435 protein-coding genes, 20 tRNA genes, 6 rRNA genes, 4 pseudogenes, 2 riboswitches and 1 other annotated feature (2 of these 468 only partly in view) are annotated in these 461,373 nt (G+C 36.9%); of the genes and pseudogenes, 314 read left to right on the plus strand and 151 right to left on the minus strand.

All coding sequences use genetic code 11. The features are described 5' to 3' along the window. Both malQ and K8P03_RS03360 read right to left on the minus strand, forming a co-directional pair. A protein-coding gene (gene malQ / locus K8P03_RS03355; RefSeq protein WP_223418288.1) for a 4-alpha-glucanotransferase crosses the window boundary here: on the minus strand, positions 1 to 24 show its 5' end (the start). It extends 1,491 nt beyond the left edge of the window; 24 of the gene's 1,515 nt are visible here — the first part of the coding sequence; its start codon is at positions 22 to 24; its stop codon lies beyond the left edge, outside the window. 2 nt (positions 25 to 26) lie between these two features. Continuing rightward, positions 27 to 1,061 (minus strand): LacI family DNA-binding transcriptional regulator, encoded by a 1,035-nt coding sequence (locus tag K8P03_RS03360; RefSeq protein ID WP_223418290.1) that lies wholly within the window; start codon positions 1,059 to 1,061, stop codon positions 27 to 29. Positions 1,062 to 1,613: 552 nt separating this feature from the next. Here K8P03_RS03360 and K8P03_RS03365 point away from each other — a divergent pair. Beyond that, the gene (locus tag K8P03_RS03365) at positions 1,614 to 2,486 is read left to right on the plus strand and encodes a hypothetical protein (protein ID WP_223418292.1); all 873 of its coding nucleotides are present in this window, start codon (positions 1,614 to 1,616) and stop codon (positions 2,484 to 2,486) included. A 124-nt stretch (positions 2,487 to 2,610) separates the two neighbouring features. Here K8P03_RS03365 and K8P03_RS03370 read toward each other — a convergent pair whose 3' ends face one another. The 3 genes from K8P03_RS03370 to K8P03_RS03380 form a co-directional block, all read right to left on the minus strand. Next, positions 2,611 to 3,963, minus strand: a complete 1,353-nt coding sequence (locus K8P03_RS03370) for a hemolysin family protein (protein ID WP_223418293.1) — start codon at positions 3,961 to 3,963, stop codon at positions 2,611 to 2,613. A gap of 69 nt (positions 3,964 to 4,032) precedes the next feature. Beyond that, the gene (locus K8P03_RS03375; RefSeq protein ID WP_223418294.1) at positions 4,033 to 4,983 is read right to left on the minus strand and encodes a magnesium transporter CorA family protein; all 951 of its coding nucleotides are present in this window, start codon (positions 4,981 to 4,983) and stop codon (positions 4,033 to 4,035) included. Positions 4,984 to 5,055: 72 nt separating this feature from the next. Then, the gene (locus K8P03_RS03380) at positions 5,056 to 6,654 is read right to left on the minus strand and encodes a Na+/H+ antiporter NhaC family protein (protein WP_223418295.1); all 1,599 of its coding nucleotides are present in this window, start codon (positions 6,652 to 6,654) and stop codon (positions 5,056 to 5,058) included. A gap of 188 nt (positions 6,655 to 6,842) precedes the next feature. Between K8P03_RS03380 and K8P03_RS03385 the strand changes: the two genes are divergently transcribed. Continuing rightward, positions 6,843 to 7,022: a hypothetical protein gene (locus tag K8P03_RS03385; RefSeq protein ID WP_223418296.1), complete on the plus strand. Its 180-nt coding sequence runs from the start codon at positions 6,843 to 6,845 to the stop codon at positions 7,020 to 7,022. A 71-nt stretch (positions 7,023 to 7,093) separates the two neighbouring features. On the opposite strand, the gene K8P03_RS03390 is transcribed toward K8P03_RS03385, so the two are convergent. Genes K8P03_RS03390 through K8P03_RS03430 form a run of 9 tightly spaced genes read right to left on the minus strand, consistent with a single transcriptional unit; the run spans position 7,094 to position 15,490 of the window. Further along, positions 7,094 to 7,732, minus strand: coding sequence for a V-type ATP synthase subunit D (locus K8P03_RS03390; protein WP_223418297.1), 639 nt, complete (start codon positions 7,730 to 7,732; stop codon positions 7,094 to 7,096). Between the two features lie 3 nt (positions 7,733 to 7,735). After that, positions 7,736 to 9,103 carry a V-type ATP synthase subunit B gene (locus K8P03_RS03395; RefSeq protein ID WP_223418298.1) on the minus strand — a complete coding sequence of 456 codons (1,368 nt, stop codon included), beginning with the start codon at positions 9,101 to 9,103 and terminating at the stop codon, positions 7,736 to 7,738. A 4-nt stretch (positions 9,104 to 9,107) separates the two neighbouring features. Continuing rightward, a complete protein-coding gene (locus K8P03_RS03400; RefSeq protein ID WP_223418299.1) occupies positions 9,108 to 10,865 on the minus strand; it encodes a V-type ATP synthase subunit A in 1,758 nt (585 codons plus the stop codon). Between the two features lie 11 nt (positions 10,866 to 10,876). Next, positions 10,877 to 11,188 (minus strand): V-type ATP synthase subunit F, encoded by a 312-nt coding sequence (locus tag K8P03_RS03405; RefSeq protein WP_223418300.1) that lies wholly within the window; start codon positions 11,186 to 11,188, stop codon positions 10,877 to 10,879. Then, positions 11,181 to 12,215, minus strand: a complete 1,035-nt coding sequence (locus tag K8P03_RS03410) for a V-type ATP synthase subunit C (protein WP_223418301.1) — start codon at positions 12,213 to 12,215, stop codon at positions 11,181 to 11,183. The genes K8P03_RS03405 and K8P03_RS03410 overlap by 8 nt, the downstream gene beginning before the upstream one ends. Then, complete coding sequence (locus K8P03_RS03415; protein ID WP_223418302.1) at positions 12,212 to 12,775, minus strand: V-type ATP synthase subunit E; 564 nt, start codon at positions 12,773 to 12,775, stop codon at positions 12,212 to 12,214. Before K8P03_RS03415 ends, K8P03_RS03410 begins: the two co-directional genes overlap by 4 nt. 15 nt (positions 12,776 to 12,790) lie before the next feature. Then, a complete protein-coding gene (locus K8P03_RS03420) occupies positions 12,791 to 13,258 on the minus strand; it encodes a V-type ATP synthase subunit K (protein ID WP_209772733.1) in 468 nt (155 codons plus the stop codon). Further along, positions 13,258 to 15,180, minus strand: coding sequence for a V-type ATP synthase subunit I (locus K8P03_RS03425; protein WP_223418303.1), 1,923 nt, complete (start codon positions 15,178 to 15,180; stop codon positions 13,258 to 13,260). The genes K8P03_RS03420 and K8P03_RS03425 overlap by 1 nt, the downstream gene beginning before the upstream one ends. Then, complete coding sequence (locus K8P03_RS03430; RefSeq protein WP_223418305.1) at positions 15,167 to 15,490, minus strand: hypothetical protein; 324 nt, start codon at positions 15,488 to 15,490, stop codon at positions 15,167 to 15,169. Before K8P03_RS03430 ends, K8P03_RS03425 begins: the two co-directional genes overlap by 14 nt. 102 nt (positions 15,491 to 15,592) lie before the next feature. Here K8P03_RS03430 and K8P03_RS03435 point away from each other — a divergent pair, with 102 nt between their 5' ends. After that, complete coding sequence (locus K8P03_RS03435) at positions 15,593 to 16,675, plus strand: hypothetical protein (RefSeq protein ID WP_223418306.1); 1,083 nt, start codon at positions 15,593 to 15,595, stop codon at positions 16,673 to 16,675. 116 nt (positions 16,676 to 16,791) lie between these two features. Here K8P03_RS03435 and K8P03_RS03440 read toward each other — a convergent pair whose 3' ends face one another. The 5 genes from K8P03_RS03440 to sppA form a co-directional block, all read right to left on the minus strand. Continuing rightward, on the minus strand, positions 16,792 to 17,850 hold the full coding sequence (locus K8P03_RS03440; protein WP_223418307.1) for a ribonucleotide-diphosphate reductase subunit beta: 1,059 nt from the start codon (positions 17,848 to 17,850) through the stop codon (positions 16,792 to 16,794). 9 nt (positions 17,851 to 17,859) lie between these two features. Next, positions 17,860 to 18,192 (minus strand): phage holin family protein, encoded by a 333-nt coding sequence (locus K8P03_RS03445; protein WP_223418308.1) that lies wholly within the window; start codon positions 18,190 to 18,192, stop codon positions 17,860 to 17,862. 1,092 nt (positions 18,193 to 19,284) lie between these two features. Next, on the minus strand, positions 19,285 to 21,813 hold the full coding sequence (locus K8P03_RS03450) for a ribonucleoside-diphosphate reductase subunit alpha (RefSeq protein ID WP_223418309.1): 2,529 nt from the start codon (positions 21,811 to 21,813) through the stop codon (positions 19,285 to 19,287). A 185-nt stretch (positions 21,814 to 21,998) separates the two neighbouring features. Then, entirely contained in the window at positions 21,999 to 22,493 is a 495-nt protein-coding gene (locus K8P03_RS03455) for an RDD family protein (protein ID WP_223418310.1), read from the minus strand. Next, positions 22,483 to 23,466: a signal peptide peptidase SppA gene (gene sppA / locus K8P03_RS03460; RefSeq protein ID WP_223418312.1), complete on the minus strand. Its 984-nt coding sequence runs from the start codon at positions 23,464 to 23,466 to the stop codon at positions 22,483 to 22,485. The genes K8P03_RS03455 and sppA overlap by 11 nt, the downstream gene beginning before the upstream one ends. Positions 23,467 to 23,709: 243 nt before the next feature. Between sppA and larE the strand changes: the two genes are divergently transcribed. From larE to K8P03_RS03495, 8 genes are all read left to right on the plus strand, one after another. After that, positions 23,710 to 24,543, plus strand: a complete 834-nt coding sequence (larE, locus tag K8P03_RS03465; protein WP_223418314.1) for an ATP-dependent sacrificial sulfur transferase LarE — start codon at positions 23,710 to 23,712, stop codon at positions 24,541 to 24,543. Next, a complete protein-coding gene (gene larB / locus K8P03_RS03470; RefSeq protein ID WP_223418317.1) occupies positions 24,543 to 25,301 on the plus strand; it encodes a nickel pincer cofactor biosynthesis protein LarB in 759 nt (252 codons plus the stop codon). Before larE ends, larB begins: the two co-directional genes overlap by 1 nt. Then, a complete protein-coding gene (locus K8P03_RS03475; protein ID WP_263285018.1) occupies positions 25,301 to 26,251 on the plus strand; it encodes a LarC family nickel insertion protein in 951 nt (316 codons plus the stop codon). The genes larB and K8P03_RS03475 overlap by 1 nt, the downstream gene beginning before the upstream one ends. A 53-nt stretch (positions 26,252 to 26,304) precedes the next feature. Then, positions 26,305 to 26,682: a LarC family nickel insertion protein gene (locus K8P03_RS11205; RefSeq protein WP_263285041.1), complete on the plus strand. Its 378-nt coding sequence runs from the start codon at positions 26,305 to 26,307 to the stop codon at positions 26,680 to 26,682. After that, positions 26,669 to 27,871: an ABC transporter substrate-binding protein gene (locus K8P03_RS03480; RefSeq protein ID WP_223418318.1), complete on the plus strand. Its 1,203-nt coding sequence runs from the start codon at positions 26,669 to 26,671 to the stop codon at positions 27,869 to 27,871. Before K8P03_RS11205 ends, K8P03_RS03480 begins: the two co-directional genes overlap by 14 nt. Further along, complete coding sequence (locus K8P03_RS03485) at positions 27,864 to 28,823, plus strand: FecCD family ABC transporter permease (RefSeq protein ID WP_223418319.1); 960 nt, start codon at positions 27,864 to 27,866, stop codon at positions 28,821 to 28,823. The genes K8P03_RS03480 and K8P03_RS03485 overlap by 8 nt, the downstream gene beginning before the upstream one ends. Continuing rightward, positions 28,816 to 29,526, plus strand: coding sequence for an ABC transporter ATP-binding protein (locus K8P03_RS03490; RefSeq protein WP_223418320.1), 711 nt, complete (start codon positions 28,816 to 28,818; stop codon positions 29,524 to 29,526). Before K8P03_RS03485 ends, K8P03_RS03490 begins: the two co-directional genes overlap by 8 nt. A gap of 122 nt (positions 29,527 to 29,648) precedes the next feature. Next, complete coding sequence (locus K8P03_RS03495; RefSeq protein WP_223418321.1) at positions 29,649 to 29,852, plus strand: DUF4177 domain-containing protein; 204 nt, start codon at positions 29,649 to 29,651, stop codon at positions 29,850 to 29,852. A 142-nt stretch (positions 29,853 to 29,994) separates the two neighbouring features. Here the strand turns inward: K8P03_RS03495 and ftsH are convergent, their stop codons facing one another. From ftsH to mnmE, 17 genes and pseudogenes are all read right to left on the minus strand, one after another. Then, on the minus strand, positions 29,995 to 32,073 hold the full coding sequence (gene ftsH, locus K8P03_RS03500) for an ATP-dependent zinc metalloprotease FtsH (RefSeq protein ID WP_223418322.1): 2,079 nt from the start codon (positions 32,071 to 32,073) through the stop codon (positions 29,995 to 29,997). After that, the gene (locus K8P03_RS03505; RefSeq protein WP_223418323.1) at positions 32,070 to 32,540 is read right to left on the minus strand and encodes a MarR family winged helix-turn-helix transcriptional regulator; all 471 of its coding nucleotides are present in this window, start codon (positions 32,538 to 32,540) and stop codon (positions 32,070 to 32,072) included. Before K8P03_RS03505 ends, ftsH begins: the two co-directional genes overlap by 4 nt. 86 nt (positions 32,541 to 32,626) lie before the next feature. Further along, positions 32,627 to 33,487, minus strand: coding sequence for an NAD(P)/FAD-dependent oxidoreductase (locus K8P03_RS03510; RefSeq protein WP_223418324.1), 861 nt, complete (start codon positions 33,485 to 33,487; stop codon positions 32,627 to 32,629). Beyond that, entirely contained in the window at positions 33,487 to 33,795 is a 309-nt protein-coding gene (gene trxA, locus K8P03_RS03515) for a thioredoxin (protein WP_223418325.1), read from the minus strand. The genes K8P03_RS03510 and trxA overlap by 1 nt, the downstream gene beginning before the upstream one ends. 17 nt (positions 33,796 to 33,812) lie before the next feature. After that, positions 33,813 to 34,409: a P-II family nitrogen regulator gene (locus K8P03_RS03520; protein WP_223418326.1), complete on the minus strand. Its 597-nt coding sequence runs from the start codon at positions 34,407 to 34,409 to the stop codon at positions 33,813 to 33,815. After that, the gene (locus K8P03_RS11265) at positions 34,409 to 35,137 is read right to left on the minus strand and encodes a DUF1538 domain-containing protein (protein WP_317847413.1); all 729 of its coding nucleotides are present in this window, start codon (positions 35,135 to 35,137) and stop codon (positions 34,409 to 34,411) included. The genes K8P03_RS03520 and K8P03_RS11265 overlap by 1 nt, the downstream gene beginning before the upstream one ends. A gap of 51 nt (positions 35,138 to 35,188) precedes the next feature. Further along, positions 35,189 to 35,677 (minus strand): annotated as a pseudogene (locus K8P03_RS03530) (DUF1538 family protein); the annotation flags it as partial. Positions 35,678 to 35,861: 184 nt separating this feature from the next. Beyond that, positions 35,862 to 36,884: a phosphate acetyltransferase gene (gene pta, locus K8P03_RS03535; RefSeq protein ID WP_223418327.1), complete on the minus strand. Its 1,023-nt coding sequence runs from the start codon at positions 36,882 to 36,884 to the stop codon at positions 35,862 to 35,864. A gap of 81 nt (positions 36,885 to 36,965) precedes the next feature. Next, positions 36,966 to 37,439, minus strand: coding sequence for a DUF4446 family protein (locus tag K8P03_RS03540; RefSeq protein ID WP_223418328.1), 474 nt, complete (start codon positions 37,437 to 37,439; stop codon positions 36,966 to 36,968). Next, positions 37,436 to 37,999 (minus strand): cyclodeaminase/cyclohydrolase family protein, encoded by a 564-nt coding sequence (locus tag K8P03_RS03545; RefSeq protein ID WP_223418329.1) that lies wholly within the window; start codon positions 37,997 to 37,999, stop codon positions 37,436 to 37,438. The genes K8P03_RS03540 and K8P03_RS03545 overlap by 4 nt, the downstream gene beginning before the upstream one ends. Continuing rightward, the gene (locus K8P03_RS03550; protein WP_223418330.1) at positions 37,989 to 38,969 is read right to left on the minus strand and encodes a ParB/RepB/Spo0J family partition protein; all 981 of its coding nucleotides are present in this window, start codon (positions 38,967 to 38,969) and stop codon (positions 37,989 to 37,991) included. Before K8P03_RS03550 ends, K8P03_RS03545 begins: the two co-directional genes overlap by 11 nt. Before the next feature lie 8 nt (positions 38,970 to 38,977). Continuing rightward, the gene (locus K8P03_RS03555) at positions 38,978 to 39,925 is read right to left on the minus strand and encodes a ParA family protein (protein ID WP_223418332.1); all 948 of its coding nucleotides are present in this window, start codon (positions 39,923 to 39,925) and stop codon (positions 38,978 to 38,980) included. Continuing rightward, positions 39,903 to 41,117, minus strand: coding sequence for a CinA family nicotinamide mononucleotide deamidase-related protein (locus K8P03_RS03560; protein ID WP_223418335.1), 1,215 nt, complete (start codon positions 41,115 to 41,117; stop codon positions 39,903 to 39,905). Before K8P03_RS03560 ends, K8P03_RS03555 begins: the two co-directional genes overlap by 23 nt. Before the next feature lie 90 nt (positions 41,118 to 41,207). Further along, positions 41,208 to 42,011, minus strand: a complete 804-nt coding sequence (locus tag K8P03_RS03565; protein ID WP_223418338.1) for a CPBP family intramembrane glutamic endopeptidase — start codon at positions 42,009 to 42,011, stop codon at positions 41,208 to 41,210. 27 nt (positions 42,012 to 42,038) lie between these two features. Then, on the minus strand, positions 42,039 to 42,671 hold the full coding sequence (gene rsmG / locus K8P03_RS03570) for a 16S rRNA (guanine(527)-N(7))-methyltransferase RsmG (RefSeq protein WP_223418340.1): 633 nt from the start codon (positions 42,669 to 42,671) through the stop codon (positions 42,039 to 42,041). After that, positions 42,664 to 44,556 (minus strand): tRNA uridine-5-carboxymethylaminomethyl(34) synthesis enzyme MnmG, encoded by a 1,893-nt coding sequence (gene mnmG / locus K8P03_RS03575; RefSeq protein ID WP_223418341.1) that lies wholly within the window; start codon positions 44,554 to 44,556, stop codon positions 42,664 to 42,666. The genes rsmG and mnmG overlap by 8 nt, the downstream gene beginning before the upstream one ends. Further along, complete coding sequence (mnmE, locus tag K8P03_RS03580) at positions 44,546 to 45,910, minus strand: tRNA uridine-5-carboxymethylaminomethyl(34) synthesis GTPase MnmE (RefSeq protein ID WP_223418342.1); 1,365 nt, start codon at positions 45,908 to 45,910, stop codon at positions 44,546 to 44,548. Before mnmE ends, mnmG begins: the two co-directional genes overlap by 11 nt. Positions 45,911 to 46,148: 238 nt before the next feature. On the opposite strand from mnmE, the gene K8P03_RS03585 reads away from it, so the two are divergent. Further along, a complete protein-coding gene (locus K8P03_RS03585) occupies positions 46,149 to 47,840 on the plus strand; it encodes a Na/Pi cotransporter family protein (RefSeq protein WP_223418343.1) in 1,692 nt (563 codons plus the stop codon). Positions 47,841 to 47,991: 151 nt separating this feature from the next. Here the strand turns inward: K8P03_RS03585 and K8P03_RS03590 are convergent, their stop codons facing one another. From K8P03_RS03590 to K8P03_RS03605, 4 genes are all read right to left on the minus strand, one after another. Next, positions 47,992 to 48,771, minus strand: a complete 780-nt coding sequence (locus tag K8P03_RS03590) for an HAD-IIA family hydrolase (RefSeq protein ID WP_223418344.1) — start codon at positions 48,769 to 48,771, stop codon at positions 47,992 to 47,994. Next, positions 48,772 to 50,064 carry a TRAP transporter large permease gene (locus K8P03_RS03595; protein WP_223418346.1) on the minus strand — a complete coding sequence of 431 codons (1,293 nt, stop codon included), beginning with the start codon at positions 50,062 to 50,064 and terminating at the stop codon, positions 48,772 to 48,774. Then, complete coding sequence (locus K8P03_RS03600) at positions 50,061 to 50,537, minus strand: TRAP transporter small permease (RefSeq protein ID WP_223418348.1); 477 nt, start codon at positions 50,535 to 50,537, stop codon at positions 50,061 to 50,063. The genes K8P03_RS03595 and K8P03_RS03600 overlap by 4 nt, the downstream gene beginning before the upstream one ends. A 120-nt stretch (positions 50,538 to 50,657) precedes the next feature. Continuing rightward, positions 50,658 to 51,722 carry a C4-dicarboxylate TRAP transporter substrate-binding protein gene (locus K8P03_RS03605; RefSeq protein ID WP_223418351.1) on the minus strand — a complete coding sequence of 355 codons (1,065 nt, stop codon included), beginning with the start codon at positions 51,720 to 51,722 and terminating at the stop codon, positions 50,658 to 50,660. A gap of 322 nt (positions 51,723 to 52,044) precedes the next feature. Here K8P03_RS03605 and K8P03_RS03610 point away from each other — a divergent pair, with 322 nt between their 5' ends. After that, positions 52,045 to 52,698 (plus strand): MgtC/SapB family protein, encoded by a 654-nt coding sequence (locus K8P03_RS03610; protein ID WP_223418353.1) that lies wholly within the window; start codon positions 52,045 to 52,047, stop codon positions 52,696 to 52,698. 70 nt (positions 52,699 to 52,768) lie between these two features. On the opposite strand, the gene K8P03_RS03615 is transcribed toward K8P03_RS03610, so the two are convergent. The 8 genes from K8P03_RS03615 to rpmH all read right to left on the minus strand — a co-directional run bounded on the left by K8P03_RS03615 (position 52,769) and on the right by rpmH (position 58,282). Continuing rightward, positions 52,769 to 53,515: a TRM11 family SAM-dependent methyltransferase gene (locus tag K8P03_RS03615; RefSeq protein WP_223418354.1), complete on the minus strand. Its 747-nt coding sequence runs from the start codon at positions 53,513 to 53,515 to the stop codon at positions 52,769 to 52,771. A gap of 17 nt (positions 53,516 to 53,532) precedes the next feature. Beyond that, complete coding sequence (locus tag K8P03_RS03620) at positions 53,533 to 54,870, minus strand: type II restriction enzyme (protein WP_223418355.1); 1,338 nt, start codon at positions 54,868 to 54,870, stop codon at positions 53,533 to 53,535. After that, complete coding sequence (locus K8P03_RS03625; RefSeq protein WP_223418356.1) at positions 54,854 to 55,768, minus strand: DNA adenine methylase; 915 nt, start codon at positions 55,766 to 55,768, stop codon at positions 54,854 to 54,856. Before K8P03_RS03625 ends, K8P03_RS03620 begins: the two co-directional genes overlap by 17 nt. 117 nt (positions 55,769 to 55,885) lie before the next feature. Next, complete coding sequence (gene jag, locus K8P03_RS03630; RefSeq protein WP_223418358.1) at positions 55,886 to 56,824, minus strand: RNA-binding cell elongation regulator Jag/EloR; 939 nt, start codon at positions 56,822 to 56,824, stop codon at positions 55,886 to 55,888. Beyond that, positions 56,824 to 57,531: a YidC/Oxa1 family membrane protein insertase gene (locus K8P03_RS03635; protein WP_223418361.1), complete on the minus strand. Its 708-nt coding sequence runs from the start codon at positions 57,529 to 57,531 to the stop codon at positions 56,824 to 56,826. The genes jag and K8P03_RS03635 overlap by 1 nt, the downstream gene beginning before the upstream one ends. Before the next feature lie 42 nt (positions 57,532 to 57,573). Further along, positions 57,574 to 57,789 (minus strand): membrane protein insertion efficiency factor YidD, encoded by a 216-nt coding sequence (gene yidD, locus K8P03_RS03640; RefSeq protein ID WP_209772806.1) that lies wholly within the window; start codon positions 57,787 to 57,789, stop codon positions 57,574 to 57,576. After that, positions 57,779 to 58,129 carry a ribonuclease P protein component gene (rnpA, locus tag K8P03_RS03645; protein ID WP_223418363.1) on the minus strand — a complete coding sequence of 117 codons (351 nt, stop codon included), beginning with the start codon at positions 58,127 to 58,129 and terminating at the stop codon, positions 57,779 to 57,781. Before rnpA ends, yidD begins: the two co-directional genes overlap by 11 nt. 18 nt (positions 58,130 to 58,147) lie before the next feature. Further along, entirely contained in the window at positions 58,148 to 58,282 is a 135-nt protein-coding gene (gene rpmH, locus K8P03_RS03650; protein WP_209772810.1) for a 50S ribosomal protein L34, read from the minus strand. A 715-nt stretch (positions 58,283 to 58,997) separates the two neighbouring features. Here rpmH and dnaA point away from each other — a divergent pair. The 20 genes from dnaA (at position 58,998) to K8P03_RS03750 (ending at position 77,706) form a co-directional block, all read left to right on the plus strand. Beyond that, positions 58,998 to 60,377, plus strand: coding sequence for a chromosomal replication initiator protein DnaA (dnaA, locus tag K8P03_RS03655; protein WP_223418364.1), 1,380 nt, complete (start codon positions 58,998 to 59,000; stop codon positions 60,375 to 60,377). Between the two features lie 223 nt (positions 60,378 to 60,600). Next, positions 60,601 to 61,713 (plus strand): DNA polymerase III subunit beta, encoded by a 1,113-nt coding sequence (gene dnaN / locus K8P03_RS03660; RefSeq protein ID WP_223418365.1) that lies wholly within the window; start codon positions 60,601 to 60,603, stop codon positions 61,711 to 61,713. Positions 61,714 to 61,717: 4 nt separating this feature from the next. Then, positions 61,718 to 61,924 (plus strand): RNA-binding S4 domain-containing protein, encoded by a 207-nt coding sequence (locus K8P03_RS03665; protein ID WP_223418366.1) that lies wholly within the window; start codon positions 61,718 to 61,720, stop codon positions 61,922 to 61,924. Further along, the gene (gene recF, locus K8P03_RS03670) at positions 61,924 to 63,024 is read left to right on the plus strand and encodes a DNA replication/repair protein RecF (protein ID WP_223418367.1); all 1,101 of its coding nucleotides are present in this window, start codon (positions 61,924 to 61,926) and stop codon (positions 63,022 to 63,024) included. Before K8P03_RS03665 ends, recF begins: the two co-directional genes overlap by 1 nt. Continuing rightward, positions 63,005 to 64,906 carry a DNA topoisomerase (ATP-hydrolyzing) subunit B gene (gene gyrB, locus K8P03_RS03675; RefSeq protein WP_263285019.1) on the plus strand — a complete coding sequence of 634 codons (1,902 nt, stop codon included), beginning with the start codon at positions 63,005 to 63,007 and terminating at the stop codon, positions 64,904 to 64,906. The genes recF and gyrB overlap by 20 nt, the downstream gene beginning before the upstream one ends. 9 nt (positions 64,907 to 64,915) lie before the next feature. After that, on the plus strand, positions 64,916 to 67,363 hold the full coding sequence (gyrA, locus tag K8P03_RS03680) for a DNA gyrase subunit A (RefSeq protein ID WP_223418369.1): 2,448 nt from the start codon (positions 64,916 to 64,918) through the stop codon (positions 67,361 to 67,363). Continuing rightward, positions 67,356 to 67,661, plus strand: coding sequence for an STAS domain-containing protein (locus tag K8P03_RS03685; RefSeq protein WP_223418372.1), 306 nt, complete (start codon positions 67,356 to 67,358; stop codon positions 67,659 to 67,661). Before gyrA ends, K8P03_RS03685 begins: the two co-directional genes overlap by 8 nt. A gap of 2 nt (positions 67,662 to 67,663) precedes the next feature. Beyond that, a complete protein-coding gene (locus K8P03_RS03690; protein ID WP_223418374.1) occupies positions 67,664 to 68,005 on the plus strand; it encodes an ATP-binding protein in 342 nt (113 codons plus the stop codon). Then, a complete protein-coding gene (locus K8P03_RS03695; protein ID WP_209772820.1) occupies positions 67,998 to 68,771 on the plus strand; it encodes a SigB/SigF/SigG family RNA polymerase sigma factor in 774 nt (257 codons plus the stop codon). Before K8P03_RS03690 ends, K8P03_RS03695 begins: the two co-directional genes overlap by 8 nt. Then, on the plus strand, positions 68,771 to 68,950 hold the full coding sequence (locus K8P03_RS03700; RefSeq protein WP_223418375.1) for a hypothetical protein: 180 nt from the start codon (positions 68,771 to 68,773) through the stop codon (positions 68,948 to 68,950). Before K8P03_RS03695 ends, K8P03_RS03700 begins: the two co-directional genes overlap by 1 nt. 87 nt (positions 68,951 to 69,037) lie before the next feature. After that, positions 69,038 to 70,213: an iron-containing alcohol dehydrogenase gene (locus K8P03_RS03705; protein WP_223418376.1), complete on the plus strand. Its 1,176-nt coding sequence runs from the start codon at positions 69,038 to 69,040 to the stop codon at positions 70,211 to 70,213. Between the two features lie 6 nt (positions 70,214 to 70,219). After that, positions 70,220 to 70,519, plus strand: a complete 300-nt coding sequence (locus K8P03_RS03710; RefSeq protein ID WP_223418377.1) for a cupin domain-containing protein — start codon at positions 70,220 to 70,222, stop codon at positions 70,517 to 70,519. 412 nt (positions 70,520 to 70,931) lie between these two features. Further along, on the plus strand, positions 70,932 to 71,615 hold the full coding sequence (gene deoC, locus K8P03_RS03715) for a deoxyribose-phosphate aldolase (protein ID WP_223418379.1): 684 nt from the start codon (positions 70,932 to 70,934) through the stop codon (positions 71,613 to 71,615). Positions 71,616 to 71,659: 44 nt separating this feature from the next. Then, a complete protein-coding gene (locus K8P03_RS03720) occupies positions 71,660 to 72,388 on the plus strand; it encodes a GntR family transcriptional regulator (protein WP_223418381.1) in 729 nt (242 codons plus the stop codon). Between the two features lie 12 nt (positions 72,389 to 72,400). Beyond that, the gene (locus K8P03_RS03725) at positions 72,401 to 72,820 is read left to right on the plus strand and encodes a PTS sugar transporter subunit IIA (RefSeq protein WP_223418383.1); all 420 of its coding nucleotides are present in this window, start codon (positions 72,401 to 72,403) and stop codon (positions 72,818 to 72,820) included. 13 nt (positions 72,821 to 72,833) lie between these two features. After that, entirely contained in the window at positions 72,834 to 73,328 is a 495-nt protein-coding gene (locus K8P03_RS03730; RefSeq protein WP_223418385.1) for a PTS system mannose/fructose/N-acetylgalactosamine-transporter subunit IIB, read from the plus strand. Positions 73,329 to 73,340: 12 nt separating this feature from the next. Continuing rightward, complete coding sequence (locus K8P03_RS03735) at positions 73,341 to 74,165, plus strand: PTS mannose/fructose/sorbose/N-acetylgalactosamine transporter subunit IIC (protein WP_223418386.1); 825 nt, start codon at positions 73,341 to 73,343, stop codon at positions 74,163 to 74,165. Between the two features lie 10 nt (positions 74,166 to 74,175). After that, positions 74,176 to 74,997, plus strand: a complete 822-nt coding sequence (locus tag K8P03_RS03740) for a PTS system mannose/fructose/sorbose family transporter subunit IID (RefSeq protein WP_223418387.1) — start codon at positions 74,176 to 74,178, stop codon at positions 74,995 to 74,997. A 221-nt stretch (positions 74,998 to 75,218) separates the two neighbouring features. Next, positions 75,219 to 76,538 carry a DUF438 domain-containing protein gene (locus K8P03_RS03745; protein WP_223418388.1) on the plus strand — a complete coding sequence of 440 codons (1,320 nt, stop codon included), beginning with the start codon at positions 75,219 to 75,221 and terminating at the stop codon, positions 76,536 to 76,538. 109 nt (positions 76,539 to 76,647) lie between these two features. Next, positions 76,648 to 77,706, plus strand: coding sequence for an SH3 domain-containing protein (locus K8P03_RS03750; protein WP_223418389.1), 1,059 nt, complete (start codon positions 76,648 to 76,650; stop codon positions 77,704 to 77,706). A 131-nt stretch (positions 77,707 to 77,837) separates the two neighbouring features. Here K8P03_RS03750 and K8P03_RS03755 read toward each other — a convergent pair whose 3' ends face one another. Next, complete coding sequence (locus tag K8P03_RS03755) at positions 77,838 to 78,578, minus strand: GntR family transcriptional regulator (RefSeq protein ID WP_223418390.1); 741 nt, start codon at positions 78,576 to 78,578, stop codon at positions 77,838 to 77,840. 105 nt (positions 78,579 to 78,683) lie between these two features. Here K8P03_RS03755 and K8P03_RS03760 point away from each other — a divergent pair, with 105 nt between their 5' ends. The 7 genes from K8P03_RS03760 to K8P03_RS03790 all read left to right on the plus strand — a co-directional run bounded on the left by K8P03_RS03760 (position 78,684) and on the right by K8P03_RS03790 (position 85,193). Beyond that, entirely contained in the window at positions 78,684 to 79,682 is a 999-nt protein-coding gene (locus tag K8P03_RS03760; RefSeq protein ID WP_223418391.1) for an SIS domain-containing protein, read from the plus strand. 10 nt (positions 79,683 to 79,692) lie between these two features. After that, positions 79,693 to 80,172 (plus strand): PTS sugar transporter subunit IIB, encoded by a 480-nt coding sequence (locus tag K8P03_RS03765; RefSeq protein WP_223418392.1) that lies wholly within the window; start codon positions 79,693 to 79,695, stop codon positions 80,170 to 80,172. Positions 80,173 to 80,184: 12 nt separating this feature from the next. Then, positions 80,185 to 80,979, plus strand: coding sequence for a PTS mannose/fructose/sorbose/N-acetylgalactosamine transporter subunit IIC (locus K8P03_RS03770; RefSeq protein WP_223418393.1), 795 nt, complete (start codon positions 80,185 to 80,187; stop codon positions 80,977 to 80,979). Continuing rightward, positions 80,972 to 81,775, plus strand: coding sequence for a PTS system mannose/fructose/sorbose family transporter subunit IID (locus K8P03_RS03775; RefSeq protein ID WP_223418394.1), 804 nt, complete (start codon positions 80,972 to 80,974; stop codon positions 81,773 to 81,775). Before K8P03_RS03770 ends, K8P03_RS03775 begins: the two co-directional genes overlap by 8 nt. After that, positions 81,775 to 82,149, plus strand: coding sequence for a PTS sugar transporter subunit IIA (locus K8P03_RS03780; protein ID WP_223418396.1), 375 nt, complete (start codon positions 81,775 to 81,777; stop codon positions 82,147 to 82,149). Before K8P03_RS03775 ends, K8P03_RS03780 begins: the two co-directional genes overlap by 1 nt. Before the next feature lie 522 nt (positions 82,150 to 82,671). Continuing rightward, positions 82,672 to 84,195: an ATP-binding cassette domain-containing protein gene (locus tag K8P03_RS03785; RefSeq protein WP_223418399.1), complete on the plus strand. Its 1,524-nt coding sequence runs from the start codon at positions 82,672 to 82,674 to the stop codon at positions 84,193 to 84,195. 176 nt (positions 84,196 to 84,371) lie between these two features. Beyond that, on the plus strand, positions 84,372 to 85,193 hold the full coding sequence (locus K8P03_RS03790; protein ID WP_223418401.1) for a glycosyltransferase family 8 protein: 822 nt from the start codon (positions 84,372 to 84,374) through the stop codon (positions 85,191 to 85,193). A gap of 114 nt (positions 85,194 to 85,307) precedes the next feature. Here the strand turns inward: K8P03_RS03790 and K8P03_RS03795 are convergent, their stop codons facing one another. After that, entirely contained in the window at positions 85,308 to 86,237 is a 930-nt protein-coding gene (locus K8P03_RS03795) for a hypothetical protein (RefSeq protein WP_223418403.1), read from the minus strand. Between the two features lie 239 nt (positions 86,238 to 86,476). On the opposite strand from K8P03_RS03795, the gene K8P03_RS03800 reads away from it, so the two are divergent. The 13 genes from K8P03_RS03800 to K8P03_RS03860 all read left to right on the plus strand — a co-directional run bounded on the left by K8P03_RS03800 (position 86,477) and on the right by K8P03_RS03860 (position 108,095). Further along, positions 86,477 to 88,348 carry a peptidoglycan amidohydrolase family protein gene (locus tag K8P03_RS03800; RefSeq protein WP_223418405.1) on the plus strand — a complete coding sequence of 624 codons (1,872 nt, stop codon included), beginning with the start codon at positions 86,477 to 86,479 and terminating at the stop codon, positions 88,346 to 88,348. Positions 88,349 to 88,527: 179 nt separating this feature from the next. Further along, entirely contained in the window at positions 88,528 to 89,511 is a 984-nt protein-coding gene (locus K8P03_RS03805; RefSeq protein ID WP_223418407.1) for a DMT family transporter, read from the plus strand. A gap of 393 nt (positions 89,512 to 89,904) precedes the next feature. After that, the gene (locus tag K8P03_RS03810) at positions 89,905 to 92,121 is read left to right on the plus strand and encodes an ABC transporter substrate-binding protein (RefSeq protein WP_223418409.1); all 2,217 of its coding nucleotides are present in this window, start codon (positions 89,905 to 89,907) and stop codon (positions 92,119 to 92,121) included. Between the two features lie 585 nt (positions 92,122 to 92,706). Then, a complete protein-coding gene (locus K8P03_RS03815; protein ID WP_223418412.1) occupies positions 92,707 to 94,905 on the plus strand; it encodes an ABC transporter substrate-binding protein in 2,199 nt (732 codons plus the stop codon). Between the two features lie 325 nt (positions 94,906 to 95,230). Further along, positions 95,231 to 97,414, plus strand: a complete 2,184-nt coding sequence (locus K8P03_RS03820; RefSeq protein ID WP_223418415.1) for an ABC transporter substrate-binding protein — start codon at positions 95,231 to 95,233, stop codon at positions 97,412 to 97,414. Between the two features lie 319 nt (positions 97,415 to 97,733). Beyond that, positions 97,734 to 98,696: an ABC transporter permease gene (locus K8P03_RS03825; protein WP_223418418.1), complete on the plus strand. Its 963-nt coding sequence runs from the start codon at positions 97,734 to 97,736 to the stop codon at positions 98,694 to 98,696. A 1-nt stretch (position 98,697) separates the two neighbouring features. After that, positions 98,698 to 100,650, plus strand: coding sequence for an ABC transporter permease subunit (locus K8P03_RS03830; RefSeq protein ID WP_223418420.1), 1,953 nt, complete (start codon positions 98,698 to 98,700; stop codon positions 100,648 to 100,650). An 8-nt stretch (positions 100,651 to 100,658) separates the two neighbouring features. Then, positions 100,659 to 101,657: an ABC transporter ATP-binding protein gene (locus tag K8P03_RS03835; RefSeq protein ID WP_223418423.1), complete on the plus strand. Its 999-nt coding sequence runs from the start codon at positions 100,659 to 100,661 to the stop codon at positions 101,655 to 101,657. Further along, positions 101,647 to 103,263, plus strand: coding sequence for an ABC transporter ATP-binding protein (locus K8P03_RS03840; protein ID WP_223418426.1), 1,617 nt, complete (start codon positions 101,647 to 101,649; stop codon positions 103,261 to 103,263). The genes K8P03_RS03835 and K8P03_RS03840 overlap by 11 nt, the downstream gene beginning before the upstream one ends. Further along, entirely contained in the window at positions 103,260 to 103,448 is a 189-nt protein-coding gene (locus K8P03_RS03845; RefSeq protein ID WP_223418428.1) for a hypothetical protein, read from the plus strand. Before K8P03_RS03840 ends, K8P03_RS03845 begins: the two co-directional genes overlap by 4 nt. A 196-nt stretch (positions 103,449 to 103,644) precedes the next feature. Continuing rightward, positions 103,645 to 104,115, plus strand: coding sequence for an IS200/IS605 family transposase (gene tnpA / locus K8P03_RS03850; RefSeq protein WP_223418082.1), 471 nt, complete (start codon positions 103,645 to 103,647; stop codon positions 104,113 to 104,115). A gap of 1,334 nt (positions 104,116 to 105,449) precedes the next feature. Continuing rightward, positions 105,450 to 107,273 (plus strand): glutamine--fructose-6-phosphate transaminase (isomerizing), encoded by a 1,824-nt coding sequence (glmS, locus tag K8P03_RS03855; RefSeq protein WP_223418430.1) that lies wholly within the window; start codon positions 105,450 to 105,452, stop codon positions 107,271 to 107,273. Between the two features lie 60 nt (positions 107,274 to 107,333). After that, positions 107,334 to 108,095, plus strand: a complete 762-nt coding sequence (locus K8P03_RS03860) for an SDR family NAD(P)-dependent oxidoreductase (RefSeq protein WP_223418432.1) — start codon at positions 107,334 to 107,336, stop codon at positions 108,093 to 108,095. 53 nt (positions 108,096 to 108,148) lie between these two features. Here K8P03_RS03860 and K8P03_RS03865 read toward each other — a convergent pair whose 3' ends face one another. Continuing rightward, positions 108,149 to 108,397, minus strand: a complete 249-nt coding sequence (locus tag K8P03_RS03865) for a YkvA family protein (RefSeq protein WP_223418434.1) — start codon at positions 108,395 to 108,397, stop codon at positions 108,149 to 108,151. Between the two features lie 177 nt (positions 108,398 to 108,574). On the opposite strand from K8P03_RS03865, the gene K8P03_RS03870 reads away from it, so the two are divergent. Further along, positions 108,575 to 109,564, plus strand: a complete 990-nt coding sequence (locus K8P03_RS03870) for a DUF4236 domain-containing protein (protein WP_223418437.1) — start codon at positions 108,575 to 108,577, stop codon at positions 109,562 to 109,564. Positions 109,565 to 109,568: 4 nt separating this feature from the next. Next, positions 109,569 to 110,603 carry an ornithine carbamoyltransferase gene (gene argF, locus K8P03_RS03875; protein WP_223418439.1) on the plus strand — a complete coding sequence of 345 codons (1,035 nt, stop codon included), beginning with the start codon at positions 109,569 to 109,571 and terminating at the stop codon, positions 110,601 to 110,603. Positions 110,604 to 110,681: 78 nt separating this feature from the next. On the opposite strand, the gene K8P03_RS03880 is transcribed toward argF, so the two are convergent. After that, positions 110,682 to 111,170: a methyltransferase family protein gene (locus K8P03_RS03880; protein WP_223418441.1), complete on the minus strand. Its 489-nt coding sequence runs from the start codon at positions 111,168 to 111,170 to the stop codon at positions 110,682 to 110,684. A gap of 310 nt (positions 111,171 to 111,480) precedes the next feature. Here K8P03_RS03880 and K8P03_RS03885 point away from each other — a divergent pair, with 310 nt between their 5' ends. Both K8P03_RS03885 and K8P03_RS03890 read left to right on the plus strand, forming a co-directional pair. Continuing rightward, positions 111,481 to 111,825, plus strand: coding sequence for a DUF6110 family protein (locus K8P03_RS03885; protein WP_209774962.1), 345 nt, complete (start codon positions 111,481 to 111,483; stop codon positions 111,823 to 111,825). Then, entirely contained in the window at positions 111,825 to 113,900 is a 2,076-nt protein-coding gene (locus K8P03_RS03890) for a heavy metal translocating P-type ATPase (RefSeq protein ID WP_223418443.1), read from the plus strand. The genes K8P03_RS03885 and K8P03_RS03890 overlap by 1 nt, the downstream gene beginning before the upstream one ends. Positions 113,901 to 114,001: 101 nt before the next feature. Here the strand turns inward: K8P03_RS03890 and K8P03_RS03895 are convergent, their stop codons facing one another. Beyond that, entirely contained in the window at positions 114,002 to 115,291 is a 1,290-nt protein-coding gene (locus K8P03_RS03895; protein ID WP_223418445.1) for a sensor histidine kinase, read from the minus strand. A 1-nt stretch (position 115,292) separates the two neighbouring features. Then, positions 115,293 to 115,988 carry a response regulator transcription factor gene (locus K8P03_RS03900; RefSeq protein ID WP_223418448.1) on the minus strand — a complete coding sequence of 232 codons (696 nt, stop codon included), beginning with the start codon at positions 115,986 to 115,988 and terminating at the stop codon, positions 115,293 to 115,295. Positions 115,989 to 116,116: 128 nt separating this feature from the next. On the opposite strand from K8P03_RS03900, the gene K8P03_RS03905 reads away from it, so the two are divergent. The 6 genes from K8P03_RS03905 (at position 116,117) to K8P03_RS03930 (ending at position 121,456) form a co-directional block, all read left to right on the plus strand. Continuing rightward, positions 116,117 to 117,010, plus strand: coding sequence for an ABC transporter ATP-binding protein (locus K8P03_RS03905; protein WP_223418450.1), 894 nt, complete (start codon positions 116,117 to 116,119; stop codon positions 117,008 to 117,010). A gap of 1 nt (position 117,011) precedes the next feature. Then, on the plus strand, positions 117,012 to 117,764 hold the full coding sequence (locus K8P03_RS03910; RefSeq protein WP_223418452.1) for a hypothetical protein: 753 nt from the start codon (positions 117,012 to 117,014) through the stop codon (positions 117,762 to 117,764). Between the two features lie 8 nt (positions 117,765 to 117,772). Next, complete coding sequence (locus K8P03_RS03915) at positions 117,773 to 118,477, plus strand: ABC transporter permease (protein ID WP_223418454.1); 705 nt, start codon at positions 117,773 to 117,775, stop codon at positions 118,475 to 118,477. Positions 118,478 to 118,562: 85 nt separating this feature from the next. After that, positions 118,563 to 118,793, plus strand: a binding site (T-box leader). A gap of 45 nt (positions 118,794 to 118,838) precedes the next feature. Then, positions 118,839 to 119,828 (plus strand): ABC transporter substrate-binding protein, encoded by a 990-nt coding sequence (locus K8P03_RS03920; protein ID WP_223418457.1) that lies wholly within the window; start codon positions 118,839 to 118,841, stop codon positions 119,826 to 119,828. Between the two features lies 1 nt (position 119,829). After that, entirely contained in the window at positions 119,830 to 120,705 is an 876-nt protein-coding gene (locus K8P03_RS03925; protein ID WP_223418459.1) for an ABC transporter permease, read from the plus strand. Beyond that, positions 120,692 to 121,456 (plus strand): ABC transporter ATP-binding protein, encoded by a 765-nt coding sequence (locus K8P03_RS03930; RefSeq protein WP_223418461.1) that lies wholly within the window; start codon positions 120,692 to 120,694, stop codon positions 121,454 to 121,456. The genes K8P03_RS03925 and K8P03_RS03930 overlap by 14 nt, the downstream gene beginning before the upstream one ends. Positions 121,457 to 121,580: 124 nt before the next feature. On the opposite strand, the gene K8P03_RS03935 is transcribed toward K8P03_RS03930, so the two are convergent. The 7 genes from K8P03_RS03935 to ahpC all read right to left on the minus strand — a co-directional run bounded on the left by K8P03_RS03935 (position 121,581) and on the right by ahpC (position 129,273). Then, positions 121,581 to 122,375, minus strand: coding sequence for a metal ABC transporter permease (locus K8P03_RS03935; RefSeq protein ID WP_223418464.1), 795 nt, complete (start codon positions 122,373 to 122,375; stop codon positions 121,581 to 121,583). Next, the gene (locus K8P03_RS03940) at positions 122,369 to 123,040 is read right to left on the minus strand and encodes a metal ABC transporter ATP-binding protein (RefSeq protein ID WP_223418466.1); all 672 of its coding nucleotides are present in this window, start codon (positions 123,038 to 123,040) and stop codon (positions 122,369 to 122,371) included. The genes K8P03_RS03935 and K8P03_RS03940 overlap by 7 nt, the downstream gene beginning before the upstream one ends. After that, a complete protein-coding gene (locus tag K8P03_RS03945; RefSeq protein ID WP_209774951.1) occupies positions 123,037 to 124,416 on the minus strand; it encodes a metal ABC transporter substrate-binding protein in 1,380 nt (459 codons plus the stop codon). The genes K8P03_RS03940 and K8P03_RS03945 overlap by 4 nt, the downstream gene beginning before the upstream one ends. Continuing rightward, a complete protein-coding gene (locus K8P03_RS03950; RefSeq protein ID WP_209774950.1) occupies positions 124,400 to 125,080 on the minus strand; it encodes a ZinT/AdcA family metal-binding protein in 681 nt (226 codons plus the stop codon). The genes K8P03_RS03945 and K8P03_RS03950 overlap by 17 nt, the downstream gene beginning before the upstream one ends. A gap of 417 nt (positions 125,081 to 125,497) precedes the next feature. Then, positions 125,498 to 126,949 carry an IMP dehydrogenase gene (guaB, locus tag K8P03_RS03955; protein ID WP_223418468.1) on the minus strand — a complete coding sequence of 484 codons (1,452 nt, stop codon included), beginning with the start codon at positions 126,947 to 126,949 and terminating at the stop codon, positions 125,498 to 125,500. A gap of 220 nt (positions 126,950 to 127,169) precedes the next feature. Then, positions 127,170 to 128,702 carry an alkyl hydroperoxide reductase subunit F gene (gene ahpF, locus K8P03_RS03960; protein ID WP_223418470.1) on the minus strand — a complete coding sequence of 511 codons (1,533 nt, stop codon included), beginning with the start codon at positions 128,700 to 128,702 and terminating at the stop codon, positions 127,170 to 127,172. A gap of 1 nt (position 128,703) precedes the next feature. Continuing rightward, positions 128,704 to 129,273 carry an alkyl hydroperoxide reductase subunit C gene (gene ahpC / locus K8P03_RS03965; RefSeq protein ID WP_223418472.1) on the minus strand — a complete coding sequence of 190 codons (570 nt, stop codon included), beginning with the start codon at positions 129,271 to 129,273 and terminating at the stop codon, positions 128,704 to 128,706. Between the two features lie 292 nt (positions 129,274 to 129,565). Here ahpC and K8P03_RS03970 point away from each other — a divergent pair, with 292 nt between their 5' ends. Then, the gene (locus K8P03_RS03970; protein ID WP_223418474.1) at positions 129,566 to 131,437 is read left to right on the plus strand and encodes a flavocytochrome c; all 1,872 of its coding nucleotides are present in this window, start codon (positions 129,566 to 129,568) and stop codon (positions 131,435 to 131,437) included. Between the two features lie 113 nt (positions 131,438 to 131,550). Here K8P03_RS03970 and K8P03_RS03975 read toward each other — a convergent pair whose 3' ends face one another. After that, a complete protein-coding gene (locus tag K8P03_RS03975) occupies positions 131,551 to 132,456 on the minus strand; it encodes a DMT family transporter (RefSeq protein WP_223418476.1) in 906 nt (301 codons plus the stop codon). 411 nt (positions 132,457 to 132,867) lie between these two features. On the opposite strand from K8P03_RS03975, the gene K8P03_RS03980 reads away from it, so the two are divergent. The 12 genes from K8P03_RS03980 to K8P03_RS04035 all read left to right on the plus strand — a co-directional run bounded on the left by K8P03_RS03980 (position 132,868) and on the right by K8P03_RS04035 (position 146,373). After that, positions 132,868 to 134,112 (plus strand): L-cysteine desulfidase family protein, encoded by a 1,245-nt coding sequence (locus tag K8P03_RS03980; protein WP_223418478.1) that lies wholly within the window; start codon positions 132,868 to 132,870, stop codon positions 134,110 to 134,112. 595 nt (positions 134,113 to 134,707) lie between these two features. Then, the gene (locus K8P03_RS03985; RefSeq protein WP_223418481.1) at positions 134,708 to 135,805 is read left to right on the plus strand and encodes a glycerate kinase family protein; all 1,098 of its coding nucleotides are present in this window, start codon (positions 134,708 to 134,710) and stop codon (positions 135,803 to 135,805) included. A 14-nt stretch (positions 135,806 to 135,819) separates the two neighbouring features. Then, positions 135,820 to 136,503 (plus strand): rhomboid family intramembrane serine protease, encoded by a 684-nt coding sequence (locus K8P03_RS03990; protein ID WP_223418483.1) that lies wholly within the window; start codon positions 135,820 to 135,822, stop codon positions 136,501 to 136,503. Next, on the plus strand, positions 136,504 to 137,328 hold the full coding sequence (locus tag K8P03_RS03995; protein ID WP_223418486.1) for a hypothetical protein: 825 nt from the start codon (positions 136,504 to 136,506) through the stop codon (positions 137,326 to 137,328). It begins immediately after the preceding gene. Between the two features lie 12 nt (positions 137,329 to 137,340). Then, a complete protein-coding gene (pepF, locus tag K8P03_RS04000; protein ID WP_223418488.1) occupies positions 137,341 to 139,119 on the plus strand; it encodes an oligoendopeptidase F in 1,779 nt (592 codons plus the stop codon). 393 nt (positions 139,120 to 139,512) lie between these two features. After that, positions 139,513 to 140,538, plus strand: coding sequence for a LacI family DNA-binding transcriptional regulator (locus tag K8P03_RS04005; RefSeq protein WP_223418491.1), 1,026 nt, complete (start codon positions 139,513 to 139,515; stop codon positions 140,536 to 140,538). 89 nt (positions 140,539 to 140,627) lie between these two features. Continuing rightward, positions 140,628 to 141,554 (plus strand): ribokinase, encoded by a 927-nt coding sequence (rbsK, locus tag K8P03_RS04010; protein ID WP_223418493.1) that lies wholly within the window; start codon positions 140,628 to 140,630, stop codon positions 141,552 to 141,554. A gap of 9 nt (positions 141,555 to 141,563) precedes the next feature. Further along, positions 141,564 to 142,010, plus strand: a complete 447-nt coding sequence (locus K8P03_RS04015) for an RbsD/FucU family protein (RefSeq protein WP_223418495.1) — start codon at positions 141,564 to 141,566, stop codon at positions 142,008 to 142,010. 5 nt (positions 142,011 to 142,015) lie between these two features. Further along, on the plus strand, positions 142,016 to 142,672 hold the full coding sequence (gene deoC / locus K8P03_RS04020; RefSeq protein WP_223418497.1) for a deoxyribose-phosphate aldolase: 657 nt from the start codon (positions 142,016 to 142,018) through the stop codon (positions 142,670 to 142,672). Between the two features lie 3 nt (positions 142,673 to 142,675). After that, positions 142,676 to 143,737: a substrate-binding domain-containing protein gene (locus K8P03_RS04025; protein WP_223418499.1), complete on the plus strand. Its 1,062-nt coding sequence runs from the start codon at positions 142,676 to 142,678 to the stop codon at positions 143,735 to 143,737. A gap of 135 nt (positions 143,738 to 143,872) precedes the next feature. Continuing rightward, positions 143,873 to 145,381: a sugar ABC transporter ATP-binding protein gene (locus K8P03_RS04030; RefSeq protein WP_223418501.1), complete on the plus strand. Its 1,509-nt coding sequence runs from the start codon at positions 143,873 to 143,875 to the stop codon at positions 145,379 to 145,381. A 14-nt stretch (positions 145,382 to 145,395) separates the two neighbouring features. Then, a complete protein-coding gene (locus K8P03_RS04035) occupies positions 145,396 to 146,373 on the plus strand; it encodes an ABC transporter permease (RefSeq protein ID WP_223418503.1) in 978 nt (325 codons plus the stop codon). 90 nt (positions 146,374 to 146,463) lie between these two features. Here K8P03_RS04035 and K8P03_RS04040 read toward each other — a convergent pair whose 3' ends face one another. Both K8P03_RS04040 and K8P03_RS04045 read right to left on the minus strand, forming a co-directional pair. Next, positions 146,464 to 147,036: a zf-HC2 domain-containing protein gene (locus K8P03_RS04040; protein WP_223418505.1), complete on the minus strand. Its 573-nt coding sequence runs from the start codon at positions 147,034 to 147,036 to the stop codon at positions 146,464 to 146,466. After that, complete coding sequence (locus K8P03_RS04045; RefSeq protein WP_223418507.1) at positions 147,026 to 147,517, minus strand: RNA polymerase sigma factor; 492 nt, start codon at positions 147,515 to 147,517, stop codon at positions 147,026 to 147,028. The genes K8P03_RS04040 and K8P03_RS04045 overlap by 11 nt, the downstream gene beginning before the upstream one ends. 245 nt (positions 147,518 to 147,762) lie before the next feature. On the opposite strand from K8P03_RS04045, the gene K8P03_RS04050 reads away from it, so the two are divergent. The 8 genes from K8P03_RS04050 (at position 147,763) to rrf (K8P03_RS04085) (ending at position 158,581) form a co-directional block, all read left to right on the plus strand. Next, positions 147,763 to 148,485 carry a glycerophosphodiester phosphodiesterase gene (locus tag K8P03_RS04050; RefSeq protein ID WP_223418509.1) on the plus strand — a complete coding sequence of 241 codons (723 nt, stop codon included), beginning with the start codon at positions 147,763 to 147,765 and terminating at the stop codon, positions 148,483 to 148,485. A 105-nt stretch (positions 148,486 to 148,590) separates the two neighbouring features. Next, complete coding sequence (locus K8P03_RS04055; RefSeq protein WP_223418512.1) at positions 148,591 to 149,976, plus strand: ABC transporter substrate-binding protein; 1,386 nt, start codon at positions 148,591 to 148,593, stop codon at positions 149,974 to 149,976. 116 nt (positions 149,977 to 150,092) lie between these two features. Beyond that, complete coding sequence (locus K8P03_RS04060) at positions 150,093 to 150,833, plus strand: carbohydrate ABC transporter permease (protein WP_223418514.1); 741 nt, start codon at positions 150,093 to 150,095, stop codon at positions 150,831 to 150,833. Next, positions 150,817 to 151,698, plus strand: a complete 882-nt coding sequence (locus K8P03_RS04065) for a carbohydrate ABC transporter permease (RefSeq protein WP_223418517.1) — start codon at positions 150,817 to 150,819, stop codon at positions 151,696 to 151,698. The genes K8P03_RS04060 and K8P03_RS04065 overlap by 17 nt, the downstream gene beginning before the upstream one ends. A 1-nt stretch (position 151,699) precedes the next feature. Next, positions 151,700 to 152,893: an ABC transporter ATP-binding protein gene (locus tag K8P03_RS04070; protein WP_223418519.1), complete on the plus strand. Its 1,194-nt coding sequence runs from the start codon at positions 151,700 to 151,702 to the stop codon at positions 152,891 to 152,893. A 653-nt stretch (positions 152,894 to 153,546) separates the two neighbouring features. Next, positions 153,547 to 155,074: ribosomal RNA gene (locus K8P03_RS04075) — 16S ribosomal RNA — on the plus strand. 131 nt (positions 155,075 to 155,205) lie between these two features. Beyond that, positions 155,206 to 158,392: ribosomal RNA gene (locus K8P03_RS04080) — 23S ribosomal RNA — on the plus strand. A gap of 72 nt (positions 158,393 to 158,464) precedes the next feature. Beyond that, positions 158,465 to 158,581, plus strand: a 5S ribosomal RNA gene (gene rrf / locus K8P03_RS04085). The 16S, 23S and 5S rRNA genes sit together here, the layout of an rRNA operon. A 693-nt stretch (positions 158,582 to 159,274) precedes the next feature. Here the strand turns inward: rrf (K8P03_RS04085) and K8P03_RS04090 are convergent. Continuing rightward, a complete protein-coding gene (locus K8P03_RS04090) occupies positions 159,275 to 159,466 on the minus strand; it encodes a DUF4357 domain-containing protein (RefSeq protein ID WP_223418522.1) in 192 nt (63 codons plus the stop codon). A 61-nt stretch (positions 159,467 to 159,527) separates the two neighbouring features. Between K8P03_RS04090 and K8P03_RS04095 the strand changes: the two genes are divergently transcribed. Further along, on the plus strand, positions 159,528 to 159,656 hold the full coding sequence (locus tag K8P03_RS04095) for a LuxR C-terminal-related transcriptional regulator (RefSeq protein WP_223418524.1): 129 nt from the start codon (positions 159,528 to 159,530) through the stop codon (positions 159,654 to 159,656). Between the two features lie 414 nt (positions 159,657 to 160,070). Here K8P03_RS04095 and K8P03_RS04100 read toward each other — a convergent pair whose 3' ends face one another. Together K8P03_RS04100 and K8P03_RS04105 are read right to left on the minus strand one after the other, a co-directional pair. Continuing rightward, positions 160,071 to 161,255: a hypothetical protein gene (locus tag K8P03_RS04100; protein WP_223418527.1), complete on the minus strand. Its 1,185-nt coding sequence runs from the start codon at positions 161,253 to 161,255 to the stop codon at positions 160,071 to 160,073. A gap of 804 nt (positions 161,256 to 162,059) precedes the next feature. Beyond that, on the minus strand, positions 162,060 to 162,950 hold the full coding sequence (locus tag K8P03_RS04105; RefSeq protein ID WP_223418529.1) for a GIY-YIG nuclease family protein: 891 nt from the start codon (positions 162,948 to 162,950) through the stop codon (positions 162,060 to 162,062). A 977-nt stretch (positions 162,951 to 163,927) separates the two neighbouring features. Between K8P03_RS04105 and K8P03_RS04110 the strand changes: the two genes are divergently transcribed. The 6 genes from K8P03_RS04110 (at position 163,928) to K8P03_RS04135 (ending at position 169,643) form a co-directional block, all read left to right on the plus strand. After that, positions 163,928 to 164,869, plus strand: a complete 942-nt coding sequence (locus tag K8P03_RS04110; protein WP_223418531.1) for a metal ABC transporter substrate-binding protein — start codon at positions 163,928 to 163,930, stop codon at positions 164,867 to 164,869. A 7-nt stretch (positions 164,870 to 164,876) separates the two neighbouring features. Beyond that, positions 164,877 to 165,524, plus strand: a complete 648-nt coding sequence (locus tag K8P03_RS04115) for a metal ABC transporter ATP-binding protein (RefSeq protein WP_223418534.1) — start codon at positions 164,877 to 164,879, stop codon at positions 165,522 to 165,524. A gap of 6 nt (positions 165,525 to 165,530) precedes the next feature. Further along, positions 165,531 to 166,325, plus strand: coding sequence for a metal ABC transporter permease (locus K8P03_RS04120; protein WP_223418537.1), 795 nt, complete (start codon positions 165,531 to 165,533; stop codon positions 166,323 to 166,325). Positions 166,326 to 166,335: 10 nt separating this feature from the next. Continuing rightward, a complete protein-coding gene (locus K8P03_RS04125) occupies positions 166,336 to 168,663 on the plus strand; it encodes a DUF5633 domain-containing protein (RefSeq protein ID WP_223418539.1) in 2,328 nt (775 codons plus the stop codon). A gap of 110 nt (positions 168,664 to 168,773) precedes the next feature. Continuing rightward, entirely contained in the window at positions 168,774 to 169,490 is a 717-nt protein-coding gene (locus tag K8P03_RS04130; RefSeq protein ID WP_223418541.1) for a hypothetical protein, read from the plus strand. A 77-nt stretch (positions 169,491 to 169,567) separates the two neighbouring features. Beyond that, a tRNA-Gln gene (locus K8P03_RS04135) sits at positions 169,568 to 169,643 on the plus strand. 313 nt (positions 169,644 to 169,956) lie between these two features. Here the strand turns inward: K8P03_RS04135 and K8P03_RS04140 are convergent. Further along, entirely contained in the window at positions 169,957 to 171,111 is a 1,155-nt protein-coding gene (locus tag K8P03_RS04140; protein WP_223418544.1) for an iron-containing alcohol dehydrogenase, read from the minus strand. A gap of 235 nt (positions 171,112 to 171,346) precedes the next feature. On the opposite strand from K8P03_RS04140, the gene K8P03_RS04145 reads away from it, so the two are divergent. Genes K8P03_RS04145 through K8P03_RS04155 form a run of 3 tightly spaced genes read left to right on the plus strand, consistent with a single transcriptional unit; the run spans position 171,347 to position 175,630 of the window. Further along, a complete protein-coding gene (locus K8P03_RS04145) occupies positions 171,347 to 173,284 on the plus strand; it encodes an aconitate hydratase (RefSeq protein ID WP_223418547.1) in 1,938 nt (645 codons plus the stop codon). Continuing rightward, positions 173,281 to 174,279 carry an isocitrate/isopropylmalate dehydrogenase family protein gene (locus tag K8P03_RS04150; RefSeq protein WP_223418550.1) on the plus strand — a complete coding sequence of 333 codons (999 nt, stop codon included), beginning with the start codon at positions 173,281 to 173,283 and terminating at the stop codon, positions 174,277 to 174,279. Before K8P03_RS04145 ends, K8P03_RS04150 begins: the two co-directional genes overlap by 4 nt. 1 nt (position 174,280) lies before the next feature. Further along, positions 174,281 to 175,630, plus strand: a complete 1,350-nt coding sequence (locus K8P03_RS04155; protein ID WP_223418552.1) for a citrate/2-methylcitrate synthase — start codon at positions 174,281 to 174,283, stop codon at positions 175,628 to 175,630. Between the two features lie 295 nt (positions 175,631 to 175,925). Here the strand turns inward: K8P03_RS04155 and mglC are convergent, their stop codons facing one another. The 3 genes from mglC to K8P03_RS04170 all read right to left on the minus strand — a co-directional run bounded on the left by mglC (position 175,926) and on the right by K8P03_RS04170 (position 179,607). Further along, positions 175,926 to 176,960, minus strand: a complete 1,035-nt coding sequence (gene mglC / locus K8P03_RS04160) for a galactose/methyl galactoside ABC transporter permease MglC (protein WP_223418555.1) — start codon at positions 176,958 to 176,960, stop codon at positions 175,926 to 175,928. A gap of 8 nt (positions 176,961 to 176,968) precedes the next feature. Beyond that, positions 176,969 to 178,465 carry a sugar ABC transporter ATP-binding protein gene (locus K8P03_RS04165; RefSeq protein ID WP_223418557.1) on the minus strand — a complete coding sequence of 499 codons (1,497 nt, stop codon included), beginning with the start codon at positions 178,463 to 178,465 and terminating at the stop codon, positions 176,969 to 176,971. A gap of 62 nt (positions 178,466 to 178,527) precedes the next feature. Further along, positions 178,528 to 179,607: a galactose ABC transporter substrate-binding protein gene (locus K8P03_RS04170; RefSeq protein ID WP_223418560.1), complete on the minus strand. Its 1,080-nt coding sequence runs from the start codon at positions 179,605 to 179,607 to the stop codon at positions 178,528 to 178,530. A 463-nt stretch (positions 179,608 to 180,070) separates the two neighbouring features. Between K8P03_RS04170 and K8P03_RS04175 the strand changes: the two genes are divergently transcribed. The 28 genes from K8P03_RS04175 (at position 180,071) to K8P03_RS04305 (ending at position 205,248) form a co-directional block, all read left to right on the plus strand. Further along, the gene (locus K8P03_RS04175; protein WP_223418562.1) at positions 180,071 to 180,982 is read left to right on the plus strand and encodes an N-acetylglucosamine kinase; all 912 of its coding nucleotides are present in this window, start codon (positions 180,071 to 180,073) and stop codon (positions 180,980 to 180,982) included. 189 nt (positions 180,983 to 181,171) lie between these two features. Further along, a complete protein-coding gene (locus tag K8P03_RS04180) occupies positions 181,172 to 181,624 on the plus strand; it encodes an RpiB/LacA/LacB family sugar-phosphate isomerase (protein ID WP_223418565.1) in 453 nt (150 codons plus the stop codon). A gap of 11 nt (positions 181,625 to 181,635) precedes the next feature. Next, positions 181,636 to 182,166, plus strand: a complete 531-nt coding sequence (gene lacB, locus K8P03_RS04185) for a galactose-6-phosphate isomerase subunit LacB (RefSeq protein WP_223418567.1) — start codon at positions 181,636 to 181,638, stop codon at positions 182,164 to 182,166. Positions 182,167 to 182,179: 13 nt separating this feature from the next. After that, entirely contained in the window at positions 182,180 to 182,506 is a 327-nt protein-coding gene (locus tag K8P03_RS04190; RefSeq protein ID WP_223418570.1) for a PTS lactose/cellobiose transporter subunit IIA, read from the plus strand. A 12-nt stretch (positions 182,507 to 182,518) separates the two neighbouring features. Then, positions 182,519 to 184,246: a lactose-specific PTS transporter subunit EIIC gene (locus K8P03_RS04195; RefSeq protein ID WP_223418573.1), complete on the plus strand. Its 1,728-nt coding sequence runs from the start codon at positions 182,519 to 182,521 to the stop codon at positions 184,244 to 184,246. Then, on the plus strand, positions 184,246 to 185,649 hold the full coding sequence (gene lacG, locus K8P03_RS04200; protein ID WP_223418575.1) for a 6-phospho-beta-galactosidase: 1,404 nt from the start codon (positions 184,246 to 184,248) through the stop codon (positions 185,647 to 185,649). Before K8P03_RS04195 ends, lacG begins: the two co-directional genes overlap by 1 nt. A gap of 34 nt (positions 185,650 to 185,683) precedes the next feature. Continuing rightward, entirely contained in the window at positions 185,684 to 186,433 is a 750-nt protein-coding gene (locus tag K8P03_RS04205) for a DeoR/GlpR family DNA-binding transcription regulator (protein ID WP_223418577.1), read from the plus strand. Positions 186,434 to 186,490: 57 nt separating this feature from the next. Then, positions 186,491 to 187,417, plus strand: coding sequence for a 1-phosphofructokinase family hexose kinase (locus tag K8P03_RS04210; protein ID WP_223418580.1), 927 nt, complete (start codon positions 186,491 to 186,493; stop codon positions 187,415 to 187,417). Positions 187,418 to 187,419: 2 nt separating this feature from the next. Continuing rightward, entirely contained in the window at positions 187,420 to 188,403 is a 984-nt protein-coding gene (locus tag K8P03_RS04215; RefSeq protein WP_223418582.1) for a tagatose 1,6-diphosphate aldolase, read from the plus strand. Between the two features lie 132 nt (positions 188,404 to 188,535). Continuing rightward, a complete protein-coding gene (locus tag K8P03_RS04220) occupies positions 188,536 to 188,676 on the plus strand; it encodes a hypothetical protein (protein ID WP_223418584.1) in 141 nt (46 codons plus the stop codon). Beyond that, positions 188,669 to 188,791, plus strand: coding sequence for a hypothetical protein (locus K8P03_RS11215; protein ID WP_263285020.1), 123 nt, complete (start codon positions 188,669 to 188,671; stop codon positions 188,789 to 188,791). Before K8P03_RS04220 ends, K8P03_RS11215 begins: the two co-directional genes overlap by 8 nt. A gap of 132 nt (positions 188,792 to 188,923) precedes the next feature. Continuing rightward, on the plus strand, positions 188,924 to 189,496 hold the full coding sequence (locus K8P03_RS04225) for a uracil-DNA glycosylase family protein (RefSeq protein ID WP_223418586.1): 573 nt from the start codon (positions 188,924 to 188,926) through the stop codon (positions 189,494 to 189,496). Between the two features lie 38 nt (positions 189,497 to 189,534). Continuing rightward, positions 189,535 to 189,822, plus strand: coding sequence for an AraC family ligand binding domain-containing protein (locus tag K8P03_RS04230; protein WP_223418589.1), 288 nt, complete (start codon positions 189,535 to 189,537; stop codon positions 189,820 to 189,822). Between the two features lie 225 nt (positions 189,823 to 190,047). Next, positions 190,048 to 190,245 carry a hypothetical protein gene (locus tag K8P03_RS04235; RefSeq protein ID WP_223418591.1) on the plus strand — a complete coding sequence of 66 codons (198 nt, stop codon included), beginning with the start codon at positions 190,048 to 190,050 and terminating at the stop codon, positions 190,243 to 190,245. Positions 190,246 to 190,275: 30 nt separating this feature from the next. Then, positions 190,276 to 191,406, plus strand: coding sequence for an N-acetylglucosamine-6-phosphate deacetylase (nagA, locus tag K8P03_RS04240; protein WP_223418594.1), 1,131 nt, complete (start codon positions 190,276 to 190,278; stop codon positions 191,404 to 191,406). 176 nt (positions 191,407 to 191,582) lie between these two features. Continuing rightward, positions 191,583 to 192,713, plus strand: a complete 1,131-nt coding sequence (locus tag K8P03_RS04245; protein WP_223418596.1) for a sortase — start codon at positions 191,583 to 191,585, stop codon at positions 192,711 to 192,713. A gap of 140 nt (positions 192,714 to 192,853) precedes the next feature. Continuing rightward, positions 192,854 to 194,272 (plus strand): aspartate ammonia-lyase, encoded by a 1,419-nt coding sequence (locus K8P03_RS04250; RefSeq protein ID WP_223418599.1) that lies wholly within the window; start codon positions 192,854 to 192,856, stop codon positions 194,270 to 194,272. Further along, positions 194,272 to 195,636, plus strand: a complete 1,365-nt coding sequence (locus tag K8P03_RS04255) for a class II fumarate hydratase (protein ID WP_223418602.1) — start codon at positions 194,272 to 194,274, stop codon at positions 195,634 to 195,636. The genes K8P03_RS04250 and K8P03_RS04255 overlap by 1 nt, the downstream gene beginning before the upstream one ends. Further along, positions 195,637 to 196,767, plus strand: a complete 1,131-nt coding sequence (locus K8P03_RS04260; RefSeq protein WP_223418604.1) for a haloacid dehalogenase-like hydrolase — start codon at positions 195,637 to 195,639, stop codon at positions 196,765 to 196,767. Further along, entirely contained in the window at positions 196,767 to 197,207 is a 441-nt protein-coding gene (locus tag K8P03_RS04265) for a MaoC family dehydratase (RefSeq protein WP_223418606.1), read from the plus strand. The genes K8P03_RS04260 and K8P03_RS04265 overlap by 1 nt, the downstream gene beginning before the upstream one ends. 433 nt (positions 197,208 to 197,640) lie before the next feature. Further along, positions 197,641 to 198,852, plus strand: coding sequence for a dicarboxylate/amino acid:cation symporter (locus tag K8P03_RS04270; RefSeq protein WP_223418609.1), 1,212 nt, complete (start codon positions 197,641 to 197,643; stop codon positions 198,850 to 198,852). 94 nt (positions 198,853 to 198,946) lie between these two features. Then, the gene (sdaAB, locus tag K8P03_RS04275) at positions 198,947 to 199,606 is read left to right on the plus strand and encodes an L-serine ammonia-lyase, iron-sulfur-dependent subunit beta (protein WP_223418612.1); all 660 of its coding nucleotides are present in this window, start codon (positions 198,947 to 198,949) and stop codon (positions 199,604 to 199,606) included. 8 nt (positions 199,607 to 199,614) lie between these two features. Further along, positions 199,615 to 200,505: an L-serine ammonia-lyase, iron-sulfur-dependent, subunit alpha gene (gene sdaAA, locus K8P03_RS04280; RefSeq protein ID WP_223418614.1), complete on the plus strand. Its 891-nt coding sequence runs from the start codon at positions 199,615 to 199,617 to the stop codon at positions 200,503 to 200,505. A gap of 291 nt (positions 200,506 to 200,796) precedes the next feature. Continuing rightward, positions 200,797 to 200,964 (plus strand): hypothetical protein, encoded by a 168-nt coding sequence (locus K8P03_RS04285; RefSeq protein WP_223418616.1) that lies wholly within the window; start codon positions 200,797 to 200,799, stop codon positions 200,962 to 200,964. A 63-nt stretch (positions 200,965 to 201,027) separates the two neighbouring features. Beyond that, entirely contained in the window at positions 201,028 to 201,489 is a 462-nt protein-coding gene (locus K8P03_RS04290; protein ID WP_223418618.1) for a helix-turn-helix domain-containing protein, read from the plus strand. A 113-nt stretch (positions 201,490 to 201,602) separates the two neighbouring features. Beyond that, positions 201,603 to 202,997: an alpha/beta hydrolase domain-containing protein gene (locus K8P03_RS04295; RefSeq protein WP_223418621.1), complete on the plus strand. Its 1,395-nt coding sequence runs from the start codon at positions 201,603 to 201,605 to the stop codon at positions 202,995 to 202,997. A gap of 14 nt (positions 202,998 to 203,011) precedes the next feature. Beyond that, positions 203,012 to 204,397, plus strand: a complete 1,386-nt coding sequence (locus tag K8P03_RS04300) for an MFS transporter (RefSeq protein WP_223418624.1) — start codon at positions 203,012 to 203,014, stop codon at positions 204,395 to 204,397. Further along, positions 204,394 to 205,248, plus strand: a complete 855-nt coding sequence (locus K8P03_RS04305) for an amidohydrolase family protein (protein WP_223418627.1) — start codon at positions 204,394 to 204,396, stop codon at positions 205,246 to 205,248. Before K8P03_RS04300 ends, K8P03_RS04305 begins: the two co-directional genes overlap by 4 nt. Positions 205,249 to 205,350: 102 nt before the next feature. Here K8P03_RS04305 and K8P03_RS04310 read toward each other — a convergent pair whose 3' ends face one another. The 29 genes and pseudogenes from K8P03_RS04310 to K8P03_RS04445 form a co-directional block, all read right to left on the minus strand. Then, a complete protein-coding gene (locus K8P03_RS04310) occupies positions 205,351 to 206,823 on the minus strand; it encodes a hypothetical protein (protein ID WP_223418629.1) in 1,473 nt (490 codons plus the stop codon). A 78-nt stretch (positions 206,824 to 206,901) separates the two neighbouring features. Next, on the minus strand, positions 206,902 to 207,807 hold the full coding sequence (locus K8P03_RS04315; protein ID WP_223418633.1) for an alpha/beta hydrolase: 906 nt from the start codon (positions 207,805 to 207,807) through the stop codon (positions 206,902 to 206,904). A gap of 102 nt (positions 207,808 to 207,909) precedes the next feature. Continuing rightward, on the minus strand, positions 207,910 to 209,703 hold the full coding sequence (locus K8P03_RS04320) for a BglG family transcription antiterminator (RefSeq protein WP_223418635.1): 1,794 nt from the start codon (positions 209,701 to 209,703) through the stop codon (positions 207,910 to 207,912). A 9-nt stretch (positions 209,704 to 209,712) separates the two neighbouring features. Continuing rightward, positions 209,713 to 212,280, minus strand: coding sequence for a glycoside hydrolase family 38 N-terminal domain-containing protein (locus K8P03_RS04325; protein ID WP_223418637.1), 2,568 nt, complete (start codon positions 212,278 to 212,280; stop codon positions 209,713 to 209,715). Next, positions 212,273 to 213,508, minus strand: a complete 1,236-nt coding sequence (locus tag K8P03_RS04330) for a PTS fructose transporter subunit IIC (protein ID WP_223418639.1) — start codon at positions 213,506 to 213,508, stop codon at positions 212,273 to 212,275. Before K8P03_RS04330 ends, K8P03_RS04325 begins: the two co-directional genes overlap by 8 nt. Before the next feature lie 10 nt (positions 213,509 to 213,518). Then, positions 213,519 to 213,833, minus strand: a complete 315-nt coding sequence (locus tag K8P03_RS04335) for a PTS fructose transporter subunit IIB (RefSeq protein WP_223418641.1) — start codon at positions 213,831 to 213,833, stop codon at positions 213,519 to 213,521. 1 nt (position 213,834) lies between these two features. Next, the gene (locus tag K8P03_RS04340) at positions 213,835 to 214,254 is read right to left on the minus strand and encodes a PTS sugar transporter subunit IIA (RefSeq protein ID WP_223418644.1); all 420 of its coding nucleotides are present in this window, start codon (positions 214,252 to 214,254) and stop codon (positions 213,835 to 213,837) included. Between the two features lie 267 nt (positions 214,255 to 214,521). Then, positions 214,522 to 214,647, minus strand: a pseudogene (locus K8P03_RS11295) (transposase); the annotation flags it as partial. Positions 214,648 to 214,665: 18 nt separating this feature from the next. Beyond that, positions 214,666 to 215,211, minus strand: coding sequence for a transposase (locus K8P03_RS11300; protein ID WP_396020903.1), 546 nt, complete (start codon positions 215,209 to 215,211; stop codon positions 214,666 to 214,668). A gap of 222 nt (positions 215,212 to 215,433) precedes the next feature. Continuing rightward, positions 215,434 to 215,877, minus strand: a pseudogene (locus tag K8P03_RS04355) (transposase). 79 nt (positions 215,878 to 215,956) lie between these two features. Continuing rightward, complete coding sequence (locus K8P03_RS04360) at positions 215,957 to 217,105, minus strand: 6-phospho-beta-glucosidase (protein ID WP_311486849.1); 1,149 nt, start codon at positions 217,103 to 217,105, stop codon at positions 215,957 to 215,959. Next, a complete protein-coding gene (locus K8P03_RS11270) occupies positions 217,102 to 217,380 on the minus strand; it encodes a family 1 glycosylhydrolase (protein ID WP_311486848.1) in 279 nt (92 codons plus the stop codon). The genes K8P03_RS04360 and K8P03_RS11270 overlap by 4 nt, the downstream gene beginning before the upstream one ends. A 68-nt stretch (positions 217,381 to 217,448) precedes the next feature. After that, on the minus strand, positions 217,449 to 218,759 hold the full coding sequence (locus tag K8P03_RS04365; RefSeq protein WP_223418646.1) for a PTS sugar transporter subunit IIC: 1,311 nt from the start codon (positions 218,757 to 218,759) through the stop codon (positions 217,449 to 217,451). Continuing rightward, positions 218,756 to 220,111, minus strand: a complete 1,356-nt coding sequence (locus tag K8P03_RS04370; protein ID WP_223418649.1) for a glycoside hydrolase family 1 protein — start codon at positions 220,109 to 220,111, stop codon at positions 218,756 to 218,758. The genes K8P03_RS04365 and K8P03_RS04370 overlap by 4 nt, the downstream gene beginning before the upstream one ends. An 8-nt stretch (positions 220,112 to 220,119) precedes the next feature. After that, on the minus strand, positions 220,120 to 220,437 hold the full coding sequence (locus tag K8P03_RS04375; protein ID WP_223418652.1) for a PTS cellobiose transporter subunit IIB: 318 nt from the start codon (positions 220,435 to 220,437) through the stop codon (positions 220,120 to 220,122). Next, on the minus strand, positions 220,437 to 220,766 hold the full coding sequence (locus K8P03_RS04380) for a PTS lactose/cellobiose transporter subunit IIA (RefSeq protein ID WP_223418654.1): 330 nt from the start codon (positions 220,764 to 220,766) through the stop codon (positions 220,437 to 220,439). Before K8P03_RS04380 ends, K8P03_RS04375 begins: the two co-directional genes overlap by 1 nt. Positions 220,767 to 220,770: 4 nt before the next feature. Next, complete coding sequence (locus K8P03_RS04385; protein ID WP_223418656.1) at positions 220,771 to 222,648, minus strand: BglG family transcription antiterminator; 1,878 nt, start codon at positions 222,646 to 222,648, stop codon at positions 220,771 to 220,773. A 230-nt stretch (positions 222,649 to 222,878) separates the two neighbouring features. After that, the gene (locus tag K8P03_RS04390; RefSeq protein WP_223418658.1) at positions 222,879 to 223,772 is read right to left on the minus strand and encodes a DUF7916 family protein; all 894 of its coding nucleotides are present in this window, start codon (positions 223,770 to 223,772) and stop codon (positions 222,879 to 222,881) included. 1 nt (position 223,773) lies between these two features. After that, on the minus strand, positions 223,774 to 224,880 hold the full coding sequence (locus K8P03_RS04395; protein WP_223418660.1) for a Sapep family Mn(2+)-dependent dipeptidase: 1,107 nt from the start codon (positions 224,878 to 224,880) through the stop codon (positions 223,774 to 223,776). After that, positions 224,877 to 225,938: a M42 family metallopeptidase gene (locus K8P03_RS04400; protein WP_223418663.1), complete on the minus strand. Its 1,062-nt coding sequence runs from the start codon at positions 225,936 to 225,938 to the stop codon at positions 224,877 to 224,879. The genes K8P03_RS04395 and K8P03_RS04400 overlap by 4 nt, the downstream gene beginning before the upstream one ends. Position 225,939: 1 nt before the next feature. Then, positions 225,940 to 226,935 (minus strand): hypothetical protein, encoded by a 996-nt coding sequence (locus K8P03_RS04405; protein WP_223418665.1) that lies wholly within the window; start codon positions 226,933 to 226,935, stop codon positions 225,940 to 225,942. Between the two features lie 8 nt (positions 226,936 to 226,943). Then, positions 226,944 to 227,456 (minus strand): GrdB-related putative oxidoreductase, encoded by a 513-nt coding sequence (locus tag K8P03_RS04410; protein WP_223418667.1) that lies wholly within the window; start codon positions 227,454 to 227,456, stop codon positions 226,944 to 226,946. Positions 227,457 to 227,476: 20 nt separating this feature from the next. Next, positions 227,477 to 228,829 carry a PTS sugar transporter subunit IIC gene (locus tag K8P03_RS04415; protein WP_223418669.1) on the minus strand — a complete coding sequence of 451 codons (1,353 nt, stop codon included), beginning with the start codon at positions 228,827 to 228,829 and terminating at the stop codon, positions 227,477 to 227,479. A gap of 2 nt (positions 228,830 to 228,831) precedes the next feature. Then, positions 228,832 to 229,158: a PTS sugar transporter subunit IIB gene (locus tag K8P03_RS04420; RefSeq protein ID WP_223418671.1), complete on the minus strand. Its 327-nt coding sequence runs from the start codon at positions 229,156 to 229,158 to the stop codon at positions 228,832 to 228,834. 2 nt (positions 229,159 to 229,160) lie between these two features. Further along, positions 229,161 to 229,745, minus strand: coding sequence for an RDD family protein (locus K8P03_RS04425; protein ID WP_223418674.1), 585 nt, complete (start codon positions 229,743 to 229,745; stop codon positions 229,161 to 229,163). Continuing rightward, positions 229,738 to 230,058 (minus strand): PTS lactose/cellobiose transporter subunit IIA, encoded by a 321-nt coding sequence (locus K8P03_RS04430; RefSeq protein ID WP_223418676.1) that lies wholly within the window; start codon positions 230,056 to 230,058, stop codon positions 229,738 to 229,740. Before K8P03_RS04430 ends, K8P03_RS04425 begins: the two co-directional genes overlap by 8 nt. 8 nt (positions 230,059 to 230,066) lie before the next feature. Next, entirely contained in the window at positions 230,067 to 231,044 is a 978-nt protein-coding gene (locus K8P03_RS04435; RefSeq protein WP_223418678.1) for a N(4)-(beta-N-acetylglucosaminyl)-L-asparaginase, read from the minus strand. Positions 231,045 to 231,071: 27 nt separating this feature from the next. After that, positions 231,072 to 232,949 (minus strand): BglG family transcription antiterminator, encoded by a 1,878-nt coding sequence (locus K8P03_RS04440; protein ID WP_223418680.1) that lies wholly within the window; start codon positions 232,947 to 232,949, stop codon positions 231,072 to 231,074. A 178-nt stretch (positions 232,950 to 233,127) separates the two neighbouring features. Beyond that, positions 233,128 to 233,730 carry a sugar O-acetyltransferase gene (locus K8P03_RS04445; RefSeq protein WP_223418683.1) on the minus strand — a complete coding sequence of 201 codons (603 nt, stop codon included), beginning with the start codon at positions 233,728 to 233,730 and terminating at the stop codon, positions 233,128 to 233,130. Between the two features lie 85 nt (positions 233,731 to 233,815). Between K8P03_RS04445 and K8P03_RS04450 the strand changes: the two genes are divergently transcribed. Next, on the plus strand, positions 233,816 to 235,159 hold the full coding sequence (locus K8P03_RS04450) for an MATE family efflux transporter (protein WP_223418685.1): 1,344 nt from the start codon (positions 233,816 to 233,818) through the stop codon (positions 235,157 to 235,159). Between the two features lie 101 nt (positions 235,160 to 235,260). Continuing rightward, on the plus strand, positions 235,261 to 236,538 hold the full coding sequence (gene larA / locus K8P03_RS04455) for a nickel-dependent lactate racemase (protein ID WP_223418688.1): 1,278 nt from the start codon (positions 235,261 to 235,263) through the stop codon (positions 236,536 to 236,538). A gap of 189 nt (positions 236,539 to 236,727) precedes the next feature. On the opposite strand, the gene K8P03_RS04460 is transcribed toward larA, so the two are convergent. Both K8P03_RS04460 and K8P03_RS04465 read right to left on the minus strand, forming a co-directional pair. Then, positions 236,728 to 237,387 (minus strand): HAD family hydrolase, encoded by a 660-nt coding sequence (locus K8P03_RS04460; RefSeq protein WP_223418691.1) that lies wholly within the window; start codon positions 237,385 to 237,387, stop codon positions 236,728 to 236,730. A 111-nt stretch (positions 237,388 to 237,498) separates the two neighbouring features. Further along, positions 237,499 to 238,341, minus strand: a complete 843-nt coding sequence (locus tag K8P03_RS04465) for a hypothetical protein (protein ID WP_223418693.1) — start codon at positions 238,339 to 238,341, stop codon at positions 237,499 to 237,501. A gap of 262 nt (positions 238,342 to 238,603) precedes the next feature. Between K8P03_RS04465 and K8P03_RS04470 the strand changes: the two genes are divergently transcribed. Next, positions 238,604 to 239,140, plus strand: coding sequence for a chromate transporter (locus K8P03_RS04470; protein ID WP_223418695.1), 537 nt, complete (start codon positions 238,604 to 238,606; stop codon positions 239,138 to 239,140). Beyond that, the gene (locus K8P03_RS04475; RefSeq protein ID WP_223418697.1) at positions 239,133 to 239,693 is read left to right on the plus strand and encodes a chromate transporter; all 561 of its coding nucleotides are present in this window, start codon (positions 239,133 to 239,135) and stop codon (positions 239,691 to 239,693) included. Before K8P03_RS04470 ends, K8P03_RS04475 begins: the two co-directional genes overlap by 8 nt. 56 nt (positions 239,694 to 239,749) lie before the next feature. Here the strand turns inward: K8P03_RS04475 and K8P03_RS04480 are convergent, their stop codons facing one another. From K8P03_RS04480 to K8P03_RS04500, 5 genes are read right to left on the minus strand one after another with little or no spacing between them, the layout of a single operon-like run. Then, positions 239,750 to 240,076 carry a PTS sugar transporter subunit IIB gene (locus K8P03_RS04480; protein WP_223418699.1) on the minus strand — a complete coding sequence of 109 codons (327 nt, stop codon included), beginning with the start codon at positions 240,074 to 240,076 and terminating at the stop codon, positions 239,750 to 239,752. A 10-nt stretch (positions 240,077 to 240,086) separates the two neighbouring features. Continuing rightward, a complete protein-coding gene (locus K8P03_RS04485; protein ID WP_223418702.1) occupies positions 240,087 to 241,172 on the minus strand; it encodes a DUF871 domain-containing protein in 1,086 nt (361 codons plus the stop codon). Further along, the gene (locus K8P03_RS04490; protein ID WP_223418704.1) at positions 241,172 to 242,506 is read right to left on the minus strand and encodes a PTS sugar transporter subunit IIC; all 1,335 of its coding nucleotides are present in this window, start codon (positions 242,504 to 242,506) and stop codon (positions 241,172 to 241,174) included. The genes K8P03_RS04485 and K8P03_RS04490 overlap by 1 nt, the downstream gene beginning before the upstream one ends. A 4-nt stretch (positions 242,507 to 242,510) precedes the next feature. Beyond that, positions 242,511 to 242,843, minus strand: a complete 333-nt coding sequence (locus K8P03_RS04495) for a PTS lactose/cellobiose transporter subunit IIA (RefSeq protein ID WP_223418707.1) — start codon at positions 242,841 to 242,843, stop codon at positions 242,511 to 242,513. Positions 242,844 to 242,860: 17 nt separating this feature from the next. After that, positions 242,861 to 244,837, minus strand: coding sequence for a BglG family transcription antiterminator (locus tag K8P03_RS04500; protein WP_223418709.1), 1,977 nt, complete (start codon positions 244,835 to 244,837; stop codon positions 242,861 to 242,863). A gap of 203 nt (positions 244,838 to 245,040) precedes the next feature. Here K8P03_RS04500 and K8P03_RS04505 point away from each other — a divergent pair, with 203 nt between their 5' ends. Continuing rightward, entirely contained in the window at positions 245,041 to 245,364 is a 324-nt protein-coding gene (locus K8P03_RS04505) for a PTS lactose/cellobiose transporter subunit IIA (protein WP_223418711.1), read from the plus strand. A 120-nt stretch (positions 245,365 to 245,484) separates the two neighbouring features. On the opposite strand, the gene K8P03_RS04510 is transcribed toward K8P03_RS04505, so the two are convergent. After that, on the minus strand, positions 245,485 to 248,160 hold the full coding sequence (locus K8P03_RS04510; protein WP_223418713.1) for a cation-translocating P-type ATPase: 2,676 nt from the start codon (positions 248,158 to 248,160) through the stop codon (positions 245,485 to 245,487). 193 nt (positions 248,161 to 248,353) lie between these two features. Next, positions 248,354 to 248,707, minus strand: coding sequence for a hypothetical protein (locus K8P03_RS04515; protein WP_223418716.1), 354 nt, complete (start codon positions 248,705 to 248,707; stop codon positions 248,354 to 248,356). A 992-nt stretch (positions 248,708 to 249,699) separates the two neighbouring features. Between K8P03_RS04515 and K8P03_RS04520 the strand changes: the two genes are divergently transcribed. The 13 genes from K8P03_RS04520 to K8P03_RS04580 all read left to right on the plus strand — a co-directional run bounded on the left by K8P03_RS04520 (position 249,700) and on the right by K8P03_RS04580 (position 263,228). Further along, the gene (locus K8P03_RS04520) at positions 249,700 to 250,863 is read left to right on the plus strand and encodes a glycosyltransferase (protein WP_223418719.1); all 1,164 of its coding nucleotides are present in this window, start codon (positions 249,700 to 249,702) and stop codon (positions 250,861 to 250,863) included. Beyond that, on the plus strand, positions 250,832 to 251,845 hold the full coding sequence (locus K8P03_RS04525) for a glycosyltransferase (protein WP_223418721.1): 1,014 nt from the start codon (positions 250,832 to 250,834) through the stop codon (positions 251,843 to 251,845). Before K8P03_RS04520 ends, K8P03_RS04525 begins: the two co-directional genes overlap by 32 nt. Next, positions 251,829 to 252,521: a hypothetical protein gene (locus K8P03_RS04530; RefSeq protein WP_223418723.1), complete on the plus strand. Its 693-nt coding sequence runs from the start codon at positions 251,829 to 251,831 to the stop codon at positions 252,519 to 252,521. The genes K8P03_RS04525 and K8P03_RS04530 overlap by 17 nt, the downstream gene beginning before the upstream one ends. A 145-nt stretch (positions 252,522 to 252,666) precedes the next feature. Then, positions 252,667 to 253,023 (plus strand): DUF2089 domain-containing protein, encoded by a 357-nt coding sequence (locus K8P03_RS04535; RefSeq protein WP_223418725.1) that lies wholly within the window; start codon positions 252,667 to 252,669, stop codon positions 253,021 to 253,023. Next, positions 253,016 to 254,068 carry a DUF4097 family beta strand repeat-containing protein gene (locus K8P03_RS04540; protein WP_223418727.1) on the plus strand — a complete coding sequence of 351 codons (1,053 nt, stop codon included), beginning with the start codon at positions 253,016 to 253,018 and terminating at the stop codon, positions 254,066 to 254,068. The genes K8P03_RS04535 and K8P03_RS04540 overlap by 8 nt, the downstream gene beginning before the upstream one ends. 79 nt (positions 254,069 to 254,147) lie before the next feature. Beyond that, positions 254,148 to 254,375, plus strand: a complete 228-nt coding sequence (locus tag K8P03_RS04545) for a hypothetical protein (protein ID WP_223418729.1) — start codon at positions 254,148 to 254,150, stop codon at positions 254,373 to 254,375. A 1,020-nt stretch (positions 254,376 to 255,395) separates the two neighbouring features. After that, positions 255,396 to 256,514, plus strand: a complete 1,119-nt coding sequence (locus tag K8P03_RS04550; protein ID WP_223418731.1) for an EpsG family protein — start codon at positions 255,396 to 255,398, stop codon at positions 256,512 to 256,514. A 12-nt stretch (positions 256,515 to 256,526) separates the two neighbouring features. Beyond that, positions 256,527 to 257,672: a hypothetical protein gene (locus tag K8P03_RS04555; protein WP_223418733.1), complete on the plus strand. Its 1,146-nt coding sequence runs from the start codon at positions 256,527 to 256,529 to the stop codon at positions 257,670 to 257,672. Further along, on the plus strand, positions 257,650 to 257,979 hold the full coding sequence (locus tag K8P03_RS04560) for a hypothetical protein (RefSeq protein WP_223418735.1): 330 nt from the start codon (positions 257,650 to 257,652) through the stop codon (positions 257,977 to 257,979). The genes K8P03_RS04555 and K8P03_RS04560 overlap by 23 nt, the downstream gene beginning before the upstream one ends. Before the next feature lie 241 nt (positions 257,980 to 258,220). After that, complete coding sequence (locus K8P03_RS04565; protein ID WP_223418737.1) at positions 258,221 to 260,089, plus strand: hypothetical protein; 1,869 nt, start codon at positions 258,221 to 258,223, stop codon at positions 260,087 to 260,089. Further along, a complete protein-coding gene (locus tag K8P03_RS04570; RefSeq protein ID WP_223418739.1) occupies positions 260,086 to 261,306 on the plus strand; it encodes an HNH/ENDO VII family nuclease in 1,221 nt (406 codons plus the stop codon). The genes K8P03_RS04565 and K8P03_RS04570 overlap by 4 nt, the downstream gene beginning before the upstream one ends. Before the next feature lie 2 nt (positions 261,307 to 261,308). Then, entirely contained in the window at positions 261,309 to 261,701 is a 393-nt protein-coding gene (locus K8P03_RS04575; RefSeq protein ID WP_223418741.1) for an SMI1/KNR4 family protein, read from the plus strand. Between the two features lie 303 nt (positions 261,702 to 262,004). After that, positions 262,005 to 263,228 carry an IS110 family RNA-guided transposase gene (locus K8P03_RS04580; RefSeq protein WP_223418743.1) on the plus strand — a complete coding sequence of 408 codons (1,224 nt, stop codon included), beginning with the start codon at positions 262,005 to 262,007 and terminating at the stop codon, positions 263,226 to 263,228. Between the two features lie 138 nt (positions 263,229 to 263,366). Here the strand turns inward: K8P03_RS04580 and K8P03_RS04585 are convergent, their stop codons facing one another. The 4 genes from K8P03_RS04585 to K8P03_RS04600 are packed head-to-tail and all read right to left on the minus strand — an operon-like array spanning position 263,367 to position 265,834. Then, entirely contained in the window at positions 263,367 to 263,990 is a 624-nt protein-coding gene (locus tag K8P03_RS04585; RefSeq protein WP_223418746.1) for an arginase family protein, read from the minus strand. A 10-nt stretch (positions 263,991 to 264,000) separates the two neighbouring features. Then, positions 264,001 to 264,795 carry a hypothetical protein gene (locus K8P03_RS04590; protein ID WP_223418748.1) on the minus strand — a complete coding sequence of 265 codons (795 nt, stop codon included), beginning with the start codon at positions 264,793 to 264,795 and terminating at the stop codon, positions 264,001 to 264,003. Beyond that, entirely contained in the window at positions 264,795 to 265,478 is a 684-nt protein-coding gene (locus K8P03_RS04595) for an ABC transporter ATP-binding protein (RefSeq protein WP_223418750.1), read from the minus strand. Before K8P03_RS04595 ends, K8P03_RS04590 begins: the two co-directional genes overlap by 1 nt. Then, entirely contained in the window at positions 265,475 to 265,834 is a 360-nt protein-coding gene (locus tag K8P03_RS04600) for a GntR family transcriptional regulator (RefSeq protein WP_223418752.1), read from the minus strand. Before K8P03_RS04600 ends, K8P03_RS04595 begins: the two co-directional genes overlap by 4 nt. Before the next feature lie 500 nt (positions 265,835 to 266,334). Here K8P03_RS04600 and K8P03_RS04605 point away from each other — a divergent pair, with 500 nt between their 5' ends. The 4 genes from K8P03_RS04605 to K8P03_RS04620 all read left to right on the plus strand — a co-directional run bounded on the left by K8P03_RS04605 (position 266,335) and on the right by K8P03_RS04620 (position 271,587). Beyond that, positions 266,335 to 267,060, plus strand: a complete 726-nt coding sequence (locus tag K8P03_RS04605) for an ABC transporter ATP-binding protein (protein WP_223418755.1) — start codon at positions 266,335 to 266,337, stop codon at positions 267,058 to 267,060. Continuing rightward, a complete protein-coding gene (locus K8P03_RS04610) occupies positions 267,053 to 268,693 on the plus strand; it encodes a hypothetical protein (RefSeq protein WP_223418757.1) in 1,641 nt (546 codons plus the stop codon). The genes K8P03_RS04605 and K8P03_RS04610 overlap by 8 nt, the downstream gene beginning before the upstream one ends. 444 nt (positions 268,694 to 269,137) lie before the next feature. Then, complete coding sequence (locus tag K8P03_RS04615; protein ID WP_223418759.1) at positions 269,138 to 270,298, plus strand: MFS transporter; 1,161 nt, start codon at positions 269,138 to 269,140, stop codon at positions 270,296 to 270,298. A gap of 29 nt (positions 270,299 to 270,327) precedes the next feature. Next, a complete protein-coding gene (locus tag K8P03_RS04620) occupies positions 270,328 to 271,587 on the plus strand; it encodes an amidohydrolase family protein (protein WP_223418761.1) in 1,260 nt (419 codons plus the stop codon). Between the two features lie 50 nt (positions 271,588 to 271,637). On the opposite strand, the gene thiT is transcribed toward K8P03_RS04620, so the two are convergent. Continuing rightward, on the minus strand, positions 271,638 to 272,186 hold the full coding sequence (thiT, locus tag K8P03_RS04625; RefSeq protein ID WP_223418763.1) for an energy-coupled thiamine transporter ThiT: 549 nt from the start codon (positions 272,184 to 272,186) through the stop codon (positions 271,638 to 271,640). A gap of 27 nt (positions 272,187 to 272,213) precedes the next feature. Further along, positions 272,214 to 272,308: riboswitch (TPP riboswitch) on the minus strand. A gap of 144 nt (positions 272,309 to 272,452) precedes the next feature. Between thiT and uvrB the strand changes: the two genes are divergently transcribed. The 25 genes from uvrB to K8P03_RS04750 all read left to right on the plus strand — a co-directional run bounded on the left by uvrB (position 272,453) and on the right by K8P03_RS04750 (position 297,830). Next, positions 272,453 to 274,408, plus strand: a complete 1,956-nt coding sequence (gene uvrB, locus K8P03_RS04630) for an excinuclease ABC subunit UvrB (RefSeq protein WP_223418767.1) — start codon at positions 272,453 to 272,455, stop codon at positions 274,406 to 274,408. 967 nt (positions 274,409 to 275,375) lie between these two features. After that, complete coding sequence (uvrA, locus tag K8P03_RS04635) at positions 275,376 to 278,195, plus strand: excinuclease ABC subunit UvrA (protein ID WP_223418771.1); 2,820 nt, start codon at positions 275,376 to 275,378, stop codon at positions 278,193 to 278,195. 102 nt (positions 278,196 to 278,297) lie between these two features. Further along, positions 278,298 to 278,582: a hypothetical protein gene (locus K8P03_RS04640; RefSeq protein WP_223418773.1), complete on the plus strand. Its 285-nt coding sequence runs from the start codon at positions 278,298 to 278,300 to the stop codon at positions 278,580 to 278,582. Beyond that, on the plus strand, positions 278,582 to 278,878 hold the full coding sequence (locus K8P03_RS04645) for a nitrous oxide-stimulated promoter family protein (protein WP_223418775.1): 297 nt from the start codon (positions 278,582 to 278,584) through the stop codon (positions 278,876 to 278,878). Before K8P03_RS04640 ends, K8P03_RS04645 begins: the two co-directional genes overlap by 1 nt. Next, positions 278,878 to 279,417 (plus strand): DUF4256 domain-containing protein, encoded by a 540-nt coding sequence (locus K8P03_RS04650; protein WP_223418777.1) that lies wholly within the window; start codon positions 278,878 to 278,880, stop codon positions 279,415 to 279,417. The genes K8P03_RS04645 and K8P03_RS04650 overlap by 1 nt, the downstream gene beginning before the upstream one ends. Continuing rightward, positions 279,414 to 280,052, plus strand: a complete 639-nt coding sequence (locus K8P03_RS04655) for a hypothetical protein (protein ID WP_223418779.1) — start codon at positions 279,414 to 279,416, stop codon at positions 280,050 to 280,052. Before K8P03_RS04650 ends, K8P03_RS04655 begins: the two co-directional genes overlap by 4 nt. 85 nt (positions 280,053 to 280,137) lie before the next feature. Continuing rightward, complete coding sequence (locus K8P03_RS04660) at positions 280,138 to 281,034, plus strand: diacylglycerol/lipid kinase family protein (RefSeq protein ID WP_223418781.1); 897 nt, start codon at positions 280,138 to 280,140, stop codon at positions 281,032 to 281,034. A gap of 92 nt (positions 281,035 to 281,126) precedes the next feature. Beyond that, complete coding sequence (locus tag K8P03_RS04665; RefSeq protein WP_223418783.1) at positions 281,127 to 281,606, plus strand: CarD family transcriptional regulator; 480 nt, start codon at positions 281,127 to 281,129, stop codon at positions 281,604 to 281,606. Between the two features lie 22 nt (positions 281,607 to 281,628). Continuing rightward, positions 281,629 to 282,726 (plus strand): PIN/TRAM domain-containing protein, encoded by a 1,098-nt coding sequence (locus tag K8P03_RS04670; protein ID WP_223418785.1) that lies wholly within the window; start codon positions 281,629 to 281,631, stop codon positions 282,724 to 282,726. Beyond that, positions 282,719 to 283,420, plus strand: coding sequence for a 2-C-methyl-D-erythritol 4-phosphate cytidylyltransferase (gene ispD / locus K8P03_RS04675; protein ID WP_223418787.1), 702 nt, complete (start codon positions 282,719 to 282,721; stop codon positions 283,418 to 283,420). Before K8P03_RS04670 ends, ispD begins: the two co-directional genes overlap by 8 nt. Continuing rightward, the gene (gene ispF / locus K8P03_RS04680) at positions 283,417 to 283,896 is read left to right on the plus strand and encodes a 2-C-methyl-D-erythritol 2,4-cyclodiphosphate synthase (RefSeq protein WP_223418789.1); all 480 of its coding nucleotides are present in this window, start codon (positions 283,417 to 283,419) and stop codon (positions 283,894 to 283,896) included. Before ispD ends, ispF begins: the two co-directional genes overlap by 4 nt. Next, positions 283,889 to 285,061 (plus strand): methionine adenosyltransferase, encoded by a 1,173-nt coding sequence (gene metK, locus K8P03_RS04685; RefSeq protein ID WP_223418791.1) that lies wholly within the window; start codon positions 283,889 to 283,891, stop codon positions 285,059 to 285,061. The genes ispF and metK overlap by 8 nt, the downstream gene beginning before the upstream one ends. A gap of 1,140 nt (positions 285,062 to 286,201) precedes the next feature. Beyond that, a complete protein-coding gene (gene mreB, locus K8P03_RS04690) occupies positions 286,202 to 287,251 on the plus strand; it encodes a rod shape-determining protein (RefSeq protein WP_223418793.1) in 1,050 nt (349 codons plus the stop codon). After that, positions 287,251 to 287,940 carry a 2,3-diphosphoglycerate-dependent phosphoglycerate mutase gene (gene gpmA, locus K8P03_RS04695; RefSeq protein ID WP_223418795.1) on the plus strand — a complete coding sequence of 230 codons (690 nt, stop codon included), beginning with the start codon at positions 287,251 to 287,253 and terminating at the stop codon, positions 287,938 to 287,940. Before mreB ends, gpmA begins: the two co-directional genes overlap by 1 nt. 365 nt (positions 287,941 to 288,305) lie before the next feature. Beyond that, positions 288,306 to 288,965, plus strand: coding sequence for a winged helix-turn-helix domain-containing protein (locus tag K8P03_RS04700; RefSeq protein WP_223418797.1), 660 nt, complete (start codon positions 288,306 to 288,308; stop codon positions 288,963 to 288,965). Between the two features lie 73 nt (positions 288,966 to 289,038). Further along, positions 289,039 to 289,154: riboswitch (FMN riboswitch) on the plus strand. Positions 289,155 to 289,210: 56 nt separating this feature from the next. Then, a complete protein-coding gene (locus tag K8P03_RS04705) occupies positions 289,211 to 289,804 on the plus strand; it encodes an ECF transporter S component (protein ID WP_223418800.1) in 594 nt (197 codons plus the stop codon). A gap of 141 nt (positions 289,805 to 289,945) precedes the next feature. Then, positions 289,946 to 290,392 (plus strand): tRNA (adenosine(37)-N6)-threonylcarbamoyltransferase complex ATPase subunit type 1 TsaE, encoded by a 447-nt coding sequence (gene tsaE / locus K8P03_RS04710; RefSeq protein ID WP_223418802.1) that lies wholly within the window; start codon positions 289,946 to 289,948, stop codon positions 290,390 to 290,392. Further along, positions 290,373 to 291,032 (plus strand): tRNA (adenosine(37)-N6)-threonylcarbamoyltransferase complex dimerization subunit type 1 TsaB, encoded by a 660-nt coding sequence (tsaB, locus tag K8P03_RS04715; protein ID WP_223418805.1) that lies wholly within the window; start codon positions 290,373 to 290,375, stop codon positions 291,030 to 291,032. Before tsaE ends, tsaB begins: the two co-directional genes overlap by 20 nt. Then, complete coding sequence (rimI, locus tag K8P03_RS04720) at positions 291,029 to 291,466, plus strand: ribosomal protein S18-alanine N-acetyltransferase (protein WP_223418807.1); 438 nt, start codon at positions 291,029 to 291,031, stop codon at positions 291,464 to 291,466. The genes tsaB and rimI overlap by 4 nt, the downstream gene beginning before the upstream one ends. Next, entirely contained in the window at positions 291,463 to 292,473 is a 1,011-nt protein-coding gene (gene tsaD, locus K8P03_RS04725; RefSeq protein ID WP_223418809.1) for a tRNA (adenosine(37)-N6)-threonylcarbamoyltransferase complex transferase subunit TsaD, read from the plus strand. The genes rimI and tsaD overlap by 4 nt, the downstream gene beginning before the upstream one ends. Before the next feature lies 1 nt (position 292,474). Beyond that, on the plus strand, positions 292,475 to 292,822 hold the full coding sequence (locus K8P03_RS04730; protein WP_223418811.1) for a hypothetical protein: 348 nt from the start codon (positions 292,475 to 292,477) through the stop codon (positions 292,820 to 292,822). Further along, the gene (locus tag K8P03_RS04735) at positions 292,809 to 294,209 is read left to right on the plus strand and encodes a S41 family peptidase (protein WP_223418813.1); all 1,401 of its coding nucleotides are present in this window, start codon (positions 292,809 to 292,811) and stop codon (positions 294,207 to 294,209) included. The genes K8P03_RS04730 and K8P03_RS04735 overlap by 14 nt, the downstream gene beginning before the upstream one ends. Positions 294,210 to 294,815: 606 nt before the next feature. Then, positions 294,816 to 295,466: a hypothetical protein gene (locus K8P03_RS04740; RefSeq protein ID WP_223418815.1), complete on the plus strand. Its 651-nt coding sequence runs from the start codon at positions 294,816 to 294,818 to the stop codon at positions 295,464 to 295,466. A 68-nt stretch (positions 295,467 to 295,534) separates the two neighbouring features. Further along, positions 295,535 to 296,266 carry a hypothetical protein gene (locus K8P03_RS04745; protein ID WP_223418817.1) on the plus strand — a complete coding sequence of 244 codons (732 nt, stop codon included), beginning with the start codon at positions 295,535 to 295,537 and terminating at the stop codon, positions 296,264 to 296,266. 49 nt (positions 296,267 to 296,315) lie between these two features. After that, entirely contained in the window at positions 296,316 to 297,830 is a 1,515-nt protein-coding gene (locus tag K8P03_RS04750) for a HEPN domain-containing protein (protein WP_223418819.1), read from the plus strand. A 158-nt stretch (positions 297,831 to 297,988) separates the two neighbouring features. Here K8P03_RS04750 and K8P03_RS04755 read toward each other — a convergent pair whose 3' ends face one another. Then, on the minus strand, positions 297,989 to 298,531 hold the full coding sequence (locus K8P03_RS04755) for a hypothetical protein (RefSeq protein WP_223418821.1): 543 nt from the start codon (positions 298,529 to 298,531) through the stop codon (positions 297,989 to 297,991). 637 nt (positions 298,532 to 299,168) lie between these two features. Here K8P03_RS04755 and K8P03_RS04760 point away from each other — a divergent pair. From K8P03_RS04760 to K8P03_RS04785, 6 genes and pseudogenes are all read left to right on the plus strand, one after another. Beyond that, positions 299,169 to 301,052: a site-specific DNA-methyltransferase gene (locus K8P03_RS04760; RefSeq protein ID WP_223418824.1), complete on the plus strand. Its 1,884-nt coding sequence runs from the start codon at positions 299,169 to 299,171 to the stop codon at positions 301,050 to 301,052. A 1-nt stretch (position 301,053) separates the two neighbouring features. Further along, a complete protein-coding gene (locus K8P03_RS04765) occupies positions 301,054 to 304,089 on the plus strand; it encodes a type III restriction-modification system endonuclease (RefSeq protein WP_223418826.1) in 3,036 nt (1,011 codons plus the stop codon). Between the two features lie 167 nt (positions 304,090 to 304,256). Continuing rightward, entirely contained in the window at positions 304,257 to 307,142 is a 2,886-nt protein-coding gene (locus K8P03_RS04770; protein ID WP_223418828.1) for a hypothetical protein, read from the plus strand. Positions 307,143 to 307,390: 248 nt separating this feature from the next. Next, positions 307,391 to 308,386: a hypothetical protein gene (locus K8P03_RS04775; RefSeq protein ID WP_223418830.1), complete on the plus strand. Its 996-nt coding sequence runs from the start codon at positions 307,391 to 307,393 to the stop codon at positions 308,384 to 308,386. Between the two features lie 446 nt (positions 308,387 to 308,832). After that, the gene (locus K8P03_RS04780) at positions 308,833 to 309,426 is read left to right on the plus strand and encodes a helix-turn-helix domain-containing protein (RefSeq protein WP_223418833.1); all 594 of its coding nucleotides are present in this window, start codon (positions 308,833 to 308,835) and stop codon (positions 309,424 to 309,426) included. A 92-nt stretch (positions 309,427 to 309,518) separates the two neighbouring features. Next, positions 309,519 to 310,283 (plus strand): annotated as a pseudogene (locus K8P03_RS04785) (IS3 family transposase); the annotation flags it as partial. 122 nt (positions 310,284 to 310,405) lie between these two features. Here K8P03_RS04785 and K8P03_RS04790 read toward each other — a convergent pair. Further along, positions 310,406 to 311,212 (minus strand): hypothetical protein, encoded by an 807-nt coding sequence (locus K8P03_RS04790; protein WP_223418835.1) that lies wholly within the window; start codon positions 311,210 to 311,212, stop codon positions 310,406 to 310,408. 110 nt (positions 311,213 to 311,322) lie between these two features. Then, positions 311,323 to 312,609 carry a hypothetical protein gene (locus tag K8P03_RS04795; protein WP_223418837.1) on the minus strand — a complete coding sequence of 429 codons (1,287 nt, stop codon included), beginning with the start codon at positions 312,607 to 312,609 and terminating at the stop codon, positions 311,323 to 311,325. Between the two features lie 243 nt (positions 312,610 to 312,852). Between K8P03_RS04795 and K8P03_RS04800 the strand changes: the two genes are divergently transcribed. From K8P03_RS04800 to citX, 8 genes are all read left to right on the plus strand, one after another. Beyond that, the gene (locus K8P03_RS04800) at positions 312,853 to 313,713 is read left to right on the plus strand and encodes a DUF4300 family protein (protein ID WP_223418840.1); all 861 of its coding nucleotides are present in this window, start codon (positions 312,853 to 312,855) and stop codon (positions 313,711 to 313,713) included. Positions 313,714 to 313,725: 12 nt separating this feature from the next. Further along, the gene (locus K8P03_RS04805; protein WP_223418842.1) at positions 313,726 to 314,124 is read left to right on the plus strand and encodes a GNAT family N-acetyltransferase; all 399 of its coding nucleotides are present in this window, start codon (positions 313,726 to 313,728) and stop codon (positions 314,122 to 314,124) included. Between the two features lie 221 nt (positions 314,125 to 314,345). Beyond that, positions 314,346 to 314,603, plus strand: a complete 258-nt coding sequence (gene citD, locus K8P03_RS04810) for a citrate lyase acyl carrier protein (RefSeq protein ID WP_223418844.1) — start codon at positions 314,346 to 314,348, stop codon at positions 314,601 to 314,603. Continuing rightward, entirely contained in the window at positions 314,600 to 315,466 is an 867-nt protein-coding gene (locus tag K8P03_RS04815) for an HpcH/HpaI aldolase/citrate lyase family protein (RefSeq protein ID WP_223418846.1), read from the plus strand. The genes citD and K8P03_RS04815 overlap by 4 nt, the downstream gene beginning before the upstream one ends. Next, positions 315,463 to 316,953, plus strand: a complete 1,491-nt coding sequence (citF, locus tag K8P03_RS04820) for a citrate lyase subunit alpha (protein ID WP_223418848.1) — start codon at positions 315,463 to 315,465, stop codon at positions 316,951 to 316,953. Before K8P03_RS04815 ends, citF begins: the two co-directional genes overlap by 4 nt. A 30-nt stretch (positions 316,954 to 316,983) precedes the next feature. Continuing rightward, a complete protein-coding gene (locus K8P03_RS04825; RefSeq protein ID WP_223418850.1) occupies positions 316,984 to 318,282 on the plus strand; it encodes a 2-hydroxycarboxylate transporter family protein in 1,299 nt (432 codons plus the stop codon). Positions 318,283 to 318,312: 30 nt separating this feature from the next. Further along, positions 318,313 to 319,470 carry an NAD(P)-dependent malic enzyme gene (locus tag K8P03_RS04830; protein WP_223418852.1) on the plus strand — a complete coding sequence of 386 codons (1,158 nt, stop codon included), beginning with the start codon at positions 318,313 to 318,315 and terminating at the stop codon, positions 319,468 to 319,470. Positions 319,471 to 319,547: 77 nt separating this feature from the next. Then, positions 319,548 to 320,081, plus strand: a complete 534-nt coding sequence (citX, locus tag K8P03_RS04835) for a citrate lyase holo-[acyl-carrier protein] synthase (RefSeq protein ID WP_223418855.1) — start codon at positions 319,548 to 319,550, stop codon at positions 320,079 to 320,081. A gap of 7 nt (positions 320,082 to 320,088) precedes the next feature. Here citX and citC read toward each other — a convergent pair whose 3' ends face one another. The 6 genes from citC to K8P03_RS04865 all read right to left on the minus strand — a co-directional run bounded on the left by citC (position 320,089) and on the right by K8P03_RS04865 (position 327,601). Next, positions 320,089 to 321,117 (minus strand): [citrate (pro-3S)-lyase] ligase, encoded by a 1,029-nt coding sequence (citC, locus tag K8P03_RS04840; RefSeq protein ID WP_223418858.1) that lies wholly within the window; start codon positions 321,115 to 321,117, stop codon positions 320,089 to 320,091. After that, positions 321,110 to 321,871: a triphosphoribosyl-dephospho-CoA synthase gene (locus K8P03_RS04845; RefSeq protein ID WP_223418860.1), complete on the minus strand. Its 762-nt coding sequence runs from the start codon at positions 321,869 to 321,871 to the stop codon at positions 321,110 to 321,112. Before K8P03_RS04845 ends, citC begins: the two co-directional genes overlap by 8 nt. 200 nt (positions 321,872 to 322,071) lie before the next feature. Then, entirely contained in the window at positions 322,072 to 322,353 is a 282-nt protein-coding gene (locus K8P03_RS04850; protein ID WP_223418862.1) for a kinase to dihydroxyacetone kinase, read from the minus strand. Positions 322,354 to 322,431: 78 nt separating this feature from the next. Beyond that, entirely contained in the window at positions 322,432 to 323,547 is a 1,116-nt protein-coding gene (locus tag K8P03_RS04855) for a toxic anion resistance protein (RefSeq protein ID WP_223418864.1), read from the minus strand. Next, entirely contained in the window at positions 323,540 to 324,631 is a 1,092-nt protein-coding gene (locus tag K8P03_RS04860) for a 5-bromo-4-chloroindolyl phosphate hydrolysis family protein (protein WP_223418866.1), read from the minus strand. The genes K8P03_RS04855 and K8P03_RS04860 overlap by 8 nt, the downstream gene beginning before the upstream one ends. A 114-nt stretch (positions 324,632 to 324,745) precedes the next feature. Beyond that, positions 324,746 to 327,601: an insulinase family protein gene (locus K8P03_RS04865; protein ID WP_223418868.1), complete on the minus strand. Its 2,856-nt coding sequence runs from the start codon at positions 327,599 to 327,601 to the stop codon at positions 324,746 to 324,748. A gap of 163 nt (positions 327,602 to 327,764) precedes the next feature. Between K8P03_RS04865 and K8P03_RS04870 the strand changes: the two genes are divergently transcribed. Next, positions 327,765 to 330,188 carry a glycyl radical protein gene (locus tag K8P03_RS04870; RefSeq protein WP_223418871.1) on the plus strand — a complete coding sequence of 808 codons (2,424 nt, stop codon included), beginning with the start codon at positions 327,765 to 327,767 and terminating at the stop codon, positions 330,186 to 330,188. 171 nt (positions 330,189 to 330,359) lie between these two features. After that, entirely contained in the window at positions 330,360 to 331,040 is a 681-nt protein-coding gene (locus tag K8P03_RS04875) for a transaldolase family protein (RefSeq protein WP_223418873.1), read from the plus strand. A 31-nt stretch (positions 331,041 to 331,071) separates the two neighbouring features. Here the strand turns inward: K8P03_RS04875 and K8P03_RS04880 are convergent, their stop codons facing one another. Beyond that, complete coding sequence (locus tag K8P03_RS04880) at positions 331,072 to 331,815, minus strand: DeoR/GlpR family DNA-binding transcription regulator (RefSeq protein ID WP_223418876.1); 744 nt, start codon at positions 331,813 to 331,815, stop codon at positions 331,072 to 331,074. A 560-nt stretch (positions 331,816 to 332,375) separates the two neighbouring features. Here K8P03_RS04880 and K8P03_RS04885 point away from each other — a divergent pair. From K8P03_RS04885 to tnpA (K8P03_RS04905), 5 genes are all read left to right on the plus strand, one after another. Next, entirely contained in the window at positions 332,376 to 333,368 is a 993-nt protein-coding gene (locus tag K8P03_RS04885; RefSeq protein ID WP_223418878.1) for a PTS sugar transporter subunit IIB, read from the plus strand. Positions 333,369 to 333,377: 9 nt separating this feature from the next. Continuing rightward, the gene (locus K8P03_RS04890; protein ID WP_223418880.1) at positions 333,378 to 334,205 is read left to right on the plus strand and encodes a PTS mannose/fructose/sorbose transporter subunit IIC; all 828 of its coding nucleotides are present in this window, start codon (positions 333,378 to 333,380) and stop codon (positions 334,203 to 334,205) included. Then, positions 334,202 to 335,140 (plus strand): PTS system mannose/fructose/sorbose family transporter subunit IID, encoded by a 939-nt coding sequence (locus K8P03_RS04895; RefSeq protein ID WP_223418882.1) that lies wholly within the window; start codon positions 334,202 to 334,204, stop codon positions 335,138 to 335,140. Before K8P03_RS04890 ends, K8P03_RS04895 begins: the two co-directional genes overlap by 4 nt. Further along, positions 335,141 to 335,497, plus strand: a complete 357-nt coding sequence (locus tag K8P03_RS04900; protein ID WP_223418884.1) for a DUF956 family protein — start codon at positions 335,141 to 335,143, stop codon at positions 335,495 to 335,497. It begins immediately after the preceding gene. 232 nt (positions 335,498 to 335,729) lie between these two features. Beyond that, positions 335,730 to 336,152 carry an IS200/IS605 family transposase gene (gene tnpA, locus K8P03_RS04905; RefSeq protein ID WP_223420688.1) on the plus strand — a complete coding sequence of 141 codons (423 nt, stop codon included), beginning with the start codon at positions 335,730 to 335,732 and terminating at the stop codon, positions 336,150 to 336,152. A 134-nt stretch (positions 336,153 to 336,286) separates the two neighbouring features. Here the strand turns inward: tnpA (K8P03_RS04905) and K8P03_RS04910 are convergent, their stop codons facing one another. Beyond that, complete coding sequence (locus K8P03_RS04910; RefSeq protein WP_223418887.1) at positions 336,287 to 337,177, minus strand: glycyl-radical enzyme activating protein; 891 nt, start codon at positions 337,175 to 337,177, stop codon at positions 336,287 to 336,289. 121 nt (positions 337,178 to 337,298) lie between these two features. Here K8P03_RS04910 and K8P03_RS04915 point away from each other — a divergent pair, with 121 nt between their 5' ends. The 5 genes from K8P03_RS04915 to K8P03_RS04935 all read left to right on the plus strand — a co-directional run bounded on the left by K8P03_RS04915 (position 337,299) and on the right by K8P03_RS04935 (position 342,395). Further along, positions 337,299 to 338,291, plus strand: coding sequence for a Gfo/Idh/MocA family protein (locus K8P03_RS04915; protein ID WP_223418889.1), 993 nt, complete (start codon positions 337,299 to 337,301; stop codon positions 338,289 to 338,291). 974 nt (positions 338,292 to 339,265) lie between these two features. Further along, positions 339,266 to 340,270 carry a PTS sugar transporter subunit IIB gene (locus tag K8P03_RS04920; RefSeq protein WP_223418891.1) on the plus strand — a complete coding sequence of 335 codons (1,005 nt, stop codon included), beginning with the start codon at positions 339,266 to 339,268 and terminating at the stop codon, positions 340,268 to 340,270. A 9-nt stretch (positions 340,271 to 340,279) separates the two neighbouring features. Beyond that, positions 340,280 to 341,095, plus strand: a complete 816-nt coding sequence (locus K8P03_RS04925) for a PTS mannose/fructose/sorbose transporter subunit IIC (protein WP_223418893.1) — start codon at positions 340,280 to 340,282, stop codon at positions 341,093 to 341,095. Positions 341,096 to 341,104: 9 nt separating this feature from the next. Continuing rightward, positions 341,105 to 342,037, plus strand: coding sequence for a PTS system mannose/fructose/sorbose family transporter subunit IID (locus K8P03_RS04930; RefSeq protein WP_223418895.1), 933 nt, complete (start codon positions 341,105 to 341,107; stop codon positions 342,035 to 342,037). Position 342,038: 1 nt separating this feature from the next. Beyond that, positions 342,039 to 342,395 (plus strand): DUF956 family protein, encoded by a 357-nt coding sequence (locus K8P03_RS04935; protein ID WP_223418898.1) that lies wholly within the window; start codon positions 342,039 to 342,041, stop codon positions 342,393 to 342,395. A gap of 160 nt (positions 342,396 to 342,555) precedes the next feature. Here K8P03_RS04935 and K8P03_RS04940 read toward each other — a convergent pair whose 3' ends face one another. The 3 genes from K8P03_RS04940 to lexA form a co-directional block, all read right to left on the minus strand. Further along, on the minus strand, positions 342,556 to 343,581 hold the full coding sequence (locus K8P03_RS04940; protein WP_223418900.1) for a tyrosine-type recombinase/integrase: 1,026 nt from the start codon (positions 343,579 to 343,581) through the stop codon (positions 342,556 to 342,558). Between the two features lie 105 nt (positions 343,582 to 343,686). Continuing rightward, a complete protein-coding gene (locus K8P03_RS04945; protein WP_223418903.1) occupies positions 343,687 to 344,259 on the minus strand; it encodes a hypothetical protein in 573 nt (190 codons plus the stop codon). Continuing rightward, entirely contained in the window at positions 344,259 to 344,894 is a 636-nt protein-coding gene (gene lexA / locus K8P03_RS04950; RefSeq protein WP_223418905.1) for a transcriptional repressor LexA, read from the minus strand. The genes K8P03_RS04945 and lexA overlap by 1 nt, the downstream gene beginning before the upstream one ends. Positions 344,895 to 345,047: 153 nt before the next feature. On the opposite strand from lexA, the gene K8P03_RS04955 reads away from it, so the two are divergent. From K8P03_RS04955 to K8P03_RS05260, 62 genes are all read left to right on the plus strand, one after another. Further along, complete coding sequence (locus tag K8P03_RS04955) at positions 345,048 to 345,284, plus strand: helix-turn-helix domain-containing protein (RefSeq protein ID WP_223418907.1); 237 nt, start codon at positions 345,048 to 345,050, stop codon at positions 345,282 to 345,284. 41 nt (positions 345,285 to 345,325) lie between these two features. Further along, the gene (locus tag K8P03_RS04960) at positions 345,326 to 345,706 is read left to right on the plus strand and encodes a helix-turn-helix transcriptional regulator (RefSeq protein ID WP_223418909.1); all 381 of its coding nucleotides are present in this window, start codon (positions 345,326 to 345,328) and stop codon (positions 345,704 to 345,706) included. Positions 345,707 to 345,713: 7 nt separating this feature from the next. Then, the gene (locus tag K8P03_RS04965; protein WP_223418911.1) at positions 345,714 to 345,995 is read left to right on the plus strand and encodes a hypothetical protein; all 282 of its coding nucleotides are present in this window, start codon (positions 345,714 to 345,716) and stop codon (positions 345,993 to 345,995) included. 4 nt (positions 345,996 to 345,999) lie between these two features. Next, positions 346,000 to 346,254 carry a hypothetical protein gene (locus K8P03_RS04970; protein ID WP_223418913.1) on the plus strand — a complete coding sequence of 85 codons (255 nt, stop codon included), beginning with the start codon at positions 346,000 to 346,002 and terminating at the stop codon, positions 346,252 to 346,254. Continuing rightward, positions 346,251 to 346,439 carry a hypothetical protein gene (locus K8P03_RS04975; protein WP_223418916.1) on the plus strand — a complete coding sequence of 63 codons (189 nt, stop codon included), beginning with the start codon at positions 346,251 to 346,253 and terminating at the stop codon, positions 346,437 to 346,439. Before K8P03_RS04970 ends, K8P03_RS04975 begins: the two co-directional genes overlap by 4 nt. 9 nt (positions 346,440 to 346,448) lie before the next feature. Continuing rightward, the gene (locus tag K8P03_RS04980) at positions 346,449 to 346,697 is read left to right on the plus strand and encodes a hypothetical protein (RefSeq protein ID WP_223418918.1); all 249 of its coding nucleotides are present in this window, start codon (positions 346,449 to 346,451) and stop codon (positions 346,695 to 346,697) included. Next, a complete protein-coding gene (locus K8P03_RS04985; protein WP_223418920.1) occupies positions 346,660 to 347,301 on the plus strand; it encodes an MBL fold metallo-hydrolase in 642 nt (213 codons plus the stop codon). The genes K8P03_RS04980 and K8P03_RS04985 overlap by 38 nt, the downstream gene beginning before the upstream one ends. A 121-nt stretch (positions 347,302 to 347,422) precedes the next feature. Beyond that, the gene (locus K8P03_RS04990) at positions 347,423 to 348,187 is read left to right on the plus strand and encodes a DUF1351 domain-containing protein (protein ID WP_223418923.1); all 765 of its coding nucleotides are present in this window, start codon (positions 347,423 to 347,425) and stop codon (positions 348,185 to 348,187) included. Positions 348,188 to 348,270: 83 nt separating this feature from the next. Continuing rightward, entirely contained in the window at positions 348,271 to 348,909 is a 639-nt protein-coding gene (locus tag K8P03_RS04995; protein ID WP_223418925.1) for a hypothetical protein, read from the plus strand. A gap of 9 nt (positions 348,910 to 348,918) precedes the next feature. Next, entirely contained in the window at positions 348,919 to 350,703 is a 1,785-nt protein-coding gene (locus K8P03_RS05000) for a hypothetical protein (protein ID WP_223418928.1), read from the plus strand. 16 nt (positions 350,704 to 350,719) lie between these two features. Beyond that, a complete protein-coding gene (locus tag K8P03_RS05005) occupies positions 350,720 to 350,914 on the plus strand; it encodes a helix-turn-helix domain-containing protein (protein ID WP_223418930.1) in 195 nt (64 codons plus the stop codon). Positions 350,915 to 350,932: 18 nt separating this feature from the next. Next, positions 350,933 to 352,747: a DUF5906 domain-containing protein gene (locus tag K8P03_RS05010; protein WP_223418932.1), complete on the plus strand. Its 1,815-nt coding sequence runs from the start codon at positions 350,933 to 350,935 to the stop codon at positions 352,745 to 352,747. Positions 352,748 to 353,068: 321 nt separating this feature from the next. Next, entirely contained in the window at positions 353,069 to 353,272 is a 204-nt protein-coding gene (locus K8P03_RS05015) for a hypothetical protein (RefSeq protein WP_223418934.1), read from the plus strand. Positions 353,273 to 353,282: 10 nt separating this feature from the next. Continuing rightward, positions 353,283 to 353,729: a hypothetical protein gene (locus tag K8P03_RS05020; protein WP_223418936.1), complete on the plus strand. Its 447-nt coding sequence runs from the start codon at positions 353,283 to 353,285 to the stop codon at positions 353,727 to 353,729. Then, complete coding sequence (locus tag K8P03_RS05025) at positions 353,726 to 353,902, plus strand: hypothetical protein (RefSeq protein WP_223418939.1); 177 nt, start codon at positions 353,726 to 353,728, stop codon at positions 353,900 to 353,902. Before K8P03_RS05020 ends, K8P03_RS05025 begins: the two co-directional genes overlap by 4 nt. Next, complete coding sequence (locus K8P03_RS05030) at positions 353,892 to 354,059, plus strand: hypothetical protein (protein WP_223418942.1); 168 nt, start codon at positions 353,892 to 353,894, stop codon at positions 354,057 to 354,059. Before K8P03_RS05025 ends, K8P03_RS05030 begins: the two co-directional genes overlap by 11 nt. A 244-nt stretch (positions 354,060 to 354,303) precedes the next feature. After that, complete coding sequence (locus K8P03_RS05035) at positions 354,304 to 354,738, plus strand: DUF7448 domain-containing protein (protein ID WP_223418945.1); 435 nt, start codon at positions 354,304 to 354,306, stop codon at positions 354,736 to 354,738. Beyond that, positions 354,722 to 354,961 carry a hypothetical protein gene (locus K8P03_RS05040; protein WP_223418947.1) on the plus strand — a complete coding sequence of 80 codons (240 nt, stop codon included), beginning with the start codon at positions 354,722 to 354,724 and terminating at the stop codon, positions 354,959 to 354,961. Before K8P03_RS05035 ends, K8P03_RS05040 begins: the two co-directional genes overlap by 17 nt. Beyond that, a complete protein-coding gene (locus tag K8P03_RS05045; protein ID WP_223418950.1) occupies positions 354,962 to 355,312 on the plus strand; it encodes a zinc ribbon domain-containing protein in 351 nt (116 codons plus the stop codon). After that, entirely contained in the window at positions 355,309 to 355,941 is a 633-nt protein-coding gene (locus K8P03_RS05050) for a nucleotide modification associated domain-containing protein (protein WP_223418952.1), read from the plus strand. The genes K8P03_RS05045 and K8P03_RS05050 overlap by 4 nt, the downstream gene beginning before the upstream one ends. Then, complete coding sequence (locus K8P03_RS05055) at positions 355,938 to 356,393, plus strand: hypothetical protein (RefSeq protein WP_223418955.1); 456 nt, start codon at positions 355,938 to 355,940, stop codon at positions 356,391 to 356,393. The genes K8P03_RS05050 and K8P03_RS05055 overlap by 4 nt, the downstream gene beginning before the upstream one ends. Beyond that, positions 356,386 to 356,589, plus strand: coding sequence for a hypothetical protein (locus K8P03_RS05060; protein ID WP_223418958.1), 204 nt, complete (start codon positions 356,386 to 356,388; stop codon positions 356,587 to 356,589). Before K8P03_RS05055 ends, K8P03_RS05060 begins: the two co-directional genes overlap by 8 nt. Beyond that, positions 356,586 to 356,744 carry a hypothetical protein gene (locus tag K8P03_RS05065; protein ID WP_223418960.1) on the plus strand — a complete coding sequence of 53 codons (159 nt, stop codon included), beginning with the start codon at positions 356,586 to 356,588 and terminating at the stop codon, positions 356,742 to 356,744. Before K8P03_RS05060 ends, K8P03_RS05065 begins: the two co-directional genes overlap by 4 nt. A 3-nt stretch (positions 356,745 to 356,747) precedes the next feature. Continuing rightward, positions 356,748 to 357,101 (plus strand): hypothetical protein, encoded by a 354-nt coding sequence (locus tag K8P03_RS05070; protein WP_223418963.1) that lies wholly within the window; start codon positions 356,748 to 356,750, stop codon positions 357,099 to 357,101. Positions 357,102 to 357,104: 3 nt separating this feature from the next. Beyond that, positions 357,105 to 357,293: a hypothetical protein gene (locus K8P03_RS05075; protein WP_223418965.1), complete on the plus strand. Its 189-nt coding sequence runs from the start codon at positions 357,105 to 357,107 to the stop codon at positions 357,291 to 357,293. Next, positions 357,293 to 357,457 carry a hypothetical protein gene (locus K8P03_RS05080; RefSeq protein WP_223418967.1) on the plus strand — a complete coding sequence of 55 codons (165 nt, stop codon included), beginning with the start codon at positions 357,293 to 357,295 and terminating at the stop codon, positions 357,455 to 357,457. Before K8P03_RS05075 ends, K8P03_RS05080 begins: the two co-directional genes overlap by 1 nt. Positions 357,458 to 357,459: 2 nt before the next feature. Further along, entirely contained in the window at positions 357,460 to 357,675 is a 216-nt protein-coding gene (locus K8P03_RS05085; RefSeq protein WP_223418969.1) for a hypothetical protein, read from the plus strand. A 3-nt stretch (positions 357,676 to 357,678) separates the two neighbouring features. Beyond that, a complete protein-coding gene (locus K8P03_RS05090; RefSeq protein ID WP_223418972.1) occupies positions 357,679 to 357,873 on the plus strand; it encodes a hypothetical protein in 195 nt (64 codons plus the stop codon). After that, positions 357,870 to 358,205 (plus strand): MazG-like family protein, encoded by a 336-nt coding sequence (locus tag K8P03_RS05095; RefSeq protein ID WP_223418974.1) that lies wholly within the window; start codon positions 357,870 to 357,872, stop codon positions 358,203 to 358,205. Before K8P03_RS05090 ends, K8P03_RS05095 begins: the two co-directional genes overlap by 4 nt. Then, positions 358,206 to 358,811 (plus strand): NAD(P)-dependent oxidoreductase, encoded by a 606-nt coding sequence (locus K8P03_RS05100; RefSeq protein ID WP_223418976.1) that lies wholly within the window; start codon positions 358,206 to 358,208, stop codon positions 358,809 to 358,811. It abuts the gene before it with no gap. A gap of 12 nt (positions 358,812 to 358,823) precedes the next feature. After that, positions 358,824 to 359,207: a hypothetical protein gene (locus K8P03_RS05105; RefSeq protein WP_223418978.1), complete on the plus strand. Its 384-nt coding sequence runs from the start codon at positions 358,824 to 358,826 to the stop codon at positions 359,205 to 359,207. A gap of 9 nt (positions 359,208 to 359,216) precedes the next feature. Next, positions 359,217 to 359,849 (plus strand): FAD-dependent thymidylate synthase, encoded by a 633-nt coding sequence (gene thyX / locus K8P03_RS05110; protein ID WP_223418980.1) that lies wholly within the window; start codon positions 359,217 to 359,219, stop codon positions 359,847 to 359,849. After that, complete coding sequence (locus K8P03_RS05115) at positions 359,842 to 360,126, plus strand: hypothetical protein (protein ID WP_223418982.1); 285 nt, start codon at positions 359,842 to 359,844, stop codon at positions 360,124 to 360,126. The genes thyX and K8P03_RS05115 overlap by 8 nt, the downstream gene beginning before the upstream one ends. Next, complete coding sequence (locus K8P03_RS05120; RefSeq protein WP_223418985.1) at positions 360,123 to 360,566, plus strand: hypothetical protein; 444 nt, start codon at positions 360,123 to 360,125, stop codon at positions 360,564 to 360,566. Before K8P03_RS05115 ends, K8P03_RS05120 begins: the two co-directional genes overlap by 4 nt. A gap of 366 nt (positions 360,567 to 360,932) precedes the next feature. Beyond that, positions 360,933 to 361,262 (plus strand): HNH endonuclease, encoded by a 330-nt coding sequence (locus tag K8P03_RS05125; protein WP_223418987.1) that lies wholly within the window; start codon positions 360,933 to 360,935, stop codon positions 361,260 to 361,262. Continuing rightward, entirely contained in the window at positions 361,237 to 361,683 is a 447-nt protein-coding gene (locus K8P03_RS05130) for a P27 family phage terminase small subunit (protein ID WP_223418989.1), read from the plus strand. Before K8P03_RS05125 ends, K8P03_RS05130 begins: the two co-directional genes overlap by 26 nt. A gap of 4 nt (positions 361,684 to 361,687) precedes the next feature. Next, positions 361,688 to 363,424 (plus strand): terminase large subunit, encoded by a 1,737-nt coding sequence (locus K8P03_RS05135; RefSeq protein ID WP_223418991.1) that lies wholly within the window; start codon positions 361,688 to 361,690, stop codon positions 363,422 to 363,424. A gap of 250 nt (positions 363,425 to 363,674) precedes the next feature. Further along, positions 363,675 to 364,973 (plus strand): phage portal protein, encoded by a 1,299-nt coding sequence (locus K8P03_RS05140; RefSeq protein ID WP_223418993.1) that lies wholly within the window; start codon positions 363,675 to 363,677, stop codon positions 364,971 to 364,973. Continuing rightward, positions 364,963 to 365,577, plus strand: a complete 615-nt coding sequence (locus K8P03_RS05145; protein ID WP_223418995.1) for an HK97 family phage prohead protease — start codon at positions 364,963 to 364,965, stop codon at positions 365,575 to 365,577. Before K8P03_RS05140 ends, K8P03_RS05145 begins: the two co-directional genes overlap by 11 nt. Next, positions 365,552 to 366,901, plus strand: a complete 1,350-nt coding sequence (locus K8P03_RS05150; protein WP_223418997.1) for a phage major capsid protein — start codon at positions 365,552 to 365,554, stop codon at positions 366,899 to 366,901. Before K8P03_RS05145 ends, K8P03_RS05150 begins: the two co-directional genes overlap by 26 nt. A gap of 11 nt (positions 366,902 to 366,912) precedes the next feature. After that, positions 366,913 to 367,326 (plus strand): hypothetical protein, encoded by a 414-nt coding sequence (locus K8P03_RS05155; RefSeq protein WP_223418999.1) that lies wholly within the window; start codon positions 366,913 to 366,915, stop codon positions 367,324 to 367,326. Next, a complete protein-coding gene (locus tag K8P03_RS05160) occupies positions 367,323 to 367,832 on the plus strand; it encodes a hypothetical protein (RefSeq protein WP_223419001.1) in 510 nt (169 codons plus the stop codon). Before K8P03_RS05155 ends, K8P03_RS05160 begins: the two co-directional genes overlap by 4 nt. Continuing rightward, entirely contained in the window at positions 367,825 to 368,247 is a 423-nt protein-coding gene (locus K8P03_RS05165; protein WP_223419004.1) for an HK97 gp10 family phage protein, read from the plus strand. The genes K8P03_RS05160 and K8P03_RS05165 overlap by 8 nt, the downstream gene beginning before the upstream one ends. Beyond that, positions 368,244 to 368,543: a hypothetical protein gene (locus K8P03_RS05170; protein ID WP_223419006.1), complete on the plus strand. Its 300-nt coding sequence runs from the start codon at positions 368,244 to 368,246 to the stop codon at positions 368,541 to 368,543. Before K8P03_RS05165 ends, K8P03_RS05170 begins: the two co-directional genes overlap by 4 nt. Before the next feature lie 100 nt (positions 368,544 to 368,643). After that, on the plus strand, positions 368,644 to 369,234 hold the full coding sequence (locus tag K8P03_RS05175; protein WP_223419008.1) for a major tail protein: 591 nt from the start codon (positions 368,644 to 368,646) through the stop codon (positions 369,232 to 369,234). 7 nt (positions 369,235 to 369,241) lie between these two features. Next, entirely contained in the window at positions 369,242 to 369,709 is a 468-nt protein-coding gene (locus K8P03_RS05180) for a hypothetical protein (RefSeq protein ID WP_223419010.1), read from the plus strand. Between the two features lie 11 nt (positions 369,710 to 369,720). Continuing rightward, the gene (locus tag K8P03_RS05185; RefSeq protein WP_223419012.1) at positions 369,721 to 369,894 is read left to right on the plus strand and encodes a hypothetical protein; all 174 of its coding nucleotides are present in this window, start codon (positions 369,721 to 369,723) and stop codon (positions 369,892 to 369,894) included. A 14-nt stretch (positions 369,895 to 369,908) separates the two neighbouring features. Then, positions 369,909 to 373,724, plus strand: coding sequence for a phage tail tape measure protein (locus tag K8P03_RS05190; RefSeq protein ID WP_223419014.1), 3,816 nt, complete (start codon positions 369,909 to 369,911; stop codon positions 373,722 to 373,724). Beyond that, positions 373,724 to 374,476 carry a phage distal tail protein gene (locus tag K8P03_RS05195; RefSeq protein WP_223419016.1) on the plus strand — a complete coding sequence of 251 codons (753 nt, stop codon included), beginning with the start codon at positions 373,724 to 373,726 and terminating at the stop codon, positions 374,474 to 374,476. The genes K8P03_RS05190 and K8P03_RS05195 overlap by 1 nt, the downstream gene beginning before the upstream one ends. A gap of 8 nt (positions 374,477 to 374,484) precedes the next feature. Beyond that, positions 374,485 to 376,827 (plus strand): phage tail protein, encoded by a 2,343-nt coding sequence (locus K8P03_RS05200; protein WP_223419018.1) that lies wholly within the window; start codon positions 374,485 to 374,487, stop codon positions 376,825 to 376,827. Between the two features lie 30 nt (positions 376,828 to 376,857). Then, positions 376,858 to 377,082 carry a hypothetical protein gene (locus K8P03_RS05205; RefSeq protein WP_223419020.1) on the plus strand — a complete coding sequence of 75 codons (225 nt, stop codon included), beginning with the start codon at positions 376,858 to 376,860 and terminating at the stop codon, positions 377,080 to 377,082. Further along, a complete protein-coding gene (locus tag K8P03_RS05210) occupies positions 377,083 to 377,256 on the plus strand; it encodes a hypothetical protein (RefSeq protein ID WP_223419022.1) in 174 nt (57 codons plus the stop codon). Positions 377,257 to 377,313: 57 nt separating this feature from the next. Further along, positions 377,314 to 379,353: a collagen-like protein gene (locus tag K8P03_RS11220; RefSeq protein ID WP_263285021.1), complete on the plus strand. Its 2,040-nt coding sequence runs from the start codon at positions 377,314 to 377,316 to the stop codon at positions 379,351 to 379,353. Between the two features lie 14 nt (positions 379,354 to 379,367). Beyond that, the gene (locus tag K8P03_RS05220; RefSeq protein WP_223419024.1) at positions 379,368 to 381,290 is read left to right on the plus strand and encodes a hypothetical protein; all 1,923 of its coding nucleotides are present in this window, start codon (positions 379,368 to 379,370) and stop codon (positions 381,288 to 381,290) included. A 62-nt stretch (positions 381,291 to 381,352) separates the two neighbouring features. Beyond that, entirely contained in the window at positions 381,353 to 381,721 is a 369-nt protein-coding gene (locus tag K8P03_RS05225; RefSeq protein ID WP_223419026.1) for a hypothetical protein, read from the plus strand. A gap of 65 nt (positions 381,722 to 381,786) precedes the next feature. Then, positions 381,787 to 382,545: a peptidoglycan amidohydrolase family protein gene (locus K8P03_RS05230; RefSeq protein ID WP_223419029.1), complete on the plus strand. Its 759-nt coding sequence runs from the start codon at positions 381,787 to 381,789 to the stop codon at positions 382,543 to 382,545. Positions 382,546 to 382,626: 81 nt separating this feature from the next. Then, a complete protein-coding gene (locus tag K8P03_RS05235) occupies positions 382,627 to 383,019 on the plus strand; it encodes a hypothetical protein (RefSeq protein ID WP_223419031.1) in 393 nt (130 codons plus the stop codon). 647 nt (positions 383,020 to 383,666) lie between these two features. Next, entirely contained in the window at positions 383,667 to 383,978 is a 312-nt protein-coding gene (locus K8P03_RS05240; protein ID WP_223419033.1) for a hypothetical protein, read from the plus strand. A 1-nt stretch (position 383,979) separates the two neighbouring features. After that, positions 383,980 to 384,315, plus strand: coding sequence for a hypothetical protein (locus K8P03_RS05245; protein WP_223419035.1), 336 nt, complete (start codon positions 383,980 to 383,982; stop codon positions 384,313 to 384,315). A gap of 47 nt (positions 384,316 to 384,362) precedes the next feature. Next, positions 384,363 to 384,566 carry a hypothetical protein gene (locus K8P03_RS05250; protein ID WP_223419037.1) on the plus strand — a complete coding sequence of 68 codons (204 nt, stop codon included), beginning with the start codon at positions 384,363 to 384,365 and terminating at the stop codon, positions 384,564 to 384,566. Between the two features lie 23 nt (positions 384,567 to 384,589). Continuing rightward, entirely contained in the window at positions 384,590 to 384,841 is a 252-nt protein-coding gene (locus tag K8P03_RS05255; protein WP_223419039.1) for a hypothetical protein, read from the plus strand. Between the two features lie 234 nt (positions 384,842 to 385,075). Continuing rightward, the gene (locus K8P03_RS05260; protein ID WP_223419041.1) at positions 385,076 to 385,270 is read left to right on the plus strand and encodes a hypothetical protein; all 195 of its coding nucleotides are present in this window, start codon (positions 385,076 to 385,078) and stop codon (positions 385,268 to 385,270) included. Between the two features lie 1,292 nt (positions 385,271 to 386,562). Here the strand turns inward: K8P03_RS05260 and K8P03_RS05265 are convergent. From K8P03_RS05265 to K8P03_RS05295, 7 genes are all read right to left on the minus strand, one after another. Then, on the minus strand, positions 386,563 to 386,874 hold the full coding sequence (locus tag K8P03_RS05265) for a hypothetical protein (RefSeq protein WP_223419043.1): 312 nt from the start codon (positions 386,872 to 386,874) through the stop codon (positions 386,563 to 386,565). A 15-nt stretch (positions 386,875 to 386,889) separates the two neighbouring features. Then, positions 386,890 to 387,294: a hypothetical protein gene (locus K8P03_RS05270; protein ID WP_223419045.1), complete on the minus strand. Its 405-nt coding sequence runs from the start codon at positions 387,292 to 387,294 to the stop codon at positions 386,890 to 386,892. A 12-nt stretch (positions 387,295 to 387,306) separates the two neighbouring features. Beyond that, complete coding sequence (locus K8P03_RS05275) at positions 387,307 to 387,777, minus strand: hypothetical protein (RefSeq protein ID WP_223419047.1); 471 nt, start codon at positions 387,775 to 387,777, stop codon at positions 387,307 to 387,309. Between the two features lie 68 nt (positions 387,778 to 387,845). After that, positions 387,846 to 388,322 (minus strand): hypothetical protein, encoded by a 477-nt coding sequence (locus K8P03_RS05280; protein WP_223419049.1) that lies wholly within the window; start codon positions 388,320 to 388,322, stop codon positions 387,846 to 387,848. Positions 388,323 to 388,601: 279 nt separating this feature from the next. Next, positions 388,602 to 388,994: a hypothetical protein gene (locus K8P03_RS05285; RefSeq protein ID WP_223419052.1), complete on the minus strand. Its 393-nt coding sequence runs from the start codon at positions 388,992 to 388,994 to the stop codon at positions 388,602 to 388,604. Positions 388,995 to 388,996: 2 nt separating this feature from the next. After that, complete coding sequence (locus K8P03_RS05290) at positions 388,997 to 389,188, minus strand: hypothetical protein (protein WP_223419054.1); 192 nt, start codon at positions 389,186 to 389,188, stop codon at positions 388,997 to 388,999. 491 nt (positions 389,189 to 389,679) lie between these two features. Continuing rightward, on the minus strand, positions 389,680 to 389,862 hold the full coding sequence (locus K8P03_RS05295) for a hypothetical protein (RefSeq protein WP_223419056.1): 183 nt from the start codon (positions 389,860 to 389,862) through the stop codon (positions 389,680 to 389,682). A gap of 534 nt (positions 389,863 to 390,396) precedes the next feature. On the opposite strand from K8P03_RS05295, the gene fusA reads away from it, so the two are divergent. The 5 genes from fusA to K8P03_RS05320 are packed head-to-tail and all read left to right on the plus strand — an operon-like array spanning position 390,397 to position 396,052. Further along, a complete protein-coding gene (gene fusA / locus K8P03_RS05300; protein WP_223419058.1) occupies positions 390,397 to 392,457 on the plus strand; it encodes an elongation factor G in 2,061 nt (686 codons plus the stop codon). A 16-nt stretch (positions 392,458 to 392,473) separates the two neighbouring features. After that, positions 392,474 to 394,465, plus strand: coding sequence for an alpha-amylase family glycosyl hydrolase (locus K8P03_RS05305; protein WP_223419060.1), 1,992 nt, complete (start codon positions 392,474 to 392,476; stop codon positions 394,463 to 394,465). After that, positions 394,465 to 394,971, plus strand: a complete 507-nt coding sequence (locus K8P03_RS05310) for a GDSL-type esterase/lipase family protein (RefSeq protein WP_223419062.1) — start codon at positions 394,465 to 394,467, stop codon at positions 394,969 to 394,971. Before K8P03_RS05305 ends, K8P03_RS05310 begins: the two co-directional genes overlap by 1 nt. Further along, positions 394,972 to 395,847, plus strand: a complete 876-nt coding sequence (locus tag K8P03_RS05315) for a mechanosensitive ion channel family protein (RefSeq protein WP_223419064.1) — start codon at positions 394,972 to 394,974, stop codon at positions 395,845 to 395,847. Continuing rightward, positions 395,825 to 396,052 carry a DUF951 domain-containing protein gene (locus tag K8P03_RS05320; RefSeq protein WP_209774708.1) on the plus strand — a complete coding sequence of 76 codons (228 nt, stop codon included), beginning with the start codon at positions 395,825 to 395,827 and terminating at the stop codon, positions 396,050 to 396,052. The genes K8P03_RS05315 and K8P03_RS05320 overlap by 23 nt, the downstream gene beginning before the upstream one ends. A gap of 158 nt (positions 396,053 to 396,210) precedes the next feature. On the opposite strand, the gene K8P03_RS05325 is transcribed toward K8P03_RS05320, so the two are convergent. Next, positions 396,211 to 397,095: a fructose bisphosphate aldolase gene (locus K8P03_RS05325; RefSeq protein ID WP_223419066.1), complete on the minus strand. Its 885-nt coding sequence runs from the start codon at positions 397,093 to 397,095 to the stop codon at positions 396,211 to 396,213. A 515-nt stretch (positions 397,096 to 397,610) separates the two neighbouring features. On the opposite strand from K8P03_RS05325, the gene K8P03_RS05330 reads away from it, so the two are divergent. The 22 genes from K8P03_RS05330 (at position 397,611) to K8P03_RS05435 (ending at position 405,027) form a co-directional block, all read left to right on the plus strand. Next, a 16S ribosomal RNA gene (locus K8P03_RS05330) occupies positions 397,611 to 399,138 on the plus strand. A 123-nt stretch (positions 399,139 to 399,261) separates the two neighbouring features. Further along, a tRNA-Ala gene (locus tag K8P03_RS05335) sits at positions 399,262 to 399,337 on the plus strand. Between the two features lie 67 nt (positions 399,338 to 399,404). After that, positions 399,405 to 402,592 (plus strand): 23S ribosomal RNA (locus K8P03_RS05340). Positions 402,593 to 402,633: 41 nt separating this feature from the next. Next, positions 402,634 to 402,750, plus strand: a 5S ribosomal RNA gene (rrf, locus tag K8P03_RS05345). Positions 402,751 to 402,851: 101 nt separating this feature from the next. Next, a tRNA-Asn gene (locus K8P03_RS05350) sits at positions 402,852 to 402,926 on the plus strand. 42 nt (positions 402,927 to 402,968) lie between these two features. Then, a tRNA-Leu gene (locus tag K8P03_RS05355) sits at positions 402,969 to 403,057 on the plus strand. Positions 403,058 to 403,107: 50 nt separating this feature from the next. Further along, positions 403,108 to 403,184: transfer RNA gene (locus tag K8P03_RS05360), tRNA-Met, on the plus strand. 157 nt (positions 403,185 to 403,341) lie between these two features. Continuing rightward, positions 403,342 to 403,416 (plus strand) — tRNA-Glu (locus K8P03_RS05365). A gap of 38 nt (positions 403,417 to 403,454) precedes the next feature. Continuing rightward, positions 403,455 to 403,530 (plus strand) — tRNA-Val (locus tag K8P03_RS05370). Positions 403,531 to 403,563: 33 nt separating this feature from the next. Then, positions 403,564 to 403,640, plus strand: a tRNA-Asp gene (locus K8P03_RS05375). Positions 403,641 to 403,666: 26 nt separating this feature from the next. After that, positions 403,667 to 403,742 (plus strand) — tRNA-Thr (locus tag K8P03_RS05380). Between the two features lie 12 nt (positions 403,743 to 403,754). Continuing rightward, positions 403,755 to 403,840 (plus strand) — tRNA-Tyr (locus K8P03_RS05385). Between the two features lie 3 nt (positions 403,841 to 403,843). After that, positions 403,844 to 403,917: transfer RNA gene (locus tag K8P03_RS05390), tRNA-Gly, on the plus strand. A 34-nt stretch (positions 403,918 to 403,951) separates the two neighbouring features. Further along, positions 403,952 to 404,028: transfer RNA gene (locus K8P03_RS05395), tRNA-Arg, on the plus strand. 75 nt (positions 404,029 to 404,103) lie between these two features. Beyond that, positions 404,104 to 404,179, plus strand: a tRNA-Gln gene (locus tag K8P03_RS05400). 4 nt (positions 404,180 to 404,183) lie between these two features. After that, a tRNA-Lys gene (locus K8P03_RS05405) sits at positions 404,184 to 404,259 on the plus strand. 133 nt (positions 404,260 to 404,392) lie between these two features. Further along, positions 404,393 to 404,482: transfer RNA gene (locus K8P03_RS05410), tRNA-Ser, on the plus strand. 15 nt (positions 404,483 to 404,497) lie between these two features. Next, positions 404,498 to 404,591, plus strand: a tRNA-Ser gene (locus tag K8P03_RS05415). A gap of 5 nt (positions 404,592 to 404,596) precedes the next feature. Beyond that, positions 404,597 to 404,672: transfer RNA gene (locus K8P03_RS05420), tRNA-Phe, on the plus strand. A gap of 35 nt (positions 404,673 to 404,707) precedes the next feature. Next, positions 404,708 to 404,783: transfer RNA gene (locus K8P03_RS05425), tRNA-Trp, on the plus strand. A gap of 26 nt (positions 404,784 to 404,809) precedes the next feature. Beyond that, positions 404,810 to 404,886, plus strand: a tRNA-Ile gene (locus tag K8P03_RS05430). A gap of 64 nt (positions 404,887 to 404,950) precedes the next feature. Beyond that, positions 404,951 to 405,027, plus strand: a tRNA-Ile gene (locus tag K8P03_RS05435). Positions 405,028 to 405,404: 377 nt separating this feature from the next. Here the strand turns inward: K8P03_RS05435 and ald are convergent. Continuing rightward, complete coding sequence (gene ald / locus K8P03_RS05440; RefSeq protein WP_223419068.1) at positions 405,405 to 406,514, minus strand: alanine dehydrogenase; 1,110 nt, start codon at positions 406,512 to 406,514, stop codon at positions 405,405 to 405,407. A 1,272-nt stretch (positions 406,515 to 407,786) separates the two neighbouring features. Between ald and K8P03_RS05445 the strand changes: the two genes are divergently transcribed. Further along, positions 407,787 to 408,614: a Cof-type HAD-IIB family hydrolase gene (locus K8P03_RS05445; RefSeq protein ID WP_223419071.1), complete on the plus strand. Its 828-nt coding sequence runs from the start codon at positions 407,787 to 407,789 to the stop codon at positions 408,612 to 408,614. A gap of 60 nt (positions 408,615 to 408,674) precedes the next feature. Here the strand turns inward: K8P03_RS05445 and K8P03_RS05450 are convergent, their stop codons facing one another. Both K8P03_RS05450 and K8P03_RS05455 read right to left on the minus strand, forming a co-directional pair. Continuing rightward, positions 408,675 to 410,048 (minus strand): alanine/glycine:cation symporter family protein, encoded by a 1,374-nt coding sequence (locus K8P03_RS05450; protein ID WP_223419073.1) that lies wholly within the window; start codon positions 410,046 to 410,048, stop codon positions 408,675 to 408,677. A gap of 1,055 nt (positions 410,049 to 411,103) precedes the next feature. Further along, positions 411,104 to 411,670, minus strand: coding sequence for a DUF3783 domain-containing protein (locus tag K8P03_RS05455; RefSeq protein ID WP_223419075.1), 567 nt, complete (start codon positions 411,668 to 411,670; stop codon positions 411,104 to 411,106). 110 nt (positions 411,671 to 411,780) lie between these two features. Between K8P03_RS05455 and K8P03_RS05460 the strand changes: the two genes are divergently transcribed. Together K8P03_RS05460 and K8P03_RS05465 are read left to right on the plus strand one after the other, a co-directional pair. Then, positions 411,781 to 412,242: a hypothetical protein gene (locus K8P03_RS05460; protein WP_223419078.1), complete on the plus strand. Its 462-nt coding sequence runs from the start codon at positions 411,781 to 411,783 to the stop codon at positions 412,240 to 412,242. A 91-nt stretch (positions 412,243 to 412,333) separates the two neighbouring features. Next, positions 412,334 to 412,846 carry a nitroreductase family protein gene (locus K8P03_RS05465; RefSeq protein ID WP_223419080.1) on the plus strand — a complete coding sequence of 171 codons (513 nt, stop codon included), beginning with the start codon at positions 412,334 to 412,336 and terminating at the stop codon, positions 412,844 to 412,846. Positions 412,847 to 413,166: 320 nt separating this feature from the next. Here K8P03_RS05465 and K8P03_RS05470 read toward each other — a convergent pair whose 3' ends face one another. Together K8P03_RS05470 and K8P03_RS05475 are read right to left on the minus strand one after the other, a co-directional pair. Continuing rightward, entirely contained in the window at positions 413,167 to 413,403 is a 237-nt protein-coding gene (locus K8P03_RS05470) for a DUF2922 domain-containing protein (RefSeq protein ID WP_223419082.1), read from the minus strand. Positions 413,404 to 413,416: 13 nt separating this feature from the next. Next, positions 413,417 to 413,635: a DUF1659 domain-containing protein gene (locus K8P03_RS05475; protein WP_223419084.1), complete on the minus strand. Its 219-nt coding sequence runs from the start codon at positions 413,633 to 413,635 to the stop codon at positions 413,417 to 413,419. Between the two features lie 155 nt (positions 413,636 to 413,790). Between K8P03_RS05475 and K8P03_RS05480 the strand changes: the two genes are divergently transcribed. From K8P03_RS05480 to K8P03_RS05545, 14 genes are all read left to right on the plus strand, one after another. Then, complete coding sequence (locus K8P03_RS05480; protein WP_223419086.1) at positions 413,791 to 414,093, plus strand: ArsR/SmtB family transcription factor; 303 nt, start codon at positions 413,791 to 413,793, stop codon at positions 414,091 to 414,093. Between the two features lie 16 nt (positions 414,094 to 414,109). Beyond that, a complete protein-coding gene (locus K8P03_RS05485; RefSeq protein ID WP_223419089.1) occupies positions 414,110 to 414,334 on the plus strand; it encodes a heavy-metal-associated domain-containing protein in 225 nt (74 codons plus the stop codon). Continuing rightward, complete coding sequence (locus K8P03_RS05490; RefSeq protein ID WP_223419092.1) at positions 414,335 to 416,185, plus strand: heavy metal translocating P-type ATPase; 1,851 nt, start codon at positions 414,335 to 414,337, stop codon at positions 416,183 to 416,185. Between the two features lie 1,102 nt (positions 416,186 to 417,287). Then, positions 417,288 to 417,770: a hypothetical protein gene (locus tag K8P03_RS05495; RefSeq protein WP_223419094.1), complete on the plus strand. Its 483-nt coding sequence runs from the start codon at positions 417,288 to 417,290 to the stop codon at positions 417,768 to 417,770. A gap of 1,857 nt (positions 417,771 to 419,627) precedes the next feature. Next, positions 419,628 to 420,875 carry a hypothetical protein gene (locus tag K8P03_RS05500; RefSeq protein ID WP_223419096.1) on the plus strand — a complete coding sequence of 416 codons (1,248 nt, stop codon included), beginning with the start codon at positions 419,628 to 419,630 and terminating at the stop codon, positions 420,873 to 420,875. A 1,715-nt stretch (positions 420,876 to 422,590) separates the two neighbouring features. Beyond that, on the plus strand, positions 422,591 to 423,262 hold the full coding sequence (locus K8P03_RS05505; RefSeq protein ID WP_223419098.1) for a YwaF family protein: 672 nt from the start codon (positions 422,591 to 422,593) through the stop codon (positions 423,260 to 423,262). A gap of 245 nt (positions 423,263 to 423,507) precedes the next feature. Further along, positions 423,508 to 423,621: a YvrJ family protein gene (locus tag K8P03_RS05510; RefSeq protein ID WP_223419101.1), complete on the plus strand. Its 114-nt coding sequence runs from the start codon at positions 423,508 to 423,510 to the stop codon at positions 423,619 to 423,621. Positions 423,622 to 423,628: 7 nt separating this feature from the next. Continuing rightward, positions 423,629 to 424,288 carry a peptidoglycan amidohydrolase family protein gene (locus K8P03_RS05515; protein WP_223419103.1) on the plus strand — a complete coding sequence of 220 codons (660 nt, stop codon included), beginning with the start codon at positions 423,629 to 423,631 and terminating at the stop codon, positions 424,286 to 424,288. A gap of 1,479 nt (positions 424,289 to 425,767) precedes the next feature. Then, positions 425,768 to 426,553 (plus strand): hypothetical protein, encoded by a 786-nt coding sequence (locus K8P03_RS05520; protein WP_223419105.1) that lies wholly within the window; start codon positions 425,768 to 425,770, stop codon positions 426,551 to 426,553. A gap of 94 nt (positions 426,554 to 426,647) precedes the next feature. Continuing rightward, positions 426,648 to 429,572 carry an FIVAR domain-containing protein gene (locus tag K8P03_RS05525; RefSeq protein ID WP_223419108.1) on the plus strand — a complete coding sequence of 975 codons (2,925 nt, stop codon included), beginning with the start codon at positions 426,648 to 426,650 and terminating at the stop codon, positions 429,570 to 429,572. Next, positions 429,559 to 430,008, plus strand: a complete 450-nt coding sequence (locus K8P03_RS05530; protein ID WP_223419110.1) for a hypothetical protein — start codon at positions 429,559 to 429,561, stop codon at positions 430,006 to 430,008. The genes K8P03_RS05525 and K8P03_RS05530 overlap by 14 nt, the downstream gene beginning before the upstream one ends. Positions 430,009 to 430,209: 201 nt before the next feature. Beyond that, the gene (locus K8P03_RS05535) at positions 430,210 to 431,232 is read left to right on the plus strand and encodes a hypothetical protein (protein WP_223419112.1); all 1,023 of its coding nucleotides are present in this window, start codon (positions 430,210 to 430,212) and stop codon (positions 431,230 to 431,232) included. Between the two features lie 2 nt (positions 431,233 to 431,234). Beyond that, entirely contained in the window at positions 431,235 to 431,762 is a 528-nt protein-coding gene (locus K8P03_RS05540; RefSeq protein WP_223419114.1) for a hypothetical protein, read from the plus strand. Between the two features lie 75 nt (positions 431,763 to 431,837). Continuing rightward, positions 431,838 to 432,926 carry a transglutaminase domain-containing protein gene (locus tag K8P03_RS05545; protein WP_223419116.1) on the plus strand — a complete coding sequence of 363 codons (1,089 nt, stop codon included), beginning with the start codon at positions 431,838 to 431,840 and terminating at the stop codon, positions 432,924 to 432,926. A 1,198-nt stretch (positions 432,927 to 434,124) separates the two neighbouring features. Here the strand turns inward: K8P03_RS05545 and K8P03_RS05550 are convergent. From K8P03_RS05550 to K8P03_RS05560, 3 genes are read right to left on the minus strand one after another with little or no spacing between them, the layout of a single operon-like run. Then, positions 434,125 to 434,667 carry a tRNA (mnm(5)s(2)U34)-methyltransferase gene (locus K8P03_RS05550; protein ID WP_223419119.1) on the minus strand — a complete coding sequence of 181 codons (543 nt, stop codon included), beginning with the start codon at positions 434,665 to 434,667 and terminating at the stop codon, positions 434,125 to 434,127. Next, the gene (locus K8P03_RS05555) at positions 434,667 to 435,218 is read right to left on the minus strand and encodes an ImmA/IrrE family metallo-endopeptidase (protein WP_223419121.1); all 552 of its coding nucleotides are present in this window, start codon (positions 435,216 to 435,218) and stop codon (positions 434,667 to 434,669) included. Before K8P03_RS05555 ends, K8P03_RS05550 begins: the two co-directional genes overlap by 1 nt. Further along, entirely contained in the window at positions 435,218 to 435,613 is a 396-nt protein-coding gene (locus K8P03_RS05560; protein WP_223419123.1) for a helix-turn-helix domain-containing protein, read from the minus strand. Before K8P03_RS05560 ends, K8P03_RS05555 begins: the two co-directional genes overlap by 1 nt. Before the next feature lie 166 nt (positions 435,614 to 435,779). On the opposite strand from K8P03_RS05560, the gene K8P03_RS05565 reads away from it, so the two are divergent. The 3 genes from K8P03_RS05565 to rlmH all read left to right on the plus strand — a co-directional run bounded on the left by K8P03_RS05565 (position 435,780) and on the right by rlmH (position 437,972). Continuing rightward, positions 435,780 to 437,021 (plus strand): DNA polymerase Y family protein, encoded by a 1,242-nt coding sequence (locus K8P03_RS05565; protein WP_223419125.1) that lies wholly within the window; start codon positions 435,780 to 435,782, stop codon positions 437,019 to 437,021. 64 nt (positions 437,022 to 437,085) lie between these two features. Beyond that, positions 437,086 to 437,490: an ATP cone domain-containing protein gene (locus tag K8P03_RS05570; RefSeq protein WP_223419127.1), complete on the plus strand. Its 405-nt coding sequence runs from the start codon at positions 437,086 to 437,088 to the stop codon at positions 437,488 to 437,490. Continuing rightward, complete coding sequence (gene rlmH, locus K8P03_RS05575; protein ID WP_223419129.1) at positions 437,490 to 437,972, plus strand: 23S rRNA (pseudouridine(1915)-N(3))-methyltransferase RlmH; 483 nt, start codon at positions 437,490 to 437,492, stop codon at positions 437,970 to 437,972. The genes K8P03_RS05570 and rlmH overlap by 1 nt, the downstream gene beginning before the upstream one ends. Before the next feature lie 897 nt (positions 437,973 to 438,869). Here rlmH and K8P03_RS05580 read toward each other — a convergent pair. From K8P03_RS05580 to K8P03_RS05590, 3 genes are read right to left on the minus strand one after another with little or no spacing between them, the layout of a single operon-like run. Further along, positions 438,870 to 440,096, minus strand: a complete 1,227-nt coding sequence (locus K8P03_RS05580; RefSeq protein WP_223419131.1) for a diphosphate--fructose-6-phosphate 1-phosphotransferase — start codon at positions 440,094 to 440,096, stop codon at positions 438,870 to 438,872. Between the two features lie 2 nt (positions 440,097 to 440,098). Further along, complete coding sequence (locus tag K8P03_RS05585) at positions 440,099 to 440,911, minus strand: Cof-type HAD-IIB family hydrolase (protein ID WP_223419133.1); 813 nt, start codon at positions 440,909 to 440,911, stop codon at positions 440,099 to 440,101. 49 nt (positions 440,912 to 440,960) lie between these two features. Continuing rightward, positions 440,961 to 441,431, minus strand: coding sequence for a PTS sugar transporter subunit IIA (locus K8P03_RS05590; RefSeq protein WP_223419135.1), 471 nt, complete (start codon positions 441,429 to 441,431; stop codon positions 440,961 to 440,963). A gap of 300 nt (positions 441,432 to 441,731) precedes the next feature. On the opposite strand from K8P03_RS05590, the gene K8P03_RS05595 reads away from it, so the two are divergent. Genes K8P03_RS05595 through thrB form a run of 3 tightly spaced genes read left to right on the plus strand, consistent with a single transcriptional unit; the run spans position 441,732 to position 446,544 of the window. Continuing rightward, entirely contained in the window at positions 441,732 to 443,045 is a 1,314-nt protein-coding gene (locus tag K8P03_RS05595; protein WP_223419138.1) for an aspartate kinase, read from the plus strand. 26 nt (positions 443,046 to 443,071) lie between these two features. Continuing rightward, positions 443,072 to 444,253 (plus strand): homoserine dehydrogenase, encoded by a 1,182-nt coding sequence (locus K8P03_RS05600; protein ID WP_223419140.1) that lies wholly within the window; start codon positions 443,072 to 443,074, stop codon positions 444,251 to 444,253. Continuing rightward, on the plus strand, positions 444,250 to 446,544 hold the full coding sequence (gene thrB, locus K8P03_RS05605; RefSeq protein WP_223419143.1) for a homoserine kinase: 2,295 nt from the start codon (positions 444,250 to 444,252) through the stop codon (positions 446,542 to 446,544). Before K8P03_RS05600 ends, thrB begins: the two co-directional genes overlap by 4 nt. A 131-nt stretch (positions 446,545 to 446,675) precedes the next feature. Here thrB and K8P03_RS05610 read toward each other — a convergent pair whose 3' ends face one another. Beyond that, positions 446,676 to 447,161, minus strand: coding sequence for a hypothetical protein (locus tag K8P03_RS05610; RefSeq protein ID WP_223419145.1), 486 nt, complete (start codon positions 447,159 to 447,161; stop codon positions 446,676 to 446,678). Positions 447,162 to 447,378: 217 nt separating this feature from the next. On the opposite strand from K8P03_RS05610, the gene K8P03_RS05615 reads away from it, so the two are divergent. The 4 genes from K8P03_RS05615 to K8P03_RS05630 all read left to right on the plus strand — a co-directional run bounded on the left by K8P03_RS05615 (position 447,379) and on the right by K8P03_RS05630 (position 451,214). Then, positions 447,379 to 447,948, plus strand: a complete 570-nt coding sequence (locus K8P03_RS05615) for an RNA polymerase sigma factor (RefSeq protein WP_223419147.1) — start codon at positions 447,379 to 447,381, stop codon at positions 447,946 to 447,948. After that, complete coding sequence (locus K8P03_RS05620) at positions 447,945 to 449,582, plus strand: hypothetical protein (protein WP_223419149.1); 1,638 nt, start codon at positions 447,945 to 447,947, stop codon at positions 449,580 to 449,582. The genes K8P03_RS05615 and K8P03_RS05620 overlap by 4 nt, the downstream gene beginning before the upstream one ends. Positions 449,583 to 450,816: 1,234 nt before the next feature. Beyond that, positions 450,817 to 450,990 (plus strand): hypothetical protein, encoded by a 174-nt coding sequence (locus K8P03_RS05625; RefSeq protein WP_223419151.1) that lies wholly within the window; start codon positions 450,817 to 450,819, stop codon positions 450,988 to 450,990. Next, positions 450,966 to 451,214 (plus strand): hypothetical protein, encoded by a 249-nt coding sequence (locus K8P03_RS05630; protein ID WP_223419154.1) that lies wholly within the window; start codon positions 450,966 to 450,968, stop codon positions 451,212 to 451,214. The genes K8P03_RS05625 and K8P03_RS05630 overlap by 25 nt, the downstream gene beginning before the upstream one ends. Positions 451,215 to 451,382: 168 nt before the next feature. Here the strand turns inward: K8P03_RS05630 and K8P03_RS05635 are convergent, their stop codons facing one another. After that, positions 451,383 to 452,699, minus strand: coding sequence for a sodium-dependent transporter (locus tag K8P03_RS05635; RefSeq protein ID WP_223419156.1), 1,317 nt, complete (start codon positions 452,697 to 452,699; stop codon positions 451,383 to 451,385). 173 nt (positions 452,700 to 452,872) lie between these two features. Between K8P03_RS05635 and K8P03_RS05640 the strand changes: the two genes are divergently transcribed. From K8P03_RS05640 to K8P03_RS05650, 3 genes are all read left to right on the plus strand, one after another. Continuing rightward, positions 452,873 to 454,168: an LCP family protein gene (locus K8P03_RS05640; protein WP_223419158.1), complete on the plus strand. Its 1,296-nt coding sequence runs from the start codon at positions 452,873 to 452,875 to the stop codon at positions 454,166 to 454,168. Between the two features lie 12 nt (positions 454,169 to 454,180). Next, a complete protein-coding gene (gene fni, locus K8P03_RS05645) occupies positions 454,181 to 455,194 on the plus strand; it encodes a type 2 isopentenyl-diphosphate Delta-isomerase (protein ID WP_223419160.1) in 1,014 nt (337 codons plus the stop codon). Between the two features lie 129 nt (positions 455,195 to 455,323). Then, complete coding sequence (locus K8P03_RS05650; RefSeq protein WP_223419162.1) at positions 455,324 to 458,125, plus strand: InlB B-repeat-containing protein; 2,802 nt, start codon at positions 455,324 to 455,326, stop codon at positions 458,123 to 458,125. Between the two features lie 155 nt (positions 458,126 to 458,280). Here the strand turns inward: K8P03_RS05650 and mgtA are convergent, their stop codons facing one another. Further along, positions 458,281 to 460,812: a magnesium-translocating P-type ATPase gene (gene mgtA, locus K8P03_RS05655; protein WP_223419164.1), complete on the minus strand. Its 2,532-nt coding sequence runs from the start codon at positions 460,810 to 460,812 to the stop codon at positions 458,281 to 458,283. A 135-nt stretch (positions 460,813 to 460,947) separates the two neighbouring features. After that, positions 460,948 to 461,373, minus strand: the 3' portion of a protein-coding gene (gene msrB, locus K8P03_RS05660) for a peptide-methionine (R)-S-oxide reductase MsrB (protein ID WP_223419166.1). Its footprint extends 12 nt past the window's final position; 426 of the gene's 438 nt are visible here — the last part of the coding sequence; the start codon falls outside the window, past its right edge — the gene reads right to left on this strand; its stop codon occupies positions 460,948 to 460,950.

A 461,373-nucleotide genomic window follows, 5' to 3' on the forward strand; every position in this document is an offset into this window, starting at 1 on the left:
CCATAAAATTCCTGCTTTTTTCATATTCACTCCTCCTTTATTTTGGCTGTTGTCTGGCCGATAAAAAGTTCGCCAGCGTAGTTTATTACTTTCTTATATTCTTTTCTATTAATTATGTTAAATAATTCTTTTACTGATGTGTAGGCAATTTTGCTTGTTGGCTGAACTATAGTTGTGATTGGTTTTATTAAAAATTCATTTATCTCAAGACCATCAAAACCTGCCACAGAATAATCCTCTGGAACTGACTTTCCCATGTCATTTAGGGCCTTGATAGCTCCTATTGCCACAAAATCAGAGATAGCGTAAATTGCAGTACAATCAAGCCCTTGGCCTACAATTTTTTTACCAGACTCATAGCCATGGTAAAGGGAATAAGGGTTTAATCCCTTTGGCGGATATATTACAAGATTTTCATCAAATTCTATATCATGATCAGCCAAGGCTTTTTTATACCCTTCAAACCTCAAACTTCCTATACTTAAGTCGTTGGCTCTTGCGGCTATAAAGGCGATTTTCCTATGGCCTAGACTTATTAAATAGTCCACCATCTTGTAAGATTCCTTGAAATCGTCGACCCCTACACAAGTTGAGTTTTTGTTTACTATTTCTTTATTTATTATGGTAGTCATTGAATAAGGGATACCCAAAGTTTTTAATTTTTCTTGGTCATCTCTAAGATCACCACCGAGGAAAATTATCCCTTCTGGCTTTAATATCTTGGCCATCTTCAAAGCTATATCCACTTCTGATGAATGTTCTTCTACCTTATTTAAAACAAAGGAATAGCCAGTCTTACTTATCTCTTCTTCAATAACCTTAATCATTGGCGTAAAGAATGGGTTGGTAATACCCTTGATTAGGACTGCTATAGTTTTATTTTTGCTTATTTTTAGATTTCTGGCATTTGTATCTGGCTCATAACCAGTTTCCTTAATTGTCTTTAGGATCCTAGCCCTGGTTTTTGCGCTAATACCTTCAGCATCATTAATTGCCCTAGATACTGTACTTACACTCACACCACATATATCAGCTATATCTTTGATTGTTGGCTTAATCATAATAGACCTACCATCCTGAAATTCCATTTGTAGCTAGGCCTATATTTTTTTCCTAGGCTAAAATAAACTAAATCAAATACTTTAGATTTCAAAAAACTAAGCAAAGCAAAGATTTTGATATGATTCTTTATAATCTTTTGCATATAAACTCCTTTATAAAGGCTATGGCCCCTTTCATCTAAAATAAATGAAAAGTCATTATCAATAACAATATTTCAATCTTTTCCGAATATTCTTTCCTAAGGGCAAGTAGGGATAATTTGTGATAATCAAGACCGCTGATAATCGCATAACTGGGGTATTTCGGTACCGTTTCCGCAATTTAAATATATCATATATAAGTAAATAAAGCAAGACCTTAAAGCTTTTTTTCTACTTATTTTTTTATTTATTGGTGAAACCGATTTTTTATTTCCTATACCACTATATTTAGCCTTATAAATATAATGTTTTTTTCGTACTAATAAGTACAATTGGATAAATTTCCCAATGAATTTTAAATCAAAATTTCTTCTATACTTTCTTTATGTTATAATAAAATAAGGAGGATATATGAAGAATAGAAAATCCCTGGTTTTTCTTCTGGGCCTAGCCCTTATCTTTTCTGCTTGCAAAAATGATAAGCCAGCCAAAGTCCAAAACGAAAAATCACCTGTAATAAAAACTGAAGATCAAATCCAAGATGAAAACCTAACCGATGATTTTTATGACTTGGTAGATAAAGCCAACAAGGACCTAAGCGATGAGGAAAAAACTTTTTTGGCAAAGACAATAAAGGCCATTGATACTAAGGATGTAGACAGTCTTTCCAAAAATTTAGGTGAACCTCTTAAAAACCAAATCGGCGGTGATTTGAGAGTTCTTTCTGATAAAATCCTTCCAGTAGACTACGCAGGTCCAATTTTAGAAATCAAAGAAGTTACAAAAAAGAAGGACTCCTTCCTTATAATTTGCAAGTGCGAAGAGGATTCCTTGGTGATTTTATTAAATAAAAATGGCGATAACCTAACAGGTCTTAATATCAAACTTCTTTCAACAGTTTCCAAAAATAAAAAGCTTAAGGAAGACAACCAAGTCTTTGTAGACAGGGCCTACGATATTATCGACTGCCTTAAAAACGGCGATAAGGACTCCTTTGCTAAATACGCCAAGGGTCTAGGCCAGACTGGCGATGACTTTGACAAGATGTACGAGGGCCTAAAAAACGACCTTGCCATGGCGGGCAAGACCCTAACAGATAAATCCAAGGTCAAGGTTTCCTATGCCAAGGACCTAATAAAAACAGCCCCAATCGACCAAAACCTAGTTGATGTCACCCTGGTTTTCACCTTTGAAAACATAGAAAAAATCGTCTACGACTTTACCTTCACAGAAGATATGGACCTTGTTTCCATTGAGGTAAGTCCTGACGAAAAAGACGATTAAAAAAATTTTGATTTTCAAATTCTGATATATAAAATAAAAAATAAAAAATAAAAAACGCCCAGCCTTAGGCCTGAACTTTCAATCCTTTTAGGATTTCTAGTTCCTAGCCTTTGCTGGACTTTTTTTAATTTTCTTCTTTTTCTTCACTTTGTGGTTGAGGATTTTCCTCTGCTGGTCTTTCCTTTAATTTTCTAATCCTACAAGCCTTTATCCTGTTATCTTCCATGTAGAGGATTTTTATTTCGTAGCCGTTGTAGATTATGGTTTCATTGTCGCCCGCTTCTGGTATATAGCCGAGCTTATCTATAATAAAGCCACCGAGCGAGTCGTAATTTTCGTTTTCTTCGTCAATATCAATAGGAATTTTCTCGTTTAAGTCCTTGATTCCAATCGAAGCTTTTACAACAAATACATTTTTACTGTTGATTTTTATCTCTGGAATGTCGTAGTCAAAGCTATCTTCCATATCGCCTACGATTTCTTCAATCAAGTCTTCCATGGTAATTACACCTGAAAAACCTCCGTATTCGTCAATCAAAATCGACATATGGATATGGCCCTTTTGCATGTCAGAAAAAAGCTTGTCGGCTTCGATCTTATCTGGCGCAAAGTGGGCAGGTCTGATTAATTTTTCTATGTCTACATTATAAAGGCCAACCTTGGTCGCTTCGAGTAAATAGTCTTTGGTATACAAAACACCCAAAATATTATCAACATCATCTTCAAAGATCGGAATCCTGTTGTGGCGAATTTTTATAAATTCATCCATATATTCCCTGTCCTTGTCGTTGATGTCAATCATAAAAACATCGGTCCTAGCAGTCATGATTTCTTCTACGATTATGTCGTCAAAATTCATGATGGAATGGATCATTTTTGATTCCATAGGCCTAATGATACCTTGGTCTTCACCGATTTGGACAATTGACTTTATCTGCTCGTTGGTGACTTCCTTTTGGATAACACCAGCCTCTATGCCAAAAATTTTCATGATGAAATTTGTCACCTTGTCTGTGACAAGAACAAAGGGCTTAGTTAGACCAAGGACAAGCCTTAGGGTCCCTGTAGTATTTAGGGCGAAGCCCAAAGGATTTCTAACTCCAATTCTTTGGGGAATCTTGTCTACAAAAATTATCTTCACTACTATGTAAAACAATATAGTAATCAAAAGGGCAGTTTTCATGGAAATATTATCCATAATTATTTCTGAGTCCCTGATCATATCAGCAATAAAAGCTACTGTGATTAGGGATAAGACTGAATTTATCATGGAAAATGACTGGTTGAGCCTGTCTTGGTTGGATGTTATCCTTAATAAAACTTCAGCATCCTTGCTGCCTTTTTCTTCTAAATCGCGGAGCTTATCCTGAGAAAGACTAATCACTCCAGTATGAAGGGCTGTAAAAAACCCATTTACTAAAATTAATCCAATTACTATTAAAACTAAAAGTAAACTGTGGTAGGGAACAGAGTCCATATTTTCTCCTTAAAAAATGTAATATACCTTGACTATATCTACAATACCGGCCCTTGTCAAAGCTAGACCCTATTTGTCAATCTTTTTAAACAAGAGATAGCATATGATAACGCTTAGGATAGAAAGGCCTATGATATACATATAACCAAATTCCCAGCTTAGTTCGGGCATATTTTCAAAATTCATCCCATACCAGCCAGTTAAAACTGTAATTGGGGTGAAAATCGTAGTGACAACTGTGAGGATTTTCATGGTTGAGTTCATGGAAAGATCCATTTTTGAATCGTAGGAGTCCTTGACATTGGTGATGTAGTCGGACAAATAAGAAATATTTGACGAATATCTCTCAACCCTGTAGGCCAGGGATTTTAAGTGTTTGATGTCATCTTCATCAAAGATTTCATTTTCATTTTCTACAAAAACTTCGATTGTGTCCAATAGTCTCTCGTAGGATGTGTAAAGATTTAGGGCCTTGTGCCTGTTATCTGAAATTACTCCTATCTTATCCTTGCTTGACTTGTTATTTGTTATAGAATCCTCAATTTTGGCTGTTGAATCTTTTATCTGATCAAAAATTCCTGTGTGTTTGTCAATTAGGGCTGTGATGAAGTGTTTTAAGGCACGGCCTGGCGACCTTGAAGAAAATTTCTTGGCTACCATCTTGTTAAAGGCGCGGGTTGTAGAATCGTCCTTATCGTACATATCGACCACAACTAGCCTGTTATTTTCTATATAAAAACCAATGAGGTCTGATGTGTCGAGATTGCCCCTAATGTCTAAAAGCTCCAAAATCGCAAAGGTGTAGGTATCCTCAACTGCCACATAGGATTTTTTGCTATTATCTGTGACAAGTAAGTCAACCAAGGCATTATCGAGCTTATATTTTTTTGAAAAGTCAATAAAATCAACCTTTCCCAAATACATTAGGTAAAAGTCGTCGTCTTCTATGGCATCGTAAAACTTTGGCATGGTTGTTTCTTCAAAGCCATTGTCCGTATCAAATTTATAAATATATTCCATATAAACTCCTGTTTTTCAAATGTCTTAATCATTCTATGGGTAGGGGGCTTCCTTGTCAAAAATCCCCAGCACTTAGGCTAGGGATTTGACGCGGTTTTTGTATTTTAAAACTACCATAAATACCATAATTGCAAAGACGCCAAAAGCAAGGGAAATGATTGCCGAATGGGTAAAACCTGCTATGATATAGGAAAGGCTTGCAATTCCTGCTACAGTTAGGCCGTAAGCCAACTGGGTTTTGACGTGGTCAACGTGGACGCAACCTGCACCTGCCGATGACATGATGGTTGTATCTGAAATTGGCGAAATGTGGTCACCGCAAACCGCCCCAGATAGGCAAGCAGATATGCCTATGAAAAATAAAGGCTGACCCATTTCAAACATGGCAGTTATGATTGGGATCAAAATCCCAAAAGTTCCCCAAGATGTTCCTGTGGCAAAGGCAAGGAAAATCGCAACCACAAAGATAACTGCTGGCAAAAATGAATTTAGGCTGCCAACAGCCCCTTTCATGAGATTTCCAACAAATTCTTGAGAACCCAAAAGGTCATTTGAAATGTTTTTAAGACTTGTGGCCATGGTTAAAATCAAAATCGCCCCAACCATTGAAGAAAATCCTTCAGAAAGACTTTCCATTGACTTTTCAAAGCTAATCACACCCCTAATTACAAAATAAATTATTGAAATGATGAGGGCAGAAAGGGAACCCATAGCTAGGGCCACAGATGAGTCTGTATTGGCAAAGGCATTTACAAAGTCTCTGTAAAATTCACTTGCAGGATCAAAAAATCCGCCAACGTAGACTAAAGATAAAACAGAAACTACAATCAAAACCAAAATCGGGAAGATAAGGTCAATCACTTTTCCATTTGGATTGCCATCCTCAGCTGTAATCTTTGTTGTCTTAACTGCGCCAAGGTCACCTGTTTCTATGGCTTTTTTCTCAACACCCTTCATAGGTCCAAAGTCGTTGTCAAAAAGAATGATTGACACTACAAAAACTAGGGTCAAAAGCGAATAGAAATTGAAGGGAATAGACCTTACAAACATTTCAATCCCTGAAATCCCCTCAGCATAGCCAGAAACCGCCGCCGCCCAAGATGAAATAGGGGCAATCATACAGATAGGAGCTGCAGTTGAGTCTATGATATAGGCAAGTTTGGCCCTTGAAATCTTGTAGGAATCAGTTACAGGCTTCATAACAGAGCCTGATGTTAGGCAGTTAAAATAATCGTCAATAAAAAGCATTGAACAAAGGAAAAAGGTCGAAAGCTGGGCGGCCTTTCTCGATTTAATCTTTGAGTGGGCAAATTCTCCAAAAGCTCTTGACCCACCCGAATGATTTATCAAAACAACCATGATTCCCAAAACCACAAGAAAAATAAAGATCCCTGCAGTCTGAGAAACAGAAGCTATAAGACCCTTTTCAACAACATTGTCAAGCGACTGAGACAAGGACCCACCTGATCCCAAAATCCCTCCGACCAAAATCCCCAAAAACAAGGACGAATAAACTTCCTTGGTCAAAAGCGCCATAAAAATCGCAAGCACAGGCGGAAAAAGCGCCCAGGCAGTGGCAAAAGTATCCTTCCCACTAAGGGAAATATATATTGATAAAATTATAGAAACAAGCCCCACAAAAAGGGCAAGTTTCATATTTTTCTTCTTCATAAAACCTTCCTTAATCTAAAATAATCTGTAATAAAAATAAAAGCTTATAGATAAGCACGGTTAACATTATACTTAATTTTGAAATATAAGAAAGGAAGATAAGCTTTTATCTTGTTTTTTGCAAAAATCTTTGTATTTTTAAGATTACACGTCTAAAAAACGGGTAAAAAATATCAGGAGGGATAATAATGAATATATACAAAGAATTAATTATTGGAAGCCTTGCTTTAATAGTTCTAATTGTATCTATCTACATGTCTTATAAAACTCACCAAATCGAGTACGGATGGATAATAGGAACAGGCCTTATAGCTATAGGGTCTTTTGGCCAGTATTTTTCAGTTCGCAAAAAAGAAAACCAAGCTTAGGATTTTCTAGCCGTAGATTATCACCACTATAAATAACCACACAAAAACCACCAGTCGCCTGGTGGTCTTTTTTATCTTTCTTCTGAAATTATATCTTTTACCTTCATCAAACGAGAGATGGTTGCTCTTTCGTTTTCTTCTAATTTGGCTCTGATGTATTTGATTGTTTCTTCTAGATCTGGGATGGTCCTGTATTCTAGGGCGTTTACCCTTCTTCTTGTCGATTCAATCTCATCTGCCATTAGCTGGGTTGTTTTTTCTAGCTCAGCGAGTTCCAAAAGCCTGTCTGTTACGTGGTTTAGCTTCAAAATTGCCTCATCTAGGCCCACGCTTGTTGTGGCGTAGCCGTATGGAAACATTGAAGCTTTTTCGTTTACATTTACCTTAAATTCCATCTTAGGAATCCTAACACTCATGACGTTTTTTGTTGTAATATCAACGCCAACTTCCTGGGTAGGAAAGCTTACCGCTTCTTCGAGGATCTCTGGGCTCATGAAGGCTGATGCCATGAGGAAGGCTGCGAAGGAATCTGATAGTTCCTTTTCTACATCTTCCCTGAGTTTTTTATTCTCCCTAATCAATTCAAGAAATTGCCTCATCAGCTCATCTTGCTTGTCTTTTAGGAGTTTGTATCCTCTTTTGGCGGTGGCAAGTCTTCCCTTCAGGGTGTTTAGGTTCATCCTAGTAGGGGTTACTTTTAATCTTGCCATAGGCTAGTCCATGTATTTTTCTATTAGGGCGTCGTCAATTCTCTTAAGCTCTGATTTTGGAATTATCTTTAGAAGTTCCCAACCTAAGTTAAGAGTCTCTTCGATTGACCTATTTGTGTAATAACCTTGGTTGATGTATTTTTCTTCAAAGGCCTTGGCAAATTCTGCAAAGGCTAGGTCTGCATCAGAAAGCGCAGAGTCACCTAGGATCTTTTGAAGTTCTCTAGCGTCCACACCTGAAGCGTAGGCTGCGTAGATTTGGTTCATGGTATCTGCGTGGTCTTCACGGGTCTTGCCCTTGCCTATACCCTTATCCTTAAGCCTTGATAGGGATGGAAGGATGGATACTGGTGGAGCTATACCTTGGTTATAAAGACTACGGTCTAGGATAATTTGTCCTTCTGTAATATAGCCAGTCAAATCTGGAATTGGGTGGGTAATGTCGTCTTCTGGCATTGATAAAATCGGAATTTGTGTAATTGTTCCTGGTTTGCCACGAAGCTTACCTGCCCTTTCATAGATTGTAGAAAGGTCTGTATATAAATATCCTGGATAACCACGTCTGCCTGGTACTTCCTTACGGGCTGCAGATACTTCACGAAGGGCCTCTGCGTAGTTGGTCATGTCTGTCATGATTACAAGCACTTGCATGTCCTTTTCAAAGGCTAGGTATTCTGCACAAGTAAGGGCCATTTTAGGTGTTGAAAGACGCTCTATAGCAGGGTCGTCAGCAAGGTTCATAAAGAGTACTGAACGGTCAATAGCACCTGTTTTCTTAAAGTCATCCATAAAGAATTGGGCTTCTTCGAAAGTGATACCTATAGCTGCAAATACTACAGCGAATCCTTCATCATCTCCCAAAACCTTAGCTTGTCTAGCGATTTGGGCTGCTACTTGGTTGTGTGGCAGACCGTTTCCAGAAAAGATTGGAAGTTTTTGGCCCCTTACAAGGGTGTTTAGGCCGTCTATGGTTGAAATACCTGTTTGGATAAATTCTGATGGGTAGTCTCTTGATACTGGGTTAATTGCTGTACCGTTAACATCCCTCTTATCTTCTGGAATTATTTCTGGACCATCATCTATAACTTCGCCTAGGCCGTTAAAGGCACGGCCTATCATGTCTTCGCTTACAGCAAGTTCTAGAGGTCTTCCCAAAAATCTTACTGATGTAGATTCAAGGTTGATACCTGTTGATCCTTCAAATAGCTGAACCATGGCACGGTCCTTGTTGATTTCTATAACCCTGCCCCTTCTGTGCTCGCCTGTTTGAAGTTTAATATCTACTAATTCTTCGAAGTTGACTCCCTCAACGCCTTCAACAAGCATAAGAGGGCCAACTACTTCTGTTACTGTTTTATATTCTTTTAACATCCGTCTATGCCTCCTTTATTAGCTTGCTAATTGCTGAGTCGATTTCAGATCTGATTTCATCAAATCTTTCCTTGTTGTCTTCGCTAATTAGTTTTAGTCTTGAGATTGATTCGTTAACGTCAAGGCCTTCGATTTGTTTGATTTCAACACCTTTTGATAGGGCTTCTAGGCACTTATCATAGTTATAAAGAATGATGCCTAGCATCTTATCTTGCTTAGCCAAAGAGCAGTAGGTATCCACATCGTGGAAGGCGTTTTGTTGGAGGTAGTCCTCTCTGATAGATTTAGTTACATTTAATTTTAACTTATCATCATCAGATAGGGCATCACGTCCTACAAGCCTTACTACTTCTAATAGACCTGATTCTTGTTGTAATAAACTCATGGCACGTTTTCTCATAGTTGAGAATTCTTCGTCAACATTTCCATCTATAAACTTATCCATCTTATCTTGGTATAAGGAATAAGAGTTTAACCAGTTGATAGCTGGGAAGTGCCTTTGGTAAGAAAGGTCATAATCAAGTCCCCAGAAGACCTTAACAATACGTAAGGTAGCTTGGGTAACTGGCTCTGACATATCTCCACCTGGAGGAGATACGGCTCCTATTACAGAAAGTGTACCAATATCTTCCCTGTTTCCTAAGACCCTAACCTTGCCGGCTCTTTCGTAGAAGTCTGCAACACGGCTGGCAAGATAAGCTGGATAACCTTCGTCACCAGGCATCTCTTCCAAACGTCCACTCATCTCGCGGAGGGCTTCTGCCCATCTAGATGTGGAGTCTGCCATCATAGCTACGTTATAGCCCATGTCCCTGTAGTATTCAGCAAGGGTAATACCTGTATAGATTGATGCTTCCCTGGCTGCTACTGGCATGTTTGATGTATTTGCTATTAGGACTGTACGTTTCATGATTGATTCGCCAGTTTTTGGGTCAACAAGTTCTGGGAATTCATTTAGTACGTCAGTCATCTCGTTTCCACGTTCACCACAACCAACGTAGATTACTATGTCAGCGTCAGCGTACTTTGCTATTTGGTGTTGGACAACGGTCTTACCTGAACCAAATGGTCCTGGGATTGCTGCTGTACCGCCCTTGGCAACTGGGAAGAAGGTATCAATTACCCTTTGACCTGTAATTAGGGGTTCGTTAGGGTCGATTTTTTCCTTGATTGGTCTTCCTTGCCTTACTGGCCAGTACTGGATCATATTTATTTCTTTATCGCCATCTTCAGTTTCTACGACAGCAATGGTGTCAGCTACTGTAAATTCGCCAGCTTTTATATCTTTTAATTTGCCGCTTATTCCGTAAGGCACCATAACCTTGTGGGTGATTACTGTGGTTTCTTCTACAGTTCCTAGGATATCTCCTGCAACTACATCGTCTCCGACCTTTGCAAGAGGTTCAAAATCCCAAAGTTTTTCCCTGTCTAGGGCTGGTGCTGTTACTCCTTTTTCTAGGAAATTTCCTGCAAGCATTTCAAGTTTTTCAAGTGGTCTTTGGATACCATCGTACATTCTCTCGAGCATACCAGGTCCAAGCTCTACTGATAGAGGTCTTCCTGTTGACCTAACCTCATCGCCAGGGCCTATACCAGTTGTCTCTTCGTATACTTGGATACTTGCGACATCTCCCCTCATCTCTATTATTTCACCGATGAGCTTATCCTTTGATACCTCAACCACGTCATAGATATTAGCATCGGTTAGGCCTTCTGCCTCTATTAGTGGTCCAGATACTTTAGTAATTTTACCTATATTCAAATTAAGCTCCTTTAATTTAGAATGTTGGCTCCGACTGCCTTTTCAACCGAGCGGTTGATATCAGCAAGGCCAATACCCATTGATCCCTTATTGGATGGGATTAGGATGATGGCTGGAGTCATAGATTCTCTGTATTTATCTATAGTTTCCTGAACAAGCTGGGCCATTGCTTCGGTTATAAAAATTACACCGTAGCTTTCCTTGGCTAGCTTGTCTATTAGTTTACTTGCGTCTTTTTCGTCAATGGCTGTAAAGGCGTCAATTCCAATGGCCTTAAAGGCTAAAATCGAATCCTTATCGCCAATTACTCCAATTTTATACATAAGTTTCTCTTAACCTTTCCCTAGTAAAGTCTTTTGGAAGTGAATTTAACTTAGAGATAAAGATTATCCTTAGGTTTTTAATCTCTTGCTCCTTGGCAATCAAAAATCCTAATAAAACTTCTGGGCCATAGGTCATAGACTTGGCGTTTTTTGCAAAGTCCATAAAGTGATCGTCGATGGCCTTTTCTAGGTCAAGAAGATTTTCAGAATCCTTTTTATCCCTATCTAGGCTTTTCTTAAGATAAGTATTTACCTTAAGGCTTGAAGTCTTAGATACAATCTCATTTGCATCCATGCTTATCATTGCAAGGACGTCATTCTTATCGAGATTACCGCCTTCTATTAGGGAATTTTTCAAATGATCAAAATCAAGTTTTTGGCCCCTTATTCTTAAAAGGGTCTTGATGTTGACAAGGTCGATTGCTTCCTTGGTGTAGGCGAGGAGACTTTCTATCCCAGTTGCCTTAGCAAGGGCGAGTTCCCTTTCATAATAGGACTTATCTAGAGATATGTCTATCATGGCTGGGTTTTCGCTTTCCCTATAAGCTTTGATTGCCTTTTGGGCATAGGCAAGGTAGATTTCCCTGTCTTCTTTTTTCCCAACAGAAGCAAGATTTACTTGGCCGTCCGCAGATTTCAATAATTCCCTTTTAATAAAGGCTGTGTCCACATTTGCCATAGGCGAATAGATTTTTGAAAAATCTTCTTCTTGGATAATTTCTTTTACTAAAAGTTTTAGGTTATGAAAATTATATTTTTCGATTAGATACTGGCTGATATTTTTATCAGGAGTAACATCGGCAATTTTTTCATAGACCTTTACTAATTCCTTGTTAAGGATTTTTTCGTACTCTTCATCCCTATCAAGCTCTGATATTGCGCTGGCATAGGATGAATCGTTTAGAGCATTTAACACTTCACTTAAACTTTCATAGTCATTTAGTCTTTCAAGGTCACGAGCCTTAAGCAGATCATCTTCATAAATCCTGGTGGATGTAGAAGCTGCTATGAAGTTTTCTCTTTTCATATTTCTTCCTTAGTAAAAAGTGCGTCAGATATTATTTTTTTGATCTGGTCTTTTTCATAATCAATTATTGATGAAAAAGAATTGTCATAGGTGACATTGCCGTCTTTTATTATAAAACCATCGTCTGTGGTCTCGTTTGAAATCTTAAGTCCCTTTAGGTCGTCTGAATTAAAGACAGATGCCATTCCTTCTTTGAGGATGATTTCTGCATTTGATTCTGGGAAGCCCTCAAGCCTTTTTATGACAAATTTTTTATAGGATTCCTCATCTAGATTTTTTAAATCTGATAAAACCTTGTCTATAACTTGGTTTATGAGGTCGTTTTTTGCACCTATTTTTATATCACGGGCCTTACGAGATGAAGAAAACTCTTCGTTTGTAAGGGTTGTTGCAGCTTCTTTTTCTGCCTTTTCCATGATGGATTTTGCCTCTTCGCTTGCCTTGTTTTTGGCTTCATCAGCGATTTCCTTGGCCTCGGACCTTGCCTGATCTAATATCTGATTTTTTTCTTCTTCTGCTTTATTTTTTATAGATTCTAATATTAAATCAAGATTATTCATAATCTTATCCTAATATTATGCTCTTAGAACTAGAAGTAATGAAATAACTAGGGCTAAGATTGCGTAAAGCTCAACCATTACTGCGTATACAACGCCCTTGATAAATTCGTCTTCTTTTTTAGCTAGGATGTTGATACCTGCTACTGCTACCTTAGCTTGAGCGATTGCTGATGTATAGCCTGCTATAGCTATTGGTAGGGCTGCCATAAAGAAGTATAGACCTTTTGCAAAGTCAACATTGCCGTCAAGTCTTAGCATTATAAAGAATGCAATAACGAAGCCGTAAAGACCTTGGGTACCTGGTAGTAGTTGTAGTACTAGGGCTTTACCAAATTTTTCTGGTTGTTCTACTGTTAGTGCTGCTGCTGCCTCACCTGCCATACCTGTTCCCTTAGCTGAACCTGAACCTGGTAAAAATGTAGCTATTGCCATTCCAAGTACTGCTAGTATAATTCCGCCATTTTCAATAAAAAAGTTACTCATTATTTCCTCCTTTTATTAATGATAATCTTTTTAGTATCTTCTAACATTTCTCTAAATTTAACTCCACCGCCCTCGTAGAACTTGTTAAACATTTCTACGTAAATTAATCTTAGGCCGTGAACGTATGCTGATAAGTAGGATAGGAACATATTAAAGATTTGGAAAACCACAAAGATAATTATTCCGCCCAAGAGGCCGAAAAATCCTGCTCCTCCCACCATTTTTACAATAACATTTACTGCATAGGCTACAAAGCCGCCTGATAAAACAAGGGCCATAAGTCTTAGGAAGGATACAAAGTCTCCTATCCAAGATGTAAGTCCGTAGACATTATAAAAACCAGATCCAAGTCTGCCGCCGATTGTCTTGGCATCTCTACCTGAAAATAGGAGAATGCCCACCATACCAGCTGCCATTACATAAAGACCTATTTTTGATTTGCTATAAACATAATATCCAATTCCTCCAAGGAAAAGATATGTAAATAGTGAATCATATATAGCATCTAGTGGCCTGTTGTTTTTAAGGTTAATTACAATTGTCATTCCCACACTTACCATAAGGGCTACAGTACCAATGGCAAAACTCATGCCGATTAGGGTGTATACATCTTTTTGGGTGTCAATCCAGCCAAATGGCACTTCGATTATGCCACCAAATACTGAACCAAACAAGATTCCAAAGAAACAAGCTGAAAGGGAAATAGCCAAAAATAACTTGACCATTTTTTCGCTAGACTTTGGAAAATCTTTTAGCTTAAGCATGGCGATTGTTCCAATTACTCCTAAGAGTCCATAGCCTAAGTCGCCAATCATAAACCCAGTAAAGATTGTATAAAATATTGCTACAAGTAGGGATGGGTCTATTTCGTTATATCTTGGTAGGGCGTAGGTTTCTACTACCGACTCAAAAGGTTCTACTACAGAATTGTTATCTAGGATAATTGGCACGTCGGGGTCATCAAGGTCGGCTTTTCTTATATCAAGTAGATATTCTTCACCAAGGACACTTGTAAGGTCCTTTTTGAAAGTCTCCGCCATATCTGATGGAACATAGCCTTCGATTACGTCCATCGACTTGGTTTTTAAGAAGTTTTCAACGCTTGCCTCCTTTTTCTTTTCGTTTTCAAGAAAAGATTCATAAAGGTAGAAGTCGTCCATATACTTACTAAAACCGCCAATTTCGTCTTCTAATTTACTGATATCGTTTTTATATTTTTTAGAATTAGCTTTTAATTTTTCAAGCTCTTCCCCTACAGGTCCTTCCGCCTTTATCCTTATCCTGGTAAAGCCAAATTCTCTGAGGATTTCACTAAATTCTTCTTTTTCGTCAAGGGAAGCAATACCTACTATAAAACTAATCTTATCTCTTTCGCTTAGTTTATAAACTAGGGATTTTTCCAAATGCTTTTCTACAAGTTCTTTTCTAAGGCTATCGTAGAATTGACTTGAAATTGAGCCAGTTTCTACAAAGACCCTTTCTGATTCGTAGAGGTCATTGATATTTAGATTTACTTCCTTCCATGGACTTAAATCCTCTATCCTTGTATCATTGGCCTGTTTTTTATCAACCAGACCTTCCCTTTCTTTAACTAATTTTAATAACTTATCATAAATAAGGTTAAAATCAAAATTCTCTGACTGTCTATAGACATTTTCTATATCAAGTCTTTTAAGCTCCTTAGGCAAATCTTCTTTTGAATACTTCCTTGCAGTTTCTACTGCATATTTAAGCTTATCCTGCTTTTCTTCTATAGAATTGAGGACTGCTGAGTTTTCAACCTCTTTAAGATAGGATTCGTCATCTTTTAATTTTAGATCATTAAAATGCACATAGTTAAAATTTTGAAGAATGTTAAGTAGGCTAGATCGCTTGTCATTGAAACTAAGCAAGCTAAACTTATCCATCTTAACTATTGCCATTATTTACAATCCTTTCTACAAGCGAGTCTACAGTCTTTGATAGATCAGCCAAATCTCTTTTTTTGATCTCACTAGACGCCTCACTTGCTTTTTCTAACACCGGTTTACTTTCTTCAAGGGCCTTGGCTTTGGCATCCTCAACTAGTTTTTTAGCCTTATTTTTGGCTCTGTCAATCTCTTCCTTATAAGATTCATTAGCCTTAATCTTGGCTTCTTCAACTAGCTTTCGGGCTTCTTCCTTGGCCAAATCAAGCTCACGGGCTGCCGATTCTTCGGCTTTTTTCACTTGATTTAAAATGTCATCAGTCATAATTCACCCCCTAATGCTAATTAAATTATATCATATTTTTACCCAAAACGGGTATAGTCTAGACAAAATAAGACTGATATTTTAAAATTTAGAGGAAAATTTATGAAAAAAATCTTGTTAATCGCCTTATTTGCCATATTGGCAGTAGGATGTGATAAAAAAGAAGAAAATACAAAAGAGACCTATCCCCTTGCTGAGCTAGGCGAATTTACTAAATACGATAGTCTCCTCACTGGCCAAAAGCTAATCGCCTATCCAAGCTCAGTTAAAAATGAAACTTACACAAAAAAAGATTTAGAAAATTTAGACTACAATAAGGAAGTAAGGCTAGGAGACATATTTTTTAGGATACCCGACAGGTGCCAAATCTTTAAAAAAGATGACACTTATTTTGTGGACTTCCCCCTCGATTTATCCTATAAGGTCCTTCTTAGTTTTAAATCTGTCGTGGAAAATACCGACCTAATGGATTTAGCAAAAAAAATCATTTGGGATGAAGAACTCAAAGACAAAATAATTTCCAAACCAATAAAAAATTCTTTTACAGGCCTTGATAGCCTATATTTTATAACAAAGGACCAAGAATATTCCTACACCCACTTTTTTATAAAATCTGCAAGCACAACCATATATTTCGTGATAAAAGAAGATAGGCCAAACCTTGGTGGGAAAATCATGGCCGATATCCTAATGACAGCCTACACCTCTGGAGACGATCCTTACGAAGTTAGCAAATCTTTTGCCGACTACATGGATAAGCTTACAGTTTTTGCAACCAAGGAAGAAAAATTTGCAGGCCTTGAGATTAAAATCCCAGAAAATTTCGACCTCCAACAGGAAGGCGATGGTTTTAAATATTTCCTAGCTAGAGAAAACAACGAAGCTATTGGAGCCATCCTCATGAAAGAAGACAGAGTCGATGGGAATCTTTACGACGCCTATGACCTAAACTCAGGAGACCTAATCTACCCAACCTGTTTGATAAATATGGGCAAGGTTAGCCTTGACGGTGGCATCTTAGAAGGGGAAATCAGACTCTACATGAAGGAAAACACCCTGACAGGAAAAAAGTTTGTCATAAAAAGAAAAAATACCTATCTCACAATTATAGTTGTAGGCCCAATCGCCAACAAGTCCCTCGCCATTTCCATGGCCGACTCAATAAAAGAATCGATTAAAAAATGATGTTTCACATGAAACATTCGCTAAAAAAATAAAAAACTACAAGACCTAATTATTTTAGATTTTAAAATATTTTTGCAATTTAAAAACCAGAGCATTTTACCGCTCTGGTTTTTATTTTATAGGTCGTCTTCAATTATAGATGATTTAGAATAAGCAGTTACTTTTGCTTCGAAAAAGTCAGTCTTAACTGCGTTTGGATCTGAATACTCATCTACCCATTTCATTGATTGAGGAATTTCTGTATATCCCTCAAAGAGTGGCTCAAATCCAAGGCCCTTAGCACGAAGGTTACCTAGGTATTTGATATAATCTTCAATCATACTTGTAGAAAGTCCTGGTATATTATCACCAATAGCGTACTTGCCCCATTCGATTTCTTGGCGAACGCCTTCTTTTAGCATTTCCCTATAAATGTGGGTTGCTTCTGGTGTGAAAAGGTCTGTTCTTTCCTTTTTAAGGTCGTTGATAAGTGACCTAAATAGCCATAAGTGGGTGTTTTCGTCCCTGTTGATGTATCTGATTTCTTGAACAGTGCCTGGCATCTTGCCATTTCTTCCTAAGTTATAGAAGAAAGAGAATCCTGAGTAGAAATAGATTCCTTCAAGGATATAATTTGCAATTAGGGCCTTTACAAATTGGTATTCATTATCCCTTTCCAAAAATTCGTTGTATTGTTCACCGATGAATTCATTACGCCTTAGAAGGTGGTCGTCTTCCTTCCAAAGGTATAAAATCCTAGTTCTTTCTTCTGGCGAACAAATTGTATCAAGGATGTATGAATAAGACTGTGAGTGGATTGACTCTTGGTAGGTCTGAATTGACAGACAAAGATTAATCTCATTTGCAGTTACATAGGTTTGTAAGTTTGGCAAATTGGCTGTTTGAATAGAGTCTAGATAGGTCAAAAAGGAAATGATCATATCATAGGCTCTTTTTTCGTGTTGGTCAAGATTCCTATAATCTTTTATATCTTGGTTTAAATTTACTTCTTCTGGAATCCAGAAATTGTTCATAGCCTGTCTATACCAATCGGATGTCCAGGTGTATTTAAGATTGTTAAAGTCATTTAGGTTTGTGGTATTACCTTGGATAATCTTCCTCTTAGCAAGATCAATATCCCCATTTTCATTAAAAATACCACGTTTTTCGACTTCTTTTCTTTTACTTTCTTCCATATTTACCTCCTAGGAAATAATATTTAAAACAACCGATGAAACTATTGACAAAATAATGCTTGCAAAAATCAAGCTGAACAAGTGGGAATCAATATGAGCTCCCTCAACAAATTTAAAAGCCAAATACAAAACAAAGGCCGAAATCACCAAGGAAAATAAACCCAAGGTTAAAATGGTAATAGGAAAAGCAAAGAACCTAAGAACAGGCTCAACCACCTTTTGAAATAGGGTCAAAACCCCCGCTGTGATAAGAAGAGCTGACGACTTATCAAAAGAAATATGACTAATAAATTTGCTCATCAAAAATAATGAAATAGCATTAGCTATAAATAAAACTAACAAAACATTCCTCCTTTTATTAATTAAAGATTTTTTTCTACGTCTATTCAAAATAAACTCCTTTTTATAAAGAATAAAATATTTCTTATAATTATATTATACCAGATATTTGTGTTTTTTATCCGAGATAAAGTATCTTTTTTTGTTAATCCGAGATTAACTGTATCTTATAAATGTTCTAGGTCATTTACATGACCACTCCGTATCTGGGGGAACCCCAAGGGGGCTTTCCGCATGCCCCCTCATCGGGTTCCCCCAGATCCCCTTTCCGTTTCACCCCCAGGCGGCCCCTATGGCGGGGAGCAAATAAGGTAGATTCCCTCCGGAATCTTTTTTCGGTAGGATTTACGTCTTCGTTTTGGTCTTTGTTTTTTCTAACGTTTTAAAATCCCAAGCCTCCTAAAAATTGCAATCTCGTCTGACTTGTGCTTTTTATTTGAAAATTAGTTCGCAGTATTTATTATTTTTTATATTCGTAAAGAGCTGTCAGTGCAATTTTCTTCACGGATACTTGGGATTTTAAAATACTTGGTCTTGAGTTTTTAACTCTTCGTTTTAGGATGCATATACCATCTAGCAATGTTTGGCAAGAGCCAAACTAGCCCAACAAAATCTGGAACTTCGAGACCAATTCTCTTTTTTACCGAGCAAAGATTTCTAATAGAAAGCCCCGTTAAGAAAACTGATTGTTTGAGGCGTAGCCGAGTTGTCAGTTTTTAGGGGCTTGAATATTAGAAATCTCTTGGTAAATACACCGACTAAAACAAGGACGTTCTCTCTACACAAAAAAGCTTGCGATTAGCAAGCTTCTAATCTCGCACTCCGCTTAAGGAGCAGTTGGGGGTGTAGCGTAAGGGGGTCTTAGGGGGAACCAGTGAGGGGGCATCTGCCGCCCCCTTGGGTTCCCCCTATGAACGGAGGGGTCATGTAAATGACCGAAATTATATAAAATAGAATAATTTATCTTGGATAAAAGAAAAAAATACTTTATCTTGGATAAAAAAATAGAGGGCTTTGGGGAGCCCCCATTAAAAAATACCCCCAAAAGGGGTTTTAGGGGAATATCCCCTAAAATATATTTATCTTGGATAAATCCTATGCGGAGCAAGTATCACACTCTTCCACCTCAAGTGATTTGCCTCTTACGTAGTAAATGCTCTTCACTCCTGCTTCCCATGCTGTTAGGTAGACATTTAAAATCTGTCTCATGGTGTATTCGGTGGTGATGTAGATATTTACTGATTGTGCTTGGTCAAGGTGCCTTTGTCTTATTCCTGCCATGCGCATTGAGATATTTTGGTCTATATCGTGGGCATTTTCATAGAGCCAGAAGGTCTTTGTGGTTAGTCCTGGTGCCACTCTTGGTACTATGGCGCCCTTCTTTTCTTCTAGGAAATAACGGCTCATGATTGGGTCTACTCCTGCTGATGTGCCTGAGATTATGGATGTTGATCCTGTTGGAGCTATTGCCATTAGGTAGCCATTTCTTAGGCCGTATTTTTTAACATCTGCGGCAAGTTTTTCCCATCTTTCTGAAGTGTAATCCCTATCTGTGAAATAGCTGCCTTTCTGCCAGTCACTTCCTTCAAAGACTTTATAAGATCCCTTATCTTTGGCGATTTCCACACTTTCCTTTATGGCGTAATAATTTATATCTTCATAAACCCTGTCGACAAAAGCTGCGTGAGCTTTTTCGTCTGACCATCTGATGTCGTTTTTAACTAGCATATGGTGGTAACCGCTGGTGCCAAGGCCAATTGCCCTGTATTTTTTGTTTGTTACTTCCGCATATGGGGTTGGGTAATAATTTAGGTCGATTACGTTATCAAGGGCCCTTACAACTGTCCTTACAGTTTCTTCTAGCTCACTTTCATTGTTCACATCAAGCTTACCAAGGGTAAGGCTTGCTAGGTTACATTCAACAAAGTCACCTGGTTTGGTTTTGTTAACTATAACAACATCCCCATCTTCTGTGACTATTTCTGTAGAAACAGTTTCTGATGGACTCATGTTTTGGGCAATCTCTGTGCAGAGATTTGATGAATAAATCATGCCCATGTGTTTGTTTGGATTGGCTTTATTTACCAAGTCTCTATTGAAAATGAAAGGTGTGCCGGTTTCTGACCAAGACTTGATCAAAAGCCTTACCATGTCCTTAATTGGCATTACCCTTCTAGAAATTTCCTTATCGGCAACTAATTTTTTGTAAAATTCTTCAAATTCATCTCCGTAGGTATCTTCGATGGCTTTGCCGTATTTTTTAACAACCTCGTGTGGGTCGAACATGTACCAGTCGCCTTCCATATTTTCTCTAACTTGCTTCCAGAATAAATCTGGCACGCAAACACCTGGGAAGACGTCGTGGGCCTTCATCCTGTCATCACCGTTGTTGGTCCTTAGGGCCAAAAACTCTGGCATATCCTTATGCCAAATGTCAAGATAAACAGCCACAGCTCCTTGGCGAACGCCGAGCTGATCAACAGCCACTGCTGTGTCGTTGGCAAGTCTTATCCAACGGATAACCCCGCCTGCAACTCCCTCAAAACCACGAATATCAGAACCATTTGCCCTAACTTTTCCAAAATACATGCCCATGCCGCCGCCATGTTTAGAAACTTCGGCAAAGTTGGTGATGGACCTGTAAATTCCCTTTAGAGTATCTGGAACAGTTTCTATAAAGCATGAAGAAAGCTGGTTAAATGGCTTTCTAGCGTTGGTCATGGTTGGTGTTGCCATGGTTGCCTTTAGAGTTGACAATATATCGTAAAGTCTTTTTGCGAAGCCTACCCTGTTTTTTTCTGGAATTGCTAAGTGCATAGCGATTCCCATAAACATCTCTTGGACTCTTTCCAAGATGCGTCCTTCGTAATTGGTTATTAGATATCTTTTTCTCAATAGATCTAGGCCTGAATAGGTGAAAATGTCATCTCTCTTATGGTCTAGGTATTTTTCTAATTCATCTATATCTTCTGATGAATAATTTTCAAGAATATAGGCCCCGTAGAGTTCTTTTTCTGTCAAAAACTTTATCTTTGACTTAAAGTCGTAAATCTCGTAGCGTTCTTCCTCTTCTCTTATTTCTAGATTTATCTTGTAGGCTAGAAATCTTGCTGCGATTATTTCCCAATCTGGGGCTTCCTTGCTTGTTAGCTCGCTTGCAGCACGGATTACAGCGTCTAAGACTTCCTTGTCATTCATTTCTGGCTTGGTGAAGGATTCAAACTTGAAATAAAGTGACTCTATAGGATACCTTTGGCTATCAAATTCTCTTTGGACCTTGGAAATTATCTCCATTAGGTCCTTGTCAGATACATAAGTGCTAAAATCAGAAATTACCTTCCTATCCATGTTGTGCTTGGCACGGTAGAGGATAAAGGATTTAACTTCCCTATAATAATTTTCATCAATAAGGTTAAGTTCAACCAAGTCTTGGACTTCTTCAACTGTCACAGTGTGGTCAGCTGGTAATTTTTCCTCGATTGTCCTTACAATTTTTTGGGCAATGTATTCAAGTTTTTCATCGGTAATTGTAGAATCAACCGACTTAAAGGCCTTGAATATGGCTCTCTTGATTTTTTCTAATTCAAAATCAACTTTTGACCCGTCTCTTTTAATAATCTTCATTCATAACTCCAAACTTACTACTAGATGTAGTGGTATTTTATCGAAATCTATATCTATCATACCTTATATAGGGGCTAGTGCGAAATCTAGACAAAAAAAGCACAAAGGCTTTCAAAGCTTATCTTTGTGCTGTTTTTTCTAAAAATCTTGTTTTTTTAAAAGTATATTTTCTAACAAAAACAAATTTACCTAAAATCTACCCCGTATAAATCTCTAAAGGCATCTTCCTTTACAACAGCTGTGTCGACAAAAAAGTCGATTAGGCCTTGTTTTTTTGGTGTAAAAATCGGAAGAAGATAGACTAACATGATAGTGTTTTGGATAAATCTGCCGGCTATTTCCCTGATTAGGATTTGACCAAGGTCAAGCTTATCTGATGTAAGACTTACAACCCTAATTCCCGTAATCATCTTGCCTAGGCTTTGGCCCTTGGTGACAAGGCTTGCTAGGGTGAAATATCCCAGTGTTATGGCCCAGCTAAGAATATCAGTCATGGCAAAACCATAAAAACTCATTTCTGGGTCAAGGCCAATAATGCCTGTAATTATTTTATTTAATCCACCAACTACCATCATATCAATTATAAAGGCAATAGCTCTTGTGCCAAATGATGCGTAGGCGTGGGCGTAATTTCTTTCTTTAAATTCTTCCTTATTTATTAAAACTTCTCTATTTTCCATAAGCTCCCCCATATAGGTACATAGGGCTTAGGGTATTTTTGTCCATAAATTCCTTGATGATAACAAGATCAGATGCTCCTTGCCTATAGTCTTTAGCTTTTTGGAAAAATGACATTAGGGAAGGTTGAAAACTAGAAGAAGAAACTACGACTGGGTCTGTTAGCTTATTTTCTTTTGTCATATCTTCAATAGCCATATCTAGGTCCCCAATTTTATCAACAAGGCCATTTGCTAGGGCTTGAGACCCGTCATATACTCTTCCATCTGCAATTTTTTTAACATCTGCTTCGGACATGCCCCTGCCATCGGCAACTATTTTTACAAATCTCTTGTAGGCAGAATTTACAAGGTCTTGGAAGTATTTTCTTTCTTCATCTGTTAGGTTTCTACCTTGGCTACCAGCGTCTTTCATCTTGCCAGAGGTGATATTTTGTTCCTTGATTCCGTATTTTTCAAAAAGTCCTTGGAGAGAATACATCTGCATGATTACACCAATTGATCCTGTTAGGGTTTCATTTGAGGCATAAATCCTATCTGTAGGTGCTGATACATAATAACCTCCAGATGCAGCCATCTCTCTCATAACAGAATAAACTGGGATATTTTTTGCCTTTAAGTTTTTAATTTCCTTGGCAATTTGTTCTGACACATAAACAGAACCACCTGGTGAATTAACTGATAAGATGACTCCCTTAACAGCTGGGTCTTCTCCAGCCGCCTTTAGGTCACTAATTACAAAATCGCTCCCTAATCCTGATTGGATGACTCCACTTAGGTCAACGACTTTAATTTTTTCCTTTGTGTTTGTACCACTTAAAACTTCTTCGTCTACTAGGGCTTGTTTGCCAAGCTTGTTAAGATAAGACATGCCAATCTCTTCTTTTTTATCCTGGTTAAATCCTGATAGACTTGATCCAAGTAGAATTACTAGGGCAAGGCCCACAGCTATCCACCTTTTTGCGTTGTTTTTCATAAAAACTCCTTTATTTTTCTCTTTTAACTTCTAATATTATACCCGAAAAAAATCAAGACTTAATTAAGATGATTGCATTTTCATAAGCCAATCAGTACAATGAATATGCATTACAATTATCGTTAACACTCGATTACATTGTTATGTATAGGTCCATTTGGACCTATTTACATAAAAAAGATTAAGCTGTATTTTTATATGGCTTAATTATTTTTTATTATTTTTCAAAAAAAGGAGTATTTTATGGAAAATTCAAGTAAAAAACTCTACGATATCATAGAAAATTTACTAAAAGAAAAAGTAGTTTTAGCCTTTTCTGGCGGAGTCGATTCTGCCTTACTCTTAAAAATCGCATCCTCCTTAAGAAAAGATGAAAACGATGTAGTCGCTATGTTTTTTAAGGCTCCATCATCTACAGAAGAGGACCTCGTTAATGCCAAAAACTTGGCAGAAGAAATGGGAGTAAAACTTTTCATAAAGGATGTGGATATCTTTGTTGATGACCACATAGTTAACAATTCAAAAGACAGGTGCTACCATTGCAAAAGCCACCTTTTTAAACAAGCTATAAAATTAAAGGACGATCTCGGTTACGGCTACGTCATAGACGGGACCAACACCGATGACCACAAGGTTTATAGGCCAGGACTCATGGCCCTAAGAGACCTTGGCGTTGTAAGTCCTTTGAATATAGCTGGTTTTTCTAAACAAATGGTAAGAGACCTTGCGGATGAACTTAATATAAGCGTTGCCAAAAGGCCATCAGCCCCATGTCTTTTAACTAGGTTTCCTTACGGTACAAAGATTACCCCAGCGAAACTAGACAGACTTGAAAAAGCAGAAGCTTTTATAAGGGACCTAGGTTTTATCAAATTCAGGGTTAGAGATCACTCAAATATAGCGAGGATAGAACTAACACCAGAGGACTTTATGGCCTTTATTGAAAAAAAAGACCAAGTTATTAAAGAATTTAAAAGTCTTGGCTTTTCCTATGTAACTCTTGACCTAGAAGGTTTTAGGTCAGGGTCAATGGATGAGGGCCTAAGTGAAGAAGAAAAGAAAAAGTGGGTCTTATAATGGATAAAAAAACCTTAATCAAACAAATAAAAGAAGGGACAATCTCTGAAGAGGCCGCCCTTAAAATCCTTGAAGACAAGGGATATGCAGATGTAGGTGAAAACGCTAAAATCGACTTCTCAAGGAGGGAAAGACGTGGTTTTCCAGAAGCAATTTATTGTGCATCAAAAGATGACAAAAGCCTTATAGAAATTTTTAAGGCCTTTTACGAAAGAAAAGAATCAGTAATCGGCACCAGGGCAAGCAAAAAACAATACGAAATTGTAAAAGAAGTCATCCCTGAAGTGGAATACTCAGACCTTGCCCAAATTATTAGCCTTGACTACTCCAAAGAAAGCGACAAGATTGGCGAAATCGCCATTGTCTCTGCCGGCACATCAGATCTTCCTATTAGCCTTGAAGCTGAAATCACAGCTAGGTTTTTGGGAGCAAAGGTGAAAGCCTATAGGGATGTGGGAGTCGCAGGAGTCCACAGGCTCTTAGATAAGACAGAAGAAATAAAAAAAGCAAATGTAATTATAGCCATAGCAGGCATGGAAGCTGCTCTTGCAACAGTTCTTGCAGGTCTTGTTGATAAGCCAATCATAGCTGTGCCTACATCAGTCGGCTACGGAGCAAATCTTGGGGGCATCACAGCCCTTTTATCAATGATAAATTCCTGTGCCGAAGGCGTAAGCGTGGTTAATATCGACAACGGCTACGGTGCCGCCTACCAAGCCTGCCAGATAAATAGGCTAATCGCGAAAGGAAACAAATAATGGACCTATATTTTGAAATGTATTCAGGAATCGCTGGTGACATGACCATAGGGGCTCTTTTAGACCTCGGTGCTAGTAAGGAGAAATTAGAGGCGGGAATCAAATCTCTCGGCCTTACAGACTACGACCTAGTTTTTGAAAGAGTAAAGAAAAATGGTATTGACTCCTATAACTTTGACGTAATCCTAGCAGGTAACGATCACGATCACCTCGACCATGAAGGCGACCACTGTCATTGCCATGAACACACTCATGAAGATGGCCATACTCACTCTCATGAACATTGTCATGACCATGACCACCATGACCACGACCATAATCACCACGATCACGAACATTGCCACGAACATACACACGAAGATGGTCACACTCATTCTCATGAACATTCTCACGACCATGACCACGATCATCACCACGACCATGTTCACAGAAACCTAGACGATATTAAAAAGATAATCAATTCTTCAGACCTAAACGACAATATAAAGAAAAACGCACTTGGAATTTTCGATATAATCGGCGATGCAGAAGCTAAAGCCCACGGCATCGACAAATCTCAAGTCCACTTCCACGAAGTTGGCGCCATAGATTCTATAATCGACATAGTCGGCACTTGTATTTGCCTAGATGACCTAGGTGTGGAAAATATTTATTTCTCAGACCTTTACGAAGGATTCGGCTATCAAATGTGCGCTCATGGCCCAATGCCAATACCTGTACCAGCTGTAGCCAATATCCTAGCCGATTCTGAAATCAATCTTAAATTTATAGGAGAAGAAGGCGAGCACATCACTCCAACAGGGGCTGCAATCGTCAAATACTTCTATAAAAAAGCTCCAGAAAGTTTTAAAATCAAAAAAATCGGCCTAGGAGCCGGCAACAAGGACTTTGAAAAGTCAACCAATATCCTAAGAGTAATTGAAATTACAGGAGATAAAAAAAAAGCCTAATCTTAGCTGAAACTAATATTGACGACTCCACAGGAGAAGTCCTAGGCTTTGTGATGGACGAACTAATGAAGGTCGCAAGAGATTGTTTCTATAGCCCGATTTATATGAAAAAAAATCGCCCTGCCTATAAATTATCAGTCCTTTGCGATAAGGACAAGTTGGAAGATGTAGAAGACATTATCTTTTCAAACACTAGCTCAATTGGTATTAGAAAAATCGAAGTAGAAAGATCTGTTCTCGAAAGAAAGATAATAAATATAGATTATGAAGGTCTAAGACTTTCTTACAAAAAGGTTTTTCACAAGGATAAATCCTATGTATATCCTGAATACGAGTCTGCAAAAGACTTGGCAGCACAAAATTCTTTATCGATCAAAGAAGCGTTCGATAAAATGAAATTAATTTACGGAGGAAATTGTGAAAAAAATTAATTTAAGAAAATTAGCACTAACTTTAATCTTTATCTTGACCCTAACATCATGTGGGGGAGCAGATAAGAAAGAAAATCTTACAAAAGAAGAAGCAAAGACAGAAGAAGTACAAGAAACAAATGAAAAAAGTAAAGAAGAAGCCGAGGAAGGGAAACTAATATTTGAAGACGTCCTTGGTCGCACTATAGAGCTTGACAAGCCACTAGAGAAAGTCATTATCCAAGGTTCTGGTTCAGGTGGCCCATTCATGCAAATGATGTACCTAGATAAGGATAATTTCTACAAAAAAATTGCAGCCATGGATGACGGTCTACGCCAAAATAGGAATGACCTTTACCAAAGGCTTGTGGAAAAAATTCCAGAACTAGAAGACCTAAGAAGGGTTACAAACTTCACTGACAATGACTTTTCTATAGAAGACCTCTTGTCAATAGATGCTGACGGCATCATTGCCCCAGTATCCTACAAGGCCCAGCTAGATACAATTGAGGGTAAGCTAGACCTACCAGTTATATACGTTGACTACCATAGCCAAGACCTTGAGAAACACCTTAAATCAACAGAAGTTATTTCAAAGGCAACAGGTCTTGATAAAAACTTTGACAAACTCTATAACTTCTACAAGGAAAAGAGGGAATTTATCCTAGATGCCCTCAAAGATGTTGAAAACAAACCAAATGTCTACCTAGAATGTGGCCAAGACGGCGAAGTCAAATATGGTAACGCCTACGGCAATGTTATGATGTGGGGCAAAATTGTTAATGACTGCGGCGGTCACAACATAGCAGGCGATGTCCTCGAAGATAAACAAGCTAACCCTATTTCTGAAGAATTTGTCCTAAGTCAGGACCCAGACATCATAGTTCTTACTGGATCTCAATGGGTAAATAAACCAGATGCTCTAAGAATGGGCTATGACGTAACAAAGGAAGAAGTAGAAGAAAAAATCAAAAAATATAATGAAAGAAAGGGTTGGTCAAGTCTTAAAGCTATGAAAGATAAGGAAGTATTTGCTATAGGCCACAACGTTGCCCGTGATATGTCTGACTTTTATTCTTACGAAGCCCTAGCCAAGGCCTTCCACCCAGACTTATTTAAAGACCTTGATCCAGATAAAGACATGGAAGAATTCTATAAAGAATTTATGCCAATAGATTATTCTGGATGCTGGTATACTAAGTATGAATAAAAATAAGAAAATTTTTCTCCTCATTCTCCTAGCTCTGGCTATCTCTATAATAGATTTATTTATAGGTGTAGGTCAGCTTGGGGTTGGGGATTTGGCACACTTAACCGACCTACAAAAAACAATTCTTTTTAAGATAAGGATTCCTGAAATGACAACAGCCCTTATCTTGGGAATGATTTTGGGGCTTTCTGGTGCTTGTATGCAAACCATCCTTGATAACCCGCTTGCAAGTCCCTTCACCCTCGGTGTTTCATCTGCAGCAGGCTTCGGGGCCAGTCTCTTCCTCTTAATGGGAATTTCTATCAACTTTATAGCGATAGGAGCAATAGGATTTTCCTTAATAGCTATAATCTTTGTCTACCTCATCTCGAGGAGAAATTTTGCCCACACAAGCTCGATGATTCTCGCAGGTATAGCAGTTAAGTTTTTCTTTGACTCCTTAACAAGCTTGATGCAATATGTTTCTACAGATGAAACCCTATCATCTATTGTATTTTGGCTTTTTGGTTCAGTTTCAAATACCAAACCAAGACAAATTATAATCCTACTAGTATCTTTCCTAATGGCCTTTATCATTATCATCAAAGATAGTCACAAGCTAACCACCCTAAGGTTTGGAGAAGACAGGGCAAGAAGTCTTGGCGTTGACGTTAAGGGGCTTAAGGTAAGGACCTTTATGATTGTTTCAATCCTATCTTCAATTGGAGTTAGTTTTGCAGGAGTCATTGGTTTTGTAGGCGTAATCGCCCCTCACCTTGCTAGAAAAATCCTAGGCGAAGATCAAAGATACTATATAGTAGGTTCAACCCTCATAGGAGCAGGCCTCTTGGTTATATCCTCAGCCCTATCAAAAATGATAAAGCCAGGCACCATCCTTCCAATTGGTATAATTGCAAGTTTGATTGGCCTACCACTCATCTTTATATTCTTCTTTGGAGGTAGAAATGATTAAGGCAAAAAATCTTTCAATCTCCTATGACAGGAAAATAATAGATGACATTTCCTTTATTGTTGACGCTGGTAAGGTTAATATCCTAATGGGTAGGAATGGTTCAGGGAAATCAACCATCCTTAATGCCATATCTGGAATCAAAAAATTTGATGGAGAAATTATAACTGACGGCAAGGTTTCCTACCTCAACCAAAATATAAACTCCAAAATAAGATTTACCGTATTTGAAACTATCTTGTTAGGCAAGGTAGCGGACCTATCCCTAAGAATTACAGAAGAAGACGTAAGGGATGTTGAAGAAATCATAGATTTACTAAATATCCATGAATACAGAAACAAATATATAAATAGGCTCTCAGGTGGCGAGGTTCAAAAAGTTTTCATAGGTCAGGCCCTAGTAGCAAGACCAAAAATCCTCCTCCTAGACGAACCAGTAAGTGCCTTGGACTTAAAAAATCAATACGAAATAATGAGAATAATCAGAGACTTAACCTACAAACTCAAACTCACTACAATAATAAGTCTCCACCAAATAGCCCTAATCGAAAAATTTGCCGACAATATTATCCTAATTAATGATAAAAAAATCTACAGGCAAGGTCCATCCAAGGAAGTTATGGACGAAAAAATGTTCATGGACATATTTGATATGGAAACCGACATCAGGGACTTTGATGGTAATAGGCACATATATTTCAAATAAAAATTCCTCCCAACTAATGGGAGGTTTTTTCTTATTTATATAGCATAAATTATATATAATTTTCATTCATTATAGATAAAACTGGGTATCTTATTATTAGAATTATACATATGGAGGGATCTATGTTTAAGTACGAATTTATCGACGTAGTTCCTGAAGGGAGTCTTAAGGCTGGAAAAACCGATACCTTTGAAAAATGCAAGGAAATCATAAATGAAAAGGCCAAAGAAGGCTGGGAACTTGTCCAAATAGTACCGGTCACAAATGAAAAATGGTCAGCTTATTCCTTTATTAAATACACTATTATTTTTAAGGTGAATTTATAATTTTTTAAAGAGTTGGGAAAATACCCCAGCTCTTTTTTCATGCGTGAAATCACTTTAATTTTACTTATTTATTCTTATTCATTCTTTGCATCTTTAACTTGAAAATTCCCAAAAAAAAGCCAACCCTAAGGCTGGCTTGGTTTTACTCATCGTCTTTTGATAAGTCTATAAATCTCTTATTTTCATCTTCTTTTTCAGAATCATTTTCAATTTCGTTTTTATCTGATTTTTCAGTTTCACTTTCATTTTCAACTGGCTTTTCAGATTCTTCTGATTTTTCAGATTCTTCTTGTGGTTGGTTTTCTTCTTCAGAGTTTTCTAGATTTTTTACATCTACATCTGTATTTTCATCGATTTTTTCTTCGCTTACCTCTTTATTCTTCTTTCCTTCAAGAATTTCCATAAATTCTTCACCTGTTATGGTTTCTTCTTTTAGGAGATAGGCTGAGATTTCGTGAAGTTTATCGATGTTTTCCTTTAAGATTTCAATAGCTCTAAAGTGGGCGTCGGCTATGATTTTTGCAACCTTTTGATCAATCTTGTTGCCTGTGCCGTCTGAGACTATCATTGCTCTTTGACCGCCTAGGTATCTTCCTTGGATTTGCTCCAATTGCATGAAGTCAAATTCGTCGTCCATACCGTAGATTGTTACCATATTTCTTGCCATGGCTGTGGCTTTTTCTATATCATTTGACGCACCAGTGGTCTTGGTATTAAAGATTAGCTCTTCTGCCGCCCTACCACCTGCAAAGGTCACGATTTCATCGATTAACTCTTGCTTGGTCATGATATATTTCTCGTCCTTATCGACTGTCATTGTATATCCTAGGGCACCGCCAGTTCTTGGAACTATGGTTATCTTTGTAACTGGTGTTTTGTGGGTTTGGATGGCTGCTACTAGGGCGTGGCCAACTTCGTGGTAGGCTATGATTTTCTTTTGGTCATCAGAGATTACCGCATTTTTCTTTTGCATACCAGCTATTACTGTTTCGATTGATTCCTCAAGGTCTTCTTGGGTTAGCCTATTTCTGCCTTCCCTAACAGCCCTTAGGGCACCTTCGTTTACAATATTTGCAAGGTCCGCTCCAGATGTTCCTGCAGTTCTCTTGGCTATTTCTTCATAGTCTATGTTTGTTTCTTTTTTAATTCTCTTAGCGTGGACTTTTAGGATATCCTCACGGCCCTTTAGGTCAGGAAGTTCGACTTGGACTTGCCTATCAAACCTGCCTGGTCTTGTTAGGGCTGGGTCTAGGATTTCCGGTCTATTTGTTGCAGCAAGTAATACTACTCCTTCTGCCGCATCGAAACCGTCCATTTCGTTTAGTAATTGGTTTAGGGTTTGTTCACGTTCGTCATTTCCAGAGTATCCTGACACGTCACGCTTCTTACCAATTGCGTCAATTTCATCTATAAAGACAATACATGGGGCCTTTTCCTTGGCTTGTTTAAATAAATCTCTTACCTTAGATGCTCCCATACCAACAAACATTTCCACAAATTCAGATCCTGAAATAGTGAAAAATGGTACCTTGGCTTCGCCAGCAACTGCTTTTGCAAGTAGGGTCTTACCAGTTCCTGGAGGGCCTACAAGTAGGATTCCCTTTGGAACTCTAGCTCCAATTTCCTTATACTTACCTGGATTGTGGAGGAAGTCAACAATTTCTGCCAAACTTTCCTTGGCTTCTTCTTGGCCTGCCACGTCTTTGAAGGTTTTACCTGTTTCATTTTCCATGTAGATTTTGGCATTGGATTTACCAAAATTCATGAAATCAGAACCGCCTCTGCCACCCATGGTCTTTGATAAAGACCTTGATGCGAAGTAGAAGATTCCGATTAGGAAAATAAATGGAAGGACACTTGTAAGGAAGAGTGACAAGTATGGATTCATCCTTGTTTCTATTTCCTTGCCGAAAATCAGCTTATCATTGCGTTTTTGAGCTTTCAAAAGCCTTTCTGTAAGGTCTGTGTCTTCCCAAAGACCTGTTTGGTAGGTCTTTTCTTCCCCTTCAACCTTTGCTTTGAAGGTGTATTTTAAATTGTCCTTATTAACTTCAGTTACTTGGTCGTTTTCAATCATCTCTACAAACTGGCTGTAGGATACTTCTTTGGCCCCGTCTTGTTGAGCAATAGGGCTAAAGACATATGAAAATATGAAATAAATTATTATGGCACCTATCCAATAATAGAGTAGGGGCCTATTTTTTCTTGGTTTTTGGTTCATATAGATCTCCTTGATATATATTTATCAAGTAGTATGTCAAGTTCTCTTAGCTCTTCGACTATTGTTTCTAGGTTCACATCCACAGCGTCATCTGGGAATTCTTCCCTTATCTTGTAGAAATATTCTCCAAGCTCCTTGCTTGCAGCGATTCCTGTCTCGGTTAGCCTGACATTGACCACTCTTTCATCTTCTTCACTTCTTATCCTATCTACAAAGCCTTTTTTCTCAAGCTTCTTGCAGATATTAGAAATATTGCCACCTGTGACCCCTATGGCCTTTCCAAGATTACCTATTGATACGTCCTCATTAGCAGAATAAAGGGCAATTATTATCTTTAGTTGGAGAGGGGTGAGGTCTAGACTGTTTGCTGTATCTTGGAGCAACAAGTCTATTTTATGTGATATTTCCCTAATCATTGAGAATATAGTATTGTTAAATTCAAAAAAGTTTATGTGTTTATCTGGCATAGCTACCTCCTATATACTAATTATTTTACATATCTTAAATTTTATGTCAATATAAAAAGCTATATTTTACACCTATTATATATTTATCAATTTTTACTAGCGAGATAAGACGCTGCCTTAAGGGCTGCAACCTGGCCCTCGCCGACAGCTTTCATGATTTGATAAGGCTTGCCAGTGATGTCTCCAGCCGCAAAAAGCCCCTTGATAGATGTGGATGTATCCTTATTTGTAAAGATATGATTATCTTCCATTTTTATACCCGGCACTAATCTTTCTGCCTTTGACGAATCTTTTTCTATAAAAAATCCATCAGCAAGGATTTCTTTTCCAGATTTAAAGATGAGTTTCTCTGCCCTGTCAGTCCCCTCAAAGCCAAGAGGAATCTCTCCTTCGATTAAATCTATGCCTTCATTTAAAGAAACTTCCTTACCTGTCATATTTACAAAAACAAGACTTCCCACAATCTCTGAAGTGAAATTTGCTTCTGCTACAGATTCATCATTATAACCGATAACCACGACTTTCTTTCCCCTATAAAGGGCTGAATCGCAAGTCGCACAGTAATTTACACCCTTGGCAAAAAACTTTTCTTCATTGGCCAAATCTTTTTTAAGCTCAATGCCACTTGCCATTATGACAGCCCTTGCTTCTACCATTTGACTTTCATTTTCAATTTCAATAGCAAAATAAGATCCCATGGCATAGATAGTTTTAACCTTCCTGGTATCTCTTTTGATTTCAAAATCTTTTAGGGAATCCTTAAAAGCCTGGTTTAGGTCAGCTCCAGTAACATCAGAAAAGCCCAGATAGTTCGAGATTTTCTTAGTTTTAACTAGCTTTTCAGAATCTTTCCCAAAAAGAATTACCGATTTATTCCTTATTTTTGAATTTAAAGCGGCGCTAAGTCCTGCTGGACCCGCGCCGATTATTGCAATGTCATAGGTCATTATATGAATTTTGCCATTTCCTCTTTGAGGTTTTCTTTTGGGTGGAAGCCGATTAGGTTGCCCTTTAAAACCCCATCTTTAAATATTAATAAAGAAGGAACTGCGTTTATATTGTATTGGGCTGCGATTTCGTTTGACTCATCCACATCCACTGTGTAGATGTCATAGTCAACTTCTCCTGCTAATTCTTCAAGGATTGGCGCTTGCATCTTGCATGGACCACACCAAGTTGCAGAAAAATCTACAAGGCAAAGTCCTGTGCCATTTTCTACCTTTTCTCTAAATTCAAATGTATCTAATTTTTGCATATAAGCTCCTTTATTTCTTAATTATTCTGTTCTACCAGACCAGCTACGTGGTTAACTGGTAGTGAATATATTATACCCTTTCCTTGGCTTCTCAAATCCATTTGGTCATAAATTTCCTTTTGAATTTTTTCTGCCATGTCTTTTTTAACAAGCATGATTACCAAATCTTTTTCTGGTTCTATGTTCATTGACAAGAACAACTTGCTTTTGACTGCTTCTCCTGAACCCCTGCCGTGGATTACTGTAGCTCCCCTAGCTCCGTTTTCTTGGGCTATGTGGATGGCTTTTTGGCCTTGGTGTCTGCCGACAATTACATATAAACAAACATATTCCATATTATTTTCTCCCTCTAATGATGTCGAAAATGCCACAGCTGAATTGACCGCTTGTAGCTTTTCAGATATTTCTCCTATTATTTTCTTTACAGACTCTTCTTCTATAAGGGCTGTAACTATTTCCTTTTTTGTCTTATCTATGGCAAGGGCTGATAAAATCTCGCTTGGCGCAGAGCCTTCGCCATAAAAACATCCAATGGCACTAGCCCCGTTGTCCTTTAAGATATTCATAAATTTAGATCCCTTACCCCTTGGTAAGATTATTCTTAATAATTGCATTATCTCGCTCCCTTATACAAATTGCCCATTATCATAATGGTTAAAACTGGCATCATGGCTACAAAGGAGATTACTCCAAAGCCGTCGGCAATATTACCTGCAACTCCTTGGCAAAATGCCAAAATGAAAGTCGCTGTCATAGGTCCTGATGCTACTCCTCCCGAGTCAAAGGCTATACCAACAAAGATTTGATCAACCCTCCTTGATAGGATGAGTGAGATTAAAAATCCTGGCACAATTAGCATCCAAAGGGCAAAACCTTCGATCCTTATCCTGAAAATTGCAAGCATAACTGCAAAGGCAACCCCGATTGATAGGGCTATTAGGATGTTTTTTCTAGAAATAGAACCACCTGTGACGTCTTCTACCTGTTCGGATAAGACGGCCACCGCTGGTTCTGCTAAAACAACCAAAAGTCCTAGGACAAAACCAATTAATGGCAAGAATTTGCTATGAGATAAGCCTTCTCCCATAACCCTAGCAAGGTCCATAAAACCACCCTCAACGCTGGTTAAGAAAAGTATTAGGCCAAGATAGGTATAAACAAGTCCCAAGCTGATTGACTTTAATTCGTCTTTTTCTATCTTAAAATACAAATAGTTCATTATATAAAATACCAAAGCGATTGGCACTATTGCAAAAGTGGAATTGATAATGCCTGACATTAGTGGAGTGTGGGCCGCATGATCTGCTAGAATTTCTCCGCCGCCGCCTGAAAATAGACTCATCAAAAGGCCTGCAAGTATTGGGCCTGTTGAGGCAAGTCCAACAAGGCCAAAGGAATCATCCTCGCTTTTTTCTCCCTTTAAGTTGGCAACACCAAGACCAAGGGCGATTATAAATGGAGTTGTCATGGCACCTGTGGTTGCACCTGAGGCATCAAAGGCTATGGCGTGGCCCATTTCTTCTGTAAAAATCATTAGGATAAAAACTATCCCATAGATTAAGCACATCATTGTTGATAGGCTAATATCCTTAAATACCCTATAAAGGCAAAAAGAAATCATTATTCCCACTCCAAGGGAGATAATCATTACTATGACCTAGGCAGGGATTCCTATGGCGGTTATGACTTCTCCTGCAAGTATTAAAAGGTCTGGCTCTGCGATTGATATAGTAAAACCAATAAAAACTCCAAAAACAATTACCTTTATAATCCTATCAAATCTTGCAAGAAATTCTCCCATAATTGAGCCAATTTCTGATACTGATATTTCTACACCTGTTAGAAACACCCCGAGACCAAGGATTACTCCAACGCATCCCAAAAAGAAATTAACTAAGAGTCTACTTTCTACCCCTACAAAAAATTCAAAATCACAACTAGGATGGCTATGGGCACTACTGATTTGGAGGTGTTTTTTATTTCATCTATAAATATAAGACTGACCTTCTTTCTTAGAATTTTATAAAAAAAGAGCAACCTAATAGATTGCCCTTAAGTTCTTATTTTTATTTATTAGCTGCTGCTTCAGCTGCTTCTCTTGCTCTTTCGGCTGCTTGCATAGCTGTAATTATAGCTATTTCATACACATCTTGTGCTGAACAACCTCTTGAAAGGTCGTTAACAGGTGCGTTAAGTCCTTGGAGTATTGGTCCTAGGGCCTTATAACCACCAAGTCTTTGAGCTATCTTATAGCCGATATTGCCTGCTTGTAGGTCTGGGAAGATAAATACGTTACACTTACCAGCCACGTCAGATTGTGGAGCTTTATTTTTAGCTGTTTCAGGATCAATGGCTGCGTCAAATTGGATTTCACCAACGATTTTAATTTCTGGATTTATTTCTTTAGCAATTGATGTTGCTCTTGCAACCTTTGTTGCGAGATCGTGGTGGGCGGAACCAAAGGTTGAGAATGATAGCATTGCCACATATGGGTCAAGACCAAAAGTCTTTGCTGTATGAGCTGTTTCTACTGCTACTTCTGCAAGTTCGTCCGCTTCTAGAGTGATGTTTACTGCTGTATCGGCAAATACTAGTTGTTCTCCATCTGGTCCTAGCATTACCATTACACCAGAAACTCTCTTCCTGCCTGGAATTGTTCTAATAATTTGTAGGGCTGGTCTAATTGTGTCTGCTGTTGTATGGATAGCACCTGATACAAGTCCGTCTGCGTATCCAAGTTTTACTAGCATAACGCCAAAGTAGTTTAGATCCCTTCTTAGGATAAATTCTGCTTCTTCTCTATCGATTTTGCCTTTTCTAATTTCTGTAAAGGCATCAACCATTTCATCAAATTTTTCATATGTTTCTGGATTTAAAATCTTGATATTTGATATACTTTTGCCTAGTTTGTCTGCTGTTTTTTGGATTTCTCCTTGGTCACCTAATACAAGTGGGCTTATTAGTCCTTCTTCTTGGTGCTTGATAGCAGCCTCTAGTACTCTTGAGTCACTACCTTCTGGTAAGACTATGGTAAGGTTTTTTCCTTTTATAGTATTAATAGCTTGTTCTAGAATTCCAATGTTTGCCATTAAATCCTCCTTGTTTTTTACTACTTTTATTATATTGTTTTCTATTTATAACGCTAGTTTTTTTGCAAATTTTTTGCAATTTTATCTTTTAGCTTTATTGAGGGCCTGGTTTTCTGGTTCAGATAATTCTTCCTTTGCAGATCCATTTGCAATTTCTTTTAGGTAAACATTAGCCCCATCAGCACCATAAATGCTTGTTAAGATAATTCCATTGTGGAAATTATCTAGCATGCAAAGAGCGAAGGATAATTCACGAGATTGGCCTTCAAAGGCATCAAAATGAACAACTGCCATATTTGATACAGCCCCCATAGTTGTATCTTTAGCGTCAGCCGCAGTCCTATTTATATTTCTAAGCTCCTTGTATGAGGATTCAATTTGGTCATTTAAATTATTTAATAATTCTTCAATATTCACATCTGGGTCGTTTCCTCTTAAGAGGTGGTCGTATCTTTGTTTTTGTCTACGAGTCCTATCTTGGAGTCCTTTTAGCATTGCAAATTGCAAGATTACAATTAAAGCCAAAAGACCCATTCCTACATATATTCCTGTCAAGCTTTCCTTCTTTCTATAATATTTCTATTATTTTGATATAATTTGTAAGCCTCTTTTAAGGCTTGATCTAGATCATACTTATAAGACACACCATCGAGGTTTGCCTTTATAGTTGGTACTGTAGCCTTCATTGCATTATAGAGAATCTCATTTGCTATTTCTCCGTCAGCTAGGGTTGAGGCTTTTCCATGTTCTAGGTAAAAGGCAAGAATTTCAAGTGCCTTACTTGCTAGAGTATTAAGTCTCACCTGAGGTCTTGCCGCGTCAATATAAAATTTATCGTCGATTGGTTCCTTCTTTTTGTATTGGTCAATCAAAAGATTTGCGTAGTAAATATCTTCATCAGCGCATTTTACCAAAAGGTCCGAAATTTCTTCCATAGTCTTGCGATTTTCTCTGGCTTCTTCTTTTAGATTTCCCCAGTCGTTTCTTTCCATCATAAGCCCTAAGTTTAAGGCAAGATTTGCACTTAGGATTACAATGGCTCCGCCACCTGGTTTGGCGTTTACCTTTCTAGTTTCCTCTATTAATTCTCCTACCTTAAGGTCGTTAATCTTCATAGGAAATCCTGTCGTAAATTTTTTCTATATCTTCTATAGAATAGCAATCGATAACCACTTTATAGGCATCCTTGGATCTTTCGATGGCAACTTTTGTTGCTAGTTTATCCATGAATTTCTCCTCAAAATCGTCAAATAAAAGTGAGTCCAGGTTTGGAAGTTTTTCACTTTTTTCCTTCTTCTCTTCTTTTTTTGTTCCTATTTCTTTTTTGCCAGATAAATCTATAAAGTTTCTGCGAGGAGTATCTTTTTCTTCTCTAGAAATTTTCTCTACATCACGGACAACCGCCTTCTTATTTATATAATCATCAAGGGCCTGAGCTCTTTTATCTACGTCGCTTAAAGATAAGAGGCTTCTTGCCTGTGATGGGGAGATAGTTCCCTGGCTTAAGGAAGATTTTTCATCCTCATTTAATTTTAATAACCTAATTGTATTTGCAATATAGGAGCGAGACTTGCCCATTTTTTTGGCAATCTCATCTTGGGTTAGGCCGAATGAGTCTGAAAGTTTTTTGTAGGCAAAGGCTTCTTCGATGGCTGAGAGGTCTTCTCTTTGGACATTTTCTATCAAAGATAAAACTTCAATATCTTTTTCTTCATAGTCTTTCACAATGGCGTCTATACTTTGAAGACCATTTCTTAAGCTCGCCCTGTACCTTCTTTCACCAGCTAGAATTTCGTAATAATCATCAACCTTAGTAACTGTAATCGGATTTAAAAGGCCGTATTCCTTAATAGAAAGTGCCAAGTCTTCTAGGGATTTTTCATCAAAATCTGTTCTTGGTTGACCTTGTCTAGGCCTAACTTTATCAATTGGCAAACTTTGAATTTTTGCAAAATCTAAAATTTCTTCTTTTTCTTCTGGCCTTTCTTCTTTTGAAATCTTCTGAGCCTCTTCTTGTTTTATTTCTTCTTTAACATCTGGTATTAGAGAACTAAGGCCCCTGCCAAGTGATCTTCTGTTGGTCATAAATCCTCCTAAATATTTTTAATTAGCTCGGTAGCTAGACTGATATAGGCCATTGCTCCTTGGCTTTTTGCATCATATTCTATGCCAGATTTGCCGTGAGAAGGTGCTTCTGCAAGCCTAACATTTCTAGGAATCATTGTCCTAAATACCTTATCTTTAAAGAATTTTTTTACTTCCTCGACAACTTCAAAGCTTAGTTTGGTCCTCTTATCAAACATAGATAGGAGAACTCCCTCCACATATAGGTCCTTGTTCAAACTTCCCTTTACAAGTTCAAAGGTATTCATAAGTTCGCTTACACCTTCAAGGGCATAGTATTCTGTCTGAATTGGGATAATTATAGAATTGCTTGCCACAAGAGAGTTGATTGAAAGTAATCCTAGGGATGGTGGACAATCTATAAGGATAAAATCATAGTCCTTTTTTATTTTACCTATTATTTCCTTAAGCTTTTGAGTCCTTCCAAGTGGGTCAAGGTCAACAAGTTCTACTTCTAGACCTGATAGGGCTGCTTCTGAAGGGATTAAGTCAACACCAGATTCTGTTTTTATAATATATTGGTCAAAACCTTCAAAAATATAACCCCCACTATTTGAATTCGAATTTTTTTCTCCATCTTTAGTTAGGTCAATATATCTTTTGCCAGAATTATCTAAACTCTCTTCTGATTTTTCTTCATGAATTTCTTCAGGCTTATTATCAGAAGTTTCTTCAAGATTAGCTTCTTCTTCAGCTTTTTTTCTTTCCTCCTCTTCAGCTAGGATGTAGAAAAGATCGTAGATAGATGTGTCTGCCTTGTTTTTATCTATTCCTAGACCTGTTGTGGCATTGGCCTGGGGATCCATGTCAATTACCAATACCTTTTTGTCAAGGTAGGCAAGTGCCACTGCTAAATTTACAACCGTGGTTGTCTTTCCAACCCCACCTTTTTGGTTAAATACTGATATAGTTTTCATATTCACCTCTCACTATTAATATGCTCATGTCAATTAACTTATTTTTTACAACTCGTCTGACCTTGTTGCGATCTCCCTTTGCACTTATCTTTCTTATATACTTCTTTCCCTTATATAAGACACCTGCGTAGGCTATTCCCAAATGAGCATAGCCTGTAGTGGCAAGGCACAAATCTGAACCTGTCGCTTGCCTTAAACCATCAAGCATTTCTCCTGCAACTTCTGGACTTACTACGTCATATTTTTCAATTGTTTCATATGAAACATTTAGTAATTTATGCTTGATTTCATTGGCATAGGTTATATAGGATTCTTTTATAACATCACTTGCACCAGCCACATCAATAATTGATGAAGCTACAAGCCCTCCTGTTATAGATTCAGCAGTGGAAATATATTCACCCTTTGTTCTTAATTCGTCTATTAGAACTCCTTCCCTGGACTTTTCTTCTGTTGTCAAAAGGAGAGGGCCAAAAACTTCTTTTACTTTATTAACTCCCTTATATAAGGAAGCTTTTAAATCTTCTTCACTTTCACCACTAGCTGTGACCCTTAATTCCACACCTGTAGTTTTAGCATAGGGACTGATGGTTGGATTTGAACCCGACAAATCAATCCTACTTGCCACATCCCATTCACCCAAAAGACCTATTTTGCAATTTATAGATCTTATCATAAGGTCGGTGTGGATTCTTGGCACAACTTCCTTGTCAAACATATTTTGCATTTCATTTGGTGGACCAGGCATTAAAACAAATTTTGTCACATCTCCCATTATGCAACCTGGAGCTGTTCCTTGGTCATTTTTAAGTATAGTTGCAGATTTTGGGAAAATTGCCTGTTTCTTATTTACAGTCATGGCTCTTTTCTCATCGTTGAAATATTTTTGTAATTCCTCATAAGATTCCTGGTCCAAAACCATCTCATCTTCTAGACCCAAAACCTTAACCACAGTTTCCTTGGTAATGTCATCTTCTGTTGGCCCAAGACCTCCGCTAATAAAAACATAGTCGTACTTGCCATTAGCTTCCTTTATGGCTTGATAGAGTCTTTCTGGATTATCTCCAACTGTCACCATCTTATATAAATTTATGCCCAAGTCTTGGAGCCTTTCGGCTATAAACTTTGAATTTGTGTCAAGAATTGAACCAAGTAGGATTTCTGTACCCACCGAATATATTATTGCTTTCATATAACTTCCTTAGTGTTTCACGTGAAACTTTTCTATTTATATTTTACTCCTATTGAATGTAAATTCTAATTTTGGGAAATTAAAAAACACCTAGGCATTTCGCCTAAGTGTTATTAAAGAATATATTCCTATTATCAAAAATGCTGTGTATATACAAATTCCAACCGGACTTAAACCTTGGTCTAAAAACGGAATCATGGCAAGTATGTTGTTTGTAGCATGAACTATTATAGAAGCTTTTATCGATCTAGTTTTGTAATATACATAAGCTAGGACAAGGCCCATGAAAAAGGTGTTTGGACTTTGAATTATATTAAAATGATAAAATCCAAATATTAAAGCAGTTAAAAATATTGTGGTCTTTGTCGAAGATTCTTTTTTGATTTCTTCAAACAAGACTCCCCTAAAAAGTAATTCTTCAACGAGAGGCGCATCTATTGCAACTACCAATAATATAACAATGCCATCTATCAGTCCTTTTGCACTAAAGGCTTTTTCTAATAATTCCATGGCACTATTTAATTGATTTGTGCCTGCAAAAACCTTTATTATTAAGTTAACAAAAATTTGTCCAAAACCAACCGTTCCAAGTCCTACTCCAAATAGAGGGATAGGATTGCTAATTTTTTCATTTAAAATAAATGGTCTATCCAATTGATTTCTATAGGTCTTATCTCGCTTTTCTATATAAAAATATAAAATTGTTAATTTAATTAATTGGCCCACCAAGAGCCCATAGACAATATAATCAGAAGCTTTTAGAATGTCCCCATCCATTATTCCTGCAATTATACTTGGTATGGTCGCTCCTGTAAAAACATCTATTATAACATTCGCAAATAGAAAGGATATTATTATGAATAAAACTTTAATTCCTTTTTTAAATCGCTCCATAAATCCTCCTTTGTTTCATATGAAACATTATAGGGGTTTCCTTTTTGGAAGGTTTTGACCCCTTGGATAAGTCTTCTTACAAGACCTGACTTTTTTGACAATCACATTTACTCTTTCATTGCCATCAAGGTCAAGTTCTTCCATTTTTATGACCTCTCCACCCAAAATCTCAAGGGCATTGGCCGCTGCTTTCACTTCCTCATCAGCCTTTGGTCCTTTGAGGGCGATAAAAAGTCCACCGACTTTTACAAATGGCAGGCAGAGTTCAGAAAGAGTTGACATATTGGCAACAGCTCGAGAAACAACCACGTCGAAAGCTTCCCTATTTTCTTTAGCAAAATCTTCCGCCCTGGTGTGGATAGCCCTGGCATTTGATAGTCCTAAGATTTCTATTACTTCATTCATGAAATTAACCTTTTTATTAACTGAATCTATCAAGGTTAAATCAATATCTTTTTCTATCCTAAGTGGGATACCTGGAAAACCAGCCCCAGCGCCCAAATCCAAAACCTTATCGCCTTCCTGAATGTAATCCAAAACTGTAAGGGAATCCTTAAAGTGTTTTAATTCTATTTCAGAAGGATCTGTTATTGTTGTAAGATTGGTGTGTGAGTTTACTTCTAAAAGGTAATCTGTATAGGCCTTATATTTCTTATCCATAGAGTTCTCCAGTCTTAAGCCTAATTAAAAGCACATTTATATCCGCAGGGCTTACTCCAGATATCCTTGAAGCTTGGCCAATAGAATCTGGTTTGATTTCATTAAGTTTTTCTGCAGATTCTTTCTTGAGGCCAGGTATCTTTGCATAGTCAATATCATGGCTTAGCTTTTTGCTCTCAAGCTTTTTAAATTTCTCTATATCCTTAAGCTGTTTATTGATGTAGCCTTCGTATTTAATCTCAGTTTGAACACTCATCCTTATATAAGCAGGAAGGTCAGCTCTTTCAGGGTCGAAAACCACTGAATTTTCATAAGTGATTTCAGGTCTTTTAATCAGCTCATAAAGTGTTAAGCCATTGTTTAGTGGAGTTGACCCAAGTTCTTCGAGAGCCTTGTTAGTTTCCTCTTTTGGTGTAAGCATAATTGCCTTGAGTCTTTGAATTTCACCTTCAATTAGTCCACGCTTATCTACCATTTTTTGATAACGCTCGTCAGACACAAGGCCAATATCGTGGCCTTTCTTAGAAAGCCTTTGGTCGGCATTATCTTGACGCATGGTTAGCCTGTACTCACACCTAGATGTCATCATCCTATATGGTTCGTTGGTTCCTTCTGTAACTAGGTCGTCAATTAATACTCCTATATAGGCATCAGACCTGTCCAGGATAAACTCTTCCTGGCCTTTTATTTTAAGGGCGGCATTGATACCTGCAACCAAGCCTTGGCCAGCTGCTTCTTCATAGCCTGATGAACCGTTGATCTGACCAGCAAAATATAAACCTGAATAGGCCTTAGATTCCAAAGTTCTTTTAAGTTCCCTAGTGTCAATCATGTCATACTCAATGGCATAGGCAGGTCTTATTATATTTACGTCCTCAAGACCAATTATTGTTTTGTAAAATTCCATCTGGACTTCTTGAGGTAGGGAAGATGATACGCCTTGGACATACATTTCATTTGTAGTAAGACCTTCCGGCTCTATAAAGACTTGGTGGATGTCCCTATCAGGAAATCTCACCATCTTATCTTCGATTGACGGACAATATCTTGGTCCAATTCCCTTAATCTTGCCCCCATAAATTGGTGACCTGTCGAGGTTATCCATGATGATTTGTTTTGTTTCTTCTGTTGTGTATGTTAGGTAGCAATCTTCTTGGTGCCTGTCAGAATAATCCTTGCCTTCATTTAAAAATGAAAATGGAATTACTTCCTTATCGCCAGGTTGGACTGTTGTTTCCTTGTAATTTATAGAATCCCTGTGAACTCTGGCAGGAGTTCCTGTCTTGAATCTACGAATATTAAAACCCATTTCTACTAAGCTATCAGTTAGATATGTCGCTGCAGAAAGGCCGTGAGGACCACTAACTTTTTCATAATCGCCTATTAGGATTTTTCCGTTTAGGTAGGTCCCAGTACAAATTATAAGGGCCTTAGTTTCATAGATTGCCCCTTGAATTGTTTCACATGAAACAATTTTTCCGTCCTGGTAATTTATCTTGTCTACTTCTTGTTCAAATAAATCTAAGTTTGGTTCATCTTCCAAAACTTTTTTCATCTCTTCGTGGTATTTTCTTTTGTCAGCCTGCACCCTTAGGGAATGGACAGCTGGGCCCTTTGATGTATTTAGCATCCTTGATTGGATAAAGGTCTTGTCGATATTAATCGCCATTTCCCCACCCAAGGCATCTATTTCTCTAACTATATGGCCCTTGCCTGTTCCTCCGATATTAGGATTGCAAGGCATGTCTGCTATTGATTCCATAGATGTAGTTAAGACTAGGGTCTTCATTCCAAGCCTTGCAGCTGCAAGACCCGCCTCACAACCAGCGTGGCCTGCACCAACAACAACTACATCATAGGATCCTGCTTGATATTTATTTTCCAACGCAAAACTCCTTAAATACTTTATCCATAATTTCTCCCGACACGCTTTCACCGATAATTAGACCCAAATCTTCATATGCAGAAGACAAATCAACCTCGCAAGCATCTATTGGGATCCCTGCCTCCATATCATTTAACGACGTTTTTATCTTTTCTTCCGCTGATTTTAAAAGCCTTTCGTGTCTGGTGTTTGTAATTAAAACTGATTCTCTGTTTATTTCCTTAGTATCAAAAATATCCCTGATTGTATCTTCGAGTGTCCTAATCCCCATTTGGTCAACCATTGAAGTTTTAATAATAGGAATGTCTACATCGAAAATATTCTCGTTAAACTTCCCGTCAAGGTCTGCCTTATTTAAGATTATAATGGCGTTTTTCCCTTTGATTAGGTCGAGGATTTTCTCGTCTTCCTCGTCAAAATCTCTCGACATATCAAAAATCGCAAGAATAAGGTCGGACTGGTCAACAAGTTCAATTGACTTATCTACACCGATTTTCTCAACCAAGTCATCCGTATCCCTAATACCGGCTGTATCATTAATCTTAAGTGTAAAATCTCCAAGGGAAATATATTCTGTAATCAAATCCCTGGTTGTCCCCGGTATGTCAGTAACAATGGCCCTATTTTCATCCAATAGGACGTTTAAAAGCGAGGATTTCCCCACATTTGGTTTGCCGATGATTGTGGTATTTATCCCGTCTTTTACAAGCTTGCCCTTGTTTGAAGTAGAAGCAAGTTCGTCGATTTTTGCCTGAGCTTTTTTGATGTAGGCTGTGATGTCAGATACAGGTAGGTCTTCACCGTCTTCTGTGAAATTTATCGAATACTCAAGACGGGCAAGACCCTCCTTGAGTTCTGTCCTGATTTCTCTAATTTTTTTAGTCAGTGAACCTTGAAGTTGGCTTATACCTTGGCTTGCTGATAATTTATTTGTCGAATTGATTATATCAAGAACTGCCTCTGCCTGGGAAAGGTCAATTCTGCCATTTAGGAAGGCTCTTTTTGTAAATTCCCCTGGCTCTGCAAGGTCAGCCCCCTTATCTAGAAGGAGGTTTAAAATCTCCCTTACAGCCACAAAAGATCCGTGGCAGTTTATCTCGCACACGTCTTCTCTGGTATAAGTCGCAGGTGCCTTCATAAAGGCAACCATAACCTCATCTACAATCTCTCCGTCATTTCCAATAATGTGGCCATAGCGAAGGTACCTATTGTCTTTGTCAGGATCAATAGGTCTTTTGTTAATCGGCCTAAATATTTCATTTATAGTGGCAAGGGTCTTATCCCCTGTCATCCTCACTATCGAAATCCCACCAGTGCCCGCTGGAGTTGAGATAGCTGCTATTGTCTTTGCCATAAATCCTCCTTATGCTTTTAGTGATTGTCCACTACTTTCACTAGTGGTTTGTAACATAAAGATTATAGTGGAAATTGGCATTTTGTCAACATTAAAGCTTGACTTATAGCCATTTTGCTTGGATTGATAAAAATAAATGTAAAATTTCCCTATTTTTCCCAAAAAAATCCGCAAAACTCGTTTATTTTCTTGGTTAAATATGATATATTAGAAGTAACGAAGATTTTTTGGAGGAATTATGAATTTATCATCACTGTCTTCCCTACAATGGAACCTCATCGCAGGAGGACTTGCAATATTCTTATTCGGTATCAGCCTAATGGGCGATGCCCTAACTAACTTTGCAGGACCCAAGATGCGAGGTCTGGTTGAAAAATACACCTCAAACCCAATTAAGGGTGTCCTTGTAGGTATAATAATCACAGGACTAATCCAGTCCTCATCAGCAACCACAGTTATAGCCATATCCTTTGTAAGGGCTGGCATCATGAGCCTAGAACAGGCCATAGGAGTCACCCTCGGAGCCAATATCGGTACAACTGTCACATCAATCTTAATCGGTTTTAACCTAGGATATTTTTCCTACTTTATAGCCCTAATTGGTGTTTTGATATTTATGTTCGCATCCAAGAGGAAAAACAAATACATAGGTGAAATTTTTATAGGTTTTGGCCTTCTATTCATAGGTCTTGAAATGATGGGCGGATCCCTTGAAGAACTAAAAAATATCCCAGGATTTGAAAATATTGTTACAAGCGTTGGCAGAACACCAATACTTGGAGTATTAATAGGTGCTGCTCTTACAGCCCTTATCCAATCATCATCTGCCTTTATCGGTATTACCCAATCACTTTACGCATCAGGCGCCATAAGCCTAGAAGTGGCTCTAGCCCTAATGTTTGGTGCTAATATAGGAACATGTATCACAGCCATCCTTGCAAGTCTTGGAGGAAGCTTGTCAGCAAAAAGGACATCCCTCTTCCACATACTATTTAACGTATCGGTCTCAGTAATATTTTTAATATTATTAAGCCCATACGAACAACTAGTAAAAACTATAGCGACCGCCACAAATGCTAGCGACCTAATGACCATAGCTATAGGACACTTCACCTTTAACTTCATAGGAATGATCATCTTCCTACCATTAATAAAGGTCGTAGCAAGGATACTAAGAAAGATAATCCCAGGCAAGGACTCAATCCTAACCGACCTAGGAAACATCGAACTAGACGAAAGATTAATCTCAGCCTTCCCAGCAGCTGCCCTTTCACAAACAAAGACAGCCATAATCCAGGAATCAGTAGTAGCCCTCGAAAACATCAAGGCAACCAAGTCCTACCTAAACACAAAGGACAAAAAACACTACGACACAAGCAAGGAAGCTGAATCTATGGTCAACGACATGGACACTAAAATCCAAGCCTACTTGCTAAACCTAGCCCAAAACCAACTCCCACCTGAAATCGAAAGAGACATGCAAACCTATCTGCAAGTACAAATGAACGTCGAAAGAATCTCCGACCTAGCAGAAAACTTAGCAGACTACTACCATGAAATCTACGAATCAGGCACAGGCTACGGGGAAGAAGCCGTAAAAGACCTAAACGACATCTGCGATTTGGTAATAAACAACATAGTATCAGCTATGGAAATCTATGAAGACATAGACCTAGCCAAATTCAACAAGCTAACAGAAGATGAGGCAGCCCTAGACCTAATGGAATTAAATCTAAGAAAGAGCCATTACGGTAGACTTAAAAAAGGCCTAGACATGACAACCATGGCCTCCTACGTCTACAACGACATACTCTCCACCATGGAAAGAATCGGTGACCACGCCTACAACATAGCCAGGGTCACAATAGAACCAGTAAAGACCCACACCGGCTACCATATCGAAGGCGAAGAAAATATGAGTCTATTTTAAAATTAAAAAGACTGGCCCAGAATAAAAATCCTTCCACAATCACCAGAGAAACCTATAAGAATCTCTGTAAGGGGGAGGGTATTCTGCCCAGTCTCTTTTTGTATCTTTTAAAAAATTAAAAACCAGGCTTAAATAGATAAGCCTGGTAATATTAAATTTCGGGAATTATGTCTTTAACTGATTCAAAAATATAATCGGCTTCTACATCGCTTTTTTTATAATCTTCTAAACTTGTTTCACCTGATAGGACCAAAATAGATTTAATTCCAGCCCTATGACCCATGGCTATATCTGTATAAAGCCTATCGCCAACCATGATTAAATCATTCTTGTCAACCTTATATTTCTCTGTTAAAGATTCAATCATTTTACTCTCTGGTTTTCCAATAACTATTGGCCTTCTATTAACACAAGCATTGAGCAATTCAATAATAGAGCCCGCATCAGGCATTATTCTACCAGCGTCCAAAGGACATACAAAGTCAGGATGGGTTGCAAAATAATCATAACCATCTTGGAGATAATCACAAGCTATCCAGAGTTTTTCGTAAGTAAGCTCTGTATCAAAACTTACTAAAACTGCATCGATTTCCTTATTTCTTTCTGTAATTATTTCAAAACCAGCTTCTTCCAACTGATTTTTTAAAGATGTATTTCCTACTAAAAACAATCTCTTTTTACCGATTTTCTCGAAATATGAAATAGTAGCATCTGCTGAAGAGAACACTTCATCTTCGCTAGCGTCAATTCCAAGTTTTTCTAATTTTTTAACATACTCAACCTTATCTTTTGAAGCGTTATTAGTTAGGAAAATATATTTTTTCCCAGAATTCTTGATTTTTCCCAAAAACTCTTTGGCTCCATCTATAAGTTTGTTTCCAAGATATATAGTTCCATCCATATCTAGCAAAAACACGGACTTATCTATCATCTATACTCCTCCAAACATTAGAGGTACAAATAGAGCGATTTTTTCTGAGAAAGTTACCATAAAGAGTACTATTAAAAGACATACAATAAATGGCCAAACTTCCTTAATAAATTTCTCCATTTTAAGATCAAGGATTGAGCATACAGTAAACATCATAGAACCAAATGGTGGTGTAAGACCGCCAATCATGATATTAACTATAAAAATCATACCAAAGTGTAGTGTATTTATACCAAATTGAGTAGCTGCTGGTACTAAAAGTGGTGCAAGGATTACAAGAGCTGCTCCACCTTCTATAAACATACAAATTATTAGAAGTAGTAAATTAACCAAAAGTAAAAATACTAGTGGTGAATCTGTGAAATTAACTAGGGCCTGAGTTATTTCTTGAGGAATCATCTCAAGTGTTAGGTAATAACCAAAAACCTTGGCACTGGCTATGATTAATAGGACTGACCCTGTTGATTTTACAGTATCCATAAGGACAATGCCTAGGTGTTTTACCTCTAGTTTTTTGTAGATTAAAAATCCTACAAAGAGTGAAAATACAACTGCTATTGCACCTGCTTCAGTAGGAGTGAAAGCGCCTGTTCTCATACCCATGATAATACCAAAAGGTATAACAAGGGCCCAAGAAGATTTAAGGATTTGTTTTAAAACTTCTATAGCTGTAGCTCTTCTTTCCAAATTAGGTGAAAAGTTTCTCTTGATTGCTATTATCTGGACAGTAATCATCATGGCAATAGTCATAAGGATACCTGGTCCGTAAGCAGCTAAAAACATTGATCCAACAGGTATGCCTGCTATGATTGAAAATAGGATGAGGTTGGTTCCTGGAGGGATAACTGGGCTTACTGCAGAAGAAGCAGCTGTAACAGCACCAGAAAACTCAAGTGAGAATCCCTTCTTGGTCATCTCTGGTACAAGCATCTTTGATTGCATAGCAGCATCCGCATTAGCAGAACCAGAAATACCACCCATAAGTGCTGACAAAAGCACGTTTACTTGAGCAAGACCACCTCTGGTATGGCCAACCAAAATATTAGCCAAATCCATCAAGGCCTCACTAATCCCCGAGTAATTCATAACAGCACCCACCATTATAAAGAATGGAACTGCTAGATAGGGGAAAGACTCAATCGAAGTTACAAATTGTTGAATAACCATCTCCATAGGCATGGTATTGTTTATAAAAATGAAGTAAAAAAGACTTGCCCCCATAAGAGAAAAAGCTATAGGTACTTCAAGGAAAAACAGTACAAATAAAATAATTACTGGTAAAAACTTAATCATAGCTCATCCTCCTCGTGATTTTTTAATTTTTTAACCGACACAACTATCCTCATAATTGAGTAAATACAAACTAAGAGGAAAGAGATAACAATACTAGCATAAATCAACTGGTAAGGTGCCTCAAGGGCTGATGTTATCTTGGTCATATTGGCTGTGTAGTTATAAGAAAAATATAACATAACTGCTGATGTTATAAAAACTAAGAGGTCTGTGATAATTCTAATAACAGATCTGACCTTGCCATGAAATAAGTTTACAATAGCAGAAATACCAATAAGCTCATCTGACCTATAAGCATAAGCAAAACCTAAAAATATAACCCAGACAAAGCAAGAAACAGCTATCTCTTCTGCCCAATAGTATGTAAATTTAAGAAAATACCTAGTAAATACATTTATAACTACAAAGATAAAGGTAACACTAAGAAAAACTGATCCCAAGTATAACTCAAATTTATCCAAAAATTTTTTCATAATAACTCCTCTAGTACAAAAATATGAGGCTTGGTCTACATATCCCAATAAACGCTTTTAGCCTTAATGGTATTGAGACAAATGCATATTCGCCACCAAGCCTCATTATTTATACACTTTCTATTTTACATTCTTTAATTCTTCTAGAACTCTTTCATAAATTCCAGGTGTCCATTTATCAAATTTTGTATAAACAGATTTTGTAGCTTCTTGGAATTTTGGAATGTCAGCTTCGTGGAAGTTAACACCAAGCTCTTTAAGTTTTTGTGTATATTCTTCTTCAAGTTTGTTTGTTTCTGCAAGGTTTTCTTCAGCACCCTTATCGAATTCTTCTTGGATAATGGTTCTTTGTTCTTCTGTAAGCTCATCCCAAACCTTGGTACTAATAGAAACAGCTGATACACCAAGTAAGTGTTTTGTCAAAGAATATTCCTTAACATTTTCATATTGGCCTGTACCATAATAACTTAAGATAGAACCTTCAACACCATCGATAACACCTTGTTGAAGAGCTGCATAAGTATCTGGATATGGCATTGAAACAGGGTTAGCACCCATAGCTTCTAGAGTATAAGTGTAAAGCTGGCTGGTAGGTACGCGGATATTTAAACCTTTCATATCTTCAGGAGTCTTAATAGGTTTCTTAGTTTCCATGTTTCTGAAACCAAATACCCAATCCAAACTCAAAACTTTAATACCTTGTTCTTCAGCCTTTTTATTTAATTCTTGGCCGATATCAGATTTTACTATATGGAAGTATTCGTCAAAAGTTTTGTAAAGGAATGGTCCTGTAATAGCGTTATAATCAGGAACATAATCTCCTAAGAAGTTAACACCATCAACTAAAATCCAGTCAGAACCAGAAACAACTTGTTCCATACCATCCTTACCAATAGGTAGGATACCGCCGGTAAATAATTGAAGCTCTAAGCTACCATTGCTTCTTTCATTGATATTCTTGCAAACTTTTACAAGAGATTTTGCTGTTTGTTCATCATCAACAAACTTTGTAGAAACTTTAATAACTCTTTTGCCTTCTGTTTTTTCTCCAGAATCTTTTGCTGTTTCAACTACTTCTTTTTCATTCTTCTTATCAGCATCATTATCAGCCTTCTTAGCTCCTCCGCAAGCACTAAACACTAGAGCCATAGCCATAATGAAACCTATGGTACGTTTCTTAAACATATACCCTCCCTTAAAAAAATTTAACTGGTAGTTATTTTGAAATCGTTTTATTCAGATATAAAAATGGGCGTACAAAAAACAAAAGTTATTCTGAACACCTTCTCTCTACACCTATAAAACCTCAGTAAAATAATCTACCAAGTATGTATATTAATATGTTAACATAGTAGAAATCATTTGTCAATTTTTTTGAAAACATTATCATTATATTTGACAACTTAAATGAAATATAATATAATTGACTAAACAAATATACTATGAGACAAGAGTACGGAAAATTAAACCTAGTTTTTCCGTGCTCTTTTTTATTTGAGGAGGAATCATGAATTTTTTTGATAGCTTCAACCTAAATCTATTGCTTAGGATAGCCTTGTCAGTTATAGCAGGATTCATCATAGGATCAGAAAGGGAAACCAAAAACAAATCCGCAGGGGTAAGAACCCACACGATAGTATGTCTTGGAGCTTGTATAGCAATGATAATATCGAAATATGGATTTTACGATGTAAAAAGTTACGATGCGGCAAGAGTCGCAGCACAAATAGTATCAGGAGTTGGTTTTTTGGGAGCAGGAGTCATATTTGTAAAAAATTACGGAGTAACAGGTCTAACAACAGCAGCAGGCATGTGGACAACATCAATAGTAGGCATGGCCTTCGGATCTGGAATGTATTTTGTAGGCATAGTAGCAGCAGCCTTCATAGTAATATTTCAAACCTTTATGTTCAACGGAGAAATATTCAAAAGACACGAGCAATACACAACAATAATAGAATCAAGAAGTTCAAACATAATAGGCAGAATCGACACATATATAGAAGAAAACCAACTCCACAAAAAAGGCTATAACCTAAGATTTAAGGACGAAAAATTCATCCTAAACTTCAACATCTACCCAAAAGACTCTGAAGAACTAAACGAATTTATAGAATTCCTAGAAAACGACCTCCACGTGGAGAAGTTTGATATATTTTAAAAGAAAATAAGGGTAATCCCCATGGGAATAAAACATAAAAAAGCAGTAGTTCACACCTACTGCTTTTTGTTTATTTTATTAATATAAATAAATATTCATGGGCTATTAGTAGAAAATTATAGTCAATGCTTCTTTGTTTCCAGAATCCTGTTGCCCTTGTATTGTGTTGTTCTTTAATTATAAGTTCTTTTAATTTAAAACCTTCATCTTCAAAAACTTTCAAAACATCAAAACCCAAATGAACCATATGTTTATTTTTTCTGGTATCTCCCATTAATATGGCACAAAACTTATCTTTTTTTAGGACTCTATAAGATTCAGCCGCCACTTTTTTCATTTCTTTTAGAAATTCATCTATCTTTAAAAGTGACAAATCGTCTTCAAGATTATCTGAATATTTTATAATATCTGCATAAGGCGGATGGGTACAAACCAAATCAATACCTTCATCTTTTAGAAAATCTAAATTTCTAGCATCACCCTTTACAAGTTTAACATTTCCCATAGGTCTGTCAGTTAAATTGAAATCTATTTTTTCTTTACATCTATTTAAGGCAACATCATTAACATCAATTCCAATAATATTTCTATTCAAAAGCTTAGCTTCAACTAAAGTTGTTCCGCCACCAGCAAACTGATCGAGAACTAAATCTTCTTCTTCTGAATACCTTAAAAGAATATTTCTAGGTATATAGGGCGACCAATTCCCCCTCCATTTTGCATCGTGAGTTGCCCAGTTTCCTCTTTTTGGAAAAGACCAATGTGTTGTCATTTCTAATTCAAAATCATCTGGTTCCCATTTTTTTACGATAGACATTTCACACCTCTTAAAAGTTAAACTTCTTCTATATTTAAAAGACTAATGATCCAATTTAACCACCCCTGAACTGAACTTGATCGTCTGACTACTACACCTTCTTTGCAAACATTATATTTTCTCATTTTTGCTTGTATATTATCTTTTGATGGTAGTTTTCCAGTAGAGTATAATTCAAAAAATAATTCGCTAAATATTTTATGTTTTAACATTAATTGAACTAAGGCAAGCTGTCTATCCTTATAAGTTTTCTTAGCGATGTCTTTTCCTAATTTTGTAAGTCTAACTTTTATTAAAGTATTACCGTCTTCGTCACTATCTTCATAATCTGTATATTTTTCAAAAATTCCTAAATATTTGCCTGCATTATAGTAATAATCTGATTGTCTAATGTCAAATTCCATAACTTCAGCGATTTGTACCGTTGTTAAATCTTCTTTATATAAAGCTTCTAATAACGATATGACTCTTTCAAATGAATCAGCTTGAATAAATGGTGCATCATCTTTTGATTGATGATTAGTATTATCGTCAGTTTCTACTCTAGTAGACTGATATACTTTAAATAAATCCTCCATTGTTATTTCTGTATCTTCCAAACTGTAGTAATTTTCTTTAATTAGTTTGATCGAAGAATAATTGTTTGTATCTGTGAAAGTATATTCTTGCAATCTAAAAATCTGATTAGAGTATACAGAAAATACAAGTCTTATTGGTTTATTTACTCTATTACGCCACAATCTATAAGGATAATATAGTTGTCTTATGTGAAAATCATTATTGACAACATTTTTTGCCTCCATTATAACTACAGAGTTTTTATTTTCCATGCCTCCATCTATTTCGCATTGCGCTTTGTCAACCTCTACTTCAAAAGGATCTCTATTTACTCGATCTACCTTAAATTTAAATTCTCCTGTACCCATTCTTCCATTAAATGTTGAAACATTACCTTCTTCGTTTAAAAAATTATCAAGTATATCTGAGAGCAAAAGGACATTTATTGCATTTGACTCAGAGGTTATATTCCTTATATCAACACTTTCCAATTTTGGAAGTTTAACCTTACACATCTTTGTATTAGTAGTGAAACTATTTTCCAAAGCTTGATATAATTTGAAATCACTCAATATATATGAACCTCTTGAAATCGGAAGAATATTAATTTTATTTTTCTTGAAAATCGAAGGAAGAGATTCATAACTATCCCACTTAGCCATTAATCTGGGCTCTCTAAATTCTTTAATTTGACTTGCCTTAATCTCAAAATAACCATTTTTTTTAACATTATTTAGTATGTCGTGTTTGTTGAAAAGTTCCTTCCAAGCTTCGTTAGATTTATCTGTTTTTACCATAATTGTTTATTAATACCTCATATATCTGTCCACGTTCATTTTTGTTAGAATTTATAGTTCTGGATGCTTTTACTCTTTTTATATTAAATCCTTTGTATAAATCATCAAAAAAATCATCATTTAGGTCATAATTTTTAGGATCTGAGTTACTAAGTAATAAATGAGCTGATTTTTTATCCATTTGTTTGAAAAATTCTGCTAATTCAATTTGATCTTCATCAGTAAAACTATCTTTAGAGTATGATGTAAAATTAGAAGTCGGTTTAATAGGTCTATAAGGCGGATCAAAATAAACAAAAGTATTATTGTCTATAAAATCAGAAGATTTTTTATAATCACCATGAATAATTTCAACATTTTGAAGTTTTTTATTTACATTTAAAAGATTATCTTCATCTAAAATTTTAGGATTTTTATAGGATCCAATTGGTACATTAAATAGTCCTCTCATATTTTCTCTATATAGGCCATTAAATCCTGTTTTATTTAGGAATATAAATAAAGCCGCTCTTTTTAAACTATCAAAATTTTTTAAAACTTTTAATCTATTAAATTCTTCTCTGTTTTTGTAATAAATAACTTTTCTTTCTTCATGAGTTAGGTCCTTATATTCATTTTGAAATTCTTCTAATAACTCAATTAAATTTTCTACATCATCTCTAATTACCTTATAAGAATTTATAGCTTCTTTATTTATGTCACTTATGTAAACTTCTTTTAGGTCAAAGCTGTTTAGGACATCAAATAGAACAGCCCCAGCTCCAACAAAGGGTTCACAATATCTATTAATTTTCTCATCAAAAGGATAATACTTTCTTATTTCATGTAATAATTGACTTTTCCCACCAGCCCATTTTATAAAAGGCTTAGCTTCAATAATTTTTTCTTTGTCACTCATAGTTGTCCTTCCTATTACTGGTAACTATTAGTTACTTTACTCTATTGCTTGATAAAGATCCTCTAATAAATTTTCCCACAAAAAAAGAGTACCCTTTCGGATACTCATTTGTTGTTTTTATTCCCCGACGTAGTCTACTACTACGTATCTTTGTGGTTCACGGCCTTCGGAGTGGCTGGTGACGTTTCTGTGTTTTGCGATTTCTTCGTGGGCTAAGCGTCTTTCGTAGGAGTTCATGTATCTTAGGTTCCATGATTTTCCGCTTTGGGCTACTTTTTGGGCTGTGTCCCTTGCTAGTCTTACGATTTTTTCATCTCTACGTCTTTTGTAGTTGTTGATGTCTACATTTACTCTTAGGTTGTTGGATCTTGAGTCGATGGCTTTTCTTATGATAAATTCGATTGCATCTAGGCTTGCTCCGTTTTTGCCTATGGCGATGCCTGTGTCGCTTTCATCGACTTTTGCGTCTAGCTTTATGATTGATCCGTCGAGGTTCCCTATGACACTTACATTTTCAAAGTGCATGGCTGTTAGGATTTCTTCTAAGAGTTCTTTGGCCTTGTAGTAGTTGTCTATGTTTGAACGTTTTTTAGAAAGGGCGTAGTCTCTTTTTTCTACTTCCTCTTCATTTTCTTGATCAAGGTCATTTTCGAATAGGTCTTCAGTTTTTTCTTCTACGAAGTCTTCTACTTCTTCAAATTTTTCCTTGATGGCTTCTCCAATATCTTTAGCTTTTTCTTCGATTGGCTCTTCTGTTGGTATGCCTTCTTCTCTTTTGATTTCTTCAGATCTTTTTTTGATGTCGTAGTCTTTTTCTACTGCTTTTAGGGAGTCTACTTCGATTTCGTTTTTGAGGTCCTCTAGGACCTTGTCCATGTCTTCGTCGTAGGATATTCTAACTACTGCATCTTTGCCGCCGATTAGGCCTAAAAATCCACCGCTTCCTTCTTCTAGGACTTCGATTGTGACTTCGCTTCTATTTTTGCCTATCTCATCTAGGGCAAGTTTTACTGCCTCTTCTACTGTTTTGGCTGATTTTGTTAGAGATTTTTTCATTATTCTTCTACCTTTTTACCTTTCATTACTAAATGCATCACTACCATTATTATTAGTCTGAATACTGATGATAGGGTGTAGTAGAGTGGAAGTCCCGCTGGTAATTGTCTAAAGGTGAAGAAAAATACTAGGGGTAATATTAGCATCATTGTATTCATGCCACCCATGGCTTGTTGTTGCTGTGGGTTTGTTTTCATTGAGAAAAGTGTGGTTAATAGTTGGGATAGGGATGTTAGTAGGGGTAGGCCGTACCAAAGTGGATCTGCTTCTAGGAGGGTTGGGACCCAGTAGAAGTCTGTTCTTAAGTGTTCTAGTCCTTCTGGAAATACGTATTTGCCTGTATTCTGCATCATTCTAAAGAGGCCGAAGAGGACTAATAACTGGATTATCATTGGTAGACATCCACCAAGTCCTGGTGCTACACCTTCTTCTTTGTATAGTTCTTGCATTTTCTTTTGTAGAACTTGTTGGTCGTAGCCGTATTTCTTTTGGATTTCGTCCATTTTAGGTTTAAAGGCTCTGGTTTTTTCTGCTTGTTTTTGGGTCGATACTGTTACTGGTATGGATATTAAACTTACAAGCAGGGTCATTATTATAATTGCTATAGCATAGTAGCTTATAGATTGTGGTTCGGCTGAGCCTGCTGCGAGGTTATCGTAGATTATCCTCATTAGCTTGCCGAGTATTGTCGCTATAAAATTAAACATATATTCTCCGTTTTATTCTGTAGTATTAACTGTGGTATTATCTCATTTTACCGGGTCGTAGCCGCCCTTTGAAAATGGATTGCATCTTAAAATTCTCCACAAAGACATAAAAAAAGCTTTGACTGGCCCATATTTCCTAAATGCCTCTAGGGCATAGTTGGAACACGTTGGGTAGTATTTGCATTTTCCATAGCCTATTTGTGGAGAAATGAATTTTTGATAAAATCTTATCATTTTTATAAAAACTTTATTTAGCATAGTATATCTTCTTTTTTCTAAATGCTTGATTTAGGGCGTGACCTAGAGATGATTTTAATCTTTGATAGTCAAATTCTGTGGTATGTTTTTTGGGGATTATCACTATATCTACTCCATTTAAGTTTTTATAGTTTATCCTTATTATCTCTCTAAGTTGTCTTTTTAAATGATTTCTGGTGTGGGCCTTGCCGATTTTTTTGCTTATAGAAAATCCAAAACGTGGATTGTTTAGGTCGTTTTCTCTGACAAGAACAGTGAAATCTCTATTATAGCATGCAAAGTTTTTTTTGTAGACTTTTTGAAAGTCTTTGTCTTTCTTTAGGCTTAATCTTTTTTCCATTAATTACTTCTTATGGAATTAAGCTGAAAGTCTTTTTCTGTTTTTCTTTCTTCTAGCTTTAAGCACTCTTCTGCCGCCTGGAGAAGACATTCTTTTTCTAAAACCATGATCTTTTTTTCTTCTTCTTCTATTTGGTTGATAGGTTCTTTTCATTTTTTACACCTCCTAATAAATTTTGACTCTTACTATTATATTGAAAATAAGCTTATCTGTCAAGATTATTTTCTCTTTTTTCTAGGGATTAAAAGATAGAATGTATTTATTATTTCTTATGCAAAAAAATCCAGGATTTTTTGGTATGAATATTCTTTTTTATTGAGAATTTTAGAATAAATATTTATTGTTGATATCTTTGGGGATTTTTTTCTTTTCCACAACTTATGAAGAAAAAAAATCATGTGAATATTTTTTTAAATTTATGTTTAGACTAAGAAAAGAATTTGTAAAATCTGCCAAAATATATTTAATCCTATACAAAAAATTAATAAATACACAGACTTATCCACATATCAACATGCATTTTATGACCTCTAACCACTTAGGTTTTGACTTATCCATAATTTTATCCATAAATTGTGGATAAGTTGAAATAATGGCTAATTTATGGTAAGATTAGATGTGTAAAAGTAGGGGTAAAACTCTGGATTTACTAGGAATTTGTACTTTTAATGTGGATAAAATAGAAAAAAACACTTAACTTTTTTATTTATCCTCCATCAAATCCTAAAAAATCAAGATAAATTTTATCAACAAGGGACTTATCCACAACTTATCCCGAATTTGGGGATAAAGTTAAAATTTTTAATGATAAGCTTAAAATTACAAAGCAAATCTTTATGTGGATAAGACTTAAGAAAGGAATGCTTAGATGGAAAATCTAGAATTCATTACGAGTGAATTAAAAAATGAAATGAAAATGCATGTAAGCGATGACCAGCAATTTGATACATGGATTAATATTTTAAAACCCTTAAACCTATATAATGGTGTCCTTTATCTTGAGATTCCAAAAAAAGATACGCTTTTTATCTTTGAAGGTATCTGGAAGGCCAAACTCCAAGATGCACTTGATAAGATAGGACCAAAAATTGGAGGAAATCTTAAGGTAGAAGTAGTTGCCAAGGATGGAGAAGACTATCAAAAAATCCTAACCCTGGGCAAGTACTACGACAAAGACGGGCAGATGAGGATTGATGAGGTCAAATCATTCCCAAGACCACAACTAGAAGAGGCTAATGTTTTTGAAAATTTTGTCCAAGGCAAATCAAACCAATACGCCCTTGGCATTAGCCAGGCTGTGGCAGATACCATTTCTAGGGGCGATGTATCAAAGGTTTATAATCCGCTATTTATCTATGGCTCAAGCGGACTTGGCAAGACACATTTAATCCAAGCCATTGCCCATCAAATCCTTGAAACCAGGAACGATGCCTATGTTATGTACCTATCTAGTGAAAAATTTACCAACGAAATGATTGTAGCCCTAAGGACTAACAAAAACCAAGAATTTAGGGAAAAATACCGCTCAGCTGATATACTTCTTATAGATGATATTCAGTTTATAGCCAATAAGGAAGCAACCCAAGAGGAATTTTTCCATACCTTTAACGACCTTTACAATGCGGGCAAGCAAATAGTAATCACTTCAGATAAGCCACCAAGGGAGATAAAACACCTAGAAGACAGGCTGGTATCAAGGTTTAACTACGGTATTATAGCAGATATATCAAGGCCAGACTACGAAACCCGTGTGGCCATCCTTCAAAAAAAGCTAGAGGATCTTGGCGCTATAATCGATAATAATATCTTATCCTACATAGCCCTAGAAATTGACACCAATATTAGGGATCTAGAAGGTGCGCTTTCTACTGCAATTGCCTATGCCAAAAGTGACGGCAGGGTTGAAGTATCAATGGAAGATGCCATTAAAGGTGTAGGTACAAGAGTCAAAAACAAAAGGAAAAAGCTGACTATAGCCGACATACAACAGGCAGTTTCAAGTAAATATAATGTAAAACTAGCAGACCTTAAAGGAAAGTCTAGGAAGAAGGAAATTGTAAACCCAAGGCAGATTGCCATGTATATCTCAAGGGAACTCTTAGATGATTCCCTAGTCACAATAGCAAATGCCTTCGACAGGGACCATACAACAGTCATCCACGGCATCGATAAGATAACAGATTTGATGGATGAAGATGAGGATTTAAAAAACGAAATCGAAGCCCTAATAAAGGAAATTAGGGACTGATTTGGGCATAAGCCTGTGGATAAGTCTGTTAATAACTTTTTTTGACGGACCAATCCAGATTGCCTTGTGCAAAGTGTGGAAAACTAGCGATTTATCCCAGACCTTATCCATAGCTTATTAACATGGATAAAGCTTGAAATATAGAAGACTTTTAAAGATATCCACATTTATACAGGGCCTACTACTAATACTACTAAGTTTAAATAATAGTTAAGGAGCAGCTATGAAATTTGAAATTAAACAAAAAGAACTAATGAAAGCCCTCTCGATCGTAAATAGGGCAGTATCCAAATCTACCAATATCCAAATCCATGAATTAATATACTTTTCTACAGAAAATAATAGACTTTCAATGACTTCCTTTGATGGAGAAATCTCTATCAAGACCCTAGCCGATGCAAAAATCCTAGAAGAAGGGGTTATGGCAGTCAAGGCCGATTTAATAACTAATATTATAAGAAAGCTTCCAGATGAGCTAGTAAAAATAGAATTGGATTCGGGAAAAATTAAGATTTCTTGCAAGAGATCGAACTTTAACCTTGTTGCTTTTGAATATTTTGATAAGGAAGAAATCAAGGTTCCAGACACAGTAGCTTTATCAATAGATAATGACAAGCTAAAAAGATCAATAAGCCAGACAGAATTTGCCACAACCCTAGATGAGACCAAGCTTGCCCTAACAGGCATCCTCTTTGAACTAAGAGAAGGGGCTTTGAATATGGTAGCCCTTGATGGTTACAGGGTTGCCCTAAAGAAAATCAAGCTAGACTATCCTGGGGATTTTGAAAATACTGAATACATCATACCAAAAAGATCACTTTTGGAATGGTCAAGGATAGTTTCTGATGAGTCCAAGACTTCTTTATATAGGAATGAAAATGACCTAATGTTTGTATCTGAAGATACTACTATGCTATGCAAGGTAATAGACAAAAACTTTATCGACTACAGAAATATCATCAACGATATCTCAGAAACATCAGTTATAGTAGAAAAATCTGCCCTAAATGCTGCCCTTGATAGGGCCCAAGTCTTATCTGATCCTGGTAGGGCAAATCTGATCCGTGTTAATATTGAAGATAGGGCCATGACTTTAAGGTCAAATTCTGAAATCGGAGATGTTAAGGAAGTTATAGAAATCGATCAAGAAGGCGAAGGCCTAGATATAGCTTTCAATGCAAAATACATGCAAGATGGGGTAAGGGCTTGTGATAGTGAGAAAATCAAATTGAATTTTAAATCAAGCCTAAATCCATGTTTGATTTACCCAACAGATTCCAAACACGAAGGCGAGGACTACACTTATTTGGTTCTCCCAGTAAGGCTCGCTAGGTAAGAATATGGAAATATTAGAATTTGAAACAAGTGAAATAAGGCTTAAGGACCTCCTAAAGGCAACTAATTTGCTACCTTCGGGAGGCTTTGCCAAGCATATAATAAGGGAAGAAGGCGTCCTTATAAACGACGAGCCTTGTTATATAGCAGGTAAGAAAATCCACCCAGGAGACCAGGTCGTCTTTGACGGTGTGAAGATAATAATCAAATAATGTGGATTCAGGATATAAAATTATACAATTTTAGGAATTATTTTTACGAGTCGGTTGTTTTTAATGAATCAACCAATATCTTTATCGGTGATAATGCCCAGGGAAAGACAAATTTGCTCGAGTCTTGCTATTACCTAGCCAATGCCACATCCTTCAAGAAATTAAGGGATAAGGACATCATAAATTTTGGCCAGGAAAAGATGGAATTATCAGGCATCATCAGAAAGGGCAGATCTTTCAAAAAAGTCCTAATCAGGGTCGAAGGAGCCGATAAGAATATTTTTGTAAATGAAGTAGAATATAAGAGGAACAAAGATTTAAAATCGCTTTTTAAACTAGTCTTATTCACACCAGAAGACCTAAGTATTATCAAGGAAGGACCAAATCTCAGGCGAGATTTGTTGGATGAGATAATAACTTCCATTGATTTTTCCTATGCAAAGGTCAAAAAAGACTACGACAAGATTTTGTTCGCTAGAAATAAACTACTAAAGAATAAATCGTCCTCATATTTTAATGAGCAACTCGATGCCTTTGATAGGTCCTTAGTCAAAGAAGGTTATAGGATTTATAGGTCAAGGCTAAAGTTTGTAAAGTATGTAGAAAAATATGCCCAGGATTTTCAAACAGCCCTCACAAATGGAGGAGAAAAGCTAGAAATAGACTATCTTCCAGATATAAGTGCGGATTCTATGGAAGAATTTTATAAAAAATTCAGGGCGAAAAGAGATGAGGACCTAAGATACCAAAGTACCCAAGCTGGCATCCACAGGGATGATATAATAATCAAAATCAACGGAAAAAATACGAGGCTCTTTGCCTCCCAAGGCCAACAGAGATCGGCTATTATCAATATAAAGCTAGCTGAAGTCAAGCTTTTGAGGGAGATAAGTGGGGATAGGGCTGTGATTTTGCTTGATGACGTGTTTTCGGAACTAGATGAGACTAGGAGCAAGTTTCTTTTGGAAAACCTAGCCGATTACCAAACTATAATCACAGCTACCAATACCAAAAGCTTGGAAAATGTTTCGGCTGATAAGATTTCCTATATTAAGGATGGCAGGATTAGAAAGGATAAATATGACAGAAAACAATTATGATGCCGGTAATATCAGGGTCTTAGAGGGACTAGAACCCGTTAGACTAAGACCTGGTATGTACATCGGCTCAACAAGTTCAAGAGGACTCCACCATCTTGTTTATGAGGTTGTGGACAACTCAGTAGACGAGGCCTTAGCTGGTCGTTGTGACTACATAAAGGTAGTGATTGATAAGGATAATGTGGTAACAGTAGAAGATGATGGTTCAGGTATTCCGGTTAAAGAACACCCAACAACCCATAAATCAACACTCGAGACAGTTCTTACAGTCCTCCACGCAGGTGGTAAGTTCGACGACTCTGCCTACAAGGTTTCCGGAGGTCTTCACGGCGTTGGTGTATCAGTAGTAAACGCCCTTTCAGAATACCTAATAGCGGAAGTAAAAAGAGATGGCCACATCTACAGGATGGAATTTGCCAGAGGCGAGGTCACAAAAGATATAGAAGTAATAGGTGATACAAATGAAACAGGTACAAAAATCACCTTTAAACCAGATGCGGAAATTTTTGATACCGTAATTTTTGAAAGATCTATCTTAGAAAATAGGTTTAGAGAAATGGCCTTCCTTAATAAGGGAGTGGAGATTCGCTTTGAAGATTTGAGAGAAGATTTCAAGACATCTTTCAAATTTGAAGGTGGAATTTCAAAATTTGTTGCCTTTTTAAACCGCAACAAGGATCCAATAATGGAAATGATCCCTCATTTTGATGGGGTCCAAGAAGGCGTTGAAGTTGAATTTGCCTTCCAATATACAGACGGTTATAGCGAAAATATTTTATCTTATGCCAACAATATCCAAACTCCAGAAGGCGGTACCCATCTTTCAGGCCTTAGGACATCACTAACAAGAACTGTAAATGACTATGCCAGAAAATATAATTTCATAAAAGATAATGAGGAAAACCTCCAAGGTGAGGACATCAGAGAAGGTATTACAGCCATTATTTCTGTTAAGATTTCTGATCCACAATTTGAGGGCCAAACCAAGTCCAAACTTGGAAACTCAGAGGTAAGGGGAGTTGTAGATTCTTATGTATCAGAGCACCTCACAGCCTTCCTTGAGGAAAACCCAAAACCAGCCAAGTCTATAATTGACAAGGCCCTTGCAAGTAGGCGTGCTAGAGAAGCTGCAAGAAAGGCCAGAGATTTGACACGTAAAAGGTCAATCCTTGATTCTGCAACCCTTCCAGGCAAGCTTGCCGACTGCCAATCAACAGATATCGGTGAAAATGAAATTTTCATAGTCGAGGGTAATTCTGCGGGCGGATCTGCCAAAGGTGGCAGGGATAACAGAATCCAAGCCATTCTCCCACTAAGGGGCAAGATCATGAACGTAGAAAAAGCCCACCTAGACAAGGTTTTAAATTCAGAAGAAATTAAAAATATGATAACAGCCTTTGGTACAGGCATTGGCAAGGAATTTGACATATCAAAACTCCGCTACGGAAAGATTATTATCATGACAGATGCGGACGTGGACGGGGCCCACATTAGGACCTTGCTCCTCACCTTCTTCTATAGGTACATGAAAGATCTAATCGACGAAGGTCATGTTTATGTTGCCCTTCCACCTTTATACAGGATTAGTCAGGGCAAGAAGGAAAGATATGTATATTCCGACGATGAAAAGGATAAGTACATCAAAGAACTAGGCGATGCTTCCTTTAAAATCAATAGGTATAAGGGTCTTGGTGAGATGAATGCCGAACAGCTTTGGGAAACAACCATGGATCCAGATAGGCGAGTGCTTTTAAGAGTAGAAGAAGACTTGGAATCAACAACCACAGATGATACTTTCTCACTACTAATGGGAGAAAAAGTTGAGCCTAGACGTAATTTTATCCAAGAAAATGCCAAGTACGTTACTGATATAGACGTATAGGAGGCTTAAATGACAGAAAATCAAAACATAATTAATATAGACCTCGAAAAAAAGATGAAGACATCTTATCTTGAATATTCGATGTCTGTAATAGTATCAAGGGCTCTACCAGATGTCCGTGACGGACTAAAGCCTGTTCACAGGAGAATCCTCTACGGCATGCAACAGCTGGGCCTTGATCCAAATAAACCAACCAGAAAATCAGCCAGGGTAGTCGGCGATGTAATGGGTAAATTTCACCCTCACGGTGACTCTGCAATCTACGATGCCCTAGTAAGGCTTGCCCAAGACTTTTCAACCAGGTACCCACTAGCCCAAGGCCAAGGTAACTTTGGTTCTATAGACGGCGATCAGGCAGCTGCCATGCGTTACACAGAAGTAAGGATGAGCAAGATTGCCAAGGAAATGCTAAGAGATATAAATAAGGATACAGTTGATTTTGTTCCAAACTTCGATGGCGAAGAGATGGAGCCATCCGTCCTTCCATCAAGGTTTCCAAATCTTTTAGTCAATGGGTCAAATGGTATAGCTGTAGGTATGGCAACCAACATGGCCCCACACAACCTAGGCGAAGCAATCGACGCTTGTATTGCCTATATGAAAAATCCGGAAATTGATATTGATGACCTAATCAAAATCATTCCAGGACCAGATTTCCCAACTGGAGCCCTAATTTTAGGCAAATCCGGTATCAAAGATGCCTACATGACAGGCAGGGGCAAGATTAAGCAAAGAGCAGTAGCAAGAATCGAGCCTTTTAAGAAAAATAGGGAAAGAATAATAATTTCAGAAATTCCTTACCAAGTTAATAAGGCAAGGCTTATAGAAAAAATTGCTGACCTTGTTAAGGAAAAAAGAGTAGATGGTATTTCTGACATCAGAGATGAATCTGACAGAAAGGGTATGAGGATAGTTGTTGAAATCAAGAGAGATTCCAACGCAAATATTGTTCTAAACAACCTCTACAAATACACCCAATTAGAAAACACCTTTGGCATCATAAACCTAGCCCTAGTTAACGGTGAGCCAAAGATTTTAAACCTCAAAGAACTAATCGAATACTATGTTGACCACCAAAAAGAAGTGGTAACCCGTAGGACAAACTTCGACCTTTCAAAGGCTCGCGAGAGAAAACACATAGTCGAAGGTTTGATTATTGCCATTGACCACATAGATGAGATAATAAAAATCATCAGGTCATCTTATGACAATGATCAAATCAAAAAGATTTTCTTTGAAAAGTATAAATTATCAGATGCCCAATCTCAAGCCATTTTGGATATGCAATTAAAACGCCTATCAGGTCTTGAAATTGAAAAGCTAAATGCAGAAAATAAGGAACTTGCAGAAACAATTGAGTATCTTCTTTCAATCCTAAATTCTGAAGAAAATCTTATTAATTTAATAATCGATGAAATTAGTGAAATCAAGGATAATTACGCTGACGAAAGACGTACAAAGATTGTTCCAGATGAGGGAGAATTTGATGTAACTGAACTTATCGAAGAAGAAGATGTTTTGATATCCCTAACAAAGGATGGATACATCAAGAGACTTCCAATTGATACCTACAAGGTTCAAAATAGGGGTGGAAAGGGAATTGCGGCCGGCAATACCAAGGAAGGCGACTTTATCAAAAAGATAGCCACAACAAATACCCATGAAGATTTATTATTCTTCACATCCTTTGGTAAGGTCTATTCTCTTGAAGCCTACAAGATTCCAGAAGGATCTCGTACTTCACGTGGCCAGGCAATAATAAATATCCTAAACCTAGAGTCAGGCGAAAAGATTACAGAAATGATTACCCTTTCTGAACTTGGTAAAAATAGCCAACTAGTCCTTCAAACCAAAGACGGCCAAATCAAAAAGACCGATGCAGAAAACTTCACCAACATCAGAAGAAACGGCATTATAGCAATTTCTCTAAGAGAAGGAGATAAGCTAATTTCTGTAAGGCAGATTGAAAAGGACGAAGAATTAATTATTTCAACCCAAAATGGTATGACCATTCAATTTAACACAAAAGACGTCAGGACCATGGGTAGGACTGCTATTGGTGTTAGGGCAATCAAGCTTGATAAGGACGATGAAGTTGTAAGTATGAATATCAAGGGCGAAGAGACCTATCTTTTAGTTGTGACAAGAAATGGCTTTGGCAAGAAGACATCTTTCAACAACTTCAAGAACCAAAACAGGGGCGGTAAGGGCGTAAGATGCCACAAAGTCAATGATAAAACAGGAAAAGTTGTTGACACCCTTCCAGTAGACCTTGATACAGATATAATGATGGTATCCAAAAAAGGCGATATGATTAGGCTAGCAGCTAGGGATGTTTCAACCACAGGTAGGTCCACCATGGGCGTCAAGCTTAAAAACCTTGCAAGCGAAGATGATGCTATAGTTTCAGTTACAACCTATGATAATATGTTGGAAGATGAGGAAAAAGATGTTTGAAAGTAAGATTTACGACAAGGAAAAATTTCTCCTAATAGAAGTGAAGGGTGATCTTGATATCTATTCAGAAGACGAATTTAGAAGCTTCATCGAAAAAGAAATCGAAGGGGCCGACAAGGATATGGTCATAGATATCAAAGACCTTGACTACCTTGATTCAACAGGGCTTGGCCTTTTTATGAAAATTTATAAAATCGCCAAGGAAAAAGACAAGACCGTTTCCATAATAAATCCAAAGGAAAATATCTTAAAACTATTTAAAATTACAGACCTAACAGATGTCTTCAATATGGAGTAGCCATGGATAAGATAAGTATAAAAATACCTGCCAACAAAAAATATCAAAAGTCGGTGAGACTCTTTGTGGCAGGCCTTGGATCAGAAATGGGTTTTAATATAGAACAAATCGAGGATTTGAAGGTCCTAGTTAGCGAGGCTATTAACTACAAGATGGGCCAAGATGATTTAGATTTAAACTTTCTTGTGGGAAGAGACTTCTTATCTCTAGAAGTAGCTGGCAAAGATAAAAATGACGATGCCAGAGCCCTTGCTATGAGAGATGCAATCCTCGCTGCTCTTGCGGATGAAATTGAGACCGAAGGCGAGCTTTTGAGAATAACAATGAGGAAGACTCATGCCTAAGCCAAATGCCAGCCAAGAGTATAAGGACGAAATAAATAAAAAGTTTGAGGAATTTCACAAGACCCGTGATAAGAAATTGAGGGATGAACTAATCGAAGAGCACATGTATATAGTTGATATTTTATCTAACAAATACGTGGGCAAGGGAATCGAAAAAGACGATCTATACCAGGTGGCAAGCCTAGGCTTAATCAATGCTGTAGACCGCTTTGACCCATCTAAGGGCTATGCCTTTTCATCCTTTGCAACCCCAACCATTATGGGTGAACTTAAGAGGTATTTTAGGGACAAGGGCTGGGTCATAAGGGTGCCAAGGCGTATCCAAAATCTTTATAAAAAGATAAATGTGGCCAAGAAAGTCCTTCCCCAAGAACTCCAAAGGGTTCCAACCATAGCTGATATTGCAGACTACCTAGGAGAAGATGAGGAAACAATCCTTGAAACCATGGAAGCAAGCAAGGTCTATACTCCTCAATCACTGGATATGAAATACACAGTCCAAAAAGGGGAAAATGCAATTGACCTTTCAGAAATAATCGGTGAAGAGGATAAAAATTTCGATTCGATCGAGCTTAAGGATTTGATTGAAAAATCAAAGGAAAGGCTTACCGACCTTGAAAAAGAAATTCTAGAACTCAGGTATTACGAAGGCAGGACTCAGGTAGATATAGCAGAAAGCCTCGATATAAGCCAGATGACAGTATCAAGACTTGAAAAAAAGATTTTAAACAAGTTTTCTATAGAATTTGAGAGGATGGCTGAATAATGGGAAAAGATAAGAAAAATCATCTTCTAATCGGCCTTAGCCTTTTAATCCTAGGTATAGTTTTAGGAAGGTTATCTAATGTGCTAGACCTTGCAAGGGGAATCTTAACGGGTCTTGGACTTGGATTTCTAATCCTAAGTACGGGTATAGAAGATAAGTGCAAAAGAAAATATATTTAAATAGAAGCTCTTTCCAGAAATGGGAGGAGTTTTTTTATGGAAAATTTGCTAAAGTGGGTAAAAATATGGAAAAGAGAGGAGTTTTTTATGAACAATTTTACTTACGACATCGGAACAAGGATTCATTTTGGTACAGACGCCCTAGATTACATAGGCGAAGAGGCAAAAAAATACTCAGACAAAATTCTTTTGACCTACGGTGGTGGATCTATAAAGAAAAATGGAGTCTACGACAAGGTTATAAAAGAGCTTGAGGGAGCTGGAATTGAAGTCTTTGAACTTGGCGGTATCCAGCCAAATCCAAGAATAGACTCTGTTAGAGAAGGAGTCAGGATAATCAAGGAAAATAAAATCGGGGCTATCCTTGCTGTTGGCGGAGGGTCAACCATAGATGCAGCTAAATTTATGGCGGCAGGTGCCTGTGCCGATTTTGACCCATGGGAATTTATTTCAAAAGGAAAGCCAATGAGCCCAGCAATTCCACTTTTGACAGTCCTAACCATGGCAGCAACAGGGTCTGAAATGGACTGTGGTGGTGTAATTACAAATCCAGAAACAAAGGAAAAATTATCTTCAGGCCACGCCGACACCAGGCCAAAAGTATCTTTCCTAAATCCAGAACTCACCTACACTGTCCCAAAATTTCAAACAGCGGCAGGTTCTGCAGATATTTTATCCCACATTTTTGAAACCTATTTTAATATTGACGGGACAATGTTTATGCTAGATAGGATCATGGAAGCCTTGATGAAAACTGTTATCAAATACGGACCTCTAGCCATAAAAGACCCAGAAAATTACGAAGCCAGGGCCAACCTCATGTGGGCATCATCTTGGGCCATCAATGATTTTATTTCAGATTCGTCCAAGGCAGCCTGGACAGTCCACCCAATCGAGCACGAGCTTTCAGCCTTTTATGACATAACACACGGTCTAGGACTTGCAATCCTCACTCCAAGGTGGATGGAATATTGCCTAAGCGAAAAAACAGTCCACAAATATGTAGACCTTGGTGTGAATGTATTTGACCTTGATAAGGATCAAGAACCTATGGAAATAGCTAGGCAAACAATAGAAAAAGTTAGGGAATTTTTCTTTGAGGACCTAGGACTTGATTCAAATCTCACAAAAATCGGCATAGACGAAGAACATTTCGAAGAAATGAGTATCAAGGCTTGTGGCAAGGACGGAGTTAAAAAAGGCTTCATAGACCTAAGACCAGAAGATGTTAAGAAAATCTACCAAATGTGCCTAGAAGACTAGGGAAATATGAAAGTTTATAATATTTTCGACAATTTGGTATTTTCTAAAGATAGGGAAATTGAAGAAACAATTTTTGAAAATGACCAGGTAAAAATAATTAGGATTTGCTCTTTAGACCAGGCCACAGATTTTTATGACCAAGAACAGTTAGAGATTGTAAAAATCGTTAGAGGTAGGGCTAGGCTTGAAATTGAGGGGAAAATTATAGACCTTAAAGAAGGCGACATCCTCCCAATCCATCCACACAAAATCCACAGGGTCCAAAGCCAAGACCATGCTGTTTGGCTTTGTATTTTCCTAAAATAAATTTATTCATATACAGTACAGAGCATCGGTAAAATGATTAATTAATTTGATTTATCGATGCTTTCTCATTTTTTTAGTAAATTAAACTCTCGAATAACAAAGTAAATCATTTATTAAATTGAAGAAAATTATATTATAATTTTCTTATTTATGTGGTAGAGATGTTATTTTGTATATTTAAATTCACAATTGTTATTTTAATCTCATATTAATTTTTGATTTTTACATTATATTGGTTTATGTAATGCTATGTTTTTATTTCGATTTTCTAAATTGTATGTTTATTTGTATTTTATATATAATACAAAAAAGTAAAAAAATATAATATTGAATACTTGATTTATGATATTAAAAATATTATAATATGTATATAGACGTCTATATACAACTATAACTATATATGGAGGATTTTATGGAATACACAAACGAACAATTAGCTAAAATGATTCAGCATACAAATGTAAATCCAGATTTAAGCAAGAAAGATATAATAGATTTATGTAATGATTGCTTAAAATATGGTTTTGATGGAGTAATGCTACAACCAGCTTGGATAGAAGTAGCTAAAGAGGTGTTAAAGGGGTCAGATGTAAAAATTTGTACAGCATTGGGATATCCGATGGGTGGAGAATTGACAGAAGCAAAAGTATATCAAACAGAAAAAATATTTGCCCTTGGTGCTGATCAATTAGATTTTATGGCAAATATTGGGTATATTAAGAGTCAAATGTATGATGAATACAGAGATGAGATTGCTAGGATAGTAAAAGCTGCGAATGGAAAAGTTACTAAAATAATGCTTGAATTTGGTATGTTAAACCATGATGAAAAGATAAAAGCAGCAGAACTTGCTATAGAAGCTGGAATAACTTATGTAAAGAACTCAAGTGGATGGGGACGTGGAGGAAAAGCCACAGAAGAGGACATAAGGTTACTAAAAAAAGTAGCAGGAGATAAGGCCTTAGTAAAGGCATCAGGTGGTATTAGAAACAAGGAACAAGCTCTAAAAATGATAGAAGCAGGAGCATCTCTATTGGGTACAAGTGCAGGTATTCAAATTATCACAGGAGAAGGGACCTCTAAAAGCGATTATTAATTTATAAGGGGTCTTTTCAAATTTAAGGAAGGACCACTTATATTATGTCAAAAAAATTTTCTAATACAGAGAAAATATACGTTCAAATAGCAACAGAGTTGAAGAATCTTATTATAGAAGGAAAAATTAAAAAGGGAGAAAGATTGCCTTCTGAAGACCAATTATCAGATAAATATTTTGTTAGCAGAGGCACTATAAGAAAGTCTATCGAAGTATTGGTAGATGAAAATTTAGTAAAAAAAATTCAAGGAAAAGGAACTTTTGTTAAAGAAGAACAACCAGGTTATCCTTTCGGACAAATGTTAATTTCTCACGCAGAGACCTTAAAAAATAGAGAAATAGATTTTCAGACAAAAATATTAATAAAGAGAATAGAAGAACCAAGTAATCACATTAAGAAAAGATTGGAAATAGAATCTGAAAAAGTTTTTTATATAGAGAGGTTAAGATTAGTTGAAGGGAAACCTGCTGGATTGTTTAAAAATTGGGTTGTTTTAAGACTTATACCAGAAATTGTCACTAAAGATTTTGAGAAATTAGGATTATTTGAGGCAATTGAACAAGATGGTAAGCAGAAAATAAAATCGGGTTTAAGGGAATTTTCAGCAGTTATTCCCGACGAAGAACAAATAAAGTTGCTTGGACTTGAAAATAACGTACCACTATTAAAATTAGAACAAGTAACTTATAATCAAGATAATGAGATTATAGAATGTTCTGATGTATTTTTAATAACAGATAGATATAAGATTTCTTCTCTATTAACAAGGTAGGGGTGATTTAGCATGAAAATTATTATTACATCTCATGGGAAACTTTGTGAGGGTATTGTTGATAGTTATAATATGATTGTAGGCCCAACATCAGATATTGTAACATTACCTTTTTATGGTTCGTTAGAAGAATTTAGGAAGCAACAAAACAAGATTTTTGAAGATTTTAAAAATGAAGAAATAATTGTTCTTTGTGATTTATTAGGTGGAACTCCTTATAATGAATTTTTGAGATCAAAAATAGAAAACCTTTTCAATGGGGAAATTATTTGTGGCTATAACTTAGGAATGCTTATCGAATTATTGATGGTAGCAATGGATAGTGAAACTAAGTTATCGTCTGCTATTGATATAGCATTGGAAACAGGAAAGTCTTCGGTTAGATTAGCGGAAATAGCAGTTGTTACAGAAGATGAGGATATTGAATTTTAGAAAGGAGAGAAACATGTCAGTAACATTAGCAAGAATAGACGATCGATTAATACATGGCCAAACTACAACAAGATGGTCTAGAGAAAGACATGTAGATGGAATAATCATCATTGGAGATGAAGTTATAAATGATGAAGTTAGAAAAAAAGTTTTGAAAGCAGCTGCTAGAGATTTTAAATTAGGAATATATAGTGAAAATCATGGTGTTGAAAAGATAAAAAGCGCTATGGATTCACAAAAAGATTTCTTTATAATAGCATCATCCCCAAAGATATTTGATAAATTAGTTAAAAATGGAGCTGATTTTGGTGGAGTATTGAATGTTGGATGCATGAATACGAGAGAAAATTCTAAAGTTGTTGGCAGGACACTAGCTCTTACTGGTGATGATTATGAAGCTTTTGAATCATTATCAAAAAATGGTATCAAATTAGAATTTCAATTATTACCGGATAATGATATTAAAAATTGGGATGAAATTAAGAAAAAATTTAATTCAATGAAATAGATAGGAGGTTTTATGTTTTTACAAGCTTTATTAGCAGGAATATTCTGCTATCTTGGTGCTGTTGATGCTGTACCTGCATTTGGTGTAACAGGTGGATATTATATTTTAGGTAGACCATTAGTAGCAGGTCTTGTTTTGGGAATTATTTTTGGTGATATTAAAGCTGGGGTACTCTGTGGATTAGCAGTACAGGGTGTATTTATTGCAAGTATGCATACAGGTGGTGCATCAAGCAGTGAAATAACATATGCTTCTTATGGTGGTATAGGTCTAGCTTTAGCAACAACTAAAGATCCTGCAATTGCTGTGACTTTAGCATTATTTATAGGACAAACATTTGGACTTATATTTTACAATGTTAAAATGGCCGGTTTTTCTTACTTCAATAGAAAAGCTGAATTAGCATGTAAAAATTTTGATAAAAGATCATTGGTTATGAACCAAATAGTGTATCCTCAATTAATTACAGCTTTTATTAGGATAGTCCCTGTATTTATTGCAATTTACTATGGATCAGGAGCAGTTGAAAAAGCAGTATCTTATTTCCCTGAAATAGTTACAAATATAATTACAGTGTTAGGTGGTGTTTTACCAGCCTTAGGTATAGGTATGCTTTTAAATATATTAATACAAGAAAAAGTAGAATTAATATTTTTCTTATTTGGTTTTGCATTAGTTTCTTTTACTGGGTTATCTACTGTTGGATTAGTATTCATTGCATTATTAATAGCTTATATGATGTACTACTCTTCAACAAACGTTCAATCAATGGCTAGTAAATCAGAAGATATGGTAGTTGTAGAAGGCGAATTATTTGAAGATGAGGATTTATTTTAGGAGATAATATATGGATAAACAAAATAATAGATTAACCAAAAAAGAACTTTGGTCACTATTTTGGAGATATCAATTTATGGTTGAGTCAGCAATGAGTTACGAAAAGATGCATGGAGCAGCATGGTCTTGGACATATATGAAATTGGGAGATAAGTACTACAAGGATAAACCAGAAGACTATACTAGATTATTGACTAGACACTCAGTTTTTTATAATACAGAACCTCAAACAGGTCAATTAGTAAATGGTATAGTTGCATCTTTAGAAGAACAAATAGGTATGGGTAATGAAGAGGTGGATGAGCAATTACCTGTAACAATTAAAGCTTCAATAATGGGACCTTTAGCGGGAATAGGTGATTCTGTTGTTCAAGGTATATTAATTCCTACTTTATTATCTATAGGTATGGGATTGGCTGCTGGTGGAAATCCGTTAGGACCTATATTTTATATAGTTTCTTATGGATTGATAATGGCTGCCATTACAACAATTTCTTTTAGAAGCGGTTATAAATTAGGTATAAGTGCTCTAGATATAATAACTGGCGACAATGCACGAAATATTATGAAAGCACTAAATATACTAGGAGTGATAGTTGTTGGAGGTTTATCTGCATCAACAGTGTCTTTAAAAACTATCGTAAATATACCTATGGGTACTGAGATGAAACCACTACAAGATGTTTTAAATGGAGTATTCCCTGGAATATTACCACTAATAATGGTTTTATTATCATGGTATTTAATTTCTATTAAAAAGATGACAGCAACAAAAGTTATAATGATTTTGATAATAATTATATCAATAGGAACAGTTGTTGGTTTGTTCTAATTTGTAAATAACTTATTATATTTTATTAGATGGTAATATAACAGTATTGAATAAATTTATATTACCATCTTTTTAATATTCTGAATATTTGAAATTTTTTTGTTTGTTATGCAAATTGGTGAAATATTCCATTATAAATATATTAAGTCTTAATTTTAATATACAAAAAGTTAGTGATAATCATTATCTATTATTGTATAATAATTATAAGGAGTGATAATATGAAAATAGATATAAATATGGTTATCTACGACCTAGTTAAAGATAATGATAAATTAAAGAAAGACCTTATAAGCCTTGGTTTTACAGGCCTTGGCAATCCTTTGATGCTTAATAGCCTGGGAAAGAAGATGACTCTTAAGCGTGGGGCCAAGATGATGGGGATTAAGGATTATGAAAAAAAACTAGCCGACCTTGGCTATGACTTGTACGATTCATCAGAAAATCCTGAAGTTTTGGAGAGAAAAAAATTAATTAAATCCTACCTTCAGAGATTATCATCTGGCGAAGATTTGGAAGATGTGAAGGCTGATTTTAAGGAAAATTTTGAGGGGGTTTCGTCTTCTGAAATCATGGACGCAGAAGAAGAACTCTTGGAATCTGGCATGGATAAGGAAGAAGTCAGAAAACTCTGCGATGTCCATTCTGCCTTATTCCATGGCGAAACCCACGAAGAGAAAAATCCTTCAGCCTACGAGGAAGGTTCATTTTTGGATTATTTTGCTAAGGAAAATGATGAAATCAAAAAAATCCTAAAAAATACAAAACAATCCCTAGAAAATGGCAAAGACCTAGGAGAAGACATCTACAAGGTCTTTAACCATTATAGAAAAAAGGGTGACTTGATTTACCCAATCCTTAAGGCCAAATACAACAAACCAGGTCCATCAGATGTCATGTGGGCAGTTGATATTGATATAGCAAATAATTTCAAAAAAGCTATGAAACTTAAGAAGAAAGACCTAGCTTTAGAGGCAATAAACAGGGCTGAAGAGATGACCTACAAGGAAGAAAATATTCTCTATCCTTTGGCATTAGAAACTATAAGCGATGAAGACTTTAATTTGCTTTATAAAGACCTTGCCGATTATGACCACAACCTTGTTTCCTATAAGAAAGCGGAAGATAAAAAAATAAATGACTACACAGATGGATATATAAATTTTGCCAAAGGAAAAATGAGGGTCGACCAATTAGAGGCCATGCTAGATACTTTGGAAATTGAAATAACCTATGTTGATGAAAACGACATTAGTTCTTATTACAACGACCACAAAGGCAAGAAGGTATTCAAAAGACCACAATCATCATTAGGCAGGGAAGTTTATTACTGCCACCCACCTCAGGTTGAGCCAATTGTAAGGAATTTAATAAAGGAATTTAAAAAAGGCAAAAAGGATAATTTCAAACTGGTAAAAAACATTAAAGGTATAGACTTTGCTATTTCCTACTATGCAGTAAGGGATAAGTACGGGGTATACAAGGGAGTCCTAGAAACAGTCCAAGACCTAAGTTTTTATAAAGAATATCTAAATAAATAAGAAGAAACCGACTAGGATTTTAGTCGGTTTTTTAAGTGCAAATTTATAATTTATGATATAATAATAACAAGACTAGAAATTAATGGAAAAAAACCAAGGGAGGAAATATATGATTTGTAAAAAATGCGGCCAAGAAAACAAAGACGGGGCCAAAGTTTGCGAGTCTTGCGGGGCAAGTCTTGTAGAAGAAGCTGACAATCAAAAGATAAAAATCTCTAAAGAAGAAAGTAGGAAGCGTACTGAAAGACAAAGGCAAAGATCAAAAGACAGGGATCTTATGACCTACGGCCTAATCCTAGGATCCGTAATGGCTTTTGCAGTTATTTTTATAGTCCTATCTTATTTCTTTAAGCTCGGAGCTCAAAGGGAAATGGCTAGTAATGATAAGCAAGAAACAGCTATAGAAGAAAATGTAGAACTTTACGAAAAGGCTATTACAACCAGCCAAGAAAAGATAAAGGCAAAAGACTACAAGAAAGCCATAGAAATATTAAAAGCCATCCCAGAAGAAGCTAGCGATTATCATAAGAAAGCCCAAGAAAAACTTGATGAAATTGAAAGCCTAGTTATAGAAGACATCAAAAAGGCAGTCACAGATGAGGACTACAAGGAAGCAAGAAAACTTGCCAACACCTACACAGACCTATTGCCAGATTCTAAAACCTTAGCAGATGTTAAGGAAAAATTAAAAGACGAAAATGTAAGCCTAGCTGACCTTGGACTAGAAGAAGAAAAAACTGATAAAAAAGAAGAATCAGAAGAAAAGACAAGCAAAGATACAGAAGAAGATACTGATAAATCTAGTGACAAAGATGCAAAAACAGATAGCAAAGAAGACGCCAAGGAAGCCAGAGCCAACAGGAGAGAATTAGCAGAAAAATATGACCTTGAACAACTAAGGGCAACAAACTCCTACGGCCAAAACGGCAATCCAGCCTACACAGACATCTACAAGGAAGCAGACTTCCTAAACAAAGACCTAAAAATCGACGCCAACATGGGAGAAGTCAGAACCGAACCAAACCTAAACTCAGGAGTAGCAGGCTACGTCAACAACGGCGAGAAAGTCCACTGCGAAGAAGTAGTAAACGACGGCGGCAGATACTGGCTAAAAATAGAAAAGGGATGGATATCATCAAAACTAATAACAGGTGAATTTAGGGACTAAAATAAAAGGTAATGTATTGATTAGATAAATCTATTCAAAGCATTACCTTTTTCGTATATTTTTCTATCTAAAATTTGATTTTTAGAATAAATTTATTTGAATTATTATGATACTAATTTATAGTTCAGAAACTATTTATCATTTCTACTTTCAATACCAAATGTCTCTCCATTTGTCGTATATGTAAATTTATCACTTAAGTAAAAAGTTTCATTATATTCAAATGGATTACCATTTTGTGTATAACTGTAGTGGGAAACTTTTAAAAGAGCGGTTTCATCAGTATTTAACCATTTTTTTTGAGAAGAGTTAGCCAAGCACGCAGAAACTGTGTAATTCTTACATATTGGTCTTATGTTATACTTGTTTAATATGTAATCATAAAATGAATTGTTTAATTCGTTGATATCTATGTTTCTTACTATTTTTGGGGAAACAAAAGTTAAACTAATAGCCACAGGATTATTATTTGAAAATCTTAATCTTTTGAAAAATATTAAATTATCATTTTCATTGAGGTTTAATCCCTCAAAAATAATAGGAAATTCATCATAATTACAATACCTAAATTCTAGTAATTTCGACGAAGGTATACTCCCACTACTAGAAATATCATTAGTAAAGCTGACAGAAGAACCGAATTTTTTATTTAGAGTTCTTCTCTTTACATATGTTCCACTACCTTGAATTTTATACACATAGTTATCTTTTTCAAGATCAATTAATGCTTTGTTAACTGTCATTCTAGAAACTCCGTATATATCAGCTAGTTCATTTTCGGTTGGAAGCTTATCGTCAACTTTATATGTATTATTTAAAATTTTTTGTTTAATGTCATTTATAATCAGTTGGTATTTTGGTAAGTCACTCATTTTTTCCTCCATATTATATTATAATATAAAAAAAGGATAATAAAAGTTGTATATACAAATACAATATGGTATACTTTAGATATATACAAATAAGAAGGAGGTTATATGGATTTAATAAATTGTATTGATAGGATTCCATACAGCTTAAATGAAATCGTTAAAATTTATGGAAATAATAAAGAAATATTTCATAATCAAGATGTAAGAGCGATTAATATTATTGGTTCAGGAACTTCACATACATCTGGAGAACTTGCAAAATATTTTCTCGAAGAGAATTCACATATAGAATGTAGGGTTGAATATCCACAATTATTTAAAAATAAAATTAAGAAAGATCATGTAAAAGAAGATGAAGTTTTTATATTTGTATCTCAAACTGGCCATACAAAAGTAGTATACGATTCGCTTAAAATAGTCAAAGACCTTGGCGGGAAAACAATTGCTATATCAGAGGATAAAGATTCACCGATAGCTAAAGAGGCAGATATATTTTATGATATGTTGACATTCAACGAAGAATTTGTTTTTAGAACATTGGGATACACATGTACCGCATTAATTCTTTGTTTGATAGGTCTAAGATTAGGTGGAATTGATATTAGTCCTTATATTTATGATTTAGAATATGTTATAAACAATCTTATAAATGTTAAAAACGTTGCCACTGATTGGTTTGAAAAAAATGGTGAAAAATTTGTAATGAGTGATGCGTTCTTATTTGTAGGCAGTGAAATATTATATTTTGTAGCAAAAGAATTTGAAATAAAATTTATGGAAATGCTTCCTATAATGAGTAACTCATTCGAATTGGAAGAAAGTATTCACGGGCCACAAAATTGTTTTAATAATAATATGTCTTTTTTTATATTGGACAAGAAAGAAAAAACAAAATCTAATTCCTTACAAGAATTTATAGAAAATGAAATAACGGATAAAGTAGTAAATTTTGGAGATATAGGAGAAAAAGGTAAATATTTTTACTTTATTGAATATTCTTATTTAATGCAATATCTTGCCTATTTTTTTGCGAAAAAGAAAAACAGGAATCTTAATGAGAGACTAAACTCAAATATAGATAATTATATAAAAAAATTAATGTAAAGGAGAAAATATGATTCAAGCAATTAGAATTGATGATAGATTACTTCACGGTCAGGTTGCCTATAGCTGGAAAGCCAAATTTAATTACCAGGCAATTGTGATAGCTGACGATGAAGTAGATAATGACGAAATGAGAAAATCGATTATTAAAATGGCTGTTCCAAGTGGTGTAAAATTAGCAATTAAAAATATTAATAATGCAATAGAATTATTAAATAACCCTAAATTAAAAAGTGTTAATGTATTTGTAATTGTTTCGAATCCAAAATCCGCATTCGATATACTCAACGGAATAAACGAAAAAACTACATTAAATATAGGCGGAATGATGAAAAAAGATGGAACTAGAGAATTTAGTAAAGCTGTTTTCATGAGTGATGACGATATATCTTGGCTAGATAAAATATATGAATCAGGAATTGATATAGATGTTAGACAAACACCGAATGAATCTAATCAAGATTATAAAGCATTAAGGGATAAATTTTAGAAGGAGGTATTTATGAGAGAGGCTCTTATAGTTGGTGCAATTTTATTTTGTTTATGGTTTTTGGAAAAAGCGTTAGGAACTCCAATGGTAATTAGACCTATTGTTGTTTCATCTTGTGTAGGACTTGGTTTAGGTGACCTACATAATGGAGTGTTAATTGGAGCCACTTTGGAATTGATGTTTATGGGAGCTATACAGATAGGTGGTTCTGTTCCGCCAGATGTTTTAGCAGGAGCAGGTCTAGGAGCGGCATTTGCAATAATAACAAATAAAGGCCCTGAAGTTGCTTTAGCTTTAGCTTTACCAATATCGGTATTAGCTCAATCAATAAAAGTTGTAATTTTTATTGTAAGAAGTCAGTTTATGAATGTGGCAATAAAATTTGCCGGAAATAATGAAATTGCTAAAATGAAAGCTCTCAACTGGTTTGGATTGGTATTACAATCATCAATGTACTTTGCGGTTGCATTCTTAGCTATACTTTTTGGATCAAATGCAGTCGAGTCTTTTGTTAATTCAATTCCTGATATGATTATGTCATCATTACAATTAGCAGGAGGATTACTACCAGCAGTTGGATTTGCTCTACTTTTACAACCTATGATAGATAAAAAGAATGTTCTATATTTTATACTAGGTTTCATAGCAGTAACATACTTAGAATTACCTATTATGGCGATAACAATATTTTCATTAGGAATTGCATATATAGTGGTATTTGAAAAGAATGATTCTAACAATGAAGTTGTATTGAAAAATGAAGAAAAAACTCAAAGTGAATCTTGGGAGGAGTTATTCGATGAATAAAATAGAAGAAAAAAAATTATTTAGAGACTTGTTTTTTAGTTCGTTTATCTTGGAAAATTCATATAACTACGAAAGACAACAAGCGTTAGGTTATGCTATTGGAATATGGCCAGCAATTAAGAGATTTTACAAAACTAAAGAGCAACAATCAAAGGCGCTAACCAGACATATGGAAATATTTAATACAAACCCACATTTGGTATCCTTTATTTTAGGAACCAATGCTGCTTTGGAAAAACAAGCTTCAGAAGCAGAGGATTTTGATTATTCGATTATATCAAATATTAAAGTTGGTTTAATGGGACCTATAGCCGGAATAGGAGATTCATTTTTCTGGGGTACTCTCAGAATAATTGCTACAGGAGTAGGCCTTTCTCTTGCTCAACAAGGAAATGCTTTAGCTCCAATCGTGTTCTTACTATTATTTAATATTCCACATTTATTAGTTAGATATTTTGGATTAAAAGTAGGTTATAAATTTGGTACAAGCATAATATCAGATGTAAATAATTCTGGTTTAATTCAAAAAATTTCAAAAGCTGCTACTATAGTAGGTTTGGCGGTTATAGGTGCTATGACCTCATCTATGGTAAATTTAAACACAGCATTAAAATTTGATATTGGCTCAGAAACATTTGAAATTCAACAATACTTAGATCAAATAATGCCAGGGTTACTACCATTAGGATATACCTTTTTAATGTTATATTTTTTAAAAAAGGGTAAAAGTTCTACATTCTTGCTTCTTTTCACTATTATTTTTGCGATTCTAGGAAAAGTTATAGGTGTATTTTAATGAGTGCAAATGTATTATTAGTGTCTCATGGTGAACTAGCTAAATCCATGTGTGAAAGTTTGAAGATGTTAGTTGGTGATGTAGGAAAATTTGAATATGTATGTTTAGATAACGATGGTGTAGATAAATTCAGAAATAGCTTTAGATTAAAAATAGATAATATTGATAATGATAAAGAAATCTATATATTATGCGACATCAAGGGAGGGACACCTTTTAATGAAGCATTCAAATATAAGTTAGAGAATAAGGCGGATTTCAGAATTCTTACAGGAATGAATATTCCTATGTTGTTAGATATATACTTTAATTTAGATAATCTAAATTCGGAACAAATAATTTTAAATAGTAAAGAATCAATTGAAATAATATGATCATTTTTGTAACAACATGTGGCTATTTAAAATCATTTAACATTTAATAGAAGTTTTAGGATAATCCAATCATTAAATTAATGTGTGATAAAATTAAAACATTTTGCGTAAGGCTGTTTTGATAAAATTACTAGAAATAAATTAATGAGGTATTTTCAAAACTAATAACAGGTGAATTTAGATAAAACAAAAGCTCAGCTATATGGCTGGGCTTTTTGGATTAATTAGAATATTATAGTCATTATATTAGAATCTGGGAGTTGAAAAAATTATAAAAGTAGTATAGTAAAGTTATAAACAAATAAGGAGAATTATATAGAATGATTTTATAAGCAATATGGAAATTGATACTGATTGTGCTAAGGCTTTGCCTTGGTGTGTTTTGGTATGCCATATTGTGGATAAGATTATTCTTTTTAGGATAGGTCTGTTCACTAGGGACGGACTTTTTTTGTGAAAATTTATATAATTATAGGAAAATAGAATATTATTCATAAGTGGCATATCGTCCGAGGAGGATATATGTTACAGATTAAAAATTTAGGAATTAATTTAATTAAAGATGATAGAAAATTATTAGAAAATTTTGACCTCGCCCTCAACCCGGGAGACAAGGTCGGCCTAATTGGAGAGGAAGGCAATGGCAAGTCAATTCTCTTAAAGACAATAATTGATAGGAAAAGTGTTGAGAATTACGCTCAAATTAGTGGAGAAATATACAAAAAAGAAGAAATTATTGGATACCTCCCCCAAAGTCTTGATGAGAATTTTTTTGAAATGACAGTAGAGGCCTACATGAACCAAGTACTTGATATAAGCCTGTTAGATTACAATAAGTTTTATAAGTATCTAGATCAATTTGGCCTTGATGAATACCTCGTTTTTGGCAAATTAAAACTAGGGGACCTTTCAGGTGGGGAGAGGATAAAAGCCTTGCTTGTGTTTGAACTCTTAAAAGAGCCGACCGTTTTCTTATTTGACGAGCCGACCAATGATTTAGACTTAGAGTCGGCAAGCTTTATTACAAAAATTATGAAAGATATGAAAATCCCCTTAATTTTTGTATCCCACGATCCAGAGCTTTTAAGGAAAGTCGCTAATAGAATTGTTCATTTGGAGCAAGTTCACAGACGACAAATCCCTAGACATACGGTTTTTAACGGGTCTTATGATCTTTATATTATGGAAAGAGAAAATCAAATACGAATTCAGACTGCCAGGGCAAATAAGGACAGGGAAGAATTTGCCAAGAAGGCGGAAAGGTATAGAAAAGTCTATGATTCTGTAAATCATGCAATTAATGCTACAAAAAATGATATTGAAGGCAAAAATCTAAAGGATAAGATGTCTAGTGTAAAATCGCTTGGAAAAAGGCTTGATAAGGAAAAGGAAAATCTTACCCAAAGACCTGATTTTGAAGAGTCGATAGGAATATTTTTCGATGAGAATATCGATATTCCCAATTCAAAAGTGGTTTTGGATTTGAAATCGGATAAGCTTTTGGCGGGAGAAAAAATCTTATCTAAAAATATTGAGCTGAAAGTAGTAGGACCTGAAAAAATATGCATAATTGGGAAAAATGGTGCTGGCAAAACTAGTCTTCTTAAGGAAATTTACAAAAATCTTTCAAAATCCAATCTCAAAATAGGATATATGCCCCAAGATTATTTTGAATACCTTATAGATTCGGAAACACCAATCTCCTACCTTGCAAAACAAGATAGCAAGGATGAAAAAATCAGGGTTTCAAATATTCTTGGCAGCTTAAATTTTGCAAGGGAAGAAATGGAAAGAAGCCTTAAGAGCTTATCAGGCGGTCAAAAAGCCAAGGTATTTTTTGCAAAAATGAATATGGAAGGGGATCAGGTCCTAATCCTCGATGAACCAACAAGAAACCTATCTCCTCTTTCCCAGCCGGAAATAATAGCAAGTCTAAAAGCCTATAAGGGAGCGATTATCGCTGTTTCCCACGATAGGGATTTTATTGAAAAAGTTTTTGATAAGGTTTATGAACTTGATTATTCTGGACTCAGGAAGATAAAATAAAGCACAAGAAGACGAGTGGTTGCTCGTCTTTTTGTGCTTATAGATGCGAATTTTAAAGGAATGGTCTAATCCAATTATGTTTTTGGAGGAGAATTTATTTTTTAGGGCAAATATTTTGATTAAATAGGGAAAAAATTTGGTATAAATTTATTAAAGACAAAAATAAAGGAGATCTTATGGCTATTGATTTACTTGTGACCCTTGATGAAAATTATATAGAGCAGATGAAAGTTCTCATGACTTCGATTTACATATCTAATCCTGGTGAAAATTTTAATATTTATCTAATTCACAGCGGGATTTCTAATGAAAAGCTTGATGATTTAGAAAATGACTTGGCAAAATTTTCTTACAAATTTTTCCCTATAAAGGCGGAGGATGGGCTTTTTTCTTCGGCCAGAGCCACCGATCGCTATCCCAAGGAGATGTATTATAGGCTCCTTGCTGGGGAACTTTTGCCAAAAAATCTTAAAAAAATCCTCTATATAGACCCAGATATTTTGGTTATTAATTCTTTAAAAGAAATTTGGGAGACAGATATAAGAGACTTCCTTTTTGCGGCTGCAAGCCATACAGGAAAGACCGATATGGCCAATAATGTAAATAAAATCCGCCTAGGAACAGATACAGATTATTATAATTCCGGCTTTCTTTTGATAAATTTGGACATGGCCCGAAAGGAAATTGTCCCTGAGGAAATTTTTGCCTATGCAGATGAAAATTACAAAAATTTATTACTCCCGGACCAAGACATCTTAAATGCCATGTACGGAGACAAAATTTTGCCCCTTAAGGATTCGATTTATAATTATGATGCGAGAAATTATTCCACTTACCTATTTAAAAGTAAGGGAGAGGAGGACTTAGCCTGGGTAATGGAAAACACAGTAGTCCTTCATTTTTGTGGAAGGGATAAGCCTTGGAAGAAGAATCACAGAAGTAGGTTTACTGCCCTTTATAGGCATTATATGAATCTTAGCAAGAGGTATTTGTCTTAGTAGATTATTGATGATTTTTAAAGTCTAATAATTTTATGGCAGTATTTAATTACAATTTTTTACAAGTAAAAAAGACGGGGATTTTTATTTCTCCGTCTTTTACTTTGCAAATTTTTAGTTTTCTCCAGTATACATAGTAGATGCACCTGGGTAGAGTTTACCTAGTTCGTCAAAGACTAAGCCGATGTCGCCGAAGCCTGTTTCTTCTAGGCGTTTTTGGGCACGGGTGTAGGCTAGGTCTATGTCTTTGTTTGGTATTTTTTCTACGATTTTTTTGTCAAATTCGTAGTGGTTTACCATGGCATCTTTTAAGGCTTCGTAGTCTCTTTCGTTTGATCCAAATTTGATTAGGTCTTTGTAGTCTTCTGGATCTGCAGCGCCAGTTTCCCCATCTTCTTCGTTTGAACTTCCTGTGAGGATTTCGCATGCCTTTTCTACGTAGTCATCATAGTAGGCTAGTGGGTTTTCTTCGTAGGCTTCGTGGAAGGCATCTTCGATTTCCTTGTCGGTGAAGGACCAGATTGTGTCATAGTCTGCTCCGTTTTCTACCATGAGATTTCTTTCCCATTGGAATTTATCACCGATTAAATCTTCTGGAGATTTTTTCCAGTAGTATTTTGATTCGATTGATTTTAGTGGGAATTTGAGGGATTTTTCTGGATATTCGTTTGCTAATTCTTGGAAGAAAAAGTCTTTTACATCCCAATAGCCAGTTCTTTCGCTCATTTTCTCACATTTTTTATAAAGTTTTACAAGATTGTCTCCGTCTAGCTTTCTAGCAAGTGATGGGGCAAATTCACCCATATCTACCATGAGTTTTTTGAGGTTATCTCCTGTTGCTTGCCATTTTTCATCATCTTTTTGCTCATCTTCAGATTTTTCTTTTTTATCTTCTTCTTTTTGTTCATCTTCTAGATTGACTTTGCCGTCTAGGGCCTTGGCTATGGTTTCTTCAGAAACTTTTGACTCAGGAAGGTCAGAGTCCTTGCATCCTGTTATTACAAAGCCTAGAGCGAGGGCTAGGATTAGTGCTTTTCTATTCATATTTCCGTCCTTTTTATTTCAGTTATTAATAAGTTTATATATTCCATCATACCATTTTTGCTATCTTTTATAAAGTAGACCTTAAAAGTGTAAGAAATTTTTAAAGAATTTTTTAAAATTATTACAAAATTGTAACCTTTTTGTTGCATTTTACCCGAAAATATTATATAATAGGTATAGATTTTACAATAGATAAGAAATGCCTGTAATTAAATTGTAATAAAGAGAGGGAAAAGACAATGAAAAAAATTAATAAAACTGTCCTGCTCGCCTCGACATTATTTATAACTTCCGCTATCAACCTAGCTGATAATGCCTATGCTAATGAGGATGAAAAATTATTTGTCAAAGAGAGCGTGGATAAGCTTAGCGAGGATAGTGAAGATTTTGATAAAAACCAGGAAATAGAAACAAAGTCATATACAAATTTAGATTCTATTGATAAGGAACCAAGCCTTGAAGATCCTGATGTTCCTGTGGAAAATGAGGACAAGGCTCCTGTAGAGTCTTTAGACCAAGCTATCATGGAAATTTCTGAAGAAAATCCAAAAGAAAATACAAATGACGAAAACACCAAAAAAGAAAGAATTCCTGGAGTTATATATTATGACAATGAGAGTCTAGATAATCTTATTAAGGAAGCTAAAAACACTTCTAAAGAAGTAAGCGAACTCCAAAACGAACAAACAAACTTAGATGAAGAAAATTATTATACAGGTAATGCTGGTGGTTATTTTGTAAAAAATAATAACAAGCTTAACTATTATAGAAATAATAAACTTGTTAAAAACGCCAATATCATGGTAAATGGTAGGATTTATAGGGCTGGCAAGACTGGTACTATTTCAAAACCTAAAAATAGATGGCTAAATATTGGCAATGATATATATTACAACGATAGTAAGGGTAATATCTTAAAGGGTATTAGCCAAATCGGAAAGCAAAAGTTCTATTTCTCAAATGATGGTGTTCTTCAGAGAAATAAAAAAATCATTACCGAAGGTGTTTACTACGAGGTAGACAGGGTAGGTAAGATGAATACTGCCCCAAATAGATGGGTAAATGTCAACAATACCGTCTATAGAACCCTAGCTGATGGCAAACTTGCCAAGGGTGTAACTAGGATAGGTAATAAGGATTATATGTTTAGCAAGGATGGGGTTCTTCAAAAAAATAAGAAGATGATCCTTTCAAATAAATATTATGAAGTTGACCAAGCGGGCGTTGTTACAAACCCTAAGAATACTTGGTTTGCCCTTGAAGGCATCACATATAGGACTTTAGCGGACGGTTCTCTAGCTAAGGGACCAGTTGAAATCAACGGCAACTCCTATGTATTTAACTACAATACTGGTGCTATGATAACTGGTAGACCTTCAATTACCAACGGATTATATTTCAATATAGACAATAAAGGTATAGCAACAACTGTAAAAGACGATTGGGTAACATACGAAGGAAAGACCTTCCACACCAACTCTGCAGGCTATGTTCAAAAAGGTCTTTGGGAAATCAACGGCAACCTATATTTCTTTAATGACAACGGAATGATGGTTAATTCTACATTCAAGCAAAATGGTATAATATATAAGACCGACGAAAAGGGAATAGCAAGAATTTCTGGATATGAAGTAGTAGGTGATAGAAGCATCGACTCTACAATAGAATGGATGTTTAAGGCTAAAAACAGCGGAATGACATACCATATGGGTCACCTAAGGAAAACAGAAAAGGCAGCTGACTGCTCTTCTGCGGTATTTAGGGCTTTGATTTACGGAGGATTCTTAAAATCAGATGCCTATGTAGGCAATACAGAAACCCTATTTTCTATGGGAGATAAGGGCGATGTAATGTATGAAATACGTCCAGACGAGATTGACTACGGTGATATTTTCGTAGCAGGAGTTCCTGGCAAGTCACTTGGGGAAGGCGGCCACACAGGCTTTATTCTAAATAAAAATCAAGATACAATTATCCACATGAACTACTCAGGTAACGGCGTTACAGTAACACCAAGAGTAGGAAACATGGGCGATAAGTCAGGAAGACCTGTAAAATATTACAGACTTAAAAATGCAAAATCCAACAGGACCTTTGTAAACAAAAAATAAGATGAATATTAAGAAAACTAGGCAATTTTGCCTAGTTTTTTTGTGGAAACTTTTCAAAATTAGATCAAAAACTCTTTTAAAATTCAATTTAAATATAAAAAAATATTTAAAAATCAACATTTCGGGTATAAATATAGGGTACACGTTTTTTAATGATATAAAAATAAAAAGGAGAATTTATGAGTGAACAAGGAAATAAAGATCAAAAAATGACTAAAAAAAGCCTCTTAGGCAAGGCCCTACTTTTGATAGTGGCCATCCTTTGGGGGTCTTCTTTAACTGTGGTCAAGGTTGCTCAAGAGACCTTTAGACCAAATATGATTTTAGCGATTAGGTTTACAGTATCAGCCCTAATCTTATCTATAATTTTTTGGAAAAAATTAAGAGAAATGACAAAGGACGATATGAAAAGCGGCCTTATAATAGGGATATTTTTGTTTTTGGCCTATTCAGTTCAAACAATTGGTGTTGGTTACACTGATCCAGGTAGGTCTGCATTTTTATCAGCTTCTTACTGCGTAATTGTGCCATTTTTGGCATGGTTTGCTATGAAGAAAAGACCTGATAGATTTAATATAATAGCTGCAGCCTTTACTATAGTAGGAATATATTTTGTATCTATGGCTGGTGGTGATGGTGGATCAGTCTTTGACCAAGGTAAGGAAGCCATCATGGGTGACGGTTTTGCCCTCCTATCAGGACTTTTGTTTGCAGCTCATATAGTTGCTGTAACCAAGCTATCCAAGGACAAAGACCCAATTTTGATGACCATCCTCCAATTTATAATGGCGGCTGTTCTATCCATAATAGTAACTTTGGTCTTTGAAGATAATTCAGCCATAGTTTTGACTAAGAAAGCTGTCCTTGAGGTAGGCTACCTTGCAGTAATGTGCACAACTGTGGCCCTTCTTTTACAAAATATCGGCCAAAAATTTGCAACAGCATCATCAGCTGCCCTAATTTTGGCAACAGAATCCATTTTTGGTATCCTAATCCCAGTCTTTATGGGAATTGAGTCCTTGACTAGAAATAAGATTATAGGTTTCATCCTAATTTTCATAGCCATCCTTATTTCTGAAACCAAACTAAGCTTCTTAGGTTTTGGTAAGGATGATGATAAGGTTGATGAAAAATCAGGAGAAAAAGACAAGTCAAATTCTTGATTACAAATAGGATCAAAATCCCAGTTTAAACTGGGATTTTTTTCTTGCCTATAAAGGGCAAGTCTGTGTAAAACTTTGTGAATATCTTGATTTATGCAAAAATCTTTAAAATAATTTGTGAATAATATACTATAAAAAGAATAGTCCCTTTTTGGTCTTGATAAAAATGAACAAAGGATTTCCTTCTTATGATAATGAGGTTTATCACTCTAAAGCCTTATCAAAAAGTGAAAGAAGATACAAATAAAATAACATTTTTCTTGATATAAAGATAAACTAATGCATAAATATAAACTTAGATAAAAATAAATACAATAAACAGCCTTGACAAAATCACATTAGCAGGATAAAATAATAAACTATAAAAGCTAAATAATTTTTAGGGGGAAAACAATGAAAATGAAAAGAATATTCTCGACCATGATGGCTCTTGGCCTTGCAGCTACACTTGCTGCCTGTGGTGGAGAAGATGCTAAAAAAGATGATGCTGCTGATAAGAAAGACGATCAATCAGTAGATAAAGCAGAAGATAAAAAAGACGATAAAGACGCCGCTGATGAGAATGCTCTTTCTGATGATGAAAAGGCAGAACTAGAAGGCTTTGAAAAACAAACCGCAGATGATACCCTAGTTGTAGGTACTTCTGAAATGAGTGGGGACTTTTATGGTTCTTGGTCAAATAACTCATATGACGTTAAGGTTAGACGTTACATAGGTACAGAAGGTAACAACGCCTACCTAACCATGGTTCAAGACGAAGGCGGCCAATGGCAAGCAAATATGACTGTTCTTGAAAAAGAACCAGAGACAGTTAAGAATGCAGATGGTTCAGAAACAACCACTTTTACAATCAAAAAAGATTTGAAGTGGTCAGACGGACAGCCTATCACAGCTGATAACTACTTATTTGACATGCTTTTCCATGCTTATCCATCTTATCAATTGGTAACTGGATCTTTCACCATAGGTTCAGATTCTGTTAAGGGATATGAAGCCTATAAAGCAGGTGATGATGATAAGTTTGAAGGTCTTGAAAAAGTTGATGATTACACATTTAAGGTAACAACTGACGCTTCTTATTTGCCTTATTATGAATCAGCATTCTTAAAACAAGTGATGCCTTTCCCAATTCACGCTATCTCTGATAATATAGCAGTAGCTCCAGAAGGAAACAAGATAGTTGCTAAAGACGGATACCAACCAACAGAAGAAGAAAAGAAAAAATATATAGAAAATATCGACGCTCAAATAGCTAAATCAAACGAAGATTTCAATGAACAAACTCCAGCTCCAGCTGATGATGCTTCAGAAGATGAAAAGAAATCCTATGATGAGGCTAAAAAAGCTCACGATGAAGAAGTTAAAAAACTTGAAAGCCGTAAATCAGGCGATATTGATGCAACAAGCATGCTAATTGAAGAAGCTATGCAAAAAGAATTCAATGAATATAGGATTAAGCCAACAGTTTCCTGTGGACCATACAAGTTTGATTCTTACGAAAACAACATGGCAAGGCTTAGCCTAAATGAAAACTACGCTGGCAACTTCAAGGGCGAAAAAGCAACTATTCCACATGTAATAGTTCAATATGTAAATAGTAAAATCGCAATCGACCTACTAGAAAATGGTGACATCGACCTTTGGGAATCGGAAGCTGAAGGTGCTCTAATCGATCAAATGAGAGCTGCAGCTGACGAAGGTAAGATTGGTGGTTATAACACATTTGAAAGAAATGGTTATGGTAACGTAGTATTCCTAACAGACAGGGGAGCTACAAAATATAAAGAAGTAAGACAAGCTATTGCTCACTTGATGGATAGGAACTCTTATGTTCAATCCTTCGCAGGCGGCTACGGTGTAGTTACAAATGGTATGTACGGTACAAGCCAATGGATGTATAAGGAAAGAGGAGCTGACCTTGAAGCAAGCCCAGACTTTAACAAGTACACCCTAAACCTAGATAAGGCAAATGAACTATTAGATGCTACTCCTTATAAATTTGAAAAAGATGGCAAAACTCCATGGGATAAGGCAAAAGCTGACGAAGAATATTCAAAGAACCCAGACGGTTTTGACTATTATAGGTACGATGAAACAGGTAAGAAACTTCAAGTTAACCAATACGGTTCTGATGAATCTCCAATTACAACCCTAATCTCAAACCAAGTACCAGTAAATGCTAAGCAAGTTGGTATGGAATACAATGTAACAGCAGGATCTTTTGCTACCCTCCTTGATTACTACTATCACCCAAAAGATGACGCTGAATATACAGTATTCAACATGGGCTTAAGCTTTGGTACACCATTCGATCCATGGTTCCAATATAACTCAAAAGGATCTGACAACATGACAAGGACCAACGATCCAAAGGCTGATGAATTAACAGTCAAACTACGTCAGACAGACCCAGATGATAAGGAAGGCTACCTAGATACTTGGGAAGAATTTGAAAAATGGTACAACGACTACCTACCAGAAATCCCACTATATTCAAACCAATACCACTCAGGCTACACTGCAAGGGTTAAAGGTTTTGATATCAACACACCAGTTTGGGAATCTGAATATCAAATCAACGCAATGAGTTTAGATAATAGCAAAAAATAAAAACCCTAACAAGATTAAGTACACAGCAAAGCAAGGATTTATCCTTGCTTTTGTTGTGGGAAAATTTTTGGATAGCCATTCAAATTTATAAATAAGACTGGGTTCTAAGGAAATTGGAAAATAGAATCGAATCAAAGGTTAAAAATGAAATCAATATTGATTGGAAATTAAATAGAAAATAAAATCCTAACTGACTGGAGAAATAATAAATTAAATAAAATATAATAAAATTTAAATAAAACCAAAGGGTGGAAAATCCCAGGCAAAATTTTGAAAATATAGGAATTATTTCCTGTATATTATTCAAGGTAATTCATTTTAAAAACTAGCTCCATATTCTACTTAAAATTAGATTTTGAAAGAATTGACAAATATGACTTCGTTATATGTTTAATTAGGTAGAGAGATAAGCAGAATTGAAAGAACTTCCATAAAAATTTAACAAAGTCCTTGAAAATCTGACAAGATATAAGAATAATTATTCATAAAACTGAAAGGCTAAACGCTCTAAAACTTGACAAAAACGGTTTAATAGGATAAAATACTATACTATAAAAAGTTACTTAATTTTTAGGGGGAAAACTTATGAAAATGAAAAGAGTATTTTCATCACTTATGGCCTTAGGCCTTGCAGCAACCCTTGTTGCATGCGGTGGAGATAAGGCAGAAGATGCCAAAGAAAAAACAGACGACAAGGCAGCAGAAGCTCCAGCTGATAACAAAGAAGCTCCAGCTGAAGGCGAAGAAGGCAAGGAAGACGAAAAAGCTGAACTTGAATCTTTCGACAAACAAACTGCTGATGACACCCTGGTAATCGGTGCTGTTCAAGAGTTTAACGGAGACTTCTTACAAGGTTGGACAAACAACTCTATGGACGTTAAGGCTAGAAGATTCCTAGGTATCGAAGGAAACAACGGTTATGGAACAGTTGTTCAAGACGAAGGTGGTCAATGGATTAACAACATGACCGTTCTTAAAGAAGAACCAGAAACAGTTAAAAATGCTGATGGATCTGAAACAACAACCTACAAGATTAAAGAAGACCTAAAATGGTCAGATGGTACACCAATCAACGCTGATAACTACCTATTTGGTTCACTTCTTCACACCTATCCATCATACCAATTAGTAACAGGTTCAACATCAATCGGTGATGACTCACTAATGGGATATGAAGCATACAAAAATGGAGACAAGGATACCTTTGATGGTCTTAAGAAGATTGATGATTACACATTTTCTGTAACAGTAGACGCATCATTCCTACCATACTACGAAGAAGCTGCTCTTAGGGGATATGGTCCATACCCAATCCACGCTGTAAGCGAAAACCTTGCTGTTGCTCCAGAAGGTAACAAGATTGTAGCAAAAGATGGTTACCAACCAACAGAAGAAGAAAAGAAAAAATACATCGAAAACATCGATACTCAAATAGCTAAGAATAACGAAGACTTCGAAGAAAACAACCCAGCTCCAGCTGAAGATGCTAACGAAGATGAAAAGAAAGCTTACGAAGAAGCTAAAAAAGCTCACGATGAAGATATAGCCAAACTTGAAAAGAGAAAAACAGGTGACGTTGATCCAACAAGCATGCTTATCGAAGATGCTATGCAAAAAGAATACAACGAATACAGAATTAAGCCAACTGTAACAGCAGGACCATACAAGTTTGATTCTTTCGGAAACAACATGGTTAGAATGAGCATCAACGAAAACTACGCTGGTAACTTCAAAGGTGAAAAACCAAGCATTCCACACGTAATTCTTCAATATGTAAACAAAAATATCGCAATCGACCTACTTGAAAACGGCGACATCGATATTTGGGAAGCTGAAGGTGAAGGCCCACTAGTTGACCAAATGAGAGCTGCAGCTGACGAAGGCAAAATCGGTGGCTACAACACATTTGAAAGAAATGGTTATGGTAACGTAACATTCCTAACAGACAGAGGAGCTACAAAATATAAAGAAGTTAGACAAGCTATCGCTCACCTAATGGATAGAAATAACTTCGTACAATCATTCGCAGGTGGCTACGGTGTAGTTACAAATGGTATGTATGGTACAAGCCAATGGATGTACAAAGAAAGAGGAGCTGATCTTGAAGCTAACCCAGAATTCAAGAAATATCAATTAAACCTTGATGAAGCTAACAAACTTCTTGATAAAACACCATTTACATTCGAAAAAGACGGTACAACTCCATGGGATAAGGCAAAAGCTGATGAAGAATTTGCTAAAAACCCAGACGGATTTGACTACTATAGATATGATAAAGATGGTAAGAGACTTCAAGTTAACCAATATGGTTCTGATGAATCTCCAATCACCACCCTTATCTCAAACCAAGTACCAGTAAATGCTAAACAAGTAGGTATGGAATACAACGTAACAGCTGGTTCATTTGCAACCCTTCTTGATTACTACACTAATCCAAAAGAAGATGCTGAATATACAGCATTCAACATGGGTACAGGATTTGGTACACCATTTGATCCATGGTACCAATATAACTCTAAAGGATCTGATAACAAGACAAGAACAAATGATCCAAAAGCTGACGAACTTACAGTTAAACTTCGTCAAACAGATCCTACAAAGAAAGAAGAATACCTAGACAACTGGGAAGCTTTCGAAATGTGGTACAACGACTATCTACCAGAAATTCCTCTTTACTCTAACCAATACCACACAGGTTATACAAAGAGAGTTAAAGGATTCGATATCAACACACCAGTTTGGGAATCTGAATACCAAATCAATGCCATGAGCATCGAAAAATAAGAATAAAATTTAAAGGCAGGGCCATACGGCCTTGTCTTTTTTTGTGAATATGGAATGAATAAAAAAATGTTTTCTTGGATTAAACTTATATTTGTTTTAGAGAAAATTTCACGAAAATAATTCTCCTGTGGGCGTTTTTGACGGTGGCTAAGAGTTAACAATCACAGAGTGTAAAACTTGTTGGTTTAAATAACAAATCATGGAAAAAATCTTGTTAAAATAGATAAATATACAATCATATCTAACAAAGCGTGTAAAAGCTTGACAATAAAAGTTTAATAAGTTAAAATCAATGTATAAAGTAAGACATTTTAGGGAGGAAAGAATGAAGATTAAAAAAGTATTCTCATCACTTATGGCTTTAGGCCTTATGACAACGATTGCAGCGTGTGGTGGAGGAGATAAAGCAGACCAAGCCACCGACGCAGATCCTAATCAAGGTCAAGAAACACCAGCAGAAGGCCAAGAAGGTCAAGAAGGTGCAGAAGAATCTGTAGAAAACTTTGCCAAACAAACATCAGATGATACCCTTGTCGTTGGTGTAGAAGAAATCAACGGCGACTTCATCGGTGGTTGGACAAACAACAAAACAGACGTAAAAGCCAGAAGATACATGGGTATTGAAGGTAACAACGGCTATTCAACAGTGGTTCAAGACGAGGGTGGCCAATGGGTAAACAATATGACAATTCTCGAAAAAGAACCAGAAATCGTCACCAATGAAGATGGATCAGAAACAACTACCTTCACAATCAAAAAAGACCTTAAATTCTCTGATGGTAGTCCAATCACAGCTAAAAACTATGTTTTTGGACCACTTTTATCATCTCATCCAGCCTACCAAGTAGTAACAGGCTCAACCAACATCGGTGCTGATACTATCAAGGGTTATGAAGAATATCACAATGGAGATAAGGATTTCCTAGATGGATTAGAATTAGTAGATGACTATACCTTCAAGGCAACAATTTCATCTGACTTTTTACCATATTTTGAATCAGCAGCCCTAAGAGGTTATGGCCCATTCCCATTCCACGCTATTACAGATAACCTAACAGTTTCTGAAGATGGCAAAAAACTTGTGGCTAAAGAAGGCTACCAAGTAACAGACCAAGATAAGGAAAGATATTTCAAAAACCTTGATACAACCATCCAAAAAGCCAAGGAAGACTTTGAAGATGACTGGTCTTTCATTGATAAAGCTGATGACGTAACTGAATCTGAAAAACAAGAATACGAAGAAGCTAAAAAAGAACACGAAGAAAAAATCAAAGAACTTGAAGCTAAAAAAGATGGCGACGTAGACCCAACAGAACTTCTTATAGAAGATGCTATGCTTAGGGAAGCCAACGAATATAGGGCAAATCCATCAGTAGTAGATGGTCCTTATAAGTTTAACTCTTTTGCCAACAACATGGTTAAACTCGATCTAAACGAAAATTACGCTGGTAACTTCAAGGGTGAAAAGGCTACAATTCCTCATATTATTTTACAAACTGTAAATAAAAATATAGCAGTAGACCTACTTGAAAACGGCGATATCGACCTTTGGGAAGCTGAAGTTGACGGTGCAAAGATCGACCAAATGAGAGCTGCAGCTGAAGCGGGAAAGATTGGTGGCTATAACACATTTGAAAGAAATGGCTACGGCAACGTAACCTTCCTAACAGATAGGGGAGCAACCAAATATAAGGAAGTAAGACAAGCTATCGCTCAATTAATGGACAGAAACTCTTTTGTACAATCTTATGCAGGCGGCTACGGTGTAGTAACCAACGGTATGTACGGTACAAGCCAATGGATGTATAAGGAAAGAGGAGCTGATCTTGAAAATAATCCAGAATTCAAGAAATACCAACTAAACCTTGAAGCAGCAAACGCCCTTCTAGATAAAACCCCATACAAGTTTGAAGCAGACGGCAAGACTCCTTGGGATAAGGCAAAGGCAGATGAAGAATTTGCTAAAAACCCAGATGGTTTTGACTACTACAGATACGACGAAAACGGCAAAAAACTTCAAGTTAACCAATACGGTTCTGATGAATCTCCAATTACAACATTGATTTCTAACCAAGTGCCAGTTAACGCTAAACAAGTTGGTATGGAATATAATGTAACAAGTGGATCATTCGCAACCCTACTTGAATACTATAACTTCCCTAAAGAAGACGCCGAATATACAGCCTTCAACATGGGTACAGACTTTGGTACACCATTTGACCCTTACTACCAATACAATTCTAAGGGCTTCGATAACAGAACAAAAACCAACGATCCAAAGGCAGATGAGTTAACAGTTAAGCTTCGTCAAACAGACTCTAAGGACAAGGAAGGCTACCTAGATACTTGGGAACAATTCGAAATGTGGTACAACGACTACTTGCCAGAAATTCCTCTATATGCTAACCAAAACCACTCTGGTTACTCAAAGAGAGTAAAAGGCTTTGATATCAATACTCCACTTTGGGAATCTGAGTATCAAATCAATGCCATGACAATAGAAAATTAAGGATAAGAAAAATAATTAAAGAAATCCCCGCTTAAATGCGGGCTTTTCTTTAAATAAAATTGTTTTTTACATCCGATGAAAATTATGGTGAAATTCTTATCAATATTTACAAAATTTTATAAATATTCATAAAATGTATGAAATAAGCCTTATCATTTGTAAAACTTCAGGATTTTTATAAACTATAAGGTTGACAAAAAGACCGAAATATTATAGTATTGTAGGTATAAATTATATGATTTAGGATTGGGCGTAAAATTAATTGAAATATTTAACCAATACATAAAAGCCCGCCTAAATCAAAAGAGGAAGGATATATATGTTACGTTATATAGTTAAGAGAATAATAAACTTAATACCAGTAGCTCTTATCATATCTATCATGCTTTTTGCCTTCTCCAAGGCCATGCCAGGAGACCCTATCCAGGCAATGATCCCTACCACAGGTAGGATGACCAAGGCGCAAAAAGAAGAGATGTATAAGAACTTATCAGCAAGGTATGGCTATGACAAGCCTCTACCAGAACAATATGTAAGATGGTTAGGCAGGACACTTAAGGGCGACTTTGGTGAGTCTACCAGAGTTAGAAGACCAGTTAAGGAATACCTATCTGAACCACTTAAAAATACAGTTTACTTAAATATCGGTTCTACAATAATTTCCTTTGTACTTTCGGTGCTAATAGGAATTAGGTCGGCGACCCGAAAGGGGGGCATCTACGACAAGACGGCCCAAACATTAACCCTAGTAGGTCTATCTATACCGACCTTCTTTATAGGACTTATAATGATCTTTTTCTTTGCCTTTAGGCTAAAGATGTTCCCAGCAAATGGTATGCCTAGGGAAAATACTTTTGGAGAATGGGTAAAATACCTAACCCTACCTACTCTAACACTAACAGTAGGTTCGCTTGCATCCCTTTCTAGGTATGTAAGAAACTCCATGCTAGACGCTCTTGACCAAGACTACATCAGAACAGCTAGGTCAAAGGGTCTTAAAGAAAAAACAGTAGTATATTCTCACGCCTTTAGAAACGCGTTAATTCCAGTAGTTACAGCGTTGACATGGGCGGTCCTTGGCATGTTCTCAGGTTCTGCTATCACAGAGAGGATTTTCTCCTACAGGGGAATCGGTAATGAGCTTATTTCTGCGGTAATGGCGCAAGACTACAACGTAATCCTTGCCCTATCAATGTTCTATGCCATTCTTACCCTTCTAGGCAACCTCTTAATGGATATAGCCTATGCCCTAGTAGATCCAAGAGTTAAGTTGGAGGCTTAGTATGAATAGAAAATTAAAAAAACCATTTAAATCTTATTTTGGCTTCCTCAAGACTTATTTTTTGAGAGGATTTACCTTTGCAAGTGGCATGGAAGATAACCCTACACCAAGCCCAGAAAATGAAGGTCCAACAAATGACCTTAATGCAAATTTAGAAGGTGGCCCACAGGAAGAACCAGAAAATGATAGGCTAAAAGAAGAAGCCATTATGTCACCAGGTAAGGTTGCCCTTAGAAACTACTTTAGAAACCCACTTGGTGTTATAGGACTTGCTATGTTTATAGCAATTGTTCTTGTAATCTTTGTTGGTTCAAAGATGCTACCATTTAACCAATATTACTCACAAGGTAACCTAACCAACGTTTCTCCAGGAGCGGGATATATGAATTATCCAAGCGAAATGGAAAAAGAAGGCGTTGAAAAAATCTCAATAGGTAATACATTTGCCATTGGTCTTACAAAAGAAAATAACATCTATGTTTGGGGTTCAAACAACGAAGACGATGTTTTAACAATCCCAGAAGATGTTAAAGAAAAAATCAAAGGCAAAAAAATAAAAGACGTAGCAGCTGGTGATAGACACATCTTAATTGCTACAGAAGATAATGAAATCTATGGTTGGGGTAATAAGACTTTTGAACAAACAAAAGTTCCACCAATGCAAGAAGCCAAAATCAAAGAAGAGGGAATTGCAAAACTTGGCGGTGGTACCCAATATTCAGTTGTACTTACAAATAAAGGAAACCTTGTAATCTGGGGTTCAACACTCGCTTCAAGGCTTGATATGATCCCATCTGCCATCCAAGGCCAGGTAGTGGACTTTGATTGTAACACAATTAACGTAATAGTAACTAAAAAAGATGGGTCTGTTGACCTCCTTGGTGTAAGAGGTGCTGAAAATGATACAGCTATGCCTGCTGAACTTAGAGAAGGCAAGGTTAAGGCTAAAAAAGCAGTTCTTACAGCCAATTCCGCAGCAGCTCTTACAGAAGATGGCAAACTTTATGTTTGGGGTCCATCTAGAGATAAGTTATCTGGAGACTTTATTCCAGAATTTGATGCTAAAATCGTAGATATAGAAGCAAGTGATTCAATTATTTCAGTTCTTGACGAAAATGGCAAGGTTCACCAATGGGGTATTGAAAACTATGGAGAGCTTGATACACCTGATGGCGAATTCGACCAAATTTTCTCAAACTACTTCAATGTCTACGCAGTAAATAAAGAAGGAAAAATTAATACTTGGGGACTAAACGGATTTAGGTTTGGTTCAGATGACCAAGGTCGTGATATCTTCACAAGACTTATCCACGGCGGCAAGATGACCATGGTAATTTCCCTAATTTCAACAATCATCCAAATCGGACTTGGTGTTTTAATAGGTATGGTTTCAGGTTTTGTCGGCGGTAGAGTTGATAATATCTTAATGAGGATTTCAGAGATCGTTGCATCTTTCCCATTCTACCCAATGCTTATTTCCCTATCTGCCCTCCTACCTCCAGGAGCTAGCCAAGAGCAAAGAATAACCATGGTTATGATTCTTTTAGGTATCCTAGGTTGGACAGGACTTGCACGTTTGGTACGTGGACAAATCCTTGCAGAACGTGAAAGGGATTATATTACAGCTGCCAAGGCCCTTGGTGTAAGGGATTGGTCAATCATGGTTAAGCACATACTCCCTAACGTCCTATCAATTGTTATAGTAAATGCGACAATTGGTTACGCAGGCAACCTTCTTACTGAAAGTGGTCTTTCATTCTTAGGTTTCGGTGTTCAAGAGCCTACACCATCTTGGGGTAATATGCTTACAGCTGCCCAAAGTTCGGATGTACTAAACACTTACTGGTGGAGATGGGTATTCCCAGCCCTTGCAGTATTCTTGACATCATTCTCAGTTAACCTTATTGGTGATGCCCTAAGAGATGCAATCGACCCAAGAGCAAACGAGAGATAGGTGAAATTATGAGCTTACTAGAAATAAACAATCTTCATACCTACTTTTCTACAAGGCGTGGTCTAATCAAGGCTGTTAACGACGTAACCTTGTCTGTTGACGCTGGAAAAACCTTAGGTCTTGTAGGTGAGTCCGGATCTGGTAAGAGTCAGACAGCTATGAGTATTCTTCAACTGTTTGAAGCTAACCAAAAGATCTATGGTGGTGAAATAATCTTTGATGGAGAAAAAATCTCCGAATATAAAACAAGCCAAATGGAGCATATCAGGGGAAATAAGATTTCTATGATCTTCCAAGAGCCAATGAGCTCCCTAAACCCTGTATTTACTGTAGAAAAACAGCTTTCAGAAGTACTTATGCTTCACAAAGGCATGAATAAAAAAGAAGCGGCTGAAAGAGTTGAAGAACTTCTTGCAGCTGTTAAAATCCCAAACCCACACGTAGTTACCAAGCAATATCCATTTGAACTATCAGGTGGTATGAACCAAAGGGTTATGATAGCCATGGCCCTTGCTTGTGAGCCAAAGCTTCTTATAGCTGACGAGCCAACTACAGCCCTCGACGTAACTATCCAAGCCCAAATCCTAAGGCTAATGAATGACCTTAAGCACAAGGCTAGCACATCAATCCTCTTTATCACCCACGACCTTGGTGTTATTAATCAAATGGCTGATGAAGTAGCTGTAATGTACTGTGGACAAATCGTTGAGCAATCACCAGTAGAATTTATTTTCAAACGTGATATAACAGACTTTAACCACCCATACACTGTAGCCCTTCTAAACTCTATCCCATCTATCACTTCAGATAGGAATGAGAGATTAGACATCATACCAGGAAGCGTACCTCACCCATTAAACCTACCAGATGGTTGTAAGTTTGCGGCAAGGTGCAAATTTGCTACAGAAAGATGTATCAAAGAGATGCCAGAATTACAGGCAGTAAATGAACACCAATTAATCAGGTGCCATTACCCAAATAGAAAGGAAAGAGAAGATGGAAAATAAAGACAAGAAGGTCTTATTTAAGATAAGAAACCTCAAAAAATATTTCCCTCTTAAGAAAAAAGGCTTTTTTAACAAAGGCCCAGGCGAATATGTACACGCCAACGAATCTATATCTATAGACATCTATGAGGGTGAAACACTTGGTCTTGTAGGAGAGTCAGGCTGTGGTAAGTCTACTTTCGGAAGGACACTTCTACAAATTTATGAACAAACAGAGGGAACAACCCTTTATTACGGAAAAACTCTAGAAGAACTTGCTCCAGAATACATGGGCAAGATGATTGGTAAAATCCCATCAAAATTCCCTAACTACCACAAGGAATTAGATGAATTAAATAAAATCTATGAAGATTTAGAAAAATCTGAAACCGACGAAGACAGGGCAATGAACAACGAAAAAGCCATGTTCAAACGTCGTGCAATCGAAGAAGAATACCTAAATATGATAAGAATTGCCGGTGGACTTCTAGCTTCAGATGACCTAGGCAAGGTAGCAAACCTCCTTAACGGAGAATACCAAGTCCTAAAGGAAAGAGCTAAGGTTTATACTGACATAGAAGAATTTGAGCAAAAAGCTCAAATGATGGTAAGAACCTGGGATGACTACTACAAAATCCTAGATGAAGATCCAAAATATAAGGAATTAAAAAATAAGGCTGATGAAATAAGTAAGAGAGTTGAAGAAAAAAGAGCTGAAATTGAAGCTTACAGAGATACTCTTAGGGATAAAGAAGGCTTTGACGAGCTTGAGAGTCAACTTGACACAGGTATCGACCTTTCAGAATTAAACAAGGAAGAGATGAGACAACTCCGCAAGGACCTACAAATGATCTTCCAAGACCCTTATGGATCACTAGATACAAAGATGACTGTAGGAAATATCATCGGTGAAGGCGTACTAGGCCACGATTTATTCAAGTCTAGAAACGAAAAAGGCTACAACGAATATATCCAAGAAACAATGGAAAAATGCGGTCTCGCCCCATACTTCCTTCATAGGTATCCTCACCAATTCTCAGGTGGACAAAGACAAAGAATAGGTATAGCAAGAGCCCTTGCCCTAAAACCAAGCTTTATAGTTTGCGATGAGGCGGTATCTGCCCTTGACGTATCTATCCAGTCACAAATCATAAACCTTCTTCAAGACTTAAAAGAAGAAAACAACCTAACCTACCTCTTCATTACCCACGACCTTTCAGTTGTAAAATATATATCTGACAGGATTGGTGTAATGTATCTAGGTGTAATGGTAGAACTTGCTGATTCTGAAAAGATATTCGCAAACCCACTCCACCCATACACAAAGGCCCTACTTCAAGCTATACCAAGAACTGACGTTGATCAAGGTCAAGAGCTTGCAATAATCGAAGGCGATATTCCTTCAGCTGTAAGGCCACCAAAGGGATGTAGGTTCCACACTAGGTGTGAATACGCTATGGACATCTGTTCACAATTTGAACCAGAACTCAAAGACGTTGGCGACGGCCACTTCGTTGCCTGCCACTTAATGGATGTATCTGAAGAAGAAAAAGAAAAAGCCCACGCTAAGGTTATGGCAGAAAGAGCCAAATTAGACAAAGAATTAGAAGAAATTAGTGCTATATGAAAAGACCAATAGACAGGTTTAAGGGAAAAACTAGAGAGGAAATAGAAGCAAAAGAAGATCTCCTAGACAGGGACAACCTAGAAAGAGGCGATAAGCTGGCAATGTTTCTAGCAGCCATGAGAGTCTTCATGCCCTTCGTCCTACTTCTCCTCGCCCCAATATTTTTAATAGCATTCTTTATGTAAAATGTGAAAACCAGGATTTTTATAAATTCTGGTTTTTTTATTGTCCACTTTAGTGAGTTGAGCGAACGAAAGAGAGCGAAACAAAAAACCACCTGCTATGCAGGTGGAGGGATTTAGCTTTAGCTTCAAGCACCAAGAAAACCTCCTTAAAGTATAATTGTGATAGTCACATGCACAATTAAACAAGGAGGTAATCATGGATAAAAATACTTTATCACATACAAGCTGGAGATGCAAATATCATATAGTTTTTGCGCCAAAATATAGAAGACAAGTAATATATAGACAACTAAGGAAAGATATAGGAAGCATACTTCGAGAATTATGTTCAAGAAAAGGAGTAAACATAATAGAAGCAGAGTTATGCCCAGATCATGTCCATATGTTGGTAGAAATACCACCAAAATATTCAATATCACAAATAATGGGATATTTAAAAGGAAAAAGTTCGCTGATAATATTCGATAGACATGCCAACTTAAAATATAAATATGGAAACAGACATTTTTGGTGTAGAGGATACTATGTAGATACTGTAGGCAGAAATGAAAAGAAAATAAAAGAATATATACAAAATCAATTAAAAGAAGATTATTATGCTGACCAAATAAGTATAAAAGAATACCATGACCCGTTTACGGGAGAGTCAGTAAATAAAAACAAATAAAAAACTGCTTCAGCAGTAGTTGGGATAGTGGTGCATGTGATGGAATATTCGGAGCCCCAATAGGGGCGTGCCGGTATTCGCGCCTTATAGGCGCTGCACAAACTACCAGCTAAGCTGGTAGTTTTGATTCCAGAAAACCATTAATAGTTTTTTATCCGAGATAAAGTATCTTTTTTTGTTAATCTGAGATTAACTTTATCTTATATTATTTCTAGGTCATTTACATGACCCCTTCGTTCATAGGGGGAACCCAAGGGGGCGGCAGATGCCCCCTCACCGGTTCCCCCTAAGACCCCCTTACGCTACACCCCCGACTGCTCCTTGGCGGAGTGCGAGACCAGAAGTTTGCCTTTCGGCAAACCTCTTTAGTAGAGGGAATGACTTCGCATTAGTTTACGTATCTCCCAACTGATTTCTAATATTCAAGCCCCTAAAAACTGATAACTCGCTACGCTCAAACAATCAGTTTTTTTAACGGGGCTTTCTATTAGAAATCCTTGCCCGATAAAGGGGAGAATTGGTCTTGAAGTTCCAGATTTTGCTAGGCTCGTTTGGCTTTCGCCAAACATTACTAAATTAGTGTTTATTTTAAAACAAAGAAGTGAAAAATCTCAAGGTCGAGTATTTTAAAATGCCAAGCCTCCGTAAAGAAAATTGCACTGACAGCTTTTTTACAAATAGAAATATAGTAGCTACTGTGAACTAATTTTCAAATAAAAAGCACAAGTCAGACGAGATTGCAATTTTTAGGAGGATTGGGATTTTAAAAAGTAAGAAGATAGCAATACTAAAACGAAGACGAAAACCATATTTAAAAAAGATTTTCGAAGAAAATCTACCTTATTTGCTCCCCGCCATAGGGGCCGCCTGGGGGTGTAACGGTGAGGGGGTACAAGGGGGAGTCCGATGAGGGACCATTCGGAAGGTCCCTTGGGGCTCCCCCTTGAAACGAAGATTCAATTGTGAATACAATCATAAATTATAATAAAAAAGAAATATAATTTATCTAGGATATAAATAATGAACCTTTGGGGTTCCCCCAGATACGGAGGAGTCATGTAAATGGCTGAAATAAATTAAAAGATAAGATTGAAATATAAAATACAAATTAAAAAATAAATTATCTTGGATAATAGATCAAAAAATAATATAATAAAATGATGAGGTAAAAATAAAAAAGCGCCAGATCCTTTTGGGATGACGAGGGAGGAAGTTATCGAAAATTCGGCGGGAGCTTCCTGGGTTCACAGCCTTAGTGTTAGACAAAAGCAGAGAGTAATTTCTGTGACAGAGAAGACACAGTGGCCTCATTAAAAAATTAATAAGGAGGCACTATGTGCGGAATAGTTTGTTATAAGGGAAAGCTTGATGCAAGAGAAGTAATCGTTGATGGGCTTTCTAAGCTTGAGTACCGTGGCTACGATTCAGCTGGTCTTGCGGTGATTAATGGGGGATTAATATCTGTGGTTAAAAAAGCAGGCAAGATTGCAAATCTCAAAAAAGCCCTTGAGGCAAACCCTATCAGTGGAAATATTGGTATTGGCCACATCAGATGGGCGACCCATGGGGAAGCAAGTGATATAAATAGCCACCCTCACCTTTCAAATAAGGGTAGAATTGCCGTAGTCCATAACGGTATTATCGAAAATTACAGGGAATTAAAGAAAGAACTCGAAGACGAAGGCTACATTTTTAAGTCAACTACAGATACAGAAGTTATAGCGGTTTTAATTGAAAAATATTACGGTGGCGACCTTTTGGAAGCTGTTAAAAAAGTCAAGGAAAGGTTAGAAGGTTCTTTTGCTTGCGGGATTATTTCAGCTGACGAGCCAGGAAGGTTAATCGGAATGAGGGTAGAAAGCCCACTTGTAGTTGGCCTTGCTGGAAGCGACATAATCATGGCAAGTGATATTCCTTCCCTACTAAAATACACTAAGGACGTAATTTATTTGGAAAATGGCGACCTTATCGACATTACAGAAGACGGCTATACTATTTATGACGGAAATAACCATAAAGTTAAGAGGGAAATCACAAAAATATCTTGGTCTGTGGATGCAGCCACAAAAGGCGGTTACGACCACTTTATGATTAAGGAAATCAATGAACAAGGGCCAGCTATTAAAGAGCTATTGAACTTAAATATAAAAAATAATGAAATTCATTTCGACGGAGATTCCTTGACCAAGGAAGAAATCGAGAAATTTAAGAGAATTTACATCGTAGCCTGCGGTACAGCCTACCATGCGGGTTTAGTTGGAAAAGTTCTTCTTGAAAGATTGGCAAAGATTCCTGTAATTTGTGATCTTGCCTCAGAATTTAGGTACAATGAGCCTTTCTTAGATGAAAATACTCTTGTTATCCTAATTTCCCAATCAGGGGAGACTGCAGACAGCCTCAAGGCCCTAAGGCTTGCCAAGGAAAAAGGAGCAGAGACCCTTCTTATTACCAACACCCTAGCCTCATCCATGGATAGGGAAGCGGACAGGTCTTTGTATTGTTATGCTGGCCCAGAAATTGCCGTTGCATCTACCAAGGCCTACACAACACAAATCATAAATTTATATCTCCTTGCCTTAGATTTTGGCCATAAATTAGGCAGGCTTGATAAAAACACCTATGATGAAATTATTAAAAACTTAAGGGAAATTCCAGAAAAAATTGATCAAATCCTTTCTGATGACAAGGATATAAGGGATTTTGCGGAAGAGATAAAGGATGAAAAGAGCTTATTTTATATAGGCAGGGGGCTTGATTATGCAACAAGTATTGAGGCTGCCCTTAAGCTAAAGGAAGTTTCTTACATCCATACCGAAGCCTTTGCGGCAGGTGAGCTAAAGCATGGAACAATTTCCCTTATTGAGGAAGATACCCCAGTCATTGCCATCATGACCCAGAAAAATCTCACTGCAAAGACCCTATCAAATGTAGAAGAGGTCGTTGCTAGGGGAGCGAATGTCTTTATTATCACATCTCACAAGGATTCCAGAATGGAAAAGACAAGTGGGAAAATTTTTGAAATCCCAGAAACTATGGACATTCTCTACCCACTTTTAACAGTAATTCCAGCCCAGCTAATGGCCTATTACACTTCTGTTGCCAAGGGCATTGATGTTGACAAACCAAGAAATCTGGCCAAATCTGTAACTGTCGAATAATTTTAGTTTAGTAAACCGAATTTAGGGGTAAAAGAGAGTTTGAGAGTAAAGGAGGTTTTTATGAGATTTAAAGATAAGTCAGTAGTTGTGACAGGAGCAAGCTCAGGAATTGGCAGGGAAATTGCCAAGGAATTTGCCCAAGAAGGTGCAGTTGTAATAGCTGTAGCTAGGAGGGCAAATCTCTTAGAAGAATTAAAAGAAGAATGCAAGGACTTTGAAGGAAGGATAGTGCCTTTCCCAGGTGACCTAACAGATGGTGATTTTGTAAAGGCCATGCTTCAAAAGGCCATAGACGAAACTTGCAAGCTTGATGTTTTGGTCAACAACGCTGGAATTATGGATGATTTCATTCCTTTAGGAGAACTTGAAAGAGATTTCTATGACAGAGTTATGGAATTAAACCTAAATGAACCAGTTTTTGCCATGAAAGAAGCAATTAATATAATGCGTAAACAAGGAGGTGGCAATATTGTAAATGTCAACTCCCTAGCAGGAGTAGCTGGAGCTAAGGCAGGTGCAGCTTATACAGCAAGCAAGCACGCCCTCCTAGGTATTTCCAAAAACTCAGCCCATATGTACAAAAAAGACGGAATTAGGATTAATTCTGTCATTCCAGGTGGAATTGAAACTGGAGTTGTGGGAGATTATTCAAAAATAAACCAATTTGGCCTTGGCAGGGTAATGGCAGCTATAGAAGCAGACAACCCAATGGGCCAACCAGTTGATATAGCAAAAGCTTGCCTATTTTTAGCAAGCGATGACGCTAAGTTTATTAACGGAGCAGGCCTTGTTGTAGACGGCGGAGTCCTAGCAGCTGAATAATATAAGCAATAAAAAATGGATCATCTAGATCCATTTTTTTCTTTGCAATAATTTTAATTTTCTATTTTCTTTACTTCCTCAATTACCTCTTCAGGAATCATCTTATTTGAAAAATAAAGAAGGCTTGCTGTTAAAACTGCATCGTCTATATAGCCCACAAATGGGAAGATATCAGGGATGACATCTGCTGGTAAAAATATATAGGCTAGGGAAAATACTGCGAGAATCTTTGCCATAAGAGGGGTTTCCTTGTTTCTTAGGGCCCTAAAATATCTTGGTATCATTTTTCTTAATTTATTCATAAAAACTTCCTTTTATTAAACTTATATTTTAAATATCTTAATTTCTAATATCATTATACTAGCAAAAAACAAATGTCAAGCCAATAATATTAATAATTAATTTTAAAACCGAAGAGAAATTATTCTTTAGGCAAAAGTCAGTCTTTGGGTATAATACTATAAAGAAAGAAGGTAGAAATGGGATTTAGATTTAGAAAAAGTATAAATTTAGGCAAGGGCTTTAGGATAAATATGTCCAAGTCTGGCCCGGGATTTTCCTGGGGTGGCAAGGGCTTTAGGGTGACTAAAAAAGCAAATGGTGGCTTTAGGACAACTGCCTATATACCAGGCACAGGCCTTTCCTACCAAAAAGATTTCTCAAACCCCCTTGGCGGTGGATCAAAAAAAGCAAATAAAAAAGTAAGTGGCCAAAGACAAATAGAAGAAAACGAGACTGAGTCAAGAGACTTTGGCCTTGATTTTAAAAACCTAGAATCAACAGGCCTTAAGGATGTCTTAGACCAAGCGGCTTATGAATATCCTCTAAGAAAGCCGGGTTTTGGTATATTTATTTTGGGAATCATACTTACATTCATCCAGCCTTTCCTTGTTATAATTGCAATCCTTGGAGCCCTTATGTATTTTTACAAAAAGGCAAATCCTGTTGAAATCGAATACGATTTTGAAGGTGGGGCCAAGGATGAATATGACCTTACCAATAAACTTTTGGCTGGAATTTTGGAAAGCGATGCGGTTTGGCTGGTCGAAGGAATAGAAGCAGATGATGATAGGAATTTAATCACAGCGAGAAAAGAATTAAAGATTAAGGATGGTCTTTCTGGTGATTTATCAACAAATGTTAAGGTCCATAGCCTTGTGGCAGGAGATTTGACCTTATCCTTCCTTCCAGATGCCCTTTTGATAAATAAAAATGGGTCAAATAAGGCTCTTGATTACAAGGACCTAGAAGTTGACCTAAGGAGCGAAAATTTCCTAGAAGAGGAAAAAATTGCCGACGCGACCCTAATAGAAAAGACCTATCTCCACACTAACAAGGACGGGGGACCTGATATGAGATACAAGGACAATCCAGAGGTCAACCTTGTGGAATATGGGGTTTTGGAGATGAAAAACAAGGATATTAACCTAGTAATTGTCTTTTCAGACACAGTTATAGATGGAAAATAATGTTATGATGGAAAATAAGATGGGAATTGATTTAAGAAAAAGAAATTTTATAGCCCTCAAAGATTTTTCTGAGAGGGAAATTTTATATTTAATAGACTTAGCGGCAGAATTTAAAGAATTGAAAGCCCAAAGAAAACTTCACAAATACCTAGAAGGGCAAAATATTATCCTTCTTTTTGAGGAGGCTTCAGCAAGGACTAGGACTTCCTTTGAGATAGCAGCGGCTGATTTGGGAATGACTACATCCTTTATTAACTACACCCAGGCAAAAATGGGCGAAAATGAATCGATTGAGGATACCATTTCTGTCTTTGATCGATATTACGACGGGATTGTCTATAGGGGCCACGAGCAAGACCTCCTAGAAAAATTGGTAAAAATTACAGAAGTGCCAATTTACAATGCTATGACAGATATGTTTCATCCTTCTCAGATGATTTCAGATATGCTTACCATTAGGGAAAAATTTGGATATCTAAGAGGCCTAAAACTTGCATATCTTGGCTATCCTGGCGATATTATGCCTAACTCTCTAGTCATCACTTGTTCAAAACTTGGTATAGATTTCGTAGGCTGCGGACCAAGGAAGTTTTTCCCGAGAAAAGACTTGGTCAGACTTTCTAGGAGATTTTCCGACAAGCACGACTCAGATGTAATTTACACAGATGATATAGAAGAAGCAGTTGCAGATGCCGATATAATCTACACTGATATGTGGATTGCCCTTACAGAAAAGGACGACCCACCTATGGACAGGATAAGGAGGCTTTATCCTTACAGGGTAACTGATGAGGTCATGGCCATGTGCGATAAGGATGCGATTTTTATGCACTGTCTGCCAGCCTTCCACGATCACAAGTCAAATCTAGCAAAAAAAGTCTTAGCCAAACTCCCAGAAGATATGAAAGATTGGGATTTTAATGGGATGGAAGTTGCTGATTCGGTCTTTAGGTCTGATAAATCCATGGTTTTCGACCAAACTGAAAACAGGATTCCTGCTGTGAAGGCGATTTTATATTCAACCTTAAAATACGATTAGAAAAAAGCTGGTAGAAATTTTGCGAAGTCCCCTTGCCTTAAGGGGATTTTCCTCATTGTCTACCAGCTTTTTAATTGCTTATTTTTTTGTAAACCAAGGGATAACTCTATTTACTCTCTTGCAATATAAGTCATATTCCTTGCCAAATTTTGCCCTTAGCCATTTTTCTTCGCTTTTTTTCATCAAAATTGTCAAATATATCCAGAAAATAATTGGCAAGACTAACAAGAGATAATTTTTTGCAAATAGGAGAATTCCTGTAAAAATACATATAAAAGCGGTATAAACAGGATTTCTAACTATGCCATAAACTCCGTTGGTAATAAGGATTTCATCCTTGACCCTTGCATTTATTTTTTGTATCAAAACAGCTTTTACCCATAAGTATAGGCCTAAAATTATTAAGATAAAACCCATAATTACAAAAAGTGTTTTAGCCTGGCCGACTTTCCCAATTTCTAAATATCCCTTATAATTTAAAACTAACCCTAGGATTGTTAGGATCAAACAAGATAGGACGTAGATGGGGCCAACTCCAAAGATAGGAAGAGAATTATTTTCTTTCATTTTTTTCTCCATTTAAAATAATATTTGCTATATTTTTATTATATTGGCAGTCTAATTTCTCGGCAAGAATTTATGCAAGAATAAGCGCTCATATGAATGGATATTCATTATAAATAAGTTTGGTTATAATAATCACTATCAATATCAACTAACCTAAAAATTTAATCTTAACTAATAGAGGTTATCATTATTGCTAATTCAAGGTTTATCAAGGAAAAAATTAATAGAAAAACTTGATTTTGTAGAAAACTTAACTATAATAATATTACAATATTTATACAATATTAGTATGTATTTTAAGGAGAGTAATATGGTAAGTAAAAAGTTTATTAGAATCGGTGCAGGCGTTTTAGTTGGTGCTCTTGGTGGCAAGGTTCTAAGCTCACAGCTTGCTAAGAAAGCTGCTGTAGGCGCTGTTGCAGGTGGTCTTAGGGTTAAGGAATCAATCGACAAAACAGTAGAACAAGTAAGAGTTTCTGCTGATGATATAGTTGCAGAAGCTAAGGAAGCCAATGCTAAAGAAGATTTAGAAAGAGCTAAAAAAGAAGCAGAGCTTAATATAGATGAGGTTGCCAAAGAAGACCTTATTAACCAAATCAAAGAAGAATTAAAAGAAGAAATCAAGGCAGAAATCAAAGAGGATGAAGATAAATAATGAGGGCAAGTTTAGCCCACAGGCTAGATACTAGGGCCAGGTTTGTCTATGAAGAAGACCTCTCCTTTGACCTAGCCAATAATTTAAAATACTTAGTTCAAGGTTTGGAAGGAGTTAAGTTTTGTAAGGTAAATCCCCTTGCAAATTCCTTTACAGTTACATTTGAAAAGGGAAGTCTTCCAAACCTTGCCAGGTTTATCCTAGACCTTGATATAAAAACAATAAAAGACTTAGTTATTGATGATCCTGATTTCTACCCACAAGAGGAAGAGGATATTTTTAGGATTTTGAGGGATGCTTTCTATAGGAGAATTTTCTTTAGGTATTTCATACCAGCACCTCTAGGTCCATACTTCATTATGCTTAGGGCTTATCCATTTATCAGAGACGGTTTAAAGGCTATCCGCCAGAGAAAACTTAATGTGGATCTTTTAGATGCCACAGCTATTTCTGTGTCCTTGGCAACAGGAGAATTTGGCGATGCGGCCAATATTATGTTCCTCTTGAATTTAGGTGAGAAATTAGAAGATTACACCTTAAAGAAATCCCAAGAAGATTTGGCCCATTCCCTTGCCTTAAATATTGACAAGGTATTTGTGGTTGAAGATGGCGAAAAATATCTAAAACCTCTTAAGGAAGTGGAAATAGGAGACCTTGTTGAAGTTGAAATGGGATCTACAATTCCAGTTGACGGTGAGGTTGTAGACGGCCTTGCCATGGTCAATGAAGCATCCTTCACAGGTGAAAGCGAACCTGTTAAGAAAAACAAGGGGTCAATTGTCTTTGCAGGTACAGCCCTCGAAGAAGGTAATATCCTTGTTAGGGTGAGCAAAAAATACGATGATTCAAGGCTAAGCCACATTATAAACCTCATTTCTGAAAGCGAAAGAAATAAGTCACTTTCACAGAAAAAGGCAGAAAATATGGCTGATTCCCTTGTAAAATACTCATTTATAGGTGCAGGACTCACCTACCTACTTACAAGAAACTTCATCAAGGCTAAATCATTCTTGATGGTAGACTTTTCTTGTGCACTTAAATTGACAATTCCTATTGCAACTATGAAAGCAATAAGCCAAGCATCAGATATGGACGTTATAGTAAAGGGCGGCAAGTTTTTAGAAAACCTATCCCAAGCTGATACCATCGTTTTTGACAAGACTGGAACTTTGACTAAGTCAGAGCCAAGCCTTGCTAAGGTTATTGCCCTTACAGATATAAATGAGGATGAGTGTTTGAGAATAGCAGCCTGCCTTGAGGAACATTTCCCACATTCAATCGCCAATGCAGTTGTGAAGGCAGCTAAGGATAAGGACCTCCACCACGAGGAGATGCATTCAAAACCAGAATATATCGTAGCCCACGGTATAAGGGCCTATATAGCTGACAGGGCAGCCCTAATTGGGTCAGAGCACTTCATTTTAGAAGACGAGGGTATAGAAATATCCGACCAAACAAGGCAAATGATTGATAAATTAAAAGAAAATTATTCACTTTTATACTTGGCCTTTGCAGATAGGCTAATTGCTGTCCTTTGTATAGAAGACCCAATAAGGGAAGAGGCAGCAGGTATTATAAAAGATCTAAGAAAGCTAGGCTTTAAGGAAATTGCCATGCTCACAGGTGATGCAGAAAATGCAGCAGCCTCTGTTGCAAAAAGCCTAGGCCTAGACCATTACCAATCCCAAGTCCTTCCAGAAGACAAGGAAGCCTACGTCAGAAAAAAGAAGGCAGAAGGCAGGAAGGTCATCATGATAGGTGATGGCATAAATGATTCTGTGGCACTTTCAGCTGCAGATGTTGGCATAGCCATGCATCAAGGAGCTGACATAGCCAAGGAAATCTCCGACATATCCATAGGCACAGATAGCCTAGAGGGCCTTGTAGATGCAATTAAACTTGCTAAGGCTATGGATAAGAGGATAAAGGCTGACTACAGAAAGATTGTAAGCATCAATTCAAGCCTAATTATCCTAGGAGTTTTAGGATTTTTGTCAAATACAAATTCATCCCTAATCCACAACATGTCAACAGTAGCCATAGCTGGCCAAAATATGAATAATTACAGAATTTAAAAATTTTATTAGATAATGAGCAAAGAAAAAGCCAGTGTAAAATTAATTTTTACTCTGGCTTTTCTTTTTTTTTGAAAAAAATTGTGGTTAATTATGGATAATCAAAGGTCAAAGATAAAGGAAACCTCAAGGCCTGGGTCCTTATTTTTTACGAGGAAATTTCCCCCATGCAATTCAGCTATTTGTTTGGAAATAAAAATCCCCAAGCCATGCCTTGTAATATTAGTCAAATCTTCCTCGTTAATTCTTTTTATTATATCATCATCCACTCCGCAGCCTTGGTCTAAGACCTCTATTCTTAGCTGATTATCAGGGCTTGAAATTATCAATTCGATTTTCCCATCGGTATAGGCAAGGGAATTTTTTAAGATATTTTCTACCATCCTATAAAACAAGGTTGGATCCATTTTGATTTTTATATCTGGATCCCTTAGCCTATTTTCAAAGACAATTTCTCTTTCGGGATTTTCATTTAACTTATCGACTATGACTTTTCGGATTACTTTTAAGGGGCTTTTTGCCTCAAAATTCTCCTTGTCGATGTTGGCAAGGGACATAGTTAGATTGAGGCCTTCTAGGATATTTGAAATTTTCAAAATTTGATCTTGGATATTTCTAGTATCGAGCTCATTTTTGTTTTCTTTATTAAGTTCCCAGGAAATTTTTGCAAGAGGAGTCCTCACATCGTGGCTTACTCCCCTAATCCACTTACTTTGTGATTTTTTTAAGTTATTATATTTTTCGTTGGCCTTGTTAATTGAAAGGGCAAGGTCTTTTAATTCTCCGTTTTCATCTAGTTTTTCATAGTCATCTTCAAAAAGCTTATCAATGGCCTTTTGAAAAGGCGAAATATTTTTAAGTATATCTCTTATATCCATCCTGTAAAAGACATAGACAAAGAGCAAAAATAAAACTATAAATATGACAACTAGCCACATATTAAATACAAGATTCTGGTAGTTATAATAATTAAAGGGCAACTTATCCAGGGAATTTTTTGGATAGGCAAAAAGGATTAGGCCATCTCCTATAATATAGGTAAAAACAGGGTAGTCAGCCAAGTAGTACCTGGTAAAGCCAGCTACATCTGTGATTTCTAATTTATTTTTAACCTCTCTTGGCTTGTTGAAAGATTCTATGACTTTGCCATCCTTATCTAGCCTTATGGCCCAAATATCTTTTTCTTTTAAAAAGTCCTTGTTTTTTTCGTTAAGGTAGGAGTCGGTTTTATTGTTTTCTACATAGGAATAAAGGTCATTAGGATTTGGATATTTATCTCCCAACTTATAGTTTAGGTAGAGAAAGACCATTAGCAAAAATGTCAAGAAAAACAAAAGAGCAAGGATTCTAATTACGATTTTTTTAAATCTTTTTATAATGTAATTAAACATCTTAGTCTTCCTTCACCAGTTTATAGCCCAAACCTTTGATGGTAATTAGGATTTTTGGATCTCTCGGATTGTCTTCGAGTTTTTCACGAATCCTGTAAATGTGGGTTATCAATGTGTTTTCATACCCATAGGAATCTTCCCAAATATTTTCCAAAATACGGTCAATAGAGACAATCATATTTATGTTGTCGGCTAGGTAGGCCAGGATTTTAAATTGGGTGGCAGTTAGGGGGATTTCCTCTGCATTTTTTATGAGGATGCCCTTGGACTTATCGAAAATTACCTTTCCTAAATTAATTTTCTCGTCGTTTTTTATTTTTTTACTGCGTCTTAAAACCGCATCAATCCTCCAAAGGAGTTCATCAGGGAAAAATGGCTTGACAAGGTAGTCGTCGGCCTTGTTTTCAAAACCTTCCTTCCTGTCATCTATCCCATCAAGGGCGGAGAGGATTATGACTGCCATATCTGAGGTCTTTCTTATTTCCTTTAAAAGATCAAAACCACTCCCGTCGGGTAGCATCAGGTCAAGGACCACTAGGTCAATTTTGAAATTTGCAAGCTTAAACCTTGATTCCTTGAGGTTTTTGGCGGTATAAATCTTATTAAAACCCTTTTCTTTCAAAAAATTATATAAATTTTCCAATAAATTTGTTTCGTCATCTACTATTAGTATGTTGAAATTTTTTCTAAAATCCATTGAGCTCCTCCTTGCTATCCTAATTATACACCAGACTTTTAGATTTTTGGTTTTTGTGATGTAAAAGTGACCTTGCTTAAAGCTTATTTTTATCTTAGCCTGGTATCCTTTTTGTAGGAGGAATAATTATGAACAAAATCTTAGAAATAAAAAATTTACAAAAATCCTATAATAATAAGAAAGTCCTAGATATTGACCACCTAGAAATTGCTCAAGGTTCAATTTATGGCCTAATAGGCAAAAATGGAGCTGGAAAGTCAACTCTTATGAAGCTTATACTAGGTCTTGTTAAAAAAGACGGAGGGGAAATCAAGGTTTTTGGTCAAGAAGTAAGTCCCAAAAACCAAAAAGACCTTAACAAAAATCTCGGAGCCCTAATTGAAAATCCATCTTTCTACGACCACTTAAGTGGCTATGAAAATCTTGAAATAATTTGCGAGCTTAAGGGAATAGATAAGGGAGAAATTTCAAAAACTCTTAACCTTGTTGGCCTTAACAATGTGGGCAAGAAAAAAGCAAGGGATTATTCGCTGGGTATGAAACAAAGACTTGGAATTGCAATTGCCCTAATAGGTAGTCCAAAGTTATTAATCTTAGATGAACCAATAAATGGCCTCGATCCTCAGGGAATTGAGGAAATGAGAAACTTATTTAAAAACATAGTGAAAAACACTTCCACAAGCATTCTGATTTCTTCACACATCCTTGATGAGATGGAAAAAATCTCCACCCACATCGGTATCCTCAAGGAAGGAAAATTAACTTATAATGGAAGTTTGGAAGACTATAGAAAACTCCATCCACCATTTATTTCCATCCAAACATCTGACAATCAAAAAGCTCTCGCTCTTTTAGACTTAGATCAGGTAAGGATAGACGGTAAAAAGATTATTTTGGGCAAAGTTTCTAACCAAAAAATATCTGAGATAGTAAATTTCTTGCATGGCAAGGTTGATATATACAGGATTGAAGAAGAAAAAGAAAGCCTAGAAAAACTCTTTATCGAAGAAAGTAGGTCTTAATATGGCAAACTTAGAAAGAAAAAAATACAAAAGACTTGGGATAAATTTCTTAATCCTAATGGTATTTTTCGCTCAAATGCTAATGGTAGCAGGGGTCAGTCATTCAAAATCATTTGCGGAAGGAAATTATCCCCTAGCCTATATCTTAGACACCTATCTATTTATTTCCTTATTGATAAATCCAATTTTAATCTCATCTTTGGTTAAAAAAGTGATTGAAATCGAGGAAAAAAATAAGATGTGGCAGTTACAAGTAAGTCTTGGAGAAAAAGTAAACTCTATACTCATAAATAAATTTAAAAACCTATCTTTAAAGCTAGTTTTATTGCAAATAGTAGAAGCTTTTGTCTTTCTCCTACTAGCAAAAAAGTCGGCTCATTTTAATATGGACACTGATATGATATTAAGATTTGCCTTAGTAAACCTATCTGCCATAATAATAAATTTATTTTTTATGGCCCTATTTATGATAATAGAAATGAAATCAAAAAGAGTCTACACCCTGTCATTTATTTCAATAATTGGAGGGCTAACTGGAGTAATAACCATGCTTACATCAGAGACTCTTGCCTTTGTAAATCCCTTTGCTTGGATGGCTAGTTTATTGAATATTTCCTATGTAAGCGAAGGTGGAAAATTTATCCAGGTTCTAAATCCAATAAATTTTTATACACCAATCATTGCCCTTATCCTTTTAATAGCCTGTCTAACATACCTAAAGGCAATGAATTCTTACAATTTATATAAAGACTAGGAGGAAAAATGTTAAAATTAGAATTTAAAAAAATAAAATTTATAAATATCTTGTTGGTAAGTCTGATAATTCCCCTACTAGCCAACACCTTTGGCCTTATAAACTTTATGGGAAATAGGGAAACATTGACCAATGAATGGCAATCTTTGTGGACCCAGGTTAGCTTGTTTTACTTTTCATTTTTCTATATACCTCTAATTGCAATAGTAATAGCAAGTCTTTGGGCGACAGAACACAGGGCGGGCCTAAAATTTATTAGACTAAGCCCAAAGAAAAATATGGCCTTTGTAGGGGCAAAGTTGATTTTGGCCTTTCTTATAATTTGCCTTTGCCAATTATATTTTCTTGGACTTTTTTACCTGGGAGGAAAATATATAGGAGGATTTTCGACCATTGATTTTTCTATATATTTTTATTATATAGGTCTTAGCATCTTGCTTGCCCTACCAATAATTGGAATCTTTGGAGCCCTAGCCATAAGGATAAGGTCTTTTGGGATCACAGTTCTCCTATCTACAATCTTTACCATGTTTGGATTTGCAAGTGCCTTTAGGTCTTTAAAAATTGTAGGTCTAAGCTTTTTGGCAATAGAGGCTAATAATTTAAGGTTCATAAATCCACACGATTTGGTCTTATTATTTATTTTTGCTCTGGGAGAATTAGTAATTTTCTTTTACCTTTCAAATAGATTCTTAAAATACGAAAATAAGTAATTTTCAAAAAGTATTTATAGCTAACCTTGATTTTGGCCTATAAAATTTGACACATTATAAATTTTGATGTATTATTATAGAAAATAAAAATGTTAGTACAGAAAGACAGTTTTAATGAATTACTTTAGAGAAAAGACGGTTGGTGCAAGTCTTAGTAAGGATCAAAACTTATTCCCTCTGTAAGCAGAATAGCCGAAACTAGTAAGCTATTACGGAAGCTACCGTTATCAGAAGCAAGAAGTTGTTAGACTTCTGTTGAGTTAATCTTTTAGATTATAAAATTAGGTGGTACCACGAATTTACACTCGTCCTATGTTAGGGCGAGTTTTTTTATTAGCATTTTTATTAGAAAGGAATAGATATGAAAAAATTATTAAGGAAAAAAATCACCAGGCTAGTTATGGCCCTTGCTGCCATCTTCCTTTTAGGATCTTGTGCCAACAAGGAAGGCAAAAAAGAATACATAATTGGAGTAATTCAAATTGCCGACCACCCATCACTTGATGCGGCCAGGGAAGGATTTTTGGAGGAACTTGATAAGGAAGGTTTATCCTACAAATTAATTGACCACAGGGCTGGAGGGGATATTTCCCTAATTCCCCAGTTGGCAAGCGACCTAAAAATCAAGGGGGCAGATTTGATCTATACCATAGGCACTCCTGCTGCCCAGGGCGTTTATAACATAGTTAACGACAGACCAATCTTATTTACAGCAGTCACAGACCCAATCGGAGCAGGACTTGTGGACGAAAAGTCAAGGACCGGAGCCAACATCACTGGCGTTTCTGATTATGTCGACCCAGCCAAGGTTATAGATGACTTTTTGGAAATTTATCCAGAAACCAAGACCTTGGCTACTATGTATAACACAAATGAGCAAAATTCTCTTGTCCAAATCGAAGCCCTAGAAAAAGCCCTCAAGGAAAGGGGATTAAGCCTTAAAAAACAGGGAGTTTCATCAATTAACGACATTCCTCAAGCACTTGCTAGTCTAAAATCCGGGACAGATGCCATGGTCACTGTTACTGACAATGTGGTTGTAAACGCCATGCCAGTTATAGCCAAGACCTTGAAGGACGAAAAAATCCCAAGTCTGGCCTTTGATGAAGGTTCGGTTGAAAACGGAGCCTTGATTGCAGAAGGTGTTAATTACAGGAAAATCGGCACAAGAGCTGGTCAGATGGCAGGGGAAATCCTCAAGGAAAATAAAAATATAAGGGATATTCCTTTTGAAGATGCCAAGGACCTAGAAATGCTTGTAAATAAGGAAACGGCAGAGATTTTGGGACTTGATTTAAACAAGGAAGCCCTCAAAAAAGCAAATATTATGGAAAATAAGGAAGGAAAGTAAAATGACAGTTTTAATAAATATCATGGCCTCATCGGTCGAAATTGGCTTAGTCTTCGGTGTCCTCGCCATGGGCTATATGCTAACATACAAAATTTTGGAATACTATGACCTAACTCTTGAAGGCTCCTACCCGCTGGGAGCCTTCTTAACAGCGGCGGCTATCACAAGCGGTTTAAATCCCTATCTTGGCCTTGTTTTATCAGTCCTAGGTGGGGCAGCAGCAGGTTCTATCACTTATTTTCTCTATAAAAAAGTGAGAGTTGAGCCTCTTCTAACAGGTATCTTGACCCTAACTATGCTTTATTCAGTGAATTTAAAAATCAAGGGCGTGTCAAATATCCCAGTTGCCCAGTATCCATCAATTTTTGGCAGCATTCCAAAATGGATAATCCTCCTCACCTTTGTCCTTATAATAAAATTTTTGATTGACCATTTTCTCAGAAGCGAGCAGGGATACTTGTTAAAGGTTACTGGCAATAACAGGAAACTTGTCAAGGCCCTTGGCAAGGACCCAGATGCCTATGTATTTTGGGGATTAATCATATCGAATGCCCTAATTGGCCTTGCGGGAGGATTAATGACCAACTACCAAGGTTTTGCCGATATAGGCATGGGTACAGCCATGATTGTTACGGGCCTTGCTTCAATCATAATTGGTGATACAATCGCAAAAAATTCAAACAAACTAAGAGATACTACCAGGGCGATTTTGGGTGCCATTGTCTATAGGCTAATTTCAGGTATAGCAATCTATTTTGGCCTAAATCCAAATGACCTAAAGCTAATCACCGCCCTAATCGTAATAGCCTTCATTGCCTACAATAATTACCTAGGCAAAAAACAGTACAGAAAGTTGGTAAAAGATGTTAGAAATTAGAAATATATCAAAAACTTTTAATCTTGGGACTCCTGAGGAAGTGACAATTTTCGATAATTTTTCCCTAAAAATTGACGAAGGAGTAGCAACTACCATTATCGGCCCAAACGGTTGTGGCAAGTCAACTCTCATGAATATAATCTCTGGGTCGCTCAAAGTCGACGGCGGTTCGATTTTAATTGACGGGGAAGATGTGACCAAGCTTTCCGAAGAAAAAAGGGCAGCCTACATCGGCAAAGTCAACCAAGATCCAAAAGATGGAGTTGCAACTAATCTTGATATTTACGAAAATATGGCCCTTGCCCTTAAAAAAGGCAAGAAATTTACCCTAAAAAACCTAAAGAAAAACGCAGATGAAAAAGAGATTATAGAAAGGCTTAAGTCATTGAATTTGGGTCTTGAAAACAAACTCCACACAAAGACCGGCCTTCTTTCAGGCGGCCAAAGACAATCCCTATCGCTTTTGATGGCAACAGCCAAGAGGCCAAAACTTTTGCTCCTTGATGAGCACACAGCTGCCCTAGATCCAAAGACAAGTAGGAATGTAATGGATAAGACCAGGAGCCTAATTGATACAGAAAAAATCACCACCCTTTTGATTTCCCACAACCTAAGAGACGTCATAAAATATTCTGACAGGATAATCATGCTAAATAAGGGCAAAATCGCCATAGATGTGATGGCAAAAGATATCACAGAACCTGAACTTATTAAAAAATACAAGGAAGAACTCGGCGAATACGAAGGATAAAAAATAGCTAGTAAGTCCAAGTGAGGATTTTCCTAGCTATTTTAAGCTAATATTTAAAAGGGTTTTAACTCAGCATTTAATTTTAGCCAAGCCTTGGAAAATTTGGAGGGACCAAGGCCTTGGCTTATTTTTTTACAATTTTTTTGTAAATAGCGAATACAGCCATGCCTATAAGGGCGTTTACCACAATAGCGCCACCTGGTTTGATGTCAAAATGGTAAGAAACAATGATCCCTACCATCATATAAATCACGCCAAGTATAGTAGTTATGAAAAAGGTTTGTTTATAGGATTTGGCGACTATGAGGGCTGTTGCAACCGGAAGGACGATGAGGCTTGTTACCATCAAGGCTCCGATTATCTTAACAGACAAGGCTATAGTAATTGCTGCAAGGAGGGTAAAGACGGCGTCCATTGCCTGGACCTTAACCCCAGATAGTCTTGCAGTATTTGGGTCAATGGCGATGGCCAAGAGGGCTGAATACCTGGTCGCAGAAAGGATAATAACCAGGATAAATACAATAGAAGTATTTATAATATCAGTTGTAGTTACCGATGAAATCGAACCGAAAAGGTAGGATTCAAAGGAATTGCCACCGGGAGCGAAATCTGACAGGATAGCAGCTATACCAAGGCCTGTCGACATAATTACCGCTGTTGCCATATCCCCATATTGGGGAAATTTTTTTCTTATTAATTCTATTAGGAAGGCTGCCAGTACACAAATTATTGCAGATCCAAGTAGGGGATCAAAACCTAAGATTAATCCCATACCAACACCAGCTAGAGCTGTGTGGGAGAGGGCATCTCCAATCATGGAGGTTTTTCTGTTAACCATTACAATACCAATAATTGGGATCATTATTGAAAGGAGAAAGCCTAGAAAAAGAGCTTTTCTCATAAAAGCAAATTCTAACATTTTACTAGCCTCCCTTCTACCATCTCATATTTTTGCATATTTAGGTCGAGACTTTCCATTTCCTTAAGTTCGTGGGTGACCATGACAATTGTTATAGAAAATTTCTCGGAAAGTATATCTATGGTTTCAAAGAAATTTGCCTTGCTTTCCTTATCGACACCTGCTGTAGGTTCGTCAAGGATAAGGATTTGAGGGTTGTTAATCATAGACTTGGCTATCATTGCCCTCTGGGCAAGGCCGCCAGACAATTCATTGACTGGAGTATTGATGTATTCTTCCATGCCCATTTTTATAAGGATGTCCCTTGCCTTTTGGTAGTGGATTTTTCTAGGAATTTTAATCATGCCAAAATCCTCATAAAGGTTCAAAGATACAAGCTCTAGACAGGTTATAGGAAAGGATATTTTGTTTACTATATTTATTTGGGGAACATAACCGATGTCCTTATAGGACTTGTAATCTTCGATATTCCTGCCTAAGATTTTTATAGAACCTGAATCTTTTTTCAATTCACCCAACATTAATTTTATTAAAGTTGACTTGCCACTGCCGTTTCCACCGAGGATGAGGGCCAAATCTCCCATTTCTAGGTCAAAATCACAAGATTTTATGACGGGGATTTTATTGTAGGCAAAAGTCAAATTTTTTATTTCTATTGCTTTCATTTTTCCTCCTCGACCATAGACTTGTAGAGATTTTCAAGATTCATTCTCATAAGATCAATATAAGATTGGTCCTTATCCTTTTGCTCTTTGGTCAAATATTCCATAGAGGCAAGGGGAGAAGTTTTTCCGCCTATCTCTTCGGCAAGGGAAGCGGCCTGTTTTGGGTTTTGCCCATATTCGTAAAAGACTGTTGAAATATGGTTATATTCCGAAAAATCTATAGCCTTTTTGATTGTCTTAAGACTTGGGCTTTCAAGACTTGTTAGGCCTTGGAGAGGGTACTGGGTAAGGTCAAAGTCTCTAGCCAGATAGGCGTAAGCATAGTGTAAAGTTAGGAAATTTTTCCTAGACTTATCTAGCTTGGAGAATTTTTCTGTGTATTCTGCGTCTATATCTGTCAGTTGGTCTACATATTTTAGTTTATTTTTTCTATAAGTTTTTTCGTTTTTTGGATATTTTTCAATCAATTTTTCTTGGATGGCGTTGAGGTATTTCTTGGCATTTACTATGGAAATCCAAGAGTGAGGGTCATAGGTAATTTTGTCAAAACCTGATGAAGAGCCTTCCATAAGAGAGACTTCTTTGCCCTCATCCTTTAAGAAATTGCCCTTAGTGTCTACGAAATTATAAGGGAGCAAGTCCTCACTAACCCTATCGGATATAAATATCCACTTGCCATCTTCAGGGAAATCAAAAAACACCTCGCCGGATTCGTGGCCCATTTCAATACCGTAAACTTTGCCTTCTTCTACTTTGTTGGTAGATTTTTGATGGACTAGCTCGCCTTTTTGGCTCATGACTTCCTTGGCTTTTTTGACCAAGTCTTTTTGGTCAAGGCCTTCATCTTTTATAAAGGCAACCCTCATCATGTCTTCATGGGTGTGGCCAAAGTCAATCTTATTTTTGCCAGCCTTTATATCAAGCCTTGCTAGGTATTGAAAATCACCGATAGCAGCTGCACCCTTATAGGTAATAAGGTCTACAGAATCAGAAAGCTTTAGGATATCAAGGTCTGGCAAGTTTTCCTTTACGGTATCTAACCAAGGTTCCATGTTGGCCCCATTTACAACCAAGAGGTCGCAAGAAGCGAGTTTTTTCATATCCTTGGGAGAAGGTTCCCATTCGTGGGGCATCTTGTCTACAGGCATGAAACTTTCAACATTGACAGTGTCTCCGCCAATCATTTGGACAAGGTCGTGGACTGGGTAAAATGAAGTATAAATTAGGGGTTTATTTCCAGATTCCTTAGACTTCTTTGAACACCCACTCGCCAAAATAAGAACGAAGATAGAAAAAACTGTAAGAAATTTTCTTCTCCCATTTTTTTGGCCAAGAAATACTTGGCCAAGGGAGAAAATCTTATTCAGTAATTTCATCTATAATTTGTTGGTCAGTTGAAGATGGTTTTACAAATGTTGGGTACCAGCCTTCTTCCTTAAGAAGGCTATCCTTGTCATCACCATATCTCATGTGGAAGTGGGTTAGACTTTCTTCACCGTGGATAGGCATCATTAGGAGAACCTTGTAAGGAGCATCTTCGCTCTTTGCTTCAAATACGTCCCATTCAAGCTTGTGACCACCGTGTTCTACTTCTATTTTTTCTTTATAGGTATAATCAGCTTCACCGATAACTTCGCCCTTAGCATCTGGGAATTCTTTTAAGAATTTAATATGGTCACCTTTAATCTCAAGTCCACCGAAGTCACATTTTCTCTTTTTGAGATAAGCTTCTTTGGCACTAGCTTCGTCTGTTTTTTCTTTTTCAGCTAGAGTTTTGAAAGCGTCTTGGATTTCAGCTTTTTCTAGGTAACCACCCATGTTATTCCATTCGCCTTCCCAGTCAGCTATGCTTGCTTGTTCAGCTTCTTCAGCAGGTTTTTCATTTTCAGCAGGTTTTTCGTCCTTAGCTGTTTCTTCAACCTTTGTTTCAGCCTTAGTATCTTCCTTTGTTTTTGTATCAGCTGCGTCTTTTTGGCAAGCTGCTAGGATAAGACCTAGAGAAAGTAGGGCTGTTAATGCAATTTTTTTATTGTTTTTCATAATAAGTACCTCATATTTTTGTATTTTAACTTTGTCAATCGATCAACTAACTACGATAATGATAACACCTATTAACTGCGATGTCAAGAATGATTTGCATTATCGAGCAAAAATAATAAATTAGCAAGGGTAAATTAGGATTTTATACATAAGTTTAATGTTGGTATTTTAAGGGAAATTGAGGATTTGATTTATTTTTAAAACAAAATAAATTCTGGCCTAAAATATAAGATAAATTATAATTTTTCTAGATAAAGATAGGAATCTGACTTAAAATTTATAATAGTTTAAAAATTGGAATTGATTTTTAAAATAAGAAGCAAAATTAGTTTAAGTTAGGATTGAAAAATATATACAAACAGAAAAAATTAAAAAAAAGTGACTGGCATTTTTCTTTGCCAGTCACTTTTATCATCCCTATTTCTTTGTATAGTTTGGAGATTCTCTTGTAATTTGAATATCGTGTGGGTGGTTTTCTACTAGGGAAGCTGGGGAGATTTTTACGAATTTTGATTTTTCGTAAAGTTCTTTGAGGTTAGCCGCTCCTACATAGCCCATACCAGATCTTAGTCCGCCTAAAAGTTGGTAGACAACATCGCCGACAAGACCCTTGTAGGCAACTCGGCCTTCAACGCCTTCTGGTACGAATTTTTTAGTGTCATTTTGGAAATATCTGTCAGATGAGCCTGATTTCATGCTTGCGAGAGAACCCATGCCGCGGTATTCTTTAAATTGCTTACCTTCAAACATGATTGTCTCTCCTGGACTTTCTTCAGTACCTGCGAAGAGAGATCCTGCCATGATTACGTTGGCACCACAAGCTAGGGCCTTTGTTATATCACCAGAATATTTAATACCACCGTCTGCTATTACTGGTATGCCGTATTCTTTGGCAACTTCCACGCAGTCGACAATGGCAGATATTTGTGGGACACCAACACCTGTTACAACCCTGGTTGTACAAATTGAACCAGGACCAATTCCGACTTTAACACAGTCAACGCCAGCCTCAATTAAATCTCTAGCGGCTTCGCCTGTTGCAATGTTGCCGGCAATTACTTGGAGGTCTGGGTATTTGGCCTTGATTTTCTTAACAGCTTCCATTACGCCTTTGGAATGGCCGTGGGCAGTATCAAGGGCAATTACGTCAACTTTTGCGCCAACAAGGGCGTCAACCCTTTCCATCATATCGGCTGTAATACCAACACCAGCACCAACTAGGAGTCTGTCCTTGTCATCTCTTGCTGAATCTGGATATTGTCTGGTTTTTTCTATATCTTTGATGGTGATGAGGCCTTTGAGTTTGCCTTCGTCATCGACAATTGGGAGTTTTTCAACCTTACCAGATTCCATTTTCTTAATGGCATCTTCCATGCTGATGCCTTCGTGGCCTAGGATTAAGTTATCTTTTGTCATGATGTCATCAATTAGGACGCTTTCGTCATCTTGGAACCTTACATCCCTGTTGGTTAAAATTCCCTTTAAGTACATATTATCATCAACTATTGGCACGCCTGAAATCCTGTAATGGGCCATAATATCAAGGGCATCGCCAAGGTTGTTGTATGGGTGTAGATAGAAAGGATCGGTTATAACTCCGTGTTCGCTTCTCTTAACCCTGTCAACTTGGGCAGCTTGCTCTTCTATTGACATATTCTTGTGGATAATACCGATGCCGCCTTGTCTGGCCATGGCAATTGCCATTTCGTATTCTGTGACAGTATCCATTGATGCTGACATTAATGGAATATTAAGCTTAATTTTCTTTGTTAAGTTTGTTTTGATATCTACTTGATTTGGCAAAACTTCAGATGGGCCTGGTACTAGAAGTAGGTCATCAAAAGTAAAGCCGTCGCCGATAATTTTCATGTTAATCTCCTCTTTTCTTTTTCTAATAGAAACAATCCAACCTTCAAGCAAAATCTTTGCTTTTTGCAACACTCTATTCAATTATTTTTCTTACTATACCTTTAAAAATAAGACTCGTCTAATGATTTTCCTAAGAGATTTAAAACTGGCAGATTTACAAGGAAATTAGTAGAAATTGTCCCTTGCAAATAAAAAATCGCCCCGAAGGACGATTTCTTTTTTATTCATTTACCATTAGGTAGTTATAGGCTCCAAGAGCTGCTGTGGCTCCTGTGCCAGCGGCGATTACGATTTGCTTAAATTTAGTATCTGTGGCATCACCTGCGGCGTAGATTCTTTCGACGTTTGTAGATCCATCGTTTGTAGTGGTGATTTCTCCCATCTTATTTAGGTCGATGCCTGAACCGTCTAGCCATTCGGTATTTGGAATGAGGCCGACTTGGATAAAGCAACCTGCTATATCAAGCTTGTTTTCCTCACCACTTACCCTGTCTGTATATTCGAGTCTTTCAACCCTGCCTTGGCCGTAAAGACCAGTTGTTTGAGCGTTTGTAATGACTGTCACATTAGGAAGTGATTTTAATTTCTTTTGTAAAATCGCATCTGCCTTTAGTTCTGGCAAAAATTCAAGGACTGTAACGTGTTTTACAATACCTGCTAGGTCTATAGCTGCCTCTATACCAGAGTTTCCGCCACCGATTACAGCGACGTTTTTGCCCTTAAAGAGTGGGCCGTCACAGTGGGTGCAATAGGCAACTCCCTTGTTTCTAAACTCGGTTTCACCAGGGATACCGATTAGTCTCCACCTAGCGCCAGTTGCAATTATTGCAGTTTTTGCAAAGAGCTTAGCTCCATTATCAAGGCTTACTTCTACCTTTCCGTCCACAGATTTTATTCCATCTGCAAGGACACCTGTCATTAGGTCAACATCAAGGCTTGTCACCTGATCTTTCATTTGGACCATAAAATCAGGTCCTTCTGTGTATTTAAATCCAGGAATATTTTCTATAGACAAGGTCTCATTGACTTGTCCACCAAATTCGCTGGCAACAAGTCTTGTTTTGATTCCTTTTCTAGCTGCGTAAATTGCAGCTGTAGCCGCAGCTGGACCGCCACCGATAATTAGGGTATCAAAAACTCCTTTATTATCAAAATCGCCCTTATCGACCTTAGTTCCAAGTTTATCTAATAAACTTCCTAGGGATTGCTTGCCGCCTTCGAAAAATTCTCCGTCCTTAAAAATAGCAGGAACAGCGAGAACGTCTCTTGATTCTGCCAAATCTTGGAAGGTACCACCTTCGATCATGGTATGGTTTATATTTGGATTTAAAATCGCCATGATATTTAGGGCTTGGACTACGTCTGGGCAGTTGTGGCAAGAAAGGGAAACTATGGTTTCAAAATCTGCCCTACCAAGGGATGCTATTCTTTTTTTGTCGGTGTCATCAATCTTTGGCTCAATGCCGCCAGCTTGAAGCATTGCAAGGGCAAAGGATGCAAACTCGTGGCCAAGAGGAAGGCCTGCAAAGATTATCCTGCCATGGTCAAAAGATCCCTTGATTTCAAAAGATGGACTAAGTGGGAGGTCTTTTTCAACAAGGCTAATCTTATCAGAAAGAGCCACAACCTCCTCAACAAATTCTCTAACTTTTTTGGAATTTTCGTCATTATGAGCAGAAAGCCCAATAGTGACCTCTGTTTTCAAGAGGTCAAAATATTGGGCCAACTGGTTTTTTAGATTATTATCTAACATATTAGATTTTACCTACTAGGTCTAGTCCTGGTGTAAGTGTTGCGTCAGCTTCGCTTTCCCATTTAGCTGGGCAAGCTTCACCTGGGTGGCTTGCAACGTATTTTGCAGCCTTAACTTTGTTTATATTTACATTAGCTTTTCTACCTATACCATCAGCGTTGATTTCTATAGTTTGGATAACATTTTCTGGGTCAATAACAAGGGTCGCCCTGTGAGCCTTGCCTGATTCGTCAAGTAGGCCAAGTTCTCTTGTAAGTTCTTTATTAGAATCACCAATCATTGTGTACTCGATTTTGCCAATAGCTTCAGAATTATCGTGCCAAGCCTTGTGAACAAAATGAGTATCCACAGAAACTGAATAAACCTCAGCGCCAAGAGCCTTTAGTTCTGCGTATGATTCTTGCATATCTTCAAGTTCTGTTGGGCAAACAAAAGTAAAGTCAGCTGGGTAGAAGATAAGAACTGTATAAGAACCCTTTAAGTCCTCGTTAGTTACTGTTACAAATTCTTCTTTAGCTGGATTGTAAGCATCAAGTTTAAATTCTGGTAATGTTTTTCCTATTAAAGCCATTTTATTCTCCTTTAAAAAATTTTTCAGATTTATCTGTAATAATAATTATAATCATTCTAAATACAATAGTCAAGTTTTGCTTCCAATCCTAAGTAAGCAATTTTTAAAAAATATATATTCTAAAAATTTTAGAAAAAAAGCTTCAAACAAAACAAAGTTTTAAATATAGTTTCGGAATAAAGTTTTACACTTTTAAGTAAATACATGGTTTGCAAGATATTGATAATTGTTTACTTTTTCTATAAAACATGGTATTCTAAAGGCATAAGAAGCATTACGAAAGGAGTAACGTATGACTAACAAGAAAAGGATTTCATTAGCTTTAGCTTTACTTCTAGGGCTGTCTAGTTTTACAGCTTGCCAAAAATCAGAAGAAAAGCCTGCTGAAGAAAAAGCACAAGAAGAAAAAGCAGACGAAGCTGATAAGAAGGAAGCAAAGCCTGAAAATGAAGGCAAAAAAGAGGGCGAAAAAACTGATGGAAAGTTCGAAGCTACTGGTCCAGGCTATGGTGGAGATATAAAAGTAGCTGTGGACTTAAAGGATGGAAAGATAGAAAATATAGAAATTCTTGACAACCTAGAATCAGCTGGCGTAGGAAAGGTAGCCATGCCAATAGTTGCAGATAGGATTAAAAAGGGTCAATCTGTAAATGTTGATTCTGTTACAGGAGCTACAGCTTCATCAAAGGGGCTTATGCTCGCAGTTACCAATGCTTTAAAAGAAGCCAAAATAGATGATAAGTTCAAAGAAGAATATAAGGAGGACAGAGAATATCCAAGTGAACTTGACGCTGATGTAGTAATCCTAGGTGGCGGTGGTGCTGGTCTAGCTGCTGCTGTTGAAGCTGTAGAAAAGGGCTCATCAGTAATAGTAGTTGAGAAAAATGGATATGTAGGTGGAAATACTATCCTATCTGGTGGTATATATAATGCACCAGATCCAGAAAATCAAAAAGCTCAAGGCATAGAAGATTCAAATGAATTATTCTTTAAGCAAACATTCGAAGCAGGGGATGAAGTAGCAAACCCAGAATTAGTAAAAACCATGACAGACAATGCTTATGATGGTCTTGTATGGTTAAAGAAACTTGGAACTAAGTTTGAAGATAAGATAATTCAAGGAGCTGGCTCCCTCTATCCAAGAACCCACCAAGCTGTAAAACCTAATGGAACAGGACTGATAGAAGCTTACGAAGAAAACCTAAATGGCAAAGAAAATTATAAACTTTTAACAGAAACAACAGCTAAAAAGATTTTGATGGATGGCGATAAGGTAAGCGGAGTAGTTTGTGAAAACCATGATGGATCAGAATTAAAAATAAAGGCAAACAAGGCGGTCATAATTTCTACTGGTGGTTTTGCTAAAAATGCAGAAATGGTTGTAGAATACAAAGATGCAGAAAAATGGCCAAACTTAGATGAAAATACTATATCTACAAACCTTGATTCTATAAGAGGTGATGGTATTACCATGGGCAAGGAAGTTGGAGCTGACCTAGTAGACATGGGTCTAATGCAATTTTTATACTTAGGAATACCAAAGAAAGGTCAAATAACTGGACTTGTAGATTTAGGTGCAGAAAAAACCTTATTTGTAAATAAAGAAGGCAAGAGATTTGTCAGAGAAGATGGTAGGAGAGATGTAATCTGTAAGGCAATATTTGATCAAACTGATGGAGAAATGTGGTTAATACATTCATCAGATGCACTTGATTTTGATACAGAAAAAACCATAGAAGGCAAAGATTTCAAAACAGTATTAGAAAATGGTGAATTCGGATGGGTTAAGGGTGATACCCTAGAGGAATTAGCTGAAAAGATGAATGTTCCTTATGAGAACTTAAAAGAAACCATAGACCAATACAATAAAGCGGTTGATGATAAAAAAGATGAATTTGGCCGTGAGAACCTAACAATTAAATTTGAAAAAGGCCCATTTGTAGGTGTACCTAGAGTTCCATCCCTACACCATACAATGGGAGGATTGAGAATTGATAAAGATTGCCACGTACTAAATAAAGATGGCAATGTTATAAAAGGTCTTTATGCTGCTGGGGAAGTAACTGGAGGCATCCATGGAGCCAACAGAGTTGGTGGAAACGCTATAGTAGATACAGTTGTATTCGGTAGAATAGCAGGACAAAATGCTGCTGATGAGAAATAAAACAATAAAAGGATGTGAAAATTCACATCCTTTTTTATGCAAAAAATTTATTTATTATAAAATTAAGTCTATAATATCAAAGCAAGGTCTTGAAATCACTGTATTATTTTAGTCTAAGAGGCCTTATTCAAATTTAAAATCAGAGAACCTGATAAGACTAAAACCATTCCGATTGCGAGGTTAGTAGTAAAAGCTTCACCAAGGGTTAGGACAGAAAGGATAGAGCCAAAAAGCGGCACAAAAAGTTTGTAAATTCCAAACTCTCCAGCAGAATGGTATTTAAGCACAAGTGTCCAAATAGTAAAGGCGGTTGCCGAAATGAAGGCGGCGTAAAGTAATAAAATAATAGCCTTGAGGTTAAAGTGAAGATTTCCATCTCTTAGGATAAGACCTGTTATTATCATCAAAGTCGCCCCGATAATAAATTGCATGGCCATGAGGAAGTAGGAATTTTCCTTTTGGCCGTATTTTCTTATAAGCACTGTGCAAAGGGCGTTAACCGTTGTAGACATTAGGATAAAGCCATCGCCAGTTAGCTTAAAACCAGCATCTCCGCCAGCTTTTCCCATGTTTGTGATGATAATACCTGCTGTGCCGAGGATCAGGGCAATAATCATATTTTTATTAATTTTATCCCCAGGCAGCAAGAGGAGGGAGAAAATCACAACAATAAAGGAGTTTGAAGCCTGAATTATAGACGATTTGACTCCTGCTATGTGGGAGAGGCCTATATAATAGAAAATATATTGGATAAAAGTCTGGATGATGCCTATAAAAATAATAAATTTCCAATTTATTTCATTTCTCTTTATTTTTTCCTTATTGAAAAGGCCTAAATATATAAAGGTAATAAGTCCCGCCATAAAAAACCTCATGCCTGCTATGAGAATTTTTGCACCTGTATCTAATGGGTTGATGGCCAATTCGGCATAGGTGGTTTTTATTGTAGGAATGGCTGATCCCCACAAAAGCATGGCGAAAATTGAAAATATAATCGCGTTTTTCTTATTTTTTAACAAATTAACCTCCTGGTAAAATTTTTTCTGCTAGTAAGACTTTACCAAATAAAAATATTTTAGCAAAAGAGTAAGGTTTGGCTTTAGAAATCGAAAAAAATTATCTATAAAAATTAGGGCAGTAAAATTATTTGGGATTTTATAATAGAGGACTCTTGTAGAAATTAGCAAGGGAAAATAAAAAAACAAATATACATGATTTCGTTTTTATGAGTGAATATATACGGTATAATCCTAGTGAATATTTAATATACCAGCTAATTTAGGAATAATTATAAATATTAAGACCTAGATATTAGTTTAAAAAATAATTGACGAGATTAAAAATGAAGACTGTTTAAAAACGACTATGAAATCGTTTTTTAAAAATAAAAACAATAGTTATTTGAATTTTTATAGAAAGAAGAGGAGCCTATGGATTTTTGTGAACTTTTACTAGAAAAAATGGTCCCTGCCTATGGGTGCACGGAGCCAGTTGCCCTTGCCTTGGCAGCTAGCAGAGCCAAAGATCTTTTGGGAGAAAATCCCAGAAAAATCCACGCCACCCTATCGGGAAATATAATAAAAAACGCCAACAGTGTAAAAGTGCCAGGAACAGAGGGGAGAAAGGGAATAGAAATTTCCTTGGCTGTTGGAGCTTTTCTGGGAGATTATAGGAAAAAATTAGAGGTGATTTCTGGCATAGACAAGTCAAAGCTCGCCTACATGGACGAACTGCTCACAAAGGGTCTAGTTGATGTTTCTTTAGACCACGATAAGGTAGGGCTTTATATTGATATATCAATGGAAGGGGAGTCTTCTAGGTCGGAAGTTATCATAAGTGATCACCACACAAATATTGTCTATGAGAGCAAAAATAACCAAGTAATCCTTGATAAAAGATGCGAAAAAAGAGCGGAAGATCCTAGTAAGGAATTGAATTTCGATAGGATTTATGATTTTGCAAAAAATGGTGACTATTCAAGGCTTGTAGACATCCTTGATAAGGAAATCGCCTATAATTATGCCATAGCCAAGGAAGGCATGGAAAATCCTTGGGGAGCTAATATCGGGAAAATTTTGTTATCAGAAGCAAATGGAAAACCAATAGAAAAATACATAGCCTATGCAGCAGCGGGATCTGATGCCCGTATGGCAGGTTGCGAAAAGCCTGTTGTGATAAATTCAGGCTCGGGAAACCAAGGGGGGACAGTGTCAGTTCCTATAATTTTATATTGTGAGGATAATAATTGTAGCAGAGATTCGCTCTACAGGGGATTGATTTTTGCTAATCTAATCGCCCTTTATATCAAAGAAGGCATTGGTGAACTTTCTGCCTATTGTGGAGTTGTTTCTGCAGGAGCGGCCGCCATTGCTGGCCTTGCCTTTGTCAAAAATGAAGATAAGGAAATAATAAAATCCACCATCATAAACGCCCTAGCAACTAATTCTGGCCTTTTATGTGACGGAGCCAAGGAGTCTTGTGCAGCCAAAATCGCATCAAGTTTGAAAGTCGCAAATATGGCCTATATCCAAGCCAAAACGGGAAATACCTTTAAAAGCGGAGATGGAATAGTAAGTGATGATATTGACAAAATGATAGAAAGGGTTGGAAACATAGCCCAAAAAGGCATGAGAGAAACTGATAGGGTAATTTTAAATGAAATGATTAATAAATAGAGATTTTTCTATATAGCCGAATTTGGGCAAGGGGAAAGGGAATTTATTGGTAGGTATTCGTATATATCGTAATGTTTTTGCAAATAACGCTCCTATTCGTCGCGTCACTTGCAAAAAATTACACAAGGTTTCTCATCAATCTATCTTCGCAACTTTGGTGCTCGATATATTGTGAAAATCGTAAAAATTTTGCTCACAATGCAGACCAAAATTTCCTATGGAAATTTTGTAAAGAACGTAATGTTTTTATTTCAGCTGCTCCTATTCGTCGCAGCCTCAATAAAAAATTACATAAGGTTTCTCATCAATTTTCCTGCGGACTTCGTCCTTGTAAAATTGTGAGAACCGTAAAAAACATTGCTTACAATGTTTTTTACTACCATTAAAAAAGACCATTAGTTTACTAATGGTCTCTAATGGGTGGGATTTCTCCCTGAGTTAAACAGCTAAGTTCGTTAATTTTACGAACTTTCCTATTTAGTATAGCAAGAATTAGCCAATATGTAAAGCTTTTTAGAAAAATTTATTAGTTTTGTTAAAAACTTATCAATATTTTATATGATTTCGGGTATAAATACTAGAGATTGGAGTTGAGATGAAAACTTTAGTAGGAATAGATTCAATAAAAACTTTTGAAAATTCAGTTGAAATCGGAAATATATTTAAGGCCAACCTTTCATCAGATGTTGAGGTCATGCCTTTTCTAGATGGAGGGGAGGGGACTGTTGAAGCCATGCAGGCCATTATCAAGGGCAAATACAAGTATGTCAACGTCCACAACCCTCTAAATGATGTTATTACAGCCAGATACATACTAAAAGACGACCTTGCCGTGATGGAGATGGCTGAGTCTTCTGGTATCAGGCTTCTTTATAAGGAAGAGCTCAGGGTTATGGAGTCATCTTCTCTTGGTTTTGGGGAAATGGTCTTAGATGGTCTTAACAACGGGGCTAGGTCCTTTTATATAGGTATTGGTGATACAGCGACTAACGACCTTGGCATGGGTATGCTCTATGCTCTTGGGGTCAGATTTTTTGACGAGGAAGAAAATGACTTAAATCCTATTGCAGAAAATATGGAAAAAGTCGCAAGGGTTGATATGACTGGCCTTGATGAAAGACTCAGAGGGGTTAATATCAAGATTGCCACATCCACCAACCAGACACTTTTTGGGGAAAATTCCTTCCTTGAAGATAGGGTTTATAGGAAAGGAGCCAGCGACTACGACACAGCCAGACTTTTCAAGGGTTGCAAGCATTTTAAAAAGGTAATTGAGGACACCTTGGGAACAGGCACTGTAGATATGCCTGCCATGGGATCTGGCGGCGGTGTTGCCTGGGCCCTTTATATGTTCTTTAGGGCAAATATTTCAAAATCAATGGACTTCATTCTTGAAACTGTCGATTTCAAAGACCTTATCAAGGACAAGGACGTATTTATCCTCGGTGAAAATGTGGATCAATTTTCAGGCGCTGCTTCTATAAATGTGGCAAGTCTTGCTAAAAGATACAAAAAAGATATCAAGATTATTTTCCTTCAAGATAAGGACGGAGAAAAGATTGAAAACAGGGGAGATTTCGACCTGGTTTATACCTACAGACTCAAAGACGCCTACGATAGAAAGGACATCCACAAGGAAATAGGAAGGCTTGCTAGGAGTCTTGACAAGTCTATTTTGACGGAAAAAAATTAGGGTATAGTAGACTTATGAATATAAATTTAGAAAGACTTAGCCAATCCAAAGTGACATCAGGTCTTATGATTATAAATATAATCGTTTTTATCCTGATGAGCCTAAGTGGCGGTAGCGAAAGTATTGAAAACTTAATAAGATTTGGGGCGAATTCCAAAATTCTTGTGGCCCAAGGTGAGTGGTGGAGGCTTTTTACAGCGTCTTTTATCCATATAGGATTTTTCCATATCCTTTTCAACATGTATTTTTTCTATAGTTTGGGTCCGATTTTCGAAAGAATGTATGGGTCAGTAAACTTTTTGATAATTTACTTAGTTTCAGGGATTTTTGGAAACCTTATATCCTTCGCTTTTGGCGATCCTTATACAGTATCAGCTGGTGCATCAACCAGCCTTTATGGCATGTTAGGCCTTGCCATCGGCATGATGGTGACCTATAGGAATGATGAAATCATCAGGAGCTTCGGGGCAAGCTTTGTCTCTGTTGTGGTGATAAATGTGATTTATTCCTTGTTAGCACCTGGCGTTGGGGTTTACGGCCATCTTGGTGGTTTTATCGCAGGTTTTATCCTAGTGGGGATTTTCCCTATTTTAGGCAGGGACCTTGCTACTACAAGACGCCTTATTTCCCTAATAATCTTATTGGGTGGAGCTTTTGCCCTCTACAAGATTGGCCTTAGGTCTATGATAGGAGTCTAGATGAAGATAGTTTTAGCACTCATCCTTGCCCTTAGCCTTTCCGCATGTGGTTTTGAATCACAGAGCGAATTTAAGGAGGATAAGGGGGAGAATGTAAGCGAAGAGAAAATGGAATTTCCAGAAATCAAGTATATAGAAGATACAGATCCTAAAGATAGGGTGGATTTTGAAGAACTTTACGGCAAGGGCCGCATGTCTAGCAAAATTTACCTAAATGATGCAATGGGTTTTCTAAAGAAGTTTAACTTTGCTGGAAGGGAAATAGGAATCGAAGTCCTAGAATCATCCTTTAGCCCAACTTCCTATACGACAGTCCTTTCTTTTAAGGATAATGACAATCTAGTCGAGAAGGAATACGGGCCTTTGGTAACTAGCGATAATATTTTTAGTCAGGTTGATATTGACCTTGTCGATGCAGAATCTGGGCCATCTCTAATAGTGAGCCAGGTTGTGGTTGACGGCAACGAGACTAAGAGTGCTTATTATATTTACAACAAGTACATGTCATTGATAGACTCTTTTCACTTTGAAAACTCTATCGACGATGTGAATGTAAATGTTTATAGGATGAGTAAACCTGTAGAAATAAGTGAAAATCCAAATCCATCTGATCTTGAGATGGCAATTTCCAAAAGAATTGACAAGGAAGAGGAATACCTCAAGGAAATTTTTGGACTATATAAAATTGAAAGTGAAAATATAAAAGCAGAAATAAATGGCAGAAAGGTCCTTGTAGGCCTCATGCTAAGCCCAAGTAAGGCCAGGATAATGGAATTAAAATTACTTGGTAAAGACCAAAATGATGCGATTTTAAGCATAAAATAAGAGGAGGAAATAATGAAAAGAAGTGAAGTTGAAGAAAGATTAAAATGGGATACATCATCAATCTATGCTGATGATGAGGGATTTTATAAGGATATTGAGGAAATTAAGGGTCTTGTAGAAGAACTTAAGAAATTTAAGGGAAAAATAACTAGTGACCTTGAGACCTTCAAATCTTACCTAAAATTAGAAGAAGAATTTTCAAGAAAGATGGAAAAAGCCTTTGTTTATTCATCTTTGAAATCAGACGAAGATACCACTGTAAGTAAGTACCAAGAAATGAGCCAAGTTGCTCAAAATACTTATGTTTACGCATCAAGTGTCCTATCTTTCATCTCACCAGAAATCCTATCCACAGATGAAAAAATCATCGATAAGTATCTAGAAGATCCAGAGCTTTCATACCTAAAACACTATTTTGAAGATAAATTTAGGGCAAAAGACCACGTTCTAGATGCAAAAAGCGAATCAATCCTTGCAGCATTTGGTAAGTTAAAAAACAACCCACAAAACACTTACATGATTTTTAACAACGCCGACCTAACCTTCCCAAGCGTCAAAAAAGATGGCGAAGAAATAGCCATCACAAATGCTAACTTTGTAACCCTTCAAGAAGATCCAGATAGGGATTTCAGACGCGAAGTTTATGAAAAATATTACCAAACTTACAGACAATTCTCTAATACACTTGCATCTACCCTTGACGGTGAATTTACAGCCCACAATGTAGAAGCAAAATTAAGAGGCTATAAATCTGCAAGAGAAATGAGCCTTTTTGCAAATAATATACCAGAAGAAATTTACGATAATTTATTAGAAGTTGTTCACGAAAACGCTGATATTCACAGAGACTACACCACACTTAGGAAAGAATATCTTGGAGTAGATGATTTAGGTTTCCACGATATTTATGTACCATTAGTAGAAGATTATGACAGGCAAATTGACTTTGACGAAGCAAAAGAAATTGTCCTTGAAGCAATCAAGCCACTTGGCGAAGAATATGTAAAAGTTGCCAAAGAAGGTTTTGAAACAAGATGGTTTGACGTAATGCCAAACGACGGCAAAAGGTCTGGTGCATATTCATCAGGATCTTACGACACCCAACCATTTATCTTATTAAACCACACCAACTCAATCAACGACCTATTCACTATAGTTCACGAACTAGGCCACTCAATGCACTCTTACTATACAAGACGTGAACAACCATATTTCTATGGTTCTTACTCAATCTTCTTAGCAGAGATTGCATCAACAACCAACGAGCTCTTGCTATTAAATTACATGCTTGACCACAGCCAATCAGAAGCTGAAACAAAATATCTATTAAACTACTTTGTAAACCAATTCAAATCAACAGTATTCAGACAAACAATGTTTGCAGAATTTGAACACAAGGTAAATAAATTAGTAGAAAACGCAGAGCCAATCCCAGCAGAAAGACTCCACGCCATCTACAAAGAACTAAACGAAGAATTATTCGGCAAAGACATTAAAGTAGATGACTATATAGCATCAGAATGGGCAAGAATCCCACACTTCTATATGTTCTACTACGTATTCCAATACGCAACAGGCTTTATGAGTGCAGTAGCCCTAAGCCAAAAAATCCTTCATGGCACAGACGCCGACAGAGAAGCTTACCTAGGCTTCCTAAAAGCAGGCGAAAGCGAATACCCAATCGAAGTCCTCAAAAAAGCAGGAGTCGACATGACAAACAAAGAAGCCATGGAATCAGCAATGGAAGTAGCTAGAAAGGCTATGAAAGACTTAAGACAAGCAATTTTATAAAGAATAGAAAGAACCTAGCTTTAATAACTGGGTTCTTTTTCTTTGCCCAATTTTAAAGTTTATAAAATTTCATTGTTGTCGGAAACGTTTTCTATTATAGAAATAAAAAGTAATGGATACAAACAAATATTTTTCCATCAATTTGAAAAATATGGATATAAATCCATATAAGTGTTAATATTACAAGGTTTGAGGCACGGAGAGATTTAGATATAATCAAGTTTTCGCTTCACAAGGTAAAAAATCTCGTAATATTTTATAAAAAAACCTTTACATTAGTGTTTTTTTGTGATATTATAAAAATGACAAGAAATGGTATCGATTACAAAGCGTGATTTTTATATTCCAAGTATGATATAATAATAACAATAATAATTTAAACAGAGGAATAATATGAATATAAAATCTATCGCTAAACTTTCGGGAGTATCTACAACAACTGTATCTAGGGTATTGAATGACTCTCCTTATGTAAGTGATGCAACAAGGAAAAAAGTTCTCCAGGTAATTGAAGAGAATGATTATATACCAAACAATATAGCTAGGAATCTCCACCAAAAATTTTCTAATAAAATCGGGGTTATAGTTGCTGATATCACTAACGAATTTTTTTCTAGTGCCATAAATGGAATTAGTAAGGTGATGGATGAAAATGGATTCCAGGTCTTGTTTTACAATACTGACGAGAATTTAAAAAATGAATCCAAGGCCCTGCATTCTATTTTTGAAGAAAGGCTAAGTGGATTGATAATTTCGCCTGTTTCTTCTAAAGATAAGAATACTTTGGAAAAATTAAAAAAACTCTCATTAAAAATGAAAACCCCCGTAGTCCTATTGGATAGGAATATAGAGGGGATTAGTTTGGATGCTGTTTTTGTTGACAATGAATGTGGGGCAAAAAAAGCTGTAAACGCGCTGATAAAGGAAGGTCACAGGGATATAGCTATTATCACAGGACCGATCACTTCCACTCCTGGTAATAGCAGGTATAGGGGGTATATAGAAGCCTTAAGGGAAAATAATATACCTATAAAAGAAGAATATATAGTATCAGGAGATTTCAAGGTAAGTATGGCCTACGAACAGGCTAAGCGTTTGCTTAACTTAGAGAATCCACCTACAGCAATTTTTCTAAGTAACAACATGACATCCCTAGGTGCACTCAAATATCTAAAAGAAAAAGGCTATAAAATAGGCGAAGATATATCCATAATAGGCTTTGATGAGATAAACCCCTTTAAAGCCATAGATTATTTATTTTCCTATGTTGGAAGAGATGCTGAAAAACAGGGTGAAATTGCAGCCGAGGTTTTACTTGATAGGATTGATAAGAAAAATAAGGGTGTAGAATATGAGGCTCAGAGAATTGTTTTAGATTGCTATTTGAGTCTAAATGGATCAGAGAAAATTAAAAGATAAAATGCTATTATTTTGGACTAAGCTAAGAAGGAAAAATATGGTCAAAATTGTAATCGATACCAATGATTGTTTAATAACAAGGAGGCAATATGAGTAAGGTAGTAGTTTTTGGAAGTTTTGTTGTGGATCTTATGGCTAGGTCACCACACTTACCATCACGTTCAGAAACGGTGAAGGGTTCGTATTTTCAAATGGGTGCAGGAGGAAAAGGTTTTAACCAAGGGGTTGCTTGTCACAAGGCTGGAGCTGATATGGCTATGGTTACAAAACTCGGTAATGATAGTTTTGCAGATGTATGCTTGAATGTTATGCAAGATCTTAACATGAATAAGGAATATATTTTGACTTCTGAGAAAAAACCAACTGGAATTGCCTTAATAATGGTGGACGAAAACACAGGAGATAACCAAATTACAGTTGTTCCATCAGCTTGTAGTGATATAAAAATAGAAGAAGTTAATTCTTTAGAAAATTTAATCAAGGAAGCTGATTATGTTTTATTGCAATATGAGGTAAACCAAGACGCTAATGAAAGAATTAAGGAACTTGCCCTTAAAAATAATACTAAGGTCATAGTTAATACAGCTCCTTATGTTGAAGTTGGTGATGATTTTTATAAAAACCTTTACATGGTCACACCAAATGAAGTGGAAGCTGAGGCTGTAACAGGAATTAAAGTGGATAATCTTGAAAATGCTAAGAAGGCAGCCGCTATATTTAGAGAAAAGGGTGTTGAAAATGTCTTAATAACTTTAGGATCTAATGGTGTTTTTGTTTCAGATGGAAATAAAGAAGAGATTATAGATTCATTTAAGGTTAAAACAGTAGATACAACTGGTGCCGGAGATGCCTTTAATGGTGGCTTTTTAGCAGCTCTATCAGAAGGCAAGGATATTTGGCAAGCGGCAGTTTTTGCAAATGCAGTTGCAGCCTTATCAGTACAAAAATTAGGCACAACTCCAGCTATGCCAAGTAGAGAAGAAGTTGATAAGTTCTTAAGTGAAAGAAATAATTAGGAGGCAATTATGTTAAAAGGAATACCAACAGAGATTAGTTCAGAGCTTTTAAAAGCATTAGCAGATATGGGTCACGGGGATATTTTGGTAATAGCAGATGATTTTTATCCACCATATTCCAAGACACCTAACGGCAGAAGCATAAATGCAAAAGGAAATACAGCGCCAGAAATGCTTGATGCGATTTTAAAATTATTTCCACTTGATACTGAATATGAAGCTTATCCAGTTGAGTATATGATTCCAGATGCTGATGCAAATATCAATTTAAGCCAAAGACCAAAGGTTTGGGATGATTGCATAAGGGTTTGTGAAAAACACGGTTTAACTAAGGAACAAGTTGGAGAAATAGAGAGAAGCAAGTTCTATGAAAAAGCAGGAAGGGCTTTTGTGACAGTTTGCACAAGTGAAAGAGAAGCCTATGGATGCTTTATAATCCAAAAGGGAGTTATGTAAAACAAATGGAAATTAATAAATATATTGATCATACATTATTGAAGGCTGACGCTAAGAAGGAAGATGTTATAAAAATTTGTAAGGAGGCGATAGAGTATAAGTTTAAGTCTGTCTGTGTAAATTCATCTTTTGCAAAATTGGTAAAAAAAGAACTGGAAGATAGCGGTGTAGACCTAACTGTTGTTGTTGGTTTTCCTTTAGGAGCTATGAGTACAGAGGCCAAAGTTTTTGAAACAAAGTATGCGATTGACAATGGGGCTGATGAGATAGATATGGTTATAAACATATCAGCCCTTAAGGATAAGGATTATGGTTATTTGGAGGAAGAAATAGGCAAGCTTAAAGAAGTTTGTGGACAAAAAATATTAAAAGTAATCATAGAAACATGCCTATTAACTGACGATGAGAAGGTTAAAGTTTGTCAAATTGCTAAAAAAGCTGGAGCTGACTTTGTAAAAACATCAACTGGATTTAGCACAGCGGGCGCTAAGGTTGAGGATGTTAGATTGATGAGGGAAACTGTCGGCGAAGACATGGGTGTAAAAGCATCTGGGGGAATAAGAACTCTTGAAGATGTAGAAAAATTTATCGAAGCAGGAGCTAGCAGGATAGGCGCTTCTGCATCTGTACAAATTATGGAAGAATTAAAAAATAGGGAGTAAAAAATGAAGAAATTTAGGTTGTTAAGTTTAGTTTTGGCACTAGTAATGATACTTGCTTCTTGTGGTGGAGCTAAAAAAGAAGAAAAAAAGGGCGAAGAAAAGACCGAGGGCAAGAAAGACTCTTATGACATTGTATACCTTACACCATCTACAGCATCTCAATTTTGGACTCACGTTGGTATAGGTATTGAAAATGCAATAAAAGATATGGAAGAAGAACACGGCATCAAAATCAATTATTCTATAGTAGGCCCATCAGAAGAAGGTCAAACAGAAGAATATGTTACTGCTTTTGAACAAGCCATAGCTAAAAAACCAGATGCAATCATTACCGCAACCTTAGCTATAGACTCAACAGTACCAAAAGCAAAAGAAGCTACAGACAATGGTATAGTTCTAAACTTTGTTAACTGTGGTCTAGGTATAGGCGATGACGGAGCTCACGAAGAGACCTATAACCAATTCTACTACTGCTCAAATAAAACTATTGGTGAAATGGCTGGAGAAGCATTCCTAAAAGCTAAAGAAGCTAAGAATATTGGAGAAGGCATAGTTGGAGTTAACACAAACGTAGAAAACGAAGCCTTAGACCAAAGAGTTATTGGTTTTAGAGAATATGTAAAAGAACATGCACCAGAACTTGAACAAACAGATACTTACTATAACGGAAACGTAGTTGAAAAAGCTCAATCAAATGCTGAAAATATAATTTCAACATACGGCGATAAGTTAATGGGTATGTTCGCAGGAAATAACATCACTGGTAACGGCGTTGCCCTAGCAGTAGAAGGAGCAAAGCTAAAAGATAAGATAGTTACAGTTGCAGTTGACTCAGATGACACAGAAATCAAAGCTTTAAAAGATGGAGTCATTGATGCAATAATTGTTCAAAATGCTTATGAACAAGGTTATCTTGGAATGAAAAATGCTATTGAAACTCTAATCAACGGCAAAAACCCAGAAGAAAAGAAACAAGTAAATTGTCCTCCAAGCATAGTTGACAAAGACAACATGGAAGATCAAAAAATAAAAGAATTATTAGATCCAACCTTATTGAAAAAATAAGTTGTAATGAAATTTGTTATATGCTAGATAGATAAAAGAATCTTAGGCTTCTCTGAAATTAATAAAACTAATAAAGAGAAGCCTATAGATATTATTAGGAATGTTAAAATAGCAGGTTTCGAATGAGAGGTGAACATGGACAAAGACAATAATTTGATATTGAAAGTTGAGAATGTAATCAAGGTATATCCTGGTGTAACAGCTCTCGATAATGTATCATTTTCTATAAAAAAAGGTGAAGTTCATGCTTTGGTAGGGGAAAATGGAGCAGGCAAATCTACTCTTATAAAATGTATAATGGGAGTTGAAAAACAAAATTCGGGCCATATATATCTAAACAATGGAAGCGAGTGGATTGAAAACAAAGATGCGATAGAAGCCCAAAACAATGGTGTTTTTGCCAACTATCAAGATGTAAATATTGCTCCAAATTTATCTGTAGCCGAAAATTATTTTTTAGGTAAGCAGCCATCAAAAAATGGAATTATAAACTGGAATGATATGTATAATGAATGCAAAAAAGTGCTTGATAAATTCGACTTAGACATAAATCCCAAGGCTAAAATAAACACCTTACCATTAGCCATGCAGGCTATGATTACTATCAGTAAAATATCTACAAACGATACAATAAGATTGGTAATATTTGATGAACCTACAGCCCTATTAGAAAATGAAAAAGTAGAAAAACTCTTTAACTTCATAGAAGAACTTAAAAATCAAGGTGTAAGTATTATATACATATCTCACAGACTAGAAGAAATAATGGAAATATGCGATAGCGTTACAATATTAAAAGATGGAAAATATGTTGATACAAAAAAGGTAGACGAGGTTGATAAAGACAAGCTAATATCCTTAATGGTCGGAAGAAAGATGACTGATATTTATGATATAAAACATCAACAACCCGGTCAAGAAGTTTTGAGAGTTGAGAACTTTAGTGATAATATGAACTATCAGGATATATCTTTTAATGTTAGAGAAGGAGAGATATTAGGATTTTTTGGCCTGGTCGGATCAGGACGAAGCGAGTTGATGAGAGGTATATATGGCGTTGACAAGAGAGAAAGTGGCGAGATATATATCAAGGGAGAAAAAGTAAATATCGACTCAGTCTCCAAGGCCTTAAAAAACGGCCTAGGATTTCTAACAGAAGATAGAAGAGAAGATGGGTTAGCCTTGCCCCTATCTATAAAAGTAAATTCAAACATGAATTCTTATGATTTGATAAGTAAAAGAAACGTTATCTCATTAGATAAAGAAAAAAATAGAGCTGACCAATCCATTGAAGATCTAAGAATCAAGACGCCATCATGTAATCAAGTAGTTTCACATTTATCAGGCGGAAATCAACAAAAGGTAGTAATCTCAAAACTCTTAAATGCTAACCCTGATATTCTTATTTTTGATGAACCAACAGTAGGTGTAGATGTTGGAGCCAAACAAGAAATATTCCAAATAATGGAAAGGCTAATTGCGGAAAAGAAAGCTATAATCCTGATTTCATCATATTTGCCAGAAGTTATGGGATTATCAGATAGGCTAATAGTAATGGCTAAAGGCAGGATTACGGCAGAATACACAAAGGCAGAAATTGAGAAATTACATGAAGATGATATCTTAAAGAAAACATCAGTATAAATTTGGAGTTGATAATGAATAATAAAATAAAAAAGACAAATTTAGCAAGTCTTACTAATAACACTGAATTTAGTTTGGTATTTATTATATTAGGATTGTTTATAATAACTTCTATATTTACAGATAACTTTATGACCCAATATAACATAACAAACCTTATGAAACAGTGTGCTATAGTAGGAGTACTAGCAGTAGCTCAAACATTCATAATAATAACAGGTGGAATAGACATCTCTTGTGGTGCTATAGCTGGTTTATCCTGCATGGTACTTGCTATCTTACAAAGAGATACAGAACTTGGCCTTGCTATAACCTTGCTAGCAGCAATTCTAGTAGGATTAGTTTCAGGTTTTGTAAATGGAGTGATAATATATAAATTTAAAATCCCACCAATGATAGCAACACTGGGAACATCTACTGTTGTAGGTGGTATTACCAAAATAATAAGTAATGCCTTGACAGTAAGTGGTCTTGATGAAAGGATTCTAGCCCTTGGGAACTCAACAGTGCTTGGATTATTTCCGGTACTTGCCTTGATATGGATAGTAGTGGCAATAGCTATATTTTTGCTCCTAAGATATACAATATTTGGTAGGAATATTTATATACTTGGATCAGGAGAAAATGTAGCTAAACTTAGCGGAATCAATGTAAGAAAGATGTATATAGCAACTTACACCCTAGCTGGTTTATTATATGCCGTCGCTGGAATATTGCTAGCAGCAAGAGTTCAAAGTGCCCTACCAACAGGAGGTGAAGGCTATGAAATGAACGCCATAGCAGCAGCTGTTATAGGTGGAGCATCACTAAGTGGTGGACGTGGATCAATGATAGGAACAGTACTAGGAACCATCCTAATGATATTAATAAACAATGCTGGTGTTCAATTCGGATTAAATACCCATATACTAGAGATAACAAGTGGTGTTATAATCCTCTTTGCAGTAGCATTTGATATGTACAGGAATAGTAGGTTAGCAAAACAAAAATAGCAAGTATTACCCTCTTAAAATGAATATATATAAGACAAAAACCCGAAGAAGCATAACATCTTCGGGTTTTTAGGTTCTCAAAAATCTGTATCAATCCTTCTTTTCCCATAAAACATTTCCGTCCTCGTCATAGACTTTTTTAACTTTATAAAGGGGCATTGAGTCTTTGGTGTATTTTTCTTTTTTATATAGGGGTGGTAGGTATTTTTCCAATGGGGTCTGCCAAAACCTTATAGTCCAGACTTTTCTGTTCTCCCAAGAGGCGTTTGCACTGTAGAGGAGATCGCCCTGGCCATCGTATTTCATCATCAAATAATCATCTTTTTCGTAAAAATCCACCTTAGATGAATCAACTGGCATTTCATATCGAGTAGCAAAAATAAAGCTTCCTACAAAGAATCCTATCACAAGGACGACAGCCAAGACTCTTCTAATAATTTTCCTAGAAAGACTGGCCTTTAAATATTCCATCGGTTTTAGGTCATATTTTCTAGTTTCTCTGCTAACAGGGATTTTAACATCACTGGATAATTTTTCGTAATATTTTCTGCAAGCTTCGCAAGAGTCAATGTGGTCTTTTACAAAAATCTTTGAATTTTCGCTTAAAACATCATCAATATATAAGGGAATTAAGTCCTTAACTATATCACATTCATATTTCATTTTCTTCCTCCAAATAATCTATAATCATGTTCTTGGCCCTGTAAAAAGTGACCCTGGCCCGGGTATCGGTTTTGCCAAAAATTTGGCCGATGCTTTTATAATCAAGCTCTCCAAAGACTCTGAGATTAAAAGCCTCCTTGTAAGGTTCTTTCATGGAATGGAGAAAGGTGTGGACTTTAAGAGCAAGGTCATCATTGGCGAGGTCTTCGACAAAGGATATCTTCTTATCCTCAACTATGGATAGGTCATAATCGGGATTTATTTTATTATTTTTTCTGTAAAAATCATAAAGAGTATTACGAGCAATAGTAAAAAGCCATGCCCTTATATCTTGTGAACCATCAAAGGTGTCTATCTTATCCATGGCCTTGGCAAAGGTCTCATGGCAAATATCGATAGCTAAATCTTGGTTTTTGCACAAACTAAGGGCAAACCTATATACATCCCTATTATAATCCTCATAAATTTTTGCAAAATCCATAACCTTCTCCTTACTTATATGAAATACTCTACCTCACTTAAGAGCCTTTCTACTATAATAACGGATGGGATTTAATTTTGTTACAAAATGTAATTAAAAATTTTATTAAAGCTATAATAAATTATAGGTATTTTACAAGTTGGATAAGGACCTAGACGGATTATTTTTTATTTAAAATTTACTGTCACTTAATATTTGCTTTACAAAATTAGGCTAATATTTAAAGAAAAAGTAAAGGAGAAAGTATGTTAAATATTGCTCACAGAGGTTTTAAAGGGGAATATCCGGAAAATACCATGCTTGCTTTTAAGAAAGCAGTTGAAATAGGTGCTGATGGTGTGGAATTTGATGTTCATTTGACTAAGGATAAAGAACTTGTTATTATCCACGACGAAAAACTTGATAGGACTACAGATATGGAAGGGCTGGTTAAGGACTTCACTCTTAGGGAGTTAAAAACAGCTAATGCTAGCAAACTTTTCCCAGCCTATGAGGAAAAGATTCCAACCCTTGAAGAATATTTTGATTTTATTAAGGACAAGGATTTTCTTACTAATATTGAGATTAAAAACTCTATTATTGATTATCCTGAGATAGAAGAAAAAATTTATGAAATGATAAAGGCCTATTGTCTTAAAGATAAGATTATTATTTCTTCTTTTAATCACGAAAGCCTTGTTAGGGTAAAAAATATTGACAAAAATATCAGCTGTGGTGTCTTAGAGTCTTCAAGACTTTATAGGCCTTGGGATTATGTAAAAAATCTGGGTTGTGAATATTTTCATCCTCTTAATTTCTCTGTTGATGAAGAGATTATAGCGATATTTAAGGAAAATAACATAGGGATTAATCTTTGGTTTGGCATTTCTGATTATGATTTTGGCCAATATGTAAAAGACGGCATTACAGGTCTTATAACTGATTTCCCTAATCGAGTTGGTCAAATTTTAATGAAGAAGGACAAATAATAAAGTTTATCGTTTAAGTTTTACTTAAATTTTACAATTATAAAAAATAGTTTTGACAAATATCCTTTATACTCTTGTAGTAAAGAATTTTTATTTGGAGGAACTATGTTTAAAAAAATTTTTACTAAACTTATGTTAGTGTTGATGTTTGTTAGCCTAACTGCCTGTGCAGGTCGTAATGAAGATGCAGCTAAGGAAGAAAATAAAGATAAGGCTGCTAGTAGTGAAGAAGTTAATAAAGAAGATGGTAAAGCCGATGCAAATGGCAAAACAACTATAGTTTTTTGGCATTCAATGGGTGGTAACCTTAATGACGCTATTGACCACCTTGTAGAAGAGTATAACAATTCTCAAGACAAATATATAGTTAAGGCAGAATTTCAAGGTGAATACGATGATGCCTTAACTAAACTTAGATCATCTGCATCAGGTAAGGATGTTGGAGCTGATCTTGTACAAGTTTTTGACCTTGGTACAAGATATATGATTGATTCTGGTTTGATCAAACCTATTCAAGACTTTGTTGATGAAGATAATTATGATACTAGTCAACTTGAAGATAATCTTCTCGCCTACTATACAGTTGATGGAAAGCTAAACTCTATGCCATTTAACTCTTCTACCCCACTTTTATATTACAACAAAGAAATGTTTGATAAGGCAGGAGTTGAAGTACCAAAATCTCTTGAAGAGATGAAAGAAGTTGGTAAAAAGCTAAAAGACTCTGGTGTGACTGAGATGCCAATCTCTATGAGCGTTTACGGTTGGTGGGTTGAACAATTTATGAGCAAACAAGGCCTAGAATTATTTGACAATAACAACGGTAGAGATGATAACCCAAGCAAAACGGTTTTTGAGGAAAATGATGGAGTTAAAAATATCCTTACAGCTTGGAAAGAACTAAAAGATGAGGGTATTGCACCAAATGTTGGTAAACAAGGCGGCGATCCAGAATTTAAAGCTGGCACCAGTGCCATGTGCTTTGCATCTACTGCATCCCTAGCACAAATTCTATCAGAAGTTGGAGATAGGTTTGAAGTAGGTACAGCATATTTTCCTGGAGTAAAGGCAAGTGATGACCACGGCGTATCAATTGGTGGTGCTAGTCTATATGCATTAAACTCAGGCGATGAAGAAAAAATGAAGGGAACTTGGGACTTTATCAAGTTTTTGGTAAGTGTTGAATCTCAAACTTATTGGAATGCAAATACAGGTTATTTCCCAGTTAATAAGGGAGTACTTGATACTGATGATTTCAAGGAATTAATAAAGAAATCCCCACAATTTGAAACAGCTATTGACCAATTACACGATTCAAAACCAGAAGACCAAGGAGCCCTTGCGACAGTTTTCCAAGAATCTCGTCAAATTGTAGAAAAATATATTGAAGAGATGCTAAATGACAAGCTAAGCCCAGAAGAAGCTAGCAAAAAAATGTCAGAAGAAATCGATAAGGCTCTAGAATCTTATAACAAGGTTAACAAAAAATGAGAAAATACAATAATAAAGCCTACTTGTACATGCTACCAGCCTTGGCTCTATTAGTGATATTTGTATTTTATCCATTCGTACAGACTATTATCCGTAGTCTGTACGCTACGGATAATATGGGAAATAATACAATATTTATTGGTTTAGAAAATTATACAGATCTTCTATCTTCGTCATCTTTTTGGAATAGTATAAGGGTGACTTTTATATATGTATTAATAGTAGTAGTCTTAGGAGTTCTTTTAGGATTTGCTACAGCTCTTTTATGTAGGGTTAATTTTCCAGCTATTAGACTTTTTTCAGCATCCTACTCCCTACCCATAGCTATAGCATCATCGGGCATGGCTTTGGTATTTAGAGTAATGCTAAACCAGTCTGTTGGTATTTTAAATGTTATATTAAAAACAAATATAAATTGGCTAGCAGATCCTAGTTGGGCCTTACTAAGCGTAGGAGTTCTCACAGCATGGCTAAATTCAGGTCTTAATTTTTTGTATTTTTCATCAGGTCTTGCGGGAATAGACGATAGTTTGTATGAGGCTGCATCTATGGATGGAGCCAATTCCATTAATCAGTTTAAAAACGTAACCCTACCATCAATTAGACCTATTATGTTCTTTGTGGTTGTTACAAATATTATAAACGCTTTCCAATCTTTTGGACAAATTAAATTATTAACCCAGGGTGGACCAGGTGAATCAACCAATGTTATAGTCCACGATATTTACAAAAATGCCTTTATGAACTACAGGTATGGATACGCATCAGCAGAATCAGTGGTTTTATTTTTCATAGTAATGGTATTAACAATTATCGCTTTTAGGTCGAACGGAGTAAAAAATGCAAAGAACAAGTAATGATATAGATAACTTCAGACTTTTTAATAAAACCGCAAAGCCAAGAAGTAAAAAAATAGATAAGGCCATAGGTATAAGGCTAGTTTTAAATATTATTGTGGTGATTTTTGTATTATTTCCTATAATCTATGCCTTTGTGATGAGTATTAAGCCTTCCTATGAGCTATACAATAAAACTTTTTTTACAGCAAATCCAAGCATAGAAAATTACAAGGATGTATTTAAAATTGCTCCCATAGAAGGATATATAGTAAATTCGCTAATAGTATCCATAATAATAACATTTTTTCAAACTATGACAGCAATATTTGCAGCCTTCGCTCTTCACTTCTTAGATTTCAAAAAGAAGGGGCTTTTGTTTGCAATAATTATGGCAACAACGATGATACCTGGAGAAACAACAATTATATCAAATTTTTTGATGATATCTGGTTGGGGCTTTGCAGATTCATTTTTTGGACTGGTGGCACCCTACCTAACAAGCGCTATGGGAATATTTTTGTTTAGACAGGCTTTTCAGTCTTTTCCAATGGATATATATGAAGCAAGCAAGATGGATGGGACAAGTGATCTAGGCTTTATTTTTAGAATCTTAATTCCCCTATCAAAACCAACAATTGGAGCCTTAGCAGTTCAGTCCTTCCTAGGAGCATGGAATATGTATATGTGGCCATTACTAATAACAGGTTCTGACAGGTATAGAACAGTTCAAATTGGTATTTCAATGCTAAACTCAGCAGACGCCCAATCAATGTTATTAATGATAGCAGGTGTTGTAATTTGTATGATACCATCACTTATAATATTTATGTTCGCTCAGAAAAACATGGTAAAAGGATTAACAACAGGAGCAGTAAAGGGATAAAATGGCAAGAGTAAAATTAGAAAATGTTTCAAAAATCTATGACAACGGTTTTGAAGCAGTTAAAAATATGAATTTAGACATAAAAGATGAGGAGTTTGTAGTTTTGGTAGGACCTTCAGGCTGCGGCAAATCAACGACACTTAGGATGATAGCAGGCCTTGAAAATATATCAGAAGGAAAATTTCGTATTGATGATAAAATTATGAACGACGTGTCATCTAAAGACAGAGATATAGCGATGGTATTTCAATCCTACGCCTTATATCCTCACATGACCATTAGAGAAAATATGGGCTTTGCCTTAAAAATGAAAAAGGTAAATAAGAAGGATATTAGCGAAAAAGTAGAAAATATAGCGAAAACATTAAAGTTAGAGGAATTACTAGACAGAAAACCAGCCCAACTTTCAGGCGGACAAAGGCAAAGAGTAGCCCTAGGTAGGGCCATGGTTAGAAATCCAAAAGTTTTTTTATTAGACGAACCCCTATCAAACTTGGACGCTAAATTAAGAGTGGAAATGAGAACAGAGATAGTAAGGCTTCACAACGAATTAAAGACGACCTTCATCTATGTAACCCACGATCAAATAGAAGCAATGACAATGGGAGATAGGATAGCAGTCATAAATGAGGGAGAGCTAGTCCAATTTGACACCCCTTTAAATCTCTACTACAAACCCAAAAATAGGTTTATAGGACAATTTATAGGATCGCCTAAGATGAATGTCATAGAAACTAATCTACATAGGGATGGTTCAGACTTTTATGTAGAAATATTTGGCAAGATACGTCAATTACCACCAATAAAAATAAAAGACCTGGTAAGTTACGAATCGAAAAATACTAAAGTCCTCTTGGGAATAAGAACAGAAGAGTTTACATATGACAAAGACTCGGATATAAAGGTAGTCTTCGACAATGTAGAATACATGGGTTCAGACACATACGGTTATATAATAAAGGAAAATTCAGAACCAATAGTAATTCGTTTTAAATCTCAAGACCCAATAGTAATAAAAAAAGAAATACCAATCAGCATTAATTTAGAAAATACTTATCTATTTGATATAAAGACAGAAGAATGTATATCATACCCGGAAAAGAAAACAGATATTAAAAATATACTAATAGAAGATACAAAAAACAATGAACTTGAAGAAGATGAAAAAATAGAAAGTGAAAAAGTAAAATATTGAATTCTTAATAAAAGAAAAATAGTAGGTCAAAATGACCTGCTTTTTTAATGCAAAAAATCAGTCAACATAAATATAAAAAAATAAAAAATATATGGGGGAGATTATGTCAAGATAAAATTGCTCTTATATATAGAAGGAAAAAACAAAGACAAGAAAAAGAAAAGATTTTAGGAAAACTAGTTGACAAGCAATATATAGGGCAGTACTATATATAGGCACGATGTAGAGGAGGTCCTAAGGGGCCTAAAAAAATATTTGCAAAAATATTTGACAAAGTAAAATCTATATCGTATACTTATATTAATGCTGCTTAAGGCATTTATCAAAAATGTGCAAATATTTGAGAAAAACTTCAAAAAATATTTGACAAGATAAAAATTGAGTGGTATTATATAAAAGTCGCAACAAGTTAGCGACATTGAACCTAGATAAGACTTAGTCTTATTGATTAAAATTATATAGAAGATTGATAAAGTTAATTACTACTATTCCAAAAAGGAATACTAATAATTACTTTAAAAGAATAACAACTATAACCTAGTTAAATTTCTTTACAGTAATGATTCTTGAAAAAGAATTTTAAATCACGCATTTGATATATTAAGTCAGATGTAAATGACAGAGTCAGAATAAAATGACTTTCATTACAAATTTTTAATGAGAGTTTGATCCTGGCTCAGGATTAACGCTGGCGGCGTGCATAACACATGCAAGTCGAACGATGAAACTTAAATGATCTCTTCGGAGTGAATTTAAGTGGATTAGTGGCGGACGGGTGAGTAACGCGTGAGTAACCTGCCTTAGAGAAGGGGATAGCCTTTGGAAACGAAGAATAATACCCTATGAAACCATAACCTCGCATGAGGCCTTGGTCAAAGATTTATCGCTCTAAGATGGACTTGCGTCTGATTAGTTAGTTGGTGGGGTAACGGCCTACCAAGACAGCGATCAGTAGCCGGCTTGAGAGAGTGTACGGCCACATTGGGACTGAGACACGGCCCAGACTCCTACGGGAGGCAGCAGTGGGGAATTTTGCACAATGGGGGAAACCCTGATGCAGCGACGCCGCGTGATTTAGAAGGCCTTCGGGTTGTAAAAATCTTTTCTATGGGAAGAAAATGACAGTACCATAGGAATAAGGACCGGCTAATTACGTGCCAGCAGCCGCGGTAATACGTAAGGTCCGAGCGTTGTCCGGAATCATTGGGCGTAAAGGGTACGTAGGCGGGTAAGCAAGTTAGAAGTGAAATCCTATAGCTCAACTATAGTAAGCTTTTAAAACTGCTCATCTTGAGGTATGGAAGGGAAAGTGGAATTCCTAGTGTAGCGGTGAAATGCGCAGATATTAGGAGGAATACCGGTGGCGAAGGCGACTTTCTGGCCATAACCTGACGCTGAGGTACGAAAGCGTGGGTAGCAAACAGGATTAGATACCCTGGTAGTCCACGCCGTAAACGATGAGTGTTAGGTGTCTGGAGTAAATCTGGGTGCCGCAGCTAACGCATTAAACACTCCGCCTGGGGAGTACGCGCGCAAGCGTGAAACTCAAAGGAATTGACGGGGACCCGCACAAGCAGCGGAGCATGTGGTTTAATTCGACGCAACGCGAAGAACCTTACCAAGTCTTGACATATTACGGCGGGATCTAGAGATAGATTCCTACTTCTTCGGAAGACTGTAATACAGGTGGTGCATGGTTGTCGTCAGCTCGTGTCGTGAGATGTTGGGTTAAGTCCCATAACGAGCGCAACCCCTATTGTTAGTTACCATCATTAAGTTGGGGACTCTAACGATACTGCCGGTGACAAACCGGAGGAAGGTGGGGACGACGTCAAATCATCATGCCCTTTATGACTTGGGCTACACACGTGCTACAATGGCAGGTACACAGAGCAGCTAAACAGTGATGTCTTGCGAATCTCAAAAAGCCTGTCCCAGTTCGGATTGTACTCTGCAACTCGAGTACATGAAGTTGGAGTTGCTAGTAATCGTGAATCAGAATGTCGCGGTGAATGCGTTCCCGGGTCTTGTACACACCGCCCGTCACACCATGGAAGTTGGCAATACCCGAAGCCTGTGAGCGAACCCTTGTGGGCGCAGCAGTCGAAGGTAGGGTCAGTAACTGGGGTGAAGTCGTAACAAGGTAGCCGTATCGGAAGGTGCGGCTGGATCACCTCCTTTCTAAGGATAAGGGAGAGGGTACGCTCTCTCCCTACCGAGAGATTTTAAATCTCACAGTAATTAACTTTATCTTCTATAATGATTTTAAAGGTTATTGAACCAATAAAAACTAAATAGCAAACAATATTTCCAGTCAAGAAAGAAAGGGCGCAAGGTGGATGCCTTGGCACATGAAGACGATGAAGGACGTAAGTGAACGAAAACTAGGGTAAGCTCACAAAAAGCCATGACCCCTAGGTCTCCGAATGGGGAAACCCGGCTATGGAAGACATAGTCATCACTAAGTGAATACATAGCTTAGTGAAGTAAGACCCTGTGAACTGAAACATCTAAGTAGCAGGAGGAAAAGAAAGAAAACTCGATTTTCTTAGTAGCGGCGAGCGAAAAGAAAACAGCCCAACTCAATAAGGATCATATTTAATTAGCAGAATCATTTGGGAAGATGAACCAAAGAAAGTGACAGTCTTGTACGCGACAGTTAAATATGGACAGAGTGAAAGTAGCACCGGACACGAGGAATCCGTTGTGAAGATAGGGGGCCCATCCCCTAAGGCTAAATACTAACATGTGACCGATAGTGAACAAGTACCGTGAGGGAAAGGTGAAAAGAACCCCGAAAGGGGAGTGAAATAGAACCTGAAACCTAGCGCCTACAAGCAGACAGAGCACTAAAGTGTGATGTCGTACCTTTTGTAGAATGGGCCAGCGAGTTATTCTAAGCGGCAAGATTAAGTATTTAAGATACGAAGTCAAAGCGAAAGCGAGTCTTAATAGGGCCAAAGTCGATTAGAATAGACCCGAAACCGGGTGATCTATCCATGACCAGAGTGAAGGTGAAGTAAAATTCACTGGAGGCTCGAACCGGGTACGGTTTAAAACGTATCGGATGAGTTGTGGATAGGGGTGAAAAGCCAAACGAACTCGGATATAGCTGGTTCTCCTCGAAATAGCTTTAGGGCTAGCCTTTGACTAAAGATTTTAGGAGGTAGAGCACTGAATGGTCTAGGGCGGTTAACCGTACCGAAACCTATCAAACTCCGAATGCCAAAAAATCAGGTCAAGGAGTCAGACTTAGAGGGATAAGCTTCTAAGTCGAAAGGGAAACAGCCCAGACCGACAGCTAAGGTCCCCAAATCTGGATTAAGTGGAAAAGGATGTGAATCTACTAAGACAACCAGGACGTTGGCTTAGAAGCAGCCATGCATTTAAAGAATGCGTAATAGCTCACTGGTCAAGTGGGTTTGCGCCGAAAATGAACGGGGCTAAAATCCAGTACCGAAGCTTCGGATTGATAGAGAATTTAAATCTAATCATAAAGAACTAAAGAAAAAAGGTAAGAAAAGCTTAACTAGGAAATATTGTAAACAACAATTAATCAAGATAAACGAGTTACAAGCAGGCCTGTCCGGCCCGAAGAGGACCCACACGGAGTGAGTCAAAAGATAGTTCAACTAGAACGAAGAAAAATTCTTAGGGAAGACAGAAATGCTAAAAACGAATCAAATTTACGCTAAATCAATCACAAGTAAATGGTAAGTTGTAACTACGATATCACCGAAAAAACAGCATACGAAAGTATGAACCTGGTTAATCAAAGTATTATCTAAGAAAAAACTTTATGTCTAGATTTAATTTCTCTATCAGTGGTAGAGGAGCGTTGTATTAGGGAAGAAGCAGAAGCGAAAGCAAAGGTGGACTTAATACAAGTGAGAATGCTGGCATGAGTAGCGAGAAGGAGAGTGAGAATCTCTCCCGTCGAAACCCTAAGGATTCCTGAGCAAGGCTCGTCCACTCAGGGTAAGTCGGGACCTAAGCCAAGGCCGAAAGGCGTAGGCGATGGACAACAGGTTTAAATTCCTGTACCGCTTAAAGTCGCTATTAGAGATGTGATGACGCAAGAGGATAAGCTAAGCTAGCTGATGGATGCTAGTCTAAGAGTCAAGGCCAGTGTGTAGGCAAATCCGCACACTATTAAGGCTGAGGCTTGATAGGTATCGAAAACATAAGTAGAGAAGTAGCCGATTTCAAATTGCCAAGAAAAGTCACTATCGAGACCAAAGCGCCCGTACCCGAAACCGACACAGGTAGGGAGGTAGAGAATACCAAGACGCGCGGAAGAACCTTTGTTAAGGAACTCGGCAAAATGTCCCCGTAACTTCGGGAGAAGGGGAGCCATAGCGATATGGCCACAGAAACCAGGCCCAAGCGACTGTTTACCAAAAACACAAGTTTCTGCAAAATCGTAAGATGAAGTATAGGAGCTGACACCTGCCCGGTGCTGGAAGGTTAAGGAGACGGCTTAGCGCAAGCGAAGGCTCGAACTTAAGCCCCAGTAAACGGCGGCCGTAACTATAACGGTCCTAAGGTAGCGAAATTCCTTGTCGGGTAAGTTCCGACCCGCACGAAAGGTGTAACGATTTGGGCACTGTCTCAACAAAGGATCCGGTGAAATTGTAGTAGTCGTGAAGATGCGACTTACCCACGCTAGGACGGAAAGACCCCGTGGAGCTTTACTGTAGGCTGATATTGGACTTTGAGATTAGATATACAGGATAGTTGGGAGACTATGAAGCATGTACGCCAGTATGTGCAGAGTCACCCTTGGGATACCAACTTTCTAATATTAAAGTTCTAACATTGACCCTTGAATCAGGGCAATGGACATTGTCAGTTGGGCAGTTTGACTGGGGCGGTCGCCTCCCAAAAAGTAACGGAGGCGTTCAAAGGTTCGCTCAGAATGGACGGAAACCATTCGTAGAGTACAAAGGCAAAAGCGAGCTTAACTGCAAAACCTACAAGTTGCGCAGAGTAGAAATACGGACTTAGTGATCCGGTGGCACCGCATGGAAGGGCCATCGCTCAACGGATAAAAGCTACCCCGGGGATAACAGGCTTATCTCCCCCAAGAGTCCACATCGACGGGGAGGTTTGGCACCTCGATGTCGGCTCGTCTCATCCTGGGGCTGAAGTAGGTCCCAAGGGTTGGGCTGTTCGCCCATTAAAGAGGCACGCGAGCTGGGTTCAGAACGTCGTGAGACAGTTCGGTCCCTATCCAGCGTGGGCGTAAGAAATTTGAGAGGATCTGTCCCTAGTACGAGAGGACCGGGATGGACACACCTATGGTGTACCAGTTGTAAAGCCATTTGCATAGCTGGGTAGCTACGTGTGGAAACGATAAGTACTGAAAGCATCTAAGTACGAAACAGACCTCAAGATAAGATTTCTCAGAGTACGTAAAGAAAATACGTTTGATAGGTCCAAGGTGTAAGTGCAGTAATGTATTAAGCTAATGGATACTAAACTTTACATCTTGACTGGAAATATTGTTTCTCATGAAAATGAGGTTTACTAAGGAATTAGTAAATGCTATTTAGAAATTATAGGTCATTATATGGTGATGATTGCATAAGGGATACACCTGTTCCCATACCGAACACAGAAGTTAAGCCTTATAACGCCGATGGTACTGCTCGGGCAACCGTGTGGTAGAGTAGGAAGTTGCCAAATAAATTAAAGGATTCACACCATGTGAATCCTTTTTTAGTACATAATTATAGAAAAATTAACAATAAAACGAGAGGGTAGAGGTCGGGAAACCTTGTGGTAGAGTAGGAAATCGCCAAATAAATTAAAGGATTCACACCATGTGAATCCTTTTTTAGTACATAATTATAGAAAAATTAACAATAAAATGAGAGGGTAGAGGTCGGGCAACCTTGTATTAGGGTAGGAATTCTGCCCAAGCGGCCGAGAGCGGCCAAATAATCAAGACTCGCAGTAATGTGAGTCTTTTTTAGTATAAAAATCAATTATATACAAATACTTAAAGGAGAGAGTAGAGGTCGGACAACCTTGTATTAGGGTAGGAATTCTGCCTAAGCGGCCGAGAGTCGCCAAATAATCAAGACTCGCAGCAATGTGAGTCTTTTTTTAGTATAAAAATCAATTATATACAAATACTTAAAGGAGAGAGTAGAGGTCGGGAAACCGTATGGTAGAGTAGGAGTATTGTCCAAGCGGCCGAGAGCTGCTAAACATATTCGGGACTCACACTACCTGAGCTTTTTTAGTATATAATATAAAGTTAATAACGAGAAAGCAGAATTTAGCAATGGTTGAATTCAGGAATTTGTTTTCTTTGTATTATTAAATTGCATGAAAAAAGACGACAGTATAAAGGCCTATCGCCTGATTTTCAGATTATTTCATTTCATTTTCTTCTAGGTCTTTTAATGTTATACCTTTTTCGTTCTTCCAACTTGTTCTTCCATTTTCGTTTGTTCCCAAAACAAAAGCGGCTGCATAAGATGGACTATTAAACAAAAAGTTTTTATTCAACTTTCCATCTACAATTTCATTTTTATCTATACATTGCTCCCTCAATTCTTTCATCGATTTTGGGATGGCAAGAGAATCTGTCTAACCCTTACAAACTCCAGAGGTCAAACTAGGATTGACTAAATCCACAGAACAGACACCTAGAGAAATCCAAGTCCTAAGACTTCTTACCACAGGAATTGGAAATGAAAAAATCAAAGAAAATCTTGGTGTCTCACCAAACACTGTGAAAACTCATATCTAGAATTTCCTAGATAAATCTGCTTTTACTAGCCGTACCTAACTAGCAATCCAAGCTCGCATCACAGGAGTTGTAATAGAAGATGATTAGAATTTAATAAGAAAATATAAGTGGGTTCTAAAATGAGCCCCAACTTTTTATTATTCCTACAATCAGCTAAAATTTAAATAAGTTATTTATAAGCCAATAAATGCTAAGCGTTTCCAATAAAAACTCAAATTTAAAAATAGACCATATAAGATTATTGAAAATAATATTACAAAGAAAATAATAAACACTAATATATAAACTTACATCAATGAAAATATAAGAATCATTGCAAATATCTAAAATAATGAAAGATGTTATTTATAAAAATAAAAAACTCGACATAAGTATATTAATGCGAACATCGAGTAAAATTAGTTTTATATAAGTTTATGACAAAAAGTAAATAGAGTCCTTGTTAAAGCAAATTTGATTCGTGCGATTATAGATATAATTTAGATCTTCTATCTTCTTTATTAGCATCCTTGTGCCTGGATTTGCTAGTTCTGCAAAGTTTTTCACAGTATTTTTTTCTATTTCTTGAGCATCGTTGTATAAATTATCTCCCTTAGCTTGTAAAAACTCATCAACTGAGCCTTTCTTTATTAGTGGAATATTTCCTATAAATTTTCCAGATGTCTTTCCAGCTAATCCTATACCTTTAAATATATTTGCCTCAACTCCGCTCTTAGATATTTTTTCTATATATAAGGAAGCTTCGTTAAAATAATCTCTATACTTTGCTGACAATTTTTCTATTTCGTTTTTAGTGTTTTCAATGTATTCTTTTTTAAAATTACCAGATAGCATTATTTCCATTAATGAAGCTAAGGAAAATATATAAATTGATAGGCGATAATACTTGAATTTTTTTACTAAATCTGCCAATTTCGAATTTATTTTACCTTGAAAAGTGAGAAGTTGTTTCTTTGAGACTTCAGCTGTTAGTTTCTTTTGGAAAGCTAAGATGTTTTTTCTTGATCTATTTTTAATGTCCATGATTACATTATGGCTATTTGCAACTACTAACTGCTTGTCCCAATTATACTTATAATTATTTACTATCTCCATTAAAGTTTCAACATCTGCTTCGATTTGCGATTCATTTTCTACTTCAAGAAATAAAAGTATCTTTTTCTGGGTTTCCGATATTTCCTTAATATCCTTTTCGATAGAGTAAAGCATCATCGCTACAAAAATAGTTGCTGGATCAATTGGAAGCACTGTTTTTGTTGTTGCTGTAAGTGATCCCACTTCTTTAAGTTGAACCATCTTAGACTTACCTTTGATTGTTTTCATCGCACCCCAAGCATTGCCGTTTTTTGCCATCTTAAGTGTATCGCCTAAAGCTATATTTGCTATTTTATATAGACCATCAGTTGGTAAAGATGTAGTCTTAGTAATAGTATTAAAAGCAGGAGCTAATGATGATACACTTGCTCCTAGCATTGAAAGTTCCGCAATGGGTAGAGTTAATGTATTGTTTAGATTAATTGATTTTCTCGCATCCTCAAGCATTTCCTCTGTTAATATTTCCAAGTTATAATTTCCATCAAATTTACTAATATCTCCCAACTTAAACCTCCGAATATTTTGATAGTTTCTTCTTAAAATTTTTTAAATTATAGGCTTTATTATTATACTTATTTAAAAGAAATTAACTATACTGCAAGCCTTTATCTACTATTAAATTTTCTTAATAAAATCAATTTAATCCACAAGTAGTATCTTTGTTATCTTCTACATATTTTTCAATCTTTGTAAGCAAACCCGCATATTTAACAGCAGATGGCACATATTTCTCTTATGAATTGGCTAAAGATATAGAAGGTATAAAAATACTGAGGACTATGACTAAAATCAATAACTCTTTACAAATCTCTCCTACATTTTTAATAATTTCCCCCATTCTAGTAATTGTATTTATCAATTCATTATATTCTATATATACATCAACAATAATAATATGAAAATTCCTGTATGGGCCAATAAATTTGTTTATAAAAAAACATTTATAGCAATAGTAAAGTATTTATTCAAGTAAAAAATTTAAATAGAAAAAATTAAATAGTCCAATTTCATTTTATAAATAATATGAGATTTAATTAGAATATAAGAAAAATAATGACAGAAAAAAATATTATGATAAGGATATTTTATATTATTGAAAATGAAAGTGTTATTATAAAATTAATAATATAGCATGGATTAGGGATCATAAAATTCATATACTTTATATCTAAGACTCTCACACTTTGATACAATTTAATGTATGAATTTATGAATGGCTATTTTATGCTTTTGAACACCCTCTTGCTACATTCATTAAAAGGTATAAAAAATAGACGATATAGCTATTGTATATCGTCTATTTCTAGTCTATCTCAGTTCTTTTTCCTCAAGTTCTTTTAATGTGGTTCCATCTTCCATTTTCCACTCAGTTTTACCATTTCTACTCATCCCAAGTACAAACATAGCTGCATATGATGGACTATTGAATAAATAGTTTTTTGTTAGTTTACCATCTATTATTTCATTATTAGCTTTACATTTATCTCGTAGTTCTTTTATACTATTTGGTAAACTTTTTGAATCAATCATCTCTATCATACTATCTTTTAATACGACAAATCCTTCACTTGTTCTTTTACATTTAGCATTAATAATTTTTCCTGATTTTTTCGTCCTAGTACTTAGATATAATATTTCATCATTATCGATTTTATTTTCTATTTTTAATTCTTTTTTAACTATTGGAACGAATATTTTATAACCTAAGACACCAAGTACCATTTTAGAATACTCTACAAAATCTTCCAATTCTGATTCTTTTTCTTCGGTTACATTTCCAGGGTTTGGATCATTTCCATTTCTTACTTTGTACCTATCTACATCAATAGCCATGTTAGTGAATTTATTCTCTAGATATGAGATTTCTGTAGGTCCAAATGAGTTATTTTGTGTGGTTAACATGACTGCATCTGAAAAATAAATTTCATCTTTTAAGTGTTCTGATACCCTAAATAAAACACCTTCACCATTTTTTCTTATTCCAGCTTGTCCTATATAAACTTCGTCATCCCCGTCATCGTTCTTGTCAAATAAAAAATATACTCCACTTTGTTTTAAATCCTGTCTATCTTTACATTTTTCAAGATATGGCCTAGGAACTTTATAAGCTAAGCCTGTCCAATTTGATAGGGTACACTTTATTCTACCAGTAACTTCTCCGTCCATTAGAAAAAGATTGAAATTTTTGCTGCTTTTCATTTTAGTACTTCAAACATTATATAATAATTACATTATACCAGTTAATATTTTTTATTTATTATCATTTTAATGGAGAGTTTTTTATTAAATCTAGTTTAAAAGTCTTTAATTTGGTAGATTTAAAGAAAATCTTTAAAAAATTACAAAAATTTCTTATTTTGGTGTTTAAAATCACATTATCAGGGTATAAAAGTAATAAGAAAAATTAAATAGTTTTCTTACCCACTGGCACAGGGTTTAAGAAAATTGAATATTATTTATAGATTTATTTGATTTTGATGCTTTTATGGACTGCTGGTGATTTGTAAGTTTCTAGTATATCTACTTTGCTTATGAATTTATAGAAAAAGTGGTGGAAGATAAGTGTAAAAGATGAGCCATCTGACGTTTTTCTATATGATTTGGACTAAGAGTTTTGAGAAAGAAAATAATTTTATAAAGTATTTTGTAAGCCTGTTGCTAATAGAAAAGAAGATTTCACATAAAGTAGGAATGTTTAGGAAGTCTAAGGACTTCGCATATAGAAAGGAAATAAGCGTGATTGAACCTAAATCAGAACGCTGTGCCAGTGGGGAAAAATAATCGACTTTGAAGTGTAAAGAAATTTCAGAGTCGATTTTTTGTGCTTATTTTTACCAAATTTTATTATAAAAAGGACCTATTATATTTTTTTGTTTAAGTTTTTCTTATTTTGAGTAAGTTAAAGTTTATTCGGTTTTTTGTTTGAATTCTATTTTTGTATTCTATATTATTTATTAAGTATTTTATCCTAAATCTATTGAACAAATTTTCCCCTATTTTTATTTATTTAATTGATATATTCTCTTCATATTTATGCTAATTACATATAATCATTTATTTTTCTTAAATTATTAGCAAATAAAAAGTTAAAGAAATACAAAAGGCTATTGCGAATGACTTGCAATAGGTGTATGATAATATTTGTTGCAAATCACTTGCACATTAGGAGGAAGATTATGTTTAAAAATTTTAAAAAATTATTTTTTATATTAGCCCTTATTTTAGTTCCTATGACATCTTGTGGCAGGGAAGATAAAAAGATAGACGATAAGCCACTTGAGGCTAAAAGTAGCGGGGATAAAAAGACTATTTATGCTAGTTTTTATCCAGTGGCTGAGCTTGTCAAAATGATTTCAGGCGATAAGTATGATGTTAAAACAATAATAGAAACTAGTGAAGAGCCTCATTCTTTTGAGCTTACCAGCCAAGCAATGAAGGATTTGAGCAAGGCTGATTTAATTGCTTATAATGGGGCTGGTATGGAGTCTTTTATTGATGATTTGAAGGACAATGTCAAAGATGATGATAAATTTTTGGATTTATCAGATGGTCTCACTCTTTTAGATTCTTCTAAAGAAGGCTCTGATATGGCTTCTATAAATCCTCACACCTGGCTTTCTATAAAAAATGCCAAGGTTATGGTTGATAATATTTATAGGAAGCTTTCTAGTATGGATCCTGATAATGAAAAGTATTATAAAGACAAGCTTGACGAAGCCCTTGCTAAGTTTGATGACCTTGATAAGAAGTTTTCTGACGAACTTTCGAAGGTTAAGGATAAGGAGAAATATTTTGTTGTTTCTCATGCTGCATTTAATTATCTAGCAGATGATTATGGCCTTAAGCAAGTGGCTGTAACTGGGATATCACCAGAAGAGGAACCTTCAGCTAAGGACCTTAAGACTATAGCGGATTTCGTTAAAGAAAAGAATATTAAGACTATATTTTTTGAAGGCAAAGCAACTCCAAAAGTGGCTGAGACTTTGGCAAAAAATACAGGCACTAAGACTTCAACTCTCTATACAATGGAAAATCTCGATGACCATATGATAGAAAAGGGTTATTTTGGCCTTATGGAAGAAAATTTGAAGGCTTTGGTTGAATCTTTCAATGAGTAGAGAGGTATTGAAGGTAGAAGGTCTCAGCTTTGCCTATGAGAAGGACCTTATTCTTGATAATGTTAGTTTTGAAATCAACCAGGGTGACTTTGTTGGCTTGGTTGGGGCAAATGGGGTTGGCAAGTCCACACTTCTTAAACTTATTTTGGGCGATCTAAAGCCAAGGAATGGGCAAATAAAAATATTTGGAGACGATATAAGAAAAGATAGGCATTATAGGGATCTTGCTTATATTTCACAAAATGCAGTGGAATCTTATAGAAATTTCCCTACAAGTATTGAAGAATCAATTAAAATTCACCTTTCTTATCTTAAAAAGCAGACTGATCCAAAGGAAATAATGGCAAAACTTGGCTTATACGAACATAGAAATAAATCTCTAAGCGAATTGTCAGGCGGGCAAATTCAAAGGTTTGCAATAAGCCTAGCTCTTATTAAAGATGCAAGTCTTATCCTGCTTGATGAGCCAACTACAGGTATAGATGAAAATTTTTCTAAGGATTTTTTTGAAAATCTCAAAAACCTAAAAGATGATGGGAAGACAATAATAATAATTACCCACCAGCTAGATATGGCAGGCCTATATGTAGATTACGCCTTGAGAATCAAGAAGGGAAAAATAGAAAGAATAAGCAAAGATAGGCTTAGTTTGTGAGGTAGCATGTTAGATATATTTGAATATGAATTTATGCAAAGGGCTTTTATTGTTGGAGGGCTTTTGGCTTTGATTTTGCCATGTATGGGTCAACTAGTCCTACTTAAAAGACTATCAATGATAGGAGACACCCTCTCCCACTCATCCCTTGCTGGCCTTACTATAGGGCTTGCCTTTGGATTTAGCCCGATTCTTGCGGCTATTATTGCCTGTCTTTTGGCAGGACTTTCTATAGAAATAATTAGAAATAAATTGAAATCCTATCAAGAAATTTCAACAGTTATTATTTTAGCAGCATCAATTGGTCTTGCAGGGATATTTTCATCTATGGTTAAAAACACCAATGCCATATCATCTTATTTATTTGGTTCTATTGTGACAATATCTGATGAGGAATTTTATTTGGTTATAGGGGTTGCTGTACTTGTGCTTGCTGTTTATTCAATGCTTTATAAAAAGTTATATTTAACAATTTTCGACCAGCAAGCAGCCAAGATCATGGGCATAAACACAAGTATAATCAATTTGTTTATAACTTTTTTAACAGCAATTACTGTGTCTATTTCGGCAAAAACCATCGGATCTTTGATAGTTTCGTCAATCTTGGTAATACCAAGCATTTGTGCTATGCAATATACCAAAACTTACAAACAGACCTTGTTATTATCTATAGGGTTTTCGCTAACTTTTGTATTTTTAGGCCTAATAATATCTTATTACCTAGATTTAAAACCAGGCTCTGTAATTGTGCTGATATCTGTTTTATGGCTAATACTAAGCCTAATTATAAAGAAAAAATAAAGGGGAAATAATGAAAAATAAAAAAAATATAGGAAAAGTAGTCTTATATGCTTGTGTTTTTTTGACAAGCCTAAGCTCATGCTCCCTATTTAAAAATAATAAAGAAGAAAAACAAGTAAAACCAAGCCAGAAAGTAGCCTATGAGGCTAAAAAAACTAGTCTTAAGAAAGATACAACTACCGAAGTTTTGGTAGATTCTGAAATCAAAAAGGAAGACATAGTTAAAATAGTAAAACACGGTGATCATTGGCATGTATTTACCAAGGATGGTAGGGAAAAAATAACTTACTCTGATCCGAATCAAATTAAGGATAATTCTAATTTTGAAATGGTCAGTGTTGTAGGGAAAAGCCAGCTAAAAAATAAAAATGTAGTGGCAATTAAAAAACACGGCGACCATTACCATGTTTACCTAGCAGATGGGACAGAATACCTTACTTACGAAGACCCATCAGCCCTATTTCCTAATATAAAAATAGGGACTTATGTTGGAAGCCACGGCCAAGAAAATGTCAGAAAAAATAAGGCTCAAAAAGTGGCAGAAAATAAAAAAGTAAAAGAGAAACTCGAAAAAGAAGATGAAAGAGTTATAAAGATACTAAAACACGGTGACCACTATCATATTTATACATCAAAGGGCAACGAATTTGTAACCTACGAAGACCCAAGAAGCCTATATCCAAACGCATCTTATGGTATATATGAAGGTAGCCATGGTGATAGGAAAAATATGATAGCAAAAATCCTCAAGGAAGATAAGGAAAGGAAAACTAAGAAAAAAGCAGCCGGAATAAAAGATGAGAGAGAAAACTCTGATAAACTTATAGAAGCTGATAAACTTGTAAAAGTGGAAGAAAATAAGAAAACTCACAATGTGGTAAGTATACTAAGGCATGGGGACCATTGGCATGTATACACATCTGACGGAAGGGAGTTCATTACTTATTCAGATCCATCATCAGATTATCCAGGTGTAAGTGTGGGTATTTATCACGGCAGCCATGGTGATCAAAAAGTAAAGCCAGAAAAAGAAAATGGCGGAAAAGTAGAGAATCAAAATCAAGAAAATTCAAGTGAAGACAGGCCAACAAATGCAGCGGAAGATAGGAAAACAAGGATAGGAAAGCTAAAGATTACAAATATTCTTGGCCAGGAAGAAGTCGACCCTTATGATATAGTGAAAATTTTAAAACATGAGGACCACTACCATATTTACGATTCAAAGGGTAGGGAAGGTGTGACTTATGAAAATCCTCAAGACCTATATCCAAACGCCAGCTTTGGCCAATATGAGGGAAGTCATTCAGACAAGGACCAAAATAAGAATAAGATCAATTGGCCAGAAGGAATTACAAAAATTATTGACCACGGCGACCACTGGCACCTCTATAAGGGCGATCAAGAAGTTGGAGTTGTCACAGAAAACCCAAAAAGTCATTACCCAGATGCTGAATATATTAATGAATCAAAAGATTATTCTCATGTAGAAGTAAATGATGGTGATTTGTTCAACTATGACAGTGTTGAAGGCAAGAAAATAGAAGGAATAGAAAGAGTCTTCGATGATAGGTTCAAACAAATGGAAAATTTTGGACAAATATCAGATGGAAAACCAGCCTTCGGCCCAGGAGGCCAATACAAGGGCGGTAAGGTATTTTATTGGCTTCATGGAGACCATTACCATTATCTAAGCATAGAAGACTTAGTAAAAATGGAAAAAGCTGGAGAATTAGGAGATTTTACAGCTAAAGATATTGTAGCCACATTAAAATACAAGATGGAGAATCCGGACGAAAAAATAGGCCAAGATTATGATGACGAAAAATCAGAAATTTTAAGATACAATATAGAGCAAATGTTGAAAAAAGAATATCCTGACGCCGACGTGCAAAATATAGGACTTAATTTTCATGTCTACGGACCTAGTCACCTCACTTTCCATATAAGCGATTTTGAGGACGTTGATGGAAAGATAGTCTATAAAAAAGACAAGCTTCCAGAAATGAAAAAAGAAGAAACTAGTGAAGAAAATCCAGACAAAAAGGAAGTTGAAAATCCTTCTAATGAAAATGCTGAAGAAAATAAAGCGGAAAATTCTTCAAAAGAAGATTTGAAAGCAAAAGAAGGGGAAAAAGATTCTAAAATCCAGGAAGAAAAGAAAGAGATAGATCCTGAGGAGAAAGAAGAAAATCTTAAAAAGGCTCAAGATGGATACTCAAGTAAGGAAGAAGCAGAAGAAGCAGCTCAAAAAGCCTTGGATAGTGACTTTGCAAATGACTCTTACGAAATCTTTCAAGGAGAAAATGGAAGGTGGTTTTTCAATTTAAAAGTAAGCTAAAATTGTAAGAGCGCTTAGTTAGAAGCTGAGCGCTTTTTAACTTATAAATTTAGCGAAATTTCATTATTTAAAGTATAATCCTTGCTAACAAAAATACTAGAGGTGACCTTATGGATATAAATTTTAAGAAACAAATAATGAACGATTATTCAATAAGTTTTGGAGAATTTAAGGATAGAAAGAATATTTTTACAGTAAATAAACCAGAAGAGTCATTTTTCTTTTATGACAAGGCGCCATTTTCTGCTATATGTGTAGGCGGAAAAGTCTTTATGAGATCTGAAAATCTTGATTTGATAGATGAGCTTAGGGAAAATTTCAAAGATTATCCAGGAGCCTGGTTTGCTGAGGCGGCTAACATTAGAAAGCTTGATAAAATTTTGGGAGAATTTGGAATAGAAATCGACAATTTTTTTCCTTTGATGAGCTTTTCTGATAGGAAAATTTGGGTCAAAGACTTTGAATTTACAAGGATAGAAAAAGAAGATATAAGCAAATTTAAAGGCAAGACAAAAATAGCCTTTGCTTTTGATGAGGATGACAGAATTGGACTTAGTTTTTATGATGACAAAGAGCTCGTAGCCCTTGCGGGCGCCACTATTTCTGGCAAATATATTTGTGATATAGGCCTTGAGAAATTTTCTGAAAGTCCTAAATACCAAGGACTTGGATCCTCAATTTTAAGGAGCCTATCTTTAATAATAAGGGAAGAAAATGATAATATAAGCCCAATCACCGCTACTCAATTTTCCCACACAAGGTCTATAAATACCGCCATAAGGGCGGGATTTGAGATGAATCTTTGCATGACTGGTAGGAAAAAATAGGTCAATTATTGCTGGATTTGTCGTTGACAATAAATGCCTAAAGCGGTAATTTATAAGGGTAGGAAAAAGTAAATTTTTGGAATGTAGCCAAGCCGGTAAGGCACCAGATTCTGACTCTGGAGATCACAGGTTCGAATCCTGTCATTCCAGCCAAAAATTTAAAAAGGAAACGAAAACTCGTCTGCTCCGCAGACTTCTTCGTGCTCCCGCACTCTGTTTTCGGCGTAAATAGCCGAATTCAACGGCTATTTACGATAGCCAAGCTGGTAAGGCACAGCTAGCCCGTCCGGCTCGAGGAGGACTTCTGACTCTGGAGAGCGTAGGTTCGAGTCCTACTATTCCAGCCAAATTCAAAATCCGTAGAGCAAATCTGCGGATTTTTTTTATAATTTTTATCTAACAAATATTTTCCCAACAAAAAACCAACCCTCTTAAGGATTGGTTTCGTGATTTCTCATTATAGTTCTTAGAAGTCTACCTTTTCTCCGTAGTAGGCTGCGTGGTAGATTTTTTTGATGTCTGCTGGGCTTGTTTCTCTTGGGTTTGTGAGAGTGCAAGCGTCTTTGAAGGCATTTTCGCTCATCTTATCTAGAACTTCTAGGAAGTCTTTTTCTTCGATCACGGTGTTTTTGCCGTCTTTGATATTTGCTGTGATGCCTACAGCTGCGTTTAATTTTCTGATTTCTTCTGCTATGTCATCTACGCCTAGGATTTTTTCGATTTTTTCGTATTTATCGCAAGCTTTCCTGTTGTAGTCGATGATGTAAGGAAGCATGATTGCGTTAGCTTCTCCGTGGGTTAGGTGGAAGATTCCGCCGATTTTATGTGCCATAGAGTGAACTATACCAAGGGAAGCATTGGTAAAGGCCATACCTGCTATACAAGATGCAATGTGCATTTTTTCACGAGCTTCCATGTCGTCGCCATTGTCATAAGCAGCTTTTAGGTAGCCGAAAACTAACTCAATAGCTCTGATTGCGTATGGGTCTGTGAAATCATCCGCTGCTGTTGATACAAAGGCTTCGACAGCGTGGGTCATTACGTCCATACCTGTTGCTGCTGTGATTTTTGGAGGCATAGTTGCTGGAATTCTCATATCAAGAAGGGCTACTTCTGGAACGAAATCTGGGTGAACAAGTGGGTATTTGATTTCTTTTTCTGTATCGGTTATTACAGAGAAAGCGGTAATTTCACTTGCTGTACCAGATGTAGATGGGATACAAATCATTCTTGCCTTGTTTTTTAATGGTGGGTTATCAAAAGCAGCTAGTCTTTCGAAATCCCAATCTGGGTGTTCATAGAAAACCCACATAGCTTTGGCAGCGTCCATTGCAGAACCACCACCGATTGCGATTATCCATTCAGGTTCAAATTCAGCCATCTTTGCACCGCCAGCTAGGCAAGTTTTAACTGATGGGTCTGGTTCTACACCGTCAATTATCAAAACTTCCATTCCTGCTTTTTCTAATTGTTCCTTAGCTTCATCTAGGAAACCAAATCTTTTCATTGAAGATCCACCAGTGACAAGGACAGCTTTTTTGCCCTTAAGGGTGGCTAGGTAGTCGAGTGCGTTTTCACCGTGAACTATGGTGTTTGGTACTGAAAATGTTGTATATGTCATAAAATCCTCCAAATCTATTTTTCGTTAATTAAATAATTAACAATCTACTTTTAATATACCACTCCTATTAGGTTATGTAAAGGTTTACCCAAATATAAATATATATAGTATCCGTGAATTTAACTTGAAATTTATAGTATAATCAAATAATTAATACTAAAAATGGGAAAAAATTAATTTAAAAGTATAATTAACCATAGTACACTAATACATAAACTAATTAAAGGAGACATATATGGGCTTATCATTAGCTATGAAAATATTAAAAAATCACTTATTAAAGGGAGAGCTTAAGCCTGGTAAAGAGATTGCTATAAAAATTGACCAGACCCTGACCCAGGATTCTACAGGGACTATGGCCTATCTCCAGCTTGAGGCAATGGATATAGAAAATGTAGCGACAGAAAATTCTGTTGCTTATATTGATCACAATATCTTGCAGGCAGGTTTTGAAAATGCTGATGACCACGAATTTATAAAATCTGCTGCAGGTAAGTTTGGCATAACATTTTCAAAGGCTGGCGGAGGTATTTGTCACCAAGTCAATCTTGAACAATTTGCCAAGCCTGGCGATACCCTTCTTGGTTCAGACTCCCATACTCCAACAGGAGGAGGTATGGGAGAACTAGCCATAGGGGCAGGTGGTCTTGAAGTGGCTGTTGCTATGGCCAAGGGTTTTTACTTTGTAAAAGTTCCAAAAATCTTCAGGGTAAATCTAATAAACTCCCTAAATCCTGCGGCTAACGCCAAGGATGTTATCCTTTATATTTTGGGAAAACTCACCGTCAAGGGCGGGACAGGCTATATAATGGAATACACAGGAGAAGGTATCAAGTCCCTTTCTTTGACAGATAGGGCTACAATTTGTAATATGGGGGCTGAGCTTGGAGCGACCACTTCGATTTTCCCATCAGATGAAAACACAAAAGCCTACCTAAAAAGCCAGGGCAGGGAAGAAGACTATGTGGAACTTTCAGCCGATCCTGACGCTTTTTATGATGATACAATAGAAGTTGACCTGGCAGAAATAAAGCCAGCTGTGGCCAAACCACATTTTCCCGACCAATATTCAGAGGTCAAAGACCTTGGCAAGATAAAACTAGACCAAGTAGCCATCGGCTCTTGCACAAATTCCTCCTATATGGATTTGATGAAGGTGGCAGCAATCCTTGATGGTAGGAAGGTCCACCCAGACGTGTCACTTGTAATTTCACCAGGATCTGCGACAATTCTAGAAAAAATTTCCGAAAACGGAGCCCTTGCGACTATGATTAAGGCGGGGGCAAGGGTCCTTGAATCTGGCTGTGGGCCATGTATTGGTATGGGCCAGGCGCCAAGGTCTGGAGGTGTTTCCCTAAGGTCTTTTAATAGAAACTTTAAGGGCAGGTCTGGAACTATGGATGCACAAATTTATCTAGCGAGCCCTGAAACTTGTGCGGCAAGTGCTGTCCTAGGCTACATTGCAGACCCAAGCCAACTTGACTATGAAGAAGATTTTGACAAAAATGTAAGCTTTAACCATACAGACGCCTATTTTATAAGGCCTGAAAAAGACTTATCAAAGAGAATCAAGGAAACTATCAAAGGCAAGAATATCAAGCCTTTCCCAAAGGCAGAAAAGGCTGCTGATATAGACAAAAAAGTAGTTTACAAGGCTGGAGATGGAATAACTACCGACGATATTTGCCCATCAAATGCTCATCTTTTGCCATTTAGGTCAAATATTGAATACTTGTCAAACTTTGCTTTCACAACAAAAATAGACGATTTTAAGGACAGGTGCCAGAAAAATGGTGGAGGAATAATTGTCGCAGGCGAAAACTACGGCCAAGGTTCATCCAGAGAACACGCCGCCCTACTTCCTTTGTTCTTAGGAATCAAGGCTGTTGTGGCCAAGTCTTTTGCGAGAATCCACAGGTCAAACCTCATAAATAACGCAATTTTGCCACTAGTTTTTGAAGACGAAAGTGATTATGAAAAAATTTCCGAATACGATGACATAAAAATTTCTAACATGGAAGATTCTATCGAAATTGGGGAATTTATCCTAGAAGATCTTACAAAAAATATAAAAATAAAATTAAAGGGAGATTTTTCTGACAGGGAAAAAGAAATTCTCCTTGAAGGCGGATATTTAAACTACGCTAAGAACCTAGATTTGGAGGAAAAATGAAAATTACACTGATAAGGGGCGACGGAATCGGGCCAGAAATCACAGCAGCTATGGAAAAAGTTGTGCAAGCCCTTGGAATCAACCTAGAATTTGAGGAAATAAACGCAGGACTTTCTGTATTTGAAGAGGAAGGGGTCTATATTCCCCAAAGGCTTTTTGACTCCATAAAGGCAAACAAAATTGCTATCAAGGGCCCAATTACAACTCCGATTGGTCACGGCTTTAGGTCTATAAATGTGGAACTCAGAAAGAAATTCGACCTCTTTGCCAACATCAGGCCAATCAAGGCCCCAGGCCCTCTTGAACTAAAATTTGACGGTGTGGACATGGTTATCTTTAGGGAAAATACTGAAGACCTCTACGCCGGCATCGAAGAGCAAATTTCTCCTGCCGAAGCCCATTCTATCAAGGTTATCACCAGGGAAAAATCTCAGAGAATTATTGAGAAAGCTTTTGAATTTGCTAGAGAAAAGGGCAGGAAAAAGGTGAGCATTATTACCAAGGCCAATATTATGAAGCTTTCCGACGGGCTCTTTCTTGAAGTTGGAAGAGAAGTCGCTAAAAAATTCCCAGATATAGAATTTGAAGAGCTTTTGGTTGACAATACAGCCATGCAAATGGTCATGAATCCTGGTCGTTTTGACGTCCTTGTGACAGAAAATCTTTACGGTGACATTCTATCAGATCTGGGTGCAGGTCTTGTTGGTGGGCTGGGTCTTATGCCTGGGGTAAACAAGGGAAAAGATATTGCAATTTACGAATCTATCCATGGTTCTGCTCCAGATATAGCGGGCAAAAATCTCGCCAATCCTATTGCCATGCTTTTGACCTTGTGCCTTCTCCTTGACGATATAAATGAAAAAGAAAATGCAGAAAAAATCAGAAGTGCCATCTACAAGACCCTGGCAGATAAGAAAAACTACACCAGAGACTTGGGCGGAGAAAACACCACCACCGGCATAACAGACGCCATTATTAGCAATATAGGAAATTAAAATGGATAAGAATTTAGAAGAAAAACTAAGGGCCTATGCTGGAGAAATCGAAAAGGCTACAAGGATTGATAAGGAAATTTACGAAAAATATTCAATCAAAAGGGGCCTTAGGAATAAAAACGGAACTGGAGTTTTGGTTGGAGTGACCAAGGTCGGTGACGTTTGTGGTTACCAAATCAATAACGGGGAAAAGATCCCGGCTGATGGCGAGCTTTACTACAGGGGTTATCCTTTGACAAGTTTGGTCCGCGACATAGAAGAAAGCGGCAGGCTTGGCTTTGAAGAGGTCATCTATCTTTTGCTTTTTGATAAGCTTGCAAATGAAAACCAATTAACAAATTTTAAAAAAATCTTAGTTGGAAATCGAAATCTTCCTCCATATTTCATAGAAGATACCATAATGAAGGTGCCTGGAGCGGATATCATGAACAAGATGATGAGATCCATGCTGGCCCTTTATACCTATGATGAAAATCCTGACGGGACAGATTCCCAAAATGTCCTGGGCCAGGCCCTATCGCTAATTGCCAAGATGCCTTTGATTGCGATTTATTCCTACCAGGTAAAAATCCACAATTTTGATAAGAAATCGCTGATTATACACAATCCCGACCCAGAAAAATCTATAGCAGAAAATATCCTAGCCATGCTAAGACCAGATCAAAAATACACAAGGGAAGAGGCGGCCATCCTCGATTTGCTTTTAATAATCCACGCTGAGCACGGTGGCGGAAATAATTCTGCCTTTGCAACCCACGTAGTATCATCATCGGGAACTGATTCTTATTCGGCCATGGCAGCGGGTCTTGCTTCCCTCAAAGGACCAAGACACGGAGGAGCCAACATTAAAGTGGCAAAGATGCTTGATAATATCAAAGGAAATGTCAAAAACAGGGAAGATAAGGAAGAGATAAAAGCATATCTTGAAAAGATTTTGGACAAAAAAGCCTTTGACGGCGAGGGTTTGATCTATGGCCTAGGTCACGCAGTCTACACACTTTCCGATCCGAGAGCGGTTTTGCTAAAAGAAAAGGCCAGAGATTTGGCGAAAATCAAAGGTAGAGAAAAAGATTTTGCCTTTGTAGAAAACATTGAGAAAATCGGCCAAAACTTGATTCAAGAAAAATTCAACAGGGCCTACCCACCATGCTCCAACGTCGATTTGTATTCAGGTTTGGTTTATGATATGCTAGGAATCCCCCGTGAATTATTCCTACCAATCTTTGCCATAGCAAGGACAGTTGGCTGGTCAGCCCACAGGCTAGAGCAAATCGCCGACAAAAAGATAATCAGACCTGCCTATAAGTCCTTAAGCGAGAGAAAAGAATACATAAATTTGGATCAAAGATAAGAAAAAAGTATGTCTTAGGGCACACTTTTTTCTTATTAAATAATGCTAGGGGATAAGGGAGAATAATTAGAGAGATTTATTAGAACAATCAAGCTTTAAAATAAATACGGACTTTGACTTTATAAGGAATTTGGGCCAGAAGGAATATTTTTTTCTTTTGTATTTGCCTATTGCTTTTCTTCTCTTAAGTCTATTTTCAAAATCAAATAAAATTAAAAAGAGCGAAGTTTATCTTCGCTCTTTTTTGGCCTTTAAGTGGGGATAGTAACCACTTATTAGCCTTTCTCGGGAGGGTCTATTTTTTCTTGATTCTCTTTCTTGTATCAAGGGCTACTGTTAAGATGATTAGGATGCCCTTGATTATGATTTGTACATAGGAGTTAAGACCTATGTATAAAAGTCCGTAGTTAATTACTTGGAGGATTATTGATCCAAGTACGATTCCTGGGATTGTTCCTATACCGCCTGAGAAGGAAACTCCGCCGATTAGACAGGCTTCGATGGCGTCTAGGTCGTAGGCATCACCAGTGGTTGATGTTACAGATCCGAGCCTTGGTCCTTCAAGGAAACCTGATAGGCCGTACATAATACCAGATATTAAGAAGACTATCATAATGGTTCTTGTTACGTTGATACCAGATACTTCGGCCGCTTCTGGGTTGCCACCTACGGCGAACATATTTTTGCCGAGGACTGTTTTATTCCAGATAAACCACATAGCTACTGATGCTATGGCAGCGTAGATTATGAGGTAAGGAAATTGAAGGTCAGTGCCTGGTATATGGAAGCCGCCCCTTACGAGGTTGGCGTATCTTTCGTCAAAACCACCGATTGGTTGTGGTCCAAATGGGTTAGCCGCTATGAATAATTGGAGAATACCAAAGATTGCAAGCTGAACACCTAGGGATGAAATAAAGGCGTGGAGTTTAAGATAGGCTACTCCAAAACCGTTTATAGCTCCGCAGATGGCGCCGATTGCGATTGCAGCCAAAAGTCCAACTATGATTGATGGATTTTGGATATTTGGGAAGAATTTTTGGGCAAAGCCAGGTGACTGCAAGAGGGCACCAGCTATAGCCGCAGTAAATCCTACTATCCTACCTGCTGAAAGGTCTGTACCTGCAAGGATTAATAGACCACCTGTACCAAGGGCTATAAAGAGCCTGGTTGAGGTTTGGGATAGGATGTTTAGAATGTTTTTCGGATTGGTTATAAAGGTCGGATCAACGATAATTATGCCGATAATAAGAGCGGCGATTATGATGATCAGAGCGTTGTTTAACATAAACTCTTTAAAATTAAAAGGTTTTTTATTTTCTGTTTTTTCCATTTTATCACCTATACATACTTAGCCTGTAAAGCCATTATCTTTTCTTGGGTCAAGTTTTCGTCGTTTTTCTCTATGCCAGCAAGTCTACCATTACTCATTACCATAATTCGGTTGCAGACCATTTGAAGTTCCGCCATTTCTGATGAGATAAAGATTACTGACTTGCCTTCCTTGGCCAAATCGCCTATTAGCTTATAAATTTCGTATTTGGCCCCTACATCTATACCACGGGTTGGCTCATCTAAGAGGAGGACGTCTGGGTCAGTTAAAAGCCAGCGGCCAATGATTACCTTTTGTTGGTTACCACCAGAAAGATTCATAATCTTGGTTGATTGGCTTGGAGTTTTAACTTCCATTGATTCTATGACCTTGTCAGTGTCTTCTTTTAGGGCCTTATCGCTTACTATAGAATGTTTTGAATATTTTTTGATGTTGGCTATGGTTGCATTTAGCCTGATTGCTGCATAAGGAAAGATCCCTGTGGCCCTTCTTTCTTCTGTAACAAGGGCAAAGCCGTTTTTTATTGCTTCGATTGGGTCCTTGTTTTGTACTTCTTTGCCGTGAATGAAAATTTGACCAGATTCCTTCTGTCTTAGGCCAAAGATTGTTTCAACAAGTTCTGTCCTTCTAGAACCAACTAAGCCTGCCACTCCGAGGATTTCGCCCTTTTGTAGGGTGAAACTTATGTCTGTGACGGTTGGTTTATATTTGCCTGAAAGGTTTTTAACTTCGAGCATGACCTCATCTTTTATATATTCGTCAGTCTTTAGGCTTGTAGCGTCAATCTTTCTACCAACCATTAGTTTGATTATTTCGTCCTTGCTAAGTTCACTTGCTGGTTTACAATCGATGAATTTACCATCACGCATGACTGTTACAAAGTCAGAAATAGAAAGAATTTCTTCCATCTTGTGGGAGATGTAGATTATTCCTACGCCTTGGGTCCTAAGTTTGTTTATAATTTCAAATAATTTGTCAACTTCAGATTCTGTTAGAGAACTGGTTGGCTCGTCTAAAACTAGGATTTTGGCGTCATAGGAAACAGCTTTTGCTATTTCAATAAGCTGTCTTTCTGCAACTGAATACTTGCCGATTATCTTTTTTGGGTCAAAGTTTAGGCCAAGCCTGTCAAAGAGGTCTTGGGTTTCTTGTTTCATTTTTTTGTGGTCTATGATTCCGTATTTGTTTGGAAACCTGCCAAGCATGATATTTTCAGCGACAGATCTCATAGATACTTGGTTTAATTCTTGGTGAACCATGGCAACTCCACTATCTAGGGCGTCTTTTGGGTCCTTGTAGGAGACCTTTTTGCCGTCTATATAGATTTCACCAGAATCTGGAGTATATATGCCAAAGAGGCACTTCATGAGGGTAGATTTACCTGCACCATTTTCTCCCATCAAGGCATGGACGGTGCCTCTCTCTAGGGAGAAGTCTACCTCGTCTAGGGCCTTGACACCTGGGAAGGTTTTGGTAATTTTTCTCATTTCTAATAAATTACTCATATCTTCCTCTCTATAATAATTCAGAGGCAAGGAAAAAACCAATGCCTCTGAATAATAAACTACTATTTACCTGTGTAGATTTGATAATCAATTCTGATTGATTTTTTATCTGCTCCAAGCTTGTATTCTGTACCGTCAATAAAGTCGCCATTTCCTAGTTTGTTTTTCATTGTTACGATAAGAGCTTTTGCCATACCTTCAGCGTCTTGTTTTACAGTACCAGACATTGTTCCTTTGTTGATTTCTGCAACAGCAAGGTCTGTAGCATCTACACCTACAACTACCATGTTGTCTTCAGAAGAACCAGTGTTCATACCAACTGCTTGTAGGGCTGAGATAGCACCGATTGCCATACCATCGTTGTTAGCGATAACTGCATCGATATTATCTTGGTTAGTTTGTAGCCATGTATCCATAGCTGTTTTAGCCTTATCTGTATCCCATTTAGCATCTTGGAATGCAACTTCGTTTACTTTGATGCCGTTTTCTTCAAGAGTTTTTACAGAATATTCTGTTCTTGCTTGAGCTTCTGGGTTATCAAGACCACCGTTAAGCATTACATAGTCAAGAACTCCGTTGCCGTTTCTATCCATGTCGCCTTTTTTCCAAAGATCTGTTAGGATTTGGCCTTGCATTTTACCAGCTTCTGGAGCATCTGTACCGATGAATAAGAATTCTTTTAGGTCTTCTTCTGTCATAGATTCAGTCATATCTCTGTTAAAGAATGCTGTTGGAATGCCGCTTGCTTTGATAGTTTCCATAGCTGTTGGAGCTGCAGAAATATCTACGATATTAAGAAGGATACCATCAACGTTTTGAGCTATAACGTTGTTAAGTTGGTCTGTTTGTGTACCTTGGTTGTTTTGACCATCTTGGAAAACAAGTTCTATAGAGTCGTCTTCTGCGTCAAGTTTTTCTAGTTGTTGACGAACAGAAGCGATATAGGTATCAGAACCATTGTAAAGAAGAACAGCTATTTTCTTAGTCTTACCGTCTGATTTTTCTTCTTTGCCTTCTTCAGCTTTTTCTTCTACTTTAGCTTCTTCCTTGCCTTCTTCAGCTGGTTTGTTTGAACCACAGCTGGTAATACCAAGTGATAAAGCCATCACCAATGCTAAGCTTGCAAATTTTCTAATATTCATAATTCCCTCCTGTGAATATTATAATAACGATTTCCTTATTCTAATATGATTGTTTTAGGAATCGTCCCGATCTAGCAAAACGTTTTTTATTTGCTATCGTAATTTAAATATAACCTATTTCTAAATTTCTGTCAACACTTTCTGACAATAACAAACAGAATTTTTTTAGAAAATTAGGTAAAAATTCAGGGTAAAAAGATATATAAAATATCTAATAAAGTTCTAATTTTAGGGAAAAATGCAACATTAAGATTGAGAATTAAAAAAATTAATAAAAGGGAAAATTTTTTAAAAAAAACTTTTTCCGTAAATTAAAAATAGACTATAAAAAATCTCTTAAATTCTTAAATTTTGGGTATTTATTATATAAATAGAAATAAAAAACGTTTTATTGACAAGAGCGGTGTATAGGTATATACTAGAGCCAAACAAAAACAAACATAAAAGAACACAAGGAGGCAAGATGAGTAAGGAAATTTATTTAGGAGTAGACGGCGGAGGCACAAAAACAGCCTTTATCCTAGAAAAAGATGGAAAAACTTATCTCCACAAAGAAGGCACAATCCACTTAAGCCAAATATCTAGAGACGAGTTTAAAAAGAGAATTAAAAATGCTGTAGAAGTCCTTACAAAAGAAGTGGTGATCACAAATAAGGACATTGCTTACACTTTTGTATCAGTTCCAGGCTATGGCCAATATCCAGAAGACGAAGCTTTTATAGACCAGAGCCTAAGGGAAATTTTAGGGACAGGTAATTTCAAGGTCGGCAACGACTGCCTAAATGCTTGGGCAGGTTCCCTAAACGCAAAGCCAGGTATAAACCTAATTTTAGGTACAGGATCAATAGGTTTTGGCCTTGATGATAAGGGAAATTCCCTAAGGTGTGGCGGCTGGGGCCCACTCATTTCTGATGAATCAAGTGGATATTACCTCGGTCTTAGACTCATAAATTATTTTACCAAACAAAGTGACGGCAGAATCCCAAAAACTATGCTCTATGATCTAATTAAAGAAGAACTAAAAATCGATGATGATTTTGAAATAATCCCAATGGCAGAAGGCATGACCAGGGATGAGCTAGCGGCAGTGAGCAAAATTTTAGGAAAACTCTTGGAAAACAAAGACGAGTGTGCCCTAGAATTAATAGACAAAGCTGGATACGAGGCAGCCTTAACCATAAATACCTTGGCAAAACAGCTAGACTTTGAAGGAAAAGTCCTAGCTTCTTATTCAGGCGGGGTCTTTAATCTAGGGGATGAACTAATAGGAAAAATCGAACAATATTTAGATCCAAATATCGAACTAGTAAAACCATACGCAGACCCAACCCAAGGCGCTCTAATCCTTGCTAAGAAGTTTTCTAAAGAAAATTAGCAAATATTGCAATTAAGGTGTTGACAAAAAATTATAAGCTTGTATATTGAAAGTGAACAAAAACGATAAAAAGAAAACACAAACAAACATCAATTTCAATTAAGTTTTGAGAATAAAAAGAAAAACCATTTGAAATTGGCTTAGATTTCTTGTTTGAAAAGCTGTGCGTAAAAAATATAAGGAGGCAGTATGAAAGTATTTCTAGCATCCGATATGGATGGTAAAGGGCTAAAAGATGCCCTAGTTGAAGAAGTAAAGAGACTTGGCTACGACTATGAAGACCTCACAGAAGAAGGTTTTGACCTAGTTGATAGCTCCAAGGCCGTATGCCAAAAGCTACTTGAAGTTGATGGCATGTTAACATCAGGCTCTGATGACCAATCAGTAGGCGTGGTTATCGACAAGTACGGAGCAGGTTCTTACATGGCTTGTTCTAAACACAAGGGAATGATTGCCGCAGAAGTTAGCGAAGAAAGATCAGCCCTCATGACAAAAAGACACAACGGTGCAAGAATCCTAGTTATGGGCTCAGCCATAGTTGGCGAAGAACTTGCCAAATCATGCTTAAGATCATTCTTATCCCACGGTTATGACGGTGGTCGTCACCAAATAAGAATTGATATGCTAAACAAAATGCTTTAAGGAGGTCTTTTATGAAAATAGCTTTAGGATGCGATCATATTGTAACAAGTCTTAAGATGCAGGTATCAGACCATCTTAAGAGTCTAGGCCACGAAGTTTACGACGTAGGATGCTACGATAACACCAGAACCCACTACCCAATCTACGGCAAAAGAGTCGGCGAACTTGTAGGCAGCGGTGAATGTGAACTAGGAGTAGTGCTTTGCGGTACAGGAGTTGGAATAACAACAGCTGTAAACAAGGCTTTTGGAACCAGATGTGCCCTAGTAAGGGATGTAGAAACAGCAAGAGCAGCCAAAAGAGAATTAAATGCCAATGTAATAGGCTTTGGCGGAATGATTGTTGGAAAAGACTTGGCTCTTGAAATCGTAGATGGATTCCTAGAAACTCAATACGAGGAAAGCCCTGAAAGGGAAAAAATAATCGAAAAGATAATGGCAATCGAAGAATCCTATAAAGAGGATAAAGAAAAACAAGTTGCAAACCCAGAATTTTTCACAGAATTTATTGAAAAATGGGACAGAGGCGAATATCACGATTAATTAGGAGTAAAAAATGACAAGCGAAAAGAATTTAACAAGACAAGAAATTGGTATGATTGGTTTTGAAATCGTAGCCTACGCAGGAGATGCAAGAAGCTCTCTACTAGAAGCAATCAAATGTGCAAAAAAAGGTGAATTTGACAAAATTGACGGCCTTGTAAGAGACGCTCAAGAAAACCTAAACATAGCCCACGCTAAGCAAACAGAGATGTTAGCCTTAGAGGCCCAAGGAAAAGATCTTGAAATTGGCTTTATCATGATTCACGCTCAAGACCACCTAATGACTACTATGCTCCTTAAGGATATTGTTTACGATATTTGTGAAATTTATAAAAAATAAAAGAGGTAAAAAATGAATAAATTAGTAGAAAGAATAGAAAAGTTTAAACCTTTCTTTGAAAAATTATCAAGAAATATATATCTAAGATCTATTAGAGATGGATTTATCGCTGGTATGCCAGTGGTATTATTCTCAAGTATTTTCATTCTTATTGCTTTTGTGCCAAACGCCTTTGGTATAGTTTGGAGTGATAAGACTGTAGAAATGCTTATGAAACCTTACAATTACTCTATGGGTATCCTTGGTTTCTTAGTAGCCGGTACAACAGCCAAATCCTTTACCGATATGGTAAATAGGACAATGGATAGGAGAAAACAAATAAACTTCATGTCTACCATGCTTGCGGCTATGATTGGATTTTTGATCCTTTCAGCAGATCCAGCAGGAGAAGGTGGATTCTTATCTTCATTCATGGGAACAAAAGGCCTTATTACAGCCTTCATAGCAGCCTTTGTAACAGTAAATATTTACAAAGTTTGTATGAGAAATGAAGTTACAATAAAGATGCCAAAAGAAGTGCCACCAAACATTTCTAGGGTATTTACAGATTTAATTCCATTTTCACTTGCCATAGTACTTCTTTATGGAGTTGATATTATAGTAAGAAATATGACAGGAAATAGTGTGGCTGAGTCAATTAGTTTGGGACTTGCTCCACTTTTCCAAGCTACAGATGGTTATCTTGGTTTAACATTTATCTTTGGTGCTTATGCATTTTTCTGGTTTATCGGTATCCACGGACCATCAATTGTAGAACCAGCTATAGCAGCAGTTTTATATTCAAACGCAGAAATAAACCTAAGCCTAATGCAAGCAGGCCAACACGCTGATAAGGTAATTACAGCCGGTACACAAATGTTCATAGTAACAATGGGTGGTACTGGTGCAACCCTTGTAGTGCCATTTATGTTTATGCTTCTTGCGAAATCAAAGAGAAATAAGGTGGTAGGAAGGGCATCAGTAGTGCCAACCTTCTTTGGTGTAAACGAACCAATCCTATTTGGTGCACCAATTGTACTAAACCCAGTTTTCTTTGTGCCATTTATCTTAGCTCCAATTGTAAACGTATGGATCTTTAAGTTCTTTGTTGACACACTAGGCATGAACAGCTTTACAGCCAACCTACCTTGGACAACACCAGCTCCACTAGGAATGCTATTAGGACTTAACTTCCAAGTTAAGGCAATAATTCTAATCTTTGTTCTGATAATAGTTGATACTCTAATCTACTATCCATTCTTTAGGGTGTATGATGAAGAAATCCTAGAAGAAGAAAGATCTGGAAAGACTGATGGTTCAAGCGAATTGCAAGAAAAAGTAAAGGCTAATTTCAATACAGAAAAAGCTGATAAGATTTTAGCGGAAAATAAAAAAGAAGAAACACCAGCAGAAAAAGACGCCTTAAAGGCAGATGGGGATGATGATAAACCAATAAATGTCCTCGTACTATGCGCAGGCGGCGGCACAAGCGGACTTCTTGCAAACGCTCTTAACGAAGCGGCAGAAGAATATGGAGCAAAAGTCACAGCAGTAGCAGACAGCTATGGCGCTCACAGGGATATTTTGCCAGACTTTGACCTTGTAATCCTTGCCCCACAAGTTGCTTCAAACTATGACGATATGAAACAGGAAACAGACCCACTGGGAATCAAGTTGGTTAAAACTCAAGGAGCTCAGTATATCGGTCTGTCAAGAGATGGCCAAGCTTCACTTGATTTCGTAAAAGAAAGTATGAAATAATGAGAAAATTACCTAATGATTTTATATTTGGCGGCGCAACAGCAGCCTACCAATGTGAAGGTGCAACAAAAACTGACGGCAAGGGACCAGTTGCCTGGGATAAGTATCTTGAGGAAAACTACTGGTACACAGCAGAGCCAGCTAGCGATTTTTATCACAAATATCCAGTAGACCTAAAACTTGCTGAGGAATTCGGAGTTAACGGAATCAGAATTTCTATAGCCTGGTCTAGGATATTCCCACAAGGCTTTGGAGAAGTCAACCCAAAAGGTGTTGACTTCTACCATAGGGTCTTTGCAGAATGCCATAAAAGAGGGGTGGAGCCTTTCGTAACCCTCCACCATTTTGATACTCCAGAAGCCCTTCACTCAAATGGGGACTTCTTAAATAGGGAAAATATCGAATACTTTGTCGACTATGCTAAGTTCTGTTTTGAAGAATTTAAGGAAGTGAATTTCTGGACAACCTTTAATGAAATAGGACCAATAGGCGACGGCCAATACTTGGTAGGGAAATTCCCACCAGGTATCCAATACGACTTGGCCAAAGTTTTCCAATCCCACCACAATATGATGTTAGCCCACGCCAAGGCCATCCTTGCCTACAAGGAAGGTAAATATGATGGGGAAATCGGAATTGTACACGCTCTTCCAACCAAATATCCATTTGATCCGACAGATGAGAGGGATGTGAGGGCGGCAGAACTTGAAGATATAATCCACAACAAGTTTATCCTAGATGCAACTTATCTTGGAAAATATTCTGAAAAAACCATGGAAGGCGTAAATCACATCCTTGAAGTAAACGGCGGCAGCCTTGATATTAGGGATGAAGATATTGAAATCCTAACAAAGGCTAAAGACTTAAACGACTTTTTGGGAATCAACTACTACATGAGCGATTGGATGGCCCACTTTGATGGGGAAACTGAAATTACCCACAACGGCAAAGGCGATAAGGGTGGTTCATCTTACCAAATCAAGGGAGTAGGCAAAAGAAGGTTTGATGTAGATGTGCCAAGGACCGATTGGGACTGGATGATCTATCCAAAAGGCCTCTATGATCAGATTATGAGGGTAAAAAGAGATTATCCAAACTACAAAAAAATCTATATCACAGAAAACGGCCTAGGCTATAAGGATAAATTTGAAGATAATACTGTCTATGACGATGCAAGAATTGACTATATCAAACAACACTTTGAGGCAATTTGCGATGCCATAGATAACGGGGCTGTTGTAAAGGGATACTTCCTATGGTCACTCATGGATGTATTCTCTTGGTCAAATGGCTACGAGAAGAGGTATGGTCTTTTCTATGTAGACTTTGACACCCAAGAGAGATTTCCAAAGAAATCTGCTTATTGGTACAAAGACCTCGCAGAAACTAAGGAGCTTAAATAAGACTTAACAAAAGCTTCGAGGAATGGAAAAGCAAATGTTAAAAGAAGAAAGACAAAAAATAATTCTAGATAAGCTAAAAGAAAACGACATTATCCAGGTTTCTCAAATGACAGACCTTCTAGATGTTACTGACATGACTATTAGGCGTGATTTGAAGGAACTTGAGGATAGAAATCTCCTCGTGAGGATTCACGGAGGAGCCAGCAAAATCGAAAAGGCCCGTCCAAGGGAGTTTTCAAACGAAGAAAAACTCCTCCAAAACAAGGACCTAAAGATAGAAATTGCTAAGAAAATCAATGAAATCATGGCCCCTGACCAAAATATTTTCTTGGGTGCAGGGTCTACTATAGAATATGTTAGCGAATTTATTGGAGAAAAGAAACTCAATATTTTCACCAATTCACTCTACCTTTTTAGGAAGTTAGTCTTTCTTGATAATGTGAATATTAAGCTAATTGGAGGGGAATTTAGGAGGGTGACAGGGGCCTTTGTTGGTCCCCTAAGCCTTGATCTTGTTGCAAAGATGAGGTTTAACCAGGCCTTTATTGGTGTAAACGGTATTAATAAAGGCAAGGCCTACACCTACAGCCCAGAAGAAGGAATTTTGCAGAAGATGATTTTGGATAATTCCTTTGATAGGTACTTGGTAGCAGACTCCTCCAAGCTTGGCTATGAAGACTTGTATCATTTTTATAATATAGAAGATGCAAGATTTATTACAGATTCTAAAATAAGTCCGGACCAATCCAGTGAGATTGAAAAATATACGGAAATAATTAGATAAAATTAAAAAAAGCCTTATAATAATGGTAGTGACCATTTAATATATAAAGGAGAAAAAATGATATTAACTATTACAGCGAATCCTTCTGTAGATATGTCCTACCAGCTTGATAAGCTTAATATAGACGGTGTCATAAGGACTGATAAGGTTATCAAACACGCAGGAGGTAAGGGTATCCATGTTGGTTATGTCCTTCATGATTTGGGTGCAGATGTTGTCCACTCAGGTTTTGTCGGAGGCAAGCTTGGTGAATTTATAGAAGAAGGTCTCGAACAAAGAGGTCAAAAATCAAAATTCATTAAGATAAAAGAGCCAACTAGAAATTGTCTTGCAATCCTTCACGAGGGAAAACAGACAGAAATCCTTGAGGCAGGTCCAACTATTAGCCAGGCTGAAAGAGAAGAATTTATAAGGAAACTCGACGATATAAGCGCAGGTTGCTCTGTAATTTCTATGTCAGGGTCCCTACCAAAGGGTCTTGATTCAAGTTTTTATGAAGAAATCATAGCCTACGCAAAAAGGCATGGCATCTTTGTTGCTGTCGATACATCTGGACAGACCTTAAAAGATGTCGTAAATGCTAAAATAAAACCAGATTTAATCAAGCCAAACGAAACAGAAGTGGCAGATTTGTTGGGCGAAGAAATCACCAAAGACAATATTAAAGACGCCCTAAAAAAATCTCCTCTAAGCGAGATAGAATACGTAATTGTATCCCTTGGATCAGAGGGAGCAGTTGTTAAGGCGGGAGATAGGATCTTTAAGGCAAGCGTGCCAAGGGTTACCGCAGTAAATCCTGTTGGCAGTGGCGATTCATCCCTTGCAGGGGCAATCTTTGCCATTTCCAAGGATAAAAAACCTGAAGAAGTGATCAAAACATCAATGACATGTGGACTTTTAAATGTTCTAACAGAAGAAATAGCCCATATAGAAATAGAAAAGTTTGATAAATACTACGAGCAAATCCTAGTGGAGGAAATATAAAAATGAAAATATCAAAAGAAAAATTAGCAAACCTAAAAAAACTAGTAAATGAAGACGGTGCAATTGCAGCCCTTGCCATAGACCAAAGAGGCTCTATGGAAAAAATGATGGAAAAAGCTAACCCAGACCTCAACAACGTTGAAGGAATCGGAGCCTACAAGGAATTAGTATCAAAAGAACTAACTCCATACGCATCATCAATCCTACTTGACCCAATCTATGGAGAAAAAGGAATCAAAGCTAAAGATGAAAATGCAGGCCTAATCCTATCCTACGAACAAACTGGTTATGACGAATACGACGAAGGAAGACTACCACGTCTAATCGACTTCATGAGCGTTCTAAGAGCTAAAGAAATGGGAGCAAATGCAATAAAAACCCTACTCTACTACGACTGTGATGATGAAGAAAAAACAAACGACATCAAAAAAGCTTGGGTAGAAAGAGTAGGCTATGAATGTGAAGGCCTAGGTCTACCACACTTCCTAGAAATCATCACCTACGACAGAAACATGGACTCAGAAAAGAACGCTGAATACGCAAAAGTAAGACCACACAAAGTAAACACCGCCATGAAAGAATTCTCAAACCCAAGATACAAAGTAGACGTATTAAAGGTAGAAACACCAACAAACATGAACTTTGTAGAAGGCCTAGGCAAAGATGAAGCGGTTTACACTAGAGAAGAAGCAATCAAACACTTCAAAGAACAATCTCTATCAACTGACCTCCCATACATCTTCCTATCAGGAGGAATCACAGCAAGCCTCTTCCAAGAAACACTAAAACTTGCCAAAGAAGCAGAAGCAAACTTCAACGGAGTTTTATGCGGAAGAGCAACATGGAAAGACTCAGTAGAAATCTTCGGCAAAGACCAAGCAGAAGCTAAAAAATGGCTAGAAACAACAGGCAAGGAAAACATCCAAACCCTAAACGAAGTCCTAAAACAAACAGCTCACTCTGTATTTGATAAGATAGAAGAATAATAAGGCGAAAAGCTCTGGGAAACCAGGGCTTTTTTTAGTAAAATTTAGATTAATCTATAAAATAAAAAACAAAAAAGGTATTATGATAAAGACAAGCAGAAATAATAAATGAACCTATAAGGAGACACCTATATGTTTAATAACCTAGAAGACATCCTAAGAGACCTATCCCAGGGCCTTTTCCTTCTATCAATTCCTGTAAATATCTTGTATTTTTCTTTGAACAAGCTTGATAAAAAACTTGATCAAAAACTAGGAGATAAAAATGACTAGGGAAGAAATTTTATACACCTTTTTGTTATTGGCTTGGGGAATAATCCTAGTAGTTGGAATAGTAAGGGTGAAGAGATTATTAAAATCAATAAATGATAAGATTGATAAGCTTTAATTAGGAAAACAAGGATAATTTCAAGAAAACGGGTATATATTTATTGGCAAGTATTAGTTAAAATTATGGCCAAAGCTAAAAAAGTATAACTTACACAATTATTCGAATGCGAGAGGAGAAAGAAAAATTCCTATGGAAGAAAAGGAAATAATAGAAAAATTAAAGGTGGATCCTAGAAATAAAGCATATACAGACAGGGGAATTGGTCCGATTTTTCAATTTAATAGGAATTCTAAAATTTTGATAATTGGACAAGCTCCTGGGAAAAGGGTTGAAGAAACTGGTATTTTATTCAATGACAAGAGTGGGGAAAATCTTGTCAAATGGCTTGGTATATCGGAAGATGCCCTCCATAGTGAATATTTTTCTATAATTCCAATGGATTTTTATTATCCCGGCAAGGGAAAATCAGGCGATAAGGCACCTAGATCTTTTATTGCAAAAGAATACCACCCCTTATTATTAGATGAATTAAAGAATGTTAGGCTAAGAATTTTGATAGGAGCCTATGCCCAAAAGTTTTATTTTAAGGATAAATTTAAGAAAAACCTAACCGAAACTGTAAAATCCTATGAAGACTTTCTGCCAGAATATTTTCCCCTAGTCCATCCAAGCCCCTTGAATAACAGATGGATGGCTAAGAATAAGTTTTTTGAGAAAGAAGTTTTGCCAAAATTGAAAGAAATTGTTGGAGAAATTTTATAATACAAGATAAAATTGATATTTATAGAAAGGAAGATATAATGAAAAAAATCAGCGCAAATATTTTAGAAGGTAAATTTGAACATTTGGTAGACGAAGAAAACTTGCAGATTACACATCTACAGATAAAAAAGGGCGAGGAGGTCCCAAGCCATAAGTCAGATAAAAATGTAGTAGTTGTAATTTACAAGGGAAAAGTAAATTTCACTGGAGAAAATGGGAAAGAGATAATTATCCCAGGGGACATAATTACTATGGATCCTGATGAAATGCACTCCCTAGAGGCCCTTGAAGATAGTGATTTGATGGTTATTAAGGCTAGGATATAGATGTTGAGACTTTAGGTTAATAATTATATAGTTTTAGCTTATTAGGTATAAAGAGAGGGGCCATTGACTCGTCTCTTTTTTGCTTTCATGTTTATTTACAAAATTAAAGATGATTAATTTTACCAAGCAATGAAAAGGTAAAAATTTTTTTAAAAATTAATGGTAATTACCACTAAAAAAGGGTATTAATTTAATATAAGGTTTATTAAAAATTGGGGAGGATTTATGGAGAGATTTAAGAAAATTATCATTATAATATACTATATTTGTCTTTTCATTGTTGCCTCTAATGCCTTGGCTACTAGAGACAACCTGCTGATTAGACTGTTGGCGGCCATAGTTTTGGTTGTAAGCCTTAGCAAAATTTTTAAAAAGGAAACGTGGACAAGTTTATTTGCTATTGATGCAAACAAGATTAGTTAGATATGCGACTATATATTAAAAGGAGGATTTATGTTTTACAAGGCTGATTATTTTGTTTTAGAAGACGCTATGCTTGAAGATTATTATATGGAAGTTGAAGACGGGGTCATTGTTGGTTTTTCCAAAAATGAACCGGGCGACTATGAGTATTTGGGAGAGATTGTGGCTCCTGGTCTTGTCGATACCCACATCCATGGTTACCACGGCAAGGATATTATGAATGCCGAAGAAGGGGCATTAAATGTGATTTCTAAGGGACTTTTGGAGTGCGGAGTTACTAGCTTTTTACCAACCACTCTTACAGATTCTAAAGAAAAGACAGACGCTGCCCTCAAGAGAGTTGGTGCAGAATACAAGGATGTAGAAGGGGCCAAGGTAAGGGGAGTTTTCCTTGAAGGACCATTTTTCACTGAGAAATACAAGGGCGCCCAAAATCCTGCCTACATGTCAGATCCAAAAATCGATTATTTAAAGGAATGGATTGAACTTTCAGATGGTTTGGTAAATAAAATCGCCATCGCTCCTGAAAGGGAAGGTGCAGAAGACTTTATTAGAAAGGCCAATGCAATGGGTGTTAGAGTTGCTCTCGGCCATTCTGATGCGACCTTCGACCAAGCTGTGGCTGCTGTTGATGCTGGGGCAAATATTTTTGTTCACACCTACAACGGCATGAGCGGTCTCCACCACAGAGAACCTGGCATGGTTGGTGCTGCTATGTCTACAGATGCTATTTCTGAGCTAATTTGTGACGGCCACCACGTAAATCCAAATGCAGCAAATATCCTAATGAACGCCAAGGGAAGGGACAAGATTGCCCTAATTACCGATTGCATGAGCGCTGGCGGCATGGCTGATGGGGACTATATGCTAGGAGATTTCCCTGTTAGGGTTGAGGGCGGCACAGCTAGGCTTAAGGATGGCGGCTCTCTTGCAGGTTCCATCCTTAAATTAAAGGAAGCTGTTAAAAACGTGATTGATTGGGAAATTGCTGATATTTTTGAAGCCATTCAAATGGCAAGCCTTGTGCCAGCCAAGTCTGTTGGCATAGATGATGTTTGTGGCAAGCTTAAGGAAGGCTACTCTGCTGACTTTATAGTTCTTGATTATGATATGAACCTAGAAAAAACATTTTTAAATGGCAAATTAGTTTATAGCAAATAATATAAAATATTTAAAGCTTCTCAGAAATGAGGAGCTTTTTTATGTAGGATAATGATAATCGTTATTGACAATCTTTTGAATTTTTATTATAATTATAAGGGTTAATTAAATAAATAACTAACTAACAATAAGCTTTAAATAGCTTAGGATAATTATTATATAAATTTGGAGGAATTATGAAAGTAAAACATAAAGTAAGCTTAGCTCTAGCCTTATTATTGGCGATTAATATAGTGCCTGGAAGAGTAGATGCCAGCCAGGTAATGGAAGAGATGCCTAAGCAAGAAACTATGAGTGAAGAGAAGGATGTTGAAAATCCTATATCACTTAGTGACGAAGCCACACAGGATGATGAAACAAAGGCTTTTGAGGAAAAAGTTGCTAAGGCTAAGGAAGAACTTAAAAAATATTTAGACTCAATGGATGAAGAATCTGTTGATAATCCAGCTATAGCCTACGAAGGACAAACCAAGGAAGATATCAAAAAGGCCATAGCAAGGGCAAAAGAGCTTTTAGCTGATGAATCTATAGACCAAGCTAAGCTTGAAGAAATGGAAAAGATTCCTTTTAAGAAAGTAGATGGCAAGAAACAAGGTTTATTTAGAGACTACACCCATAAGGCCTTGGTAAATTTTGAAGTAGTGGGTGAGAGGACAAATAAGAATCCTCACAACAATAAAGCCTATGTAGGACTTAGGGATAATAAAATCAAGATCAAATCAAGCTTTAAGGGCCTAAAAAAATCTGGAGAAAGCAAAAATAAATTTATAAAATTAAACTATGTTACAGAAGCTGATTATCAGGCAATGAAGCTTGATGGAGTATCAGCTGCAACACCAAAATACAAAAAACAAGAACTCCCTCAAGATGATTACATAATAAGGGAAGTAGAAGATGGCTATGAAATAGAAATCACCAAACTACCTGCAGATGCGAAATTCATCAAACCTGTAGCTCTAGTTAAATTTGCTGATGGAACATATTTTGAAAATGGTGATATAGTCTATGTCAAAAACGAAAAATCATCAGCTAAGCCAGCAAAGGCTGAAAAAGTAGATCAAAAGAGCGGAGCTACAGAAAAGGCAAGCGAGAAAAAAGAAGAAAAACTTTCAAGCAAAAAAGCTAAGGAAGTTAAGAAGGCAGACTCAACAAGCGAAGCTACAAAGAAAGATAAAAAAGAAGAAGCTAAAGTAGGAGCTAAAGCTGCAGCCAAAAACGCAAAAACAGGCGTGGCATCTTCAATAGCAGCTATCCTAACTCTAGGAGCAAGTTCAACAGCTCTCTTTGCAAGTAAAAAAAGAAAATAATATTCTAAAGAGTCCTTGGGACTCTTTTTTTTTAAAAAATCATTTATAGGTCCTGTATATTTATTTGGAAAAACCGTTTGCTTGGTTTATAATAAGCTTATAAAGCATTTTAAATTTAAGTAAAGCAAAAGGAGATAGAGATGACAGATTATAGGATTGAAAGAGATTCTTTAGGAGACCTTAGGATTCCAAAAGACGCTTATTATGGAGCAAATGCCTATAGGGCCTACGAAAATTTCAAAATTACGGGCAAGGCCATGGACCCATATTTTATAAGGGCAATCGTTGAAATCAAGAAGGCTTGTGCCATTCAAAACAACAAGGTTGGCATACTTTCAGATAAGAAAAGCAAGGCTATTGTTGCAGCTTGTGATGAGGTTTTAGCAGGTTCATACATAGAAGATTTCATCGTTGACCCTATCCAAGGTGGGGCTGGTACTTCTTTTAATATGAATGCCAACGAAGTTATTGCAAATATTGCAAATGTGGCCCTTGGAGGCACCCTTGGTCACTACGAACACATCCACCCAAATGACCACGTAAACCTCGGCCAATCTACCAACGACGTTATACCAACAGCTGGCAAAATCGCTATAATCCGCTATATAGAAGACCTTGCGGAAGATACAGAAAAATTAATCGCTGCCCTTGATAAAAAGGCAGAAGACTTTGACGACTATGTAAAAATGGGTCGTACTCAGCTCCAAGATGCTGTTCCAATCACCCTTGGCCAAGAATTTAAGGCCTATTCTAGGGTTGTGGAAAGGGGACTTTTGAGGTTTAAAGAAGCCATCAAAGAGCTTTCTTCAATCAACCTAGGCGGCACAGCTGTAGGCACCGGCCTTAATGCTGACGATGAATTTGTAGAAAATATTGACAAAGTCCTAAAGGAAATCACAGGCCTTGATTTAAGACAAGCAGAAGATTTGATTGACTCCACCCAAAACCTAGATGGATTTTTATTCACATCTTCTGTACTTAAAACATTTGCTGCCAGCCTTTCAAAGGTAGCAAACGACCTAAGGCTCTTATCTTCAGGCCCAACCACAGGTATTTCAGACTTTAAACTCCCAGCCAAACAGGCAGGATCTTCAATCATGCCAGGCAAGGTAAACCCAGTTATACCAGAGGTTGTAAATCAGGTTGCCTTTTTGGTTGTAGGTAATGACCTAACAGTAACCATGGCAGTTGAGGCTGGTCAATTAGAGCTAAATGCCTTTGAACCAATTATTTTCTACGCCCTAATCCAGTCAATAACAAGCCTTAGGGGAGCTATTCAAACCCTAACAGTAAATTGTATAGAAGGCATTACAGCCAACAAGGAAAAACTAAGGGCCAAGGTAGAAAATTCTGTAGGAATAATTACCGCCTTTGCCCCACACATAGGCTATGATATGGCTTCAACAATTGCCAAAGAGTCTATGAGAGAAGGTAGGCCAATCAGAGACCTAATTCTTGAAAAAGGCCTCATGACAAGTGCTGAGGTTGATAAGATTTTAGATTACAGAAAGATGACCAAACCTGGCATCCTAGACGAAGAACACATGGAGACACATTAATGGATTTTAGGATAGAAAAAGATTCTATGGGGGAAATCAAGGTCGCAAATGACAAGCTTTGGGGAGCTCAAACCCAAAGGTCTTATGAAAATTTTCCCCAAGGTGTGGCAAGAATGCCCCTTGAACAAATCAAATCCATGGTTATTGTTAAAAAGGCAGCGGCCATAGTAAATAATACCCAAGGCAAACTTGATGATGCCTATAAAGAAGCCATTGTGGCAGCTTGCGACAAGGTATTGGCGGGTGACTTTGAGGACCAATTTCCACTTACAGTCTATCAAACAGGGTCAGGTACCCAGACAAATATGAATGTAAATGAGGTTATAGCTCATTTGGCAAACCAAATTTTGGGTCAAGACCTAATCCACCCAAACGATCACGTCAATATGAGTCAGTCAACAAATGACTCATTTCCAACAGCTATCCACCTTACAAGCCTAAAGATGATAAATGAAAACTTACTTCCAGAAGTTGATGCTCTAGCTGATGAATTTTATAAAAGGGCAGAGGACTTTGAGGGGATAATCAAAACCGGCAGGACCCACCTCCAGGACGCAACTCCTCTTAGGCTCTCAGATGAAATAAAAACTTACGGAGACCTTATAAAAAGGGACGGGGATTATATAAGAGAATCCGCCAAGGCCTTGGAATTTCTAGCAATCGGCGGCACAGCTGTGGGCACAGGTCTAAATACCAAGGAAGGCTACGATACAAAAATGGCTGAAGTCTTATCAGAACTTACAGGCCTAGATTTGAGGGCTGATTCAAACAAGTTCCTCCAATTATCAAGCAAGCATGGCATGGCTAAGGCCCACGTGGCAATCAAAATCCTTGCCTCAGACCTATTAAAAATCGCTGAAGACATAAGATTTTTATCATCAGGTCCAAGAACAGGGATTGGCGAATTAATTATTCCGTCAAATGAGCCAGGATCATCAATCATGCCTGGCAAGGTAAACCCAACCCAGGTTGAGATGCTCGCTATGATTTGCCTTGAAGTAATGGCAAATGACCAGGCAATAACCATGGCAAATGGTCTTGGCCAACTCGAGCTAAATGCCTATATGCCGCTAATAATTTACAAGATGGTGGATTCTGTAAAAATCTTATACAAAGGACTTCATTCCTTTAATATCCACCTAGTAAAGGGCCTTGCCCCTAATGAGGAAAAAATTGCGGAAAATCTTGAAAAATCCCTCATGCTTGTGACAGCCCTTTCCCCACATATAGGCTATGATAAGGCAAGCCAGATGGCAAAATTTGCCCATAAAGAAGGGATAAGCCTCAGAGAAGCCAACCAAAGGATTGGCTTTGTGACAGATGAAGAATTTATAAAAATAGTAGATCCAAAAAAGATGGTGTAAATGAAAGAATATATCAAAAAAGGCTCTTGGAATGACAGAGCCTTTCAATTTTTAAACAAGTTAATTGCTGACCACGGCAGGGATAATCCGGCCTATAATCTACAAAAAAAGCCCTTTGCAGTCTTTGATTGGGACAATACTTCCATAATCGGAGATGTGGAAGAGGCGGCCTTTTATTATTTGGTGACACAACTCGCTTTCAAAATAAATCCTGAAGAACTTTACCATATAATTAGGAAAAATGTTGATAAGGGAGATTTTAAAGATCCTTATAAAAACCTTGACGGAAATCCTATGAATATAGACCAGATTTCAGCTGATATTTACGATGTCTATAAGAGACTTTATGGAACTTCCGACAGGCTAGGTGGCGACGTTCCTTTTAATCTTATCAAAGAAACCAATGCCTATAAAGAATTTGTGGCTAAGATGTTTTTCCGATACAAGGCAGCCCAATACGACAAAAAGGCTAGAGATCCTTATTGCTGGATGACCTTTCTTTTTACAAACTATAAGCAAAATGAAATTGAAGAATTTTGTGATAAGGCTTTCAAATTTGTAAAAAAAGAGGAGGCGAGAAGGGAGATTTTCACATCTCCAGAAATAGAATCACAAGCCGGTAGGATTTCTGTTTCTTATTTTGTAGGCATGGGCGATATTCCAGAAATGGCTGATCTTTTCCACACTCTAGAGCGAGAGGGTATTGATGTGTACGTCGTTTCTGCATCCTTCATTGACATAGTAAGGGCTTTTGCTACTAAAAATTCCTATAAATTTGATGGGGAAAAAGTCCTTGGTCTAAGACTAGCCAAGGATGAGGAAGGCAAAGTCCTCCCAGAACTCGACCACTCTTATCCCCTTACCCAAAAATCAGGCAAGTCAGAAACCATTAAAAAATTAATTCAAAATGAAACTAACTATGGGCCAATCCTAGTTGGCGGCGACAGTGACGGCGACTACGCCATGCTCACTGATTTTAAGGAAACTGATTTGGGTATAATTATTGATAGACAGAGGCATGGAGAGATTAATAAGCTAAAGGACGAGGCCCTAGCAGGGTCTAGGACCTATATCCTCCAGGCCAGAGACCAATATGGGAAGAAATTTATCAGAGAAGAAAGGTCAATTTAATGTATTTTGAAGACTATGAAATAGGGACGATCTATAAAGATATAGAGCCTATCAGTTTTACAGAAGAAGAGTTAATTTACTACGGAGAAAAATACGACCCAAGACCAATTCATACCGATAAAAAAGCTGCCGAAAAATCTCCCTTTGGCCAAATTATAGCTCCAGGATCTTTTTCCAATATGGCTTTTTGGGGCCAGTGGGTAAAGACAAAAAATGACAAGGAAGGGATGATAGCAGGGATTGGAATCTCATATGCCAGGTGGCACAAGCCGGTATTTGCCAATGTAAAATACACTATAGAAGTAGAAATTATTGACAAAAAGATTTGGAAAGAAGGTAAAAATGGCCAGGTCACTTTTATGATGAGGGCCTTTGATCCCCAAGGCGACCTTGTAAGTGAATACAGTCCCTATGGATTGGTCCGCTGTAGGCAAAATTAAATAGGAATTATTTAAGAAATTTTTTAATTTTTGAAAAAACAAAACTCAACCTAGGTTTTATAAAAAACCTAGGAAAAGGTGTGTAAATGATTGTTAATAATTTAATTAGCTAAAATTTTTAATAAAATATTTTTCTAAAATTATATAAAATGTAAGGGCATACAAAGTGAAAAATAAGGCGTTTTAGATATATTGGGAAAATTCGGTTTTCAAAAATTATTACAAAAACCCTCTTAAAGGTGTTGACATAAAGGTTTTTATCATATATAATTTTAACTGGTAGGAAGAATGGTTTTCTTAGAGATGACCAAATTTATAAAATTTTTTTATTTTAGGGTCTGGGGCTAAGATTCTAAAATATTTTCATTTCTATTAATTTTTTCTACCAAATTGCAAAGGTTTACATATTAAATTTAAAAACAAGGAGAGAGAAATGAAAAAAATTGGTTTAATTCCAAGAATGTTACTAGGTATCCTTCTTGGTATCCTAATCGGTAGATATTTACCAGAATCAATAGTTAGAATTTTTGTGACATTTTCATCTATCTTTGGTAACTTCCTAGGCTTCATAATCCCACTTATGATCTTAGCATTCGTTACTAAGGGTATAGCAGACCTTGGAGAAGGTGCTGGTAAATTACTAGGTATTACAGTGGCTATTGCTTATTGTTCAACACTTGTAGCAGGTTCTGCATCATACTTTATGTCAAGAGCAATCTTCCCAAACTTTATTAGTGATAGCCAAGTAGCAGCTATCCAAGCAGCAGATGAAATCAAACTCGACCCATATTTCACCGTAGACATAGCACCATTCTTTACAGTAACAAGTGGTATTATCTTCGCCTTTATGCTAGGTATTTGTATTTCATGGTTAAGAAAAAAAGGTTCTGGTCAATACCTCTACGGTGCAGTTGATGAATTTAACCAAATTATTACTCAAGTATTAGCAGTAGCAATAGTTCCAGTTCTTCCATTCTTTATCATGGGTAACTTCGCAAAGATGGCCTTCACAGGCTCTGTATTTGCAGTACTTTCAATATTCTGGAAGATTTTTATCTGCATCATAGCCCTACACCTAATCTACATTACAATAATGTTTTTAGTTGCAGGTTCTTATGCAGGCAAAAACCCATTTGCTATGCTTAAAAACGAGCTAAGAGGTTACTTTACAGCAGTAGGTACCCAATCTTCAGCAGCAACAATTCCAGTAAACTTACAATGTGCTGAGGCAAACGGCGTATCTAAGCCAATTAGAGATTTCGTAATTCCACTAGGAGCTACAGTTCATATGCCAGGTTCTATGATTACAATTACAGGTTGTGTCTTCACAATCCTAACAATGTACAACATGGACCACTCATACGGCCTAATGATCCAACTTATAGGTATCCTAGGCGTAGCAATGGTAGCAGCACCAGGTGCACCAGGTGGCGCAATCATGTCAGCTCTTCCATTCCTACCAATCGTAGGTATTAGCCCAGAGTCTGCAATGGCATCACTTGCTATTTCCCTATACCTAACCCAAGACTCATTTGGTACAGCTGCAAACATCTCAGGTGACACAGCTCTAGCAGTAGCAGTAGATAAATTCTACCACAAAAACATATTAGGCGACAAAGACTGGGTAGCAGATCCAGTTAAATAAAAGTATAATTTTTGTAAATTAGGGGATGTTAAAGCAATATTAATGATAAATTAATAGGCTTAACAGCCCCTTTATAATTTAAAAAGGAGATATTATGGCAGTAAATTCTTCAGTATTTGACATAATGGGACCAATAATGGTCGGCCCATCAAGTTCACATACAGCTGGAGCTTGTAAAATAGGTAATATTGCAAGAAGAATGGTGGATAGGAATTTCAACGAAGTTGATTTTTACCTCCACGGTTCCTTCGCCAAAACCTACAAAGGCCACGGCACAAACAGGGCCCTAGTAGGAGGGGTATTGGGTTTTGAACCAGACGACGACAGGATAATAAATTCCTTCGACTATGCAGATGAACAAGGAATCAAATACGAGTTTTTTGAAACAGACCTCGGAGATGTTCACCCAAACACAGTTAGGATCGTCTTTAAATATCCAGATAGGACACCACTTGAAGTCCAAGGCTCATCCATAGGTGGGGGAGCGATTGTAATCACAAAGATAAACGGCAACGCCATCGAATACAAGGCAACCAAACCAACCCTCTTTATGTCTTATGGCGAACAAAAGGGAGTAATAGCCCATGTATCAGGTATCCTCTTTGAATATGGCTACAACATTCACATGATGAAAACCATTAAAGACGGTAATAATGTAATGCTAGTTTGTGAATTGGACGAACCACTAAAAGAAGGCATCCTTGAAAAAATCAGGGAAGGCAAAGACTTCACCTTCTTGAAATATATAGGATAGGATTAAATATGCTTACTACAATGAAATTATTAAAGGAAAGATGCAAAGAAGAAAATCTTAACCTTTGGCAATTAGCCATAAAAGACGAAATAGAAAATACAGGCAAAACCGAAGATCAAATCTTCGCAAGGCTTCAAAAAACTCTAGACGTAATGAAAGCCTCAGCAAAAAGAGCCCTAGAAGAAGACGTCAGAAGCGTGACAGGCATGACAGGCGGCAACGCAAAGAAGATGCACGAATACTTCCTAGGTGGCAAATCAGTCCTAGGCGACACACCAGCCATGGCTATGGCCTTTGCCCTATCAACATCAGAAGTAAACGCAGCCATGGGCAGGATTGTAGCGGCTCCAACAGCAGGATCAGCAGGTATCATCCCTGCAACAATGATGACCATGCTAAATAAATACGACTACGATGACAGAAAACTTTGCGAAGCCCTACTTGTAGCTACACAAATTGGCCAGGTAATCTTTGATAACGCAACATTTGCAGGTGCAGAAGGCGGATGCCAAGCAGAAACAGGATCAGCATCAGCCATGGCAGCCGCAGCAGTATGCTATCTAAGAGGCTACGATGTAGAAATCCAAGAAAATGCAGCAACAGCAGCACTTTTAAACATCATGGGCCTAATCTGTGACCCAATCGGAGGCATGGTAGAATTTCCATGCAACTTAAGAAATGCCAACGGCATCATGAACGCCTTAGCAAGTGCAGATATGGCCATGGCAGGGGTAGAAATGTTTGTAACATTCGACGAAGCAGTAGAAGCTATGAAAAGAGTAGGAGATAGCCTACCAGAAAGACTCCGTGAAACAGGAGAAGGCGGCATAGCAGTCTGCCCATCATCAATCAAACTAAAAAGAAAATATATAGACAAACTTCCAGAAGAGGAAGAATAAAATAGCTTATAACAAATCGTGCTTGTAGAAGTTGGTAAAACTTCTTCAAGCACGATTTTTTAGTAAAATAAGAGATATTATCAGCAAATATCCTATAATTATAAGAATTTATAAATGATTGAATATAGGTGTAGATAATTACACTTATATACATTAGGCCTAAAAGATTTTTTTCTATTAGTATAGGAAGATAAGGGCTTAGGCAAATAAATCTTGTGGTTTTATACGGCTTTTCAAAAATTCTATATTTATGGACAGATAAGGGAATAAATATAATAACAAGGAGGTCCTATGAGAAGAGATGAAATAGAAAAAATAAATAGGAAAAGAGAGGATTTTCTTAGGGCTATCAAAGAATCTGACATAGACTACATAAAAGAATTTTTTCCTCAGGTTAAGCTTATTTTTACAGGAGAAGAGCTTGGAATCAGCAGCAGGGTAGTCAAGGACACACTTTGAAGTCTTAAAAATATCACTTTATCTTATAATACACTTTATTTTATAACTGCCTTAAGTGGTGGGATGGATCCGCTTATTGGTCACTATATTGCAGAAAAATATGCTATTTTAATAGAATACGTTGATAATGAAGACGACTTATGGAGTATACACGAAGAAATGCTATATAACTATGCTTCTAGGGAAAATAGACTTCATAATAAAAATCTTGATACATTATCTAGAAAGATAAATGCCTATATAGACAATAATTTCATGGAAGATATAAATAATGATAGCTTGGCTCTTCATTTTAATATATCCAAGGAACACATGATGAGGACTTATAAAAAGGAGACGGGTGATACTATAAATAATTATTTAGTTTCAAAAAGAATAGACGAGGCCAAAGAACTTCTTCTCTTATCTGACCTATCTATGACAGAGATAGCTTTCAGAGTTGGTTTTAAAAATTCTCAATATTTTTCTAATTCCTTCAAGAAAAATACAGGTTTTTCTCCAAAAGACTACAGAAAATCAAAATAAAATCATTAATTTATAAAAAACAGTCATTTTATTTGAAGAATTAAGCTGGGAAAACCTATATCATATAGGTATAAGTTTATTATTTAACTAACGATGTAATTAAGGAGGAAAAAATGAAGGTTTTAGGGCCGATAGAAGTAACAGAAAATTCTCATCCATTTTCGTCTATGAAATTTGCACGAAAAGTGATAAATGTAGAAGATTATGGTTTTGTAGAAGAAGAGTATTTTATTTCGGATTTTGCTAATGTATATGACTTTGATGAAGAAAAAGAAAAGGTTTTTAAATATCAGGAAAACATTCCCTACACTACCAGAATCTTAGTAAGAAGACCTCTTGCAAAAGAAGAATTTACTGGCAGGTGCTACATAGATATAATGAATGCTTCTAATAACTATGATATAGAGGACTTGTGGAGAAGATCTTATCTTCATATTATGGAAAATAACCATATGTATATAGGAGTTACATCCAAGCCTACAAATATCCTATCCCTAAAAAATTTTGACCTTGATAGGTATAGGTCCCTATCAATGCCATCAAAAAATCCTGCTCCTCAACCAGCAGTCTTAGATCCTAGGACAGGGTCCATAGATGGTTGTGAAGACGGCCTTATTTGGGATATTCTCTATCAATTAGGAAGAGAAGCCAAGAATAATCCACAAAGTTTCTGTGGTGGTTTAGATGTAAAATATCTATATTTAAGTGGCCAAAGCCAATCAGGTATGTATCTAAACACCTATATCAATTTTATGCACAATTATTATAAGGACCAAGGATACGAGAAAGTATATGATGGCTACCTATCCTTAGCTTCTGGAGGCTTGACAAGGGCCTTAAGACAAGATCCTGAGGAAAAACTAAACTTTGCTATAAGACCTAGCCGTGAAGAAGAAATAGATGTACCAGTAATTACCTTTAATACTGAATGTGATTACTACTTATTTGGGGCAATGGGCGATGGTTTGGTAAAGACAAAAAATGAAAATTCGCCTACTAATAAGAGAAGGTATTACGACATGACAGGGGCAGCCCACACAGATGCAGCGAGTCCTCTAGTACCAACCAATGATGAGATTGAAAAAACTAAGTGCCCACCAAGGATTTTAGATAATGAATATGATTTTAGGTTAAATGATTTGAAGTTTGACTATTATATCAATGCCATGCTTGATAGGCTCCATGAATGGGCGCAAGGAAAAAATCCACCACAAATAATAGATTCAATCGACTTTGACAAGAAGGATGAATATGGACACCAGCTTGGAGGTTTAAGGTCTGTTTATTTGATAGTACCAAAGGCATCTTACCAAGCTTGTGACTTCCCTGGATCAACAAATGGAAAGATGGAATTTTTCTCTAAGGAAAAAATGCAAGAAATTTATGGAAGCTTCGAAAATTATTTAGAAAAATTTAAAGAAGTAGCCAAAGCCCAAGTTAAGGAAGGTCTTTTAACAGAAAATGATGCACAAAGAGCTATTGACTGGGCAGAAAATGTAAATGAGTAAGAAGAGGAGAACTTATGAAAACAAGAGAATTTAGACCTTTTAGTAAAAAGGATCAGATAGGATATATAGCAGGAGATATGGCGGGTTCCTTTGTAAACCTAACCATGGATGCTTTCTTCCTAGTATTTTGTACTTATGTATTAAAGGTAGACCCGAAATTCATGTCAGGTCTATTCCTATTTGCTAGACTTTTTGATGCAATCAACGACCCAATTATAGGATCTTTGCCAGATAGGTTTTCTATCGGAAAGAGCGGAGATAAATTTAAACCTTTTATTAAAATCGCCATGTGGCCACTAGCTATATCCATTCTTTTAGGATTTTTTGATGTTACAAGATTAGGATTTTCTACAACAGCAACCCATATTTGGGTAGCCTTTACCTATATTCTTTATGGAATGAGCTATACAGGTACATCCATGCCATTTGGAGCCATGGCTACAGTAGTAACTCTTGACCCAACAGAAAGATCAAAGCTATCTGTAGCTAGAGCTATCGGTGGAATGGCAATCGGATATGGATTTTTATCTATAATACCAATGTTTATTTGGGATGCCAACAAGAACCCTAACCCAAACGGTTATATGACAGTAGCAATAATAGCAGCCCTAGGTTGTATAATTTTCTACTACATACTTTGTTCCCTAACCCAAGAAAGATATGCCCACCTAGCCCACAAGGCAAGTGATGGAAAAAGCGATTATTCATTCAAAGATGTAATAGGCCAAGCCTTCAAAAATAGAGCGATGATCGGCATCATGTTTGCTTCAATCGGATCATTAATTTATATAACAGGAAACTCTCAATTTGGTGGTTTTATCTTTAAGGAATTCTACCAAGCACCAAAGATGCAATCAGTTGCCATGTATGTTCAATTACCAGTAACAATTGCAATGTTCTTCATAGTGCCAAAGATGCAAGCGAAATTTGGAAAGAGAAATCTCCTTTTAGCCATGCTTACATGGAACTTTGCCCTATCTCTATTTATATTTTTAAAACCACTTGAAAATGTAATGGCCTACATCATCCTTAACGCCCTAGCCAATCTTGGTCAGGTTACCTTCATAATGGTAGTTTGGGCCTTTGTTGCAGATGCTATCGACTATCACGAATATAAATTTAATTCTAGAAATGATGGAACCCTTTATTCTATCTACACCTTTGCTAGAAAAATCGGTTCAACCCTTGCAAGTTTCGGAGCAACAGCTGCCCTTGCTGCCATAGGTTTTATTGCTACAGCTGAAACTCAAAGTCCAGAAACTATATCCGCAATCAGGTACCTAGGTACATCTATACCTTTAATTGCCTCTATAATAGAGATAATCGGAATGAAGTTTATCTGGAATTTGACCAGAGAAGACTCTGAAGAGATTACAAAAGCCTTAAGAGAGGCAGAATGAGAAAAATAGATATCCATGTCCATACTTCTAAGGACCCTGGCCACACGATAAATGGCCAAGAACTAATAAACAAAGACCAAATGCTAGAATCAATGGAGAAAAGGGGGATAGATAAATCTGTTCTCATGTCCTCCTCAGCTAAGAAATCGGATTTGCTATCAAATGATGAACTTAGACAAATTTGCCAAGAGTCTGATAGATTCTACTATATGTCTATGGTTGATTTTGAACAAGATATTAACAAACAGCTAGAAAGAGAAAAGGATCTAGGCTCGATTGGCATAGGAGAACTTGTTTATAACAAAGCCTTCAATAGTCCTGAAATTTTCAAAGTTTTAGAAGAGGCTGAAAAATTAAAAATGCCAGTTTTATTTCACATGAGTCCACAAATTGGCAAATACTATGGAGTTTATGATTTAAAAGGCCTGCCTTACCTGGAAGAAGCCCTTAAAAGATTTGAAAATCTAATCTTTATAGGCCATTCTCAAGCCTTTTGGTGTGAGATTTCTAAGTATGACGACAAAGACCCAGCCTACAGAGATTCTTATCCAAAAGGGCCAGTTGAAGAAGGTAGGATAGGTGGGCTTATGAGAAAATACCAAAATCTCTATGCAGACTTATCTGCTAACAGTGGAGCTAATGCTATCATGAGAGATAAAGATTATGGTATATCTTTTATCAAAGAATTTTCAGACAGGTTATTTTTTGGAACAGACACCTTTAATAAGGACCAAGAATTCCCACTTGATTCTTACCTTGAAAAGCTAGGTCAAGAAGGATTAATAGATAAAGAAGATTTGGAAAAAATTTATTATAAAAATTTTGAAAGAGTTTTTAAAATTAATGAATAATAAGGGACTTATGGAAGTCTTAGGAAAGAAAAAGGGGCTGTTGCAGAAGTTCCAATATAGAGAAAAGACGAGGAAACTAAATAACCTCGTCTTTTTTATGGTCTATTTTTCTAACATTTTTAAATGTTCTTTGGCAAGCCTAATATATTCTTCCATCACTTTTATTCTTGCGTATTTCTTTTGGTTTGAGCCCACTATTATCCATGGGGCGTAGGCTAGGTTGGTTCTTTCTAGCATTTCGTCCATGGCTTCGGTGTAGGCGTCCCATTTTTTGCGGTTGCGCCAGTCTTCGTCGGTGATTTTGTATTGTTTGTCTGGGTTTCTTTGTCTGTCTTTGAAGCGTTTAAGCTGTTTATCTTCATCAATTGTTACGAAAAATTTGATGATAAGGCTGCCGTGGTCGTAGATTTCTTTTTCCATGTTGGCAATTTCTCCGTAGGCCCTGTCCCATTCGTTGACTTTGGCGAAGCCTTCGACCCTTTCGACCATGACCCTTCCGTACCAGGAGCGGGAGAAGATGCTAACGTAGCCGTCTTTTGGAAGTTTGGTGTAAAATCTCCAGAGATAATTTCTGTCGAGTTCCTCCTTGGATGGGGCGGAAATCCCGTAGACTGTATAAAGTCTTGGGTCAACGTCCTTGATTAACCTCTCGATGGCTCCGTCCTTGCCAGCTGCGTCCACTCCTTCAAAGACTAAGACTTGGCTGATGCCCTTTTCATAATATTTATACATCAACTCAGCCACTTCTTTTTGAAGTTTATCTTTCTTTTTCTGGTAGTCTTCCTCGGAAATTTCCTTTGAAAGATCCAAGTTTTTGAGAATTGATTTTTCCTTTACATAGGTTCTTTCGGTATTTTCATTTTCTTTTCTCTGCCTAATTACTCTTTCAAGGCCTTGGCTTAGCCTGTCTATAGCTATTCCCAAGGCTTCTTTGGAGGCGGCTTTCCTGTCGTTGGAGTCGATTATATCCCAAGGGGCATAAGGGAAATCTGTGGCTTCTAGTAGTTTTTTGAAATGTTTTTGATAGGCCTCATAGTCTTTTTCTTGGTCCTTATCAAGGCCGTCTATATAAAAATCTTTTTTAACAGAATCCTTAAGGTCTTTAATTCTAGCCTTTTGCACGTCCTTATCGACATTTAAGAAAAATTTGATGATAATTGTTTGATCGTCAAAAAGGGCCTTTTCTGTATTTTTGATTGAAGAAATCCTAGCCTCGATTTCCTTATCGGAAAGCTTTAGATTTTCAAAAAGTTTGTAGTAAAAAGACCTGTCAAAAATCTTTATATTGCCCTTTTTAGGTACATTTACCCAAAATTTCCTGATGAAAGGATAGGAATCATCCCAAGCATCGTCCTTGTCAGGCGCAGCCACGTCAAAATTTTTGGCGGCAAATTCTCTAGTCAAATCCTTGATCACATAGCCCCTGCCCGAAGATTCCCAGCCGTCAACGATTATTAATATTGGAATATTAAGGTCAGAGCAAATCCTAGCCATTCTGCCCAGCCTCTCTGCCAATTCTGACCTCTTAAAATCTTGAAATTCTAGCTTCCTATTTGTAGAAATAATATTAGCCATAAACGCCATCCTTTCCTATCTTTAATCTATTTTTACCCCCAAAATCAAGATTCCAACAAAAAAAGAGACCTAAGTCTCTTAAAGTTTTTTGAAAAGATCCTTAATTTCACCGAAAACCTGGCCACTTTCTTCAAGGTCAGGGTGGGTGATGGCAAAGCCGTGACCCAGTGGATGGGAATCAGTTTTTTTGAAATCTAGGAAGATATTTTTAATATTTTTATCATCTAGGAAATTTTTTATAGACAGAGCCTGGTCCCTGATAAAGTCTTCCTCGCTAGTTGTAATGATGGTTGGCAGCAAAATTGTATCTGTAAGAGCCTTTAAAATGTCATCTGTAAAAGGGATTTGCTTTTCATTTAGGCCGCGTCTTGCAGGTTCATTTATGAGAGAAAGAGAACCAGATTTTAAAAGGCCTATCATAGGAGAAATCAAAGCCATTCCTGAAATTGCAATGTCTTTAGCCTTGATGTCAAAAATTTCCCTGAAATTTTCATCCTTCATAAGGGCATAAGCTCCCAGAGTCAAAAAAGAACCAGCCGAATCAGAAGTCAGAAAAATTTTTTCGGGATTTAGATTTAATTTGTAAGCATTGTCGTAAATATAGGCAATTCCGTCAAGGACATCCTTGATTTGGTCCCTAAAAGTCACATCAGGCAAAAGCCTGTAGTTTATATTGGCAACATTAAAACCAAACTTAGCCATATAAACACAAGCCTGTTTGCAAATTTCCTTAGTCCCATAAACAAGCCCACCACCGTGGACATTAACCACAGTAGGAAGGAGATTTCCGGAAGAATTGCCATAATAAATATCAAAATTATGGTACAAATCCCCATCATCCTTATAGGAAAGGTCAGAAAGGATTTTGACCCCATCAGTAGAATAAGAAGCATTCGCCAGACGCTTACGGTCATTTTTATTCAACATTTCAATAATATCACTAAGACCCAAATTAGGATACAGGTCCGAATTTTTTTCAATCATAATCCCTCCAAAAACTCTATAATTTAGTGTACCACAAATACGTTGGAGAGCTCAAGGGAATAATAATTATTATTTTTAATACTTCAGGAGACCAAGAGTTGGCTACAATATATATTTAAAAAATAAGTTTACAAGATCTTCATAATTATCAATTGCTTCTAAGTCTCCATTATTTAATACTAGATTTATTATTTTGAAAAATTCTTTCATAGAATATTTGCTATAATCATCAGCTCTAGCAGCTATAACAAAAATATATTGAACTTTGTCTACCTTCCATTTGATTGGTTTTCTAAGTTTAATGAATGATAGGGAACTATTTTTTATATATTTCTGATTGCCGTGGACTAAAGCAAATTTCTTGCCAATCTCGGTTGACTCAAGTTCTTCTCTTTTTAAAAGAGATTCAAAATAATTTTCATTAACCAGACCTTTTTCTAAAAGTACATCTGCAATATATTTTAGAACATCATATTTGTTATCAATATCTAAATTAAAACTAGAGGTATCCTTATTTAAGATATTTATGAACTTATTCTCTATATATACATCTTTTTTCAAATCTCTTACATCAAAGCTATTATCATTGCTGATTGGTATTTTAAAATAATCTACTGCTCCTAGATCAATAGTTGAAAATACTAGATAGTCGTTAAAGTCTTGGTTTATAAACTCTCTATAGGTTAAAATTTTTTCAAAGTCAATCCAGTTAAGATTTGATTCTAAGACTGTTTTTAAATATTGGTTAAGTCCGCTTCTGAAATCTGAAACGATAACTGCTTTTTGTTTTTGGACACTGTCTTTCTCAAAACTTAGTATGTATATAACAATATAAGCAATTTCATAGAGTGGGATGTTGATATTATATAAATCGTAGAAATCCTCAGCTACATTCATAATTTCATTGAAATAAAACGCTTGTTTTTTTATGATATCATCGTAAACTGGGTTATCTATTTTTTCTCCCTTTTTTATCCTCGAAAACATTAGAAGAAGGTGTTTGCGGATTAATTCTTCTTTTTCTTTCGAATCGAATAAATAGTTATTATTAGCGTAGGAGAGATGGTCTTTGAGAAGGTTTATAAAATTATTAGCATTTATAATTATTTTTTCGTCGTAAATAAAATAAGAACTTAAATCTATTTTCTTAAATACTCCTATTAAGTAGTTAGCTATCTGATTTTTGTTTAACACTATGTAATGAAGCTTCATAAGGTTGAACATGCTTGTTGCATAATGCTGATAGTGTGAATCCCTAAGCTTTTCCGAATTATCCAAGTTTTTATTTATTATATAATAGATATGCGCCTTTAATAATCTGTGAATTTTCTTATCGATATTATATTTTATAGAAAAAACATAAATTATTGAATTTATCTTATCTATATCAATTTTATCCAGTATCTTTTGAAATAGTTTGTCAAATGTTTCATCATTAGGGGACTTAATAAGTACATCTCTAAGCAAGTCATACTTATTTGAGAATTTATCTTCTATAACAATTCCTATTTTTTCTCTGATATCCAAATCTATCTTATAGGAAGCAAAAATATTTTTTATTTCGAGCAAATACTTGTTTGCAGAGTAATAAGATAGGTAGTAAGAGGACATGATAGACGATATAGTTTTTAAATTATCATTTAGTAGGTCGATAATTATTAGGTTTAGAGTCTGGTCATATTCACTATTAGTGAACATTTCAAGCTTTATACCTTCTCCATACTTTTTGTGAATTTTATATGAAATTGACTTATTTCTAAAATGTTCCTCTATCCTATCTAAGCAATTATAAATTGTTCTTCTTGACAAGTTTGTTGAATCACAGATTTCATCTATGCTTATATATGATTTTTGTTTTTTTAAAAAATCTAATAAGATTTCATCGTTGTGATTCAATATTAACTCCTAGTTAAGTTTGAGATTTGCTAAGTCGCTTGCTTTAATTACATTGGTTCTTTCTAGTTCTGTCAGCTCGTCTGCCAAGAAAGTGTTGTAAGTTTTACCTTTGATTTTATATTCTTCTTCCTTGTCTATATTAGGATTGTACAATCTCAACAATAATTTGTCGCCATATTCTTCTTTTTTGAGTGTTGAGAAAATTACATTACCTTCGACTTCTAATAAGGAATAATCCTTATCTAATGCTTTGTGGTCCTTAGGAATTACAAAATTATTAGTATTATCTAGGATTTCTCCGGCTTGATATGCAAAAGGTTTGTTTAGTGCGTCATGGGCAAACTTGTGCATGTCGTAGTAGTTTTTATCACAATCTCTAATATAAAAATTTGTTTTGATAGTTTTGCTCATCATTTCGTGACCTAATTCTTTTTTATATACACCAGATGCACGACCAGGTCTATCATTAAGATTTTCTTTTCCTAGATATGGTATTGATCTAAAAGTTGTAAGAGCTATTTTTGAATGATCTAGGATTTCGTACTCCCTAACACCATCACTTACAACTTGCACAGTCTTATCAGAATCTAAACCAGCAAAAGAAATCATTGGCTCGATTCCTCTTGGCTTTTCATCCCATTTTTCATCTTTCCAATTAGAGTATTTGTTATAATCAACTTCTCTTATTATTGTAGAAAATTGATTGTCAGATAAAGAATAGTCAGAAGAAATCTTGCTTGCCACTACTAACCTATCTCTGTGCTCATGGATTTGGTTTGTAGTTTCTTGGCTTACTTCAATAAATTTCTTTCCTTTGTATAAGGTAATATCTATTTTAGAAACTAAATTAGCATTCAAAATGCCTTTTTCTCTATCTTTGAGATTAGATGGTAGGATTCTTTTGAGATTAAAAGATAATTTTTCAAAGAAAATGTTCTTTTCAACCCTAACATTATCTACAGTACCTTCGTTTATATACAAATCTTTGCTTGGACTTGAATAATCGTAAGAATCTCCTTCGTCACCGTTATTTTCTAGATAAATTTCTGATATATTACTATCTCCAACCACCTTGATATGGCCATTATCCTCTAATACTATTTTATAGAATTCATTTTCTATATAATCGCAGGAAGTTTTCTTTATTTCGCATTCCTTTAACTCTTTAGATTCAATTATATCATAAGTTTGATAACCCATTGGAAGAAATGAATCGAAAATTAGAACTTCAAACTTATTTAATCTGTTATAATTATTAAGATTTGAAGATTCTTCATTATTGACTCCTATTTCTTTTTGAGATTTTTTAAGGTCATCAGTAAAATCTTCTCTAGATAAGATTAGATAGTCTATATTCTTGCCATCTCTTTTAATTTCAAAATTTTCAAAAGGTACAAGGATTTCAAACTTAATGAAGTCATCCCTCTTATTTGGAGAAAGGTTATAGGCTTGGAATGAGAAATCTTTTGGCTGTATCCTATCACCAATTCTCCTACAGATTAAATCAATAAGGTTAGAAGCATAGTCATAAGCTATATCGTAGCGATTTTCTATAAATTTATTTGTAAGGTCTGAATTGCACATTCCTATTGAATCGTGGGCAGAATTATCAAGCATAAGTCTCCAAATTTTCTCGATGATTTCTGATTCATACCTTAATCCTAAATTATAAGCTAAACTCATAAGTGGCTCTAGTTTGTGAGAAATGAGTCTTTCTAAGAAGTTATTTTTATTTTTAAGATCTGCTCTTGTTGAGAAAATAGACTTGTGAGTTCTAGAAAATTGCCCAAAGGTAAATTCGCCGGAATATTCTTTCAAGTTGTCTTTGTTAGCCTCAAATAATTCGTCTAGAGAATCTTCTAATGAAGCGATTTTTATATCCATACCTGAAGCTTCATTTAATTTTTGAAGATTTTTTCTTACAGGTTTTTGATCTTCTCCATTAAATAAGATATATGGTTCTCTATTACCAAATTTTTCAAGTTTAGAAATTAATTCATTAAAATATTCTTCATTAGCATCGTTTGGAGGATATGCCATTACGCCATAGTGATAGATGTTAAAAGATTTTATTTTATCACCACTATTAGATTTCCAGATAAACTCCCTGTCTTTAAGAAGATGATCTGCAATTCCCCTCCTGAAAACCGCATATTTTAAATTAAACTGATTGAATAGCATTGGTAATTGGGCACTCATACCAAAGCTATCAGGAAGGTATCCGATTTTTTGATATCCACCATATTTACTAGAATCTTTTATACCATAAAGAAGGTTTCTTAATATACTTTCTCCTGAAATTACAAGGGTATCAGTTTGAGTGTACCAAGGGCCTGTAATTAGTCTTTTTTCTTTAACAAGTTTTTTTACTAATTCTTCTTTTTCGGGACGGAATTTTAGGTAATCATCTATTATAGATGTTTGTCCATCCAGTAAAAAAGAATGAAATTCTTGATTTTCATCAAGAAAATCAAGAATTTCATCAAAAACAAATGTTGAATAAATCTCAGACCTTTGAGATGTAAAATACCATTCTCTATCCCAATGGGTATGAGCTATAACATTTACTTTATTCATAGTTTACCTCAGGTAATTTACCATTTTTAATTTGGTTGTTTCTGTATAGTATATTTATAACGGCTATAAATAGGGAACCGATTAATATACCACCGACATATTGTAGGATACCTGATACTAAAGGCCATGCCCAGATTGCTGATTCTGGGAACCATTGAACAGCTCCAGTAACAACTGCAAATAGAGATCCAATTACTGAACCGATTACGTAAAGAGGAACTGTAAATGCTGGGTTTTCAAGAGCAAATGGAATAGCACCTTCACTTATTCCCATGAATGCTAAGAAAATTGAAGTTTTACCAGCTTCTTTAAATTGTCTATCATAAACTCTTCTACCTACTATATATTTATCAAGTATTGTTGATAAGCCAAGACCAATAGAAGGAGTAACGATTGCTATAACTCTAGCTGTAATAGGCATTACTTTATCAACTGTAAATCCAGTTGCAACAAATCCTGCCGCTTTATTTACAGCGCCACCTAAGTCAAAGGCTGTAAATATAGATAGAAGTATTGAGTAAACTATTTGTCCACTTTTTCCTGCAGATTCAAGTAAGTTTTTAACTTGACCATTTAAGAATGCACCAAATGGAGTTATAACGTATAGCATTAGTATCATTGTTGTAAGTATACCAATTAATGGGATAAGGAATGTTGTTTTAAAAGCCATCCAATTGTGACTTACTTTGATTTTTTCATTTAATAACTTTATAAAGTAACCTATAATGAAAGCTATTAATAAACCACCTAAAAATCCAGAAGGTGCAGGGGTAGCTCCTTCAAAAACTCCCTCGGTTAAAACTAGTCGTTCTATTGGCTTGTTCGCAACTATACCACCCATAAAACCACATATTAATGCGGTCTTACCACCAATTGAGTTAGCGGTGAATGCAGCGAAAATTGGAATTGCAAAACCAAATAGGGTAAATCCAAATTTTGACAATACATCAGCTAAGTTGAGCATTGTAAGAGAAGTTCCAGTAAAATTACCCGAATTCATAGCATCAACAATTGAAACTGAAGGATCTATTTTTAAAAATACATAAGGAATAAGCTGTGATATAGCACCTAAAAGTCCTCCCATGATTAAAACAGGAATCATATAGGAAATACCAGTCATCAAGTGTTTTTGTACCTCGGTAAATTTTGAATTTGAGGTTTTCATGTTGGTATTAATATTTTTTGGACTGATATTATCTGATCCGATTTTTCTTTTTGTAATTGCCATAATAATCCTCCTAGCTATTTAAGTCGTCTTCTATTTCTTGGATGATACCATCAGGATTTTTGATTGCTTCAGCCAAACTTACTTCATAAACCTCATAACCTTCAAACCTCTCCATATTTTGAGGAGTGATAGCTGTTGATAATAAAATAATATCAGCTTCTGCTAGGTCTTCAGCTGTGAGTTCATTTTGGATGCCATCAGATCCTTGGGTTTCTATTTTGCATTCATAACCTTTTTTTTCGGCAGCTTTTTGTATAGCTTCCGCAGCCATAAATGTATGAGCTAAACCCATAGTGCAAGCACATAAACCAACAAATTTCTTCATATTATTCTCCTAATTCTTGTATTTTCTCAAATACTTCATCTTCAGATGCGTTTAGGCAAAAATCTCTAAATTCTGCATCTACAAGTTTTCTGCTGAGATTAGCAAGTAGAGAAATGTGAACATCTCCGTCTTTGCTAAATAGAGCAATAACAACCTTAACCATAGAGCCATCCCAATCAATTTCATCTTTAAGTCTTAAAAAAATTAAGGAAGTCTCCAAGACATTGCTACTTTTTGCATGGGGAATAGCAAAAGGTGGGAGCAAGGCTGTGCTCATGATCTCTTCTCTCTTAACTAATTCATCTTTGATGGACTTCTTATCAGAAATTAGACCAGTCTTAAAAGCTTGGTCAACCAAGAAATCAAAACACTCGTCCTGACTTTTGAGGTCTACATCAAAGATAGCGTTTTCACGATACATAACAATCATCTCCTTTATTGAATTATAACCAAAAATGTAAAGAAATATTCATAAATTTTTTCACAATTACTTGCACATTTTCGAATTATTAATTATTGGATGCATAATTAATAAAATATCGCATGGGCTTTTTTTATCTTTATTCTAAAATATATAAATTTTTCAAATAATAGAGTAAATATTTTTGTAAATGGGGAGATTTCCCCCCATCTGCCTCTAATATATCTAGTAATTTTGCTAATTTTTTCATATTTAGGTACGCAAATGTTAGCGGTGTATCATACTCATTTTAGCTCTGCCTATCATGTTGGTATATCTGTAGCTATGGTATTCTTTTGCACTTCCGAATTGTCTTTCTATTGTTTCTTTTCTTTGCTTGTATTCGGTTTTTCCTGATTTGGTTAATCTGTACTATTCGCAATAGTCTATGTATTCTTGCCGAATATGTCTAATTATTACTTTTACTTTGCTTTTACTCTTTGTACACTTACTTAAAGATGGACAGTTTTCACATAAACTCTTTTTGCTTTTATATATTCTGTAGCCTTCTCTATTTGTTGTTGAGTAGAGGAGTATTTTGTTTTCTGAATATATGTAGCAGTCGTTTGTTTGGTCATATTTGTATTGTTTTGGATAGAATGATTCTTTATCGTTTCTTCTTCCTTTTGGTTTTATGTATGGTAATACCGGCATTATTCCTTTATCTACTAGTTCTTTTGCTATCGATGGTATTTTGTATCCTGCATCAATTACTATTTTTTCTGGTTGGTATTTTTCTAATTTTTCATTGAAGAATGATGGGAAGGTTGTGGAGTCGTGTAGGTTTGCTGGGTAGGCTTTGTATCCTAATATCCATCCATTTTTATCACATGATGTTTGTATTGAGTAGGCGTATGCTTCTTTGTGATTTCCTTTATGGAATAGTCCACTTACTGAATCTGTTGTTGATTGGATGATTTCTTTTTTCTTCTAGTATTTCACCTTCTGGGTAATCAAAGTCATATTTGCCATTGTTGTTTCTATCTTCATTTACTTCTTTTTCTAGTTTTCTTTGATATGATTTTACTTTTTTCTTTATTTTTACTTTTTGGTTTTTATGTCTGTTGGCGTGGGCTTTTACATGGGTTGAGTCTACAAATTGTATTTTTGTGTCTACAAATCCATGGGCCAGTGCTTGGGTTAGGATGTTTTCGAATATTTGATTGAATATGTCGGTGTTTTTGAATCTTCTTTCATAGTTTTTCCGAAGGTTGAAAAGTGTGGGACTTTATCGTAGAAGTCTAGGCCTAAGAACCATCGATAGGCTAAGTTTACTTCTACTTATCTTATTATTTGCCTCATGCTATTTATGTTGAAGAAGTATTGTAGAATTAGTAGTTTTATTAATACTACTGGGTCTATACTTGATCTACCTGCTGTTTGTGAGTATTTTTCTTCTACTAGGTCGTATATGAAGTTAGAGTTTATGTATTTATCTATTTTTCTTAATATGTGCTCTTTTGTAACTAGTTGTTCTACTGATACAATTTGAATTTGATCAGTATTATTCTTTTCGTTTTTATGTAGCGTCAGTTTCTCCATTCTTGGTATGTTTATGCCAAAAAAACGGCTAGATTTAAGCATTTATCGCATAGAAAAAGTAGATGGAGTTGTGCCTTTCATCTACTTTGTCTACAGTCTAAAGGAGCCGAAGCCCCTTTTTTTAATCTAAATCTTCTCCGTTTGATGCGATTACTTTCTTGTACCAGTCAAAAGATTTTTTCTTGGATCTTTTTAGACTTCCATTGCCGTAATCATCACGGTCTACATATATGAAACCATATCTCTTACTCATTTCACCTGTACCAGCAGATACTAGGTCGATTGGGCCCCAAGTTGTATAACCAATGATGTCTGCACCATCTAGTTCAACAGCGTCTCTCATAGCCTTGATGTGATCTCTAAGGTAGTCTATCCTGTAATTATCTTCTACATAACCATTTTCATCTGGTTTATCAATGGCCCCTAGACCATTTTCTACAACGAAAAGTGGTTTTTGGTACCTGTCATAAATATCATTTATTGTTATCCTAAAGCCAAGTGGGTCAATTTGCCAGCCCCATTCAGTCTTGCCTAGGTATGGGTTATATACAGTTGCGAGAAGGTTAGCTTCGTCAAGTCCTTGTCCCTTATCTCCGCTTATGGTCCTTGTTGTGTAGTAAGAGAAGGAAATGAAGTCAATTGTATTTTCTCTAAGGAGTTTTTCATCTTCTTCGGTCACTTCTGGCATGATGCCCTCTTTTTCAAGTTTCTTAACCATATATGATGGGTAGTAGCCTCTTGATTGGACATCTACAAAGAAGTAGTTGTTCCTATCTTCTTCTTGGGCAGCTAGGACGTCTTCTGGTTTGCAAGTTGCTGGATAATACTTACCTGCTGCAAGCATACAGCCCATCATAATATCTGGGTCAACTTCTTTGGCGATTTGTTTTGCCCTTGCTGATGCAACAAGCTCGTGGTGAGCAGCTAGGTATTGGATTTCCTTGATGTTTTCGCCTTCTTCAAAGTATAGGCCAGCACCCATAAATGGAGCAGCCATCAAAACGTTCATTTCATTGAAGTTTAGGTAGTATTTTACCTTGCCCTTAAATCTTTCCATGACGGTTCTGACAAATTTTGCATAAAATTCGATAGTTTCTCTATTTCTCCAGCCACCATATTCTGTTGCTAGATGCATTGGAAAATCAAAGTGAACTAGGGTAATAAGTGGTTCGATATCGTATTTTATACACTCATAAATGAGGTCTTCGTAGAATTTTAAGCCTGCTTCGTTTGGAGTATCCTCATCACCTAGAGGGTAAATCCTTGTCAAGCAATAGAAAATCTATAAACCCCAAAACCCATCTCAGCAAACAATTTGATATCTTCCTTGTACCTGTGATACATATCTATTGAATGCTTGGCAGGGTAGAAGTGGTCATCGTCAAAATCGAGCATTTTTTGTCTGCCTGTGATCACAGCAAGCCTGTCTTCGCCAACAGGACAAAGATCCACATTGGCAAGACCCCTTCCATCTACATCATAAGCACCTTCACATTGGTTGGCGGCTGTTGCGCCGCCCCAAAGGAAATCTTTTCTAAAAGTCATTAATTTTCCTTTCTTTTCTCAAAAAATAAACCTTGTAGCATTATGTTACAAGGTTCATTTTTCTAATTTTATTGTTCTAGTTCTGCTTGTTTTTCAAGAGTTTTAGCACTTATCCTTAAGAATGGTAGGTAGATTAATACCCCAAGGGCTATAACTACTAGTTGAACAAGAACAGCTCTAAAATCTGCACCTGTTGCTAGGTATGCATTTAATAATGGTGGAGTTGTCCATGGAACTAGTACGCTTGCCTTATTCATAAAGCCTATGGCTGTTGCTGTGTAGCTTATTAGAATACCCATTGCTGGGACTAGTACAAAAGGAATCATCATTGGTAGGTTGAATACGATTGGTAAACCGAAGATGATTGGTTCGTTGATGTTGAATAAGCCTGGAAGGACTGATAATTCACCAATTTGTCTGTATTGTTTGTTTTTCCTAAAGAATAGGAATACTGCAATTAGTAAGCAGATTGTTGAACCAGATCCACCTATAAGACCATAGCATTGTACCAAGCTTAGGTTCATTATGTGTGGGATTTCAAGGCCTGCTCTTGCTGCTTCCATGTTTTCGTTGATGTTTACTAGTAGTAATGGTTCTAGGATTGTTGAATATATTACAGCTTGGTGGATACCAAAAGTAAATATTAGGTTACCTAGGCTGTAGATTAGGATTGTACCAAGGAGCGATGTGTTAACTTTTCTTAATGGCTCTTGGATCATTGTTGCTATTAGTGTTATTAGATCTACTTGGAAGAAGTAGTATAGCACAAATGATAGGACTGAGAATATAAGAAGGGTTAATATTACTGGTATTAGGTTGTTAAAGGAGTTGTTTACTGCTGGAGGTACATCTCCGCCTATATTAATTTTAATTGCTTTGATATTTGAAAGCCTAATGAATAATTCTGTAGCAAGAAGGCCCATGATGATTCCACCGAACATGGAGTTTGTGCCGAGGTTGCCATAGGATAGGATGCCTCCAGCTTGGACAACCTCTCCGTTTGCTCCTGTTACATCTATTGTTTGAGGCATCATTACAATAAGTGATGCTATGGCAATCATTACTGCTGTAATAGAATGTTCAAAGCCCTTATTTACTGAAAGTGTATAGGCGACTATACCACAGATTAACAATCCTGATATGCTTAAGGTTGCATTTGCAACTGAGACTGCCCAGTAAGAGGCAACTGCCATTTGAGCTTCAGTTAATATTTTTGGTAGGATTACAGCGTTGATTAATACTGCTATACCTGCAATTATAAATAGTGGTAGCATAATTGCGAATGCATCTCTTAGAGATTTTAGGTGGATTTGTGAACCGAATTTCATACTAGCTTCAGAGAGCTTGTCAACGAATGATTTTTTATTTTTTTCTGTCATTTTATTTTTCTTTCCTTTCCGTTAGATTCAAATACTTGCTTAACATAAGCAAAACTTTTCTTTTTTATCCTTCTTAAGTCTTTTAAGTCGTGGTTGTCCCTATTTACATATACAACACCATATCTTTTGTCCATGTTTCCTGATGAAGAGAGTATGTCAATAAATCCCCAACCCAAGTAGCCCATACATTCAACACCTTTATCCATAGCTTCTGCCATAGCATCAAAGTGACCTTTTAGGTAGGCTATCCTTTGGTCATCTTCTATAAATTCGTCTTCAGTAAGTTCTTCCCTTAGACCTATACCGTTTTCGACTATGAATACTGGTAGGTTGGTCCTGTTGTAGATATCTAACATTGCGATTTCTAATCCTTTTGGGTCAATCTCCCAATTCCATTCATTCCTATCAAGATAGTCGTTATTTACAAAAACATCGGTATTTAAAGGATTATAGTCTTTTCCTTGGTATTTAAGTGTTGCTGACCTGTAATATGAGAAGGCTATAAAATCACTTTCTATATTATTGATGATTTCTTCTTCTTTGTCGGTTTTCTCTAGGATGATATTATTTTTCTCTAGGTAGGCCTTAAAGGTGTTCATATAGCCTTTTTGGGTGAAGACATTTAAATATAAGTTGTAATCAAAGTCTTCATAGGCATTTCTTATATAATTGTCTTCTGGTTTTGACGAATATGGGTAGTAGGTGGTGTAGGCTAACATGCCACCGATTTTTAAATCCTTATAATTTTCGTGGATATACTTGGCCACCCTTCCATGGCCAATCAAGGTATTGTATTGGACTTGGTGGATGTTTTTAGGGTTAACTTCTAGATTGCTGCCTGCTATGGTTAGGGCAAAATCAGAGGAATAAAGGTTGTGCTCATTAAAGGTTAGCCAATACTTTACTCTTTTGTGGTACCTGTCAATTATTATTTTTGAAAATTCGAAGAAATAATCAATTACCTTTTTTGAAGAAAATCCATTGTATTTTTCGCTCAAATATAAAGGCATATCAAAGTGGTATAAACAAATAATTGGTTCAATTTGGTATTTTTCTAGGCACGAAATTAATTTATCGTAAAATTCTAATCCTTTTTCGTTAACTTCTCCATAACCCTTTGGCAAAACTCTTGACCAGGAGATCTGGAACCTGTATGAATTGGATCCCATTTCCTTCATAAGTCTTATATCTTCTTCATACCTATGGTATTCGTCTATGGCAACCTTCCAATCACTTTGGTTTTCGCTAGCCTCCCTAATGTCATAGACAGACTTGCCCTTACCATCTAAATCAAAAGCGCCTTCGGTTTGCATGGAAGATGTGGAGTTGCCCCACATTAATTGTTTTTCCATTATTTCTCCTATTTAATATTTTCTAAGATAATATTTTCCATATTTTTGATGCCCGCTGGAGTTGGAGCATAGGCATTAAATGGAACTTGGGCTATGGCCTTGCCATTTTTGTCTGCTTTTTCCTTGTAGGCATCAAAGTACATTCTGATTTGTGGACTAACAAGGACCATGTCATATTTATCACCAGTTAGGACTTTGTCGCTGTCGCTACTTGTTGTTGCATCAACTATGATGTCCTTGCCGTCTTTTTCTAATTGTTCTGTAACTTTTTTTGCCATTAAAGACGAACTCATACCTGCATTACAAATCAACATTACTTTTTTCATTATTTATCCTCCAAAATTTTAATTTTTTTATATAATCCTATTAGCCTTTTTGCATTATCCATGGCCATGGTAGCCATAGTTAAATGGTCTTGAGAATGGATTAAAATCACGTTTATATCATTTTTTTCGCCATTTGCTTCATTTGTCAACAATTCCGTTTGTATTTCATGGCAATTAAGGAATTCCTGGTTGGCTTTGTTTAGTAAATCCTCTGCCTTTTCAAAATCGTAGTTTTCCGCTGCATCCATAGCTTCTGATGATAGTGATCGGCTTTCGCCAGCGTGGACTATGATTTGAAAGGCTACTTCATATATTTTTTCATTATCCATTTTTTTATCCCTCCAAAAATATTTTCTGAAATTCTTTAATATTATTTGCTTCTGCAGATTTTTTTATAAGGTCAAAATTGTTTAAGTAATCGCCTAATTTATCGTAGTATATACTTAGGTCACCATTTGTATGTCCAATTATTAAAGAAAATATTATCTTGACCTTATTCTCATTCCGATTTATTTGCTTTTTTGGAATTAGAATTATTGAAAAGGTCTCGCCGTCTACTTGCTCAAATATATGGGGCAAGGCTATGTTTCCATAGGAAGTAAAGGCCATTTCTTCTCTTTGTAGGTATTGGTGTTTGATATTTGAAAAGCTTAAATCAGTTTTTTCGGTAACAATATTTGCTAGGATATCTAAGGCTTCGTCCATATCTTTGATGTCTATATCTCTTATGAATACTGAATTAGCAAATATGGAGTCTATCTCAGTAAAGTCGCTTACTTTAATGGCATCATCTATTTTCAAAAAGTCTTGTTGCTTAAAAATTACATCCACATAAACAATTGGTGTTTTAGTTTTTTCTTTGATTGGGACAGATGATACTATGAAGTCAAAATTATCAAGCTTGTATAGCTTTAATTTGCTTAAGTCAGTTAAGCTTAGGCTTGAGATTTGGCTCATGTATTTTTTTTCGATTTGTGTTTTCATTATCTGAGCTGAAGCATTTCCAGATCCACAAACAATTAGAATATCCCTTTTCTGCTGGGTATTATTTTCCATGGCGCTTGCAAGGTGCAAGGCAAGATATCCAATTTCATCATCGGATACCTTGGTGTTATAGGTTTGATTTATGGGAGTGGTAGCTATAGTCGCCAACATAAAGGATATTTGATTTTCTTTTATATCAGCAAGGATTGGATTATTCATTGTTAGTCCATACCTTAATCTTTCTATTAGTGGACCTAGGTGGAGGGCTAGGGCAAAGAAGAGGTCGATATTTGATCTAAAGTCGTATTTGCTGACTTTGTAGATTTCATCTATCATCTTCTGGGCAAGCTCAGAGATTTCTGGTGATACTTTCTCATAGTTTGTAACAGCGTTTTTGCTAATAAGGTGCATGGTTAGGTAGAGGATTTCTTCTTCCGGAAATTTTATATCTAATTTGTCTGAAAGTTCCTTAACAACCATATTAGCAGTGTCAAATTCTTCATGAGAGACTACTCTCTTTGATAGCTCATCGGATATTTCTATATATTTTCCATTTTTAATACGGAGAATAGAAATATAGATATGGATTACAAGATTTTTGAAATTAGCATAGGGCATATAGAAAGATTCAGGAAAGCTAATGCCATCAATTATGGATTGGATTTTGCTAAAAAGTTTCTTTTCTTCATCTTTACCAAAAATCGATGGGTCTTCGCCTATTTCATTTCTTATGGCACGTCTTATTTCTTTTTCATTTCCCTTTATTTTCATGCCGTAATAAGGTTTGCTGATTAGGTCAATCTTATAAGCTCCTAAGAGTTTCCTAACTTTTTTTAGATCTTTGTTGATTTGAGAAGGAGATACATAAAACATATCAGCAAGTTCTTGTTGTTTAATAAAGGAATTTGAAAACAAAAGAAGTTTCAATATGCTTTCTATCCTAAAATCCTTGTTTGGGTTTTCTTGATGGAAGTAGGCGTATTTGTACCAATCATGCTTTAAAAAGTTTTTGAACTTATGCTCATTTAAGATTTTAAATTGGTATCCCTTTCCTGGCTCAGATACGACAATAGCACCATTTTTCTCGATGTATGAATTTAGGATTGATATTTCTTTTTGTACAGTTTTTTTACTTAGCTCGAGAGCCTGTCCAATTTCTTCTGAGCTATGGTAGTCATAATCTCTTGTCAGAAAATCAAAGACTTCTTTTATTCTTGTTTCAATCATTTTATCACCCTTTATTTCATTATAGTAAAAAAATCACTAAACCTCCACTCAAACATTTTCTTTATATGTAGGTAAGTTTATTGTATCGAAGTAGTAAGGCAAATTAATTATGAGTTGGAGACTTAATTGAGAATCGGCTTATTAAGCTGAGATTTTTTTATTATGGAAATAAAAATCTCTCGAAAGAAGTTTACAAGACAACTTTCGAGAGATTTACAAATTAATATATTTTACCTATTAACAGACCTTGCAACCATGGATACTGTGTGTCTGATGCCTCTGATGGCTAGGCTTAGTTCGAAGATGTTTTCTACTGGGGCAAGGCCTCCGTAGCCGGCATCTCCTATGTGTTGGATATCTACGCCACAGATTTTGTTGGCGATAGCGATTTGTCTGATTGTTTCCTTGCTAGAGCCTTCTTGGCTGGTGCCGATAGCTGTCATTACTAGGGCATCGTTGGCATGGGCAACTTTTACAGCTTCTTTGAGATCATCGCTGTCAAATCCTGGAACTGTGCCGACTGCTGGAACTAGGATTATATCTGCGCCTGCCCTGATGAAGGTTTCTATGGTTTCCTTGCTGGTTACAGGTTCGTCAACTCCTGATGAGTGCATCTTACCTGCTATAATTAGGCCTGAGAAATTTTCCTTGGCTAGTTTTATGGCTTCAGATATGGTTTTGTTGGTAACGCCTGTGCCAGGATTGCCTGTTAGGCATAAAAAGTCCATGCCAAGCTTATCAAGGGCATCTAAACTATCTTTGTTTACAGTCCTGCCCTTGGAAATAGCTAGGGTATTTTCCATCATTTTGGCATCTGGGTCTACTGGTTCGAGGTTAACTCCGATAGGTCTACCGACAAGTTTTTTTAGTTCATTTACAAAATCGGATTGGTTTTCAATACCGGCTAGCTTTGGTTCTTGGACATCAACTGCGTTTAGGAGGATGAGGTCGGCGCCAAAGGCTGTTGCAATTTCTGCTCCGGTTATATCTCCTATGAAGGCTTCTCTGACGGCAACATTTTCTGCGCAGACTGTCCTGCCTTCGCTTGCCTTGATACTTTGTTTGAGTTCCTTCGCAGTATAGGCACATAGGTCTGAGGCGTTAGAACTTATTAATCTTTTCATTTTATTCTCCTTTATTGAAATTTTCGTTTATTTTATAAAAGGCGTAGGCGTAGATTTTTGCACATTTTATCAAATCGTCTATGTCCATCCACTCGTTTGGGAGGTGGGCAATTCCGTTTTGACCTGGGAATGATGGGCCAAAAGGAATTATATTTGGGCAAAAATGAGCATAGGTCATGCCTGTGGTTGTGGTTGGCTTTTCATTTGCACCTACAAAATCATTATAGGCATCATTTAAAATTCTCACTAGGGCAGAATTTTTATCTTCTAGGAAGGCTTTTTCGTAGGATATTAGACTTACTTTAAGACCAAGGGCGTTTTCCTCGATTTGTTTTAGGACATAATCCTTGTCGCAAATAGGCATGGAAAGGCTAAATTCTATACCATATTCATCTTTATCCCTAAAAATTTTCTTGCCCCTTAAAATCATCCTACCAAAGTCTTGATCGCTGATATTTATACCCAGGTTTATAATTGGGTCGCCGGCAAAGATTTTTTTGTTTAGGAAATCTTCAAAGTGGTCAAAATCTCCCCTTAGGGCGACTTTGGCCCTGGCCCTTTCTCCGTAGATGGCTGGGAATTTGTTGTCTGGGGAAAAGCCCATTATAGGTGGTTTTTCCTTGGTAAGGTAATATTTGAGGTCTGCCATGCCACTTTCTTCATCAGAGCCAAAGACAATCCTAAATTCCTTGTTGAAGTTTACACCTAATTTTTTTAGGGCATATAGGCCGTAAAAGGCTGCCATGATTGGGCCCTTGTTGTCTAGAGCGCCCCTTGAGTACATCCTGTTTTCGTGGATTTCTCCGGCAAAAGGAGGGTATTTCCAGCCTGGCATTTCATCGACTACATCTAGGTGGCCCATGGCGCAAACATAGTCATCGCCTTCACCAATTGAACAATAGGCCATGTGGTTGTCTACGTTTTTGGTGGCAAAACCCTTTTTGCCAGTGATTTCAATTATTTTTTCTAAAACTTTTTTGCAAGCTTCGCCGTAGGGAGCATCAGATGTGGCTTTCCCCTTTTTGCTTGGAATTTTTATTACTTCTCTTAGTTCGGAAATTAGATCGTCCTTTAGGGAATCGATCATTTGGTCAATCTTTTCTTTCATTGCAAATCCTTAATTTTTTCAAATTCTTTTTCATCTAGGTTTTCGATAATTATTTTTACTAGCCTTAGGCAACTATCTACATCGTCTGTGTTGGCTAGGGTGTGGTTGGTGTGCATATATCTTACCGGAATGGATAGGCTCATATTTATAATTCCATCTAGGGACTTATGGATATTGCCAGAATCTGTTCCACCCTTGTTAAAGACGGCATATTGGTATTTTATATGATTAGCTTCACACAAATTTTCCACCCAACGCATGAGTCCCCTGTGGGCAATGGAGTTTGAATCTATAAAGGAAAGAACAAGGCCACCACCGAGTTTGACTGAGTTTTTGTCAAAAATAGTATCACCTGCAAGGGTGGTGTCAATGGCAAAGGCAAGGTCTGGACGAATGACATCTGTAACTGTGCGAGCGCCTCTAAGACCTGGTTCTTCCTGGACTGTAAAGGCCCAGTAGAGATCGGTTTTATTCTTAAGGTCACAGGCTAAAACCTCTTCTCCAAGGTAGGCAGAAATCCTATTATCGATGGCCTTTTCTAGGAAAAATTTATCGTTGGCAAGGTCAAGGTCTGGAGCATAGGGAACTACCTCATCTCCAATCCCTATATTTAATTTATCAAAATCCCCATCTTCCAAACCCAAATCCAGGTAGAGTTCATCTTGACTTAGGGTTTTGGATTTCTCTTCTTGGCTCCTGCCGTGGGTTGCTGGAGAGGAGATGACTCCAAAATATCTTTTTCCATCCTTATTTATCAACTGATAAATTTGCCCTACAACCAAGTGGGTCCAGGTAGAACCAACTGGTCTTAGTTTCAAAAAATTGCCCCTAAAATCTTCTACTAAGAACCCAATTTCATCTATGTGGGTTGCAAACATGAGTTTTAGAGGATTTTTAGATTCCTTAGTTTTCTTTTTTACTATTAGGCTGCCTATCCCGTCTTTTTGAATTTCTAGGTCCTTAGCATCTAGGTTTTTTTCTAAGTGACTTACGACCCTATCTTCAAAAGAGCTTAGGCCGGGAAGGCTTGCTAGGGATTTGAATTTTCCTAAATCCATATTATTCCCCTAAAAATTCGCCAACTTGATCTAGGAAATCAATCAAGAAATTTTCTAGCTTTTCTATGTCGGTTTTCAAGACTATTTCATTGGCTGTTGAGATATTTGCTGTGGCAAGACCTACAGATAGGCTAGGGGTTCCAGAAATTGTTTTGTGGATAAAAGACCCGTCATTGCCCCTAAGACCGAGGTAGGATTTACTTTCAAACCTGTCTTCTACAAAAGATAAAAGTTTCTTATCTGGGAGCATCTGCTTGTCATATTTGCCGACTATTAGTCCATCGGCCAGGGAAATTTTTGGGCTTGAGGCGTTAGTTTCAAAACTTGCCAGCGCTAGGGCAAGGTCAGGCTTTATTACGTAGGTAGCTGTTTTTGTCCCCCTAAAACCGATTGTTGATTGGGAAATGCCCCCAACATATAGGTCAAAAGGATAGGTCTTATCCTTGATTTTTCCAGCAAGATTTAGGGAAATGTATTGGAAGATTTTTTGGCTAAGAGACCTTGCCATGATGAAATCTTCGTCTTCATAAAAAGGCGAATCTAAACTTACAAGGTCGCCTATTTTTACCTTTTCTTCTAGCTTATCCCTAGGGGCTAAAACTTCTATATAAAGGTCATCTTCACCAATATTTGTCTTACTATTTTCGGCAAATTTCACATCCGCCTTTACGATACCCTTTATATTTTCTTTGTTTCTTGTTATTATATTTACTCTTTGATTTAAAAAAGATAATGGAGAAATATCTTCTAGTAGGACGAACCTTACCTTTCCATTATCTTCTATTTCTCTAACCATTAATCCGTATTCATCTAGGGGAAAAGCTATCATAACTTTTTTGCGACCTGGATTTTCCTTGTTGAAAAAAATTGAATTTAGCTTATCTCTTACTATTTTATAGCTATAGCCTTTGTAAGCTTGTTCGAGATATTCGCTAATTGGCCTTTCAAAACTTGATACGGAATAAATATCGTAGATTTCTTTAATTGTATTTTTCATCATAATTTTTAATATAAGTGGTCCTTATTTATTTCTCCACCATTGACCTTGCTATCTATATAGCTAGCTAGGTTGTCAAAACTTTCGCTAAGTCCTGTTCCACCTTTTTTTGGCATCTTTAGGATGTCGACCTTGTCTTTGAAGTTTGTAATGGTAGCTTCGTTTTCTTTAGACATCATTGCTACTACACTAATATCGGTGTTTTCTTTTATGCTTTGTGCAATTTCAGCTGACATTAGGGCATAGTCTTCAAAGTTAAAACATGGCCCACAAACAACTATGTCTGGTTTTATTTTTTCAGCCATCTTGGTCATTTTTATTACTACTTCTTTTTTGTGGTTTAGAAAATATTCGTTGCCACAGTATAAGGTTGCTACTATTGTAGCGGAAACTTTATCAAAATGGGGTTTTAGCATAAGGGCAGAACCAATTCCGCCCTTTGCTATAGCTAGTTCCTGGTTGGGATTTGATTTCCCACCAGCACCAGCCAAACCCTGATCAAAGATCATTAAAACTTTCATTCGTTACTTCTTTCTACAAATTAATCTAGGCTTAAATCATCAAATGATAGGGAGTCGATTTCGTCAACTTCTTCTACTTTATTCTTTTCTTCTTCTAGGTATTGGTTATCTAGTAGTTTCATGAATGGGTAGTAGATTGCCATGTTGAGTGCAAGTAAACCTATCTGCAAGATTACTGCAGAGAAGGTACCTGTGATTAGGTAGCCTGAGAAACCTATTGGAGTTGTCCAAGGTAGTTGGATACCAGATGTTATAGGAATGAAACCTGCGATAGTTGCAAGATAAGCTATAACTGTGTTTGCAATAGGTGATAGGATAAATGGAATTATCATAATTGGGTTTAATACTATTGGTAGACCAAAGATGATTGGTTCGTTAATTCCAAAGATACCTGCTGGTAGAGATAGTCTACCTAAAACTTTCATTCTTTCAGATTTAGCTAAGAATGCCATCATTATTACAAGACCAAGTGTTGATCCACCACCACCGAAGTTACAGAAGAAATCTGAGAATCCAGCTGTGAAGATGTTTGTCATTTTTAGACCAGCTTGGGCTGCTTCGTAGTTTTCAAGGGTAAGTGCCTTGTGGATTGGTGAGAATACTGTGTTTGTAACAGCAGGGCCGTTAATACCAAAGAACCAGAATAGGGTTGATAAGAATTGGTATATAACTTCAAATAGGGCAAATCTTCCAAGGCCAACTAGTGGTGCTTGAAGTACTTGGTAAATTAAGTTGTGTAGGTACTCATAGGATGTATGAGAAATGATGATATTTATCACAAAGAAGAATATCATTGATAGGGCTGCAGGTATTAGGGCTGCGAAAGAATCCATTACTGCTGGTGGAACACCATCAGGTAGTTTGATTACAAGTTTTTTCTTAATTGCCCAAGTAAAAATGCTTACAGATATGATTGCTACTATCATTGATAGGAAGATACCAGCTGTACCAAAGTTTCCAAAAGAGAAACCACGGAATACTTTTTCAGAATCTTCTATGTTTACGAAGTCTGGGTGTTGTTGTGGTGTTACTATCAAGAAGGATACTAGGGCAACTGCTGCTGCAGATACCCTATCAGCTAGGCCTTTTTCACGAGCGTAGCAATAACCAATAGAAAATGATGATAGTAGGGCTATACAGTCAAAGGCTATAGATGTTACTCTGCCAAGATAAGCATCCCAACCTTCACCAAAAATACCAGCCATAAATTCTTCATAGCCGTTTATTGGGAAGTTGGCAATTAGTAAAAATAAAGAACCGATAATTACAATTGGTGTTGTAATTAAGAAACCGTCTCTAATCGCACTTAAAATTTTGTTTTTTGATAAGGCGTTGGCAATAGGGGATAGGAAAGAATCAAGTTTTTTTAACATTTCTATTTACCTCCGTTTTTCTTGTATTCTAAGATTGCTGCTTTGAGGACTCTCTCGCCGTTCATTGTGCCGTAATCATCAGGATTAATTGGCATTATAACCTTGCCAAGTGGGCCGTATTTTTCTTTTGTTTTTTCATAAATATGGCGTACTTGTGGGCCTAAGAGGATGGCATCCGGATTTTCTGAATTGATTATTGTATCCATTTCAGAATCAGGGAAAGCCTTTACTTCTATAGGCAAGTTATTTTGGTCGGCTACTTTTTGCATTTTGCTTGCGAGTAGGCTTGTAGACATACCAGCGTTGCAAAATAAATAAAATTTTTTCATGTTTACTTCCTTTTTCTTACATAAGTGTTTGAAATCTTGTCTTGAACAGTCTGATGAGTATTCTTATCTTTTAGGGCCATATAGGATGAATAAGCTATTATAAGGGTCATAGCGGAAGCTAGGATTATATCAAAACTCTTGGTTCCACTGTGGTTTATGTGTTGAAATATGGTTTGAATTATGGTGTTAAAAGGCGAATACAATATGCCTTGAAGGAGGAAACATCCTAGGAAATACCTTTTAGTTAAGGTTAAAAGGCTAGGTTTGCTTCCGTCCATATTTACTATTTCAAATTTCATAACCTTGTTCATGATAGTGGAGGTAGTTTTAGAAGTGTAAGGGATTAGTACATAGTATATAAAGGCTATTATTAGTGACATAACAATTATTATTGCATCTGCCTTATTACTCCTAGTAACTAAGGCTCCGTATTCATCTCCAAGTCCTGTAAAAATCAAGCTTAGTCTGATGGCTAAGTTTAAGAACACAGCCGAGATGTACCAATCTATCATGTAAGCAAAGACTCTTTTAATAAAATATTCAGTTTTTGTGTCTTCCTCAATTTTTATTTTAGATTTTTTACTCATCGATTTTCCTAATTTCTTTTATCAGCTGAATATTTTCTTCAGCCATTAATTTTATCACCTCCGTTGTTATTAGTTGGTCTTCGGCGTGCATTAGGAGCAAGCCTACTTCTACCTTATTACCAGATGCTTCTTCTGTAATTAGGGAAGAGTGGGCCTTGTGGGCAAGCCTATAAGACTCAACCCCTTCCTCAATTAATTCTGAAGCTCTTTTAAAATCACCTTCTCTTGCCTTGGTCATAGCCTCTATATAATTTGATTTGGCTGTGCCTGCGTGCGAGATGATTTGAAAGCAAATCAATTCTAAATCTTCCATGTTTCCTCCTATTCTTCTTCCAATAATTTTAGTGGTGTAGTCCTGGTTTTCATATAGTCATCAAGCCAATCGGAGCTTGCTTCTTTGTAGAGGGTTTTGTCATTTTCTCTATAGCAGAGATAGACCTTGGCCTCTTGGTTTTCTCCTCCATAAACAAAGGAGAAGCCGTCAATGTTGGTTGCTACGCCAAAATTCCCGTCTTTGTCAATGGCTACTACCGATAGGTCACCACTTTTGGCCCTTTTTTTCTTTAGGATTTTATCCAAATTGTTCACTGCTTGATCACAAGCGTCTTGGACATTTTTTCCTTCTTTCATTAGCCTTACGATTTCGTATGAGATACAACCTTTCATAAGGTCTTCTCCAAGACCTGTGGCTGTGGCGGCTCCAACTTCACTGTCTGCATAAAGACCCGATCCAATTACAGGACTATCGCCAACCCTGCCTGGCTTTTTCATAAAAAGTCCACTTGTAGATGTGCCACAGGCGATGTTGCCGTCCTTATCAAGGGCACAAACTCCAACAGTATCGTGACCTATATAGGGTTTTAGATCTCTTTCCATGGCTAATTTTTTTTCTTGGTAGATACGGTTTTTGTAATGGATTTTCGCCCTATCTGTGAGCATGTTTACCCTTTCAAAACCGTTTTGGTCGGCGTATTTTTCTGCTCCAGCTCCTACCAAAAAGTTGTTGGCATCAAATTTTGACAAGTCCCTTGCGACAGCGATTGGGTTTTTAATATTTTTCACACCTGCAACAGCACCAAAGTTAAAATTAGTACCGTCCATAAAGGCTGAGTCTAGCTCAACTTCCATATTTTCATTTGGCAAACCACCGTAACCTACAGATTTAAAATAGGGAAAGTCTTCAACTTCTTTTATGGTTTGGGTCATGGCATCTGCTGCACTTTTGCCATTTTCCAAATCTTTTAAGCTTTTTTCTATGCCTTCAAGGGACATCCTCCAAGTTCCGATTAAAGCGTACATAAGTTCTCCTTTCAGATTATATTTATCTTAAATGTTTAAGAATATGTTCATAAAGTCCATTTGGTTATTTGCTTCAAGAGCCCTTGTGACTGACTTGTGGTTTGATAAAAACAAGCCGAGTTTTTCGTAATATAGGCTCATATCAGCTAGTTCCTTACCTATAATTAGGGAATAAACTAGTCTGGCGCATGATTCGTTCCATTTTACAGGATTGTCTAAGAAAATAATTATGGAATAGGAATCTCCATCAACCTGGTCTAGGATGTGGGGGATGGCTATTTGGTTAAACAAGGTATAACCCATATCTTCCCTTTGTTTCAATTGCTTAAGGGCAAGGTCTTTGTTCATTGCAGATTTTTCTTCGATGCATTCTGATATATATTTTAGGATTTCCAACTTGTTTTTAAACTGACTAGTTCTTATAAAGATAGAATTATTGAACAAGTCGTAGATTTTTGCAAGCCTTTTGTCTTCAAAAGCTAGCTTTAAATTATCCAAATCATTTTGAGAAAATATTATATCAACATAAACCACAGGAATTTCCAAGTCGTAGTCTAGTTTTATTGATGAAATGATTAGGTCGTATTTTTTTAGGTCTAAGTTTTTTAGGCTTCTTAGGTCAGTTGTATCTAGGCTATCTATTTTTTCTTTAAATTGCCTGTTTAGCTGGGCTTTCATTATCTGGGCTGAGGAGTTGCCAGAACCACAGATTATGAGTATTTTCTTTTGGTTTACAGAGTTGGAATTCATAGCTGCCATTATGTGGAGGGATATGTAGCCAACCTCATCTTCTGATAGTTTTGTGTGGTATTTTTCGTTTATCACATTTGCCCCGATTGTTGCCAAAAGGTAGGATATTTTGTTTTCTTTGATGTCATCTAGGATTGGGTTTTTCATGTCAAAACCGTATTTTATCCTATTTGCCAAGGGGCTTAGGTGGATGGCGAGGGAGAAGTAGAAGTCTATATTTGCCCTAAAATCGTATTTGGAGACCTTGTAGATTTCATCGATTATACTTTGAGATAGTTCGAGGATTTCTGTGGATATTTTTTCTTGGTCTCTTATTGTATTTTTGGCTATTAGGTGCATGGTGATATAGACTAGTTCTTCTTTTGGGATTTTAATCTCAAGTTTATCTTCAAGTTCATCTACAATTATTTTTGCTATTTTGTATTCTTTTGTAGAGTCGACCTTTTTTTCAAAATCCTTACTTAGGCTTATATATTTCTTTTGCTTAATCCTTAATATTGATATATAAATGTGGATGACTAGGTTTTTGAAGTTTACATAAGGCATGTAATAGTCATCGCCGAAGTCCATTTCTTCGATAATATCTTGGATTTTTTTAAAGAGGTCCCTATTTACATCTCCTTCGAAGAGGAGGGGATCTTCTCCGATTTCGTTTTTTATAGCAAGCCTTATATTTTTTTCGCTACCCTCTACTTTCATACCGTAGTAGGGTCTTGCTACAAGGTTTAGGTTGTAAGTTTCTAAAATTTGCCTTACGATAGGCAGGTCCTTATTGATTTGGGATTCGCTTACATGAAAGGTTTCGGCTAGTTCAAACTGCTTGATATAGGAATTTGAGAAGAGGAAGGTCTTTAGGATATTTATATATCTTAAGTTTTTATCTCCATCTTCTTCCTGGTAGTAGGCATATTTGTACCAGTCGTTTTTCAAAAAGAGCTTGAATTTATCCTTATCCTTGATTGTAAAGATAAAACCTTTACCAGGCTTGGATTCAACTATCGCTCCCTTATCTTTAATTACTGAATTTAGTTGGTTTATCTCCTTTCTTATAGTTTTAGAAGATAATTCCATCACTTCGCCTATCTCTTTAGACGTATGGTAGTCGTAGTCAAGAGTTAGGTAGTCAAATATTTGTTTTAGTCTTGTCTCAATCATATAACCACCTTGTAATTTTATTATAGTAGAGAAGAGAAATAAGGTCCACACAAACATTTTCCTTAAGTCTGTGGAAGAGAGGTGTTTTGAAATCCCATGTAAGGAAAAAGGATGAATTTGGATAAAAAAGAGGAAACCCAGTGGATTTCCCTTTTGAATTTTAATATATTATTGAAAATTATTCCCCAACTTCTTCAAGATAATTTTTGTATTCTTTTTGCCAATATTTCTTGTCTTCTTCTGTTATTTCCCTTACGACTTTGGCGGGGTTTCCAATTGCTATGGACATTTGAGGTATGTCTTTGGTGACTACTGATCCTGCTCCTATTATGGATCCTTCTCCTATAGTGACTCCTGGGAGGATGGTGACGTTTCCGTCTATCCAAACGTCGTCTTCTAGGCTTATGTCGGCTCCTTTTTCTATGCCTGTGGCTCTTATTTCTGGATCTATGGGGTGGATTGCGGTGAAAAGTCCAGTGCCTGGGCCTATGAGGACCCTGTTTCCTATTTTAATTTTCCCCAGGTCTACCATGGAGACGTTGAAGTTTATAAAAGAATTGTCTCCTATAAAGACATTTTCTCCGTAGTCACACCTGAAGGGTGAGAGGACTGTTGATTTGCCAAAGGATCCAAAGATTTCCTTACAGATTTTGTTTCTTTCTTCTCTGTCTGTTTCCATATTTAATTTTACTAATTTTTTCCAGCAGGTTGTGAGTTTTTCGACTAGGTAGGAATCTGTCTTAAAAAGTTTGCCTGCTTTTAAATTTTCGTAGTTTTTCATATTATCAATATACTTTTGATAAATTAAATGACAATTCGTAAAATATTAGTAGAATAATAAGGTTATTACATATATAGGAGTCGGTATGAATAGGAAAATAGATTTATTACATGGAAATATTAGGCATACGCTTTTGAAGCTGTCTTTTCCTTTGGCCCTTACAGCCTTTATCCAGATTGCCTATGGCTTTGTAGATACGATTTGGATTGCAAGGTTGGGTACTAAGGCTATGGCAGGGGTAGGGATAGCTGGTTTTATCTTTTGGATAGGCAATTCCCTTGTCCTTATACCAAAAGTTGGCATGGGTGTATATGCTTCCCAGGCCTTTGGTTCGCAAAATGAGAAGGAAACGGTGATGATTATTAATAATGGTTTTATCCAAGCTATTATCATCGGTTTGTTTTTCACTACTTTTTGCCTCATTGTAAAAAATGTTTTTATTGAATTTTATAATTTGGGTCATGAGGCTGAAATGGCTGCCAAGGATTATTTCTTTGTTGTAAGTCTTGGAATGATTTTCTTTTTTGTAGGCCCTATGTTTACTCAGGCTTTCACATCTCTAGGCGATTCTTTTACGCCCTTTGTGATTAACGCTGTAGGCCTTGCTATCAACATGGTTTTAGACCCAGTTTTGATTTTTGGCCTTGGTCCTTTCCCACACATGGGGGCAAAGGGAGCGGCTCTTGCTACTATCATCAGCCAATTTGTGGTCGTTTTGATTTACTTTTTGGTTGTGATTTCTAAAGACGGGATTATAAAATCTGCGATTTCCTATATAGATTATAGGGAAAATTGGCAGCTAGAAATTTTTAGGCTTGGCCTTCCTGCGGCACTTTTGTCTGGATTTCATGCTTCAATTTCTATGGTTTTAAATAGGTTTATGTCAGCTTTCGGGCCAACACCTGTGGCTGTTTGTGCCATAGGTTCTCAGCTTGAGTCAATTTCTTGGAATACTACTGAGGGTATCCAGGTCGGTATCCAAGCCCTTGTTGCCCAAAATTATGGGGCAGAAAACAAGGAAAGGGTAAAAGGTTCTATCAAAGAATCCTTCAGACTCGTTGCGATTATCGGCATCATTGCGACCTTGGTTTTAATTGTTTTTAGGCATAAACTTTTTGAACTTTTCACTCCGGAAAGTCAGGAAGCCATAGAACTTGGGGCAAATTACCTCTTTATCCTGGGTCTTTCCCAAGGCTTTATGGCGATTGAAATAGGACTTGCGGGTTGTTTCAATGGGATGAGCGATACCAAGACTCCAGCCATCCTAGGTGTAATCAACAACCTTCTAAGGATCCCAATTGCCATAGTTTTGATGCCTTTTGTTGGCGTTTATGGTGTATGGATTGCCATGAGTTCGACTTCTATCATGAAAGGTCTTGTAGCCATGACCTTAATTTACAGGAAAGTAAAAAAATATATGGCGGGCTAAACTCTTCTTCGGAAGAGTTTTTTTATATTGATTGTGAAAATGTTTGCAATAATTAGTATTATAATATAAAATAATAAAGAGAGAAGAAAAGGAGATCAAATATGAAACAAGTAAGATTGCCATACGGCAAAGAATTTATCGAACTCGAAGTTGGCGATGATGCTGATATATTAGTCAGCAAAGCAGGAGATTTTAAGGCGGAAAAAAGCCAAGAAGACCTCGTAAGAGATGCCCTTGCACATCCAATTGGTACAGAGAAATTATCTGAACTTGTAAAAGGAAAGAAAACCATAACAATTATTTCGTCTGACCATACAAGACCAGTTCCATCTGCAATTACCATGCCAATCCTTCTAGAGGAAATCAGGTCAACCAACCCAGATGCTGAGATTACAATCCTTATAGCAACAGGTTTCCATAGGCCAACTACTCATGAAGAATTAGTTGCAAAATATGGCCAAGAAATTGTAGACAATGAACACATTGTTGTCCACAAATCTGGTGTAGATGAAGACATGGTTGAGCTAGATACTCTTCCTTCAGGCGGAAGACTACTTCTAAACAAACACGCAATTAACACCGACCTTCTAATCGCTGAAGGCTTTATCGAACCACACTTCTTCGCAGGTTTCTCAGGCGGTAGAAAATCAATTCTTCCAGGTGTTGCCAGCGAAAAAACAGTTCTTGCCAACCACTGCTCTAAATTTATAGCAAGTGATTATTCAAGAACAGGTATCCTTAAAGAAAACCCAATCCACAAAGACATGGAATTTGCTGCAGAACAAGCAAAACTTGCCTTCATTCTTAACGTTGTAATCGACGCTGAAAAGAAAATTATCAATGCCTTTGCAGGCGATAGGGTAAAAGCTCACTATGAGGGTACAGAATTTGTTAGAGGCCTATCAACCATAGACGGCGTTAACGCAGATATTGCTATTACAAGTAACGGTGGCTACCCACTAGATCAAAACGTCTACCAATCTGTAAAATCAATGACAGCAGCAGAAGCAGCTGCAGCAGACGATGGAGTAATCATCGAGGTTTCTAGATGTAACGATGGTCATGGTGGAGAAAGCTTCTATAAAACCTTTAAAGAAGCAGCAACACCAAAAGATGTTGAAGATAGGGTCCTTCAAATCCCAATGGAAGAAACAATTCCAGACCAATGGGAAATCCAAATTCTTGCAAGAATCTTAGTTCGTCATAAAGTAATCTTTGTAACTGACCCAGAAAATAGACAATTAATCGAAGATATGCACATGACTTATGCTGAAAACATTGAGGAAGCTCTCAGAATGGCTAAGGAAATCAAGGGCGAAGATGCTAAGATTGCCTTTGTTCCAGATGGTGTATCTGTAATTGTTAACAAGAAAAAATAAGAATTTGAAAATGCTTTTAGAAGGTAGAGATTTTAAAGAGAAAATATTGCGAAGATTCCTTTGATAAAAGACCTGGTATTTAGAAATATTTTCTAAAGATAAGTCCCAAAAGCCTTTTAAAAACAGATTTATTTACTATTTCCAAAATAAAAAGATGTTTAACTAGATTCTAGTAAAACATCTTTTTTATTACATAAATTTATTTATATCCATATCTGCGATTGTAGGCAGGGTGAGGTCGGCTTTTTCCATGATATATTCCCATTCTTTTTCATTCCAAGGGAAATCTTCAAGGCCTACGGTCATGATTCCTTCTTTTTTGGCGGCCTTTATAGCATAAAGGGCATCGTCAAAAAGAACGCAGTCAGAAGGCTTAGCTCCGTGTTTTTTAATTGAATATTGCCAGAAGGCAGGGTCTGATTTTCGCATATCCAAAAGGTCAGGTGTGGCGAAAAAATCGAAGTAATCGTAGATTCCTAGTCTTTTTAGGGCCATTTCTAGGTAGATATATGGGGTGGATGAGGCAACTGACATAGAAAAGCCTGCATCCTTTAATTTTTTCAGGATTTCGAGATTGCCAGGCTTTGGCATTAGGTTATCCTTGTAGGCGTCGTAGATTACATCTTCAAAATACTGCCTAACCTGGTCAAAGGTCATGTCTTTGGCTATTTCATCTACTATATATTGGCACATTGCCTCAACTGATAGGGCCTCAATCTTGCCCTTTTCTTCCTTTTTAAGATCTTCTAGAGTAAAGCCGTACTTTGAAAAAAGCCTGTTTTGTGGCTCAATCCAAATGTGCATAGAATCTAAAATTGTCCCGTCAACATCAAAAATTAGTTTTTTCATTATTTTCCTTTCTTAACTGGGTTTTCCTTCTCTATATATCTTATATGTTTTCTTCTATAAAGGCAAAAAATAGACTAAAAAACCAGCCCGATTTTCTAGGCTGGTTTAAAATTAATATGCTATATTTAGGGCGTTCATAGTTCCTGCTACTAGTTGCTCAAAAGACCTATGGTTATTCTCAAATGCTGGAGAATAGCGATTTATGAAAGACTTGTAGGTTGTATATCCCTTGTCCGCATAGGCTTTTCTCATGAGTTTGAAAGTAACTTCAATCCCGTCCTCAACTGTTGGTGGGTTTACCCATGGTGAACGACCGATATAGGCAGGTGGCCATTCTCCACCAAAACCATTTTTGTAGTAGCGGATGCAACCGAAATTGTATTTGCCGCCGCCTGAGTTCATTCCAAAGGTAGTTTCCTTAGCGATTTGGCCCATAAAGATTCCTACGTTGATGCCGTATTTTTCTGAAAGCTTTAAAATAGTGTCGCCATAGCCCTTAAGTGGGGTGTAGTGGCCACGCTTTTCTAAGAACTTATCTATGTATGCACCTGTGATATGATCAGGGTTTTTTGTTCTTATGTCAAAATTTGCTAAATCGCCTTGTCTGTAATTTCTCCAAGATAGTCTTCCAGGTTCCTCATTGTTGCCTGTTGCATTTCTATTTGAACCGGTGATTTCAACACGATCAGGATGACCAGGATCTTTTTCTTCTTCCTTTACTTCAAGAGTATTTTCGCCTTTGTAAGGAGTTTGGACAAGCTTTGTTTCTTCATGAAAAACTTCAGTGTCCATGCTTTTGATTAGGTCATCAAGGTTGGTTGAGTCATATTCGACAAGTTCATAATTTTCTGTTTCTGTTTGGCTAGTATTAGCGTCTTCATCAGCCATAGCCGGGCTTACCATAGCCAGGGCAGAAGCCGTTACTAGGCCAGTTAATATATATTTAAAATTCATAATTTTTTCTCCTTTAATCTTACAACATTTTATATTCTAACCCATAATTACCATTTTGTCAACAAAAATGTTACGATTTTGTTACTTAATCCTTGAAAACCTTGTCAATTCTCGGATAAAACCTGTATTTTTGTATTATTTTTGTAACCTTAGTAAAATAATTGTTTTTTATTGCAAAATAGGGATTTTTTTGAAAAAATACTTTGCTTTATAATTTTTCGGGATTGTTATATAATAGCCATAAGAAATAGAAAGGAAAATTATGAACATTTTATTAGATCTTTATATATCTTTTGTAAAAATTGGTTTTATGACCTTTGGTGGTGGCTATGCCATGCTGCCAATTCTTGAAAGAGAAGTTGTTGAGAAGAAAAAATGGGCAACCAGCGAAGAAATCCTAGATTATTATGCAATTGGCCAGTCCACACCTGGGATAATCGCTATAAATACAGCGACTTTTTGCGGCTACAAGATGGCAAAAAACATTGGGGGTCTTGTGGCAAGTCTTGGTTTTATCACACCTTCTATAATAATCATAACCCTTATTTCAAAATTTTTGGAAAACTTTTCTCATATTGAAGCCATCCAGCACGCCTTTGTAGGCATTAGGATTGCGGTTTGTGCCCTGGTTTTGTATTCGGTAATAAAAATGGTCAGGAAAAATGCTAAAAGCTTTGGGAAATTTGCTGTATTTCTCCTAACTTTTTTGGCTATTGGAGTTTTAAACATTTCTCCAGTTCTAATTGTAATTGGAGTTGGGCTTTTAGGAATTGTTTTGGGGAGGTTTAGAAATGCTTAGGATGATGTGGGAATTTTTCAAAACAGGACTTTTTGCCGTTGGCGGGGGAATGGCAACCATTCCTTTCCTTCAGGAAATGGGCGAAAAATATGGGTATTTTACGGGCGAAGAGCTCCTAGATATGATAGCGGTCTCTGAATCAACCCCGGGGGCTATTGGCATCAACATGGCAACCTACGCCGGCATTAAGGCCTATGGACCAATCGGTGGCATTCTCGCAACCTTATCTCTTGTAACAGGACCCATTATAATAATTTTAATAATAGCGAGGATGATCCTGGCCTTCAAAAACTCAAAGACAGTTGCTGATGCCTTTACAACACTTAGACCTGCCACAGCAGGCTTGATTTTAGGAGCAATGTCAACAGTTTTAATAATAACCCTCTTTGACACAGCGGCCTTTAGTCAAACAGGAAATCTACTTTCCCTAATAAGGCCAATTCCAATTGCCCTTTTTGCAGGTTTTAGCTTTGTTTTATTCAAATTCAAAGACCTAAGCCCTCTTTGGATAATTCTTGCAGGGGCAGGTCTTGGAATAGTTTTGGGCTTGTAAAAATCTAATAATTGGCAAAGAAAAACCCAAGTATCAACTTGGGTTTTTCTACTTTGCTATTGTTTCTTATAAGCCATTAGGGCATCTGTGAGGATTTTTTCGCCGTTAATCATTCCATAGTCCATCATATTTATGACGTCAACTAGGGTGTTTTGGTCTTTATAGACTTCCTTTAGCTCGTTTAATTTGAACTTCACTTGTGGTCCTAAAAGAAGGATGTCTATCTTGTGTGAATTATCTAGTTCTTCGACGCTAGAAACAGGAACAGCCTTAATTTCAGCATCTATTCCCTTTTCTTTAGCGGCATCTTGCATTTTTTCTACTACCAAACTTGTACTCATTCCTGCTGAACAGCAAAGCACTATGTCTAATTTTTCACTCATATTAATCTCCTTAAATAATTTTGAAAGGATTTTGTTCGGCTAATATATCGACGATTTTTTGCTCATCTTCGTTAAAGTGGCCTACAAGATTTCTTTCGCCTGTATTTTTGATTTTCTTTTTAACAATTTCAAGCTCACCTTTGTAGTAGGATAGATTGTTGTTAATTATTAAGACATCGCCCTTTTCAAAATATTCTTTTTCAGATTTTCTTTGAGGAATGTCCTTATCTTTTCCAAAAGCCCTGCTTATGCTACTTCTAATAAAGTATTCTGAGGAGTCAATTCTATCAGCGTGAACAAAATCATAAAGGATTTTTCTTTCTACTTCCATTATATCACTTATTTCTTCTATTTTTAAGCTCGGAATGGAAAGGTCAACTTCGCTTAACTGCTTAAGTTCAGATTCGGAAGCAAAAGAGTTGCCGATAATTACATCCTTAATTCTCCTGTCAGCTAATAAATACCTAAGTTGGTAGACTATGTCCTTATGTCTATGGTCCTCCAGGGTGCAAAGACCCTTAAAAACAGGCCATGGACCAAAGGTATTGTCGTTGTTGCTTGAGATGAAAGCGTGAACGTCAAGAGCCATATCATAGTATTTTTGGGTGAAATAATCAAACCTTTCCTTGCTTAGGCCTGTGTATTCTTGGGGATAGAAGTTGTGGCAGGTAGACATTTGATTCCTATTTGCCCCTTTTTTGATTAACAAATCCAAAGCCATATCTGAACTTGCATTAAATTCCACAGTGATATTATAGGGGTTATTTGTGATCAAAATATTTTCCCTATCTGAAAGTGGCCAGTCAAGTCTGATTATATCAACACCCATTTTGGCAAAAGCAGAAATATCATCTGCTCTTGCACCAAGCTTGTTAAAGACGTCTATATTTGTATCAACAGCCACTTCAAAGCCTAGGTTATGGGCTTTATTGATAAAAGCGGTGAAGTTTTTAATAATATCTTCCTTACTTTCTTCTACTGAAAGAAGGCAGGTAAAGATTCTTGAAAAACCATACTTTGAGGCAAGTTTCATATAGGCTAGATCTTTTTCTAGGCTGGAGTGTTCAGGATAGATTGAAATACCTAGTTTACGCATTAGGCTTCTTCGCTTTCATTTGCGAGTTCTTCTTCTTGGATTAGGTTATTTTTATCAATTGCAACTACGAATGGATAGTAAATTAAGCAACCTAAAACAATTAGGAATAGTTGCAAAACAGCTCCTTGCCAATTGCTTGATAAGAACCCTGAAACTATAGGTGGTGTTGTCCAAGGCATGATTACACCATTTGGTATTGGCACTAGGCCTATATTCATTGTTACGTAACTTATTATGATGTTTATAGTTGGAACAAGTATAAATGGCACCATCAATAATGGGTTCAATACTATTGGCAAACCGTAGATAACTGGTTCGTTTATACCAAAGATAGCTGGTAGGATTGATAATTTTGATAGTTGCTTAAGTCTTTTTGATTTTGCAATCAAGACTGCAACTATTAATAAGGATAGGGTAGATCCTGCACCACCATAGGTAGCAAATAAGTTTTGGAATTGTACATTTATGATGTTTTCAGGTAATTGTCCTGCATTTACCTTTGCTAAGTTTTCTGCAGATAGGGCATATAGGATTGGCATAAACATTGAGTCTGTAATATTTGTGCCGTGGATACCCAAGAACCATAGGATGTGGGCAAATAGATATACTAAAATCATTGCTGTTAGGGTTCCACCGATGTGTTGGAGTGGAAGTTGTAGGACGCTGTATACAAAGTTAAAAGCGTTGTCCCATGGAGTTAGGGAAAATATAAATCTGATTAGGACAAAGGCTGTCATTACAAAGGCTGCTGGTAATAAAGCTGCGAATGATTGACCTACTGTTGGTGGAACACCTGCAGGCATCTTAATAACAAGACCCTTATCTATTATTATTTTATAAATTCTTACTGCTAAAAAGGCAGAAATTATACCGATAAATACACCCTTTGATCCAAGCCAATCAAAAGAAAGGCCATTTACTGTTAGGGCTTCTTCGCTTCCTTCAGGAGTGAATTCAAAAGAAAATGGCATTAATATAAACCATGCTACTAGAGAAACAATCCCACTAAATATTTGGTTGACTTTAAGTTTGCCGCCGTAGGCATAACCAATACCAATAACCACAAATATTGACATTATGGTAAAAGTTGCATTTGTAGCAGCTGAGAAATATGAAGCTATTGTATTGCCGTTTACTTCAGTGCTTCTTAATAAGTCCATCCATGATTGAATTGGGAAGTTTGAAATTAACATAAACATTGAGCCAATAATTAGTAAAGGCATTGCAAGGGCAAAGCCATCTCTGATTGATTGTAGATGGGCATTACCACTTATTTTTGCCGCCATTGGCATAAGTTTTTCTTCTAATTTGTCCATAAAACTTTGTTTTTTCATTTTATTACCTCTTATTTTCTAAGTTTTCTATTCTGGCATAAGACTCCATAAGTTCTGTTGCCAAGATATAAATTGTTTCACATGCCATCATCTGATCTTCAGCATGCATTAGCAAGATATTTTGCATGGGCTTTTCTATTTTAAAGTCCTTGGTAAACATCTGCTGGTGAATTTTGTGGCACTGGGCAAAGCTCTCCTTGCCTTCTTTTAATAAGTCTAGGGCCTTGTCTTTATTTCCAGCCCTTCTTGCGGCCATTGCTTCAACATAGGCTGACTTGGTCACGCCAGCAAAGGTTATTAGTTGCATGCATACTTCTTCTAAATCGCCTAATTCCATGGATACCTCCTTTCTTTTTATATTAGTTTTAAGATGATTTTCTTAAAATCCTTAAAATTACCGACTTTAGTCAAATTTTCGATTGATGAATCATCTTTTAAAAGCTTGGTAAAGATTCTAATGATTTTTTCAAAATCAGAATCTTTTTTCTTAGCTGGGGATATATAAAAAATCAATCTCACCTTATCTGAGTCTCTTCCCCAATTTATATCTTTTCTTGAAATTACGGCAAAGACTTCAGCTTCTGTTTTTACTGGGCTTATAGGATGGGGGATAGCAATCAAATCCTTGAAAACAATGGAAGAAAAATTCTCCCTAATTATTGTTTTTTCTTCAAAAAGTTTTTTGCTGTCTTCATCTTCTGCCAAGGTTTCATAAATTACTTCTAATATGTCTTTTTTATCAGTATAAGTTTCGTTTATAAGAAAGTTTTTTTCTGTAAAATATTTTTCAAATAAGTCAATATTATTAAAATCAGGGACATTTTCTTCGAATTTGTTTGTTCTATAAGATTTTCTAAGGCCTTCTATTTCTTTATCTATTAGGGCGCAGTCCTCATCATCAAGGAAGACACTGACCTTTATAGATGGAACGGCAATTACCAAACCATTTAAATCTACACTAGATATAATCAAATCTATATCTTCAATATTTTTTGGAGTTATTTCATAGTATCCAACTACATTTTTAATATTGATTGTATTGCCGTACTCGTTTTGTATTCTATTTTTGAGCATAAGCCCTGTGCTATAGCCTGAAGCACAAACAACAAGGACGTTTATCTTCTTGTTGAATTTATTTCTCTCAATGGCTGACAGGATATAAATTACTAGGTAAGACCACTCGTCATCACTTATCTCTACATTATCAAATATCAAAAATTTTCTAAAACTTTTTATAACTAAGTCAAAATAATCTTTATATTGACTTTTTATCTTAGCTGTCAAAGGGTTTGATACGAAAAGACCTGATTCAATCCTGTTTTTTAGAGATTTTAGATGCTCAATGAAATTATTCATAAATAAATTATCTTCTAATAAATTAACATCTAACTTCTTGGATAAGTACCTTAACATATCTATGACTTGGTTATAGGCTTCAAAAGATTCATAACTTTTCTCATAAGATGGTTTGGTTTTTGATAAAAGTTGTAAATATATATAGGTTTTTTCTTCAATTGGTAAGTTAAGATCAAAACTTTTTGAAATTCTATTTATAATTGCCTTTGCAAAGCCATCAAAATACTCATCTTTATCCCTATTTATGTTCTTAACTGGTTTATCTACTAGGAAGTTTTTGTTTACTCTTTCAAGAACTAGGGCGAAGTGAATGACCAAGTTTTGTATGATATAGTCGTTGACTGATATGTTGTACTCTCTAATGCAATCTAGAAGAATTATTAGGAGTTGAGAAATGGTGGACCTATCAAAAAGGTCAAGCCTATCTAATTCGTTTATGAAGGAATTAGCATATATATTTGAAAAGAAATAATCAAGGATAAAGTGTCTTTTATCTATTTCTTTACCAACAATTTCTAGGTAGGATTTATCGGTTTTAACTATATCAAGCTTGTATTCATTTAGCTTGTTTTTTAAATTATAAATATCTCTTTGCAAGGTTGATTCGCTAATAAAAAGTATATCAACAAAGTCCTCAAAGCTTAGATTTTTGTTTTCTAATAGAAGATCTTCGAGTATATATTTTTCCCTACCCTTTTTATCGTAAGCCTGGTCTATGCTTGACATATTGGCTCTAGACTTATAAATATAGTCTATATACTTGTCCTGATCATTTATTTTAAGCTTAAAGCCACAGCCTTTTTTCGCAACAATTTCAAAAATATCCTTAGGAACATTTTCTGAAATGTAGTTTATATTGGTCCTTATAGTCCTTTCAGAAAAACCAACATTATCACCTATTTCTGTACTTGTGCAGTATTGGTCTTTATTTTTATATAGATATTTTATAATTCTTATTTCTCTATCAGATAACATACTTCTCCTCACTACCATTATACTAGAAAACGTATTCAAACAAATTTCTATTTTTTCCGTTATACAAGCGGCAATCCTGATTATTAGTAACCTATATTATAAAGGATTTGTTTAAAAAATAAAAATTAAAGTTATTTGAAAAACTCTTGCATATTTAGCTTATTTCGGTATTTTACTTATAAGAATGATATAAGGAGAGATTTATGACTGATATTAATAATCCAAAAGAAGAATTAACCAATGCTGGCCTTAGGGTTGTGGCTTTTTCGGGCAATGCTAGGAGCAATTTCCTTGAAGCCCTTGACCTTGCTAAGGCTGGAAAGTTTGAGGAAGCAGACCAATATATAGGAATGGGCGTTGAAAACTTGGACCTTGCAAGTCTTGCCCAAAAAGATTTCCTAGCCAATGAGGCAGAAGGAAGCCGCGAGGGCCTTGACTTTTTGGCCATCCACGCCCAAGACCACTACATGACCACCCTTTTACTTAGGGATTTAATAAACAATTTGATTGATATTTACAAAAAATAAGTATGCAAAAAGCCCAGAGTCCAACAGGATCCTGAGCTTTTTTACTTTACCTTCAATTTTCAACAGCTTTTGATTTTTAAAAGCCTTTAGCCTTTGGCTTTTGAAAATTTTTCTAATTTATTATTTTTTTCTTCTAATAACCTTAGAAATTTCTCCAAATACTAGAGGAATCAATGCGAGTATTAGAACTGGGATCCATTCCCAAGTTAGGGATACGACTTCAAAGAGTTCTGTCAATACTGGGACATACATCACAACTAAGAGTAGAGCAAAGGATAGGAGCACTGCCTTGATTAGGTGTGGGTTTGAGGCAAAACCTAATTCCTTTAGGGTGAACTTTGTAGACCTTACAGAGAAGGCTCTAAGAAGTTCTGATGTGATTAAGGTTGCAAATACCATTGTGTGGGCACCTTCGATTGAGTCAGGGAAGATCCATTTTAAGCCAACTATATAAGCTCCAAGGACTGCAAGGGTTATAAAGATTGATTGGCTAATTAGGTTGGTCCTGATATCGCCAGAGATGATTGATTCTCTTGGGTCTCTTGGTGGTTCTTCCATAAGGCCTGGCTCTGCTGGTTCAACACCCAAAGCAAGGGCTGGGAAGGCGTCTGTGACTAGGTTTAACCACAATAACTGGATTGGGGTTAATGGGCTTGGTAGGCCTAATAAGATTGATAGGAAAACTATCAAAACTTCTGCGATGTTACAAGATAGGAGGAAGGATACAAATTTTTTGATATTTGAAAAGATTACTCTTCCTTCTTCAACTGCATTTACAATGGTTGCGAAGTTATCGTCGACAAGAATCATATCTGATGCATCCTTGGCAACGTCTGTTCCTGTAATACCCATAGACACACCTATGTCGGCGTTTTTAATAGCTGGAGCATCATTTACCCCATCACCTGTCATGGCTACGACATTGTCATTTGCTTCTAGGGCCTTAACAAGTTGAACCTTGTTTTCTGGGGAAACTCTAGCAAAAATCCTCTTAGTTTTGACAATTTCTCTGATTTCCTCGTGGGTCTTATCGTTTAATTCAGATCCCTGCATAGCTTGGTCACGGCTTGATGCGATTCCAAGGTCCTTGGCAATGGCAAGGGCCGTTTCAAAATAATCGCCTGTAATCATTATTACATCAATACCTGATGCATGACATTCGGCAACAGCTGCCCTGGCTTCTGGCCTAGCTGGGTCAATCATTCCTGTGAGCCCTACAAAAATCATATCTTTTTCGATATTTTCTGTTGTAAGGTCTTGGTCAAGAGTTTCTAGTGGCCTAAAAGCGTAAGCCATTACTCTTAGGGCCTGGCTTGCTAGGTCATTATTCTTATCGGCAAGTTTCTTACGATAATCATCTGTGAAATCTTCCATTTGACCATTGATTAAAATCTTTGAAGAATGGCCCATAACAACATCTGGTGCACCCTTGGTCATGGCGTAGTATTTGCCATCAAGCTCGTGGAAGGTTGTCATCATCTTCCTTGTAGAATCAAATGGGATTTCCTGGAGCCTTGGGTGTTTGTCGTTAAGAGTCTCTTGGTTGATGTTCCATTTTTCGGCGAAAGTTAGCATGGCACCTTCAGTAGGGTCACCTGTAATCTTGTATTCTTCGCCTTCGCGGATGAGATTTGCGTCATTACATAGACTTGCAATAGTCATAAGAAGTTTGATTTGATCGTCAGAATCAATTACTTCTTTGTTTTGGTTTCTTATATCACCATCTGGTTTATAGCCTGAACCTTCGACTTCGTATTCTTGGTCGTTGGTGAAAATTTTTGTGATAGTCATCTCATTTTGGGTAAGAGTTCCGGTCTTATCTGAGCAGATAACTGTGGTTGAGCCCAAAGTTTCTACAGATAAGAGGTTTTTAACTATGGCCTTTCTGTCTGCCATCCTGTTCATACCGATTGATAAGACAATGGTTACAACGGCTGTAAGGCCCTCTGGTATAGCTGCAACAGCAAGAGATACCGCCACCATAAAGGTCTCAAGAAGGTCATCCCCTGTCCTGTAATAACCTAGGGCAAAAACTGCTATACAAACTACAACTACAAGGACAGCTAAAAGTTTTGAAAGCTTTTTAAGCTGCTTTTGGAGAGGAGTTTCCTTATCCTCAACCTCATCAAGGCTTGTTGCGATTTTACCGATTTCTGTATCTTCACCAGTAGTTGCCACAAGGCCAATGCCGTGGCCATAAGTCACGATTGATGATGAGTGAACGTAATTTTCCCTATCGCCAATACCTACATCTTCATTTGTTTCAAAATCTGCATGTTTTTCTACCGCCACAGATTCACCTGTAAGAGATGATTCGTCAATCTTTAGGTTTGATGATTCGATAAGCCTCATGTCAGCTGGGATAATATCCCCAGTTTCTAATACAACTATATCTCCTGGCACCAAATCCTCTGCCTTTACATGTCCTCTTTGTCCATCACGGATGACAGTAGCTTCAGGCGAGCTCATTTTTTGTAAAGCCGCAACAGAGTCTTCTGCCTTTCCTTCTTGGATAATAGACATAATGGCGTTAATAACAACAATTGCGATAATAATTACACACTCAACCACATCACCAGTGAAAGCTGATACAATAGCAGCAACTATCAAAAGAATAACCATTGGATCGGCTAATTGTTCGATAATTTTGCTGATTAGGCTCTTTTTATTTGATGACTCAATAGCATTTGGGCCATATTTTTCAAGCCTAGCTGCCGCTTCAGATGAGGTAAGTCCACGTTTGGCGTCTGTGCCGTGTTTTTTGATTACTTCATTAAGACTGCCTTTATAGTCCATAATTCCTCCTTAAAAATTTTGCAAAATATAAAAAAAGCGGGGCTTAGTGAGTGATACTCATTAGCTCCGTCTCGCCACCTTCTAGGGTTTATTTAACCGGGTAAAAACCGTTCTGACGATTAAATAATTGGGCTACTCCCTTTTGCTAGTAATATTATATAGCAAATAAAAGCAAAATCAATCAAAAAGGTCTTTACTTGGTATCTTTAAGATCAAATTTCTTTCTCAAAACTAACTTAGAAATGCCAAATAATAACAAAAAGAAAATTAAGAGGGAAATGATAATTATAATAGAAAGAATCTCCCTAGAAATCTCAAGATAAATCAAAATCGGAATAAGGATCCCATAAAACAAAATCCCAAGCCCAATAGAAAGACACCCCGCAAACTTATTGCCAAAAATCCAAGTCTCGCGAGAAAAACAAGCCTCCCAAACATGAAAACCAACATGCATGTCAGGATGATCTGTGTGGAAAAATATAAAAAATATTCCTATATAAATTGAAAAAATAAGAAGCATCAAATCGCCAACAATAACAGGACCCAAAACACTCTCTCCTTTTTATCCTTGATAAATTAAATTAGGGAAATTTTCCCTAATACCCTTTTTATTTAATATACTATTTTTTGGGGTTTTATCCGAGAATAAAAATATCTTTTTGTTAATCCGAGATTAACTGTATCTTATAAAAATTCTAGGTCATTTACATGACCTCTCCGTTCATAGGGGGAACCCAAGGGGGGCAGCAGATGCCCCCTCACTGGTTTCCCCTAAGACCCCCTTACGCTACACCCCCGACTGCTCCTAAAGCGGAGTGCGAAAATAGAAGCTTGCTAATCGCAAGCTTTTTTATATAGAGAGAATTACCTTGTATAAGATTACGTATATCCCCGCTGATTTCTAATATTCGAGCCCCTAAAAACTGATAACTCGGCTACGCCTCAAACAATCAGTTTTCTTAACGGGGCTTTCTATTAGAAATCTTTGCTCGATAAAAGGTAGAATTAGTTTCGAAGTTCCAGAATTTGCTGGGCTCGTTTGGCTTTCGCCAAACATTGCTAGATGGGTTTATTTATTCTTATACGAAGAGTTAAAAAAACTTATGACCTAGAATTTTTGTAAATGAAGTCGGCGTATAAAAATTTGATTGTTTGAGGCTTTAGCCGAGTTATCAAATTTTAGCCGACTGAATGTCAAAAAAGTTAGAAGATAGTACAACTTAAACAAGGGATCCCCCATATCAACAAGTTTGCCACAGGCAAACTCCTTTTTCCCCGCGAGGGGTCGCCCGGAGGGGGTAACGGAAGGGGTTTAAGGGGACCCGATGGGGGAACGTGCGAAACGTTCCCCTGGGGGCCCCTTTTTACGGAGATTCAACTGTAAGTAGAATAATTATTTAAAAAATAAAATTCCGAAGAAACACAGTAAATAGAATTATTATATTTAAAGATAAATACATAATAAGAAGAATATATCTTAATGTGAAGTTTATTGTAAAATTCCTGGCAAAAAGAGTATTATATTTGAAGAGAGGTTTTATGAAGATTTTAATTACAAGCGATTGGTACTATCCTGTTGTTAATGGGGTGGTGCGTTCGGTTATGAATTTAATAGAATATCTAGAGGATGAGGGCCACGATGTTAGGGTTCTTACCCTTTCTAATACTACAAAGTCATACAGGGATGGCAAGGTTTATTATGTTGGATCTCTTTCTGCAGCTAAGATTTATCCACAAGCGAGGATTTCAAATCTTCTTGCTAAGAGTCACCAAAAGGAGATTAAGGCTTGGGCGCCGGATGTCATTCATTCCCAGTGCGAGTTTTCTACCTTTATGATGGCAAGAAAGTTAGCGAGCGATTTGGAAATTCCACTTGTCCACACCTACCACACTGTTTATGAAGACTACACCCATTATTTTATCCCATCCAAACAAGCTGGAAAAAAGATAGTATCTGTTGCAAGTAAGACCCTAGCTAGTTTTTGCGATAGGATTATTGTGCCGACTGCAAAGACTGAGAGGCTTTTGATAGACTACGGAATCGATCCTTATATGCTCGATATTATCCCAACTGGCATCCATATTCCAGAAATGTCCGACAAGGCTCTTTTGAGAAAATCTTTGGGCATGGCCGAGGATGAAAAAGTTTTGCTCTATCTTGGCAGGCTTGGGGCTGAGAAAAATATCCAGGAAATCATGGCCTATTACGACAGGCTAGAAGATGATGATATAAAGCTTTACATAGTTGGTGGTGGACCTTATCTTGATACCTTAAAGGAAGATGCCGCCGCCATTAATAAAGAAGTCATTTTTACAGGCATGGTTGAGTCAAATTCTGTAAACCGCTACTACCAGGCGGCAGATATTTTTGTCACAGCTTCCACATCAGAAACCCAGGGGCTTACCTATTATGAAGCCCTAGCCAATGGGACAATCGCCCTTTGTAGGGACGATGCGGTCCTTGATGGGGTAATCAAAAATGGCTTTAATGGCTTTAAATACAGAAATTTTGAAGAATTTGAAAAGTTTGTAAATAGGGTATTTACAGATGACGAATACAAAGAATTGCTAGAAATAAATGCCAGAGAATATGCCGAGGAAAATTTCTCTGTGGATGGTTTTGGTTCTAAGTGTATAGACTCATACGAAAAAGCTATAAAGGAATATGACCATGAAAGTCTTAATATATTCAAAAGACTATGACACTGTGAAGGAATCAGGCGTGGGGAAGGCTATCGATCACCAAATCAAGGCCCTTAGACTTGTTGGTTGTGATTTTACCTTGGATGAGAAGGATGATTTTGACCTAGTTCACATCAACACCATCCTTCCTGGATCAGTTCGATTTGCTTCAAAGGCAAAGAAAATGGGTAAAAAAGTCATCTATCACGGTCATTCCACCATGGAAGATTTCAAAAATTCCTTTATATTTTCCAATCAAATAGCACCGCTTTTTAAAAAATGGCTGGTTTATGCCTACAGAAAGGGAGACCTGGTCCTAACACCTACAGATTATTCGAAAAAAATCTTAGAGACCTATGGCCTAAATCGTCCAATAGAAGTGGTTTCAAATGGGATTGACCTTGACTTTTGGCGAAAAAAATCAAATGACAGGGAGAATTTTTACAAAAAATATGGCCTAGATTCAGAAAAAAAGTCAATAATTTCTGTTGGCCTACCAATAAAAAGAAAGGGCATTGACGATTTTCTAAGGCTTGCAAAAAGGCTTCCCCAATATGAATTTATCTGGTTTGGTAAGCTAGACAGGGCCCTTATGAGCCCTGAAATCAAAAAGGAAATGGAAGATGTGCCTGCGAATTTCCACACACCTGGCTATGTAAATAGCGATGAATTAAGACAAGCCTACGCTGGATCTGACCTCTACGCTTTTTTGACCCACGAAGAAACCGAAGGCATAGTTCTTCTTGAGGCCCTGGCCACTAGGACCCAAATCCTAATTCGAGATATAGAAATTTTCCAAGATGGCTTTGTCGATGGGGAAAATATCTACAAGGGCAAAAGTCTCGACGATTTCCAAAGTAAAATCAAGGGGATTTTGGAAGGGACTTTGCCAGACCTATCGGAAATTGCCTACAAAAAAGCTGAAGAAAAGTCGATTGAAAAAACTGGAGCTAGACTCCTTGAGCTTTATGAAAGGACAATGAAAAATGAGATCAGTAATTAAATTAATTGGACTTCTTGCTCTCTTTATCTTTCCACCACTCTTTGTAAATTATTTTTTAATTAGTTTTGATATTTACGGCAATTTTGCCATGGTCATTTCTCAATTTGGGGTAATCGGCATAAGTCTTGCCATAATTCTTATCTACATAAAGGGGAAAAAGCTTTACGAAGCCAAAACACTCATGTTAATTGACCAGGCGGGGGATATAGAAGATTTAAAAGCCTTAAGAGAAAAGAGAATATCCTATGATTCAAAGGCTGCCATCACCAAGGCGATTTTGTTAAAAGAATTTTCCGAAGAAGAGGCGGCGAAGCTTAAAAAATACACAACAAATGTGGCGGATATGGACCATTATTATTCAGGCTTTATCAAAAATACCGACCCAAGCCTTCGTGAAGAATACAAGATAAGACGTGATAATTTCAACAAGAAATACAAGCACAAGAGATGGGTCTACCTAGATTTTAAGGAAAATGTAAAGATGAGCCTTAAGTGGGCGGGCGGATTTTTTATCCTTCTTGGCCTTATTGGCTTTATTCAAAAATACAATACAAATAAGGACCTATATGTAATTTTATATATGGTTCAAATGGTTTTGGGGACAGGTTTTTTGATAAATACCATAATTTGGCTATCAAGGACCCTCAAATCCTACTGGGACAGAGATTTTTTATAAGATCAGCATCGCTGGTCTTTTTCTTTGCTTATATTAAAAGTGAACTTCATATATTAAAAAAATTAAAATAAAAACTTAAAATATTAAATATCGACTTTACAAAAATCAAAAAGCCTAGTATAATTTAGAAAAAAGGGAGGTTCTTATGATAAATAAATGTCCAAATTGTGGTGACCAAATGGTTATCACCTCATATAGATGCAATTCTTGCTACACAGAAGTACACGGAGAGTTTGAAGTTGATGCTTTTTCAAGGCTAGATAAGGAAGATAAGGAATTCATTGAGCTATTCTTACAAAAAAGAGGATCAATCAAAGATGTTGGAGAAGAAATAGGCATTTCCTACCCAACAGTTAGAAACAGGATTGATAAAATTGTAAGCAAACTCGGTGGAAAAATTGACAAAAAATCTCACAGGCTAGACATTTTGAATATGCTAGATAATGGCGAAATTACAACAGAAAAGGCCAAGGAATTACTAGAGGAGATAAACAATGACTGAAGAAAAACAACTAATCCTAAACATGCTTAAGGAAGGTAAAATCACAGTCGAAGAGGCAAGTGACCTTCTAGGAGCAATCGGGGATAAAAAAACAAGAGAAACTGACTTTGCAGGCAAGGTCACATCCGCAGTTGATTCTATTTTGAAAAAGGCAACTGAGGCCATAGGGGCAATCGACCTTGACCAAGCCTTTGATATTAACAATTTTAACCTCAAAGGTGAAGTCAATACCCACAAGGATATAAGGGTAGATGATGAAATTGACGAGATAAATATTGACCTAGTTAATGGGGAAATTTATCTAGAAAAAGGGACAGATTCAGGAATCATTATTTCCGCTGATGTTTTTTCTAAAAAATCCAACCTAGAAGACTACATCGATGTTGAAATTAGGGACGGTGTCCTAGATATAGGAGAAAACGACGACTACAAAACCTTGGGCGCAAGCGTAAAACTAAGGGTCCAACTAGGCAAGGATTTCTATGAAAAATTAAATATCGACACTGTAAATGCTAGGGTGGAAATCGCAGATACAGATTTTGGAAGCTTAAATATCAACTCTGTAAACGGCAAGATTATGGTAATAAACTCCAAGGCAAAGATTGATATTGACAATGTAAATGGAAAAATCGACATCAAAAATATCGACGGATCTTTGAGCATAGAAAATGTTTCAGGTGCAATTTATCTTGCAGGAATCAAGGGAGATTTGGTAGAAGTCGACAATGTTTCTGGCAATATCAGGGTTGATGGTCTTGAAAGCGAGAGAATAAGTGCAGATTCAAGTTCTGGATCAATTAGGATTTACAATATCAAGGAAACCACAGATATAGACCTAGAAACTGTAAGTGGAATAATTGTGGTTGACACAGATGACTACGATGGCGAAATCAAGGCCTTTGTAGAAAGCCCAGCTATCAATGTGACAGAAAAATACCAAAATAAAATAAAAACCGACGAAGGATACGACCTATCAACCTCAACAGACGAGGCAAAACTAACAATAAAAGCCAAAACAGGCCACGGCAAAGTATCCCTAAGATAAAATAAGGTGGGCAAAGGCCCATCTTTTTTTGACCTAAAAAATGTGATATAATAAAGAAAAGAAGTGAAAGGAGCTTTTTATGAAAGAAGAAAACCAAAAGCAAAAATCCTTTAAAAAAAGAATCACATTTTACATCCTACAACTAACCCTAGCAGGCCTTTTTATCTACCAATCTCTAGAAAGAAATGTAGGCGGTCAAATAAAAAAATTCAGCCCATTATTATTCATCATAGGGGTCCTAATGATAATAATGGACGCCACATTTATATATATGGAATGGAAAAACCACAAAAGAACGTCTTTATAAAAGAGGTTCTTTTTTTATTTTCAGAAAATAATTTTTTCACTAGGTGAGTCTATTAATCCAGGAATATTATCTTTTTTTTCGTTAATCCGAGATTAACTGTATCTTAATAATAATCAAGGTCATTTACATGACCCCTCCGTTCAAAGGGGAGGCCCAAGGGACCTTCCGCAGGGTCCCTCACCCGCCTCCCCTTAAACCCCTCTCGGCTACACCCCCGAGCGGCTCCTTAAGCGGAGTGCGGATATAGAAGCTTGCTTTTCGCAAGCTTTTTTGTGTAGAGAGAATTACCCTGTATAAGATTATGTATCTTCCTAGAGATTTCTAATCGTCGGTCACCTAAAAATCGCAAACTCGGCTTCGCCTCAGACAAGCGATTTTCTTTACGGTGACCTTGATTAGAAATCTTTGCTTGATAAAAGGGAGAAATGGCATCTAAGTTCTAGATTTTGCCAGACTCGTGTGGCTTTCGCCAAACATTGCTAAATTAGTGTTTATTTTCAAACAAAGAAGTGAAAAATCCCAAGGTCGAGTATTTTGTAAATGAAGTCGGCGTATAAAAATTTGATTGTTTGAGGCTTTAGCCGAGTTATCAAATTTTAGCCGACTGAATGTCAAAAAAGTTTGGAGATCGTCCAACTAAAACAAGGGCTCCTCTTTATTAATAGTTTGCCGAAGGCAAACTCCTTATCCCCCGCGAGGGGCCGGCCGGAGGGGGTAGCCGAGTGGGGTCTGGGGAGGCAGGTTGGGGAACGTCCGGAACGTTCCCCTGGGCCTCCCCAGGTTCGAAGAGATATTGTTAGAATAGTTAGCATTATTAAATGATAAGTTAATCTCGGATTGACGAAAGAAATATAACTTATCTCGGATAAGAATAAAAGATAATTTATCTCGGATAAAAAAATTAATTTATCATGGATAAAAGCCCAAAAAATGATATATTAAAAGGTAAGAGTACAAGAGAAGAATTCTTTTGCTACATAAGGGAGTCTTAGGGGGATGCCCCCTAATTAGAAAAGTTTTATGGGATTTTTTTTATTTTTTACACTTGAGCTATTGCTTTTTCTTTGCTTTAGCCTTATAGATTTTAAAACTTCATACCAAAAAAATCTGGCGGCTTTTTCTATGTTTTTCTTGATGTTTATCTTTGCGGCTACGAGAGGGTCGGGGGATGCGGATTATTACAACTATTTGTGGTTTGCCAAGGATATTGGGACAGACTTTGCTAAGGTGATGAATTTTTCCTATCCGGTTGAGTTTTCCTTTAGGTTTGCCTCCTACCTTATAAATCTCATTGGCCTTTCTCGTCAGTGGGTGATTGTCCTTATGAATTTCTTATCAATTGGACCTGTGACCTATGTTGCAATTAAAAAATCGGTCAATCCATTTTTGTCGGCCATCATATTTTTACCGATTTTCTTGCAATTTGATATGCAAACATCAAGGACAGCCACAGCTATAGGCCTGGGACTTTTATCCATATATCTTGCGAGCAAAAAAAAGAGAATTAAAAGCTTTTTGGTCCTAATCTTAGCTATTAGCTTCCATAAGTCGGCCGTGGTTTTGATTCCATTTTTGATCTACCTAGAAATTGATCTTTCAAACCTAGTGAAATGTGTAATTGTCTTTGCGAGTTTGGTTGTTTCAGTTTTTTCAAAAGTAGTTTTTGCCATAGCCGCAAGTATTTTTTCAAAAATTGGTCTTGGCATACTTTCTAGAAAAATTATCACCTACACCTTTGAGGGGAAATTCGCCTACGGAATGAAACTTTTCGACCCGAGGATAATATTTTTCCTTCTCTTATTCATTGTTTCCATAATGTATCTAGATAAGAAAACTTTCCAGGGTGACAGGATGGATAAGGCGGCTGTCAAAGCCATGGTTTTTGGCCTTTGCGTCATGCTTGTTTTTAGGTCATCGACAGCCATTGCCTTTAGGTTTTCATCCTATTTTGCAATTTTGGAGATGTTTTATTTGCCAATGATGATCAAGAAATTAAAATACAAAGACAGCCTGGCGGCCTTTTTGCTAATCTTATCCATAGTGGTCTTTATCATACCTTATGCGATTTACATTAGCGTGGATGCCCCAGCTTACGATTTTTTCTTTACAAATCCAATGGCCATCGAGTCATTAAATTAAAAAGGAGTTTTTATGAGAAAAGTTACAACTTACCAATTAATCGACGGGATTAAGAGAAACCTTGCCCTTCTTATCGTCCCTGCCATCCTGCTTTTTGGCCTAGTTTTTGGCCTTGGCATGAAAAATGTGGGCGGAACTTACCAAGCTTCAGCCGTTTTAATTGCCACAGCTGATGAGGGCGAAGAAATTTCTTACAATAAATTAATCCTAAACGAAAAACTTGCCAATATTTATTCGGAAATTATAAAATCACCTGACCTTTACAAAAAGGTTGAGGCTGACCTAAAAAAGGGAGGTTCGACCCTTTCTTATAAGGAAATTATGGCCCATTCTGATTTTGAAGTAAATCCTCAAGCTGGTCTTATTAGCCTAACCTACAATGATTCTAACAAGGATAGGGCGGCTGATGCACTTAAGTCAACCTGCGAAAACTTTAGGCTAATGGCTAAAGACTACATGAATGCGGATAATTTAGATTATTTGCACGAGGTAATGGTAGATAAGGCTCCAAAGAAAAAGCTAATCATATTTTCTGTGGCGGCAGGAATTGCAGAGGCTATTTTAGGCCTTGCCATGGTTATAATTAAGACCCTACTTTCTGATTCTATAGCCGATGAGGACGATTTGAGGGACCTTGATTATGATGTACTAGGCTCAAGTGATGAGATTTTGAAGATAAAATCAAAAATTGACCACAGGCTCCAAAATGGGGTTATTGGTCTTACAAGTCTTGGAAAAGTTGATTCCTTTGATTTTGCCAAAGCCTTGGCAGAAAGTCTAGCACCTGCCAATGGGGTTTTGTTTGTAGATAGTAAAAATAAAGCAGACCTTGAAGGAAAGTACCTAAGCGAAGTTAATTCCTTTAAGGTTTTAAGAAAGGGCGCCATTGACTATTTGGCCCTTCCAGAAAAGGCTTCTGATATAATCCTCGATACCAACGAGTTTTTTGCAGAAATTGCCAATAGGGAATCTTCTTACAACTACATCCTAATTGATCAAAAATCCCTAAAAACAGCCGACCCATACCTGGGAGCAAGGCTTTGCGATATGGAAATAATCCTGGTTGACGGTAAGACAAGGAAATCTGCTCTAGATAAGGCGATTAGCGACCTCAGGGAACTTGGAATAGATTATTGTGGGGTGGTTTACCATAAATAAGTTTATAATTTTCTGCCTTTTAATAATCCTAGCAGGATGCGGCAATGAAGAAAAATACACCAAACAAGATATAGAAACAAGGCCAGGGACTGGGATGAAACTTAAAGATGAAATTGGCATCGGGCTTTCCTACAAAGTCATAAGAGATGCTGAAATCTACACCGACCCCGACGAAAAAACAGCCTTCGATACCTTGGAAAAAGGCTCAGTCGTTCAGGCCAGCCAGGAAGAAGAAAACGGCTTTGCCTATGTGACCTACCAGGGCCAGGGGTTTTACATTAAAGTTAATGACCTAGAAGGAATATAGGAAGCACCTAGAATTTAAGGTGCTTTTGTTCTGGTATTTTGATTTGAACTTTGTAGAAAAACCCAATTTTATAATAATATTTAATCTACAGCCTAATCTCTATGCCTTTCCTGCTTTGGCTTAGGTATGATTGGAGAAGAAGTCTGAAATTAATTATAAATATATTATAAATACTGATTCGCAAAATTTACAATTTTTATTATAGAAAGATTTAAACAAAATAATCAGAGGAGGAAAAGATATGACAAAGAAAAATTTAATATCAATACCAATCAAATTTTCCCTTGCCTTATTAGTGGGTACGGTTTTTATTTTAAGCACCTTTATCCAAGAATCTTTTGCTAAAGAGGCTAAAAATGAGGTTTCAGGGCGAATTTATAACTTTGACAAGGATAGTCATTATGAATTTTCTGAGACTAAAGAATTTTCACCGACTGATAAGACTAATACCTATGGAAGTTTTTTTCTTAGCGGAAAGATTGCTGATGTGACTACAAAAGACGGGATTCCTGCCTATGAAGTCAATGACGGCAATTTGGAGTTTTTCTATAATTATGGGGATGAGCTTTTAAATGCAGAAGAAGATTCTTGGCATTTAACAAATGACAAAGGCAAAAAAATTGACGACCTTAAGTTGGATGAGAAAATCCTCAAAGGCGCTATCATCCTTCAAACTTCGACAGATGGCCTAAATTGGGTCAATGTGGCAATTATGACTGATGCTTTTTCCCAAACCCCAATCAGAACAAAACCCCTTTATGAAAGTAAGGACCTAGAGTTAATAAATGGCTGCTATTACAGATTGATCGTGGCCTATGAACTTAGGATAAAAACCGAAGATAGGAAGTTTCTTTTTATAAATAGGGACAAGTACGATTATAAAAAGATTGCAGAAATTTATAAATTTTACGCCTATACTGACAATAAGAGTGGCGAAGCTAACTCATCAAAGGAAACTTACAAGCTTGGCTCCAAAGTCCGAGTGGCTGATTTTGACACATATTCTGGCGAGAAAGCCATTGGCAAGGATGATCCCCACTATGGTTGGGATTTGGGATCTTTCTTTGTAAGCGGATATACAGATAAGATAAAAAACCCTGATGGTAATATGGTTTTTCTAAAAAATTTGGGTGATAAGGTCACACTTAGCTTTCATTTGAACCAGGACATCAATAAGCTAAATGGAAAAGACAAGCTTTCCATTACGGCGGACAGGGAAGGAAGCGACCAGTATTTTGAAACTCCTACTATGGATTTTGGCCGCGGGACTCTCATTATCCGCCATACAGACTATAAAAATGAAAAGTCAGAGCCTACGATTTATACAAATTATCTGGAATCAAACACATCTTTAGGTGCGGATACCATAGTCAAACTTTTTGAAGAAGGCGACTATGAAGTGGCCCTCGACTACCAGGTCACAAATAATCAGTTGATTGATAAAACTGCTCATTACAGGATTTTCTTCAAATTTTCCGTCAGAAATGGAAACTGCATGGTATATCCCTTTGATCTAGTGACTGGAAGCGAGCTTGCCAATACTTCTATAACGGAAAATGGTTTTTATTTAGACTTGGCCAAGTCACGCTATTTGAAAATAAATCTCAAAAGAGAGACCCTGGCAGAAGGGGCTGATGGTTTGGTGGAAGATACACGTTTTAACGGACCAGCAAGAGACGGTGCTAAATACACTGATGAGGGGATTTACACTATTACAGTTAGCAATGAATACACAGGCCAGTCTACGGTTAAGAAGCTTTATGTGGGAAATAATAATGTGATGAAAGCCCACATGACAACGGGTCTTGGAATTGCTGAAATAAACAAGCTGGTAGATCAGGGAGCGAGCATTTCTGATGATGGGAATATTCAAATGGCAAATGTGGAACAAACTGTATCGGAAACTGAGGAGACAAAACAAACTGGGACTGAAGTTGAAAATTATGATGAAAAAGCAAAAGAAGGCGAAGAAGAAGGGAAAAGAGCCTTATTAAAGCCTGTCCTTATAGGTCTTGGCCTTTGTCTTATTATCCTAATTTCGGTTTTTGTATTTAAAAAAAGAAGGAAAAAACTAATTGATAAGAAAAAAGACCAAGGAGAAAGACAATGAAAAGAATAATTGCCCTTATCCTTGCCCTCTCAATGGTTTTTACAGGATGCACGCAAAGTAAGATACAAAATAAACCAACAAAACCAAGTAAAAATCAAATAAGTGATGAAAGCTCTAAGCCAGTAGTATTGAAGGAAAACAAGGTTAAATATAAATCCTTAAGCGATAAGGGACTCTTAGTTGACGTTGAAGACCTCGTTTATAAGGAAACTATAGATGCCATTAATAGCGAAGATTATGTCGTAGAAAATGTTAGTGCCGTCTATATTTCTAAAGAATACCTAGAAGAAGTCGCCTTTAATTCTAAGTCAAATGTCTATTTTGGATATAGTCTAGCTGAATTAAATGAAGTATTTAAGGGAGATTCTTACATTTTCACCTTAGGAGATGATGGAAAGACTGCTGTTAAAAAACTTCAATCTATAGATGATAAGGCAACTGAAACCATGATTAGAAATGTTGCCATAGGAACAGGGGTCATCCTTGTATGTGTTACAGTTTCTGCTGTATCAGCTGGCCCGGCACCAGCTCTTAGCATGATCTTTGCGGCATCAGCAAAATCTGCCTCAAAATTTGCTGCATCCTCTGCAGCCTTTGGAGGAATTTCAAGAGGCTTAGTAAAGGGGATTGAAACTGGGGATTTTGGAGAAATAAAAGAAGCGGCTGCCATGGGTGCAAGCGAAGGTTTCAAATGGGGGGCAATAGGCGGTGCTGTGACAGGTGGCGCTAAGGAAGCCTTCAGTTCTATGTCAATAACCAATAGTAAACTAAAGAAGGGTGACGTTGCACGTATTCAGATGGGAAACAAGTGGTCAATGGATGTTATTAAAGATATTCAAGATCTTGACCAGTATAAGGTTATTAAAGGTATGAAAGAAATTAAGATAAATGGTAGAAGTGTCCTTGTTCCGAAGAATATTGACCTTAATTTTAAAATTAAGTTGCCTGATGGAACTATAGTTACTAATCTAGACCGTATAAATAAGAACCTTTCTCCTATAGAAGCAGCGACTGGATTTCCTTATGAGCTCCACCACATGGGTCAAAAAGCTAATGGGACCCTAGTAATGCTTACCAGAGACCAACACCGCGGTAATTATTCAATTTTACACACATCTAACAAAGCATCTGAAATTGATAGGCTTGATTTTGCTAAGGTCAGAAATGAGATTTGGAAAGGTTATGTTAAGCGGAAATTAGAAAATGAGGGTATTTAAGCATGGAGGATATTATTAAAACTTTAAAAGATGCCCCAGACTTTATAGGTGGGACTGGTAGGACAGAGGCAGAAATAGAAAGTGCTGAAAAAGAGCTTGGTATTAACTTTGCATCTGATTACAAAACCTATCTTAAGGAAATCGGCCTTGCTTGTTTTGACGGGCACGAATTAACAGGGATTTGCGAAGATCTCCGCCTAGATGTTGTCCATGTGACAAAAGACCAGTGGGAAAATAATCCTGAAGCTAAAAATTACTATGTAATAGAAGAAGCTAATATTGATGGAATAGTAATTTGGCAAGATTTTTCAGGAAAGATTTATATGACTGAAGGAAACTTAGAACTAAAGCTTATAGCAGATTCTTTGATAGACTATATTAAAAAATATAGTTGAAATATTTACAACTAAGAACTTGAAAAACAAAATATTCCCAAAACAAAAAGCCCGCTGGGGGCTTTTTTAGTACCATAAATAGTGTAAGAAAGAAAGTAATTTCTATCTTGCACTATTTTTGTATAATGAAGAAGTAGTATGACGTGGGGCTTTTAGGGTTAAAATATCCGCCAAGCAAACTGTAATCTACCTCTTCATTATTCATATTCGGTTAAGCAGGTTGGTCAAAACGTCCGTGTCACGAGCTAAAATGAGTGTAATGGTGCAGGTAGGAACTACAAATCAAAAGAAAGAGGGTAAAAAATGATATCTATAGGAATAGATATAGCAAAAGAAAAGTTTACAGCCTGTGCATTAGAACAAGGTAGCAAAATCATATGGAAGCCTTTTGATATTCATCTTAACAAAACAAAAGTAGAAGAATTTTTACAGAAACTAGATTCATTAAACGAAGAAGTCAAGATAATCATGGAAGCAACAGGGAGATACCATCTTCCAATCCTCTATGAATTAAAAGACAAAGGATACTTTGTAACTGTAATAAATCCCTTAAAAATGAAACAGTTTTGTCGAGTACTCAACTTTAGAAAATCAAAAAATGATAATATAGATGCCATACAAATAGCCGAATATGGCTTGATGTACTGGAAAGAATTACAAGAATACAAAGTAGATTCAGAAAGTTTCAGAGTCCTAAAAGAATTAAACAGATCCTATCAACACTATATGGACTTAAGAATCAATCAAATGAATTTCATAGATCAAACAATAAATCAAACATTTCCAGGAATAAAAAAACTAATTCCACATGGATCTAATGATTTTTCAAAAGACAAACTATTAGATTTCTTAGAAATATGGTGGCATAAAAACCTAGTATTAGAAAAAACAGAAGAAAAATTCATAGAAGATTTTAAAAACTGGGCAAAAGAAAAGAGATACCATCCTAATGCTGATAAAGCTAAATCCATATACAAGCTCGCAGAGGAAAGTATCTCAACTCACCCTTCTAGTAGCTCATATATAAAGACTAGCATACAAGAAGGAATAGAATTGATCAAACATATAAATCAAATTCTACATACTATTTTATCACAAATGATAGAAATTTCCGAGCCATTAGAAGAATATCAAGAAGCAAAGAAATTCTCAGGAATATCAGATAAATTAGCAGTACAAATCATAGCAGAATTTGGAGACTTATCAAAATTTAAAAACAAAAAAAGTTTGATATCCTTTGTAGGAATAGATTCACCTCCATATGAGTCAGGGAATTTTAAAGCAGACCAGAGAAAAATAACAAAAAGAGGCAATGCAATACTAAGAAAAGTAGGTTACCAAGCTATGAAATGTATGATGAGCGCTAAAGATCCTGAAAATGATATATATCAATATATGGTGAAAAAAGAAAAAGATGGGAAAGCAAAAAAAGTATGTAAATTTGCAGGACTAAATAAATTCTTAAGAATCTACTATGCAAAAGTTATGGCATTAAAACAAGAAAAGATGTTGTTAAAAGCAGCCTAGAATTAAAAATATAATAGTTAAAACAAGCCGATAGTAACCGGCTTATTTGCCATGCTCAAATTTAAATTCTAATTAACAAGGAGAAAAGCAAAATTAATTTTACTTTTCTCCTTGACTTTTGTTAGCAGGTTTGCTTTGTTATTCTTCTGGGTCTAGGGGTTCTTTTAGGTCTTCGTTTCTGAAGAAGTCTGTGCCGTCTGGGACGTTACTTTGGAAGGCGCCTAAGATTGAAACGTAGTCCTTTTCATCTATTGTATAGGTAACTTCGAATTGTAGGTATTCCATGAAGTATTTTTCGAATTGGACTCCGTATCTTTTTGTGGCGTAAGAGTAGGTGTTTTCTCCATCTTCAGTAAGTTCGCCTTCGATATGGCGTGTTTTTGTTGGGTCCTTGTAATCACTCGCATGGGCGGTTATTTCTATGTGAGTCTTTTCTGGGTCAACTTTTTTACCGTCTTTGTAGAAAGAGATGTAGATTTTATTGTCCTTTAGGAGGTCAATACAAGGTAGGTCACCTTCAACCCTACCGTCTACGTCGTCTTCGATATTATCGATTTTCGCCTGGTCAAAAGTCTCAAATTCTTCTTTGGTGTAGGTCCTTATAATCGGCTTTCTGTCGTCATTTGAGATCTGCGCTTCAATTTTAACCCCATCTGCTTCCATATTTCTTAAATATCCAGGTGTTGGTCTGAAGGTTAACAAGATGAAGGCCCAGATGGCGATAAATATCCCAATTATTCCAAATACTAATTTTTTAAACATGATCTTCTCCTTATTCTATAGAAATCTTCTCCTTGTGGAAATAATTTACTAGGGCGAAATAGGCTAGGGCAAATATTCCTAAGATTAGAACAATAATCGCAAAAGATGACCAGTTTAAATCTAGCATATTTATAGAAAATGTGGCTGCATTAGTTGAATATTCCTTAAATTTGATTAAGCTTGTGTTTCCTAGTCCACTAATCAATTTTGCATATACATATCCTTGGAATAAAATCAAGGCTACGAAAAGGACTAACTTTGCTGACCTGCCCATTCTGTTAAAGGGGCGTGACCCACCAAGTGCATTTGCTGCCATCATAATTAGGGCAAAAATTGCATAAAACAAGACGATAATAATTGTGAATTTTACCAAGCTGATAAAAATATTTAAGTCAATGCTTTGACCTAGGTATTTCAAAATGTCTAGAGGATTTAGTCCCCCATCGCTAGTTAGGCCTATAAGCAAAAAGTTAAAGATAGAAAAAACTCCAATTACAAGTCCCATCACTAGGTAATTTATAAGTCTAGCTCCTGTTACCTCACTTGATGAAAATGGTAGTGATGTATAAAAGGCTGCCTTTTTGCCGTAAAACCTGTTGTTGTCACTATCATTAAGGCTGGCTAGGGAAATTAGTGGGGCAAAGGTCATAACTGATCCGCTTATTACAATTATAAGGGATATTGGGCGGAAATCTGTCAACTTATAGACAAAGACCCCTAGGATTGCTATTAGAAGGGGTGATAGCATCCAAGCCATTACCTTTTTTATGTCTTCTTTAAAAATTTGTCTAAATAATTTTCCCATTAGAGGACCTCCCTAAAATATTCTTCAAGGCTTAGGCCTTTTTCTTCTCTTATTTGGTCAACTGACTTATGAGCAAGGACCTTGCCATCTGAGATTATGATTACTTCGTCAAGGATTTTTTCAATCTCGGATATAAGGTGGGTTGATATGATTAGAGTTGATTCCAGATTGAAATTTTCTATAATTGTATTTAGCATTTCATACCTTGCCTTTGGGTCAATGCCCGTCATTGGCTCATCTAGGAGGTAGATCTCGGTTTTCCTCGCAAGAGTGGCTGCGATTTGCACCTTATCTTTCATTCCCTTTGAGCATTCCTTGATTTTAAGGTTTCTTTTAATAGAAAAGGAATCGATCATCTTGTAGTAGCTTTCTGAGTCAAAATCGTCGTAAAATTTTTCGTAAATATTTCCAATGTCGATTACAGTCATGAAATCGTCAAAGGGAAGGTGGTCTGGTTGGTAGGAGATGAGGGCGTTTGTCTCTCCGCCTGGCTTTTTGTCGTTGATTAGGACCTCACCATCGTAATTTTTTTCAAGGCCAGCGATGACCCTCATTAGAGATGACTTGCCTGCTCCATTTTCTCCAACAAGACCGATTATTTTGCCTTTTTCTAAGTTTAAATCAAAGTCTTCTAAGACCTTTCTACCTCCATATTTGAGGCTTAAGTTTTTTATCTCAATCATAATTCCTCCCAATAATCTTTTAAATCTTTTAGGGCCGCATCTTTACCTATGTTTAAAGATTCCATCCCATTTATAAAATCATCTGCAAAGCTTGTAAAGGCTCTGTTTGAAAGTGATTTTATTTTCTTTGTGTCTTCTGTTACAAACCTGCCGATTGTCCTTTGGCTCTCGCAAAGACCTTCTCTTTCAAGCTCTGCCAGGGCTCTTTGGATGGTGTTTGGGTTTACCTTGTAGGCTGTGGCGAGGTTTCTGACCGAGTCAATCTTTTCTCCGGCCTCCCAGTCGCCTGTGGAAATTTTGATCTTAAAATCTTCCAAAAGCTGGATATAGATAGGTCGGTTGTTATCAAAATCCATACAAACCTTCTTTCTTTGTATCACTGTACTATTATCTTAATACAAGTGTACTACGTCCTTAATACAATGTCAAATTTATTTAAAAAAATTTTTATTTGCAAGGAAGTAGTGAATATCGTATATGAGAGAATGTTGATTTTATAAGCTCCCTCGTCGTTCACTTCGTTCTCTCTGTCGACGGTAGTTTTCGGGCTCGCTCTTATCCGTTCCGGATAAAGAGTTCGCCTCGAAAAGCTTCGATTAAGGGCTGCCATCAGTTCGCTTTGCTCACTGTTGTCTCCTCGAGCCGACGGGCTGTATTCCCATTAGGGACGGCGCATGATGAATTTTTCGAAAAAACCGTCCTCTCCGCCGTTTCGAGGAGCAAAGCGACGAGAAATCTTATGAATGCGAGATACATATATACGAAGAGATTTTATATGAATTTAAAAATTTTTTTCTTACCAAGTTATGGTAAAATATAAATAATTAGTTATAAAAGAAATAAATTGAGGAATAATATGAAATTAGTTATAGAAAATTTATCCAAGTCCTTTGACCAAAAGGAAGTTATAAAGGACGCTTCTTATGACTTTGAAAAAGGCACTGTTTATGCGCTATTGGGACGAAATGGGGCAGGTAAGACTACACTTTTTAGGCTGATTACAGAAGCTATCAAGAAAGATTCCGGAGAGATTTATATAGAAGAAGATGGGACAAAGACTCCTGTGTCTTTTGACGACGTTTTTATGATGGTGGCAGAACCTGATTTGCCTAAATTTCTCACAGGCTACGAGTTTATCAGATTTTTCATAGATGCCAATAGGGAAAATATCAAGGATTTAAAGGACATCGACTACTATCTAGACCTAGTTGATTTTGACGAGGAAGACAGCCACAGGCTAATCCAGTCCTATTCAACAGGTATGAAAAACAAAATCCAAATGCTCATGTTTTTGATCCTAAAACCAAGGATTATCCTCATGGATGAGCCGCTAACAAGCCTTGACGTGGTTGTGTCCCTCCAGATGAAAAAAATTATCAGACAAATCCACGAAGATCACATCATGATTTTCTCAACCCATATTCTCCAGCTTGCTAAGGATATTTGCGATAAGATTGTTTTATTATCAGAGAAAAAATTATCAGGACTTGATGATTCTTACCTTGCTGACCCTGACTTTGAGGACAAGTTAATATCAATCCTTGCTGGCGAAAAAGAGCATTTAGGAAATGACCATGAATAAAGATCTTAGGACCTACATCATAGCTGAAAAAATCGCTCTTACTGAAACTTTTAACCTCATGGTTTACGGTATAAGGAAGCTTCCTTTAATCGGGAAAAAATTAGGAGATAAGTATAGGTTTTTTGAGGTAAAGGGGATAATGTATAGCTTTTATCCGATTTTTGTCTTTATAAAACAAATTTTGGGCTGTCTTTTATCCTTTGTAATCGCCTATTTATTCACAACTATCACTTATGGTTGGGTTTTTAAAATCTTTGGTGGAGAGATTTTTGCGGCGGATATTACAAGCAAAGCTGAATTGACATCTTATCTTATGGGCCTCATGATTCCTGTAATTCTCTACTTTGCAACAGGGATTTTTAGGAATTTTATCTACGACAATGGGCCTGGAATTGGCAAATATTTTGCCCAATACCATATAGACCCCGCATCTTCTTACAAGATATTTTTGTATTACAAACCAGCCATGAGGCTAATTGGTAGGACTCTAATTTTTGCTATATTTTTTAGCCTGATAAATAAAATTTCTCTTATTTATCCTCTTTTAATGAGCTTTGGAGTCTATTTCCTAGAAACAGGGGCTTCGGTTTTCTGGATGAAATACAAACTTAAACACAAAAAGGGAATCTTAGACAATGGACTTTTGCAAGTCGCCTTTATTATTTTAATCCCTGTTCTTGTTATGGGACTTGTTATTACAGGTCGTTTTGACCTAAGGATTGCGACTGCTATAATTTTTGGATTTTCACTTGCCCTTTTCATCTATGGACTAAATGGACTTAGGAATTTCGAATCTTTTGACCAAGTAATCGAAGAATCTGTAGAAGAATATGATGTATCTGCAGTAGAACTTGATATGAGTGATGCCAAGGCCTACGAGCTAAAGGATAAGGATATAGAAGTTAAAAATAAAAAGGGACTTTACAAGAAAAAGGGCCTGGCCTTTCTTAATTCCTTGTTTTTTATAAGACATAAAAGGCTTATCACAAAACCTGTAATAATAAAATCTTTGGCTGTGCCAGCCATCGGACTTGGAGTATTTTTCTTTACAGTTTTTAAGGAAACTTTAACAACAGAAGGGATTTTTGAGCTAACAATCAGGGCTATGCCATTTTTGACCTACACACTTTCAAGGCAGGATAAGGTCATAAACGCCATGTACCTAAACTGCGACCAGGGCCTTTTGCCTTATGGTTTTTACAGGAAAGGGGAGATGCTCCAAGCTATGTACAGGCTAAGATTTAGGTCCATGCTAGCAATCAACATGATTCCGGCGGCGGCAGTTTTTGCGACTTATATGGCAGCAATTGCTTACAAAGGAGAGCTTTTGTGGGTAAATAATTTGGTTGTTCTTGCCTATATTCTTTTAATGACCACATTTTTCACAAGCCTCGCCCTAGCAAAATACTATCTCCTCCAACCCTACAACCAAGAGGGAATGGCAGTAAGCAAGGTCGCAGGAGTTATAAATATGGTTGTCTACTACATTTGCATCTACGGTGCCTTTATTGTTAGGGATATGGATTATAAGATGATATTGATGGTAAGTGGTGGCTTTATCCTTGCTTTTATAATTATTGTGAATATTTTGATAGTGAAATTTGGGTCAAAAACCTTTAAGATCAGGGATTAGGGGGAATACTTCGATTGCTTTGGTCCCTAATTTGTTAGATTCCTCCTGTCGACCTTGCTCGAGGTAAACTATTTGTCGGAATGAAGCCAGATAGAATAATTATCGTGTGTCATTCTGAACGAAGTGAGGAATCTCATGAATGAGGGATAACCGAATTCCTAGGTGAATTGTCTTAAGACAATTCGCCTTATTTTTTATTAAAACCTTCAATAAGCTTTAAAAAAATCACAAAATTAATATTTATAATAAAATTAAAATAATATTTTATAAATATTAATCAATACATGAAATGATAGTATAAATTTAGCAAATAAAGCAAACCTTTGTCATTGCTATATGCATAGAGTAGATAATGTTGGGCCTTGTCTTACAATTAAATTATCGTATAATTAATTCGTTCATAATTATACAAGGATTTATGAACGAAATTAAAGAAAGAAGGTTATGTATTTGGTAGAAAATAAAAAATTTCAGTGGCCAATTTTTATACTTATGGCAAGTGTAACATTTATGGCAATCCTATCTGAGCTAGTACCATCGGGGATCTTGCCAGAGCTTATGACGGGTCTTGGCATATCTGAAGCACAAGCTGGTACCTTAGTTGGTTTTTATGCAATAGCCAGTGCGATTTTTGCAATTCCTTTAATCTCTGCAACTGTTGAATTTAGCAGGAAGAAACTTTTAATTTGCTTACTAATAGGCTTTGCCCTTAGTAATGTTTTAGTTGGTTTCGCACCTAGTTATATTCTTGCCATAGTTGGAAGGGTAATTGGTGGAATCTGTGCCGGAGTTTTGTGGCCAATGATTGCGGCTTACGGAATGAAGCTTGTCGATGATGAACACAAGGGTTTGGCCGTAGCTGTTATCATGAGTGGTACAACATTTGGTATGAGTTTAGGACTTCCACTTGTAACCCTTGTTGGTACAAATGTTGGATGGAGAATTGAATTTTTGGTAATTGCAATTCTTATTATTTTAATTGCTCTAGGCAGTCATTTCATGTTGCCAGAAGTATCTGGAGAAAAAAGAGTTAGAGCTAACTCACCCCTTACTCTTATCAAAAATAAAGGTGTACTTATTATTATCTTGCTTACATTTATATCAGTTCTTACTAACTATGGAGTTTACACTTACATCACAAATTTAGTTGATTCAATAAATTACAGTGGGGGAATTGGATTTGCCCAAGTTCTTTTTGGGATTGGTTCAATCTTATCTGTTCTTATTGCAGGAAAAATTATAGATAAACATATAAAGATACTTTGCCTTTTAATGTTAGCATCATCTTTACTAGCCTTTATATTTTTCGGTAGTCTTTCATCAATTAGTTTTATGGTTCACTTAGGATTTATCCTTTGGGGCATTGGATTTGGTGCCTTAGTAACCCTATATCAAACAGCAGTAGCTAGGCAGGTGCCATCAAACGCATCAGCAGTTGCTACATCATTACAATCTGCAAGTTTTAACTTTTCAATAATGATTGCAAGTTCACTAGGTGGAGCAATACTCGCAAGTGGAAATATTAATAATCTACTTTTCCTAATGGCAGCTATCTTAGGAATAGGTTTACTTGTGACAATTTTATCAAAGAAGACATTGGCTTAATTATTTAAAATTCTTAGGAGGAATATATTATGAAGAAAAAATTTATTAACGCAAAAGTTTATGGTCACAAAGATGCATCTGAAATCTTAGTTGAAGATGGAAAGTTTTTGAAATTTGGAAACAATCTTGAAGATGCAGATGAAGTTATTGATTTAGATGGAAACCTTGTTATTCCACCATATGTAGATGCCCACCTTCACCTAGATTACTACATGATTGGTAAGACTGATGAAGTTAAAAATGAATCAGGAACACTTTTTGAAGCAATCGACCTTTGGAATGATTTCAAAAAGGGAGTAACAAAGGAAGACATGAAAAAGAGAATTTATCAAGCAGTAGAAGATTGTCTTTCCTATGGTACTCAATATATAAGAGCACAAACTGACTGTACTGATCCTAACCTAACAGGAATTAAGGCAGCTCTAGAAGTGCGCGACGAATTAAAAGATAAGTGTACAATTCAAGTTGTTGCCTTCCCACAAAATGGTATGTATTCGTACAAAGAAGCTGGCAAAACAGGAAGAGATTTAGTTGAAGAAGCGCTTGAACTTGGCTGCGAAGTTGTTGGTGGAATCCCACACAACGAATGGAGCCGTGAACTTGGAGAAAAGTCACTAAAAGAAATTGTAGGTCTTGCAGTTAAACATAACAAACTTATTGACGTCCACTGTGATGAAACTGATGATGTTATGGCAAGATTTGTGGAAGTATTAAATGCGGAAGCAATGATTAATGGTATTGCTGAAAAAACAACAGCAAGCCATACCTGTTCCTTTGGTTCAGCAGATGATTCCTATGCCTTTAGAATGATGGGATTATTTAGAAAATCTAAATTAAATTTCGTCTCCCTTCCAACAGAAAATGCCTTCTTACAAGGCCGCCAAGATTCATATCCAAAACGTCGTGGCATCACAAGAGTTCGTGAATTTGTAGACAATGGTGTTAACGTATGCTTTGCACAAGACTCTATAGTTGACCTTTGGTACCCAGCAGGCAATGGAAACCTAATGAATATTCTTGATAATGGAATCCATCTTGCCCAACTAATGGGAGAAAAGGACTTTGATAGGGACTTTGACCTTGTAACCTATAATGGAGCAAAGGCAATGTACCTTCAAGACGAATATGGATTTGATGAAGGAAAACCTGCTAACTTCATAGTTCTTGATGCACCAAATGAATTTGAAGCAATAAGAAATAGGGCAGAATGTCTTTCATCAGTGCGTAATGGAGAATTCTTATTTAAAAAAGCAAAGAGAGAATTTGAAATTGAACTTGATTTAAAATAAAAATTTATAAAAAAATAGGGGCTGCTAAACAGCCCCATTTTTATGCTTATTTATAGTCTAGCTATATCTTTTGTAATGAAATTCTTTAGTAGGAAGATAATCACAATTGTAATTATAAATTCTACTCCTAGGAATGTACCATTATAAGCAATGGAATATAACCAAACATTTTGGCCTTCTGGGGCGTAAGAGCCGAAGAAGATTACTCCTGTTAGGACGTGGCAGACAAATCTGGCAAAGACGCCTAGGAATGTGCCCTTGATAACAGGTGCGATTTCGTGGTTTGCTGCAAAATTCTTTGAGAAAAATCCAACAAGACCAAGTGAAGCGTAGGCTAGTGGGTAATCTAGGATAGCTTGGACTGGGTGGTAGATTGAACCGCCAAACATCATATCAAGCACACCGTAAAGAGCTCCTACAAGAATGCCAGGGCCTGCTCCGTGTCTTATTGCAAAGATGATTAATGGAATCATCTGTCCTGCTGTAATAGAACCGCCTTGAGGCATCTTAAATAGGGTGATACGGCCTAGAATAAAGGCTAGGGCAAGCATTACACCACCTTCAGCTATCATTTTTGTTGACCATTTACTATTATTCATAAAAAAATTCCTCCTTTGCACAATACTGGGAGGATTTTGTAACTTACCTCCGCCAGCATTACCTGGATCAGGTTAAGGGTATGATCTCAGCCAACTCTTGGTTGGCACCCCTAGTACACTATTACTATATAGGAAAATTGGTAAAAGTAAACTCCGACGGGGTTCTCTACCCACTTTGCTTATAGAAAAGTGGCTAATTTCTAGTATAATACTTGGGTATAAATAAGGAAAATTAGCGAAAGTTTAGATATAGATTGAGAGATAAGATGGAATTTAAGTTACAATCAGACTATGCGCCAAAGGGTGACCAGCCGGAGGCGATTAAAAAATTAAGTGATGGGATTCTCGCTGGCAAAAAGCACCAAATCCTAAGGGGGGTTACTGGCTCTGGTAAGACCTTTACCATGGCCAATATTATCCAAAATGTTCAAAGACCAACCCTGGTCCTTGCCCACAACAAGACCCTAGCCTACCAACTTTTTACCGAATTTAAGGAATTTTTTCCAGAAAATGCTGTGGAATACTTTGTTTCCTACTACGACTACTACCAGCCAGAGGCCTATGTGGCAGCGACTGACACCTACATTGCCAAGGACTCGTCAATAAACGACGAAATCGATAAGATGCGCCATTCCGCAACCATGGCCCTTTTTGAAAGAAGGGATGTAATTATCGTTGCCAGTGTTTCTTGTATCTACGGCTTGGGTGACCCGATTGAATACAAAAAGCTAGTTGTATCTTTAAGACCTGGCCAGGAAATTAGTCCGGAAGAGGTTATGAAAAAGCTAATCGACGTCCAATATGTCCGAAATGACGTGGAATTTGAAAGGGGAACCTTTAGGGCAAGAGGCGATATTTTAGACATTTATCCTGCTGGTTTTGATCAAAAAGCCATCAGAATCGAATTTTTTGGCGATGAAATCGACCAGATTTCAGAATTTGATCCCCTAACAGGAAAAGCAATCTCAAAGATTTCCCACGCTTACATTTACCCTGCCAGCCACTATGCCACAACAAGTGAAAAGACTGAAAAAGCAATAATTTCCATTGAAAAAGAGCTTGAGGAAAGAATTAAGGAATTTGAAAGTGAAAACAAACTCCTAGAGGCCCAGAGAATCGAACAGAGAACCAAATATGACATTGAAATGCTCAAGGAAATCGGCTTTTGTTCGGGTATTGAAAACTACTCTGCCCACCTTTCTCAAAGGCCAAGGGGTTCAAGGCCATATACACTTATAGATTATTTTCCAAAGGACTTTGTCCTCATGGTTGACGAATCCCACGTATCCATTCCCCAAGTTGGCGGTATGTACGAAGGCGACAGGTCTAGAAAGCAAAACCTGGTAGACTTTGGCTTTAGGCTTCCATCAGCCCTTGATAACAGGCCTTTAAAATTCGATGAATTTGAGAAATTAATCAACCAAACGGTCTATGTATCAGCAACTCCAGGCCCATACGAAATGAAGAAAACCCATGGTGAGCTTGTAGAGCAAATCATTAGACCAACAGGACTTTTGGACCCAATTGTGGAAGTAAGGCCGACTGAAAATCAAATAGACGACCTAATAGGAGAAGTCCACAAGACAATAGCTAAGGGTGAAAGGGTCTTAGTTACAACACTCACCAAGAAAATGGCAGAAGATTTGACAGATTATTTGATGGAACAAAACATCAAGGTAAGATATCTCCACTCCGACATCAAAACCATAGAAAGGTCTGAAATCATAAGGGATTTAAGGTTGGGAAAATTTGACGTCCTAGTTGGAATTAACCTCTTAAGAGAAGGTCTTGATATACCAGAAGTGTCTTTAATTACCATCCTAGACGCCGACAAGGAAGGTTTCTTAAGAAGTGAAACATCTTTAATCCAGACAATCGGTCGTGCGGCAAGAAACTCCGAAGGTCATGTAATTATGTACGGAGACACCATAACAGGATCCATGCAAAGGGCCATCGACGAAACAGAACGTAGGAGAAAAATTCAAGAAGAATTCAATAAAAAACACGACATCACACCAACAACCATAAAGAAAAATATCGGCGAAATAATCCAAATAACAAAGAAGGCCGAGGAAGAAGAAATCGAAGAATTCAACAGAGAAGACATAGCAACTATCCTAATAAATATGGAAAGCGAAATGTATAAGGCGGCAGAAGAGCTTGATTTTGAAAGAGCAGCAAGATTAAGAGATCAAATAAAGAAAATGAGAGAAAACTTTTAGAAAAAGTTTTTCAAAACTATTTTTTGATTAGAATTATTTTGTAAAATAGGAAAACTTGGGTCATTAACATGACCCCTCCGAAATCGGGAGGGACGCTAAGGGACCTTCCGTATGGTCCCTCATCGCTTCCCTCCCGAACCCTCCCTTTCCTTACACCCCCAGACGGCTCCTTGGCGGAGGGCGGAAGGAGAAGTTTGCCCAAGGCAAACCCCTTTAGTAGAGAGAATAGCCTTGTAAAAGTTAGCGTAACTTTTAACTGATTTCTAATCGTCGGGTTGCTAAAAATCGCAAACTCGCTTACGCTCAAACAAGCGATTTTCTTAACGCAACCCTTGATTATAAATCCTAACCCGATAAAGGAGAGATTTGGTCTCTAAGTTTGAGTGTTGCAAGGCTCGTTTGGCTTTCGCCAAACATTACTAGATGAGAGTTATGTTTTAGTTTTAAGTGGACTAGACTCCTATGCCATAATAGCAAGACATAGGTGACAAGAGATTTCTCCACTCGCTTAGCTCGGTCGAAACGAGGGAGGGTGATTCTGTCAATTTCTCTAAGTTTTTGATGTTTTTTTGTAAAAAAAGTTATCACCTTTACTTATTTATCAAGTCTTTTGTAAATGAAGGAGGCGTCAAAAAATTTGATTGTTTGAGCGTTAGCGAGTTATCAAATTTTAGCCGACTGAATGTCAAAAAAGTTTGGAGTTAGTTCAACTAAAACAAGGGCACCTCCATACCAACAAGTTTGCCAAAGGCAAACTCCTTGTCCCCCGAGAGGGGTCGCCCGGAGGGGGTAACGGAAGGGGGTTTAAGGGGGACCCGATGGGGGAACGTGCGAAACGTTCCCTAGGGGTCCCCCTTAGAACGGGGATTCAACTGTAAGTAGAATAAAAATATAAAAGATAAAGATATCTTAATATTATAAATAAAGAAAATAAGTTATCTTGGATAACAAAACTGAAAGGAAAGTAATGAAAGAAAATAATAATATTATTATAAAAGGAGCAAGGACTAACAATCTAAAGAATATTGATTTAACCCTCCCTCGTGATGAGATGATTGTTTTTACTGGGCTTTCGGGCTCTGGTAAGTCTACTCTTGCCTTTGATACTATCTATGCTGAGGGTCAGAGGCGTTATGTGGAGAGTCTTTCTTCTTATGCTAGGCAGTTTTTGGGTGGGATTGATAAGCCTGATGTTGATTCTATCGAGGGTTTATCTCCTTCTATTTCCATTGACCAAAAGACTACCAACAGGAACCCACGTTCGACTGTGGCGACTGTTACTGAAATTTACGACTATTACAGGCTTTTATATGCTAGAATCGGGGACGCTTTTTGTCCAGTTTGTGGCAAGCCTATTGTTGCCCAGTCTGTTGACCAGATGGTTGATAAGATTATGGAGCTTCCTGAAGGGAGTAAAATCCAACTTCTTGCTCCAGTTATTAGGGCCAGAAAGGGTCAGCACAAAAATGCCCTTGCTAATATTAGAAAAGACGGTTTTGTCCGTGTGATTATCGATGGGGAAAGATATGAAATCGAGGATGATATAGACCTTGATAAGAATAAAAAACACGACATTTCTGTAATTGTAGACAGGATTAAGATGAAAGAGGGGATTGAATCGAGAATTGCAGATTCCCTTGAAACTACAATTGGCCTTGCAGATGGCCTTGTGATTGTGGATGTGATTGGCGGAGACCAAATGCTTTTATCATCCAAACTTGCTTGCCCTGAAGGCCACGTGTCTTTACCTGAAATTACCCCAAATATGTTTTCATTTAACGCTCCAATCGGCATGTGCCCTGAGTGTAACGGCCTTGGTTTTCACCTCCAGGTTGACCCGGACCTCATCCTAGCCGACAGGAGCCTTTCTATAAACCAAGGTGCTGTTGAGCCTTATGCAACATCTGCCAAGGGGACCTATTACTATGAAGTCATAAGGGCTATTGCAGATCATTATAATTACCCATACGACGCACCTTTGGAAGATGCACCAGATGAAATGATCAACGATATTTTATATGGAACAGATTATGACTTGTCTTTTGTTTTTGAGTCCCATTTTTCGGGCAAAAAACGCTACAAGGGAATTTTTGAGGGTGCTATCCAAAATATTTGGGACAGGTACCAAAGAACAAATTCTGATTCCCAAAAGAAAAAGTTTAGGGACTACATGGGCGAAGAAGAATGTAGGGTTTGCCATGGCGATAGGTTAAAACCAGAGGTTTTGGCTATTAAGGTCGGGGGTAAAAATATTTCAGAATTAACCCGCCTTTCTGTGGCCAAATCCATTGAATTTTTCGAAAAGCTTGAGCTTTCTGAGATGAAAGAGCAAATCGCAGAGCTAATTATAAAGGAAATTAAGGGCAGACTTAGGTTTTTAAATGACGTTGGGCTTTCATATTTGACCCTAAACCGTACAGCTTCAACCCTTTCGGGCGGGGAGAGTCAGAGAATAAGGCTTGCCACCCAAATCGGATCGGGCCTTGTGGGTGTGTCTTATGTTTTAGATGAGCCTTCAATTGGCCTCCATCAAAGAGATAATGACAAATTAATTAAGTCTTTGAGAAACCTCACAGATATTGGAAATACACTGATAATTGTAGAACATGACGAAGATACCATGAGGGCGGCGGACTTTATCGTTGATATTGGCCCAAGGGCCGGCATCTACGGTGGAGAAATTGTCGCAAAAGGGTCCCTTAAAGACATCATGGCATGCAAGGATTCGCTAACAGGCGATTATCTGGCAGGACGAAAGAAAATCGAACTTCCAGCAAAACGTAGGACTTCGGATAAATATATAGAAGTAATCGGCGCCGCTGAAAATAATCTCAAAAATATTGACGTGAAATTCCCACTGGGGACCCTTACAACTGTGACAGGAGTTTCTGGATCGGGCAAATCTTCGCTTGTCAATGAGATTTTATATAAGATGGCAACCAGGAAAATCAACAAGTCCAAGGTCCACGCCGGTCGTCACAAGAAAATCAAGGGCCTTGATCAAATTGATAAGGTAATAGCCATCGACCAGTCTCCAATAGGTAGGACTCCAAGGTCAAATCCGGCAACTTATACCAAGGTTTTTGACTCCATTCGTGACGTTTTTGCCATGACCAACCAGGCTAAGATGAAGGGCTTCCAAAAGGGAAGATTTTCCTTCAACGTCAAGGGCGGAAGGTGCGAGGCTTGTAAGGGGGACGGAACAATTAAGGTTGACATGATGTTTTTGCCTGATGTTTACGTGCCATGCGAAGTATGCCATGGAAAGAGATATAACAGGGAAACCCTTGAAGTCAAATTTAAGGGCAAGGATATTTCTGAGGTCCTTAATATGACTGTTGAGGAAGGAATTGAATTTTTTGAAAACCAGCCTACTATTGTGAGAAAACTCCAAACCCTCTATGATGTGGGCCTTGGCTATATTAAAATCGGCCAACCTTCTACAGAATTATCCGGTGGTGAGGCCCAGAGGGTCAAACTTGCCACAGAACTTGCCAAGGTGTCGACAGGTCAAACTTTGTATATCCTAGATGAGCCAACAACAGGCCTTCACACAGCTGATGTTCACAAGCTTATAGAAGTTTTAAATAGGCTTGTTGATCAAAACAATACGGTTGTAGTAATCGAGCACAATCTTGATGTGATCAAGGTTTCTGACTATATAATCGATTTGGGACCTGAAGGCGGAGATGGGGGAGGAAACCTTGTTGCCACAGGGACTCCAGAAGAGATTGCCAAGGTCAAAAAATCTTACACCGGCCAATATCTCAAAAAATTATTGAAGTAAAAGTCGTCCCAGACGGGGCGATTTTTCTTAAAAAAAACGAAAAGCTTTAATTTATAGGCAAAAAATGATAAAATAATTTTATAAAGATTAAAAGGAGAACTTATGTTAGAAGCAAAAAATGATAACAAAGATAGAAATGATATAGATATAGCAGATAATACAGCAGGAACAGTTGGTTTTGACCCAAAGACAGGCAAGGTTTTCTATGTAGATGAGCCAAAAAAAGCCCCAGCTAATGAGCCAATAGGCGATGAAGAAGAATCTAAAGCAATAGCCGAAGAACTAAGCGAAACAACAGATGCCATAATTGACCTACTAAAAGAAGCAGGAATCGAGGACCCAACTGACCTTGAGGCTATAAGAAAGCTAGCCGAAGAAGACAAGTAATGATAAAATCCGACAGGGGCCTTGGCTTAGTCGAATTTATGATTGATCTTTACTACGACAGGCATTTGGAAAAGGACTCTGAAAGAAAGCCACTTAAGGCCTATGTGGCAAAAAAACTTGCCAACTGTCCTCACGGAGATGCCAAGCCTTTTTGTTCGTCTTGCAAAATCCATTGCTATGATAAGGAAAATAGGAAGAGAATCAAAAAAGTAATGAAATATGCCGGACCTCGAATGATTTTTTACGCACCAGTTGTGGCCATTAGACATTTACTAGAAAATAAAAGGAGAAGATAGTGGAAAATTACGATAAAGCCTTTATTGACAAGCTAGAAAAAAGGTTCAAAGAAAATATGGACAGACACCCAAGGATTAAGTGGGACTTTGTCAAATCTAGTATTCTTAACAATCTAGACCTTTATGACGCAATTTATGCCATGGAAGAAACAGGCGGTGAGCCAGACCTAGTGGATTTGGAAATCTTTAAGGGCTTGGTTTATGTAGACCTAGCCGACAAGAGCCCAAAGGGTAGGAGAAGCCTCTGTTATGACAAAGAAGCAAGACTCGCCCGAAAGGAAAATCCTCCAGCATCTTCTGTTATGGAAGAAATTGGTGATTTTGGAATTAAATTATTAAGCGAAGAAAAATACAAGGCCCTTGCAGAAATTGCAGTTTTTGACACTAAAACCACTTCTTGGATTAAAACTCCAGAGGAAATAAGAAACCAAGACGGAGCCCTCTTTGCGGGCAGGCGTTTTGACAGGGTTTTTGTTTATTACAACACACCAGGATCCTACAATAAAGACAGGGGCTTTAGGGCCTACATAGAAATATGAAAAAGGTCCTAGCCCTTCTGATTATCTTGATCCTAGCGGCTTGTGGAAATGAAAAGTCAGTAGAAAATACAGACAAAAACCAAAAAGCAAGCCAAAACCAAAAAGAAGTTGATTTTGAAACCATAAAAAACTTTTTCTATGAAAAATTAAAGGGCCAGACCCTAATCAGGACCTATGGCGAAGATACAGGTCAGACAAAAGTCATCTTTGAAAATGGCGGACATTTTAGGGGAGATTATTTTGGGAAAATTGCCGCAGACGGCAAGGACTACGGCCTAACAGACACAGCCTGGCTTTATTACCATGGGGAAGAAATCCACTCTTCTGAGTTTGAGGGGATTTTTGAAATCACCAAGGCAATCGACGATTATCGTTATGAATTAGACCTTAAAGATTTTAAAATTACCACGAAAGAAGGTGTCTACGACCAAATTTACTACCATGTGGACTTTGCCTTAGGCTTAAACCCAGAAGCGGCCTATATACTTTACAGGCCAGGTTGTCCAATAAAAGACTTGGAAAATGACGATAGGCTAAGAGAAATTGCCAAAAAGGGCTCTCCCGACGGGCAAAAGATAGCTGGTTTTATAATCTATAATAAGACTGACAAAGAAATTTTTAGCCAAAACCAATAAGTTTACAAATATTTTGAGGGACATTTTGGACTTAACCAAAATTTAAGGTCCCCCAGTGTAAAATATAAAAGAAAGAAAGAAATATATGGAAAAACTACTATTTATCTACAATCCAAACTCTGGCCAAAGGGCCATCAATGATAAATTATCTTGGATAATCGAATACCTCTCATCAAAGGGGATTTTTCCTACAGTTTACGCTACACAAAAGTCTGGAGATTGCAGGGAAATTGTCGAAAAATATGGCAAGAACTTTGAAGAGATCCTAATTTCTGGCGGGGATGGGACCCTGGATGAGGCCGTATCTGGCGCTCTAAAGGCAGATATAGACCCAACCATTTCCTATATCCCAACTGGATCTACCAACGATTTTTCAAAGACAATCAATATTTCCCCAGATATAGAAAAGGCTACTAAAACCGCCGTCAGGGGCAAGGTTAAGAGGATTGACGTAGGCAAAATCGACGATAAGTACTTTGTCTATGTGGCAGCTTTTGGTGCCCTTTCCGATATTTCTTTTTCGACCGACCAGGATGTAAAAAACCTAATCGGCCGCTCAGCCTACATTGTAGAAGGCATCAAAAAACTTTTGCCAATCCAATCCATGGAATCCTACCAGGCGGAAATTGAGTTTGATGACGAAATGATAAATGGCGAATTTATTCACTTCATGGCATCAAATTCTGTTTCAGTTGGTGGTTTTAACCTCTTTGACGACAAGGTTGGCCTCACAGACGGACTCTTTGAGGTAACCCTAGTTAAAAAACCAGAATCAATCACAGACCTAAATAAGATTATCCAATCTTTGACAACAGGCGAATCAAGCGACCTTGTCATCCAAAGACAGGTCAAAAACATCAGAATCAAAACTGAAAAGGAAGTTTCTTGGTCCTTAGATGGAGAATTTGGTGGCAAGACCACCGATTGCACAATTGAAGTCGTCGGCCAAAGAGTTAATATGAAAACTGGCCTAATGGATTGAAATGGGACTTCCTTTGTGATATAGTAAACGATTAGCATAAGCGTAATCTCAAAATTATGGTATAGTATAAGTGAGAAACCTAGGAGGTTATGATGTTTAAAGTAGGCGATAAGATAGTTTACCCAATGCATGGTGCAGGTGTCATTGATGCGATTGAAAAGATAGAATTTATGGGCGAAGAAAGGGAATATTACATCCTAAAAATGCCTATAGGTGAGATGGATATTTCAATACCTGCGACTAACATGAAAGATGCTAACATTAGATTTATAATCAGCAAGGAAGAAGGCCTTGAAGTCCTAGAAATACTTGACGATAAGCCAACTGAGATGAATTCTAATTGGACCAAGAGATATAGGGACAATCAAGAAATCTTAAAAACTGGTGACATCTTCGAGATAGCAAAAATGGTCAGAAACCTAGCTATCCTAGATTCTGACAAGGGACTTTCAACAACTGAAAAGAAGCTTCTAAATAGGGCAAGGAGAATCCTTGCAAGCGAGCTTGTTATGGCGGGTTCCTTGGCCAAGGAAGAAGCAGAGAAAATGATAGACGAATCTATAGGACTCTAGTCTATTAATATAAGGAGATTTTATGAAAAGAGTAATCAGATTAGTTTTTATGCTAATCGGAGCTGTTCTTGGCATAGTAGTCTTCGGAATAGTTAACGCCGCTTTTGGGTTCATCCCTAATAGCGGCAAATTAATTCTGTGGGCGAAAGTCATTTCATCAGCTTTATTTGCAATAATATTTTATTTTGCAACAGATCCAATATCCAAACGTGCAGCAGTGAGTCTGTCGAAGTTTGAAAAGAAAATTAGCAAATTGCCCGCTGCCAACCTAGTCGTAGGCGTCGTAGGAATTATCCTAGGATTTTTGATAGCAACCCTAGTATCCACACCATTAACCAAACTCTCCCTACCATTTATGGGAAATTCATTTTTTGTGCTATTATCTATTTTATTATATATTGGTTTTGGTTATTTAGGATGGAAACTAGCCTACAAAAATTCTGAAGACCTCTTAGGCCTTGTGACCAGGTCCAAGGGAGAAACTAAGGACGGCGGAGAATTTTTCGACAGGTCAAACCTAACAGCAAGTCCAAAAGTCCTTGACACATCAGTTATAATCGACGGCAGGATACTTGATATAATAAATACAGATTTCCTTGAAGGCGAGCTAATCGTAACAGAATTTGTCCTTGAGGAACTCCAACACATAGCAGATTCCCCAGATGACCTCAAAAGAGAAAGGGGCAGACGTGGCCTTGATATAATAAATAAAATCAAGGAATCCGACAAAATCAAGCTTACAGTCCTCGATAAGGACTACAAAGACATAAAGGAAGTTGACGCCAAATTATTAAAACTTGCCTTAGATCTTGGGGCCAAGGTCTTTACCAACGACTACAACTTAAACAAGGTCGCAGATGTTCAAGGCATCCCAATCCTAAATATCAATGACTTAGCAAATTCCTTGAAACCTGTGGTTATCCCAGGTGAAAAGATGGAAATAGAAGTCATCAAAAAAGGTAAGGGCAAAAACCAAGGCGTAGGCTATCTTGAAGACGGAACCATGGTTGTCGTTGAAGATGGCCAAGACCTCATAGATAAGACAATCAAGGCTAAGGTCACATCAGTTTTACAGACCTCAGCCGGCAGGATGATCTTTGTAAGGGCGGAAGATGTATAAGGGAAAATTTCTATCAGCAGTAATTACTGCAGCAGGTTCAGGCACAAGGATGGGTTCATCAATAAATAAGCCCTACCTAGAAGTTGGGGGCAAAAAAATCCTCGAACTAAGTATTGAAACTGTGACAAGTATAAAAGAATTTGACGAGATAATCTTGGTGGCAAGGGAGGAAGATTTCCCCCTTGCTTCTGAGATTTTATCTCTTTTTAGGGATCCTAGAATAAAAATGGTTGCCGGTGGCAAATCCAGAGAAGAATCTACCTACAAGGGACTTTGCGCCCTAAACCCTGATTCTGACTTGGTTTTAAGCCATGATGGAGTCAGGCCATTCGCATCTAGGGGTCTTTTTTTGAGGGTTTTAGAAGAAATAATGACCTACAAGGCAGCCATTGCTGCGACAAAATCAAAGGATACGGTCAAGGTTGTAAACGAGGCGGGAGAGGTAGATTTCACTCCCAATAGGGACTTTGTCTATAATATTCAAACACCTCAGGCCTTTGATACTAGGCTAATAAAAAAACTTTACCAAAATTATTTCAAATCAGAAGCCAAAATCACTGACGACAGCCAACTTTTTGAGTTTTTTGACAGAAAGGAACCTGTCAAGGTGGTTGAAGGTGAATATTCCAACATCAAGATAACAACAGCCGAAGATATAATCTTCGCAAAAGCATATATAAGGGGAGAAAAATGAGAGTAGGCCTAGGCTACGATGTTCATAAATTAGTAGAAGACAGGGATATGATCCTTGGCGGTGTGAAATTCGACCACGAATTGGGACTTTTGGGCCATTCAGACGCCGACGTTTTGACCCACGCCATCATGGACGCCATCTTAGGAGCTCTCGCTCTGCCTGATATTGGCAATCTTTTCCCTGACACAGATCCTGCCTATAAGGATATATATTCAATCGACCTTTTAGATAGGGTTGTGGAAAAAATGTACGAAAAGGGCTACAAAATTGGCAATCTTGATTCTGTTATAATCTGTGAAGTCCCAAAGATTGCCCCAAAAAGAGAAGAAATAGTAAAATTACTTGCAAAACACCTAAGAACTGATATAGCAAATGTGTCAGTGAAGGCATCTACCAGCGAAAAACTTGGCTTTACAGGTAGGGGCGAAGGGATAGAAGCAAGAGCCATAGTTTATTTGGAGGAAATAAATGCGTAAATTTATTACAAGCGAATCAGTAACTGAAGGCCATCCAGACAAGGTTTGTGACCAAATTTCAGACGCAATCTTGGATGAATGCTTAAAACAAGACCCAAACGCTAGAGTTGCTGCAGAATGTATCACAACAACAGGACTTGTCCTAGTAGTAGGAGAACTAACAACAGAAGCCTACGTTCCAATAGAAGATGTGGTAAGACAAACCATAAAGGAAATTGGCTATACAGACAATGACCTAGGCTTTGACTACGAAAATGTTGCAGTTTTGACATCAATCAACAGCCAATCCCCAGACATTGCCCAAGGAGTTGACAAGGCAAGCGAATACGACGAAAGCGGCGATGCCTACGATAAAATCGGTGCAGGCGACCAAGGCATGGTCTTTGGTTATGCAGACGATGAAACAGAAGTTTATCTGCCAATGTCAGTAAAACTTGCCCAAGATTTGGCAAAAAGACTTGCCACAGTCCGCAAGGAAAAAATCCTAGACTACTTAAGACCTGACGGAAAGAGCCTTGTGACTGTAGAATACGACGACGATAAGCTAGTAAGAATAGACTCAATCGTAATCTCAACCCAACACAAAGACAAAATCCCAATGGAAAAAATCCGCGAAGACATTATTGAAAATGTAATCAAGCAAGTGGTGCCAAATGAATTAATCGACGATAAGACAAAGATCTACGTAAACCCAACCGGTAAATTCGTAATAGGCGGCCCAAAGGGTGACTCTGGCCTTACAGGTAGGAAGATAATCGTAGACTCCTACGGTGGCTATTCAAAGGCAGGCGGCGGAGCCTTCTCCGGCAAAGACCCAACAAAGGTAGACAGATCTGCAGCCTACATGGCAAGATACGCAGCCAAAAACATGGTAGCAGCAGGCCTTGCAAAGAAATTAGAAATAGGCGTATCCTACGCTATTGGTGTAGCAAGACCACTTGCAATCTTCGTAGATAGCTTCGGCACAGGCAAATACGACGATGAAAAATTAAAGGAAATCATAGAAGAAAACTTTGACTTTAGACCAGGCGCTATAATAGACAAACTAGACCTAAGACGCCCAATCTACAAAAAAACCGCAGCCTACGGACACTTTGGTAGGGAAGAAAAAGATGGGTTTTCATGGGAAAGAGTCGATAAGGTCCAAGATCTTCTTAAATATTAATTATTCATCCGAGATGAAGTATCATTAGAGTAGTTTTATCCTAGATAAATTATATTTTTATCTAGGATTTTTTGTCTTTATTATCCGAGACTAATTTATCATTAACTTTATTATTGTTATTTCTTGATATTATATATTATTATTTTATTTACAGTTGAATCTTCGTTCATAGGGGGAACCCAAGGGGGCGGCAGATGCCCCCTCACCGGTTCCCCCTAAGACCCCCTTACGCTACACCCCCGACTGCTCCTAAAGCGGAGTGCGGAAATAGAAGCTTGCTTATCGCAAGCTTTTTTTAGTAGAGATAACATCCTTGTATTAGTATTTGTATATCCCCACTGATTTCTAACATTCAAGCCCCTAAAAACTGATAACTCGCTAACGCTCAAACAATCAGTTTTCTTAACGGGGCTTTCTATTAGAAATCTTTACCTGATAAAGGGGTGGATTGGTCTCGAAGTTCTAGGATTTGCCAGGCTCGTTTGGCTTTGCTAAACTTTGCTATATGAGTTTTGCATTCTCAAGCAAAGAGTGGAAAACTTAAGACCAAGTATTTTAAAATCCCAAGCATCCGTGAAGAAAATTGCACTGACAGTCAATTACAATTAAGATTACAATAACTACTGTGAACTAATTTTCAAATGTAAAACACAAGTCAGACGAGATTGCAATTTTTAGGAGGCTTGGGATTTTAAAAAGTTAAACAAATATTATTCCTAAACAAGGACTCCTCCATATCAACAAGTTTGCCGATAGGCAAACACATTATTCCCCGCGAGGGGTCGCCCGGAGGGGGTAACGGAAGGGGTTTTAAAGGGGACCCGATGGGGGAACGTGCGAAACGTTCCCTTGGGGTCCCCTTTATTACGAAGATTCAATAGTAAATAGAATAATTACTTATGAGATAAAATTACTTACTTAGCATAAGAAAAAGAAAGATTGATTCGTCTCGGACGAATTTTTTATAAAATAGTTTAATATTTCACAAAAAGTAATATAATATATTTATAAGGCTAAATGCCTAATGCAAAAAAATGATAAGGTTAAATGCCTAATGCAAAAAAATTATAAGGCCTTGTGCCGAGCAAAAAAAGGCCATCGCCTGCCTAAGGCGAAATTAGTATTAGAAAAGGAAAGAAGATGTCAAGATTTAGAAGGTCGGTTGCTATAGACCTTGGTACAGCAAGTGTGCTTGTTTATATTAATAACAAAGGAATAGTTTTAAATGAACCATCTGTCATAGCTATTGACGTCCTATCTGACGAGATCCTTGCGGTGGGTAGTGATGCCAAGAAGCTTATTGGCAGGGCTGGTGGTAATGTTTCTTGCATAATGCCTATGAAAGAGGGTGTTATTGCTGATTTTGGGGCGACTGAGAGGATGCTTGATTATTTCCTCAAGAAATCTGTTAAGAGATCCCTTTTTAAGCCTGATCTTTTAATCTGTGTTCCAGCCAGGTCCACCCAGGTGGAGAAGCGTGCCGTTATCCAGGCGGCGGAAAATGCTGGAGCTCACAGGACCTACCTCATCGAGGAGCCTCTTGCAGCTGCTCTTGGGGCTGGTGTTGATATTACAGATCCTAAGGGGTCTATGGTTGTGGATGTTGGTGGCGGTACTAGCGATATAGCTGTTATTTCCATGGGCCAAATCATTGCTTCAAGGTCAGTTGATGCTGCGGGTCGTTCTTTTGATAGGATTATTAAGGATTTTATTAGAATCCGTTATGGCTTATTGATTGGCGATACATCTGCAGAGGCTTTGAAGGAAGCAGCAGACACACTTACCGCTGATGATTCCTTTGAGGTTAAGGGTAGAAATGTTGCAAATGCCCTCCCAGCCAAGGTTTATATACCTGTATCAGAGATTAAGGATGCCCTAAGGGGCGAGATTGACAAGATTGTTGAGGGGATTAAGAAGGTCCTCGAGGTGACTCCTCCAGAGCTTGCCTCAGATATTTTCGACAGGGAAATTATTTTAACCGGCGGAGCATCACACACAATCGGTTTAAAAGATAGGATAGAAGAGAAGTTCCAAATTAGAGCGAAAATTGCCGAAGATCCACAAGAATGTGTGATTAAAGGCACTGCTAAGGCTCTAAATTGGATTGATAGTCTGGATGAAAATAGGAACGAAGCTATAAGAAGCAAGCAAGAAGAAAACGAAGCTTTTGAAAAACTTAGGAGAAGATAATGACAAAAAAATTAGTTTTAGTAAGACATGGACAAAGTGAATGGAACCTAGCTAACAAATTTACAGGTTGGGTTGATGTAGACCTTTCTGAAAAAGGCGTTGAAGAGGCCAAAGAAGCTGGTAGAAAGATTAAAGAAGCTGGCATTAGATTTGACCACGCTCATACATCTGTTCTAAAAAGAGCAATCAAGACTTGTAACTTTGTACTTGAATATTCTGACCAAATGTATGTCCCACAATATAAGACCTACAGACTTAACGAAAGACACTACGGTGCCCTTCAAGGCCTAAACAAGGCAGAAACTGCAGAAAAATATGGTGATGAACAAGTTCATATCTGGAGAAGATCTTATGATACACTTCCACCAGAAATTTCTGAAGAAGAAAAAGAAAAACAAGCACATTTACCAATGTTTGCCCACCTTCCAAAAGATGTAATTCCAGGAGCAGAAAACCTTAAAGTAACACTTGAAAGAGTACTTCCTTACTACTTTGATAGCATCGCTCCACAACTACTTGAAGGTGAAACTGTCCTAGTAGCAGCTCACGGCAACAGCCTTAGAGCCCTTGCAAAACACTTAGAAAAAATTTCAGATGATGATATTATGGATCTTGAAATTCCAACAGGTCAACCACTTGTTTACGAATTAGACGACGAGTTAAACGTAATCAAAAAATACTACCTATAAATTTTAGAAAATTCCCAGACCCTATGAATTGTCTTAAGGGTTTGGGAATTTTTTTGTGAAAAACATTGACAATCCTTGTCAATTTTGCTATGATTAAATCTTACTGGTCTAATCATATAATATTAGTAAAGGCAATTTGTTTTTTTTCTTTTGTTTACAATATATATAAAAAAGTATAGGTATTTATTAGAATTGCTTGATTTTTATGGGTGAATTTAGGTAAAAACAAAATAAATATCAAAACTACTTAAGGCCTTATATTAATATTTAAATATATTTTTAAAAAAATTAAAAAAATACTGTTGAAAATACTTTATAGAGGTATTATGATAGTAAAAGAAGACAGTAATTAGAAAGAGGACAAGATGAGAATAGCTTCAATAGAAAATGAAAATGGTGTTTCAAGCCTTATAAACTCTCATTTTGATAAAAATGAGGTCGTTGTTGAACAAATTAAATCAATGGACGAGCTCTTGTTTAAGGATTGTAGTATCTATGACCTAATCCTTGTGGATATGACTCACAACAGGTGCTTGCAATTTATTCAATACATAAAACAAAAAACAAATATACCGGTAATCTATTTAACAGAAAGATACCAAAAAAACCCCTACGAACAGGAGCTTGATGACAAAGACTTTGTGATCCATTCCTTCACCCGTGAGGAATTTATCGACGAGGTTTTCAAAAAGGTCGAAGAATTGTCCAAGGCAAATGTTCTTGATTTGGGTGAGTGTAGCCTGGATGAGGCCAATGGAGTCTTTAGGGTTGGCAACAAAATCCTAGATCTGACCAAGTCTGAGCTTAAAATTTGCTCGATTTTAATCCAATCAATGCCTAATATTTTATCCAAAGAGGATATAGTTTGCGAAATGCAAAATAGGGGCCTAAACTCAACTCCAAGGTCTGTCAGAGAGCACATCAGAAAAATCAGACAAGAGTTTAAGAAGGCAGACCTAGAGCCAATCGACACTGTGACTGCCAAGGGATATAGGTGGACACTGGATTCTTTAAAAACTAAGTAAAAATATTTGACAAAAAGCAAAAGTTTTCATATAATAGAATCAGAAATTGAATAGATATAGCAATGGAAATCCATTGCTTCTTCAGGGAAAGGTGCAATTCCTTAACCGGCAGTGATAGTCTGCGAGTCTTAGGACCGATTTGGTGAAATTCCAAAACCGACAGTATAGTCTGGATGGAAGAAGATATTATAGCTTTTTTCGTGCCCTGATAAGTGGGCATTTTTTATTGCCCAAAGGGAGGTATTATGAACAAAACAAAATCTATTTCATTAAACAACGTTGTCAAGATTGGTATTTTAGCAGCATTAGCCTTTATCCTAATGTTTTTCCAAATACCAATTCCTATAGCTCCACCTTTTATGAAGGTCGACCTAGCTGACGTGCCAGCCCTTGTAGGCGGCTTTGCCATGGGACCTTGGGCAGGTGTTGCTATCCAATTAGTTAAAAATATACTTAACCTAACAAAGACTCAAACAGTTGGCGTTGGCGAATTGTCAAACTTTATAGTTGGAGCAAGCTTTGTATTTGTATCAGCTTCTATCTATAAAAGCAAAAAGACCAAGAAAACTGCAATCTTCGCTCTTTTCTGCGGAGTAATTGCAATGACAGCCATAGCTACACTTTCAAACGCCTTTGTGGTTTTCCCAGCTTATGGAAAAGCTATGGGCATAGACCTAAACGCCTTTGCAGGCCAAGTTCCAGGTAACCCACTTGTTAAATCCTATGTAAGCCTCATGCTTTTATCTATAGCTCCATTTAACATCGTAAAGGGCACAGCAGCAGCCTTTGTTACCGACCTAATCTACAAGAGGGTCTCTCCAATATTAAAATTAAAATAAGGGAAATCCTACATTATTATCCAATAAAATATTCTGTTTGACAAAAAGCACCTCAGCCGGGTGCTTTTTGCGTTGGTAATAGGCGAAAGCTTCCCTATTGGCGAAAAAAAGAGGTATAATGTTAGGAATGAAAGGTTTTATATGATTATAAACAAGATAAGTGACTTAGAAAAATTTGCAAACAATCTTGCGCCGCTTTTAAAAGAAGGCGACGTTATTAACCTCATTGGTGACATGGGTGCCGGCAAAACAACCCTTGTTAATGCCATTGCTAGGTTTTTTAAGATTTACGACTCGTCTTCACCAACCTTTGCCATTGTAAATATCTACGAAGGGGATGTGACAATCTATCACCTAGATTTATACAGGTTTGAGAGTCCTGATGACCTTTTGGATATAGATTTTGAGACCTATTTTTACCCAGAAGGGGCTATAACATTTTTAGAATGGGCGGAAAATGGCGAGGGCTATTTGCCAGACGGAATGATAAATATAAGGATAGACAAAATTGACCCCGACACAAGGGAAATTACCATCCTAGACGACACAGAAAGGGCAAGGGAGATTAATGAATTACTTGGCAATTGATACATCAACCATGATTTCAACTGTGACAGTAGCTGATGAAAAGGAAATATTGGGAGATTTTAACGTAAATCAATCGAAGACCCATTCGGAAAGCCTGGTCCCAATGATAGAAAATCTCCTAAACCTTTTGGGAATGACTGTTGCGGACATTGATAAATTCGTAATAGCCGAAGGTCCTGGATCTTTTACCGGTCTTAGGATTGGAATGACTGTCGCAAAGACCTTGGCTCAAGTTGAGAAGAAAGACTTGATTACAATTTCAACCCTAAAGGCCATGGCAGCTGGTTCCACATCTGATAGGGCAAAGCTCCCTTTAATTGACGCAAGGTCTACAAGGGTCTACGCAGCCTTGTATGGCGAAAACCTAGAAGAAATTATTCCAGCAAATCTATATGAAATCGACGATTTGGCAGGGCTTGTAAATGCCAAAGACCTTGAAATAGAGATGATTGGCCTTTTAAACGACAAGTATTTTGACAAGTTTGAAAGGGCAAAAAAAGCGCCGATAAATATCAATAATTGCATCGGCGGTGGCCTAATTAGACTTGCCATGGAAGACGACAATCCAGTCAAGCCTCTTTATGAAATAAGCCCAAATTATCTAAGAAAAAGCCAGGCGGAAAGGGAGTTTAAGAAGTGATTAGACCGATGGAACTTGAAGACGCTGACAGGGTTTACGAAATCGAGAATGATTCATTTTTCGAACCTTGGACTAAAAGAAGGCTCCTAAAAGAATTTGAAGAAAACTCCTTCCTCAAACATTTCGTATACGAAAAAGACGGGGAAGTGGTTGGATTTTACATAATTTCCTGTATATCGGATTTAGTTGAGATTTTCACCATAGCGGTCGATAAAAACCACAGGGGTCAAGGCATAGGATCTGCTCTCTTGGAGCATTTGATAAATGTTGCCAAGGAGAAAAATGCCAGCGAAATCTGGCTAGAGGCCTCAACTAAGAACCTTGCCGCTGTCAACCTTTATGAAAAATACGGTTTTAATATCCAATCTATCAGGAAAAACTACTATCAAAAGACAGGCGAAGATGCTTACAATATGATAAGGACCATTACATGAAAGATTTTTATACCCTTGCAATAGAGACATCTTGCGATGATTCCTCCGTTGCAATTTTGAAAAATGAAAGAGAAATTCTAACAAATTTAATATCCAGTCAGATCGACATCCACGCCCTTTTTGGGGGCGTTGTCCCAGAAATTGCCTCAAGAAAGCACCTTGAAGCCATAAATCCATTGATTGATAAGGCTTTGGATGAGGCGGGAATTTCCTATTCTGACCTAGATTTAATCACCGTAACCAAGGGCCCAGGCCTTATTGGTTCACTTTTGGTGGGGATTTCTGCCGCAAAGGCCCTAGCCCTTGCAACTGGCCTTCCACTCGTTGGTGCCAACCATATGAAGGGCCACATCTGCGCAAATTACCTTTCAAATAAGGACCTAGAGCCACCCTTTGTATGCCTAGTCGTATCGGGCGGCCATACATATTTATGCAAGATAAATGACTACAACGACATAGAAGTCGTGGGATCAACCAGGGACGATGCTGCAGGTGAATCCTTTGATAAGGTCGCAAGAAAAATCGGCCTCGGCTATCCAGGTGGTCCAAAAATTGATAAACTCGCCAAGGAAGGCAACCCACAAGCCATAGATTTTCCAAGGGTTATGCTAGAAAAAGGCTCTTATGACTTTTCTTTTTCGGGCCTTAAGACTGCAGTTTTAAACTATGCCCACAACCTAGAACAAAAGGGAGAAGAAATCAACAAGGCAGACCTTGCCGCATCTTTCCAGGATGCAGTAGTGGACGTCCTTGTAGAAAAATCCCTCATGCTCCTTGAAGAAACCGGCTATAAACAATTTGCCATTTCTGGCGGAGTTGCTGCCAACTCAAGACTTAGGGCAAGGATGGGCGAAGAATTAGAAAAGCGAGATATAAAGTTTTATTACCCAGAAACCATCCTTTGCACAGACAACGCAGCCATGATCGCCATGGCAGGCTATCTTGACTATATGGACGGCGTTCGTGATGACACCTTTATGAAAGTTTATCCAAACTTAGACCTATGATATGAGAAGAAGGAAGAAAAACACAGACTTAAGAAAATATTATAAACTCAACATCGCCTCGTCAATCATTTGGATTTTGGCGGGAGCCGGGATAATTGCCTTTGGAATTTATTACAAGGAAATTTTGGAAAAGGTCTTTGGTGCAATTGGCATTCTAATCGGATTTCTAACCCTAAGGGCCAGGAAAAAACCAGCTGCAATAGGGATTTACGAAGAACGCAGACTCCTTGTTTTGGCTGGCCTTTTGGTAATTTATTCACTAGTTAATCCTTTGGGCAATATTGCCATCCTTTTTGACCTATTCAAAAGAGATTTTGTAATGAGGAGAGATTTCAATGACAAAGCTTAAAAAATACGGGCTTTTCATCTTTTTTGTCCTCCTCATCCTAATCCAGACTTCCTGTGTCAAAAGGAGAATTTCCTATCTTGAGAGGGAAAAACTTGCCAGGGAAAATGCTGGAATCAAGACGGCAGCCCACACAGGGATTTTTTATCCGGAAAATATTACGGATTTTTCCCTAGAAGACTACCTCAAATGGTACAAGGATTTGAAGGCGCCCCCACACTTGCAACTGGCAAGCCACGAAAATCCCAAAAAGCTCTCAAGGTCTGAGATGGTGGAAGACTTTGAATACTTATTTAGAGAACTCAAAGAGACCTACCCATTTTTTGAGGTTTTGAAGAGAAAATATGACATAGATTTTCTAAAAAACCACGATATTTACCTCAAAAAGGTCAAAGACTGCAAGACTGACGAAGAATTTACCAAGACCTTAAACGAGATAATGGGTGATTTGCACAATTTCCACGCCAAAATTGCCGATTCTGCCTATGTTGATCAGACTTTGAAATATTATTCGCGAAATTGGAACCAACCTTCAATTTATTACGAATTTTTAAATTTAAATAGGCAGGTTGTTAGAAATAGGTACGGCCTTGATGGTATTCAATCCAAAACTGGAGCTGGCCCTATAAAAAGGAAACAAATGGGCCTCATAAAAGACGACGGTGAAGCCAATATCAGCCTGGAAAGCCAGGGCGACCTCGCAATTTTAAAGATATCCCAGATGGGAGATTTGGCAAATCTTGACAAGGACGAGAAGGTTCTTAACGAATTTTTGAGAAATAAACACATGTACAAGGCCCTAGTTATAGACATCAGGGACAATGTAGGCGGAAATATGGAATACTGGCAGAATTTCCTCATGCCAAAATTAACCAAAAATCCGAAACAAGTTGTAAACCATATGTTCTTCAAGGATTCGCCAAAAACAAGGCTTTTGCTCCAGGACAATACCCTAAACATGGAAAACTTGTCAAATGTTGACATTACAGGGATAAGGTTAGACCATGCGGAAGAGTTAAAAGAGTTTTCTTATTATATCAAAGATACCATAGTCATAAACCCAGACGAATCAAAAAGGGACAATGGCTACGAGGGAAAAATCTTCCTCCTAGTCGACGAAGACGTATTTTCAGCCGCAGAAGGCTTCGCATCCTTCGTCAAAAACACCGAATTTGCAACCATTGTCGGCACTCAAACCGGTGGCGATGGGATAACCCTCGGAGTAATAAACTCCGTCCTCCCAAACTCAGGCCTAGTCTTCACCTACACCAACACCCTAGGCTACGACCCAACTGGCGAAATCAACGAAGAACACCCAACCACCCCCGACATAGAATCCGCCTCCTACAGACAGTCTATAGAAATAATTGAAAATATGGTAAATAACTAAAGCTCCAGAAATGGGGCTTTTTTTGTACCGCGCCGTCCCGAACGACGCCGCAGGCGGCGGAGGGACCTAATAAACCCAGGACCAGAAAATTCGAAGAAACCACTCCATGCGCCGTCCCAACAGAAGGAGCGAAGCGACTGACGAGGGACCTTATAAATAAGGGACCAACACAACCGAAGAACCCCCACCACTTATTAAGTATTTCTTAATAACTGAACTATTAAGTATTTCTTAATAACTGAACTATTAAGTAATTCTTAAGAGTTGAACTATTAGGAAATTCCTAATAGTTGATAGCTCCATAGAGCATGACTAAAGGCCCCGTCATTCCGAACGAAGCCGCAGGCGAAGGAAGAATCCCACAAACCCAGGACCGGCGCCGTCCCGTCAAAGGCCGCAGGCCGCCGAGGGACCTCATAAACTCGAGACCAGTACAACCGAAGATAGCATCCCACTTTCCAAGCTGTCATAGACTTTACCTCGAAGGGAGTCATTCTGAGCGAAGTGAAGAATCCCACAAACCCAGGACCAGCATGAACGAAGTAATATCTACTACCAATCCATCCAAATAGGGTATAAATTATAAAAATATAAGCGAGGTCAAGAATGACTATAAAAGAAAAAGAAAAAATATTATTTGAAAAGCTAAGAAAAGATAATCACGCCATAGTAACAGACGGGATAGTTGATGAAAATGAGTACTTATCATCAAAATACAAAATATTATATGTAATGAAAGAAGTAAACGGAGGCAAGGATTGGGATCTAAGAGAGTTTTTATATGAAGGAGGCCGCCCTCAAACTTGGGACAATGTCGCCAGATGGACACAAGGCATACTAAACCTAGATAAAGAATACAGCTGGGAAGAACTTTTAAAAGACAACGAAAAAAGAAGAGAAACATACCTCAAAAAAATAGGGTCAATAAATCTTAAAAAAACCGGCGGCGGCCACACATCGGTTGATAAAGAAATATCCAAGGCAGCATGGGAAAACAAGGAAATAATCAAAAATCAAATAGAAGTCTATAATCCAGACATCATAATCTGCTGCGGCACAGCAGAAGACTTCGTAAAATCAGCCCTAGACCCAAAAGAAATAAACTGGACCATGACCCAAAGAGGCGTGAAATATATTAAGGATAAGGAAAAAATCATCCTAAGCTTCGCCCACCCCGAAGCCAGAATAAGAGACGCCTACCTGCACTATGCATTGGTTGATGCGGTACGTGAGATTTTGGGGGAGGGGAAAAGATAAAGGTTAACAAGCATATGGTGGTTAATATTTTTTTAAAACTCTAAAATGATATCTTTAAAGGGGTAAATATGACTAGAAAAAATGAGGAAAAATTCGCGTTGGAAGCATTAAAAATAATAGATAATGTCAAATATAAAAATGCATATCTTTCAGAGATACCCGATATACAAACAGTTGATAAATCCGTGGGTGTGGAAATTGTTAGAGCTGACTTTGATGAACTAATAATAAGTTTTAAAACGATTGGTAAAGATATTATTAATGCAATGAAGATGAATAAAGATAAGCCTTTAATAAATGATGAAATAGAAGGAATACTTTTTTATCAACGTGCGGATAAACAAGGGAATTTTGTTAGTCTTCAAGATGCAGAGAATTGTCACTATCTATATGAAGTTAAAACGAATAAGGGAAGATCAATTAAGGAAATAATAGATTATGATGACCTCAGAGAAATATCAAAAAATAATCAAATCTGGGAAGTAGAAAATAATACTTTTGATAGTTTAGATGATAATTATAAAGTTATGATTGGTCGACCTGTAGTCAAATGGGTAGAAAATTGGTATATGCTTTTTGTTGAAAGAATAGATAGTAAAATAGAAAAATTTGATACGTATGACAAATTTAAGGAAATTAATTTGGCGATAATATCAGTTCATAATTATGATGACGATTTTCAACAGGTGGCTTTTAATTTAAAAAATCATTACAGAGATAAATATATGCCTTTCGATAATATTTATCTGATATGCGGTAATTTAGATAAAACTATAGTATTAAATTTCAATGAGAAATAGAAATGGTTTCATATAAGTTTATTATTATTGAATACTTAAGGAGATATTTTTGGCAAATTTAAGAGAATTTAGATTAGATAATATAATTGAATATAAAGGGCTATGGTCTTTATCAGCAGTTGGTGTATATACCAAGAATCGGATTGAAACAGCAGTTAGAGGAACGCTTAAAATAAACAATGGAAAAATAAGACTGGAGATAAATGGTAAGTTAAAATCTTATAATATTAAAAATACTTACAATAGTTTTGATATTTTTGGATATTTAAGTAATGGCCTATATGTTAAATTAGAAAAATGTTACATAATAAGTATAAATTTTCCATCACCCGGCTACCCTACAGAGAGCTATATGGCTACAAGGGGATTTATATTAATTAAAAATGATGATAATATAATTTCCAAAACTTTACAAGCTACACAGGTTAGGATTTCACTTAATTATTTGGAAGATTGGTATGATATAAATTTACCTACAATAAATAATGTTGGTGACGATGGCTCATACTCTATAGATTATAATAACGATTTTTTTGATAATAATAATTATGAAATATTAGATGGAAATTATTATGTTAAGTTAGTTAGAAATATAACTCAAAATTATAATATTCATAAAGGAGTTATTACAGAAGTTGACTCTTATTTAAAGATAAATTCAAAAGGATACGAGCCTAAGCCTATCGATAATCTTCTAGATTTAGCGTTCTGGTTAAAAGAGTTTATTAATTTTATTACGCAAACTTTTGGCAATCTAACAGAATGTACCTATCTACTTGAAGACAATGTTAATAGGATCTGGATTGAGAAGATTAAAAAAGATGAATATATTTATCATAGACCTTACTATGAGGGTAAATTGATTTTTAATCAACTTAGTTTTAATAATGATGAACTTAATTTTTATTCGCTTAGATTAAGTAATGTATATAAGGATTTTGGATTACTTATAAATGAATGGTTTAAAAATAAAGACAATCTAGATTATATAATATCTCTATATAATCAAAATCAATTACCTAATTTAGATATAAATACGAAATTAGTCAACCAAATTAAAATGCTCGAAGCATATTATGATAATTATAAGGTAAATAAAAGAGAAAAGATCACTGATAAAGAAAATAAACTAAATAAAACAAAGACTAAACTAAAAGAATATTTGAATTTATTTGATGTAGAAGAAGGAATAAAAGAAGATATAATTAAAAATATCAATTACTCTTCAAAAAATAAGAAAATGAATTTACGTGAAAAATTAAACGTGATTTTAGAAAGCTTGCCAGAAAACTTTAAGATTATTTTTTATGATATTGATCCAGAATGGGATAGGGATGATAAGTTTATAGATAAATTTGCTGTAAAATTAAAAGATACTAGAAATTACTATACACACGGAGCAAACCCTGATAAAAATAAAAATAGATATAAATCTACAAAAGAGATAATAATAGCAAACCAAGTTCTTGATTATATAATTTATTTTTTAGTATTAAAAGTCCTAGGATTAGATGATAAGAAAATTTTAAATTATCCATTTATAAAATATAAGATTATGGAATAGATAATTAATTAAAATCATCAAATTTCAAAATTATAATTTGTATATAAATTAAGACTTATTTAAAATTGAAAAAAAATCACGTAAGTCATAAAGTGATGTAGAGAAATTAGATGAATTTGTATTATTCATCTAATTCTTCTACGTTCATACTCTTTGATTTAGAAGTAATTAATAAAATACATATTATTTATTTTTGTTTTTTCGATTTGCTTTTTTAATTCCTTAAATTCTTTATTAATTTTCGCTTGTTCATCGATAATAATCACGGTTAAAACTGTATTGTAGGTGTTATCATACCATTTTTCTCTTTGCGACTCTTCAATATATTGATTATTATTTTTATGCCTGATATGTAAGGTATTAAACATTTCAAACATTTGATCAACAAGTACAATTTTATTATTCTTTTGCATATATAAATCATCTTCTTTCAAAGAATCTGTGATCTCAACCTTTTTATCTTCCATGTATTTGGCAATAGAGATTAATATTCTTTCCTTATCGTCTACTGTAGTGGAAAAGTGTTTGTATTCTAAGATTTTAATAGCAATATCCTTATCAGTGCACGCCACTATTTCAGCAGCTTGGATAGATTTCTTATCTTGAGGGACTATTATAAAATCGTAATCGTCATCTTTTTGTACAATTTGATGATGAATCCTATCAACCATTTCTTTTATATGTTTTTTTAAATAATCCATGTTCTTCTCAATTTCATATATCCGTGCTCCTGGTATAGTTCTACTAATACCACGGATTGATTGTTGATAAGTGCATATGACGTACAATAACATTTCACAGATTAGAATAAGAGATTCTTCATCATTAGAACTTTGAGCCTTTATATAATCAATTAAACTTTTTAATGATGTGAACGGACCCACTTTTAGGAATTTGATAAAATTTGCATCAATTAATCTTCCTATACTATGGAAGGAACGATCTTCTTGATTTATCAATCTGATAATACAATCAATCTCTTGCTTTGCGCTAAAATTACCACTATCTATTAAATCTCTAAAATGCATAAATTTATTTCTTTCTATAACAAATCTTCTTAATTCCTATTATAACAAAAACATCGATTATAACCTAATTATCAATCAATGAATGATAATAAAATTAAATAACTAACAGAGAAAGCAACAATAAGAAATTTTTATAAATATCAAGACAAATGAATGCTAGAAAACTCATGACCTTATATGTTATAATAAGCTTAGATATGCATTGTAAAGACTGACGAATATACATAATAAGGAATAAGTTTACAATATATAAATATTACTTATGATATTTTAAACTTGTTTGTCCGAAGAATTAATAGGGAGAATCATAATGACAATTAAAAAACTAGACCTAGGGGGCATGGACCTACTTGGGGCGGACTTAGATAAATTTGCAGGGCTCTTTCCAGACCTTGTCACAGAGGAAAGAGATGAGACAGGAAGGCTTAAAAAATCCATAGATTTTGAAAAATTCAAGGCGAGATTTTCTGCTGATATTATTAGTGAGGGTAAGGAACGCTATGAATTTACCTGGCCAGGCAAGAGGGCAGCCATGGCAGAAGCCAACTCTCCAATAAATAAAACCTTAAGGCCAGTAGTAGAAGAATCCAAAAATTGGGATACGACAGAGAACCTCTACATAGAAGGCGATAACCTCGAAGTCCTAAAACTCCTCCAAGAATCCTACCTGGGAAAGATTAAGATGATTTATATCGATCCGCCATACAATACAGGAAGTGACTTTGTCTACAACGACGATTTTAAGGAAAATCTCGACCAATACAATGAGGATAATGCCGACTATGACGAAGAAGGCGGCAAATTAATAAAAAACATCGAATCCAACGGCCGCTTTCATTCTGATTGGTGTTCAATGATTTATCCTAGGCTAAAACTTGCAAGAAACCTCCTAACAGATGATGGGGTTATATTTATATCCATAGATGATAATGAGCAAGAAAACCTTAAGAAGATATGTGATGAGGTGTTTGGGGAAGGCAATTTCATAGCTCAAGTAATATGGGAAAGAGCCTTTGCTCCAGTAAATTTAAAGAAACATTTTTCTGAAAGCCATGATTATATATTGGTTTATACAAGAAATTTAGAACAAACAGTTTCAAATGGTTTAAAGAGAACTGGAGAAGCTGATGATAGGTATAGAAATCCAGATAATGACCCAAGAGGGCCTTGGCAATCTGGAGATTTTTCAGTAGGACCTGCTGTAGAGGCGAATATTTATGAAATCATATCTCCTTCTGGTAGAGTAAATCTTCCTCCGAATGGAAGGTCTTGGAGAGTTTCCGAAGAAAAATTTAAACAAATGGTGAAAAATAACGAAGTGTGGTTTGGTAGTGATGGCAATGGTGTTCCTAGACAGAAGAGATTTTTATCAAATGTAAAGAAAGGAATCACGCCTATGACCATATGGAAATATCAGGATGTAGGACATTCTCAAGATGCAACCAAGAAACTAAAAGCTTTATTTGATAATCATATGTATTTTGAATATCCAAAATCAGTAGATTTAATTAAAAGATGTATTCAACTATATTCTCAAGAAGATTCCCTAAATCTAGACTTCTTTTCAGGCTCAGCCACCACCGCCCACGCAGTTATGGACCTAAATGCAGAAGATGGGGGACATCGTAAATATATTATGGTAAATCTTCCAGAAGAAACCGACGAAAATTCTGAGGCCTACAAGGCGGGTTATAAAAATATCTGCGAGATAGGCAAGGAAAGGATTAGGCGTGCTGGGGAGAAAATCCTTGCTGATAACAAAGACAAGGAAGGAATTGAAAATCTTGACACAGGCTTTAGGGTCTTTAGGGTTGACTCTACCAACATGAACGATGTGGCAATTGAGCCAAATCTATTGGAACAAAACTTCCTAGATGAGTACGAATCAAATATCAAGGCTGACAGGACCGACCTAGACCTACTTTTTGCCTGCTTATTAGCCTGGGGACTTCCACTTGATAGAAAACATGAATCAGAAGATTACCATGGTTTTACAATCCATTCCTACAATGACGGCGACCTCATAGCCTGCTTTGATGATAATATATCAGAAGAAGCTATCAAATATATGGCAAAAAAAGAGCCTTTGAGGGTAGTCTTCAGAGATTCTTGCTTTAAGTCTAGTCAGGATAAAATAAATGTGGAAGAGATTTTCAAAATCTTTTCACCAGAGACAGAAATAAGGGTTTTGTAAGATGAAACTGAAATTTAAACAACAAAAATTCCAATCTGATGCAGCCCAGGCTGTGGTGGATGTCTTTAATGGCCAGGGAAAAAAACAAAACAAGTATATCATGGATATTGACCTACATGAAAAGCAGATGACTATGGGTGAAGATATAGATTTTATGGGAGTTGCTAACCAAAAAATAAATCCTATCTTATCAGCTGATAAAATCTTAGATCAGATAAGAAGAATCCAGATAGACAATTCTATAAGACCTTCTGATAAGCTAGAGGGGGATGGGCTTAATTTGTCAATCGAGATGGAAACAGGAGTCGGCAAGACCTACACCTATATCAAAACTATGTACGAACTCTACGAAAAGTACGGCTGGGCCAAGTATATTATCGTCGTCCCTTCTGTGGCTATTAGAGAAGGTGTTTATAAAACTTTTGAAGTGACAGAAGACCACTTTGCCAGCCTCTACGGTCATAGGATTAGGTATTTTATTTATGATTCGTCAAAGCTTTCTGATATATCAAACTTTGCCTCAGATCCAAATATAAATGTAATTATTATGAATTACCAGGCCTTTAACTCTTCGTACAAGGGAAATGCTTCAGAGTCTGCAAGGAAGATTTTTAGGGAACTAGATGAATTTAATTCGAGAAAACCAATCGATGTTATAAGTCAAACCAATCCTATTTTAATCCTTGATGAACCTCAGTCCTTGGAGGGTAAGGCAACCAAGGAAAGGCTTAAGGAATTTAAGGCCTTGTTCACTTTGAGATATTCTGCCACCCACAAGTATCCATACAATATGGTCTACAAGCTGGATGCTGTAGATGCCTATAATGAGAAACTTGTAAAGAGAATCCAGGTTAAGGGTATTAGCCAGACTTCTCTGACAGGGACTAGTGGCTATATATATTTTGATGGCTTAAATATTTCAAAATCTGCCCCTACTGCCAACTTAGAGATAGAAATCAAGTACAAGGGCGGTGTCAAAAGGAAAATGGTAAGGGTTGAAGAAGGTGACAATCTCTATATCAAATCAAATGAGCTCGAGGCTTATTTGGAAGGTTTAACCGTATCCCAGATAGATGGTAGGGATAATTCTATAGAATTTACAAACGGAAGCAGACTCTATGCCGGAGATGTGGTTGGCCAGGTGGACGAAGATGTCATCCGCCGCATCCAAATCAGAGAGACTATAAAAAGCCACCTTGAAAAGGAAAGAGACCTCTATAACATGGGAATTAAGGTCCTAAGCCTCTTTTTTATCGATGAAGTTGCAAATTATAGGGTTTATGACGATGACAACCAGGCCCAAAATGGTATATATGCAGATATTTTTGAGGAAGAATACGACCATGTATTTTCTAGCTTCCAATTAAAATATGGAGGAGAAGCCTATGTGAATTACCTTGAAAATTTCAAGGCTGAGACCACCCACAAGGGATATTTCTCTGTTGACAAGAAAGGCAGGCTAAAAAATACCAAGGGCGATTCCAATGATGACGTTTCTACCTATGATTTGATTATGAAAAACAAGGAACTCTTGTTAGACAGGGACCCTAAGAAAAGTCAAGTGAGATTTATATTTTCCCACTCTGCCCTTAAAGAAGGTTGGGATAATCCAAACGTCTTCCAAATATGTACCCTCAAGCAATCTGGCTCTGATATGAGAAAAAGACAAGAAGTTGGCCGTGGTTTGAGGCTTTGTGTGGATGATACTGGCGAGAGGATGGATGAAAATGCCCTCGGTGATAGTGTCCAGGAAGTAAATAGCCTAACTGTTGTGGCTAGCGAATCCTACGAAAATTTTGCCAAGGCCCTTCAAAATGAATATTACGAAGATTCTTCTGGCAGGGCTAGGAAGGTCAATCCTGATTTGTTTGAAGGCAGGATTCTTAATAGCTCAGATGGGGAAGAAAAGGAAATCGACAAAGACCTTGCTCTTAAGATTTATGACAAGTTAAGAGACCTTAGATACATCGATGACCAAAAATTAACTGAGAAATTTTATGATGATAAGAAAGCCGATTCCATAGACTTGGGAGATGATTTAAGAGATTATCAAGATTCGCTGATTGGCCTATTAGATAGGATTTATAATAGGGATATAGATATAATTGACGCAAGATCAAGAAATGTCTATGCAAAGCTCCGTGAAGACAAACTAAAATCTCAAGAATTCCAAAAACTTTGGGATAATATCAACCAGAAAACCTATTATGTGGTTGATTTTGAAAGCGATGAGCTCGTTGAGAATTGTATAGCCAAGATAAATGCAGTCCTTAATATCCAAACCATAAAATACGAGGTGAAGACTGGCTATATAGAGCAAATGTCTATTGATAAGAAAGATTTTAGCAAAAATATTAAGGAAGTAAACGAAGATAGGACCGAAGTATACGGAATTACAAACTCTACTAAGTATGACCTAGTAGGGAAAATTGCCAAGGACACCCAGCTGACTAGGAAGGATGTTGTAAAGATTTTAAAGGGAATAAGTGAAGATAAGTTCCTAAATTACAAGAAAAATCCTGAAGAATTTATAAGCAAGGTAAGCCAGATAATAAACGATGAAAAAGCAGTAAAGATTATCCAACACATCACCTATGATCTTTTGGAAGATAAGTACGAAAATGAGATATTCACCGAAGCCAATCTCAAGGGCCAGCTCGGCAAGAGTGCTATTTCTTCAGAGAAAGGAATTTTTGACTTTACTATCTATGATTCTGATATAGAAAGAGATTTTTCAAAGAAACTAGATAGTAGGGGAGAGGTGGCAGTTTATGTGAAACTCCCATCAAGCTTCTATATTTCAACACCTGTTGGCAAGTACAATCCCGACTGGGCCATTGCTTTTAAGGAAGAAGACATAAAACATATTTACTTTGTAGCAGAAACTAAGGGGAGTAACAATACTCTCCAGCTAAGAAATATTGAAACCGCAAAGATTAGCTGCGCTAAGAAGCATTTTGAAAAAATCAGCGGAGATAAGGTAAGGTATGGAGTTGTAAGTTCTTTTGAGGAACTTTTGGATATAGTAAGTAAATAATTATTATCAACCCTAGCATTTAAAGTGCTGGGGTTTTCTATACCATATTTAATTTAAATAGGCAAAACCAATCAATACCTGTAGACAAGTTCTGCTTTATTCGATAGAATATAAGTAAGATAATTTCTTATTTTAAATTACTAAAATATTTTGAGGAAGGATTAGTTATGAAAAAGTTTGGGCTTATTTTGTTGGTTTTCCTGCTTTGTGCTTGTGGTGGAGATTTGTCTTCTCCTGGAGAAAATGTTTTCAAGAATAATTCTGTTGAGGATGGTTCTGGTGATGAGTCTAGGTCTTCTGAGGATTTGTCTGATGAGGATTCTTCTAGCAAGGATGCCGAAGGGGATTCTTTTGATTTGTCTGAGCCTTGGGCTGTTTGTTATAGGGATATTTTGGATAATAAGCTTCCTTACTTAATTTATACCGATTGGGAGGGGAAGGTTTTTGAAAAATACCTTAATGACCTCTATGGGGATGGAGACTTGGGTTTTGCCATTTATAACCACAAGGATTTTTCTTTTCCGCTATTGATTCTCCGCTACAGACTAACTGGTCCTGGTCCTTATGAAAATATTTATGCCATTGTTTATTACCAGGAGGATGGGTCTTATAAGACTTTTTCTGTCCTTGATCCTGGTCAATTTACCCAGTTTGCCAATGGAATTTATGAAGATTCTGAGGGGAAATTGTTTATTGATGATGCTAGTAATGATGATATTTTCGCCATTAATAAGGTGGGCGATGAGCTTTTGATTAATTATTGTTATAGGCCGGGGACTAAGGGTTTTGCGTCTAGGCTTGCTGGCGGTTGTTTCGATGACGAGCCTGGTGGCGAGGTTGATGATGACTATCAAAATGGGATGCCTGGATTTTTGGGTGTGAGTCTTATTGAAGCTAGGGCTGAGGATTTTCCTGAAGTAGCCTATAATGATTTTAAAAATTCCATTAAGGAAATCCCTATGACTGACCTTACTTCTACAAATATCTCTGAGACCTTTGCGGGCTCTGATGGTGATAAGGCTTCTGATTCAGATTTTAAGGAGCCGGATGTTTTTGAAGAGATTAAAAATGGTCCGGACTATGGTTTTTTGAGAAAAAGATACGATGAAAACTATATCTATAATCTCGAGATTGATGGCAAGGATATGGGCCAGATTGCCCTTGTTTCCTATGGCGGTTCTAAGGGATCTGACACCTATACTGATGTTGGTTACCTAAATATGAAGCTGGTAAAGATTTGGAGGGCTGGCGATTTTGCTGATGATGGGGCCTTGGCCCAGATTGATGGGGAGGATTCAACTGCCTTTGTCAAACAGCACGAGGGTGGCTGGTACTATGGGGTTTTCCCGGGTGCTATGGAGTTTGATTACGATTATTATAATTTTTATAATGTGACTCTTGTTAGTTTTTATGACTTTGACGCGGAGGAGACTATCTATGCAATCAAACACCCAGCAGAAACAGTTATTTTTGGTGAAGATTCCATGTCTATTGACCTTAAGACCCTGTCTAAGCTTTTTGGTTTTTCCTATAGTTTTGATTTGGATAATCTGAAGATAATCCTAGATACCAAAAATCCTCCTACAGAAAATCCTTTTATAGAAATACCAAGAGGATCTTATGGAAGTCTAGAGGAGCTTTTGGAGGATAATTTTGGGCCAAATGGCAAGTATAAATATGAGGAAGAGTCTGAAGACCTAGGAGAAAAGGATGAAGAAGTAGGCGAGGATAAGGCTATAGAAGATTCTGGTGATGCTAAGGAAGAAAAGAAGGAAGATAAGCCAAGTGAAGAAGAGTGGCTTATAAAAAATATCACTAATATCAAACCAAAGGTTATAATTACCAAGGATGGGGAAGATGAGAAATGGGATAAGACTTCTTCCTTTAAGATTGAGATAAAAAACAAAAAAGATTATCCTAAAGACGCAAAATTTATAATTAGTTCAAAGTATATCGACAATAAAAAAGTTAATAAAGATGGCTATTCTATTAGTGGGGGACCTTATGAAATAGGCACAAAAAAGAGGCTTTCAAAAAAGGGTGCCGATTATATAGAGGAAATAAAAATCAAAGTATTTTATGGAGATAAGTGGTCAGAAGAATATAGCTACTATTATAATCCTGCCCTAAATTATTTTGAAAAGGAAATGGCAAAAAATGGCCTCAAGGATGACTACAACAAGGTGATAGACAAGATTAAAGAGCTTAGGGACTATGACCCTATTGTCTATGATAAGAATGATAAAAAATATAAGTATAGGGAAGAGTATGCTTTTATAATCCCCAAAAAAACAGGCGAAGCAAAAAGCCCAACTGAAAAAGCTTTGGTCCGTCAGTGGTTTACCTTTGCTAACAACATGCAATTAAAGGAATATTCGAAGGCTTTGGAAAATGTAAAAGGTAACAAGGTTAATAAGTCGAACCTGGGTATTTTTGGAAAAATGTTCCCTTGGGCAAGGTCTAGAGAAATTGCCAAGAACATAACTGAAATAATAAGTGTTGAGAACAATAATAAAATTGTCAACCAGGATGGTAGGGAATATTTATTAAAAATAGATTCAATAGGAGTTGGAGCAGCCCTTACCACTGGAAAAATTTATATGAGAGAGGGAGAAGATTGGAAGGAAATGAAGAGAATAGGGCTCCTTACTGCAACTCCGAAAGTTGATGATGCATCTATAAAATTTACAGAAAACTACATTATAGCCCTAGGTTTTCAATCTTTGGGAGGAATTATTAACAAGCCAGGTCTAGTGAAAATGGCCACCCAAACAAATTTTGAAAGGGGAGTGAGTTTTGCCCAATATATTGACGGACTTACAAAATTTTCTGATAAGATTTTAGAATCAAATCTCAAAAAATACGATTTTGAAGACTTATCAAAGATCCTAGGCCTAACAAGTAATGGCAAGGATTTCTTCTCTTATCTGGATACCCTAAAAAGAATGAATACTAATCTTAATAAAAATACGGCAGACCTAAGCCTAGAAGAGACTAGGGAAATGGTGGATGATAGTATTGTTATCCTCAAATATTTAGGCAAATTAAAATAAAAATAAGGGCTCCTTTTAAAGTAGAAGGAGCTTTTTTGTTGACTTTTTGTCTTTTATTATAGATATAGGTTAATTATTAGGATAGAATATCTTGTTTAGGCGGCAAATAATATATCTTTCATAATTTATCATTGCACCACTCCAATAAACTATGCTATAATATTTTTAACAAGAAAATGCTTGATATTTGGGTTTTCCTGGTTTTTTAAATCGGGATTGGTGCTTTTTTATTTTTTCAAGGAGTTTTTATGAAGAAGTTTTTGTGGATTTTGGCTTTGGGCCTTTTTCTTTCCGCTTGTGGCAAGGACGCTGATAAGGCTATTGATCAGGCTAAGGAGGTTGAAAAAGTTTCAGATCAAGACTCTTTGACTGAGGATGATTTATTCTTTTCTGATTTTAACCTGGTTTCCGTCATGGATGGGGAGGTTGTAAGTATCATTTCGGATATGAAAAATCTTGGAGATGATACCTATGCCTATCCTGTTCCTTTGTCTGATGATCTTTTTGTTTTTGCTACAGGTTCTGGAGGTTTCTATACTAGCACTCTTATGAAGATTGTGGGCAAGGAGATTAAGGAAATTTATATAATTAAGGACCAAGAATTTTTGCCATCTGCTAAGGTTGGCGATAAGGTTTATGGGGTTTTCAGTGGCAATGTTAACCTCAGTAAATTTGATTGTATTTCTGCCTACGGTGAGATAGACCTTAAAACTGGCAAGACCAATATTTTTGAGGCTCTTAAAATGAAGGATTCTAATGGATTTTTGCAAGGTATTGGTTTTACTGACAAGGAGATTCGCTATATTAAACATAATATGTCTGGTGATTTTCCGGAAAAATTGTATAGGCTTGATTTATCTAAGGGCTATGACCAAGAGCCTGAAGAAGTCGGAAATGTCGAAGGTTTTACCTGGCTTCAGTCAGTCAAGTATGACAAGGATGGCAAGGATAATTACGAAATTCTTGATGTAGACTTTGACGATGAAGGCAAGTCTTATATTAATGATATTGAGTGTCCGTCAGAAGAAGGTACTCAGTTTATTTCGGCTGGGCCAAATATAATATTTCAAAATTTCATTGACCCTGAAAAGGATCCTTATTTGTTCAAGATGGATATACTCAATTTCGTGACTGGAGACTTTGTTGCTAAAGACCTAGAAGCCTACGGTTATAGGGTTTTTAAGGGCAAGCTTTATTATCTGGATAAGGATAAGAAGGTCCAAGTTTTGGATGGTTTTAAATAAAATTTTTGACAAAATTTATAAAACGCCTGCAAGTTTTTTGGACTTGTGGGTGTTTTTTGTTTTTTTAAGAGTTTTGATTTGCTGGAGGATAGGAAAGCCAGGCTAAGGCTTGACTGGATTTGGATTTTGCCAAGATGAGCTTATTTCAATTTGGGTTTTGCCTTGGCCTTTGCTTTTAAATTCCATTATGGAAATTTTTGGGATAATTTTTCCTAGAAAACAAGGACCCTGACGGGTCCTTTTGTGTTGAGAAAGTATATGAACTTAGGTTATTCCGACAGAAAAGCCGCTAGGCTCTGACGAGGAATCTCATAAATTAGCGATTTCTTTATGGGATTTTCAAATATTAATCATTGAAACATTTAATTAATTTTGCTTGTCAACAAGCTGTGAACTGACCCCCAAAAGTTAGACCTAAAAACTAACTAAAGGAGGTCAGTTTTTTAATGGCAAAATATAGTACAGAATTCAAAATGAAAGTAGTAAAAGAATATTTGGAGTCTAAAAACTCATATACAAATTTATCAGAAAAATATTGTATATCGGATAAAAGTGTAATAAGAAGATGGGTAAATGCATACAAATCACAAGGCTATGAAGGACTAAAAGTAAAAAGAGAAAATACACAATATACTTTGGAATTTAAGTTAAATGTAGTAAACTTGTACTTAACAGGAGAAATGTCCTATCAAAGCCTAGCAAATGAATTAAAGATAAACAATCCATCAATGATAGTAAGATGGGTAATAGACTTTAGACAAAAAGGCATAGAAGGACTGAAATCTAAAAAGAGAGGAAGACCTTCAAAAATGTCAAAGACCCAAAAGAAATCAAAAGACTCTAAAACAGAATCATCAGCACAATTAACCAACGAAGAAGATAATTCCTTAAATGAAGCACAACTAAAAGAAAAAATAAAGAAATTAGAAGAAAAAAACTATTGGCTCCAACTAGAAAATGATGCAATAAAAAAAAAGATAGAATTATCTCAAATGACAGATACAGAAATAAGACAATTGCTGAAACAATTGAAGTCTTAAGAAGTAAATACAAACTAAAAGACTTGTTAAAATACTTTAATATTGCCAAATCAACATACATGTATTAGCAAAAACGATTAAATAAACCAAATAAAGATATAGAGATAGAAAAGAAAATACTAAACATAAGAAAAGACAATCCAAACTATGGCTACAGAAGAATAACAGCCATGTTAAAAAGATCAGGACTAATAATAAACAAAAAGAAAGTACAAAGATTAGTTCAAAAGTTAAAACTTCAAGTAAAAAGTTATTCACGAAAATCTAGAAAATACTCATCCTACAAAGGACAAGTAGGAAAAATATCAGACAACAAAATAAAAAGAAACTTCAAAGTAGAAAAACCATACATAAAAATAACAACAGACACAACAGAATTTAAGTATTTAGAAAAAGATAAAACAGGAACCTACCAAATAAAGAAACTCTATCTAAACCCATACCTAGACATGTACAACAGTGAAATACTAAGCTATGAAATATCAAAACAACCAACAATAGAACCAATCTTGAAAGCCTTAGACAAAGCAATAAAGGTAACTAAAAAAAGTAAAGAAGAAAGAATATTCCACTCAGATCAAGGCTGGGCATATCAAACAAAGAAATATACATCAAGACTTGAAACAAACGGCATCACCCAATCTATGTCAAGAAAAGGCAACTGCTTAGACAACTCACCAATGGAAAACTTCTTTGGAATATTAAAACAAGAAATATATTACGGAAGAAAATTCTATTCATACGAACACTTAAAACAGACAATAGAAGATTTCATAGAATATTACAACGAAGAAAGAATAAAAGAAAAATTAGGATACTTATCACCAATAGAATACAGAAAGAAGAATGCAACATAAAAATTTCCTACCCCTAGGGGTAGGAAAGAACAAAGAAATACCAGAGCTAGTTTAGTTCTAACTCTGGTATTAGGTCCAACTTTGTGGGGTCACCTTACTGTGGACCCTAGGGCTCCTTTTTATTATAATTTTCCCTTATAAGGGTTTTCTTTGTCTCCGAATAGCAGTTTTTGGAAGCAGTTGTTTTCTGGATCTTCTTTCTTTAATTCTGGTTTTGCATACCAATATTCTCGGTTGGTATCTTCTTCCATGAAGAGTACTTCTCCCGGATATTCTAGGGCTTTCACAGGATTTTTAGCTATTGTGTACATATTCATTACCCCATCTTTTATATTTTCATCATAGCCCATTTCGTGGGATACGCCTACTTGCTCAAGGTCGTGTAGGTTTGTGCCTGGTAGGTAGACTATGTATTCCTCGCCCTTCATGGATTCGTCAAAATATATGGATGGGTAGTATGTGTCATTAGTAAGGCTTCCTTCGACATCGCCCTCTGTTGGGGTTTGGTATTTTATTTCTTCGAGAGTAAGGGTGTAGGTATGGTCGTCTAATTTTCTAGGCTTGCCGAAACGGCCGGTGTAGAGACAGGCGACTTTTTCGTATCCTCCATAGTAGACACATCCATCAAAGGATCCATCCTTGTAGAAGTAGATAAAATCGCTCATATTGGTGATGTAGGCGTTAAATTCCCTGTCTTCTAGCATGGAGAATATTTCTGAGTCTGGATTTTCTTCGTCTTTTGAGACTTTTTCGTCGTCGGTTTTTTCTTCCTCGGAATCGGCTTCTTTTTTATCCTTGCCTTCTTCCTTTTCTTGGATTTGGGTCTCTTGGACTGGTTTATTTTCTGCTTCTTTATTTTGGTCCTTATCAGCCTTACAAGCTGTGAAGGCTAGGCATAGGGCAAGTCCTCCTAGGATTTTCTTTTTCATGACTTACTCCTTGGTATATTTTTATCATTGTACTTGAGCCTATTATCTTAAGCAATCAGAAGGGCCTGACTTTTGCCAAGAAAAAAGGACCCTTGCGGATCCTTTTGCTTTTATTTTTCTTCTTTTTTCTTACTTAGAACAACAAATGCGATTATTGCTCCTACAAGGACTATCCCCAAGTATCCTACGCCCTTGATACCTGTTTTGACTTGGCTTGCGGCCTTGGTCATGAGTGTTGGGGCGTCTTCTGATTTTACTCCTTGTTCATTTTGGCCTTGGGAGATGGTGACGGTTTCTGGCACGCCTCCGTTTGGGTTTTGTGGGGTGGTTGGAGTTTGGGCTGGTTGGCTAGTTGTTTGGGTGCTTGTTCCTGCCACTTCTGTGGTGTTTACTTCCACATTATTCCCTTCTGGTTTGCCATAAAATGGCTTGATGAAGTTATCTTCGCTTAATGGGAGGGTGTATTGGCCGTTGGCCTTTATTTCTGCATCTTCGATATAATCGTCGTTGTTGGTATTGATATTATCTAGGAAAGTCCTTTGGCTTGATGGAAGTTTTGAATAGGCTTCCTTGATGCCTGGCCTTTTAGATTTGTAGAAGGCTGAGTTTTCGTTTAGGGTTCCATCTACTTTGTTGCCACTTGTCAAAAAGCTTGTTTTTACAAGGTTTGTTGATTGGTGGGAAAAGTCTTTTTTGGCGTTTTCTTCAAGAGTTTTGTCGAGTTTTTCGATTAAATCTTGGGTCCTGGCCTTGTCTAATTCTGTGATTTCTATTCCTGCCTTGACTTTTTTATCTGTCTCTAGAATATAGTTATAAATTTCTTCAAGGCATGGAGTAATGGCATTTTTCTCAGCTTCGCTTGCTCTTTTTAGGCCGTAGGAATTGACTGTTGACTCATAGAAAAGGTAGAGGTTTTTGATGTCTTTTTTGTCAAGTCTGTCTAGGAAAAATAACTTTCCTTGAAGGATATAGGCCTGGACGTCTTTTTTGACACCTTCAACATCTAAGTCTAGGGCAACTTTTTCGCCAGAAGCGTCGATTAGTTGGGAAAGCTCTTCTGTGGCTTTTTCTAAATCTTCCCTTGTGGCAGCCTTTTTATTTAATATGTCGATAAACTTTGTATCGTCAACTTCCTTTAACTCTTTGGCGATTAGAATCTTATTGTAAAGATCAAAGCGTGCTTTGAATTCTTCTTGGTAGGCTGGGTCGCTTTCGTAAGATTCTTTTGTAGTTTTTTCTTCGTTTTTTTCCGGGCTTTGGGCCTTTTTTTCGCTAGATGTTAGGATTTCAAATAGCGAAGGTGTTTTATTTGCTTCGTCCGCAAAAGCCTTGGATCCTGTCCCAAATATAAGGGCACAAGCTAGGGCTGTTGCTAGAGTTTTCTTAAATTTATTCATAAATCTTCCTTTTTTTGCTTATACTGTATTCATTATATTTATTTTTATTGTAAAATCAATATAAAATCTTTATTTATCCGAGGTATATAAATAGCCTAGATGATTAAAAAATAAAGGTCTGGCAAGATTTCAGGGCAGATTTTGAAAAGATGAAAGGTGAGGTCATTAAGGAGGAAAAAGGCCAATCATATTGACAAGCCTTGCCAATAATTTATAATTATCTTAAGAATAAAAGGAGATTTTATGAAAAAAATATTATTAAGCCTAGTGATTATGGTTGGGATTTTGGCGGCTTGTGGGCAACAACAAGTAGTAAGAAAACCTAGCAATGTAAATAAAAATGTAGAAAACCCAAGCCTTTCTAATATGGCAAATGAGGCGTCTTTTGATTTTGTGAAAAAGACCTTAAAGGAAAAACTGGGATCTGACAATGACATGGCAGGGGCCAATGTTGACAAGTTTATGGATATGGTTAATGACTACAACAAGTCAGTTGGCGAGGAAAACCTCATTGGCGATTTTAAGGAAGACCTAAATCCGACTTACGATACCGGAAAATTAATTGAAAATAGACAAAAGGCCAAAAAAAAATTTCCCGATACAAATTGCAGGATCAATGCCTATTTGCTTGCTGTGGCCAATATGAAAATCCAAAGGGCGGGCAATCCTGATGACGAGATGCTTTTTATGGACCTTGAAAAAATCAAGGAAGGCCATCTTTTTGACGGCCAAGTTAGTGAAACTTTTAGGAAATTTTTCTCAAGGGTGCCTACAAATGGATCTAAAAATCCAGAAGACCAGGCCAAGGTCATGGAAAAATATTTTGAAGGCTGGTCCTTTCCCAAAGACGCTAGTTTGGTTTCAGTTGTAATCCACGATAATTTGGACGGAAATTATTTATTTATCGGCCATATTGGAGTTCTTGTTAAAACTGACGAGGGATATTTATTTGTAGAAAAAATCTCCTTCGAAGAGCCTTATCAGGCCATAAAATTCCACAACCGCCAAGCTGTTTACGATTATCTAAAAGACAAATTCAAAGACTACACTGACCCAAACACCTGTCCGCCATTTGTGATGGATAATGGGGAATATGTAGGTTAGGAGGAAAGAAAAATGGAAATAAAAGTTGGAATATTACCAGAAAAAGACCAAGTCTTGGCCCTTTACGAAGACGCAGGCTGGACTGCCTATACTGATGAGCCAGACATCTTGATGAATGCTATAGAAAATTCCCTAAAGGTTTGGACCCTTTGGGATGGGGAAAAACTAATAGGCCTGGCAAGGACAATAGGAGATGGGGCCACAATTTGCTACCTCCAAGATATCTTGATTTTAAAAGCCTACCAGGGCCAAGGTCTTGGCAGCGATTTATTAAAAGAAGTCATGAAAGAAAACCAAAACATCCGCCAATTTGTACTCTTAACTGATGATGCAGAAGAAACAAAAAACTTTTATAAAAAAGTGGGCTTAAAGGAAGTTGGCGATTATTATTGCAAAGCTTTTATGAAGTGAGAGCGTGATTTTTGGATTTCTTAATCAGAAAAGAGATTTTTTTGATATTTATCATATAAAATCTTTTTTTTATGAAAAAAATTTGGTTAAAATAATTCTTTTTTGGGTAGTAGTTAAACAAGAGGGCAGGTGAGGTTAAATGAAAGTCGATGTATAAAACACTCTATTTGATTATATAGTTATAAGTTACATAATAGAGGTTAGAAAGTGAAGGAAGGAATATGGAGATTAAGAAAAATTCTGCTGCTGGGACTTTAGAGTCAAATGATTGCCTTATCAGGCTAGAGGAAAGCGATTTCATTGAAATTGTTCTCAATTCGCCTGTAGAGTATGAATTTGGTGATCAAATTAGAAAAGTAGTAGAAGATGTACTTAAAGAAGCTGGCATTAATAAAGTTAGGGTCATGATTGAAGATAAGGGTGCTCTTGATTGTACCATTGCAGCAAGGCTTAAAACAGCGATTGGAAGGGCTCAATGAAAACTTTAAGAACAATGTTATTTATGCCTGGAAATAATCCGGGAATGTTGGTATCAGCCGACAACCTAGAAGCAGATGCTATTATTTATGACCTAGAAGACGCTGTTTCCTCTAGCCAAAAAGATGCGGCTAGGGACCTAGTCGCTAATGCTCTTAGGACTCTTTCTTATAAGAATTCAATAGTCACTGTAAGGATAAATCCAACTGATTCGCCTTATTGGAAGGATGATCTTAGAGCGATAATACCAGCAGGGCCAGACGGGTTGGTTATACCAAAATCCAACAAAGATACAGCCAAGGAAGTTTTTGATTTTATAGATGCATTTACTAAAGAAAAAAATATAGAAAATAATTTGAGATATTATATGCTTGTTGAAAGTGCCAGGGGCATCTTGGAGCTTGAGGACATAGTAAAACAATCTGATAAAATCGAAGGACTTCTCCTAGGTGCAGAAGATTATACTGTTGATATGCAAGTTAAAAGAACAGAAGGTTCGGCAGAGATTGCCTTTGCTAGGTACAGGATAGCAACTGTTGCTAAGGCTTATGGTTTAAACGCTATTGATACACCTTATACAGACCTTGATAATAAGGAAGGTTTGAAGAAGGACACAGACTTTGTAAAAACCATTGGTTTTAATGGCAGACTTATAGTTGGTCCTCGACAAGTTTTTGCAGTAAATGAAATGTTTTCACCAAGTCAGGCTGAAATCGAAGATGCAAAAATCATTGTCAGTCAGGCAGAAGAAGCAGAGAGAAAAGGACTTGGAGTATTCTCTTTTAGGGGCAAGATGGTTGATAAACCAGTTATCACAAGGTCATCCAACCTATTGAAATCTGCTAAAGAATGGGGGCTAATATGAAAAATGTAGACTTAGAAGCTCTAAATTTAAAGAAATTTAAATCATCCAAGGCCTATGTTGATAAAAAAACTTATCATTTTGAAAAAGCTGTTAAGCCTGAAATAGTTAGTTTTGATCAAGTTTTTAATAAGCTTGACCTAAGGGATGGAATGACTGTATCTTTCCACCACCACCTCAGAAATGGGGACTATGTCCTAAATATGGTCATGGAAAAACTCCATCAAAGGGGGCTAAAGAATTTAAAACTTGCAGCAAGTTCAATTTTTGCCTGCCACGCTCCTTTGGTAGAAATGATAGACGATGGGACTGTGACAGATATAGAGACTTCTTATATGTCAGGACCTGTAGCCCAGGCTGTATCTCGTGGCAAGCTTAAAAATCCAGTTTATATCACAACCCATGGTGGTAGGCCTAGGTCTATTTACGAGGGAGACCTAAAGATAGATGTTGCCTTTGTGGCAAGTCCAAGTGTGGACAAAGACGGGGCTATGGATGGGTCTGTTGGAAAGTCAGCTTGTGGTTCATTAGGATATGCTGTCGCTGATGCTATGTGTGCTAAAAAGGTCGTTGCCATCACAGATAATTTAATTGATAAGTGTGAAAATCCTGATATTAAACCAGGTTTTGCAGATTATATTGTAGAAATTGACCAAATTGGCGATCCAAGCGGTATAGTTTCAGGTACAACCCAAGTTACCAAAGACCCACTAGGTCTTAAAATTGCAAGACTTACAGCAAGGTTGATTGATGAATTAGGTCTTATCAAAGATGGTTTTTCTATGCAGACAGGTGCAGGTGGTATCTCACTAGCTGTGGCAAATGAAGTTAAAGACCTAATGGAAGCGAAGGATGTCAAGGGCTCTTTTGGTTCGGGCGGTATTACAGGATTTTTTGTAGAAATGCTTGAAAAAGGACTTTTTGAAAGTCTAGAGGATGTTCAGTGTTTTGACTTAGAAGCTATCAAGTCTTCAAAGAGGAATGAAAACCACCACAAGATTTCTGGTTCCAAATATGCTAATCCGAACGATGACTGTGTAGCCGAGAAGCTTGATTGCGTTATCCTTGGAGCAAGCGAGATAGATAAGGACTTTAATATTAATGTCACTACAGGATCTGATGGAATCATATTAGGTGGTTCTGGCGGTCACGCTGACACAGCAACAGGTGCTAAGCTTACAATAATTACAACAAAATTATTCAACGCTAGGGTGTCAGCTGTTGTTGATAAGGTAAGAACCATTACTACACCAGGTGAGGTAGTAGATGCCTTAGTTACAGAATATGGCATAGCAATAAATCCAGCAAGGACTGACCTATTAGAGGCTCTCAAGGATACAAAATTAGAGCTAAAAACTATTGATGAACTCTACGATATAGCCGCATCCCTAACTGGATATCCAAAAAAACGTGAAAAATCTGATGAAATAGTAGGGTTTTCTGTCTTTAGAGATGGCACAATCCTAGATACTATATCAAAAGTCGAATGATATTTAAAAAAATAATAATTGGAGGAAAAAATGGAAGACAATAGAATACTTGGCGTATCTTGGCCATTATTTTTCGTATTAGCTGCTATAATGTGTGTAGCTGTTTACTTAGAAGTACTACCAATAGGTCTTATTGGGGCCTTCTTATTGATGTTAGTTGTTGGTGAGTTTTTAAACTTTGCAGGTAACCGTATTCCTATAATTAACACCTACTTTGGTGGTGGAGCTGTTGTAGCCATCTTTGGCGGGGCAGCCCTAGTATATTTCAAATTATTACCAGAAACAACCAAGAATTTAATAGACACCTTTATGAAAACAGGTGAAGGGAAGATGGGCTTTTTGGATTTCTACATCTCAGCCCTAATTACAGGATCAATCCTTGGTATGAATAGAAAATTACTTATTAAGGCAGCAGTTAGGTACCTACCAGCCATCCTTGGCGGTGTAGTTGCATCTTTAGCCCTAGTATCAATCGGTGGTATGTTCTGCGGTTATACACCAGGTGAAGCTATGGCCTATATTGGTATTCCAATCATGGGTGGTGGAATGGGCGCAGGTGCTGTTCCAATTTCAGAAATATTCTCATCAGCCCTAAATGTTGATACAGAAGAAATTATGTCAAAATTAGTTCCAGCAGTTGCCCTAGGTAATGCATTAGCTATAGTTGCTGGTGGCCTTTTAAACAGACTTGGCCAAGCCAAACCAGAATGGACAGGTAACGGCCAACTTATGAGAAGTACAGATGATGAAATCAAGGCAGAAAACAGGGAAGTAGTTTTAAAACCAGGTGAATACGCAACAGGTATAGTTCTTGCTACAGCATTTTTCACTCTTGGCGCTATCATTGCCTTTGCAATGAAAAAAGTTGGAATAAATATCCACACCTATGCTTGGATGATTATCTCAGTTGCTGTAATCAAGGCAATTAATATTCTTCCAGAAAAATATACAGACGCAGCAGCTGGTTGGTATGCTTTTATAGCTAAAAACTTCACACCATTGTTACTAGTTGGTATAGGTGTTTCTTACACATCTTTACAACAAATAATCGAACACTTCTCCCTAGTTTATCTATTCTTAGTAGCCCTAGTAGTTTTGGGAGCCATCCTAGGTTCAGCCATAGTTGGCAAACTTGTAGGTTTCTATCCAATAGAAGCAGCTATTACAGCTGGTTTATGTATGGCCAATATGGGTGGTACAGGCGATGTTGCAGTACTAACTGCAGCTAATAGGATGGAATTAATGCCATTTGCTCAAATTTCTTCAAGACTTGGTGGTGCCTTCATAATTCTTTTGGCATCAATTTTGGTACCATTATTCTTTGGGTAGTAAAATAGTTTATGAAAGGAAGTAGAATATATGGACGTATATGAAATAGCACTAAAAAAACACGAAGAATGGCAAGGCAAGGTCGCAACAGAAGTAAAGGCTAAGGTTTTAAATGCAGAAGATTTAACCTATGCTTATACACCTGGTGTAGCTGAACCTTGTAGAAAAATTCATGAAGATGAATCAAAAGCCTATGTTTACACATCAAAGGCAAATACAATCGCAGTTGTGTCAGATGGCACAGCCGTCTTAGGACTTGGAGATATTGGACCTAAGGCCGCCATGCCAGTAATGGAAGGTAAGGCAGTACTTTTCAAAGAATTTGGAGATGTGAACGCAGTTCCAATTGTTCTTGATACCAAAGATCCAGATGAAATCATCGAAACAGTTAAAAATATTGCCCCTGGTTTTGGTGGTATTAACCTTGAAGATATTTCATCACCTAGGTGTGTTTATATAGAAAATAAGCTTAAAGAAATCCTTGATATACCAGTATTTCATGATGACCAACACGGTACAGCTATAGTGACTGTAGCTGCTCTAATCAATGCCCTAAAAATAGTTGGCAAAAAGGCAGAAGATATTAAAATCATAGTATCTGGAGCAGGTGCAGCTGGTTATTCTATAACCAAACTACTCTTAGACCTAGGAGTTAAAAATATAATTGCTTGTGACTCAAGGGGAACAATCAATAAAAGCCACCTTGAAGGCTCAAACCCTGTAAAGGCTGAACTAGCAAAGATAACTAATAAGGAAAACTTTGTTGGAACTTTAAAAGAAGCTATCAAGGGTTGTGATGTCTTTGTAGGTGTATCTGCACCTGGAGTTATTGATGAAAATGACATCAAGAACATGGCTGCTGACCCAATAGTATTTGCCATGGCAAATCCAGTTCCAGAAATCGACCCAGCCTTAGCTAAAAAAGCAGGAGCTAAAGTTGTTGCTACAGGAAGGTCAGACTTCCCTAACCAAATCAACAATGTCTTAGCTTTCCCAGGTATTTTTAGAGGGGCTCTTGATATCCATGCAAAAGAAATCACAGACGCTATGAAACTAGCTGCTGCTAAAGCCCTTGCTGGTCTTGTAAGTGAAGATAAATTGTCAGCTGACTATGTAATTCCAGGTGCCTTCGAAGAAGGCGTGGCAGAAGTAGTAGCCAAGGCAGTTAAGGATGAATACAAAAAGTAAGGTTTTAAAGAATTAGTAAAATCGTTCCAAGCTAAGAAAATTCGACTTGGAACGATTTTTCTTATGTGGGGAGAAGTATGGGTAAATATTTTAAAGGTAAAACTTATGTAGATCTCAAAGAAGTACTTGAAAATAGGGACAGGAGGAGGAAGAAGATTAGAAAAAAATTACTAATCCATCCAGAAAAAACTGTCATATCCTATAAGCTAAATATACCTGGGCCAGAAAAAATCAATAGTGGTCTTGTCGCTATCTTTGATAGGGGGCTTAAAGAAATAACAGAAAAAATCAAGGAGTTGGCTTGGGATTTTGAGATTTCTGAAATCTGGGAGGCAAAGACTGGCAAGGAAGCCATAATCCTTGTAGATGGGGATGGTTTTGATGTAAAAAGAGCCATGGTTGACATAGAGGAAGGTTCAAGTTTAGCTAGGCTTTTTGATATAGATGTAAGTAGGAAGGGCTATGATATATCTAGAAAAGACCTAGGACTAAGTGAACGCAAATGCCTAATATGTGACAAGCCGGTAACCAGCTGTGCTAGGTCAAGAAGACATTCAGTTGAAGAAATGCAGGCTTGTATAGAAAAAATCCTAGAAGACTATCTTAGTTAATAGTCATCTAGGATTTATTTTGAATTTTTTTGATAATGGCTTGGGCTCTTTCAGACATAATAAAGTCGTAGGTTGGTTGGGGAAGTAGGGGTTTAAGGGCATCGAAATTAGCTTCCTTGATGAGTTTTCTCACCCTTGATGCCGATATATCTTCGCCTTTTATCTTTATTCTTTCTACCAAGTCAATCTCAATTCCTGCCTTTGGAAGGGTTTCTATTAGGGTTTGATTGTAAATATCAGTTGTTGATCCAGGGACTTCTGTTCCTATATATCTTTTTTTGATGCCAAGATTTTTGGCAATCTTGGTAAAAATTTCTGCATCAAGTCTAGCTTGAGCCTTTATTACATCTGGTTCATTTTTTATAAAGTAGGATGGAAAGGTTGCTGATGAAATCAGGTAGTCCTTACATTCTTGGTAGATTATATTATCAAGATGGCTAGTTGACGCTATTATCAGTTCTCTTCTAGTCTTGTAGTCAAAATCAGAAAGGTCATCTGTGACAATAAAAAGGTGGACAAGGTCGTTTTCCTTGGCAGCTTTTTCTACAAGATAGAGGTGACCCTTGGTAAAGGGATTGGCATTTATCACCATGCCTGCTACATTTTCGTAGGGCTTATCAGCTTTATTTAGGCTATCAAGGTATGAAGCGAAACCATTTTTTTCATTTTCCATAAAACAAAGAACTCCATCAACCCTAGCTATTTCATAAAAACCTAGGCTCTTAAAAAAATGAGCCGAAGCTAACTTGGCATAGAGGTAGAGTTTGTAATAGCCTCTAGAATTTGCTTCAGAAATCAAGTGGCTAATTAGGGTGTTCATTAAAGCCTCGCCCTGTCTTGAGGAATCTACAGCCAGGCTTCTAAGAGTATTTTTAAAAAGGCAGCCAGTTGCAATTACCTCTCCTTTATCAAAAATAGCTGCCAAATAATCTGTATTTTTATCTCTTTTTATGCCTTCATTAGCTAGGAGTCTATCAACCTGGTCAAGAGATTTTTTATCTGTCTTGTAAACTTCCGAAACTATGTAATTATTCATATAATCTCCTTAAATAGTAGACGGTTTTAGTTAGGGTAAAGATATCAGCCACTCCACCGCTACTGATATTGTTTTTTAAGTAATAATCGTTTAAATCTTCCAACTTATTATCGATATTGATCCCTTTAATATGGGCCTTGTAAAGATTAAGGGCTTGATTTTGGAGAAATCTTAATGTCTTCAAATTTGACCTGGAAAAGGTGGTTGTATCGTCAATCCTTGCTAGCAAGATTAAAGTCAAAATCTCATCAGTCATTTGCTCTTTTTCATAGGCTAGGCTAAGGTCGAAAATTTCTTTGAAACCCGAAAGAGGGAAGGACCTTACGTCTTTGATGCCAAGTTTTTTGTAATGGTTTGGCTTTTGTTGTTTTTTGTAATCATTAACGAGTGGATGGGAAAAGTTTTTTATAAAGATAGGAGCTTCTTCAAAAGACTTTGACTTAAAAAGACCGTAAACTAGGATAAGAATAAGGAAAATAAAGCCCTTATAGGTATTTACTCCGCCAGTTGACTCGTACATTTTCTTTTCAATCTCCCTGCCCATCATACGGAGCTGGTCGAAAGTTTCAATCTTATCCCAGTCGCTAGTTTCGATAGCGTCGCAAATAGCACTTGAAGAGGTCAGAAAGTCCTGATAGGTCATATCCTTGTGAGAACCTTGAGATTTATAATTTACACAACCAAAGGAGAGGTCGCGACTAAGCTCATCATCTACTGCAAGCTTAATAGCCTGACTAATATTTTTAATATCCATAACAATTAACACCAAGCTCCTCTGTAAGACTTGAAGCTAGCAAAGAAATACTCGCAAAACTAACTTCTATTACTTTAATTATACACAAAGGGGATTTATAAGTAAATCGTTTGGAAGGGATGTCGTATTTTGAAATACTTGTAAAGAAAAGGAGAGCTTTCGCTAGGCGAGAACTCTCCTTTTCTAAGTTATTTTGTAAATTATCCTTTAAGACCATCAGCTTGTCTTTGCATGTTTTCTACGACTATGTCGTGGATGTCGCCTAGGCTTGCGGCGTATTCTAGGACTTCCCATGGTTTGTTGGAGTGGAAGTGGATTTTTATAAGGTCTTCATCTCCCACTGCAAGTAGGCTGTCGCCTTCTAGGTTGTCTGAAATGTAGTCGAAGATTTCGTCTTCGTCTAGGTCTTTGTCTGTCCTTGCGATTAGCATTTGGCAATCGAATTGAAATTCAATTTTTTCGCCTGGTTTAAATTCGTGCATTTTTAGTAACTCCTCTCTAAATTTTTTATATCATATATAATTTAATCATTTGATAAACATTCTCAATTAAATTATACTCTAGTTTCTCCTAGTTAGGTTCTTTTTTAATTCTTCTTCTAAATTTCTGATTTCGGCTTGGGCTTTTTCTCGGTTTTTGGCACCTTCGATTTGGATATTTCTTACTTCTTCGATGGTTGAAATTAGGGCTTCGTTGGTGTGTTTGATTGTTTCTACGTCAACTATGCCACGTTCTGTTGCCCTTGCGGTTTCGATTGTGTTTTGCTTTAGGGTGTCGGCGTTTTTCTTTAGTAGGTCATTTGTGAGGTCGGTGACCATTTGTTGGGTCCTTATGGCTTGGTCGGTGTGGTGCATGCCGAGGGCTAGGACCATTTGGTTTTTCCAAAGTGGGATGGTTGTGACAATGGTTGTCTGGATTTTTTCTGCCATAATTGAGTTTGATGATTGGACCATCCTTATTTGTGGGGCCATCTGAATTGAGACCATCCTTGTTAGGTCTAAATCGTGGAGTTTTTTCTCAAAACGGTTGGCCTGGGCCTTTAGGTCGTTGACTTTTTGGGCATCGAGGGGAAGGTTTGATTCGGCTGCCGCCCTTTCTAGGGCTGGGAGGTCATTTTTGTACAAATCTTCAAGTTTCCTCTTGCCGGCCTCTATATACATGGAAATTTCCTTGTAATATTCCTCGTTTAAGTCGTACATCTGATCAAGCATGGAGATATCTTTCATGAGGGTTATTTGGTGATTTTCCAGAGCTCTTGAGACTTCGTTGATGTTTTTTTCGGTAGACTGGTATTTGACTTTGAGATTGTCAATTTTCCTGCCGGCCTTTTTGAAAAAGCCAAGTGGGCCCTTAGATTCTTCCTCATCGTCCATGGTTTTGATGTCCATGACTACTGTGTCAAGGAGTTTGCCGATTTCGCCTAGGTCCTTATCTTTTACGGCATCTAGGGTCTTCTCGGAGAAGGTTGAAATCTTCTTTTGGGCGCCCGAACCGTATTGAAGGATGATGTTGGTATTGTCTAGGTCGATTTTTTTGGAAAATTCGTCTATCATCTTTTCCTCAGCTTCAGTAAAGACAATTTTATTTTCGATTTTTTCTGGCTCTGTTTTTAGGATTTGGTCGAGTTTTTCGTCGTTTTCTTCTATTCCGTCTAGTTTTAATTCGATATCACTCATGGTCTTTAAAATCTCCTTCTACTAGTCCTTCTTGTTTTAAAACAAGCCTAATGGTGTCAATATCAGTCTTTATGTCCATGGCCCTGTCAGAGATAAGGTCAACTTTGATCTTGTCAAAGGCCTCGGTAATGGTTTTAATTGACCCATCTATTTCCATCATAGATTTTAATATTTTAGGATTATTTGAGTCTATTTGCTCAAATTCCGAGTAAGACTCAACGAGTTTGGCTGCGGTTGGCATGTAAAAATCGTTGAATTTATTAAGGGCGATGGCTTTTTCTGGGTATTTGTCCAAAATATTTAGGATGTCCCTGATATTTTCAAAAAGTGGGGCCAGGTCCGCCTTAAAGCTAGGTGAAGAAATTTTCCTAGCTATTTCTTCCATGTCCCTTAGGGTAGAACCACAATTTGATAGAATGTCGGAAGCATTTTGGGAATCGAAGTCATCCGATTGTGCAATTTGTTCTTTTTCGTAGGAAGGAATTTTCCCTAGATTTTCCTTATAGAGCTTGAATGTTGGAATGTCAAGGATGAAAATCGAGTCATTTTCAACAATTCTTGCCTGTTTGAAATAGTTTTGTTTCATAAAATATAGCAAGTCCTTGATGGTTTCTTCCTCAGTTTGGGAAACTGCGCTGGCCAAATCTCTAATTGAGATAATGGTTGAATTTCCAAGCTCACGTCTGTATCTAGAGTAGTTTATGGCGAGCCTTTTGTAGTGGCTTGATAGCTTCCACATAAGGACTGGCGCTGCTACAGCACCTCCTAGACATAGGAGGCCGATCATTTTTGCTCCAAGGCCCCAATTTTCAATTGTGTCCATTCCTATGGCAAAAAGGGTCATACCTACAAAGATTGCCCCGATTTTTAAGAGGCTTGACTTGGATTTTTCTTTAGGTTTTTGTTCACAAATATCAGGATTTTTTGCTGCTGGTAAATTCTTATTATATCCCTTGGAAAAGCTTGAAACAGCGTAATTTACAGAATTTTTTATTGTTTGTCCAATGGATTCAAAATCTATGTCATCAAAGTCAAAATTGATATTAAAGTTATCTTTTTGACTATACTTATCTTTTTTCTTCATTTTATCTCCTTACAAAAGGTGATTTTCCTCTTGCTGATATTATACTATAGGATAAATATTTTTAAAATTCTTAAGACAAAAATTAATTATCTTAAAATTTTGGTCAAAGATTCCTTATTTTAGGTCCTTAATTTCGTCAAAGAGGTCCTTATTCTTTTCAATATCAGACCTTGCCCCAAACACAACCAGGTTATCAAGGTCCATGGCCTTGTCAAAAGAATCGCTTAAAGCCTTGATATCATCAAGACTTGCGGCCTTGATTTCAGCTAGGATGTCGTCTTCTTTTTTTGAAGAAGGAATCCTAAAGTAGGCGTAGTCGGCATCGCCCATTTGTTTTGGATTTCTAGGCCTTAAAATGGTACCCATAGAGGAAATTTTTTGGTTTTCAAAATCCCTATCGGTCATTTCAAGGTCTTTGGCTATTTGACCAATCTTGTTGAAAGAGTCAATAGTTGAAGAAATATTTGGGTCCCTGTAGGAATAGGTCGCAAGAAGCATGGACCTTGAAACAAACATGCCTGCACCGTAGGCACCGCCCTGGGCCCTGATTAGGGAGTAGAGGTATGGGTTTGACATGATTGATCCTGCAAGAAGGAATTTGCCGTCATAGCCACCTTCAAAATCATAGAAATTAGCTGATTTTGCGACGTAGTTGACATTTGCGTCGGTTGCTATAGCTTCTTTTTTGGCCCTAGCTTCAAATTCGATTTCGACATCTGCTTCTCTCCTGCCAAGGTCTGCAAAAGCCTCATTTATTCCGCCTTTCATAAGGTCATAGCCGTCTTTTTCGCTTGTAATATTTATAGAAAGGTCTTTTGTAAATATCCTCTTATAAACATTTTCCAGCCTCTCTTGAAGTTTGCCAAAGTCATTTTCTGCTAAAGCTATGTTTTCCTTGATAAAGTCGTAATAGGCGATTCCTGTCAAGTTTTCCTGGAGGTAGGCGTGCTTATCGATGTGGGCGTTGGCCCTGTTTATGGCTATCATATGGCCAATGTCGTACATTTTTGACTCAAAAACAGCCTTTCTAATCCTCAAAAGTTCAAGAATCCTAGCCTGGTTTGCAAAAAGGGAATTTTTTGTGAAATCTTTTACGATGTCAGCGGCTTGTTTTGTGTAGGTAGGCAGGGTCTTGAAAGAAACCTTGAAGGTCCTGTCAATCTCTTCTGCACCTTTTTTGAAATTCATGATTGAGAAATTCAAAGACCCAAGTTTTTGCCAAATGAGGTCGTCGATTTCTGTATATTTCATAGTTTTGGTGTCAATTGATCCTAAAAGTTCGCCTATGATTTGGGCATATTTGAAGTCCTCAAGATTTAGGTGGTTTAGGTTAAAATACATATCTGTGTAGATTAATCCAGCTGTGGAAAGGTCGTTATAGACATATTCAAAAGTATCGGTTTCAACCTCTCTTGGGACCTCTCTAGTTTTTGTAGGTACGTCTTTTATGTCGAGTTTTGGAATGGTCGCCTTTTCTTCCTCTGTATCCTCGCGGTCCTGGTAGGTCTTGAGCTTTTCCAAATCTTCCTTAATTTCGCTAAGCTTTTCTGGAGTCATTTCTTCATTGACCTTATCTAGGTAAGCCTTGAAATCTTCATCTTGATTTTTGTTATAATCGACCGAAGGCCTTGCAATATGAATGAGCTTAGTAGGATTATCTAGGTAAAATTCCTTGATAAAGTCCTCGTAATAAGTTGTGTCGATTAGAGCCTTAAGTTCTTTTAAATAGTCAACCAGCCTAAAGACTTCGAAAGGATCGGCGTCAAAGGACATGGATAGGTAGTAATTTAGGCCGGAATTTACAGAATTTAGGTTTTCCCTTTGGCCAAAGTCAAAGAGGGAAAAGGCTGATTTGAGGGCTTCCTTGTTAATTCCCTGGCTAGCTCTTTTTAGTCCACTTTCAATTATTTCCACAAAGTCATTGACCTTGGCAGCATCAGTTTTTTGGGCTTGGATAATAAGGGCTGACCTGTTGCCATAAGCGTTTCTTGCGTAAAAATATTCTGGAGATAAGATTTCTTGAATCTCATTCCTAATCTTTGATGAATCCATATTGAAAAGGGCATTTACAAGAATGGCCGCAGTTAGAGTTTCCTTGACATCAAGGGCAGAGTGGGTCAACATGGCGTAGGTCAAATAATCTTGGCCAGGCTTTTCCTCACTTGCTGGATAGGTGGACTCTATTGGTTGTTCATAGAAATTTTCCTTAACTTCTATGGCAAGGTCCATGGATTTAGCCTCATATTTTGATAAATATTCCTCGTCAAGCCTTGTCAAATATGGATCTATGTCATCTATATTGCCATAAAAATAAATATAGGCGTTTGATGGGTGGTAGTGGTCAGCGTAGAATTTTTGGAATTCTTCAAAGGTCAAATCCTTGATAAAACGAGGATCACCGCCAGATTCGTACTGGTAAGGGGAATTTTTGTAGAGATAGGAATTTATATCATTATCTATGATAGATTCTGGATCTGATAGGGCACCTTTCATCTCGTTATAAACCACGCCTGAAACCCCAACAACTTGGTCGCCTTCGATGTCGTAATGCCAACCTTCTTGGTCTAAGATTTGCTTTTTATTAATAACAAGGGGCGCAAAAACTGCGTCAGTATAGACGTCAACTAGGTTTCTAAAATCCTTGTCATTTTCACTTGAAACAGGAAAAACTGTCTTGTCTGGATAGGTCATGGCATTCAAAAAAGTTTGCAAAGATGAAGAATCCATGGCCATGAAAGGGTCCTTGGTCGGATATTTTTTTGAACCATTAAGGACAGAATGCTCCATAATGTGGGCCATGCCCTTAGAATTTGTTGGTGGGGTTTTAAAACCAATGGCAAAGGTCTTGTTGGTGTCATCTTTTTTGGCAAAAACGACCTTGGCGCCGGTCTTTATATGCTTATAATGGAAAGCCTCAATGCCTATAGCAGGGAAATTTTCACTTTTAATTAATTCGTAATTTTTGTTCATAAATCATCCTTTACTAATATTGTTCTCATTAGGACTATACCATTCTTGGAGTTACTTAAAATAATATTTGACAAAGATAAAAACTGAAGTAAGATTACATTAGAAATATGAATTAGTTTCGAACGAAAGAAAATATGAAAAACTAAAATAGAAAGGGAAAAATATGACTCAGTCAACATACGGAAGTAATTATTTTGGAGCTTTAACTCCAAGGATGCAAGAATTAAGGGATGAGCTTTTAGACAAGACCCCAGAAATTTGTGTAGAAAGAGCGAAAATTGTAACAAAATCTTATAAGGAAAACCAAAACAAACCTCTTCACATCAAAAGAGCCTTGATGCTTAAGGATATTTTAGAAAATATGTCAATCTATATCGAAGATTGCGGCTTAATTGCAGGTAACCAAGCTTCTTCAAATAGGGCTGCGCCAATTTTTCCAGAATATGCAATGGGATGGGTAATTGACGAGCTAGACGACCTTGAAAAACGTGACGGAGACGTCTTTACAATTACCGAAGAAAATAAGGAAAAATTAAGGGCCATATATCCTTATTGGGAAAATAACACCATTTACGATAAGGGTAAGCCATATATGCCTGACCAGGCACAAAAATATGCGGACCTTGGCATAATTTCATTTTTAGGAAAGGTAACCAGTGGTGACGGCCATTTTGCGGCTGACTACACCAACATGTTAAAAGTTGGCCTAAAGGACTATAAGAAAAGGGCAGAGGAAAAATTAAGAAATCTTGACCTTTCAGATTATAAAAACATCAAAAAAACCTACTTCTACAAGGCTTGTATCATAGTAATTGACGCAGTTAGGGACTTTGCCCTCAGGTATGCAGTCCTTGCGGAAGAAAAGGCAAGAGAAACTACAGATGCCAAAAGAAAAGAAGAACTACTTGAAATTGGCCAGATGTTAAGAAGGGTTCCTTTTGAACCAGCTAAGACCTTCAAAGAAGCAGTTCAAGCCATTTGGTTAGGTCACCTTATCTTACAAATCGAATCCAATGGTCACTCAGTTTCTTATGGTAGAGTTGACCAATACCTTGATCCTTTCCTAAGGCAAGATTTAGCTTGCGGTAGGATTACAGAGGATCAGGCGAGCGAAGTCCTAGTCAATCTTTGGTTAAAAACCTATACTATAAATAAGGTAAGACCTTGGGGCCATACAGTGTTTTCTGCAGGAAGCCCACTTTACCAAAACGTGACCATAGGCGGTCAAACTAAGGATAAAAAAGATGCCACAAATAAGACATCTTGGCTAATCCTTAAGACAATCGCCCAATGCCATCTCCCACAACCTAACCTCACAGTTAGATACCACAAAAATCTACCAGACGACTTCATGAAGGAATGTTTAGAAGTAATCAGATGTGGTTTTGGTATGCCAGCCTTTAACTCAGATGAGGTAATCATCCCATCTTTTATAGAAAAGGGTGTAAAAGAAGAAGACGCCTACAACTATTGTGCGGTAGGTTGTGTAGAAACAGCTGTTCCAGGCAAGTGGGGCTATAGATGTACCGGTATGAGCTTCTTAAACTTTACCAAGGGAATCCTAATAGCCATGAACGGCGGCAAGGACCCAGCTACAGGTACTTTATTAATAGAAAATGTCAAAGAATTTAAAGATTTGGATAATTTTGAAGACTTTATGGAATCTTGGGATAAGACCATTAGGGAAATGGCTAGGCAAACAGTAGTAGTAGACTCAGTTTGCGATACAATCCAAGAAGAAAACACAGCCGACATCTTGGCAAGCGTATTAACAGACGATTGTATAGAAAGAGGACTCACCATGAAGGAAGGTGGAGCAGTTTATGACTTTATCTCAGGTCTTCAGGTAGGAATTGCAAATACAGCCGACTCACTAGCAGCCATCAAGAAAACCGTTTTTGAAGATAAGACAGTAGGCAAGGAAGAACTCTGGGATGCCCTAATGGATAATTTTGAAAGTCCAAGAGGCAAGGAAATCAGAGAGCTTTTAATAGCCTCTCCAAAATATGGCAATGACGATGATTACGTTGATATGCTAGGAACAAGGGCCTACAATTCCTATATTGATGAGATTAAAAAGGCTAAAAATACAAGATACGGCAGGGGACCAATCGGTGGTTGCTACTATGCTGGCACCTCTTCAATTTCAGCCAACGTCCCACAAGGTGCAGGCACACTCGCCACACCAGACGGTAGAAAAAAGGGCGAAGCCCTAGCAGAAGGATGTTCACCAAGCCATGGATCAGACTTAAATGGCCCAACAGCAGTATTAAAATCAGTAGCCAAACTCCCAACCAGGGATATCACAGGTGGAGTTTTATTAAACCAAAAAGTAACTCCAACCATGATAGATAAGCCAGGCAACAAGGATAAACTAATAAGCCTAACTAGAGCCTTCTTCGACGGTCTTGAAGGCTACCACATCCAATATAACGTAGTAGACAGGGCAACACTAATAGACGCTCAAATCCACCCAGAAAAACACAAAAATCTAATTGTAAGGGTAGCAGGATATTCAGCCTTCTTCAACGTCTTATCAAAAGATACCCAGGATGATATAATAGCAAGGACTGAACAAAGTCTTTAAAGATAAGTAAAGTCATACTAAGAAAATCCGACCTAGGACTTGGCAAAAGTTTTATAAGCAAAGAGCCTAGGTGAAATTAAGCTGAAATTTAATAAAAAAAGAATACAATAAAGATAAAGAAACTTATTTACAAATGATAACTCATAACGGATGAGGGAGAGAGAAAAAATTATGAAACTACTAATCGACTACGCAGACCTAGATTCTATCAAGGAATTGATAGCCTTATTCCCAATTGACGGGGTTACAACAAACCCTACTATCCTCGCTAAGGCAGGGGAAAATCCTAAAGATAGACTTGTTAAAATTAGAGAATTAATCGGCCCAGATATGGACCTACATTGCCAAGTTGTGGCATCAAAAAAAGAAGAAATGGTGGACCAAGCAAGAAAACTTGTAGCCTTACTTGGGGAAAATACCTATATAAAAGTTCCATCTTCTGGAGAAGGCTTCAAGGCCATGGAGGAACTCACCAAGGAAGGGATAAAGATAACAGCCACAGGCATCTACACCCCTCTCCAAGCCTTCTTAGCCGCCAAGGCAGGAGCTAAATACCTAGCTCCTTATGTAAATAGGATTGATAACCTAGGCTATGACGGCCTTGGTGTGACAAGAAAGATTCAAAACATCCTAGAAGCTAACGATTTTGACGCACAAATCCTAGCCGCATCCTTTAAAAATTCTAACCAGGTCCTTGACCTTGTGGAAAGAGGAGTAGGTGCCCTAACTTTAGGCCCAGATGTCTTTAAGGGTCTGGTAAATGACAAAAACGTTGATTTTGCAATCAAAACCTTCGAAGAAGACTTTGAAAGTATTTTAGAAGAAGGCCAAACCTTCTCAGATATACTATAAAGAAAAAAATCGTCCAAATTGGGCGATTTTTTTATGATAAGATTAGTTTGATGCCAGAATTCTTCAAGCGGTCCTTAGTTTTTTTCTTGATATTTTTATCAGTTACAACCTTATTAACGGCAACTCCGAGACCTAGGTTGCCCTCCAATTCAAACTTATGGCTTTCTGTAAGGACGACAACTTGTTTGGCCCTTGAAGCCATATGTCTAACAGCCTCACCCCTGAAAGGATCCTTATTTGAAAAACCCCATTCGCAGGAATAACCATCTGCACCTATAAAAAGCTTATCAACCTTGTAATGTTTAACCGACTCAGCAAGGACAGGTCCCACCAAAACCTGGCTTTTAGTTTGGTAGATACCACCCAGGACAATAATTTGAGCCCCAGTTTCACTTATATAATCAGCAATGAATACAGAATTTGTTATTATAGTAATATTTTTCTTAGTCTCAGCGAGTTTTTTTGCGAAAATCGCACAACAAGACCCAGACTCAATCATAACCGTTTCGTTATCTGCCACAAGCTCACAAGCCTTGTCAGCTATTTGGGTCTTCTCCATAAAGTGAAAAGATAATTTTCTAGAAATTGAATCGTCATCAGCCAACTCTGCATAATTGTGGGTCCTAACTATAAGGCCAGCCTCATCAAGCTCAGTCAAATCCTTCCTTATAGTAACTGCAGACACCTCAAAGATGTCAGAAAGGTCGTTTACAGAAACTTTTTTTCTTTTATTAATTTCTTCGACAAGCTTAGCCTGCCTTTGACTTTTATTCATACATTCTCCTTATTAATTTAAAGATTAAGTTTATATCTTATATACTATTTTACCTACTATTAATATTATAGTATTTTTTTCAAAACTTTACACAAATTTACAAAGATAAGAAAAAAACAACCGAACAAAATAAAAAAACTTTCGTTTAAAATTGAAACTAGTTTCGAATAGAGTATAGTGATAAAGAGTCAAGCTAGAAAACTATAATTTCCGGAAATGTTTTACTTAATGATTCTAAAACTATAGGGTATTAAAACTAATTATAATGATTAAAGTTAGTTTATTTTTCTAACTACAATCTGATTGTTTTTTTATATCGTATCTAATAATATTGGTCTTTATAAATTATATTTACCCATTTTTTAATAATAATCATAATTTTAAGGCCTGGTACTTATTTGTCTTTTGAGAACGATTTCTTAGATGACAGCTCTTAGAATTATATAATTAACAGGTGCTTTTTAACGAAAGCCATGACATATAAATATTTTGATTATTTAATTTTAAGAGATTTTTTTTATGTAAATTTTGAAAATTATATCAATTGAAAAGGAGGAAGAATGATAGGAATTATTTTAGCTAGTCATGGTGACTTTGCTAAAGGTATAAAAGAATCATCTGAGATGATTTTTGGCAGTCAAGAGAATTTAGAGACTGTAATGTTAAAACCTTCCATGGGGCCAGAAGAATATAGGAATAATCTAAAAAAGGCCATGGATAAGGTCGGAAGTGGTGATATTTTATTTTTGGCAGACCTCTGGGGAGGAACACCTTTTAACCAATGCATGACCCTCTATGAGGAAGATAAGGATAGGATAGCTGTGGTTGCAGGTGTGAATTTACCTATGCTTATCCAAGCCCTATCTGAGAGGATGACATCAGAATCCGCCCACGACCTTGCCAAGATAATAATTGATACTGCTAGGGAAGGAGCTAAGGGTGTTCCTGAATTTGTGAATCCACCAGATAAGGCCACCTTGCTTAAGGAACTTGAGGAAAATACTATCGGTTGCCAAATACCAACAGGTACTGTTTTGGGAGATGGCAGGATAGATATTGTTTTGGCTAGGGTTGATACAAGATTGCTTCATGGGCAAGTTGCTACAAATTGGACTAAGTTTGTAAATCCAGACAGAATTATAGTTGTTTGTGATAAGGTTTGCAAGGATGAATTAAGAAGCAGAATGATTAAGGAAGCTGCACCTCCAGGGGTCAAGGCCCATGTCATACCTCTCAAGAAAATGATTCAGGTTCAGGATGATCCAAGATTTGGTTCAACTAAGGCTCTATTGTTGTTTGAAGAGCCTCAATCTGTTTTGAAGTTTATGGAATTAGGTGGCAGGCTAGATAAGGTTAACCTTGGTTCTATGGCTCATTCTAAGGGTAAGGTTGTTGCAACAAATGCCATAGCCCTTGACAAGGATGATGTAGAAACACTTGAAAAGATTAAGGATATGGGTGTTGAATTTGATATTAGAAAAGTTCCAGCTGACAGTCCTGAATCTTTTGATAGAATGATTGAAAAAGCTAAAAGAGAATTGAAAATTTCTTAGGAGTAAAATATGAGTATTATTAATATTGTATTAATCGCCGTTGTGGCATTTTTAGCGGGTTGTGGCGGTATAGTTGACGAGTTTCAATTTCACCAACCCTTGGTAGCATGTACCCTCATTGGTATTTTCACAGGTCATGCAAAAGAGGGAATAATTCTTGGTGGTTCTTTACAGCTGATAGCTCTTGGTTGGGCTAATATTGGTGCTGCAGTGGCGCCTGATGCTGGTCTTGCCTCAGTTGCATCATCTATCATTATGGTCTTGGCACTAAAAGGTGGCAGTGCCGATGCAGAAACAGCAATAAACACAGCCATAACATTGGCTATTCCACTTTCCATTGCAGGTTTGTTCTTGTCTATGATAGTTAGGACCTTGTCTATAATTATCATCCACGGCATGGATGCGGCTGCAGAAGTTGCAGATTTTAGAAAGATAGACAGGCTTACCTACACTGCTTTATTCTTGCAAGGTATCAGGATTATGATTCCTGCCATTATCCTTTGCTTTATTCCAGCTAAGGTAGTTACAGATGCTCTTAACGCTATGCCTGACTGGTTAACAGGAGGTATGGCTGTTGGTGGTGGTATGGTTGCTTCTGTTGGTTATGCCATGGTTATAAATATAATGAGCAGTAAGGAAACATGGCCTTTCTTCGTTATTGGTTTTGTATTAGCGGCTTTGCCACAACTAACTTTGATTGGTTTGGGAGCCTTAGGTTCAATGCTTGCTGTTATTTATATGACATTAAAACAGCTTGCTACAAGCAATAAGGCTGCTGTTTCAGGTTCGGGTGATGCATTAGGTGATATTTTAGATGATTTCGAGGGGTTAATATGACAGAAAATATAAATAACAATGAAAACAAGGTAGTTATTAGTAAGGAAGTAAGGAAAAAAGTTTGGTGGCGTCACCAATTTTTGCAAGGGGTTATGAACTATGAGAGAATGCAAAATGGTGGCTGGGCCTATTCGATTTCTCCTGCCCTAGAAGAAATTTATACTGAAAAAGAAGATCAGAGTCAAGCCCTTAAAAGACACTTAGAGTTTTACAATACCCACCCTTATGTTTCAAATTCTGTAATGGGAGTTACCCTCGCCATGGAAGAGGAAAGGGCAAACGGAGCGGATATTGATGATGGGGCAATAAATGGTGTTAAAATCGGTCTTATGGGACCACTTGCAGGTGTAGGTGACCCAGTATTCTGGTTTACAATAAGACCTATACTTGGAGCTCTTGGAGCTTCCTTAGCTCTAACAGGTAATATCGTAGGTCCATTAATATTTTTCCTAATCTGGAATGCTATGAGATTGATATTTGAATGGAAGAGCCAAGAATTTGGTTATAGGACAGGAAATGAAATAATAAAAGACTTATCTGGTGGACTTTTAGGTAGGGTAACTCTTATGGCATCCATCCTTGGTATGTTCATAATCGGAGCCCTAGTTCAAAGATGGGTATCAATTAACTTTACAATAAATGTATCATCAGTTACACAACAACCAGGAACCTATATAGATTGGGCAGCCCTACCAGCAGGAGCTGAAGGAATTAAAATGGCAATATCCAAAGCTTTAGAGATTGGACCAACAGCCTTAGACTCTGTTAAGGTGACAACCCTTCAACAAAACCTAGATTCCTTAATTCCAGGTCTATCTGCCTTGCTATTAACTTTAGGTATATGCAAACTTTTAAAGAAGAATATATCTCCTATAGTAATTATATTATCCCTATTTGTTGTAGGAATACTAGCAAGAGTTTTCCATATAATGTAGATGATATCAAGTAAAAATAACAAGGTGGATTTGAATGCAAAGGGAAATTATCTAAAAAATTTCACTAGCCGAGGGGATATTTACATTGGGGATAAGGCATTTGAATATTATAATGAGAAAAATCCAAGAGATTATATACAAATACCATATTCAGAAATTTCCCTAGTTGGGGTAAGGCTCTTGTTTGGCAAAAAGATTTTAAGATTTAAAATTTGCACTAGAAGCAATGGAGATTTTGAATTTAATAGTTCAAACAATAAAAAAATCCTACTCCTCTTACAGACCTACCTAGGCAAAGAAAAAATAAGAAAAATACCTAGTATCCTTGATAAGCTTAAGGATAAAAATAAGAAATAAAAAAACCACCCACTTCAAGTAATAAAATGAAGTGGGTGGTTTTTATTGTCCACTTAATTGAGCGAAACAAAAAACCACCTCCTATGCAGGTGAAGGAATTTAGCTTTAGCTTCAAGCACTAAGAAAACCTCCTTAAAGTATAATTGTGATAATCACATGCACAATTAAACAAGGAGGTTAAAACTTGGACAAGAATAGTTTATCACATACCAAGTGAAGATGAAAATACCACATAGTTTTTGCACCAAAATATAGAAGACAAGTAATATACAGGCAATTGAGAAAAGACATAGGCAGTATACTTCGCGAATTATGTTCAATAAAAGGAATAAAAATAATAGAAGCAGAACTATGTCCAGATCATATCCACATGCTTGTAGAAATCCCACCAAAATATTCAATATCACAAATAATGGGATATTTAAAAGGAAAAAGTTCATTAATAATATTTGATAGACATGCCAACCTAAAATATAAATACGGAAACAGAAATTTTTGGTGTAGAGGATACTATGTAGATACAGTAGGCAGAAATGAAAAGAAAATAAAAGAATATATACAAAATCAATTAAAAGAAGATTATTACGCTGACCAAATAAGTATAAAGGAATACTATGACCCGTTACGAGAGAGGAAGTCAAATAAGAACAAATAAAAAAACTGCTTCAGCAGTAGTTGGGAAAGTGGTGCATGTGATGGAATACTCGACAGCCCCAATAGGGGCCTGCCGGTATTCGCGCCTTATAGGCGCTGTGCAAACTACCAGCTAATCTGGTAGTTTTGATTAGTTTATACCCAAGCCTTGATGCCAGATCCTTCAAGGATTTTCACCATATCGGTAAGGTCGTCATCAACTAAGGCTTTTTTATCGCTGTAATCGTATTTTATCCCGTAATTTTCATACTTGCCCTTGCCAAATTGGTGGAAGGGAAGGAGTTGGACCTTTTCTATCCCCAAATCATTAAAGAGTTTGGCAAATTCATAGGCATCTTCTTTTGAATAATTAAAATCAGGTATTACTGGTATCCTTATTAGGTAGTCTTTTGCGTTTTTGACCACATCCCTTAGGTTGTCTAGGATAATCCTATTTAGGACTCCAGTTTTTATTTGGTGGACTTCTTCATTCCAATTTTTACAATCGGCTATGAAAAGGTCGAGATAAGGGTAAAGTTTGGAGACATTTTCTGGATTTGTAAAAAGAGTGGTTTCAATGGCTGTATGAAGCCCCTGGGCCTTAAGCTTTTTTACTAATTCTACAAGTAAAGTAGCCTGCATAAAGGGCTCGCCACCGGAAATGGTCACGCCACCTTTCGAAGAATCATAAAAGACCTTATCTTCCATGGCGATTTCTACCAATCTATCAAGGTCCATAGGGCGACCGACCTGATCGTATTTCACACTATTTTCCTCAATGCCATTGACCTTTAAGAGGTCAAAAAATAAATCATCCTCTATTATGTAGCCGTCTTGGTCAAAATTTAGCTCATTTTTTTTTACATCAATTTTTGTTTTGTTTTCGTCTTTTAAGAATATATTCACATAGGGATTTTGGCTTTCTGGATTAGAACACCACTTACACCTTAAGGGACAACCCTTAAGAAAGATTGAAGTTCTAATGCCTGGCCCATCGTGAAGGGAAAATTTTTGTATATTAAAAATCAGAATTTTTTCGTTTTGCATTTACTTTCTCCTATATTTTCCAATATACTACTTTTATACAAAATTACAATGAATTTCATACGAAAGATTTAGAAAGGGAAAAATTGGGTAAGAATATTATAAATATAAGAAAGGAAGTTTTATGAAATTAGGAATTATAGGGGCGGGGATGATCGCCCAGGAAGTATTGACTTTCATAAACCAAATAGAAGGCATTGACCCAGTTGCCATTGCCGCCACTCCTAGGAGTGAGGATAAGCTAAAAAACTTGTCGGAGAAGTATGGGATAGGTGAGTATTACATAGATTATGAAAAACTTTTGGTAAATCCAGATGTGGAAGTGGTTTATGTGGCACTGCCAAATAATCTCCACTACGAGGTTATGGACAAGGCCCTAGATGCAGGTAAAGACATCATCTGCGAAAAGCCTTTTGCTGACAATGTCAACCAGGCCCTTAGGATTTTCAAAAAGGCGGAAAGCAAGGGAAGGATAGTCCTTGAAGCCATGTCAAACCGCTTTATTCCAAATGCTTTGAGGGTCAAAGAAGAAATTTCAAAGCTTGGGAAAATTAAAATCGTATCCTTTAACTATTCCAAATATTCATCCAGGTACGGCCGTTTCAAAGCTGGTGATATAGCCCCAGCTTTTTCACTGGGAAATGCAGGTGGCGCCTTGATGGACTTAAATGTTTACAATATAGACTACGTAGTAAACCTTTTTGGGAGGCCAAAAGATGTGAGATATTTCCCTAATATAGAGAGGTCAATAGATACATCTGGGATTTGCCTTTTAGACTACGAGGACTTCAAGGTTGTTTGTATCGGGGCCAAGGATAGCTCAGCAAGCCTAGTAAACTCAATCCAAGGTGAAGACGGGACTATAGAAATCCCAGACTCTCTAGGTTCCTTTGGATCCTATAAGATTAAAAAAACAGGTGGGGATTATGAAAGCCACAACGAAAATGAGGACAAATCAAGACTCTACTACGAATTTGTAGAATTTGAAAAAATCATAAGGACAAGGGATATGGACAGGGTAGAAAAACTAAAAGAAATAACCTTAATCACAGCCGAAACCCTAAATCAAGCCAGAATAGAAGCAGGAATCTTCTTCCCAGCCGACAGCGAAAATTAAGAAAAAAAGGCAAAAACAAGAAAAACCACACAAAATTTTCTGTTTTTTGTGCTAATGTGATATAATGAAAGTGCTGATTTGTTGGAAAAGCAAGATGAAATTGAATAAAAAATCCAAGATAAAGCTCCTTTGAACTTCAAAAACAGCTTCAAAGAAAAATTTATTGTAATTATTAAATAAATAAAGAAGCGGAAAGAAGTTCAAAGCGAATTTGCGAAGCAAAGAGCAAGAAAACACCTAGCGACTTTGCAAAGCAAAGAGCGAAAAACCGAGTTTTTTTCTAATGGTATAGGCTTTATAAATTATTATCGCTTAGGTAATACAGGGTAAATATTATTTACGAGAAAAGATTTCTAATCCAGAAGTCCGTAAAAAATCGCATGTTTGAGGCGAAGCCGAGTTTGCGATTTTTAGGACTTTGCAGATTAGAAATCTCTTAGAAGAATAGTTAACTCATACGAGGTTAATATCTCTATCAATAGTTTGCCGAAGGCAAACACATTGTTCCCCGAGAGGGGCCGGCCGGAGGGGGTAGCCGAGAAGGGTTTGGGGGACATAAACGCCCCTTGATTTGGGGCGTTTATGCCGGAAACGCAGTGCGGGAGCACGGAGGAGTTTGCGAAGCAAACGGGTTTCCGGACGATGAGGGACCCTACAGAAGGTCCCTTGGGGCTCCCCTTTAAACGAAGCTATTCAGAATAGAAGAATCATTATCTAAAATACAAAGTTTCGAAGAGAAATAGTAAATAAAATAAATCTATTAAAAATACGGGTATTTCAAATAATAAAAAAAGATAATATTCTATTTTAGAATAAAAAATGCAAAATCTTGGATTTTAAAAAGATAATTTTATATTGTATAAAAACAAATCAAACTAGCATGGAATGCAAAAAATAAATCGTAGGCATTCCGGGAATGCAAAAAAAACAAAATAACTGGAGTTTTTCCAGGAAAAAAAGAAAGGAGAGATGTTATGGTAGGAATCATCCTTGCAAGCCACGGGGCTTTTGCAGAGGGGATCAAGGAGTCTGCTCAAATGATTTTTGGAGCTCAAGATAAGTTTGAAGCAGTTGTTCTCAAGCCTTCCATGGGTCCAGATGAATTTAGGGCAAATCTAGAGGCGGCTATTAAAAAAGTCGATTCAGAACAAATCCTATTTTTATGCGACCTTTGGGGCGGCACACCTTTTAACCAATCTTCAGCTGTTTTTGACGGCCATGAAGAAAATTGGGCTATTGTCGCAGGTCTAAACCTTCCTATGGTAATCGAGGCTCTATCTGAAAGATTCACAGTTGAATCTTCTCATGAGATTGCCAAGGTTATTATAAATAGTGCCAAGGACGGCATTAAGGGAAAACCTGATGAAATTAACCCAGCAGAGAAAAAGGCAGCAGCAAACGAGGCGGCAGATAGTGAAGTCGAGAAAAAAGTTGTTGGAGGAACTATTCCAGAAGGCACAGTTCTTGGCGATGGCAAGATTAAAATCGGCCTTGCTAGGATCGACACAAGACTTCTTCACGGCCAAGTTGCAACTACTTGGACAAAGACAGTTGGTCCTGACAGGATTATCGTCGTTTCAGACAAGGTAGCCCACGATGAGCTTAGAAAATCAATGATTATGGAGGCTGCTCCTCCAGGAGTTAAGGTTCACGTTATTCCAATTAAGAAGATGAACGAAATTGACAAGGACCCACGTTTTGGTCTAACCAAGGCTTTGCTTCTATTTGAAACCCCACAAGACGTTCTAGAATACGTTGAAGGTGGCGGAGAACTTTCTGAAGTCAACCTCGGTTCTATGGCCCACTCTAAGGGCAAGGTTGTTGTGACAAACGCCCTTGCTATGGGCCCTGAAGATGTGGAAACCCTTGAGAAATTAAAGGCTAAGGGCATCAAATTTGATGTTAGAAAGGTGCCAGCTGACAGGGCTGAAAACCTAGATAGCCTTCTTCAAAAAGCGAAATCTGAATTAAATATATAGGAGAGATTAATGAATTTTATTAATATAATTTTAATCGGCCTAGTAGCTTTCCTTGCAGGTTGTGAAGGTATTTTGGACCAATTCCAATTCCACCAACCAGTTGTTGCTTGTACCCTAATCGGTCTTGTAACAGGCCATCTTAAGGAAGGTATCATACTTGGCGGTTCACTTCAAATGATTGCCCTCGGTTGGGCAAACGTAGGTGCGGCAGTTGCCCCAGATGCGGCTTTGGCTTCAGTAGCTTCAGCTATTATCATGGTTCTTGCCCTAGAAGGTGGTAGTGCTAATGCGACAGATGCTATAAACACATCTATCACCCTTGCTATCCCACTATCAGTAGCAGGACTTTTCCTAACCATGCTTGCTAGAACTTTGGCTATTCCATTAGTTCACGGTATGGATGCAGCGGCAGAAAATGCTAACTTTGGCAAGATTGAAACCCTATCATGGCTAGCAGTTGCCATGCAAGGTGTCCGTATCCTAGTTCCAGCCCTTGCCCTTTGTTTCATCCCACCAGCTGTTGTCACAGAACAACTTAACAGGATGCCAGAATGGCTAACAGGCGGTATGGCAGTAGGCGGTGGCATGGTAGCAGCAGTAGGTTATGCGATGGTAATCAACATGATGAGTACAAAAGAAACCTGGCCATTCTTTGCCCTTGGTTTTGTAATTGCAGCCATTCAAAAACTAACCCTAATCGCTCTAGGTGTTATAGGCGTTGTTCTTGCAATAATTTATATGACCCTAAAGAGCCTTGCTACATCTAACCCAGGCGGAAATGCCGGTTCTGGTGACCCACTTGGCGATATAATCAATGATTATTAAGGAGTGACTATGACAGATACAGTAAATAACAAAAAAATTCTTCTTTCAGATGCTACTCGTAAAAAAGTGTGGTGGCGTCACCAATTCCTCCAAGGTTCTTGGAACTACGAAAGAATGCAAAACGGTGGTTGGGCATTTTCTATGATCCCAGCTATCAAAGAATTATATCCAAAAAAAGAAGACCAAGTAGAAGCTCTTAAAAGACACTTAGAGTTCTACAATACCCACCCTTACGTTTCAAGCCCTGTTATGGGTGTAACCCTCGCTATGGAAGAGGAAAGAGCCAACGGCACACCAATCGACGATGCAGCTATCCAAGGTGTGAAGGTTGGTATGATGGGACCTCTAGCAGGTGTAGGGGATCCAGTATTCTGGTTTACCCTTCGTCCAATCCTAGGTGCCCTTGGTGCATCTATGGCTCTTACAGGTTCAATCATTGGTCCACTTATTTTCTTCATAGCCTGGAATGCAATCAGGATGATCTTTGAGTGGAAGACCCAAGAAATGGGCTACAAGGCAGGAAACCAAATCACCAAAGACCTTTCAGGCGGACTTTTAGGTAGGATTACCCTCATGGCATCCATCCTTGGTATGTTCATAATAGGTGCCCTAGTACAAAGATGGGTATCAGTAAACTTTGCAGTTGACGTTGCAAAAGTAACCCAACAACCAGGTTCTTACATTGATTGGGCAGCACTTCCAGCAGGTGCAGAAGGCATCCAAGCGGCTCTAAAACAATATGCAGCCATAGGATCTACAGCCCTTGACCCAGTTAAGGTGACAACCCTACAACAAAACTTAGACTCACTAATACCAGGCCTTGTACCATTACTACTAACCCTTGGTATTTGTAAGCTATTAAAGAAAAACGTATCACCAATCACAATTATCCTTGCTCTTTTTGCTATAGGTATAGTTGCGAAATATTTCCACATTATGTAATATGGTAGAAAGTCAAAACACCAAGATCGACTACCAAACTAAGGCAAATTACCTGGGAGGGTTCACCAGCCATGGTGACCTCCTAGTAGGTAATAGGGCCCTAGAATATTACAACGAAAGAAATGTCAGAGATTTTATTCAAATTCCATACACAGAAATTAAAATGGTGACAGCATCGGTATTTTTTAAGAAAAAGATTACCCGCTTTGCTATCCACACCAAAAAAAACGGGGATTTTATCTTTAATAGCCCTGACAACAAGGCTATCCTAAGAGCCCTTAACAAATATCTTCCAGATGACAAATTAAGGAGGTCTTTGACTGTGTGGGACTATTTGAAAAGGAAGTTTAAAAAATAAACTCCCGGTAGGGGAGTTTTATTTTCCCGACAAGTGAAAACATTTTCTTGTAGGGGTAGAAATTTTATGCGAAATATTATATAATATTATTATATAGTATTCGTGCCTGAAAGTGGGTAAAATGGGGGTTGGGGAATTGGACGTCACAAAACCGTCACATTTATAAACTTTGTATAGCTTGTTTAGATAATTCTTTTGTCTTTTTATTGACGTGAGCGTAATTTTTAATTATTGTATTTAAATCATCTCCTGCTAGATAGGCAACAGTTATTAGGTCTACGTTATTTTGGATTAGTTTTGTTATAAAAGTGTGCCTAAAATCATGACAAGTCAATCCTTCGAGATAAGTGTTTTTCAATATCTTTCTTAATTGCTTATTGACCTTTTGTTCTAATGCTTTTAAGGTGAATAATCTGTTGTCAATGTTGGTAATTTTTTGAAATCTCCTCCACCATTGTAAGTGTTTTATTAATTTATTATTAATCGGAACAACTCTGTCCGAATTAATTGACTTTGTATCAGAAAAAGTTTGATTTGCGGTATAAAGTTGCTTGTTTATAGTTATAGAGTCTTTACTTATGTTATCCCAGGTGAGTCCGTTTAGTTCTGATATTCTAACACCTGTGTAATAGAGGATAATGATGGATATATAAACAACCTCATCTCTAGTTCTATTTAAAATAAATTCTAAATCTTCATCTGCTACTATAAAAGTTTTACTTTCTTTTTTAGGCTGCTTTTTATAAAAAGGATTGTCGACTTTTATATTCAACTCTTCAATAAGAAAGTTATAAAACATTCTCATATATTTAACGTGTGAATAACTAGCATCCCTACAAATATTTTTAATATCGTGAGCGGTCACCTGATAGACCATCTTATCATCAAACCAATTAGCATTTCTGATATTAGAAGAAACAGTCAAATACGTACTATGTTTAACTTCTTTTTTCTTTGTTTCAAGGTAGATTTCTTTTAGTTGTCCGATTGTCATTTTGTCATAATCTGTTTCTATCTTTTTTTGCCATTCTGCTTTTTTAATTGTGGCCCATTGTTTGGCTTCTGTACTACCTGTAAATGTTTTTGATTCTACTTGTTTCCAAGTGCCGTTTTGTTTTTGTCTAATTATTACTTGCAATTTACCGCTGTCTTTACGTTTTCTGATTGTAGATGATGTTAGAAACATTACTTTCTCCTTTCTGTAAAATGTGTTATAATGAAAATAGCATATTAAGGTATGCAAAAAGAGACTCTTGCTTTTGTCGTGATTAGCGTGGGTCTTTTTTATTATTTAATTTTTAACTGTATAGGTTAGTTGCCTATAAAATGTTTGTTCTCCGTTTATTTCTTGGATTACCTCTACTATATGTTTCCCTTTACTTAACAAATCTTTTTCTAAAGTGAGCATGTTTTGTGAATAAACATCTTTAGACAATTGTAAGGTGGTGTTTTCTTTACCGTCTATATAAACACGTGTTGGTTCGTTTCCATTAATGTCTACATTTTTCGCATCCAAGTCTATGGAAGTCATACTTGTATTCTTATTGACAATTAATATAACGTCTTTACCTTCTCCACCTGGTGTTCTTAAAATAATATCACCCTCACCTTTTTCTTCACCACCTATAATCTTTGTTTCATTTTGGGTTATATCTGTTGACACTGTTTCTAAATTTTCAGATGAGTTCGAATTGTCTTCATTTGATGATTCAAGTTGTGATTTTAATTTCTTATTTTCTTCTTCAAGTTCACCTATTCTTTTCAATAATTCTTCGTTTGTAGAATTATTATTGTTTGTTTTATGATTACAAGAGATTAAAGCAATAGTAATTAATCCCGTTATTAATAAATGTTTTACTTTCATTATCTGCTCCCCAATGTGTACATACCTATCATTTCACCTAAGATACGAACATTTAGACCATCTTCTTCGTTTATGATAATAGGTGTGTAGGCCTTGTTTTCTGGTTGTAGGATTATTTGATTGTCGTGTTTATAAAACCTTTTTAGGGTAGTTTCATTGTCTATGATGACTGCCGCTATCTTTCCATTTTCTACCTCGGGTGTTTCTTTGAAGAATACTAGGTCACCATCATTTATACCTGCATCTATCATTGAATCACCTCTTGCTTTTAACATAAAGTTTGGTCTACCCAATTCAGCATCCCATTGAAAGAGGTTGTCATAGTTTTCTTGACAAAGTATAGGTTCACCACAGGCTATTTCCCCTAACAAAGGAACTGTGATTATTTCTTTTATAACCTTAACGCCTGGGATTTCAGAAAGATTTCTTTTGTCTTCTGTTAGGTCTGATTTATATATGCCAAAGAAGTCTGCCATTTGTTGTATTCTATCTATACGAGGATAAGTTTGGCAATGCAACCAATTAAATACAGTTGTATCATTAAATCCTATCTTTCTTGAAAATTCTGTAGGGGTTAAATTGTGTTTATCTAACTGTCGTTTTAGATTCATAGAAAATACTTTTTTATTATTCATTTCTAGCTCCTTTCTACAGTTTTATTATATCACACACCATTTAAAAAGTAAAATATTTCTTATCAAATTTAAAAAAATACATTTAAACGCTTGACACCCCATTTAAAAGGTGGTAGACTATAGTTGTGAGTATGAAAAAAGGAGGTAAAAATATTGGAAGTTTTTAGAATTAGTTTAAAAGCCGCTAGAGTAAATGCCAACATGACAGCAAAACAAGTCAGTGAAGATTTACACAAAACTGAAAAAACAATACTTAGTTGGGAAAATGGTATTACACCAATACCAGTCGACCAATTTTATAAGTTGTGTGGATTATATGAAATCAAACCTGACTATGTTCAAGTGCCTGTAGTTGATGATGGTATTGACAATGATTTTGTTTGCCAATAAACCCCATTTTAAATGGATTAAGGAGGTAATGCTTATAAGTAATGCTGGCTAATAAATTAAAACAATTTAGAAAACAAGAAGATAGGAATCAAGAAAACTTTGCTCATATTATGGGTGTTCACGTCAATACTTATAGACGATTTGAAAATAATGAAACTGAACTACCTGTGACTTGTGCGAAGAAACTTGGTGATTATTTTGAAATTAATTGGTGGGAACTTTATGAAATAGAAGTTGCCAATAGGAGGACAAGGGGACTTAAAATGACGGTAAAAGATTTAATTTATAAATTAATGCTTAGTCACCCTGATGCGGTAGTTAAGATTGTAGAAAGCCCAGAAGAAAACCCTGGAGATGATATTGTTGATGTCATTGACGCAAGAAATGAAGTCTTATTAGAATATGGAAAAGACGAGGTGTGAATGATACATGGAAAAGACTGTGATACCTATCAAAGAACTTGCTCAAAGATGGTCTTGTACAGAGTCTTATATTTATAAACTTGAAGGACAGGGAGTATTAACTCGCACAAAACTTTCTAAAGTTTGTTATCCGATAGGACAGGTGAGGAAACTCGAACTATCCGAGGAAGAAGCACCGACTTTAAACAAGGTGAGGGAACTAACAGAAGAAAACAAGAAACTTATGAAAGAAAATGAGTTTTTGAGAAAGTCTGTGGCTAACCTTAGCAAGGTGGTTTATGGAGAATAGGAGGATGAGAAAAATTAAGATACCTAAAAGAAGTGAAAGAATAAGGCTCATTAAAAAGGGTGCTAAGAATTTAGATGAATGGTTGTTACTTGCTGAACTTGAAAAAATGGTTAAGGATAGGTTGACAGAAAAACTTTTAATTACGGCTGTGGCATTAATGTGGTTGTTTGTTGGTGTGTATGGTCAAACTATTTATTGCACCCTGTGGGGAATACCTTTAACAATTATAACGCTTTTGGTAGGAGTGTGGATTTTGTGAATGAAGAAGAATATGCAATAAGGGAATTGTTCAGGACAGCGTGGTTAGAAGAGCTTTATAAAATGAGAGAAATTTTATTACACAAGAAGGCCACACCTGATAATATTAGAAAACTTAAACAGATAGATGAATTAATAGAGGAAAAAAATAAAAGAACTGAATATTTGAAGAAAAGTATTGTTTAGGAGGATTAGATGGATAAGTACGATATGAGAACTTATATTGAAAAGAATTTTGACAGAATTATAGAAGACCATTTTAAGGAGTTAAAACGAGAATTTATCTACTTTAATGGAAAATTTGGTGTGATTATAGACAATATCGATACTTTAAATTTTTATAAAGCATGGAAAGAGTCACCAAATTTCAAGGCAACGGTCTTCTTAGAAGAAATAGAAGGAGATGGTGAAGATAGTAAAGACAAAAAAGGAACTGAATTATGAAATTATAGGTAGTGGGTCTAGTGGAAATTGTGTAATCATTGAAGATATGATGTTTGATTGTGGTGTGCCTTATAAGGAAATAGGAGATAAGCTCTATGATATTAAATATCTTTTTATAACCCATAGACACTCTGACCATATTAAAACAAACACTATGAACGCAATTATAAAGAATTTCCCAAGACTTAAAATAATAGCAAATTATGATGTGGCAAGAATTGTGCCAACTTATGACATTGTTGGAGATGTGACTGAACTTGATTTAGGTGATAGAACTGTACAAGCTTTTAAGTGTTATCACGACGTACCCACAACAGGTTTTGTAGTGAGTATGGATGACACTAACCTTATATATGCAACTGATACAGCAAGCCTTAAAGACGCACCTGATATAAAATACGACTATATGTTTATAGAAAGCAACCACGATGAAAAAAAGGTTGATGCAATAAGAAACAAATCTTTAAAGCTTTATGGTTATGATGCTTGGAAAGGGGCAATGAGGCATTTATCCACACAAAAGTCAAGAGAATTTTATTATTTACACAGGAGGGATAAAGACAGTAAGTGGATTGAACTACACAAGAGTAAGAGATTCTACTGAAAGTAGATGGAAAAGTAAGAGATTCTATTAGAAATATTACTTATAAGGTAATTTACATTACTGATATGTAAGAAATGTTACTCAAAAGATAATTTAACACAAAACATTTAAAGGAGGACAAATGGAACTTGTAACAGTAAATAATGTAAGAGTTGATTATAGACCTGGAGCAATAATCTTTGATGGCTATGAAGAATTGTTAGACCAAGCTAAGGAGATTGCAAACTATCTAAGTGGTATAGAAGTAACCCCTGACAACCTAAAAGAAAATAAGAAAATCCTTGCCAAGGTTAATAAGTCTGTAAAAGAACTTAACGATAGACGTATAGCAATCAAAAAAGAAATTAATAAACCTTATGATGAATTTGCAGAAAAGATTAAAGAAATAGAAAAGGTTGTAAAAAGTGCTGACGAAATTGTGAGGTTTCAAGTAAGACAGCTTGAAGAACAAGAAAGGATAGATAAGGAAAAGAAATTAGAAGAAATATGGAACAAGAGGATAGGTCAATATGATTATGCAAAACTATTTAAGTTTGACCAATTTGTTGAAGCAAGACATTTAAACAAGACCTCTACCATAAAATCAGTCGAGGAAGAGATGGTTAATTTCCTTGAAAAAGCCGAACGTGATATAGCTTTACTGACTGATTATGAAAATGGTAAAAGTCTAATTAATTCATACCTTGAAATCAAAGATTTTGCAACTGTTATAGCAATGGATAAGAAAGAAAAAGAAAGAATTGCTGAACAGGAAAAGATGCTTGATGGAGTAGAAGTGAAAAAAGAAAAAACTTATGTGTTTACTATAAGAAGTAGTAAGGATGCAAAATTAGCTGAAATGCTACTTAGAGATAATGATATTAAGTTTGAAATGATGGAAAGATAATTTAAGAAATAAATACGAAAAATGTAAGGGTATTTTACGAAATCTATAAGACAGAATGTAAGGAATATTTAAAGGAGATATAAATGACAGATAAGAAAAATGAAAATTTAAGAAAAGATTTAGAGCTAGTTGAGGTTGCTTATGATAATGATGGAAAAAAAGCCATATTAAGATTTTTAGATGAAAAAAACGCCGAACTTTTGGAAGTGAATTTTAATAAACAAGATTATATAAATGGGGAATTTGTAGATGATGAGAAAAAGGCAAAGAAAGTAGAAGAATGGTGTAAAGAATATTTTGATTGTTCTTTTGATGAACTAAAAACAAAAGAGGGGGTTAAAAAAGATATTTATAGGTATGAAAAATTTAATTCTCTTTGGGAAGTGGAGATAATTAATAAATTTGAATTAAAAGATAAAGGAAAAATATTTGAATCAACAATCAAAGAAGTTGTAGATACAGGGGAAAAAATTTCTATAAAATTTGAACATAATGGAAAAACTTATGAGACAAAATTTCAATATACCAGACTTGTAGAAAGTCTTGGTAGATGGATAGTAAGTCCACAAGAAAAGAACAGGCAATACGAAAAATTTGAAAAACTGTTCGGACTAAGTGTGGATGAGGGCGATAAAATAGTTGGAAAACCTATCATGGTTGAAGTTAAGATAGCGTTTGGAAAACATCCATATACTGAAATCAAAAAGCCTGAATGGGCATAAGGATAAGTCATGTATGATGATTACCTCTTTTTCGATATAGAGGTCTTCAAATACAATTCAATGGTTGTATTTAAGGATATAGAAGAAAAGACTGTCAAGGTTTTTTCTTCTAGCCTTGATGGTTTAGACCCCTATATAATCAAGGGTACAAACATCGAAAAAGGATTTGCTAATCTTAAAAACTATGTAAAAGATAAAACCCTTGTTGGTTATAACAATCATTATTACGATGACAGGATTATGAAGGCTTTAATGACCGACCACGCTAAGGACGATGATTTTAGGCAGAAGATGGTTAAAACAGCCAATGACTCTATTATCAACAATGAACCACTTGGTTGGTTAAGAAATACTAACGATTTACCATACAAGTCACTTGATTGTTTCCAACAGATTGATGTATCAAGACCGTCACTTAAAAAGGTGGAGGGCAATATGGGGGTTTCTATCATAGAATCATCTGTACCTTTTGATATTGATAGAGAACTAACCCCTGATGAAAACTTGGAAACTCTTAAATACTGTGAATATGACGTTTTAAATACTGTAAGAATATTTAAGATGAGAAAAGATTATTATGAGTCAAAAGACGCTGTAATCAACATGCTTGAAGATGATTATGCAAGAGGAAAAGCTTATAAATGGAATACAACCTCTATCATTGCAAGCCTACTCGAACCGAAAAAGAAAGCACCTGCTTATAGGGTTTTACCAAGTAAGGAAACTTTATCTCATGTGAATGAAGATGTAAGGAAAATGTGGGCAGAACTTATTAAAACTACCGATTATAAGTTTGATGTTAAAAAGGTAGTTATTACCGAATTTGGTAATGAAATCGAATTTGGTTGGGGAGGTCTACACGGAACACCTAAGGGTTTTCTTGAAACTAGGAATGTAAGACTTGCGGATGTAGGTAGTATGTACCCTTCAATTCTTATAAACCTTAATGGACTTGGAGATAAGACTAAACAATACAAAGAAATACTCGATTATAGGTTGATGTTAAAACACCAAGGTAAAAAAGATGAACAAGCACCATACAAGCTTATTTTGAACTCTACTTATGGATTACTTAACAATAAGTATTCTTCACTTAACAATCCTACTCTTGCTTATTCTATATGTATTCACGGTCAAGTTGCAGTATATGTACTTGCTAAAAGATTAGCCGAAATAGGGGCTAGGGTTATTAATATCAATACAGATGGTGTGGCTTATACTTTTAATGGTAATGAAGATGAAATAGTCAAAAAAGAATGGGAAAAAGAATTTAAGTTAAATCTTGAAACTGATTACTTTGATAGGTGGATACAAAAAGATGTAAACAACTATATTGCTGTGACAGATAAGGGAAAAATCAAGGTTAAAGGCGGAGATGTGAATAAGTATCATGGGGACAATTTCTTTAAGAATAACGATATAGGGATAACCCATAAGGCACTCGTTGACTATCTTGTCTATGATAAGCCTGTTCAGGATACGATAATAGAAAACCTTGATAATCCAAGACTATTTCAATATATCCTACAAGCAGGAAGCACCTACAAGGGTGTTGTGACTAGGGATGAACCTGATAAATTACTTGATACAAAGGTTAATAGAGTTTTTGCAACAAAGAAAGGTATCGAAATCCTTAAAAAAAGGGCAGACGACGGACTTGTAAAGTTTGATGATACACCTGGCGAAATGTATTTATATAATGGTGAATTAGATGATTTTAAGGACTTTAGGAAGGTTGTCGATATGCAATGGTATTACGATTTGACGATGAAAAACTTACAAAGGTGGAAATGAATTAAGGAGATATTAAATGAAAATAAAAACAGATTATATTAAATTTTTAATGAATGGTAGAACTCAAAAAGAAATTGCAAAAGAAATGAATATAAGTCCTCAATGGCTATCTGTAACAATATCAAAAGGTGACGCAAGTATGAATTTAGTGAACAAAATAGCTAACGTGTTAAATGTTGACCCTATTAATATTGTCATATTGGAAAATTAGAGAGGTGACAAACTTTGAATGTATGTCGAATTTGAAAAAGGACAAAAATATTCTAATAACGATGCCGACATTTACGATAAGCACGACTCATTTGAAGATGCTGGCTGGTTATTAGAAGATGATGATTATGTAATTGATATTGATGAACTAGACAAAGACCTTATAAAGAAAATCATTATAAGTTTTGATATAAAAACTCAAACAGTATGGACTGATAGGGGTGTACATTTCTACTTTAAAAAGCCTTTAGATTTTAAAAGAGGGGCAAATAGGGTTTCCCCACTTGGTTTTAAATATGAAATCAAGCATAAGGGAAATACAAAGGCTGTTACCATTAAAAGAAATGGAGTTTTAAGAGATATAGAAAATGAGGGCGTGAGAGAGGAAGCACCATTCATTTTCACCTCTAATAAACGATTTGAGCCACTCTTAGGACTAGATGAGGGTGAGGGTAGGAATAATAAGTTATTCAAGCTTAGAACTCAATTAACAGGGGTTAAAGAGTGGAGAAAGATATTAGGCTTTGTCAATGAGAATATATTTGCTAAACCATTGCCAGAGGAAGAATTTCAAACCCTAACTAGGGAAATGGACTTGTCTAATGATGAAGTCAGTGAATATGAAGTTGCTGGCTATTTGATGAATGAGCTAAACTTTGTTCAATATGGGCAAAGGTACTATTTCAAAGAAGATGGTGAATACACTAGTGAGGAGTCGATACTTAGAAAACGAGTATTTGAAAGGGTGGGTTCACAAAAGACCCGATATGTAGATGAAGTAATAAAACAGATGCAATACAGGTCAAAGAAGATAGACCAAGGAGAGATTTTTCCGATTAAGTTTAGGAATGGTTATATAGAAAATGGTCATTTTGTAGACTTAGTTATTGATTCTTTTACCCCTTATCACATTGATATTGACTATGATGATGAAGCGGAAAAGGTAGACAAGGTTGATGAGTATATAGACCACTTAACTAACCACGATGAAGATTATAGAAATCTCTTGCTTGAAATACTTGGTCATACCTTAATCGTTGACCCTGAATTTAAAAGACTGTTAGCAAAGTTTTTCATCTTTATAGGAGATGGGGGCAATGGTAAAGGTACACTATTACAAATTATAAAGACCATATTGGGGTCTAAAAATGTTACAGGTATGTCTATATCTGAATTGTCAGATGAACGCTACCTGCCTTCATTTAAGGGAAAACTCGCTAACCTAGGAGATGATATACAAGACCAGGCGATTAATGATAAAGATATGAAAGTTTTGAAGAACATATCCACTTGCGACTTTATCTCTACAAGAGAACTCTACAAGGGAGCAGAAGATATGTACTTTACAGGGTCCTTAATCTTTACCTCTAACCATATGTTGAAATCTTGGGAAAAAGGTGAGTCGTACAAAAGAAGGGTGGTTTGGCTACCTATGTATACCAAGGTTAAGAAAAAAGACCCTAAGTTTATTACTAACTTGACAACGGATAAAGCATTGAAGTATTGGATTAAACTTATTGTTGATGGTTATAAGAGACTTTATGAAAATGGGGGATTTACCCACAGTCAGATTGTAGAAGATTTTAATATTTCTTATCATGAGGAGAATAATCCTGCTTTATCATACGTCAGACAATATGACAGAGATTATTTTAATAAAAGACCTGTCAGGGAGATTTACGACGATTATGAGAATTGGTGTAAAGACAATGCTTTTAACTATTCAGAAAATATGATTAGAAATACAATCATTGAAACATTTGAAATGAAGACAAAAAATGTCAGAATAAACGGAGTGCCCACTAGATGTTTTGCTCATAATGATGAAAATTGAAAAAATGTTACATCACCCATTTTTTATCTTTGTTGGTATTTCAATGTTTGAACGAAAGTGTTACCGTTACATCTCATTTCTCAAAAGTTTTTCTATTATATTTACTTGTTTGTTTCTTTAGAAAAACAAACGTCCAGAATTTTAAAAAAGTTTTTATATATTAGTGTAACAGTTATAACTTTTAAATATTTAAAAATATAAATATTATAATATCAATACTTTGAGGAGAAAACAAGCGTTATGCAGAGTGTTATTTTGAGTTATGATGAAAAAATGAAAATAACCATAATTATACACCAATTTTGAATAAAAGGAGGGAATATGAATTTTGCAAGATTTAAAAAGGCTACCATTGGTTGTACCAATGAATATGAGTTAGTGAATGTAGATAAAATTGTGAAAATTAAGAAATTCAATGCCAACTATAAAATTTGTTTTGAAAATAAAAATAATGATTTTCTAGCCGAAGATTGTGAGCACACTAGGGTTATTTTAGCGTGGTTAGTAAAAGATGAGCCTAGATAAAGGAGGGAATATGCAACTGAAACTTTTAAAAACAGCTCGAGTTCCCGATGATATACCTTTTGTTAAAATGGGTGACGGACCTATGAGGCGTGAATTAGATATACATTGGGTGGTGGATTTTGAGTGTGACGATGATAATTTTGAGATTGAAAACAATGAAGAAAATAGAGAAATTCTAAGATTGATTATGAGAGGAGAAAGTATGAAAACCAAAAAACTAATTGAAGCTTTTAAGGATTTAAAATTTAAAACACGAATGGATTTATTCCGAATGGGGACTGAAACAGCTTATGTTTTAGAAGTTTATGATGATACGGACTTTGTTGTTGCTATATTTGATTGGGGTGACAAGGTGACTTTTAACTTAGAAGACGGTGTTTCTGAAATAGGAAGTGACAAGTCAAGTAAACTTGTAAAAATACTTTACGAATTAGTGATAAAGGAGAATGAAGAATGAAATTAACAGTAGGTTTTATAAACGGAAACAAGACTGATTTTATTGTTGATAAATTTGATTACAATGAATATGAAAATGTACTGAAACTTAAAAAAGATGGGAAAATGGTAGGTTTAATATCTGCCAATCAGATGACTTATTGGTTTAGCGAGGATGGTCAAGATGAATTATAAGATTGAAGTGTGTGGGATGATGAGAAACGCTCTTATGTTTTTTGTCATTGTGATAGCAATCTTAGGAGATAAGTGGGAACTTGCCAATTTGATTATGTTATACAACATAGGGATAAGTCTAACAGATATAAGTGTGAATTTGAAGGATAGAAGATGAATATTTTATATCTTGTAATAGAGAAAAGTAAGAATGTAGATGATAGAGAAGTTATTAAGATTGTTGGTGTTTGTACTCAATATAGTATTGCTCGTAGTCGTTTAAATATATATATATTGGGAAGGTTCTGTAAAAAGTGGAAATGATTTTGAATATGAAATCATTGGTTTAAGTCTTGATGATGTTGATAAACTGACAGGGGCTGTGAAATATTTAAAAAATAAGATTAAGGAGAAATAGAAAAATGTGTTATGAAGAAATTAGCTACAAAGATAAACAAGATATGATTGATAGACTTGTAGGTAAAAAAATCGTTGATTGGAATCAGGATTATTTAAAGTTAGATGATGGAACAGTAATAACTATCGAAATGACAGGGTTTGATTGTTGTGCAAGAGCTTCTGGGGAATTCAAAGATGTTGAACTAGAGGCTGTTATTACAGATATAAGATTCAACAAACCCGTTCTAAATAGCCCTTATGAGGACGGATATGAAACTTATACTACACAAGAAGTAGTTTTTATCCATAATCAAAACAAGATAGGGCAAGCGGACTTATATGCTGATAATGGAAATGGAGATTATTACTATTCTGTGGTCGCATTTAAAATTAGAGATGTTTATTATGCACCTTTATATAGTGGAGATGGGGAAAAAGTAGATGAGCAAGAGAACTGAAATTATAAAATATCTACTTGATTTGGGATTAGACGTTAATACACAAAACGATGATATAAAATGTTATTACAACGATAAGCATATATTTACCATTGGTGATTGGAGAGAATATCAAATTGAAGTTTTAGGCGGACTTAAAGAATGTTTTGGTGATAAGGCAAGTGAAATTTTTATGAAAATGGCGGAATATAGCTGTATAGATATTGAGGATAGGAGAAAATAAATGGATTTAATGACTAACCGTTGCCCCTATTGCGGTCAAAAATTAAAAGCGGGTGACGTTTTAGATGTTATGGACGGAGACGTGGAAGATGTATCGGTACAATGCCCTAATTGTGGAAAATATATGAGAGCGAGCATTAATATAATAAGTTTTTTGTCTGTTTTTAAAGAAGAAAATTATTTAAAAGAGTTGTCGGAACGCCAGAGGATTTACAAAGAGTCTTTAGAATCAGGCAGTTCCTTAAAAGATGAGAACTTTTACAGAAATATGGTCGAGTGTTTAAACGTAGAGATTGAAATCTCTACAGCTAAAGTAAAACATAATAAAAATTTAAAGGAGCAAAATAAATGAATAAAGCAAATAGATTAGAAGAATTGATGGATGAATTGTTAGAAACCTTTGTGGCCAAGAATGAAGATTATGGGGACTCTTTTGCTGATAGTTTTAAAGAATTTGGGATAACAAGTGCTGTTGTAAGAATGAACGACAAGATGAATAGGATTAAGAGCCTATCAAAGAAAGGTGATAGGCAAGTGAAAGATGAGTCTTTGAGGGATAGTTTGATGGACCTTGCTAATTATGCTTTGATGACGGTAATTGAGCTTGAAGATAAGGGTGAGGAAAGAGAAGAACCATCAAGCTTTGTTAGTAGACACCTCGGTTTTAAACCAGAGGACATAGTTTGCGAAGGTGGTAGTTTCATTTTTACAGGGACTTTACGAAATTCAGATGAAGAAGATGATGAACTTTGCGATTATGAAGATGAATATGATGAGAATGATTGGTATCTACAAGTGAGTGAGTCGGATTTATATATAATAATGGACGGATTGGCGGAAACAGAATGTTATTGTGTTGAAAATGAACGTGTAATCCCAGAAGGGTTTTATGATTTGAGACGAAGGGTTGACCATTTAATGAAGGAAATTGAAGATGATGAAGAAAGCGATTACGAAGCTGGGAGGCAGGAGAATTTATGAGGATTGACGAGCTAAAAAGGATTGCAGAAGAAAATGGATATGAGTTTCACGATGAGCATGGACTAATTACAATTAGCAGAATAAGTCTCGACTATGAAAATATTGTGAAAATATCCAAGGGTAGATTAAATTGTTTATGGATTCACAATACCCGTTGTGATGATAAAGATTTAAACGTGATTAAGGCAGCGATTGATTTTGCAGAAACACCTCCAGAGGATAGGGAGGAAGAGCAGAAGTTTTGGATTCAACATAGGTTTATGGTTAGTAAGAATTTACTCCCTGTAAATTTGGTCTGGAATAAGTTAAAAGATGTGTATAGGTCTATTAATTTAAAGGTGGATAACCACATTTACCAAGCACAGTTTACCTTTAAAGAATATGAGGAAATCAAGAAAAAGCTTAATACTGATTTGAAAGATTTTGAGTTGGTGGAGGTTGTAGATGAATGATATCAAACTAACTATAGAATTATCGGAACAGGCTCTGATGGATTTGCTTGATTGCTTGGATGTTGGAATCCAAAATCTTAATCAAGAATATTATAGATATGGTGATATTGTTAGATTAAATAATAGGATTTTGGATGCTGATAGGTGGGATAAGAAAAAGATTAGTTTTAGATATAAGACGGAGATTAAAAGATGACTAGAAAAAGAGATATTAACGATTGGCTGTTGTGGTTGATGGTGTTTTGGATTTTTAAAGACTTGTACGGATGGAAAAGCCTCTTGCTTTGTTTAGTGGGGGCGGTTGTGATTTATATAGCTAATAAAGTTATTGATGAGAAAATGGAGGGTTAAGAGATGTTAGAAAGTGATTATTGCCCATATTGTGACGCTGAAATAGGGCCAAACGATGTAGTGGAAGTTTGTGATATGAGAGGAAACGAAGAAGACGAGTTAGTGGAATGTCCCAATTGTGGGAAACATATAAGAGCGAGTTTTGAACCAATGCTTTGTATGTCGCTTACAAGTGAAGAATACTATCTAGAAAACTTGAAGCTCCAAAGACGAAATTATGAAAGAGAACTAAAAACTGAATACGGACAAGAAAGTAAAGATTTTTTTGAAATGATGATTAAGGAAGTAGATGAGAAAATAGCAGAGGCAAAAGCAAACATTAAAGATAACAAGAATCAAGGAGAGGCGGAGGAATAGAAGGTGAAAGTAAAAGAACTTATAGATGGATTGAACGAGATGAACCCAGATAAGGAAGTTATGGGTTACTGGTATGACTGGAAAAGCGGAGATGGTATAAAAAAACATTTATTTGATATAGGTTTTTGTTTTGATAAAAGAGATGTGTATCTAAATTTAGAAAAAACTAGAGAGGTCAAGGAGTTAGCGTAATGAAAGTAAAAGATTTAATTAAGGAACTATCTTTTTTTGATGATGAAGATGATGTTTTAGCTTATCTTTATGATGAGGAAAGCGATATTGAGCATGAGTGTGATTTTAAAGTGGATGGTGATGTAATACCCTTGCTAAATTTGGAAGAAATTAGGAGGTATTGATTATGAAAGTTAAAGATTTTTTATATTGGTTTGATGATATTGACCCAGAAAGCGAATTGAAATTTGATTTGTTTGAGGAAAAAATCAATGGTTGTGGGGACCCTATAGAATTTCACACTCCTTTAGATGCTACAGATATAGATTGTTTAGATGCTACAGATGAAGATTGTTTAGTTGAGACTGATACTGTTATTGTGACTTTGGAATGGGGAGATTAAGAAATGAGATACGTTTATGCAAGGAAATCAAGACATTTTAATGGTGATGCTTATTTAAAAAAAGGTTTTGTGATGGCTTCTAGGAATCAGGATTTAGATGGTTCTAAATATTATGATTTACTTGTCTATGATAAGAAATTGAAGGATGAGGAAGTCAAGGAATGGGGATTTGAGTATATAGGAGAGTTTACAGAATGAATTTTGAAGATTTAAAAGATAAGGTTTTATGCTGGGCAGATGATAAGGATTTGCTCCACGCTGAAAATGCTCCTAAGCAATTTTTGAAGTTTATTGAAGAGGTTTTCGAGTTTAAGACAGAATTTGATATCAGCTACTGTCCATGGAGAGTAAGAAAAGGTTTAGAGCACAATCTTAGGCTTGAAATGGGAGATATTTTCGTTACTTTGATTATCCTTTGTGAACAGATTGGAATTGACCCTATTAAATGTTTAGAAATGGCATACAACAAAATTAGCAAAAGAAAAGGAAAGACTATAAATGGTCAATTTATCAAGGAGGAGGATTTATAAGTGGAGAATAAATCGGAGAATGTTTACGATAATTTAAAGAATGACAGATTGTTTGTAGAATTGGGGGCAAGTAATCATTCAGAATATGAAAGAGAAAAACATGATTATTACGCCACAGACCCGCAGGCAGTAGAAGAATTATTGAAGGTAGAAAACTTTGATAAAAACATATTAGAGCCTTGTTGCGGTGAAGGGCATATATCGAAAACATTAGAAAAACACGGCTATATGGTGGAATCAAGCGACTTGATAGACCGAGATTTTGGTCGAGGTGGGGTAGACTACCTCACCATATCAAGTTGGCATGGAGATATAATTACTAACCCTCCATACAAAGATGCTAAAGAATTTGTTGAACATTCTCTAGATATAATTAAGCCAGGTAAAAAAGTTGCAATGTTACTTAAAATACAGTTTTTAGAAAGCGTGAAGCGTAGAAAATTATTTGAGGAACACCCGCCTAAATTTGTTTATGTGTTCAGCAAGAGGGCCAATTGTGCTAGAAATGGTGACTTTGAAAATTTCCCTCGTAATAGTGCAATTTGTTATTGTTGGTATATATGGGAAAAAGGATTTAAAGGCGAACCTGTTATCAGGTGGATATAGAAAGGATTTGTAATGGGTAAGATTATATATTTAATATCAGTTTTGAAAACTATAGATATGTTGACAATCCTTGGCTTTGTAATAGGTGTGGGTGTTGTATTTTATACCACATATATAATAGAGGATTGTGAAGATTATATGAGTTATAGCTACAATGAGGAACGCAATGAATTTTATACTCAAAAATATAATTACAATATTATGTTTCGCAAGAAAATCATAGTATTTATGTTAATATGTGTTCTTCTACAAGTTTTAATACCAAAGAAAGAAGAAATGTATGCGATAGCTTTGACTAAAAACTACAAGGTTGAAGATATGTATAAAATGACAAAGGGTGAGATAAGAGATAACATCGATTATCTTTTTAAAAAGATTGAAGAATTGAAGAAGTGAGGATTTATAATGGTAAGAATATTAGAAAATAAAGTAGAGCTAGTGAAAGAAAACCTATCTTATGATGATGTTTTATCCAAGATAGAACAAGCAACTAGATTATGTTACAGGTCTAAAAGAAGTGAAACCAGGGAAGGTAGAGAAAAGTTTTTGAAAAATTTAATTGCAGTAGACCACGAATCTATAATTGAGCATGGCAGCCTATCTTTTCTTATAACCACAGATAGGGCTTGTGCTAATCAGATTGTAAGGCATAGACTTGCTTCATATAGTCAAGAATCAACCAGATACGTGAATTTAAGCGATTTAGAGATTGTACTAGACCATTCATATGGTGAGGAAGAAAAAGAGAGAATAGTATCAAGGTGTATTGATATGACACTAACATATGGTTCTCTAGGTGGTGATAAAAAATCCACCAGGGACAAGGCCAGGGCAATTCTACCACTATGTACGGCAACTAGATTGTATATGACAATGAATTTTAGAGAGATAAGGCACTTTTTAAAGCTAAGACTTGATAAGGCGGCACATCAATCTATAAGAGAGGTTGCTTATCAGATTTTAAAAATAATGAAAGAGGAATATCCTGTTTTTGTTTTTGATTTTGACCTAGCTGATTATGAGGATATTTATGGATGATTTACTCTTGGTGGCAAGAAAGCTAAATATTGTATTGCCTAAACTTTGTAAGAAGTTAGGATTGGATTATAAGGTAATCAGGATAAGTGGAGGTTTTAAAATTTTTACTATGGATAATGAACCTATAGTCTATGCTGACTTAATCAATAAAAGATTTGAATTACTGGGTGATTTTAATCTTTTACCACGACATTTAAGACGAATGTTGATAGAAGATTTGAGATTTATAACTCTTTTTAATGTGAAAGAATCTGAAATAGAAAAGAGGTTTGTTTGAGGAACTTTTATGAAATGGCTGTCAAGGACAAGCTTTTGAAATACACTTATGCTAAAGAATTTCTAGCCAGGATAGATAATGACATAATGTGCTTAAAAAACAAAGAAAAGAATAAAAATATGATAGGTAAGTATGGTATATCAAGCGGTGCTGGAGGAAGTCTTAGTCAAGAGGAAATAATCCTTAATATCAACGCTGAAATAGACCTACTTGAAAAAAATCGTCAGTCTAACATAGACCTTATTAAAAGAATGGATAAGGCTATGGAGGGTATGAGCGAACTTGAAAAAGACATAACCCTTGAAATATATGGGAAAAAGAAAAGAGATGGTAGGATAGAGACTCTTAAATCTAAATATCATTACAGTCAAAGTCAAATATACAGAATAGCTAACGACGGAGTAAGACATATATCTCTTATGCTTTATGGGAATTGCTAGAAAACCTAAGAGAATTGTTATGTTAAATTTATGGTAGTTAATTCTAATAAAGCTCTATAAATGGTGGAAAATGCGAAAAAGATGGGAAGTTATATCTTAAAAATGTGATATAATAGTAGTGTGGAGATGTGCAGAAAAGCGTCCTCCTAATGATGTTATTATAATACTTTTCGTTTTCTCAATGGTGCTTAATCCACTTTACATCTCAAACATTGAAGCAGTCTTAAAAAGGCTGCTTTTTTGTTGGGAAAAATGACATTCAATAGGACAGGTGTGCAATGTTACACGCTGGGGAAAACATATATCATTATAGGTCTGTGGGTGGTAGAAGATATATGACAGAATGTTTGAAATGGAATGGTTTTAATGCGAAAAAAAGGAAAATTTGATAGTTTATATAAGACAAAAACTTGGCAGAATTTAAGAAAATATGTATTAGTGCGTGATAATTATCTTTGCCAAATAGGGGTGAGATATGGTAAGCGTGAAGATGCCGAAGTAGTACACCATATTTTCCCTGCGGAGGAATATCCTGAATTATTTTATAATCCTGACAACTTAATCTCCTTGTCTAAAAAAGCACATAATAAAATGCACGACAGGTTGACGGATGAAATAACAATAGAAGGTAAAAGACTACAAGAAAGAGTTAGAAAGAAGGTGTTTGGAAGTGACGGAAAAGGAGAAAAACTATGATAGGTTAGGCAACTTGAATAATTCTAGCAGAAACAGTAAAGAAGTCGAAAAACTTTTAGAAAATGATATAACAAAAACTATTGTCGACTGTATGAAGGCCATAGGAACATATGACAATGCCTTTGTTCTTAGTATAGGAATCCTTGACGGACTTTTGACTGATTATCGTGACGCCAGAAGTCAATGGGAAGCAGAAGGACGCCTTTTAGTAATAGAATATACAAATAAAAACGGTCAAACAAATACTGTAAAAAACCCTTTATATCAATCAATGGAAAAGTTAAGAATGGATATTTTAACATACTTAAGGGAACTTGGAATTACACCGTCAGGTCTTAAAAAGCTAAAACAAGATAGTTTTGGTGACGAAACCAAGGTTTCCAAGGTTGAAGAAATGTTAATAAGTCTAAGTCAGATGTGATTATATGGCGAAAAAGGAAAACATTAATTTAAAAGAAGTAAATAAGTATGTAGACGATATTCTAAGTGGTAAAAAAATAGCTTGCAAGGAGTTAAAACAAACTTGCCAAAGATATAAGGACGACCTTAAAAATCCTAAATTTGATTTTAAAACTAAAGAAGCTAACTTTGTAATCGGCATAATAGAAAATCTCTTTGAACACATACAGGGTGAGGATTTGAATGGTGCACCTCTAGCAGGAAGAAATTTAAAACTTGAACCTTGGCAAAAGTTTATTATATACAACCTTGTCGGATTTTATTGGAAAGGAACTAACAATAGGAGATTTCAAGAAGCTTTTATTATGATACCAAGGAAGAATGGTAAAACCTCTTTTTCAGCGGCTCTTGCTTTTGCTTTAGGCGTGCTTGATATGGCGAGTAATTCACAGGTTTACATTGTAGGTGCTGTTATTAAACAAGCTCTACAGGCTTTTAATTTTATTGTCAAAAACATAAATGCCTGGGGTGAGAGAGATTATTTTAAAATTCTTGATAATAACAACGAACACTCAATCAAGCGTGAATTTGAAAAAGGGTCACTAAGTATAGAAGCACTTGTTGATAGGGACTCACTTAACGCCAACTTTGTAATAATGGATGAGCTTCACGAATACAAAAATGCTAGTAAATATACGTCTATGAAAAAGGCCATGAGAGCTTATACTAACAAGCTTATAATCGGTATTACTACAGCTGGGGATGATATGAACTCTTTTTGTTATAAGAGGTTGCTATATTGTCAAAAGGTAATCAATAAAAATCCCGAAACTGGAAAATACCAGGTTGAAAATGATAAGCAATTTGTATTTATAAGTAAGGCTGACCAGGAGGAAGATGGGTCTGTAGATTACACCAATCCTGAAATTCATGAGATGGCAAGTCCTAATTATGGGGTTACTATAAGACCTGATGATATGATGTCGGATGCTATAGATGCCGAACACGACCCTCAAATGAGGAAAGAGTTTTTAGCAAAAGACCTTGATGTTTATACGTCATCATTAAAATCATATTTCAATATCGATACCTTTAGAAAATCTGATAGTAAATATGATTGGTCTATAGAAGAACTCGCTAAACTTGATATAGCTTGGTTTGGTGGTGCGGATTTATCTAAGATGCACGACTTGACGGCAACAGCTCTTGTTGGTTGCTATAATGGTGTGGATATAATCATAACTCACGCTTTTTTCCCGATAACTAGGGCTTATATAAAGGCTGATGAAGACGAGATACCTTTATTTGGTTGGCAAGATGACGGACTTTTGACTATGAGTAATAGTGAGGTAGTCAACTATACCGACATAGTAAATTGGTTTAAAATGATGCGTGATAAAGGTTTTGACATAAGACAGGTAGGTTTTGATAGGAAGTTTGCCGATGAATTTTACCTTATGATGAAAAATGAGGGTTTTAAAATGGTAGATGAACCACAGCTTTATATTAATAAATCAAAAGGCTTTAGACGTATAGAAAGAAAGGCTCTTAGTGGAGAATTGTACTATTGTCATTCACCCGCTTATGAATATTGTGTAGAAAACGTACACGGAATGGAAAAGACAGATGATATGATACAGTATGAAAAAATTCTACCTAACTTAAGAATAGATTTATTTGATGCTAGTGTTTTTGCAACTGTAAGACTTATAAACGATTTAGCAGGTCATCAGTTGTGGGAAGATTGGTTAAAAGAGAAATGAAATTAAGTATTATACATTACCCGAAGATGAAAAGAGCATATTTACTTAAAAGAGAGCATGGAGAATATAGTCAACATGCTCATTTTTATAGTAGGAAAGAGGCAATCAAATGTAGGAATTTAATTGATAGTATGACCTATCCCTATGAGAAAAAATATTTGATAGCGATGAAGAGAATACTAACAGAATCGGAGTTTAGGACTTTGAATAAGAAGCCCAGGTATTATTGTGTGAATAAAGGCCCAAGGAGGTGATTAATATTGGAATACTAGATTGGTTTAAAAGAGATGAAGAAAAATCTTATCCATATGTTGATGGGTACAAGGAAGAAATAGCCGCTCTTGCAGGTTGGTCCGTAGATTGTGATTATAGAAAATATGTACCAAAAGGTTATAGGACTCTTGATACTAGCCCTGAAATAAAGGCTGGGGTTGAGAAAATGGCGGAGATAATTTCCGCTATGACTATTTACCAGATGAAAAATACGAACAATGGAGATGTAAGGGTCAAGGATGGTTTGTCAAGGTTTATTGACATAGAACCGTCAAGACTCATGAATAGACAATCGTTAATATCTTGGATTGTTCAAGAAATGGTTTTGTTTGGTAATGCCGTAATTATACCTAAGACAAGAAATGGTTACCTTTACGACCTTGAACCTTTAGATTATAGGGAATATGAGATTGTAAATGAAGAATGGAAAAATAAAAAAACTTATTACATTCATGTTTCTAAAGACAATAAAGTTTATAAGCCTGATGAGGTTTTACATTTTAGGTACAATCCCGATTTAAAGAAACCTTGGATAGGAAAAGGGCAAGAGGTATTGCTTCAAGACTTAATGGACGGATTGGGCCAAGCTAGGTCTACAGTTCATGATTTCCTTGAAAACCAAATGTTACCTACTGTAATCATAAAGGTTGCGGCTTTACCAGGGGATTTAAAAAGTTCCGAAGGTAGGGATGATATTGAAAAAAGATTTATCAAAAGGGCTAAAAATGGGCAACCTTGGATAGTTCCTGATTTGATGAATGTAGAGCAAATACAACCTTTGACCTTAAATGATATTGGAATTAACGAAAGAATAAAAATAGATAAAGAGAGTGTAGCAAGTATTCTTGGAATACCTGCTTTTTTATTGGGTGTAGGAGCTTATAACCAGGATGAATACAACAATTTTATTAGAAGTAAAATTAAAGTCATTTGTCTAGCGATAGAGCAAGAGTTTACAAGAAAACTACTTGTAGCCCCTGATAGATATTTTACATTTAATAGAAAATCTATGTTATCTTATGACCTCGATGTTTTAACCGAAGTTTATACTAATCTGTATGAACACGGAATAGTGACAGGAAATGAGGTAAGAGATGCTATTGGAATGAGCCCTATTGACGGTTTGGATGAGTTATTGATACTCGAAAACTACATACCAGTAGACAAGAGCGGTGACCAAAAGAAATTAAAAGATGATGACCAGAAAAAGTTAAAAGACGGTCATGAAAAGAAGCTTGAAAATAACACTCTAGAAGGTGGTGATAATGGTGAATGATGCTCAGTATAGGGACAATCAAGCAAAAGACGTGCAATACAGGACAAGTCATGTTAATCTTAGAAACAATAATGACAACGAAGAATTAAGAATCGAGGGCTATTTTGTAGTCTATGATGATGAAACTGAACTGTGGGATGGAGTCTATGAAAAGATAGACAGAAACGCCTTTGATGGTGAACTTGACAAGGATATAAGAGCCTTGGCAGGTCACGATAGGGAAAAAGTCTTAGGACGTGTAAAAAACAATACTTTAACTCTTAGGAGCGATGAAAAAGGTCTATGGGGTTCTATCTTGATTAACAAAGATGACCCAGAGGCCTTTTCTTTATACCAAAAAGTAAAGAGGGGTGACATAGACCAATGTTCTTTTGGTTTTATACCAACCGAGGAAGAAAGGGAAACCAGGTCTAATGGAGAACTCTTTATTGTTAAAAGGTGCAAACTGATTGAAGTAAGTGTTGTTGCTTTTCCTGCTTATGAAAATACTAGCGTATCGGCTAGGAAAAAGGCTTTTGAGGAAGAGCGTAAGAAAGAATCTATGCTAGATAGAAAAGAAAAATTGAAGGAGAGAATGAATGAGCTTAAGAGTATTACTGCTTAGAAAAAAATTAGAAGAAAGAAAAAACAAGCTTGGATTAATCGAAGAAGAAATCAAAGCTATCAAAAAAAGGGAAGACGAAACCGCCCAAGCTATTGATGAAATCGATGAATCTACAAGCGAAGAAGATGCAAAAACTGTTGAAGAAATCGTAGAAGGTCTTGAAAAAGAAAAGGCTGATAAGGTCGGGGAAAAAACCCAACTAGAAAAAGAAATTGAAGAAATTGAAAAAGAAATTTCCGATATTGAGGAAGACAACGAAGAAGAAACTGAAACCGAAGAAGGCGAACAAAGAAAAATTGAAAAGAAAGAAGTTTTAACAAGGGGGTTATCTATGAATTTTGATAATATGAACACTAGAGAAAGAGTTGGTCAAATACTTGACAGAAGTGAAGAAAACAGAAAATTCTTTAGGGATGTTGTAGACCTATATTTCAATAGGGCGGCACTTGCAGGAATGACTACTGAAACAGCTGGCTTTATGGTGCCTGATGATGTTTACTATGAAATCAGCCAAAGAATTGGTGAGTATGGTTCACTTTACAATATTGTAAGAAAATTAGAGCTAGTTGGTAAGGCAAGAATTATTATGAACGCTGGTACACCAACCATGTACTGGACTGAAAAATGTGAACCATTAAAAGAAGTAACACTTGGCGAACTTAACGCTATTGAGCTAGATAACTACAAACTAGGTGGTTATCTATTTTTATGCGAATCATTCGTACAAGATGTAAATGAAAATAGACACCACAATATAACTATCGCCAACTATATTATGAATGAATTTGCTAAGGCTATTGCAGAAGCACTTGACAAGGCAATTTATGAAGGTAAGGGTGCTGCTGCTAAGGAACCAGAGGGAATATGTTCTGTAATCAAGACTACTAAAACAGTATCAAATATTCTTGAAGTATTAGGTCACATTGGTGAACTTGATACACAATTTTATGAACACAACGCTAAAGAAGGAACTATCACTCTTGTAGCTAATAGAAAAACCCTATATAAATGCATCTATCCTGAAACATGGGGTAAGGATAGCAATGGTAAATTTGTATATGGTATGGGAAACAACCTGCCAGATGGTACAAGAATACTTTTATCAAATGTTATCAAGGATGATGAAGTTGTAATCGGTGACTTTAACCAATATATCCTCGGTGAAAGAAAAGATATGGCCTTTGATACTAACGATAGACTACAATGGATTGAAGAAAACATCGGTTATAAAATTAGAGGTAGATACGACGGTAAGGTTGCTAATCCAAAAGCCTTTGTAAGACTTAAATTCAAAGAGACAGCTACACCTTCTACAGGTGCATAAGGAGCTTTTAAATGGATGTTAAATTAGTAGATAACGCCGTAGAACTTGTAAAACAAAGAGAGGGTATTCTAAATAGCATCCAAGATAAATATATAACTGCCATTGTAAACGGGGTTATAGAAGAACTTGAAAGAGTACACCATATAAAAGCTGATATGAACAGGATGGATGTTTTTATGTTTGTTGTGGACCTATCAGCTTATAGGTACTCTAACCGTGACTCACTTGAAGGATTGCCAAAGAATCTCGAATTTAGACTTAAAAATCTATACCTACAAAAGGTGCACGATGTAAGACCTACTGGGGTGTATGACGATAAGGATGAATTAGATAGTGGAAATAAAAGCAATAAAGAAGACTCACAAACAGGGATAAATAGAGTAATCAAAGAAATCGAAGAAGAATGTAGGAGTAGGTGTAAATGAATTACGATAGAGTCTGTTTGATGATGAAGGCATATTTTGAGGAAAAAGATGAATATGCCAACACTCTTTTATACTTTGATGAAACTAGCATAAGTCAAGCTTTTTGTCATATAAGAGATATAGGACGTGAGGAATTTTACCTCGGTAAGAACAATAGGTATAGACCGTCTAAAGTAATTACAATGCGTAAAAATCAATATATAGATTGTGAATATATTATATTTGGTAACAGTCTAGACGTTGTGGAAAACGTAATTGACTTTGTCGACGGTAAGACCCAACTTTACAAGGTAATTAGGACTTATGCTCCTTCATCTAATATCCTACCTCGTGATAGAAAATCTTATAAGGGTTCTTATGCTCCTACCACAGATGATATAGAAATCGTGGTAGAAGTACTTAAGGGTACACCTGCTAGGGAAGTTAGAAGGGAACTTATAAAGGTATTTCAAGATGAGATAAGGATAAGTCACGGTGAAAGAATAGAGGGTAAAACCTATGAGTAAATCTTTACTTGACCAATATCAAGAACTTATGAAAGAGTATAAAAAAGAAGTTGAAGATGCTATAGAAGAATCTAGCAAAGAGGCTAGTGAATATACCCTACAATTGGTTAAAAAAGAAAGCCCTTTTACACCTGCTAAAATGAGAGACCCTTGGCGAAAGGGAAAAGCTCATTATAGGAGTGGGTGGAGAATCAACTATGAAAATGTAGGTGGTCTTGTAGGTAGGTTTGAAATCTACAATGCAAAAGAGCCTACTTTGACCCATCTTCTTGAAAATGGCCATGCTGTAGCCCCAGGCTGGCAATATAGGTTTGGTAAATATGTTAAGGGAAAACCTCATATAAAACCTAGTGAAGAAGCTGGGGCTGAATATTACCATAAATCATTAGTTAAGAAACTAGGGAGGATAAAATGACATTGCCATCTAAAATATTTAAACATTTTGAAATCCCTATTGACTACTATGTGACTAGGCAAGAGGAAGCCCCTTATCTAGTGTATAGGACAAGGGGAAGTAGAAACCTTGAAGCGGACAATAGGGTTTATTATAAAACTTATAGGTACACTTTAGAATACTATTTTAGAATAAAAGATGAAGAACTAGAAGAAAAAATTGAAAACCGACTTGATGAATGGGAAGTAGTTTGGGGAAAATCCGAAGACATTCTGATAGAAGGTGAAGATATTTTTGTAATTTATTATTACATTTAAGAATGATGACAATTTCTTATTACATTTAATCGAATAAAACCAATGAAAACTCTGTTAAATAACAGGGTTTTTTATTTTAAAAAATTTAAAGGAGAATGAAATGACTGAAAAAATCAACAAGGTAAAATTTGGTTTATCAAACGTACACATTTGGAAAATCGAAAATGAAGATGCTGACAAAATAACATATGCTACAAAAGCAATAAAATTACCAGGTGCTGTAAATTTATCTTTATCAATAGAGGGTAACGAAAGTACTTTCTATGCTGATGATATACCATATTTCCAAACTTATGCTAACAATGGTTATGCTGGAGATTTGGAAATTGCAATAATTACAGATGAATTTACTACTCAAATTTTAGGACAAATGAAAGATGAAAATGGGGCAATCATAGAAACTGCTGATGATAAAATTTCATCATTTGCAATGGCTTTTGAGTTCCAAGGGGATGCAAAAAGAACTAGAAACATACTTTATAAGGTGGTTGCTTCTAGACCTAATGACGAGCACTCAACAGTAAACGATACTAAAGAGCCTCAAACTGATACACTTTCTATTAAAGCTATGCCAAGACCAACCGATAAGTTTGTTAAGGCTAGAATCAAAGAAGGAGATACTGGTTATAGCACTTTCTATGATAAGGTCTATGAGCCAAAACTAAGTGGTGCATCAAGTACAGGGAAATAGATAAGACATGGAAAAGACAATCAATATAGGTGGTAAGAATGTGAAGTTTAAATTCACACTTTCCGCCTTTTATATTTTTAAAAATCAGTTCTCGTATGACGCTATGAATAAGATTGTGCCAACTATAGGTGAAATCTTATCTAATTTAGATTTCTCTATATTTGAGGCATATGAGGAAAAGGAAGAAGAAAAGGAAGAAGCTTTAACAGGTGGGGAAGTTCTTAATGCTGTCGGTAGGACATTAGAATCAACCTATAATTTTGAAATGGTTGACTTTTTAAATCTTTTATGGGCTTTTGCGAAGAATGCAAACGGTGAATTACCTAACCCTGAAATATGGTTTAGTACTTTTGATGAATTTCCTATTTTCGATGTTATGAGAGAATTTGTACCTGCTTTGCTTGAATCATTAGGAAGTAAAAAAAAATTAGTGAAGAAGAATACCGAAATGATAAAGATGGAGACAGTCGAGTAGATATTGATTTAATGTATCAAAGTGGTCTGGCTTGCGGTATGGGTTTTGAAATGATTTCTAATATGACGGCTGGAAATTTGGTTGATTATATTATTTCTTATACAGATTTCCATAAGCCTAAAGATGAGAAAGAAACCGAAGTAAAAACAAGACTTGCAACCCAGGCTGACTTTGACAGGTTTTAAAGAAAGGAGGGTTTATGGCTACAAAAATACGAGGAATGACCATAGAAATAGGGGCTGATACATCCAAGTTTGATAAGGTCATGGGAAAAACCTATAACCAATTAAATAAACTTGATAAGGCTATGCGTGAGATAAACTCTCTTTTGAAAAAAGCTCCTAATGACAAAGACTTATATAGTCAATCATTTACAACTTTAAACAAGCAAATAGAAGTTTCCAAAGAAAGACTGGCTGAACTTAACAAAGCTTATAAAATCTTAGAAAAAGATTTTAAGGATGGCAAGGTTGGTCAAGATGAACTTATGGCCCTGCAACGTGAGATAAAAGCTACTGAACAAAAGATTAGAAGTTTTGAAGGCTCACTTAAAACAATAGGTCAAAAATCATCAGCATTTGCCGAACTAACAGGAAAAATACAAATATTTGATGAAAAGATTGGTAAGACCAAGGAAACACTCGGCAAACTAAATGAAGCCTTGAAACTTGACCCTAAGAACGTTGACGTGGCGAGGGAAAAACAAGTAATTCTAGGACAGGCCATAAGTCAAACTAAAGAGAAGTTAGAACTTGTCAAAAGTGCCCAAGAAGAAGCCCTAAAAGAGTTTAACAAAGGTGAACTTGCAAGAGAAGAATACGCTAAGATAAGTGCCGAAGTTGTAAAAACTACTGGAGAATTAAAAAAATTAACCCTTGAAGCAAGTGAGGGTTATAAGAAGCTTAATGAAATGGGTGATAAGCTTAATAGTTTTGGGGATAAAGCAAACTCTGTTGGCAACAGTCTGACAATGAAGGTGACTGCCCCTATTGCAGGTATGTTTACAGCGGCAACTAAGGAAGCCGTTGACCTCGAATCAGCTATGGCTGGGGTGCTTAAGACTACTGATATGACGGAAGCTGAACTTTCTCAAATGAAAGACACTTTTGTTGAAATGAGTAAAGAAGGACCTGTGGCCGCTAAAGATTTGGCCGCAATAGGTGAAATGGCAGGTCAACTCGGTATTAAGAAAGAAAATATCGCTGATTTTGCTAAGACCATATCCGACTTAACTATAGCAACGAACCTAACTAAAGAGCAAGGTTCTATGGACTTGTCAAGGTTTATTAATATTACTCAAATGAGTCAAGATGAAGTAAGCAACCTTGGTTCTGCTATTGTAGATTTGGGTAATAACTTTGCTACAAGTGAAGCCGAAATTACTGAAATGGGATTGAGGCTTGCTGCCCAAGGTAAAATTATAAATTTAACCGAAGCTGAAATAATGGGTATAGCGACCGCTTTATCTTCCGTAGGTCTTAAGGCTGAACAAGGTGGTTCTGCTTTTTCGAGAGTTATGTATAAGATGAACAGAGCTATTCTTGAATCCGAGAGTTCGACTAAACAAATGAACACAATACTTGAGAGAACTGGACTAACCTTAAATCAGGTAGTTAATGCAAGTAAACTCACGGGCAAAGAAGGTAAGGCTACATTTAAAGCTATTGCAAACGCTATGAATATGAGCGAAGATGAGTTAAAAGAACTTATAAAAACCTTTAAAGAAAGTAACGAACAAGTTTCTATTCTTAGTGAGGTAACAGGAATCCATGCGGAAGATATGGCTGAATCCTGGAGAAAAGGACCTACCCAAGTTTTATATAGCTTCCTCGAAGGAATGGGGAACTTAAAAAAGGACGGAAAAGACCTAAGTGAGATTTTCAAGGGTCTTGGAATGAATAATATCCGTGAGATAGATACTGTTCAAAGATTGGCAGGGGCTCACGATAAGTTTGCAGATGCTATTCACACCTCTACCAAAGCTTATGAAGAAAATACCGCACTTGCTAAGGAAGTTGCCATTTTTGCTGAAACTAATGCGGCAAGGTTTAAACAATTAAAAAATAATCTCGTTGCTTTTGGATTAAAAGTTGCTGATACGCTATTACCTGTAATGGAAGATACAGTTTCTTGGTTAATAGAAATGGCGGATAAGGCAAGTAAGCTCGACCCTAAACAAATAAAATTCTGGGTTAAGGCTTTATTAGGTCTTGCCGCTCTTGGACCAAGTATAAAGGCTGTAGGTATATTGAGCAAGGGTCTTGGTGGACTCTTTAAAGTGGCAGGAGATGTCGCTGGAAATATGAAACTTTTAAAAGGTGGTCTTAGTCTAGCAGGTGCTGAAACAGGTTTGTTTTCTAAAGGGATTGCACAATTAGCTTTTGCCCTTGGACCAAAGGGTCTTTTAGTTGCCGCTATTGCAGGTGGAGCTATCTATGGTTTTAAAAAATTAAATGACCATATGAAGGAAGCGTGTATTCAATCTGACGTATTTGGAGAAGAAGTAAGTGAAGGAACTAAGAAGGCCGTCGGAGGTTTTCTTGAACTTGATAAGGAAGCTACAACAGCTCTTAACGGACTTAAGGCTAGTGGAGATATTGTAAGTAAAGAAACTGTAGAAACTATATCTGGTCATTTTGCTAGTCTAGGTGGAGAAATCGCCAAAAAGGTTGATGAGAAAAAAGAAGAAGCTGTCGGTTCTATTAGAAAAATGTATGAAGAAATGGGTGTAGAAAGAAACGCTCATAATATGGCCATTGAATCTGGTGTAGAGAGAGTTTATGCGAATATTAGTAAAAGAACTGAAGAAGGTGAAGCGAGGATAAAGGAAATCCTTGAAAAGGCTAGTAGTGATAAAAGGACTCTCACCGAAGAAGAAAGAGCTGAAATAGATAAAATCCAAACTCAAATGAGGGATGATGGCATTAAGGTCTTGTCAGAAAGTGAAAAAGAATACGCTGTTATCAGACAACGTATGAAAGACCAAGCTGGGATTTTATCTACCGAACAAGCCGCAAAACTCGTAAAAGACTCACTAGAAACCAAGGAAAAAACCATTGCCGAAGCAGAAGAAGAATATGCGACAAGAATCGGAATAGCAGAAGAATTGAGAGCCCAAGGTACAGAAGAAAGTGCTAAACTTGCTGATGAAATAATAGAAAATGCCCGAAAAGTTCGTGAAAAGACTATAAAAGATGCCGAAGAAAGGCATGAAAAAATAGTTAAAGAAGCCAAAGAACAGGCTAAAGGCCACGTTGGAGAAGTCAACTGGGAAACTGGTGAGATATTAAAAGGTTGGGAACTTTTTAGTAAGAATATGGGCGAGAACTGGGATGGTTTTTGGAAAAGTGTTGACGAAACCGTTGAAAGATGGGGTAAACAAATATCTGGTTCTTGGAATAATGCTAAGACTAGTGTTAAGACCTGGTTTAAAAATTTATGGGAAGATATTAACATTACTCTAGATGGTTTTGTCATACAAATGAAAAGGAAAATAAATACCCAAATTGATAACTTTAAAAAACTACCTGGAAAGATAGCTGATAAAATTACCCAAGGTTGGAATAGTGTTACAAAAGGTTTATATGACCTTTTTATAAAGCCATTTGAAACCATAGTTGAAAATATTAAAAAAATGTTTGATTTTACAATGCCAATGCCAAGAATACCTAGACCTCATATTCAATGGCAAGAATATCAAGTATTAAACACATCGTTTTCTATACCAGCGGGAATAAATTGGTATAAAAAGGGTGCAATCTTTACTAAACCTACGATGTTTAATACACCATACGGAATGAAAGGTGTGGGTGAAGCAGGACCCGAGGCTGTCCTACCTATTGAGAAATTGTCCGGCATATTTGTTGATACTATGGCCAAACTTGAAGGTAGTACAGGTGGTGACATATACATTTCTGGCAATGAATTTGTTGTAAGAAATGATAATGACATAGAGTTAATAGCTAAAGAATTACAAAAAATGATTGATAGGAAAAGAAGGGGGTTAGGTTTATAATGGAAAAGGGCGTATTAGTAGATGACATAAGTTATAATCCGATTGCTGATAGGGTCTTGTTTAATGGAATTAACCTGGCCCAATATGGTGTACTTGAAAAGGTAGACAGGAACTTTGCCCCTGGCATTAGGGTGAAGACAAAAGAAATACAAGGTAGAAATGGAGTTCTTTACAAGGGAAAAGAGCTTGAACCCTTATATATAGATATTTACTTAAGGATTTTTAAAGGGATAGACCTTGGTAAGGTAATGAATATGATTTATAAAAACACCTCTAGTGATAAGCTAGGGGTTTTAAATTATAAGGATAGTAGAGTTTTTTATGACGCTGTGGTCGTTGATTATAACATAGAAGAAGCTCACAGGGATTTACAAAAACTTATAAAAATCACTTTTCTTGTTCCATCTGGGTCTGGTAGGTCTAGGTCATATGTTGAAACAGGTAGTTTTACTGATAAGACTGTTAGACTTGGTGGAAATTTACCTACTTATCCTATATTCACCTTTGAAGGGTCTGGCGGAAAAATATACTCATATGATAAAGACGGTGGAGAAATCATTATAAAGTCTGGTGCTAGTAGGAAGTTTGAGATAGACTCTAAGAATGAAACTGTTTTTGCTAGTGGCAGTCTTGATATGAAAAGACTTGATTGGGCTAGTGATTTCTTTATGATTTATGACGGTATGAGAGTAAGAAGCACAGTACCTGTTAAGATGAAATATTATGAAAGATATATGTATGACGAAAGTTAGGTGATATATTGATATTACTTTTAGACAAAAACGAAGAATTAAGCCGTTCTATTGATTGTTACGATATAACTAGAACAAGAGAGCTTAATGGTGAGAATACACTTGAAACAGAGAGTAGTGAGGAAATTCTTGAAGGTGATAGGATAGTTTTTAAGGATGGCCTGGCTAAGTGGAGAGAGTATATAATCTCATCTGTCGACATAGAAAGAGATGAAGAAGTCAAATATATAGCCTATGGAGAAGACTCATCATATGAGCTTTTCTATACATATGTTGACGACCTTAAGCCGAGGAATGAACTTGCAAAGTCGATATTAGGAAGACTGTTAGAAGATACAAGGTTTGAAGTAGGCTTTGTAGAAGATGTTGGAAGAATATCTACCAATTTTTACCATACCAATGTAAGAAATTGTCTATACCGAATTGTAGAAAGCCTTGGTTGTGAAATAGATTATAGGATTGAAGTTAGGGATAGTAAGGTTGTGGGTAGGTATGTAGACCTGTATAAGAAGATGGGGTCAAATAATGGAAAGAGATTTACCTACAGAAAAGACCTTAACAATATCAAGAAAACTATAGACTATTCTACCATTTGTTCTAAGCTTTATGGTTATGGCAAGGGTGAAGAAATAGTTGATGAAGAACGTGATATAAGTGAAGAAAAGATGGACGATAAAGACTCTAAATACGGTAGAAGAATTAACTTTGCAGATGTAAACGGTGGGAAAAAATATGTAGAAAACAATGATACCCGACTTAAGTATGGTATAGGTCTAGAAAGAAAGCATCTTGAAGGGGTCTTTGTTGCCGAAGACTGTGAAGATAAGGAAGAACTTTTAAGACTCACAAAAGAAGAACTTGAAAAAAGAAGCAAGCCTAAAATATCTTATGATATAAATGTTGAAGATATAAGCAAATATCAAGATATGGGCGGTATTGTTGAAGGAGTTGGTCTTGGAGATGAGGTTTTAATATCTGACAAGAGTATTAATGAAAAAGTCTTGACCCGTGTGATTAAGATTGTAGACCATCCTTTTACTGGGGAAGATATGGATATCACCCTGGGTAATTACTTTTTGAGCTTGACAGACAGCATTGTTGAAACAGAAAGATTAAAACGATTGATAGAAAACCGTGATAGGTTAATCGGTGAAGAAATCAAAAGACTTGCAACTATGACAAACAAGGGTTTCTTGCGTTCTGTTGCCGATAGACTTAATAGGGAACTTAACAATACGGACGGTTTTGTTTATTTTATACCCGATAAAGGGATTAGGGTATATGACAAGCCTATTGAACAAAACCCTACCAAGTGTATTGAACTAGGCGGAGGTCACTTAAGGATAGCTAATAAGAAGCTTCCTAATGGTGAATTTGATTTTACTAGTTTTGGCACTGGTGACGGATTTACAGCAAGCCTCATTGTAGCAGGAATACTTAAGGGTGGAAAAGTAGAGTTTGACTTGGAGAATGGAACATTTTTGATAGGAGAGTCTATAAACAATTTCTCAATGTATTGGGATGGGAAGACTTTGAAACTTAGAAATGTTGATATTGATTTGTCGAATAATAGTCAGATTAGTAATATTGAAAATAAGGTAAAGAATATTCAACAAGACTTTAAGATTGGGCAAGGGAGTCTGGAGTCTAAGATTAGGAGCTTGGATTCTAATTATAACTCTTTGTCTTCTAGGATTACACAAACTAATAACAAGATTGAAAGTGAAATTTCTAGTGTGAAGTCGACTGCTTCTAGTAATTATAGTAGTTTATCATCTAGGATTAGACAGACGGAATCGTCTATTGAGACTAAAGTTTCTTCAAGTGAAGCCAGGTCTATATTCAAACAAGAAGCTAGTAGTTTTACCTTTGATGCAAGACAGGTTAATTTTAATTCTGATGTTAATATTAGTGGTACATTTGAAACAGAAGGTTCTACCTATGACGGGAGAGCATCCTCCAAGATAAGAGTTAAAGACGGTGCTATACAATTTTGGGATAAGTCAACGGGAGAATATTCAGGACAAATGTATGCTTATGATAAAGGTATACATTTGCAAGCTGGACGTAATTTTGGCGTCTGGGCTGGAAGGGTTGTTATTAATTCTAGTGGTGAAATGTACTTAAACGCAACAGAAAAAATGAATTTGTACCCTTATGGAGGATTAGATATTAACGGTAGTTCAAATTTTAAACGCTCCGTCACATTTTACAATTCGATTTATTTTGATAGTAGTAGTGGAGATTGGAGAATTGCTGTAACTAATGACGGACAACAGTTATTTATCATCGCTCCTAATGGTAAAAGGTGGAATTTTGATAAATATAGTGGTTTCTTTTCGAAAGATTAGAGTCACATAAGCAAAAAAAAGGGACTATAAATGAACGAACAAATATTACAAAAATATAGCCAACAATTAAGTCAAAAAATCTATGATTGTTTTTGTCTTGAAACACAATTAGATATTATGATAAAAAACAATGATTATTTTGTGAAAGAGATAGAAAGACTTAGAAAGCTTTTAGATGATAATGGAATAGATTATGAAGACAAGGGTGATGAGGTTTCTTTGTCACCTGTTGAGAATATTAAAGAGGAGAATTAAATGGAAAATAACAATATTGAAAAAGCACGTGACGAAATGATTGAAATTGTTAGGAAGTACAAATTTACCATGGGTGATTTTGACCAAGCGACTTATGGGGTAAGAGATTACTTTACAAGATATGCCAAACTACCCGAAGTGGTGGAGGATGTGAAAGAGAATAGCAAGAATTAAAGGGTGTTTTATACACTCTTTTTGTTTTGTTAATTTGAATGAAAGAAAGGAGAGTTTATGGGTTTTAGTTCTTTAAATTTAATACAAGTAAAAGGCGGAAGAATTATCAAACAATCGGATAAGTCTACACCTTTTTCTTTTATTCTAACAGATTCAACTGGTAATGAAATACATTTAGACGGTAAAGAAGCGTTAATATCTTTACGAAACCCGACATCAAAAGTGTACTGGGAAACTAAAGCTAAGGTAAAAGATTCTACAGTTGACTTTAAAATGCCAGGAAATTTAATAGACGATAAATACATTCTTGAAATATCGTGTGACGGTTATGTTTTTCCCTCTGACAATGATTATATAATCGATGTTAAAAAGGGTTATGCTGAATTATTAGATGGTAAAACAGCTAATTTATATGCAAAAACCACAAAAGAGTTTGTCAGGGAAGAAGCTGAAAAAGCGGTAAAAGAACTTGGCAAAACTGAATTAAAAGGTGATAAGGGAGACAGAGGAGCAAAGGGTGAACCTGGTAAGTCGATAACTGTCGCCAATACAAAAAAACAAGGAAAAGATAATATAATTACTTTTTCTGACAATACTACTGTCACAATAAAAGACGGAAACGATGGTAAAACTGGTCCTACTGGTCCTAAAGGTGATAGGGGATTACAAGGTCCTACTGGTCCACAAGGTCCTAAAGGTAAAGACGGTACAATGACTTTTGCTGATTTGACAAAGGAACAAAAAGAGTCTTTGCGTGGTCCACAAGGTGAGAGAGGATTGCAAGGCCCTACTGGACCTAAAGGTGATAAAGGTGAGGCTGGTCCTACTGGTCCCATTGGTCCACAAGGTCCTAAAGGTAAAGACGGTACTGATGCGAGTGTATCAATTGTCAATAACCTAACTGACGGTGGGGTTGATAAAGTTTTGTCTGCTGAACAGGGTAAAGTACTTTTTCAGTATGCCAATGATGGAAAAGATAAAATAGCCAAAGCTATTGTTGGCAAAGGAACAGAGGCTGATAAAAGTGAGTCTTTTGATAGTTTGGCTAGTAAGATTGGCAGCATAAAGTCGGGATATGGTAAGGGAGATATAATACCGAAAGATAAGATAAGTCTAATGAAAGATAGAGAATTAGTTTACAATTTTACCTATGAATTTGACAGCCCGATAATAGATTATGTGATAAAAAATGGGATTGTATATTATATTACTGAAAAGTCTGTTGGGGCTCGTACATACGATAACCGTGAACTACGCAACAGACCCAATCCTACAAATACTGATAAGAGGTTTGTAGGATTGGTTGACACCTATGACGAAGATTATACTATACGTGCAATGACCAGCGGAGGAGACTACTTTACTTTTAAGATGAGGACAATAGGTCAAATGGATATGGATGCACATATATTGTTGGGGAATAGTTTAAAAATGAATAAATTCGACCAATATGTTCATATTGACGATAATATAACAATGATTTATGATGGAAATCAATTAAGGGGGTTTCAAACTTCACCTAATCTTGACAGCAAAATCAAGACGTGGACAACATTTAAACCACTTGACGGAGTAGATGAGCCAATTGTAGGACTATTACCTTTTTATGGAAGTGGTCAAAGATTTTATTTATTATATTCCGATGGGTTGCGATTAGTAGGGCCAGCGTTTCTTAAGGGAGAATGCTGGAGACAAACTAGATATGACATATTGCATAATTCACACCGTTACACAGAACTTAAGAACATTAAAAGTGGGGTGTATCGAACAGGATATAATGATTACATTCTTAACACAGGGGACCGTATAATGAGAGTGTTTACCAAAGGTGTTTTTGATACTGTTGATGTTGTATCTGGAAAATTTGATATAACTGTAAACAATGATTCAGAGCTTCTCGCATTGAATGATGCTGGAGAATTGAAAGTTTATGGAAGTCGACTATCGGAAAGAGAGTGTGCGACATACAAGGTCATTAAAGGGAAAAACCTTAAAACAGATGGCCCTGACAGCGTGTACTTGATAAATGAAGGCAAAAGAATTGTGAAATATAAATGGAAGTATGGCAAAAATCGTGGCAATTACAAAGTCTTATAAAGAAAGGAGAAACAATGGCTAATATATTGAACACACTTAACCTCATCCAAGTAAAAGGCGGGGTTAATATTAAACAAGGGGATTCTAGCTCGGTTTTAGAGTACGAACTTGGTTATACCAATGATAATAATATGATGACTGACCCTATGCTAGATGGCAAGACAGCCATTATCAACCTTTATAACAAGCTTAAAAACACCAAATGGAGCAAAGAAAGTGTTGTAAAGGGTAATCGTGTAAGCTTTACAATAGATGAAGCACTCGGTTTAGGTGTATATATGGTTGATATAGAAGTTGATGGGCACGTGTTCCCATCTGACGGAGAAAGTCGTATAAGGATTCACGAGGGTTATCAGTCTTATATTGATGGTAGGTCAGCTGTTGTGGCTGTTGCAACCGCTAAGAATATTGCCAATGAGGCCATAAGACAAGCGGTGTTAGAAAATGTTGATAAGATTAAAGGTGATAGAGGTGATAAGGGAGAAACAGGTCCACAGGGAGATATCGGCCCTATTGGTCCTATTGGTCCTATTGGTCCTATTGGTCCTATTGGTCCAAAAGGTGATAAAGGTGATAAAGGTGATAAAGGTGATAAAGGTGATAAAGGTGATAAAGGTCCAAAAGGGGAAGATGGTAAAGACTGTGAAGTTATAGACAATCTTGAAAGTGAAGATGGAGAAAAAGCCTTATCAGCCAGACAAGGTAAAGTTTTAAATAAAAAATATGATGAGCTTTTTTACGATGTCGATAATGGTAAGAACTTGATTGCTAAGGCTATTGTCGACAAGAAAGGTGAAGCTAGTAAAGGTGATAGCTTTAAAGACTTAGCAAATAAGATTGGAGAAATAAAAACTGGATGGGAGCCTGGGCATAAATTTGAACCATGGGAATTAAAAGCAGAATATGAAGATTATTCTGACAAGGAGCCTTTCTCACTTATTGAAAATATAGATGATGCATTATCCGTATCAGTTACTAGCGATTTCTATTTTATAACAAAAGGAGGAAAATTGTCCTTATTTTCTGGCTTAAATGAAGTATTAAGTTCTGATAAGCACAAGTATATGAATCTATGGGAATATAGGGATAATAGTTGCCTTGGGGTTGTTAGTGTGGATAATAATGGATTTATTACACTATATGGAATTTCTATGATACTTGAAGAACTTTGGTCTATAGATACAAAGATTCCAACAAATAAAAACATAGATTTAGTATTTGCTGAAAATACCTTAGTTTCGTCAGCGAATGATAAGTCGATTATTGAAGTTCACAATTTGGTAAATAAAAAACATCTGAGGGTTTATAACTATGATGATTTTTATAAAGGATTTAGTTCGACAGGTGTGCACAATGGTAATACTGTTTCGGCAATGAATAGTAATGGTGATATTTTTAATTTCAACCTAGGTGAATATAAATTAGACAAAATAATATATTGTACTAAAGATAGTTTAAGTATTCATACTTCAGATAATAAAATATATGGTTTCCAAATTATAAATGGGATTCTTAAAAATCCAACATTAAAGATTGACTTATCACAGTGGGCAAAAGGAAATCTTCTATCTTGCAGTTCATATTCTTCAGGTGATAGATATACATACGAAGGTATATCGTTATTAGTAAATTATGATAAAAGTGTAAGTATTTCTTACGAATGGAAATTTGATAAATTCACAGAAGTTGAAACTCAAAATGATGATTTAACTATAACTTCTGTAAAAGATAACTGGAGGATAATAGAAAGAATCAACTTAAATACAAAAGAAAAAAGCATTGAGAAATTGCCAAATTATGACAAATTAGTAAAAACCATATTCACATCAGACCCTGTAAGTTGTACGAGGATTATATTTTTTGTATTAAATGGTAATCTATACAATTGGGGTACTCATAACAATATAACACATTACATTTTACCATCACTTGCATAGAGAGGTGGTAGTATGAAAAACAGAGGGTGTGTCCCCAAATAAGGAATAAAAGAGGTGATTATATGATAGAAACTACAAAAGCCGTATCCGAGTATGGGATATTGATGGTGATTGCTGGGATTTTCTTGTACTTTTACATTACTGATAAAAGAGCCTGGACAAAGAGTCAGGAAAAACAGTTTGAAAGAAGCAATGAAATTAATGACAAACTTACAAAAATCATTGCTGAAAATACGGCTAAGATTAATATCCACGAGTCGACTCTTGACAAGCATACTGATGAAAGTAGGCAAAGTTTTGATGAGTTGGGGTCTAAGATTGACAGGATAGATGGTAAGATTGACATGTTGCAAGCCCGCACTAAAGAGACAGCGACTAGGGAAATGGCCGAAGAAATTAAAAAAGAAGTAAGAAGTTTAAAAGAACAGTAGGGATTAGATTTGTCTAGTCCCTTTTTATATGCGTTAAAAATGTTTGTAAAAGAAAGGAGTTATATATGGGAGATATTAAAAAAGCTTTAAAATGGATGGAAGACCATCATAGGACAAAAGGAAACTACCCTTATAGTATGGTTAGGAGAAATGGTAATCCTGGCTTTGATTGTTCTAGTTCTCTTTTTTATTCTTTGATTGCAGGTGAGTTTTTGTCAAAGACGGCTATGATTGGCAATACTGAAACACTCTTTGCACTTGCTAGACAAGGGAAGGTGTTAAAAGAAATCTATTCTTATGATGAAGTACAACCTGGAGATATTTTTATCCGTGGTGGTGAAGGTACTAGTCTAGGTGCTAGGGGTCATACTGGAATGTTCTACAAGAAAGATGGGATTATTCATTGTAATTACTCTAACAATGGCATTAGCAAGAATGATTTAAACTCATACCTAACATACTATATTGACAGAAAAAGGTCGGCTAATGAGAGATATTTCAGACCTATACCACAAGATACAGTTAGACCTGTTAGTCAGAAACCTGTTATAGAAATTGCCAAAGAAGTTATAGCGGGGAAATGGGGAGTAGGACAGGATAGGGTGAGAAAGCTTGAAAATGCAGGCTATAATTACAAGACTGTTCAAGATGAAGTAAATAGACAACTAAGAGAAAAACCTGTTTTCCATACTGTTAAGGCTGGAGATACCTTGACAGGGATTGGTAAGAAATATGGGGTAGACCTTAAAACAATTTTGAAGAGAAATCCTCAAATCACCAATCCGAATATTATTAAGGTTGGTCAGAAAATAAGAATTAAATAAGTGAGAAAAATGGGAGAGTGTAAAAGCTCTCCTTTTTGATTGAGTAAAAATAAGCGTTTAGATAAAAGAAAGGATGTTTAAATGAAGGAAAGTTTAACAATTTTAATTAGTATTATCACAGGTCTTGCTGTTTTGATGTTGGTTAAGGAAGTGATTAGACAAGGTAAGCTTGCTGGTGAAAAGATTGAGAATGAGAAGGTTAAGTTTGCTTTTAATCAGGTGCTTGATTTGGCTGAAACCATTGTGGATAGTTTGAATCAGACTGTGGTAAAACCTTTAAAAGAAAGTGAAACATTGACTTTTGATGTTAAGGAACAAAGGAAAGTTTTAGACCAAGCTAAGGCTAGGATTAAAAATAATTTGGATGATAAAAGCAAGGAACTTTTAGAGGCTTATCTTGGTTCTAGTCAGAAGGTTGATTACTATATTGAAGATGCGATTGAAGCCCAAGTCTTTAAGAGTAAGAAGAAATAAGTAAATTAGAAAAGTTTATGCTGATTTACAGACTATTTAAATCACCTTTTGGTGAGTGTAAGAGTCTATATCGGCTACAGTACAAATACAATATAAAGAAACGAGGTATTCCGAAATTTTACAACACCAAAACCTACCTTGTACTGGGGTAGGTCTTTTTTAGTGTTTGAATTTGGGGTATAATAATCTAAAGGCAATATCTCGGAGTCACTGATTGTGGTGACTCTTTTTTAGTGCAATATTTTATGAGATTTTTTAGTGCAATATTTTAAGAGATTTTGGACTAGGATGGTACAATATTTTGCTCAAAGGTGGTATAGTGTTTATGGTCATAGATTGATATGGCCAATGAGTAATGTGAATGTTCCATTTGTTTACATTATTCCTATTATATTATTTTGGGAAAAAGCACTTGAAAAGGTTGATAATAAACCATATACAGGTGTTTTTTTCTTTGTGCCTAGGTTAAGAACGTGGTATAATATAAGTAACAAGAGAGGTAGGGCATATCCTCTCTTTTTTCTTTGCCTATTTGTAAGGTATGTGTGAATTTATTTAAAAATATACTTGACAATATCTAACTCGGGTGTTATAATAGTATTAAGATAAGACAAGAGCTTATCAAATAATATAATAGGAGATGTAATATGGTAATAATGGAAGAAATCAAAGTGACTGAAAAAGAACTTGAACAGATTAGAGAGTTGGTCAAGAATCATAAGTATCACAACGTGAGAAAAAGCGTATTGATTATGAGAAATATCTTCACAGGTGAAATCACAATCGAGAATCAAACAACCTATTCAGAGGATAATGGGGCTTTGAGATTTAGTAGGGCAAAAGATGAGGAACTACTTTGGTGGTATGAAAGATTTGACTGGGAAATGAATGGTCAAGATGGTGAAGAAATGGCAGATGAAGTTATTAACAGTATGAGAAAGACTGTTGAGGTAATCTAAGATGTACCAATACGAAGACTTTATAAATGATAAATTAGAAGAATTGACAGACGATGAGCTAATCAAAGTGGTTAATAAGTATCCACAGGAAAGAATTGGAAAGATTTACTACAATCACGAACATTTTGTTGACAACTTTTGCAAGAGTAAAAAACAGATTGATGAAACTTATAACTTAGAAGCGTATAACACAAAAGACCCTTTTGTATATACTGAATGTGATTACTTGCCAATAAGCATAGATAGGGATGAGCTTGATATGTTGGCTTATAGAATCATTGACAAGCTTGTAGAAGACGGATGGATGCTAGAAGAATTTAAAGAAATGGAAAACTAATCGCAACCCCTTAATGGGGTTTGTGATTTAACATACAGGAGAATGGTATGAATGACAATCTAACAATGAGGAACCTAAGTGCAACATATTATGACAGAGATATGGACCAATATACCTTGGAGTTTTTCGATGGTACTTTGGTTGATGTGGATGGCAAAGTGTTTGATGGTATGGAGATTGATGAATGGTTTTTTGATGATGAAGACAATGTGAATCTTGCAGTTAGGGAAGGGGTTGTAAGGGAAGATTAATCCCTGTAAGGAGTTATAAGAGAATGAGCGTAAAGAAAGTAAGTTTAAAAGACTTGAGACAAGAGATTAAAAGGATTGGGGAAGAAACAGATATTAACCCTTTTATCAAATTTACTTATGATGAAAGACCTATAATCAATGCACAGGTGAGTGTTGCTGGTATTGGTGCTAGAGATTTGGCTGATATGGAAGATTTTGCAAGGGATTTACAAACTGTGATTGATATTGTAAAGACTTTTAAGTATCAAGGTTATGAGCTTGACTATACACTTTAAAAAAACAAAGAAAAAATGAGTATTAAAAAAGCCCTCACGTGGAGAGCTTAATTACCCCGCTAATGCGGGTATAAAATTTTTACCCTTAAATTTTAAAAAGTAAGGTCATCACTGTTAAAGTGAGTATATATTTTACCCTTAACTTTTAATAAAATAGGGTCACCCCTGCTAATGCAGGTAACTTTATAGTCCTATTATAATCTAAAAAACAAATAATGTCAAGGGGAGGGATATGTGGCGGAAAGTAAAACAAGTGAAGCCCAAATGAAGGCGGTTAGAAATTGGGAAAAGAACAATCCTGAAAAGGTTAAGTACATGAGGTATAAGTCTGGTGCTAAGACCTTTGCCAGATATTGGGCAGATGATGAGGATATGAAAGAAGTATTTGAAGTTTATAAGAACGAGAATCCGAATTGTAATTTGGCTTGAACGTGGTTGAGAATTGGCTTGAACAGGATTGGCTTGAACGTATCTAGCAATGAAATGGCTTGAACAATTTGGCTTATTAGTTCATATTTTGGCTTATCATACATTTTGGAATCGGCTTATCATACATTTTGGAATCGGCTTATCTTTGAATGAAATTCATTGGTGAGCCTTTTTCTATGTCTTAACAAGCCTTTTTCTCTGTGTAGAATCAGCAAGGGTAAATTTTATCACCTGGAGAGGGTTTGAACAAAATGACGATTGGGTTATGTTTTGGCTTATGAGATTTGGCTTATGTATTTGGCTTATGTAATTATCATTTTGGCTTATGTAATTATTAATTTGGCTTATCTATGCTTGAATTATGTAAGTTAATCCAAAAATATCTTTTACATAGTGATTTTAAAGGTGTAATTATACCTTTAACAAAATAAAAACGCTTAGAACGTAAAATATAAAGCTTTGTTGATATATCAATGTTTATAAGGCGTATTTGACTGATTCTGTAGTATTTACAAGGTTGTTAAGGTTCTGGAAGAGTATCAAGCGGGGAAGATGAGTGTAAAATGGGGAAGATGAGTGTAAAACCATTATTAAAGGATTTGAAGGTGTTTTGTCAATGTAAAGTATTATTATAATGATTGCAATGTTTGCAAAGATATTCAAGTATTTTATTAAAGTCTTAAAGTATTTTATAAAGATTAAAGGTTGTAAAATTTTAAGGTAGTAAATTTTATATAGTTTTAAAGTGGTAAAGTTTATATAAATTTTAAAGTTTTACGGTGATAAAGTACGGTTGGTAAAGTGTGATAGTTTAAAGTGATAAAGTTTTGGCGGTTTTGGATTGTGGATTGTGGATTGTGGATTGTGGATTGTGGATTGTGGATTGTGTTATAATCAGAGAACAAGGACAAGGACAAGGACAAGGACAAGGACAAGGACAAGGGCGGTAAAATCATAAGGCTTTAAATTGCCCCGTGCTAGACTAGTTTTTAAAGGGGTAATTATATGGATAAAAATATAAAACGCCTTAAAACGTAAAATAAAGCGTCGCTTTTTTGGTGGTTTGGTGTAATTGTAATGGTTTGGGCGGGGTTTGGTGTGGTTGGTGATTGTGCATCGTGGTTCGGGTGTGGGATCTTAATTGTGCAGCATGATTTTAAAGCAATTTAAAGGCCCTTTGATTAGGGCTTTAAGTTTTTATATAACGTATTTACTAGCTTGCTTTATTTGATTAAAGCTTTTTTGTCTTGCTTGATAGTCGCTTTTATATCTTTTTTCGCTTTGTCTTATCTTTAATAATTGCAATAATCTTCTAAACATTCGTTTTTATACCTCTCTTTATACTTTAATACTTTATCTAACAACTTTATTATGGTTTCGTCTTTATGTTTTACAATCTTTACTGCCCCGTCACAAGGGGGGAGGATTGTGCACCATTTCTCATAGTCAGGTTTTAAGATTGAAATTCTGTATCCTTTTGGGGCTTTATCAACATATGTATGATAGCCCTTTTCATCTATTTTAAATATGAAATGTTTTGATGTAAAGCTTTTATAGCGTGGTAACTTAATGTAAAAGCTATGATTTAATAAATTTTTATTCATCTTTTTACCTCCCTTTTAGAATGTATCATATCTAAAGTTTTCTATCATCTTTATTTTTTGTTCGTCGGTAAATGTAAAAGTTATACAATTATTTAAATTGCCGTCACACGGTGTACGGTCTAGACTTAATAAACGCCAAGTCCCGCTTTTGTATAGTAAAGTAAAGCTTGTGCCGTATGGTGTGTACTTGTAAGCTTTAGCAAAACTTTGTAAAAAGGGTTGCACTTCTACCTCTAAACCGTCCCACGTGTTTTTTGGTAAGCGTCTTTTAGTCAACATATTTTCAAGTTTTACACGAATATTTTTAAAGAAGATAACATCTAGAGTCCTCTCTTTACATCCTTTTTGTACTTCTTTAAGTGTGTTTTCTAGCTTGTCCCAGTTTTTTGGTGTGCTATTTAAAAGTATGGTTTTAATCATTGTTTTACTCCTTTATAGTCCTAATGATTTTTCAATCCTTGTTTTTCTTTCATCTAATAGCTTGATAGGCAAGATAATTCCTTCTAAAATATCATTTTTATTTTTAATATAGATAGGATACCAAGGGTTGGCGGTGTGTTTGTATAACTTGCAATCATTATCAAAATACTTTAATGAATTGCTATCAAAATAAAACAATTTATTTTTAAAACTACCGACCACCACTCTGCCGTTGTTTTTTGTCTTTTCATCTTCTAAAATTTTGTAATTGTCGATTAATTCCAAATTATTAAGCCTATTTTCCTCAAAACAATAATCCATGGTAGTCCTTTTCATATCTTTAAATATATTGTCAGTTTTTGGTAATATCCAAATGTTATAAGCGTCAGTATAAAAATTTTTGTCGCCTAATTCGCCTATCCAAATATTTTGCCCCTTTACTAGTCTACTAGTAACGTATTTTAATAATTGTAGTGTTTTCATGTTTTTACCTCTTTTTTAATTGTCTTATCTCAATTGTCTTATCCTTAAAGGGGCTTTAATACCCCTTTTTATCTAACTTTTATATCACCATTTAAGAAAATGATTTTCTTTATCCCTTGCCCTAAAACTTTTTCAGTCCATTCTCTATAATCTTCTAGATTGTATAATTGATCAGGGTAAAGTGTTACACGTCTAATACATTTCTTATTTTCATATATTATAAAGTCCCTTGATAGTCCCCAAAAAATTGCCTCAAGCATCCTCAAAGTTTGTAAGTCAAAAACTTTTTCGGTATTATAGATAAATATTGCAACATGTTTTGTTGTTAGTTTACAAGACTTATAAAAGTTATAGCCGTTTTTACATGCTTTTAATTCGTCTAAACTTTTTTGGTTAACTTGATAAAATTCATTATTATCAAGCTTGTATTTATAGTAAATATCATCTTTACCCTTGATATATATTTTTATATCATAAGTATCACATAATCCTTTTAATACTTCTTTTCTTGCCTTAAATGGTTGGCGTTCTATTAATGTTAGCATGGTTTTACTCCTTATACCTCATTTGCAAAGTGTCTTTTTTGGTTAGGTTGGTAAGTCCTAATGTTTGATACAAAAAATCTTTTACGTGCTTTAAAGTTGTTTGAGTGTAGTTTAATGATACGGGATTCATGTGCACTACTTTACCGTTGTAAATTGTTACCATATTTGTATTGTATGAGTACAAGTGCACGGCATCACGACTTTGCCCTATTAAAGCCTTACCATAATAACTTTTCTGATTATATAATTTTGGTTGTAATTCGGTATACATCATAGCTTTTACGCCTCTTTAAATTCTTTTATCATTCGGTAAAGTTCTTTATAAGCTAGATAAATTGCATAGGTTTGTAATCCTAACCACGTTTGTCCGTGGTAAATATAACTATTTTCATATCTTTTTAATTCGCTTTTAGTCAATAATCTTTCCATTATATCAATATCATTTACAAGAAAATTACCACCAATAGAGGCTGTTTGTGCATCCTCTGCCCCATTAAAGGCGTAATATTCGCAATAATTCAAGGCATCTTTTTTAGTCTCTTTTAAGTTTTGTAAAATATCTAGCATGTAAAGTTTTACGCCTTTGCCAAATTTACTTCTACGCTTTAAAGTGTTTACCTTATCTATTAATTTTAAAATATCATCTTGACTTAAAATTATATCTTTATTCATGTTTACACCTCTTTATAATCATTTTTTAATAACAAGCTTTTTAATTCTCTTATCTTCTTTTGGGTAACAATTATAGTTATATCACCATAATTAGTGAGGTGCATAAGGTGGCTAAATTCTTTTTTACTATGGTCTATGGATAGGTTATAGGTATTCCCATTAATATCTAGTTTTGTCTTATAATTAATAATCATCTTTAATCCTTTACTTTTTACTTATAAAGTAGTAAGATTATATATACAATGAGGGTATGTAAAAAGACCTTTATTGTGATAAAGTGGGCGTCAAACTACTTTATTTTGCTAGAGTGCTAAAAATTGCCGTTTTTAGTGCTCTTTTTATTTACTTTTTATTAGGCTTATATACAGGTTGTAAATACCTTTTTAAAGCCCTTATTTTGCCTTTTAAAGGCTTTTATATACCTTTGATAGGGGGTAGGTCCTTAATCTTTACTACATAGCGTTTACGGTGCTTTTAACCATCTTTTAGTGTGTATCATCCATCTTTACATCATTTTCTTTTACGGCTTTTTTGTCCATCTCTTTATATAGTGGCTTTTGTCTTTTAAAAGATTGATAATTTTTCAACCGCCTCAAGTCCATTGCCGTTGTTTATCTTATCTTTTGTTATTATTAGTATACCACGATGTATTACATTTGTCAAGCAATTTTTAAAACTTTTTTAATTATTTTTTTAAAAGCTTGTATTTTTCGTCAAGTGCTTTGATACCTTCTTTTATAGTATCAGTCAAAGTCAATTCAAGTCTATCAGCTAGACCGTCAAGTTCTTCTTTTTCTTCTTTTGTCAATCTCACGCTTACCGTGATATTTTTTGGATTGCTTGAAAATCTTTTTCTCTTTTCAGTCAATGTTTTTTATCACCTCCATTGTTTTATTGTTAATCTTATTATATCATATGTATTACATTTGTCAAGCTTTATTTTAAATATTTTTATCTTTTTTAATTCCTTCTTTATATAGGGGAGAACTTGCAAGTCTTTTACACCGCTTGTTTACTACATTAAAGTATCTTTTCAATTCTATAATAGTTATGTTTTACATTCTTTTTATTTTAAAACGAATACCCCCCCTCTTGCAAGTGATTGGCATTACCAGTTAGAACGGTTCGGGGCAGCCTTTTCCAATTTTGAGAGTGTTTTTTCGTTCACGGGTACACTTTACCGTACGAAAGCGTTTAATAAGCCCAAAATCCGTCACAAAACCGTCACATTTATTGTGGTAAATTGTGTAAAATTATGATTAATGATTATCTTTTAAAAAGCTAAAAACATTAATTGCAAACGATTGTTGTAAAATGTGAGTCATATGTGCTATAATATTATTATAAATATAAAAATGGACAAATAATTAACAATAGATTTAAGTCCAGAAGGAGATATATTATGAAAAATTATAAGACATCTAAGATCAGGAATTTAGCCTTAGTAGGGCATTCGGGTGCAGGTAAAACATCACTTACTGAAGCCCTTTTATTCAAGACAGGAGTTATAGATAAAAAAGGTAGGACAGAAAATGGCAATACAATTTCTGACTACGAAAAACAAGAAAAGAAAAGACATATTTCTCTTCAAACATCAATAATTCCAATAGAGTATAACGATTTCAAACTAAATTTCATAGATTCTCCAGGATTTTTTGACTTTGAAGGCGAAGTGCTCCAGGCTCTAAGAGCTTGTGAAAGTGCACTTTTTGTAATAGATGGGGAAAAGGGAATCGAAGTTGGTACAGAAAAATATTGGAAGTATACTCAAAAGATTAACCTCCCATCTGTTATTTTCGTTAATAAACTAGATAAGGAAAACGCTAATTTTAACAAGGTTGTTTCTGACCTTCATATCGAATTTGGCAAGAAAATCATTCCTCTAACCCTAATGCTCGGCGAAGGCGAGAACTTCGAAGGCATTATCGACGTTATGGATAAAAAAGCCTATTCTTATGAAAATAACGAAAAGAAAGAACTCGAAATTCCAGAAATCAGAGTGGCAGAAGTAGAAGAAGTTTATAACCAAGTTATAGAAGCTGTTGCCGAATCTGATGATGAATTAATGGAAAAATTCTTTGAAGGCGAAGAATTCTCTGAAGAAGAAATCAGAGAAGGTCTATCTAAGGCCATCCTTCAAGGTAAGGTTGTTCCACTAATTGCTGGTTCTACAGAAAAGATGATTGGTTTAACTTCACTTCTAGATGTGATTTGCAAATATATGCCATCTATAGATGACGAATCTGCAAACATTGGTTTTAGGGTTAAAGAAGGTTACCAAGCTTTCGAAACCAAGGAAGATGCACCATTCTCAGCTGTAGTTTTCAAGACCCTTGCAGACCCATTCCTTGGCAAGATTTCAATTTTCAAGGTAGTGAGCGGTTCCATTTCCAAAGACGATAAACTTTATAACGCAACTAAGGATTCTGATGAAAAGATTTCTTCACTTTTCTTCCTCAGGGGCAATGAACAAATCAAGACAGACAAGGTTGTTGCGGGCGATATAGGTGCCTTTGCTAAGCTTGATAAGACTCAAACTGGTGATACACTCTGCTCTAAGGAAAACAAAATCGAATACAAACAGATTAAGTATCCAAAACCAGTTTTATTCTATGCAATTAAGGCAGTTAGTCGTGCGGATGAAGATAAGATTTCAGAAGCTTTACAAAAACTAAATGAAGAAGATCCAACCTTTGCAAACGAGATGAACAGAGAAACCAGCCAACAAGTATTATCAGGCCTCGGCAATGTTCAACTTGAAGTTTTGATGGATAAATTAAAAGACAACTATTCTGTAAATACAGAAATTATTGAATATAAGATTCCTTACAGAGAAACAATCAAGGGCAAATCAGACGTTCAAGGAAAGCATAAAAAGCAATCCGGTGGTGCAGGCCAATACGGTGACGTATTTATCAGGTTTGAACCAAGCGAAGAAGACTTTGTCTTTGATGAAGAAGTATTCGGCGGCGCTGTGCCAAAGAACTACTTCCCAGCAGTAGAAAAAGGTCTCGAAGAATCCCTAGCAGAAGGTCCACTTGCAGGCTACAAGGTTACAGGTATTAAGGCAACACTATACGATGGTTCTTACCACCCAGTTGACTCAAACGAACAAGCCTTCAAAACAGCAGCAAGAATTGCCTTCAAGAAGGGTATTGAAGAAGCAGACCCAATCCTTCTAGAACCTGTTATGAGTCTAGAAATCAACGTTCCAGATGCAAACATGGGTGATGTAATGGGCGATATGAACAAGAGACGTGGTAGGATTTTAGGTATGGAACCACAAGCAGACGGCAGCCAAGTTATCAAGGCAGAAGCTCCACTTGCAGAAGTTCTAACTTACGCTATCGATCTTAGAAGCCAAACATCAGCTAGGGGAACATTCTCAATGGACTTTGTAAGATACGAAGAAGTTCCAAAAGAAATTACACAAAAAGTTGTAGAAAGCAAGAAAGAAGACTAAAAGTCAGGAGGCAGCAATGGCAAGATGGGAAATACTAGATATAGACCCTTACTTAAGTGACTATGAAAACGACATAAATCTAAGGATGGATAGGCTAGAAGAGCAAAAAAAGAATTTTTTAGCTGGTGGTAAATCACTTAAAGAATTTGCCAACGCTCACAATTACTACGGCTTTCACAAGGTTGACGGAGGCTGGATTTATAGGGAATGGGCCCCAAATGCAGACGGGCTTTACCTTATAGGAGACTTTAACAATTGGGACAAACATTCTCATCCCCTAACAAAGATTAACGGAGGGGACTGGGAAATCTTTGTAAAAGGCATTAGGACCATCCCTCACAAGTCCCGCCTAAAAGTCCTAGTTGACGCTGGTGGAAAGATTATGGAGAAAATTCCAATCTATGCCACAAGGGTGGAAAGGAATGAAGACTTTGATTTTGCAGCAATTTTAGAAAATCCACGCAAGGACTTTGAGTGGACCGACCAAAAATTCAAAATCCAAAACAAAGACCTTTTGATCTACGAAGCCCACATAGGCATGGCAGGTGAAGAAGGCAAGGTCTCTTCCTACAAGGAATTTGAAAAATACGTTCTTCCAAGGATTAAAAAAGGCGGCTACAACACAGTCCAGCTAATGGCTATAGCCGAACACCCTTACTACGGTTCTTTTGGTTACCAAGTGGCGAACTTTTTTGCCCCTTCTTCTTGGTATGGAGAGACAAGAGATCTCAAAAGCCTTATAAATACAGCTCATGAAATGGGCCTCAATGTGATAATGGACCTAGTCCATTCCCACTCAGTTAAAAATACAGCCGAAGGTATCAATGAATTTGACGGCACAGACTACCAATTTTTCCATGCAGGTCCTGAAGGCAACCACCCAGACTGGGATTCCAAACTTTTTGACTACCACAAGGGTGGAGTTGTCCACTTCCTACTTTCAAATGTGAAATATTGGCTAGAAGAATTCCACTTTGACGGATTCAGGTTCGATGGGGTCACATCAATGATCTACAAGGACCATGGCCGAGGAGAAGCCTTCGACTCTTACGCAAAATATTTTTCTATGAATACAGACATAGATGCCCTAAATTATCTGCAAATGGCAAACGAACTCATCAGAGAAATCAAACCAAAGGCCATCACAATAGCAGAGGATATGTCAGGTATGCCTGGCATGTGCCTACCTGTTAGCCAAGGCGGAATCGGCTTTGATTACAGGCTTGCCATGGGTATGCCAGATTTCTGGGAGAGAACTTTGAAGAGAGATGACCACTATTGGGATCTTTCTAATATGTGGTATGAACTTACAACCCACAGGCCAAACGAAAAGAGAATTGGCTATGTAGAAAGCCACGACCAGGCCCTAGTTGGTTCAAAAACCACAATCTTCCAGCTAGCTGACGCTGAGATGTACGATTCTATGGCCATTGACATCCACAACTTTGAGATAGATCGCGCCATAGCTCTCCACAAGATGATTAGGTGGATTACAATCTCAGAAGGAGCTGATGGCTACCTAAACTTTATGGGCAATGAATTTGGCCACCCTGAATGGATTGATTTTCCAAGGGAGGGCAATGGTTATTCTTACCACTATGCCCGCCGCCAATGGTCACTTAGAGATGCAGATCATTTGAAATACAAGTTTTTGGCAGACTTTGATGAGGCGATGATAAATTTCGCCAAGAAAAACCACCAATTAGGCAACGAAACTTATAGGCTCTGGTTAGATAATGACAGGAAAATTATAGCCTTTAGAAATAAGGACATAGTTTATCTTTTCAACTTCCACCCAACCAATTCCTACGAGTCCTTCCACCTACCAATCCACGACATTGGAGAATTTAAGGTAGTCATGGACACAGACGAGGCAAGGTTTGGCGGTTTTGACAGGATTAGCCATGGAGTTGTCTACGACACAGAAAAACTTCCGGGCACAGACTACGACGGAATTAAAATTTACATTCCTTGTAGGACTGCCCTTGCCCTTAAAAAGGTCAAATAATGAAAATAATATGTTTAGGAGATTCCTTCACAGAAGGCTTTCTCGTCGAAAACAGATCATACACCCGCTTTCTAAGTAAGGCGGGTTTTGATGTTGTAAACCTTGGCAGAAATGGGTCTACAAGCGGGGAAATGCTGGCAAGATACGAGGGCTACATCATGACCGAAAATCCTGCCGACCTTTTGATTATCTTTGGGGGAACAAATGACTTTATGTTGGGCTACTCGGTTGATTTGGTTTTTAAAAACCTAAAAAGTATAGTAGACCTAGGTCAGGCAAGGAAAATCCTCCTTATAAGCCCACCCTTAGTTGAAGAAGAGGAATTTTACCCGGTTTATGGAGAGATAAATAAGAAGATCGCTAGCCTTAAGGAAAAAATCAAGACCTTGGGCACTGACTTCATCGATGCCGAGGAAATCCCTGGCCATTACCTAGATGGAGTCCACCTAGCAAGCGACTTTCACGAAAATCTTGCCGTAAAGATTAAAGAAAAGATTGGAGAATAAATGGAAAATTTAGAAAGCCAAGTATTTGAAAACCTTGAAAAAAACCAGATGGTAAAAAGTCTTATGAAAAATGTCTTGATTTCAAGACTCATAACCATTGGCCTTGCCATCTTAGCTGGCTTTATCCTAATAAGAATTGCCAGAAAGGCCCTAGATAAATTTTTAAACAAAAACCAGTCTTCCAGAATGGCTAACCCAGCCAAGATTGAGACAATAAGCAAGCTTTTGTATTCGATAATCAAGTTTGCAGTTATTTTTATAGTTATAAATATCATCCTCGATTCTGTTGGAATCAACACATCTTCCCTAATCGCAACAGCTGGTATAGGTGGTATCGCCATCGCCTTTGGATCTCAAACCATTATCCAGGACTTTATAATGGGGATTTTCATCGTGGTTGACGACAGAATTAGGGTCGGAGATTGGGTAATAGCAGCAGGTTGCGAGGGTACAGTTGAACAATTAAACCTAAGGACCACCCTCATCAGGGATTTCAACGGTTCCCTACACATTATCCCAAATTCAAAAATCGCCAATGTCCAGAATTTCAACAGGGGAAGGGCCCTAGCCCAGGTTACTTTCTCCCTTCCTTACGAGGTAAGCCTTGAGGAAGCCAAGGAAATCGTTCAAATCGTGGCAAGCAAACTCAAGAAAGATCCTGACTTTAAGGGCAAGGTAGTCGAAGCTTTCGAATTCTTTGAAATTTCGTCTTTCGAGCCGATTGTCTATATAGTAAAGATGATTGCGACCACTAAGGACGGCTACCAATGGGCCTACCAAAGGGCGGCGCGTGTCCTAATTAAGGAAGAGATGGAAAAAAGAGAAATCAGGGCGAAAAAAGTGGAGATAGGAAATGAAAAAATACAAGTTAAATGACATAATCACCCTCAAAAAAGGCCACCCTTGCGGAGAAAACCTCTGGCAAATCGAAAGGCTAGGGGCTGACATCAAATTAAGGTGCTTGGGATGTGATAAAATTATTTGGATGAAAAGACTAGATTTTGACAAAAAAATCAGAAAAATAAAAAATAAGGAAGGCAAGATGGTTTCTATTGTAAACTACGAGCCTGAAGAAGATTAAGAAAAACAAAACTCCTAGCTGGGAAAGACTCAGTTAGGAGTTTATTTTTTATTCGTTTTGAAATCTTTTATAAAATTCTACTTTTGATTTGTTCTAGAAATTCGAAATTTTCAGCAGATTCGCTTTAAAATTTATAGGCAAAAGCGAAAATGTAAGGCTTAGATACTTGCCTGGTAAATTGCCTCGATAGACTTATCAAGTTTGTCGGTAAATTCTTCCTCGGTGTCGTTGACATTTAAGCCTTGGGCAAGGGCCCTAGAGAAAGATGCGATGACATTTTTGTTAGCCTTTAATTTCTCGTTGGCTTCATCCCTTGAGTATCCTCCAGAAAGAGCAACAACCCTTACAGTTTGCGGATAATCCAAGAGGTCGTCATAGTGGTTGGCCTCTTCTGGAAGGGTGAGCTTAAAAATAAACCTATAATCATCTGGTATATCCTTAAGGGCTTCAACCATGTAAATATTAAGGATTTCCTCGATTTTTGCCTTATCTTGGGCGTGGATATCAACCTCTGGTTCAATAATAGGCACAAAACCAGCCCCGAAAATCCTCATTGCATAGTCAAATTGTTGGTCAACTATATCCTTGATACCCTCTTCGTTATATTCATAGATAACAGAACGCATCTTTGTGCCGAATATATGTCTCTCTTTTGCATTCTCCAAAAGCTCGTCAAGATGAAGCATAGGTTTCATAAGGCGGACGCCGTTTAATTTCTCAGCCAAACCTTCATCAACCTTAAGAATAGGAACCACACCCTTGTCTTCCCAAAGATAATCAGCTGTGTACTTATCGCCAACCTTAGAATTCATAGTAACCTTAAACAAAATCGCCCCAAGGATCCTATCCCTATTAAAGGCAGGGTTAGAGATAATCCTCTTTCTCATTTCATGGACCAGGTCAAACATCTCCTCATCATTCTTATAGGCATCTTCATTCACACCATAAAGCTTAAGAGCCTTAGGTGTAGACCCGCCACTCTGATCAAGGGCAGCAATGAAACCCTTATCGTTTTGCATCCTTTTTAATTGTTCAGAATTCATAATCGCCTCCTAATATACCTATACCCAGGAAACCAAAAAAGCCTTAAGAAATTACAAAAAAATACACTTAATAGATACATATTATAGAAGGGAAATAGAAAGTAAATATCAAAGAATAAAAGATAAAGAAAAATTTAAAAAAATATTTGACAAAGAACTTTTTGGATGTTATAGTATTAAATGTCGGCAAGAGAGAAACTTGTTCAAAGTGAAAAAAATCATAAAAAAATGATAAAAAAAGCTTGACAAGATAAAAAACGTGTGGTACTATATTAGAGTCAGCACACGAAAAGTGCCAGACACTGAACCAGAAATGCACAAGCATTTCAAACAAATAAATATCAATGATTTTTGATGATCTTAATTGATCAAAAAAATCGTAAATGAAACAACTATTAACCTAGTTAATTTCTTTACAAAAATGATTCTTGAAAAAGAATTTTAAATCACGCATTTGATATATTAAGTCAGATGTAAATGACAGAGTCAGAATAAAATGACTTTCATTACAAATTTTTAATGAGAGTTTGATCCTGGCTCAGGATTAACGCTGGCGGCGTGCATAACACATGCAAGTCGAACGATGAAACTTAAATGATCTCTTCGGAGTGAATTTAAGTGGATTAGTGGCGGACGGGTGAGTAACGCGTGAGTAACCTGCCTTAGAGAAGGGGATAGCCTTTGGAAACGAAGAATAATACCCTATGAAACCATAACCTCGCATGAGGCCTTGGTCAAAGATTTATCGCTCTAAGATGGACTTGCGTCTGATTAGTTAGTTGGTGGGGTAACGGCCTACCAAGACAGCGATCAGTAGCCGGCTTGAGAGAGTGTACGGCCACATTGGGACTGAGACACGGCCCAGACTCCTACGGGAGGCAGCAGTGGGGAATTTTGCACAATGGGGGAAACCCTGATGCAGCGACGCCGCGTGATTTAGAAGGCCTTCGGGTTGTAAAAATCTTTTCTATGGGAAGAAAATGACAGTACCATAGGAATAAGGACCGGCTAATTACGTGCCAGCAGCCGCGGTAATACGTAAGGTCCGAGCGTTGTCCGGAATCATTGGGCGTAAAGGGTACGTAGGCGGGTAAGCAAGTTAGAAGTGAAATCCTATAGCTCAACTATAGTAAGCTTTTAAAACTGCTCATCTTGAGGTATGGAAGGGAAAGTGGAATTCCTAGTGTAGCGGTGAAATGCGCAGATATTAGGAGGAATACCGGTGGCGAAGGCGACTTTCTGGCCATAACCTGACGCTGAGGTACGAAAGCGTGGGTAGCAAACAGGATTAGATACCCTGGTAGTCCACGCCGTAAACGATGAGTGTTAGGTGTCTGGAGTAAATCTGGGTGCCGCAGCTAACGCATTAAACACTCCGCCTGGGGAGTACGCGCGCAAGCGTGAAACTCAAAGGAATTGACGGGGACCCGCACAAGCAGCGGAGCATGTGGTTTAATTCGACGCAACGCGAAGAACCTTACCAAGTCTTGACATATTACGGCGGGATCTAGAGATAGATTCCTACTTCTTCGGAAGACTGTAATACAGGTGGTGCATGGTTGTCGTCAGCTCGTGTCGTGAGATGTTGGGTTAAGTCCCATAACGAGCGCAACCCCTATTGTTAGTTACCATCATTAAGTTGGGGACTCTAACGATACTGCCGGTGACAAACCGGAGGAAGGTGGGGACGACGTCAAATCATCATGCCCTTTATGACTTGGGCTACACACGTGCTACAATGGCAGGTACACAGAGCAGCTAAACAGTGATGTCTTGCGAATCTCAAAAAGCCTGTCCCAGTTCGGATTGTACTCTGCAACTCGAGTACATGAAGTTGGAGTTGCTAGTAATCGTGAATCAGAATGTCGCGGTGAATGCGTTCCCGGGTCTTGTACACACCGCCCGTCACACCATGGAAGTTGGCAATACCCGAAGCCTGTGAGCGAACCCTTGTGGGCGCAGCAGTCGAAGGTAGGGTCAGTAACTGGGGTGAAGTCGTAACAAGGTAGCCGTATCGGAAGGTGCGGCTGGATCACCTCCTTTCTAAGGACGAGAGAGCGACACGTTGCTCTCTCACCGAACAGAAAAGAAAAAAAGTCAAAAATCATTGATATTTTAATTTGGTTCTAAAAAAGAACGAATTATTAAAACAACAATATAAAACATGGGGATATAGCTCAGCTGGGAGAGCACCTGCCTTGCACGCAGGGGGTCAAGAGTTCGAATCTCTTTATCTCCACCAAGCATTTTTAAAACAAGTTTTAAAAATGCAATGAACCAATAAAAACTAAATAGCAAACAATATTTCCAGTCAAGAAAGAAAGGGCGCAAGGTGGATGCCTTGGCACATGAAGACGATGAAGGACGTAAGTGAACGAAAACTAGGGTAAGCTCACAAAAAGCCATGACCCCTAGGTCTCCGAATGGGGAAACCCGGCTATGGAAGACATAGTCATCACTAAGTGAATACATAGCTTAGTGAAGTAAGACCCTGTGAACTGAAACATCTAAGTAGCAGGAGGAAAAGAAAGAAAACTCGATTTTCTTAGTAGCGGCGAGCGAAAAGAAAACAGCCCAACTCAATAAGGATCATATTTAATTAGCAGAATCATTTGGGAAGATGAACCAAAGAAAGTGACAGTCTTGTACGCGACAGTTAAATATGGACAGAGTGAAAGTAGCACCGGACACGAGGAATCCGTTGTGAAGATAGGGGGCCCATCCCCTAAGGCTAAATACTAACATGTGACCGATAGTGAACAAGTACCGTGAGGGAAAGGTGAAAAGAACCCCGAAAGGGGAGTGAAATAGAACCTGAAACCTAGCGCCTACAAGCAGACAGAGCACTAAAGTGTGATGTCGTACCTTTTGTAGAATGGGCCAGCGAGTTATTCTAAGCGGCAAGATTAAGTATTTAAGATACGAAGTCAAAGCGAAAGCGAGTCTTAATAGGGCCAAAGTCGATTAGAATAGACCCGAAACCGGGTGATCTATCCATGACCAGAGTGAAGGTGAAGTAAAATTCACTGGAGGCTCGAACCGGGTACGGTTTAAAACGTATCGGATGAGTTGTGGATAGGGGTGAAAAGCCAAACGAACTCGGATATAGCTGGTTCTCCTCGAAATAGCTTTAGGGCTAGCCTTTGACTAAAGATTTTAGGAGGTAGAGCACTGAATGGTCTAGGGCGGTTAACCGTACCGAAACCTATCAAACTCCGAATGCCAAAAAATCAGGTCAAGGAGTCAGACTTAGAGGGATAAGCTTCTAAGTCGAAAGGGAAACAGCCCAGACCGACAGCTAAGGTCCCCAAATCTGGATTAAGTGGAAAAGGATGTGAATCTACTAAGACAACCAGGACGTTGGCTTAGAAGCAGCCATGCATTTAAAGAATGCGTAATAGCTCACTGGTCAAGTGGGTTTGCGCCGAAAATGAACGGGGCTAAAATCCAGTACCGAAGCTTCGGATTGATAGAGAATTTAAATCTAATCATAAAGAACTAAAGAAAAAAGGTAAGAAAAGCTTAACTAGGAAATATTGTAAACAACAATTAATCAAGATAAACGAGTTACAAGCAGGCCTGTCCGGCCCGAAGAGGACCCACACGGAGTGAGTCAAAAGATAGTTCAACTAGAACGAAGAAAAACTCTTAGGGAAGACAGAAATGCTAAAAACGAATCAAATTTACGCTAAATCAATCACAAGTAAATGGTAAGTTGTAACTACGATATCACCGAAAAAACAGCATACGAAAGTATGAACCTGGTTAATCAAAGTATTATCTAAGAAAAAAACTTTATGTCTAGATTTAATTTCTCTATCAGTGGTAGAGGAGCGTTGTATTAGGGAAGAAGCAGAAGCGAAAGCAAAGGTGGACTTAATACAAGTGAGAATGCTGGCATGAGTAGCGAGAAGGAGAGTGAGAATCTCTCCCGTCGAAACCCTAAGGATTCCTGAGCAAGGCTCGTCCACTCAGGGTAAGTCGGGACCTAAGCCAAGGCCGAAAGGCGTAGGCGATGGACAACAGGTTTAAATTCCTGTACCGCTTAAAGTCGCTATTAGAGATGTGATGACGCAAGAGGATAAGCTAAGCTAGCTGATGGATGCTAGTCTAAGAGTCAAGGCCAGTGTGTAGGCAAATCCGCACACTATTAAGGCTGAGGCTTGATAGGTATCGAAAACATAAGTAGAGAAGTAGCCGATTTCAAATTGCCAAGAAAAGTCACTATCGAGACCAAAGCGCCCGTACCCGAAACCGACACAGGTAGGGAGGTAGAGAATACCAAGACGCGCGGAAGAACCTTTGTTAAGGAACTCGGCAAAATGTCCCCGTAACTTCGGGAGAAGGGGAGCCATAGCGATATGGCCACAGAAACCAGGCCCAAGCGACTGTTTACCAAAAACACAAGTTTCTGCAAAATCGTAAGATGAAGTATAGGAGCTGACACCTGCCCGGTGCTGGAAGGTTAAGGAGACGGCTTAGCGCAAGCGAAGGCTCGAACTTAAGCCCCAGTAAACGGCGGCCGTAACTATAACGGTCCTAAGGTAGCGAAATTCCTTGTCGGGTAAGTTCCGACCCGCACGAAAGGTGTAACGATTTGGGCACTGTCTCAACAAAGGATCCGGTGAAATTGTAGTAGTCGTGAAGATGCGACTTACCCACGCTAGGACGGAAAGACCCCGTGGAGCTTTACTGTAGGCTGATATTGGACTTTGAGATTAGATATACAGGATAGTTGGGAGACTATGAAGCATGTACGCCAGTATGTGCAGAGTCACCCTTGGGATACCAACTTTCTAATATTAAAGTTCTAACATTGACCCTTGAATCAGGGCAATGGACATTGTCAGTTGGGCAGTTTGACTGGGGCGGTCGCCTCCCAAAAAGTAACGGAGGCGTTCAAAGGTTCGCTCAGAATGGACGGAAACCATTCGTAGAGTACAAAGGCAAAAGCGAGCTTAACTGCAAAACCTACAAGTTGCGCAGAGTAGAAATACGGACTTAGTGATCCGGTGGCACCGCATGGAAGGGCCATCGCTCAACGGATAAAAGCTACCCCGGGGATAACAGGCTTATCTCCCCCAAGAGTCCACATCGACGGGGAGGTTTGGCACCTCGATGTCGGCTCGTCTCATCCTGGGGCTGAAGTAGGTCCCAAGGGTTGGGCTGTTCGCCCATTAAAGAGGCACGCGAGCTGGGTTCAGAACGTCGTGAGACAGTTCGGTCCCTATCCAGCGTGGGCGTAAGAAATTTGAGAGGATCTGTCCCTAGTACGAGAGGACCGGGATGGACACACCTATGGTGTACCAGTTGTAAAGCCATTTGCATAGCTGGGTAGCTACGTGTGGAAACGATAAGTACTGAAAGCATCTAAGTACGAAACAGACCTCAAGATAAGATTTCTCAGAGTACGTAAAGAAAATACGTTTGATAGGTCCAAGGTGTAAGTGCAGTAATGTATTAAGCTAATGGATACTAAACTTTACATCTTGACTGGAAATATTGTTTGCTATTACAAAAAGTTTTTAAAGGTCATTATATGGTGATGATTGCATAAGGGATACACCTGTTCCCATACCGAACACAGAAGTTAAGCCTTATAACGCCGATGGTACTGCTCGGGCAACCGTGTGGTAGAGTAGGAAGTTGCCAAATAGTTATATAAGAGTTTTTCTTGACCTAGTTTCTAGGTTGAGAAAATATCTTATAAGTATTGACAAAATTAAAAATTAATCCTATGATATTATCACTGTCATGCTTAGGTAGCTCAATGGTGGAGCACCCGGCTGTTAACCGGTAGGTTGTGGGTTCGAGTCCCACCCTGAGCGCCAATAGCTTTTTAGCTAAAAGCCACATGGCTTAAATATGATAATGCCGGGGTGGCGGAACTGGCAGACGCACAGGACTTAAAATCCTGCGGTGGTTAAACACCGTATCGGTTCGATTCCGATTCTCGGCACCATATTATTTTAAGTCTTAAAGAGTACGAGGATTAGCTTTCCTGGTCAATGTCGCGGGATAGAGCAGTCTGGTAGCTCGTCGGGCTCATAACCCGGAGGTCGTAGGTTCAAATCCTGCTCCCGCAACCATTACATAATTAAATAAGTTTCTAAATATTAAGGCCCCATGGTCAAGCGGTTCGAAGCCCCTAACCCAATTTACGAAGTAAATTGATGGTAGGTCTGGTTACCGCTCGCACACTAAGGCTAACAATAGAATACAAACTTGAAATAATACTAAAATTAAGGCCCCATGGTCAAGCGGTTAAGACACCACCCTTTCACGGTGGTATCCCGGGTTCGAATCCCGGTGGGGTCACCAAAAGCCTTTTGGCATTTCTCGCAAAATGCGAGTTTTATGGAAGTATAGCTCAGTTGGGAGAGCATCTGCCTTACAAGCAGGGGGTCACAGGTTCGAGCCCTGTTACTTCCACCAATATCATCATGGGTTGTCTTAATCCATGCATCTGGCCTGGTAGTTCAGCTGGTTAGAATGCCGCCCTGTCACGGCGGAGGTCGTGGGTTCGATTCCCATCCAGGTCGCCATTTGGATTGCAATAGTGATCCAATGTGCTGATGTAGCTCAATTGGCAGAGCAATTGATTTGTAATCAATAGGTTGTAGGTTCAAGTCCTATCATCAGCTCCAAAAATTATATATGGGGATGTTCCAGAGTTGGCCAAATGGGACGGACTGTAAATCCGTTAGCTTAGCTTTCAGTGGTTCGAATCCGCTCATCCCCACCATATGCGGGTGTAGCTCAGTGGTAGAGCCCCAGCCTTCCAAGCTGGTTGCGAGGGTTCGATTCCCTTCACCCGCTCCATCAAAACTTAATATGCTGTTAGAGTATCTGATATGCGCCTTTAGCTCAGCTGGATAGAGCATCGGACTTCTAATCCGTGTGTCCCAGGTTCGAATCCTGGAAGGCGCGCCAAGAAATAAAAGGCACTCGCAAAAAAAACTTGCAAAGTTGTCAAAGTTGTGTTATAATATAAAAGTACGTGACTGTTGGGATATAGCCAAGTCGGTAAGGCACCAGACTTTGACTCTGGTATGCGTAGGTTCGAGTCCTGCTATCCCAGCCATTATGATCCATTAGCTCAGCCGGTAGAGCACCTGACTTTTAATCAGGGCGTCCGGAGTTCGAATCTCCGATGGGTCACCAAAATTATTTAGATGGACCTAAGTTTCTTAGGTCTTATCTAAAAAGTTTATATCGTTGAGTATTCAACGATTTTAATTTTATTATCCATAAGGATAACGGCAAAGCCATTTGAATACTTTAATTACATAAATAGGGAGAGGTACCGAAGCGGTCATAACGGGGCGGTCTTGAAAACCGTTAGAGTCTTTGGCTCACAAGGGTTCGAATCCCTTCCTCTCCGCCAAATACCTATATAAATGGAGAAGTACTCAAGTGGCTGAAGAGGCTCCCCTGCTAAGGGAGTAGATCCCAATTTACGGGATGCGAGGGTTCAAATCCCTCCTTCTCCGCCAAATATGCCCAGATAGCTCAGTCGGTAGAGCAGGGGACTGAAAATCCCCGTGTCGGTGGTTCGATTCCGCCTCTGGGCACCAAATTTAAAAGCTTTTTAATTAACGGTGATGGATATAGGGGAGTAGTTCAGCTGGCAGAACGTCGGTCTCCAAAACCGGATGTCGCGGGTTCAAATCCTGTCTCCCCTGCCATTTTAAATTTGATATTTTATTTTTATGGACCTGTAGCTCAGGTGGTTAGAGCGCACGCCTGATAAGCGTGAGGTCGGTAGTTCGAGTCTACTCAGGTCCACCATATCTCACTTTACAAGCCTTTAAGGCTTAATTTATTTTTAAAAATAAATACATACCAGTTATATGGGGCTTTAGCTCAGTCGGTTAGAGCGCCCGGCTCATAACCGGTAGGTCCAGGGTTCGAGTCCCTGAAGCCCCACCAAGCATTTCCCTGAGAAGTGCTTATTTTTTTGGGAAAATATGGGGGCGGACCTACCGGTTATTATAACCGAGCGAAAACTCGTCTGCTAACGCAGACTCTTTCGGGCTACCGCCCTATGTTTTCGCCATAAAGGCCCCAAATCAAGGGGCCTTTATGAGGTCCAGGGTTCGAGTCCCAGGCTATGGCATAAGACTTTCCATGACTTGATTTCATCTCGTCAGGACAAGTCTATAAACCCCCACCAAGAATTTCCCTGAGATATTCTTACTTTTGTAAAATTTTGGGGATTAATTTTCTTTTGTTTGGTGCCTATACTTATGGCTTAGCCTTCTATTTTTTTGCATAGAAAAACCACGAGTTTTGGCTCGTGGTTTGTTTTAGATTTCTAATTTTTTGCATTCGTGGCCGGTGTCTTGGGCTACGGATTCTATTGTGACTTGGCCATTGTGGGTGTTGACGCCTGTTCCTATTTCTGGGAATTTTTCTATGGCATCTTTTAGACCGCCTTTGCCTAGGGCTTTGGCATAGATTGTTGTGGCGTTTGATAGGGCGTAGGTTGATGTCTTGGCGACAGCGCCTGGGATGTTGCCTACTGCGTAGAAGGTTACCCCGTATTCTTTGAAGATTGGGTGTGAGTGGCTTGTGGCGTGGTCTTTGGTGATGTCGGTTGATCCACCTTGGTCTATTGCGACGTCGACTACGACTGAGCCTTCAGACATTTTCTTTACTGTGTCTACTTTAATTAGTTGTGGGGCACGTCTACCTGGGATTAATACTGTTGATATAACTAGGTCTGCACCGCTAACTGCTTCGTCAATGTTTAATGGGTTTGAGTAGAGGGTTTCGATTTTGTCTGGGAAGATGTTGTGGAGTCTTGTGAGTGAGTCTATGTTGACGTCTAGGACTGTAACCCTAGCTCCCATGCCCACTGCTATACGTGTAGCAGCTGTGCCTACTGTACCAGCACCGACAATAACTACGTTGGCTGGTCTTACTCCTGGCACGCCTTGGAGGAGGATTCCCTTACCGCCTTCTGGGATAGTTAAATATCTTGCCCCTTCTTGGACTGCCATCCTGCCTGCAATTTCAGACATTGGGCGAAGAAGTGGGAGTTTGCCGTCTTTGACAACTGTCTCAAAACCAATGGCAGTAACTTTTTTCTCTAATAATTGGTCTAATAACTCCTCGTTGCCAGCTAGGTGAAGGTAGCAATAGACGATGAGGCCTTCTCTTAGGTATTGGTATTCTTCCTTGAGAGGCTCTTTGACCTTGTAGATGATGTCTGATTTTTCCCAAACCTCAGCAGCAGAGTCAAGGACTTTGGCACCTGCTTCGGCGTAGTCTGCGTCTGTTATGCCAGAGCCAAGGCCAGCACCAGATTCAACAAGGACTTCTATTCCATTTTTAACAAGATCAGCCACAGCACCAGGTACTGCAGCAACTCTTGATTCTTGGTCTTTTAATTCTTTTGGTATTCCTATAATCATTTTTTCCTCCTTAATGGTAGTGAAAATTTTGTAAGCAAAATTTGAACGGTTCTCACAATTTTACAAGGGCAAAGTCCGCAGGAAAATTGATGAGAAACCTTATGTAATTTTTTAGAAGCGATGCGACGAATAGGAGCATTGATTCTAAAAAGATTACGTACCCTACAAAACTTAGTTATTAACTTATCTTTATCATTATACCGAATTTTGGGGTTTTATCCGAGTATAAAATATCTTTTTTTTTATCCGAGATAAGTCATCTATTTTTTATGTAATTATTTTATTTACTATTGAATCTTCGTTTTAAGGGGGAGCCTCAAGATTGGAAGTTTCTTATCCAAGATAAAATTATATTTTTATTTAGGATTTTTTATTCTATTTTTAATTTTTTCTTAGCCATTCACATGGGCGCTTCGTAAAAAGGGGAGCCCTAGGGAACGTTTCGCACGTTCCCCCATCGGGTCCCCTTAAACCCCTTCCGTTACCCCCTCCGGGCGACCCCTCTCGGGGGATAATGTGTTTGCCTATCGGCAAACATGTTGGTAAGGAGGCGTCCTTGTTTAGGAATAATAGTTGTTTAACTTTTAAAAATCCCAAGCCTCCTAAAATTGAAATCTCGTCTGACTTGTTCTTTGTATTTTTAATTAGTTCACAGTATTTATAATGCTTTTATTCGTAAAGAGCTGTCAGTGCAATTTTCTTCACGGAGTCTTATGATTTTAAAATACTTAGTCTTAAGCTTTTTTAACTCTTCGTATAAGAAAAATAAAACTCATCTAGCAATGTTTGGAGAAGCCAAACGAGTCTGGTAGTTCTGGAACTTCGAGACCTATTTTCCTTTTTATCGGACAAAGATTTCTAATCAAGGGTTGCGTTAGAAAATCGCTTGTTTGAGGCGTAGCCGAGTTTGCGATTTTTAGAAACCCGATGATTAGAAATCTCTGGGAAAATACACCAACTAAAACAAGGATATTCTATCTATCAAAAAAAGCTTGCGAAAAGCAAGCTTCCTTACCCGCCCTCCGCCAAGGAGCCGTCTGGGGGTGTAAGGAAAGGGAGGGTTCGGGAGGGAAGCGATGAGGGACCATACGGAAGGTCCCTTAGCGTCCCTCCCGATTACGGAGCAGTCATGTAAATGATTGATAAATTCTATAAGATAAGAGAAAAAATAATTTATCTTGGATAAAAAAGAAAAAGGATTAATAGACTCACCTAGTGAAAAAAAGATTGTTTCGTCTCGGACGAAAGCGAAAAAAATAGTATAGTATTATTATGATTAAACTAATTACCATTGACGTGGATGGGACACTTGTCACCCCACTTAAGAGATTAACTAAAAAAAATATTATACAAATCGACAGGGTAAGGGACTTGGGTGTTCATATTGCCCTTGCTTCTGGCAGGCCATTTCATTCTATGGAAAGATACATCGAAAAACTCGGCCTCATACAAGAGGGGCATTTTACTGTCTGCCAAAATGGGTCTTACATAGTGGACAATGCTACAAAACAGCCGATTGCAGGCTCTTTTCAGACTGTAGAGGACCTTGCAAGGCTTGATAAGCTGATGGAGGGCTTTGATGTGGAAGTCTCCGCCATGGACGACGTTGGTTTTTATACCAGGCACAAAAATCCAAGCCTTTATACCAAGGCCGACGCTTTTATAAATAAACTTGCCCTAACCCCTGTGAATTACGAAGATTTCCCAGAAAATATGAGCTTTGGTAGGTTTCTAATCCTGGGATCCTCATCAAGCATCAAGGAAGTTTTGGCCAATATGCCAAAGGAAGTGACCGATAATTACTATGCTGTTCAGACCGCTCCATTTTTGATAGAGGTCATGAACAAAACCGCCAACAAGGGCCACGCCGTAAGGCAAATGGCAGCCAAACTCGGGATTACAGCCGACGAAATCATGTCCATAGGCAATGAGAAAAACGACATACCAATGCTAGAACAAACAGGTTTTCCTGTGGCAATGGAAAACTCAGTTCCAGAACTTAAGGCCCACGCCAAATTCATCACCAAATCCAACCTTCAATCAGGTGTAGGTTATGCTATAGAAAGACTAATTGATAATGGTTTAAAAAGATACGAATAAGAAAAACGACTCTAGGACGGAGTCGTTTTTAATTTTATATAAAGTTTTTTTGATTAAAGCTTAGTTTAACAAGCTTTGGTATTCTTGGCTTCCCTTTCTTATCCTCATTGGGTCTTTGAAGAAGTCTTTTTCTAGCCTGGTCAATACTGGGGCTAGCCTTATCAAGGCGTAGAGGTTTGGGAGAGCCATGAGTCCGTTTAGGATGTTTGAAAATGTCCAGGCAAGGCCTAGGTCCATGTTTGCGCCAACAAAGACAAAGATTACATAGATTATCCTGTAATATTTTTTGACCCCATCACCAAGTAGGTAGGAAATGGCCAGTTCTCCGTAGTAGGCCCAACCGAGTATGGTTGAGAAGGCGAAAAGGCTGATTCCCAAAGAAAGGATTAGGCCGCCGATTGAAGAGGTGGACGAAAAGGCGTTTGCAACCAAGGTCCTTGCGTCAACGCCGACTGACCTGTCGACCCCTGTTGTCAAAATAACTAGGGCTGTGAGCGAACAAATAACCATTGTGTCGACAAAAACTTCTGTCATGCCCCAAAGTCCTTGGCGGACTGGGTGGTCTGTGGAGGCTGAGGCGTGGGCCATTGGTGAAGAACCAAGGCCGGCTTCGTTGGTAAATACACCCCTAGCTACACCGGCAGACATAACTTGCTTAATAGATAGGCCTGCCACACCGCCAGCCAGACTCATCGGTGCGAAGGCTCCGACAAAGATTGACTCGATGGCAGGGATTAGGTTTGCCCTGTTGAGGACAATTATCCAAACTGATCCCAAAATATAAAAAAATGACATGAAAGGCACGAGCTTTTCGGTGACCTTTGATATTGTGGCAAGGCCGCCAACAACGACAATAGCTGCAAGACCGCTTAGAACGAGGCCTGTGATTATTGTATTTACGCCAAAACTATCCCTCAAAACACCGGCAATGGCGTTGGATTGGGTGGAATTGCCTATACCAAATACTGCAACTGATGCAAAAAGTGCAAAAAGTTTGGCGAGATTTTTGTTTTTTAGGCCCTTTTCTATGTAATACATCGGCCCACCGACAAAAGACCCGCCCCTTTTTTCCCTATAGGCAAGGGCGAGAGTAACCTCGGCAAACTTGGTAGCCATGCCAAAGATAGCGGCAACCCACATCCAAAAAATCGCACCCGGGCCGCCCATGATAATGGCAAGGGACACACCGACGATATTGCCAGTCCCAACTGTGGCAGCAAGGGCAGTAGCAAGGGCTGAAAATGGCGAAATATCACCATCCGCCTCATCGGTCTGTTCAAAAACCTTGCCCAAAGTATTCCTAAGGGCAAAACCAAGTTTTCTAAACTGGATTCCTCCGAGCCTGATACTAATATATATACCAGTTCCCATAATTCCTAAAATAAGGGGCAAACCCCACAAAAAGTCATTAAAACTCTCAATAATCTGTCTCATAATATCTTCCTTAAAAATGTTATTTTATTATTTTATTCTAATAATTATTAATTACAAATCATTTTTTTATTTTTTTATCCGAGATAAATTATCTTTTTTTGTTAATCCGAGATTAACTGTATCTTAAATTATTTCTCAGTCACTGACATAACTGCTCCGTTCAAAGGGGAGGCCCAAGGGACCTTTTCACTAGGTGAGTCTATTAATCCAGGATTAACATCTTATTATTTTTTAAAATTTGTTTTATTATTATAAAATTTTATTATACTTACAGTTGAATCTTCGTAAAAAGGGGACCCCAGGGGAACGTTTCGCACGTTCCCCCATCGGGTCCCCTTTAAAACCCCTTCCGTTACCCCCTCCGGGCGACCCCTCTCGGGGGACAAGGAGTTTGCCTTCGGCAAACTATTAATATAGAGGTGCCCCTGTTTTAGTTGAACTAACTTCAAACTTTTTTGACATTCAGTAGGCTAAAATTTAATAACTCGCTATCGCTCAAACAATCAAATTTTTTGACGCCTCCTTCATTTACAAAAATACAAGGTCTAAAGTTTTAAAACTCTTCGTATAAGAAAAATAAAACTCATCTAGCAATGTTTGGCGAAAGCCAAACGAGTCTTGCAAAATCTGGAACTTCGAGACAAATTCACCCCTTTATCAGGTAAAGATTTCTAATCAAGGGTTGCGTTAAGAAAATCGCTTGTTTGAGCGTAAGCGAGTTTGCGATTTTTAGCAACCCGACGATTAGAAATCTCTATGGAAAACCGAAAACTAATACAATGGTGTTCTCTCTACTAAAAAAAGCTTGCCGAAAAGGCAAGCTTCTATATCCGCACTCCGCTTAAGGAGCCGCTCGGGGGTGTAACGGTGAGGGGGTGCAAGGGGGAGCCCGATGAGGGACCCTGTGGAAGGTCCCTTGGGGCTCCCCCTTGGAACGGAGGGGTCATGTAAATGACCTAAAACATTTATAAGATATAGTTAATCTCGGATTGACAATAAAAAATATAACTTATCTAGGATAAGAAAAAAAGATAATTTTATTCTCGGATAAACTACTAATTTTCTTTTTCAACCCTCAAATTTTCGTCCATCAATTTCAAATAATAATCCTTGGCCTTGTCTATATCGAATATTGACGAATCTTGGAAAAAGCCTTGGATTTCTGCTATTAGGGCCTTTGTTGTGGCGTCTTCGCCGTATTTTTCCTTGAGGTCTGAAGCTTTTTCTAGTTGGGCATTTATTTTGTGGATGAGTCCCATGGTTCTGGCTTCCTTGTCATTTTCGATCAAAAGCTCTCTTAGGGACCAACCTATGTTATTTTGGGTGGTGCCGGCCTTGTGTTGGACATTTGCCTCGCTTTCCCTAAGCTCGTCCATGACTCTGAACATCTTTTCATTATCAAAATTAGAAAATAAAATAAAGTCAAAGTCTATATTTGCTTTTTCGTCAATATCTGTTTTCTTTTCATCAGAAAATCCTTCAAGACTGAGCAAATATCCCACATAGTGGTCAACTTGGTCTTCTTTTACTTCGATGATTGTTACGTCATTGGCCTCGCAAATTTCCTTAAATTTATTATAGTCCTTTGCAAGATGTGTATTATAAAATAGTATTTCTGCCATATTTTCCTCATTTCTATATTTTATATATAAATTATACTTATCATAAAATGAAGGTCAATTTTGAAAAATGGGTATATAATATAAAAGACTACAGTGGAAGGAAAAATATCATGAATATAGATTTAGAAATAGTAAAAACCGACAAAATGATCAGAAAAGTTAGGCAAACAAGGGCCAGGATTAAGCTCGCCATGGGAAAAATGGAAGACCAGTATTCCTACACCACATCAAGCTGTTTTCGTGGCAATATTTTTGGCGACATAATTAGGAAAAAAAGGACAGACAAGCTAAACGCAACCATAAATAAGATCCAACAAGACCTCCTAAATCTCGAAAGTGACCTCCTCTTATACGACGAGAACCTAGCCAAAAGCCTAAGACTGCCAGCAAAAATGGCAGAAGCGGGCAGGGTAAATGGCATATTAGACGACATCAGCCTTAGAAGTAGGATGAGATACAGGGAATTTGACGTAGCCAAAAGCCTAAGAAACCTAGAAACCATCCTAGGAAAACTAGAAGACGACAAGAAAAAACTAAGATTTATAAAAAAAGACCAAAAAGGACTAATTTAATAATTATTAAAAGCCGAGCTATTAGGTTCTGCTTTTTTCACTCTAAATATTTTGTATATAAGTATATTAAAGAAAGAAAAGAGGAGGTTTTATGGATTTTATTAAACTTGCTAGCGAACGTTATTCTTTGAAAAAATACGATGGGAGAAGGGTTCCTAAGGACAAGCTTGATCTCATTTTAGAGGCAGGCCGTCTTTCTCCAACTGCCAAAAATTTACAAAATTACAAGATTTATGTGGCCGAGTCTGAAGAAGCTTTGGCCAAGGTTGACCAGGTGACTCCTTGTCGTTATGGTGCGGGGACAGTCCTTGTTTTAACCTATGATACAGACCAAGTTTTCACTTATCCAGGCGGCAAATATGACTCTGGTTTTGAAGATACAGCCATTGTAGCCACCCACATTATCCTTGCAGCTAAGTCCCTTGGCGTCGATTCTTGTTGGATTAACAACATCGATCCCGACCAGGTAAAAGAAGTTTTTGACCTACCAGCTAATGAAATAGTCGTTTGCATGATTGACCTAGGCTTTCCGGCTGAAGGGGCAGGTCCTCTTGCCAACCATACCAATAGAAAACCTATCGAAGATTTGGTAAAATATATTTAAGAAATTCACCCTAGGAAAATTGGGTCAGATTTTTTACCAAATCAAAACCACACAATCTTATAAATTATTTTAAAAAAATTAAACCCGAGGGGGCCAAACTCCACTAATCAATCAACTTATGAAAGCCACACGACTGCAAATATCAATATGCCGGCCCCCTCACTTGTCTTATAAATCATCACTCTTTTGATTTTGGCTAGATAGCCAAGTTAAAGGGCTTTTTTATTGTAAATTTTATGGTAAAAAAGCCAAAAACCTGGATCCGGCCATCAAAAATTATTAGAAAAATCCCCAAAAAAAAGACCCCTTATGGGGTCTTCTTAGGCTTTTGTCACATCAAATGGAGATTTTTCAATGGTTTCCATTTCGGCATTGGCCTTTGTTGTGACCTTGCCTTTTTTTGTTTCAAGCACACCAGATTTTACGATTTTATCCATAGCAGCCTTAACATCCGCATCTTGGTAATTATCTTTTGGATAGTCAATAGAGACAGTCCTTTGTGTGTTATCAGCGTCTTTAAAGTATAATTTTAATTTTCTTTTTATTGTTTTTTTCATTGTTTATGCCTCCTTAATTTACTTGTCCTTCATCAACTTTTTCTTCATTTGCCTTGTAGATTGCATAGGCAATTCCCTTGCCATTGTCATTTAATAAACCTAGGTAAGCCTCGGTGAATGCTTTTAAATTCTCGTTTGTAGCTCCTTGGTTTACTTGGGAGAAGGTCTTTGTGTAAGTCTTTTTTCCTACTCCTTCAATGTCCACAATTTCATATTTGATCTTAATTTTCATATTTAACTCCTTATATTTATTTCTTGGCGCCGTACTAATAGGTAGAAAAAAATTGAAAAATGTCCCGAAAATCTTGACAAAATTTTTATATATGCTACAATATTCATATGAAGATACATTCATATGTACAAATATAGAAATGAAACGAGGTGGAGATGAAGGTAGACATAGACAATATTTCGGATAATATCCTAAGCGACTTGGCCGACCTTTTCAAAATTTTTTCAGACTCTACAAGGATGAGAATCATGTACAGGCTTTTTGAGGGGCCAGTAAGTGTGGGCGACATAGCCGAAAGCCTTGATATGAGCCAATCGGCCATCAGTCACCAACTAAGAAACCTAAAGAAAAACAAGCTAGTAAAAAGCGAGAGGGAAGGCAAGTCCATTATGTATTCCCTTCTCGATGACCACGTGAAATTAATTATAGAAATCGGTCTAGAACACATTTGCGAATAGACCAAAGGAGGAATTTATGAAAGCAAAATACAAAATTGAAGGCCTAGATTGTGCCAACTGTGCAGCCAAAATTGAAGAAGCCATCTCTAAATTAGACGGTGTCAACAGCGTTAGAGTTTCATTCTTATCAGAAAAGGTCAAATTTGACCTAGCGGATGATATTGACCTAGAAGACCTAATTGCAAAATCAAATGAAATAGCCGACAAGATTGAACCAGGATCAAAAATTTTGGTGGACTAGATGCTAAAATCAATGACCAAAGATCATAAACAGACTTTTTTAAAGCTTGTTTTAATAGTCATTCTGACCTTTGCCCTAGCATATTTTGATTCCCACATCGCTTGGGTCAATATCCATATCGCAAGACTTTGGTATTTGGGCCTCTATCTTTTAGCGGCATGGGAGGTCCTCAAGGAAGCCTTTGAAGGCCTCAAACGTGGCCAGGCCCTTGACGAGAACTTCCTCATGACCATAGCCACACTCACCGCCTTTTTAATCGGTGACTACCTCGAAGCCATTGCGGTAATGGTATTCTACGGCTTTGGCGAACTTTTTGAGGAAATAGCCACCCACTCTTCTAAGGAAAACATCAAAAGCCTCTTAGACCTAGTCCCAGACCTTGCCAACAAGGTCCTAGATGACGGAACAATCGAGGAAATCGACCTCGATGATGTAGAAGTGGGCGACATCTTGATGGTCCGTGACGGAGAAAAAGTCGGAGTCGACGGGGTAATAATCGAAGGAAACGCCCTTGTAGACACATCTTCAGTCACAGGCGAATCCATGCCAGTAGAAGTAGGCCCTGGAGATGAGATAATATCCTCATCAATCTTAAGCCAAGGCATCATCAAATATGAGGCCACCAAGGAATTTGACGACTCAGTTGCGGCAAAAATCATCGAACTAATCGAAGATTCCCACATGTCAAAATCTGACTCCGAGAGATTAATCAGCAGATTTGCCAGGATCTATACACCGATTGTAGTTGCCTTTGCAGGCCTCCTTGCAATCGTCCCACCACTATTCATGGGCGGAGCCTGGTCAGATTATCTCCTAAGAGCGGCCACATTCTTAGTTTTATCCTGCCCATGCGCCCTAGTATTATCAGTCCCACTATCCTTCATGTCAGGCCTAGGCCTTGCAAGTAGGGAAGGAATCTTGATCAAAGGCAGCCAATATTTGGAAGAACTAGAAGCGGCAGATGTACTCTTATCAGACAAAACAGGCACCCTCACCACAGGGGAGTTTGTCGTAAAAGATATAGAATTTTTGGCAGACTACGATAGGGAAAGGGCCCTCGATTATATCTACAACATCGAAAAAATGTCCACCCACCCAATCGCCAGAGGCATTGTAAATTCAATGGATAGGGAAGAAGCCCCAGACCTATTTACAAAAATTGACAACAAAAGCGGCCTTGGAGTCCTTGCGGAAAGTGCTAGAGGCGAAGAAGTCAAAATCGGATCAGGCAAATTTATCGGCATAGAAAATGACGGATCCAGAGCTGTCTATCTAGCCATAGACGATAAGCCAATCGCCAAAGTCGTCATAGAAGACCAAATCAAAAAAGACAGCAAAAAGACAATAGAAAGTCTCAAAAAACACTTCAAAAAAATCGCCGTAGTATCAGGCGACGGCCAAGGCCCAGTCAAAGACTTGGCAGAAGAACTCGCCCTCACAGATTATTATGCAGAAGTCATGCCAAAAGATAAGCTAGACATCATGCAAGACTATCAAAACAAGGGCAGCAAAGTAGTCTTTGTAGGCGACGGCATCAACGACGCCCCAGTCCTTAAAAACGCAAACGTCGGCATATCCATGGGCGAAACCGCCTCAGACCTCGCCATAGAATCATCCGACATCCTAATAGCCAACGGTGAATTCAGCCAAATGGCCAAACTAATGACCATAGCCAAACTCACCAACTCCACAGTAATGCAAAACATCACATTTATAATGACAGTAAAAGTCATCATCCTAATCTTAGGCCTCCTAGGCCACGCCTCAATGTGGTTAGCAATCTTCGGAGACGTAGGAGTAAGTATAATTGCCATATTGTGGGGAATGAGGATACTTAAGAAAAGGTTATGAAAATAGCCTTTTTTTTTATGATTTTTTTAATTTTAAATTTATTTTATCTTTTATATTTTCTCAGTCATTGACATTACTGCTCCGTTCATAGGGGGAACCCAAGGGGGCGGCAGATGCCCCCTAACCGGTTCCCCCTAAAACCCCCTTACGCTACACCCCCAACTGCTCCTTAAGCGGAGTGCGAAACCAGAAGTTTGCCTAACGGCAAACCTCTTTAGTAGAGATAATATCCTTGTATCAGTTTATGTATCTTCTCACTGATTTCTAATATTCAAGCCCCTAAAAACTGATAACTCGCTAACGCTCAGACAATCAGTTTTCTTGACGGGGCTTTCTATTAGAAATCTTTGCCCGATAGAGGGGAGAGTGAGCACGAGACCAACTCAAACCCACACCCTCGTCTCGACTAAGTGAGCAAAGCGAACGCATGGAGAGACCTCCTACGTACACTTAAAGCTAGCTCTACTCATACATTCGGGAGACATTTATAAAATCAAAACCCTACCCCCAACACCAAAAACTTGCAAACAACCCCAAAACTGATATAATAAACCTAAGAGAAGCCACCTCTTATCCCATCAAAAAAGCTCTTGGCTTAGGCCAGGAAACAAAACAAATAGAGTGAGATTCTCTATGAGGATCAAAAAAGACGGTAGTTCCAGCTACCGTCTTTTTATTATTTGCTAGTGCCGTCGTCATCTATATATTTTTCAATATATAAGACAATTAAAGCCACTAGCAGTGGAAAAAATAAATTTTCCAACAAATAGAGTGATATCTCCATCAGTCTCACCTTCTTTTTTTCAGGAGATAATTATATTATAACATATTTAATTAATAATATTAATCTATCTTAAAATTACCATGACACCTATACCGTATAGATTAGACAAAGGAAGCCAGAGGCTTCTCCAGTCTCCTAGAGCCGACGGGCTTGTTATTCGCTACGTTCACTTAGTCGAGACGAGAGGGGTGGAGCCTCGAGCCCACCCCCCTAAAAGCCTTTAAGCCAAATCCCCCTCAAACCCCTTGCCAAAAATCAAATTTCACTGTACAATAAAAGTACATTTAAAGTCCAAACACGGACTAGAAAGGAGAATATATGTACTATGAAATTATCGCCATCTTGCCAGAGCAAGTGAAAGGCAAGGGAATATATTCCCGTATATATAGGGAAGACAAATCCTTCCTCGACCCACGCACACCCGCCCTCTATCTCAAAAATCTCTACGAAGCCAAAGGCAAAAACAAAAGGCAGATGGACAAAAAAATCAAAGAAACCTACCAAATCGCAAGAAACATCCCCTACGCCATAGACTCTAACCACGTCTTCTTCCCATTCAAAATCAGATCCACCGACATAGGAGAAAACAACCGAGCCTTCATCAACGTCAAATTCATCAGGGAAATCAAAGGCAGCGCCATAGTCCTAGACACAGGCGAAGAAATCCAAAGTCTCACCACCAACAAAGCCCTAATCCAAAACAAAATCCTAGCCAGAGCCCTACTAATGGAAGAAATCCTCCAAACCACCTTACAAAGGGAAAAAACATTGAAATATATGACGGCTTACTTAAAAAGATAGGTAGCTACCTTTTTGATTCCTAATAATTGGTGGGTTTCTTATCCAAGATAAGTTATTTTTTTCTTTCTTATCCGAGATAAGCTATCTATCTTATATGTGATTATTTTATTTACAGTTGAATCTTCGTAACTGGGGGAACCCCAAGGGACCTTCCGCAGGGTCCCTCACTGGGTTCCCCCAGGCCCCCTTTCCGCTACACCCCCGAGCGGCTCCTTAAGCGGAGGGCGGAAGAAGGAAGCTTGCCTTTCCGGCAAGCTTTTTTTGTGTATGGTTTACGTCCTTGTTTTATTTGACGTATTTTCCCGCAGATTTCTAATCGTCGGGTTGCTAAAAACTGATAACTCGCTAACGCTCAAACAATCAGTTTTCTTAACGGGGCTTTCTATTAGAAATCTTTGCCCGATAAAGGGGAGATTTGGTCTCGATGTTCCAGTGTTTGCAAGGCTCGTTTGGCTTCGCCAAACACTGCAAGATATAGAACCAGACTCACACAGCACCGTCCCGACAGAAGGAGCAACATGCCCTTCGGCACTAAGAGAGGACTGACGAGGGATCGTATAAATACGGGACCATAATGTCCGAAGCGATTCCTTGTAAACTTGAAAATACCCCCAAATATGATATAATAAACCTAAGAGAAGCCACCTCTAACAAAAGCTCTTGGCTCAACCAAGAAAAAAGATATAATGTGAATCTCCATAGGATTCAAAAAAGACGGTAGGTGCGAACTACCGATTTTTTTTGCTTATCCAAGATAAGATATTATTTTTACAATCCGGGATTGGATACCATATTATATAAATGTTCTAGGTCATATACGTGACCACTCCGTAACTGGGGGAACCCCAAGGGACCTTCCGCAGGGTCCCTCACTGGGTTCCCCCAGGCCCCTTTTCCGCTACACCCCCGAGCGGCTCCTTATGCGGAGTGCGGATAATGAAGCTTGCTTTTCGCAAGCTTTTTTGTATAGAGAGAATTACCTTGTATAAGATTACGTATCTCCCCAGAGATTTCTAATAATCAAGCCCCTAAAAACTGATAACTCGGCTCCGCCTCAAACAATCAGTTTTCTTAACGGGGCTTTCTATTAGAAATCTTTGCCCGACAAAAGAGAGAACTGGTCTCGAAGTTATAGAAAGTGCTGGCTCGTTTGGCTTCGCCATACATTGCTAAATTAGTGTTTATTTTCAAACAAAGAAATTATAATCCCAAGACCAATTATTTTTGTAAATGAGGGAGGCGTTAAAAAATTTGATTGTCTGAGCGAAGCGAGTTATCAAATTTTAGCCGACTGAATGTCAAAAAAGTTTGGAGATAGTCCAACTAGAACAAGGGCTCCTCTATATTAATAGTTTGCCGTAGGCAAACTCCTTATCCCCCGCGAGGGGTCGCCCGGAGGGGGTAGCCGAAAGGGGTCTGGGGAGTCGAGTTGGGGAACGTGCGAAACGTTCCCCTGGGACTCCCCAGTTACGAAGATTCAACTGTAATTAGAATGATAATCTATAATAAGAAGATAATATTAAAAGAAAATTATAAGATGCTGATCCTGGATTAATAGACTCACCTAGTGAAAAAAGATTGTTTCGTCTCGGACGAAAGAAAACTAGATTTTATCCAAAACAATAGTATATTAACAGATATCTTACAAGGACTCCGTCGAGGAGATAACTTATCTCGGATAAGAAATCTCATGAATTGTGTAGAAATATTGTAGCAATATTTAGCAAAATTTTATATATATTGACAATTTGCATAAATGTGTTGACAATGTGGAGAAAAGATTGTAAGATTATAAATGTAAAGTGAGTACGCAAAGTACGATACAAAAAAGAAGAAATTCAAAGGAGAATTATTATTATGAAAATGAATAAATTAGCAGCAGGTGCATTAGCACTAGCTCTAGGTCTTGGTGCAGTTGCTCCATCACTTGCAGCACAAAACGGAACAGGAACAAATCTTGTTGAATCTCAATACAATGAAAAATTAGTTGAAGCTCAAAAATACTTTGAACAAAGAAATGAAGCTAGAAAAAAATCTCAAGCAGCTAAAGAAAGATATGAAGCAGCTAAAAAAGCTGTAGAAGTATTAGAAAAGAAATATAAAGATCTTCCAGCTGATGAAAAAGAAACTACTCCTAAAACATCAAAAGAAATCCAAGATACAATTTCTGGTCCAACAGGATTAAAACAAAAAGCACAAGATGCAGCAGATGCAGTTGCAAAAGCTAAAAAAGATCTTGACGATAACAAAGATGATTCAAAAAAAGCAGGTTTTGAAACAGCTCTTGAAACTGCAAAAGATAATCTTAAGAAAGCTAACGCTGCTCTAGAAAAAGCAAACGCTGACCTAGCTGAAGCTATCAAGAAAGAAAAAGAAGCTCTTCCAGAACTAGATAAAAACAAACTAGCTCCAAAAGCTCAAGCTTTAGTTGACCTTATGAAAGCTCAAGAAGAATTATCAAACGCATACGCTGCATACGGTGTTGCTCTAGATAATGAAAGAGCTATCACAAAGAAATTCGATGATGAATATACTCTACTAAGTGGATTTGCTAAAGATGCAAATGCAATCGTTGCAATCGAAAATGACAAAGTAGTTGTTAAACCAGCTAAACCAGCAGCTAAGAAAGACAACCTTGCTGAACTTAAGAGAGCAAAATCTGAAGCTGAAACAGCTATCAAAGCAGTTAAACTTCTAAAAGAACTTTCTCCAGAAAAGATCAAAAAAGTAGAAGCTAAACTTAACGCTTTAGTTGCTAAGAACGAAGCTCTTGTTAAAAAAGCTGACGCTAAAATCGCTGAACTTGAAAAAGTAGCTTTCATCGCTACAGCTTACGCTGATGAAGCTAAAGAAGATGACACAGACGCTTTAATCAAAGAATTAGACTCTACAACAAGCGAAATCAAAGATCTTATCAAAGATACACCAGAAGACAAAAAAGCTAACGAAGAAAAACCAGCTGAAAAACCAGCAGAAAAACCAGCTGAGAAAACACCATCTAAAAAAGCTGGTAACAACGCTAAAACAGGTATCGCAGGCATCGCAGGCGTAGCTGGTATCTTAGCAGCAGCTTCAGTTGCATACGCAGCAAGCAAAAGAGACTAATTAATTTAGAATCTTAAGAATTGTCCAAAATAAGAGTGCACTCTTAGGACTTTTCTAAAAAATAAATACCCGGGTACTCACTTGACAAAAACCTTCCTTTTTAAAAAAGGGAGGTTTTTTTATTCCACTAAAATCAATTAAGGTTTAATATTGTCTTTATCTTTTATATTATTTCAGTCATTGACATAACTGCTTCGTACCAAGGGGGACCCCTGGGGAACGTTTCGCACGTTCCCGCTATCGGGTCCCCCTTAAACCCCCTTCCGTTACCCCCTCCGGGCGACCCCTCGCGGGGGATAAGGGGTTTGCCTTCGGCAAACTATTGGTATGGGGGTTACCTTGTTTTAGATAGTTGTTATCCTAACTGATTTATAATCACATATTGCTAAAAACTAATAACTCGCTAAAGCTCAAACAATTAGTTTTCTTAACGCAATCTGTGATTATAAATAATCTTAATATTTAGAAATTAATTCCCACAGTATAAAAAGTTCCAAGGCTCGTTTGCCTTTCGCCAAACATTGCTAGAAAGATACCTAAATCCTACAGTGCCGTCCCGACAAAGGCCGCAGGCCGCCGAGGGACCTTATAAACTCAGGACCAGAATATTCGAAGTGACACCCCATACTTGAAAACTAGGCCAAAATGATATAATTATCTTAAGAGAAGCCACCTCTTACAAAAGCTCTTGGTTTTGGCCAGGGAAATTATATATGCTAAGATTCATCAATAGGATCAAAAAAGACGAGCCTGCCTGCTCGTCTTTTTCGATAACATATAAGCGTGCTTATATAATGATGTTGAATTTAATTGATTTATTTTAAGAATAAGTTGAAATGAGTTGAAAAATTATTGATAATTGGTATATTAATATTAACCATGAGTTCTATTACAATGCATGGAATAACCAAAAAAAGACGAGCCCGCATGCTCGTCTTTTTTGTGCTAATTATCATCGCTGTTATTTAGCTTTCCATCTAGCCACTTGCACAAGTAGTAACCAACTACTTGTGCTATGATGGATACAATGAGTTCTATTATTAACATGAAATCACCTCCTCCCACCCTGTGGGCCGATGATAACACGTATATTATACTTTATTTATTTTATTTTTATATATTGTTAGTATTTTAAAATCCCAAGCCGCCGTGAAGAAAATTGCACTGACAGTAATTTACGAATAAAAGCATTATAAATACTGTGAACCAATCTTTAAACATAAAACACAAGTCAGACGAGATTGCAATTTTTAGGAGGCTTGGGATTTTTAAAAGTTTGGATAATAATATTCTCAAACAGCGGCTCCTCCATACCAATACGTTTGCCGAAGGCAAACTCCTTATCCCCCGAGAGGGGTCGCCTGGAGGGTGTAACGGAAGGGGTTTAAGGGGACCCGATGGGGGAACGTGCGGAACGTTCCTCTGGGGTCCCCTTTGAACGGAGCAGCCACGTAATTGGCTGAGATTATTTTTATGATACATTTAATCTCGGATTAACAGCTAAGGAACGTAATCTTTTTACAATCAATGCTCCTATTCGTCGCATCGCTTATAAAAAATTACATAAGGTTTTTCATAAATTTCTGCTGCGGTGCTTTGCACCTTGAGAAATTTTGAAAACCGTAAAAACTTTGCCTACAAAGTTTTTACTACCATTAATCTCGGACGAAATAAAGATTAGGGTATAATAAAGTATTATCAAGAAAGGAAATTTTATGGATTATTTTTTTAGGACTACTCCCGACGCTGGTTTTACTTTTAATATGCATTTGGTGCGTTTGGGGCTTGTTTTATTTTTATTTGTTATATATCAATTCAGGAAGCAGGACTGGCTTTTGAAACTTTTGCTTGTGGCTAGTGTGGTTTTGCAGGGGATTTTGTATTTTTGGTACACTCTTGATCACGATTTGTGGCTTTTGGAGGGGCTGCCTTTGTATCATTGCAGGATTGCGGGGATTTGTTTGCCGATTGCTTTCCTTTTGAAGAAGGAAAAGTCTATGGCTTTTTTTGCGGATTTGGCTTTGGTGGGGACTTTGGTGGCTTTTGCCGTGCCAGACCCTTCGAAATTTGCCTGGCCTCATGTTACCAATCTGACCTATATTCTTAACCACTATGTCCTTATGGCTTGTGGTTTGCTTGTGACTGTGAACCGTCCAAAAAGCTTGACTTTTAAGGAGCTTGGTCTAGCTTCATTGGCTATGAACTCTGTAATTTTTGCTATAGATTTGGCCCTTGGCGCAAATTATGGTTATTTAACAAGGGTGCCGATAGCATTTTTCGACTTCGTTCCCGTGCCTCTAGTTTTCCTCATTATGACCATTCTAATCGTCATCGCACTTTATTTGGTGGAGATTTTGAAGAAAAAATTCGGGACATTTGCGGCTTAATTTCTATATATAATTAGCCGGCTAAAAAATTTATAGAAAGGAGAATGAGGCATTCTTTCTATTTAAAATCGAGAAAAACAAGGTTTTTGCCTTTATAAACAAAATTTGCCCTGGCTTGGTCTAGGGCTTTTTTTGTAGGATTTTTAAGGGCAAGGACAAAGATTTTTTTCTTTTTTAATTCTTGCCAGCTTTGATATTTGCTAGCGATAAAGAAAGGCCAGCAAGTTTTTTGCCTCTATGTTAGTATGGACATTGTTGATTTAATTTCACAAGTAGGTTTCCCGATTGTTATGAATCTCATTTTGATTGTTCAGATTAATGGCAAGCTTGATGAGATTTTGAGGGAGATTAAGAAGTAGGAGGATTATGACTAGAGAAAAAATGATTGATTTCGCCCTCTCCAAGGTGGGGAGGGTGGGCTATTCGATGGCCTATCCAGCGAGGCTTGGGCCAAGGTTTTATGATTGCTCGTCCTTTGTTTATTACGCTTTGATTGCGGGCGGATTTTTGCCAAGAGTGACTCTTATCGGCAATACCGAGAGTCTTTATAAGCTTAAGGGCAAGGTTTTTGAGGAAATTTATTCCTATGAAGATGTGAGGCGTGGGGATATTTTTATAAGGGGAATCGAGGGTAGGTCCGCTGGTGCGGGTGGCCATACAGGGATTTTCCTGGCTAAGGATAAGATTATCCATTGCTCTTATAGGGCAAATGGGGTTTCAATCCAAGATATGGAAAGAGGCCTCGGTTTTGTCCTTGACCGCAAAAGGTCGGCTAGAGAAAGGTATTTTAGGCCGATTGATAGGAGGATGAGCCAAGAGAGGATAATTGATAAGATAGGAATGGCGATTATAAGAGTTGCAACAAATGTGAGACACGCCCCAAGTGTCTACGCACCAATTGTGGCAGTCTACTACCCCGGAGCAAAAGTCTACTACGATAGACTTGTGGAGGCCGAGGGGTATTTGTGGGGGTCATATATTGGGAGAGATTCGGGAAAAAGAAGGTATTTTGCTTATCCAAGATAAGTTATTATTTTTCCAATCCGGGATTGGATACCATATTATATAAATGTTCAAGGTCATTAACATGACCCCTCCGTTTATAGGGGGAACCCAAGATTGGATTTTTTTATCCTAGATAAATTATATTTTTATCTAGGATTTTTTATTTTATCTTTTATAATTTCTTAGCCATTCACATGGCTGCTCCGTAAAAAGGGGAGCCCTAGGGAACGTTTCGCACGTTCCCTCATCGGCTCCCCTTAAACCCCTTCCGTTACACCCTCCGGGCGACCCCTCTCGGGGGACAGGGAGTTTGCCTTCGGCAAACTATTAATATATAGGAGCCCTTGTTTTAGTTGGACCATCTTCAAACTTTTTTGACATTCAGTCGGCTAAAATTTGATAACTCGCTTCGCTCAGACAATCAAATTTTTTGACGCCTCCTTCATTTACAAAAATACTTAAGTTTTGGATTAAGGTGTTCGTTTTATTGAGGTGTTTACGAATGTATGACCAGAGCTCATCCGTATTTGGACTAGGAGATTTCTCCACTCGCTTCGCTCGGTCGAAACGAGGGTTGTTACTCAATCTTGGTTTCAAAGTATTTAGATAATTGTAATAATAATATTAATTTAAAACTTTGGGAAGTAGTACGAAGCTTCATACCTCGCTTCGACCGTAGTGGAGAAGCCTCTGGCCACCTGTATATAACCAATATGGTACGGGTGTCTTGATAATTTTAGGATGAGGCCTTGATTTTATAAACGTCTCCCGAATGTATGAGTAGATCTCATACGTATTTGGACTAGGAGGTCCCTGTCTCACCGAGCCGACGGGCTTGCTTTCGTTCGGGACGAGGGAGGGTGTGGTGGTTCTGACATTTTCTTAAAATAGTATTTTAATTCTTATTCAAAGAGTAATACCCATTTAGCAATGTTTGGCAAAAGCCAAACGAGCCTGGAAAACTCTGGAACATCGAGACCAATTCTCCTTTTTATCGGGTAAAGATTTCTAATAGAAAGCCCCGTTAAGAAAACTGATGGCAAGCCCGTCCGGCTCGTGGAGGACTGAGGCAAAGCCGAGTTATCAGTTTTTAGGGGCTTGAATATTAGAAATCAGTGGGGATATACAAATACTAATACAAGGATATTATCTCTACTAAAAAAAGCTTGCGATAAGCAAGCTTCATTATCCGCACTCCGCTTAAGGAGTCGCTCGGGGGTGTAGGTCTCCACGAGCCGACGGGCTATTCCGGGATTTAAGGGGAGGCGGGTGAGGGACAATTTGCCCAGCGGCCGAGAGCGGCGGAAGGTCCCTTAGCGTCCCTCCCGATTACGAAGCAGTTATGTCAATGACTGGGAAAATATATAAAATAATAGAAAAAATAACTTATCTTGGATAAGAAAAAGAAAGATTGTTTCGTCTCGGACGAAATCAAGAATGGGGTATAATATTAGTAAGTATTAATTGTTTCCTAGTTGATTTTACAAGAAAGGGTTTGTTATGAATAAGAAGCTTAGAGTTTTATCACTTGCTATGAGTTTGGCTTTGGTTGGGCCTTCTTTGGCTTTTGGGGCTGAGGGTGATCTTGATATTAGGATTAAGGCGCTTGACCGTGAGATTAGTGAGCTTGAGAGCCAGGTTGAGGCTATTGAGGAGACTTTTTCTAAGGTGAATAAGTCTTCTCGTGCCTATGTGAATAAGTCTGGCAAGTATGTTTCTAACAAAGATGCAATTTCTGAGCATTTGCTTTCTGTTTCTAGTAAGCTTGATGAGTATGTGGCTAATGTGACTCCTTCTTTGGAGCAGCCTATGCTTGGGGTTTATCTTCTTAATGGGGCAAATTTGAATGGGGTTAGGATTCGTCCTAGGAATGCCAATGACCTTTATAAGTATCTTAAGGGATATTTTGTGATGAAGGATGGGGTGAATAAGGCGGCTTACGATGAGCTTTTGGTTGACTATGTCAATGCCATTGCTGAGTCTGTTACTAGGGATAATCTTGATAAGGCCAACGAGGTCCTTGTTGAAAAGATTAAGGAGAAGAGTCTTGCCCTTGAATTGGCTAAGGCTAAGCGCAAGAGTTTGCTTAAGATTAGGGATAGGAGCAAAATTGATAACCTTAAGAGGGCTATTTCTGATGCTGAGACTACCATTGCCGCTTGCAAACAGCTTATTGATTTGGCGCCTAATAAGGTGGCCGATGTGAGGGATAAGCTCGATACTTTGATGGCAAACCAGGAAAATTTGATTAGGAAGGGTAGAGTCTTACTTGCCAAGTACGAATAAGCCTTGTAAGTATTGAAATCTAGGTATTTGTTGACAAGAATGCCCAGATATATTATAATTAGGCTAACAGGCTTATGATTGTGGGGAGATAGATATGAATAAAAAATTAATTGCGAGCCTTTTGACCCTAGGCCTTGCCCTAAGCCCTGTTTCGGGGGCTGTGAGTGAGTCTTATGCGACAGAGGTGAGCACGTTAGAACTTAATAAAGACGATATGGCCTCCTTGATTAAGGCATATATTGAAGATTTTGAACATACTAAGGAATCTTCAGTTTATAACTTTGCGGGCGTGGATGCCCAAAATAATCTTAGTAAAGCTATTAATGATGCTAAGGAAATCATTATTAAAGCTAGTCCAAGTGCGGATAAATTGAAGGATAGTATTAGCTCTATAGAAACAGCATACAAAAGTCTTGCCGAAAAGGCTAAGGCTAATGTTGATGCTGACGCTATAAATAAGGATATTAAGACTAATCTTCTAAAAATAGTTAAACTTCTAGAAAAACATGGAGATAAGGCGGAAGATCCTAAATATAAGGAAGGTTTGGCTCTTGTTGATAAAGCTAAGGAACAACTAGAGACCGAAAATCTTAAGAATGCTAAGTTAGAAGATTTACTTAAATTAGACAAGGATTTGATTGATTTCTTCACAAATTATAAGAAAGAATTAGCAGATGAAGAAGAATTCAATCCTAGTGAAGATGAAATCAATGCTTTTGAAGCAAATTTAGATAAGACAAAATATGAAAATATCAAAGCAGACTACGAGGCTTTAGCTAAAAGCTATGAGGATTTCCTAAAGTCTGATAAGTTTATCCTAGCTTCAGATGGCTTAAAAAAAGCATATAAAGATGCTTATGAAGAACTAGAAAAACATCGTGGTATTGATAAGGCCACTTATGAGGATATAGCTAAGGCCGTGAAGAACCTAGCTGATGCAAAATACAATATCGACAGCCAGGCCACAGACTACAAGTATATTAAACCTAAACCAAGTTCTGAAGACATCTTAAGGAAATTATCTGCTTATGTAAGAGAAAGCAAGGCTACTTTGGATGGTCTAAAGGATACCGACCTTGAAAGTAAATACAAGGCAGCCATTGCAAAGGCAATAGTCTATAAAACAAGCCATGAAAATGGTATTAAAAGAGATCTTAAAGACTACCAAGAATTGGAAGCTCAGCTTAAGGACCTTACAGAAAAAATCAATAAGGCCAAGGATGTAAAAGTTGAACCTAAGGAAGAAAACAAGAAATTCGACAAACTTAAGTCTAGTATCGAAAAGGGAAATAAATTTTTCATTTCAGATGCCTATGACAAGGCCGACAAAGATAAGAGAGATAAATTCCTTAAGGCCTTGGTAGAGGCTGAGGCTTTGAAAAAGAAATATGACGAAAATCCGGCTTTAGTAAAAGACGAAGAAATCGAAAAAGCGACTAAGGCTCTTGATGATGCCCTTGCTGGCTTTGATAAGTTTACTGATAAGGATAAGGCAAGGGATGCCATCAAAGGCTTGCTAGGTCTTACCAAGTGTATAAAGATTGAGCAAATCTACGATACCAAGGATACAAAAGAAGCCAAGGAAGCCTACACAAAGGCAAGAGAGAGGGCAGCTAAGCTTGCTGATGACAAGAAGGCAAGCCTTGAAGATTTGGATAAGGCCTACAAGGACTTTAACGAATCTGTAGTTAAATTAGCTGAGTTTTTGACTAGCAGGCTTCAAAAATTAGTTGATGATGATAAAACTTTCAGAGATTCTGATAAGTACAAGGAAGCTGAAAAAGATTCTAAGAAGGAAGAAGCCATCAAAAACTATAAGAAATTAGTAGAAGATAGTGAAAAAGAGCTTAAGAAAACTGGTCCAGATGCCAATATTTTGAATGTCTTATACAAAAAGTTGGCTGATGCTAGGGCAGAGATTAAGGACGAGATGACTAGCCAAGCTAGGAAATTGTCTGATGCTATTTATGATTCTTATCTATTCTTGGAGACAGAAGACTACAAAAAGGCTGCAGTTAGCTCTAATGAAAATATAAAGGATGCGGCAAAGAATTATAAGGAATTGGTAGAAGCAGCCAAGGCCTTGAAAGAAGCAGGCAAACTTGATAGCCAAGAAGCAAAAGACTTGCTTGATTCAATTAATAATGCCAAGGACTTTATGGATGGCAAGATTAGCAAAGAAAAATATTTGTCTAACAAATACTATTACATCCTAAAGGCTGTAAGAGAATATAAAAATGGGGAAGAATATAAGAAACTTCCACAAGCTTTGAGGAAAAAACTTGACGATGCCTTAAAACTTTACGAAACAAGCAGTGATGAAAAGGCTGTTTTCAGTGCTTTAGATGCTGTTTGGCAAGAAAAAGAAATCCAAGAGATAATCAAGAAAATAGAGTGGGAAAAGAATCCAAACAAGACTCGTGATAAACTTCTTGAAGACCTTAATAATTTGATTGCTGAAGATAAGAAGCTTAAGGAAGGCAGCTTTAAGTATAAAAAGGCCCAAAAAGCCCTAAGAGATGCCTATGACCTTGCGCTTAGTGAAGCCAAAGATTTTATTAATAAGAACGATAAACCAACAGAAGAACAAGTCAGGGTGGTTTATAATAAATTATTAAATGCCAAAAATGCCCTAGATGGGGATAAGTTTGATAAATTAATCCATGACCTAGCCGCTAGGTTTAAGAAAGATCAAATGAAGATAGCAAATCCTGCCGATAGGAAGGCTATAGCTGATAAAATCAATGGTCTTTCTGGTGAAAATATGACTATGGATGATGCTTTGAGGGTTGAAAAGGAATTAAATGACCTTATCAATCCAAAATTCGCGGCAACTCAGACTCTTGTTCCACAAAGTCAGGTGCCTACAACAAGTAGACCTATTTCTACAGTAACAAATCCTGGTTCAATTGTAAAAACGGGTATAAATGGAATAGCTAAAGTTGCAGTAGTTCTTGTTGCAACTCTAGGAATATTTAAATTAACATCTAAAAAAGGAGATAAAAATGAAAATAACTAACAAAAAAATTCTAGCAGTTCTTTTAATCGCAGCAACTCTTACAGGTTGTGATAGCCTTAAAAACAAGATGAAGGGCGAAGATACTAAGGTAGAAGAACCAACAAGTAACGAAGACGCAGCCAAAAAAGAAGGCGAAGAAGACGCAGAACACTACGAATCTACAGAAAAAGAAGGCGAAGAAGGAAAAGAAGGCGAAGAGCCTACAGAAAAAGAAGGCGAAGATTCTAGCGAAGCTGAGACTGATCCTGGCATGACTGCTAAGGAAAGACTTGAAGATGCAATCTTTAACAATAGAGTTCAAGCCAGAGCAGCAGAAATTCTCCTAGAAGAAGTTCCAGAGTCACTTACTGAAGAAACAAAGGCTAAACTTGAGAAATTAGTAGAAGATTCTAACGCACTAATTGAAAAGGCAGAAGCAGCTCTAGAATCCCTATAAAATAAGTAAGAGGCTAAGCAAAAAAAGATAAGTAAGACAAACCGCGCCTATTTTCACAAAAAGGCTAGGCGAGAGCCTAGTCCGGCCAAGGTTCAAATTGTATTTGTCCATAATTTTGCCAGGCCTCTTTTATTATCTTTTATAAATGGGTAAAAAGAGTATATTAGAAGTAGAAATATTTACAATAGAAAGGTTGAAAATATGAAAAATAATAATTTTAAAAAAGTTCTGCTTGCAGCAGCTATTGCAGCAACAGTTTTTGGGCCAAAGGTAGAAAAAGTTTTCGCAACAGAAACTACTTCATCTAGCCTAAGCTACTATGACGCATATATAAATTTAGAAAAAACAATAAATGAAGCAATAAAACTTAAGTCAAGCTATAAATATATCAATGCTAGAGATTTTCATCAAGAAGCTCTAGATAGACAGATTATAAAGTCGAAAGCAGTTCTAGAAAAATCAGCACTTAGCATCCTTAACGATGCTACCAAGCTAAACTTAATTAAGTCTGCAGGAGACCTTAAGTTGGCTATGGATGCCCTAGATGGCGAAAAAGCTTCAATCAAAGAATTAAATGAATTAGTTAATGCCAATGCTGAATTTGTTAAATCTTTTGCTTTCACAGCAGCTACAAAAGCACAGAGAGAAGACTACCTCAAAGCCTACAACAAGGCCTATGATTTTGTGGTTTTGAATGATAGTAATGATAACATCAACAAGGTCCTTGCTGATTCTTATTACAAGGATTTAAAGGATAAAAAAGAAGTCATCACCAAGGCTTATGCACCATTTGAAAATAAGGTTCTTTTGAAAGAAGAGATAGCTATATCAGCTAAGCTTAGAAATGATGCTAGCAAATATACAAAGAAGAGTTTTGATTCATTCCTATCTGCCCTAAGAATTGCAGAAACAAGTGTAGAAGATAAGGCAACTACAAAGACCGCTGTGGAATACAAGGAACTAACTGATGCCTTAAAATCAGCCAGACTTGCCCTAGTGGAAAATAAGGTTGAAGATGAAAAAGTAAAACTTCAAAGAAAAAGACTAGAAAAATCACTCGAAGAAAATAGGATAGCTGTTAAGGCTGCTAAGTTATTATTAGATATAACTCCAGAAAAAGTAAAACCTGTTAAAGCTGAGCTAGTAAAATTAATTAAAAACTCTGAAGCTTTGGCAGTTAAAGCAGAAGAAGCCTTAAAAAAACTCGATGGAATTAAGGGATAAGTATGAAAATAAATAAGAAGATAATGGCCTCTCTGTTGGCTATAAACTTTGCCTTTATGGGCCTAGGTCAGGCTAGAATAAGTGAAGTTTATGCGGCAGAGGCAAGCCAAGAACAACAATATGCTGAACAAAAGGCTAACCTAAAAAATGCTGTAGATGACTATATAGATGTAGTTAGCAGCGAGGCTTACAATTCTCATGTATCAGCAAAAATAAAGGCCGACTATGAAGTGGCCATGGCTGAGGGACGTGCAGTTCTTGATAAGGGCGATAAAGCTACATTCCTAGAGCTCCGACAAGCTACAGCCAAGCTTAAGGAAATCAAGGAAGAGATGAAGCGCCAAACTGCAAAAAGTGTAAGCAAAACAGTAAAATTACAAGCTTTGGTAGAAGATAGCAAAGTTACTATCAGTGCTGTAAAGCTCTTATTTGAAACATCACCAGAAAAGGTTGCTAATGTTAGACCTAGGCTAGAAGCCTTGGTTAAAAAATCAGAAGCTTTAATTAAAAAAGCAGAAGCTATTTTATAAAAAATATAACTAGCAGGATATAAGGTCCATCGCGACGTAGACTGGTCCTGCTAGTTATTTTATTATGGAGATGATATGAAAATTATAAAAAAAATTGCCCTCATCCTAGTCTTGGGCCTGGTTTTGGCTAGCCCAAAATCCTATGCCTCCACGGCAAGCGAGGAAAAATTCCTAAAGATTGACACAAAAAAATATAGGGATGTCCTAGACGAGCTAGGGACAGCCATGAGGGAAGATAAGCTAAAAATTTCCAAGGAAAAACTCGACAAGGTCAAAATCCTCATGGATTCCCTCGAGAAAACCTTAAATAAGGTTGAAAATATGCAGGCTGTTTATAGGGACAATATGAAAATCAGAGACCAAATCAGGCCCCACCTCCAAAATAGGGATACTTATTTTGTCATAGACATTGGCGAGGTAAGTACAAATCAAAAAATATCTGACCTTTTCCTAGACGTGGCAAGGGAAGACGATTATTTCTACTATGGACAATATGGATCAGCAAGGATAGATACAACCTACAATCCGGACAAATCCATGGACGGCAAGACCTATATAGAAAAGGCCAAGTTTGACGTAAAATACAGGGTAGGTGTGGATATGGAATACTCCACAACAGACTTTGTCAAAAAATGGGTAGGGGAAAATATAGACCCATCATTCACAGAATATGCCAAAGTCAAAGCCATCCACGACTATATAGTCAAGAAAAATTTCTACAACAAGGGCGACAGAAACGAAGAAAGCGGGGGAGTATCAATCTACCACCCAGCCTCAATAATATACGGCAATGGTGGAGTTTGCAACGCCTACGCCACCCTCTTTGACCTAATGGCCAAGGAAGCGGGACTAGAAACAAGGTTTTTGACAGGCAAGTCCCTAAGAAACGGTGAAGACCATATGTGGAACATGGTAAAAATCATGGGCAAGTGGTACCACATCGACACAACATGGGACGATCCAGTAATAAACTTTAGCGAAAAAGATATAGAAAACCTAGGAGACTTCGTAACCTACGACTACTTCCTAAAATCCGATGAAGAAATCAAAAAATCAAGGACCATAAACGAAAGCAAAACCCGCCCACAAGCCCCAGACAACTTTCCAACAAGTCCAGAAAATTCAAAAATAGAAGAAATATACGGAAAATATTACGTAAAATAAGAAGCCAGGCTTCTCATCACTCTCTTTTTTTATCCGAGATAAATTATCCTTTTTTCGTTAATCCGAGATTAACTGTATCATAAATTATATCTAGGTCATTTACATGACCCCTCCGTTCATAGGGGGAACCCAAGGGGGCGGCAGATGCCCCCTCACTGGTTCCCCCTAAGACCCCCTTACGCTACACCCCCAGCTGCTCCTTAGCGGAGTGCGAAAGTAGAAGCTTGCCTTTTAGGCAAGCTTTTTTGTGTAGGGAGAACGTCCTTGTATTAGTGTTCGTATATTCCTAGAGATTTCTAATACTCAAGCCCCTAAAAACTGATAACTCGCTAACGCTCAAACAATCAGTTTTCTTAACGGGACTTTCTATTAGAAATTCTTATCCGATAGATGGGAGATTTGGTCTCGAAGTTCCAGAATTTGCTGGGCTCGTTTGGCTTTCGCCAAACATTGCTAGATAAGAGTTATGTTTTAGTTTTAAGTGGACTAGACTCCTATACCATAATAGCAAGATATAGGTGACAAGAGATTTCTCCACTCGCTTCGCTCGGTCGAAACGAGTGATGGTGATTCTCTCAATTTCTCAAAGTTTTTGATGGTTTTTTGTAAAAAAGTCATCACCTTTACTTATTTATCAAGTCTTTTGTAAGTGAAGGAGGCGTTAAGAAAATCTCACTGACAGTCATCTATGAAACGAAATGGAATAAATACTGTGAATTAATTTTTAAATGTAAAACTAAAGTCAGACTAGATTGAGATTTTTAGCCGACTGAATGTCAAAAAAATTTGGATATAGTTCAACACAAACAGGGGAACCGCTATATCAACAGTTTGCCGCAGGCAAACACATTATCCCCCGAGAGGGGTCGCCCGGAGGGGGTAACGGAAGGGGTTTTAAAGGGGACCCGATGGGGGAACGTGCGAAACGTTCCCTTGGGGTCCCCTTTATTACGAAGATTCAATTGTAAATAAAATTATCACATATAATACAGATAGCTTATCTCGGATAAGAAATTAAGGAACGTAATCTTTTTACAATTAACGCTCCTATTCGTCGCGTCACTTGTAAAAAATTACATAAGGTTTTTCATAAATTTCTACTGCGGTGCTTTGCACCTTGAGAAATTTTGAAAACCGTAAAAACTTTGATTTCAAAGTTTTTACTACCATTAATCTCGGACGAAAAAAAGAACTATTTCTAGTTCTTTTCAATAACAATAATATATGGTGGGTTTTTTGGTCTATTTTGGTAGGATAGTTTCATTACGGCGTATTTTTTTGGATCGATTTTTGCTAGAAATTTTTCTAATTCTTCGCTTTCTACCTTGCCTGCTGGGTGGCCGGGGTAGATGGTTAGGATGACTATTCCATCTTTATTTAGGAGGCTTAGGGTTTTTTCTAGGCTTTTGATTGTGCTTTTGTATTGGGTGGTGATTTCCTTGTTGCCTCCTGGAAGGTAGCCCAGGTTGTAGATGGCGAGGTCTAGGCCTTCTTTTATATATTTATCTATTTTGTCGTGACTTGCTAGGTGAAAGATAAACCTCGGGTCTTTTCCTATTAGGTTTTTAGATTCAATTTCCGCTTCTTTTTGGATATCAAAGCCGTAGAGTTTTTCGATTTGGGTATTTTTTAGTATATATTTGCTGTCATTTCCCTTGCCTACTGTCATGTCTGCGGCAATTTTTGCGTCCTTTTTTTGGTCTATTATTATTTTGACAAGGTCTGTGACTCTCATTCCCATTAGTAGGACCTCAAATTTCTAGAATCTTTGCCGTCGATTTGCCTAAAGAAGTCGACCTGGCTTGGGTTTTCTTTTCTGATGGGCATGCCCATCCTGTGCATTTCGTTTAATTTAAAAATCATGAGGTTGACGTTGACGTCGTAGAGGCTGGCTAGCTCGTTGTAGGTGTAGCCTTCTATTATGTCTTCCATGAGCCTTTTTTCATCTAATAAGAGGTGGGCGGCAAAGATGTTGGCTTCGATTTCCATTTCGCTATTGATGTCAAAAAGCTCGTATTCTACCAAAGTTTTCTTGGCATTTTCCTGGTGGTAGAGGTCGTGACCTAGTTCGTGGGCAAAGACCATGGTCCTTATCCTGTAGTCGACGTTGGGATTATAGAAGACAAAACGACTATCAAGTATTATCTTATACATGCCAAGGAGTTTTGTGTCTTCCTTGAAGGGAATGAGATGGACTCCACGTTCTTCAAGGATTTCCCTAGGATCTCGACTGCCGTGGGTCTTGATTAGGTCAATGACGTCCTCATAGATTTGGTCATAGGAGTAGGCCATTATTTATTGGTCCTAAATTTTTTGCTGTCTTGTTTGGCTATATAATAAGCCTCGGAGATGGCATCTAGGATGGCTCTTTTGTCTTCTTCTGGGATTTCGCCTCCTGCCATAAGACCGATGACTCCGTCTACTAATTCCTCTGCTTCTTTGCCTGCCTTAAAGCCGTATCTCTCACGGGTGGTTAGGACGAAGTCTTCCTCGTCTGTGACTAGGTAGTCGTGGCTGGTGTTTAGGGCATCGGCCAAGAGGTCGTAAGTCTTTCTGTACCTTGGTTTTGACAGACCTAGCTCATAGCGAGATATGGTTTTTAGGGATACATTAACCATTTCAGCTAATTCACCTTGGGTTAACTTTTTTTCTTCTCTTAGACTTTTTAATTTGCTTGCAAAACTCATAATACTCCTCTTTTTCTTTTTGAAATTTATCCTTTTTGAAAAATCTTGTTGACAAAAGACATTTAGTGTCTTATAATTTACTTACAGTCACTTATTGTCTTAATTATACATTAAGAGTCCAGAATAATCAAGAGTTTTATTAAATATTCACAAGAAGGAGTCTACAATGAAGAGAATCATCCTACATTCAGATATGAACGCCTGCTATGCATCTATAGAGGCCAAGCTCAATCCAGCCCTTAGGGGCAAGGCCATGGCTGTGGCGGGCAATCCCAAAAATAGGAATGGGATTATCCTTGCCAAAAGCCAGGAAGCCAAGGAGATGGGGGTCAAAACCGGTATGCCAATCTGGGAGGCACTCACCCATTGTAGGGACCTAATACTCGTGCCACCCCAATATGACCAATACCTCAAACATTCAAAAATGGCCAAGAAAATCTACTACGATTACACCAACCAGGTCGAATCCTTTGGCCTTGATGAGTGTTTCCTAGATGTGTCTGGTTCTACCAGGCTTTTTGGGTCGGGAATGGACATAGCTAGGCAAATTTCTAGGCGTATGAAGGAAGAAGTTGGCCTTACAGTGTCTATTGGGGTTTCATTTTGCAAGATTTTTGCCAAGCTTGGATCAGATATGAAAAAACCTGACGCCATCACAGTCATTGACCAGGATAATTGGAAGGAAAAAGTCTGGCCACAAAAGGTCGAGGCCATGGTGGGCATCGGCAGGGCCACCAAGGGTAAGCTAAACCGCATTGGAATTTACACCTTGGGCGATTTGGCTAAGACTCCTGTTAGCCTTTTAGAAAATCTCCTAGGTATTAATGGGGTCTATCTTTGGACCTATGCTAAGGGCGAGGACAGGCGCCCGGTTGTGGATATAAATCACAAGGACATCATAAAAACTATTGGCAATTCTTCAACTTGTAGGAAGGACCTTTTAAATAATGGCGAGGTCAAAAACGTCATCCAGGAGTTGAGTTTTTCTGTATCAAGAAGGCTCAGGGAAGCTGGCCTTGAAGCTAATGGGGTTGAGGTTTTTGTGAGGGACTCTGAATTATTTTCCCAACACTTTGCAAGTGATCTTAAACTTGCCAGCCAATCTTCCATAACCCTGGCAGACGCTGGGTTTAAGCTATTTTGTCAAAAATATGACTGGCCTTTACCTGTGAGGGCTGTTGGGATCAGGGCCACCAAGCTAAGGCCATTGGGGTCTGGCAGCCAGCTTGATATTTTCACCGAATGTGACAAGTATTTCAAGGAAGAATCCTGCGATAAGGCCATCTACGAAATCAGGAAAAAATACGGCAAGAACGCCATTTCCTTTGCCGCCCTCAAAAGGGACATCAAACTGCCAAAAGAACTCAACGAAATTATTACCCTACCCAACAGGCACTACAATTCCTGATAAGCTTTGGCAGATTTTGGGTATAAAAATAAGTAGAAGAATGTTTAGAAATTAGGAGAAAAAAATGACAGAAAAAATATTAAATTTATTGACAGATTTTTTGAAAAATAACAAGATTGAGGGCCTAGACCTTGTAGAAATCGCCAAATCTTTGCCAGTTGATGAGATAATGGAAATGGTCACAGGCCGTGATGAATATGTAGTAAAAAGAAGTGGAAATATTGAAAAATACAATGAAGATAAGATTTCTAGATCAATTAAAAACGCAGCCGACAGGGCAGGTATGCAAATAAACACATCTGATGTTTCAATTATCCTAAAAGATGTGGCAGATAGGCTATTTCATGGCGACGACAAGAGGATTACAAGAACTACAGAAGTGAGAGACATTATCCTAGAAGCCTTGGAAAATGACGGATTTTCAAAGATTAGCCAGGCCTACGCTGACTACGCCAAAAATCAAAACTAATGTTAATTAAAATAATCGGCGTAGGGAAAATCAAGGAAAGATTTTATAGGGAGGCTATCGCCGAGTACCAAAAAAGGATGACCGCCTACAACAAGGTTGAAATTGTGGAAGTGGCCGACGAAAAGGCCCCAGAAACCCTGTCAGAAAAGGAAATCGACCATGTAAAAACCGCCGAGGGCGAGAGAATTTTATCTAAAATCAAGGACGACGCCTTTGTCGTGACCCTAGAAATAAATGGCAAGGCCCTGGACTCGATAAAATTTGCAAAATTAATCCAAGACGAAATGCTAGATGGCTTTGGCAGGGATATAGTTTTTGTCATAGGCGGATCAAATGGACTGGGAGCCAATGTCCTAAAAAGGTCCAATTATAGAATATCCTTCGGCAAAATGACCTATCCTCATCAATTAATGAGGGTTATCCTAATGGAACAAATATATAGGGCTTACAGGATAATAAATAAGGAGCCGTACCATAAGTAGGTTTCTTATCCTAGATAAGTTATTATCTTTATCTTTATCTTTAAAGTGATTATTTTATTTACAGTTGAATCTTCGTAATAAAGGGGACCCCAAGGGAACGTTTCGCACGTTCCCTCATTGGGTCCCCTTTAAAACCCCTTCCGTTACACCCTCCGGGCGACCCCTCTCGGGGGATAAGGAGTTTGCCTACGGCAAACTGTTGATAATGTGGTCTCCTTGTATTAGTGTTCGTATATCCACATAGATTTCTAATCTTCAGGTTGCTAAAAATCGCAAACTCGGCTACGCCTCAAACAAGCGATTTTTGTAATGTAACCCTTGATTAGAAATCTTTGCCCGACAAAAGGGAGAATTGGTCTCGGTGTTCTAGTTTATGTAATGCTCGTTTGGCTTTCGCCAAACATTGCTAGATGAGTTTTACTCTTTGAATAAGAGTATAAAAATAATTTCAAGAATATCTTAGAACTCACACCATCGTTTCTGAAGCGAGGGGAGGAGCTTCGGACTATTTCTCAGATTTTTAGAATTATCTTTATATAACAAACTTTCTAACTACCCTGAAATCAACTTAAATTAACAGCCCCGTCTCGAATCCTACCGTAGGTAGGTGAGAGACCTCCATCGTTTTCTTCATCAAGGGTTCCGTCTATGCATTGTTATTATCCCAATTCTTTGTAATTCACTCAAAAATCCCGATGTAAGAGCGAACCCAATTCGGGGAAAACTATAGAGACCTCTCGTTGCTTTACTCCTCGAGGTGGGTGTATTTTTACTCGAACTATTCCTCAAAGTATTATCATAGAATATATACAATAAATAATATGATTCCCACAAAATCAATTCAAACAAAAACCAGCCAAGCTCGTAAAATTCGAGCCTAGCTGGTTTTGGTTTTTCCTAAATTTCCCTAGTGAAATCTTCTATTTTCACAAATACTGGCATGCCTTTTTCGTAGGTTTGGTCTACTTCGCCTTCGATTAGAGGTAGGGCGTAGGCTTGGATTTTTTCTTCTAGGGTTTTCTTGTCAACTAGCCATTCTTGCGGGATTTTCATTTCCCTGTTGGCTATCTCATCTGGGGCTACTTCTGTGTAATAAACTTCGTAGTCCTCGCCTTCTTTTCTCCTTAAAACTGGGACGAGATTGGTTCTATCGGTTCCTATTTCAACTGCTTTGTAGCCTAGGTTGTAGGCTTCTTTCGAGTCAACTTCAGAAATAAGAGTGTTTGATCTTTGGACAATATTTAATTCTACTGCCCTAGACTTGATGTCAAGTCTATCCCTAACTAAATCGGCAAGTCTTTGGCCAACTCCTGACACGATTGGGTGGTTGAAGCCGTCTTTGGTGTTGGTGAAAACTTCCTCAGATAAAATTCCACCTGTATCTCTAAAGCCTTCAGCAATTGCAACTAGGAGATTTTTCTCGGTTTTCAAGCCCTTTTTGATGTCGTCTAAGAGTTCATCTATAGACATTTCGTCTTCTGGAATATATAGGAGATTGACCAAATCTTTTGGATAATCGTAATTAGCTATGAGGCTTGATGCGGCTAGCCAACCTGCGTGGCGGCCCATGATTTCAACAAAGGTCACACTTTCTAGGTCGTAAATATCCACATCACACCTTAAAGACCTCAAGGTTGAGGCGATATATTTGGCAGCTGAACCAAAACCTGGAGAATGGTCCATGCCTTCAAGGTCGTTGTCGATTGTCTTTGGACAGCCAATCACATTGATTCCCTCAATTTTTTTGTAATCTATGTAGGCATTTAATTTCTTGACTGTATCCATGGAATCATTGCCACCTATATAGACAAAAAGTCCGATGTCATATTTCTTAAGGACGGCAAAAATCTTCTCATAAACCGGACTATCTAGGTTATCGTCAAGCCTAAACCTGCAAGAACCAAGGATAGAGGCAGGTCTTGCCTTAAGTTTTTTGGTCATATTGTCTTTGGTAAAGACCTCAGCGTCCACAAGCCTGATATGCTCATTAATAATTCCTTCAATCCCGTTCATAGAAACAAAAATTTTCTCAAAATCATTATCAATACCGCTGTCGATTACACCTGCCAAAGATGAGTTAATAACAGAGGTTGGTCCACCTGATTGGGCAACAATTAGATTCATTTCTACTCCTTATTCAATACAAAATTTTCTAGGTAATAAGCAATTCCATCTTCATTATTCGATTTTGTAACATAGTCTGCGATATTTTTTATAGACTCAACCGCATTTCCCATAGCAACACCTGTTCCAGCCACTTCAAACATGGATATATCGTTCATTTCATCGCCAAAAACTATGGTATCCTTGATGTCAATTCCAAAAATCTTGCAAGCTTCAATAATTGATGCCCCTTTGGAAAGACCCTTAGGCATTACTTCATAATAAAACCTAGAAGACTTGACCTGCTCAGTCACATCGCCAAACTTCTTCAAAAGCTCCCTAGCAGGCTTGTCAATTTTTTTAGGGTCCTGGGCAAAAAGAAATTTATTTGGGGCAAAATCAAGCCTATCCCTAAGGTCGGGAATTTCTTTGATTTCCATATCTATAATTTTTGACTCACGCTTAACATAAAAACCATCGGCCCTATCGGTAAGGATATATTTTCTATCAAAAATCATAAGTTCCAGGTCTAGATCCTTTGTAAATGCAAGGATTTCCATGGCTAGGTCATAATCCATCCTGTGGCTTGAGAGGACTTTCTTTTCCTTAAATTCATAGAGCTCCCCACCATTAAAGGAGGATAGGACACCGCCATATTTGTCAAAGGCAAGGGTCTTTGCCTGGTGCCTTAGCCCGGAAGTCGCCCTGCCCGAAACAATCATCACCTCATGACCAGCCTTGGTCGCAGCTATCAGAGCCTCTCGAGTCTTCGCCGTAATCTGGCCCTTGCTGTTAACCAGGGTTCCATCAACATCAACTGCAATTAATTTTTTCATACAACTCCTAACTTATTCTTTCTTTTCTATTCTTCTCTATATTTTCTATTTATTTTGGCTCGCAAATCCTAAAAAATTCATCACCGTAATTAACAACACCCTTTTTGAGGATTTCAACCTTTTTGATCTCTGGGTTGGTTATAACAACAGGTGATTGGATATTTTTGCCAGCCTTTTTAATTTTTTCTAGGTCAAATTCAAGCAAAAGATCTCCGCTTTCGACCTTATCGCCCACTTTTTTGTAAGACTTAAAGCCATTCCCATCCATATCAACAGTATCAATGCCGATGTGGATTAGGACCTGGAAACCTGCTGGATTTTTAATAGCGATTCCATGCCTGCAATTGGCAATGATAGAAACTGTGCCATCACAAGGGGCATAAACCTTGGAACCAGTAGGGATAATCAAAACCCCAGCCCCAACAATACCCTGGGAAAAAATAGGGTCTACACAGTCCGTAAGGTCCAAAACTTCACCATCCATGGGTGCAAAAAATAATTTTCCGTCAAAATCAACCATAAAATCCTCTTTCTATAATAAAAAAATCTCTAAAAGGCAAGCCTTTAAAAATAATATGTAAAATTAACTCTCCTCTTTACTATACCATTAAATGGCGAAATAGTTTTGTTTGAGATGAAATATTTTATTAAAAATTCCCCTTCCTTATGATGTCAAGTGGGATTACGTTTTCATTACTTTACCATAGTTATCTGATAATTGACAACTGGGATAAAAAATGTATAGTTTTTTAAACTGCTTTAACGTGATGTAGAAATATAGTTAAGGATTTTATATTATTTTTTGATAAAGGGGAAGATGATGAAAGTTGCTAAATTTGGAGGAAGTTCACTGGCTGATGCCGGCCAGCTTCAAAAAGTTAAGGATATAATTCAAGCGGATAAGGACCGCAAATACATAGTTGTTTCTGCGCCAGGAAAGGGTGTCAATAACAACCACAAGGTCACCGACCTTCTTGCCATGTGCCACCAGCTAAGTGACCACGACCTAAATTTCAATGAGGTTTACAAAATAATTGAGGATGTCTATAAAAATATAGCCGATGACCTTGGCCTTGCTATTGATATTGACTCTATTCTTGCCGATGTTAAGGAAGAGATTACAAATGGGGCCTCCTACGATTTTGTTATTAGTCGTGGTGAATTTATGAGTGCCCAGGTCCTTGCTTCCTTTATTGGGTATGATTTTGTTGATGCCAAGGATTTGATTTTCTTTAATGAAGGTATCCTTAATTTAGAAAAATCTCAGGAAAATATAAAAAATATCCTATCAAAGCATGACAGGGCTGTCATCCCAGGTTTTTATGGCCAGGAAGATGGCGATGTTAAGACCTTTTCACGTGGAGGGTCTGATGTGACAGGCTCTGTTATTGCTTCTGCCATGGATGCCCAGATCTATGAAAATTTTACAGATGTGTCTGGATTTTTGGTCGCAGATCCAAGGATTGTCAAAAATCCTTGCCCAATTGAGACTATTACTTACAAGGAACTCAGGGAGCTTTCCTACATGGGGGCCAATGTCCTCCACGAAGAGGCGATTTTCCCTCTTAGGGACAAAAATATTCCGATTAATATCAAAAATACTAATGCTCCAGCCAAGGCGGGCACCCTCATTGTTTCAAATTCTGACATCAAAAATAAGCGTATCCTAACAGGTATTACCGGTAAAAAAGACTTCACTTCTATTACCCTGGAAAAGGTAAATATGAACAACGAAAAGGATTTTTTTAGGAAACTTACTACAGTTTTTGAGTCAAATGATATTTCGATTGAGCATATGCCTTCGGGCATTGATACGGTTTCTGTTCTCGTGGCAGATTCCTATATTACGCCAAAACTCAAAAAAGTTCTCGAGGAATTGCAGATATATCTTAATGTTGATAGCATTTCTTGGGAGAGGGACATTTCCCTAATAGCTGTTGTTGGTCGTGGCATGAAAAAGGAAAAGGGTGTGTCTTCTAGGACCTTTACCGCCCTTGCCAAGGAAGGCGTCAATGTCAAGATGATAAGCCAGGGATCAAGCGAGATTAACATCATCATAGGTGTCGAAACCTGTGATTTTGAGAAGGCAATCCGTGCTATTTATGACGAGTTTTATGGATCTAAGCAAGATTGAGGCAAGATTATACCAGGAGATTTGATTTGAAAATTGCGATTATGGGCTTCGGCACTGTTGGTACAGGGGTCGAGGAAATTTTATATAAAAAAAGAGAAATTTTACGAAAACATAAGCTGGATATAGAAATTGACAGGGTTTTAATTAAAAATATAGGCAAAAAAAGAAATCCCTTTGAAAAAGCTTTGACTTTTACAGACGATTTTGATGAGATTTTAACTTCGGATGTGGACACAGTTATTGATGTGACAACAAGTCTAGAAGAAACCTACCAGAGAATGGTCGCCCTAATGAAGGATGGGAAAAATGTTTTAACTGCAAATAAGGCTGTAGTTTCAAAATATTTTGAAGAATTAAATGACTTGGCCAGGGAAAATGAGGTTTACTTTTCCTACGAAGCTGCGGTTGGTGGGGCAATTCCCCTAATCCATCCCCTTATGGAAGAGGCACTTTTCAATAATATGGACAAGGTTTTTGGGATTTTGAATGGAACAAGCAACTATATTCTATCAAAAATGGAAATGGAGGGAGCTTCCTATGAAGATGTCCTAAAAAAGGCCCAAGACCTGGGCTTTGCAGAGCTTGATCCGACAGCAGATGTGGGCGGCTTTGACTCTATGAGAAAAATTAGGATTCTTTCTTCGATGATCTACAATGCAAAGATTAATGAGGAAGAAATCCCAACTTTCGGTATTCAAAACATCAAAAAAGCTGATTTTGACTTTGCAAAAAACATAGGATATTCAATCAGAATGCTGGCCAAGTCAGAGCTAAAAGATGGCAAGATAAATATATCTGTAATTCCTAGCTTTGTAAACGACGAATTTTTTGCCAAAACTTTCAACGAAACCAATGCTGTCAAGGTTTGGGGAGAAAATTTTGTCTCCTATGAACTTAAGGGGCCAGGGGCAGGCAGGCTTGAAACAGCAGAAGCAGTTGTTCGTGACCTTTTGAGAATCCTATCAAGAAGGGAAATTCCTGCTTTTTATGATGGAGAAAATCACTATGAGGTCGAAAATATTCTCGAAAATAAATTTTACATCAGGTGCGAGAAAGTAAGTCCAGCCTTGAAAGATTTGATTAAATTTGAAAAAGTATGTGGAAATGATCACTTCATTCTGACAAAAAAAGTCAGCCTAAGTTCTTTAAAACCAATACTTATAGACCTGGGAGACTTTTTCCTAGCAGAAATTGAGGAGGATATATGAAATTTTTATCGACAAGGAATGCCGATCTAAAAATATCAGGTAGACAAGCCATTGTGAAGGGGATTTCCGATGATGGGGGACTTTTTGTACCAGAATATTTTCCAGAATTTGACATCGGGAAAAATTTGGACCTGTCCTACACAAAGATGGCCCAGAAAATCCTTTCTCTTTATCTGACAGATTTTGACAAGGACGACCTTTTGGAATTGATAGAAAAGTCTTACTCGACTTTTGAAGATGAAATTGTAAAAATCGCCTACCAAAAAGACTATTACCTAGAACTCTACCATGGCAGGACATCGGCCTTTAAGGACTTTGCCCTCTGTCTTTTGCCAAATCTTTTGGCCTATGCAAAAAAATCCCTGGGTATCAAGGAAAAAACCTTGATTTTAACAGCAACATCAGGGGACACTGGCAAGGCCGCCTTGGAAGGTTTTTACAATACTGAAGATATTGATATTTTGGTTTTGTATCCGACTGAGGGTGTTAGTGACATTCAAAAGCTCCAGATGGATTCAACAGATTCCCTAAATTCAAAGGTTATAGCAATCGAAGGCAACTTTGACGATGCCCAGAGTGCTGTCAAAAAAATCTTTAATGATGAGAATATAAAGGCAGACTTAAAAGAGAAAAATACTTATCTATCGTCAGCAAATTCCATCAATATAGGCAGGCTCCTTCCCCAAGTTGTTTACTATTTTTATTCCTATGCAGACTTGGTAAATAAAAACGAAATAAAGTGTGGGGATAAGGTATCTTTTTGTGTCCCAACTGGTAATTTTGGAGACATTTTGGCTGGTTTTTATGCCAAGGGAATGGGGCTTCCTGTTGGAAAATTAATAATTGCTTCAAATGACAATAATGTTTTGACAGATTTCTTTACAACAGGCACCTATGACGTCAACAGAGACCTAGTCAAAACAATTTCGCCATCCATGGATATTTTGGTTTCGTCAAATCTTGAAAGGTTAATTTTCCACAAGTCTTCGGATGAGGTTGTTAGAGAAAAGATGGAAGATTTAATAAATAAGGGAAGCTTTTCTTTTGACGGCGATTTTTCTGAATTTATGGCGGGCTTTGCTAATAAAAAGGAAACCGAAGAAGCCATTAAAAAAGTTTATGAAGATGAGGGATATTTGATAGATCCCCATACAAGTGTGACCAAGGCTGTTGTAGATAAATTAGGACTTGGGAAAACAATGATTTTATCAACAGCTAGTCCTTATAAATTTGCCGCATCAGTCCTAAGGGCCTTGGGAGAAAATCCAAAGGAAGACGAATTTGAAAATATAAGGACCCTTTATGAGAAAACCCAGGTAAAAATTCCTAGGGAAATTAGGAAATTAAAGGGCAAGAAAATAATCCACAAGACAAAGATTAAAAAAGATAAAATCGCCACAGAAGTCCTCAAATTTGCTGGTCGTGGCAAGAGAATTGCTGTGCCTGCCACATCAGCCAACCTGGGCCCAGGCTTTGATGCTCTGGGTTTGGCTCTAGGACTTTATAATACTTGTGAATTTAGGCCTAGTAATGATAAAGAGATTTTTGAGGAAAACCTAAAAGAAAACCTCATCTATCAAGCTTATAAATATTCCTTTGATTTTTATAAGGAAAAGCAAGTGCCAGTTTCTTTTGACCTTGAAGCGGATATTCCTGTATCAAGGGGCCTTGGCTCATCTGCAGCTTGCATAGTTATGGGAATTATGGCAGCCTTTGACATCATGGGAAGAGATTTTGACAAAAAAGAAATCCTAAAAATTGCCACTAGCATAGAAGGTCACCCAGACAATGTGGCCCCAGCCATCTTCGGTGGGGCGGTGGTTTCTATCCTAGAAAATAATCAAGTTTATCTAGAAAAAATTGCAATTTCAGATAAGTTTAAGTTTTTGGCCCTAATTCCTGACTTTAGACTTTCAACCAAAGAAGCAAGAGGGGCCCTTCCAGAAACTTACCCAAAGGCTGATGCAGTTTTCAATATTTCGAGAGTAGCTATGCTGGTTTTAGCTTTGGAATCGGGAGATGAAAACAATTTAAAAATCGCCCTTCAAGATAAAATCCACCAGCCATGCAGGTTTAAACTCATTCCAGAAATAGGAAAAATCGAGGAAATAATAAGAGATTCTCGTGCCCTAGGCTCTTATTTAAGCGGTGCTGGATCTACAATAATGCTAGTCTTAAAAAAAGATGATCAAATCTCAGAAAAAGAAATAAGGGAAAAATTAGGAAAACTATCAAAGACCTATGACCTAAAAGCTCTAGAAATTGATAAAAAAGGCGCTTTCATAATCTAAAAAAAGAGAAAAAACTCCACCACACTTATAAAAACCCCAGGATTTTGCTTAATAAATTACCCAAAAGGATTATAGAAAGAATATAAAATGCAAAGAAAAAAGACGGGGAAAAATCCTCGTCTTTTTGTGCTTTATCTTGGGTCATTTAATTTTAGGTTTTCTTCAAAACCTGAAGGGTCCCCATCCTTAGCTTTTTCTAGACTATCTTTGAAAGCTTTTCTAGTGGCATCATCACATTTATCAGGGCCCATATAAGCCATACCAGGAGCTTTTTCAAGCTCTTTAAGAGCCTTTTCTGCCTTTTCTGGATTGGTTTTATAATTATTTAACCATTCCTCCTGCCAAGCAGCCTCCCAATATTGGGAAGCCCTAGTATTGCCGTAACCAGCTTCAAAAGTTGCATCCTTATCATCATCTAAATGGTCAGGAATTTCATAACCCTCTGGCCAATCAAGCTTATTAGCAGAATCAACAAAGTCTTTCTCAGTTTCTTCAAAACTAATAAGAGAATCAGACCCAACCTCAACATCAGCCTTAGACTTGCCACAAGCAGTCATTCCCAAAGCAAGCCCAAAAACAAGAGCTGCCTTTACAAAAACATTAAAACTTTTTTTCATAATAATTCTCCTTTGTAATTTTAAAATTCTTAAGTTAACTTAATTACAAATAAATTATAGCAAGCATAAAAAGATGATACAATTACAAGATTTGTAAGGAAGGAGGATAAATAAAATGGGTATATAATTGACAAGATAAGCTAAAATTTGGAAAACTTGAAAAAATAGAAAACTATGTAATATTTCTCACTAATTTACGTCTTATAGGATAGAGGGAGTGAAAGATTTTATGGATGATAAGGACATAATCAAATTATATTTTGATAGGAATGAAGCTGCAATCAAAGAAACGGACCTGAAATATAGACCCTATTGCTTTAGGATTAGTAACAATATTTTGAGAGATTACCAAAGTGCAGAGGAATGTGTAAATGACACCTACCTAGAAACTTGGAGGACAATTCCACCGCAAAATCCCAATGTTTTTAAATTATTTCTGGCAAAAATTACTAGGAATTTGTCCCTAGATTCCTATCGAAAAACCCATGCCCAAAAAAGAGGAGGAGGGCAAATGCCTTTGATACTTGACGAGTTAGGTGAGGTTGTTTCAGGCAATTATGATTTGGAAGAAGAGGTCATTTATAGGGATTTGTTAAGGATTTTAAATGACTTTGTAAATAACTTATCTGACGAAGATAAAACAATCTTTTTACAGCGTTATTTTTACGCCATGCCTCTTAAGGAAATCGCCTCAAATTCAAACTACAAGTACAACAATTTAGTGACAAGGCTACATAGACTTAGAAAAAAACTAAGAGAAATCTTAGAAAGCGAGGGATTATTATGAAAAAGAAAAATAGGGAAAATAAAAATTCCGAAATTCTCTTTAAGGCCGTTGGCGACTTAGAAGAAGAGACCTACAAGGTCGGGGGCAAAAGCGTTGACCTTGATACCAAGGCCAAACATAAAAGTTTTTCATGGAAAAAAATAGGAGCCCTTGCAGCCTGCCTAGCCCTAGTCGTTGGTTCTCTTAGCTTTTTGAAAGAATGGCTACCTGGCAGTACTTCTATGGGCCCATCCAAGGAAATCACCACTGATGAAGCCGGAGGATTTATGAAATACGAGGGACCAACCATGCCCCTAATTATAGGATCTTCTGATTATAAGGACGATATGAAGGCTAATCGTAAATTAACTTTTGATTTTTTTACTACAAATATCGCAGATTCTAGCCCCAAAACAGCCTTGCTAAAGGACCAATATATAATAGAAAACAAGGGACCTGCAAATAAAATAAAGCTCTTCTATCCCTTTGTATCAAGCGTCGATGACTTAGCCTACTCATGTCCAACAATTGACCAAGACGGGAATGCCTTGCAGGCAAAATTACATTACGGAAACTATACAGGGGATTTTGTTTCAACAGCTAATGGAATAGATCCAGCAGAGACCCTTAACCTTAGGGACTATATGTCATGGAAAGACTATCAAAAAATCTTAAATGACGGGTCTTATCTGAAAGAAGCCCTTGGACAAAGCCCAAACACCAAGGATATCCCAGTAACAGTTTACAGTCTAAGTAACTCCTACTATGAAGAAAACAATGAGGATGAAAATCCAACCTTAGTCGCTGGCATAGAAATTGATAGGGACAAGTCCAAGGTCTTAAGTCTAGGTTTTGATGGCTTTGGCAAATTTGATGACGGTAAGGAAGAATTTTACCAATACTCCATCCCAAAAAAAGATGAAAAATCGATATATGGGGACAAGCACTATTTGATTATCCTAGGCCAGGATACACCAAGTGTGAAAATCGAAGCCCAAAGCACAGGAGGTTGGGATGGCTATGAAGATAAAGCATCCAAGCTTAGAAATAATTTAAAAAATGCCGGAGCGGACCTAGAAAGACAAGAAATGAGCCTAGATGAGGCCTTAGACTTAGCATTACCAATTTTATATGAACATTACAAGGAAAACCAAGAATCTAGGGAAAAAGACTTTGCCTATTGGAAATTAGATAATGACAATGTTTCATCATATACCCTATCCTATGAGGAATACAAAGCCCTCTACATCAAGGAACTTTTTGCCACAGGTGCCTTAAGCGAAAAACCAATGATGAGATACGAAAATGGCAACCTAGACCTCATGGACGTAACAAACACTCAAAGAATAATCTTTGCAGAATTTGAAATAGACCTAGGAGAAAATCAAAGAAGTCAAATAACTATAAGCTCTTACAAACAAGGTTCTTACGACTTATACGGCGAGAGAAATGACCAAAAAATATATGGCTACGACCTATTAACCAAGCTAGACTCAGCCATAGACGTGGATAAATTCGAAACACAAATCATAGACTACGACAAGCTTACCATAGGAGAAGGAAACCTCGCCTTTGATTTAGAAAAAAACATCAAAACCCAAACCCTATCCAAGAACCAAGACTACTATTATATGGAAGTAAGGGGAAAGAAGTAAATTCAGACAAGCTTAATAAAGGTGATGTGGAAAATAGATATAGCTATTTTGTAACATCACCTTTTTTAATATATAAATTTTATCTAGGGTCATTTAATTTCAGGTTTTCTTCAAAACCAGAAGAATAATCAGCCGTGGCCCTGTCATACCCAAACCAAGCAAGAAAAGATGATATAATTACATGATTTGTGGGAAAGGATAGATTGGTATCTATAATAGAATAAATAATTTTATAAAAACCCTAGTTTAATATATAATGTAAATAAGAACTAGGCATGAGCTTAAATTGAAATAAAAAAACGGAAAAATACAAGTGAATAAGAATTAACTTATTTAATTTTAAAACCTGATGAAATAGGGAATTTTTTACTGTTCTACCCGCGCAAGCGGGGATGATCCCAACGAACAAGAGGGCTATTGGTATTATCTTGAGTTCTACCCGCACACGCGGGGTTTATAATAATTAGACTATAGTTTTCTATTATGCTTAAATCAGACCACAATGGGTATAATATTAGTGGGAGTATTAATACTTTTTCGATTCGAATTTTTTTTATAAATCATCTATTTTTTTCAATCTTATTTCTTAAATTATTTTCATTTTTTAATTCTACTTTTATCAATTTTTATTCATCAAAAGTATCACAATTATGTGAAATATTCAATTTATTTTCTAGGGAATAAGTGGGGAAGCAAGAAAAGCAGATTTTAAGCCAAAAATAGTAAGATTTTACAATTAACCAAGAAAGTTTTTTTATTAAATAAGGAGTAGGTATGTATTATTATTGCATAGCGTATGATGATGGAAATATTTTGATAAGATATAACAAGGATGGCTTAATAGAAAGATACGACGTGTGCAAGAAAGAATTTTCCGATTCAGAGATATGATCCTGATGGGAAAGTTTGGATTACAGATTGGGATATGCTTGCTGTTTATACAGGTAACATTATAGCTATTCCAATATCTAAAGAAGAAGCAAGGAAAATTATTGGAAAAGGAGGAAAATTATGAATAGAGAATATTTAATAATGAGAATAGCACTGGGGGTATACAACTGCAGAGGCTAATAATATCACTCTTACAGAAGATGACAAGGAAGCCATTGAGTGGTACAAGAAGGAGTCTGAGAAGGCTAAGCAAGAGGGGAGGCATATTGTTTTTTATGCTCCTGATATGGATTAAGCTTTTTTAATGATTGTTTTTGAGTTTATAGGATAAAGGAGATAAAAATTGAATAGAGAATATGTAATTATTGGGATTGCTTTGGGAAAAACAACAGCAGAGAAAAATAATATTGTGCTCACAGAAGAAGAAAAAGAAAGAATTAAGAGATACCAGGAAGAAAGTGCCAAGGCTAAGAAAGAGGGGAGGCAGCTTGTTTGGTATGCGCCAGACATGGATTAGTTGTGGAAAGAGAATTAACACCAGATGAAGAAAAAGAATTAACTATATTAGGTAAAAAAATGTTGCATACCGCACCACCAATCACTGAAAAAGAGATGGAGAGATACATAGAATTATCTGATAAAAAGTATGGAACCATGGAAGAAAGGGAAGAAGAAATCAGAGAAAACCGTAAGAATTTCTTGAAATTACAAGAAAAGCTTAGTAAAAAGCTCAAAAGATAATTGTAATTTTCGAATAAAAATATCTTAGAAAATGATTTAAAATTTTAAATAAAATATGATTTTATTTCTATATATTTTCTCTAAAAATATGAGATCCAATATTTAATTTTAAGTAAAAAAGGCAAAACCATCTATTTTGGTCTTGCCTTTTTTGATTTTCAAATCTAATTAGAATGAAATATGGTATCTCATTGCTATGAAGCATAGGGCTATGGCTAGGGGTACGAAGATGAATTTGCCTGTGTAATACCAGATAGATCCATATTTGCCTTCTACGCTCTTGTTTACTTCGGCTAGGAGTTCTTCTTTCTTGATTACCCAGAACCAAGTGATGGCGCCAATTATTCCGCTGATTGGGAGGATGTAGATGGTTACAATGTCCATCCAAGGGCCCCATTTTGAGATTGGTTCTATGAAGATGCCTATTAGGTAAATTGTTGCAATTAGGGTAATTAGGACCATTTTTCTTTTGAGTTTTGGAAAGCTAAAAACTATAGCTTCGGTGATGGTTTCTAGCATGGATTGGATTGATGAAATGCCTGCAAAGACTACTGCTAAGAATAAGATTATTCCGTAAAGTCTTCCAAGGGGCATTTCTTTTAATGCTTGGGGTAAGACTACAAAAAGTAGTTTTGGTCCGGATTCTGGCGAAAATCCGTAGGCAAAACAAGCTGGTAGCATGACGAAAGCTGATATCATAGCTGATAGGGTGTCGAGGCCCATGGTGATGGTTGATGCCTTGATGACGTCTTCATCGTCTGGCAGATATGACCCGTAGACTACCATTACAGTTCCAACTAGGGATAGGGAGAAAAAGGCCTGGCCCATGGCTGCAACCCAGGTTTTAACTTCCTTAAGCTTTCCTATATCCATATTAAAGATAAATTTATAACCGCCCATGGCTCCTTCTAGGAAAAACACTCTGATGGCGAGGATTAAAAATAGAATGAAGAATAGGGGCATGATAAATTTATTGGTTTTTTCAATACCCTTTGTTTCGTAGGCTAGGGCAAAATAAACTAGGACCATCAAAATAAGATGAGGAAGGATTACCCTAAAGTCAGTTTCCGATATGGATTCAAACCAGGCAGCACTTTCTATAGTAAAAATCTCCCCTGTGATTGTGTCGATTAGGGCTTTTAGGACATAGGTGATTACAACAGCATAGCCGATTGATAAAAGACCTACACCTATCATTGGCAACCACCTAATTATTTTGCCAAATTTTTCCATATTTCTTTCTTTATAGGCTTCTCGATAGACAACCATTGGGCCTGACTTATATTTCCTGCCTATGGCGTTTTCTGCGGCAAGGCCTACCCTGCCAAAGATGAAGGCAAAAAGTAGGTAGGGCAATAAGAATGCTAAGCCTCCGTTTGATCCTAATTGATAGGGAAAGGCCCAAACGTTGGCAAGGCCTACAGCCGAGCCCACGCAGGCCATGATGAATCCCCATTTTGAAGAAAATTTATTTCTATTTTCCATAATAACTCCAATAAATATTTTTTTCACATTTGTGATGAATACTCTAATTATAATTAATTTTGGGAAATAATCAAGCAATTAGTGGACTTTAGGAAATATTTTCTGGGAATATTTGTAAAAGCCTTTAAAGATAAGCAAGACTTAGGGTATAATGAATCGAGAAAAGGAAAATTATGAAGATAAAAAGATTTTTTGCCCTAATCTTTGTTTTTGCCCTATCTTTTGTAGCGAGCAAGTTCATCCTTGATTTTTTGGACCAAAGGACTAATGCACAGACTTATGCAAATGGTGGGACATTTGAAGATCAGGCTGTTAAGACAAGTAAAGATGAATATTTAATCCTAATGGTCGGTGTCGACCAGGCAGCAGGTGAGGAAGGTAACGAAGACTTCACCCGTACGGATACAATTATGCTTTTGAAAGCAAATGTCAAAGACGGGACAATCAAGCTCTTGTCAATCCCTAGGGACTCCAGAGTCCTTGTGAGAAATACCTACGACAAGGTCAACCACGCCCACGCCTTTGGCGGAATTGAGCTAACCCTCCAAAGTTTGAGGAATTTCCTAGGTCTTGATATAGACTACTATGTTCAGGTCAATTACCAGGCCCTAGTTAATATAGTTGATGCTATAGGTGGGGTTGATTATGAAGTGCCAGAGGGTGTAAACATCAAAAAATGGACTCTTGATATAAAACCAGGTATGAACCACTTTAATGGTACAGATACCATGTGGTACTTAAGGACCAGACATATTTACGATAATGGAGATATTGGTAGAGTCCACGCCCAACAAGACTTTGTCAAGGCCATGGTAGACCAGGCTGTAAAGAAATCTAGCCAAATGAATCTTTTGACTGTACTTTCTTCTTATATAAAGTATGTCAAAACCAATTTGCCAATGTCCGCTATGGTTAACCTAGTTAAGAGCATTCCAAACTTCTCATCTGATAAGGTAGAAACTTTTGTAGTTCCTGGAAATGGTGCCTATATAAACAACATCAGCTATTATATACCAGATGAAAGAGGAACTTGGGATATAGTTGATGAGGAATTTGGAGACTTCAAACTCAAAAAATGGACAGAAGCTGACTCAGGCCTTCCTGAATCAAACTACTCTTCTGTAAATTATGAAGCACCTGTGAATGTCTTCCCAAAAACAAACAATATAAATAATCAAACTTATCAACCAAATTATAATGAAAATTACAATAATAATTATGATTATGAGTATGAACACGAACAACCACAATGGGAAGAACCAGTCAAACAAAGTCCAAGCTCAAAACCAAGCCATAGGGAAAATAAGACAGAAACTCCAACAGAGACACCAGCTGAAACTCATGAAGCACAACCAACAGAAACACCAGCTTCTGAAAGTCACAAAGAACCAGCAGGAGATCCTGGAGTAATTGAGTACGAACCTGGATTAAGTATAGAACCACCGGCAGGTGGAGAAGGCGACGAATAGTTAGGAAAATTTATGATAAGCAAAAGACGTGAAAGAAAAGACGAACACATTGAAAATTACCTAAAAACATCCGACTATAACGACCCCTTATTTGGGGATATCTACCTTGACCACAACAGCCTATCAGATGTGAATTTTGATGAGATCGACACATCTATAGAATTTTTGGGCAGGAAAATATCCATGCCCCTTATGATAAACGCCATGACAGGTGGTGGAGAATTAAGTGCTGATATAAACGAAGATTTATCCTCAATCTGCAAAAACCTAAATATTCCAATGGCAGTAGGAAGCCAAACAATTGGCCTTGAAGACCCGGAGGCAGAGGAAAGCTTCTCCCTAATCAGAGAAAAAGACCTCTTAAGGATAGGAAATCTTGGCGCAGAGAGAAGCCTTGAAGACTTCAAAAATGCGGCAGGAATGATTAACGCTAACGCAATCCAAGTCCACCTAAACGTGGCTCAAGAGCTTTTTATGCCAGAAGGCGATAAGGACTTTAGGGGCTATTACGAAAATATAAAAAATATAGTCGCAAATATTGATATGCCAGTAATTGTCAAAGAAACTGGCAACGGCCTATCAAAAGAAGTTTGCCAAAAACTCATAGACGCAGGAGTAAAATACCTAGACGTGTCAGGAAGCGGCGGCACAAACTTCATAGAAATCGAAGATATGAGAGATTTTGTATCAGACTATAAGGAATTTTATGGCTGGGGAATCCCAACAGCCAAGTCCATTATCGACGCAAGGAGCCTGTCAGATGACGTCTTCATCATAGGATCAGGCGGAATAAAAACCGCTGTCGATATTGCTAAAGCCATTATAATTGGAGCCGACATGGCTGCAATAAGCGGTGAAGCCATAAGATACCTACTCCTAGGCAGCTACGAAGCATGCTTCGACTATCTAAAGGAAATCAACCACAGACTAAAAATAACCATGGCTCTTTTAGGAGTTAAAAATATAGAAGAGCTCAAAAAAGTGGACTATAAATTAACAGGCAGGCTAAAAGACTTGGTTGAATAAGAATTTAAACGGCAAAACCTTAATAAAAGGTGATGTCGTTTTTTTATTAGAATAAAAAACATAAAAGCCTTTACAAAGAGAGCGATTTTATAGTACTATTGAAATAGCAACTTAATTTAGGAGGATAATTTGAGAAAAGAAAAAACTTTGTCACTTATTTTGGCAGGTCTAATTGGCTTAAGTCAAATGGGTCTACTTATTAATTCTGATCAAAAAGCTTATGCTTCTATTGGTAAAGATAAAAGCGAAATTACAAGTAAAAGCGCTTATGATTTGAGAAGTGGCAATCAAAATGAAGAAAAAATCGACATTGATACCAGTCTTAAAATAAAACTTCCAGAAATAACTAATTATCCAGAAGGAAAACCTGAAGAGACCAAGTGGATATTTACTATAAAAAATAATTCAAACAGGGACGTGTATTTGGGTGAGGTTTTAGCTCCAGGTTTCGATTATGACAAATCTCGAATTATTTCTAAAAATATTTTTATTAGAAGATTGCATATTAAGGCAAAAGATCTTTATTCAGAAAATCAGTTAAAAAATTCATTAATGGACGTTGAAATTACGGACCCTGAGGGAAAGACAGGGAAACTAGAAAAAAGAACGATGTATATTAGTAGTGCTGTTACTAAGTACGATATGATTGAATCAACGTTAAAGTTATATGAACCTTTAAGGATTCCAGCCCATAAATCATTAGATGTGGATGCTGATACTTTATTTTTTGGTACTGATTATGACAATCCATTTGATACAAAAAAATGGAGAAGAAAAGATGGTTTGACTGAAAAAGATAGTAAATTCCTTTTAAATGCTGATATAAGTATGTCACTTAAAGCTAATCTTTATTATGACAGGTATGGTGAGGAGCCTATTAAAAAAGATGAGCTTCCAGAAGGTAGCAATTTCAACGACCAAGCCAGTGGAAGTTTTAAGTTTGAGGCCAAGGTTGGGGATTTGAGCTTTGGAGATGGAAGCAAGAATCCTTCTGAAATTTTGATTAAAAAACCTTCTGAAGAATTTAAAGCGGTGGCCGGAGAAGTCGAGGCTAAGACTAATGATACATTGAGATTTGTAGTTCCTGTGAAAATCTCTGATGCTAATGATGTTTTTAGAGAACCGTTAACAAAGGCTGAGCAAAATCAATATCTGATTAATCCTAGCTTTTTAGTTGACAAGGAAGATGATGACGCTAGTCTTGAACAAGATTTTTACCTTAGGACAACAAAGGATGGATCTCTAGTCCCTTTAGATAGAAAAGAAGTAAAAATAGGTGGAAAATCTTATTATGAATTAAGCCTCTCTAAGCCTGACATTCCTAATTTTATGGAAGAATTTTATTTTGTTTATGATGTGAAATTTACAAATGATGAGAGGACCCATGGTCTTGATAAAAAGGTTAAGCTTGATTTTGATAATCCTGGAAAGGTTATAAAAACTAATACTGGTTTGACTATTGACCTAAAGGTTGCTTATCTTGAAGCGACAGAAGAATATCAAGTTAATTTTGATATGGCTAATCATGGCGAAATCAAATCGCAAAGTGTAAAAAAAGGCCAAAGACCAAGTGAGCCTTCAAAACCAGAGGTAGATGGCTATATTTTTGAAGGTTGGTATGCAGATAGGGAAGGAACAAAAGCCTTTAATTTTGAGGAACCTATCACAAAAGATACCACAATTTACGCTAAATGGACCAAAAAAATAAAAATTAGCTATGAATTTATAAGCGGAAGCCCAGACAAAAAACTTCCTGATAATATCAAGCAAAACCTTGAGGAATTAGAAGTGAAAAAAGTAAGGGAAGGTGAGCTGGTTAAGGCTCCAGAGAAGAAATTTGAAAAAGTCGAAGTTGAAAATGGTAGCTGGACCTTTGCAGGCTGGAATAAAAAAGAATTAGAAGTTTCAGAATCAAATAATAAATTTATTGGTACTTGGATTTTTGCCAAGAATGAAGAAACTGACCCACAAGCTGGCCATGGTAATGAGGATAGCAACAAAGATGAAGAAACCGATCCTTCAAAACCAGGAGAAGGAGTAGGAGAAAATACTGGTGATAAGGATGAGGAAAATGAAAATCCAGATAATCCTAAAAAGCCTGAATCCGGTGAAAATGAAGGTGAAGATAAAAAGGACGATGATAAGGACAAGCCAAGCGTAGATTCATCTGATAAAGACGAAGATGGACAAGGAAATATAGGAACAGATCCTAGCGACAAAAGGCCAAGTGGCGAAAAAGATAAGGATGAAGATGAAGATACCACTAGTGAAAACGACAAAAAACCTAGCATAAAGCCAGTGGAAACAAAGGCTCCAAGTCAAAAGGTAATTAGGGTCAACACTGACATCTACAGTCCGATTCCAAAGGGCTATCAGAGAATTTACTTTAATCCGGGTAAGGATGGATATTTGAAATACAATCCAAGCTTTGATTATGGCGAAGTTATCGCCTTTGATGTAAAGGAAACTATGACTTTTGGACAGGCCAAGGCAGAAGACAAGGGCCTTGTTGTTCCGATTGCAATTCCAAAAGATAAGTCTTTGAAATTTACAGGTTGGAGTCCAAAACTCCAAGCAGATGGAGAATTTATAGAGGGCGTGAAGTACGTGGCCCTTTATGAAAAAATCGACAAGGATCAAGTAATTAGCGATGATAAAAAGCATAGGGAAAACTCTCATAAGAAAGGCCAAGTCCTTGTAAAATCTAATGAAATTAAGAATGATAAAGATAAAAAAGGACAAATCTTAATTTCCGATGGTGAAATTTCTCAAAAAGAAATTGCTAAAACTCAAAATTCTCTGCCAAATAAGGCAAAGGCACAAATAAAGGAAAGCAAAAACCCAAAAACTGGACTAGCTGGCCTAGACTTAGTTTCTGGAATTTTAATCTTATCAAGTGCTGGTTTATTCCTAAGCAAAAAATCCAAGTAAAAATCAAGCAAAATCTGTACTTGGATAGGTAATTGATTTTATTGGGCTGGCTAAATTTTTGCTTAGCTAAAAAGTTTTATAAAAATAAAAAATTTAAAGACGGGATTTGGGACCTCAAGCTTAAAATTTAGGCTTTGGGTCAATCCCGTCTTTTTTTATTTTCTAGAAAATGAATTGTTTTTGTAAAATTTTTTCTTTAATATTTCTGCTGTTATAGCATAGGCTAAAGATATGGCAAACATTGAAACCAAGACTTTTATTGGCAAGGCTCTCAAACCTAGATAAGCGTTTATTGGGCTGTAGATGATTGCAATTAGGGCGATATTTACAAATATTATTGCAAGGATTAGGTTTTTGCTGACCTTGCTAGCAAAAATTGGTCTTGCGGTCCTTACAATGAGCATTACAACCATGGCAGAGATGACTGATTCTAACATCCAACCAGTTTGAAAAAGTCTTTCGTCGGCCTTAAATATTGAAAGCAAGACAAAAAATGTAAGGTAGTCGAATACTGATGATGTGATTCCAAAGATTACCATAAATTTTTTGATAAATTTCATATCCCATTTCACTGGCTTTTCTAGCCAAGCACTATCAACAGAATCTGATGCAATTTGCAAGGATGGGAAGTCTGTAAATAGGTTGGTTAGGAGGATTTGCTTAGGCAAGAGTGGCAAAAATTTTAAAAATAGGCTGGCACCTGCCATAGAAAACATATTGCCAAAATTTGCGCTAGTGGCGATAAAGATGTATTTTAGGGTGTTGATAAAAGTCCTTCTTCCTTCTTTTATACCTGATAGTAAGACATTTAAATTGTTTTGCAAAAGCACAATCGCTGCCGCATCTTTGGCTGTATCAGCAGCTGTATTTACAGAAATTCCTACATCTGCTTGTTTGATTGCAGGCGCATCGTTAATCCCATCTCCCATGTAACCAACAATTTCACCAGCCTCCTTGTAGGCCCTGATGATTTTTTCCTTTTGGTTTGGGCTTATTTCCGCAAAAATATCTACATCAAGGACTTTTTTATTAAGTTGGCTTATAGAGTAGGATTTTAGGTCTTCTCCTAATAAAATTTTCTCGGGATTAAGGCCAATTTGGCTGCCAATATTTTTGGCGATTTCTTTATTGTCGCCAGTTATCATTTTAAGCCTTACGCCCATACTGTCCATTTCAGTAATTACGTCTTTAACGTCATCTTTTAGTGGGTCAATAAAGAGGAGGAGCCCCCTAAAAATCATATTTCTTGCTTTTTCTTCCTTGATATTGTCGCCATCGTCCAAAATCTTATAGCAAAGGCCCAAAACCCTGTAGCCCTGTAGGGAATATTTATCAAAAAGATCAGTTATTTCTTCTTTTATTTCCTCGATGGGACCCTGGTTGCCGTCCGTTTTCTCATAGGTCTTTGAAACTGCCAAAATATTTTCAAAAGCACCCTTGGTGACCATGATATTTTTCTTTGATGAATTGGATTTTTCCTCTACACCTATTGATAAGAGTTTGTTTTCAAAGGAATATGGGATTTCAAATAGCTTTTTGTAATTGGAAAAATCAAGTGTGTTTGCCTGTAAAATAGCCTCGTCGATAGGATTTTTGTAGCCTTCTTGAAAATATGAATTTATAGAAGCAAGTCTTATCAAATCATCGGACTTTTGACCTTGATAATCGATGGCCTTATCGACTTTGACCTTGCCAGTTGTAATGGTGCCGGTTTTATCAGAGCACATAATAGTCATAGACCCAAAATTTTCTATAGAATTTAGTTTTTTGACAATTACGCCCTTATCAGACATTCTTTTTGCGCCTTTGGATAAATTGACACTTATAATAGCGGGTAGCATTTGTGGAGTAAGACCAACTGAAAGGGCCAAGGCAAACATAAAGGATTCCAAAAATGACTTGTTTAAGATGATATTAAATAAAAATATTAAACAAATCAAGAGGATTGTGACGTGGAGGATTAGGTTGCCAAAGTCTTTGATTCCCCTTTCAAAATCAGTATCTGTATCCTTCTGGCTCAGGGATGCGGTGATTTTACCAAATTCTGAATTTTTTGTTAGATTCACGATTACAGCTAAGCCTGATCCGCTGATGACATGGGTGCCCATCCAAAGTGAATTTGACCTGTGGGATAGGCTGGTATCGGCATCTAAAATATTGGCGTTTTTCTCAACAGGAAAAGTTTCTCCAGTCAGGCTTGATTCGTCAGTTGCAAGGGAATTTGCTTCAATAATAAAACAATCAGCCGGTATCATATCGCCTGTGCTGACCTTGATTATATCTCCTAGGACAAGCATTGAATTATCAATTTCTTGAAACTTACCATCCCTTAGGACTGTAGATTTTACACTTACACTTGATAGGAGTTTTTTAACCGCATCCTGGGCATGGCTTTCATTCATATAGCTTAAAAGTGATGAAATCATTATAATAATCAAAATAATAAAGCCATCAGAATAATCTTTTGTAAAAATAGAGAGGATTGCTGCAAAAATAAGTATTAGTGTAATTGGACTCTTAAATTGACTTAAGAAGACCATGAACTTTGATGAAGATTTTTCTTCACCAAGTGTATTTTTGCCGTATTTTTCAATTTTATTTGCGGCTTCCTCGCTACTTAAACCATTTTCACTTGTATCTAATTTTTTAAAGATATCTTCTTTTGAATAAGACCAAAAATTCTTCATATGACCTCCATTTATATAGGCACTATATGTTCATGTATATGAATTTCAATTGTTTTTATTTGTTAAAACAACTATTTCATGACTCTTATAAATAGAAAAAATACCAATAAAAAAAAGGGACAAGCGCCCCATTTTTTATTGGAAAATTTTTAGATATTGGCCGTAGCCTTCTTCTTCGAGTTTATCTTTTGGGATAAATCTCAAAGCTGCGCCGTTTATGCAATATCTAAGCCCTGTTGCTTCCCTTGGTCCGTCTGGAAAGACGTGGCCGAGGTGGCTGTCGGCTTCTTTGCTTCTAACCTCGATTCTTTTTCTCATAAGTTTGAAGTCGTCTTTTTCGGTAAGTTCTGTTCCCTCGATTGGTTTGGTAAAGGAAGGCCAACCGCAACCTGCATTGAACTTATCTTTTGAAGAGAAAAGTGCTTCGCCAGAGACTATATCAACGTAAATCCCATCTTCATAAAAATCGTCATATTCTGATGAAAATGGCATCTCTGTCCCGCTTTCCTGAGTCACTTTGTATTGGATATCACTTAATTTTTTCTTTAAATCTTCTTTATT

This window comes from Anaerococcus murdochii (assembly GCF_019957155.1).
Classification (GTDB): domain Bacteria; phylum Bacillota; class Clostridia; order Tissierellales; family Peptoniphilaceae; genus Anaerococcus; species Anaerococcus murdochii.

Excerpts from the sequence above, each read along its gene's own strand:
- K8P03_RS03360 (WP_223418290.1), bottom strand. The coding sequence starts at position 1,061 with ATGATTAAGCCAACAATCAAAGATATAGCTGATATATGTGGTGTGAGT.
- K8P03_RS03365 (WP_223418292.1), top strand. The coding sequence starts at position 1,614 with ATGAAGAATAGAAAATCCCTGGTTTTTCTTCTGGGCCTAGCCCTTATC.
- K8P03_RS03370 (WP_223418293.1), bottom strand. The coding sequence starts at position 3,963 with ATGGACTCTGTTCCCTACCACAGTTTACTTTTAGTTTTAATAGTAATT.
- K8P03_RS03375 (WP_223418294.1), bottom strand. The coding sequence starts at position 4,983 with ATGGAATATATTTATAAATTTGATACGGACAATGGCTTTGAAGAAACA.
- K8P03_RS03380 (WP_223418295.1), bottom strand. The coding sequence starts at position 6,654 with ATGAAGAAGAAAAATATGAAACTTGCCCTTTTTGTGGGGCTTGTTTCT.
- K8P03_RS03385 (WP_223418296.1), top strand. The coding sequence starts at position 6,843 with ATGAATATATACAAAGAATTAATTATTGGAAGCCTTGCTTTAATAGTT.
- K8P03_RS03390 (WP_223418297.1), bottom strand. The coding sequence starts at position 7,732 with ATGGCAAGATTAAAAGTAACCCCTACTAGGATGAACCTAAACACCCTG.
- K8P03_RS03395 (WP_223418298.1), bottom strand. The coding sequence starts at position 9,103 with ATGTTAAAAGAATATAAAACAGTAACAGAAGTAGTTGGCCCTCTTATG.
- K8P03_RS03405 (WP_223418300.1), bottom strand. The coding sequence starts at position 11,188 with ATGTATAAAATTGGAGTAATTGGCGATAAGGATTCGATTTTAGCCTTT.
- K8P03_RS03410 (WP_223418301.1), bottom strand. The coding sequence starts at position 12,215 with ATGAAAAGAGAAAACTTCATAGCAGCTTCTACATCCACCAGGATTTAT.
- K8P03_RS03415 (WP_223418302.1), bottom strand. The coding sequence starts at position 12,775 with ATGAATAATCTTGATTTAATATTAGAATCTATAAAAAATAAAGCAGAA.
- K8P03_RS03420 (WP_209772733.1), bottom strand. The coding sequence starts at position 13,258 with ATGAGTAACTTTTTTATTGAAAATGGCGGAATTATACTAGCAGTACTT.
- K8P03_RS03425 (WP_223418303.1), bottom strand. The coding sequence starts at position 15,180 with ATGGCAATAGTTAAGATGGATAAGTTTAGCTTGCTTAGTTTCAATGAC.
- K8P03_RS03430 (WP_223418305.1), bottom strand. The coding sequence starts at position 15,490 with ATGACTGATGACATTTTAAATCAAGTGAAAAAAGCCGAAGAATCGGCA.
- K8P03_RS03435 (WP_223418306.1), top strand. The coding sequence starts at position 15,593 with ATGAAAAAAATCTTGTTAATCGCCTTATTTGCCATATTGGCAGTAGGA.
- K8P03_RS03440 (WP_223418307.1), bottom strand. The coding sequence starts at position 17,850 with ATGGAAGAAAGTAAAAGAAAAGAAGTCGAAAAACGTGGTATTTTTAAT.
- K8P03_RS03450 (WP_223418309.1), bottom strand. The coding sequence starts at position 21,813 with ATGAAGATTATTAAAAGAGACGGGTCAAAAGTTGATTTTGAATTAGAA.
- K8P03_RS03455 (WP_223418310.1), bottom strand. The coding sequence starts at position 22,493 with ATGGAAAATAGAGAAGTTTTAATAAATAAGGAAGAATTTAAAGAAAGA.
- sppA (WP_223418312.1), bottom strand. The coding sequence starts at position 23,466 with ATGAAAAACAACGCAAAAAGGTGGATAGCTGTGGGCCTTGCCCTAGTA.
- larE (WP_223418314.1), top strand. The coding sequence starts at position 23,710 with ATGGAAAATTCAAGTAAAAAACTCTACGATATCATAGAAAATTTACTA.
- larB (WP_223418317.1), top strand. The coding sequence starts at position 24,543 with ATGGATAAAAAAACCTTAATCAAACAAATAAAAGAAGGGACAATCTCT.
- K8P03_RS03475 (WP_263285018.1), top strand. The coding sequence starts at position 25,301 with ATGGACCTATATTTTGAAATGTATTCAGGAATCGCTGGTGACATGACC.
- K8P03_RS11205 (WP_263285041.1), top strand. The coding sequence starts at position 26,305 with ATGGACGAACTAATGAAGGTCGCAAGAGATTGTTTCTATAGCCCGATT.
- K8P03_RS03485 (WP_223418319.1), top strand. The coding sequence starts at position 27,864 with ATGAATAAAAATAAGAAAATTTTTCTCCTCATTCTCCTAGCTCTGGCT.
- K8P03_RS03490 (WP_223418320.1), top strand. The coding sequence starts at position 28,816 with ATGATTAAGGCAAAAAATCTTTCAATCTCCTATGACAGGAAAATAATA.
- K8P03_RS03495 (WP_223418321.1), top strand. The coding sequence starts at position 29,649 with ATGTTTAAGTACGAATTTATCGACGTAGTTCCTGAAGGGAGTCTTAAG.
- ftsH (WP_223418322.1), bottom strand. The coding sequence starts at position 32,073 with ATGAACCAAAAACCAAGAAAAAATAGGCCCCTACTCTATTATTGGATA.
- K8P03_RS03505 (WP_223418323.1), bottom strand. The coding sequence starts at position 32,540 with ATGCCAGATAAACACATAAACTTTTTTGAATTTAACAATACTATATTC.
- K8P03_RS03510 (WP_223418324.1), bottom strand. The coding sequence starts at position 33,487 with ATGACCTATGACATTGCAATAATCGGCGCGGGTCCAGCAGGACTTAGC.
- trxA (WP_223418325.1), bottom strand. The coding sequence starts at position 33,795 with ATGCAAAAATTAGATACATTTGAATTTAGAGAAAAGGTAGAAAATGGC.
- K8P03_RS03520 (WP_223418326.1), bottom strand. The coding sequence starts at position 34,409 with ATGCAATTATTAAGAATAATCTTACCAAGGGGTAAGGGATCTAAATTT.
- K8P03_RS11265 (WP_317847413.1), bottom strand. The coding sequence starts at position 35,137 with ATGAGTCTATTTTCAGGCGGCGGCGGAGAAATTCTAGCAGATCATGCG.
- pta (WP_223418327.1), bottom strand. The coding sequence starts at position 36,884 with ATGGCAAACATTGGAATTCTAGAACAAGCTATTAATACTATAAAAGGA.
- K8P03_RS03545 (WP_223418329.1), bottom strand. The coding sequence starts at position 37,999 with ATGAAGATTAACGACCTTAAGGTAGGAGAATTAATAGAGGAAACTAGA.
- K8P03_RS03550 (WP_223418330.1), bottom strand. The coding sequence starts at position 38,969 with ATGACCAACAGAAGATCACTTGGCAGGGGCCTTAGTTCTCTAATACCA.
- K8P03_RS03555 (WP_223418332.1), bottom strand. The coding sequence starts at position 39,925 with ATGAAAACTATATCAGTATTTAACCAAAAAGGTGGGGTTGGAAAGACA.
- K8P03_RS03560 (WP_223418335.1), bottom strand. The coding sequence starts at position 41,117 with ATGAAAGCAATAATATATTCGGTGGGTACAGAAATCCTACTTGGTTCA.
- K8P03_RS03565 (WP_223418338.1), bottom strand. The coding sequence starts at position 42,011 with ATGGAGCGATTTAAAAAAGGAATTAAAGTTTTATTCATAATAATATCC.
- rsmG (WP_223418340.1), bottom strand. The coding sequence starts at position 42,671 with ATGGATAAGAAATATAAGGCCTATACAGATTACCTTTTAGAAGTAAAC.
- mnmE (WP_223418342.1), bottom strand. The coding sequence starts at position 45,910 with ATGGCAAAGACAATAGCAGCTATCTCAACTCCAGCGGGCACTGGTGGG.
- K8P03_RS03585 (WP_223418343.1), top strand. The coding sequence starts at position 46,149 with ATGAATTTATCATCACTGTCTTCCCTACAATGGAACCTCATCGCAGGA.
- K8P03_RS03590 (WP_223418344.1), bottom strand. The coding sequence starts at position 48,771 with ATGATAGATAAGTCCGTGTTTTTGCTAGATATGGATGGAACTATATAT.
- K8P03_RS03595 (WP_223418346.1), bottom strand. The coding sequence starts at position 50,064 with ATGATTAAGTTTTTACCAGTAATTATTTTATTTGTACTGTTTTTCCTT.
- K8P03_RS03600 (WP_223418348.1), bottom strand. The coding sequence starts at position 50,537 with ATGAAAAAATTTTTGGATAAATTTGAGTTATACTTGGGATCAGTTTTT.
- K8P03_RS03605 (WP_223418351.1), bottom strand. The coding sequence starts at position 51,722 with ATGTTTAAGAAACGTACCATAGGTTTCATTATGGCTATGGCTCTAGTG.
- K8P03_RS03610 (WP_223418353.1), top strand. The coding sequence starts at position 52,045 with ATGAATTTTTTTGATAGCTTCAACCTAAATCTATTGCTTAGGATAGCC.
- K8P03_RS03615 (WP_223418354.1), bottom strand. The coding sequence starts at position 53,515 with ATGTCTATCGTAAAAAAATGGGAACCAGATGATTTTGAATTAGAAATG.
- K8P03_RS03620 (WP_223418355.1), bottom strand. The coding sequence starts at position 54,870 with ATGGTAAAAACAGATAAATCTAACGAAGCTTGGAAGGAACTTTTCAAC.
- K8P03_RS03625 (WP_223418356.1), bottom strand. The coding sequence starts at position 55,768 with ATGAGTGACAAAGAAAAAATTATTGAAGCTAAGCCTTTTATAAAATGG.
- jag (WP_223418358.1), bottom strand. The coding sequence starts at position 56,824 with ATGAAAAAATCTCTAACAAAATCAGCCAAAACAGTAGAAGAGGCAGTA.
- K8P03_RS03635 (WP_223418361.1), bottom strand. The coding sequence starts at position 57,531 with ATGTTTAATTTTATAGCGACAATACTCGGCAAGCTAATGAGGATAATC.
- yidD (WP_209772806.1), bottom strand. The coding sequence starts at position 57,789 with ATGCTAAATAAAGTTTTTATAAAAATGATAAGATTTTATCAAAAATTC.
- rnpA (WP_223418363.1), bottom strand. The coding sequence starts at position 58,129 with ATGGAAAAAAGATTAAGCCTAAAGAAAGACAAAGACTTTCAAAAAGTC.
- rpmH (WP_209772810.1), bottom strand. The coding sequence starts at position 58,282 with ATGAAAAGAACCTATCAACCAAATAGAAGAAGAAGAAAAAAAGATCAT.
- dnaA (WP_223418364.1), top strand. The coding sequence starts at position 58,998 with ATGGAAAATCTAGAATTCATTACGAGTGAATTAAAAAATGAAATGAAA.
- dnaN (WP_223418365.1), top strand. The coding sequence starts at position 60,601 with ATGAAATTTGAAATTAAACAAAAAGAACTAATGAAAGCCCTCTCGATC.
- K8P03_RS03665 (WP_223418366.1), top strand. The coding sequence starts at position 61,718 with ATGGAAATATTAGAATTTGAAACAAGTGAAATAAGGCTTAAGGACCTC.
- recF (WP_223418367.1), top strand. The coding sequence starts at position 61,924 with ATGTGGATTCAGGATATAAAATTATACAATTTTAGGAATTATTTTTAC.
- gyrB (WP_263285019.1), top strand. The coding sequence starts at position 63,005 with ATGACAGAAAACAATTATGATGCCGGTAATATCAGGGTCTTAGAGGGA.
- gyrA (WP_223418369.1), top strand. The coding sequence starts at position 64,916 with ATGACAGAAAATCAAAACATAATTAATATAGACCTCGAAAAAAAGATG.
- K8P03_RS03685 (WP_223418372.1), top strand. The coding sequence starts at position 67,356 with ATGTTTGAAAGTAAGATTTACGACAAGGAAAAATTTCTCCTAATAGAA.
- K8P03_RS03690 (WP_223418374.1), top strand. The coding sequence starts at position 67,664 with ATGGATAAGATAAGTATAAAAATACCTGCCAACAAAAAATATCAAAAG.
- K8P03_RS03695 (WP_209772820.1), top strand. The coding sequence starts at position 67,998 with ATGCCTAAGCCAAATGCCAGCCAAGAGTATAAGGACGAAATAAATAAA.
- K8P03_RS03700 (WP_223418375.1), top strand. The coding sequence starts at position 68,771 with ATGGGAAAAGATAAGAAAAATCATCTTCTAATCGGCCTTAGCCTTTTA.
- K8P03_RS03705 (WP_223418376.1), top strand. The coding sequence starts at position 69,038 with ATGAACAATTTTACTTACGACATCGGAACAAGGATTCATTTTGGTACA.
- K8P03_RS03710 (WP_223418377.1), top strand. The coding sequence starts at position 70,220 with ATGAAAGTTTATAATATTTTCGACAATTTGGTATTTTCTAAAGATAGG.
- deoC (WP_223418379.1), top strand. The coding sequence starts at position 70,932 with ATGGAATACACAAACGAACAATTAGCTAAAATGATTCAGCATACAAAT.
- K8P03_RS03720 (WP_223418381.1), top strand. The coding sequence starts at position 71,660 with ATGTCAAAAAAATTTTCTAATACAGAGAAAATATACGTTCAAATAGCA.
- K8P03_RS03725 (WP_223418383.1), top strand. The coding sequence starts at position 72,401 with ATGAAAATTATTATTACATCTCATGGGAAACTTTGTGAGGGTATTGTT.
- K8P03_RS03730 (WP_223418385.1), top strand. The coding sequence starts at position 72,834 with ATGTCAGTAACATTAGCAAGAATAGACGATCGATTAATACATGGCCAA.
- K8P03_RS03735 (WP_223418386.1), top strand. The coding sequence starts at position 73,341 with ATGTTTTTACAAGCTTTATTAGCAGGAATATTCTGCTATCTTGGTGCT.
- K8P03_RS03740 (WP_223418387.1), top strand. The coding sequence starts at position 74,176 with ATGGATAAACAAAATAATAGATTAACCAAAAAAGAACTTTGGTCACTA.
- K8P03_RS03745 (WP_223418388.1), top strand. The coding sequence starts at position 75,219 with ATGAAAATAGATATAAATATGGTTATCTACGACCTAGTTAAAGATAAT.
- K8P03_RS03750 (WP_223418389.1), top strand. The coding sequence starts at position 76,648 with ATGATTTGTAAAAAATGCGGCCAAGAAAACAAAGACGGGGCCAAAGTT.
- K8P03_RS03755 (WP_223418390.1), bottom strand. The coding sequence starts at position 78,578 with ATGAGTGACTTACCAAAATACCAACTGATTATAAATGACATTAAACAA.
- K8P03_RS03760 (WP_223418391.1), top strand. The coding sequence starts at position 78,684 with ATGGATTTAATAAATTGTATTGATAGGATTCCATACAGCTTAAATGAA.
- K8P03_RS03765 (WP_223418392.1), top strand. The coding sequence starts at position 79,693 with ATGATTCAAGCAATTAGAATTGATGATAGATTACTTCACGGTCAGGTT.
- K8P03_RS03770 (WP_223418393.1), top strand. The coding sequence starts at position 80,185 with ATGAGAGAGGCTCTTATAGTTGGTGCAATTTTATTTTGTTTATGGTTT.
- K8P03_RS03775 (WP_223418394.1), top strand. The coding sequence starts at position 80,972 with ATGAATAAAATAGAAGAAAAAAAATTATTTAGAGACTTGTTTTTTAGT.
- K8P03_RS03780 (WP_223418396.1), top strand. The coding sequence starts at position 81,775 with ATGAGTGCAAATGTATTATTAGTGTCTCATGGTGAACTAGCTAAATCC.
- K8P03_RS03785 (WP_223418399.1), top strand. The coding sequence starts at position 82,672 with ATGTTACAGATTAAAAATTTAGGAATTAATTTAATTAAAGATGATAGA.
- K8P03_RS03790 (WP_223418401.1), top strand. The coding sequence starts at position 84,372 with ATGGCTATTGATTTACTTGTGACCCTTGATGAAAATTATATAGAGCAG.
- K8P03_RS03795 (WP_223418403.1), bottom strand. The coding sequence starts at position 86,237 with ATGAATAGAAAAGCACTAATCCTAGCCCTCGCTCTAGGCTTTGTAATA.
- K8P03_RS03800 (WP_223418405.1), top strand. The coding sequence starts at position 86,477 with ATGAAAAAAATTAATAAAACTGTCCTGCTCGCCTCGACATTATTTATA.
- K8P03_RS03805 (WP_223418407.1), top strand. The coding sequence starts at position 88,528 with ATGAGTGAACAAGGAAATAAAGATCAAAAAATGACTAAAAAAAGCCTC.
- K8P03_RS03810 (WP_223418409.1), top strand. The coding sequence starts at position 89,905 with ATGAAAATGAAAAGAATATTCTCGACCATGATGGCTCTTGGCCTTGCA.
- K8P03_RS03815 (WP_223418412.1), top strand. The coding sequence starts at position 92,707 with ATGAAAATGAAAAGAGTATTTTCATCACTTATGGCCTTAGGCCTTGCA.
- K8P03_RS03820 (WP_223418415.1), top strand. The coding sequence starts at position 95,231 with ATGAAGATTAAAAAAGTATTCTCATCACTTATGGCTTTAGGCCTTATG.
- K8P03_RS03825 (WP_223418418.1), top strand. The coding sequence starts at position 97,734 with ATGTTACGTTATATAGTTAAGAGAATAATAAACTTAATACCAGTAGCT.
- K8P03_RS03830 (WP_223418420.1), top strand. The coding sequence starts at position 98,698 with ATGAATAGAAAATTAAAAAAACCATTTAAATCTTATTTTGGCTTCCTC.
- K8P03_RS03835 (WP_223418423.1), top strand. The coding sequence starts at position 100,659 with ATGAGCTTACTAGAAATAAACAATCTTCATACCTACTTTTCTACAAGG.
- K8P03_RS03840 (WP_223418426.1), top strand. The coding sequence starts at position 101,647 with ATGGAAAATAAAGACAAGAAGGTCTTATTTAAGATAAGAAACCTCAAA.
- K8P03_RS03845 (WP_223418428.1), top strand. The coding sequence starts at position 103,260 with ATGAAAAGACCAATAGACAGGTTTAAGGGAAAAACTAGAGAGGAAATA.
- tnpA (WP_223418082.1), top strand. The coding sequence starts at position 103,645 with ATGGATAAAAATACTTTATCACATACAAGCTGGAGATGCAAATATCAT.
- glmS (WP_223418430.1), top strand. The coding sequence starts at position 105,450 with ATGTGCGGAATAGTTTGTTATAAGGGAAAGCTTGATGCAAGAGAAGTA.
- K8P03_RS03860 (WP_223418432.1), top strand. The coding sequence starts at position 107,334 with ATGAGATTTAAAGATAAGTCAGTAGTTGTGACAGGAGCAAGCTCAGGA.
- K8P03_RS03865 (WP_223418434.1), bottom strand. The coding sequence starts at position 108,397 with ATGAATAAATTAAGAAAAATGATACCAAGATATTTTAGGGCCCTAAGA.
- K8P03_RS03870 (WP_223418437.1), top strand. The coding sequence starts at position 108,575 with ATGGGATTTAGATTTAGAAAAAGTATAAATTTAGGCAAGGGCTTTAGG.
- argF (WP_223418439.1), top strand. The coding sequence starts at position 109,569 with ATGATGGAAAATAAGATGGGAATTGATTTAAGAAAAAGAAATTTTATA.
- K8P03_RS03880 (WP_223418441.1), bottom strand. The coding sequence starts at position 111,170 with ATGAAAGAAAATAATTCTCTTCCTATCTTTGGAGTTGGCCCCATCTAC.
- K8P03_RS03885 (WP_209774962.1), top strand. The coding sequence starts at position 111,481 with ATGGTAAGTAAAAAGTTTATTAGAATCGGTGCAGGCGTTTTAGTTGGT.
- K8P03_RS03890 (WP_223418443.1), top strand. The coding sequence starts at position 111,825 with ATGAGGGCAAGTTTAGCCCACAGGCTAGATACTAGGGCCAGGTTTGTC.
- K8P03_RS03895 (WP_223418445.1), bottom strand. The coding sequence starts at position 115,291 with ATGTTTAATTACATTATAAAAAGATTTAAAAAAATCGTAATTAGAATC.
- K8P03_RS03900 (WP_223418448.1), bottom strand. The coding sequence starts at position 115,988 with ATGGATTTTAGAAAAAATTTCAACATACTAATAGTAGATGACGAAACA.
- K8P03_RS03905 (WP_223418450.1), top strand. The coding sequence starts at position 116,117 with ATGAACAAAATCTTAGAAATAAAAAATTTACAAAAATCCTATAATAAT.
- K8P03_RS03910 (WP_223418452.1), top strand. The coding sequence starts at position 117,012 with ATGGCAAACTTAGAAAGAAAAAAATACAAAAGACTTGGGATAAATTTC.
- K8P03_RS03915 (WP_223418454.1), top strand. The coding sequence starts at position 117,773 with ATGTTAAAATTAGAATTTAAAAAAATAAAATTTATAAATATCTTGTTG.
- K8P03_RS03920 (WP_223418457.1), top strand. The coding sequence starts at position 118,839 with ATGAAAAAATTATTAAGGAAAAAAATCACCAGGCTAGTTATGGCCCTT.
- K8P03_RS03925 (WP_223418459.1), top strand. The coding sequence starts at position 119,830 with ATGACAGTTTTAATAAATATCATGGCCTCATCGGTCGAAATTGGCTTA.
- K8P03_RS03930 (WP_223418461.1), top strand. The coding sequence starts at position 120,692 with ATGTTAGAAATTAGAAATATATCAAAAACTTTTAATCTTGGGACTCCT.
- K8P03_RS03935 (WP_223418464.1), bottom strand. The coding sequence starts at position 122,375 with ATGTTAGAATTTGCTTTTATGAGAAAAGCTCTTTTTCTAGGCTTTCTC.
- K8P03_RS03940 (WP_223418466.1), bottom strand. The coding sequence starts at position 123,040 with ATGAAAGCAATAGAAATAAAAAATTTGACTTTTGCCTACAATAAAATC.
- K8P03_RS03945 (WP_209774951.1), bottom strand. The coding sequence starts at position 124,416 with ATGAAATTACTGAATAAGATTTTCTCCCTTGGCCAAGTATTTCTTGGC.
- K8P03_RS03950 (WP_209774950.1), bottom strand. The coding sequence starts at position 125,080 with ATGAAAAACAATAAAAAAATTGCATTAACAGCCCTACTTTCTCTAGGT.
- guaB (WP_223418468.1), bottom strand. The coding sequence starts at position 126,949 with ATGAAAATTATCGGCGACGGCTTTACTTTTGATGACCTACTTCTAGTA.
- ahpF (WP_223418470.1), bottom strand. The coding sequence starts at position 128,702 with ATGTTAGATAATAATCTAAAAAACCAGTTGGCCCAATATTTTGACCTC.
- ahpC (WP_223418472.1), bottom strand. The coding sequence starts at position 129,273 with ATGGCTTTAATAGGAAAAACATTACCAGAATTTAAACTTGATGCTTAC.
- K8P03_RS03970 (WP_223418474.1), top strand. The coding sequence starts at position 129,566 with ATGACTAACAAGAAAAGGATTTCATTAGCTTTAGCTTTACTTCTAGGG.
- K8P03_RS03980 (WP_223418478.1), top strand. The coding sequence starts at position 132,868 with ATGGATTTTTGTGAACTTTTACTAGAAAAAATGGTCCCTGCCTATGGG.
- K8P03_RS03985 (WP_223418481.1), top strand. The coding sequence starts at position 134,708 with ATGAAAACTTTAGTAGGAATAGATTCAATAAAAACTTTTGAAAATTCA.
- K8P03_RS03990 (WP_223418483.1), top strand. The coding sequence starts at position 135,820 with ATGAATATAAATTTAGAAAGACTTAGCCAATCCAAAGTGACATCAGGT.
- K8P03_RS03995 (WP_223418486.1), top strand. The coding sequence starts at position 136,504 with ATGAAGATAGTTTTAGCACTCATCCTTGCCCTTAGCCTTTCCGCATGT.
- pepF (WP_223418488.1), top strand. The coding sequence starts at position 137,341 with ATGAAAAGAAGTGAAGTTGAAGAAAGATTAAAATGGGATACATCATCA.
- K8P03_RS04005 (WP_223418491.1), top strand. The coding sequence starts at position 139,513 with ATGAATATAAAATCTATCGCTAAACTTTCGGGAGTATCTACAACAACT.
- rbsK (WP_223418493.1), top strand. The coding sequence starts at position 140,628 with ATGAGTAAGGTAGTAGTTTTTGGAAGTTTTGTTGTGGATCTTATGGCT.
- K8P03_RS04015 (WP_223418495.1), top strand. The coding sequence starts at position 141,564 with ATGTTAAAAGGAATACCAACAGAGATTAGTTCAGAGCTTTTAAAAGCA.
- deoC (WP_223418497.1), top strand. The coding sequence starts at position 142,016 with ATGGAAATTAATAAATATATTGATCATACATTATTGAAGGCTGACGCT.
- K8P03_RS04025 (WP_223418499.1), top strand. The coding sequence starts at position 142,676 with ATGAAGAAATTTAGGTTGTTAAGTTTAGTTTTGGCACTAGTAATGATA.
- K8P03_RS04030 (WP_223418501.1), top strand. The coding sequence starts at position 143,873 with ATGGACAAAGACAATAATTTGATATTGAAAGTTGAGAATGTAATCAAG.
- K8P03_RS04035 (WP_223418503.1), top strand. The coding sequence starts at position 145,396 with ATGAATAATAAAATAAAAAAGACAAATTTAGCAAGTCTTACTAATAAC.
- K8P03_RS04040 (WP_223418505.1), bottom strand. The coding sequence starts at position 147,036 with ATGAAATATGAATGTGATATAGTTAAGGACTTAATTCCCTTATATATT.
- K8P03_RS04045 (WP_223418507.1), bottom strand. The coding sequence starts at position 147,517 with ATGGATTTTGCAAAAATTTATGAGGATTATAATAGGGATGTATATAGG.
- K8P03_RS04050 (WP_223418509.1), top strand. The coding sequence starts at position 147,763 with ATGTTAAATATTGCTCACAGAGGTTTTAAAGGGGAATATCCGGAAAAT.
- K8P03_RS04055 (WP_223418512.1), top strand. The coding sequence starts at position 148,591 with ATGTTTAAAAAAATTTTTACTAAACTTATGTTAGTGTTGATGTTTGTT.
- K8P03_RS04060 (WP_223418514.1), top strand. The coding sequence starts at position 150,093 with ATGGGAAATAATACAATATTTATTGGTTTAGAAAATTATACAGATCTT.
- K8P03_RS04065 (WP_223418517.1), top strand. The coding sequence starts at position 150,817 with ATGCAAAGAACAAGTAATGATATAGATAACTTCAGACTTTTTAATAAA.
- K8P03_RS04070 (WP_223418519.1), top strand. The coding sequence starts at position 151,700 with ATGGCAAGAGTAAAATTAGAAAATGTTTCAAAAATCTATGACAACGGT.
- K8P03_RS04090 (WP_223418522.1), bottom strand. The coding sequence starts at position 159,466 with ATGAAAGAATTGAGGGAGCAATGTATAGATAAAAATGAAATTGTAGAT.
- K8P03_RS04105 (WP_223418529.1), bottom strand. The coding sequence starts at position 162,950 with ATGAAAAGCAGCAAAAATTTCAATCTTTTTCTAATGGACGGAGAAGTT.
- K8P03_RS04110 (WP_223418531.1), top strand. The coding sequence starts at position 163,928 with ATGTTTAAAAATTTTAAAAAATTATTTTTTATATTAGCCCTTATTTTA.
- K8P03_RS04120 (WP_223418537.1), top strand. The coding sequence starts at position 165,531 with ATGTTAGATATATTTGAATATGAATTTATGCAAAGGGCTTTTATTGTT.
- K8P03_RS04125 (WP_223418539.1), top strand. The coding sequence starts at position 166,336 with ATGAAAAATAAAAAAAATATAGGAAAAGTAGTCTTATATGCTTGTGTT.
- K8P03_RS04130 (WP_223418541.1), top strand. The coding sequence starts at position 168,774 with ATGGATATAAATTTTAAGAAACAAATAATGAACGATTATTCAATAAGT.
- K8P03_RS04140 (WP_223418544.1), bottom strand. The coding sequence starts at position 171,111 with ATGACATATACAACATTTTCAGTACCAAACACCATAGTTCACGGTGAA.
- K8P03_RS04145 (WP_223418547.1), top strand. The coding sequence starts at position 171,347 with ATGGGCTTATCATTAGCTATGAAAATATTAAAAAATCACTTATTAAAG.
- K8P03_RS04150 (WP_223418550.1), top strand. The coding sequence starts at position 173,281 with ATGAAAATTACACTGATAAGGGGCGACGGAATCGGGCCAGAAATCACA.
- K8P03_RS04155 (WP_223418552.1), top strand. The coding sequence starts at position 174,281 with ATGGATAAGAATTTAGAAGAAAAACTAAGGGCCTATGCTGGAGAAATC.
- mglC (WP_223418555.1), bottom strand. The coding sequence starts at position 176,960 with ATGGAAAAAACAGAAAATAAAAAACCTTTTAATTTTAAAGAGTTTATG.
- K8P03_RS04165 (WP_223418557.1), bottom strand. The coding sequence starts at position 178,465 with ATGAGTAATTTATTAGAAATGAGAAAAATTACCAAAACCTTCCCAGGT.
- K8P03_RS04170 (WP_223418560.1), bottom strand. The coding sequence starts at position 179,607 with ATGAATATTAGAAAATTTGCAAGCTTAGCATTGGTGATGGCTTTATCA.
- K8P03_RS04175 (WP_223418562.1), top strand. The coding sequence starts at position 180,071 with ATGAGTAAGGAAATTTATTTAGGAGTAGACGGCGGAGGCACAAAAACA.
- K8P03_RS04180 (WP_223418565.1), top strand. The coding sequence starts at position 181,172 with ATGAAAGTATTTCTAGCATCCGATATGGATGGTAAAGGGCTAAAAGAT.
- lacB (WP_223418567.1), top strand. The coding sequence starts at position 181,636 with ATGAAAATAGCTTTAGGATGCGATCATATTGTAACAAGTCTTAAGATG.
- K8P03_RS04190 (WP_223418570.1), top strand. The coding sequence starts at position 182,180 with ATGACAAGCGAAAAGAATTTAACAAGACAAGAAATTGGTATGATTGGT.
- K8P03_RS04195 (WP_223418573.1), top strand. The coding sequence starts at position 182,519 with ATGAATAAATTAGTAGAAAGAATAGAAAAGTTTAAACCTTTCTTTGAA.
- lacG (WP_223418575.1), top strand. The coding sequence starts at position 184,246 with ATGAGAAAATTACCTAATGATTTTATATTTGGCGGCGCAACAGCAGCC.
- K8P03_RS04205 (WP_223418577.1), top strand. The coding sequence starts at position 185,684 with ATGTTAAAAGAAGAAAGACAAAAAATAATTCTAGATAAGCTAAAAGAA.
- K8P03_RS04210 (WP_223418580.1), top strand. The coding sequence starts at position 186,491 with ATGATATTAACTATTACAGCGAATCCTTCTGTAGATATGTCCTACCAG.
- K8P03_RS04215 (WP_223418582.1), top strand. The coding sequence starts at position 187,420 with ATGAAAATATCAAAAGAAAAATTAGCAAACCTAAAAAAACTAGTAAAT.
- K8P03_RS04220 (WP_223418584.1), top strand. The coding sequence starts at position 188,536 with ATGTTTAATAACCTAGAAGACATCCTAAGAGACCTATCCCAGGGCCTT.
- K8P03_RS11215 (WP_263285020.1), top strand. The coding sequence starts at position 188,669 with ATGACTAGGGAAGAAATTTTATACACCTTTTTGTTATTGGCTTGGGGA.
- K8P03_RS04225 (WP_223418586.1), top strand. The coding sequence starts at position 188,924 with ATGGAAGAAAAGGAAATAATAGAAAAATTAAAGGTGGATCCTAGAAAT.
- K8P03_RS04230 (WP_223418589.1), top strand. The coding sequence starts at position 189,535 with ATGAAAAAAATCAGCGCAAATATTTTAGAAGGTAAATTTGAACATTTG.
- K8P03_RS04235 (WP_223418591.1), top strand. The coding sequence starts at position 190,048 with ATGGAGAGATTTAAGAAAATTATCATTATAATATACTATATTTGTCTT.
- nagA (WP_223418594.1), top strand. The coding sequence starts at position 190,276 with ATGTTTTACAAGGCTGATTATTTTGTTTTAGAAGACGCTATGCTTGAA.
- K8P03_RS04245 (WP_223418596.1), top strand. The coding sequence starts at position 191,583 with ATGAAAGTAAAACATAAAGTAAGCTTAGCTCTAGCCTTATTATTGGCG.
- K8P03_RS04250 (WP_223418599.1), top strand. The coding sequence starts at position 192,854 with ATGACAGATTATAGGATTGAAAGAGATTCTTTAGGAGACCTTAGGATT.
- K8P03_RS04255 (WP_223418602.1), top strand. The coding sequence starts at position 194,272 with ATGGATTTTAGGATAGAAAAAGATTCTATGGGGGAAATCAAGGTCGCA.
- K8P03_RS04260 (WP_223418604.1), top strand. The coding sequence starts at position 195,637 with ATGAAAGAATATATCAAAAAAGGCTCTTGGAATGACAGAGCCTTTCAA.
- K8P03_RS04265 (WP_223418606.1), top strand. The coding sequence starts at position 196,767 with ATGTATTTTGAAGACTATGAAATAGGGACGATCTATAAAGATATAGAG.
- K8P03_RS04270 (WP_223418609.1), top strand. The coding sequence starts at position 197,641 with ATGAAAAAAATTGGTTTAATTCCAAGAATGTTACTAGGTATCCTTCTT.
- sdaAB (WP_223418612.1), top strand. The coding sequence starts at position 198,947 with ATGGCAGTAAATTCTTCAGTATTTGACATAATGGGACCAATAATGGTC.
- sdaAA (WP_223418614.1), top strand. The coding sequence starts at position 199,615 with ATGCTTACTACAATGAAATTATTAAAGGAAAGATGCAAAGAAGAAAAT.
- K8P03_RS04285 (WP_223418616.1), top strand. The coding sequence starts at position 200,797 with ATGAGAAGAGATGAAATAGAAAAAATAAATAGGAAAAGAGAGGATTTT.
- K8P03_RS04290 (WP_223418618.1), top strand. The coding sequence starts at position 201,028 with ATGGATCCGCTTATTGGTCACTATATTGCAGAAAAATATGCTATTTTA.
- K8P03_RS04295 (WP_223418621.1), top strand. The coding sequence starts at position 201,603 with ATGAAGGTTTTAGGGCCGATAGAAGTAACAGAAAATTCTCATCCATTT.
- K8P03_RS04300 (WP_223418624.1), top strand. The coding sequence starts at position 203,012 with ATGAAAACAAGAGAATTTAGACCTTTTAGTAAAAAGGATCAGATAGGA.
- K8P03_RS04305 (WP_223418627.1), top strand. The coding sequence starts at position 204,394 with ATGAGAAAAATAGATATCCATGTCCATACTTCTAAGGACCCTGGCCAC.
- K8P03_RS04310 (WP_223418629.1), bottom strand. The coding sequence starts at position 206,823 with ATGGCTAATATTATTTCTACAAATAGGAAGCTAGAATTTCAAGATTTT.
- K8P03_RS04315 (WP_223418633.1), bottom strand. The coding sequence starts at position 207,807 with ATGATTGAAAAAAATTCGGACCTGTATCCTAATTTGGGTCTTAGTGAT.
- K8P03_RS04325 (WP_223418637.1), bottom strand. The coding sequence starts at position 212,280 with ATGAATAAAGTAAATGTTATAGCTCATACCCATTGGGATAGAGAATGG.
- K8P03_RS04330 (WP_223418639.1), bottom strand. The coding sequence starts at position 213,508 with ATGGCAATTACAAAAAGAAAAATCGGATCAGATAATATCAGTCCAAAA.
- K8P03_RS04335 (WP_223418641.1), bottom strand. The coding sequence starts at position 213,833 with ATGAAGAAATTTGTTGGTTTATGTGCTTGCACTATGGGTTTAGCTCAT.
- K8P03_RS04340 (WP_223418644.1), bottom strand. The coding sequence starts at position 214,254 with ATGTATCGTGAAAACGCTATCTTTGATGTAGACCTCAAAAGTCAGGAC.
- K8P03_RS11270 (WP_311486848.1), bottom strand. The coding sequence starts at position 217,380 with ATGACTTTTAGAAAAGATTTCCTTTGGGGCGGCGCAACAGCCGCCAAC.
- K8P03_RS04365 (WP_223418646.1), bottom strand. The coding sequence starts at position 218,759 with ATGACAGAAAAAAATAAAAAATCATTCGTTGACAAGCTCTCTGAAGCT.
- K8P03_RS04370 (WP_223418649.1), bottom strand. The coding sequence starts at position 220,111 with ATGGAAAAACAATTAATGTGGGGCAACTCCACATCTTCCATGCAAACC.
- K8P03_RS04375 (WP_223418652.1), bottom strand. The coding sequence starts at position 220,437 with ATGAAAAAAGTAATGTTGATTTGTAATGCAGGTATGAGTTCGTCTTTA.
- K8P03_RS04380 (WP_223418654.1), bottom strand. The coding sequence starts at position 220,766 with ATGGATAATGAAAAAATATATGAAGTAGCCTTTCAAATCATAGTCCAC.
- K8P03_RS04385 (WP_223418656.1), bottom strand. The coding sequence starts at position 222,648 with ATGATTGAAACAAGAATAAAAGAAGTCTTTGATTTTCTGACAAGAGAT.
- K8P03_RS04390 (WP_223418658.1), bottom strand. The coding sequence starts at position 223,772 with ATGAAAAGATTAATAAGTTCTAACGCCTCAGACCTATGTGCCTATACT.
- K8P03_RS04395 (WP_223418660.1), bottom strand. The coding sequence starts at position 224,880 with ATGAAAGAAAAGATTGACCAAATGATCGATTCCCTAAAGGACGATCTA.
- K8P03_RS04400 (WP_223418663.1), bottom strand. The coding sequence starts at position 225,938 with ATGGATTTAGGAAAATTCAAATCCCTAGCAAGCCTTCCCGGCCTAAGC.
- K8P03_RS04405 (WP_223418665.1), bottom strand. The coding sequence starts at position 226,935 with ATGAAAAATACAATTAAAGAAATCTACGATATTTATTCCGTATCAAGT.
- K8P03_RS04410 (WP_223418667.1), bottom strand. The coding sequence starts at position 227,456 with ATGAAAGTTTTAATGATCTTTGATCAGGGTTTGGCTGGTGCTGGTGGG.
- K8P03_RS04415 (WP_223418669.1), bottom strand. The coding sequence starts at position 228,829 with ATGTTAAAAAAACTTGATTCTTTCCTATCCCCTATTGCCAACGCCTTA.
- K8P03_RS04420 (WP_223418671.1), bottom strand. The coding sequence starts at position 229,158 with ATGAAAAAATTTTATTTATTTTGCAACGCTGGTATGTCTACAAGCCTA.
- K8P03_RS04425 (WP_223418674.1), bottom strand. The coding sequence starts at position 229,745 with ATGAGTAAAAAATCTAAAATAAAAATTGAGGAAGACACAAAAACTGAA.
- K8P03_RS04430 (WP_223418676.1), bottom strand. The coding sequence starts at position 230,058 with ATGGAAGATTTAGAATTGATTTGCTTTCAAATCATCTCGCACGCAGGC.
- K8P03_RS04435 (WP_223418678.1), bottom strand. The coding sequence starts at position 231,044 with ATGTACGCTTTAATCGGAACTTGGAGGATGTCCCTTGAAGGCATAGAA.
- K8P03_RS04440 (WP_223418680.1), bottom strand. The coding sequence starts at position 232,949 with ATGATTGAGACAAGACTAAAACAAATATTTGACTACCTAACTCTTGAC.
- K8P03_RS04445 (WP_223418683.1), bottom strand. The coding sequence starts at position 233,730 with ATGAAAAACTACGAAAATTTAAAAGCAGGCAAACTTTTTAAGACAGAT.
- K8P03_RS04450 (WP_223418685.1), top strand. The coding sequence starts at position 233,816 with ATGAATAGGAAAATAGATTTATTACATGGAAATATTAGGCATACGCTT.
- larA (WP_223418688.1), top strand. The coding sequence starts at position 235,261 with ATGAAACAAGTAAGATTGCCATACGGCAAAGAATTTATCGAACTCGAA.
- K8P03_RS04460 (WP_223418691.1), bottom strand. The coding sequence starts at position 237,387 with ATGAAAAAACTAATTTTTGATGTTGACGGGACAATTTTAGATTCTATG.
- K8P03_RS04465 (WP_223418693.1), bottom strand. The coding sequence starts at position 238,341 with ATGAATTTTAAATATATATTAACTGGCCTAGTAACGGCTTCTGCCCTG.
- K8P03_RS04470 (WP_223418695.1), top strand. The coding sequence starts at position 238,604 with ATGAACATTTTATTAGATCTTTATATATCTTTTGTAAAAATTGGTTTT.
- K8P03_RS04475 (WP_223418697.1), top strand. The coding sequence starts at position 239,133 with ATGCTTAGGATGATGTGGGAATTTTTCAAAACAGGACTTTTTGCCGTT.
- K8P03_RS04480 (WP_223418699.1), bottom strand. The coding sequence starts at position 240,076 with ATGAGTGAAAAATTAGACATAGTGCTTTGCTGTTCAGCAGGAATGAGT.
- K8P03_RS04485 (WP_223418702.1), bottom strand. The coding sequence starts at position 241,172 with ATGCGTAAACTAGGTATTTCAATCTATCCTGAACACTCCAGCCTAGAA.
- K8P03_RS04490 (WP_223418704.1), bottom strand. The coding sequence starts at position 242,506 with ATGAAAAAACAAAGTTTTATGGACAAATTAGAAGAAAAACTTATGCCA.
- K8P03_RS04495 (WP_223418707.1), bottom strand. The coding sequence starts at position 242,843 with ATGGAATTAGGCGATTTAGAAGAAGTATGCATGCAACTAATAACCTTT.
- K8P03_RS04500 (WP_223418709.1), bottom strand. The coding sequence starts at position 244,837 with ATGTTATCTGATAGAGAAATAAGAATTATAAAATATCTATATAAAAAT.
- K8P03_RS04505 (WP_223418711.1), top strand. The coding sequence starts at position 245,041 with ATGACTGATATTAATAATCCAAAAGAAGAATTAACCAATGCTGGCCTT.
- K8P03_RS04510 (WP_223418713.1), bottom strand. The coding sequence starts at position 248,160 with ATGGACTATAAAGGCAGTCTTAATGAAGTAATCAAAAAACACGGCACA.
- K8P03_RS04520 (WP_223418719.1), top strand. The coding sequence starts at position 249,700 with ATGAAGATTTTAATTACAAGCGATTGGTACTATCCTGTTGTTAATGGG.
- K8P03_RS04525 (WP_223418721.1), top strand. The coding sequence starts at position 250,832 with ATGAAAGTCTTAATATATTCAAAAGACTATGACACTGTGAAGGAATCA.
- K8P03_RS04530 (WP_223418723.1), top strand. The coding sequence starts at position 251,829 with ATGAGATCAGTAATTAAATTAATTGGACTTCTTGCTCTCTTTATCTTT.
- K8P03_RS04535 (WP_223418725.1), top strand. The coding sequence starts at position 252,667 with ATGATAAATAAATGTCCAAATTGTGGTGACCAAATGGTTATCACCTCA.
- K8P03_RS04540 (WP_223418727.1), top strand. The coding sequence starts at position 253,016 with ATGACTGAAGAAAAACAACTAATCCTAAACATGCTTAAGGAAGGTAAA.
- K8P03_RS04545 (WP_223418729.1), top strand. The coding sequence starts at position 254,148 with ATGAAAGAAGAAAACCAAAAGCAAAAATCCTTTAAAAAAAGAATCACA.
- K8P03_RS04550 (WP_223418731.1), top strand. The coding sequence starts at position 255,396 with ATGGGATTTTTTTTATTTTTTACACTTGAGCTATTGCTTTTTCTTTGC.
- K8P03_RS04555 (WP_223418733.1), top strand. The coding sequence starts at position 256,527 with ATGAGAAAAGTTACAACTTACCAATTAATCGACGGGATTAAGAGAAAC.
- K8P03_RS04565 (WP_223418737.1), top strand. The coding sequence starts at position 258,221 with ATGACAAAGAAAAATTTAATATCAATACCAATCAAATTTTCCCTTGCC.
- K8P03_RS04570 (WP_223418739.1), top strand. The coding sequence starts at position 260,086 with ATGAAAAGAATAATTGCCCTTATCCTTGCCCTCTCAATGGTTTTTACA.
- K8P03_RS04575 (WP_223418741.1), top strand. The coding sequence starts at position 261,309 with ATGGAGGATATTATTAAAACTTTAAAAGATGCCCCAGACTTTATAGGT.
- K8P03_RS04580 (WP_223418743.1), top strand. The coding sequence starts at position 262,005 with ATGATATCTATAGGAATAGATATAGCAAAAGAAAAGTTTACAGCCTGT.
- K8P03_RS04585 (WP_223418746.1), bottom strand. The coding sequence starts at position 263,990 with ATGTTTAAAAAATTAGTATTTGGAATAATTGGGATATTTATCGCCATC.
- K8P03_RS04590 (WP_223418748.1), bottom strand. The coding sequence starts at position 264,795 with ATGGGAAAATTATTTAGACAAATTTTTAAAGAAGACATAAAAAAGGTA.
- K8P03_RS04595 (WP_223418750.1), bottom strand. The coding sequence starts at position 265,478 with ATGATTGAGATAAAAAACTTAAGCCTCAAATATGGAGGTAGAAAGGTC.
- K8P03_RS04600 (WP_223418752.1), bottom strand. The coding sequence starts at position 265,834 with ATGGATTTTGATAACAACCGACCTATCTATATCCAGCTTTTGGAAGAT.
- K8P03_RS04605 (WP_223418755.1), top strand. The coding sequence starts at position 266,335 with ATGAAATTAGTTATAGAAAATTTATCCAAGTCCTTTGACCAAAAGGAA.
- K8P03_RS04610 (WP_223418757.1), top strand. The coding sequence starts at position 267,053 with ATGAATAAAGATCTTAGGACCTACATCATAGCTGAAAAAATCGCTCTT.
- K8P03_RS04615 (WP_223418759.1), top strand. The coding sequence starts at position 269,138 with ATGTATTTGGTAGAAAATAAAAAATTTCAGTGGCCAATTTTTATACTT.
- K8P03_RS04620 (WP_223418761.1), top strand. The coding sequence starts at position 270,328 with ATGAAGAAAAAATTTATTAACGCAAAAGTTTATGGTCACAAAGATGCA.
- thiT (WP_223418763.1), bottom strand. The coding sequence starts at position 272,186 with ATGAATAATAGTAAATGGTCAACAAAAATGATAGCTGAAGGTGGTGTA.
- uvrB (WP_223418767.1), top strand. The coding sequence starts at position 272,453 with ATGGAATTTAAGTTACAATCAGACTATGCGCCAAAGGGTGACCAGCCG.
- uvrA (WP_223418771.1), top strand. The coding sequence starts at position 275,376 with ATGAAAGAAAATAATAATATTATTATAAAAGGAGCAAGGACTAACAAT.
- K8P03_RS04640 (WP_223418773.1), top strand. The coding sequence starts at position 278,298 with ATGTTAGAAGCAAAAAATGATAACAAAGATAGAAATGATATAGATATA.
- K8P03_RS04645 (WP_223418775.1), top strand. The coding sequence starts at position 278,582 with ATGATAAAATCCGACAGGGGCCTTGGCTTAGTCGAATTTATGATTGAT.
- K8P03_RS04655 (WP_223418779.1), top strand. The coding sequence starts at position 279,414 with ATGAAAAAGGTCCTAGCCCTTCTGATTATCTTGATCCTAGCGGCTTGT.
- K8P03_RS04660 (WP_223418781.1), top strand. The coding sequence starts at position 280,138 with ATGGAAAAACTACTATTTATCTACAATCCAAACTCTGGCCAAAGGGCC.
- K8P03_RS04665 (WP_223418783.1), top strand. The coding sequence starts at position 281,127 with ATGTTTAAAGTAGGCGATAAGATAGTTTACCCAATGCATGGTGCAGGT.
- K8P03_RS04670 (WP_223418785.1), top strand. The coding sequence starts at position 281,629 with ATGAAAAGAGTAATCAGATTAGTTTTTATGCTAATCGGAGCTGTTCTT.
- ispD (WP_223418787.1), top strand. The coding sequence starts at position 282,719 with ATGTATAAGGGAAAATTTCTATCAGCAGTAATTACTGCAGCAGGTTCA.
- ispF (WP_223418789.1), top strand. The coding sequence starts at position 283,417 with ATGAGAGTAGGCCTAGGCTACGATGTTCATAAATTAGTAGAAGACAGG.
- metK (WP_223418791.1), top strand. The coding sequence starts at position 283,889 with ATGCGTAAATTTATTACAAGCGAATCAGTAACTGAAGGCCATCCAGAC.
- mreB (WP_223418793.1), top strand. The coding sequence starts at position 286,202 with ATGTCAAGATTTAGAAGGTCGGTTGCTATAGACCTTGGTACAGCAAGT.
- gpmA (WP_223418795.1), top strand. The coding sequence starts at position 287,251 with ATGACAAAAAAATTAGTTTTAGTAAGACATGGACAAAGTGAATGGAAC.
- K8P03_RS04700 (WP_223418797.1), top strand. The coding sequence starts at position 288,306 with ATGAGAATAGCTTCAATAGAAAATGAAAATGGTGTTTCAAGCCTTATA.
- K8P03_RS04705 (WP_223418800.1), top strand. The coding sequence starts at position 289,211 with ATGAACAAAACAAAATCTATTTCATTAAACAACGTTGTCAAGATTGGT.
- tsaE (WP_223418802.1), top strand. The coding sequence starts at position 289,946 with ATGATTATAAACAAGATAAGTGACTTAGAAAAATTTGCAAACAATCTT.
- tsaB (WP_223418805.1), top strand. The coding sequence starts at position 290,373 with ATGAATTACTTGGCAATTGATACATCAACCATGATTTCAACTGTGACA.
- tsaD (WP_223418809.1), top strand. The coding sequence starts at position 291,463 with ATGAAAGATTTTTATACCCTTGCAATAGAGACATCTTGCGATGATTCC.
- K8P03_RS04730 (WP_223418811.1), top strand. The coding sequence starts at position 292,475 with ATGAGAAGAAGGAAGAAAAACACAGACTTAAGAAAATATTATAAACTC.
- K8P03_RS04735 (WP_223418813.1), top strand. The coding sequence starts at position 292,809 with ATGACAAAGCTTAAAAAATACGGGCTTTTCATCTTTTTTGTCCTCCTC.
- K8P03_RS04740 (WP_223418815.1), top strand. The coding sequence starts at position 294,816 with ATGACTATAAAAGAAAAAGAAAAAATATTATTTGAAAAGCTAAGAAAA.
- K8P03_RS04745 (WP_223418817.1), top strand. The coding sequence starts at position 295,535 with ATGACTAGAAAAAATGAGGAAAAATTCGCGTTGGAAGCATTAAAAATA.
- K8P03_RS04755 (WP_223418821.1), bottom strand. The coding sequence starts at position 298,531 with ATGGATTATTTAAAAAAACATATAAAAGAAATGGTTGATAGGATTCAT.
- K8P03_RS04760 (WP_223418824.1), top strand. The coding sequence starts at position 299,169 with ATGACAATTAAAAAACTAGACCTAGGGGGCATGGACCTACTTGGGGCG.
- K8P03_RS04765 (WP_223418826.1), top strand. The coding sequence starts at position 301,054 with ATGAAACTGAAATTTAAACAACAAAAATTCCAATCTGATGCAGCCCAG.
- K8P03_RS04770 (WP_223418828.1), top strand. The coding sequence starts at position 304,257 with ATGAAAAAGTTTGGGCTTATTTTGTTGGTTTTCCTGCTTTGTGCTTGT.
- K8P03_RS04775 (WP_223418830.1), top strand. The coding sequence starts at position 307,391 with ATGAAGAAGTTTTTGTGGATTTTGGCTTTGGGCCTTTTTCTTTCCGCT.
- K8P03_RS04780 (WP_223418833.1), top strand. The coding sequence starts at position 308,833 with ATGGCAAAATATAGTACAGAATTCAAAATGAAAGTAGTAAAAGAATAT.
- K8P03_RS04790 (WP_223418835.1), bottom strand. The coding sequence starts at position 311,212 with ATGAAAAAGAAAATCCTAGGAGGACTTGCCCTATGCCTAGCCTTCACA.
- K8P03_RS04795 (WP_223418837.1), bottom strand. The coding sequence starts at position 312,609 with ATGAATAAATTTAAGAAAACTCTAGCAACAGCCCTAGCTTGTGCCCTT.
- K8P03_RS04800 (WP_223418840.1), top strand. The coding sequence starts at position 312,853 with ATGAAAAAAATATTATTAAGCCTAGTGATTATGGTTGGGATTTTGGCG.
- K8P03_RS04805 (WP_223418842.1), top strand. The coding sequence starts at position 313,726 with ATGGAAATAAAAGTTGGAATATTACCAGAAAAAGACCAAGTCTTGGCC.
- citD (WP_223418844.1), top strand. The coding sequence starts at position 314,346 with ATGGAGATTAAGAAAAATTCTGCTGCTGGGACTTTAGAGTCAAATGAT.
- K8P03_RS04815 (WP_223418846.1), top strand. The coding sequence starts at position 314,600 with ATGAAAACTTTAAGAACAATGTTATTTATGCCTGGAAATAATCCGGGA.
- citF (WP_223418848.1), top strand. The coding sequence starts at position 315,463 with ATGAAAAATGTAGACTTAGAAGCTCTAAATTTAAAGAAATTTAAATCA.
- K8P03_RS04825 (WP_223418850.1), top strand. The coding sequence starts at position 316,984 with ATGGAAGACAATAGAATACTTGGCGTATCTTGGCCATTATTTTTCGTA.
- K8P03_RS04830 (WP_223418852.1), top strand. The coding sequence starts at position 318,313 with ATGGACGTATATGAAATAGCACTAAAAAAACACGAAGAATGGCAAGGC.
- citX (WP_223418855.1), top strand. The coding sequence starts at position 319,548 with ATGGGTAAATATTTTAAAGGTAAAACTTATGTAGATCTCAAAGAAGTA.
- citC (WP_223418858.1), bottom strand. The coding sequence starts at position 321,117 with ATGAATAATTACATAGTTTCGGAAGTTTACAAGACAGATAAAAAATCT.
- K8P03_RS04845 (WP_223418860.1), bottom strand. The coding sequence starts at position 321,871 with ATGGATATTAAAAATATTAGTCAGGCTATTAAGCTTGCAGTAGATGAT.
- K8P03_RS04850 (WP_223418862.1), bottom strand. The coding sequence starts at position 322,353 with ATGCACGAATTTAAACCAGGCGAAAAAATTGAATTTCAATTCGATTGC.
- K8P03_RS04855 (WP_223418864.1), bottom strand. The coding sequence starts at position 323,547 with ATGAGTGATATCGAATTAAAACTAGACGGAATAGAAGAAAACGACGAA.
- K8P03_RS04860 (WP_223418866.1), bottom strand. The coding sequence starts at position 324,631 with ATGAAGAAAAAAGATAAGTATAGTCAAAAAGATAACTTTAATATCAAT.
- K8P03_RS04865 (WP_223418868.1), bottom strand. The coding sequence starts at position 327,601 with ATGAACAAAAATTACGAATTAATTAAAAGTGAAAATTTCCCTGCTATA.
- K8P03_RS04870 (WP_223418871.1), top strand. The coding sequence starts at position 327,765 with ATGACTCAGTCAACATACGGAAGTAATTATTTTGGAGCTTTAACTCCA.
- K8P03_RS04875 (WP_223418873.1), top strand. The coding sequence starts at position 330,360 with ATGAAACTACTAATCGACTACGCAGACCTAGATTCTATCAAGGAATTG.
- K8P03_RS04880 (WP_223418876.1), bottom strand. The coding sequence starts at position 331,815 with ATGAATAAAAGTCAAAGGCAGGCTAAGCTTGTCGAAGAAATTAATAAA.
- K8P03_RS04885 (WP_223418878.1), top strand. The coding sequence starts at position 332,376 with ATGATAGGAATTATTTTAGCTAGTCATGGTGACTTTGCTAAAGGTATA.
- K8P03_RS04890 (WP_223418880.1), top strand. The coding sequence starts at position 333,378 with ATGAGTATTATTAATATTGTATTAATCGCCGTTGTGGCATTTTTAGCG.
- K8P03_RS04895 (WP_223418882.1), top strand. The coding sequence starts at position 334,202 with ATGACAGAAAATATAAATAACAATGAAAACAAGGTAGTTATTAGTAAG.
- K8P03_RS04900 (WP_223418884.1), top strand. The coding sequence starts at position 335,141 with ATGATATCAAGTAAAAATAACAAGGTGGATTTGAATGCAAAGGGAAAT.
- K8P03_RS04910 (WP_223418887.1), bottom strand. The coding sequence starts at position 337,177 with ATGCAAAACGAAAAAATTCTGATTTTTAATATACAAAAATTTTCCCTT.
- K8P03_RS04915 (WP_223418889.1), top strand. The coding sequence starts at position 337,299 with ATGAAATTAGGAATTATAGGGGCGGGGATGATCGCCCAGGAAGTATTG.
- K8P03_RS04920 (WP_223418891.1), top strand. The coding sequence starts at position 339,266 with ATGGTAGGAATCATCCTTGCAAGCCACGGGGCTTTTGCAGAGGGGATC.
- K8P03_RS04925 (WP_223418893.1), top strand. The coding sequence starts at position 340,280 with ATGAATTTTATTAATATAATTTTAATCGGCCTAGTAGCTTTCCTTGCA.
- K8P03_RS04930 (WP_223418895.1), top strand. The coding sequence starts at position 341,105 with ATGACAGATACAGTAAATAACAAAAAAATTCTTCTTTCAGATGCTACT.
- K8P03_RS04935 (WP_223418898.1), top strand. The coding sequence starts at position 342,039 with ATGGTAGAAAGTCAAAACACCAAGATCGACTACCAAACTAAGGCAAAT.
- K8P03_RS04940 (WP_223418900.1), bottom strand. The coding sequence starts at position 343,581 with ATGTTTCTAACATCATCTACAATCAGAAAACGTAAAGACAGCGGTAAA.
- K8P03_RS04945 (WP_223418903.1), bottom strand. The coding sequence starts at position 344,259 with ATGAAAGTAAAACATTTATTAATAACGGGATTAATTACTATTGCTTTA.
- lexA (WP_223418905.1), bottom strand. The coding sequence starts at position 344,894 with ATGAATAATAAAAAAGTATTTTCTATGAATCTAAAACGACAGTTAGAT.
- K8P03_RS04960 (WP_223418909.1), top strand. The coding sequence starts at position 345,326 with ATGCTGGCTAATAAATTAAAACAATTTAGAAAACAAGAAGATAGGAAT.
- K8P03_RS04965 (WP_223418911.1), top strand. The coding sequence starts at position 345,714 with ATGGAAAAGACTGTGATACCTATCAAAGAACTTGCTCAAAGATGGTCT.
- K8P03_RS04970 (WP_223418913.1), top strand. The coding sequence starts at position 346,000 with ATGAGAAAAATTAAGATACCTAAAAGAAGTGAAAGAATAAGGCTCATT.
- K8P03_RS04980 (WP_223418918.1), top strand. The coding sequence starts at position 346,449 with ATGGATAAGTACGATATGAGAACTTATATTGAAAAGAATTTTGACAGA.
- K8P03_RS04990 (WP_223418923.1), top strand. The coding sequence starts at position 347,423 with ATGGAACTTGTAACAGTAAATAATGTAAGAGTTGATTATAGACCTGGA.
- K8P03_RS04995 (WP_223418925.1), top strand. The coding sequence starts at position 348,271 with ATGACAGATAAGAAAAATGAAAATTTAAGAAAAGATTTAGAGCTAGTT.
- K8P03_RS05000 (WP_223418928.1), top strand. The coding sequence starts at position 348,919 with ATGTATGATGATTACCTCTTTTTCGATATAGAGGTCTTCAAATACAAT.
- K8P03_RS05005 (WP_223418930.1), top strand. The coding sequence starts at position 350,720 with ATGAAAATAAAAACAGATTATATTAAATTTTTAATGAATGGTAGAACT.
- K8P03_RS05010 (WP_223418932.1), top strand. The coding sequence starts at position 350,933 with ATGTATGTCGAATTTGAAAAAGGACAAAAATATTCTAATAACGATGCC.
- K8P03_RS05015 (WP_223418934.1), top strand. The coding sequence starts at position 353,069 with ATGAATTTTGCAAGATTTAAAAAGGCTACCATTGGTTGTACCAATGAA.
- K8P03_RS05020 (WP_223418936.1), top strand. The coding sequence starts at position 353,283 with ATGCAACTGAAACTTTTAAAAACAGCTCGAGTTCCCGATGATATACCT.
- K8P03_RS05025 (WP_223418939.1), top strand. The coding sequence starts at position 353,726 with ATGAAATTAACAGTAGGTTTTATAAACGGAAACAAGACTGATTTTATT.
- K8P03_RS05030 (WP_223418942.1), top strand. The coding sequence starts at position 353,892 with ATGAATTATAAGATTGAAGTGTGTGGGATGATGAGAAACGCTCTTATG.
- K8P03_RS05035 (WP_223418945.1), top strand. The coding sequence starts at position 354,304 with ATGTGTTATGAAGAAATTAGCTACAAAGATAAACAAGATATGATTGAT.
- K8P03_RS05040 (WP_223418947.1), top strand. The coding sequence starts at position 354,722 with ATGAGCAAGAGAACTGAAATTATAAAATATCTACTTGATTTGGGATTA.
- K8P03_RS05045 (WP_223418950.1), top strand. The coding sequence starts at position 354,962 with ATGGATTTAATGACTAACCGTTGCCCCTATTGCGGTCAAAAATTAAAA.
- K8P03_RS05050 (WP_223418952.1), top strand. The coding sequence starts at position 355,309 with ATGAATAAAGCAAATAGATTAGAAGAATTGATGGATGAATTGTTAGAA.
- K8P03_RS05055 (WP_223418955.1), top strand. The coding sequence starts at position 355,938 with ATGAGGATTGACGAGCTAAAAAGGATTGCAGAAGAAAATGGATATGAG.
- K8P03_RS05060 (WP_223418958.1), top strand. The coding sequence starts at position 356,386 with ATGAATGATATCAAACTAACTATAGAATTATCGGAACAGGCTCTGATG.
- K8P03_RS05065 (WP_223418960.1), top strand. The coding sequence starts at position 356,586 with ATGACTAGAAAAAGAGATATTAACGATTGGCTGTTGTGGTTGATGGTG.
- K8P03_RS05070 (WP_223418963.1), top strand. The coding sequence starts at position 356,748 with ATGTTAGAAAGTGATTATTGCCCATATTGTGACGCTGAAATAGGGCCA.
- K8P03_RS05080 (WP_223418967.1), top strand. The coding sequence starts at position 357,293 with ATGAAAGTAAAAGATTTAATTAAGGAACTATCTTTTTTTGATGATGAA.
- K8P03_RS05085 (WP_223418969.1), top strand. The coding sequence starts at position 357,460 with ATGAAAGTTAAAGATTTTTTATATTGGTTTGATGATATTGACCCAGAA.
- K8P03_RS05090 (WP_223418972.1), top strand. The coding sequence starts at position 357,679 with ATGAGATACGTTTATGCAAGGAAATCAAGACATTTTAATGGTGATGCT.
- K8P03_RS05095 (WP_223418974.1), top strand. The coding sequence starts at position 357,870 with ATGAATTTTGAAGATTTAAAAGATAAGGTTTTATGCTGGGCAGATGAT.
- K8P03_RS05105 (WP_223418978.1), top strand. The coding sequence starts at position 358,824 with ATGGGTAAGATTATATATTTAATATCAGTTTTGAAAACTATAGATATG.
- thyX (WP_223418980.1), top strand. The coding sequence starts at position 359,217 with ATGGTAAGAATATTAGAAAATAAAGTAGAGCTAGTGAAAGAAAACCTA.
- K8P03_RS05115 (WP_223418982.1), top strand. The coding sequence starts at position 359,842 with ATGGATGATTTACTCTTGGTGGCAAGAAAGCTAAATATTGTATTGCCT.
- K8P03_RS05125 (WP_223418987.1), top strand. The coding sequence starts at position 360,933 with ATGCGAAAAAAAGGAAAATTTGATAGTTTATATAAGACAAAAACTTGG.
- K8P03_RS05135 (WP_223418991.1), top strand. The coding sequence starts at position 361,688 with ATGGCGAAAAAGGAAAACATTAATTTAAAAGAAGTAAATAAGTATGTA.
- K8P03_RS05145 (WP_223418995.1), top strand. The coding sequence starts at position 364,963 with ATGGTGAATGATGCTCAGTATAGGGACAATCAAGCAAAAGACGTGCAA.
- K8P03_RS05150 (WP_223418997.1), top strand. The coding sequence starts at position 365,552 with ATGAGCTTAAGAGTATTACTGCTTAGAAAAAAATTAGAAGAAAGAAAA.
- K8P03_RS05155 (WP_223418999.1), top strand. The coding sequence starts at position 366,913 with ATGGATGTTAAATTAGTAGATAACGCCGTAGAACTTGTAAAACAAAGA.
- K8P03_RS05160 (WP_223419001.1), top strand. The coding sequence starts at position 367,323 with ATGAATTACGATAGAGTCTGTTTGATGATGAAGGCATATTTTGAGGAA.
- K8P03_RS05165 (WP_223419004.1), top strand. The coding sequence starts at position 367,825 with ATGAGTAAATCTTTACTTGACCAATATCAAGAACTTATGAAAGAGTAT.
- K8P03_RS05170 (WP_223419006.1), top strand. The coding sequence starts at position 368,244 with ATGACATTGCCATCTAAAATATTTAAACATTTTGAAATCCCTATTGAC.
- K8P03_RS05175 (WP_223419008.1), top strand. The coding sequence starts at position 368,644 with ATGACTGAAAAAATCAACAAGGTAAAATTTGGTTTATCAAACGTACAC.
- K8P03_RS05180 (WP_223419010.1), top strand. The coding sequence starts at position 369,242 with ATGGAAAAGACAATCAATATAGGTGGTAAGAATGTGAAGTTTAAATTC.
- K8P03_RS05185 (WP_223419012.1), top strand. The coding sequence starts at position 369,721 with ATGTATCAAAGTGGTCTGGCTTGCGGTATGGGTTTTGAAATGATTTCT.
- K8P03_RS05190 (WP_223419014.1), top strand. The coding sequence starts at position 369,909 with ATGGCTACAAAAATACGAGGAATGACCATAGAAATAGGGGCTGATACA.
- K8P03_RS05195 (WP_223419016.1), top strand. The coding sequence starts at position 373,724 with ATGGAAAAGGGCGTATTAGTAGATGACATAAGTTATAATCCGATTGCT.
- K8P03_RS05205 (WP_223419020.1), top strand. The coding sequence starts at position 376,858 with ATGAACGAACAAATATTACAAAAATATAGCCAACAATTAAGTCAAAAA.
- K8P03_RS05210 (WP_223419022.1), top strand. The coding sequence starts at position 377,083 with ATGGAAAATAACAATATTGAAAAAGCACGTGACGAAATGATTGAAATT.
- K8P03_RS11220 (WP_263285021.1), top strand. The coding sequence starts at position 377,314 with ATGGGTTTTAGTTCTTTAAATTTAATACAAGTAAAAGGCGGAAGAATT.
- K8P03_RS05220 (WP_223419024.1), top strand. The coding sequence starts at position 379,368 with ATGGCTAATATATTGAACACACTTAACCTCATCCAAGTAAAAGGCGGG.
- K8P03_RS05225 (WP_223419026.1), top strand. The coding sequence starts at position 381,353 with ATGATAGAAACTACAAAAGCCGTATCCGAGTATGGGATATTGATGGTG.
- K8P03_RS05230 (WP_223419029.1), top strand. The coding sequence starts at position 381,787 with ATGGGAGATATTAAAAAAGCTTTAAAATGGATGGAAGACCATCATAGG.
- K8P03_RS05235 (WP_223419031.1), top strand. The coding sequence starts at position 382,627 with ATGAAGGAAAGTTTAACAATTTTAATTAGTATTATCACAGGTCTTGCT.
- K8P03_RS05240 (WP_223419033.1), top strand. The coding sequence starts at position 383,667 with ATGGTAATAATGGAAGAAATCAAAGTGACTGAAAAAGAACTTGAACAG.
- K8P03_RS05245 (WP_223419035.1), top strand. The coding sequence starts at position 383,980 with ATGTACCAATACGAAGACTTTATAAATGATAAATTAGAAGAATTGACA.
- K8P03_RS05250 (WP_223419037.1), top strand. The coding sequence starts at position 384,363 with ATGAATGACAATCTAACAATGAGGAACCTAAGTGCAACATATTATGAC.
- K8P03_RS05255 (WP_223419039.1), top strand. The coding sequence starts at position 384,590 with ATGAGCGTAAAGAAAGTAAGTTTAAAAGACTTGAGACAAGAGATTAAA.
- K8P03_RS05265 (WP_223419043.1), bottom strand. The coding sequence starts at position 386,874 with ATGAATAAAAATTTATTAAATCATAGCTTTTACATTAAGTTACCACGC.
- K8P03_RS05270 (WP_223419045.1), bottom strand. The coding sequence starts at position 387,294 with ATGATTAAAACCATACTTTTAAATAGCACACCAAAAAACTGGGACAAG.
- K8P03_RS05275 (WP_223419047.1), bottom strand. The coding sequence starts at position 387,777 with ATGAAAACACTACAATTATTAAAATACGTTACTAGTAGACTAGTAAAG.
- K8P03_RS05280 (WP_223419049.1), bottom strand. The coding sequence starts at position 388,322 with ATGCTAACATTAATAGAACGCCAACCATTTAAGGCAAGAAAAGAAGTA.
- K8P03_RS05285 (WP_223419052.1), bottom strand. The coding sequence starts at position 388,994 with ATGAATAAAGATATAATTTTAAGTCAAGATGATATTTTAAAATTAATA.
- K8P03_RS05290 (WP_223419054.1), bottom strand. The coding sequence starts at position 389,188 with ATGATTATTAATTATAAGACAAAACTAGATATTAATGGGAATACCTAT.
- fusA (WP_223419058.1), top strand. The coding sequence starts at position 390,397 with ATGAAAAATTATAAGACATCTAAGATCAGGAATTTAGCCTTAGTAGGG.
- K8P03_RS05305 (WP_223419060.1), top strand. The coding sequence starts at position 392,474 with ATGGCAAGATGGGAAATACTAGATATAGACCCTTACTTAAGTGACTAT.
- K8P03_RS05310 (WP_223419062.1), top strand. The coding sequence starts at position 394,465 with ATGAAAATAATATGTTTAGGAGATTCCTTCACAGAAGGCTTTCTCGTC.
- K8P03_RS05315 (WP_223419064.1), top strand. The coding sequence starts at position 394,972 with ATGGAAAATTTAGAAAGCCAAGTATTTGAAAACCTTGAAAAAAACCAG.
- K8P03_RS05320 (WP_209774708.1), top strand. The coding sequence starts at position 395,825 with ATGAAAAAATACAAGTTAAATGACATAATCACCCTCAAAAAAGGCCAC.
- K8P03_RS05325 (WP_223419066.1), bottom strand. The coding sequence starts at position 397,095 with ATGAATTCTGAACAATTAAAAAGGATGCAAAACGATAAGGGTTTCATT.
- ald (WP_223419068.1), bottom strand. The coding sequence starts at position 406,514 with ATGATTATAGGAATACCAAAAGAATTAAAAGACCAAGAATCAAGAGTT.
- K8P03_RS05445 (WP_223419071.1), top strand. The coding sequence starts at position 407,787 with ATGATTAAACTAATTACCATTGACGTGGATGGGACACTTGTCACCCCA.
- K8P03_RS05450 (WP_223419073.1), bottom strand. The coding sequence starts at position 410,048 with ATGAGACAGATTATTGAGAGTTTTAATGACTTTTTGTGGGGTTTGCCC.
- K8P03_RS05455 (WP_223419075.1), bottom strand. The coding sequence starts at position 411,670 with ATGGCAGAAATACTATTTTATAATACACATCTTGCAAAGGACTATAAT.
- K8P03_RS05460 (WP_223419078.1), top strand. The coding sequence starts at position 411,781 with ATGAATATAGATTTAGAAATAGTAAAAACCGACAAAATGATCAGAAAA.
- K8P03_RS05465 (WP_223419080.1), top strand. The coding sequence starts at position 412,334 with ATGGATTTTATTAAACTTGCTAGCGAACGTTATTCTTTGAAAAAATAC.
- K8P03_RS05470 (WP_223419082.1), bottom strand. The coding sequence starts at position 413,403 with ATGAAAAAAACAATAAAAAGAAAATTAAAATTATACTTTAAAGACGCT.
- K8P03_RS05475 (WP_223419084.1), bottom strand. The coding sequence starts at position 413,635 with ATGAAAATTAAGATCAAATATGAAATTGTGGACATTGAAGGAGTAGGA.
- K8P03_RS05480 (WP_223419086.1), top strand. The coding sequence starts at position 413,791 with ATGAAGGTAGACATAGACAATATTTCGGATAATATCCTAAGCGACTTG.
- K8P03_RS05485 (WP_223419089.1), top strand. The coding sequence starts at position 414,110 with ATGAAAGCAAAATACAAAATTGAAGGCCTAGATTGTGCCAACTGTGCA.
- K8P03_RS05490 (WP_223419092.1), top strand. The coding sequence starts at position 414,335 with ATGCTAAAATCAATGACCAAAGATCATAAACAGACTTTTTTAAAGCTT.
- K8P03_RS05495 (WP_223419094.1), top strand. The coding sequence starts at position 417,288 with ATGTACTATGAAATTATCGCCATCTTGCCAGAGCAAGTGAAAGGCAAG.
- K8P03_RS05500 (WP_223419096.1), top strand. The coding sequence starts at position 419,628 with ATGAAAATGAATAAATTAGCAGCAGGTGCATTAGCACTAGCTCTAGGT.
- K8P03_RS05505 (WP_223419098.1), top strand. The coding sequence starts at position 422,591 with ATGGATTATTTTTTTAGGACTACTCCCGACGCTGGTTTTACTTTTAAT.
- K8P03_RS05510 (WP_223419101.1), top strand. The coding sequence starts at position 423,508 with ATGGACATTGTTGATTTAATTTCACAAGTAGGTTTCCCGATTGTTATG.
- K8P03_RS05515 (WP_223419103.1), top strand. The coding sequence starts at position 423,629 with ATGACTAGAGAAAAAATGATTGATTTCGCCCTCTCCAAGGTGGGGAGG.
- K8P03_RS05520 (WP_223419105.1), top strand. The coding sequence starts at position 425,768 with ATGAATAAGAAGCTTAGAGTTTTATCACTTGCTATGAGTTTGGCTTTG.
- K8P03_RS05525 (WP_223419108.1), top strand. The coding sequence starts at position 426,648 with ATGAATAAAAAATTAATTGCGAGCCTTTTGACCCTAGGCCTTGCCCTA.
- K8P03_RS05530 (WP_223419110.1), top strand. The coding sequence starts at position 429,559 with ATGAAAATAACTAACAAAAAAATTCTAGCAGTTCTTTTAATCGCAGCA.
- K8P03_RS05535 (WP_223419112.1), top strand. The coding sequence starts at position 430,210 with ATGAAAAATAATAATTTTAAAAAAGTTCTGCTTGCAGCAGCTATTGCA.
- K8P03_RS05540 (WP_223419114.1), top strand. The coding sequence starts at position 431,235 with ATGAAAATAAATAAGAAGATAATGGCCTCTCTGTTGGCTATAAACTTT.
- K8P03_RS05545 (WP_223419116.1), top strand. The coding sequence starts at position 431,838 with ATGAAAATTATAAAAAAAATTGCCCTCATCCTAGTCTTGGGCCTGGTT.
- K8P03_RS05550 (WP_223419119.1), bottom strand. The coding sequence starts at position 434,667 with ATGGGAATGAGAGTCACAGACCTTGTCAAAATAATAATAGACCAAAAA.
- K8P03_RS05555 (WP_223419121.1), bottom strand. The coding sequence starts at position 435,218 with ATGGCCTACTCCTATGACCAAATCTATGAGGACGTCATTGACCTAATC.
- K8P03_RS05560 (WP_223419123.1), bottom strand. The coding sequence starts at position 435,613 with ATGAGTTTTGCAAGCAAATTAAAAAGTCTAAGAGAAGAAAAAAAGTTA.
- K8P03_RS05565 (WP_223419125.1), top strand. The coding sequence starts at position 435,780 with ATGAAGAGAATCATCCTACATTCAGATATGAACGCCTGCTATGCATCT.
- K8P03_RS05570 (WP_223419127.1), top strand. The coding sequence starts at position 437,086 with ATGACAGAAAAAATATTAAATTTATTGACAGATTTTTTGAAAAATAAC.
- rlmH (WP_223419129.1), top strand. The coding sequence starts at position 437,490 with ATGTTAATTAAAATAATCGGCGTAGGGAAAATCAAGGAAAGATTTTAT.
- K8P03_RS05580 (WP_223419131.1), bottom strand. The coding sequence starts at position 440,096 with ATGAATCTAATTGTTGCCCAATCAGGTGGACCAACCTCTGTTATTAAC.
- K8P03_RS05585 (WP_223419133.1), bottom strand. The coding sequence starts at position 440,911 with ATGAAAAAATTAATTGCAGTTGATGTTGATGGAACCCTGGTTAACAGC.
- K8P03_RS05590 (WP_223419135.1), bottom strand. The coding sequence starts at position 441,431 with ATGGTTGATTTTGACGGAAAATTATTTTTTGCACCCATGGATGGTGAA.
- K8P03_RS05595 (WP_223419138.1), top strand. The coding sequence starts at position 441,732 with ATGAAAGTTGCTAAATTTGGAGGAAGTTCACTGGCTGATGCCGGCCAG.
- thrB (WP_223419143.1), top strand. The coding sequence starts at position 444,250 with ATGAAATTTTTATCGACAAGGAATGCCGATCTAAAAATATCAGGTAGA.
- K8P03_RS05610 (WP_223419145.1), bottom strand. The coding sequence starts at position 447,161 with ATGAAAAAAAGTTTTAATGTTTTTGTAAAGGCAGCTCTTGTTTTTGGG.
- K8P03_RS05620 (WP_223419149.1), top strand. The coding sequence starts at position 447,945 with ATGAAAAAGAAAAATAGGGAAAATAAAAATTCCGAAATTCTCTTTAAG.
- K8P03_RS05635 (WP_223419156.1), bottom strand. The coding sequence starts at position 452,699 with ATGGAAAATAGAAATAAATTTTCTTCAAAATGGGGATTCATCATGGCC.
- K8P03_RS05640 (WP_223419158.1), top strand. The coding sequence starts at position 452,873 with ATGAAGATAAAAAGATTTTTTGCCCTAATCTTTGTTTTTGCCCTATCT.
- fni (WP_223419160.1), top strand. The coding sequence starts at position 454,181 with ATGATAAGCAAAAGACGTGAAAGAAAAGACGAACACATTGAAAATTAC.
- mgtA (WP_223419164.1), bottom strand. The coding sequence starts at position 460,812 with ATGAAGAATTTTTGGTCTTATTCAAAAGAAGATATCTTTAAAAAATTA.